The sequence below is a fragment of the Mesorhizobium sp. 113-1-2 genome (assembly GCF_016756475.1).
Lineage (GTDB): Bacteria > Pseudomonadota > Alphaproteobacteria > Rhizobiales > Rhizobiaceae > Mesorhizobium > Mesorhizobium loti_C.
Genome location: NZ_AP023242.1, coordinates 4,738,725 through 5,179,851, shown reverse-complemented (window position 1 = coordinate 5,179,851; position 441,127 = coordinate 4,738,725). Strand labels below are relative to the sequence as shown.

Here is a 441,127-nt window from a genome sequence, read left to right as displayed (position 1 = left end):
AAGTCAGGCTCGGCTTTACAGGCGGCGACAGGAATAGGATTATGTTCCTCAGGTGGGGCGATTTCTGTGGAGATCGCAATGGCTAGGTCGAAACCCTCAAAGCAGTTATCGCAGGCTGAAATCGAGCGCTTTGTGGTGGCAGCGGAAGCGCTGCACAAGAGCATCGTGAAGCCGCTCATAGCGCCTACCTGCGATCACTACCGCGCAACGCGAATCCTGCACGAGACGCTGTTGAAGACCGTTCGGGAAGTGACCGGGAAGGAAGTCGAGTTCATCCAGTGGTACGGGACAGGGCCGGTACGGCCTCCCATGGCTCGGTAGCGCTAGGCCCCTCTACTGCCGTTTGAATCGCAACGGCTGACCGCGCTGACCAATGTCTCGCGATCATTGCCCAAGTGCTCTGATCAGATCCCTCAACTCGTCGAGTGTGATGCCGTTTTCCAATGCAAAAACCGCCGCCTCGTGAACATCGACAACTTCACGCCTTGGCTGCTTTTTGGTCATGACCCTACCCTGGTTGCAACCAATTTAGCGCAAAGGCGATAGTTGGTGTTCGGAGCAGGGGAGAAACGCCGGTTGATGGACATGCGGCGATCTGGCGCTGTGAAGCTAACGCAGGCGGCGCGTCTGTTGAAGCGATCTCGGCCAAGATGGGCAATTCGATCGATGACAACAAGGCGCTACAAAGGACCTATATGCCGGTCAACCTAGCAGCTGTTCGTTCAGCTGATGCCAGCCGTCGAATGGGTCGCAAACTGCTCGGCCAGGAACAGAATGAATACAAAAAGTTGAAACTTGGCGGCGAAAAAAGATGAAACTCGTCCAACTCGGATTCAGCGCCACCCTCATAAAACTCTTGCATAAACAAGAGATTGAGAGTGGCGCGAGTGACGGGGCTCGAACCCGCGACCTCCGGCGTGACAGGCCGGCACTCTAACCAACTGAGCTACACCCGCGCATTGACGAGCACGTGTCAGCCGTGTTCGTCGTTGGGCCGCTGGATAAGGGGTTCGCCACCGGGTGTCAAGCGCACCAAACCATCATAACAGCAAACTGGAGAAGGTTTTTTGACAGCCGGCGTTTTGTGCACAAATCCGGCCGACGAACAGGGCGTCGCCTGTTCATTTGGCCTTGCGAAGCCGGTCCCGACCGCTTAAAGGTCCGCGCCGGAGCGGGCGATTAGCTCAGTTGGTAGAGCGCTTCGTTTACACCGAAGATGTCGGCGGTTCGAGCCCGTCATCGCCCACCACTTTTCTTGAATGAATTCAACGGTGTCTGCCGGTCCTCTCAGGCCGGTGCGCCGCGTTGCGCCCAGCTATGCGCTCAGAAACGCCCGATTTCGGGTATGTCACAGTTTGAAATTGGGGTGGTCGCTACCCCTGCTTCATCCACCAGATCGAAGCCCAAAATCCTGCGCCGAGCACAATCAACGTAACAGGCCAATAGGCGATCGCCCAAGTGATGCCGATGATCATCGATAGGAAGCCATCGCCATGGCTTCCTTCCAGGAAAATTCCAAGGATAAACAATCCTGCGAATAACAGGCCGAGCCATCCAAAAATGAGAACTATAACCTTAAACGCCGCCAATTGAGCATCCACAGAGATCTACCGTTGGTGGATATGGCACACGCCTAGCTAAGATTTTTTCGCTCTTGAGGGAATGGTATCGAAGCGGCGCGACAGCAAATACCGCAGCGGCCCTTCGACGAACTGGCTGAAGGCGAAATGCTATTCCGTTGATGAATATGATCTGCTTGGCGTCGAACGCGAGGCGGGAAAGCCTGCCTTCACCTTGTTGGCGGATCGTGCTACCGGCCGGTATGTCGGTTCGGCCTTTATCAATCCAGGCCGCGCGACCCGCGAACGGCTATGGCGGCGCGTCCAGGAGCAGGCCGGACCGGCGCCGAAGGGCATGAAGCGGCCGGCGACCCAATGGGTCAAGCCCGGCATCATAGGCCGCGTGAAGCACTTGCGCGGCGAGGAAGATTTGCGGCACGCTGCAGGATTTCCGGGAGGAGAACCATGCCCATGCGGACAAGGGCGAATGAGGCCGGCATTTTCGATCCATCAGAGTTGGCCTTGCTCGGCAGGGGCTTTGAGCATTTGAAGCTTCAAGACCAGTCGCCGGAAGCGCGAGACGCCATCGCATCCCGCATCATCGCCAACTACATGGCCGGCATCAAAGACGAGGCTGAACTTGTCTCGCTTTCAAAACAGCCCTTGGGGCGCTAGCGGGAGGAAGACGGTGGCAGTCGCTAAGAAGGATCAGGAGCGCGCCAATTACGCTTGGATGTACGGCGCACAGGCGCGCAAGGACGGCAAGGAACGCGCCGTGCCGCCTTTCTGGCAGGAGAATGCCGACGTCTGGCTGCATCGCAGCGGAAGCGCGCCACAAGAGCATCGTGAAGCCGCTCATATCGCCACACTGCGACCACTACCGGGCAACGCGTGTCCTGCATGAGACACTGTTGAAGGCCGTGCGGCAAGTGACCGGGAAGGAAGTCGAGTTCATCCAGTGGAACACCACAGGAACCGGTGCGGCTCCCTACGGCTGGGTAGCCCAATAGCCGCCATCGCGGAAGGTGTTCAGACCGGCCCCATTTGGTGGTGTCAGAAGATAGATTTCTTCCTGCAGCTTCCTGCTCTTGTCGAAGCCATAGCGCGCGATAATTCCCTTGAAGGCGTGGGCGTTTCCCTCTCCACAGGAGCCGACCATGAAACACCAGACACTCGACCAACTGCATGCGGTCGCCAAGATTGAATCTTCGGCTGCATATTCGGCAATGACACGGAACCAGCGTATCGAGCGTTGGGCCGAACTTCTCGAACAACATCCTGACCGGTGCCTTGCGGCGTTTGCAGGGACCGAATATTTGCGCCTGGAGGAACGTACCGGGGTGCGTGGGGAAGGATCACCAATCGCTGTTGCCTTCGCAGACCCGGTGCTGCGCGCGTCGGGCCTGAAAGATGACACGTATGGCGAGGCAAGGCGCTTTTTCGAACTGAGCGACTGGCAACTCCATGAGATCGTCTGCGATTGCCATGCCGGCGCTACCATGAAAGCGGGTTGGGCTGCCGCGCGAGTCCGCACAACAGTTGGAGGGAATGGGTTCTTTGCCTGGTTGAGGCAAAGGATCATGTACTGAGTTGGCCGGCTGGAGGTGACGGTCATTGCGTGTCTGTGACCGTGATACGATCCCCTTCGGTCGCCGGCTCCAGCGGCACGCCCGCAACGTCTCGGAACATCCGCAGGGAGGCCATCAAGGCCGGCTTTGCGAACCTGAGTTCAAAGCCGGTAAGCGGTGGAACCGAGTCAGTCTGATCACGTTTTTCCGGAAGGTCACGCTGAATGACCTAATTATGGAGGAAACAATGATCAAGACGCTCACAACCGGCGCGATGGCGCTTGCAATCATGGCTGGTTCGGCTCTGGCTGGCAGTACATCCGCACTCGACGACCCGGCAAAGATGTCGCCGTTCTTCACCGATGCCGGCATGAAAACTCTGAAGACGGAAAAGGATTTCAAGACCGCATGGATGGCCATGAAACCCGATGAGCAGAAGGCGGTGTTGAAGGACTGCGGCGACACCACACTCAACAAGTCGCATGCGGATTTCTGCGCTATGGCAAAGATGATGGGCGGCTGAATATAGGCCTAGCATCGAAGGCGGAAACGCCTCCGAATTAATTGCTAAATCCGGCGCCAACTCGCACGGGAAGGCGCCGGCCGAGCCCAATATGACCGCCCTCCAACCACCAGCGATATCCTGCCGGCCTTGGAAACATGCTGATGGTTAAGCGGAGCAACAAGGTGGGTAGTACGGATAGGTCTAGTTCACCGTCATCTGCTTGCGCCATTCCCAAGGCCTATCGAACGATCCAGCCCAGGCCGCGCTTGGCTGTCCTGGCTTCTGTTTCAGCCCTGGCGTAGAAGCCGGCGCTGTACTTCGGCCAGTCGACCGCATAGCCCTTCCTGACCATCCCTTCCCCGATATCGACACCGCCAGCCGTGCAGACGGCCACCATGCGTCTGAAACGGTCGCGGTCGGCTGAACAAGGATGCGGTTCTGGGGAAAGCAATCGAAGATCTGCGTCGACAGCCGCCGTCCGAGGAGGAAGCCACGTCTGGCCCGGAGGCGCTTGACGAGACTTTTGTAAGCAGGTTTGAACGATATGCGGCCAGTGCGACATCCGCCGAATTGCGTGAAAGATGGGGGAGAGTTTTCGGGAGGCAGGACGATGACTAGGCATCCAGGGCGCTTGCTGCTGCTGCTGGTGATTGCGTTGGCAATCAGCGGTTCCGGACGCCTCGCCTATGCAGGCGACGCCAGCGACGGCGTGGACCAGCCGGCCGCCAAGGCCGCTTTGCTCAAGGCCTATCCCGGGCTGTTCACCATCTCGGGCAATGTCCTGACCTGGACCGACGGCACCACGATGGTGTGGGACGACGGCAAGACGCGCGAGGCCGACGCGCTGCTGGAGAGCCCGGACATCGAGGACATGTTTCGCTACGTCTATCCCACGGCAAGTGCTGGCGCGCTGGTCCCGGCGGAGGATTTCGATCCCGGCCGGATCCGCAACGAAGCCTTCTTCGAGAAGCTCTACGGCGCAAGTGCTGCGGAAGTGGGCAAGCACATCGCCAACGTCAAATGGCTGCCCAAACTCGGCAAGAAGACTGTGCAGGTCACTAGGGTTTTCGGCATCGACGACCGGCTGGGCAAGGTTTCCGATGCCCTCGAGGTCATGCCCGCGGAGCTAAGCCGTTACGGGCTCAAGCCCGGAGGCGGCTTTGTCTGGCGGCCCATCGCCGGCACAGATCGATTGAGCGTCCACTCTTTCGGCGCAGCCTTCGATATCAATGTCGGCTTCTCCGATTACTGGTACAACAACAGAAACAAAGCCAACCCCAAGGCACACATTCCCTTCAAGAATCGCATTCCGCTGTCGATCGTCGAACTGTTCGAGAAAAACGGCTTCATCTGGGGCGGCCGCTGGTATCACTATGACACCATGCATTTCGAATACCGGCCGGAATTGCTGTTGTACAAGACATCTGGCTGATCGGCGTCGGCGGCCGCCAGCCGTGAGGCGCGTTTGGTCGGCCGAACATGCCGAAATTCGCGATGCCGTCCTATGAGCGTCAATAACCAAGCCCCAGATCTGTGGTGCCTTGCTGGCCGCTAGCCGTCGCCGCACTACAAACCCTGCGAAGGTCGGCCCGGATGTTTTCGGAGTTCAACAACTCGGCCGCTTCCGGATAACCCTCAGCCAGCAACGCTGCAACGATCTCGGCTGGAGACTGGTGAATACCACCCTCCGCCAAAGCATGAGCGCGCTGGTAGATATGATCGGTTCTAATTTCGTCGGCCATTCTCAGGTCCCTCCCTTGATTAGCACTTTACAAACAACCCTTGAGGGGCGTTTACGTTGCATGCAACCTATAAGGGAGTGTTTGCCGGCCGATCTGCGGAGCGCCGGATCAGCCTGTTCGTGGCCGTGAAGCAAGGATCAAGGCGGCACCATCCGGAAGTCCTTGCCCTCGGGCAGCAATTGGCCGCCATCGACGACGATGGTCGTGCCGGTGATGTAGCTGGCGTCGTCCGAGGCGAGGAACAGGAAGGCATTGGCGACGTCGCGCGGACTGCCGAGCCGGCCGAGGGGGATGGAATCCTCCATGTTCTTGATATAGGCGGCGCCGCGATGCTCCTGGATGGCCTCGGTCAGGATGTTGCCGGGCTCGACGCCGTTGACGGTGATGCCGTAACCGGAGAATTCCAACGCTGCCGAACGGATGAAACCGTTGATGCCGGCCTTGGTCGCGGAATAGTGGCCGTGGCCGGGACTTGTGACATGCGGGCCGGTGATGGAGGAGGTGTAGAGCATGCGCCCGAAGCGCTGCGCCTTCATTGGCACCAGGGCGGCGCGGGTGGCATTGAAGGTGCCGCGCAGATTGACCGCCATGACGCGGTCCCAGTCGTCGGTGCTGGTGTTCTCGATCAGCTGCCAGGGATAGATGCCGGCATTCTGCACGATGATGTCGAGCCGGCCGTGATGCTTCAGCGCCAGTGCCACCGCGGCCTCCGCGTCGCGCATCTGCGAGATGTCGGTGCCGATGAAAGGGACGCCAAGCTCATCCGCAGTTGCTTGTCCGGCCTTTACCTCGGTGTCGGCGAGCACCAGCCTTGCACCTTCTTCGGCGAAACGTAGAGCGGTGCCTTTGCCGATGCCGCTTGCGCTGCCGATGATCAGCGCGACCTTGTCGTTCAGTCGTCCAGTCATGCGAGCCGTCCAGTCATGCGAGTCTCTGGCGAATGGTTTGCTTGAAGGCGTCGAGCAGCACGGCGGCCAGCACCAGCAGGCCGTGGATGACCTGGGTGAAGTTGGCGGGCAGGCCCATCAGATTGATCGCCGTGTTGATGGCCGAGAGCAGAAGCACGCCGGCATAGACGCCGGGCAGGGTGCCGACGCCGCCCTTCAGGCTGACGCCGCCGATGACGACCGCGGCAAAGGCGTTGAACAGCAGGCCGACGCCGAGATTGGCGGTAGCGCCCGAGGTGCGGATCGCCAGCAGCCAGCCGGCCAGGCCGGCGATGGCGCCAGCCAGCACGAAAGCGATGATGAGGTTGCGGTTCACGCGGATGCCGGCGCGGAAGGTCGCCGTCTCGTTGCCGCCGATCATCACCAGGTGCCGGCCGAACGGCGTCTTGGCCATGATCAGCGAGAAGACGACGAAACAGGCGATGGCGATCCAGGCGGTGAGCGGCAGGCCGATCAGCCGCTGGATGCCGAACCAGCGGATCGCCGGCGCCAGATCCTGCGCCGAGCGGCCGCCCGAAATGACCAGCACCAGGCCGCGCACCCAGATGTAGGACGCCAGGGTGATGATGAAGGCGCTCATCTTGACCTTGACGACCAGAAACCCGTTGAAGGCGCCGATCAGGCCGCCGACGGCCAGCGCCAGCAGCAGCGACACCGGAACCATCAGCCATTCCGGATGCAGTTGCACACCGAGGCCGATGCCCGACGAGCAGAACAGGATGCCGACCGCCATGGCGCTGAGCGCCGCCACCGATTCGACCGACAGATCCATGTGGCCGGCGATGATGACCAGCGCCAGGCCGATCGACATGACGCCGAGCACGCTCGAGGCCTCGATGATGTTGGCGAAGATACCGAGTTGGAAATAGTTGGGGATGAAGATGGAGAAGACCACCAGCACGAAGACAAGCATGAACCAGACGAGGTTGTCGAGGACGAACTCCAGGGCTTGGCGGGTGCGGGGGGTCATGAGCTGATCCGGCTGGCGCATGCCCCCGGAGAACGGTTCTCGCAAGGATCATGCGCGGATTGGAATTGCGGAGAATTGGCTCCGGGCCGAGAAGGCCCGGAGCGTTTCAGGCGACGTGCCTATTCGACGGATTTGACGGTATCCGTCGGTGCCTTCTGGTTGCCCCAGAAGGCCGGATTGTCGACGTTTTCCTTGGTGATGGCCGCACCGGGGATCTTGATGTTCGGACCCCAGGCTTCCTTGGTGACGGTCGATTTCAAGCCGAGCACGTCATAGTCGCCGGGCTTGATCTCCTGCTTCTTGACGATCTTGTCCATGAACATGGCGACGGCCGCGGCCTGGGCGTAGAGCGGCTGTTCGACTTCGACGTTGAGCCAGCCCTTACGGATCAGGTCGAGGCCGACCGGCGCGCCGTTCGAGCTCATCAGCATGACGTCGCCCGGCTTCTTGCCGGCGGCCTCGAGCGAGGCGACGGCGGCGACCGACAGATGCGCGGCATGGCTGAAGATCAGGTCGATGTCGGGGTTGGCCAGCATCTGGTCGGCAACGATGGTGCCGGCGTTACTGGCTTCCCACTGCATGGCCGGAAGCGAGATGATCTTGACGTCCGGGAACGCCTTCATCTTCTCCTCAAAACCCTTCTGGATGTCGAGCGTGTAAGGGTCGCCGGGATCGCCGAGCACCTGCAGCACCTTGCCCTTCACCGAGCCGTTCTTGGCTTTCAGCAGCTTTTCCGCCTGGTCGGCGGCGATGTGGCCGATCTCGACGGTGCCAGCCACCGAGGTGAAGTCGGAAGGCGTCGAGGTGATCTGGCGGTCGAACTCGACCACCGGAATGCCGGCGGCGCGCGCGGCTTCGATCGATGGCTTCAGTGCATTGAAGTCGACCGCCGCCAGGATGATCGCCGCCGGCTTCAGCGCGATGACATCGTTCATCTGCGACTGCTGCGCGTCGGTCTTGTTGTCGGCGTTCAGCGTCTTTATGTCGTAGCCGACCTGCTTCAGGAACAGCTCCAGCGCGGTCACCGAGCCGGTCTGAAACTCATCGAGCAGTGTCGGCACCATATAGTAGACGGTTCCCTTGGACTGGGCGAATGCCGGCGTGAGCGTGGCAAAGGCCAGTGCAAGGATACCGAAGACAGCAAGAAGTATTCGCTTCATGTCGTTGGCTCCCTGTTAAGCCGGACCCCTCTTGTCCCTCAACCCGCCGGTCCGGCACCGGCAAGCGTCTCCCCGGTGATCATGTTGATCACCGCATCGGGACTTGTTTTGTTGCGTGCGACATCGCCGGCCACCACGCCTTGCCGGATCACCACGATCCGGTCGGCGACCTGAAAGGCCTGCTGCATGATGTGGGTGATGATGACGACGCCGATGCCCTGGCTCGCCACTTGGCGGATCATGTCGAGACCGCGCCGCGTCTGCTCGACGCCCAGCGCCGCGAACGGTTCGTCGAGCAGCACCAGCTTGCCGCCCCAATGCACGAAGCGGTTGAGCTCGATGGCCTGGCGCTGGCCGCCCGAGAGATGCTCGACATTGGTGCGCAGCGAAGGAATGCGGGTGCCGGCGCTGGCCAGCGCCTTGCTGACGACGGCCTCCATGGCGCGCTCGTCGAGCACGGGAATGCCGAGCACCTTCCTGGTGATCTCGCGGCCCATGAAGAAATTCGCCACCACGTCGACATTGGTGCAGAGCGACAGGTCCTGGTAGACGGTTTCGATGCCGGCCGCCTTGGCCTCGGCCGGCGACCTCGCCAGGAACTCCTTGCCCTCGAACAGCATGCGGCCCGAGGTCGGCTCCAGCCCGCCGGCGATGATCTTGACCAGCGTCGATTTGCCGGCGCCGTTGTCGCCCAGCAACGCCACGACCTCACCCTTGCCGATGGAGAAGCTGATCCCCTTCAGGGCTTCGATCGCGCCGTAGTTCTTGGTGACGTTGTCGAGCACCAGCAGCGGTTCGCTCATGCCGCGATCTCCTTGGCCGTCAGAAGATCGCGGCCGCGTTCGCGCTCGGCGGCGAACATCTGGCCGAAACGCGGCGACAGCACGCCCGAAACCGCAAGGGCGGCGGCGCCGCGCAACACCGAATGTTGCCCGCCGCGCGCGACCATGACCCGGGGCGTCGTTCGATCCTTGCGCGCCGAGACCGAGTTGTGCAGGCCGCCGGTCGAACCGGCCAGCCGTTCGAGCAGGTCGGTGGACGCCAGCCCGCCGAGGATGACCGTTTCAGGGTCGAACAGGTTTTCGATGACGGCGATGGCATTGTGAAAGATCGGCGCGACTTCCGCGACCCAATCGGCCTCTGTGCCGTTCCAGCGCCGGAGCGCCTCGAGCGAGAGATATCTTTCGAGGCATCCTCTGTTGCCGCAGGGACAGGCCTCGCCGCCGGGGACGACAGGGATGTGCCCGACCTCGCCGGCATTGCCCCAGGCGCCGCGCTGCACGCTGCCGTCATGAACCATGACGCCGCCGAGGCCGACGCCGAAATAGAGATAGTAATATTCGGAGAATTGAGCGCCGAGGCCGTAGAGCCGCTCGCCCATGGCCGCTGCCGCCATGTCGGTCTCGAAGAAGGCCGGCAATCCGGTCGAGGCCGCCAGCCGCTCGCGAAGCGCCACATCCTTCCAGCCGGTCATGGTGGTCGGGCCGACGAAACTCATGGATTCGACACCGAACGGCCCGGGCAGGGCCAAGCCAACCCCGAGAACCCGCCCGCCGGCCCGCAATCCGGTCAATTCAGACACCATGGCCCCGATCACGTCGAAGGCGTGGTCGGGCGTTGCGTTCGGGGCCTCGCGGTAAGTGCTCTCGACCACGTCGCCGCTCAAATTGATCAGGGCGGCATTGATGCCGAGCGGGGTGATGTGGATGCCGACGGCATAGCCGCCCGCGGGATTGATGCGCAGCGTCGCCGGCGGCAGGCCGCGGCCCTTGGGCTCTTCGCGTACGGAGAGGATGTAGCCCTGTTCCTCCAGTTCGCGAACGATGGTCGATACGGTCTGGACGGTGAGGCCGACGCGGCTGGCGATCTCGCCGCGGGCGATCGGCCCATGCAGGCGGATGGACTCAAGCACGATGCGCCGGTTGTACGGCCGCCCGAACTCCTGATTGGTCCCCCGCAATGCCATGCCTTGCACCCCCGGTTGACGCAAGGTTCGCATCAAAGATTTATTCAGTCAAATGGAATTCAAAAATAAAATCGAACGCGGCACTCCAATCCAGAAAGGCCGGGCTACTCGGCTTAGGACCTGCTCACGTGCCGGCCTTGGCCGATTGCCGCCATGGCGAAACCGCTTCAATGGTGGGCAAGCCTCGCAACTGTTGAACCAAGCATGGAGCAAAGATGATCGAATTGCCGTTTGCCCGCGACGAGTACCAGCAGCGGCTTCGCAAGATCCGCGCCGAGATGGCGAAGTGCGGTCTCGAACTCCTTGTCGTCAACGACGTTGCCAACCAGCACTACATCACCGGCTATGATGGCTGGTCCTTCTATACGCCGCAGGTGGTGCTGGTGCCCCTGGAGGAGGTCGAGCCGGTCTGGATCGGCCGCGCCATGGATGCCGCCGGCGGTCTGCTGACAGCCTGGATGAAGCCCGAGAACGTCGTTGGCTTCCCGGAGGATCACGTTCAGCGTGCCGATCGCCACCCCATGGACTGGATCGCGAACTGGATCGTCGCCAAGGGCTGGGGGAACAGGCATATCGGCATCGAGCTCGAAGCCTATTACTTCTCGCCGAAGGCTCACGCCCGGCTCGTCGCCGGACTTCCCAACGCGAAATGGCATGACGCCGATCTGCTGGTGAATTGGATCCGCGCGGTCAAATCGGCGCCCGAGATCGCCTATCTGCGCAAGGCGTCGACCTTGGCCGAAGCGGCGGTGACACGGGCCTTCGAGGTGATCGCGCCCGGCGTGCGCGAGTGCGATGCGATTGCCGCGATCCAGGCGGCACAGATCGCCGGCAGCCCGGATTTCGCCGGTGACATCACGGCGCTCCCGCCGACCATCCTCGGCGGTGAGAATGCCTCGGCCCCGCACATCATGTGGAGCGACAGGCGGTTTGGAGAGAACGAGACGATTGCGCTGGAACTTGCCGGGGTCTGCCGCCGCTATGCTGCCGGGCTAGCCAGAACGATGCAGCTCGGCAAGACGCCGACGCGTGTCGCGGATACGGCAAAGGCCGTGATCGAGGGCATGGACGCGGTGCTCGATGCAGTGAGGCCGGGAACGACGGCCGAAGCGGTCGAAGGCGCATGGCGCAAGGTCATTCAGCGCTACGGGCTGAAGAAGGAGTCGCGTATCGGCTATTCCATCGGCGTCGCCTATCCGCCGGATTGGGGCGAACACACGATCAGTCTGCGGCCCGGCGACAAGACGGTGCTTCAACCCGGCAACGTCGTCCATTCCATCCTCGGCATGTGGATGGACGGCTGGGGCATCGAGGTCAGCGAGACCATTTTGGTAACCGAAACCGGTAACGAGACCCTGACGAAGTTCCCGCGAGAGATCCATGTCAAATCCTGAGGGGGCGGCCATGGCAGGCGGTGCTGAGGTTTCCGACACGGTCAACATCGACGCCGGAATTCTCAACCAGATGATCGAGATACGCCGCCATCTGCACCGCAATCCGGAATTGTCGAACAGCGAAGCCAACACGCAGCGCTATCTCACGCAGATGCTGGCCGGCGAGGGAATCTCGGATATTCGTGACGTCGCGGGCTTTGGCCTGGCCGTCGATATTGTCGGCACCGGCAAGCCGTCAAATCGAAAGATTGCCATTCGCGCCGACATCGATGCCTTGCCCATCGAAGAAGAGTCTGGCGTCGACTATGCTTCGGCCAATCCCGGCGTCATGCATGCCTGCGGTCACGACGCCCACGCATCGATGGGCTTCGCGGTTGCCGCGCATCTGCAGAGATCAAGGGCCGATTTTGGCGGGACGGTCCGACTTATCTTCCAGCCGGCCGAAGAGGACTCGCCCTCAGGCGGCAAACGTGTGGTGGAAGAGGGGCTGCTCGACGATGTCGACGCCGCGATCTGCCTTCATGTCGATCCGTATACGCCATCCGGCAAGATCGCGGTCCGTTCAGGTCCCTATACGCTGGCGTGCGATACGTTCGATGCCGTTGTCATTGGTGAGGCGGCGCACGCGGCCAAGCCCTACGAGGGCGTCGATGCGATTGCCGTGGCCTGCTCCATGGTCGGCGAGTTGCAGAAGATCGTGTCGCGCGAAATCGACCCCTACGATCCCCTGGTCATCTCCGTCACCGGCATCAATGGCGGCAGCGCCTACAATGTCATTGCCGGCAAGGTCACCTTGAAAGGCACCATCCGCAGCGGTAGCGACGCAACCCGCGAGCAGGCCTGGCGGCGCGTTCGTGAAATCCTGGAGGGCATGGCGGCCAGCCACGGCGCCAATGTGGAGCTCGCCATCCACAAGGGCGAGCCAGGGGTCGTCAACGATGGCGAGATGGCGGAGCTGATTGCCGCCAGCGGTAGAGCCTGCATCGGCGCCGACAATGTGCTCAACACACCCGGATGGACCATCGCCGACGACTTTGGCTACTACAGCGAGAAGCGCCCATCGGTCTATTTCCGGCTCGGAATCCGCAACGAGGCGGTCGGCTCGGTCTATCCGCTTCATCATCCCAAATTTCGCGTCGATGAGGCCGCCTTGAAAATTGGCGCGGCCACCCTGGTTGCGGCGGCGACCAGATTTCTGTCGGCGCAGCCGGAAAATGCCGACTGATCAAAGCGATGCAAAGCCCGGCTCGTGCAAGCTTGCACGAGTCGGCGAAATGCCTGTTCAGTATTTGATGACCCGGCGCTCGACCAGCACCACGGCACAGAACAGAACGATCGACAGGCAAGACGACAGTACGATCGCCGCGTAGAGCCGGTCCGACTGGTAGTTGAAGCTCGCCTGGATGATCAGCGCGCCGAGGCCCTTGTCCGAGCCGATCCATTCGCCGACGATGGCGCCGATCACCGCCGTCGCCGAGGCGATGCGGAGAGAGGAGAACAGCATCGGCAGCGCGCGCGGCAGCCGCAGGCTCCAGAAAATCTCGGAACGCGTCGCCGACAGCACGCGGAACAGTTCGTGCTCGTTGTCGCTGGCCGAGTCCAGGCCGCGGATCATGTTCACAAGCGTCGGGAAGAAGCAGATCACCGCCGCGATGACGATCTTCGGCGTCATGCCGAGCCCGAAGATCAGGATGATGATCGGCGACAGCGCCAGGATCGGAATGGTGTTGAAGAACAGCACGATCGGAAAATAGGCGGCCTGCAGGATGCGGTTGTGCACGAACAGGACCGCCAGCAGCACGGCGGCCAGATTGCCGATGACGAACCCGGCCAGCGCCTCGATCAGCGTTGGCCTCAAATTGTCCATGAGCAGCGCGAAATTCTTCTGGAAGACGCCCGATATGGCGGTCGGGGTCGGCACGATGTAGGCCGGCACGCCGAGCAGCGGTAGCAGATACTGCCAGGTGAGAAGAATGGATGCCGCGCCAAGAGCGGGCAGGGCTATTGCCGTTTGCGGCGAGAGCGGCGCCGGCCTCATGATGCCTGCTCCAGCGCGGTCCGCAGCTCGGCCATGGCCGCGACGATTGCCGGGTCTTCGCGCGAACAGCGGTTGCCGTCCTGTTTGAGCGGCCGCATGTCCAAATCCTTGACCAGCCGCCCAGGATTGGCGGCGAGAACGATCACCCGCTCGCCGAGATAGGCGGCTTCGGCGATCGAATGGGTGACGAACAGGATCGTCGTGCCCGTGCGCCGCCACAGATTGAGAAGCTCGTCGTTGAGGCGATCGCGGGTGATTTCGTCGAGCGCCCCGAACGGTTCGTCCATCAAAAGCAGCTTGGGCTGGCCAAGCAAGGCGCGGGCGATCGCCACACGCTGGCGCTGGCCGCCGGACAGCTGGTGCGGCAGGCGTTCGCCGAAGCCGGCCAACCCCATCAGCTCCAGCAGCTCCTCGCTGCGGTCTTCGATCTTGCGTGTCAGGCTGCCTTGCCCGACGCCAAGCGGCAAGCGGACATTGTCGCGCACCGTGCGCCAGGGCAGCAGGGTCGAATCCTGGAAGACGAAGCCGACATCGCGGCGCGAGCGCACCGCATGCGGCGTGTCGCCGAGCACGCTGATCGTGCCGCCGAGAGGGTCGAGTAGGTCGGCGACCACGCGCAGCAAGGTCGACTTGCCGCAGCCGGACGGCCCGAGGATCGACAGGAAGGAGCCGGCCTCGACGCTGAGGTCGAGGCCGGAAAGCACCTTGACGGCCGCCTGGCGGCCGCCATAGCCGACATCCAGCCTGCTGGCTTCGATCGCGTTCGCCATCAAGCGGCGGGCGCGTCGAGCTTCGGCCGGTCGGCAGCCGAGAGTTCGAGGATCTTGGTGGTGTAGACGTCGGCCGCCTTGGGCCGGCCGTTCGGGTATTGGCCGACCTTGTCGAGCAGCGCCAGCTGTTCTTCGATCGAGGCGGGATCGAACGTGCCCCAGCCGTCCTTGGCCGTCGCGCCGTCGAAGGACAGTTTCAACACGAGATTGACCGTCTTCTCTTCCCAGCCGAGATCCATTTCAGGATAGGCGGCGACCATCTTCTTCACCGCTTGCTGCGGGTTGGCGTGCACCCAGCCCCAGCCCTTGGCGACCGCGCCGATGAATTTTGCCAGCGTGTCCGGGTCCTTTTCGATCGCCGCGTCGGTGGCGAAATAGACATCGGCATAGGAACTCAGGCCGAGGTCGCGCACCAGAAGGTCGATACGGTCGTCGCCGACGACGCTCAGCGCCTGGGTGTTGGTGATCCAGCCGCCAATGGCATCGACATCGCCGCGCACCAGCGGTCCCTTGTCGAAGCCGACATTGATGACGGTGAGGTCGGACGCGCTCATGCCGTTCTTGGCCAGGATCTCGTCCATGACGAAGCGTGCCGTCGGCTGGATGCCGATCTTCTTGCCCTTGAGGTCGGCCACGCCCTTGATCGGGTTAGAGGCCTTTGAGGTGAGCGCATAGGGGCCGGTGCGGAAGCCGCAGGCTATGATCTTCACCGGCACGCCGCTGGCGCGCGCCGAAAACAGCTGCGGCGTTTCGGAGAATTGGCCAAGTTGTGCCGCGCCCGAGATCACCGGCGGCACGGTCGAAGCGTTCGGTCCGCCCGGGCTGAATTCCACGTCGAGCCCGGCATCCTTGAAATAGCCGTTGGCGACGGCGACGATGTCGCCGATCTGGCCGTTGGACATCAGCCAGTCATACTGGATGACGACCTTTCCGGCGGCCTTGGCGCCCGGGGTCAAAACCAGCTGCATTCCGCCCGATGCCGCGGCAATAGCCGCCAGGCCGGATTTCATGAAGCCGCGGCGGTTCATGTCGTAATTCCCATTCATTTTTCGCTCCTGTTGCAAGACTGTCTCGTCTCTTCATTGCGCGCCGTTCCCTTGGCGCGGGTGGTCTACGGCTGTTCGTCGTGGTAGTCGCCGGGGCCGCCGTCGAGCCAGGCGTAGAGTTCCCAAAGCGTGTCGTCCGGGTCGGTGAAATAGGCGCAGCGCGCGTTCCAGACATAGTTTTCGGGCGGGGCATAGAACGGCACGCCCTTGGCCGTCAGCTCGGCATGCAGCCGGTCGATCTCGCCGGGCGCGTCGAGCTGGACGGCGACGCAGACCTTGTGCGCATGGCGCGGCGATCGCAGTTTCGAGACGCCGGTATGCTGGCTGATATGGTCGATCTCCCAAGCGGCCAGCGTCACGCCCTCGCCATGGAAATCGGCGAAACCCTCGGCGCGGCGGCGCAGGCGAAAGCCGAGCTTGTCGACATAGAACTCTACTGTCCGCTCAATATTCTCGACCAGGAGGCAGACATCGGAGATGCGGGTAATGCTGGCGACAGCCATGCTCATTTCCCTCCTCCCGTGCGTTCGCCGCGCGCGGACGGCAGCTTGACGCCGACACGGTTGGCCGCGCCGATGATGTGCGCGCGCATCGCGGCCTCGGCTTTTGCCGGGTCGCCGGCGACCAGCGCCTCGTAGATGCGCACATGCTCGCCGACATTGACCTCAACCAGATCGTGCAAGGGGTTGGTCTGCCGTGCGTAATAGATCGAGCGGCGGATCTGCTCGCAGACGAAGGAAATGAAGGTGTGGATGTAGCTGTTGCCGGTCGCCCGGGCGATTTCGCGATGAAACAGAAGGTCGGCGTCGATGCTGCCGTCCTCCCAGCGCTCCTCGCCGCTCATCCGGTCGAGCGCGGCCTTGATCGCGTCGAGATGCTCCTGCTCGCGCCGTTCGGCGGCGAGGGCCGCGGATTCCGCCTCGAGGATGCAGCGCAGCTCGAACAGCCGCTCCATGTTCTGCCCCTCTTTCAGGGTCTCGCGGTCGATGCGGATCGCCGCGCGCTGTTCCGGCGCCAGCACGAAGGAGCCGATGCCTTGCCGCGCTTCCACCATGCCGTCGGCGCGCAATTGCGCAATTGCCTCGCGCACGACGTTGCGGCTGACGCCGAATTTCTCCGAAAGCTGCTGCTCCGTCGGCAAGAGGGCGCCCGGGTTGAGGTCGCCGGACTCGATCTCGCGGCTGAGGAACGCCGCCACCCGATGCGGCAGCGCCTCGACAGTGCCGATGGCAGCCAGTCTTTGTTTCATGAAAAAGTCTCCGTCGCGGGAAAGAGGCAGCCGGGGTTCATGCGTCGGTCCGGATCGAGCGCATCCTTGAGCGTGCCGACGAGCCGGCGGTGGACAGCGGACATTCCCGCCCAGTAGACGCTTTGGCGGGTGCGCCCGATGCCATGCTCGGCGCTGATCGAGCCGCCGAGGGCGTTGGTGATGTCGTACAGCCCGGCGGTGATGGCGGTGCCCCTGGAGCGCGCGTCGGGCTCTGCCAGGTCGAGCGGCGGCAGGACGTTGAAATGGATGTTGCCGTCGCCAGCGTGCCCATAGGCCTGTGAAATCCAGCCCGGATGCTCCAGCGCGATAAAATCGCGAGCCTGGGTGATGAGGGTGGGGATGTCGGAGATACGCACCGAAAGATCGGTGCGCACGTGGTAGCCGCGCTTGGCCTGGCCCTCGACCAGCCCCTCGCGAATGGCCCAGAACGCCTTGGCCTGTGCGCCGCTCTCGGCCAGAACGGCATCGGTGACCAGTTCTTCTTCCATCGTGCCGGCAAGGAAATTCACCAGCAGGCTGCGCAAATCGATCGCGGCACTCGACGACAATTCGATCAGCACATGGACAGGGGCCGTGACCGGCGCGACGATGCTCGGGTCGACGAGACGCGCCAGCTCCATGCATTCCGCGCCGATGATCTCGAAGGCGCACATCAGGTCGGAGCATCCGCGTCGGGCTTGCCTGAACAGAGCGATTGCCGCTTCGAATGAAGGGAGCCCCAGATAAGCCGTTTCGACACGGCCGGGTTTCGGAAACAGTTTGACCTCGACGCCGGTGATGATGCCCAGCGTGCCCTCGGCGCCGATGAAAAGCTGCTTCAGGTCGTAACCACGGTTGTCCTTGCGCAAGCCGGAAAAGCCGCTCCACAATTCGCCGTCCGTCAGCACCACCTCCAGGCCGACAATGACGTCGCGGGCCATGCCATAGCGCAGCACATTGACGCCGCCGGCATTGCTTGCCGCATTGCCGCCGATCTGGCAGCTGCCTTGAGCGCCGAGCGCCAGCGGGAACAGGCAGTCCTGCTCCTCTGCCGCATCCTTGATGTGCTGCAGGATGCAGCCGGCATCGGCTTGCAGGATGAAATTGTCAGCGTCGACCAAACGGATCCTGTTCAGCCGCTCCAGGCTGATGATCACCGCGCCGTGGGACGTGCCGATGTCGATCGCACCGGCGACAAGTCCGGTGTTGCCGCCTTGCGGAATCATCGCCAGTCCAAGCCTGCCGCACAGCCGAACCGCGGCCTGGACCTCGGCGATCGACGCCGGTTTCAGCACGGCAAGCGCTGCGCCATGATGATCGCCGGACCAGTCCACGAGGTATTTCGCCATATTGGCCGGATCGGCAGCCACGCCGCCTTGTCCCAGGAGATGCTCCAGGGCGGCGAGAACGTCAGGCGAGATGCCGTGAATGGTCATTATCGGATCGGTTCTGATGTCGCGGTGTATGGTTATACATATCATCCTACAACTTGATGTGTGTCAACGCCGCTAGGCCGAACGGCCGTGGACAAAGTCGCTTGCCAGATTGTCGGGATGAGGTCTCGGTCAAGGAAGCGAAGCGACCGGCTGACGGTCTAGGCCCGCCCGGATAGCGCTCACTCGATCCCGGATTGCTTGCAGTGTGGGGCAGACCTGGTTCGGGAGGTGTTGATGCCAATCAGGTCAGTGCCGGCCCAGCTCAGAGATACTGGGCGACCTTCTTGCCGACGGTGAGGAAGCGCAAGGGATCGATGGCTTCGCCATTGTGGCGCACTTCATAATGCAGATGCGGGCCGGTCGAGCGGCCGCTGCTGCCGGTCTTGCCGATGACGGCGCCGGCGTCCAGTTTCTCGCCCACGGTCACGTCAATTTCGCTGAGATGTCCGTAACGGGTCGCAAAGCCGTTGCCGTGGTCGACTTCCACCATGCGGCCATAGCCGCCATTCCAGCCGGCCTTGGTGACGATGCCGGGCGCCGTGACTTTTGCGTCCATGCCGATGGGCGCCCTGAAATCCATGCCCGAATGCAGTGCCGCGGTGCCGAGAATGGGATCGGTGCGCACGCCGAACGGGCTGGTGACGGAGTGGCCGGGGGCAGGGTTGGCCAGCGGCAGCTGGCGCGCTTCCTTCTTCAACTGGTCGAGCGTGTCCAGAGCCTCGTCCAGCTCCTTGACCTTGCTGTCGAACATCAAAGAACTGTTGAGCGGGATCAGCGGGCCGCCGACATCGCTTTCGTTCTTGCCAAAATCGCTGTCGACCGGCAGTCCGGCCGCCTGCAGCGCCTGCTGGATGGCATCGGCGCTTTTATAGGCATTGTCCGCGAGCGTGCTGATGCGGGTGAGTTGTTCGTTCTCGATGGATTTCAGCGACTGGTTGATCGAGACGAACAGCCTGTCGGCACGATCTGCGGCAGAGCCGCTAGGCAGCGGATCGGTGCGGGTCGACCACAAGGAGAATGGCCTTGTGTCGGCAGCACCCAGATCGGTGCCCAGGCTGGCGACCGCGTAGTTCTGTGCGGGCTGGCTGATACTGCCGGTCACCTCTGCGTGCTTGTCAGGCTTGGCAGCCGCCGGATCCTCGGCGGGCGCTGCTCCGACCTCGTTCTCGGCGCGCTCGAGCAGCGGTCCGAGACGGCCGTGCCGCTGGCTGAGCTGCGTCTGGCGTTCAATCAGTTCGCTGACCTTGTTTTCCATCAATTGCTGGTCGAGCAACTGGCGGCTGGTGATGCGGTCGACCTGGGCGCGAAGCGCCGAGATGCGGTCTTCGTAGGCCTGCTGCATGCGCGCCTGGCGCGCGGTGGTGGCGCCGATCAGGTCGTCGCGCAAAACGAGATAGGACGTGGCCAGGAGGTAGCCGATGGCAATGGCGGCGAGCGCTGAACCGATGAATGCCGCGAGCCAGGGCCGGATCGTGAAGTGCCTGATCTCATTGCCTCGGGCGATGATGACCGTGTGGGGTTCCTTACGCCTGCCGAAGACTGCGGACTGACCGGTTGCGTTCACGGGACCAAGCTTTCGTTTACGACACCACGACAACTTGATTACACATTATTAGGGTTAACAAAGGCTTTCTGGGCCGATTGCGCGGGCGTGGAATGCACGCGGCGCGGACAAGGGGTTGCATGAAAACCGCCAAGGGAGCGGCCTGCATGGCCGCTAAGCCATTGGCGAAAAGCACCAATCTGCTGCCCGCCATACGGCCGGTCGCTCGCGGATCGAGGTCTAGAGTTCCTTAACTGTCTTCGATTGCATTTACTTGACGGTTTTCGAGTAAAAGCGTGATGGGTTTGGGATTCTATCGAAGATGGCGGTCCAAGGGATGCTGAGCGATCTGGTTGGCAAGATCCTCGACAAGTTGTCGGGCACCAGTCTGCTGGCGACCGGGCTCTTGCTGCTGACGGCCCTTGTCAGCGCGCTCATAGCCTATTGGCGCGCGGTCGAGGAGAAGAGCTGGAAGGAGTTCTTTGAGTTCGTCGTCCCCCATGAGGTCATCGCCCATCCCTCGGCGAAGGCCGACCTGATGTTCTGGGTGACGAAGAAGGCCTTGATGCCCTTCCTGATGCTGCCCGCCGGAATTGTCTTCGTCTCGGCGGTGGGCTACGGCACCAACTGGCTGTTTTCGACACTGTTCCAGTTCCAGCCGCCGCTGATCGAGGGACCGGCAGGGCCGGTGACGGTGCTGATCTTCACCATCACCATGCTGCTCGCCTACGACATTTCCTATTATCTCTATCACGTCGCCCAGCATCGCTACCCCGTGCTTTGGGAATTGCACAAGGTGCATCACTCGGCCGAGGTGATGGTCGGGATCACCAAGGACCGGGTCCATCCGCTCGACGAGCTGATGAACCGGGCCTGGGACGGCGTCATCGTCGGCGTCTGCTTCGGCATCTGGTCGCTGATTTCGCTGAACCTCGTCGAGCTGACCGTCTTTGGCGTCAACGTCTATGTCATGCGCAACATCCTGATGATGGATTTCGTCAGGCACACGCATTTCAAGATCTCGTTCGGGCCGCTCAACAATGTGATCCTGTGTCCTCATTGGCACCAGCTGCATCACAGCACCGATCCACGCCACTATGACAAGAATTTCGGCCTGCTCTTCTCGTTCTGGGACCGGCTCTTCGGAACATTGTGCGTGCCGAGGCCCGACGAGGACTTCAAGTTCGGATTGGTCGATCGCGATGTGCGCGACTACCAGTCGCTCGCCGGCCTCTATGTCATGCCGCTTAAGCGGATGTGGGGACATATCGCCAGGCGCATCCGGCGTGCAAAGCCACGGACCACGCAATCATCGGAAGAAGGGACACGGCCATGAACGCCCCCTTCGTGCTCGCGATCCCGCGGACACGCACCTTTGAAGTCGTCACATCGGCGGAACGTCTGGCCGAGATCGCACCGGCCTGGAGCGCGCTCTGGCAGCGGGCCGGCGGGCTTGTCTTCCAGCACCCGGACTGGATCGCGGCCTGGTGGCGCACCACTCCACACCAGGAGCGGCGCACGCTCAGGATCGGGCTTGCCTGGAACGGCGACCGGCTCGATGGCGTGATAGCGCTCGCGACTTTCAAGCGCTCCGGCATCCGCATACTCGAATGGGCGGCGAAGGATCACAGTGACTATGGCGACGCGCTGTTTGCCCCCGACAGCGATCCGCAGGCGATCGCCCGCCTCTGGCAGCATGTTTTTGACCAGGGCGGCTTTGACCTGATTTATCTCAATCGTCTTCTGCCGGATGCCAGTGTTCGTGGCCTGCTGGACCCGGCCTCGCGCCATGACAAGGCGCTTCGGCCCAACCACCGCACTGAAATCAGCTACCGTGTCGCGGGTCCCTGGCAAAGTGGTGCGGAATGGTTCGAGACGCTGTCCAAGAAGGCCCGGCAGAACTACCGTCGTGGCCGCAAGTTCATGGAGGAAGGCGGTGCGTTGCGTTTCCGCCTGATGGATGCGGACGAACCGCGTGAGCCGGTGCTCGGTCGGGTCGCGGCGCTGAAGCGCCTCTGGCTCGTCCGGCATGGCCGCGTTTCGGACCTGTTCGACAAGGACTCGCCCGTTCTCACCGCGCTTATTTCGGTGCTGGCCGAGCTCGGCCTGTTGCGCATCTTCGTGCTGGAGCTTGACGACACGATCGTCGCCGTCTCGATCAATTTCGAGCAGCACGGCACGATGATGGCTTTCATCACCACCTATGATCCCGAATATGAGCGCGCCTCGCCGGGCATGGTGCTGATGATGGACTATATCCAGTGGTCGCTCGACCGTGGCCTCGCCAAGGTTGATTTTCTCTGCGGCGGCGAGGATTTCAAGCGGCGCTTCGCCACCCAATCCGTCACGCTGTCGTCGATGATCGGCGCGCGTGGCCTGCGCGGTCATCTCGCCGCGCTGGCCGATCGTGTGAGCCATGTTGCGAAATCCTGGCGGGCGCCGCGGTCGCCGAAGGCGGAAACGCCCGACGAGTAAGGGCGCCTCATTTCGGCACGATCAAAATAGGCGATTGCATTCGTGGGCCTTCGCCGGGCTCAAAGCGCGCGAACGGCCTCCAACACCTCTTCGGCATGGCCCTTGACCCGGACCTTGCGCCAAATCCTGACGATCCGTCCGTCGCGGCCGATCAGGAACGTCGCGCGTTCGACGCCCATATATTTGCGGCCATACATCGATTTCTCGACCCACAGATGATAGGCTTCGATCACCTTGCGCTCCTCGTCGGCGGCGAGGTCGATGGTGAGATTGTACTTTGATTTGAACTTGTCGTGCTTTTTGACGTTGTCGGGTGACAGACCGATCACGACGGCGCCTGCCTTCTCGAATTCAGGTTTCAGCTGCGAAAAACTGATTGCCTCTTGCGTGCAACTCGTCGTGTCGTCCTGCGGATAGAAATAGAGGACGACGGGTTTACCAGACGAGGCCGAAAGGCTTAGAGACCCGCCGCCATCCCGCGGCAGGTCGAATTGCGGCGCAAGATCGCCCACGTCGAGGTCAGCCATATCGATGCCCTTGTTTGAGGTTACGCGCGAAGCCACACCGATATAGTGTCGACCGGGGATTCGTCCACGAGCGAATTTGTACAACGGAAGATTGCGTGGATCAGGAGCAACCGCAGCACGAAAAGATCAGGTTCAGGCGTGACGAGATCACCGACCTGGGGGCTTTGCCGTCCGCGTGCCGCGTTCCGCCGCTTGGTCAGGCGTCGATCGGCCGCGGCTTCCGCATCCTGTCGCGCGTGTTTGCCGGCGTGGTCGCGTTCATGCTGCTGGCGGCGATGGCCGTCTATCTCATCGGCCTTTCCGGTATCGGGTCGGACCGGCTGCGCATCGAAGCGGAAACCGCCATCGAGAAACTCGCCGGCGTCGATGTCCATGTCGCGGTCGGCCCGGCGCGCATCACGCTCGACAGTTCGAGCTTCGTCGCGCTCCAGGTGAGCGATGTCAGTCTGGAGACCAGCGACGGCAAGCCCATGGCCGATGCCGGCCGTGTGCGCTTCGGCGTCCGCCTGATACCTCTGCTTTGGGGGGAGGTGCGGCTGACCAGCGCCAGGATCTCCGATGCCCACATCGTCACAGCGGCGATGCCATCCGGCGGCGACTGGACAGCGCAATTGCGCAATGAGGACGGCCTCGTCGATCCGGAGAAACTGTCCGCCGCAGTGTTCGGCAACATTCATCGCGCGCTCGACGCCGTGCGGGAAGATTCGCTGCGCCGGATCGATCTCAGCAATGTCGAGTTCGTGCTGCCCGATACCGGAGCCATCAAACGGATCAAGATCGCCGACGCCAGCGTCGTACAGTCGGGGCCGGGCGGCATGGCGTTTTCCTCCGAGGCGGATGTCGATGGCAGAAAGGTCACCCTTGCCGCTTCCGCGACCCGCGATATCGCGGCGCACCGCGTGACGGCGCTGAATGCAAGCGTCGACCTGGTGGCTGCCGACGAAACCGCGGCCGGCGCCGGGAAGCTGGGTGCGGTCGCATTGAAGCTGACAGGATCGGAAGGAGCCGGCACCACGGCGTCGCGGCTGACGGCCGCCCTGTCGTCGACGGGTTCCGTCCTTGATCTTGGCACGCGCGGCCTGCTGCCAGCCGACGTTGATGTCGATGCGACGCTTGTCGACGGCAGCAACAAGATCCAGGTGGACAGGCTGCTGCTGAAAACCGGTCGCTCATCTTTCGATTTCGCGGGCTCGATCGGACCCAAGCCCTCGACCGGCGCTGCCGGCGAGGAGCCTGCTTATCGTTACGACCTGACCAGCGACGGTTCTATCCTGGCGCCATCGGAATCACCCGAGCCCGCGCTGACCTTCCTCGCCCGCATTGCCGGCGTCTATCAGACCAAAAGCCATAAATTGGTGGCCGAGCAGATCGCGGTTCGGTCCGCCTCTTCCGGCGAGGTGCTTGGCACCGCGGCCGTTACCTTCGTCGACGGCAAGGCGCCTGGGATCAATCTGGCGCTCAACGTCCATGACATGCCGGTCTCGCACGTCAAGCAGCTGTGGCCGTGGTTTTCGGCCCGCAATGCGCGGCTCTGGGTTCTCGACAATCTGTTCGGCGGCCGCGTCGTCGACGCCAACCTGCAATTCCAGGTCGTGCCGGATCGCCTCGGCAACGGCGTGCCTCTTTCGGCCGACGAGGTGTTCGGCCGCTTTCAGATCGAAGGGTCGCGTTTTGACACCGCCGGCCGCATTCCGCCGATACGCGACGCGGTCGGCGTCGTCGCCTTCCACGGCAATGACGTCGATGTTTCGCTCTCCTCGGGCACCGTCTTCATGCCCAGCGGCCGCACCGTAGCGGCCAGCAACGGCACACTGACGGTCAAGGCGGCAAACCGCCCGCCGGTCATCGGCGCACTCGACATCGACGTGGAAGGGGAGGCGCCGGCTGTCGCCGAACTCGCCTCCTACGAACCGATCAATGCCATGCGCCATGTCGGCTTCCTGCCGGAGGACCTGTCCGGCAACGTTACCGGCCATGTCAGGGCTGACATTCCCTTGCAGTCCGGCGTGGACACCTCGAAACTCGACTGGCTGGTGTCGCTCGACTACACCGGCCTGTCGCTGGCCAAGCCATTCGATGGACAGACCGTGACCAATGCCGACGGTTCGATCACCGTCGATCCCGAAAAGGCGGTGATTTCGGCCAAGGCATCGCTGAACGGCATTCCGGCCGAACTCGACCTTGTCGAACCGCTGGCGGATGACGGGCCGGCGCCCAGCCGCAAGGTGGCCCTGGTGCTCGACGACAAGATCCGCGCCGCCGCCATGCCCGGCCTGACGCCGTTGCTGGGCGGAACGGTGAAGGTCGCGATCGACAAGAGCGGCGGCGGCAACCAGAACGTCTCGGCCGACCTGACCAATGCCAGGCTGGACATTCCCTGGGCCGGCTGGAGCAAGGGGGCAGGGGTTCCCGCCAGCGTCACCTTCGTCATGACCAAGTCCGGCGACACCACGACGCTGTCCGACTTCAACCTCGACGGCAAAACCTTCTCCGTCGACGGCAGCATCGCGCTGGTCAACGGTGCCCTGTCGTCGGCCAAGTTCAGCAAGGTCACCCTGAACCGGGGCGACGATGTCGCGATTTCGGTGAAGCGCTCGGGCAAGGGTTACTCCGTCGACATCAATGGCAACGCGCTCGACGCCCGTTCGTTGATCAAGCAGTTCACGTCCGATGTGGACACCGCAACCAAGACGACCGGAACAGACAACATTTCCGTCAGCGCCGACGTCGAGCAGCTCACCGGCTTTCACGACGAGCAACTGTCCAACCTGAAGCTCGATTACAGCGCTGCCGGTTCCAGGGTGAACGGACTGAAGGTCAGTGCCACGGCAAGTTCGGGCGCGGCCATCACCATCAGCAACACCACCGGTGACGGCCGGCGCTCGCTCAACGTCCAGTCGGCGGATGCCGGCGCGATCCTGAGGTTCCTCAACGTCTACGAGCATATGGAAGGCGGGTCGATCACGCTGGCGCTGACCGGGGCCGGCGACGGGCCGATGAAGGGCAAGGTCGACACCAGCAACTTCTTCGTCGTCAACGAACCGAAACTGGCCTCGATCGTCTCGACCACGCCGGCCGGCGACAACCGCAGCCTCAACCAGGCGGTCAAGGGCAATCTCGACACGTCGCGGGTCAAGTTCGAGCGCGGTTACGCCGAGATCGAGAAAGGCAGCGGCTATCTGAAACTGGCCAATGGCGTGCTGCGCGGTCCGCGCATCGGCACGACGTTCCAGGGCATCCTCTATGACCAGAACAACAATATGGACATGACCGGCACCTTCATGCCGGTCTATGGCCTCAACCGTATCTTCGGCGAACTGCCCATCGTCGGCGCGCTTCTGGGCAACGGCCGCGACCGCGGCCTGATCGGCGTCACCTATCGGCTCAGAGGCAATGCCAACAAGCCGGTGCTCGACGTCAACCCGCTGTCGGTGATCGCACCGGGCATCTTCCGGTCGATCTTCGAGTACCGATGAACCGCCTCAGGCCGGCCGCACCAACACGTGTTTTTTCTTGCCCAGTGAAAGCTTTACGACGTTTTCCGGACTCAGATCCTGAAGCGTGACCATGCGGCGGTCGTCGCTGACAGACTGGTCGTTGATACGAACCGCGCCGCCCTGGATGTGCCGCCGTGCCTCGCCGTTGGACGATGCCAACCCGGCCGTGACCAGCAGCGACAGGATGCCGACGCCGGACTCCAGCGCGGCCTTGTCGGCCTGGACGGTCGGCAATGTTTCGGCGAGCGCGCCTTCCTCGAAGGTTTTGCGCGCGGTTTCCTCGGCCTGGTTTGCCGCCTCGCGGCCGTGGACGATCGCCGTTGTCTCCGTGGCGAGAATCTTCTTGGCCTCGTTGATCTCGGAGCCGCCGAGTGCGGACAGCCGCGCGATCTCATCGAGGGGCAGGCGGGTGAATATCTTCAGGAAGCGCTCGACATCGGCGTCCTCGGTGTTGCGCCAGTACTGCCAGAAATCATAGGGCGAGAAGAGGTCGCCGTTGAGCCACACCGCACCCTTTGCCGATTTGCCCATCTTGGCGCCCGACGATGTCGTGAGCAGCGGCGTGGTCAGGGCGTAAAGCTGCTGCGTGCCCATGCGATGGCCGAGATCGACGCCATTGATGATGTTGCCCCACTGGTCCGACCCGCCCATCTGCAGGCGGCAGTTCTGGCGTCGGGCAAGTTCGACGAAATCATAGCCCTGCAGGATCATGTAGTTGAATTCGAGGAACGACAGCGACTGCTCGCGGTCGAGCCTGAGCTTGACGCTGTCGAAGGTCAGCATGCGGTTGACGGAGAAATGCCGGCCGACATCGCGCAGGAACTCGACATAGTTGAGCTTCATCAGCCAGTCGGCATTGTTGACCATGATGGCGTCGCTCGGGCCGTCGCCGAAACGCAGGATGCGGCCGAAGATGCGCTTGATGCCTTCGATGTTGGTGGCGATCGCTTCGGGCGTCAAAAGGCTGCGCTGGTCGTCGCGGAAGGACGGGTCGCCGATCATCGACGTGCCGCCGCCCATCAGCGCGATCGGCCGGTGTCCGGTTTCCTGCAGCCAGTAAAGCATGGTCGCCGAGATCAAATTGCCGATATGCAGGCTGGTGGCGGTGGCGTCGTAGCCCACATAGGCGGTGACCGTTTCCTTGGCGAAAAGCTGGTCGAGGCCGGTCTCATCCGAAATCTGGTGGATGAAGCCGCGCTCGCTCATGGTGCGCAGGAAATCGGATTTGAAGGCAGGCATATTTTCTTCCCGAAAAGCGTCCGGCCGTCCGGCGCGGGCATATGTGAACGGGCGCGTTTAGCATCCAAGCGCGATCAGCAAAAGTGGAATCCGGTTTTGCGTCTGATTGCCTCTGCGCCAAGGATCACAAATTGTCCTGACGATCACCCGTTGTTGAAACGGTGCGACGGGTCGTCCGGCACGAATGCTTGCTTCATCGTTTCGGCTGGCGTAATGAGGCGCCGCGCCAAAGGTTCTTGCAGCCCACGACCTCGAGCGGCACCGCACGGCATCCATCAATGCCATATTCGACGACAGAGCCCCGACGCGACATGCCGGACGCATTGATATCCATTGTCATTCCTTGCAGGAACGAGGCGGCAAACCTGCCGCTGCTGATCGACGAGATCGAGGCGGCGATGGCCGGGCGCGACTTCGAACTGATCATCGTCAATGACGGCTCGACCGACGACACCGCTGCTGTGTTGGCCGAGCAGACGGCACTTCGCCCGTTCCCGGTGCGGGAATTGCGGCATCAGAAATCCGCCGGCCAGAGCCTTTCTGTGCGCTCTGGCGCGTGGGCGGCACGCGGCAGCATCGTCGCCACGATCGACGGCGACGGCCAGAACGATCCGCAATATATTCCTGTGCTGGTCGACGCCTTGCGGCAGGCCGGCCCCGATTTCGGCGCCGCCCAGGGGCAGCGCCTCAAGCGCCGTGACAGCAAGGTCAAGCAACTGGCATCGCGCTTCGCCAACTGGCTGAGAAACGCCATCCTGCACGACGAGACTCGTGATACCGGCTGCGGCCTTAAGGCGGTCCACACCGACATCCTGCGTAAATTGCCGTTCTTCGACGGCACCCACCGCTTCGTCCCGGCCCTGGTCATCCAGGAGGGCTATCGCGTCGTGCATTGCGACGTCGTCGACCGCTCGCGCCGGCACGGCAAGTCGAACTACGGCATTTTCGACCGCGGCCTGCAGGGCGCGCTCGATCTCGGTGGTGTCTGGTGGCTGCGCCGCCGGCGCCGCAGAATGCCAAAAGTAGAGGAAATCAAGCGTGTTTAACGTGCTTCAGGAACTGGGAACCTGGCTTCATCAGGTCTTCATCAAGCAATTCGATGCGTGGATCCTGCTCGGCTTCGTAGCGCAGTTCTTCTTCACCATGCGCTTTGTCGTGCAGTGGCTCGCCTCGGAAAAGGCCAAGCGCAGCGTCGTGCCGGTGGCCTTCTGGTTCTTCTCGCTGTTCGGCGGTGGCCTGCTTTTGATCTACGCCATCCAGCGCCAGGATCCGGTGTTTATCGCCGGCCAGGCCATGGGCATGTTCATCTACATCAGGAATCTCTGGCTGATCGCCAATGAGCGCAAGGCGGCGATGACCAAGGTCGATTGAACGGCCCGTCACTTCGAAAAAGGTTAGAGAGGGAAGCATGGCGTTGAACAGGAACTACATTTTTCTCTTCCTGTTCAGCCTGGTGATGACGCTTTCGGGGCTGGCATCGCTGCCGCCGATCGACCGCGACGAGTCGCGCTTCGTCCAGGCAACCAAGCAGATGGCCGAGAGCGGCGACTATGTCGACATCCGCTTCCAGGACGCCTCGCGCTACCAGAAGCCGGTCGGCATCTACTGGCTGCAATCGGCGGCCGTGACGCTGAGCGGCAAGGGCGCCGAAGCGCCGATCTGGGTCTACCGCACGATCTCGGCGCTGGGCATTGCCATTGCGGTGCTGGCGATCGCCTGGACGGGGACCAATCTTTTCGGCGCCAATGCCGGCATCGCCGCCGGCCTGGTGATGGCCGCGATCTTCGCCACGGCCTTCGAGGGCCGCGACGCCAAGACCGATGCGATGCTGCTGGCCTGCTGCGTGGCGGCGCAAGGCGCGCTGGCGCAGATCTATCTGGCGTCGCGCCGCAACGAACCGGTCGCCGGCCATCTCTGGTGGATTTTCTGGATCGCGCAAGGCGCGGCGATCCTGATCAAGGGGCCGATCGCGCCGCTGCTGTCGGCGTTGACCATCGCGGTGCTGTTCGCCTTCGAGCGCGACGGGCGCTGGCTGTCAAAGCTCAGGGTTGGGCGCGGCCTGCTGCTGGTCGTGGTGATTGCACTACCCTGGCTTGCCGCGATCACCTGGAAGAGCCACGGCGCCTTTCTGCAGCAGGCGGTCGGCAAGGACATGCTCGGCAAGGTCGCCTCGGGTGAGGAATCGCACGGCCTGCCGCCCGGTTTCTACATGCTGACCTATTCCCTGTTCATGTGGCCGTTCGGATTGATCGCGGTCGGCGCCGGTCTGCAGGCCCTCAATCGTCTGCGCGACGATGTCAGGCTGCGCTTTTGCCTCGCCTGGTACATCCCGTTCTGGCTGGTGTTCGAGCTCATCCCGACCAAGCTGCCGCATTATGTCCTGCCGGCCTATCCCGGCATGGCGCTGCTGATCGGCTGGCTGCTGACGTTGCAGCCGGAGGATGCCAATGCGCCGCTGAAGCGCTGGCAGCAATGGTTGTGGTGGTCGACCGCATTCGGCCTGGTCGTGGTCAGCCTCGGCCTGGCGGCGGTCTGCATCGGGGCGCCGATCTACATCACCCACACCTTTTCCTGGTGGAGCATTCCGGCGGCTGCCGCCGCACTCGGCACGGGCTACTTCGCTTTTTCGCGGCAGTTGCAGGTACCGCTGCCTCGCATCGGCGCCACCGCCGCCTGTGCCGGCATCACCTATGCCTTGCTGTTCGGCGTCATCGCCCCGTCGCTGAAGCCGATCTGGCTGAGCCCGGCGATCAAGCAGGCAGTGCTTGCCAACAAGCCTTGCGACACGACGGTGCTGGCCTCGGCGCGGTATCAGGAACCGAGCCTGGTGTTCCTGGTCGGCACCAACACGGTGCTGACCGATGTCGGCGGCGTGGCGGAACATCTGCTTGCCGATCCCGCCTGTGCGTTGGGGCTGGCGCCGGTCGAGGACGAGCAGAAACTGAATGGCATGCTGTCGGTTCGAGGCAAATCGGCGAACCGTGTCGCCGAGATCGACGGCCTCAACTATTCGTCGGGAGACAAACTGTCGCTCGGCCTCTATCGTGTGGCCCCGTGACGGCTCGTCCATGACAGGGTCGAATTCCCAATGCTCGTGAAATCGCGCCCTTCTGTTTCCCGTCGGCTCCTTGGGATAGGGCGCCGATCCCTGAGCAATTTTCGCGAGACCTCGCAGATCATCAGAAGGCGCTTTGCCGTTCGTCCCGCGCGTTACCCCAACATCGCATGGCCGGTTTGGCTGGTGGTTTGGGTGTTGCTGACGGCGGCGGCATTTGTTCGCCTCGACACACCGGCAGGGATGGTCCATGGCCAATGGTCGGGAGCCAGGCTTGCCGAATTCCTGACCCAGTTCGCTCTCGGCGGCTGGTACCTGATTCCGTCAGCGCTGTTGCTCGTCGCGGCCAATCTGATCGATTGGCGCAGCCTTTCGCGGCGGCGGCTTATGCTCGCCTACAACTGGACTTGCCTGGCTTTTCTGGTGCTGAGTTCCGTCGGCCTGTCCGGTCTGCTGGTCAACGTCCTGAAATATGCGATCGGCCGGGCGCGCCCGCTCTACTTCCAGGATTTCGGCGTGCTCGCCCTGCATCCCTTCGCCTTTGACGCGCGCTTTGCCGGTTTTCCGTCCGGCCATGCCACCACGATGGGGGCGGTGTTCGGCGTTCTCCTGCTTTTGTTTCCGAGGCGTTGGTACATCGCCCTGGTGATCACCGCCTGTCTCGCCTCAACCAGGGTTTTCGTCGGCGCGCACTATCCGAGCGATACTGTGGCCGGCTTCGGCCTTGGCTGCGCCTTTGCGCTGGCCTGCGGGTTGGTCTTCGCCCGGCTCGGCTTCATCTTCCGTTCGACACCGTCAGGGTTGCCGGTCCGCAAGGCGTCCTTCCGGCTGATTGCTCCGGAAAGATAGGCCGCTGCCGGATTAGTTGCTATCCAGGCCGCCGTAGGATCTTACCAGGCGGACCATGTCGGATGAATTGGCGGTCTCGCTTTCGAGACCTTGCGCGACGCCGACGCGGTCGGCGACGGGACGGTTCTGGCTGACCTTCCACTTGCCGTGGATCTCGGTGATTTCGATCTCCAGTCCGATGATGCCCTTGATCTGTGACTGGATGAAGGGCGGGGGCGCATCGGTCACCGCCCAGGGCGCCTGGCGCGAGCCTTCCTGGGAAGCGGTCAGATCGGCGATCTGCCGTGCCAGCCACTCCTGGTCGTCGATCACCTTGGCGGTGCCGCGCACCTGGACGATGGCATAGTTCCATGTCGGCACCACCTTGCCGGTCTCGTGCTTGGTCTCGTACCAGGAAGGCGTCACATAGGCGTCGGTGCCTTGGAAGACGATCAGCACGGGCGACGCCGGATTGTCGGCAATGAGGCGCCAGTGCGGATTGGCCTTGGCCAGGTGAGCCCGCAGTCTGCCGTTCGGCGCCGCTTCGGCGTCGAGCAGGAAGGGAATGGCGTTGGCGACCGGGCCGTCGGGCCCGTTCGAGATCAGCATGCCGAGCGGATGCGCCCTGATCAGTCCATGCAGCACGTCAGGCCGCGTTTCCTGGAAATGGGGAGGCTCGTACATCGCCGGCGGCGCCTTTCCTGCTTATCTCAGCCGCTTCGGCCGCGGATCGGACAATTCGCCCGCCAGCCGGCGGTCGAGATAGTCGGCACATTCCTCGATCAGAAGATCGGCGTCGTTGGCGAAAAAGTGGTTGGCGCCGGGCAAGGTCTTCTGCGTGATGGTGATGCCTTTCTGCGTGTGCAGCTTGTCGACCAGGCCCTGCACATCCTTCGGCGGCGCCACCTTGTCGGCATCGCCATGGATGATCAGGCCCGATGACGGGCAGGGCGCCAGGAATGAGAAGTCATAGGTGTTGGGCTGCGGCGCGATCGAGATGAAGCCTTCGATCTCCGGCCGGCGCATCAAGAGCTGCATGCCGATCCATGAGCCGAAGGAATAGCCGGCGACCCAGCAGCTCTTGGAATCCGGGTGCAACGACTGCACCCAGTCGAGTGCTGCCGCTGCATCCGACAATTCGCCGGTGCCGTGATCGAACTCGCCCTGGCTGCGGCCGATGCCACGGAAATTGAAGCGCAGCGTGGTGAAATCGCGCTTCTGGAACATATAGAAGAGGTCGTAGACGATCTTGTTGTTCATCGTGCCGCCGAACTGCGGATGCGGATGCAAGACGATGGCGATCGGCGCGCTCTTTTCCTTGGAGGGCTGGTAGCGTCCCTCCAGACGGCCGGCCGGACCGGTGAAAATGACCTCAGGCATGAAATACTCCACTTGGTATACGAATGCGCGGCGCCCGGAACGTGTCTTCCTCTGGCCTTGACGCAGGGCGAGCGTCTTCTTAGAAGCTAGTTTAGAACTATTCAAAACTGAGTGGCCAGACGTCGAGCCCGGCCACCCGCGCCGCAAGCCGCGTAAATAGGACGGCTCGCCTTGGAATTTCAAGGAAATAACGCCATACGACAACCGAATGGCGTCTGACGGGATCAACTGGACGAAAATGGCCGCAAAACGCGCCTATCTCGACTATAATGCCAGTGCGCCGCTGCTCCCAGCGGCACGCGAGGCTATGGTCGCGGCGCTCGACGTGATCGCCAACCCGTCATCGGTCCATGCCGAGGGCCGCGCCGCGCGGCGCCTGATCGAGACGGCAAGGCGCGAGGTCGCGGCGCTGGTCAATGCCAGGCCCGAACATGTCGTCTTCACCTCCGGCGCGACCGAAGCCGCCTCGACGCTGCTTTCACCCGATTGGCAGATGGGGCGCGGCACGGTCCGCATGAGCCGGCTCTACGTCAGCGAGGCCGATCATCCTTGTCTGTTGAATGGCGGCCGCTTCCCGGCGGCGCAGGTGACGCGCATCGGCGTTGACGCCAATGGCATTACCGACCTCGACGCCTTGGCTGCGGCACTTGGCGATCATGACAAGGCCGATGGCCTGCCGCTGGTGGCGATCCATGCCGCCAACAACGAGACCGGCGTCATCCAGCCGATCGATCGGATCGCGCCGATCGTCAAGGCCGCGGGCGGTATCCTTGTCGTCGATGCGGTTCAGGCCGCGGGCCGCGTTTCCATCGACATGTCAGCGGGTTACGCCGATTATTTGATTCTGTCTTCGCACAAGATCGGTGGCCCCAAGGGCGTCGGTGCCATCGTTGCTGCTGCCGATCTGATGATGCCGAAGCCGCTGATCAATGGCGGCGGCCAGGAAAAGGGCCATCGCGGCGGCACCGAAAACCTCGCCGCCATTGCGGGCTTTGGGGCTGCCGCACGCGAAGCGCTGGCCGGGCTGCCGGCGATCGATGCGGTGCGCAAGCGCCGCGACGAGATCGAGACAATCGTGAAAATGCTGGTCCCGGACGCGGAAATCTTTGGAACCGGCGCGCCAAGGCTTGCCAACACGACATTCTTCGCTATTGCGGGCGTCAAGGCCGAAACCGCGCAGATCGCCTTCGATCTCGCCGGTGTGGCCCTGTCGGCCGGCTCTGCCTGTTCGTCTGGTAAGGTCGGACCGAGCCACGTGCTGAAAGCCATGGGCTACGGCGACAGTCTCGGCGCCTTGCGTGCGTCGATCGGTCCGGCGACGGGTGCCGAGGACATAGAACTGTTCCGCACCGCGCTGGCGGGCATTGCCGCACGGCAAGCCGCCAGGGAAAAGGCGGATAGAGAAGAAGCCGCGTAGCGGTTGGACGATTTTGGGCCTTTCGGCCTGGTAGAGCCGTGCGTTTCATGCTGGCCGGGTGAATTTCCGGTCGAGGCGCACTATATGGAACTTACGCTGCCGCGAGCGCTCCTTCGGCGTTCATTTCGGCGGTGCCATAGTTTGAAAACTGTCGGGCCTTGACCCCGGCGTGGATGGAGAACGCATATGCCTGCTGTGCAGGACACGATCGATCGGGTCCGAAAGATCGACGTCGACCAATATAAATACGGATTCCAGACGGAAATCGCAGTCGACAAGGCCCCCAAGGGCCTGAGCGAAGACATCATCCGTTTCATTTCGGCCAAGAAGGACGAGCCGTCCTGGATGCTGGAATGGCGCCTGGAAGCCTATCGGCGCTGGCTGACGCTGGAAGAGCCGACCTGGGCGCGCGTCCACTATCCGAAGATCGATTTCCAGGACATCTATTATTACGCGGCGCCCAAGAGCACGCCCGGTCCGTCTTCGCTCAGCGATGTCGATCCTGAACTCTTGAAGGTCTACGAGAAGCTCGGCATTCCGCTGCGCGAGCAGGAGATCCTCGCCGGCGTGCAGAAGACGGATGCCTCCGATCTCGAGGAGCCTAGCGACAACGTCTACAAATCGGGCCGCGTCGCCGTCGACGCGGTGTTCGATTCCGTCTCCGTCGTCACCACCTTCAAGAAGGAGCTGGCGCAGGCCGGCGTCATCTTCTGCTCGATCTCGGAAGCCATCCGCGAGCATCCGGAACTGGTGCAGAAATATCTCGGCTCGGTCGTGCCGACATCAGATAATTTCTACGCCACGCTGAATTCGGCTGTCTTCACCGACGGCTCGTTCGTCTTCGTGCCCAAGGGCGTGCGTTGCCCGATGGAGCTGTCGACCTATTTCCGCATGAACGAGAAGAACACCGGCCAGTTCGAGCGCACGCTGATCATCGCCGAGGAAGGGGCTTACGTCTCCTATCTCGAGGGCTGCACGGCGCCGCAGCGCGACGAGAACCAGCTGCATGCAGCGGTCGTCGAACTGGTGGCGCTCGACGATGCCGAGATCAAATATTCTACGGTGCAAAACTGGTACCCCGGCGACGCCGAGGGCAAGGGCGGCATCTACAATTTCGTCACCAAGCGTGGCGACTGCCGTGGCGACCGTTCGAAGATCTCGTGGACGCAGGTCGAAACCGGCTCGGCGATCACTTGGAAGTACCCAAGCTGCATCCTGCGTGGCGACGACTCTTCCGGCGAGTTCTATTCGATCGCCGTCTCGAACGGCTATCAGCAGGTCGACTCGGGCACCAAGATGATCCATCTCGGCAAGAACACGTCGAGCCGCATCATCTCCAAGGGCATCGCCGCCGGGTTCTCGCAGAACACCTATCGCGGCCAGGTCTCGGCGCACCGCAAGGCGACCAACGCCCGCAACTTCACCAACTGCGACTCGCTCCTGATTGGCGACCAGTGCGGCGCGCACACCGTGCCCTACATGGAAGCCAAGAACTCGACGGCGCAGTTCGAGCACGAGGCGACGACGTCGAAGATTTCCGAGGACCAGAAGTTCTACGTCATGCAGCGCGGCATCCCTGAAGAGGAAGCGATCGCGCTGATCGTCAACGGCTTCGTCAAGGACGTCATCCAGCAGCTGCCGATGGAGTTTGCCGTTGAGGCGCAGAAGCTGATCGGTATCTCGCTTGAGGGCTCGGTCGGCTGACCGGACAGATATTCAGGAAACAAAAGAATGCTTGAGATCAAGAACCTGCATGCCCGCATCGTCGATGACGGCACCGAAATCATCCGCGGCCTGAACCTGACGGTGAAAGCCGGCGAGGTTGCTGCAATCATGGGGCCGAACGGCTCGGGCAAGTCGACACTGTCCTACATCCTCGCCGGCCGCGAGGACTATGAGGTGACCGAAGGCGACATCCTCTACAACGGCCAGTCGATCCTCGAAATGGATCCGGCCGAGCGCGCCACATCAGGCATCTTCCTCGCTTTCCAGTACCCGATGGAGATACCGGGCGTGGCGACCATGGAATTCCTGAAGGTGGCCATGAACGAGCAGCGCAAGGCGCGTGGCGAGGAGCCGCTGAAAATCCCGGAATTCCTGAAGCGGGTGAAGGAAGCCGCCGCCTCGCTCAGCATGGACATGGCGATGCTGAAGCGGCCGCTCAATGTCGGCTTCTCCGGCGGCGAGAAGAAGCGCGCCGAGATTCTGCAGATGAAGCTGCTGGAGCCGAAGCTGTGCGTGCTCGACGAAACTGATTCCGGCCTCGACATCGATGCGCTGAAGATCGTCTCGGACGGCGTCAACGCGCTGCGCGCGCCGGACCGGGCCTTCCTGGTCATCACCCACTACCAGCGCCTGCTCGAACACATCGTGCCCGATAGCGTGCACGTGCTCTACAAGGGCCAGGTCATCAAGTCCGGCGACAAGTCGCTGGCGCTCGACCTCGAAGCCAATGGCTATGCCGGCGTGATCGGCGAAGCCGCGTGAGATGCCAGAAGGCAAGGTCAAACTGATGAATATGCACACACAACCGCAGCGGACACCGGCCGAAACGGCGTTGATCGACGCGTTCGGCGACCGGCTGTCGCTGCTGCCGGGCGACGGCGCGGTGATGCTGAAGCGCGACGACGCGATCGAGGCGATCAAGCACGGCCTGCCGACGCGGCGCATCGAATCCTGGCACTACACCGACCTGCGCCGGCTGTTGAACGTGGTGCCGGACTTCGATCCGGCTGCAGCGGCCAAGGCCGTTGCGCCGATCGTCGAGGGCTCCGCTGTTCTGTCGATCCTGAATGGCACGTCGGCTACGAAGACGCCTGCTGTTGAAGGCGTTACCGTGCAGCGCCTGTCGGAGAAGCTGATCGACGGCAGCATTGCGCCGGGCCTTGATCCCTATGGCAGCGATGATGCTATCGGCGCGCTGAACGCGGCTTTCGTCGCCGATGGTTACTTTGTCGACATCGCCGATGGCACGGAACTCGAAAAGCCGATCGAGCTGCAGAATGTGCAGGCCGGCGGCCAGACCCATGTACGCTTGGCCGTTCGCGTTGGCGTGGGCGCCAAGGCCGTCATCGTCGAGCGTCAGGCAGGTGATGGCGCTGCTCTGGTCAGCTCGGTCAGCCAGCTCGTGCTCGGCGAGGGCGCCGAGGTGACGTGGCTGATCGTCCAGGAGCAGCCGGAGACGGCGACGCATCTGGCGCAGTTCAAGGCCCATATCGGCAAGAACGCGAAACTGACGCTGTTCGTCATGAACGCCGGCGGCAAGCTGGTGCGCCAGGAGATCATGGTCAGGACGACGGGCGAAGGCGCCGACTTCAAGCTGCGCGGCATCAATCTTCTGGCCGGCGACACCCACTCCGACGTGACCATGGTGCTCGACCACGCCGTGCCGCACACGACGTCGACCGAGATTATCCGCAACGTGGTGACGGGCAAGGCACGCGGCGTCTTCCAGGGCCGCATCAACGTCCATCAATATGCGCAGAAGACCAACGCCAAGATGGCTTGCAATACGCTGCTTCTGTCGGACGATGGCGAGTTCTCGACCAAGCCGGAGCTCGAAATCTTCGCCGACGATGTCGTCTGCGGCCACGGCGCAACGGTCACTGAGATCGACCACGACCATCTGTTCTACCTGATGGCGCGTGGTGTCGACGAGAAGTCGGCCCGCGGCCTGCTGGTCAAGGCATTCGTCGCCGAGGTGATCGAGGAACTGGACGACGAGACGATCGTCGAGGCGCTGGAAGCGAGACTCGACGACTGGTTTGTGACGCATGGGTGAGGAGCGGTCGGCGTAGCCGACAAAAAGCCAACGATTTGGCTTTTTGAGCGACGAACGCCCAGAGCCATAGCGAAGGGCCGGCTGACGCTGGAGCCCGGGTATCGAAAGACAGACGATGGACCAGAAAGTCGAAACCACCCCCTACGACGTCGAGGCGATCCGCCGCGACTTCCCGATCCTGTCGCGCGAAGTCTATGGCAAGAAGCTGGTCTATCTCGACAATGGCGCCTCGGCGCAGAAGCCGCAGGTGGTGCTGGATACGATTCAGCATGCCTATTCGCAGGAGTACGCCAACGTCCATCGCGGCCTGCATTTCCTGTCCAACGCCGCGACCGACGCCTATGAGAAGGCCCGCGAGACGGTGCGCCGTTTCCTCAATGCACCCAGCACCGACAACATCGTCTTCACCTCGAATACGACCTCGGCGATCAACACAGTCGCCTATGGCTATGGCATGCCAAACATCGGCGAGGGCGACGAGATCGTGCTGTCGATCATGGAGCATCACTCCAACATCGTGCCCTGGCATTTCATCCGCGAGCGGCAGGGCGCGAAACTGGTCTGGGTGCCGGTCGATGATCTCGGCGTCTTCCACATCGAGGAGTTCGAGAAGCGGCTGACCGACCGCACCAAGCTCGTCGCCATCACGCAGATGTCGAATGCGCTGGGCACGGTGACGCCGATCAAGGAGATCGTGCGCATCGCGCATGCGCGTGGCATTCCCGTGCTGGTCGACGGCAGCCAGAGCGCCGTGCACATGCCGATCGACGTCCAGGATCTCGACTGCGACTTCTTCGTCTTCACCGGCCACAAGGTTTACGGGCCTTCGGGCATCGGCGTGCTCTACGGCAAGAAGGACATTCTCCAGGGCATGCGGCCGTTCATGGGCGGCGGCGAGATGATCGAGGAGGTGACGGAAGACATCGTCACCTACAACGAGCCACCGCACCGCTTCGAGGCCGGCACGCCGCCTATCGTCCAGGCGATCGGGCTGGGTGCTGCGCTCGACTATATGGAAAAGATCGGCCGCGAGCGCATCGCCGCACATGAGGAAGACCTCAAGACCTACGCGCATGAGCGGCTGCGGGCCATCAACTCGCTGCGCATCTTCGGCGATGCGCCGGGCAAGGGCGCCATCATCTCCTTCGAACTGCAAGGCATTCATGCCCATGACGTGTCGATGGTGATAGACAGGCAGGGCGTGGCAGTGCGGGCCGGGACCCATTGTGCCCAGCCGCTGTTGAAACGCTTTGGCGTAACCTCCACATGCAGGGCATCGTTCGGCATGTATAATACCAGGGCCGAAGTCGACGCTTTGGCCGAGGCGCTTGAAAAAGCGCGCAAATTCTTCGGATGACGAGCTTTTTGGGTGACGACCATGGATGATGCGAGCATCGCTGCCGAGACCACTCCGGAACCCGCCGCCAACAGCGTCGTTTCCGCTTCGGCCATTCCCGCCGACGAACTGGCGCGGCTGACCGACGACATCGTCTCGGCCTTGAAGACCGTCTACGATCCGGAAATCCCCGCCGACATCTACGAGCTTGGCCTCGTCTACAAGATCGACATCGAGGACGACCGCTCAGTCAAGATCGACATGACGCTGACCGCGCCCGGCTGCCCGGTGGCCGGCGAGATGCCCGGCTGGGTCGAAAATGCCGTTGGCGCCGTCGAAGGCGTGTCCGGCGTCGAGGTCAATATGACGTTCGACCCGCCATGGTCACCCGACCGCATGTCGGAAGAGGCGCAGGTTGCGGTGGGCTGGTACTAATGCATGTCGCCCAAAAGTGACCTCGGTTTTGGGACAACGACATGCATCAAGCAAAAGCCTAAAGCGTGTCACGCTTTAGGCAGGCAGAGGCTGGCGCACTTGCGCCAGTGGTAAAACTTCACCATTTTAGGTGAGGAATCATTCGGCAGGCCTTGAACCTGCATGGAATGGAGAAGGAAAAAGAATGGGACGCTTTGCCGTCATCACGATGACCGAAAAGGCCGCCGATCGGGTGCGCGAGATCGTCGCCACGCGCGACAATGCGCATGGCATCCGCCTTGGCATCAAGAAGGGTGGCTGCGCCGGCATGGAATACACGGTCGATCTGGTGACCGAACCCAACACCAAGGACGACCACATCGAGCGTGACGGCGCCCATGTCTATGTGGCGCCTGAGGCCGCCCTGTTCCTGTTCGGCACCGAGATGGATTTCGAGCAGACGACGCTGCGCACCGGCTTCACCTTCCACAACCCGAACCAGAGTTCGGCCTGCGGCTGTGGCGAGTCCGTCGAACTGAAGCCGGCCGATCTCAAGGCGTTGGCAGAGGCACGCGCCTCGGCCTGATCTTTCCTTCGCCCTGCTTACAGGGCGAAGAACACTACTCCACCCACATACCCGTCCGCCTGTGCCAGTCGGCGATCGACTCTTCCGGATAGACATCGAACACCTTGTCGCGCTTGCCGATCACGGGTTCGACCCAGTTCGCCTTGTATTTCAGCATCAGATGCACCTTTTCAGGCGGTTTCGGCAGGTCGCTGTCTATCGCCGAGGCGAAGGGATGCACCAGTTCCGGCCAGGTCGGGTCGTAGAGCCAGAGCGCCGACCCGCATTTGCGGCAGAAATTGCGCTCGCCGGTCGAGACCTCGCAATGGGGATGCTCATCGTCCTCGATCTCGGCACGGTAGACGCCAAGGCTCCTCTTGCCCCTGATGTTCAGCGTTTCGTAGTCGGCGCCGAGATTGATGGCGAAGCCGCCGCCGCCTTGCTGCTTGCGGCAGATCGAGCAGTAACACAGCATGAACGGCACCGGCGTGTGGCTTTCCACCTCGAAACGCACGGCGTTGCAGCGGCAGGATCCCTTGAGCAGAAGCGGCATGACAAAAACTCCGACGGAATGGTCTCAACCTGTCAGCATGATCTTGGTTGCGCGATGACAATGTCAAATGCCGGTGACATGATCGCGGCATGGACAATGAGCGCATCGCCGAACTGTTCGCCGGCCTCGGCCCGGTCAGCATCCGCAGACTGTTCGGCGGCAAGGGCATCTATTTCGACGGCGTCATTGTCGCCATCGTGCTGCGCGGCGAATTGCTGCTGAAGGCCGACGAGCAAAGCGCCCCCGACTTCGAAGCCGCCGGCTGCAAGCAATGGACCTATACCGGCTCGCGTCACGGCAAGCTGGTCGCGATGCCTTATTGGAGCATTCCCGACAGCGCCTTTGACGATCCCGACGAAATGACGGTGTGGGCGCGCCGGGCGTATGAGGCAGGGCGAAGGGCTGGGAAGTGAACTACAGCGCGTTCGCAATCTCCGCCGCCAGCCGCGCATTGTTTTCGACCAGCGCAATGTTGGTCTTGAGACTCCGGCCGCCGGTCAGCTCCAGGATTTTTCCCAGCAGGAATGGCGTCACCGCCTTGCCGGTCACGTTGAGCGCCTCGGCGGCCTTTTGCGCCGCTTCGATGTAGCCCGCCATCTCCTCGGCCGGGATTTCGTGGTTTTCCGGGACCGGATTGGCGACCAGTACACCGCCGCCGAGACCCAGCGCTTGCCGTGTCTGGTAGAAATGCGCGATCTCTTCAGGCTTATGCAATGTGAGCGGCGCGCGGAACGGTGACTGCCGCGACCAGAAGGCCGGCATGGTCTCGCAGCCATGGCCGATCACCGGCACGCCGCGCGTTTCCAGAACCTCCAGCGTCTTTTCGATGTCGAGGATCGCCTTGGCGCCGGCCGAGACGACGATGACTGGCGTGCGCGCCAGTTCGTCGAGGTCAGCCGATATGTCAAAGCTCTTTTCGGCGCCTTTGTGCACGCCGCCGATGCCGCCGGTGGCGAACACTTTTATTCCGACCATATGCGCAGCGATCATCGTGGCGGCGACCGTGGTGCCGCCGGTGCGGCCTTGCGCCACGGCGAATCCAAGGTCGGCACGCGACAGCTTCATGGCGTCGCCGGTCATCGCCAGCGACTCCCGCTCGCCGTCGGACAGACCGATCTTGATGCGGCCGCCAACCACGGCGATCGTCGCCGGCACGGCGCCGCCGTCGCTGATGATCTTTTCGACATTCGCCGCCATGGCGCCATTGTCGGGGTAGGGCATGCCATGGGTGATGATGGTGCTTTCCAGCGCCACCACCGCCCGCCCGGCGGCTAGCGCCTGCGCCACCGGCGCGTGGATGTCGATGAAGGGGCGGGCGGTCTCAGGGGTCATCTCGAATCTCCAATCCGCAGTGGGTCGCATCCATAAGGACACGTAGCCTGCACTGCGGCGTTATGAATTTGCCGGTCTCATGCCACTTCCCGGGCTTCCGGCACAAGAGCCAGAGCATCCGCAAAGGCCGCAGCGGTGAAGTCGGGAACTGCGTCGGCGCTTTCTATGGCCAGCGTCGCCGCGGCAACGCCTTCGCGCAAGGCCTGGCGCAATGGCAGGCCGCGCAGCAGCGCTGCGATCGTCGCGCCCGCCAGCGCGTCGCCGGCGCCGGTGACATCAGCGATTCTTCTTGGAGCAGGCGGCAGGATCGTAAAGGCGCCTGTGTCATCGAAGCCCAGCACCGGCGCGCTGCCTGCCGTGACCACGCCGCTGGCAAGGCCGCTGCATCGCAACCCGTCGATCACATCTCGCTCAGCGGCACCTGCATGGACGCCGGCCAACACGACGGCCTCGCGTCGGTTCATGAAGACCAGCGCCAACGCGCCGAGCACCGGTATCAGCCGCACCACCTTGGCCGGCGAAATGGCAATGGCATAGACCGGTTTGCCGGCGGCAAGCGAAACCAGCCGCTCCAGTGCCGCCGACGGCAGATTGGCGTCGCACAGGATGGCGTCGGCGGCAGCGACCGCCTCGCGGACCTTGGAGCGCCGCATCTGCTTGGGGAACGCCAGATCATAGAGCGCCATGTCTGCAAAGCCGACGATCAACTCGCCCTCGCGATCGATCAGCGCCGTGTAACTCGGCGTCGTGCGGTCGAGGAAGACCGCCGACAGGTCGGCGATGCCGGCCTGCGCGATGGCCCTCGAAATGGTGTCCGCCCCGGCATCGCCGCCGCGTATCGACATCAGCGAGCCCGATACGCCGCGCCGCACTATGCTGCGTAGCGCGTTGAACACGCCGCCGCCGACGTCCTCGCGCATCGTGCCGGGATTGGACGCGGCCGGCACGTAAGCGCCGGACACCTGGCCACGCCGGTCGATATGGGCGCCGCCCACGGCCAGTATCTCGATGGATTTCACCATGCCGGCGATATGCCCTTTGTTATTGCAACTGCACAAGCGCTAGACTGCGTCGTAGACCTTCGCCAGCAAGATGGCGATTCGGCGCATCGATACAATCGAACAGTCTGGCCCAATGTAGGGTGCATTCCTGTTCGGTCTCTTGGTACGAAAAAAGAACAAATCCGGATATCGATTGTTTTTCAGATATTTGATCCCTCTTGCCAAACGAGAACAAAAAAGGTACAAAATGGCAGGGATTACGGATTGTCCGGCCTTCATTGACGACCAAGGGGTGATGTATCATGGCTCAGAATTCTTTGCGGCTTGTAGAGGATAAGGCAGTGGACAAATCAAAGGCTCTGGATGCGGCGCTGTCGCAAATCGAGCGGGCTTTCGGCAAGGGCTCGATCATGCGGCTCGGCGCGAACGAGCAGGTCGTCGAGATCGAAACGGTGCCGACCGGCTCACTCGGCCTCGACATCGCGCTTGGCGTCGGCGGCCTGCCGCGCGGCCGCATCATCGAAATCTACGGGCCGGAAAGCTCGGGCAAGACGACGCTGGCGCTGCACACGGTGGCCGAAGCCCAGAAGAAGGGCGGCATTTGCGCCTTCGTCGATGCCGAGCACGCGCTCGATCCGGTCTATGCCCGCAAGCTTGGCGTCGACCTTGAAAACCTGCTGATCTCGCAGCCCGACACCGGTGAGCAGGCGCTGGAAATCTGTGACACGCTGGTGCGCTCCGGTGCCATCGACGTGCTGGTGGTCGATTCGGTCGCGGCGCTGACGCCGCGCGCCGAAATCGAAGGCGAGATGGGCGATTCGCTGCCGGGTCTTCAAGCTCGTTTGATGAGCCAGGCGCTGCGCAAGCTCACCGCCTCGATCTCGCGTTCCAACACCATGGTCATCTTCATCAACCAGATCCGCATGAAGATCGGCGTCATGTTCGGCTCGCCCGAGACCACGACCGGTGGCAACGCGCTGAAATTCTACGCGTCGGTGCGTCTCGACATCCGCCGCATCGGCTCGGTCAAGGACCGCGACGAGGTCGTCGGCAACCAGACCCGCGTCAAGGTGGTCAAGAACAAGCTGGCGCCGCCCTTCAAGGTGGTCGAATTCGACATCATGTATGGCGAGGGCGTGTCCAAGACCGGCGAGCTGGTCGACCTCGGCGTCAAGGCCGGCGTGGTCGAGAAGTCGGGCGCCTGGTTCTCCTATAATTCGCAGCGTCTTGGCCAGGGCCGCGAAAACGCCAAGCTGTTCCTGCGCGACAATCCCGATACCGCACGCGAGATCGAATTGGCGCTGAGGCAGAATGCCGGGCTGATCGCCGAGAAATTCCTCGAGAATGGTGGCTCTGAGGGCAATGGCGACGACGGTTTTGAGGACGAAGCCGGCGCGATGTAGGCGACGGCCAGAGTTCGGCCATAAAGTCGGCCTATGACCTGATGCTTAAGTAATCGAGTTCTTTAGTACCGCGTTCAAAACCGCCGGCCTTCGCGCCGGCGGTTTTTCGTTTTGGCGGACCAATGGACTCCTTGGATTGGCCCAGTTCCGTGTTTCTGGACAGGCTGGGGCGTGCCCGCTAAAAGGCCAAATCTATTTCTGCAAAGCAGAGACCAGTTTCCGCCGGCCGCGCCGGCGGTTTTCGCGAAAAGGCAGCAGTCATGAGTGGCGTGAACGAGATCCGGTCGACCTTTCTCGACTATTTCCGCAAGGAGGGCCACGAGGTCGTGGCCTCGAGCCCGCTCGTGCCGCGCAACGATCCGACATTGATGTTCACCAATGCCGGCATGGTGCAGTTCAAGAACGTCTTCACCGGTCTGGAGAAGCGGTCCTATTCGCGCGCCACCACTGCGCAGAAGAGCGTACGCGCCGGCGGCAAGCACAACGACCTCGACAATGTCGGCTACACCGCGCGCCATTTGACCTTCTTCGAGATGCTCGGCAATTTCTCCTTCGGCGATTATTTCAAGGAGCGTGCCATCGAGCTTGCCTGGAACCTGATCACCAAGGAGTTCGGGCTGAAGAAGGACAAGCTGCTGGTCACCGTCTACCACACGGACGACGAGGCGGCCGGCTTCTGGAAGAAGATCGCGGGTTTCTCGGACGATCGCATCATCCGCATCGCGACCTCGGACAATTTCTGGGCGATGGGCGACACCGGTCCCTGCGGCCCGTGCTCGGAAATCTTCATCGATCGTGGCGAGCACATTTGGGGTGGTCCTCCCGGCAGCCCCGAGGAGGATGGCGACCGCTTCCTCGAATTCTGGAACCTGGTGTTCATGCAGTATGAACAGGTGACGAAGGAGGAGCGCATCGACTTGCCGCGCCCGTCGATCGACACCGGCATGGGCCTGGAGCGCATGGCCTCCATCCTGCAGGGCGTGGAAAGCGTCTTCGAGACCGACCTGTTCCGGCACCTGATCGATGCGGCGTCTTCCGCGCTCGGCCGCGCTCCCGATGCGGAAACGGTGGCGTCCTACCGCGTCATTGCCGATCATTTGCGCTCGTCCTCCTTCCTGGTCGCCGACGGCGTGCTGCCGTCGAACGAGGGCCGCGGCTATGTGCTGCGCCGCATCATGCGCCGCGCCATGCGCCACGCGCAGCTGCTTGGCGCGAACGAGCCGCTGATGTGGAAGCTTGTGCCGGCGCTGGTGCGCGAGATGGGCCAGGCCTATCCCGAATTGCTGCGCGGCGAGCAGCTGATCACCGAGACGCTGAAGCTCGAGGAGACGCGCTTCCGCAAGACGCTGGTGCGCGGCCTCGGCCTGCTTTCGGAGGCAACCGAGACACTTCATGCCGGCGACATGCTGGATGGCGAGACGGCGTTCAAGCTCTACGACACTTACGGCTTCCCGCTCGACCTGACGCAGGACGCTCTGCGCCAGCGCAGCATCTCGGTCGATCTGGCCGGCTTCACCAATGCGATGGAGCAGCAGAAGGCCGAGGCGCGCAAACATTGGACCGGGTCCGGCGAGGCCGCCACCGAGACGGTGTGGTTCTCGGTGCGCGAAAAGACCGGCGCCACCGAGTTCCTCGGTTACGAGACTGAAGCTGCGGAAGGCCTCATCCAGGCGCTGGTCAAGGACGGCAAGACCGTCGACAGCGCCGGCAAGGGCGACGCCGTCGCCGTGGTCGTCAACCAGACGCCGTTCTATGGCGAGTCGGGCGGCCAGATGGGCGATACCGGCATCATCTCGGGCGAAGGATTCTCGATCGAGATTTCCGACACGCAGAAAAAGGCCGACGGGCTGTTCGTGCATCTCGGCAAGGTGGCGAGCGGCACCGTCAAGACGGGCGCTGCCGTCGAGCTCAAGGTGGACCATGCGCGCCGCACCAGGCTGCGTGCCAACCACTCTGCCACGCACCTGATCCACGAGGCGCTGCGCGAGGTGCTGGGCACCCATGTCGCGCAGAAGGGCTCGCTGGTCGCGCCGGAGCGGCTGCGCTTCGACATCTCGCACAACAAACCGATCTCGGCCGAAGAGCTCGAAGAGGTCGAGCGCATGGCCAACGAAATCGTCGTGCAGAACGGCCCGGTGACGACGCGCCTGATGTCGGTCGACGACGCCATCGCCGAGGGCGCTATGGCGCTGTTCGGCGAGAAGTATGGCGATGAGGTGCGCGTCGTGTCGATGGGCACCGGCCTGCACGGCGCCAAGGCCAACCGGCCCTATTCGGTCGAACTCTGCGGCGGCACACATGTCAGGGCGACCGGCGATATCGGTCTGATCCGCGTCGTCTCCGACAGCGCGGTCGCCGCCGGCGTGCGCCGCATCGAGGCGCTGACGGGCGAGGCAGCGCGCAAACATCTCGACGAGCAGGACAGGCGCCTGAAGGCGGCGGCAGCCGTGCTGAAGATCTCGCCCGCCGATGTGCCGGCGCGTGTCGAGACGCTGCTCGAGGAGCGTAAGAAGCTCGAGAAGGAACTGAGCGAGGCGCGCAAGAAACTGGCGCTCGGCGGCGGTGCCGCCGCGGGTGCGCCCTCGGAGAATGAGACGGTTGCGGGCGTCGGCTTCCTCGGCAAGGCGGTCTCCGGCGTGTCGCCCAAGGATCTGAAGCCGCTCGCCGATGCCGGCAAGACCTCGCTTGGCTCTGGCGTCGTCGTCTTCGTCGGTGCCGGTGAGGACAACAAGGCCAGCGTCGTCGTCGCCGTCACCGACGACCTCGTCGGCCGCTTCAGCGCCGTCGATCTGGTGCGCGTCGCCTCCGCCGCCTTGGGCGGGCAGGGCGGTGGCGGGCGGCCCGACATGGCCCAGGCCGGTGGCCCGGATGCCTCGAAGGCCAATGATGCGATCGCGGCTGTGAAGGCGGCGCTCGAAGCCGCCTGAAAGCCGCGACATGAAAATTCTCGTCCTCGGCGGCTATGGGTTGATCGGGGACGCCGTCATCGGCCGCTTGCTTCGCGACGGTCATCAGGTGACCGGCCTCGGCCGCGATGTTCGGGATGCCGGGCGCCGCCGGCCGTCGGTTCGCTGGATCGCGGCGGACATGTCGAAATTGCTTGCCGCTGAAGACTGGCTGCCGGTGGTCGCAGGCATGGACGCGGTGGTCAATGCGGCAGGCGCTTTGCAGGACGGCCCACGCGACCGCCTCGACGCCGTTCACCGGGGCTCGGTGGTGGCACTCGTCACGGCCTGCGAAAGGGCCGGCGTGCGGTGCTTTGCACAGATCTCCGCGATCGGCGCCGATCTCTCCTCGGCAAATCCTTTCTTCCGCACCAAGGCGCAAGGCGACAAGGCCGTCGCAAGCTCCTCGCTGGAATGGACGATCCTGCGGCCCGGCCTGGTGATCTCGCCTGCCGCCTATGGCGGCACAGCACTTCTGCGCGCCCTTGCGGCATTTCCCGGTTTTGTTCCGGCCGTCATGCCAAGCCATCTGATCCAGACCGTTTCGGTCACCGACGTTGCCGAAGCGGTGTCATTGGCAGTCGCCGGATCGCTGCCGCCCAGACTTGCCGTCGATTTGGTTGAAGCCAATGCCAGACCGCTCGCCGAGGTCCTGTCCGCCTTGCGTGCGTGGCTTGGTCTGCCGCCGGCGAGGGTGGTGCCGATGCCGGCCATTCTCGGCCGACTTGCGGGCGCCGTTGCCGATATGCTTGGCATGTTTGGCTGGCGGTCTCCATTGCGCAGTGCAGCCCTTGCCGCGGTGGCGCGCGGCGTGACAGGCGATGCCACGGCCTGGAACCAGGTCTCCGACCGTCCGCTTCAGCCGCTGGAAGCAACGCTGGCCGACATGCCCACAAATGTCCAGGAGCGATGGTTTGCCCGGCTCTGGCTGGCGAAGCCTGTCATCTTCGCTGGTCTGTCCCTGTTCTGGCTCGTTTCGGGCATCATCGGCCTGATCCGGCAAGAGGCAGCGGCGGATATCCTTGTTTCGCACGGCGTGTCGGCGAGCCTCGCCCATCTGTCGGTTCTTGGCGGAGGTGTGGCGGATATCCTGGTCGGCGCGGCTGTCGTGGTCCGATCCCTGGCCCGGCGCGCGCTGCTGGCGATGATGGCGATCACGCTGTCCTATCTAGCTGCGGCGACGCTTCTTGTCCCCGGTCTATGGCTTGATCCGCTGGGACCGCTGGTCAAGACGATCCCCGCGCTTTGCCTGGTGCTGGTGGCGCTCGCGGTGCTCGACGAGCGATGAGCCTCTGGGCTGACATATTGCGCTGGGCGCATGTCATCGGCGCCACGGTTCTGTTCGGCACCGGCGCCGGCATTGCCTTCTTCATGCTGATGGCGCAGCGCACCGGCCGCGCCGATATCGTCGCCCATGTCGCCGGCACGGTCGTCGTCGCCGACACGATTTTTACGGCGACCGCCATCATCGTCCAGCCGATCACGGGCGTGTTGCTGGCGCGGGCGGTGGGCTGGCCGCTCTCCGAAGGCTGGATAGTGCTGTCTTTGCTGCTTTATGTCGTGACTGGTCTGTTCTGGCTGCCGGTGGTGTGGATTCAGATTCGGATCCGGAATCTGGCGCGGCAGGCGGCCCTCGAAAACGCGCCGCTACCCACTGAGGAGAAGCGCCTGTTTCGCATCTGGTTTGCTTGCGGCTTCCCGGCCTTTGGCGCGGTGCTTGCGATCCTCTGGCTGATGGTGACCCGGCCAGAAATCAGTTTCTAATGCGCTGGTGCCGCCCGGATATTCAAAGGCCGATCGGGAGAAAGATGTGCCAACACTGATCATGTATCAGGCCGATGCTTTCGCCGATCGGGTTTTTCAGGGCAACCCGGCGGCCGTCCTCATTCTGGAGGACTGGCTTCCGGAAGAGGTCATGCAGGCCGTTGCCAATGAGAACAATTTGGCTGAGACCGCCTTCGCGCGACCGAACGGCGCGGGTTGGGATTTGCGCTGGTTCACGCCGGTGCATGAGGCCGAGTTCTGCGGCCACGCGACGCTCGCCACGGCGCATGTGCTTGCTGAGGCTTACAATGTGTCGGGCGACATGGCCTTTGCGACGCGGATCGGCGAGATCAGGGTTTCGCAACATGACGGTGCCTATCGGCTCGACCTGCCATGCTTCCCGCCACAGCCGCTCGATGCCGAATTGACACGCACGCTTCAGGACAGCGTATCTGCAAGACCAGTCGCGTGCTTTCGCAATTTCGAGAACCTGTTCGTCGAGCTTGCCGATGAAGCCGCCGTGCGATCTTTCGTTCCCGATCTATTCAAGATCGCGGCCTTCGACCCGCTCGGTGTCGTTGTCACCGGGCGGGGCGGCGGCCATGATTTCGTGTCGCGCTACTTCGCTCCGGCAGCGGGCATTCCCGAGGACCCTGTGACCGGCTCGATCCATGCGACGCTGGTGCCGTACTGGGCTGAAAAGCTTGGCAAGACCCATCTATCGGCGTTCCAATGCTCGCAGCGCGGCGGCCATTTGCTGTGCGAGCTTGCGGATGACCGCGTGCTGATCAGCGGTCGCGCCAAAACCTTCATGAAGGCGGAAATCTATCTTCCCGATTGATGCGCTATTCGGCTTTCTCGGTGCGGGCAAAGTTCGCACGAGCGGCAATGCGGGTATACCAGCCTTGTATGTCGGCGAACTGCGCCAGCAGCTTTTGGCCTTCGGCAACCTTGACGAAATAGCCGACGATCGGAGCCGCATGCAGGTCGGCGAGCGTCAACTGGTCACCCAGCAACCACGGCCCCGGCGCCTTGAGTGAGGTGAGCACCCTGAGCACCGTCTCCGCCTGCCGCAGCCCGCCGGCGATCAGGACCTCATCCGGCTGCGCCTTTTCCAGCCGTTCGACGGCAACGTCCCAGACCATGGCGCGGTAGCCATAGGCGTCGAGCATGCCAATGATTTGGCCCATCCTGGCGCGGCCGCGCGCATCGGCGGGCTGCAGCGCCGGGCCGTCGAAAGCCTCGTCGACATAGCGCGCGGTTGCATTCGTCTCAAAAAGGCGAAAACCGTCATGCTCGAAGGCCGGGATGCGGCCGAACGGGTGATGTTCGAGATACCAGGCCGGGACGCCGTCGGCGGCAAAGATGTCGAGCGGTACCAGCTCGTAGTCGATGCCTTTCTCCTCCAGCGCCATCCGCGCGATGCGGACGTAAACGCTGTAATCCGCGCCGTAGAGGATTGGCTTGGTCATGCTGTCAGCCCTTCGCTTCACTGGCCCAAAAGAACGAAGGCTCCTTTCGGAGCCTTCGCCATGTAGAACTGTGGGTACTTAGGCCATGGCCTTCTGCAAATTCTCGTCGATCTTGTCGAGGAAGCCGGTGGTCGACAGCCAGGGCTGGTCGGGACCGATCAGGAGCGACAAGTCCTTGGTCATGAAGCCGCTCTCGACCGTCTGGATGCAGACCTTTTCCAGTGTCTCGGCGAACCGCTTCAGCTCGGCATTGTCGTCGAGCTTGGCGCGGTGGGCGAGGCCGCGCGTCCAGGCGAAGATCGAGGCGATGGAATTAGTCGAGGTTTCCTCGCCCTTCTGGTGCTGGCGGTAATGGCGGGTGACGGTGCCGTGCGCCGCTTCCGCTTCCACCGTCTTGCCGTCCGGGGTCATCAGCACCGAGGTCATCAGGCCGAGCGAGCCAAAGCCCTGAGCCACAGTGTCGGACTGCACGTCGCCGTCATAGTTCTTGCAGGCCCAGACATAGCCGCCAGACCATTTCAGGCTCGACGCCACCATGTCGTCGATCAGGCGGTGCTCGTACCACAGCTTCTTCGCCTTGAACTCCGCCTCGAATTCAGCCTCGTAGACTTCCTGGAAAATGTCCTTGAAGCGTCCGTCATAGGCCTTGAGGATGGTGTTCTTGGTCGACAGATAGACCGGGTAGTTGCGCAGCAGGCCGTAGTTCAGCGAGGCGCGGGCGAATTCGCGGATCGACTCGTCGAGATTGTACATGGCCATGGCGACACCGGCGCCGGGCGCGTCGAACACGTCATGCTCGATCACCTGGCCATCTTCGCCGACGAACTTGATGGTCAGCTTGCCTTTGCCGGGGAAGCGGAAGTCGGTGGCGCGGTACTGGTCGCCGAAGGCGTGGCGGCCGACGATGATCGGCTTGGTCCAGCCGGGCACCAGGCGCGGCACGTTCTTCATGATGATCGGCTCGCGGAAGATGGTGCCGCCGAGGATGTTGCGGATGGTGCCGTTTGGCGACTTCCACATCTTCTTCAGCTTGAATTCCTCGACGCGCTGTTCGTCGGGGGTGATCGTCGCGCATTTCACACCGACGCCGTATTTCTTGATGGCGTTGGCCGAATCGATCGTCACCTGATCGTTGGTTGCGTCGCGATGCTCGATGCCGAGGTCGTAATATTCCAGCTTCAGGTCGAGATAAGGGTGGATCAGCTTGTCCTTGATGAACTGCCAGATGATGCGGGTCATCTCGTCGCCGTCGAGTTCGACGACCGGGTTCGCCACCTTGATCTTCGCCATGAAAGAATGCCTCGTTGCTGGGATATGGGACGGCCTTGCCCGCGTGGCGTTCGGCCGGGAGATGCCGCCCGTATATCAAAGCGTTTTTGGCCGCGCAAACGGCGATCGGTCACGAATGCGGAGCTGTCGACGCAATCATTTGCGAATGCTTCATTTTCGCGGCCGAATATGGCAGGGGACGCTGAAATGCCGCAAACAGCAGTTCTTTGACAATCATGCCCGTCACCAAAGATCCCGATAACGCTCCAGCCGCTGGTCCGGCCATCATCCTCGTCGAGCCACAGCTTGGCGAGAATATCGGCATGGTCGCCCGCGCCATGGCCAATTTCGGTCTGTCGGAGTTGCGCCTCGTCAACCCGCGCGACGGCTGGCCGAGCGAAAAGGCGCGCGCCGCCGCCAGCCGTGCCGACCATGTCATCGACGCCGTCACCGTTTACGAGGACCTGGCCTCGGCGCTTGCCGACCTGAACTTCGTCTTCGCCACAACCGCCAGGCAGCGCGACGGTTTCAAAGCCGTGCGTGGTCCTGTAGAGGCGGGCAGGGTGCTGCGCGCCCGTCACGACATGGGGCAGCGCACCGGCATCCTGTTCGGCCGGGAGCGCTTCGGTCTCTACAATGACGAGGTCGGGCTTGCCGACGAGATCGTCACTTTTCCCGTCGATCCCGATTTCTCCTCGCTCAACATCGCCCAAGCGGCGCTGCTGATGTCCTATGAGTGGATGAAGTCGGGTCTGGAGGACGAGACCAAGACCAACTTCACCGGGCCGGAGATGAAACCGGCAAGCAAGGAAGAATTGCACGGCCTGTTCGCCTATCTCGAAGGCGCGTTGGAAGCGCGCGGCTATTTCCGGCCGGCGCCGAAGAAGCCGAAAATGGTCGACAATCTGCGTGCCGTGCTGACGCGTGCCGGCTTTGCCGAGCCGGAGCTCAAGGTGCTGCGCGGCATCATCTCGTCCCTCGACAGGTTCTCGCCGGCGATGCCGCGCGGCGATGGTTCGCCGGGCGATGATCCAAGGCGGCTTCCGGCCGCCGCGCGCGCCGGCAAGGCAGAATCCGATCGCCCGGCGCACCGGCCTGCCGGTGACGATGAGGACGCACCGCCGCTGGGCGGCAAGGGAACCGACAATGACTGACCAGCCGATCCTGATGTTCGATTCCGGCGTTGGCGGGCTGACCGTTTTGCGCGAGGCGCGCGTGCTGATGCCGGACCGGCGCTTCGTCTATGTCGCGGACGATGCCGCCTTTCCGTTTGGCGCCTGGGAGGAACCTGCGCTGCGGACACACATATTGGAACTGTTCGCCAAGCTGCTTGACAGGTTCACGCCGGCGATTTCCGTCATCGCCTGCAACACCGCCTCGACGCTGGTGATCGATGCGCTGCGCGACAGATTTCCGGGCCATCCCTTCGTTGGCACCGTGCCGGCGGTCAAGCCGGCGGCGGAGCGCACCCGCTCGGGTCTGGTCTCGGTGCTGGCGACGCCGGGCACGGTGAAGCGGCAATATACGCGCGACCTGATCAGCAAATGGGCGCAGAAATGCCATGTCCGCCTGGTTGGCAGCGACAGGCTGGCGGGACTTGCCGAAGTCTATATGCGCGAGGGTTTTGTCGACGAGGAAGCCGTGCGCGCCGAGATCTCGCCCTGCTTCATGGAGCATGAGGGGCTCAGGACCGACATCGTCGTGCTGGCCTGCACGCACTATCCCTTCCTGGTCAACCGCATGCGCAAGACCGCACCCTGGCCGGTCGACTGGATCGATCCGGCCGAAGCGATCGCCCGGCGGGCGCTCTCACTGCTGCCGCCCGTCGATGGGCCGCTGCCACAAGGCGAGCCCGATATCGCGGTCTTCACGTCAGGCAAGGCGGATTTCGCCGTCAGCCGGCTGATGCAGGGGTTCGGGCTGGTCGTGAGCTAGACGGTGGCGGAAAGACCTGCGGCTTAAACAGGTTCGAAGACGATGCTGCGTTGATCCGCATCGGCCAACACCAGTTTTAGCGTCAGACCGTCGCCCTGTCTCAGCCCTGTGGCCTTCACGGTGGCAACGACAGGCATGTCGGCAAGCTGAACGCGCACGCCATGGTCGACGAAGTCGGTGACAACGGCTTTGAACGTTTCCCCCTCGCGTCCCCTGAGCATGACCGCCTCGGCAAGGTCGATGGCCGCATGGTTGATCTGCGAGGCGCGGGCATCCGCACGTCCCATCACCTTCGGCAATCCAGCGAACGCATCGCTGACGGCCTGCGGCACGGGCTGACCGTTGGCGATTGCCAGCGCGCAGCGCACGACGTAGCGGTCGGCCAGCCGCCTGAGTGGTGCGGTGGCGTGGGCATAGGTGGCGGCCATCGCTTCATGCCAGGGGACAACGCCCTCCACATAGGGCTGGTAGGACGCGCCGTTGCCTGCACGGCGGATTTCCAGCATCAACGCCGCCTGTTTCGGGTCGGCCGGGTCAAGCGTGCGCTGGTAGTCGCGCAGGCCGGTAGAGGCCGGCCAGGACAGACCGAGGGCCTGTGCGGCGTTGCGCAGTCTTTGCACCTTGGAAGCGTCCGGCCCGGACATGACCCTGAACAGCCCGGTCTTGTGCGCCAGCATGGCGTCGGCAATCGCCATATTGGCGGCCAGCGAAAGTGCTGCATTGTCCTGCTCGGATTGCAGGAGCGGTCTGAAGGCAAGCCGGAAGGTGCCGTCGGCGAGCCTTTCCACCTCCTGCTCGGGCGGGTCGACGCGGGAAGCGCCGCGACGCTCTTCGTTTGCCGCAATGCGCCGCGCCAATTCGGCGAAGTCGGACGGAACGTCGGAGACCCTCACGCTGTCATAGGCGAGCTTCGCGCGGCTTTGAATGATTGCCCGTTCCACACCGTCCAGCTTCACCGCGCCGTCTTCGGCGACCCGAACCGTGAAGATGACAGCCGGACGCGGTCCATCCGGCAACAAGCTCGCCGCAGCCTCGGCAAGCACCGGGGGATAGAGCCCGGCCTTGCTGTCCGGCAGGTAAAGCGTTTGGCCCCGGTTCCAGGCTTCGACATCCACCGCGTCGCCGTCCTCGACGAACCAGGCCACGTCGGCAATGGCATAATGCAGCAGAAGATCACGGCTGCTCGCCTCGATCGAGAACGCCTGGTCAAGATCGGTGGAGGCCGCCGGATCGAGCGTGACGAAGGGCATATCAGTTCGATCGGCATGCTGGTTCGGCACACGTCTGGCCGCCGCTTCCGCGGCTGCCACGACGCCTGCCGGAAATCCATCCGGCACGTGGAATTCGGTGCGGATTTTCGCCAGGCCGGTGGAGAGAGCTTGTGAGGGGTCTGTCAGCGACTTCATTCAGCCGTCCTACACCAGGGCTTTGGAGACGGGAAGGCTGCCGGCGAATCGCCAAAGCCGGCCGCCTGATGGGCTGGCACAGCTGGCCGAGGAACCGGACAGCTGGCGCTGGAACCGCCGCCACAACGCGGCGTTTCTCCTGACAGCAAAGGAGAAACCGCCATGCCAGCCACTTCGAAAGCCCAGCAGAAAGCCGCAGGCGCCGCACTCTCCGCCAAGCGCGGCGAGACGAAGAAGACCGAACTCAAGGGCGCTTCACGCGAAATGTATGATTCGATGAGCGAAAAGCAGCTTGAGGAATTCGCCGAAACGAAGCGCAACGGGCTGCCGGAAAAGAAGTCGAAAGAGTGAGCGCGTCGTTCGCGACACGTCGGACGAACAGACGAAGGCCTGCGGCGGAACCGCAGGCCTTGTCTCTTTAAGCAAGATCTCCAGGCAAATGTCTTGCCTTACCAGCGGTGGCAGCGCCTTACCTTTGTCACGATCACCTTGCGATGGCCGTGCCGCCACACCACCCTCTTCTTGACGATGACGCGGCACACTTGTTTGTGGCCGTGCCAATGTCGCGCCATGGCCGGTTCCGGCGCCACCGCCATCGAACCTGCAAGCACCGCTGCTCCTGCCAAGGTAAGGAAGAACTTCTTCATGCTAATTGGACTCCTCAAGCTCCAGATCCCTTCCTGGTGCCGTTGGCGCAAACCTCCCGCCACATCCGGCATCGCATCAACGACCCGAACGCTATAGAGTTGCGTTGCGCCGCGCCACTCACAAGCTTGACACCGGTTAAATCTCGGTTTAACCAGCCGCCAACGCTGGGCAGCGATGTCCGGTGTTTGTTTTGTACGCGCAAGACCGGTTGCCTTGGTTTCTGGTTTTGTTTGAACTGACGTGTCCCGTGGGTTTTCCGCCGCGTTGCGTGGGAAAACCCTGTCAGGTCTCGAAAACGGAGGCCAGAGGAGGGCGCGTTTCCTTCACCCGGACCATGAGGTGCCGGGTGTGTTGTTTTGAAAAGGGAATGCGATGAGCAAGCGCGAATCCGCGAAATACAAGATCGACCGCCGTCTCGGCGAAAATATCTGGGGCCGCCCGAAGTCCCCGGTCAACAAGCGTGAATACGGCCCCGGTCAGCACGGCCAGCGCCGCAAGGGCAAGCTTTCCGACTTCGGCCTGCAGCTGCGCGCCAAGCAGAAGCTGAAGGGTCACTATGGCGACGTTTCGGAAAAGCAGTTCCGCAAGGTCTATGAAGAGGCCGATCGCCGCAAGGGCGACACCTCGGAGAACCTGATCGGCCTGCTCGAGTCGCGTCTCGACGCGGTCGTCTATCGCGCCAAGTTCGTGCCGACCATTTTCGCCGCCCGTCAGTTCGTCAACCACGGCCACGTCAACGTCAATGGCAAGCGCGTCAACATCGGCTCGTACCGGTGCAAGCCGGGCGACGTCGTCGAAGTGCGCGAAAAGTCGAAGCAGTTGGTCATCGTGCTGGAATCGGTCGGCCTCGCCGAGCGCGACGTGCCGGACTATATCGAAGCCGATCACAACAAGATGGTCGCGACCTTCTCGCGCATCCCCGGCCTGGCGGACGTTCCGTTCGCCGTCCAGATGGAACCGAACCTGGTCGTCGAATTCTACTCGCGCTGAGCGAACGCATTTCTGCGATACCGAAAGGCCGCCCTCAAGGCGGCCTTTTTGTTTTGGCACATCCGCTTTGCGGTTTCGATTCTCCGGCCGATGCGCTAATCCGGGCGGACGTCACATCCGGGGCCGCCGCGCCATGAACATGCAACCAGACATAGAGACGCTTGAACCGGCCGCCGAAGGCGGCTCCCATCCGCTGTTCGCCGATGTGCCGTCCTCGGTCGAGTTCAACAAATTGCGCAAGCGGCTGCTGCGGCTGACCCGCCAGGCGATCGAGGATTTCTCGATGGTGGAGCCGGGCCAGCGCTGGCTGGTCGCGCTGTCGGGCGGCAAGGATTCCTACGGCTTGCTTGCCACGCTGCTCGACCTCAAATGGCGCGGGCTGCTACCGGTCGAACTCGTGGCCTGCAATCTCGACCAGGGCCAGCCGAATTTCCCCAAGCACATTCTGCCCGATTACCTCGACGCCAACGGCGTTGCCCACCGCATCGAGTACCAGGACACCTATTCGGTGGTCACCGACAAGCTGCCGCAAGGCAGCACCTATTGCTCACTCTGCTCGCGGCTGCGGCGCGGTCATCTCTACCGCATCGCGCGCGAGGAGGGGTGTTCGGCGCTGGTGCTCGGCCATCACCGCGAGGACATTCTCGAAACCTTCTTCATGAACCTGTTCCATGGCGGCCGGCTTGCCGCCATGCCGCCAAAGCTGCTCAACGACGAAGGCGATGTCATGGTGCTGCGGCCGCTGAGCTATTGCGCCGAGATCGACCTCGAGAAATTCGCCGCGGCGATGCGGTTCCCGATCATCCCTTGTGATCTCTGCGGCAGCCAGGAAGGCCTCCAGCGCAACGCCATGAAGGCGATGCTGGAGGACATTGAAAAGCGCATGCCCGGCCGCAAGGACACCATGATCCGCGCGCTGTCCAACACCAGGCCGTCGCATCTGCTCGACCGGAAACTGTTCGACTTTGCAGCCCTGAACCAGGCCCTCAGCACAGGACAAGACACATCCCATGACATTTGACGACAATGCGATCGACTGGCTGGCCAGCCTGCTGGCCGAGGCCGCCGACACCGAAATCATGCCCCGTTTTCGCCGGCTGGGCGATGGCGACGTCAGGCAGAAGACCTCCGCCGCCGATCTGGTGACGGAAGCCGATGTCAACGCCGAGCGGCTGATCACCGCCAGGCTGCGCCAGCGCTATCCCGGCGCCATGGTCGTCGGCGAGGAGGCCTGTTCCGATGATCCGGCGCTGCTCGATGGTCTGGGCGACGCCGATCTGGCCTTCGTCATCGACCCGGTCGACGGCACCTTCAACTTCGCTTCCGGCGTGCCGCTGTTCGGCGTCATGCTTGGCGTCGTGGTCAAGGGTGAGACGGTCGCCGGCATCATCCATGATCCGGTCGGCAAGGACTGGCTGATCGGCGCCAAGGGTGCGGGCAGCCATATCCGCCACGCCCATGGCGGCCTGGAGACGGTGCGGGTCGCGGCAAGCGCGCCGATCTCGCAGATGACCGGCGCTGTCTCCTGGCAATATATGGCCGAACCGGATCGCACGCGACTGGCCTGCAACCAGACCAAGACGCTGTCACAGTTCAACTATCGCTGTGCCGCCCACGAATACCGTTTGCTGGCGAGTGGCCACGGCCATTTCGTCGTCTACAACAAGCTGATGCCGTGGGACCATCTCGCCGGCGTGCTGATCCATGCCGAGGCCGGCGGCCATGCCGCGCGCTTCGACGGCACAGCCTACCTGCCGTCGCATGTCGGCGGCGGTCTGCTGGTCGCGCCCGACCGGGAAAGCTGGCAGGAGTTGCGCCGCGAACTGTGGGCTGGGTAGGATCAATTCCTGCGGCCAGCGGTTTGCGCGGCCGAAGAATTGGTGCTTCGCTGGGGGCTCTTGAATGAAATCTCGGTTCGCAATGTTTGCGGCGGCTCTCGTCTTGTCTGCCAACGCCAATGCGGCAATCGCGCAAGAGCGCCCCTGCCACAGTCCCGATCCCGTCGACACCCTCAAGGAGATGTCGGACGCCATCTACGCCTGTTGGAGGCCGCCGGCGGGAACCGCGGGCATGTCGCTGACGCTGCAGTTCTCGCTTCGCCGCAACGGCACGCTGATCGGCAAGCCCCGTGCCACCTATTCGGATCTCGGGACCGATCCGCAACTCAGCCGGGCCTTCGTCGCATCCATCCTCAAGGCACTCGACGAGGCTCTGCCCTTGCCCTTTTCGGACAGTATGGGCGGAGCAATCGCGGGGCGTTTGCTTGCGCCTCGCTTCACGGCGGCGATTCAAGGTGCATCCTGAGGTGCCTCACCTAGAGCAATTCCAGGAAAAGTGTGGGCGCTTTCCCTTGGGAATTGCGTTAAAACAAGGAGTTAGAGCGGTTCGCCGTTTCCGCGAAACGGTGAACCGTTCTAATGCAGGTCGGTGATATGCCCTGAAACGGGCGGATTGTGCGGCTGGAACATCTTGCCGCGCTCGGCGATGAGGATCATCAGCAGCGCCGCGACCGAGACGCTGCAGAAGCCAGCGGCAAGCGGCGTCACCGTGCCGTTGAAGGCCTGGCCGATCAGCGTGCCGAGAATGCCGCCGAGAAACGTCTGCATGAAACCCAGGATGGACGACGCCGTGCCGGCCAGTTGGCCGAGCGGCTCCATGGCCAATGCGTTGAAATTGGCGCCAAGCGCGCCGAAGGGAAGCATGGCGCTGGCAAAGAAGGTGACGAACAGCCAGAGCGGCATCTTGATTTCCAGCGAAACGACCAGCCAGGCCAGGCTGATGACCAGAAACAGCAGCAGCGCGCTCTGCGACAGGCGGCGCATGCCGATGCGGCCGACGAGGCGTGAATTCAGAAAATTGGAAAAGGCGAGAACGCCTGCGACCCCGGCAAAGATGACGGGGAACATCTCGCCGACATTGAAGATGTCGACATAGATCTGCTGCGCCGAGGCGATGAAGCCGAACATGGCGGCAAAGACGAAGGTGCTGGCAAAGGCGTAGCAGAGCGCGATGCGGTTGGTGAGCACGATGCGGAATCCACCGACGACGGAGGAGACCGTCAGGGACCGGCGATATTCGGGGCGCAGCGTCTCAGGCAGGCGCAGCAGCGACCACGCCGATACGATCAGGGCGCCGACGGCCATGGTGACGAAGATGTAGTGCCAGGTCGCGAACAGCATGATGAACTGGCCGATGCCGGGCGCGATGACCGGTATCGCCATAAACACCATGAAGATCAGCGACATGACCTCGGCCATGCGCCGGCCTTCAAACGTATCGCGTACGATCGAGACCGCGATGACGCGTGTGGCGGCCGCCCCAATGCCTTGCACGGCGCGGCATATCAGCAGCGTTTCAAAGCTTGGCGCGATGGCTGCGGCGGCCGCTGCCGCCACATAGATGATCAGACCCGCGACAAGCGGTGAGCGGCGGCCGAAACGGTCCGAGATCGGCCCGAAGAACAGCTGGCCGCCGCCAAAACCCAGAATATAGGCGGTGACCACATATTGCCGGTGGTTTTCGTTCTCGACGCCGAGCGAGGCACCGATCTGCTGCAGTGCCGGCAGCATGATGTCGATGGCCAGCGAATTCAGCGCCATCAGCGCCGCGCACAGCGCAATGAACTCCCAGCGCGCAATAGGCAGTTTGCTTGCCGATTGCGGCGCTGATGATTGCTGGTCCACGGCAAGTCCGATCTCTCAAACGAAAATGCGCCGGCGGGCCGGCGCATTGGCTCGTCTTGGTCCCGATATCGGGACATAATAAATTGCCGAGGTGGGGCTGCCCCGGCGTTCAGTGCAGTCGCTACGACCTGCCCGAAACCGAATCAGGCAGTGGCTTTGACGCTCACGCCCTTCTCGACGAGGAACGTCTGCAACTCGCCCGCCTGGAACATCTCGCGGATGATGTCGCAGCCGCCGACGAACTCGCCCTTGACGTAGAGTTGGGGGATCGTCGGCCAGTTGGAATAGTCCTTGATGCCCTGGCGCAGCTCTGCAGAGTCCAGGACATTCACGCCTTTATAATCGGCGCCGATATAGTCGAGGATCTGGACGACCTGGCCGGAAAAACCGCACTGCGGGAACCCGGGCGTGCCCTTCATGAAAAGCACGACGTCGTTGCCCTTCACTTCATTGTCGATGTAGTCGTTGATACCGCTCATGGAATATCCTTTCACGCCTGTGGGAGTCAGGCTCGAAGCATGTCCTTCAAATAAACCCATAGGTTGCCCGAAACAAGACATTAGCCGCGCCTGGGCCGAAATGGCGCAAAGGATGGGCGGGTTTGGGCCAAGCGGGTTGGTGGGAACTGCCTCAGTCGGGAACACTGGTCTGCAGCGCCAGTGCGTGCAGCACGCCGCCCATATTGCCCTTCAGCGCGTCATAGACCATCTGGTGCTGCTGGACGCGGCTCTTGCCCCGAAAGCTCTCGGCGACGACTTCCGCCGCATAGTGGTCGCCGTCGCCGGCGAGGTCGCGGATCGTCACCTTGGCGTCCGGAATGCCGTCCTTGATCAGTTTTTCGATGTCGTGGGCATCCATTGCCATGGCACAATTCCTGTTTCGGGCGGACGGCAACGTTGCCGCCCGTGCGATGAGAGTCGGATAAACCTAAAGCCTTTCCGGCCGCGATTGAAGCCGTTCCGTCCTGCACCAGCGCGATTGTCGCCTAGGACGCATTCCCGTCCGGATGGACCGCATCGGTCGCAAGGTCGTCTTCGCGCATCGAGAAGGCGCGACCAAGGCTGAAGACCAGCACATAGAGCGGGATGTTGACCGCCAGATCGGCGATCGGCAGGTAGCTGGTCATTTGCCAGGCTGGCGAGAAGAACGGCTGGCCGTAGCCGTCGCAGACAAGCGAAGAGCCATACTCCCACAAGGCCCCCAGCATGGCCGCGACTGCGAAGAGCTTGATGCAGGTGACGACCTGGCTTGCACGCGCCGGTTCCGGAAGAAGCCGGTTCCAGAGCACCAGACAAACGATCGGAACCGCATAGATGAGGTTCTGCAGCACCAGCATCGGCAGCGTGCCATTGGCCGAAGCCAGGAACTGCTCACGCCTTTCCAGCAGCGGACAAACCTCGCTCGAGGTCGTCGACAGCAGGAAAAAGACGAACGGCCCGAGGAACCAGAAGAAGAACAGCGACGGCCAGAAAACGACTGCAAGCAGCGCCCGGACAGCCAGTGTGCTCAACTGGCCTGGTCCATGAAGCGGGGGAACCAGCCTTCATGCGCGGCCTTCAAGTCGCTGACCGGGATCGCCCTGGCGTCACCGAGCTTCAGCGTGTTGCCGCCGGTCGAGCCGATCCACGGCGCGAAAATGCCGAGCTCGCCCTGCTGCTTGCGGATGGCGTCCCATTCCTCGCCATGCGGGTCGATCGACAGCGTCAGCAGATAGCGGCCCTGATCCTCGCCGAACCAGACCGGGATCGGATCGGTGCCGACAAGCCCGGGAACGGTCGCGCCGATACCCGACGCCATCGCCATTTCGGCCAGCGCCACCGCGATGCCGCCATCGGAGACGTCATGCGCAGCGGTGACGATGCCGGAGGCGATCAGCGAACGCACATGGTCGCCGACGCGCTTCTCATGCGCGAGGTGCACCGGCGGCGGCGGACCGTCCGTGCGGCCATGGATGTCTCTGAAATAGACGGACTGGCCAAGATGCGTGCCCCAGGAGGCGGGCGCGCCAACCAGCAGGATCATCTGGCCCTCAGCGGCAAAGCCGGTGCGCACCATCTTCGACCAATCGGCGATCAAGCCGACGCCGCCGATGGTCGGTGTCGGCAAGATGCCCTGGCCGTTGGTCTCGTTGTAGAGCGAGACGTTGCCCGACACGATCGGGAAGCCGAGCGCGCGGCAGGCATCACCGATGCCTTTCACCGCACCGACCAGCTGGCCCATGATCTCAGGCCGTTCCGGATTGCCGAAATTGAGGTTGTCGGTGGCGGCCAGCGGCAGCGCGCCGGTGGCGGTGAGGTTGCGCCAGCATTCGGCCACGGCCTGCTTGCCGCCCTCATAGGGATCGGCCTCGCAATAGCGCGGCGTCACGTCGGAGGAGAAGGCGAGCGCCTTGGTCGCATGGCCTTCCACCCGCACCACGCCGGCATCGCCGCCGGGAAGCTGCAGCGAATTGCCCTGGATCAGCGTATCGTACTGCTCCCACACCCAGCGGCGCGACGACAGGTCCGGTCCGCCGAGCAGCTTCAGCAGCGCGTCGGCGACATCGGCCTGCGGGATGTCATTGGCGGCGAGCGGCGCCGGCTTTTTCGGCTCGACCCAGGGGCGGTCATATTCCGGCGCCTTGTCGCCGAGGTCCTTGATCGGCAGATCAGCGACCTGGTCGCCCTGGTGCAGCACGCGAAAACGCAGATCGTCGGTGGTCTTGCCGACAATGGCGAAGTCGAGACCCCATTTGTGGAAGATCGCCTCGGCTTCCTTTTCCTTCTCGGGGCGCAGCACCATCAGCATGCGCTCCTGGCTTTCCGACAGCATCATCTCATAGGCGCTCATGCGCTCCTCGCGCACCGGCACCTTGTCGAGGTCGAGTTCGATGCCGAGATCGCCCTTGGCGCCCATCTCGACCGCCGAGCAGGTGAGGCCGGCCGCACCCATGTCCTGGATGGCGATGACGGCGCCCGAGGCCATCAGTTCAAGACAGGCCTCGAGCAGGCATTTTTCGGTGAAGGGGTCGCCGACCTGCACGGTCGGACGCTTCTCGTCGATCTTGTCGTCGAATTCAGCCGACGCCATGGTGGCGCCGCCGACGCCGTCGCGGCCGGTCTTGGCACCGAGATAGACGACCGGCAGGCCGACGCCCTTGGCTTCCGACAGGAAGATGGCATTGGTCTTGGCGAGGCCCGCGGCAAAAGCGTTGACCAGGATGTTGCCGTTATAGCGGGCGTCGAAATTGACCTCGCCGCCGACCGTCGGCACGCCGAAGGAATTGCCGTAGCCGCCAACGCCCGACACCACACCCGCGACGAGATGCCTGGTCTTGGGGTGATCGGGAGCGCCAAAGCGCAGCGCGTTCATCGCCGCGATCGGCCGCGCGCCCATGGTGAACACGTCGCGCAAAATGCCGCCGACGCCGGTCGCCGCACCCTGGTAGGGCTCGATGAAGGAAGGGTGGTTGTGGCTTTCCATCTTGAAGACGACGCAGTCACCGTCACCGATGTCGACGACGCCGGCATTCTCGCCTGGTCCCTGGATGACCTGCGGCCCGGTGGTGGGCAGCGTGCGCAGCCACTTCTTCGAGGATTTGTAGGAACAGTGCTCGTTCCACATCGCCGAGAAGATGCCGAGCTCGGTGAAGCTCGGCTCGCGGCCGACGAGATCGAGGATGCGCTGATACTCGTCTGGCTTCAGCCCATGCGCGGCAATGAGCTCGGGGGTGATCGGCACGGAATTGGAAATGGTCATGGGCGGCGATGTATGTCCATGGAGCGGGGATTTTGAGTCCCCTCTTATCGCAAGCTTTGCGGCCGATACACCCGTCGATGAACGAAAAAAGACAGAAAGCAGCAAGGTGATGGCCGGGGCAGGCCCGCACCGGGGCTTGCAGGCGCCCGAGATCACTGTGAGGGATGCAAAGCCGAATGGGGAACGCTAAGGCGTCCCGGCCGTTGGGTCTGCGACCATTCAGGAGACCGGACCATGGCTAGCAAGCAAGGCAAGAAAGACAATCGCCTCTCCGACAAGGAGGCCATGCATATTGCCGAGACCACCGACGTTTCGCCCGGGCAGGCCAAGGAACTGGCCGAAAAGCACGGCAAGGACAAGGCCAAGGAGGAAGCCAGAAACTTCAAGGCTGAGGGTTGATCCGTTCAGCTCTCTCAGGAGAAGCTGTCATAGCCGGCGCGGCCTTCGTCGAGGAGGCGCCGGATGACGGCAACGCCGTTGGCGACATCGCCGCGCTGTCTCGGCTGCGAGGTGCCGAAGCGGATGCCGTGAAAGACCTGCTCGGAGCGGCCGGCCTTGAACTCATCCTCATCGTCGATCAGCACGCCGTGTTCCAGGCAGGCATTCTTGAAGGTGCCGGAAAGCCAGGGATCGGGCAAGGTCAGCCAGACGAAGGGCACCTTGTCGTGTGACTTGAACGCGAAGCCGGCCAGCGTCTCGCGCACGATCGCGATGCGGGCGCTGATTTCGGCGATGCAGCGCTTACGGATATCGCTGGCCTGACCGGAAAGCACCAGCCTTGTATTCACCTCCGCCAGCAGGAAGGGCATGCCGCCGGTCATCATCTTGTGGGCGACACGGATCCGGTGGCGATAGGCAGGAGGGCAGGAGAGCCAGCCGCCGCGGATTCCGGCCGCCACCGATTTCGACAGGCCGCCGGCGACGATGGTTCTTTCCGGGGCATATTCGGCAAGCAACGGTGTCGGATCGTCGGTCAGGTGGCCGTAGAGGTCATCCTCGATCAGGATGACGTTGTATTCGCGCGCGACACGCGCGATCGCCACGCGCCGCGCAGCGGACAATGTCGTCAGGGTCGGATTCTGCGCCGTCGGCATCAGGAAGATCATCCTCGGATGCTTTTGTGCGCAGACGCGCTCGAAATCGGCCGGGTCGAGACCTTCGTCGTCGGACACCACCAGCGCGGTGCGCCGGCCAATCAGCCCGGCACTGCGGGATATCTGCGAATAGGTGAGGTGTTCGAAGGCGACATAATCGCCGGGCGTGGTCAGCGCCGCGATCGCCGCCATCACCGCGGCATGGGTGCCGAGCGTCGGAACGATGCTGTCGGCGGCGGGGCGGAACGAGTTCCGCGACAGCCAGCGGGCCCCGGACTCGTACCAGCGGCCTGGAAAATCGCGCGTATAGCTTGAGATTTCATGGGGATGATCCTGCGCCGTGCGCGACAGCACATCTGCGACGTCAGTGCCCTGGCCGACATCGGGCGCCGCCGTGCTGTCGAAACGCAGCTTGCCCTGCGGCGCATCGACGGTGCGCGTGCCTTCCACTGTGACGTCGGGCGCCTCCGGTTTCACGCCGTCGGCGCGCCGGCCAAGCACATAGGTTCCACGCCCCACTTCGCCGCTCACCAGCCCGCGCTCGCGCAGCAATTGATAGGCCCGGCCGACCGTACCGACCGTGGTGCCGATGTCATAGGCGAGGTCGCGCTGCGGCGGCAGTTTTGTCCCGGCACCGATCACGCCCTGGTCGATGCCCGCTTCAACGGAGTCGGCAAGGCGTTGATAGAGCGGCCCGGTGCCGGAGGTCAGATCTGGGAGCCAATTTGTCATGGTGACAATTTTCTATATTGCACCGGAGTATGAGTCAATACATATCAATCGCGCACCAAATGGGGTGCAATTGAGAGTTTTGGCAGAAAGAAAATGGATACAATCGCGACAATCCGTCATTCAAGCCCCGCTTTCCCAAGCGAGGCGCTGCGCCCGTCCGGCCAGCGCGGCTTTGTCGGCCGTCTGGTGCGCGTGGTCAGCTCGTTGGCACGATCGATCGACCATTTGCTGGCGCGCCGGCGCGGCCGGCTGGCATTGCTGGAGATGACCGACGATCAGCTCAAGGACATCGGTATCTCCCGCTGTGATGCTCACCGCGAGGGCATCAGGCGTTTCTGGGATTAGAGGCCAAGCTTAGCGGACCCGTTTGGCTCCGCGATGGCCGATGCCGCGATCGATAAAAACGGCGACGACGCAGATCACCAGGAACAGCGCGGTGATGGCCAATGCCGCCATGGCGACACTGGCTGCGCCGTTCTTGGCGACATCAAGGAAGGGGTAGGGCACCTCGCCGGCAAACGGCGCCCGCGCCAGCGCATAGGCCAGATAGGCGATGGGATAGAGTACCCACCAGGAAATGTCGCTCCATCTTGTCCTGCCGTCGGCGCCCGCGATCAGCCACCACAGCACGAACAGCACCGGCGTTACGTAGTGCAGCAGCACATCGCAGAGCAGGAACAGACCCTGCGGCTGCCAGAGCCGCGCCAGGACCGTGGCATAGACGATGAAGACCAGGGTGATCGAAACCGCGACGCCCGCCCGCATTCGTGACCCGGCGAAGGCCGGCAGCCAGGCATAGCCGGTGGATGACAGCAAGGACGTGTGCACCAGCACGCCGCCGATGTTGGTCAGGATGGTGAAGAAGCTGAACAGGAAGACGACCGAGCCGAGCAGGCTGCGCCCGGCGTCCATCGACGCTGGAATGCTGATGCAGAACTGCAGGACGAGGCCAGCCAGACCAATGGCCAGACCCGTCACCTGCAGGAAGCGGCCCATGATCAGGCCGTTGCGGCGCAAGCCGGATTACCGGCCTGCCAGCGGGCAATGTCGGAGCCGATGCGCGCGCCGAGCGGATCGTTCATCAGCGGTCCGAACGCGTCGACGCGGCTCGAATTGCCTTGCGCCTGCACGACCAGCAATGGCTTGCCGCCATAATGCTTGGCCGGCACCAGAAGGAAACGTGGCGTGCCGCTGAACGAGTTCAGTTCATTGGCCATCTGATATTGCTTGAAGGCCGGGTCCTTGCTGGCGATCCAGCATTTGTGGGCAGCGATCGCAACCTGTTCCATGGCCAGCAGCGCCGCGCTCTTGCCTGAGGGCACAGGCGTGCTCCTCGGGGTCGATTGGCACGACGCCAGGGCAAAGCCTGCCGCGGCGACGAGAACGATCGTCTTGCTCCTGATCAAGCGGCACCCATCTCGAGTTCGGACAGAAAGATTTTCAGGCCGTCGGTCATCTCGCCCCAGACCCGCGACAAGGCCGGATGCTGCGAGGCGATCTGTTCGTAGGCATCGAATTTGGGATAGGCGTCGAGCAAGTCGTGGCGGCCCGTCATGGCGCGGAAATTGTTGAAGATGAACCGCGTCGGCGTCAGCCAGGCGTCGGCGAAGCTGATGTCGTTACCGAGTGCGAAGGGGCCTTGCGCCATGCGCGCCTCGATCGCCGCCAGCCCGTGATGCAGGCGGGCGAATTGGGCGTCGATCTCGGCATTGTTGCGCTTCGGTACGAAATGCAGCTCGAAAAGCTTCATTGTCGGCGTCAGCACGTCGAGATCGGTGATGCGGGCGAACATGCGCACCAGCGCGCGATCCTTGGAATCGGGCGGCAGCAGCGCCGGTTCCGGAAACCGCTCCTCGAGATATTCGGCGATGACCACCGATTCGACGATGGTTTCGCCCGAGCCAGTGATCAGCACCGGAATCCGGTTCATCGGCGAGACGGCGCGAAACGCCTCGGGGATCGGAAAACCCGGCGGTGGCGCGATGATCTTGAGCGGCACGTCCTTGATATAGGCCAGCGCCCGCACGATCGACGAGTAGGGCGACAACGGCCGCGAATAGAGTTTCATGACCGTCTCTCTCCCCTCAAAGCGGACTTGCCCAATGGATGGACTGAACTGTCCGGCTGTTTTTCAAGGCATTTTGCCTTGTTGATGTCACGCGGCGATGCCGAGCGCGCCTTCGAAAAGGGCACGGCCGTCGCTGCCGCCATGGGCGGCTTCGATCAGGTTTTCGGGATGCGGCATCAGGCCGAGCACATTGCCTTGTTCGTTGATGATGCCGGCAATGTCATTGATCGAGCCATTGGGGTTGGTACCCTCGGCATAGCGGAACACGACCTGGCCTTCACCTTCGAGGCGGGCAAGAGTTTCGGCGTCGGCGAAGTAATTGCCGTCGTGGTGCGCCACCGGCGAGCGGATGATCTGGCCCGGCTGATAGCGGCGGGTGAACATGGTGTTGGCGTTGGTAACTTCGAGCTTGACCTGCCGGCAGACGAACTTCAGCGACGTGTTGCGCATGAGCGCCCCCGGCAGCAGGCCGGCCTCGACCAGGATCTGAAAACCGTTGCAGACGCCGATGACGGTGACGCCCTTGGCGGCCTTTTCGGCAACCGCCCGCATCACCGGCATGCGCGCCGCGATCGCGCCGCAACGCAAATAGTCGCCGAAAGAGAAGCCGCCTGGGATGGCGATCAGGTCGACATCCGGGATTTCGGTGTCGGTCTGCCAGACGGTAGTCGGCGCATGTCCGGAAATCTTGGTCAGCGCTGCGATCATGTCGCGGTCGCGGTTGAGGCCAGGCAGAAGGACGACGGCGGATTTCATGGCAATTCCCGTTCGAGCATCTGAGTGAGATACCGGGGTGGAACGTGGTTGGTCAACCAGACACCGTTATCGGAGAGAAAGAATGACACCCCATCCTTGGTCATGGCTGCCGAGTCGACTTGCAGGATAACACTTTTTCCGGCGCGACGCCGAGCGACGATCAGAGCCGTTTCGACATCTTTTGACAAGTGAACATGCTGGCGTGACTGGCTGGTCAGGCCCTCACGCAAAATGGCGGGTAGAAACTCTTCCTTGGTGCCGTGGAAGAGGATATCGGGCGGAACCGACGGCGGCAGGCCGAGATTGACATCGACACTGTGACCCTGCACGGCACGGATGCGATCGCCGTCGACGGCAAAGCGCTTTTTCGGATTTTCTTCGACGATGCGCAAAACATCGGCGGCCGATGCGCCGAATTTTGTCTGGATGACCGCGCAAAGCGCGCCGAAATCAGCCCAGCCGTTCTCGCCGAGCGATAATCCCGCGTCCTGCGGCGCGTGCCGCAGGACCAGGCTCATGAATTTCGAGATTTGCGTGTCGTTCGGCATTTAAGAAGCGGTCGCGCCACTGTGCTTGGGCGGCTTTATTTCAGTCCGTTCATTTGAGATATCGCGTGCCGGTCTAACGAGTGGGAGCCCGCCGGTCAAACCGCCCATACCAAGATTTCTTGCTGAAGAGCGTCCACGAAGGTTTCAGGCGGTTACTGTTGATTAAGTCTACGCCCACGTCTGTGGCTTCGAGAGACCTTATCGAGGATTTTCTACAGTACGAATCCCGAAATTAACATCTCTACTCGCAAGATGAATTTGCATACGAAAGACTGAGGCTCGAGTGGACAGCGACAAGATCAAAGAGCGCGAAAATGTTCGACGCAGCATGTGGGTCTCGGCAACGATCATAGCATCGCTTTGCGCGTTTGCGTTCATGCTTGTGTGGGATGCCAGCCCCTCTACCGGAACGCTTTTTTCAACCTGGCTTTCCCTCGATACGGACCTGGGAGCATGCGCTGTCTCGTTCACGCGCCTGCTGCTGGCGACCACGATCATTTCGGTCGGCCTGGGCGTGATGTCCGCGGGGCTGGTCGTCTCGGATCTGATTGATGTCTTCAGCTATAAGAGAAGCTTTCGCGTTTACCGCGGGCTTTTCCTGGTCGGGACGGTCCTTACGGCATTGTTGCTGCTGCCGCTCATTTCGAAAGACGGTGGGTGGTACGCGGGCGGCCGTCACGGCATGTCGCGGATCGACCTCGCGAATGCCTGTATCGCCAGCCACTACACCACTTTCTATAGACTATACTGGAGCCTTCTCGTCGTCGTCATCCTGGGCTGGGCCAGCATGATGGTGTTGACGATCCTGCGGCGCGCAATCATTGACGGGCGTGATCCGAACGAGCTTTCCGACGATCCGCAAGTGAGGAACATCCAGCTGCGAGCCCTGAAATGGTCTCAGCGCCGCATGGCAATTGGACGAATCACGTTCAAGCTCGCGGCGACCATTCTGGCAGCGGCGCTTTTTTTTGTTGGCGCGTCGTCCATGAAGCCCGCCATTGCCCGGTTCATTCATACATTCACCTGGGAACGGCAAAAAGTGAATGTGGTCGAGACCGGCATGCAATGTGTGCTGGAGGTCAAAGTCAGGCGCGAATGGGTGGAGCAGTCCCGTGCCGATTGCTCTCCTGACGCCGACATGATCCCGTCAACGCCGACGCCGGGCACCGGTGTCTGGCGCATCACGAAAGTCCCGACCGCAAAGCTTGCCTATCGTTCTCCGGACGGTGGCCAATACTCGTTCGACGTGGTCGGAGATTTTTATGTGAATTTCCCGACATCGGTTGGCGCCGAGATCGAGGTGCTGCGCAATCCGGCCAGCCCGGAGGGGATCGACAAGGTGTTCGATAATGGCGACATCCAGCGAATGGCCTACAAGCTGCTCATGATCGTCATCGGCGCCGTTGCGATCTACTTTTTGTGGATTCGCAGACAACAGAACCAGCGCCCCGTCTAAAGCAGATTATTGCTTGTGGGCAGGGGTTGGCCGTTGTTTCCAGCCCCGGCGAGGGCCAACTCGCAATCCATTAGCGGGAAGGCAGCTTCAGCCCAGCGTCACGCTATAATTCTCGATCACCGTATTCGCCAGCAGCTTGTCGCACATGGCTTTCAGATCGGCCTCGGCCTTGGCCTTGTCGCTTTCCGCCAGTTCGACGTCGAACACCTTGCCTTGCCGTACCGCGCCGACGCCATCAAAACCCAGGCCGGACAAAGCGTGTTCGATCGCCTTACCCTGGGGGTCGAGAACGCCGTTCTTGAGGGTGACGGTAATGCGGGCCTTAATCACGCTGGACATGCTCCTGTTCTAATATCGGTCTTGGTTCAGTGCGGCTTGCCTTTGAGGCCGTCGGTCGACGCGACAAGCACCGGACCGGTCGGGCGCGGTGGCTCATTCTCGTTCATGATGCCGAGGCGGCGGGCGACTTCCTGGTAGGCTTCGACGAGTCCGCCCATATCGCGGCGGAAACGGTCCTTGTCGAGCTTGTCCTGCGTCGCCACGTCCCACAGGCGGCAGGAGTCGGGCGAAATCTCGTCGGCAACGACGATGCGCATCATGTCGCCTTCGAACAGTCGACCACACTCGATCTTGAAGTCGACGAGCTGGATGCCGACGCCCATGAACAGGCCGGAGAGGAAATCGTTGACGCGGATGGCCAGCGCCATGACGTCGTCGATCTCCTGCGGGCTTGCCCAGCCGAAGGCGGTGATGTGCTCTTCCGACACCATCGGATCATCGAGCGCGTCGGCCTTGTAATAGAATTCGATGATCGAGCGCGGCAAAACGGTGCCTTCCTCGATGCCGAGGCGCTTCGACAGCGAGCCGGCGGCGACATTGCGCACCACCACTTCGAGCGGAATGATCTCGACTTCCTTGATCAACTGCTCGCGCATGTTGAGCCGGCGGATGAAGTGGGTGGGAATGCCCATGCGGTTCAGATGGTTGAAGATGTACTCGGAAATACGGTTGTTGAGCACGCCCTTGCCGTCGATGACCTCGTGTTTCTTCTTGTTGAACGCGGTTGCATCGTCCTTGAAGAACTGGATCAGCGTGCCCGGTTCCGGTCCCTCATAGAGGATCTTGGCCTTGCCTTCATAAATGCGGCGGCGATTTTTCATCTGATTTTTTCTCTGGATTTGCGGGCAGGCGGCAAGCGACCAGTTCCTGTCCGTCTGCCTAAATTAGTGTGGCGACGGTTGGGTTCAATGCCGGGTCTATCCCAATCACATCGTTTGCTCAATCGGCAAATCCGTCCAACCAACCGCTTTCGGGACTGAAATGCCGCAGCGCAGCATATGACGAAGCGTATTGACCGGCCCGCGACCTTTTGGTTTGTGCTTTGGCAACACACATATCACTTGCCAACGAATCGGATTTGACCCGGAGGGACGCCATGAGCAGCATGAAAGACCGCGAAGAGGGCTTCGAGCGCAAATTTGCATTCGACGAGGAGCTTCGGTTCAAGGCCGCGGCACGCCGCAACAAGGCGCTCGGCCTGTGGGCCGCCGAAAAGCTCGGAAAGTCGGGCGCTGACGCTGATGCCTACGCCAAGGAAGTCGTTGTTTCCGACATCGAGGAAGCCGGCGATCACGACGTGTTCCGCAAGATCCGCCAGGATTTTGATGCCGCCGGTGTCGAGCAGTCGGACCATCAGATCCGCCGCACCATGGACGAACTGATGGCGCAGGCGATCGAGCAGATCAAGAACACCTGATACCCGGCCGGAGCAGGTTCAGCAAAATTGTCCCACGGTTTTTGCGACGGGATCTGCGGCGAAAAGGATGACTGGACCAATCGACCGCCCGGCCAAGCCGGGCGGTTTTTCTTTGCCTTTGCCGCGGTTTCCGGCTGAAACTGTGATCCTTAACAAGGAAAGAGACAGATGTCCCTGAAGTCCCGTCTTGCCGCCGATGAAACGCTGGTCACCGCCTGGTCGGGCGTGCCGGACGCCTTGACCGTCGAGATTCTTGCCAAACAGGGCTTCGATGCCATCACGCTCGACATGCAGCATGGCGGTCATCACGAGGACAGCGTGCTGCGCGGTCTCATGCCCGTGCTTGCCGCCAACAAGCCGGCGCTGGTGCGCATTCCCGTTGGTCGTTTCGACATGGCAAGCCGGGCGCTCGATTTCGGCGCCGAGGCGGTCATCGCGCCGATGGTGAACTCGGTGGCCGACGCAAAGCTGTTCGCAGCGGCGATGAAATATCCGCCGCTCGGCGAGCGCTCATGGGGCCCGACCTATGCCTTCCCGCGCCATGGCAAGGGCGACTATGCCGAATGGCTGCGCGACACCAACCAGCGCACGATGGCTTTTGCCATGGTCGAGACGCGCGCCGCGCTCGACGCGCTCGACGGCATTCTCGACACGCCGGGCATCGATGGCATTTTCCTCGGGCCATCGGATTTCTCGATCGCCTTGAGCAACGGTACAATCGTCAATTCGACGCTGGAAAGCATGATGGAGACGATAGCGTCGGTCGCCGAGCGCACCCGCAAGGCCGGAAAACATGCGGCGATCTATGTCGTCGAACCGGCAATTGCCGGCCGTGTCGTGTCGATGGGCTACCGCCTGCTCGCCACGGGATCCGAGCATGCGCTGATTTCGCTGGGGGCAAAGACCCTGCTCAAGGGCATCAAGGATTCGATTGACGCCTGATCCGCGCGACCACAGACGCTACGCCTTCAAGTCCGTCAGGAACTTGGCGAAGGTCATCGATCCCTCAGGCCAGGGGCCGAAGCCCGAATCCTGGTTGAGATGGCCGGTCTCGCCGGCATCGATGAACAGCGAACCCCAGGCGCCGGCAATGTCCTCTGCGACATCGAAAGCGCAGAACGGGTCGTTGCGGCTGGCGATCACGATCGATGGAAAAGGCAAGGGCTCGCGCGGATAGGGACCGAAGGTCATCAGGTGCTTCGGCTTGATCTTGGGGTTGGCGACATCGGGCGGCGCCACGAAGAAGGCGCCGGCGACCGGCTTGACGAAGTGCGGCATGGCCTGCACGGCCGCAGCGACACCAAGCGAATGCGCGACGATGACGACGGGCCGCTCGGCCTCGTTGACCGCTTTGGCCACGCTTGCCGTCCAGTCTTCGCGCACCGGCTTCGACCATTCCGCTTGCTCGACGCGCCGCGCCGTCGACAGTTTGGATTGCCAGCGGGTCTGCCAATGCTCAGGCCCGGAATTGGTGTAGCCCGGAACGATCAGGATATCTGCGTCTTTGACTTTCATGGCGCTGAGATAGCGAGCCCGATTGCCTCATGCAACCGTCGATGGACAAGCTCTCGATCACAATGGTGAACACCATGTTCGCTTTTCGCGGTCTTGTGTGAACGATCACGATAGACGATCTGTCGTCAGGAGAGAAACAGCCGTGAAGGACCGGATTTTGGCGCTGACACGACGTACAATGATCGGCGGCGCCGGGTTCCTGGCTTTGGGAGCTTCATCAAGCGTGGCCGCAACGGAGACAATGATGAGCGAACTGCCATTTGCCGCCACCACGCCGGTGAGCGTTGCCCGCGTCGGGCTGAAGGCGCGCGATGCCGAAAACCTCGCTGCCTATTACCGCCGGGTTGTCGGCCTGCAGGAGTTGAGCCGTGCCGATGGCGCGATCACGCTCGGCGCCGGCAGCCGTCCGTTGCTGGTGCTCGAGCCGGATGCCTCCGCCAAGCCGGACGATCCGCGCAGCGCCGGCCTGTTCCACACGGCCTTCCTGTTGCCCAGCCGCGCCGATCTCGGCCGCTGGATCAACCACGCCATATCAGACAAGATCGCCATCGAGGGTGCTTCGGACCATCTGGTCAGCGAAGCGCTGTACCTGACCGACCCCGAAGGCAACGGCATCGAGATCTATGCCGACCGCCGCCCCCAGGACTGGAAATGGAACGGCGACAAGATCGCCATGGCGACCGAGCGGCTGAATATTCCGTCCATTGTCGCCGAAGTCCCGGCAGGCGATGCCGGCTGGCAAGGCGCGCCGGAAAACAGCATTGTCGGCCATGTCCATCTGCGTGTCGGCAGGCCGGAAGAGGCCGAAGCCTGGTGGAACCAGGAATTCGGCTTCGACACGGTGGCCAAATATGGCGGCCAGGCCGTGTTCCTGTCGTCAGGGCATTACCACCATCATATCGGCGCCAATGCCTGGCAGAGCTCAGGCGCCGGCCGCCGCGACGCGTCGCGCTCAGGCCTCGCCTGGGTCGAGATGCGGTCCGACAATGTGGCCAGCGAAACGACCCGCGAGGATCCCTGGGGCACGGTGATCAGGACTGTTCCTGGAAAGGCTTGAGCGGCGTCGCGACAGCCTCTTTCTCCCCGTTTACGGGGAGAAAGAAAGCTCAAGCTTCCCCAAAAACCCGCCTGAAGATCGTGTCGACGTGCTTGGTGTGGTAGCCCAGGTCGAATTTCTCGCGGATCTCCGCCTCCGGCAGCGCCGCCGTCACTTCCTTATCGGCCAAAAGTTCCTCAAGAAAATCAGCGCCTTGTTCCCAGACCTTCATGGCGTTGCGCTGCACCAGTCGGTAGGAGTCCTCGCGTGACAGGCCGGCCTGCGTCAACGCCAGCATGACGCGCTGCGAATGCACCAGGCCGCGGAACTTGTTCATGTTCTTCAGCATGTTCTCGGGATAGACGACCAGCTTGTCGACGACGCCGGTCAGCCGCGACAGCGCGAAATCGAGCGTCACCGTGGCGTCCGGACCGATCATGCGCTCGACTGAGGAGTGCGAGATATCGCGCTCGTGCCAGAGCGCCACATCCTCCATCGCCGGCAGCGCCATGGAGCGCACCATGCGGGCGAGGCCGGTGAGGTTTTCCGTCAGCACCGGATTGCGCTTGTGCGGCATCGCCGACGAGCCTTTCTGGCCGGGCGAAAAATACTCTTCCGCTTCCAGCACCTCGGTGCGCTGCAGATGCCTGATCTCCGTCGCCAGCCGTTCCATCGACGAGGCGATGACGCCGAGCGTGGCAAAGAACATGGCATGGCGGTCGCGCGGGATCACTTGCGTCGAAACCGGCTCCGGCTTCAGCCCGAGCTTTGCCGCGACATGTTCCTCGACATAAGGTTCGATGTTGGCGAAGGTGCCGACCGCCCCGGAAATGGCGCAGGTGGCGATGTCCTCCCGCGCATGCACCAGCCGCTCGCGGCAGCGCGAGAACTCGGCATAGGCCTGGGCCAGCTTGATGCCGAAAGTTGTCGGTTCGGCGTGGATGCCGTGGCTGCGGCCGATGGTGACGGTGTCCTTGTGCTCGAAGGCGCGGCGCTTGAGCGCGGCAAGCAGGCCGTCAATGTCGGCGAGCAGAATGTCGCTGGCGCGGGTAAGCTGAACGGCAAAGCAGGTGTCGAGAACATCCGAGGAGGTCATGCCCTGGTGGATGAAGCGCGCATCCGGTCCGACGAATTCGGCGAGATGGGTCAGGAAGGCGATGACGTCATGCTTGGTGACGCGCTCGATCTCGTCGATCTTCTCGACATCGAATTTCGCGGCACCGCCCTTTTCCCAGATGGTTTTCGCCGCTTCCTTCGGGATGACGCCGAGTTCGGCAAGCGCGTCGCAGGCATGGGCCTCGATTTCGAACCAGATGCGAAACCGGGTTTCGGGCGACCAGATGGCGACCATTTCCGGCCGGGAATAGCGAGGGATCATCGGTCAGTCCTGATGTGTCTAGAGCAATTCCAGGAAAAGTGTGCAGCGGTTTTCCGTCCGGAATTGCGAAAAGAAGGAGTTAGAGCAGGTCGGCGGTTTTACCAAACGCTAAACCGCTCTGGGTTCGCCCGCGTCCTAACAGAGGCGGAAGCAATGCTCAACGCCGCTGCCGTGCAAACCAGAGGCTCACGGCAAACAAGGCGACGAAACCCAGTGGAAAATAGAGCCTGATGCCCAGCACCACGAACTGGTAGGACGCCACCGCCATCGTGAAGGCGAGTTGAAAGCCCCAGGTGAGTGTGAAGACAGGCGCATGCCATTCGGCATAGTAGGACCGGTACTGCAAGGCATAGAGCCCGGCGGTCAGCCCGATCGTCGCGGCGGCAAGGCACACCATTGCCGCTGCGAAGGCGACCTCCCGGCCTCTTCCCAGCGAGACCAGCCGTGCCGCGAACAGGCCAAGCGGAAAGGCCAATGCGCCGCCGCCCGCAAACAGCAGCGCCACGGTGCGGATTTTCTCCGACGTCACCCAATTGTCCAGCAACAGGTTGATCAGCGCGCTGGCGCCCATGGTCGCGCCCCACAAGAGCGAGCCGAAAAGCGTCGCGCGCCAGCCGGGCAGTGCGCGGCGGACGTGGTTCAAATTCCGGCTGAGTGTGGCGGCGTGCTGTGTCACAGGCGGCCGGTCACGGCGATCCAGCGGAAGTCCGGTCCCTCGAAGCCATACTGGCGCACCGCGATCAGCACTGCATAGGCGCTGAGGCTGTCCATGGAGAATGTCTGGACCGCGCCGATGCGGTAGCCGTTCGGGCAGCCGCGGCTCTTGGGGATCGATTTGTCCTCATGCAGCACTTTGGTGGTGCCGCCATCCTGTGCCTCGATGCGCAGCAGCCGGAAGCCATTGACCTCGCCCTGGCTGTCGCAGCCTTCCATGTTGTTCATGCCGATCTCGTCCAGCCGGAACTCGAGCGGTTGGTCGACCGGCGAGAAGATCGGCCGCGGATTGACCGCCATGCGGTGCGGATCGGCCGAAAGCTCGGTCACCGGGTTGAAACCCGCGGTGATGCCGCGATTGGCGCTCAACTCGGCCTGGCTGACAATGGCCTCGCCCTTTTGCCGGGCCTGAAGGCGCGCTGTGTCGAGCGCGGCATTCTCGTCGTCGAGCCGGACCCGGATCGGCGTGCCCTTGAGAAAGCTGTCATTGCTCGTGTCGATGTAATAGCGGTTGGCATAGGGAAAGCCCGACCCGTCCTGGACGCCATACTCTTCGAAGGCGAACACGCTGCCGTCCTTGGTGAAGCCAAGGATCTCGAGCTCGGCGACGTCGCCGGCCTGTGCGACGATCGACGCCAAAAGCTGTGCGGCCAGGGAAACGGCAAACAAAATGAGCATTCGCATCGGTTCTTCCCCCCAGCGACCGCGATCTTTGCAATCCCTAGCACGGCCGAATCAAAACGTCGTGCGGCTGGAAAGCCGATGCATCCAATCGGCTCGTCGTTTGTTATTGTCGGCAGTCCCAATGGAGAACCACCATGACCGACACCAGCAAAATTCGTGAGCATATGGAAGTCGTCGGCGCCGATGGCGTGCATGTCGGCACTGTCGACAAAGTCGACGGCCAGCGCATCAAGCTGACCAAAGCCGACAGCGGCGAGGGCGCTCACAAGGGTCATCACCACTACATTCCTCTGGCCCTGGTTGCCGAGGTCGACGGCAAGAAGGTGTGGCTGTCGGCGAACTCCGATGTCGCGGTAACGTTCGAGGAAGAAAAATCCGATCCGGTCTGATCGACCGATTCAGCCCAAACGCGATGACCAGACGGGAAACAGGTCGTTGTCGGCCGGCGTCGCGGCAAACACGCCGCGGCTGATGGCGCGCGCCATGGTGGCGCCGGCCGCGGCATAGAGGTCGATTGCCGCATCGGCTTCGAGCACAATACCGCTCGTTCCCGTTGCCAGTGCGAACACCAGATCGCCATCCGCCGGCGTGTGCGTCGGCCAGATGGCGCGCACGAAGCCATCATGCGCCGACATCGCCAGGCGTTTTGCCGCGGCCTTGGTGAGGGCCGCATCCGTGGCAATGACGGCGATGGTGGTGTTGCCGCCCGTTTCCATCTGCCTTCCTGCCTGCCTGTCGCGGTATTTCAGCAGGATGCGCTTGGCGTCGTCGGGCATCGGCGAGGGATAACCGAGCCCGCCGAATTCATCGCCGATTTCAAACGGTGCCGCCCAAAAATGGCGGGTGCGGCTGACTGTCACCGAGCCGGTCGGGTTGACGGCGGCCAGCGCACCGATGGTGACGCCATTGTCCAGCAGCGTCGAGGCGGAACCCAGGCCGCCCTTCAGCCCCGCGGTCAGCGCACCGGTCCCGGCACCCGCCGTGCCAAGCTGGAAATCGCTGGCGGCGGATTGTGCTGCCTCATAGCCGAGGTCGCGGTAGGGTGGATAACGCCCCCAGTCCTTGTCGCCGCCATTGCGCAGGTCGAACAGGATCGCCGCCGGCACGATCGGCACGCGAAAGCCGCCCACTTCGAAGCCGATGCCGCGTTCGCGCAGCGCCGCCTGTACGCCGGACGCGGCGTCGAGGCCGAAAGCCGAACCGCCCGACAGCACCACCGCATGCACCGCCTCGACCGAATTGTGCGGTTCGAGCAGGTCCGTCTCGCGCGTGCCCGGCGCGCCGCCGAGGATCTGGACACCGGCCACCGCCGGTTCGTCGCACAGCACGGTCGTCACGCCGGACTTCAGCTTGGCGTCGGCAGCGTTGCCGACGCGCAGCCCGGCAACGTCGGTGATCAGATTGCGCGGACCGGTGCGGAACATCAGTTGCTTTCCAAGGGCACGAAGCGCGTGCCCTTGAAGCGGAAGACACGGTAAGGGCTCTGGCTGAGGTCGCCCTTGGCATCGAAGCGGATCGGCCCGATCGCCGTGGTGAAATCATGCCCGGTCAGCGCCTCAGCCAGCGGCTTGTCCGAGGACAAGGCCGACGCCGCCTTGGCGATCTCGACCGCCGCATAGGCCGGCAGCGTGTAGCCGTCCGGCACGATTTTCTGCGCGGAGAAGCTTTCCAGCACCTTTGGGTCGGCGACATCGGCCCATTCGGGCGGCGCGATCATCAGCGTGCCCGTCGCATAAGGCACGTCGCCGGGCGGTGTGCGCAGGTTTTCGCCGCCGGCAAAGACGATGCCGGCCTGGAGTTGTGCTGCATCGCGCCCCATAATGGCAATGTCGTCTCCGTCACCGCCGGCAAAGACATGCGTGGCGCCGGCTTTCTTCAGCCGCCCGACCAGGCCGATCTGGTTGTCGAGCTGCGGCCGGAACGTGTCGACGAACACCGGCTTCAGCGCCGCTTGCTCGGCCGCCGCGCGAAAAGTCTCGGCCATCTCGCGGCCGTCGATGGTGCCGTCATCGATGATGGCGAACAGCTCGTTCTGCCACAGGCGGGTGAGGGTGGAGGCAACGGCGTTGCGCTCATCGTCGCCGCGCGGCCCCAGGCGATAGACCGGCCAGCCTGTCTTGGCGCGGCGGTCGGTGAGGCTTTCGGTGCGCACGCCGACAGTGATGACCGGAATGTTGGCGTCCTTGAGGATCGGCATCGCTGCCTCGATCGCATCGGTGCAGAGGAAGCCGACCACGACACTGACCTTGGCGGCTGCAAAATCCCTGGCCGCGGCTGCACCGCCATCGGCGGTGCAGCCATCGTCCACGGTCTTGAGTTCGATACCGTTTGCTAGCGCTGCCAACCCGGCCCCGGCCTCGATCTGCTTGCCGAGGATGGCCGACGGTCCCGACAGGGGCGCGGCGACGCCGATCGTGAGCGTCTGGGCGCTGGCGGCGCCGGCCAGGAACAGCCAGGCCAGCGCGGCGGATATCGTTGCCCCGGGTCGCATCCTGCCGAAGAGTTCCTCCCAAGCCCGCGACAACAGCGCAGGCGCCAATTCCCGCCAAGACCTAAAGGCTGCCCGGCCCTGGTGCAACACGCGAATTTGGGGATATGGGCCAAGCACTTCGCTTGTGGCGTGTCCTGTCTGGCCATATATGTCAGGACGATACTGGCCATGGAATATTCCCGGTGCTGAAGAAGAACGATATTGGGCCGCAGGCCTATCGCGACGCGATGAGCCATTTTGCTGGCCACGTCCATGTGGTTACAACAGACGGGCCCGCCGGAAAGCGCGGCACGACGGTGATTGCCGCCTGTTCGGTATCGGACACGCCGCCGACCATCCTGGTCTGTCTCAACCGCGAAAATGCCAAGAATGAGCTGTTCGTGAAAAACGGCCGGTTTGCCCTGAACACGCTGGCCTCGCACCAGGAGCCGCTGTCGGTTGGCTTTTCCGGCATCACCGGCCTGCCGGTCGAGGAGCGTTTCGCGCTCGGTGAGTGGGATGTGATCTCCACCGGCGCGCCGACGCTGAAGGGCGCACTCGCCGTGTTCGATTGTGAACTGATCGACACCAAGGACCTTGCCACCCATCGTGTGCTTTTTGGCAAGGTGACAGGCCTGCGCATGGGCGATAATTTGCGGCCGCTGATCTATCACGCCCGCGGCTACCATGTCCTGGATAGCGGAGCGGCGGCGTTCACGGAGAAAGAATGACCGAACTGAAACCGCGCCCCGTACCGCGGACGATCGACGAGACGCTCGATCTCCTGACCGGCGCGGATTATGTGGCCGACCGGTCGCTGGCGACCGTGCTTTTCCTGTCGTTGCGCATGAACCGGCCCTTGTTCCTCGAGGGCGAGGCCGGCGTCGGCAAGACAGAGATCGCCAAGGTCTTGGCCGGCGCGCTTGGCCGCAGGCTGATCCGCCTGCAGTGCTATGAGGGGCTCGACGTTTCCTCGGCCGTCTACGAGTGGAATTACGCCGCGCAGATGATCGAAATCCGCATGGAGGAGGCGGCCGGCAAGGTCGACCGCTCCGCCATGGAGCGCAACGTCTTCTCCGAAAAATACCTGATCCGCCGCCCCGTGCTCGATGCGCTGACCGGCAAGACGGGGGCGGCCCCGGTTTTCCTGATCGACGAACTCGACCGCACCGACGAAGCCTTCGAAGCGTTCCTGCTCGAAATCCTGTCCGACTACCAGGTGACGGTGCCCGAACTCGGCACCATCAAGGCCGAGGAGCCGCCGATCGTCATCATCACCACCAACCGTACCCGCGAGATTCACGACGCGCTGAAGCGGCGGTGCCTTTACCACTGGGTCGATTATCCCAATGCCGAGCGCGAATTGGAGATCGTGCGCCGCAAGGTGCCGCGGGCAAACCAGCGGCTTTCGGCGGAGGTGGTCTCCTTCATCCAGAAGCTGCGCCAGATCGAGCTGTTCAAGGTGCCGGGCGTCGCCGAAACCATCGACTGGGCAGGCGCGCTGACCGAACTCGACAAGGTGGCGCTCGACCCGGAGACGGTGTCCGACACGATCGGCGTGCTGTTGAAATACCAGGACGACATTGCCCGCATCGGCGCGGGCGAGGGCCGGCGCATCCTCGACGAGGTCAAGGCCGAGCTCGCGGCGGCGGAGTAGCGCGATGAACGCGCCGGGTGCTTACCCCAAAGTGGCCGACCCCAGAGAGGCGACGGCGGACGGACGCATCGCTGACAACATCGTCTATTTCGCCCGCACCTTGCGCAAGGCAGGCATGCGGGTCGGGCCGGCCTCCGTCAAGGATGCCATCGAGGCGGTGCTGGCCGCCGGCATCGGCTCGCGCGATGATTTCTACTGGACTCTGCATGCGGTGCTGGTGTCCAGGCACGAGGATCACCCGGTCTTCGACGAAGCCTTTAGACTCTTCTGGAAATCGCGCGAACTGATCGAGAAACTGCTGGCGATGTTTTCGCCGGTGGCGCCTGATGTCCGGGAGAAGCAGAAGCCGCGCGCGGCCGAGAACCGCGTCAGCCAGGCGATGTTCGAAGGCCATCAGAAGAATCAGCCACCGCAGGAAGTCCCCGAGATCGAAGTCGATGCCCGCTTCACCTTCTCCGGCAACGAGGTGTTGCGCGGCAAGGACTTTGCCCAGATGAATGCAACCGAAATGGCGGACGCGAAGAAAGCTATCGCCGAGCTGCGGCTGCCTTTCGACATGGTGCGGACCCGGCGCTTCAAGGCCGATGCGCATGGCCGCCGCATCGACCCGCGCGCCATGATGCGCTCTGCCGCGCGCACTGGCGGCGAATTGATCCTGCCGAAATTCCGCTCGGCCCGCGAAGTCCATCCGCCGCTGGTGGTGCTGGCCGATATTTCCGGTTCGATGAGCCAGTACACCCGCATCTTCCTGCATTTCCTGCATGCGCTGACGGAAAAACGCCGCCGCGTCCACACCTTCGTCTTCGGCACGCGGCTGACCAATCTGACCCGGCAGATGCGCCACCGCGATCCCGATGCGGCCCTGGCCGACTGCTCGGCGGCGGTCAAGGACTGGTCGGGCGGCACGCGCATCGGCGATACGCTGGCCGAGTTCAACCTGATCTGGTCGCGGCGTGTGTTGGGGCAGGGCGCGGTCGTGCTTCTGATCACCGACGGGCTGGAGCGCGACGATGTCGCCGGCCTCTCGCAGGAGATGGAGCGCCTGCACAAATCCTGCCGGCGGCTGATCTGGCTCAATCCGCTGCTGCGCTTCGACGGTTTTCAGGCGCGCGCCCGCGGCGTCAAGGCGATGCTGCCGCATGTCGACGAATTCCGTTCAGTGCACAATCTCGATGCGCTCGCTGACCTCTGCGCCTCGCTCGACAAGAAGTCGGCACAGTCCGTAGACCCGCGGCGATGGATGGATGCTGGCGCGAAGCACGCCGCGTAGCCATATGTTTAGCCACCGGAAAAACAGACTCTGAGAGAAGCGATCATGGACGACAGCATCTATCTCGATGAGGCCCGCGACCCGCTGATCATCGCGGAAGGCTGGATGAAGGACGGCAAGGATGTCGCCATTGCCACAGTGGTCGAGACCTGGGGTTCGGCGCCGAGGCCGGTCGGTAGCCATCTGGTCATCGATGCCGAAGGCAATTTCCACGGCTCGGTCTCGGGCGGCTGCGTCGAAGGTGCGGTGGTGAGCGAGGCGATCGACGTCATTGGCTCAGGGAAAGCCAAGATGCTCGAATTCGGCGTCGCCGATGAAACGGCCTGGCAGGTCGGCCTGTCCTGCGGCGGCCGTATCAAGGTTTATGTTGAGAGACTAGGCTGATCCAATGGATCCTTATGCGCTGAAAACGCTCAACGCCGAACGACGCGCCCGCCGCGCGGCGATCCTGGTCACCGATCTCGGTGATGGCCGCGACCGTATCGTGCGTGAGGGCGACCAGGTTGCCGGTGATCTCGGAGCCGCGATCGTCAAGGCATTTCGGTCGGGCAATTCCGGTTCCGTCGAGGCGGAAGGGCGAACCTTCTTTCTCAACGCGCATCTGCCACAGCCGCGCCTCGTGGTGATCGGCGCCGTCCATATCAGCCAGGCGCTGGCGCCGATGGCCAGGATATCAGGCTATCCCCTGGAAATCATCGATCCGCGCACCGCCTTTGCCACGCCGGACCGCTTTCCCGATGTCGCCTTGCATGCCGAATGGCCGGAAGATGTGCTGAAGCGCCAGCCGCTCGACAGCTACACCGCACTTGCGGCCGTCACCCATGACCCGAAGATCGACGATTTCGCGCTGAAGGCGGCCCTTGACGCCAACTGCTTTTATGTCGGTGCGCTCGGCAGCCGTAAGACGCATGCCAAGCGTGTCGAGCGCCTGCTGGCCTTGGGCGCCACCGCCGACCAGATCGCCCGCATCCACGCGCCGATCGGGCTCGACATCGGTGCCGCCAGCCCGGCTGAGATCGCTGTGGCGGTGCTGGCGCAGACCATTCACGCCTTCCGCTCGCGCGGCCTAGACGCCAAGGATGCCGTGGCGTGAAATTTGGTCCCGTTGCCATTGAAGAGGCCGAAGGCGCGGTGCTGGCGCATGCCACCACTGCTGGCGAAAAGCGCTTTCGCAAGGCGCACAGGCTGAGCGCCGAAGACGTCTCCATACTCAAGCGGGCAGGGGTCTCGCAGGTCGTTGCGGCCGTGCTGGCCCCGGATGATCTCGGCGAGGACGCCGCGGCGCAAAGAATTGCCGAGAGCATGAGGTTCAGCGGCATCGAAGTGAGGCCGGCGGCCACCGGCCGGGTCAATCTCCACGCCAAGGCATCAGGTATCTTCACGGTAGATGCTGCCATGATCGACGCCATCAACGCCGTCGATCCCGCCATCACCCTTGCCACGCTGGCGCAGCATGCTCCGGTCGAGAAAGGTCAGATGGTGGCGACGGTGAAGATCATTCCTTTCGCGGTCGCCTCCACCCTGGTCGATACTGTTACGAAAATCTGTGCCGGCGGCGAGATCTTTGCCGTCAACGCCTATCAGCCGGTGCGCGTCGGTGTCATCCAGACGGTTCTGCCGGGCATCAAGCCCAGCGTGCTGGACAAGACATTGCGCGTCACCGAAGCGCGACTGGCGCGCTCGGGCGGCAGGCTGACGGCGGAACGCCGCACGCCGCACGAGATCGCTCCGGTAGCACAAGCCGCCGCCTCACTGGCGCGCGACAACGACATGGTGGTGATCTTCGGCGCTTCGGCGATGAGCGATTTCGCCGACGTCGTTCCGGCGGCGATCGAAATGGCGGGTGGAACAGTTATCCGCGCCGGCATGCCGGTCGATCCCGGCAATCTGCTGGTGCTAGGCACACTCGACGGCAAGCGGGTCATCGGTGCGCCCGGCTGCGCCCGCAGTCCCAAGGAAAACGGCTTCGACTGGGTGCTGGACCGTCTGGTTGCCGGCCTCGATGTCACCGCGAAGGACATCGCCGGCATGGGGGTCGGCGGGCTGTTGATGGAAATCCCGACGCGGCCGCAGCCGCGCGAACCGCTGCTGGCCAGGAGCCGGCTCAAGGTCGCCATCGTGCTGCTGGCGGCTGGCCGGTCGAGCCGCATGGGCGGACCGAACAAGCTCATGGCGCTGTTCGACGGCAAGCCGCTGGTGCGCCGCACCGCCGAGCGCGCGCTCGGATCGAAGGCGTCGAGCACGATCATCGTCACCGGTCATCAGCGCGAGCGGGTGCGCGCAGCTTTGTCGGGCCTCGACGTCACCTTCGCCGACAATCCCGATTTCGCCGATGGCCTGTCCACCTCGCTGAAGGCCGGCATTGCCTATCTGCCCGAAGACATCGCCGGCGCGATGATCGTTCTGGGCGACATGCCTGGCGTTGTGTCAGACGATCTCGACCGGCTAATCGATGCCTTCCGCAAGGCCGGAGGCAATTCCGTGGTCCGCGCCTCGCATCAGGGCAAACGCGGCAACCCGGTGCTTTTGCCACGCTCGCTGTTCCCGGCCATCGCCCATCTCGAAGGCGACACCGGTGCGCGCCACCTGGTCGAGGCCGAAGGGCTCGATGTCATCGATGTCGAAATCGGCGAGGGCGCGTCTGTCGATGTCGACACCCGCGAGGCGCTCGAAGGCGCCGGCGGCGTGCTGCAGGATTGACAAACCCAGGCCGAATTACGCAAGCCTGCGATATGTTTTTCAATTCACCAGCGTTTGCGCCTCTACCCCCCTCTGGCCTGCCGGCCATCCCCCCCTCAAGGGGGGAGATCAGCAGTTTCGATGGCGGTTCCCACCTTTCAGCCATGGAGGTTGGCGAAAGCCGAATACGCATCCAATCTCCCCCCTTGAGGGGGAGATGGCCGGCAGGCCAGAGGGGGGCGGCCACGCTCCAAGCCCTTCTGATTTCGCTGTTTTTCCTGTTTTCTGCCGGCCAAGCCAATGCGCTCGAGCTAAAGCCCTTCAAGGACGATCTCTTCGCCTACCCAGCCACGCTCTCGTCCGACAGCAACGGCGCCTACACGGTCATCGACTATCGCGAGATGCGCGACATCAACCAGCGCGACGAGGTGCCGGAGAAGCGCGTGCACCCGCAATACACCGACACCAGCGTGCGCAAGGTGCAGCAGGATCTGATGCTGAAGACGGACGCCGGCGATGTCCGGCATGTCGCCGTCGGCAAGACGCAAGGGGCCGGCATCATCGTGCTTTACCTGCATGGGCAGGGCGGCAGCCGCAAACAGGGCGTCGACGACTTCACCTTCGGCGGCAATTTCAACCGCATCAAGAATTTAATGGCCGGCAATAGCGGGCTCTATCTGTCTCCGGATTTTCCCGATTTCGGCGACAAGGGCGCCGCGCAGGTCGCGGCCTTGATCGATCACTACGCCGAACAGTCGCCGGGCGCGAAAATCTTCGTCGCCTGCGGCTCGATGGGCGGCGCGCTGTGCTGGAAGCTTGCCGCCCGCAACGACACCGGCCGGCGCATCAACGGGCTGCTGCTGCTCGGATCTTTGTGGGACGATAGTTTTCTCGCCAGTCCCGCCTTCAGGCGTCATATCCCGGTCTTCTTCGGCCAGGGCAGCCATGACGTGGTCTTTCCCATTGCGAACCAGGAAGCCTTCTTTCGTTCCATCATCGCCAGTTCGAAAGCCTATCCCTATCCGACCCGCTTCGTTCGCTTCGAGACCGGTACGCATGGCACGCCGATCCGCATGGTCGACTGGCGCGGCACGCTGAACTGGATGCTGTCGAAGGCGCCTTGACCGGCACTGTCTGGAAGCCCCAGTGCTCAAGGCGCGGTGTTGTAGTCGACCACCGTCTGCGGGTTTTCCTCGCCATCATAGGACGCATCGACGTCATACTGGACCAGCGAGAAGTCGCCGTTGCGGAACAGATAGGTTCCCGAATCTGAGGCGTCGCCGACGCCACGCCACTTGTTGAAGGTGGTGATCGTATGGGTGTCCGCATCATAGTCGGAATTGACCGCCCAGCCGGTCGTCTCGAAGCCGACGATACTCATGCCCAGCAATTTGCCGTCACTGTCATTGTTCTCGTATCGGATGTCCATCTTGGGCTCGGCGAACTGCAATTGCCGCACGTCAGACAATTCGTCGGTCATATAGTAGATCGAACTTTCATTGTAGGCCGCGGCCGAGCAGGAGAAATGGAACAGCCGCGTTTCCTTGTCGGGGTCGCCGGGCTGTGCGTCCTTGTCCTTGTATTTGATCGAAAACACGTCCGGCTCGGTGGCCAGAAGGTCCTTGTCGCATTGGTTGCCATAGGTCGCCAGAAAGGCCTTCTTGGCCTGCTCCAGCGCTACGTCCTTCTTCGGCGGTGGCGGGCCGTCGCCGCAGCTTGGCGGCAGCGCCGCCTCGAAATCGGCGGTGGAGGGTTTCAGCGCGCCTTTTTCGATATGGATCGGATCGAAGGGCGGCGCTGCCTGGGCCTGCGCATTCACCTGGCGCAGCGTATAGCAGCCCGCAAAGACCTTTTCGCCGCCGCTCTTGTCGGTGGCACGGATGGCGACCGGAACATTGTAGAAGATGCTGCCGGCTGCACCCTCGTCTGAGATGGCGCCCGTCGCGACATCGACCTTGTCTGTACCGTCATAGCCCTTGACGAAACTGTCGAAGTCTTTAGCCGGCTTTGCACCGCCATAATAACCCCAGGCTCGGGCGAATTCATGCCGATTGATGGCGCTGTAGAGCGAGCGGATGACCGCCTCGGCGCTCGAACGGTCATCGACATAGGGCGCTTCAGGCGTGTCGTCGGCGGCGACCGCCGCTTGGCCAGATATGGCAAGGGAGAAAAGGGCAGTCGCTGCGAGAAGGACGCGTCTCATCGGGAATCTCCGCTCGATAACGGAAATTCTACCATAGCGATTGCGGCGCCGTGGTGACGCGGAGCCCACGGCGCTTGAAGAATCGTGTGGGGAGGCGCTACGTCCCCTGCGCCGGCGTTCCGACCGGACAGGAGATCTGACGTGACCATATCGATGTATGAGGCATCCGTGCCCGTGTTTTCAGCCAGGCTGAAAGCACTTTCCAGTGTGCTGGCGGCCGCCGAACAAAATGCGCTTGACCGCAAGATCGACCCGCAGGTGTTTTTGACGGCGCGGCTTGCGCCGGACATGTTCGCCTTGACCCGGCAGGTGCAGATCGCCACCGATCATGCCAAGGGCGCACCCTCGCGGTTGGCCGGCCGCGAAGTGCCGAAATACGAGGACAATGAGGCAAGCTTTGCCGATCTGGAAGCACGGATCGCCAAGACGCTGGCGCTTCTGGCGACGTTCTCGGCCGCCGATATCGACGGTTCCGACGACAAGGTGATCGAGTTGAAGCTCGGTGGGCGCGAAACGACGTTGGGTGGCATGCAGTATCTGCTGCATGTGGCCATGCCCAATTTCTACTTCCACCTCACCACCGCTTACGACATTCTGCGCCACAATGGCGTGCCGCTGGGCAAGGCGACATTCCTGGGATCGCGTTGAGCGGCTGACGTTTCGAGATGTCCCGGATCGGTCCGGGACATCTCGCGAGATGCATTCAGCGAATGGACATTTCGCGGGCGATGCGCGGAAAATCGGCGGGCTTGATGCCGATATCGGCGCGATCGGCACTGCTCATCGAATGAAGCAGCGCGAGCGCCGCGCGGTATCTCAGATGTTCCTGCGGGCGCGGCCGGGCGAACATTTCCGTGAAGAAACCCATGATTCAGGCTCCTGGTTGGTCCTCCACGCCAGCCAATATAGGTGAATCGTGACAATTGTGCAGTGCAGCATTTGCATGCCTGCTATGTCCGGATGATTTTCATAAAACTTTTTTTGCGGCCCACTGAAACTTCCGCGCCGCACGGACCGTAGGCTTCGACGCTGGCACATGGCCAGTTTTTCCTCGCCACTCCTGGCGAATTTCCGGACTGCATGAAAATGCAGTCCGGCTTTTTGTTCGAGGCCGGACGCGATCCTTCGAAAACTAAATTCCTCAAGATCGATGGTATGTATTTTTAACGAGCCGGTTCTATGGTCTGGAAACCTGACGTCAGGCAAGCGGGAGGCTGACATCGCTACCAGCGCCAAGCGTGATTTCGCTTCGCTGCTCGACGACCTCTTCGTCGCCTCCGACAAGGGCGACGGCATAGAGGGCGACGAGGCCGGCGCGCGTCCGTCCATTCCATTCGACTATCTCTCGGTCGCCGATGAACTCCATTCCGGCCGCATCAAGGTATCCGCTGCCGAATACCGTGAGGCCGGTGCCGATCTGGCGAGCGAATTCGCTGCCTTGCTCGAACACGCCAAGCTGGCGCTGGCTGCCGAGGACCCGAAGCCAGAGGAAAAGCTGCCGCCGATCGATCCGGAATCGATCGCGGCCGAACTGGGACTGAACCAGCCCAAGAGTTCCGCCGATTTCAGCCGCATGCGCCGCAGCTTTGCTTTCAGCAACCATCCCGACCGCGTCGCTCCGCATCTGCGCCAGCGCGCCATGATCCGCATGCAGGTCGCCAACATGCTGATTGACGAGGCCAAGCGCCGCGCCGTGGCCGGTGCTCGCCGCTAGCCAACGCTGGTTCACGCAAAAGTCGGCCTGGCGAGGCTTGGAGAGCGCCGTAGCTTTCCCTATAGATGCAGCCTCCCTCCCGCGCAGACTTTCCCTCCGGAGCAGAATTCCATGCACAAACGCCGTCTTGGTCGGACCGATCTTCTTGTTACCCAGATCTGCCTTGGTTCGATGACCTGGGGCCAGCAGAACACCGAGGCCGAAGGCCACGCGCAGATGGACCTGGCGTTTTCGCGCGGCGTCAATTTCATCGACACCGCCGAGCTCTACCCGATCCCGCCCAAGGCGGAGACGCAGGGGCGGACGGAAAAGATCATCGGCAGCTGGATGAAGGCCAAGGGCAACCGCGACCAGGTGATCCTGGCCTCCAAGGTCGTCGGCCGCACGGCCAACGCCTGGTTTCGCGGCGACAGGCCGTCGCAACTGGTGCGCGCCGATATTTTTGACGCCGTCGACAAATCTCTGGCCAAGCTCGGCACGGACTATCTCGACCTCTATCAGATCCACTGGCCGGAGCGGGACATCCCCTGGGGCGCCAATCCGACGCGGGTCGGGGCGGTGGCGCGGCGCGCCGATGCAGACGGCGCACCGGCCAACGAGACGCCGATCGCCGAGACGCTTGGTGTCTTCGACGAACTGGTCAAAGCGGGAAAGATCCGTCATTTCGGCCTGTCGAACGAGAGTTCCTGGGGCCTCATGCGTTACCTCTCAGAGGCCGAGAAAGGGTTCGGCCCGCGGGTCGCGTCGATTCAGAACGCCTACAATCTCGTCAACCGCACCTTCGAGGTGAACCTTGCGGAGGTCTGCGAGCGCGAAGAAGTGTCGTTGCTGCCTTATTCGCCGTTGGCGCAAGGCTATCTGACCGGCAAATACGACCACGGCGCCCGCCCGCAGGGCTCGCGCTCGCAACTGTTCAACCGCGGCCAGCGCTACGAGACGCCGAATGCAGCTGAAGTGCTGCTTGAATATAATGAACTGGCGCGCTCCTTCGGCCTGGAGCCGGCGCTGTTTGCCAATGCCTATGTGTCGAGCCGGCCCTTCGTCACGTCGAACATCATCGGTGCGACGACCATTCCGCAGCTCGAAATGGCGCTGTCGTCGGTCGATGTCGTCTGGACCGAGGAGATGCAGAAAGCGGTGGACGCGATCCACCAGCGGGTTGGCAATCCCTGCCCTTGATCGGCGCGGCGATAGAATTATCAGGAATAACAGAGGGGTGGAGACGATGGTGGATTTTCCGATCGAGGTCGTGCGTGGACAATTTCCAGCGCTTTCCCTGACCGACAAGGGCTGCCGGCGCATCTATCTCGACAACCCCGCCGGCACGCAGGTGCCGCAGGCGGTGGCCGACGCGGTGTCGCGCTGTCTGCTGACGACCAATGCCAATCTCGGCGGCTATTTCGAAACGACGATCGCCGCTCAATCTGTCGTCGATGACGCGCATCAGGCGATGGCCGATTTCCTTGGTGCCGTGACCTCCGAGGAAATCATCATCGGCGCCAATATGACGACGCTGACCTACCACATGTCGCGCACGCTCGGCCGCACGCTGAAACCGGGCGACGAGATCATCCTCACCCGCATGGATCACGAGGGCAATGTCTCGCCCTGGCTGCAACTGGCCGAAGACCTTGATCTCGTGGTGCGCTGGCTGCCATTCGATGAAAAAAGCTGGCAGGTCGAAGAGGCGACACTGGCCGGGCTGCTGTCAGACAAGACACGGCTGGTCGCCTTGAACTATGCCTCGAACCTGACCGGCTCGATCAACCGGGTCAGGTCCCTGACTGCCATCGCAAAACAGGCCGGCGCCCTGGTCTATGTCGACGCCGTGCAGTTCGCCCCGCATGGCCTGATCGACGTGCAGGAGCTAGGGTGCGATTTCCTGATCTGCTCGGCCTACAAATTCTTCGGTCCGCATATGGGCATTTTGTGGGGACGGTTAGATATTATCGACGGCCTGAAACCCTACAAATGCCGCTGTTCGTCCAATGGCTTGCCGGAGCGGTTCGAGCTTGGCACGCCGCAGATCGAACTGATGGCCGGCCTCACAGCGGTGGTCGACTATTTTGCCGAGCTGGGTGCGGCGGCGGGCGAGGGTGGTTCGCGCAGGCAGAAGATCGCCAGGGCGTTCGAAGTCTGCGTCGCTTATGAAAACCCGTTGGCGCAAAGGCTGATCGACGGCCTGTCCGACATTTCAGGCCTGACCATCCATGGTATCACCGATCGCAAACGGCTCGGCGAGCGCGTGCCGACGGTCTCGTTCACCGTCGAGGGCATCGTGCCGGAGACGGTCGTGCGGCAGATGAACGCCGAGAACATCTTCCTGTGGTCGGGCCATAACTATGCCTGGGAGATCGTCCACCAACTTGGCATTCCCGCTGAGCAAGGCGTCGTGCGCATCGGCATCGCGCATTACAACACGGCGGGCGAAATCGACGAGACGCTGGAGAGCGTGCACCGGGTCATCGCCATGCTCAGGCAGCAACGCTCCTGACGCCTGCTTTAATCCCTACTGCGCCTTGCCGCCGAACCCGCTGAGGAAGGCGGTGAGGTTGTCGCCAAGCGCGCCGCAGAGATAGCCGCCTTCCTGGACGATGACCGTCGGCAGGCCGAGCCCGGCAATGGCTTCGCCGATGCGCGAAAAGCCTGGCGTCGTCACCGAAAGTCCGCCGAACGGATCGCCCTCGAACGTGTCGAGGCCGAGCGCGACGACCAGCGCATCGGGCGAGAAGGCCCGGATACGCTGGAACGCCACCTCGAGCGCCTCCAGAAACGCCGCGTCAGCGGATTTGCGCGGCAGCGGCAGGTTGAAATTGTAGCCGAGGCCCGGACCTTCGCCACGCTCGTCGGCATGGCCCCAGAAGAACGGGTAGAATCGCACCGGATCGGCATGCAGCGAAACGGTGAGCACGTCAGGCCTTGCATAGAAGATGCCTTGGGTGCCGTTGCCATGATGCAGATCGACATCGAGGATTGCCACGCGCGCCGCCTGCTTGCGCAGCACCTGCGCCGCAACGGCCGAATTGTTGATGAAGCAGAAGCCGCCGGCGACATCGGCAAAAGCGTGGTGACCGGGCGGGCGGCACAGCGCATAGGCGGCCGTCGCGCCAGCCATCACCGTTTCAGCGGCTTCGACCGCGCTCCAGGCGCTCCACAGCGCGCTTTGCCAGGTTTCGCCCGAGATCGGGCAAGCCGTATCGGCCATATGGTAGCCGGCCTGGCCGACCGCCGATGCCGGATAGGAGCCGCTGCGCGCGATCGGGTGGATGTTGGGGATCACTTCGGCCGAGGCGCCCTCGATGCGCTGCCAGCGCTCGAAAATGTGCTCGAGGAAGTCGAGATATTCGGGCGTGTGCACCGCCGAGACCGGGCCGAGCCCGTGATTGCGCGGCCGCTCGATCATGCAGCCGGCAGATTTTGCGCCGGCTAACAATCTCTCGACGCGCTCGGGTTTTTCCGGATTGGGCTGGGCGGCGCCGCTGGAGAGAAAGGCCTTTGGATCGTGCCGCTTCTGCTCCTCGGCGTAAAAGGCTTTCATTCCTGCTCCTCCGGCGCGTCGGCGAAAGCGAAAAACGCGTCGCCGATGATCTTCTGCGTTTGTTCGTAACTCGACCAGGCAATGCCCAGCCTCTCGTAGAAGGCCTTGGCGCCTTCATTGTCGGTGTCGACCGACAGTCTGAGATAGACGCCGCCATCCTTCCGGCACTCTGCCGCGACACGCCGCAGCAGCCGCTCGCCGATCTTGCGGCCACGGAACCGGTCCTCGACATAAAGGTCTTGCACATAGACGCCGGGTCGCCCCATCCAGGTCGAAAAGATCGGAAAATGCAGGCACAGGCCGGCGAATTCGCCGCCCACCTCGGCAATCAGGGTCGAGAAGGCGGGCTTTTCGCCAAAGCCGTAGGTTCTGAGGTCGTCGGCTGTCGAAATGATTTCCTCGGGCGCTCCGATGTGGGTGCCGAGCTTCAGGATGGCTGCGTGGATCGTGTCGACATCCTCGATACGGCCGGGGCGGAGGACGATTTCGGTGCTCTTGGCATGGGTTTTCCCTCGCATGGATCAGGCCAAAGCTCCGGCCGAACCTGACCTTGTCAATAGATCGTCAAGCTCGCCAATGCCGTCTTCCGAAAACACGCGAATGCCATTGGCCTCCAGCAGAGCGGTGGTCGTGCCAAGACCCGTCACCCGTTTTCCTGCAAAATTGCCGTCATAGACGAAGCTGCTGCCACAGGAGGGACTGCCGTCGGTAAGAACCGCATAGCGGCATCCCATTTCTCGGGCGAGTTCGAGCGCAAGCTGCCCGGCTGCGAGATAAAGTGCGGTCACATCGCTTCCCGTCTGCTCGACCACTCGACCTCGGCCGTGGAGCACGGCGTCGGCTGTGCCGTGAATTTCTGCGGCGGGACGCGGCGTGGAGAAGCCTGCGGCAACCTCTGGACAGATTTGCACGACCCGTCCTTCCGCCTGCCAGCGTGTCAGGACGGGATGGCCGTTCAGCCGATAGGAGCCGTTATAGCGGACATGGCTGCCGAGCAGGCAGGCGGAGACGAGAACCCTTTCCATATCAGCTCCTCCCTCGCTTCTAGAAAGCCACCCTGTCGCCACCCTTCAGCGCCAGCATCTGACGCGCCTCGGCCGGCGTGGCAACCTCCAGTGACAGGCCATCGAGAATGCCACGGATACGGCGCACCTGGTCGGCATTGGATTTCGCCAGCTGGCGGCCATCATAGAGGCTGTCCTCCAGCCCGACACGGACATTGCCGCCCATCGCCGCGGCGATCGAGATCAGCGGCATCTGCTGGCGGCCGGCAGCGAGCACCGAGAACTGGTAGCTGTCGCCGAACAGTTTGTCGGCGATGCGCTTCATGTGGATGAGATTGTCCGGATCGGCGCCGATGCCGCCCAGAATGCCGAGCACGAACTGGATGAACAGCGGTCCCGACACCAGCCCGCGGTCGCGGAAATGCGCCAGTGAATAGAGGTGGCCGACATCGTAGCATTCGAATTCGAAGCGCGTGCCGCACCCCTTGCCCAGCCTTTTAAGCACGCCTTCCATATCGGCGAAAGTGTTCTTGAAGATGGTGTCGCGCGTGGCTTCGAGCAGCTTCGGCTCCCACTCGTGCTGCCATTCGCGTGGCTTGTCGAGCATCGGGAACAGCGCGAAATTCATCGAGCCCATGTTGAGCGAGCACATTTCGGGCTCGGCCCTAAGTGGTGCTGCCAGCCGCTGGTCCAGCGTCATCAGCGAAGAGCCGCCGGTGGTGATGTTGATCACCGCATCGCTCGCTTGCTTGATACGCGGCAGGAACTGCATGAAGACGTCGGGATCGGCGGTCGGCCGGCCATCCCTGGGGTCCCGTGCATGCAGATGCAGGATCGAGGCGCCGGCTTCGGCCGCGGCGATGGCATCCGAAGCGATCTGGTCCGGCGTCACCGGCAGGTAGGGCGACATCGATGGCGTGTGCACCGAGCCGGTGACGGCGCAGGTGATGATGACTTTTCGCGGCGCCATTCCTTAACCCCGGCCTTCGACCGGCAGGTCGAGTTCTGACGCCAGGGCCTCCAGCGAGTCACCGATGATGGAAATGATCTCGCCGAGCTGTTCGCTGGTGACGATCATCGGTGGCGCGACCATGAAATTGTCGCCGTCGACGCCGCCCTTGACGCGGCGGCCATAGATGATCAGCCCGCGCTCATAGGCGAGGTCGAGCAGGCGCTGCGTGGCTTTCTTGCCCTGGTCGATCGGCCGCAGCGTCTCGGGATCGGCGACCATCTCGGCACCGGTCAGCAGGCCCTTGCCGCGCACATCGGCGATGAAGGGAAAGCGTTTCGCCAGCCCCTTCAGCCCATCCATCAGCACGTCGCCCATGGCGGCGGCATTGGTTATCAGGTCGAGCCGGTCCATTTCGCCAAGCACCGCGAGGCCGGCGGCGCAGGCCAGCGGGTTGCCGGCATAGGTGTGGCCATGCTGGAAGCCACCGGAGGCGAGCAGCGGCTGCACCAGCCGCATCGGGGCCGCCAGCGCGCCGAGCGGCGCATAGCCGGAGCCCAGCCCCTTCGACAGCGCGACGATGTCGGGCTTGCAGTTCCAATGGTCGCCACCGAGGAATTTGCCGGTGCGCCCGGCGCCGCTCATCACTTCGTCATGGATAAGCAGGATGCCGTAGCGGTCGCAGATTTCGCGGATGCGTGCGTAATAGCTGTCCGGCGCCACAAGCGCCGCCGTGGCAGCGCCACCGATCGGCTCCATGATGAAGGCGACGACGCTCTCTGGGCCCTCAGCCAGGATCTTCTCCTCCAGCATGTCGGCGTAGCGGACGCCGCGCTGCTCCATCGACAGATTGTCGCGGTCGCGCCAGGCGGTCGGCGCCGGCACGGTCGGCATCACCCGCATCATCGGCTCAAAGGTCTCCGACAGCGCGTCGTCGCCGGTGATCGACAGCGAACCCAGCGTGCCGCCATGATAGGAGGGAAAGCGCGTGATCACCTTCCAGCGGCTGGCCTGGCCGGTGGCGACAGCCCATTGCCGGGCCAGCTTGATGCAGGATTCGGTAGCCTCCGAGCCGCCCGAGACGAAGAAGATGCGGTCCATGCCTTCGGGCAGCTTGCCGGCCAGTTCGCGCGCCAGCTCTTCCGCCGGCTCGTTCTCGAAATGCAGCCGGTAGGCAAAGGTGGCGCGATCCATCTGCCGCTTCATGGCGTCAAGCACATTGCGGTTGGAATGGCCGATATTGGCGACCATCGGCCCGCTGGAGCCGTCGATGAAGCGGCGGCCGTCCTGCGTCCACATATAGATGCCTTCGGCGCGGTCGATCAACGGCCGGCGCAGGCTGGAAAGATAGAACAGATGCGAGTCCCGCCGGGCTTCGGTGTCTTGAGTGGCGGTCTGGGTCTTCGACATGTCAGGACTTTCCAAGGTAGCGATCAAGGACATTCTGGGTGACGCGTTCGACCATCGGATCTTGTCGTAGCAGGCCGGCCACCCATTCGCAGCTTCCGGCATGGAACACCTCGCCCTTGCCGCGCGGGAAATTGACGATCATGCCGTTGCCGCGTTTGACCTTTTCCAAATTGGCGTCGCTTGCCTCGCCGAACAAAGTCTCGGCGGTGAAGCGGCCGTCCTCGTCGGTGAGGAACTGGTCCTCGATCGGAATGTCCGCACTTTCCTCGACCTGGCTGGCCATGCCGACGGCGAGGACCTGCAAGCCATCCGGCGCGCCGCTGTCTGATGTGGGGTAGGGCAGGCCGCCACGGATCTCGAAATCGAGCCCATCGACCTCGTAGCCATAGACATGGCTGTCGGCGCCGAGCAAGTCGCCATAATAGATGCCGGTGCCGGCAAAGGCCCAGTGTTCCGGCCGGTAGACCGGAAAGCCACGCGCGCCGCGCGGCGCGCAGCCGCCCCAGCCGGCATAGACGCCGCGCGTGGCGTTGAGGCCGAAGGTCGACGAGCCAGGCCGGCCGATTTCCGGCGCTTCCCAGGAATTGGTGGCGCGGGTGACGTCGCCGCCTTGGAGATAGGCGGGATCCTCCTTGCGCGCGCGGTATTTGTAGCAGACCTGCCGACGACCCTCGTCCTCGAGCCGCGTCTGCCACATGAAATTACCGGCAAAGCGCGCCGCATGGCCGCCGCGCTCGACGTAGCTGTCGACTGCGTCGCGCATTTCCCAGGTCCAGTATTCGTCATGGCCGACGAAGACCGCGCAGTCATAGCCGTCGAGAATGTCGGGCGAGAAATGCAGGTCATGCTGGCTCGCCAGATCGACTTCGTAGCCGGCCCGCTCGGCGAAACGGAAGAAGTGGCTGTCGTAACTCGCCCAGCCGGACGAGGCATATTTCTTCGAATGGCCGGTGACCAGCGCCCACTCCATATGCGGATAGCGCGGCACCGTCTTTGGCGGCACGGCGACTTCCAGCGGCACGCGCGGCGCATCTTTTGGCAGCACGACGAAGCCGCGGCACCAGGGACGCTGTGTCGACACGATCGGCGAGTACTGGTTGCGATCCGGCCCGGTGATGCCCTGATAGTGGTTGGAGCCGCCCCAGGTGTTGTAGGCAAGCCAGGTGCCCGTCGCCGCCACCTGCAGCACGCGGCCGGGCTTCCTGCCTGGCTGCGGAGAGACGATGAAAAGGTGGTGGCTGTGGATCGGCTTGCCGTCGCGCCCGTCTGCGGTCAACGTCACCCGGTAGGCGCCGGACGGCCAGTCGCTGCCGACACGGAATTCGAACGACGCTTCCCAACCGCAGCCCTCGGCCGAGCACTGGTCCGGACTGTCTTGCCAGCGCGACGCAATGCCCGATTTCTCGAACACCTTGGTCTCGGCGCCTCCGTCGCGGATAATCGTCATGCCGAAGGACGGAGCCGTCGAACTGACATGCAGTGTCACTGTCTCGCCGGCACGATAGGAAAACCGGTCGCTGTAGCACCAGATCTCGCCGCGCTCGCCGTCCATGCCTGGCCACTCGTAATAGTGGCCGCGCACCGCGTGGCGGCGCTGCTCAGGCGTCAGTCCGAAATCGGGGAATTCCGTGGGCAATCTGGTCATCATCTTACTCAGGCGGAAAGGTATTTCTTGAGGAAGCAGCGGGTGCGCTCCTTCTGGGGCGCGCGAAACATGTCGGCGGGCGCGCCTTCCTCGACGATCACGCCGCCATCCATGAACAGCACCCTGTCGGCCACCTCCCCGGCAAAGCGCATTTCATGCGTTACGATGAGCATGGTCATGTGTTCGGTGGCAAGCTGTTTCATGACGGCGTTGACCTCGTCGACCAGTTCCGGGTCGAGGGCTGAGGTTGCCTCGTCGAACAGCATCACCTTGGGCTGCATGGCCAGCGCACGCGCAATCGCCACCCGTTGCTTCTGGCCGCCCGAAAGCCTGGAGGGATAGGCGTCGATCTTGTCGGCGAGCCCGACCTTGGACAAGAGGCCATGCGCCAATGCCCGGGCTTCGGCTTTCGCCATGCCCTTGAGGATCACCGGCCCCATCGTAATGTTCTCGATCACGGTCAGATGCGGGAACAGGTTGAAGTGTTGGAACACCATGCCCATCTGCTGGCGCACCTTGTTGATATGCCGCTCGAAGGCCCGGCCGTGCAGCTTCTGGTTAACCTGCACGCCGTCGAGCCAGACGTCGCCGCCGTTCAACGTCTCGAGGTGGTTGATGGAGCGCAGCAGCGTGCTCTTGCCGGAGCCGCTCGGCCCGATGATCGCCACGATCTGCCCACGCTCGACCGACAGGTCGATGCCTCTGAGAACCTCGACGGCGCCGAAGGATTTGTGTGCGCCGCGGACCTCGACCATTGGCCGCTGCGTGCTCATCGGGAAACCTCCACATATCGTTCAAACCGATGCAAGGCCGCTTCGAGCACGAGGTTCAAGAGGTAATAGAGCGCGGCGGCCGTGATATAGAATTCGAAGGGGCGGAAGGTTTCGCTGATCGCCAGCTGCGCCGAATGAACCAGCTCGGCGATGCCGATGACCGAGACGATGGACGATTCCTTCAACAGCGCGATCAGGTTGCTGCCGATCGGCGGTGCGGTGTTGCGGATAGCCTGCGGTATCACGACGTAGCGCAGCGTCTGCCATTTGCCGAAACCGATGCTGCGCGCGCCTTCCGTCTGGCCGGCATCGACCGCCACGATGCCCGCACGGATGACATCGGCATTGTAGACGGCAAAATGCAGCCCAAGCCCGATGATGCCGGCGGCAAGGGCTGGGATGTCGATGCCGATCTGCACCAGGCCGAAATAGATCAGGAACAGCTGCAGCAAGAGCGGCGTGCCCATGAACAGCCACATGAAGGCGCGCACGGGATAGGCGAGGATCGCCGGCGCATAGAGCACGATGACGGCAAACAGGATGCCGCCGGCGAAGCTGAGTGCTCCTGCCGAGACGGTCAAGACGGTGGTCCACCAGGCGCCGGTCAACAGCAGATCCCAATAGGGCGCGATGACGGTGAAATCCAAACCTTGCATCGTGCTCTCCCGTCAGACGATGGCGAAGCGCTGGTCGAGCAGGTCGACGAGGCGGGCGACGGCGTAGACCATGACCATGTAGAGCAGGGCCGCGACGCCGAAGATCTCGAACGGCTTGTAGGTGGAGCCGATGAAGCGCTGGGCGGTATAGGTCAGCTCCACGACCGAAATGGTCGACACCAGTGCCGAGCCTTTCAGCAAGGCAACCGTGTTGACGCCGAGCGGGCGGATCATCAGCCTGGCGGCTTGCGGCAACACGACCTTTCGAAGGGTCTGGAAACGGCTGAAGCCGATGGTGCGGGCGGCCTCTGTCTGGCCCCGGTCGACCGCCACCACGGCGCCTCGGATCGACTCTGCCATATAGGCGCCGATGTTGAGACCGAGGCCGATCACACCAGCCGCGAAGGGATCGAGATTGATGCCGATCTGCGGGCCGCCGAAATAAAGCACGAAGAGCTGGATCAGGCAGGGCGTGCCGCGAAACAGGCTGACATAGGCCGTGCCGACGGCGCGCAGGATTGCCGACCTCGACAGCCTCGCCGCAGCGGCCAGTGCTGCCGCGACCAGCCCCAGAACCAGGGCCAGCGCTGTCAGTTCCAGCGTCACCAGCGCGGCTTCCACGAAGAAGGGGAAGACGCGGCTCATCAAGGAGAAATCCATGGGGATAGCCCGGCAGAAATGGCGTTTGGACTCAGGCGAATTTGCGTCGCCCGAGGCCTCAGGAAATTAGCGGATGTCGCTGCCGACCCACTGCTTGGAGATCTTCTCGTAGGTGCCGTCGGCCATCATGCCGTCCAGTGCCTTCTGCATGGCCGCCTTGAGCTCCGGATTGTCCTTGCGGATGGCGATGCCGATGGCGACGCTGCCGCCCTCGATGTTGGGTGTGTCGAGCTTGCGCACCTTCTCGCCGGTTTCCTTGACGGCGACCATGACCGGAATGTTGTCGACGACGATGGCGTCGACACGGCCGGCTTTCAACTCCAGCAGCAGTTCCGGCAGGCCCTTATAGGTGCGGACATCCCAGCCACCCTGTTCGCGCGCCCATTTCTCATGCGTCTCGCCGAGCGTCACGCCGAGCGTCTTGCCCTTGAGCTCGTCGAGGCTCTGCACCTTGGAATCCTGGTTCACGAACACCGCACGGCCGGCATGGTAGTAGGGGCCGACGAAATCGACCACTTTCTCGCGCTCGGGGGTGATCGTCATCGAGCCGACCACGGTGTCGTATTTGTTGGCCAGCAGCCCGGCGATGATGCCGTCCCAGGCCGTGGTGATGATGGTGCCCTTGACGCCGATGCGTTCGGCAATGGCCTTGCCGATATCGGCGTCGAAGCCGACGACTTCGTTCTGGTCGTTGACGAAGTTGAACGGCGGATACTGCCCGCTCATGGAAATCTTCAGTTCGCCCGCCGCCTTGATCTTCTCGAGATCGTCGGCCTGCGCCGAAGCGGCGGTGAAGGCCGACGCGAGCAGCAGCGCCGCGACCGCAATGCTGGAAAATAGTTTGTTCATCTGAATTCCTGGTCCTTTGGATGGAGCGCGAAGGCTTGTTCTTGGGAGGCGTTGGGGGCGCTCTCCTGAGGTCAAGGATTGCCTTTGCGCTAGCATTGCGCAAATAGATAATGGAAATAGGGAGCATAGATTTCAGGAATGGCCTTGCCACGCCCCGAACGCCTGGTCTGGGACCTCGACTGGAACCTTCTGCGGACATTCGTCGTCATCGCGGAAGTGAAGAGCATCACCCGGGCCGCCGAGCGCCTCAACCTCAAGCAGCCCAGCGTCAGCAACGCCTTGCGGCGCCTGGAGGACCGGGTTGGCCGGCGGCTGGTCGAACGCGACGCGACACGCTTCGAGCTCACCGAGGTCGGGCGGCTGATCTATGAGCAGAGTGTCGAAGTCTTCGGCTCGATATCGCAGCTGCCGCTCTTGATGCGGGGGATCAGCGACGACATCACCGGCCACGTCATGATCGCCACCGCCAGCCATGTCGTCTCGCCGCTGTTCGACCGGGCGCTGGCGGAGTTTCATCGCAATTACCCGCGCGCCAGCATCACCATTTCGGTTTCGGCAAGCACCGAAGTCGCCAAGCAGGTGCGGGAACGCCGTGCCTCCTTCGGCATCTGCCTTGTCAGCCAGCGCGACCCGGCGCTGGACTATGCGATGGTCTATCGCGAGTTCTTCGGCTTCTTCTGCGGCCCACAGCACAGGCTCTACGGGAAAACCGGACTGACGCTTGACGATCTGCGGGGCGAGCCTTCGGTCTCCTTCCAGACCGACCATATTTCGGACGCGTTGCGCCCAGTGGCGTTGCTGCGCAGCGAGGCCCGCCTGAATGCCGATGTCGTCGGCGTGTCCTCCAGCCTGGAGGAGGTGAGGCGCATGATCGTCGCCGGGCTCGGCATTGGCCCGCTGCCGCTGCATGTGGCGCAACGCGACGTGGCTGACGGCACGCTGTGGCGGCTGCCGCCCTACGACGCGCCCCCGGCCATCGATATCTTCCTGCTCACCAATCCCGACAAGGCGATGAATCGCGCCGAGAAGGCGCTGCTGTCTGGGCTGCAGGCGCTGATCGCCGAGACGCCGTTCGAGGAGCGCATCTACAATGGCTGAGCAGCGGAAGCCGAACTATTCGGCGAGGTAGGCCGCCGCACGGTTGCGCATCGGTTCGTCCAGCGCCACCGAGGCCCGCGCGGCAAGATCGAAGCGCACGCTGGTCGTGCGGCTCGACGCATGGACGACGCCGTCGAGCGACCCCGACATCACCTGTTCGAAGGTGACGGAGGTGCGGCCGATCTTCACCACATGCGAGTGGATGGTCAGCAGCGAGCCGGCTCTCGTTTCATGGCGATAGTCGATTTCGGTGCGCACATCGGCCCATCCGGGCGCCGAGGCCTGGCTGCCATCCTGTCCGGCGATATGGCCAAGAAGCTGGAAACTGGCATCGTCGAACATCGCAGCGTAGTGGCGCACATTCATGTGACCCATCACGTCGCACATCCAGGGATGCGCGACACCGACAAAGGTGACGAGGGATTTGCTCATGGGGATTGCTCCGTCCGCGATCGCGGACAGGGAATAACGAAATGCGCGGCGGCAGGCAAACCGGCTATCTAGGCCTGGTATTCGTTAGCCGCGCCCTTGGCCGCCTTCAGCAAAGCGACTATCTCAGGCGAGGCGGTATTTTCCGCCCGGGGGAGCCAATATGCTCAGAGTGCAGAAGGTCAAGGTCGGCGACATCTACGTGCCGACGGCGCGCAAGAAGACATTGCATCCCGAGACCGTCCGCCATCTCGCCGAGGACATTCTGGAGAACGGCCTGAAGACGCCGATCCAGGTCCGCCACGACGGCAAGCGTCATATCCTCGTCGAAGGTCTGCACCGGCTGGAAGCGGCCAAGTGGCTCGGCGAGACCGAGATCGACGCCTATCTGGTGCAAGCCAAGCGCCACTGACGCGGGCTCGGCTCGCGGTCCTCCCCGCACATGGTCTCCAGATTTTTTCGCCGGCGGTGTCGGGTTGCGTTCTGTCGGCTCGTCCTTGGGACGGAAGCCAGATCAAACCCGAGGAGACCGCCTTGACCGCCAAGCTCGACATCGCCCCCGCCAACGACCGCGAACTGGTTGTCGCCCGCATCATCGATGCGCCGCGCGAGAAGGTCTATCGCTGCTGGACGGACACCAGGCTTTTGACGCAGTGGTTCGCTCCGAAACCGTGGACGACGCCGCGCGCCGAAATGGATGTCCGCACTGGCGGCTCGAGCCTTGTGATCATGGCCGGCCCCGACGGCAATGAATTCCCCAACCCGGGCGTCTTCCTGGAAGTCATTCCCGGCAAGAAGATCGTCTTCACCGATGCCTATACAAAGGCCTGGGAGCCATCGGAAAAGCCGTTCATGACCGGCGTGCTGACCTTTGAGGACGAGGGCGAGGGCCAGACCCGCTACATCGCGCGCGTCCGGCACTGGAGTGTCGCCGACCGCGAACAGCACGAGGCGATGGGTTTTCACGCGGGCTGGGGCCAGTGCACCGACCAGCTCGAAGATCTCGCCAAGACGCTTTGAAATCGGACCGCCCTGACGACGACCGCGGCAGGTTCAGGAGGCCTTGGCGCGGCGTGGCTCACGCAAATGCTTGATGCCGCTCATCTCGACGAAATTCGTCGCCGCCTCCCAGAGATAATCGCCATAAAGAAACGGTTCGAAAGTCTCGGCGCCGCTCAGCGGCAAGGGCGCGATCTCGGCATCGACCCGCGGTTCATAGAAAAACGGGATCGAAAACCGCGCCATCTTCGGCGCAATCACCCGGTGCCGTGTCGCCCGCACGCGTCCGCCGGTCCAGCGCTCCAGCAACTGGCCGAAATTGACCGCCAGCGTGCCGTTGGCGGGCGGCACGTCGATCCATTCGCCGGCGAGGTTTTTTGCCTGCAAGCCTTCGACGCCGTCCTGCGCCAGCAAGGTGACGAAACCGGAATCGGCATGCTCGCGGCCGATGATGGTGCGCGTCTCACCCTTGTGGACCACCGAGAAGTCAGGCCCGTTGGTGTCGATGCCGGCATTGGCATCGCGCAAGGGATAGCGGATCAGGCGCAGCGTCGAGATGCCATTGTCGAAATGGGGATCGAAGATCGTCTCCGGCAGGCCAAGCCCGCGCGCGATCGACTGCATCAGCGCCTTGCCGACCGTCTCCATCGCGCGGTAATAATCCGCCGCAGCCGCGCGCCAGCCGGGCAGGGTGTCTTCGGCCGGCAAGGGCGTCGGCTCGCATAGCGGATCGTCGGATACCGAACGGCCAGCTGCACCAGCGATATCCGGCCCCATGTCGATGCCTTCCTTGTAGGAGACGGCTGTCGGCTGCAGTGGGAACCATCCGCGATAGACGTTCTTTTTTGTCTGGTCGAAATTCCAGCGCAGCAATTTCTGCTTCTCTGTGTCGGGAAGGGCGAAGATGCGCAGCAATTGCGCTCTTCTGTCCGGCATCAGCCAGTCGTCGCCGGCAAAATCGCGGACCGCCATGAAACCTATTCCCGAGGCAGCGGCCATGATGCTGGCGTCGGCGCGGTCGCGGGCGGCCGAGGGCGGCCCGAACAGATCCGCGATGCCGACGGTTTCGATGTCTTGCGTCATGATCAGAATCCCACCGCATCACGGTAATCGATGGCTTTGTATCAAAGCTTTTCAATTGACCCAATCGGTCTCGCCATTTACCTCGGCCGCACACTCTCGTCAGGGATCACGGTGATGGCTAAATATCAGGGCGGGTGCCTCTGCGGAGCGGTGCGCTACAGCGCCGACGCAGCGCCCATCAACGAACGCATCTGCCATTGCCGGCTTTGCCAGAAGGCGATCGGCGCCGCCTTCAACGCACGCGTGTTGTTTCGCATCGACGATGTGACGATCGAGGGGCCGTTGGCGATGGTGAACACCTCGCCCGATCTCAAGCGCGGGTTTTGCCCAAGCTGCGGCACGACGATGTTTTCGCGTCGCGACTCCGCCGGCATCATCGGTATCACCACCGGTTCACTCGACGACCCCACTTTCTTCAGGCCGCAGATGCATATTTTCACCGCCTCGAAGCAGCCCTGGGTGGTGCTGGATGACGGCCTGCCGCAACATGAAGGCGCTCCGCCGCCAGGCTAGGTCTTTCGTTCTCCCTTGTGGGAGAAGGGAAGGTGAAACCATGACCAAAATTTAATCCAAAACAACACGCGATAGCCGGCAAAACGTCATTGGCGGGCCATTATTGTCTTCCTATCTATGCTGCGCGGGCCGGCATTCGAGGAGACGACGGATGAACGACAGCATCAGCACCCTGGACGAGCTTTTGAGCGATCCGATGGTCTTGCTTGTCATGGAGCGCGACCGAGTGCGCCCGGAACAGGTGCGCATGTTGCTCGAACGGGTCCGTAGCAGGGTGCCCGATGGTGCCCGTGCCGACGAGCCGGTCGTTCCGCCGGCCCATATAGTGGCCAAAAGTTGTTTCCAGCAATGGCTGCGCAGTTAGGCGCGGTCAGTTGGAACTAGCCGGCAAATAGCTGTAATGACTGCGGAAATAGGCGATTTTGAAGCCCAGTCGCGCATAGTTGCGATAGGCTGGGCCGTCGCGGTCGTCGTACGGCGCCTCGATATCGGCGGCGAACAGTTTCGCGCCGGCCGCAATCCCGTCGCGCACCAGCGCTTCTGCAAGCACCGCGTCGAGATCGAAGCTCGGCGCCATGATGCCCGGCACCGGCGCTTCGATGCCGCTCCAGGCCGTGCCGTCGGCGCCGATGAACAGCGAGCGCACCGCCACCACCGCGCCATCCCGCCTGGCGATATAATGATGCCAGCCCTGCCGGCCGACCAGAGCCAGCAGCCAGGGTGAGGTGGGCAGCCGGTAGCTTTTGTCGATGAAGCCGGCCCATTCGCTTGCAGATGCCTTCGTCACGCGTTCGACTGAAACCCCGTCAATAATGAAGAGCGGCTCGGATGACAGCGGTTCGGCCTCGCGATAAATCCGTTCCCAGCCGCCCTGGCGCTGCAGGCCGCGCGCCTCGAGCCAGCATCTGAGGCGTGATGGTTCGGTGTGTGGATTGACATAGAACCAGGGCCGCGAAATGCCGGCGGCGCGGTAGTGCGCCAGCAGCGTGTCGAGCTGGCTTTCGGAGGCCGGGCTGTCGACGCCGAAATTCTTCACGCAGTTGAAATGGACGAACGGGATCGTCGTGCAGGTGGTCCATGTGAGATCGCCTTCTCCCGCTATCGAAAGCCCTTGCCTTGCCGCGAAATCGGCCGGCGCGGCGGCATAGAGGTCGAGCCAGGCGTTCACCTCGGCGCGCTCGATAATACGGCTGAGGTCGCGCGAGACATCCTCGATCGCGATGCCAGGCGGGTGTGGTTCCGGCAGGGGCTGTAATTCCGACAGGGCGGTCGGCATGGCTCTCCTCCGTTATTTAACTTACAGTGTAAGATTAGCGGAGAATAATATGAACAGCCGGCTTGTCAAGCGGCGCCTTACAAATCCGTAAATAGGATTCCGGGGATCGCCAGACTATTGCTCGGCGGGGATCGCCCCTCATGGTTGTTCGACAGAAAGGCTCGATATGGCTGACATCTGCACTCAAGGCGTAGACACCGGCTTCGTCGGCCTGGGATTTGCCAAAGTCGCCTTTCTCGGCCTGGTGCAGGGCATCACCGAATTGCTGCCGATTTCCTCGACCGCCCATATGCGCATCGTGCCGGCGGTGCTCGGCTGGCAGGATCCGGGCTCCGCCTTCTCCGCCGCCATGCAGCTTGCCGCCCTTGCCGCCGTGATCAGCTATTTCTGGGGCGATGTCAGGGATATTCTGTTCGGCTCGCTCGATGCTCTCACGCGGCGCGATTTCGCCGACCGGCATTTCCGGCTGGCTTCCTGGATCGTGCTGGCGACGATCCCGATCGTCATTGCCGGCGTCGCGCTATCGGGCGTTCTGAACGCCTGCAATTCGCCGCTGCGCAGCTTGAGCGTGATCGGCTGGTCCTGTATCGCCATGGCGATCCTGCTGGCTCTCGCCGAGATTTTCGCCCGCCACAAACGCACCATCGGCGAAGCCTCGCTCACCGACGCGTTGCTTGTCGGTGTCGCCCAGATCGGCGCGCTGATCCCTGGTGTCTCCCGTTCGGGCTCGACCCTGACGGCGGCACTGGGGCTCGGCTTCAAGCGGGCCGAGGCGGCGCGCTTCTCGTTCCTGCTCGGACTGCCAGCGATCGCGCTTGCCGGCCTCAAGGAGCTGTGGGAACTGCATAAGGTTCACCTCGACGCCCATGGCTGGTCGGTTCTTGCCACCGGGCTGGTCGTCGCCTCGATCTCCGCCTTCTTCGCCATCTGGGGCCTGATGCGCGTGCTGGAACGCTTCTCCGCCTGGCCTTTCGTCATCTACCGCGGCCTGCTCGGCGTCGTCCTGTTGCTCGGCTTGGCGATGGGGTGGCTGGCTTAGCAGGCCCAGTGTTGCGTGACGGCAACCAGTTGGGCGCGTGAGTCGATCCCCCGGAGATGTGATCGCCAGGGTTGATTGACTTCGGAATATAACCGCCCTTAACATTCTGTTAACAAAACAGATGGGTGGGGCCGGATGGCATCCTCGACGGGTTGGCGCCGCAAGGCGAAGGGGCTGGCGGTTGCCGTGGCCGTTTTCTATTCGGTGGCGGGTTCGGCCTATGCTGCGCCTGCTTCCATGGTTATCGGCGGCTCGACCTCCCAGCCGATCGGTCACTATGATTTTTGCAAGATCCATGTCGCCGAATGCTCGATCCGCTCGCCCGACAGCGTCCCGGAACACCTGAACAGCAAGCTGCTGCACGATATCTCGGCCGTGAATCTCTCGGTCAACACGCGCGTCAAGCCGATGAGCGACATGGACAATTACGGCAAGGACGAGTGGTGGGCCTATCCGGACAATGGTTTTGGCGATTGTGAGGATTACGCGCTGGAAAAGCGACGTGAGCTCAACAGCCTGGGCATTGCCATAGCCAATCTTTTGATGACGGTGGTTCGCAAGCCGGATGGCGAAGGTCATGCCGTACTGACGGTGCGCACCGACAAGGGTGACTTCATCCTAGACAATCTGACCGACAAGGTCCGCCTCTGGAACCAGACCAGCTATCGCTACCTGAAACGGCAGGCGAGCGACAATACGGGGCACTGGGTCTCCATTCTGGGTGGCGACGAACAGCTGGTCAGCGCCGTCAAATAATCGAGATCTTTGTATTGACGCAATTCCGGACGGAAAACCGCTTCACACTTTTCCTGGTATTGCTCAGTTAGCCCCGCCGCGACCGAGCTTGAAACCGGATCCGACCGTTTCGTGCCGGCCTTCCATGGTGCCAGCAAGTGGTGATAACCACGAGAGCTGATTGAATCTGGCATCCGCAGGCGCATGGACTTTCTGACACTTCTCAACTCCGCGCCCCTGCTTCTGGGGCTGGTCAAGGCAGCACTGCCGCAGGCGGTCGCCACGACGATGGCATTCAGCCAATGGTTTGTGTCGCTGCCGCCGTGCCGCGACTTCGCCTTCGAGGCGACCAGCTATCTCGTCTGCGAGGTCGATCCGAAGCTCTATTCGATCGAGCTGTTCTGGAAGGATCCGGCCGGCAAGCCTTTTCAGTCGCTGCACAATCTCGACACCGCCCAGCGCGCGGTCGGCCGCACCATGCTGTTTGCCATCAATGCCGGCATGTATCATCCAGACCTCAGGCCAGTAGGCCTCTATGTCGAGCGCGGCCAGGAAATGGCCGGCGTGAAGACGGGATCGGGAAGCGGCAACTTTTCGCTCCAGCCGAATGGCATCTTCTACATCACCGGCGGCAAGGCCGCGGTCCGGGCGACCAGGGACTTCGTCAGGAAGCGGCCGTCCACCGACTATGCGACGCAATCCGGGCCGATGCTCGTGATCGACGGCCAGCTTCATCCGAAATTCCAGTCCGACGGCACCTCGCGAAAAACCCGCGACGGCGTCGGGGTGCGCAAGGACGGTGTCGCGGTCTTTGCCATTTCGAACGGCACGGTGAATTTCCATGCATTCGCCCGGCTGTTCCGCGATGCGCTCGGCTGCGACAATGCGCTGTTTCTCGATGGCACGATATCGAGCCTGTTCGCGCCCGCGGTCGGCCGCAACGACGATTACTGGAATCTGGGGCCGATGATCGGGGTGTTCAGGAAAAGGGGCTAGGCTCGCGCCGTTCGCTTGCCCCGAAACTTGAAAACAATCACCGCTACGACGATCAGGGCAGCGACGGCGATCGCCGCCAACCCGAACCGGCTGGTCACATCGAGCTCGGGAATGCTGCCGGCGCCCTTGGCCACCAGCCATCCCGGCGACAGCACGACGGGAGCCCAGATGATCGCCGACAGGATGTTGGCGATCTGGAAGCGGCGCCGGTGCATGCCCATCATGCCCGCGACCAGCGGCACGGTGGCGCGGACCGGGCCGAAGAAGCGGCCGACGAAAACCGCTGCAAAACCATAACGATGGAAGAATAGCCGCGCCCTGGCGACCTCGCGGCGGTAGCGATTGAGCGGCCATTTGTGGACGACACCGCGCCCCAGCCATCTGCCGAGGAAGTAGGAGATGGTATCGCCGAGCGCCGCCCCGATCATCGCGGCGAGAAGTACGGGCAGAGGCTGGACGATGCCGGCTCCCACCAGGCCGCCGACGATGATGAGCACCGTGGTGCCAGGCAAGAGGATGCCGACCAGCACCAGCGACTCGCCAAAGGCCAGCAGCCCGACCACGAGGCCGGCCCAGGCCTGATGGTTCTCGATGAGACAAACGCTCTGGTCGATGAACGACTGCACGCAGGCTCCCTGTTAAAAGCGTTTCTCAGCTGCCGCTGTCGAGCAGGCTTCTGAGTTCGTCGAGCTTGTCGTTGACGAGCCAGCCGTAATAATTCTCGACCGGCAGCTTGCGGCCCTTGCCGCCGGCAACCGCCGCGCGCAGGTCGGCCGCGCGCTGCCGGGGCTGGCCGACATTGTAGAGCGTGGCGGTGATCCCCGGATTGCCTGATATGTCGAAGCCCTGTTCCTTGTAGGCGTCGATGGCATCACGCACGATCGCGGCGATGTAGACGATGCTGCGGTCGGGATCCATGACATCGCGATAAATCGCCTGCGGATGATCCGGCGTCAGCCTGTCGTAGCCGCTGACCTTGTTGACCAGATCAGTCACCTCGAGCGCGGTCAGCGGGCTGATCTGGCCAAGGCCGAAGGTCTGGCCAGCGAAGAAGGGCTGGAAGAAGGCCTGTTGGAAGGTCTGGGCCTCATAGGTGACGCCGTCGACCGTCTTGCCGCGGAAATGCTCGACCCACACCCTGTCGCGGCAGCTCCACAGGGTGGCGCTGTCCTTGGCCTCGGCGCAGGCGGCGAATTCCGGTCGCTGGATAAAGGTCTGCACCGGCACGCCCTTGTAGCGGAAGGCAAAGTCGAGGCCGGAATAGGATAGCGCCTTCACATAGTAGGTCTGGACCGAGCCGACGGCGGTCACATTGTAGGTATGTTCGCCGACCAGCGCGCCGACAATATGGATGGGGTCGATATCGTAGGCCGCCGCCACCTGCTTGATATGCGCCACCAGTTTCTTCTCTCGCTTCAGCAGCGCGACGATCTTCTGGTATTTTTCCGCATAGGTGGTCTTGAAGGCGCGGGTTCGCGTTGCCGATGCGTCCGGGATAGGCGGTTGCGTCTGCGAGCGATTGCCGGGAGGAACGACGGTCAGCGCGCTGGCGTGCGCGGCCTCGCCTATGAGCGTTCCGCCGCAGGAGAGGGCCACAAGCAGGGGGACCAGGAGAAGCCGCTGCAACGCAATCATCGGGCGCCTTTTGGGGAATCGTGGGAAATGCCTGCGGCAAACGCCGCATGCTCGTCTCAACAGCCACATAATGGCACTGTCAAGGCTGGGCTGGGCGGCGACGGCGAATGTCTGAAACGGGTCACAGTCATGGTAAAAAACTTGATTCAAACTTTATTGGTAATTTCTCGTTCATAACTAGGCTGGTTGTCCGTCGGCCGTCGCCTTCGGTCTGTTGTGTTTCGAGTACAGGTCCAGATGCGGTTATCAGGCGCCATCAGTTTCGTGATCGCATCGCTGTGCCTCGCCGGTTGCTCGTCGACATCGGGCATGGACGCGCTCGACATGCAGAAGCCGTCGAATGAAACCACCAGTTCGGTGGTGCGGCCAAGCGCACCGATCGCATCCGTTCCCGTGACCAAGGCCAGCAACGCGCGCAAGCTGGCCGAGGCCGCGCCAGCTGACGACAATGCTCCGCCTTTCGGCCTGGCGGAGGAAGAGACGGTGGCGTTTCCCGCGCCGGAATTGCCCGACAGCGTGGATCCGCCGGTCGAACCAGCAGCCCTGGTCTCGCCGCCAAAACTCTTGTCGCGGGCAGCCCCTCCGATGCTTGCCGGGCCGGTCACGCGTTACGGCTTTCGCGATGCCAAGCCGATCAATTTCGGCCGCTCCTCGCCCCGCCACCTTGCCGTGCATGGCGTCGACGTCTCGCGCTGGCAAGGCGACGTCAACTGGGGCAAGCTGCGCGCCCAGGGCGCCAACTTCGCCTACATCAAGGCGACCGACGGCGGCGACCACCTCGATCCGATGTTCATGAAGAACTGGCGCAATGCCGATGCCGCCGGGCTGAAGCGCGGTGCCTATCATTTCTTCTACTGGTGCCGCACCGCCGGCGAACAGGCCGACTGGTTCATCCGCAACGTGCCGAAGATGGATGGCGCCTTGCCGCCGGTGATCGACGTCGAGTGGAATGGCGACTCCTCCTGCCAGCGGCGCCCGTCGCGCGAAAAGGTGCTGGAAAAGATGCAGGTGTTCATGGACAAGCTGGAGCGCCACTATGGCCAGCGGCCCATCATCTACACCAGCCCCGACTTCTACCGCGACAATCTGCGCGGCGCATTCCCAGACTATCCGTTCTGGCTGCGCGCCGTGGCCCGCCATCCGTCAAAGGTCTATCCCGGCCGCAAATGGCTGTTCTGGCAGTATTCCGGCTCCGGTCTGTCGCACGGTGTGACCGGCCGCATCGACCTCAACGTCTTCCATGGCGACGAGCGGCAATGGCGCGCCTGGGCTGGCGGCGGTGGCCGTCAGATGATGGCCGACGCGGATTAGGCTTCGCGTCGCCCTTCGCTCTGGTTCTGCCGCCTATTGGAGCTGGTTGCTCCCGCCATTCCTCTCCTCGCTCAGCCGCAGCTTTCTCCTCAATGCCATGATCTCGGCAATCGCGGCATCGATCATGGTGAGGAGCGTAATCGTATCGTGCTGGGTGGGGTCGGCCCTGACATAGGCGAGCTGGTTGACGATGTCGGTGTCGTCCTCGGTTTCGTCGCTCATGGCATCTTCCGGTTGTTATCTTCCAGACGTTGTCATTCCATCCGATCCGCCGTCAAATTGTACCTATATCATTTCGTCGTGTGGATGGTCGCCCATTCAACCGGTCCGATCGGCTTATCTTGGACGACGGCGTCGCGATTCGTCGAAGGTGGCAAAAGCCAGAACCGCGGAAAATGACGCGAAGCTGAGCAGCACTGCGGCGATAACCATGAGGTCGTAAGTCGACATGTTCGTTCTCCTTGGGATGATGGCCGAGGAGACAGCACGGGCGATGCGTCCGCGTTGATCTGGATCAACCGATCGGCCGATGCAGGGGCCGTGCGCAACGCGGGGTGGCTGGCCGAGGGCGGAAAGAGGCGAGATATATATCGCTCTTCATCCTCGGCTCTTATTGGCGCCCTAGGATGAAGCCGAGGGCTCGTTGATCATCGCCTCGATGTTGTAGCCGTCGGGGTCGAGCACGAAGCAGGCGTAGTAGCTCACCGCATAGTTGGGACGCGGGCCCGGTGCGCCATTGTCTTTGGCGCCGGCTGACAGCGCCGACTGGTGGAACGCATCGACCTCTGCCTTGCTGCCGACGCGGAAGGCAACATGCAGATGGGTGAGCGGCGGCGCCTCGCCGGTTCGCTGGATTTCGAACAGGCAGCCATTGCCGACGTCGAAGGCCCAGAACACGCCTTCCTTGCCGAAGGACAGGCGATATCCCAGGGGCGCGAAAGCGCTTTCGTAGAAGAGCCTGCTCTTCTCCAAGTCACCCACTTCGATGGTTATGTGATCGATCATCTGGTCCTCTGTGGGGGTGAACCTTGCAGGCCTATGTCTGGCGCGCTTCCTGCATCCGAATCTCCGCAGTCTGGGCCAGCACCCAATCCCGGAACACCTTGATCTTCGGTGTGTTGCGGCGGCTTTCCAGATGCACCAGCCAATAGCCGTCGCCGTCGGATCCAAGGACGTCGAACGGCTGTATCAATTGACCGTTCGCCAGCAGGGCGCTGTAGATATTGCGGGTGAGGATGGCCGCGCCCCGATCGGTCAGCGCCGCCATTGCATCATAGGCCTGCGAACCCAGCATCGGGCCGGCGATGACACGATCGGGCTCGAAGGGTACGCCGGCCGCTTCGAACCAGATTTTCCACCAGGGATCGTCGGCACAGCACAGCGGCACCTTGTAGAGATCCTCGGGGCGGCGGATGCCTCCCACGCTCTCGGCCAGTTTTGGGCTGAGCATGGGCGTATAGTCGGCCTTGAACAGATAGTGCGCCGTCAGACCGGGCCAATTTCCGGTGCCGGTCCGGATGCCGATGTCCATGTCCTCGCGTGTGAAATCGACCAGCCGGGGCGATGTATTGACCTTCACGGCAAGATCGGCATGCATCAGCTGGAATGTTCCAAGCCACACGGCCAGCCAGTTCGTCGCGAAGGTTTCCATGGTCGTCACCGACAGCACGCCGGTCGCTCCACCCTTGGTCGCGACCCACGCATCCGCCAGCGCCGAGAAAGCGCCGGATGCATGCGGCGCCAGCTGCTGCCCGGCCTCGGTCAAGGCAATTTGCCTTGTTTTTCTTATGAAAAGCGGTGTTCCGGCGCGTTCTTCCAGCACCTTGATCTGATAGCTGGCCGCCGACTGTGTCATGCCGAGTTCTTCGGCCGCCTTGGTAAAACTGCCCAGTCTGGCTGCGGCTTCAAAGACCCTGATAGCCCCTAGTGGCGGCAACTCCCAACTCATGACGCATCAATCCTCCTGATGCATGGTACGCGAGGTTCGATTGGAAACCAAGACCGGAAAACGGCATGCTCTGGTCATCAACTCGAACCCGAAAGGACCACGGCAATGACCCTCTACAACACGCTTCGCCGCCCGGTGCTCGACCTCTTTACCGCGCCGTTCAGACCCCGCAGGCGCGGGCTGCTCGACCAGCGTTGCCTGTCGGATCATTTCCTGCGCGACATCGGCGTTCTCGACGGACACGTGTCTCCCGGCACCGTTCGCTGAAGAGCTTTTGACTCACATGGACGCTGGGGAGGGAAAGATGGATGTGTTGTCGCAGGCTCTGTCGAAGAGCCGTCAAACGATCAGTGCTTATGAGGACTATGCGGATCGCTACGATACCATCGTGCGGCATGTTCCCAACCCAAGAGAGCAGGCATCGCTGAAGCGCCTCGTGGCGATCGCCGGCACCGCCGGCCAGATCCTGGAAGTCGGGTCGGGGGCGGGCTACGACGCGGACTTTCTGGAGGGCCTGGGCGTTAAGGTTCGCCGCACTGACGCAACCAAGCGGTTTCTCGAGCTGCAGGCCGCGCGCGGCAAGCATGGAGAGCTTCTCGACCTCCTCACCGATGATCTCGGCGGGCCCTATGATGCCGTCCTGGCGCTCGCCGTCCTGATCCATGTGCCGCGCGACCAGATTGACCAGGTGCTGGCCAAGATAACCGGCTCGCTGCGGCCAGGCGGCGCCTTCCTCGTATCGATGCGCAATGGCGATGGCGAGACGGACAGCAACTATCACACGGTCTTGTGGCGCAGGGACGACTTCGCGGCCCGTCTCGAAGCCGCCGGGCTGGTGCTTCTCAGGGACGATTTCAACATTGGCCGCAACAGCGAGGAATGGAACACCTTCCTGACTGTAAGGCCGGCATGAAGGGATCTTCTCCCTTCTCCCACAACAACGGGAGAAGGAGAGGGCGCGCGTGACGTCCGGCCGCTCATCTCTCGGCTTTGCGAATAAGCGAGACATTGCCGCCGCAGTGCTGTCTAGTACCGGTTCCTGCACTCCGGGGGATCAGGGTGGAACTGGAACTCAAATTTCTGCTGGTCGGATTTGCCTGCGCGGTCGCCGGCATGTTGTCGCTTATCACCTTCGTGAAATGGCGCGAGGTTCGGGCGCTCAGCCACTGGTTGCCGACGCCGGGAAAGATCATCTCCTCGCGCGTCGAGGCACGTGAGGTGCGAAGCTCGGGCGCTGGTTCGGACAGCAGCGATACCACCGAGATGCGCAATTTTCCGGCGATCACCTTCGAATACAAGGTGGGCGGCAAGAAATTTCAAAGCGCGCGCTACAGCGTGAAGGAGAATTTGGGGAATTTCGAAGTCCCCGAAACCCTTGCGCAGTTCCCCCGCGGCGCGGAGGTGACCGTCTTCTACAATCCCGCCGATCCCAGCAAGGCCGTGATCGAGCGCACCATGCCGGACGGCGCCTTCAAGTTCATGTTCCAGCTCTCGGCGGGTTTGGTGATCGGCGCAGCGGTGCTGGTGTTTTCCGTCGGCGGCGTGCTGGAGGCGATCCGGCCGCATTTGCCCAAGCCGCAGAATCTCGGCGCGGCGGCACTGCTGCTGTTCATGGGCCTGTTCGCCCTGCGCATGGGTTTTGCCCAGAAGTCGCTTGCCGAGCAGGCGGCAAAATGGCCGATGGCCGCCGGCCGCATTGAGTCCTCGGGTCTGCAGGCGCTGCGAAACTATAGCGGCTATCGACGCTGGCGCACCGTCTTCAAATCCCGCATCGTCTACAGCTATGGCGTCGCCGGCCAGCGCTACACCTCCGACCGCGTCACCTTCGGCGCCACGGTCACGGCTTCGCTGCCCGGCCTCGTCAACGGTCAGGCACGAAGCTATGCCGAGGGCAGCAAGGTCGACGTGCATTACGACCCCGCCAACCCCGCCTCGGCCGTGCTCGAATGCCGGGTGCGCGGGCTCTGGCTGCTGTGGTTCTGTTCGGCAGGCTTTCTCGGCGGCGCTGCCTTTCTGGTCGGGTTTGTCTGAGTGCGGGCTTTCAGGATGCTTTTCCGGAGACATCTGGTGATCCTTCGCAAACTGGCTTTTGTTCTCCTGGGCCTGCTCGGCCCGATGCAGGCAGCGAGCGCCAAGGAATGTCTGCTGAGCCACGCCACCTACCGCGAGCCGCGTTCGGGCGCCGTTCTGCAATTCCGGCCGCTCGACAATGAGCCGGCGGCGCTGACGGCGCAGGTGTTTTCGCTGCGCGTGCCCAACACGGACAAAAACCTGCCGGCCGACATCACCTGGACCAACGGCAAGAATTCGTTTCCGCTCGGCACCATCCGCCACACCTGCACCGACGACGACCGCGAAGCGGGCCTGCAGGATGGCAGCGGGCTGTGCAGGATATGGGACGGCCAGGTCTACGCCTTGACCGGAGGCGGCGCCGAACTGTTGAATTCGCGCGAGGCGACACCGGCGCCGAAAGGGCTGTTGCTGCCCGATTTCGGGGTGGCTTTCACCGAATGGGCCGATTTCGCCAACGCCAATCCGGATGGCTCGGCCTGGGACGCCTTTACTCTGACAGGATGCAGCGATGACTAGCGCCATGAGATCGATCGTTTGGATCGGCGTCCTGTTTGCGTCCGTGACGATATCCGCCGCGGCACGCGCGGATGAGCCGGCGCCGTCACGCCCGCCGATCGACAAATGCGTCTGGGAAAAAATGGCCGACAAGACGATCGGCCTTGCCGCCTGGACACAGCGCTGCGACTTCGGCTTCCGCCAGATCCATTTCGAATTCGCCGGCAACGCGCTCGCCATCAAATACAGCGATGGCGGTGACGCCGATCCTCTGGTCGAGGTGTTCGACATCAAATCAGGCGAGACCGCCGAGGCTGCCGTGCAGCGGCTGTTCCTGGAAAAGACCGACAAGGCCATCAGCGCGCGCTGCATGCTGGCGCCTTACACTGAAGGCACAGTGCCTGCTGGCGTCAAGCGCTACACGTTCAGCCCCGAGGCCGCCTATGCGAACGAACTAAAAGCACTTGCCAACCCCGATGAGGTTCCAGAGCCGCCCTGCGGCGACTGGGGCGAAATGCCTGACGGCATCCAGTATTTCGAGGTGTCGGCAGGCGAGGGGCGGAAGGTGCTGTTCGTCCGGGTGGGGCAGGACGAGCCGTTGTTTGACGACCAGACGCTACGGGTGTTGCCGGCGAATTGAATGACCTTTCCAGCCAAAGGGGAGGTTGCGAAAACGCCGTCATCATAACCGACCTTGATCGAGAGCAGGCGCTCAAAAGGTCACGAGATCCGTGTGGCCGAAACCCTTCGAGTAGTCGAGCACGGAGATGACTGAAGGCACCACACGGAAGATGCGCACCTGCTCCGGCGTCGGCATCGCGAATGGCATCGAGGCTTGTGGCGGATATTTCATCGGCATCATCCTCAGAACCTTCTCGGCCTCGGCTCTGTCTGTGACCGGCTGTGCCCGTGCCGCCATGGAAAGGCCAGTGATCTCCATTACCTGAGGCGTGTCGTGATCGATGGTCAGCGACAGGCGATCGTCCCGCGCCAGATTCGCCGCCTTCTGGCTGTCTAGCCCGCAAAGAAAATAGAGGGAAAGGCCGTCATTGACGTAACCCACGGTGGTCGCCTGGGGCCAGCCGTCCGCCCTCAGTGTTGCGACCGTCATGATGCGGTGCTGATCAAGGAGCGTCTGAATCTTGTCTCTGATCTCTGCGTCCATCGCTCGTCTCCAAGGTCGTTCTTGACGGTGACGATAGTGAGGCGTGGATCGCCTGGCCTTGACGGACATCAAACGTATGGAGGAAAGACGCCGCTCTGCCCGGCGGACTGAGCCTCGCATTATGCCAACCGGCGTCAATCGTTAACGTTCAGCCCCAAGGCCGCCTACGCGAAAGAACTGAAAGCGCTCGCCAGCCCCAACGAGGTTCCCGAACCGCCCTGCGGCGCCTGGGGCGAAATGCCGGACGGCATCCAGTATTTCGAGGTGCCGGCGGGTGAGGGGCGGAAGGTGGTGTTTGTGCGTGTCGGCCAGGATGAACCGCTGTTTGACGAGCAGACGCTGCGGATGTTGCCGGCGGGGTGAGGCGCCAATACCTGATCCGGATTTATTGAGCTTTGACTTGGTCCATCCTGCCGTCAGGATCAAGAGTGTTCCACCATGGAACATGTTTGTTGACGTCTCCAAATGGAAGTGCATCGTCGACTACGCTGCGTGATGGAAACTGGGACGAAAATATCGATGACAGCAACCAACCTCGATATTCGTCAGTTGTAGAGGCCTGAACAATACCCACGAGAGTCTCGACGTCACTTCGCGAAAGCACGAACTCCATATCACTCAAACTGAATATCGGAACATGTTTCCGATATTCCGAGGGAACTCCTCGAGCGTACGCGTCGGCTTTTCTATGGGCCATGGCGTAGATATCAACCTCGGTGCCGTAAGCCGACTCAATCCAATTGTCCAAAGTGCACACACCAAGAATCGTGTTCTCTGATGCTGCGAACTCGCCAGGGATCAAACCCCTTGAGCTGTCGGCTAGATATTTCCAGAGCTGGAAAACCCCCTTCGATAAATCCTCATAGGCGTCGGCGAAGTCCTTTGTTGGATTTTCACCAAAACGGATAGTTGCGCTTTGCCGGCGTCCCTTTATTTCGATGGCTGCAACAACACTGTTGTTCGTGGACACAAGGATGTCTGGGGTTTTCTCAGCCGTACGTCCATAGGTAACGTCGCCGCCGACCTTGTATTTTTCGGCTCTTTTTCCAATAACTTCGCTTATGTACGTCTCAAGATTTGCAGAAAAATCATTTTTAAGATTTGGATTGTCTACGAAATCATAAAACAGCCCCTCTGTTATTCGGTAGAACAGAAGGTCCACAAAAGGAGTCATTGCGTGCCTGACACCGTCCTGCTGAAACGTTATGAGCGGCGAAACGCGGAATATACTTGGTGCGTAAGCGATGTGATCGTAGCCCTGTCGAAGTCCTCTGACTAGATCGCATGCCTTGTCCAAGGGGACAGATAAAATATCAATAGTCCTCAAGACATCTAGCGGCTCGATACCTATGCTCCGCGCCTCGATATCAGTACGTATAGTCGCCTGATTCAATAGCATCGCATATATGGAGAACGCCGTCTTTGTGAATGTATCAAAATCAATATCGTATTTGTCCTTGAAGTAAATTCGTGATCTTTCAGTTCTGTAAATTGAGTGGTATCGCGCCATCCGCGACACTGTCGAGAAGCGGCGTTGCCACTCAAATTGACGTTTTGCGAGCCTGTTAAGCTGTGTAAGAACGCCAACTCGACGTAACACCGGTCCATCGGAGGCATTCTCAGCTTTAATTAGCAAGTTGTAAGCTGTGGAAAACGCGCTGAAACTGCGAGGGTTTAGAGTTCTTGTGAAGCCGTCACGCTTTTTGGGTTCCCAAGGAGCCGCCAACAATTCGTTAGCTAGTGTTTCTAAGAACCATGGATGGAAGTAAGATTTAGAATGCCGGTTGCTTGTCCTAGCCTCACTAGGCAAGTCGGCAAAAAAAGATGATTGAGTATCACCTCTAGAGCTTTGTATTTTTTGAATAGAATATATTGCAAATAGAAAGTCTAATTTTGGCGCAGAGGACAGGTGCTTCAGAAGTCGCTTTAAATTACGGCGCTTGTCGGTTACGGACGACAGCCGGGTAACTTCCCTGCCTCTCATGCCTTTCCTTTCAAGTTAGGCAGGCGACATTTCAGTCGCCTGCCTAAGGCAAAGGATCTCAGCTGCACCCGCTCGTAGCGCCACACGTGTCGCACTTCTCGCAGGTCCCATTCCGCACCATCGTAAAGTTCTGGCACTCGGAGCAGGAATTGCCGGTGTAGCCTTGCAGCAGCGACTTGGCGCGGCGGTCGGCGGCGAGTTTCTTCGCTTCGGCCGCTTCATTGGCCGCGGCGTCGGTGAACAGTGCCGCCGTGGTGTCGGAAGCAGAGCCGGCCACTTCCTCGAAGGCGATGTCCTCGGCCAATTCCTTGGCCCGCTCCTCATAATCGCGCTTGTAGGCGATCGCCTCGTCGCTAGCCGGCTTCAGGGCCAGCACGTTGGAGCCGGAGAAAGCAGTCGGCGCCGAGCGGGCAGGGGCGCCGGCGCCGGCAAAGCCCTTCGGCTCGTTGCCGATTGCCCTCGACACCAGCTTCACCGGCGAACCGCGGGTCAGGCCCTTGGAGACGGCGTCGGTCTTGCCTTCGCTGATACCACGGCCGAGCGCGGTGTTGGAGAAGTCCGACTGGTCGACATGGGCGAGGTCGTTGCGGCCGAGATAGGAAATCGCCAGCTCACGGAACACATAGTCGAGGATCGACGTCGCGCTCTTGATGGCATCGTTGCCGATGACCATGCCGGCCGGCTCGAACTTGGTGAAGGTGAAGGCGTGCACGTATTCGTCGAGCGGCACGCCGTACTGCAGGCCGAGCGAAATCGCGATGGCGAAGTTGTTGAGAAGGCCACGCAGCGTGGCGCCTTCCTTGTTCATGTCGATGAAGATCTCGCCGAGGCGGCCATCATCATATTCGCCGGTGCGCAGGAAGATGGTGTTGCCGCCGATCTTGGCCTTCTGCGTATAACCCTTGCGGCGGCCGGGCAGCTTTTCCTGCTCGCGCGACACGCGTTCGATGATGCGCTCGACGATCCGCTCGGTGATCTGCGCCGCGCGCGCCGCGGCCGGGGCCGCGATCAGCTGTTCGACCGCATCGTCCTCATCCTCCTCGCCATCGGCGAGCAGCGAGGCATTGAGCGGCTGCGACAGTTTCGAGCCGTCGCGGTAGAGTGCGTTGGCCTTCAGCGCCAGCTTCCACGACAGCATGTAGGCGCCCTTGGCGTCCTCCACCGTCGCATCGTTGGGCATGTTGATGGTCTTGGAGATGGCGCCCGAGATGAAAGGCTGCGCCGCCGCCATCATCTGGATGTGGCTGTTGATCGACAGCGAGCGCTTGCCGATCTTGCCGCAGGGGCTGGCGCAATCGAACACGGCGAGGTGTTCGGCCTTGAGGAAAGGCGCGCCTTCCAGCGTCATGGCACCGCAGACATGGATGTTGGCGGCCTCGATGTCCTTCCTGGAAAAGCCCATCGCCGGCAGCATCTCGAACGAGAAGTCGTTGAGCTGCTCGTCGGTGAAGCCAAAGGTCTCCTTCACCCAGTCGGCGCCGAGCGTCCACTGGTTGAAGACGAACTTGATGTCGAAGGCCGACTTCAGCGCCGCATTGAGCGCGGCGATCTTCTCGTCGCTGAACCCCTTGGCCTTGAGCGAGCCGGGATTGATGCCGGGCGCCTGGTTGAGGTTGCCGTGGCCGACGGCGTAAGCCTCGATCTCGGCGATCTGGCTCTCGGAATAGCCGAGCGTGCGCAGCGCTTCCGGCACGGCGCGGTTGATGATCTTGAAATAGCCGCCGCCGGCGAGCTTCTTGAACTTCACCAGCGCGAAGTCGGGCTCGATGCCGGTGGTGTCGCAATCCATGACCAGGCCGATCGTGCCGGTCGGCGCGATCACGGTTGCCTGCGCATTGCGGTAGCCATGCTCCTCGCCAAGCTCGATGGCGCGGTCCCAGGCGGCTTTCGCATGCTCGGCCAGCGCCTGCTGCTTGAGGTCGGAGGCGACCAGCGGCACCGGGTTGACGGCAAGCTTCTCGTAGCCGTCCTTGTCGCCATAGGCGGCGCGGCGATGGTTGCGCATGACGCGCAGCATGTTCTGGGCGTTGCGGTCATAGTCCGGGAAGGCGCCGAGTTCGGAGGCCATTTCCGCCGAGGTGGCGTAGGCGACGCCGGTCATGATGGCGGTGAGTGCTGCGCAGATGGCGCGGCCCTCGTCGGAATCATAGGGAATGCCCGAGGTCATCAGCAGGCCGCCAATGTTGGCGTAGCCGAGGCCGAGCGTGCGGTATTCGTAGGAGAGTTTGGCGATCTCCTTCGACGGGAACTGCGCCATCATGACCGAGATTTCGAGAACGATGGTCCACAGCCGCACGGTGTGCTCGTAAGCGGCGATATCGATCGTGCCGTCGGCATTGCGGTAGGGCAGCAGGTTGATCGAGGCGAGGTTGCAGGCCGTGTCGTCGAGGAACATGTATTCCGAGCACGGGTTGGAGGCCCGGATCGCACCGGCCGAAGCGCAAGTGTGCCAGTCGTTCATCGTCGTGTTGAAATGCAGGCCCGGATCCGCCGACGCCCAGGCGGCGTAGCCGATCTTTTCCCAGAGATCCCTGGCCTTCAGCGTCTTCAGCACCTTGCCGTCCTTGCGGGCGGTCAGGTGCCAGTCGGCGTCGTCCTCGACTGCGCGCAGGAAATTGTCCTTCAGCGACACCGAATTGTTGGAGTTCTGGCCCGAAACCGTCAGATAGGCATCCGAATCCCAGTCGGTGTCGTAGGTCTTGAACGACATCGAGGTGTAGCCTTGCTTGGCGAACTGGATGACGCGATAGATGTAGTTCTCCGGCACGGCCGACTTCTTGGCCGCCTTGATCTCGCGCTTCAGCGCCGTGTTGATGGCCGGATCGAAGCAGTCGTCGTCATGGCCTTCGCAATTAACGCAGGCCTTCATGATGGCTTCGAGATGCTTCTTGACGATCTTGGAGCCGGTCACCAGCGAGGCGACCTTCTGCTCTTCATTGACCTTCCAGTCGATGAATTCCTCGATATCGGGGTGGTCGGCGTCGACGATGACCATTTTCGCCGCACGGCGAGTCGTGCCGCCCGACTTGATGGCGCCCGCCGCACGGTCGCCGATCTTGAGGAAGCTCATCAGGCCGGACGAACGGCCGCCGCCAGACAGCTTTTCGCCTTCGCCGCGCAGCAGCGAGAAGTTCGAGCCGGTGCCGGAGCCGTATTTGAACAGGCGCGCTTCACGCACCCACAGATCCATGATGCCGCCCTCGTTGACGAGGTCGTCCTGCACGCCCTGGATGAAGCAGGCATGCGGTTGCGGATGCTCGTAGGAGGATTTCGACTTGGTCAGCTTGCCGGTGAAGGGGTCGACATAGAAGTGGCCCTGGCTCGGACCGTCGATGCCGTAGGCCCAGTGCAGGCCGGTGTTGAACCATTGCGGCGAGTTCGGCGCGACGCGCTGCGTGGCCAGCATATAGGCGAGCTCGTCGCGGAAGGTGCGCGCGTCTTCCTCCGACTTGAAGTAGCCGCCCTTGTAGCCCCAATAGGTCCAGGTGCCGGCGAGACGGTCAAAAACCTGGCGGGCGTCGATCTCGGAGCCGTAGCGCTCGGCTTCCGGCAGCTTGGCAAGTTCGGCTTCATCGGCAACGGAGCGCCACAGGAAGGAGGGGACGTCGTTCTCCTCGACCTTCTTCAGCCGCGCGGGGACACCGGCCTTGCGGAAATACTTCTGCGCCAGAATGTCGGCGGCGACCTGGGAGAACTGCGCCGGCACATCGATATTGTCCAAGCGGAACACCACCGAGCCATCCGGATTCTTGATCTCGGAAAGTGCCTTGCGGAATTCGATCTCCGCATAAGCAGATTGCCCTGGCTTGGTGAAGCGACGCTCGATGCGCATTGGTCCGGTCCCTTTTGTCTATATATAGCGCTTTCGTCAGGGGATTTCTGCCCCCTAATGCGAAACACGCATGTCCGCCGTCCGCCGGCGTTCGAAAACGGCCGGCTCTCCATTTCGCGGTTCCCGCCGGCCTCTGTTGGTCGAGCTCCTTGCGAAGCTTTTGCCCAACGCGCCAACGAACCCCGCGGGTCCCTCAAATCTGAATTTTTTCGAGTCCCTCACCTGAGGGAAATTCACACTATCTAGCGTCGAACCTACCTGCAAACACTAAATATAGTATTAACAGACAATTTATTCCAGTCCGACAATTCTCCCTTTCGTCGCCCCACCACCCCACAATCCCAACGCTTCCGCCGGCCTCGTAAACAGGCGGAAATGCGGGAAAAAACGCACATAATCCGGGAAAAAGACCGGGCTCAGAACTTTCCGGTCGCACTCTCAACAGGAGCGCATGGCCTATAAAAGGCGACTCGTTTTGCGCCGTCAAGGATTCGTTTGCGTAGCTTTTGTGACCCCAACATCTTGTGTGTCACACATGTGGATAACGGGGATAGAAATGCGCCGCTGCGATTGCCAATTGCAGCGGCGGGTTCGCGCGCCGTTGACGCTTCAGCAGGCGCCTGTCCGAGGTCAATCTGGGTGGCAGCGAAGCTTGTCAGGCCGATTAGCCAGATATCAGCCGTAATGCAGCTTCGGCTTCGGCTCGGTGCCGGTGAACTGCACACCGACCCGATCGTTGCGGCGCCAGCGGACCTCGCAGCGATAGGCGACGCCGTCGAGCGGCACATAAAGCAGGAAACGATCGGGAACCCGCGCCTCGAGCGGTACTTTCAATTCGGCGCCCCCGGCATGCTGGTTGCGTAGCGTAACGGCGATTTCCGAGTTCTGAATCCCGGTAATAACGGAACCGCCCTTGAGCACGCGCGGACGGTGCTCTCGCTTGGAGGCGTCGGTATCTTGCTTAAGTGGGTCTACGGAGTTCGCCATCGATCAATCGCTAGATTGACCGATTCTTAGCGAAGAAAAATTAGCAAACCATTCATGCGGCACATCACATGGTTGTGAATCCGCGCTGCAAGATGTCGCTTAGGAGAATCTGCGTGGGTCGGCACAGAAATAGGCGATGATCTGGCAAAGATCCGGTTCATTGACCATGCGCACCGCTTCGCTGGAACTGACCCATTTGCGGGTGCGGGAGTGCTTTTCCTTCCAGCGGTCGGCGATCTTGTCGACGTGCAGCGGAAACACCAGCACCTCGCAAGGCACTTCTTCGCCGGAAGCCAGCACCTTGGCGTAGAAGTAACGGCCGGCTTCGAGATGGGAGACGCTTCCGCGCAATCCGGCTTCCTCGCCGGCTTCGCGCGCCGCCGCCTCGCAGAGCGGCTCCTTGGCTTCCGGCCAACCCTTCGGCAACACCCAGCGACCGGTATCACGGCTGGTGATCAGCATGATCTCGACACCATTCCCGGTATCGCGCCAGGGCAGGGCGGCAACCTGCAGACGGCACGGCGCGGTGCCGAAGAGTCGCCGGACCCTTTCGGCCAGATGGTTGTGCGTCGTTGGCCTTGTCAACATCGGAGAAGCTAGCCCCAGCCTCCAGAATCGTTTGCCGCCTTACGAATCTTACGGCTAATTGTGACCAATAAAAGTAAAAACTTTGATCAGGCTGGCCGATTTCCGCCAACAAGGGTCGATTTCACATGATATCCTGCCCCGCGAGCCCGCCCGCGGAAGCAAATATTGTCATCGGTGACGGCTTAACTGGAAAAAACGGCGTGTTGCGAATCAGCCGGCGTGGTCGTCGGCGATCGGCTTCTGATAGGTGAAGCCCATGTCCCAGGGGAAATAGATCCAGGTGTCCTGGCTGACCTCGGTGACGAAAGTGTCGACCAGCGGGCGGCCCTTCGGCTTGGCGTAGACGGTGGCGAAATGCGCCTTGGGCATCATCGCGCGCACGATGCCGGCGGTCTTGCCGGTGTCGGTCAGGTCGTCGATGATCAGCACGCCGGCGCCGTCGTCGGCGAGCAGCGCGGGCGTGATTTCCTTCAGCACCTGCAACTGCCCCTGGCTGGTGTAGTCGTGGTAGGAGGCGACGCAGACCGTCTCGATGACACGGATGCCGAGCTCGCGCGCGATGATCGCCGCCGGAACCAGTCCGCCGCGGGTGATGCAGACGATCGCTCTCCATTGACCCTTGTTGGCGCCCGAAAGCCGCCAGGAAAGCGCGCGGGCGTCACGATGAAACTGGTCCCAGGAGACCGGGAAGGCTTTTTCGGGAAGGGACATTTTTCGCGCACTCCGCAGCACGCGAAGGCCGCGTGCAAGAAAACAGGGGAATGCGCGCGGAATTAACTGGAAAACCTTGGGCTTGGCAAGGGTGGCCGGCCGCGATGGCTGTGGACTTATCGCGACAGGAAGGCCGCCACCTGTGCCGTGCGCAGCACCGTGCGCGTCACCCCGCCGAACAGCAGCTGGCGCAGCCAGGAATGGCTGTAGGCACCAAGCACCAGGAGATCGGCGCCGCTCTCGGCGACCCGGTTCTGGATCATGTCGTCGACCGAGGTGCCGCCAGATTGCTGCACCGAGACGCTGACATTGGCGCCGTGGCGCGACAGCGCCGCTGCGATTTCGGCGCCGGCGGCTTCCGGGCTTTCCTCGAGCGTGTCGGGCGGATCGATGACCAATATGTCGGTTTTCTCGGCCTCGATGATGAAGGGCAGGGCGTCGAAGGCGGCACGCGCGGCCTCCTTGCTGCCGTTCCAGGCGAGCAGCACACGCTTGAAAGTGGTGACCAGCGGACCCGCGCTCGGCACCACCAGCACCGGGCGGCCGGCATCATAGACCAGCGTGTCGACATCGGCGCTCGGGTCGCCGCCGGTCTCACGCTGGGCGGCGATGATCAGATCGGCGGCACGCACGTTCGAAATCCCGGTCAGCGCGCTGTCGCCGGAAAAGCTCTCCAGGCTGCGCCACTCGAAGGAGAGGCCGGAATCCTCGATGCGCCGGAGAAAGACGGCCTGCAGCTTGTCGGCCCGCTCCCGGTTCATGTCGGCCGACACCTGCAGGAACTCGGTGTCCGGGAAACCGGTCGCCGAAGTGTAGGGCACCGGAAGCGCCTCGGCATGGATGCCGATCAGATGGCTCTCGAAGCGGCTGGCGAGTGGAATGGCGCAGTCGAGCACGCGCTCGGCGTCCTGCTCGTTCTGCAGAATGGCAACGATGGTCTTGAAGCGCATGGTGATCCCTCAATCTGGTGAGCCTTGGAGCTCACGTGCAGGAAAACGCCGCGGCGCCGTGCTTGGTTCCGGCCTGAACCGGCTCAACTCGCCTTGGCGGCGAAACCCGCCACCATCGCCTCGACATCGGCGCGCGCGGCGTCAAGCGCCTCCTGGCTGCGGGCGCGAACGACCAGTTCGGTCCAGAACTTGCCGTCGCCATATTTCGGATAGGAGCCGATGATCGTGTCCGGATGCGCCTTCTGGATCTCGCCCAATGGTCCGCCGACTAGGCCTTCGCCGAACGGACAGTGCACCGTCGCCGACAGCATCTTCGTGCCGGTCTTCAGCGTCGGCACGACATTGTCGAGCATGGCCTGGAAAATCGAGGGCACGCCGGCCATGACATGGACGTTGCCGATGCGAAAACCGGGCGCCACGGATACCGGGTTGTCGATATGGTCGGCGCCGCGCGGCATCCGCGCCATGCGCTTGCGCGCCTCGGTGTATTCGATGCCGCGCGCCGCATAGCTTGCCTCCAGCAGCGCATAGGCCTTGGCGTCGTATTCGCAGGGCACGCCGAACGCCTTGGCAATCGAATCGGCGGTGATGTCGTCATGGGTCGGGCCGATGCCGCCGGTGGTGAACACATAGCTGTAGCGCGCACGCACCGCATTCACCGCAGCTATGATCTCGTCTTCCTCGTCGGGAACGATGCGCACTTCCTTCAGGTCGATGCCGACGGCGGTCATGATGTCGGCGAGGTGGCCGATGTTCTTGTCCTTGGTGCGGCCGGACAGAATCTCATCGCCGATGACAAGCATGGCGGCGGTAACGATTTCAGGCATGGAAGGCTCCGGCAGGACGGGGTCGCCTCAGATAGCGCGGCGCGTGGCTGTCGGCAATGCCGCGCGGGCGGCGAACGTTCCGTGCCTGGATACGCCCGTTTGCGAGGTTGCAGCGCAACCGGATGCGGGTAAGCTCGAACCGGTTCTGGTCCGGGTGAACAATGCTGATATCGATCCTGTCGTGGCTGCTGGCCCTGTTGTTGCTGCTGGCGGTCCTGGGGATCGCCTCTCTGATGCTGGCGACATTGTGGATCGCGGCCAAGGCGCAGAGACTGGTGCCGCCGGTCGGAAAATTCGTCGAGATCGACGGCAACCGCATCCACTATGTCGACGTGGGCGAGGGCAGGCCGATCGTCTTCCTGCACGGGCTTGGTGCGCAACTCCATCACTTCCGGCACACTTTGTTCGGGCATTTCGGCCCGGGCTACCGGCTGATCGCGCTCGATCGTCCGGGATCGGGCTATTCGGTGCGGGCGAACGGTGCTACCGGCCGGTTGCCCGAACAGGCGGAATTGGTGCGCCGCTTCATCGAAAAACTGGGGCTGGAAAGGCCGCTGGTGGTGGGCCACTCGCTGGGTGGCGCCATCACGCTGACCCTCGCCGTGGAGCATCCCGAGGCGATTTCGGGCGTCGCCTTGCTGGCGCCGTTGACGCATCTGGAAACCAGGACACGCCTGCGGTTTGACCTACTCTACATTCCCTCACGCCTGCAGCGCTGGATCATGGCCTACACCGTGGCGATACCCCTGAGCCTGCGCTATGCGCGGCCGACAATGGAATTCATCTTCACGCCGCAGGCTTTTCCGACGGACTACATGGTTGACGGCGGCGGCTGGCTTGGGCTGCGGCCTGCCCATTTCCAGGCGACATCGGCCGACGTCGTGGCCGTGGAACAAGATCTCGGCCGCATCGAGCTGCGCTATGGCGAGATTGCCATGCCGGTCGGCATCCTGTTTGGAACCGCCGACCGCGTCATCGACATCCGCACCCATGGCGAGCCGATGCAAGACAAGATCGCGGGACTCGATTTCGAGCCCGTCGACGGCGTCGGCCATATGCCGCAGTTCGTCGAGCCCAGGTGGGTGATCGATTTCATCGAGCGGATTGCCGCCCGCGCGTTTGCATCACCACAGCCTCACGACAATTTCAATGAACCAACCGGCTGACTGCCGGGTTTACCCCGTGTCGCACCCAAGGCGACCAAGACACGGAGCAATTCAATGTACAGGAAACTTCTCGCAGCATCGGTTCTGACAATCGGTCTCGCCACATCGGCGATGGCACAATCGTCGGACGGTACCTATTCCAATCATCAAGATTGGCTTCATCACAACTGGCTCTGGGGCAACGAGGATTCCTCGGGCGTTGACCAGAACACGACGGGCAGCATCAAAGGCGACACCGTTGGCGGTCCTGGTGGCCCGGCAGGACCTTGTGCCTATAACTCAGCCGGTCCTGATGCGAACCATCAGGGAAATGTCAACGACCAGTATTGCGGTAAATAGTCGACCGCGAGGGCTCGCAACCGGCCACGAGACGTCTCTCTCTCCAGACGTCCGTGGCCTGCGGCCTTCTTAGAGCAATTCCAAGAAAAAGTGTGTGCGGTTTTCCCAAGGGCAAAGCGCATAGCGCTTTGCCCTTGGGAATTGCGTTAAAACAAAGAGTTAGAGCAGTTCGCCGTTTCCGTGAAACGGTGAAAATGATCTAGCGGTAAAATTAGTCGGAGACCTCGGTCTGCGGCCGGTCCCTGCCATCGGCCAGTTCCTCGTGCCACTTGCCGTCGGCATCCTCATACTGGATACCGTCCGTCGCGCCTGCCACCTGCTGCTCGGCCGACGCGATCTCGGCGGCGCGCAACGCGTCCTGATGGGTGGGAAACGTTTCCGAGAAGGTCGTACCGACCTTGTAGGCCCAGCCGCCGTCATGCTCGACGATCTTGTAAGTCAGCTTCGCCATAAAAACCTCCGGTTGAAAGGTCCGCCTGCTCAATGCAGCCGGTCGTCGGAAAGCTTGTCGTCTGGCACCAGTACTTCCGATTCCCTGGCGGCCTCGATCAATGCCCGTCGCGCTTCCGCTGTCGAACGATAACCTTCCAGCACTTTGAGGCAAGTGTCGAGGGCATCACGATGGCGCGGGCCGCGATTGAGCGGCCACACCGTCATCAGACACTCCGCCGCTTCCTGGGCGCTGCGGATATGGCGATATTTACCGACATGGCCGAGTTCGACCACCACCGGCGCTTCAAAGGGTTTGTTGTCCATCATGGCCGCAACGCAAAACAGCCAATTTGGTTGCAAAAGTGGCGCGGAACCTGCGCCCAAAAGTCGCGTCGCGTTTGCGACGCGCTCTAGGTCTTTGTTTGATGCATGTCGTCGTCTCAAAACCGGGACCCGCTTTTGGGTGACATGCATCGGTGTCTCAGTAGTCGCAATCGTTGCGCAGCCAGCGTGCGTTCGCCCAGCCGGTCGTGCCGCCGATTTCGACCTGGTACCAGTTGCCGCGCCGGTCGAAGATTTCGACGTGATCGCCGTTGAACAACTGGCCGATCATCCGCGATGACGAATTCGGCCGTGTCCGCACGGCGAGAAAGCCGCTGCCGGTGGCCAGATTGTAGCGGCCGGACAGGCCGTGCACCGTCCCCTCGCAATATTGCGCGACGCTCGGCGTCGACGTACCGAGCCAAAACCCGGCCACGGCCACAATAGCTGCAGCCGGCAAGAATGCCCTGAACGACATGATTTCCTCCCAAGCCCGGCCGCGCCCGCCGCAGCCTCACCCAAGGTAACAGTTTGCGGCCGGAATTGAAGCGGGCGTCTGCAAATCGGCTAGGCTGCATCGGGAGGCCCCGATATCAAGAGAATGGCCGATCAGCCGGCCGCCTTCATCCAGTGCTCCATCGTCGTCACCGAGCGGGCGAGCTGTGGCGCCGGATGGATCTTTTCGCTGAATGTGGCGGCTGCGCGCCAGCCCCAGCGGGGATCGGCAAGGAAGGCACGCGCCAGCGCCACCATGTCGGCGCGGCCTTCCGCGATAACAGCCTCGGCCTGCTTGGGATCGTCGATCAGGCCGACCGCGCGGGTCGGGATGCCGGCGCCCTTGCGCACGGCTTCCGCCAGATGCACCTGATAGCCGGGGCCGGTGGGCAGTTTCTGCAAAGGCGAATTGCCGCCGCTGGAGCAGCAGAGATAGGCGACGCCTTCGGCCTTCAAAGCTTTCGCCACCTCGATCGCGTCCTCGACGTCGAAGCCGCCGTCGACCCAGTCCTTCACCGACAGCCGCGTGCCGAGCATCAGCTTCGGCACCGCTTTCTTCACCGCTTTGGCGATTTCGACGACAAGACGCATCCGGTTTTCCAGCGAGCCGCCCCAGCGGTCCGTACGCTGGTTGGACAGTGGCGACAGGAACTGGAAGATCAGGTAGCCGTGCGCTGCGTGCAGTTCGATGAAATCGAAGCCGGCGCGTTCGGCCCGCCTTGCGGCTTCGGCGAACCGTTCGATAACCTGCAGGATTTCTTCCTCATTGAGCGCGCGCGGCACGTTCCAGCCGGTGTCGTAGGCGACGGCCGAGGCCGAGACGGTCTGCCAGGGGTCTTCGTTTGGCTGCAATGGCCCGCCGCCCTCCCAAGGCTTGCGGTTCGAGGCCTTGCGGCCGGCATGCGCCAGCTGCGTGCCGAATTTCGTGTCCGGCGCGGCGACGCGTCGTGCCGCGTCCAGTGTGCGGCGTGCAGCGGCTTCGTTGTCGTCGGAGTAAAGCCCGAGGCAGCCATGGGTGATGCGCCCGCGCCGCTCGACATCGGTCATCTCCACCGTGACCATGCCGGCGCCGGACATGGCCAGGTTCATCCAGTGGTAAAGATGCCAGTCGCTGGCGCAGCCGTCCTCGGCGGAATACTGGCACATCGGCGCCACGGCGATGCGGTTGGGGAAGGTGAGGCCGTCGAGGGTGATCGGCTGGAAAAGCGATGCGGTCATGAACAGGGCTCCGGGGAGAGGGAACGCGTTATCTAGGTGATGGATATCTTGCATACCACACACGAGAGAGTGAAACGCTTGCTGGACCAATCGCTGCCCCAATTGCGCCGGCGCCGGTTCGCGGCTACGCCTGCGCCCGGCGGCAAATATCGAGGTGCCCAATGGAAGATCGTATTCGTATCCGTTCGGAAGAGGTTCTTTCAGACGACTGGGCGGTGCTGAAAAAGACCGTGCTCGACTATCGCCGGCGCGACGGGCAGTGGGAGACGCAGATCCGCCAGACCTATGATCGGGGCGACGGCGCGGTGATCCTGCCCTACGACCCCCAGCGTTCGACGGTGCTCCTGGTGCGCCAGTTCCGCTATCCTGCCTACGTCACGGGCCACCGCGAACCGCTGATCGAGGCTTGTGCCGGGCTGCTCGACGAAAACGATCCCGAGACCGCCATCCGCAAGGAAGCCGAGGAAGAACTCGGCTACCGGTTGAAGGATATTGAGCGGCTGTTTTCGCCTTACATGAGCCCGGGCAGCGTCACCGAGCGGCTGTGGTTCTTCGTTGCCCGCTATTCGCCCGCCGACCGCATCTCGGCCGGCGGCGGCGCGCCGGAAGAGGGCGAGGACATCGAGGTCCTGGAAATGCCGCTCGACGAAGCGCTGGCCGGCATCGCCGCCGGCCGCATCGTCGATGCGAAGACCATCATTTTGATCCAGCATCTGAAATTGCACCCGATGAAGGCCTAATCTCTCGAGGCTCGCCGGGCATTTGCCTTACGGCTGCGGACAGGCCGGCACGTCCATTTCGCGGATGAAGTTGCGCAAGGCCTCCATGTCTCGGGACAGAGGCCGATCATCGGAATAGTGCGCGATTTTCTCCCGCACCCTTTGGTAGATGGCATCGGTACCGGGCGCGCGTGCACCTCGCGCAGCCAGAAAATCATGGGCCTGCGCGGCTGCCATGAGTTCGATCGCCAGAATGTATTCGGCGTTGTCGATAACCGCCAGCAGCTTGTTGGCGGCGACGGTTGGATGAGCCAGAAAATCCTCTTGCAGGCCGGATGTGACGCCGCCGTCGGTCGCCGCCGGCGCGGCCAAACGCCGATTGACGTTACTGAGCGATGTGGCTGTGTATTGGGCGATCATGAAGCCGGAATTGGCGCCGTCCTCATCGGCAAGGAAGGCCGGCAAATTGTTGACAAGTGGATTGACGAGACGATCGATCCGACGCTCGCTCATTCCAGCCACCTGCGCCAAAGCGATGGTCAGGCCGTCGGCGGCCTGACCGAGGGCGGGCGCTACCGCATGCGCCTCTGAAACAACCTGAGGATCGTTCAAGGACCCGAATACCGCCGGATTGTCGGTGACGGCAGCCAATTCGCGGTCGACCAGCTCGGCGGACCGGTCCAGCACCTCCCGGGCGGCGCCATGAACATGCGGCACGGCTCGAAGACTGAGTGCGTCCTGCGTGCGGCTGCCGTGGGCGAGCGCAATAAGTTCGCTGCCATGAAGCCAGCCACGCAGCGATTTGCCCACCTCCTGAATGCCGGGTGAGGGCCTCATCGCCAGGATTTGTTCGCCAAAGGCCGGCATTTGCGCGCCGGCGGCTTCAAGAGTCAAAGCCGCCGCGGCGTCAGCCCATCCCAGCAAACGCTCCGCGCGCAGCACGGCGATGCTTGTCAGTCCGGTTGCGCAGGCTGTGCCATTGACGAGGCTCAAGCCTTCCTTGGCGCCAAGCTCCAAGGGCTCCAGACCCATTTCAGCCAGGGCCTCGAGCCCGCTCATCGAGCGGCCTGCCACGGTTGCGCTGCCTTCGCCGATCAGGACCAGTGCTACATGCGCGTTGTGTGTCAAATACCCGGCCGATCCCCGGGACGGCACATCGGGAACGCAATCGCGCTCGATAAAGGTGAGCAAATTACGAACGATCGCAGGGCTGACGCCCGAATGGCCATGCGCGAAATTCGCCACTTGAGCGGCAATGATGGCGCGCACGCCGCGTCTCGGCACGAGGTCACCGACGCCGCACGCGTGACTGCGAATGATATTGCGCGACAGTTTCTTTTGCAGGGCAGGCGCCACGACCTTGCTTGCCAAGGCGCCGACCCCGGTGTTGACGCCATAGGCGCGAATGCCTTTTTCGACGATCGCCGCCACGATCTGATGCGCAAAAGCGATCTTCTCCCACGCCGCCTGGCTAAGCGCCAAGGGCTCGCCTTCGCTTACGCGCGCTATATCGCGCCAGCTGGCGTTTCTATCTATCGTTATTGTCATTGCCCGTTCCGAAATAGCTTTGCGAATGCGCGGGCGCTGTTGGCTCGCCCGAAAGGCGGCGTGAGACCCTGCTTCGGCTCCTTACCGCACAATCGCGGGCATAATGGCGATGGAATTGCCGACTGATGCGACTGCAGCGACGTCCTCGGCAATAAAAGACATGCCGCCTGCGATCCGACGCTGGAAATCCGGCGCCCCGTTTGAAGTTACTTTCGAGGGTGATCTCGAAGACCTATGGGACTGGCAGCCCACGGCATATGCGGCTATCCCGTGCGGGCAGTTTGACGGAGAGACCTGGCGCCGAGGGTCGCTACGATCCCATGGAGGCCAAAGACGCTTCTGTATATTAGCAATAAACAATATATTAATAGCTATAATGCAGCCTTGGCACAGGGACGGAAATACCGCCCATCGACGTTCCGACAAGCGCCCTGGAGCGCCGGAACGTTTGACCAATGCGGAGCAAAACGCATGAGTGTCGGAGCCGCTCTCGAGCAATTGCTGCGGCTGATTTATCGCCGAGCCATGAAATTGGCGATGCTGCCGGAGGATGAAAGGGATTCCCACTACGATCACATCCGCCTGTCATGTTGCGCGGCCGCCGAGCACATCGGGCAAGATCCCGACAGGGCAGCCATCACGGCAAACGATATGGTCGAGTTTATTCGCGCGCTGGTCGGAATCATTGAGATGGGCTCTGCACCAGACCATGAGCCAGGTGCCGATCAGCGGCCGCCGGTACCACATTTAGGCGGCCAAGGGACTGGGACGACGCGCATCTAGCAGACAGGGAAGAACGCCACCGTTGGCAGTGGCAACGAGGCGGCTATCGCTGGCGCTGTACGATGTAGCTGCTGGTGCTGGCATCGGCGCCGAGGCCGCGAGTAACCAAAACCGTTGTGTAACCGATCGGCAGGGAGCCCGTGTTGGTCGCATCGACCGGACGGCATCGCCCGATGGTTTCGCCGTTTGGGGAGCTTGCGAGCTTGTCTTTCAGCGAAGCCATGCACAGATCGAGCGACGCGTAGATTGCGGGCTCCATCTCGACGGGTTTGCAGACGGAGGCCTCGCCAGGGGTGCACGAGAGCAAAACCATCATCGCCGCGGTTGCCGGATCCATTCTGAAATCTCCGTCGTTTCGACGGACCTCAACGTGGAAATGCCGCCTTTGTTTCGCTTCCGCTAAGAAATCAATTCGGATGGCCGTTTGCGGGACGGCTATCCAGCCAGGCTTCTGCAAGGTGGTGGCCAGCGCCAGTCAGCCAAACTCTGCTTTGATTTCAATCTGGTGCGGACGACGGGAATCGAACCCGTACGATCAGAGATCGAGGGATTTTAAGTCCCTTGCGTCTACCAATTCCGCCACGTCCGCAGATCAGCCCTTTTCAGATGCCTGACACAGCCCGTCAAGTCGTGTTCTTGAGCTATCCGAACGCACCCCAGAGGACGGCACTTGGCGATACTGGCGTGATCGCGGAATTCAGTGCGCCGCGCGCAATGCGTAGGGTGTTTGCACGGCGGACTTGATCCGCCGAGGCCGGCGTCTACCAGGCCCAACCCATTCCCCCGCCCACTGGGGGCGCCGGCCGCCCCTCTCATCGAAATTGTTGGTCACGTCACATCAGTCGCTCGCCGATCGCTGTCGGTGGCGCTCAGAACTTGTAGCTGAGATTGATGCCGACGGTGTTCAGCTTCGCATCCTGGTCGCGGCCGACGAAATCGGTGGACCCGTCATAGTGCTCGGAGCCGAAATCGTAATAGCGATACTGCGCGCCGACGACGAACTTGTCGGTCAGCGCATAGTCGACGCCGGCGCCCACCGTCCAGCCGACATTCGTTCGTGTCTCGGAGAAGGCGGAACCCGCCGATTGCGAGGTCTCGATACCGGCGAAGGCGACGCCGCCCATGCCGTAGACCAGCACACGATCCATCGCATATCCGGCCTTGGCATTGATAGACCCGAACCATTTGATGTCGGTGCCAACGACATTTCCGGGCCCGCCGAGTTCCGCCGTGCCGCTGATCGAGGAATAGTTGAGGTCGGCCTCTGCGCCGATCACCGCCTGGTCGAACTGCCACAGCCCCGCCACGTGCCCGCCGACGAAACCGCCGTCTATGTCGGGCGAGACGGAAAACGGTTCGCCTTCCGTTCCTGAGATGTCGGACTGGCCCCAGCCATATCCTGCCTGCAGGCCGGCATAGTATCCTGTCCAGTCGAAGCCGGGCGCGGTCATCGGAACATCGACCGTCGGGTCGGCTGCCAAAGCCGGCACGGACAGGACGGCAAGAAGACCGGCACTTGCGACCACAAGCCGATACATCGAACTCCCCGAGCGAAGAGTCGGAAAATCTTGGGAGCCAAGGTAGACCGTTTTGCGACGAAACGGAAACCTGTTTCTGGCTGCGGCCGTGCGCCGCTCGCCGAACGGCGGCCTGCAAGGCGACGACAGCTGACATTGCCGGGCTCATGCCAGCGTGCAAGATGAGCGTCTTGCAGGGAAAATCGTGATGAACAGCCCGGCTCGTCTCATCGCTGCAATAGCCGTCATGCTGCTCGCCTGCGGCCTCGCCATGGCCGAGCCATTGACGCTCGCCATCGCCAAGGCCGCGGTTGTTTCCGATCAAGCGTCCGGGCAGATGGTGCTCAGCCTCAAGATGACAGCGGACAGCGCAAAGGCGTTCGCCGACTTCACCAAGGCGAATGTCGGCAAGGTGGTCGATCTCAGCGTCGAAGGTGCCGTGGTGGCCTCGCCGCGCCTGGTTGAGCCCATTCTCGGCGGCGAGGTGATGCTCAACGGCGCCTTCGCCCCAGGCGAACTTCGGCACTTTGCGGAACGGATTTCAGCCGGCGGTGCGAAAGTCACGGTCGAGGTCAAGGCTGAACAGCCTTCGTGACGGCTGGCTAGGCCTCACCGTTGTTTGGCGCTGGTCAAAACCAGGCAGGCTTGGCACAGTCGCGCAAACAGGAGTCTCTTCATGGCAAAGAAGCCGGCGGCGCATGCGACGAAACCAAAACCCTGGACCGAGATGGCGACGCATCTGGTCGACGTCGCCATGGGCCGCAAGCCAGCCGATCTCGTCATCCGCAACGGCCGCTGGGTGAACGTTCACTCCGGCGAGATCATCGCCGGCACCGATATCGCCATTGCCGGCGGCCGCTTCGCCTATTGCGGACCGAATGCCAGTCACGCCATCGGCCAGGGCACCAAGGTGGTCGACGCCGGCGGGCGCTACCTGGTGCCCGGCCTCTGCGACGCGCATATGCATGTCGAGAGCGGCATGGTGACGGTGACCGAATTCTGCCGCGCCGTCATTCCGCACGGCACCACGTCGATGTTCATCGATCCGCACGAGATCGCCAATGTGCTGGGCCTGCCGGGCGTGCGGCTGATGCATGACGAGGCGGTCGCGATGCCCATCAATGTGCATGTGCAGATGCCGTCCTGCGTGCCTTCGGCGCCCGGGCTGGAGCACGCGGGCGCCGAACTGACGGTTGCCGATGTCGAGGAAGCGATGACATGGGAAAACATCATCGGGCTCGGCGAAGTCATGAATTTCCCGGGCGTCGCCGCCAACGATCCGGTGATGTCGGGCGAGATCGCGGCGACGGTTCGTGCCGGTAAGACGGTTGGCGGGCACTATGCCTCGCGCGATCTTGGCCTGCCGTTCCACGGCTATGTTGCCGGTGGACCCGAGGACGACCATGAAGGCACACGCGCCGAGGACGCCATCGCCCGCGTGCGCCAGGGCATGAAGGCGATGCTGCGGCTGGGCTCGGCCTGGTACGATGTCGCCTCGCAGATCAAGGCGGTGACCGAGGGCGGCATCGATCCGCGCAACTTCATCCTGTGCACCGACGACAGCCATTCCGGCACGCTTGTGCATGAAGGCCACATGGACCGGGTGGTGCGCCATGCTATCCAACAGGGGCTGAAGCCGGTAACCGCGATCCAGATGGCGACGATCAACACCGCCCAGCATTTTCGGCTGGAACGCGAGATCGGTTCGATCGCGCCGGGGCGGCTGGGCGACCTGCTGATTGTCTCCGACCTCGCCGCAATGACCATTGACGAGGTCTATGCGCGCGGCGTCAGGCTGGCCAAGGGCGGCAAGCTCGACATCGACATTCCGGCCTATGACTATCCAAAGACGGCGAAGAACACCGTCAAGCTAGGCAAGAAGCTCAGGGCTGGCGATTTCGACATCACGGCTCCCAAGGGCGCCAACGAAGTGCGGGTGCGCGTCATCGGCGTCATCGAGAACCAGGCGCCGACACGGGCGCTGGAGGCCGACCTTCCGGTCGAGGACGGGCTGGTCGCCATGGATCGCCGCAACGACGTCTGCCAGATCGCGCTGGTCGAGCGGCACCGGGGCACGGGCGGCGTCACCAACGCCTTCGTTTCCGGTTTCGGCTACATGGGCGATTGCGCCATGGCGTCGAGCGTGGCGCATGACGCCCACCACATCATCTGCGTCGGCACCAACAAGCAAGACATGGCGCTGGCGGTCAACCGCCTGGGCGAAGTCGGCGGTGGCGTCGTGCTGTTCTCCAAGGGCAAGGAACTGGCCCTAGTCGAAATGCCGATCGCCGGGCTGATGTCGGACGAGCGCGCCGAGATCGTCGCCGCCAAGGCCGAGAAACTGACCGAAGCGATGCGCAAGATGGGCTGTTCCCTGAACAACGCCTACATGCAGCACTCGCTGCTGGCGCTGGTGGTCATTCCGGAACTGAGAATTTCCGATGTCGGGCTGATCGACGTGACGACGTTCCAGAAAGTCGATCTGTTCGTCTAGGGTTATCGATATTCGGATGATGTCGGCCTGCGAACGACATACGGCGAGGCAGCATGACCACGGCCAAAGGAACCTTTACGCGGCGCGAGCCGAAGCAGCAACGCTCGCGGCAGACCGTGGACTGCGTGCTCGATGCGGTCCAACTTGTGGTGAAGCGTCATGGGACCCGGGCCATCACCACCAATCGTATCGCGGAGGCCGCCGGCGTCAGCGTTGGGTCGCTTTATCAGTACTTCGCCGACAAGCGCGCGATCTTCAGCGCCCTTCATGACCGGCACGTCGACGATGTACGGCAGGTCATCGGGCAGACGACGGCTGCCTACGCCTCGGCTCCGCTGCAGGAATTCACGGGCGAACTCGTCCGAGGTCTGGTGAACGTGCACGTGGATGCTGCGGAACTGCACGACATTGTTTCGTCCGCCGTTCCGGATGGCGCTCTTGGCTTCAGGAACGCGCTGCATCACACGTTTGGGCGCGTGCTGTCACGCGCCGACCAAAAGCGATACAGCCTCGACGAGACCGAGCGAATGCTTTTTGTCCTTCCGCGCATGGTGGAATCCCTCGTGCACGGGGCTGTCCATCAGGTGCGCACCCTCTCGCGCGATGTCGTTAGGAGCGAGGCGATCCGTACCGTACAGGTCTACGTGAATTCTTTTTAGGGCACTGCACCGAAACACTACTGAAACGACGCGGCGTTCTCGGCGGCCCAGTGAGCGAACGGGATTGGTTCCCGCCCAGACGCGCTCCAGAATCAACGAGGCGCTGGGTTACCCGAGAGCCGATGTTTCCCGTCGCGCCGATGATGAGATGTCTCACTGGAGCTTGCTCCAGCCACGGATCACCTCGAATGCCATTCGCTTCTGGCCCGCCGGAGTGAAATGGAGACCGTCGTCCATGAGCAGGGCGGAAGGAGGAGGACTCCCTAGCGTTGAGAAGGCGTCGATAACCGGCCCGTCGCCCTCGCCGACGATGTTGGCTACTCGTGCTAAGTCTTCGTTGCGGAACCGAACCCCGAACCTGGCCAGGCCCCGATGGGCCGCTACCTGCGCTTCATTGACCGCAGGCGGCGTAATCCAAACGCAGTTCGCCGTGGTCTCTTTGGAAATGCGCTCCCGCAGTTCGGCAATGTTGCGCGCGGTCTCCTCATGATGGACGAGCGTCTTCGTGGGGTGCAGGCCCTGAGTGCGGGCGTCATTCGTGCCGACGAGGAAAAGTATCCAGTCGGGCCGGGAATTGATGACACCTGCGATCCGCACGAGACCGTGCGTGGTCGTCTCGCCTGCGACCGCGCTGATGGTCAACGAAATCCCGTCGGGACTGCGGCGCCTCGCCAGCATTTCCCCAAGAACGACCGCCCATGATTGAGGATCGGACGTTAAGCTGTCGCCGAACGCCACTACCTTGGCTCCTTTCCGCAGGGGAAGACGATCGACCATCGATGCCACGGCTGGGTCGGCAAGCAACGCGACGGCTGCTTCCGAAGCCTCCTTTTGCATGCGGCCGAGTTCGGTCGCGTAGACCTCAACGGGTAGGCCGAGGAGCCCGGCATGAGCTTCCCGGTTTAGGCTGGCGCCTCCGGGGAGGGAGGCCAAGGTCCTCTCGGGCTGGATGACCTTCAAAAGCCAGCGCACTTGCTCGTCCGACATGGGTTTCATCTCGCAGTTGGATCTGTTTGCAGAACGCGAAAAGTAGTCGCACGTCGGGGACGTCGCTACTCGCGTTTGCTGATCATTAAATTATTGTAATTGCTTCGAAATCTTGCGAGCCCCTGAGCCCTCATCAGGTTCAAGGACCGTCTGAGAAGACGTTCGGCACCGAGAGTCGGCATCCTCGTTCGCGCCGAATTGAGGAAGGGGGTTACGCCCAAAGCCGCCATTCAAAACAAGCCGAAATTCCTGCAAAGCAAATACTCGCGGAGCGGCTCAATTGCTCGGAAGACAAAGCCGTCAGGATATTTCACGGGCGACTAAGTATGTTCTGTTCCGGTTCTCGGAAGCGGCCCTCGCACGCGTTGGCGCTCACCCGCCGGTGACGATGGTCAGCACCTTGAACGGCGTGGTGATGACGACCTCGGCGACCGAACCGACGGCCTTGCCGAGCCCCTGGCCAAGATTGTTGAGCTGCGCCGGATCGGGTTCGTCCGAAGCCAGTCCGGCAGGGGTGCGCAGGCGGTCGCCGAGCAGCTGCACCAGGATCGGATTGTCGGCGAATTTCGCGTGGTTGAGGCCACCGTCGCCGCCCTTGGCCTTGGTCAGGTCGACCACGGACACGCCGTAGCTGGCGAGATCGGCCGCATTGCCATAGTCGCCGACACGCGGCTTGTCGCCGGAGATAAGTGAAGACAATTTTAGGGCTCGGTCATCGCCTGAAAGCAGCACGGCAAACGGCTTGTCCGGCTTGCCGTAACGCATCATCTGCTTCTTGAACACGTCGACATCGATGTCGGGCGAAGCCAGGACGACATAGCCGAGCTTGCCGCCGAGATCGCGGTCGCCGGTGATGGCGAGCTGGCGCAGCGCCTCCATGGTCAGCCAGGTTCCCATCGAATGGGCGATGATGTCGATGCTCTTGACCCGCGTCTTGGCGAGCATTCTGAGCGTCGCCTCGAGATCGTCGCGGGCGGCGTTGGCACTGTCCTTGTCGTAGATATAGCCCGTCGTCTTGGCGCTCGACGCCCAGGAAAACAGCACTGGTGTGCCCGGATATTTCGTGTCGTGGGCGATCTGCGTCAGCCGGTAGATGCCGTCGTCGAAGCCATTGTTGAAGCCATGCACGAAGACCAGCGCGCGGTCGCCGCGCATGGCGATGTCGGCGCCGACAGCCTTGGCGAATTGCGAGGCGTCGCCATAGTGGACGACATTGGTGGCGGTGAATTGCTTGGCCGGATTCGAGTTGGCCGGACCCTTGGCCCGCTCGATGGCGCCGACCTGGTGGACCTTCGGCACGGTGACGTCGACACGGGCGTAGCTGGTGGTCAACGAGCGATCGCCGTCAAATACCTGACGCGGATCCTTGGTCGCCAGCTGGCGGGTGGTGGCGACGAAAATTTCGTGCGTGGCCGCGATGTCGGAAGCCGGTACTGAGACCGTCGTCTTGTTGAGCAGATCATGCGTACTCTGGCCGGCGCAGCCAGCAACAGCGAGCGCCAACGCGACGACGAAACTCTTCAAACGCACGGTCACGCGTCGGCTCCCGTAAAGGGGGACGTCAAAGCATGACGTCACCAGTCATTCCGATAAGGCCAGAGACGGGCTCGGTCCAGTTCAAAGTGGGCCAAGGCCTCCGCAAGGCTTGATTGACATGGCAAACCCGCGGCGCTGCACTTACTGTCCGAGCAGGCTGATGCGGTCGGTCACGTCCCGGTCGCTGGCAAAGCCGTCATCCTCGCGCAGCCGCTGGCCGATCATCTTAACCAAGGCCGGATTGTCGGCGAATTTTGTGTGATTGAAGCTGTCGCTGCCTTTGACCTTGGAGAGATCGACCACCGTCACGCCATAGGAGGCAAGATCGGCGGCGTCCTTGTAATCGCCGACACGCGGCCGAGAGCCGGCGATCAGGCCGGAAAGCCTCAGCGCGCGGTCGTCGTCGGACAACAGCAGGATGAACGGTTTGTCGGGCTTGCCGTAGCGGCGCATCTGGCTCTTGAACACGTCGACATCGATGTCGGGCGAGGCCAGCACCACGTCGCCCAGCTTGCCGCCCAGATCACGGTCGCCGCTGATGGCCATCTGACGCAGCGTTTCCATGGTCACCCAGGTTCCCATCGAATGCGCGACAATATCGATGCGCCGCGCGCCGGACTGCTGCAGCATGCGCAAGGTCACCTCAAGCTGGTCGCGTGCGGCGCTGGCACTTTCCTTGTCATAGACATAGTCCGTGGTCTTGGCGCCCGATGCCCAGGAAAACAGCACCGGAGTGCCCGGATAGCCGGAATCGTGGACGATCTGGGTCAGGCGATAGACCGCATCGTCGAAGCCGGTGTTGTAGCCATGCACGAAGACCATGACGCGACCGCCGCGCGCCGCGATATCGGCGTTGAGCGCGCTGGAGAATTTCGGCTGCGTGTCGTAGCCGACAACCTCGGAAGCCATGAAATATTTGGCCGGATCATCCGACTTGCCGCGCGAACGCCGTTCGATCTGACCAGTCTGATGGATGCCAGGCACGGTGACGTTGACGCGCGCATAGTTCAGCGTGGCCGAGCGCTCGCCGTCGAATACCTTGTTGGGATCGTCGGATTTCTTGCGCGTCGTGGCGATGAAGATCGAATGATTGCCGGCGATTTCCGTCACCGGCACGGACATGACCGCGCTTCCGAGCAGTTCCTGGGTTTGCGGGCCGGCGCAGCCGGCAACGAGCAGGGCAAGGACAACCGTAAGTATCTTCTTCAAAGGCACGTCTGAAATTCCACTCCGGCCAAAAGGCCCAACCACCCCCGCGACACCTCCCGGACAGGGAGAGTGCGGCAGAACTAAGTCGTGTCCAGTCGAAATGTGGTCAGCGACTGATTACAGCCATCGCACTGTTGCGCGAAAGCCAAAATGGCGGAAGGAAAGCCGGAATGTTGGAGAAGGGCAGCACCTCCGGTTTGGGGCGGATGCCGAGCACATCCGCCATGAAGGCGCGGCGCGCTTCGATGCGGCTCCAGGCTTCGGGGTAGCGCGCCGCGATCTCCTCGCGCAGTGCCTCGTCGGCGAGCGCGATGCCGTCCTCGATGTTGGTGGTGAAATAGTTGCTGCCGGTCGCCGGGATGATGTCGACCTGCAACGCCATGCCGGATCGCAATTTGATGTCGGAGCCGGGAAACACCGGCGAATGCATCCATTCGTCGATATGGACGAGATGACCGGGATTGAGCGAGACACCAAAGAACGGGTCACCGATGCGGTCATGCACCGCTTTCCACAACGTGCCGCCCGTCGTGCCGATGCCGATCGCTTCGTACCAGTCGACAACCGCGGCGAAATAGGGCGCGACCAGCTTTTCGACATAGTCGCGGATGGCAGGAGGCAACTCTGAGGCATCCTCGGCCAGGAAGCCAGCGCGGGCGTTGAGCGCGCCCTGGATGCCATAGGCCATGGTGATCGGATCACCACGCTGGATGATGTCCAGGCGGGGGCTGGGCAAGCCATAGGCGGCACGCTTTCCCGCCGACAGCATCGGATGACAGCAATGCGGCAGGCCGTTCATGCCCATCAGCCGCGCCGCCTGCAGTTCGTTCATCCCGGGCTCGATGCCTTGCAGGACGTTGCGCAGCCCTTGCGAGGTTAAGGTCGCGGCAAACTCAAAGGCAGCCAACTGGTCTGCCTCGTTGATGGCGCGCAGGCCGTCGGTGGGGTTCATCAGCAGATTGGCGGCATTCACGACCGCGCCCTTGTCGCCGACAAGCGTGCGCAGCGTATCGGCAAGGAAGGACGGCAGGTCGAGCGTCATCTCATCGAACCCGGCATCGCCGGCGCCAAAAGGCTTCCAGCCGATGGCGCCGATCCTGTGGCCGGGCCTCAGGCCGCAACCGGCAAGGATGTCGGGCAGGGCGTCCGAGCGGTCGCGCGGCTGCGCCGGCAGCGAGAAGGTCTGGTAGAGCATGCGCTCATAGGGGCCATCGCAGATTTCGGCATAACCCCAGCCCTCATTGCCAACGAGAAGTCTTGGCTGCTTGCCGGGAACGATGACCAGCAACGTCTCCTCGAAGCGTGGATCGTAGCCTGAAAGATAGGCGACATTGGCGGCGTGTTCGCGGTCGCCATAGACGGCGAAGGCATCGAAGCCGGCCCTGGCGCCGCGCGCGATCAGCGCTTCGATGCGCGCCTCATAGGTCCTTCGCGCAACCAGCGGCATAACCGTCGGCTCGCCGAATTCCGGCAGCGACATGGATTTCAGGCCGACCGATGCGACAGGCATGAACAAACGCCCTCAAGTGCTTGCAAGGATTTTGCGAATGCCCTTTGCGAAGGGGCATGAAGGGTCGAACAATGGCGTTGCCGGCCCGGATATGCAATAGGCAGGATCGGCTGCGTCGGATCACGATAGACGCTTTGCGGCCAGGTTGATGACAGGGGTCCGCGAAAAACATGCGGCACAAGGTGGCTTTCCGATGACCAGTTTTTCCTCCCGCGTCGCTACCGCAGCCGCCGCGATCCGCCAGATCTTTCCGGAAACGCCGCTGCAGGAAAACGATTATCTGTCGAAGAAGACCGGCGCGCGGGTGCTGCTGAAGCGCGAGGATCTGAGCCCGGTACGCTCCTACAAGATCCGCGGCGCTTTCAACTTCTTCTGCAAAGCGCTTGCTGCCGGCAATCAGGCCGAACTGTTCGTCTGCGCGTCGGCCGGCAACCATGCGCAGGGCTTTGCCTTCGTCTGCCGTCACTTCGGCAAGAAGGGTGTGGTGTTCATGCCGGTGACGACGCCGCAGCAGAAGATCGACAAGACCAGGCTGTTCGGCGGTGAGTTCGTCGAGATCAGGCTGGTCGGCGACTTTTTCGACGACTGCTATCGCGCCGCCTTCGAATTCACCGAAAGCTCCGGCGCCCACATGGTGCCGCCCTTCGACCACAAGGACATCATCGAGGGGCAGGCGACGGTCGCCTATGAGATCGCGGACCAGATGCCGGGCGCGCGCATGCCCGACATCATCATGCTGCCGGTCGGCGGCGGCGGGCTCGCTGCCGGCGTGACGCACTATTTCGCCGATCAGGGCCGGGAGGCGCGTTTCGTTTTCTGCGAGCCGGCCGGCGCGCCGAGCCTGCATGACAGCCTCGCGGCCGGAAAACGCCTGAAGCTCGCCAAGGTCGACAACTTCGTCGATGGTGCTGCGGTCGCCGAGATCGGGCGCGAACCCTTGAGATACCTCAAGGAGTTCGCCGCTGACACCGTGCGGCTGATCCCGGAGAACCGACTCTGCGCGACCATGATCGAGATGCTCAACGTCGAAGGTGTCGTGCTCGAGCCGGCCGGCGCTTTGGCGATCGACGCGCTGAAGGATTTTTCCAGGAAGGAAATCCGCGGCAAGACCATTGTTGCCGTGGTTTCAGGTGGCAATTTCGATTTCGAGCGGCTGCCGGATGTCAAGGAGCGGGCGCTGCGCTACGAGGGCCTGAAGAAATACTTCATCATCCGCTTCCCGCAGCGGCCGGGCGCGCTGCGCGACTTCCTCGAAATGCTGGGTCCGGACGATGACATTGCGCGCTTTGAATATCTGAAGAAGTCGGCGCGCAATTTCGGCTCGGTGCTGATCGGCATCGAAACCAAGGACCGGCGCAATTTCGACCTGCTCAAGGCGAATTTCGAGGCCGAGGGCGTCCAGTATCAGGACATCACCGACAACGAGACATTGGCAGGGTTCATCATATGAGCGCAAAGGTCTTCATCGCCTTGTTTTCCGGCATCAATGTCGGCGGCAACCGCATCGTCAAGATGGCGGAGTTGCGGTCGTTCTTCGAGGACCTCGGCTTTTCCGATGTCGCCACCTATGTGCAGAGCGGCAATGTCGTGTTCAGGGCCGGCAAAGGCGACGCTGCTGCGCTGACCAAGCAGATCGAAGCGGCCTTCGAGAAGAAATGGGGTTTTCATTCGCGCATCATGGTGCGCGACCTCTCGTGGTTCGAACGGCTGGTGAGTGCAAATCCCTATCCGGAAGCGGCCGCAGACCACACCAAGCTCCACGCCTACGCGCTGGAGCGCGAGCCGACCGCCGACGAGGTGGCGCGGCTGGCCGAGAAATGCACCGGCCCCGAGCGCTTCGAAGTCAAGGGCGACGTGCTCTACCTCAGCGCGCCGGACGGGCTCGGCAAGTCAGTCTTTGCCAACGTCATTCCGCGCGTTCTGAAGGTGCCGGGCACTGCGCGCAACTGGCGCTCGGTGCTGGCGCTGCTGGAGATGGCCGGGCAGGCCGGTAAAAACTAGCCTGATCACGCCGCTGTGGCTGGCCTCCAGTCGAAGGTCAGTTCCTCGCGGAAGGCAAAGCGTTTGATGTGATCGGCGACAACACTTTCCAGGCGCTCGAGCGATCCCGCTTCATCGGTCGACACCGTTATGTGCAGCGCGCTCACGTCGGCGTCCATGACGGTGCGTCCCAGCGACGTCAGGTCGATGGTGCCGTGGGTCGGGTTGAACTCGACGGGGAATTTGTGCGCCCAGTGTTTGCACAGCTGCTGCAGGTATCGGCTGGCGTGCTCGGTGGCGACGTCGGCATAGCTGGAAGGCATGAATGACTTCTCCTGATCTGGGCGCTGGCCGGCAGGCCAGGCGTGATGACCGCTCAGATAGGTGGTGTGGTGCGAAACGGCAAAGGCGGCCGGCTTTTACCCCGGCCGCCTCGCTTCAAGATGGCGTGATGGCTACCAGCTTCCGGTATTCGGCATCGACGCCCAGGGTTCGGCCTTGGCTTTCGGCGGGCCCTTCTGCAGAAGCTCGATGGAGATGCCGTCGGGCGAGCGGATGAAGGCCATGTTGCCGTCGCGCGGCGGCCGGTTGATGGTGACGCCATTGTCCATCAGATGCTGGCAGGTGGCGTAGATGTCATCGACCTCATAGGCGAGGTGGCCGAAATTGCGCCCGCCCTTGTAATCTTCCGGATCCCAATTGTAGGTCAGTTCAACCAAAGGCGCCTTGTCGTTGATGCCGCTCTGCTCGTCTTCGGAGGCGGCAAGGAAGATCAGCGTGAAGCGGCCCTGCTCGTTTTCGTAGCGGCGGACCTCCTTCAGCCCGAGCTTGTTGCAGTAGAAGTCGAGCGAGGCATCGACATCGGCGACGCGGACCATTGTGTGCAGATAGCGCATGAGTTTTCCTCGATCTGTTGGGGTGCGGCGCAACATAGGATCGGCCCGGCGAAAGGGCAATCTCCCGCGGCCGGCGATGCCGGCAAAGAACAAATCCGGTATTCCCGCAATGAACCGTGAAAAAAGGCAGGGAAGGTCTTGCACACACCGGAAGCCGCGGTGTTAATCTGGTGTCAAGAATCAGTTGCGGTGTTCTTGCAAAAAAGGGGGCATTCTTATGGGGGAAAAGGCCTCTTTGACGGGGCGGGCCGGAACCCTTGGCGACGCCTTGACGCGCGACGAAGGCGGCGATGCCGCTGACCTGACCGAAATTGCCGGCGCCATCAAGTGGTTCGATGTGGCCAAGGGCTATGGGTTCATCCTTCCCGATGACGGTGTTTCGGGCGATATCCTCCTCCATGTGACATGTCTTCGGCGGGACGGCTTCCAGACAGCCTTGGAAGGCGCGCGCGTGGTCTGCCTTGTCAAGCAGGGCGATCGCGGGCTGCAGGCTTTCCGGGTGCTTTCCATGGATGTCACCACCGCTGTCCATCCAGCGGAAATGCAGGAGCAGCGCACCCATGTCGCGGTAACGCCGGAGAGCGGGCTCGAACGCGCCTTGGTCAAGTGGTTCAACCGCACAAAGGGCTTCGGCTTCCTGACGCGCGGCGAGGGCACCGAGGACATTTTCGTCCATATGGAAACCTTGCGCCGCTACGGCATCACCGAGCTTCGGCCGGGGCAGGTTGTGCTTGTCCGTTTCGGTCGCGGTGACAAAGGCCTTATGGCCGCCGAAATTCACCCCGATATGGGCACCTTGCCGGTTTCGCACTAGAACCGGCCCATCCCGATAAATCGGGGTGGTTCAGGCTCTAGCTCCTCTTTGTTTGACCATGATCTTGTCCGAAACCGGTTCCACTTTTCGGGATCATGGTCTAGGACGATTTCCGGTCGAGGATTTTGGATGGCTCACAGGAACTGGCTGACGGCGGGCGTGCTTTGCGCCATTGCTGCCTTGATCGTGGCCTCGGGCGCTTTCTTCTATTCTGAGCGTCCGACCTCGGCCGACAGCCGGGCGATGATTCTTCCGGTCGACCCGACGCCGCTGGTCGTTGTGACGAAAGATGGAAATCGCTCCTTTTCGATCGAAATCGCCGACACCGATACAGAGCGCGAAGCCGGCTTGATGTATCGCCAGGACATGGCGGACGATCACGGCATGCTGTTTGTCTTCGAAATACAGCAGCAGGTCAGTTTCTGGATGCAGAACACGCCGATGCCGCTTGACCTGATCTTTGTCGGCCAGGATGGCAAGATCCGGGCCATCAAGCATGGCGAGCCGCAATCCCAGGCCATCATCTCGCCCGGCGTACCCGTGCGCTTCGTGCTCGAGCTCAAGGCCGGCACCGCCGCCAAATACGGCATCGAATATGGCGACCTGTTGCGCCACCCGGCTGTCGGCACAATATCTGGCCCTGGCATACCACCGTCGGACAAGGGCGATTCCCCGAACGTCGATTCCAACTGAGCGCCGGGGATAGCCTTCCGATGCAGTTTTTTTCCCATGACGGGTTCGATCTTGCCTTCCTCGACCGCCAACCGGCCTCGGGCGAGGGCGATCCCGTGCTCATGATCCACGGCTTCGCTTCGAGCCACTATGTCAACTGGGTGTCACCCGGCTGGTTCAAGACGCTCAACGATGCCGGTTACCGCGCCATCGCCTTCGACAATCGCGGCCATGGCTCGTCATCGAAGAGCTATGACGAGGCCGATTATACGCCTGCAAAAATGGCCTCGGATGCCGCCGCCTTGCTCGATCATCTCGGCATCGAACGGGCTCATGTCATGGGCTATTCGATGGGAGCGCGCATCGCGGCGTTCCTGGCACTGTCCGATCCGGACAAGGTGGCGACGCTGGTCTTTGGCGGCCTCGGCATCGGCATGATCGACGGTGTAGGCGATTGGGATCCGATCGCCGCGGCCCTGCTTGCCGACGATCCGACGGCGACCACCCATCCGCGCGGCCGCTCTTTCCGCGCCTTCGCCGACCAGACCCGCAGCGACCGTCGGGCGCTTGCTGCCTGCATCGCCAAATCGCGGGAGTTGCTGAGCGAGGACTACATTGCCCGCATCGCTCAACCGACGCTGGTCGCTGTCGGCACCACGGACGATATTGGCGGTTCGCCCGACGAGCTCGCCGCCTTGATGCCGAACGCCAGGGCTTTTCACATCGAGGGCAGGGACCATATGCTGGCGGTCGGCGACAAGACCTTCAAGCAACGCGTGCTGGAGTTTTATGCTGAATATCCGCTCTGACCTGGCATGCTGACACGTAGGGTCAGCCTGGCGCTCTCGCTGCTTGAACGGACTTCGCCAGCACGCACAGCAATTCGAACATCATCGTGGCGCCCGCCAGCGCCGTCATGCCGGCGAGATCGAATGGCGGTGACACTTCCACGACATCGGCGCCGACAATGTTCAATCCGTCGAGCAGGCGGACCATTTCCTGCGCCTCGCGGGTGGTGAAGCCGCCGAGCTCGGGCGTGCCTGTTCCCGGCGCCATCGACGGGTCGATGCAGTCGATGTCGAAGGTCACATAGGTCGGGCCGGTTCCGGCAATGGCGCGCGCTTCCTCCATGACGCTGGCCGCGCCACGCCTGACGAACTCCTCCATGTAGATGATACGAATGCCCTGGGCGACTGCCCAGTCATGCTCGCCGGGCTCGTAGATCGAGCCGCGAATGCCGATCTGCACGACCCGTTTGGGGTCGAGCAGGCCTTCCTCGATCGCGCGGCGGAAGGGCGTGCCGTGCGTATAAGGGTTGTCGCCGAAATAGCGGTCATTGGTGTCGGAATGGGCATCGAAATGGATCATGCCGACCGGCCGATCCCTGGCGACGGCGCGCAGCACCGGCAGCGTCGTCAGATGGTCGCCGCCGGCGGCGAGCGGAATAGCGCCGGCCGCCACGATTGCCGCGATACCGTCCTCGATGCGCCTCAACCCGTCCATGAGATTGATCGGATTGACCGAGAGATCGCCGACATCGGCGACGTTGGCGATGCCGAACGGTTCGGTTCCCGAGACATGGTGGACGCGTCGCATCAGGCTCGACTGGTTGCGGATCTCGCGCGGGCCGTGCCGCGCGCCGGCGCGGTTGGTGGTGCCGCCATCCCACGGTATGCCGACCAGCGCGATGTCGAGGCCCTCGGCGCTCGCCACTGCCGGCAGCCGCATGAAGGTCGAGAGCCCGGCAAAACGGGGCACGGCCGAGGCGTCGACCGGCTGGAAGAATTTGCTGCTCATGATGTCGGCACCTCGGAAGAATTTGCTTTTGACGAAGCCTCGCGAAAATCACGAGGGCTTTTGCAGGGTTTCCAGCGACCGCGCCATGTTCAGCCTGGCCTGCTGCTCGAAACGCTGGCGGAATTCCTCCGTATGGAAGATGTGCGGGCGGGCCAGGAAATCTTTCAGCACGGCACCCCGTCCGGCACGCCACATCGGCTCCGCCACCCAGTCATATTCGCGGCGGACCGCGCGTTCATAGGCATCGAACGCATCCGGCGCGGCACCCAGGATCGACAGGTCCATGTCGAGGAACAGGCTGGCGTCGCGTATAGCCGTCGCGTCGTCGAACTGCGGTAGCTGGTGTGTGGCCGAGGCGAGGATCATTGCGCTGATGCGACCCAGGCGCCCGGCATCGGTGCGCTCCGCGAGCTTTGTCTCGGCAAGGGCGGCACTTCTGGCCTCATTGTCCTTGGCCTTGCTGTCGTAGATGGCATCGTGGAACCAGATCGCAGCTTCGACGGCTTCGGGATCGCCCAGCAGCGCCCGATAGTCGCCGGCCAGCGCCAGCATGGCCTGGATATGGGCGAGGTTGTGGTAGTGGCGATCCCCGGCGTTATAGAGCGCCGAAAGCTCGGTTTTCAGGGCCGCGTCGATCAAAGGCTGGTCTTTCATTTCTATCATCCGTCCAGTTAATCGATCTCAGCCCTTCGGAGTCAAAGACCCAATCACTGCGAACCTTGCATGGGCCGGGGCTCTGGGGAATGTTGCCAGTCCAGGAAATATCCAAGCCAGGGAGGCTGACATGGCCAATACTCTAAGCAGCGAGACTCCAAGACCGGGGACGATCGACATGAAGCTGGAGGCCGTCATCATTGCCGTTGCGGATGCCGATCGGTCCAAGCGTTTTTATGGCGGCCTCGGTTGGCGGCTCGACGCCGACTTCGTCGTCGGCGACGCGTTCAGGGTCGTGCAGTTCACGCCGCCCGGCTCGCCGTGCTCGATCCATTTCGGCAAGGGCCTGACATCAGCCGCGCCAGGCTCGGCGAAGGGGCTTTATCTCGTGGTGTCCGATATCGTGGCGGCGCATGCCGAACTCGTGGCGCGCGGCGTCGAGGCGAGCGAGGTGTTTCATCGCGCCGGGCCTGGGCAGCCGCCGATCAGCGGCCGGCATCCGGAAGGGCGCAGTTATTCATCCTATGTCACGTTCAGCGATCCGGATGGCAACAGCTTCATACTGCAGGAAATCACCCAGCGATTGCCTGGACGCGTGGATGCCAGCGAGACGATATTCACGTCGTCGGGCGAGCTTGCCGCGGCGCTGCGGCGTGCGGCGGCCGCACATGGCGAACACGAGAAACGGACGGGCGGACAGCACGATGTGAACTGGCCCGACTGGTATGCCGAATATATGGTGGCTGAACAGGCCGGCACGCCGCTGCCGACTTGAACGGCGTCCATTGCAGCGCGGCGTCATCGGCGCCGCGCTGACCTTGAGCCTGCCACCAGATCGCTCTACGCCTTCCCCGCAGCCAGGCACGGAAGGCCGCCTTTCGGGGGGGGCGGCGATCAAGGGTTCGTTTTCCATGGCTGCTTGAATTCCCGCGAACCAAATCCATTTGACAATGCACTAAGGAAAATTGAGTTCAATCGTGCTATGATCTGGCTTATATGTGCGGCCGGACAACAGCCAAGCCAGCAGGACGCAGGACGAGACGTCGATGAACAGCATCAGCATTTCCCGCCACAGCGCGTTGCAGCCGGTCGACCCGATCTGGCGTTCGATCCGTGACGAAGCGATGGACGCGGTCAACCGCGACCCCTTGCTCGCTGCCTTCCTCTATTCGACGATCCTCAACCAGGAGAGCCTGGAAGAGGCGGTCATCCACCGGATCGCCGAGCGGCTTGCCCATCAGGATATCGGCTCCGACCTCATCCGCCAGACCTTCAAATCGATGCTGGCCGACGACAAGGAATGGCCGACGACGGTGCGTGTCGACATCCAGGCCTATTACGACCGCGACCCGGCCTGCGACCGTTTCATCATGCCGGTGCTCTATTTCAAGGGCTTTCACGCCATCCAGACCCATCGGCTGGCGCATTGGCTGTGGAACCAGGGCCGCAAGGATTTCGCGCTCTACCTGCAGAGCCGCTCGTCCTCGGTCTTCCAGACCGACATCAACCCGGCCGCCCGCATCGGCAAGGGCATCTTCATCGACCACGCCACCGGCCTCGTCGTCGGCGAGACCGCGGTCATCGAGGACGATGTGTCGATCCTACATGGCGTAACGCTGGGCGGAACCGGCAAGGCCGGTGGCGACCGCCATCCCAAGATCCGCCGTGGCGTGCTGATCGGCGCCGGCGCCAAGATTCTCGGAAACATCGAGATCGGCCATTGCTCCAAGGTCGCCGCCGGATCGGTTGTGCTGTCGCCCGTGCCGCACAACAAGACGGTTGCCGGCGTGCCGGCTCGCGTCGTCGGCGAGACCGGTTGCGACCAGCCGTCGCGCCAGATGGACCAGCTCCTGCCTTCGCAGTCGATGGACCATGTGATCAGCTTCGATATCTGATTTCCGCCCAGGCGCGTTGCCTGGCGTCGTTGCAATTTTGCCCGGCGGCGCTGTCGCTTCCGGTGCAATACGGCCGGCTTGCCTTTACATCGCCATTGTCGACGTGCCAGAAGCGCCCTTCAAACCAGCAAGCCCGATGATCGGAGAAGACTGTTGAAGCCGGACGAAATCAGAAAGCTGGACGCCTATTTCAAGCGCGTCTTCCAGAACCCCAAGCTTGAGGTCAAGGCACGGCCGCGCAAGGAAGATTCGGCCGAAGTCTATGTCGGCGACGAATTCCTCGGCATCGTCTTCAAGGACGAGGACGACGGCGACTACAATTTCTCGATGGCGATCCTCGACATCGATCTGGGCTGAGCCCGCAATCCAACGGCAGGCCGCGCCGGGCGTGGCCTGCCTTAATCTCTCAATGTCCGGTCTTCAGGATTCGCCCTGCCTCTGCCGTCATCGCCGCGTCGAGCGTCTGCCAGTCGTCAAGGAATTCCTTGGGAAAACGGTAGGTGAGGCTGAGATCGTCGCCGACATGGATGTCCCGCTCGCAGGGCGCCAGCGATTGATCGGCACTCGGTCCGCTCAGGCAGCGGGCCACGAAGGGATCCTTGCCCCCGCGCTTGCCGACCACCAGCACCTCGTTCAGATAGCCCGACTTCTCGTTGAAACCGTAAACCGTCGTGCCGCCGGGCCCCGGAACGCCGGGCTGGACGATCAGCGCGCTGTAGATCAGCGCGAACCGGCCGCTCATGTCGCGCGACATCATCTGTTGTTCGAAGGACAGGAAGATGATGCTTCTGTTGGCTTCCGAGTGATTGAAATCGTCGCGGGCCGCCTCGCTGTAACCGTCCATCTGGGGATAGCGCAGATAAAGGTCGAGACGTGAGGCGATGCCGTCGCGCCGGGCCTGGTCGAAGCGGATCAAATTGGCCGGCACGGAAATCACATTGTTGCCGATCACCACCCGGCGCATCGTCGTGTCGTCGGAATATCCGGCCATGGCGATGGTATGGCCGAACCACTTGCCGCCAAGGCTGATCGCCACCGACAGCAGGGCAAGTGCGGCGAAGGCATAGAACACCCGCTTCATCAGCGTGGAATCGACCACGGTGAGTTCAGGGCCGTCGGCGATCGCTGCCTGCTTCATCTCGGTCCTCATCCCAACCGCCCGTCTTGTGTCCCCAGGCGGCACACATCGCGCGGCACGGCTCTTGCAGCCTTCCTGAAACGACTGTGCGATTTCATGGTAAATGGAAGGTTAAGATGGCTGAGATGGAACTCTTCCTGTTTGCTTTTGTCGTCGGGCTGACGGTTTGCGGGCTGACGGGTTCGACGATGGAATTGCTGTCGGGCCGCAAGGTCGCTTTCACCGAGCCCTATGTGTCGCCCGCGAATGTGCTGCGCTCGCTGGCCGCCACCGCATGCGCCGGGCCGTTCATGCTGGTCAACGATGCCCTCGATGCCCGCCGCGAAAACCGCATTTCGACGATGGCGCTGCTCTCATGCGGCTGCACGGCGATCGCCTGGTCCCTGGCGCTTGGCATCGTCGTGCTTGCCATTGCCTCATGGGCAATAGGTCTCCTAGGGTCCGGCATCTGAGGCGATTCGGAGACCGACAATGCCGCTTTATGCGATCGACGGAACAGAGCCCAGCTTCGCCGATGCGGATACAAACTGGGTCGCCCCCGATGCGACGCTGATCGGGAACGTGCAGGTCGGCCGCAATGCCGGCTTCTGGTTCGGCGTGGTCATTCGCGGCGACAACGAGCCTGTTGTCATCGGCGCCGACACCAACGTGCAGGAACACACGGTCATGCACACAGATCCCGGCTTTCCGCTGACCATTGGCGAAGGCTGCACGATCGGCCACCGAGCCATGCTGCATGGCTGCTCGATCGGCGACAACAGCCTGATCGGCATGGGCGCCATCGTGCTGAACGGCGCCCGGATCGGCAGGAATTCGCTGGTCGGCGCCGGCGCACTGGTCACCGAAGGCAAGGAATTTCCGGACAATTCGCTGATCGTGGGCTCGCCGGCCAAGGCGATCAGGGTGCTGGACGACGCAGCCGTCGCCAGGTTGCGCGGCTCGGCCGCGCACTACGTCGCCAACGGCAAACGCTTCAAGGCGGGGCTGAAGAAGGTTTGAGGCCTGCTTTGGCGGATCCGCTCCGTTTCAGCGCCCACTCATCGTCCGTTGGATCCGCGTCTGGCCATCGCATCGCGCAGCAATGAAGCGCCGGCTTCAAAACCGGCAATGTCGGCTTCCTCTATGGCTGTCCTGTAGTCATCGATGCGGGTTTCGAGCGTCGGGTCGGCGCCCGCCGCCAAAAGCAGGCGGATCGCGTCGGCGCTACGAATGGCCACCGAATAGTGAAGCGGCGTCCAGTCGTTCACGCCTCGCATGTTGGGATCGGCGCCAGCCTCGATCAACAGCTGGACGATTTCCAGTCGGTCGGCGCGGTCGGTGGACAGCGCCGCAATGATGGCCGGAAACCCACCATGATCCCCGTAATTCGGATCCGAGCCCGCATCCAGCAAGGCCGAGATGAAGCCGACAGGGCTCCAATAGATCGCGTATTCCAGCGGATGCCCGAGGCCGAGTTCGAACGGCATGCGCTCGTCGAACCAGCCGGGCGAACCGCCCAAGGCCTTGCCAAGCCCATCGAAGTCACCAGCCTTGAAGGCATCGTCGATCGCCTTGAACAGACGATGGCGCTCGCATCGATCTTCCGGGATTTCCAACATCGCCGTGATCCAGAGGACGAAACCAACGGCCTACAATGCCTCGATCCGCCGCCCATGCAAAGGATGTCGGATGCGCTGGGCAGCCGTGATCCTCTGCAGGCCAAGCGCCTGTCGTTAGGCTGATTTGATTTTTCCCTTTTTCCCGGCCGCAGGCTTGATTCGAATACGCATGGCTCCCCCTTTGGGCGCTTCGATTTCGAATTCGGCTGTACTCCTCACCAGGTCACTCAGTTTGCCGAAACCATAGGTGCGAGGGTCAAAATCGGAGAAGAGGTTTGAGAGCTGCTTTCCGAATGTGCCGAGCAGCACCCAGCCATCTTCGCTGTCCATCTGGCCAATGACTTTCTTGAGTATGGGCAGCGCAGCGCTGGATGATTGAAGCGGCTTCGATGGAGGCGCGGTATCCGGGATGTTCGCCGGGCTGCGAAGAAGGTTTTCGGTGTAGATGAACCGGCGGCAAGCTTGCCGAAAGCTCTCCGGGGTCTTCTGCTCGCCGAACCCGAACACATCGACACCCTGTTCACGAATGCGTGCGGCAAGCCGGGTGAAATCGCTGTCGGAAGAAACCAGACAGAAACCGTCGAAGCGGCCGCTATGCAGCAGATCCATCGCGTCGATTACCAGTGTGATATCGGAAGCATTCTTGCCAGTGGTATAAGCGAACTGCTGCTGCGGAATGATTGCGTGCTTCGCCAATATGTCCGCCCAGCCCTTGGACCGGGTGCTGGAGAAGTCGCCATATATGCGGCGCACGCTGGCCTCACCGATCTTCGCGATCTCCTCGAACAGGCCGTCGGCGATCTTGGCGGAGGTGTTGTCGGCATCGATAAGAACCGCAAGACGTGGTGATCTAGCTTCGGTCGGCATAAGACCTCCTGCGGCTGACATCTTCTCAACATATGGCGGCGCGAATACACACCTGCCATCGAAATTGGATCAATTTTAGCAGCTGCCGCCAGAAATGGCGGAGCCGGCCCGGGGACGGGGCCGGCTCCTTAGACCCGGTCGTTGGGGACGGGGAGGGTGGGGACTCGACCGGGTTTCTCCTTAAGCGCCTCGCGTCGATGCGACGCGCTAAACCTCTGTTTTATGCATGTCGCAAACCATTGCCCCTTTGGGCGACATGCATTGGCGCCCTAGCGGACGCTGGCGACCGCGTCGGAGCGGCCGTCGTTGATCGTCACCCAAACGCCGGAATTCTCCGTCGATTGACGCTTGAGATAGGTGTAGTCGGTGTCCGTCCAGGACAGCACCTTGGTTTCCAGATTGTCGAGGATGAACTCGCCGAGGCTGGTGCGCACGGTCAGCACGGCGTGGCCGTCGCCATTCGGCTGGCGCGCGACCGTCATCAAGAGATCACCCGCCGGCACACCCACATCCATCAGTTCGCGGCGCTTCTCCAGCGCATAGTCCTCGCAATCGCCATAGCCATTGTCGGGATAGGCCCAGTACTCCTCGACACCGTAATTTTCCATGTCGGTGCGCGGCTTGACGCGCGTGTTGACCGAATTGTTGATGCTGACGATCGTCGCCCAGAGCTTGCGGGTCAGGTCGACCGGCGTGCCTTTGGGCGTCTTCTCGTTGCATTCGCCAGGGATACGCTGGCAGAACTCATAATGGCCAACTGGCTGCGTGGTGCGACCGCCGGTGTGCATATAGGCCGGTCCCGCGGCATATGCTGATCCCCAAGCGGAAAGCTGCATCGCCATTGCCAACAGCAACAGCTTGCCCCTCTTTGCTTTCATTTTTAGTCTCCCCGTTCGAAGGAGACGTTGCCACAGCTGGATTTATTTGACGCAAAGGCGCGAAGTAGACTTTAAGTAAAACGCCGGTAGAATAAACATAAAATTTGAATCATTTGAGTATTGAATTGTTTGGATTGCCGGGACTGGCCGGATGGGCGCGAGACCTCCGGGGCTGGTAGCGGCTTGAGGCTGCTCGAGGCGCGTCGATCGCTTCCAGATGGGGTCGATTGGCAGTTGCCAGAAACAAAAAACCGGCCGCGAAGGGCCGGTTGATCGAGGCATCCTGCCCGTGCGGTCAGGCGCGTGGCGTGTTGAATTCGGAATCGAGCGTTTCGGGGCGCTGGATGACGGCGAATTCGATGGCGACGCCATCCTCGAAATGGCGAACGATCTGGCCGCGCATGGTGCCGAGCATGACCTGGACGCCGATCGCCGGCTTGACGTCGATCTCGATCGCCGCGCCCGACAGCGACAGGTCGATGATCCGGCACTGGTACTGGCGGCCGTCGGTGAGCTGCAGCACGCTGGTCGGGTTGCGCGGCGCGACGCGCTCGTGGCGGCGGTCTTCCGGCAGGTCGAGTTCGTGTTTGTTGGCAAGCCAGGTCAGCTGCGCCGCGAGCTTGTCCTTCTTGCGGTCGGACGCGATCACGGTCATGGCGAAGCCGTCCTGCAGCGTGCGCGTAACGACGCCTTCGATGCGGCCGATATGGTCGATATAGGCGATGACTTTTTCGCCGGGCATGCCAATGCGATCGGTGCGGAGCGCGACGTTGCCGGGCGACATGTCGACAACCTGGCAAGGATGCTCGGTGCGGTCTTCCAGCATGAATCGTCCGTATATCTTGACCCGGACGCGCTGAAAGTTACGCCTTTCAGCTTGGGACGGCGCGTAGTCGACCGCCGCTGACCTCATGACTGCCTACACCCCGTTTGGCATTCCCGCGCGCCGATGCGAGGGACTTCATCAAAGAAGTACAACAAAGCGGGTTAACAAAGGGAAAAAACGAGCCTGTAAGATTGTGCGATCATCAACTATTCCTCGCGCCCGCCGTCGAAGACGACGAGATGGCGGATGCGGCGCGCCCGGCCAAGCGCCGAGATCGTGTCAGGGGCCTCGAGTTCGGCCGGAACAAGCGAGGGAACGTCGATCGCCGGGCGGTTGTTGAGCAGTTCTTTTTCCGGATCGATGACACGGATCGAATCGATCATGGCGTCCGTGATCGGGTCGGCGCCCAGCCAGAACGGCTTCTCCGCGGCACTGATCACACCGAGACAGCGCGGGTTTTCGATGCCGCCGTCGAGCGGCAAGGCAAGCAATTCGAACTTGTTGGAGCGGCCGTTGCGGCTAAAACCCTCGAACATGATCAGCACCACTGATTTCTGGTCGAAAACCCCATGAATCAGCCGTGAAACCAGACGCTGATCCTTCTCGCGCCACAGGGATGGGAAGGAGAACCCCTTGAGTTCGCGGCCATAGCAGGCGCAGAGCCTGGTGCCGGCCAGGCGGAAGACGGGTTGCCCGCGTGTGTCCTTCTCCAGGATGAACGTATCGGCCAGGAGCGACTTGATATCGGCGGGCTCAACTTCCGAACGCTTCGGAGCAGGGCGTCCGTCACGCAGGCGGTTCCAATAATGGAACAGCGTGATCGATCCGTTTTGGTTCATGGTATGCTGCTCCGCGCATTCTGTCGTCTGATGTCCCATCGGTGAACAGAAGGGCGCCCTCCGATGACCTACATGCGTTGCGGAGCAGGAAGCGTGCCAGCATCGTTAACACTTGTTCACGGGTCGGGGCCGTTAAGGTTAACAACTGGTTTACGTTGCGCCCGGGCAGGCCCTATGGCACACCAAAACCACTCCAGAAGCGGTCGTTTCGCGACGATCGGCAGCACTTCAGTCAAGGGTTTTAGGGGAGCAGGGGGCTCGACCGGCCGTTCAAGGGAAACCTTGGACGGCTTCTTTTTTGATTCGCGCCCTGTGATTCGCGGTTAACGGCGGGCATGATTTTTCGCTTATCGCGACACCTGCGGCGGTCCGGTGATCAATAGCGCAGGGATAGCCTGATCCCAGCGCTGTGTGACAGGCAGCAAGCAACATTTGCCAATCACACGCGGCGAAAGAGAAAAATCTACGTTCCGAGCGGTTCTGTCGCCGCTGTACCCTTGCAAATTCGCTCCTTGAGGCACGACGGCGGCGATCCCGCGGTCCGGAGACGTGCCTTGTCAGCGTAATTCTCTGGGGAAACCTTCATGAAGACCTCTATCCTTGGACTGATCACGGCCGGCTTGCTCTCCGGCGCCATTCCGCTCAGTGCCGCTCACGCTGCCGGGATCGCGGGTGCTCCCGCTCCTTTCGACAAGGGCGGCGTGAAAGTGGCGCTTGTCACCTTCATCTCGGCCGGCGATTTCTTTCAGGCCTATCAGGCCGGCGCGACGAAACAGGCGAAGGCGCTCGACATCGACCTGCAGATCTTTTCCGGCCGGCAGGACGCGGCCGCGCAGCGTGACCAGATCGAGCAGGCGATCAATCTCGGCGTCCAGGCCATCATCATCGACCATGGCCAGCCTGAAGCGCTGAAGGACGTCGCGCAGAAGGCCCTCGATGCCGGCATCAAGGTCGTCGCTTTCGACGTCAATCTCGACAACCCGAAGATCCCGCAGGTCGAACAGTCCGATCACGAGCTTGCCAAGGCTTCGCTCGGCCAGGCGCTCAAGGACAACGGCACCTCGTTCCAGGCCGGTTATGTCTATGTCGCCGGCTTCGCGCCGCTCGACCGCCGCAACGAAATCTGGGACGAGACCAAGAAGGCCAATCCCGGCATCGTCGAGAAGGCGCGCTGGGGGACGGTCAACGACACGACCGCGGTATCGACGGCCGACCAGACCAAGGCGGCGATCCAGGCCAATCCCGACATCTCGGTCGTCTTTGCTCCCTATGACGAGTTCGCGCGCGGCGTGAAGCTCGCCACCGACGAGCTCGGCATCTCCAAGAAGGTGAAGATCTATTCGGCCGACGTGTCCACCGCCGACATCACCGAAATCACAGCGGAAGGAAGCCCGTGGGTCGCCACCGCGGCCACCAATCCTGCCGTCGTCGGCGCGGTTTCGGTGCGGGCGGCGGCCAAGCTGATCGCCGGCGAGGATCCCGGTCACAACATCGTCGTCAAGCCGGTGCTGCTGACACAGGAAGAGCTGCGCAAGAACGGCATCAAGACAGTCGAGGGCCTCGACGCCAAGCTTCCGGCCTTCGGCCAGAGCGACGCGGCATCGGCCAGTTGGATCCCGTCAAACTGATCTTTTTCTCCTCTCCCTCGCGGGCAAGCGAGGGAGAGGAGATATTGATTGGGTTAGCGCTTCTTTCCCAGGCCGAAGGTCAGTGCCAAGGCTCCAACCAGCACGACGCCCTTGACGAAGTCCTGCGTGTAATAGGGCGCGTTCAACATGGTGAGACCGTTGAGCAGCACGCCGACGAAGATCGCACCGACCACCGTGCCGATCACATGCGGGCGACGCTTGTCGAGCACGGCATAGCCGATCAGCGAGGCTGCCACCGCATCGAGCAGCAGAGAATTGCCCGCCGAGACGTCGCCACGGCCGACGCGGGAGGCCACGATCAGCCCTCCCAGCGAAGCAAGCGTGCCTGACAGTATATAGGCCCAGAGCCGGTATCTCTTGGTCGCTGCGCCGGCAAGATGCGCGGCCGTTTCATTGCCGCCGATAGCGTAGAAGACGCGGCCCCAGCGCGTGCGCTCCATCAGGAACCAGGCGAGCACGGCGACGGTAGCCATGACCACGACAGACAGGGGGATCGTATCGAAGAGCCGGGACCGGCCGAGGATCAGGAACGCCGGATCATAGGCGCCGGGCACCGTCGAGCCGTCGGGAAGCACCATGCCGGCAGTGATCGAGCGGCCACCGGTCGGGATCAGCTGCAGGCCGGCAAGCAGGAACATGGTCGCCAGCGTGGCGAGAAGATCGGGCACGCCGACGCGGACGATCAGCAGCCCGTTGACGAAGCCGATGAAGGCACCCATCAGCAAGACCAGCACCATGGTCTGGGCCGCGTCCAGCTGCCACACGACCATGGCATAGCTCGCCGCCATCACCGACGAAGCGGCGATGCTGCCGACCGACAGGTCGAAGCCGTCGGCCGCCATGGTGATCGACACGCCGACGCCGAGGATCGCCACCACCGAAACCGCCTGCAGGATCGAGAACAGATTGGCCGAGCGGATGAAGGCAGGCTGCGCGTACCAGAACCCCACCACCATCAACGCCAGCAGCACGAAGAGGGCGTAGCGGCGGGTTTCGCGGAAAAGCGACGTGCGCGAGGCGGACGGCTGCGCCGTCGTCGTCGGATAGGTCATCTGTGGTCTCCGGCCTTGTCGCTCTCGACCTTGCCGATCTGGTCGGTCAGCGAGCCATGGCCGTCTCCGGCCTCATGAAGTGTGTGGTTGCGCATGACGAGGATGCGGTCTGCAACCTCCAGCGCCTCTTCGGTGTCGCTGGTCGCGATCAGCGTGGCGGAACCGCTTTGGCTGTTACGGATCGCGGCGATCAAATCGGCGCGTGCGCCGACGTCGACGCCCTGGAACGGCTCATCGAGCAGCAGCAGCCGGCAAGGTGCGGCCTGCCAGCGGGCGAGCACGACCTTTTGCTGGTTGCCGCCGGAAAGCTCGTCGAGCGTGTCGTCGGGTCCGCGCGCCTTGATGCCGAGCCGCGCTATTGCATCGGCCGCGACCTTGCGTTCGCGGGCTGTGTGCAGCAGACCACTCGGAAACCAGCGCTTGAGATGCGGCAGGGCGATCGTACCGGCGATCGAGGCGCCGGGAACTTCGGGCGGCAGCAAGGATGATTGCCAGCGGTCCTCGGCGACCATGAAGACGCCGCTTTCGATCGACTGTGCCGGCCCGCTCGACAGCCATGGCTTTCCGTCGAGCACGAAGCCGCCTTGCGCCAGCGTTTCCAGTCCGAAAAGTGCGCGCAGCAGCCGGCTCTTGCCCGAGCCGAGCGTGCCGGTGATGGCGACGACCTCGCCGGAGCGCAGGTCGAGATCGAAAGGCTCCGCCTCGGCAACCAGCCGCGCGCGCCTGATGGAGGCGATGATCGGCGCGGTTGATGCCTTGCTGTCATGTGTGGCGGCTTCCAATGTCCGGCCGATCATGGCCGCGACGGCGGCCGGAAAATCGATCGGCCTGGCAAAGGCACCGACGATGCGGCCGCCGCGAATGACGACGGCGCGGTCGGCGATCGCCGCAAGGTCGCCAAGCCGGTGCGAAATATAGAGGATTGCCATGCCGCCGGCGCGCAGGCGGCGGATGATGGCGAACAGACGCTCGGCTTCCGTGGTCGACAGGCTCGATGTCGGTTCGTCGAGGATGAGCACGGAGGCCCTGGCCGCGACGGCGCGGGCAATGGCGATCAACTGGCGTTCCGCCGGGCGCAGATCGATGAAGTCGCGATCGAGCTGCAGATCGAGGTCGATCAGCGCCGCGACCGCGCGCGCTCGCCGGCGGATCGATGCCGCCGAGACGAGGAAACGCCCCGTGCGGCCGCAAAGCTCGTCAAGCAACAGGTTTTCGGCAACCGCCAATCCGGCAGCACCCGCCTGGTCGGTCGCCTGGTGCACCGTGGCGATGCCGGCGGCCTTGGCGGCGCTGGGCGAGGCGAAGGTGACAATGTTGCCGCCCAGCGTGATCGTGCCCGCGTCAGGCGTGTAGGACCCCGAAAGAATCTTCACCAAGGTCGATTTGCCGGCGCCGTTGGCGCCCATCAGCGCAACGACCTCACCGGGCGCGACGGCAAGATCGGCGCCGGCGAGTGCGCGTGTCGGCCCGAAGGATTTCTCGATCCCGTTGACGGAGACGGCGATGGTTGAGTTTGCTGGGGGCAAGATGCGTGAGCTTCGGGTTATGGGCATTGCGCTTGGGGCGGCGAGTTTTGGCCGTCGTTCTCACCCGTTATGGCGCCGCATTCTAGGGAGGGGGCTCGTCGCTTCCGAGAACGCGCGTTGCGAGTTTTTCAAACCCCGGAGCAATTCCGCTTCGTTTCCTTTCGTTTCATAGCAAATGAGGGCGACGCGGTACGTCGTGTTCGCCGTTTCGAGAAACAGAATTGTTCCAAGTCGGCCATCCTTGCTCTAAAGCTCGCGCATCGAATCCTAGGACCAGATGCGTATGAGTGAACCGGTAAGCCCTTCGGAAGCCGAACCCACCGAACCGACGCCGGAGCCCCGGCGTGAGCCGGTCTTCAACCTGCCTCCCGTGGTGCTGGCGGTGATCGGCATTTGCGCTGCCGTCTATCTGCTGCAGCAATATGTGCTGAACGACGAGCAGCAGATGACGCTGCTCTATGATGGGGCCTTCATCCCCGTCCTCTACACCGGACAATACGGTTTCGATTGGTTCCTGTTCACGCGGCCCTTCACCTATGCTTTCATGCATGGCGGGTTTGCCCATATCGCCATCAACATGGTCTGGCTCGCGGCCTTTGGCTCGCCGCTGGCCAATCGTTTGGGCGCGCTCCGCTTCGCGCTGTTTTTCGCTGTGACCGGGCTGGCTTCGGTGGCGCTGTTCTGGGCCGTGCACCCCTATGGCGAGGCGCCGCTGGTCGGTGCCTCCGGCTCGATCTCCGGCATGATGGGGGCCGCCGCGCGCTTCGGTTTCCGCACCGATCGTTCGGCCGGCAAGGCGGCCTTCGCCGGCCCGGTGCTGCCGATCGCCATTGTCTGGCGTTTGCGTGGCGTCGGGATCTTCCTTGCCGTGTGGATGATCATCAACCTCGCCACTGGCCTTCTCGGCTTTGCGCCTGGAATAGACGGTCAGATTGCCTGGGAGGCCCATATTGGCGGCTTCGTCGCCGGCTTCTTCGGCCTGCGCTGGTTCGACCGGCGATGGCAGTCGCCTGAGTGGGAAACCACCGACCACCACACTTGAAATGCAGCCGATCACGGCGCACGATGTTCACTCTTACGTGAAAGCCGGTCAGGGCAGGAACCGGCAGGCAAAAGCAGAGGAGGACGCCATGACGGTTAAGGCAATTCTAGAGAGAAAAGGCCACGACGTGTTGACGCTCGGGCCGAATGAAAAACTTAGCGTGGCCATCCGCATGCTCGCCGACCACAAGATCGGTGCGCTGGTCATCACCAACGGCGATCGCAAGATCGTCGGCATTCTTTCTGAGCGCGATATCGTGCGTGTCGTCGCCAAGGAGGGTGCCGCCGCACTTGATATTGCGGTGCGTTCGGCGATGACGCCGAAGGTGAAGATCTGCAACGAGAACCACACGGTCAACGAGGTGATGGAGATCATGACCAGGGGCCGTTTCCGCCATCTGCCGGTGGAAAAGGACGGCCTGCTCGATGGCATCGTCTCCATCGGTGACGTGGTCAAGCGCCGCATCGAGGATGTCGAGCGCGAGGCGGATGAGATCAGGGCCTATATCGCCACCGCCTGAGCGGCGAAAGGAACCGCCGGCCGGAGACCCGACCGGCGGAACCATTTCTATCTGTTGTCGAGTTCGGAACGGACGAGTTCGAGCCCGCGCCTCGTGATGCGGTAGGGACCGCCGCCCGACGACGAAACTGCCTTTTTCCGCTTCAGCTTTCGAAACAGGCCGAGATCGACGCCCGGATAATGCCAGCCCTCACGGGTCAGGCATTTGACGGAGGCGATCCGCTTTTTCTCGTTCTTTTCGATTTCAATGCGTCCGCCCTGCGCAAGCAGGTGCAGGATGCGCTGTCCCACAGCGCCGCGCGTCCTCTTGGACGCGCAAAGGACGCTGTGGCACTTATAACTTGGCACATGATCCTTTCCGAAAATCGGTTCCGATTTTCGGGGTCATGTGCTGCGCGAAATATCCATAGGGAGAGTTTTCCGGAAAAACGAAAAATGCCGCCGCCGCGAAGCTTCGCGGCACGGGGCTTCAGGTTTTGTCGCCCTGCCTCGCTACGAGGTCAGGGCCTTACCGGGACTGAGCGTAAGTGGACATCCACTCTCCATTAGGATGAGCGTCCTATAGGCGAAAGCAGCTGAAAAGGCCAGCCCGCGGCTTTGCGCTTGTCTCTTTTGGCGGTTTGCACTAGCGAAGTTGCACACCAAAGTATGCGTCCACGCATATTCAGCAGTTCCAATATGTAGGCCCCCATGTCCCTGATCGATACCCGCACGCCCGACGCTAAACGCCTGATCTCCGGCGCCACCGGCGACTGGGAAATCATCATCGGTCTTGAGGTGCACGCGCAGGTCATCTCGGAAGCAAAACTGTTTTCCGGCGCCTCGACCGCTTTCGGTGCGGCGCCGAACGCCAATGTCAGCCTGGTCGATGCGGCAATGCCGGGCATGCTGCCGGTCATCAACGAGGAATGCGTCAAGCAGGCCATCCGCACCGGCCTCGGGCTGAAGGCACAGATCAACCACAAGTCGGTTTTCGACCGGAAGAACTATTTTTATCCGGACTTGCCGCAGGGCTACCAGATTTCGCAGTTCAAGCAGCCGATCGTCGGCGAGGGCACGGTGATCGTTTCGGTCGGACCGGACCGGCAGGGCGAGTTCGAGGACATCGAGGTCGGCATCGAGCGGCTGCATCTGGAACAGGATGCCGGCAAGTCGATGCACGACCAGCATCCGACCATGTCCTATGTCGACCTCAACCGTTCAGGCGTGGCACTGATGGAGATCGTCTCCAAGCCTGACCTGCGTTCCGGCGATGAGGCCAAGGCCTATGTCACCAAGCTGCGCACCATCATGCGCTATCTCGGCACCTGCGACGGCAACATGGATGAAGGCTCGCTGCGCGCCGACGTCAACGTCTCGGTACGCCGGCCCGGTGGCGAGTTCGGCACGCGCTGCGAGATCAAGAACATGAACTCGATCCGCTTCATCGGCCAGGCCATCGACTATGAGGCGCGCCGCCAGATCGCCATCCTCGAGGACGGCGGCAAGATCGACCAGGAAACGCGGCTGTACGATGCCGTCAAGGGCGAGACGCGCTCGATGCGCTCGAAGGAAGAAGCGCACGATTACCGCTATTTCCCCGATCCCGATCTTCTGCCGCTGGAATTCGACCAGGCCTATGTCGACGCGCTGGCCAAAGGACTGCCGGAACTGCCCGACGACAAAAAGGCGCGGCTCATCACCTCGCTGGGTCTGTCGACCTACGACGCTTCGATCCTTGTGTCGGAAAAGTCGATCGCCGACTATTTCGAGAAGGTGGCCTCCGGCCGCGACGGCAAGCTCGCCGCCAACTGGGTCATCAACGATCTGCTCGGCCAATTGAACAAGGCCGGCAAGGATATTGAAAATGCTCCGGTTTCGCCCGATCAGCTCGGCGCGATTGTCGACCTGATCAAGGATGGCACCATCTCCGGCAAGATCGCCAAGGACCTGTTCGAGATCGTCTGGAACGAGGGCGGCGATCCGCGTCAGCTGGTCGAGAGCCGCGGCATGAAGCAGGTCACCGACGCCGGCGCCATCGAGAAGGCGGTCGACGAGGTGATCACGGCCAATCCCGACAAGGTCGAACAGGCGCGCGCCAAGCCGACCATGGCCGGCTGGTTTGTCGGCCAGGTGATGAAGGCGACGGGCGGCAAGGCCAATCCGCAAGCGGTCAACGACCTCGTCAAGGCCAAGCTCGGCATTTCGGATCAATGAGCACAGACGCAAAGCCGGGCAATCCGGCAAGCGTCTCGCCGGCCCTGTTGATTATCGGCGCCGTGCTGCTTTTTGTCGGCACGTCGCTGCATCCGATGCATGAAGATCCGAACGATGCGCTTGCCGCCTTCGGTGAATATGCCGCCGACCATATCTGGCTCTACAGCCACATGGCACAGCTTGCCGGCGTCTTCGCGATGGTTGCGGGGCTGCTGCTCATCCTTGGCCGTCTGTCCAACGGTCCGGCCCGTGGCTGGGCCCTTCTGACGATCGTCTTCGGCGCGGCATCGTTGGCGGCGGCCGCTGCCTTGCAGGCCGTCGACGGCATCGCGCTGAAGGCGGTGGTCAACGCCTGGGCCGCAGCCGATGCGGCGGCAAAACCGTCGCTGTTCAGCGCCGCTTTCGCCGTGCGCCAGGTTGAAGTCGGCTTTGCCGCGATCAGCGCCATGCTGCTCGGCTTGACGGTTCTGCTCGCCACTACCGCCCTGCATCAGGCCAGGCGCTGTCCGTTGTGGCTGTCGCTGCTCGGTGGCGCCGGTGCTGTGGGCGTCCTGTTCGGCGGCTTGGCCACCGCGGCAACCGGATTCTCCGGCCTTGCCATGGCCGCCAACATGCCGGGCAGCATGGTGCTTCTGGTCTGGGTCGTGCTGCTTGCGGTGATCGATTTCAGACGCGACCGCGCTACGGCATAGGCGGGAGAGAAAGCGATGTTTGTCCGCACCGCAGGTGAACGCGACCTTGATGCAATCCGGGCGGTGCTGGTCGAAACCTGGCATGCGACGTATGACGCTATATACGGCGCCGCAAAGGTCACCGAGATCACCGACGAATGGCATTCGATTGCCTCGCTGAAGGCGCGGCTGATCAAGCCGAACAGCGACTTCCTTGTTGCCGATGACGGCAAGCGCATTGGCGGCGTGGCTTTTGCCGAAAGCATCGACGGCGGCAAGCTGGTTGTCCTGAAACAACTCTACGTGCTGCCCAGCCTGCAGGGGCGGGGTATCGGCGGCATGCTGCTCGACGAGATCATCGAGAGTTTCCCCGAGGCCGACGCCATTCGCCTGGAGGTGGAGGCGCAGAACACGCGCGCCATCGCCTTCTACGAAGCGAACGGTTTTATACGATCTGGCGATGCAGGCGAACGCACCGGGACGCTTGTCTACCGCCGCTCTCTTGCCGGGTGACTGACGTCTCAAGGAAATCCGGATCACCTTCGCGCGAGCGGCACGACATGTGCCCTCTTTTCATTTGACGGCCTGAGGGTCACACACCAAGCTGCGGGCAGCTGACCGTGCGGAAGCCGGAATGGGCTGGCGCGCAAGGCGGCGAGGGGGGAACCATGCCAAGCTTGCCGGAACTGATGCCGACGCAGGTGTCGGACGAAACCTTTGGTGGCGTCACCTATCACATAGCGGGCGAACTGGTGCCCGTGCTGTCGGTCGATGTGACGCAAATGCCTGTCTATTTCGAGCACCACATCCTGTTGTGGAAGAACTCCGCCATCACCATTGGCCTGAAATCGCTGAAAGGCGCGCTGAAGCGCATGATGGCCGGCATGCAGATCTTCGTCACCGAGGCGTCGGGGGCGGGTATCATCGCCTTCAGCCGCGACGGGCCCGGCCACATCGTGCCGATCCATCTCAGGCGCGGCGAGGAGATCCAGGTGCGCGAACACCAGTTTCTCGCCGCCACCGGCAATGTCGACTACACATTCGAGCGTGTCCGCGGGCTGGCGACGATGCTGTTTGGCCAGAGTGGCTTCTTCATCGACCGTTTTCGTGGCGATAGCGGCGACGGCATCGTCTGGCTGCACGGCTACGGCAATGTCTTCGAGAAAACGCTTGCTGCTGGCGAGACCATCGACATCGAGCCGGGCGGCTGGCTGTTCAAGGATACCTCGGTGAGGATGGAAACCAAGATCGACCGCCTGTCGAGCGGCTTCTTCGGCGCCAACATGAATTTCATCGTCAACCGCTTCACCGGCCCGGGACGCGTTGGCATCCAGTCGATGTATCTGCATATGCCGACGGAGGAGTAGGCACGTGCCGGAAATCTCGGATGGGCGACGCGCCAGGGGACAAAGCGTGGCGTAGCCCAGTCCGCTCAGGCAACGGGAACGTCCACATTGTCGATCAGCCGGGTCTTGCCAAGCCAGGCGGCGGCGAGCAGGCGCCCGACGCGGTCGCGGCGCCAGGGCGCCAGTGTCAGGCTTTCGCGGGCCTCGACATAGTCGACTTTCTGGAAGCCGGTGGCGATCAGGGCGCGGCTGGCTTCACCGGTCGCGTCATCTTGATGTGCACCGGCCGCCAGCGCCGCTGCTGCCTTGTGCAGGATCGCGTTGAGCTGGCGGGCGACCGCGAGTTCAGACTCGCTGAGATAGGCGTTGCGTGACGACATGGCGAGACCATGCGCGTCGCGTATGGTCGGGGCGCCGATGATCTCGACGGGCAGGTCGAGGTCGCGGCAGAGCTGCCGGACGACACAAAGCTGCTGATAGTCCTTCTCGCCAAAGACCGCATAGTCGGGCGTTGCCTGGAGGAAGAGCTTGGCCACAACGGTGGCGACGCCCTCAAAAAAGGTCGGGCGAAAGTCCGATTCAAGCCCGGCGGAGGGGCCGCCGACCGCAATCCTGGTGGCGAAGCCGGCGGGATACATCGCGCCGACCGTGGGCGTGAAGGCAAGATCGGCCTTGACCGTCGCCAGCAGATCCAGGTCGCGGGCGAGCTGGCGCGGATACTTGTCGAGATCCTCGCTCGGCGCGAACTGCGTCGGGTTGACGAAAATCGACACCACGCAGCGCTCGGCTTTTCCCCTGGCGATCCTGATCAGCGAGAGATGCCCTTCATGCAGCGCGCCCATGGTTGGCACCATGGCGACGCGCAAGCCATCGCGCCTCCAGTCACCGATCCGCGCGCGAAGTGCGGCGACGCTGTCGACGACGTCAGGCCGGCTCATGTCTCATCTCCGCCGTTTGAGCCCGAAAAGGCTTTTGAGCCCGAAAAGACATGGGCAGGGCCGGGGAATGTCCGGTCTCGCACCTCCGCTGCATAGCGCTCGGCGGCGTGCGCGATCACGCTGCGCAGATCGGCATATTCCTTGACGAATTTCGGCACCCGGTCGACGGTCAGCCCGACCATGTCGTCGATGACCAGGATCTGGCCATCGCAGTCACCGCTGGCCCCGATGCCGATGGTTGGAATGGCGATGCGGCGGGTGATGTCGGCGGCGACCGCCTCGATGGTGCCTTCGATGACCACGGAGAACGCGCCGGCTTTTTCGACGGCGAGCGCGTCGGCCATCAGCGCCGCGACGTTCTCGTCCGTGCGGCCCTTGATCTTGTAGCCGCCATCCTTCTCCACCGATTGCGGCAGCAGGCCGATATGGCCCATGACCGGAATGCCTGCGGCGACAATTGCCGCGATCTGCCCGGCCATGTCGACGCCACCTTCGAGTTTCACCGCCTGGCAGCCGGTCTCATCGACGATGCGCCGCGCCGAGGCCACCGCCTGCGCCGCCGAATCCTCATAGCTGCCCGCCGGCATGTCGACGACGACGCAGGCCCTGGCCGAGCCGCGCATCACGGCTTGCCCGTGCGCGATCATCATCTCGAGCGAGGCGCCCAGCGTTGTCGCATGGCCATGCAGGACCATGGCGACGCTGTCGCCGACCAGGAGCAGGTCGACATGCGGATCAAGCAGGCGAGCGACGGGATAAGTGTAGGCTGTCAGGCAGACCAGTGGTGTGCCGCTCTTGCGGCGACGAATCAGCTCGGCGCCGATGCGAATGTCGGTGGTCGGCAATTCCGTGGCCAATCGTCACCTCCCTCGGCCCATGGCCGGATTGGATATCCGCATGGGCGCGCTGAGCTTTAGAAAGAGCGCAAAGGCTTGGCAAGCGCGCATCCTGCCGCCTCTCGGGATCACGGGCTTGTGTCGGCTCCTTGGCGCGCCATTTGCGCGCTGCCTGCGGCAAAACCCTTGCCTTCCCGAATGCCTGACGCCATAAGCAGGAAACAGGCGCCGCCTGCGCAAAGGGTTCCGAGATGAAGACTTTCCTGACGCAGTTTTTCACCTGGTGGAACAGCCAGACGCTGGGAACGCGTCTGCACACATGGCGGTACGGCAAGAGGGTCGGCCAGGACGAGGTCGGCAATGTCTATTACGAAGGCGGCGTCGATTCGGAAGGCCGCACGCGCCGTTGGGTCATCTACCGCAACTATTCCGAAGCCTCGGCCATTCCGCCCGGCTGGCACGGCTGGATCCATCACCGTGTCGACCTCGCGCCGCCCAGTGACGACTACAAGCCGCGCGACTGGCAGAAGCCGCACCAGCCCAATCTGACCGGCACGCCGGCGGCCTATCGCCCGAAGGGTTCGGTGCTGACCAATCAGCATCGCCCGCAGGTCACGGGTGACTACGACGCGTGGACGCCCGGGTCGTAACGACCCGGCTGGTAACAGCGCCCCGACTTGTCACGGCACGAAGTGCAGGCCGGTCCTTTATCGCCACAATTGGTGTTTAGCTGCTTGCTGATCAGAAAACGGCGACTAGCCTTGGCGATCGACGGAATCACCCGGGCGCGAACCACCGGTACCCCTATATGAGCTTTTTCAACCTGATACCGACGGGAGGCCTGACGCTAGCCGCCAGCCTCGCCGTCAGCACCGCGGCTTTTGCGGCTTCGCCCACACCGGCTGTACCCGCCGCGCCCGCCCCGGCGGCGCCTGCTGGATCGGACCGCATCACCAATCCGGTCGCCGAGTTCGCCGGCATCGACAAGATCACCGGCCGCATCATCACCTTCGACGTCTATATCGACGAGACGGTGCAGTTCGGTGCTTTGCAGGTGACGCCGCGCGTCTGCTATTCGCGGCCGCAGACTGAGGAGCCGAGGACCGATTCCTTCGTCGAGGTCGACGAGATCACGCTCGACCGCAAGATCCGCCGCATCTTCACCGGCTGGATGTTCGCCGAAAGTCCGGGGCTCAACGCCGTTGAGCATGCCGTCTATGACGTCTGGCTGAAGGAATGCAAGCAGAAGTCGGACGTACCGGCGCCCGACGCAACCAAGGCTGACGCCACCAAGGCCGACGCCCCGAAGCCGGCCGCCACCAAGCCTGCCGCCGCCAAGCCGCCGGCAGCGGCCAGCCCGGATGCGAAACAGCCCGATCTTACGGAACCGGGCGCCACCGACGCCAACTGATCCCCCGGAACCGTCACGTCCATCATGCGTTGGACCATTGACGACCGCGCATCGATGCGCCCGGAGGATATTTCGATGTCAGACAGCAAGCGGATCACGGCGAGCAAGGAAGAGTTGCTCGAACTCGAAAAAGGGTTCTGGACAGGGGACGAGGCCTACTACGCGGCCAATGCCGACACGGAATGCCTGGTGGCATTTCCGCAAATGGCAAAGGCGATGGACAATGCCGATCTGGCCAAGACCGCAACCAAGCCCAACCGCTGGCGCGATCTCGATATCGAGCTCAAGGGAATCATCGAACCGGGCAGTGATATCGTCATGCTGACCTACGAGGCGCATGCGACTCGGGAGAATGGCGACCCTTACGCGGCGCTGGTCAGCACCGGCTATGTCCATCGTGTCAACGGCTGGAAGATGATGTTCCATTCGCAGACGCCGCTGGAGGCTGCAGCGAAGACCTGATCATCTGGGTGGTCCGGCGGATCGTTTACTCGGTGATACGTATCCCATGCTCGGAGAGAGCAGCCAATATGTCTTCAATCTCGGTCGAACTGAATTCACGTTTGGGAAGCAGTTGGTCGAGCTGACCCATTGTGGCGTCTCTGCCCTTTGTGATCAGCGCTTGAACAATCGGCTGCATATCCGCTCGAAGGTGGATTTCGCTCGACATCGAAGCTCTCCGGTCACGGAAAAAAGATCGCCTCGCCCTTCAACGCATCGGCGAGCATCTTCTCATACTTGCCGCGTGGCACGTCGACGGCGCCAAAGCGCTTGAGGTGCTCGGTGGTGAATTGGGTATCAAGTAGCGCGAAGCCGCGCGCCTTCAAGCGTTCGACGAGATGCACGAGGCAGATCTTCGACGCATCCGTCTCCTTGGAAAACATGCTTTCGCCGAAGAACACCCGTCCGAGTGACACACCATAGAGGCCGCCGACCAACTGGTCCTCATGCCAGGCCTCGACCGAATGGCAGTGGCCCATGCGGTGTAGTTGCACATAGGCCTCGCGGATCGGCGCGTTGATCCAGGTCGAGCGCCGCTCCTCGCGCTTTTCGGCGCAACCGTCGATCGTGGCCTCGAAATCGAAGTCGAAGCGTATGTCGAATGGGCTTTTGCGGATCGCTTTCTTCAGGCTTTTGGGTGTGTGGAACCCGTCGAGCGGGATGATGCCGCGCGTCTCCGGCCGGACCCAGAAGACTTCCGGGTCGTTGGCGCTTTCGGCCATCGGGAAGACGCCCGAGGCATAGGCCTTGAGCAGGAGGTCGGTGGGGATGCGATAGCCGGGTGCGTAGGGACGGGTCATCGCGTCCCCGGACTATTCTTCCTTGGCCAGGTATTTTTCCAGCCAATGGATATCATAGTCGCCATTGGCGATGTCGGCATTGCCGACCAGATCGCGAAACAGCGGCAAGGTTGTCTTGATGCCATCGACGACGAATTCATCCAGCGCCCGCCTCAACCGCATCATGCACTCGACGCGGTTGCGCCCATGCACGATCAGCTTGCCGATCAGGCTGTCGTAATAGGGCGGGATCTTGTAGCCGGAATAGACGCCGGAATCGACGCGGATGCCGAGACCGCCCGGCGTGTGGAAATGGGTGATGGTGCCGGGTGAGGGGGTGAAGGTGCGCGGATCCTCGGCGTTGATTCGGCATTCGATGGCGTGGCCATTGAACTTGATGTCTTCCTGCTTGACCGAAAGACCGCCACCGGAAGCGACGCGGATCTGCTCATGCACGAGATCGATGCCGGTGATCGCTTCCGTCACCGGATGCTCGACCTGCAGGCGCGTGTTCATCTCGATGAAATAGAACTCGCCATTCTCGTACAGGAACTCGATCGTGCCGGCGCCGGAATAGCCGAGATCGGCGATGGCTTTGGCGCAGATGCCGCCGATGCGGGACCGCTCCTCGGCGTTGAGCGCCGGCGAATTGGCCTCTTCCCAGACTTTCTGGTGGCGCCGTTGCAGCGAACAGTCGCGTTCGCCGAAATGCACGCCGCGGCCAAAGCCGTCGCCGAACACCTGCACTTCGATATGGCGCGGCTTCTGCAGGTACTTTTCGATGTAGACGGCGTCGTCGCCAAAAGCGGCGCCCGCTTCCGTGCGCGCCGTCTGCAAGGCGACCTCGAGGTCCTCCTCGGTGAGTGCAACCTTCATGCCACGGCCGCCGCCGCCGGCCGAGGCCTTGATGATCACGGGATAGCCGATTTCGGCAGCAATGCGCTTGGCTTCCTTCTCATCGGTCACCGCGCCGTCGGAGCCGGGCACCACCGGAATGCCGAGGCGCTTGGCGGTGCGCTTGGCCTCGATCTTGTCGCCCATAATGCGGATATGGTCGCCGGACGGGCCGATGAAGGTGATGTTGTGCGCGGCCAATATGTCGGCGAACTTGGCATTCTCCGACAGAAAGCCGTAGCCTGGATGCACGGCGTCGGCGCCGGTGATCTCGCAGGCCGCGACGATCTGATGGATGTTGAGATAGCTGTCGCGCGATGGCGGCGGGCCGATGCACACGCTTTCGTCGGCGAGCCTGACATGCATGGCGTCGGCGTCGGCGGTCGAATGCACCACCACCGTCTGGATGCCGAGTTCCTTGCAGGCGCGAAGCACCCGAAGCGCGATTTCGCCGCGATTGGCGATGAGGATCTTCTGGAACATCCGGCCCGCTCTACTCGATCACGACGAGCGGCATGCCGTATTCGACCGGCGTCGCGTCCTCGAACAGGATCGCCGTCACCGTGCCGGCGCGCGGCGAGGGGATCTGGTTCATCGTCTTCATCGCCTCGATGATCAGCAGCGTCTGGCCTTCCTTGACCTTCTGGCCGACCTCGATGAACGCCTTGGCGTCGGGCGACGGCGCCAGATAGGCGGTGCCGACCATCGGCGAGGTGACCGCGTTCTTCGATACGTCGACCGCTGCCGGGGCGGCCGCGGCAGCGGGCTGGGCAGCTGCCGCCGGCGCATAGCTGGGCTGGGGGGCTGCAATCGCGTGGACGGCAGGTGCCTGCCGCGACACGCGCACCTTCAAGTCACCCAGTTCGACCTCGATTTCGGTCAGGTTGGTGTCATTCAGTATGCCCGCCAGATCGCGGATCAGTTGCTGGTCAACACCGGTCTTCTTTATCGACATTTTCGAGCCTTCTGTTTGTTGGCCGGTCATAGGCGTGCGGCCAGCGCCTGTAGCGCCAGCGTGTAACCGAGCGGCCCAAAGCCACAGATCATGCCGACGGCGACCGGCGCGACCATGGAGACGTGGCGGAATGATTCCCGCGCATGGATGTTGGAAAGGTGAACTTCGGCGACCGGCAGCGGCGCAACCGAACGGATGGCGTCGTGGATCGCGATCGAGGTGTGGCTGTAGGCACCCGGATTGATGACGATGCCGGCGGCCTTGTCGCCGGCTTCCTGGATCCAGTCGACGAGATCGCCCTCATGGTTCGACTGGCGGAAATCGATCTCGAGCCCGAGCGCCGTGCCGGCCTGCTTGCAGTCGTCGGCGATCGCGGCAAGCGTCTTGCCGCCATAGATGCCCGGCTCGCGCTTGCCGAGCGCGTTGAGATTGGGACCGTTCAGGACGAAAACCGTTTTCAAAAAAGCCGACCTTTTCCGGCGCCGGTATCAAACCGGCGCGCTGGGCCTCTATACCGGGCATAGCCGTCCGCGAAAAGAGCGCAAGTGCGTTCTTTCACTGTCCACAACAGGCCGAAATCCGCCCGTGAAGAAAACCCCTGGCTGATCAAAGCGCGGCTTTCGCCGCCTCGATCTTTTGCGTCAGCACTTCCTGCCCGAGAGCCCCAAACACCACCTCATTGCCGACGACATAGGACGGCGTTCCGGTGATCGACAGCTTATTGGCAAGATCATAGGTCTTGGAGAAGGCCTCGGTGATCGACGGGTCCTTCATCTTCTCGCGCAGCGTCGCCTCGTCGGCGCCGAGCGAAAGCGCGATCTTGATCGCGGCCGCCTCGGTGGCGCGTCCCTGGCCGCCGAGCAGTGCGTTGTGGAACTCGCCGTATTTTTCCGGCTTCATCAGATGGAAGGCCATCGAGACGACGCTGGCTTTTTGCGAATCCGGGCCGAGGATCGGGAATTCCTTGAGCACGAAGCGCAGATCCGGATCAGCCTTGGTCAGGGCTCGCATGTCCTCGATGGCGCGTTTGCAGAAGCCGCAATTGTAGTCGTAGAACTCAACGATCGTCACCTTGCCGTTCGGGTTGCCGACGATGCCGTCGAAGCTGGAGTTGAAGATCTGCTCCTTGGCGTTCTTGATGACGCCCAGCGCGGCGATCCGTTGTTCTTCCTTCTGCTTGGCCTCGAGCGCGTCCTGCACTTCGAGCAGCACTTCCGGGTTCTTCAGGAGGTAGTCGCGGATTATGCCCTCGACCTCGGTGCGGTCGATCTTGGTATCGGCCGCCTTGGTGTCGGCCCCTGCCGTCTGGACAGGCTGAGTCGCCTGGACAGGCTGCGTTGTACCGGCCTTGGCAATCTGCGGGCTGCCGGCGACGAAACCGAAAGCCAGCATGGCGAGGGCCACAGCGATCCCCGTTGTGCCCAGCAGCAGTGCCTTTTTCATCGTTCTCGTTCCTTTTGCCTGTTTCCCAGTCCGGCTGTGTCGCAGCGCGTGATCGGAAGGTTCACTAGATCTTGCTTGTCGATTTGTAGTTTATGATATCCTGGGCGCGTATCCAACGCGGCTCGCCGCGCTTCATCTGCTGCTGCGCGCGCATGGCGAAGATCTTCGCATCCTTGTAGTTACCGGAATAGAAATGACCTTCGGCCGTGGCAAGCTCGGCGCCCGGTATGTCACCCAACTCGCCGTAAGCCTGCGCCAGGTAACGATACCCCTCGGCATTTTCCTTGTCGCGACCCAGGCCATTGTTGATCTGCACGACGGCTTTCTTCAGCGCGTCAGGCGTGCCGACCGCCATCAGCGCCTGGCCAAGCGAGACGGGCAGCAAGCCGGACCGCGCGGGATCGAGGCTGACCGCCTTGGCATAGGCTTCGGCTGCATCCTTGGGCTTGTTCGCCTTCATCAAAATGTCGCCGCGCAATTCCTGGAAATAGGGGTTCTTGGGTTGGGCCTTGATCAGGGCATTGGTCTTGGCGAGTGCGCCGGCGATGTCACCGTAAAGGTAGGTCGACTGGGCATCGCCATAGAGTGCCGCGAGGCTGCCCCGCATCTTTTGCATCAGCCTGCCGGCGGTGGCCTTGCCTTCCATATAGACGGCGATCTTCACCCGCATCATGTCATGGCGCTGCTGCAGCGCCGGCGGGTCAGGCTTGTCGACATTCGGGCTCTGCTTCACCAGCACTTCGAGATTGGCGATGCGTTCCTGCGGCATCGGGTGGCTGATCCGGTAGGGATCGATCTGCGCACCCGACAGGGACAGCGCGGTCTGGAAGCGGCGGAACGTCTTCAGCATGCCCATGCCGGACTGGCCGGTGGCGTTGAGATAGGTGATGGCGGATCGGTCGGCTGTTATCTCTTCGGTGCGTTGGTAGGCGAGGATGCTGCGCTGTGCCATCTCGCCGCCGCCGGCGGCAACGCCCATGCCGGCGCCGGCAAGGCCGCGGCTGTTGGTGGTGGCGCCCGCAACGATCGCACCCGCGCCAAGCAAGGTGGCGATGATGGCCATCGTCTTGGCGCGCTCGAGCTGGTCACGCAGTTTCTGCTGGTGGCCGCCGGCGATATGGCCGGCCTCGTGCGCGATGACGCCGATGATTTCGTTCGGCGTTTCGGCCGTCATCAGCGCGCCGGTGTTGATGAACAGCCGGCGCCCGGTGACGAAAGCGTTGAAGCTGGAATCGTTGACCAGCACGATATCGATGCCATCATTCGCCAGCCCCGCCGCCTTGAAGATCGGCCGCGCGTAGTCACGCACCAGAGCCTCGATCTCGGCATCGCGCACCACCGGCACGCTTTGGGCGAAGGCGGTGACCGAACTCGCCACGGCGACGGCGACGCCAAGCGAAAGCGTCGCGAAAACACGCGCGATCTTGGCAATCGTCGATCTGGGTCGGCTCAACATGACGTGTCCACTGGTAGACGAGCGGGCGAAAGATGAAAAGTCGGCACCGGAAAAACTTCCTCAACTTGTGATCCTCACATCAATCGGGCATTTGTGCGGCGCATGTATTCGAGGGCATAGCGTGCCCAACCGTCGGGATAGGGATAAAATGGTCGTTTCGCTCTCACGCCGTGGCAATGTCGAGCCATTCCACGCCATGGATGTGCTGGCCGAAGCAAACAGGCTGAAGGCCCAGGGCGTGCCGGTGATCTCCATGGCGGTCGGCCAGCCCTCCGATCCCGCGCCTGCACGGGTTCGCGCCGCCGCGGCCAAGGCCTTGGAGCACGGTCGCATCGGCTACACCGACACGCTGGGATTGGCCGGTCTGCGCAAGGCGATCGCCGAGCACTACGCGGATCACTATCGGCTTGAAGTCGAGCCTGGCCGGATCGCGGTGACCACGGGTTCGTCGGCGGCCTTCAATCTTGCCTTCCTGGCGATGTTCGATCCGGGCGACCGCGTTGCGATCGCAGCACCTGGCTATCCTGCCTATCGCAACATCATGGCGGCACTCGGCATCGAAGTGGTCGAGATCGAGCTCGGCGACGCGGCCTATTTGCATGCCGGTCATCTGGAGGCCGCGCATCGCGAGAAGCCGTTGAAGGGTGTCCTGTTTGCAAGTCCGGCCAACCCGACCGGCGCGGTCATACCGGCCGACGAACTGGCGGCTCTGGTCAATACGGCGGAGACATTGGGGATCGCCGTCATTTCCGACGAGATCTACCATCGGTTGGCCTACGGCGCCCCTGACACCTCGGCACTTGCCTTCGGCAACAGCGTGACGGTGATCAATTCCTTCTCGAAATACTATTGCATGACCGGCTGGCGCATCGGCTGGATGGTGCTGCCGGAAGAGCTGGTGCGGCCGGTCGAGCGTATTGCCCAGAGCCTCTACATCTCGCCGCCGGAGCTGTCGCAGATCGCCGCGATCGAGGCCTTTGCCGCGACCGATGAGCTGGAAGCGGTCAAAGGCCGCTACGCCTGGAATCGCGAACTGCTGATGACGCGCCTGCCGGAACTCGGCTTTCCGCTGGCTGCACCCATGGATGGCGCCTTCTATGCTTTTTGCGATGTCACAAGGCACACCAATGACAGCATGGCTTTCGCGCGCAAGATGCTGGCCGAGGCGCATGTGGCGGCGACGCCCGGCCGCGACTTCGACACCCAGGCAGGGCATCGCACGATGCGTTTTTCCTACGCCGGCAGCCATGATGACATGGTCGAGGCGATGGCGCGCATCGAACGCTGGTTGAGGTAGCACCATGCCGGAATTCGAACAGGCCCCCAAACTTGATCTGGCATTGGCAGAAGTCGCCGCCGAAATGGCCGAGCGCACCGATCGCGGCGATGTCGCGACCTACATTCCCCAATTGGGCAAGGTGGATCCGAAAAAATTCGGCATCGCTGCCGTCACCAATGACGGCCGCGTGCTGGTGGCGGGCGATGCCGACCAGCCTTTCTCCATCCAGAGTATCTCCAAGGTGTTCACACTGACGCTGGCGCTCGGCAATGTCGGCGATGCGCTGTGGAAACGGGTCGGGCGCGAGCCGTCGGGCAATCCGTTCAATTCGATCGTCCAGCTCGAGCATGAGAACGGCATTCCGCGCAATCCCTTCATCAATGCCGGCGCCATCGTCATTTCCGACATCCTGCTTGCCGGCCACCAGCCGCGCGAGGCGATCGGCGAGATCCTGCGTTTCATCCAGTTCCTTGCCGATGACGACACCATCATCATCGACCGCGAGGTCGCCGCCTCCGAACGCGCCACCGGCTACCGCAACTTCGCGCTGGCCAACTACATGAAATCCTTTGGCAATCTTCATCATGCGCCGGAACTGGCGCTCGGCGTCTATTTTCACCATTGCGCCATCGCCATGAGTTGCCGGCAACTGGCGATGGCCGGTCGTTTCCTTGCCAATGGCGGCAAGAACCCGGCCACCGGATATCAGGTGGTGTCGGCGGAGCGGGCGCGGCGCATCGGCGCCATGATGCTGACCTGCGGCCACTATGACGGCTCCGGCGACTTCGCCTTCCGCGTCGGCATTCCGGGAAAAAGCGGCGTCGGCGGCGGCATATTGGGCATCGTGCCTGGAGTGGCCTCGCTCGCCGTCTGGTCGCCCGGTCTCAACGCCAACGGCAATTCCAAGCTCGGTTCGATCGCGCTGGAGAAGTTGGCCAGGATGATGAACTGGTCGATCTTCGCGCCATAGGACTTACCGATATTCAGGTGAGGCCGGCCTGCAAATGGCCAATACCTGCGCTTCCGGTACTCACGTACATTAAGTACGCTCCGCTCCGGTTCTCGGTATTAGCCATTTTCGACTCGGCCTGACCTGAATCTCAGTAAGTGCTTGCGTCACGGCGGCACCGGCAAAAAATCCCGCGCAATCTTTCGATCGGCGCGGGATTTTCTTATCTGGAAATCACTTCAACCAACTGAAAAGCTTAGAAAAAGCCCTTCCGCTGCCACCAGCCGGCACGCTTCGGCTTTTCTTCGGTCTTGGCTTCCGGTTCATCGGCGACGGTCGAGGAAACCACCGGCACCACTGGTGCATCGATGGCAGCCGGCTTGCGTCGCGACGGCCGGGCCTTTGCAGGCTCTTCCACCACGGCAGCAACCACTGTTTCCTCGGCAACCGCCACTGGAGACTCGACCGGCGTTTCCGCGGCCGCTTCGACAACAGTCGTTTCGGTGACGGCCTCGGCGGCTGCTTTCTTCGGCTTAGCTGCGCGACGCGGCTTCTTGAGCTTCTCTGTGCTCGGCACCTCTTCGCTCACCGCAGCCACCGGCTCATCAACGGCAACGGCAGCCACGGGCTCGATCGACACAGGCTCGCTTTCGGAAGCATCAGCCTCCGAAGCCTCGGTCGCCTCGCCGGCGCTTGCCTCGGTCTCGCCTTCGCCGTCTTCGCGACGGTTGCGCTTGCCGCCGCGCTTGCCGCGCCGGCGCTTCTTGCCCTGGCTGTCATCCGCCGCCTGCACCGCCTCGTCAGAGGCGCTGGCAACGATCGGAGCAGCGTCGTCTGTCTCGGTGTCGTCATCGTCCGCCGCGTTTGCCGGGCTGGCGAAGTCGCCGGCCGGAGCGGAGACGGATGAGCCATCCGTCGGGGCGCCATGCTCGCGGTCGCGATCCCTGCCGCCGCGCCGTCTGCGGCGCTTGCGGCGCTTGCGGTCGCGGCCTTCGCCATCCTCGCCGCCGGCAGGCCGCGGCTGCTGGTTCTGCTGCGGCTGCTGGCGTGGCTGCTCGGCCTGAACCACGACCTCATCATCCTCCTCGACGACGACAATCTCGTCCTCGGGCTCCTCCGGCTCGACATAGGCCGGCAGACTGCGCACCTCGACAAAGCCCTCGGGCTTTTCGGCCAGGGCGCCGCGGAAGATCGCATAGTGCTGCGCGCCAACCGTATCGTCCGCCTCGATGGTGATGGTCAGGCCGAAGCGGCTTTCGAGCTCCACCAGCGTGCCGCGCTTGTGGTTGAGCACGTAGAGCGCGGTCGCCGCCGGCGTGCGCACAGTGATGTGGCTGCGCGAATCCTTGAGCAGGAATTCCTCGATCGCCCGCACCACCATCAGCGCGACCGACGAATCGGACCTGACATGGCCGGTGCCGCCGCAATGCGGGCACGGCTTCATGGTCGATTCCAGCACGCTGGCGCGGATGCGCTGGCGTGACATCTCCATCAGGCCGAAATGCGAGATGCGGCCGACCTGGATGCGGGCACGGTCGTTCTTGAGGTGATCCTTCAGCCGCTTCTCGACGGAGCGGTTGTTGCGGTTCTCCTCCATGTCGATGAAGTCGATGACGATCAGGCCGGCCAGATCGCGCAGCCTCAGCTGACGGGCAACCTCTTCGGCCGCTTCCAGATTGGTGTGGAGTGCCGTGTCCTCAATCGAGTGTTCCTTGGTGGAGCGACCCGAATTGACGTCGATGGCGACCAGCGCCTCGGTCTGGTTGATGATGATGTAGCCACCGCTCTTCAGCGTCACTTGCGGCTGCAGCATGCGGTCGAGTTGCGCCTCGATGCCGTTGCGCACGAAGATCGGTGTCGTGTCGCGGAACGGCTGAACCACCTTGGCGTGGCTCGGCATCAGCATGCGCATGAAGTCCTTGGCCTCGCGATAGCCTTCCTCGCCGGATACAAGAATCTCGTCGATATCCTTGTTGTAGAGGTCGCGCACCGAGCGCTTGATCAGGCTGCCTTCCTCATAGACGAGGGCAGGGGCGGTGGACTGGAGCGTGAGATTGCGGACATTTTCCCAAAGCCGCATCAGATATTCATAGTCGCGCTTGATCTCGGCCTTGGTGCGGCTCTCGCCGGCGGTGCGCAGGATGACGCCCATGCCTTGCGGCACTTCGAGATCGGCGACGACCTCCTTGAGGCGCTTGCGGTCGACCGCGCTGGTGATCTTGCGCGAAATGCCGCCGCCGCGCGCCGTGTTCGGCATCAGCACGGAATAGCGGCCGGCAAGCGACAGATAGGTGGTGAGTGCGGCGCCCTTGTTGCCGCGCTCTTCCTTGACGACCTGCACCAGCAGGATCTGCCGGCGCTTGATCACTTCCTGGATCTTGTACTGGCGGCGCACCGGCTTGCGGCGGTTGCGCACTTCTTCCAGCGCGTCCTCGGCGCCGACCGATTCGACCTCGTGATCATCGGGATGCGAGGACTGTACTTCCTCCAGCATGCCGCGATCATTGTCGCTGGAGGTGGCTTCGCTGCCCTGTTCCGCCTGCGGGACGGGCTCGGAAATCACATCGCCTTCGACAGAGGCGGCGATCGATGTCGGGCCGCCCTCGCGGGGTTCGGTTTCGTCCTGTTTGGCGGAACCTTCACCATGGCCGGACGCATCGGCATGCCCCGAGCTATCTGAGTGCTCTGAATGGTCTGATGTATCGGCAGCGTGTTCTATGATCTCCGAGGTGTGGGAGATCTCCTCGACAACGATGTCGCCATTGTCGTTGCCTTCGCTTGGCTCGCCGGAGCCTTCGCCTGTCTCGCCCGCATCGCGCTTGTGCTCGCCGCGGTCGCGGCTCTTGCCGCCACGCCGGCGCCCGCGCCGTCCGCGATCGCGGCTCTGGCGGTCATCGCCGTCACTGTCCTCGTCCTCCTCGTCCTCGGCCTCCTGCGCTTCGGCGCGCAGCAGTGCCTGACGGTCGGCGACCGGGATCTGGTAGTAATCGGGGTGTATTTCACTGAAGGCGAGAAAACCGTGACGGTTGCCGCCATATTCGACAAAGGCTGCCTGAAGGGAGGGTTCGACGCGCGTTACGCGGGCGAGGTAGATATTTCCTTTGAGCTGCTTCTTGTCCTGGGATTCAAAGTCGAATTCTTCGATACGGTTACCGCGTACGACGACAACTCGTGTTTCCTCCGGGTGGGAGGCGTCTATCAGCATTTTGTTGGGCATTATTTCGTTTCCCCCCGGCAGCCGTCAGCCGCAGCTGGCGGGGCAAAGCCCGCTGCTGTGTGTCTGGAGAATGGGTGCCGGATAATTGAATGTCCGCCGGACGGTGCCTGCGTGTCATGGCGGTGCCGCCCGCAGCCATACTGGCGCGGTTTGATGCGGACCTTTCCATGATTGCGCTTGAAGCCATCGTCACCAGCAGAACCTTTTGAACCAAAGCCCGGAAACCGGACCAGCTTGTTTGCTCATACAGAGCCGGCACGGGAACAAACCCGGCCGTTTTCCTCACGCAGGCGATTCCCCCGCCACGGGAGCACACCTGCGAAATTCGTCGCAATCACCTGAACCCTTTTCGCGTGAAGCGAAAGGAGCCGCCTTTCATCTGACCCTGTAGCAGGAAGCTGCGGAGGAGGGCGGTTCCAGGATTGCAGTGATCCACTATCGCTTTTATGATTTGGCGGGTTGGAAGGCAACCCCGATTTCCGATGCCGGCAAAAAGCAGTTCCGTAACGTAAGCCTGAGTTCCGATCCTTGCGTGAAAAGGCTTGGTTAACCTTCTCTGGATACCAATCGTTAATCGAGTTCGCGGCCTAACCGGCACTTCGACGAAACGAGCGGGCGCCTGGCGCCAAACCGGGAGCGACTGGAAGAGAGATGGGACTGGCAGGCTTCACAGGCAAGGGATGTCGTGTCGGTGGCCGGATTCTTGGCGCCCTATGCCTTCTGCTGCTGGTGGTGATTTCCCACGCCTCTTCCTCGGTTGCCAATGCCGCCGACGCGCCGCTGGTGGCAAACGGCTACAAGATGGCCGGCGATGCTACCAAGATGCGCATCGTCATGGATTTCGATCGCGAGCCTGACATCAAATGGTTTCTGCTGCGCGGCCCCAATCGCCTGGTCATCGACCTGGCGAATACCAGGCTGGCCATCGACGCCAAGGATCTGAAGCCGCGCGGCCTGGTCAAGGGCGTGCGCCTGGGCGCGCTCGGCGAGGGCGTTTCGCGGCTGATCCTCACCGGCAAGGGGCCGTTCGCCGTCGACAAGCTGGATGTGCTCAAGAATGAGGACGGAACCGGCTACCGCATCGCCATCGACATTTCGGCGGCCTCGGAACGGGAGTTCGACGCCGCCCTTGCCAACCAGGCGCTGACCACGGGATCGACGGTTTCAACCGACAAGGGCGGGCGGGTAGGCACCGGGCCGGTTTCCAATCCAGGCCACCGCTTCACGGTCGTTATCGACCCCGGCCATGGCGGCGTCGACGGCGGCGCCGAGGGTCTGAACGGCACGATCGAGAAGAATATCACGCTAGCCTTCGCCACGGAGCTGCGCGACAAGCTCGCGGCCGTCGGCAAATATGATGTCTTCATGACCCGCGACACCGACGAATATCTGCGTCTGGACGACCGCGTGCGCATTGCCCGCCAGCATGAGGCCGATCTGCTGATTTCGATCCATGCCGATACAATCAGCGTCAAGGGCATCCGCGGCGCCACCGTCTACACCGTCTCCGACAAGGCGTCGGATCCCGAGGCGCAGGCGCTTGCCGACCGCGAAAACCTCTCCGACCAGTTCGCCGGCATGGTCATCAAGGACGATAACAAGGAAGTGACCGACATCCTGATCGACCTGATCCGCCGCGAGACGCACACATTTTCGATGAGTTTCGCCCACACATTGGTCGGCCAGCTGTCGACCAGCGTCGGCCTCATCAACAATCCGCAGCGTTCCGCAGGCTTCAAGGTGCTGAAGGCACCGGACGTGCCATCCGTTCTGGTGGAACTTGGCTATCTCTCAAATGCCAAGGACGAGGCGCAGCTGCTCGACGCCGAATGGCGCGGCAAGGCCGCACAAAGCATCACCAACGCCGTTGCGCTGTTTGCCTCCGCCCGGGCCGGAACGGTGACCGGAGGTTGACATGGCTGGTGGCGCCTGCAACCTGAGGCAGCGTTGCTGGATGACAACACCCGGTGCCTTTTATTTCCGGCGCGCGGTCACGAAATCAGGCCTTGCCGTATTTTGTCCACATGGTGGCGACATGGGTTTTCGATTACGGATTGGGACCGGCTCGAAAGCTTGCGTGGAAGGCGGCTTCGTTTAGGAAATTCCCGAACCAAGGACTGGAGCGGGTATGATTCGTCTCATTGGCTATTTTTTCGGCATCGGCACGACGCTGGCCCTTCTGGCCGCGGCGGGCGTTGCGCTTTACATCGGCCATGTAGCAAAGGATCTGCCTGACTACGAAGTGCTGGCCAAGTACGAACCGCCGGTGACCACCCGCATCCATGCCTCGGATGGCTCTCTGATGGCGGAGTATGCGCGCGAACGGCGCCTGTATTTGCCGATTCAGGCGATCCCGGATCGCGTCAAGGCGGCCTTCCTGTCCGCCGAGGACAAGAACTTCTACAGCCATCCCGGTGTTGACATAACGGGGTTGGGCAGAGCGGTGCTCACTTACGTTTCGGGTGGACCGATGCAGGGCGGTTCGACGATCACCCAGCAGGTTGCCAAGAACTTCCTTCTCACCAACGAGCGCTCCCTGGAACGCAAGGTCAAGGAGGCCATCCTTTCGTTCCGCATCGAGCAGGCCTATTCCAAGGATCGTATCCTTGAACTCTATCTCAATGAGATTTTCTTTGGCTTCAACGCCTATGGTGTCGCCGGCGCCGCACTGACCTATTTCGATAAATCGGTGAACGAACTGACCGTGGCCGAGGCCGCTTATCTGGCATCGCTCCCGAAAGGTCCGGCCAACTACAATCCCTTCAAGCATGCCGATCGCGCGATTGAGCGGCGAAACTGGGTCATCGGCCAGATGGTCGAGAACGGTTACGTGACCCCCGAAGAGGGTGCGAAGGCGAAGGCCGAGCCGCTTGGTGTCGCCCCGCGCCGCACCGGCTCCTATTTGTTCGCGGGCGAATATTTCACCGAAGAGGTTCGTCGACAGATCATCGCCCGCTATGGCGAGAATGCGCTCTATGAGGGCGGCCTTTCCATCCGCACGACCCTTGACCCGAAGGTTCAGCTCATTGCCCGCAAGGCGATGCAGAACGGTTTGATGAAATACGACACGCTGCGCGGCTATCGCGGCCCGGTGACGTCGATTGACGTGTCCGGCGACTGGGGTCCTCCGCTGGGCGCCGTCAAGGGACTGGAAGACGTTCCCGAATGGTCGCTCGCCGTCGTGCTCGACTCCTCGGCGTCAGGCCTCTCGATTGGCCTGCAGCCTGCACGCCAGGCGTCGGGCGACATCGTCAAGGAGCGCGTCGAAGGCACCGTCAGCAAGGACGACATGGGCTTTGCCATGCGCCATGTGGTCGACGGCAAGACGGTCAAGGCCAAGTCGCCAGCCGACGTACTGAAGCCGGGCGACGTCATCTTCGTGCAGAAGAACGAAGGTTCCGACAACACTTACAGCTTGCGTCAGGTTCCCGAGGTGGAAGGCGGTCTGATCGCCATGGATCCGCACACCGGCCGCGTGCTGGCCATGGTCGGCGGCTTCTCCTATTCGCAGTCGGAATTCAACCGCGCCACCCAGGCGATGCGCCAGCCGGGCTCCTCGTTCAAGCCGATCGTCTATTCGGCCGCGCTCGACAACGGTTATACGCCGGCCTCGGTGATCATGGACGGACCGATCACCATCCAGAGCGGCAACACGACCTGGACGCCGAAGAACTATGACGGCACGGTCGCCGGGCCGGCAACCCTGCGCTCCGGCATCGAGAAGTCACGCAACCTGATGACGGTGCGGCTTGCCAACGACATGGGCATGAAGCTGGTCGTCGAATATGCCGAGCGCTTCGGCGTCTATGACCATCTGGCGCCGTATCTGCCGATGGCGCTGGGCTCCGGCGAGACGACCGTCATGCGCATGGTTTCGGCCTATTCGATCATGGCCAATGGCGGCAAGTCGATCAAGCCGTCGCTGATCGACCGCATCCAGGACCGCTACGGCAAGACCGTGTTCAAACAGGACGAGCGTGGCTGCGAAGGCTGCAACGCACCTGAATGGAAGAACCAGCCGGAGCCGGAACTGGTCGACAATTCCGAACAGGTGCTCGATCCGATGACCGCCTACCAGATCACCTCGATGATGGAAGGCGTGGTGCAGCGCGGCACCGGCGCCACCATCGGCGAGCTTGGCCGCCACATCGCTGGCAAGACCGGCACCACCAACGACGAGAAGGACGCCTGGTTCATCGGCTACACGCCGAACCTCGTGGTTGGTCTCTATATGGGCTACGACACGCCGCGCGGCCTCGGCCACGGCGCCACCGGCGGCGGTCTGGCCGCCCCGATCTTCAAGGATTTCATGCGCGTCGCGCTGGACGGCACGCCCAATGTCGACTTCAAGGTTCCCGACGGCATGAACCTGATCGCCATCAATCGCAAGACCGGCATGCGTGCCGCGTCGGGCGATCCGGGCACCATCATCGAGGCCTTCAAGCCGGGCACCGGTCCCGCCGACAGTTATTGGGTGATCGGCATGGGGGCCGATGGCTCCAACGCCTCGGGCGGCGCATTGTCGCCGCAGGCCAACCAGGCCATCCAGGACGGCGGCGGCGGCCTCTACTGACGGGTCCCAATGCCCGACCGCTGGGCTGGCCTCGGGGCCAGCCCATTTCGCTTTACACGTAGCGGCGCCGTCCCTATGTATCGCGCCGACCGAAGTGTCACTTCAGCAACAGGACAAAATACCAGGCCATGCGCGCGGAAACGCAGAATATTGTCGACGAGATCAGGCAGGCGATAACCCTGCTGAGGAGGCATCTTTGACTGGGATCAGGCCATAAAGCGGCTTGAATACCTGAATGTGCGCGCCGAGGACGCCAGCCTCTGGAACGAACCGCTGGAAGCGCAGAAGCTGATGCGCGAACGCCAGGGCCTCGAGGAAGGCATCGCGGCGGTCAAGGGCCTGACCCAGGCGCTGGAAGACAATATCGGCCTGATCGAACTCGGCGAGGAAGAGGGCGACGAGGGCGTTATCGCCGAGGCCGAAGCGGCGATCCGCTCGATGCAGGGCGAGGCCAAGGCCCGCCAGGTCGAAACGCTGCTGTCGGGCGAGGCGGACGCCAACGACACCTATCTCGAAGTTCATGCCGGCGCCGGCGGCACCGAGAGCCAGGACTGGGCCTCGATGCTGCTGCGCATGTACACGCGCTGGGCCGAACGCCGCCGCTTCAAGGTCGAGGTGCTGGAAGTGCATGACGGCGAAGAGGCCGGCATCAAATCCGCTACGCTCTTAATCAAGGGCCACAATGCCTATGGCTGGCTGAAGACCGAATCCGGTGTCCACCGCCTGGTGCGCATTTCGCCCTATGACAGCAATGCGCGTCGCCATACGTCCTTCTCCAGCATCTGGGTCTACCCAGTCGTCGATGACAGGATCGAGATCGATGTTTCGGAATCGGATGTGCGCATCGACACTTACCGCTCATCGGGTTCTGGCGGCCAGCACGTCAACACCACCGATTCGGCCGTGCGCATCACCCATATCGCCACGGGCATCGCGGTCGCCTGCCAGGCCGAGCGTTCGCAGCATAAGAACAAGGCCAAGGCCTGGGAGATGCTGCGCTCGCGCCTCTACGAGGAAGAGTTGAAGAAGCGCGAAGCCGTCGCCAATGCCACCGAAGCCTCGAAGAGCGACATCGGCTGGGGTCACCAGATCCGCTCTTACGTGCTGCAGCCCTATCAGTTGGTGAAGGATCTGCGCACCGGCGTCGAAAGCACCAGCCCGTCGAGCGTGCTCGACGGCGACCTCGACGATTTCATGGAAGCCTCGCTGTCGCAACGCATCGAGGGTGGTGCTGGTGAGGCCGTGGCGGATCTGGACTAGCTCCGTCCGCCACCAAACCCGCATTTGCCACCGCTCGCATCTTCGGGGAACACCTTGTTGCTGCCCCAAGCGGCCGGACGACGGATGCGGTCCGGCTACGCAGCAATTTCTTGCGCCGACTCACATTTCGGCTCACCATTTAAGGCAGGAGGAGACAAAAGCATTTATGGCCGGTCGCGGCATATCTGCTGACGATTGGCCGCTGGGAAGACACGTTCCGGGAACGGGCAGGCGCAACGCTTGAACCTCGCTTGAAAGGAACGTTCCCATGTTTGCCGCCAATTCCAGATCGGCCATCGCCGCTCCATCGGTTGGCCAGCTTCTCCTTCCTCTGTTTGCAGCCTCAGCAATCGCGCTGCTGTCGACGCCGGCCTTGGCGCATGACGCCAAGCCGACCGCGGCCAAGCCGCAAGGCTGGAGCTATCCGTTCGCCTGCTGTGCGAACTACGACTGCCACGAAGTGTCGCAAACCTCGATCAGCGAACGCCCGGAAGGTTATGTCATCAAGGACACCGGGGAGGTGCTGGCCTACAGCGACAGACGCATCAAGGATTCGCCCGACGGTGAATTCCATTGGTGTGCGCACGAGGCTGGCCTCGATGCCGGCAAGACCATCTGCCTGTTCGTGCCGCCATCGTCATACTGAGTCTGCTGTCGGCTGTTCAGGCGTAGAGCCTGCTGACAGGCAGTTGTCAGGATCGCTTCTTTATGGTGCCCTGCCGCATGGGCGGCGGACAATGGAGAGGTGATGTCGATGACCATCAAGGCGAGCTGCCACTGCAAGGCGACGACATTCGAGGTTTCTGAGGCGCCGCAGACGGTGACGCAATGCACCTGTTCGTTCTGCTCGAAACGCGGCTCGCTCTGGGCTTACTACGTCCCGTCGCAGTTCAAGCTGACCAGTCCGCCGGAAAACGTTTCTGTCTATCAGTGGGGGTCGAAAACCGTGAAGCACGGGTTTTGCGCGACCTGCGGCTGCGGCACTTTCACCGAAACACCGGATTGGTCCACCGGCGAGCCGGATTTCGACAATCCGAAGATCAGCGTCAACTCGCGGTTGTTCGATGATTTCGATCTCGACAAGGTGGAAGTGGTGGTCATAGACGGCAAGAATCTCTGGTAGCCGGCCAAGGCGGTCGTCATGTAATTGGCCCCGGGAAAAGCCGTCCTCGGCGCTTTTCCCGTTCCGCTTTTTGCCGCAATTCATGGTACAAGTCGCGGGAAGGGCTGATTTGGCGCCGTCCAAAAGGCGCGACTTGGAGAGGGACCATCTATGAAGAAAACCGTGCTCGTCGTCGTGGCGACGGCTCTGCTCGTGAGCGCCTGCACCACCACCGATCCGTATACGGGCGACCAGAAGATTTCCAACACGGCAGCAGGTGCCGGCCTTGGTGCCCTGGCAGGCGCTAGCCTTGGTCTGCTTGCCGGTGGCAATGACCGCCGTAACGCGCTGATCGGCGCTGGCATCGGTGCACTGGCCGGCGGCGCCATCGGCGCCACCATGGATCAGAACGAAGCGGAATTGCGCCGGCAGCTCGAGGGCACTGGTGTCAGCGTCACCCGCAGTGGCGACCAGATCATCCTCAACATGCCGTCGGACATCACCTTCAATGTCGATCAGGATGCGGTCAAGCCCGGCTTCTATCCGGTGCTGAACTCGGTTGCACTGGTGCTGAAGAAATTCAAGCAGACCACCGTCGACGTGTTCGGCCATACCGATTCGACCGGCGGCGACCAGCACAATTTCGATCTGTCACAGCGCCGCGCGCTGGCGGTCGCCAACTATCTGTCCGGTCAGGGCGTCGATCAGCGCCGCTTCGCCGTCACCGGCTTCGGCAAGACGCGGCCGATCGCATCCAATGCGACGGCCGCCGGCCGCGAGCAGAACCGTCGCGTCGAGATCCAGCTGTCGCCGCTCACCTGATCTGTTCGGCAATCGAATGCGAAACGGCCCCCAAGCGGGGCCGTTTTTGCTTGCCCGGCCATCGACGCTCTCCAGATTGCTCCGCTTAAATATTAGATAGTTCTAAATAACAACTTTCCCGTAGTCATCGAAAGGACTAGCATCGTCACCGTTCCAGAGGGGATGAGGCGGTACTACCGGCCGCGCAATAAGCATTTTCCCGCCTCGGTCTTGCACGGTCAGATCAGAAAGTCTGGGAGGAATGCATGACAAGAACAGCCAGCCTTGGACGCTGCGGCGTCCTCGCTTTGACCGGCATTTTGGGTGTGTGGTTGGGACTCGCCACGGCTCGGGCCGAGGACGCCAACAAGGCCGATATCGAAGCCTTGAAGAAATCATTGGCCAAGTATGAAGACTACACCGCAGCTGTCCGCGACCTCTATCTGTCGACCGTCGGCTGCGTCTATTACAGCGGAGAAAAAATAGCGGGCGCGATGGATTATCCGAAAGGCGCCATGGGCATCCATTTCGTCAACGTCCCCAGCGTCGGCCAGAAGCTCGATCCGATGAAGCCCAACGTCCTGATCTACGAGCCGACCAAGAAAGGCCTGAAGTTGGTCGGTGTGGAATGGCTGGTGCCGCTGACGCCGGACGTCAAAGCACCGCCGAAGCTGTTTGGCCAAACCTTCATGGGGCCGATGGAGGGACACTATCCGCTCATCCCGAGGGAATTCGTCCACTACGACCTTCACGCCTGGCTGTTCAGGGACAATCCGAACGGCATGTTCAGTCCGACGAACCCCAACGTGAAATGCAACAAGGCCGAGTTTCCGATGCTGGAGAAGCCGACCAAGATGATGCCTGGGCCGATGTAACGGGCGACCCAAGCCAATGCATGTCGTCCAGGAGTGGCTCTGGTTTCGAGAGCACGGCATGCATGAAACAGGACTAAGGCGCGTCGCCTGAATCCGTTCGAAGCGATGCATGGAGTTCGCTGAGGGCGGCAAGTCGGTTGGCTTGCCGCCCGAAGGCTGTCGGGATCAGACCTTGGCGACGATGCGCATGAAGGCCGGCATGTCATCGCCAAAGCCCACAGTGGTGTCGTTGTCTTCCTGGTGGCGGTGACGGGCAGGGCGGTTGCTGTCGCGCTGCGGCCTGGTGTCACCCCGTTCCGGTGCGCGCTGCTCGTTGCGGTCGGAGGATTTGCGCTCCGTGTTTTCCGAACGGATCGCCTCCTTGCGCGCGCGCCGTTCGCCGACGTCGGCGACGGCCGTCTCAGCCACATCGGGCTGTTCTTGCTGTGCGACGACCGGAGAGGCATCTTCCTCTGCATGTCTGGCGCGACGCTCGCCACCCTTTTTGCGCTCGCCCCTGTCCTTGCGATCGTCGTCCTTGCGGCCGGCGCGACGCGGCGCGCCTTTGCCCCGGCGCGGTGCATCGTCTTCACTTTCGCTGGCGACCACGGTCGACAGGTCACCGTCATGCCACTCGATCTTGTTGCCGATCAGCCGTTCGATGGCGTCGATATACTTGGTGTCCGACTTGGTCGCGATAGTGAACGACTTGCCGGAGCGCCCGGCGCGGCCCGTGCGGCCAATGCGGTGGACATAGTCCTCGGCATGGATCGGTACGTCATAGTTGAAGACGTGGCTGACGTCGGGGATGTCGAGGCCGCGCGCGGCGACGTCCGAAGCCACGAGGTAGCGCAGCTTTCCGTCACGGAAATTGGCCAACATCTGCATGCGGGCGCGCTGGTCCATGTCGCCATGCAGGGCGCCGGCATCGAAATCATACTTCAGCAGCGAGCGGAACAGTTCCGACACCTCGACCTTGCGGTTGCAGAAGATGATGGCGTTCTTCAACTCCGCGTCTTCGGCCTTGATGAGATTGCGCAGCGTCTCGCGCTTGTCCCAGGGCTTCGAACCGGATTTGACCAGCCGCTGGATGATGTTGGTGGCGGCCGACGCCGCCTTCGAAACTTCGACACGCACGGGCGCGTGCAGGAATTTCTCCGTCAGCTTGGTGATTTCCGGCGGCATGGTCGCCGAGAAGAACAGCGTCTGCCGGGTGAACGGGATCATCTCGCAGATGCGCTCGATATCGGGAATGAAGCCCATATCGAGCATACGGTCGGCTTCGTCGATGACGAGAATCTCGACACCGTTGAGCAAAAGCTTACCGCGCTCGCGGTGGTCGAGCAGACGACCCGGCGTCGCGATCAGCACGTCGGCGCCGCGCTCCAGCTTCTTGTCCTGCTCGTCGAACGACACGCCACCGATCAAAAGCGCGATGTTGAGCTTGTGGTTCTTGCCGTATTTGACGAAGTTTTCTTCGACCTGCGCGGCAAGCTCACGCGTCGGCTCCAGGATCAGCGTGCGCGGCATCCGGGCGCGGGCACGGCCCTTTTCCAGCCGGGTCAGCATCGGCAGCACGAAGGAGGCGGTCTTGCCGGTGCCGGTCTGGGCTATGCCCAGCACGTCCTTGCCGAGCAAGGCGTGCGGGATCGCACCAGCCTGGATCGGAGTCGGCTGCGTGTAGCCGGCATCGGTAACTGCGGAAAGCACCTTCGGCGACAGGCCGAGGTCTGAAAAGGTCAACGCTTCTTGAGCGATCGTGGTGTCTGAGGACAAGTGTTGTTGTCTTTGGCTGGTTCGGGGAGGCGCAACGTTATTCGTCGCGGCAAGCGCCACGCGCCTGCAAGATTGGCAATGCGATTAGGCGCAAGCCCGCGATTTGTCAACAGAAACGGGCGGGATTGGCGCGATTGTGAAGTTGTAACCTTAATCGCGATGCTTAATCCGGCCGCTTGTCTCTGTGCCGGCTCAATACCGGAACTGTTCAGCCAGGATGCGCTCGTTCCAGGAGTGGTTGGGGTCAAACAGCAAGGTCGCCGTCGCTGACGGCGACTCCCGCACCGTTACCGAAGTCACCGCCTTGACCTCCGTATGGTCGGCGGCGGCATTTACCGGCCGCTTTTCCGGCTCCAGAATGTCGAAGCGCACGGTTGCCTTGTTGGAGAGCAATGCGCCACGCCAGCGGCGCGGGCGAAACGGGCTGACCGGCGTCAGTGCCAGCAGCGGCGCGTCGAGCGGCAGGATCGGGCCGTGCGCGGAAAGATTGTAGGCGGTGGATCCGGCCGGCGTCGCGATCATGACGCCATCGCAGCTGAGTTCCTCGAGCCGTATCTGGTCGTCGACGCTGATGCGGATCTTGGCCGTCTGATAGGATTGGCGCCACAGCGCAACTTCGTTGATCGCCAGCGCCGAAAGGGTTTCGCCCTCCGAGGTGACGGCTAGCATTTCCAGCGGGCGGATGGTTTCCGCGACCGCTGCCGCGATCCGCTCGGTAAGCCCCCCGGAACGGTACTCATTCATCAGGAACCCGATGGTGCCACGGTTCATGCCGTAGACTTTCTTTCCCGTTCCCATCGTGTCGCGCAAGGTCTGCAGCAGGAAGCCGTCGCCGCCCAGGGCCACCACAACGGCGGCATCCGCGATTGAACACTGGCCATAGCGCGCCGACAGGCTTTCCAGCGCCGCCTTGGCGTCTGCTGTGTCGGACGAGACGAAGGCGATGCTGTTGGCGGCTGTGCTCATGGCTCCCCGATCGCGACCGATTGCGGCGGGTCTGGCCGCGCGCCAGCGCCGGGGTAGCATGGTGCGGGCAGGTCTGCAAAGAGAGCCGTTGCGCCACGGGGCAAAGCCACGCCGCGACAGCATCGTCCCGACCGGCAGGTCGCGCTTCATGACAGGGCACGCGCGAATGTGATGGTTAAGGCGGGGCTTAAAGTCTCGTAAAGGTGGAGGGATCATGTTAGCCGGCATGGATGGCGTGGGGGCGCCCGCAGCACTGCAGCATCCTTCGGGACGGCAAGAGGACGCTGCGGCACTTTTGATTTGTGCGCATGATTCCCGGAAATATCTTGATATTCGGGGCACGCACCAACCAGACGAGGCCGACATATTGCCGGTAGCACGCCTGATCATCGTCTTTGTCATGCTGGGTGGCTTCGCGCTCGTCTTCGCCGAGATTGTGCGCCAGTCGGAAGAAATGAGCAGCAGACCGCTACCGACGGCGTCACGCTGTGGCGATGCTACGGGAATGCCTTGCCCGCAAAGGGCACTGTAGGTCGCCAAAATCCGCGCACGCATCCGCACCCTATACCCGGCCGCAGTTTCATCCTTGGCCGGTCGGATTACCCGCTGGCGCAAGATAAGTTTGATCGTTGCAATTGCGGTATCGATGAAAGCACTGGTAGAAGACTTTCGGATCTCGATAGGACATTGTTCCCATCGCTCCCGGAAAACAAGCTGAGGCGCGTTGACCGGTCAGTTTCTGGAAGGGAATGCGCATGCCACGCAATGTGTTGGTTTCTGGTGGCTGCGGCTTCATTGGCTCCCACCTTGTCGATCGCCTGCTGCGGCGCGATGATCTGGAAACGCTTGTCGTCGTCGACAATCTGTGGACCGGGTTGCGCGACAACATTGGCCATGTCACGGATCCGCGGTTCAGCCTGAAGATTGCCGATGCCGAAAGCTTCACGGCCAGCCGGCATTTCGATGAGATCATCCATCTGGCGTCACCGGCGTCACCCGTATGGTACATGCGCGAGCCGGTCCGCACGATCAAGGCCAACATAGGTGGTGCGCTCAACCTTCTGTCGCTGCTCAGGCCCGGCGGGCGTTTCTGCTTCGCCTCGACCTCGGAAGTCTATGGCGATCCCCTGGTGTCGCCGCAGCCGGAGAGCTACCGAGGATCGGTGGACTGCACCGGGCCAAGGGCTTCCTATGACGAGAGCAAGCGCTGCACCGAGGCGCTGCTGTTTGAGCAGCAACGCGTCAGCGGGCTCGATGTGCGGGTCGTCAGGCTGTTCAACACCTATGGGCCGCGAACACGCATTGATGACGGCCGCGCCGTTTCGAATTTTGTCAGCCAGGCCCTGACCACGGGAATCCTGACCGTCTATGGCGACGGCTTGCAATCGCGTAGCTGGGGTTACGTCGACGATATCGTCGATGGCTTGGAGCGTTTCTTCTGGCGTGACAGCATCTCGCACCTGGGCCCCTTGAACATCGGCAACAATCGCGAGGTCTCTGTTCTCGAGACCGCGAAATTCGTCAGCTCGCTCGTTCCGGGCAGCCGCATCGAACACCATGCGCCTGTCCCGCAGGATCCGACCAACCGGTGCCCGGACTTGACCCTGGTAAGACAGGTTCTTCCCGGATGGGAGGCAAAGACCAGCTACCAGGAAGGGATCCGGCGTACCTTCGAATGGTTCCGCCGACAGATTGTGACTGACAGCAGATCGGCGGCGTCAGCCTGAGCGCCGGACGTTTTTGGCGGTTTCAGACCCGACCCGTCATAGCGATCGTGAAACCGAATCGAGCCTGCCGGTGAAATAGGGCTCAAGCACGGTTTCGAAGGCCTTCAAGGCGGCGCCGATCGCCTGATGCATGTCGAGATACCGGTAGGTGCCCAGCCGTCCGCCGAGATGCAGGTCTTTCTCGGCCGCCGCCCGTTCGAGATAGCGACGGTACACCGCCTGATCCCGGCGCGTGTCGATCGGATAGTAGGGCTCGTCGGTGCGGCCGGCAAAACGCGAATATTCGCGGGCGACAAGTGTCTTGTCGCTCTTGTGCTGGCGTTCAGGATTGAAATGCCGGAATTCGACGACGCGGGTGTAGGGCACGGTTTCGTCGGCATAGTTCATGATCGCCGTGCCCTGATGATCCGGCGTGTCCATGACCTCGAGATCGACGTCGATGGTCCGCCAGCCGAGTTCGCCCTCTGAGTAGTCGAAATAGCGGTCGATCGGACCGGTGTAGACAACCGGCAGGCCTTTCGGCAGCAAGGGTTTGATATCGAAGAAGTCGACGCCAAGCCGTGTTTCGATAAGCTCGTGCGCGAGCATCTTTTCGAAGATCGCCGTATAGCCATCCACAGGCTGGCCCTGGAAGCGGTCATTGAAGTAGCCGTCCTCGAATGTATAGCGGACCGGCAGGCGCGCGATGATCTGCGCTGGCAGTTCGCGCGGGTCCGTTTGCCATTGCTTGGCGGTGTAGCCCTTGATGAAAGCCTCGTAGAGCGGACGGCCGACGAGGGAGATCGCCTTCTCCTCGAGATTGGCCGGCGGACGATCGCCAAGCTCGGCCGCCTGTCCGGTGATCATGCCGCGAGCCTCGTCCGGGCTCAACCGCTTGCCGAAGAACTGGCAGATCGTGGCGAGGTTGATCGGCAGCGGATAGACCTTGTCGCGATAGGTCGAGAACGCCCGATGGCGATAGGTCGTGAAACCGGTAAAGGCGCGCAGATAATTCCAGACTTCCTCGTTGGACGTGTGGAACAGATGCGGCCCGTAGCGATGGATCTCGACGCCGGTGGCGGGATCTTGTTCGGTAAAGGCATTGCCGCCAATGTGCTGGCGCCGGTCGATCACCAACACGCGCCGGCCGAGTTGCGTGGCGATACGCTCGGCGAGCGTCGCGCCATAAAAGCCCGCGCCGACGATGAGAATGTCGACTTTGCTGAGCAGGTTCTTGTCCATTCGCGGATCCGACGCCCTTGTGGTTCGAGTTGATCTGCGCCAGGTCATCGGCTTGGACCACTGCCTGCGCAGCAGATGCCAAAGTCGCCTCTTCCACTTATGCACCTGGCCAAAAGCCCTGCGGTTCAGGGCTGTTATAGCGAGCCCCTACACCAAAGCCGGATGAATGCGAAGGGCCACCAACGGGAGGGTGCCTTTGTCTGGCATTGTCAGGCCGATGTCTTGCGCGGTGCTTTGCAACACACCGCGAATCTGGAAACGCTGAAATGATCGGCTCTAGGCTCGCCACGGGCCGCAGGCTAAACAAAACACGCGAACCATTGCGGGGCGAACTCATGAAGCTGATCGTTGTGACCCCGGCAGGCCGCGAAAAGTATCTGCGCCTGCTCAGCCACCATGTTCTGAAAAGTCCGGAGGTGCACGAATGGCATCTGTGGGACAATTGCCGCAACGAAGCTGACCGCGCCTATCTCCGGCGATTGGCAGCCAGCGATCCGCGCTGCAAGATAAAGACGCTTCCGAACGCCGACGGCACCATCAACGTCATCGGCAGGTTCTTTCGCTTCTGTGACGATGCCGACGCCCTCTATCTGCGCCTCGACGACGACGTGGTTTTTCTGGAGGAGGGCTTCCTCCCCGGATTCAAGGCGCGGGCCATCGCGGAAAAGGGGGCGGCCCTCTGGTATGCACCGCTGATCATCAACAACGCGGTCTGCAGCAGCCTGATCAAGAACCTTTCCAGGGTTCTGATCGAAGGGCCGCTCACTTGCCAGGCGATGTGCCCCTTTTCCTGGGCACATGCCAGCTTTCCCGAAGCGCTTCATCCGGTCTTCATCGAGGCTGTGCGGACGAACCGGCTGGGTGATTTCCGCGTACCTGACCGGGAAGTCAGGCTGGGGCGCTTCTCGATCAACGCGATCGGGTTTTTCGGGTCGGATGTCCTGGACATCGGCGAGCTTTTCTACCCGCCGCCGGGAAATGATGAAGAGGAATGGCTGTCAGCGACCTTGCCGGCAAAGCTCGATCGGCCGGGCAAGGTTTTCGGCGATCTGGTCGCCGCGCATTTCAGCTTCTACACACAGGAGCAGCGTCTGCTGCAGACCAGCATCCTTGACGACTACTATGCGCTCGCCGGCCTGCCGGCTCCGCTTTACGAGAAGCCGGTTGTCCGAATGAGACTGAAGGATCGCTTGAGGCCGTGGCGAAAGCCAAGGAATCGCGGGCCAGACTATCGGATTTCGCTTCCGCCGGTGGCCGTGACTGAGGTCACCGTCGGATCGCTGTAGCTTCCACCATTCCTGTCTAGGAGACTGCGGGGCACTTGATAGAGCCTCCGAACGCATGCTTGCGAAAAGATATTGACTATATAGTTAGTTATAATCTAGCTTTTGTCATAACCGAGTTGGCCAGCCGGCATATGCCGGTGAATGGCCGCGAGTGGGGAATGCCTTGACAGTCGTCCAGCCCGTCATCGGGGAAGGACGCCACCAGGCTTGATCAGCAGGAGATGGACCGAGGCGGTCACGCAGCCGGTCCCAACAATGGGAGCACTAGCATGAACTGGAAACTGACCGCGGCCGCCGTCGGGCTGTCGCTGCTCGCCGTGACAGGCGTCGCCCGCGCCGATGGCGAACTCAACATCTACAATTGGGGCAACTACACCAGTCCGGACCTCATCAAGAAGTTCGAGGAGACCTACAAGATCAAGGTCACCGTCACCGACTATGATTCCAACGACACCGCTTTGGCCAAGGTCCGCCAGGGTGCGTCCGGCTATGACATCGTCGTGCCGTCGGCCAGCGTGGTGCCGGTCTGGATCAGCGAAGGTCTGCTCTTGGAGACTGACCCCAACAAGATGGAGAATTTCAAGAATGTCGATCCGCGATGGGTCGATGTTCCCTTCGATCCGGGCCGAAAATACACCGTTCCGTGGCAATGGGGCACGACGGGCATTTCGGTGAACAAGTCGGTCTATGCCGGTGATCCGAACACTTCGGCGATCTTCCTCGACCCGCCGCCTGAGCTCGTCGGCAAGATCAATGTCGTGCCCGAAATGGGTGACATCATGTTCCTCGCCATCGCCTATGAGGGCGGCAAATACTGCACCAATGACATGCAGGTGCTGAAGAAGGTGCATGACAAGCTGGTCGAGGCGAAGGCGAAATGGCTCTCGCTGGACTATGCGGCCGTCGACGGCCTGGGCAGGGGCGATATCGCCGCCGGCGTCAACTGGAACGGCATATCGCTGCGCCAGCGGCTGCAGAACGACAAGATCGTCTACGGCTATCCCAAGGAAGGTTTTCCGATCTGGATGGACAATGTCGCCGTCCTCAAGGATGCCAAGAATGTCGAGAACGCCAAGCTGTTCCAGAATTTCATCATGGACCCCAAGAACGCCGCGATGATCTCGGCCTTCGCCCGCTACGCCAACGGCATCAAGGGCTCCGAGGCTTTCATGCCGGACGACATGAAAACGGCGCCGGAGGTAGACGTTCCAGCTGAATTTGCCGCCAAGGGCCAGTTCATGCCGGCCTGCCCATCGGATGTGCAAGCGCTCTACACGAAAATCTGGACCGACCTCCAGAAATAGCGTCGCCGGACGACCCCGACAGCCGCCGGGCCGCCACGCGCGGTCCGGCAACCCTTCATGCCAGGTGCGGTCTCGCGATCGCAGGAGACTTCCCATGTCCGATCTCGACCTCTGCTACATGCCGGCCCATGAGGCGCTGGGGCTGTTCAAGGCGAAGAAACTGTCGCCTGTCGAATTGATGCAGGCCACCATTCGCCGCGCCGAAGCCACCAGATCGTCGGTCAACTGCTTCACCTTCACGCATTTCGAAGAGGCGATGAAGCTGGCCGCCAAAGCCGAGGCGAAATACGCCAGGGGCGCCAGGACCGGCGCGCTCGAGGGGCTGCCGATCGGCATCAAGGATGAGAGCTACATCAAGGGCAAGCCGACCTCGCATGGTTCGCTGCTGTCCAGGGATGCCATAGGCGGCCACACTTCGACGATGAACGAGCGCATCATGAAGGCCGGCGGCATCGTGCATGCCCGTACGGCGACGCCGGAATTCAGCTGCGCCGGCGTTACCTGGTCGAAGCGGTGGGGTGTCACCCGCAACCCGTGGAATCGAGACTTCACGCCGGGCGGTTCATCGGGAGGGGCTGCGGCAACGCTCGCTTCCGGCACATCGTCGATCGCCACCGGCTCGGACATTGCCGGGTCGATCCGCATTCCGGCATCGGCCTGCGGCCTCGTCGGTTTCAAGCCGCCTTACGGGCGCAATCCGGACGAGCCGCCCTTCAACCTCGATTTCTACTGCCATACGGGGCCGCTGGCGCGAAACGTCAGAGATGCGATCCTGCTGCAGAACGTCATGGCGGGACCGAGCCCGCTCGACATCGCCACGCTTCGTCCCAAGCTGCGCCTGCCGCTCGACTACAAGCCGATCAAGGGCTGGAAGATCGCCTTCTCGATGGATCTCGGTTCCTTCGAAGTCGACCCCGACGTGCGCAAGAACACGCTTGCCGCCTGCGATGTGTTCTGTTCGCTGGGCGCCACGGTCGAGGAAGTCGATCTTGGCTGGGACGACGGGGTGCTCAAGGCCGGAATGGCCTATCTCGAGCACCTGTTCGGCGCGTCGCTGTCGCAACTGCTTGCCGAGCACGCCAGCGACATGACCAGCTATGCTAGGCGGTTTGCCGAGGACGGGCAAAAGTCCAAAGCCACCGACTTCGTAGCGACGCTGGACGTGGCGGCCAGGATGTACCAGGCGCTCGGCCCGCTCCTGGAGACCTACGATGTGTTGATCTGCCCGACAAACGCACTGCCCGCGGTGCCGGCGGAGTTCGACCAGACCAGGGACAAGGTCGAGATCAACGGCCGGGAGGTGAACCCCTCGCTGGGCTGGGTGATGACGACGCCGTTCAACATGCTGAGCCGTTGCCCGGTTCTGTCCATCCCGTCGGGCCACGCCGCCAGCGGCGTGCCGACAGGCATCCAGATCGTCGGCCGCACCTATAGCGATGCCGATGTCTTCCGGGCCGGACTGGCCTATGAAACGGCTCGGGGGCAATGGTATGGGAACACCGGGACACGCCCGTCGCTCTGAGTCATTCCGGGATGAGCCGGCGTGCAATATGCCGAAGTAACTTATGCGGCGGGATATGTCCGCCGCGGGTCCGAAAGGCCTGACGAAAATGGCGCAACGCAAGGCAACCGCGAAGCCGGAGAAACGCAAGGTCGTGACCAAGGGCGCGGCAAACGATGCCGCGCCGCCCAAGGATCGCCGGCGCGAGCGCGGCGAAGCGAGCGTCCAGCGCATCATCGACGCCACCATCGAGCTCATCGCGGAGGAGGGCCTGGCAAGCCTCACCATGCAGCGCATCGCCGAACATGTCGGATCGTCCAACGCGCTGGTGGTCTTTCATTTCCGCAGCAAGGAGAATTTGTTCCGAGCCGTGCTGCAGTATCTCAGCGATCAGTATGACGCGCTTTGGATCAGCCTGGTGCGGGCGCCCGGCCTGTCGCCAGTCGAAAGGCTGCTTGGCGCCGTCGATTGCGCGCAGCGTTTCGCCCGGCAGCATCCGCAATGGGTGTCGGTCTTCGTCGTGTTCTCCAGCGACCGCAAGAGCATGCAGATCTACAATGAAATCGGCCTGCCGAGCGATCTCGCCTACACCGCCGAAGCGCGCGAGCTGCTCGTCGAGATTTCGCGCAGCGGCGGCTATACCGGCGTCGACATCAACACCTTGTCGGAGAGCCTGAACTATCTGGTTCACGGCGCCTGGTACTGGGACCATCTCAACCCTTCGAGCCGTGACACCAATGTGCTGCGCAAGACCATGCTGCTGCTGCTGCATCAGGCATTTCCACGGCATTTCGAATTGGGGTGAGGGGCGGGCTGGCTAGGCGAAGGCCGGCGGCGCAATTTTCAGCCGAAGCTGCTCGATCCTCTTGAGTTGCAAACGAAACATGATACAATCTTAGGGTGTATATACGCAATACAAGGTTGCGTGACGGGGGGCGGGCGAATGTGGCATTGGGCAATACTGCTGCTATTGATTGGCGTGCCAGTTTTCTTCGCTACTCGCTCGGCACGCAAACGCCCACGACCTCCGAAAGACCTCGAGGGATTTGGCGGCTGGCTGATGCTGCTGGCGATAGGTCAGTCATTGTCACCGTTGCGCACACTTTTGGAGTTGGCCAGATCGGTCAAAGACTACCAGCGGCTCATCCCACTGCCTAATGGGCCTTTGGCGGTGTATGGCGAAGCCGCCCTCAATCTGGCCTTTCTGGTGCTTCAACTCGTGGTACTTATTTCGATGCTGAGGCGAAGCCAGCACTTCCCGAAACTGTTTATATGCCAATGGTTTGCGATCCCTCTCTTGTTCATTCTGGACACCGTTTGGATATCAAGAACACTTAGTATCCCGATGAGCCAGCTCCTTGACGGGGATACATTGATATCGGCCGTGATAGCCGTCGCCACCACGGGGCTTTGGGCCGCTTATGTCTACAGGTCGGTCAGGGTGAGAAATACATTCGGTGGCGATACGGCAGCCATTCAGGCTGCGACGTTTTCTTAGAAGGTCCGCTGGGCCGGGCGCAGCCGGCCAAATCGCGAGCGCACGGTCCCTTTACGGGCTCTAACGCAGGTGGCAGCCGGCCTGCCGTTTCTGCGCCAGATACTCGTCGATCAACTGGTGGTAGCGCACCTTGCCGAAGCTCGGGAAATGGCCGCCATGCACGACCGAGACATCGAGGTCGCGCATGGCGAGCAGCGTCGCCATGTAGTCTGGAATATCCGAGTGATAGACGTCGTCGATCAGCGGGCCGTCATAGATGATGTCGCCGGACAACAGGATGCCGGTCTTCTCCTCGTAGAGCGCGATGCCTCCGGGTGAATGGCCGGGTGTGTGGATCACCTCGAAGGCCCGGTCGCCGAGATCGACGACGTCGCCATGGTCGAGCAGGCGGTCGGCCGGGGCCGGCAGGATCCGGTAGCGGGACGACTCCCAGCCCTGCGGCAATCGGTCGAACATCTCGTCGGTCGCATAGCGGTCGGCCACCGTCCATTCGTTGCGCGGATCGGCGAGGATTTTTGCTTCGGCACGGTGCACGCAGCGGTCGGGAAATTCGTGATGGCAGCCGATATGGTCGAAATGCGTGTGGCTGGCGACGCAGGTCAGCTCGCGCTCGGTGACCAGCGGCACATGTGTGCGCAGGCTGAAATGGCCGAGGCCGGTGTCGAACAGGAGATCACGGTCGCGGCCGCGCACATGCCAGATGTTGCAGCGGAAGAACGGTTTGATCCATGGCTCGTGGATCAGCGTGACGCCGTCGGCCATGCGGATGGTCTCATACCAGTTCGCAGCGTCGATGACGGGAAGCATGCTCATCGGTCAGTTCGCCAGCAGGATGATGTCGCCAGCGTTGCACGAAACCGCGATTGTGTCGCCAGCCTGAACTGTCGCCGTGGCCGGAGCCTTGGCGATGAATTGCAGCGCGCGGTCCTGCATGGAGGTGGCCAGAACACGTTTGAAGCTGCCCTGGAAGACGACATCGTCGATCCTGGCCTGGCCAAGCGCCACGGCCGCCGAGGCCGCGCCGAGGACAAGGTGCTCCGGTCGTATGGCCAGCGCAACCGCTGAACCCGCCGGCAAAGCGTTGGGCAGCGAGACGGATCCGACCGGCGTCGTGACAGTGCTTGTCCTGTCCCCGGCCTGCGCGACCGTGCCGGCAAGGATCGTGCTTTCGCCCATGAAGGTCGCCGAAAAGCGCGTCGCCGGCCTGGCATAGACGCGCTCGGGCGGGCCTTCGTCCTCGATGCGGCCGTCATTCATCACGACGCAATGATCGGCCAATGCCATCGCTTCTTCCTGGTCGTGGGTGACATGGATGAAGGCGGTGCCGACGCGCTTCTGGATCGCCTTCAACTCGTCCTGCATCTGCCGGCGCAGCTTGAGGTCCAGCGCGCCGAGCGGCTCGTCGAGCAGAAGCACGGCAGGCTCGATGACCAGCGCACGCGCCAGCGCCACGCGCTGCCGCTGGCCGCCGGAGAGCTGGTGTGGCTTCTTGTCGAAGGCGGCGGCGAGGCCAACCAGTGCCAGCGCCTCGCGCGCTTTTGCGGCGCGCGTAACACCGTCGACGCCTTGCATGCGCAGTCCGAAGCCGACATTGCCGCCGACGCTTATATGCGGGAACAGTGCATAGTCCTGGAACACCGTCGTCGTCGGGCGCCTGGCCGGCGGCACCGCGGTGCAGTCCTCGCCGCGGATGAAAACCTTGCCTTCGCTGGGCGTGACGAAGCCGCCCAGGATCGACAACAGCGTCGTCTTGCCGGAACCCGACGGCCCAAGCAGGATCGTGTAGCTGCCGGGCTCGATCCGCAGCGAGACGCCTTTCAGCACCGCCAGCTGCCCGAAACGGTGCGAAACAGCGCGGATATCGACGAGGGGCGCGGTCATGCTTTTCTCCGGCGCAGCAATGTCAGTTCGAACAGCACGACCAGCACGATGGAGACGGCGAAGACCAGCGAACCGACCGCGTTGGTTTTCGGGTTGAGGCCGGAGCGCAGCAGGTTCCAGATTTCCACCGGCAGCGTGGTGTCGAAGCGGGTCAGCAGGAAGGAGATCACGAATTCGTCCCAGGAGAAGGTCATCGACAGGAAGAAGCCGGCGAAGATGGCGGGCGCCATCACCGGCACGGTAATCAGCAGGAGCACCTTCCATTCCGGCGCGCCGAGGTCACGCGCGGCGCGCTCGATGTTGATCTGGTGATCGCCCATCTGGCTGTAGATGATGGCAAAGCACAGCGGCAGGTTGATCACGACGTGGCCGATGCCTGCGGCAAGCAGCGATTTCGGCACGCCAGCCCAGTTGAACAGCACCAGCAATCCCATGCCGATGATGAGATAGCTGACCGTCAGCGGCAGCGTGATCAGCCCGCGCAGCAGGCCGGAACCCGGCAGCACGAAGCGCGCAAACCCCCAGGCGGAAAGGAAGCCGAGCGTGACGGCGGTAGCTGATGAGAGAACCGCGACAATCAGGGAATTGACCAACGCCGACGTCAGCCGCGTGTCGCTGAGAACCGCGTCGTACCAGCGCAGCGACGGGCCGGTGAAGGGCGGGATCGGAAACGACGTCGCCTGCAGCGAAAACAGCACCAGCACGACAACCGGCAGGAAGATGAAGCCGTAGACGGCAAGCGCATAGAGCCAGGATGCGACGCGGACGATCTGGCGCATCTCAGGCCCGCTCGATCTTCAGCCAGCGCGCGCAGGCGAGGTAGGCGATGGTGACGACCGCCATCAGGATGATCGACAGCGCCGAGGCCAGCGGAAAATCGCCGCGCCGGCCGATCTGCATCATCACCAGTTGCGGCATCAAAAGCTCGTTGTTGCCGCCCAGAATCTGCGGCGTGATGTAGTCGCCGATGCACAGCACGAAAGTGAGGAAGGCGCCGACCATGATGCCGGGCAAGGTCAGCGGCAGGACGACATGCAGAAAGGTGCGCACCGGCCCGGCGCCGAGATCGGCTGCCGCCTTGCGGTAGCTCGGGCTGAGCTGCTTGAGGTTGGCGAAAATGGTCAGCGTCAACAGCATGACGAAGAAATGCACGAAGCCGGTGACGGTGGCCAAGCGCGTGTTGGCGAGCTGCAGCGGCTCGCTGATCAGGCCGGAACCGGTGAGCGCGCGGTTGATGACACCGTTCTGCGCCAGCACCAGCAGCCAGGAATAGGAACGCACGACGTAAGAAGTCCAGAACGGCAGCACGGCCAGCATCAGCGCCAGCCGCTGCCAGCGTTCCGGCACCTGTTCGGCGAGGATCCAGGCGAAGGGATAGGCGAGCAACACCGAGATCACGGTGACGATTGCCGTCACCTCGAGCGAGTTCACCATCGCCTGCCAGTAGGAGGGGTTGGTGAAGAACTGGCTGTAGTTGGTCAGCGTGAAGCCGCCACCCTCATGCGCCGTGAGGCTCGAAAACCCCATGGCGATGAACGGCAGCACGAAGAACAGCAGCGTCCAGCCGAGCGCCGGCGTGACCAGCGCCCAGGGCAGGGCATGGCCCGCCCGGGGCAGGGCACGCCCGCTATTCCTGGCAGAGCTCACGAGCGGCAACCGATCACTTCGCCTGCAGCATTTCGGTCCACATGTCCTGCATCTTCTTGTCGAGATCGGCGTTCGGCGCCGGATAGGCTTGCGCACGAGCGAGGAAACCCGGCTGCTCGTCGAAGCGCAGTACCTTCTTCTGGTCGTCGGTCAAAGCTGCCTTGGTGTTCGACGGCATGCCCCAGTAGCAGGATGAAGTGGCAAGCCGCGCCTGGCCTTCGGGGCTCATAATGTACTGGATGAATTTCAGCGCCATATCCTTGTTCTTGGAATCCTTGAACATGGCCAGCGACTGCGACCACAGCACCGCGCCTTCTTTGGGGATGGAGAAGTCCAGCGCCGGGTTCTCCTTGGCCAGCCCCGCCGTCACCCATTCTCCGCCGCCGACGAGAATATCGACCTCGCCGGTGGCGAGCGCGGTCTGGCTGGCGGTGACTTCGCCGACCAGCTTGGCGTTGGCCTTCATCTTGAGCAGCTCGTCCTTGAGCGCGGGCAGGTCGGCTTCGGTCAGATCGGCCGTCTTCTTGCCGATGGCGAGCGCCGCCATGCCAATCACCGGCAGATAATAGTCGTAGATGGCGACCTTGCCCTTGTACTTGTCGCTGGTCAGCGAGGCCAGGGACTGCATGTCGGCCGGATCGACCTTGGTCTTGTTGAAACCGATCGTGTTGTAGCCGAATTTTTCGGTGATGCCGTAGCGCTTGCCGCCGACGACGGTGGAGCCATCCATCTTCACTTGCGGAAACAGATCGGCCAGCGGCAGCTTGTCTTCCGGCAGCGGCTCGAACAGGCCTTTCTCGACACCGCGCGGCACGTCGATGCTGTCGATCACCATCACGTCCCAGTCACCTGGCTGCGACTGCTCGACGATGGCGAGGCCGGCGCCCGTGCCTTCGAACTCCTTGACGTTGACCTTGATGTTGTTGGCTTCTTCGAAGGGCTGCAGCAGCGCCGGATCGGAATGATCGCACCAGATCAGCGCGTTGAGATCGGCGGCCTCGGCGAGGCTGCCGGCCCCAAGCAGCAGCGCCATGGCCGCGCAAGCGGCGTGCAGATGGCGCTTCAGGACGGAAAGTGGATTCCCGGATTTGACGGACATCGAGTGTTCTCCCTTGCCTTTGTGGCTTCTTGCAAAAAATTGAACCAATTCTAAAATTGAGTCAATTCTGTTTTTATGGCAAGAGGCTGATATGAGCGGATTGCGGGCAAGGCAAAAGGCGGACCGGCACAGGCGCATCATCGAGGCGGCGGCAGCGCTTTTCCGCGAGGCCGGCTATGAGGGCGCCAAGATCGAGGCGATCGCCGCGCAGGCGGAAGTGTCGATCGGCACGATCTACAATTACTATGAGAACAAGGGCGACATCCTCGGCGCCATCGTCTCGCTGGAGGTCAACGAAGTGCTGAATGCCGGGCGCGGCGTCGTCGCCAGGCCGCCAGCCAATGTCGGCGACGCGCTGGACACGCTGATCGGCATCTATATCGAGCACTCGCTGCACTATCTCAGCAAGGAGATGTGGCGCCAGGCCATGGCGATCTCGACGCAATTGCCCGACAGCCCGTTCGGCCAGGCCTACACCGCGCTCGACCGCTCGCTCACCGAACAGATCCGCGCGCTGATCGCCCGGCTGCAGGAGATCGGCCTGGTGCGCCAGGACATAGATGGGGCAGCGCTCGGCGAACTGATCTTCAACAACATGAACATGATGTTCATCGAATTCGTGAAGCGCGACGAGGCCAGGATACCGGAATTGCGCGCGGCAATACGCCGGCAGAACCGGATTTTGGTGGCGGCGATCGGACGCGAAAGGGGTGAGACCGCAGCTATGTGAAAGAACCGAGCCCGAGACCGGCGCGGTCGCGTTCATTTTTCGTTGACTGGTAGCCTGAATACTGCGGCAAAATCATTCAGCTTTAGGTCGCGGGGACCGGCAACAAAAGCTGCGTAATCTCCAGATTCGAGCTTTAGAGGCGGTGGATACTTCAAGGCTGCCTGGGCCATGTATTTGTCTAGTGCCGGGACTTGACCTTCGATCCAAGGTGAAATCGTGCCTGCGGGGTTTCGAGCCGCAAGCTCAGCGTCACTCACTACCGAAAATAGTCCCAACGTTTCGCGCGGCACGTCAAAGTCCTTCTTCATCGCCGTTCTAAGGTATTCCAAATACTCATTTCCGCGCTCGGTGTTAGGGGCGATCGGCTGGTCACTGACAATGTCAAGCACCCGACCGTTGGTAGTCTCCAGAGTCCGGACCATCGCAGCGAACTTCGCCAACGCAATGACTCGGGTTTGCGAGTTAACATCATTGAGCGCTTCCTTCTGCCCTGCAGGTCCCTTGTTGCAGGGGCTAGGTGGTTTGACTGAGGGATCAACGGACCAATAGTCCAAGCCAAAAAAGCGCACGGCGACCCAAAAAATGTTCGCCTTCGTTTCACTAACGCCAAGCGAGCGCATCCCAAACCAAAATGTGTTTTGAGTAGAATAGTACTCACGAGCCTTTGAGCAGGAATAGTAATCGTGAATAATTGCAGCATTAAGGTATAGGCCGGAGTACGTATCGCCGACAAAAGTCCAGAATTCCCAGGGGATGCTGGCGCCATCCGTTGCCTCGCCAGCCGGTGCGACCCACTCCAAGCCATTGGGATCCAAGTACCTAAACGGCTTGTCCAGTCGAAAATATGTACGATCTGGGCCGTTGATGAATTCACCATGGGGATTGTCAGGAAATCTTCCAAATTCTTGGCCGTTGGCGCCACTAACCATCATTATTAGGCACACGGCAGAAAAAGCGGTTCTTTTCATTCACCCCTCCCAGTGCGTGTCCAAATCCATGCAGCGGATTTCAGTTGGACTCTCCGAGTTTCGCAGGAAATTGTCGGAAATCAATAGTGGAAACTAGCTGGTTTATTTCTTACCCTTGTGGGCATCGGGTCAAACATGGCGGCAGGGACGACGTTCATGTCGCAACATGCAAACCGCAGATTGTTTCCTTGTGATTTTGATTTTACTGGTGCCCCCGGACGGGATCGAACCGCCGACCTTCGGTTTACAAAACCGCTGCTCTACCAGCTGAGCTACAAGGGCACGGCGCTCCGGTAGCATATTTCGTGCGCCAGTAAAGACAAAACTCCGTTTTCGGTTACCTCCAGCGGTGGATGACGCGGCGGATGCCCATGCTGAAATCCGCTGGCGCGCTTCCTACATATTGGAGAGGTGCAATCGCTTCGGACTGGAGTGTCGCATGATCAGGCTTGTCATCATTCTCCCCATCGTCGTCATCGCGTGGATGTTGCTGGTGAAGCTCGTCAGCGACGTGAAGAAGGCCAATGTCGACTGGACCGGCGTGACCACGATCATTGGCTTCATCGCGCTCGCCTTCTGGCTGCGCCACATTACCGGCATGGGGTGAGAGAGAGCGAATAGGGAATAGCGAGTAGCAAATAGTTGGTAGTGGGACCGAGATTCCCGTGCGATCCTGCCTTCGCTACTCGCTATTTCTCCCGCTCCGCCGAAGAATCTCCTCGACCTTTCGAACCTTTCGACATGCCGCGCCGACTGATCTCCAGAGGCGAATGATCGCCTCGGTCAAGGATCCAGGAGATCATCATGTTCAAGCGCATGCTCACTTCCGCTCTCGTAGCCGTTTTCGTTGCCACAGGCGCGCTGGCCGCCACGGTTCAGACGTCGTCAGCTCACGGTATGCATCATCACCATCATCACTACGACGACGACTATGGCGACTACTGGTGGTACCACCACCACCACCATCGTCATCATCATCACCATGGCGGGGTGGTCATCATCTTTTGATGCCAAGGCCTGTCGCGTTCGAAGGGCGGCCTCGGCCGCCCTTTTGCATTTTCCGTAGCCCCACAGGCAGGAACCGGCAGCATCTTCGCAAAAAATCGAAAAAAGCTTCGAACCTTTTTCTTCGCGGCGACGACAGATGATCAAGAGGCGGATGGATCGCCTCGGTCAACGAAGCAAGGAGATCATCATGTTCAAGCGCACACTCGTTTCCGGCCTCATCGCCACCACTGTCGCCGCCACCGCGTTGGTCGGCACAGTTCAGCCTTCGGCGGCTCATTCGCATCACCACGACCTCGGCATCGGCATTGCCGCCGGCGTCGGCGGGTTCGTCCTTGGCAGCCTGCTTGCCCAGCAGCCGCCGCGTACCGTCTATGTCGACGAAGACGGTGGTTCCTGGCACGTCCGCCGCTGCTTCGATCGCTACTCGAGCTACGATCCGGACTCCGACACCTACATCGGCTACGACGGCTATCGCCACTACTGCCGGCTCTGAGAGGAGGAGGATTGTTTCAGCTATGGAAATAGGGGCTTGAACGAGCCCCTATTTCGTTTGCCTTACAAATACTTACAGTTGGTTTTTCAGACCGGGGTCGGAAATCGGCAAGCCGGCCGCGCCGCAGGTGCTGCCGACGATATGCCTCGTTTCCGAAGCGCCGCCCATGGCGACAAGTTCGAAGCTGCTTCCCGAATCCGGGTAGATCTTGGCAATGAAGGCTTGGTCGCCGCCATAGCTGCCGGACGGATCCTTGCCGTTGACGAAGCCGCAGACGACGATCTCCTTGCGGCCGTTCAGCGTCCGCTCGCCGGCAAGCATCTTCCCGAACCGGGCGGAAGCAGGATCCGGCAAGCGCTGACGGATGCCGGTGGTGATGATCTCCTCCAGGGCAAGCGGGATCGGAATGGGATCGACGCGCTGGCCGCCGCCGGCATCAGGTCGAGGTGCCGCCGCCACGCATCCGCAAAGTGAAGCGACAAGCAAAAGCTGAACCGTTTTGTGCATCCGTGCCCTTTCGCATGCATTCGAACGCCCGGGAAGGCGGAGCCCATGCCGCCGGTGCTTGCGGTGCCGGCATGGCCATACTGCCCGATTTCTCGATATTACGACCAGGAGCGCGCTGCCCCGAGGCAAGGCGATCAGCCGGCTTGCAGGCCGCCGATCATCCGGGTCACCTCAGCCGCGGCACTGCGCACCATCGGCCCGATCTCGGCCAGCCGCTCCGGCGTCACCCGCACGGTTGGCCCCGACACCGAGACGCCGCCGATCGGTTCGCCGAACTCGTTGAAGATGGCGGCGGCCACGCAGCGCATGCCGGGGTGGCGCTCCTCGTCATCGACCGACCAGCCGCGCTGCTTGATGACAGCCAGGTCGTGGGCGAGGGCAGGGATCTCGGACAGTGTCTTGTCGGTGAAGCGCTGCAGGCCGGCTTTGCGCAAGATGGTGCCGACGCGTTCCGGTTCGAGATGCGCCAGCACCGCCTTGCCGATGCCGGACGCGTGGAAGGGGCTGCGTGTTCCCGGGCGGAAGAAGGCGCGGATCGCCTGGTGCGTCTCGACCTGGCTGACGAACACCACGCAATCATCTTCGGCGACGCCGAGATTGGCGGTCTCGCCGGTTCTCTCCATCAGCTCCTGCATGACGATGCGGGCGCGGTCGACCAGCTTGCGGCGGCGCAGGAATGCAGCACCCATGCGGTAGGTTTCGACGCCGATCGACCACAACTGGTCTGACGTGTCGAACTCGACCATGCCGTGGTTTTCGAGCGTCGTCAGCATGCGGTAGGCGGTGGAGGCGGCAAGGCCGCTCTGCGCCGATATCTCGCTCAACGACAGGCCGCTGCCCTCCGCGACGATGGCCAGGATGCGCAAGGCCCGATCGAGCGACTGCACCGAACTGGTTTCGGCGGGGCCATTGAATGCGCGCGGTCGGCCGCGCTGGCGTTTTTCGGTGGTTTCCATGGTGCCAGTCTCGCCGATTTCGCCAAATGTGCAATGAAAAAGTTTTTCACTACGGCGAGGCGGCAAATTCCTGGAAAACGGAAAATCCAATAAAATCAGCACACAGTCACCGTTTTTTAGAAATGAAAAAATATTCTGAAAAAATTGAAAAATAGCCGGCTTGCTGAGATTATCGGCCATCCAACAATGACAACCCCAGTGGAGGGCCGGAAAATGGCCAGGATGCGCGCTGTCGATGCCGCGGTTCTCGTTCTCGAAAAGGAAGGTATCTCCTGCGCCTTCGGCGTGCCGGGCGCGGCGATCAATCCGCTCTATTCGGCGCTGAAGGCGAGGGGCACGATCCGCCACGTGCTGGCCCGCCACGTCGAGGGCGCCTCGCATATGGCCGAGGGCTACACCCGCGCCAAGGCGGGCAATATCGGGCTCTGCATCGGCACTTCGGGGCCGGCCGGCACCGACATGATCACCGGGCTTTACTCGGCCGCCGCCGATTCCATCCCGATCCTCTGCATCACCGGCCAGGCGCCGCGGGCACGGCTGAACAAGGAGGATTTCCAGGCCGTCGACATCGCCGCCATCGCCGCACCCGTCGCCAAATGGGCGGTCACCGTCATGGAGCCTTATCTCGTGCCGATGGCGCTGCAGAAGGCGTTTCACCTCATGCGCTCGTCGCGGCCCGGCCCGGTGCTGATCGACCTGCCGGTTGACGTCCAGTTGGCCGAGATCGAGTTCGACATCGACGCCTATGAGCCGCTGGCGCCGTTCAAGCCGGCGATGACGCGCGCCCAGGCCGAAAAGGCGCTGGCGATGCTCAACGCGGCGGAAAAGCCGCTGATCGTCGCCGGCGGCGGCATCATCAATGCCGATGCATCCGACCTGCTGATCGAGTTCGCCGAAATAACAGGCGTTCCGGTCATTCCGACGCTGATGGGCTGGGGCGCGATCCCCGACGACCACCGGCTGATGGCCGGCATGTGCGGGCTGCAGACCTCGCACCGCTACGGGAACGCCACGATGCTCGAGGCCGACTTCGTCTTCGGCATCGGCAATCGCTGGGCCAACCGTCATACCGGTTCGGTCGATGTCTACACCAAGGGCAAGAAATTCATCCATGTCGACATCGAGCCCACGCAGATCGGCCGTGTCTTCGCGCCGGATCTCGGCGTCGTGTCCGATGCGGGTGCGGCACTGAAAATGCTGCTCGACGTCGCCACCGAGTGGAAGACATCAGGCAAGCTGCGCGACTGGTCGGGCTGGGCCAAGGAATGCCAAGCCCGCAAGAAGACGATGAAGCGCAAGACGCATTTCGACCAGGTGCCGCTAAAGCCGCAGCGCGTCTATGAGGAGATGAACAGGGCGTTCGGCCGCGACGTCACCTATGTCACCACCATCGGCCTGTCGCAGATCGCCGGCGCGCAGTTCCTGCACGTCTACAAGCCGCGCAACTGGATCAATTGCGGCCAGGCCGGCCCGCTCGGCTGGACCTTGCCGGCAGCGCTTGGCGTTCGCGCCGCCGATCCGGACCGCGCATTAGTGGCGCTGTCGGGCGACTATGACTTCCAGTTCATGATCGAGGAGCTGGCGGTCGGCGCGCAACACAGACTGCCTTACATCCATGTCGTCGTGAACAACGCCTATCTCGGCCTGATCCGCCAGGCGCAGCGCGGTTTTGCGATGGACTATGAGGTGAGCCTGGCCTTCGAGAACATCAACCGGTCAGGCGATCCCGAGGCCGGCTATGGCGTCGACCACGTCGCCGTGGCCGAAGCGATGGGCTGCAAGGCGGTCAGGGTGCGCAAGCCCGAGGAGTTTGCCTCCGCCTTCAAGCAGGCGCAGCGGCTGATGAAGGAGCACCGGGTTCCGGTCGTGCTCGAATTCATCCTCGAGCGCGTCACCAACATCTCGATGGGCACCGAGATCGACAAGATCACCGAATTCGAGGACCTTGCCGAAAGCCATGAGGATGCGCCGACCGCGATCGTGATGCTGGATTAGGAGAAAAAGGAATGCCGCGTTTTTCAGCCAATCTGTCGATGCTCTTTGGCGAGCATGATTTCCTCGACCGTTTTGATGCCGCCGCCCGCGCCGGCTTCAAGGGCGTCGAATATATCGGTCCTTACGATCATGCGCCCGAGGTGGTGGCCGCGAGGTTGAAGAAGAACGGCCTGATGCAGGTGCTGTTCAACCTGCCGGCCGGCGACTGGGCCAAGGGCGAGCGCGGCATCGCCGTGCTGCCGGACCGCGTGCCGGAATTCCGCCAGGGCATCGCCAAGGCGATCACCTATGCGCAGGCGCTCGGCTGCCCGCAGGTCAATTGCCTGGCCGGTATTGCGCCGGCGGGCGTCGATCGCAAGGTGCTCGAGGATGTTTTCGCTGAAAACCTCGCTTTCGCGGCGGAGAAGCTGGAGCAGGCAGGCATCCGCCTGCTGATCGAGCCGATCAACACGCGCGACATTCCGGGCTTCTTCCTCAACTATTCGGACCATGCGCTGGCGCTGATCGACCGCGTCGGCTCGAAAAACCTGTTCCTGCAATACGACATCTATCACATGCAGATCATGGAGGGGGATCTCGCCCGTAAAATCGAGGCAAACCTCGGCCGCATCGCGCATATCCAGCTTGCGGACAATCCCGGCCGTCACGAGCCGGGAACGGGCGAGATCAATTATCCCTTCCTCTACGACCACATCGACCACATCGGCTATTCCGGCTGGATCGGCGCGGAATACAAGCCGAAGGCCGGCACCGAGGCCGGCCTGGGCTGGTTCCGGGACCTGGCCGGGCAGGGCAGCGCGGCGGCTTAAGAGCTGGCGCTGACGCTGACGCTGCCAATCTCCCCCCTCGTGGGGGAGATGTCCGGCAGGACAGAGGGGGGGCGTCACAGAACGCCGCCTAACAAAAGACGGAGAACCACAATGGAAACCATAGGCTTCATCGGCCTCGGCATCATGGGCGCGCCGATGGCGGGGCATCTGCTGGATGCCGGCTACAAGGTCATCGCCAGCGACCATCGCTCAAAGCCGCCGACCGACCTCATCGCCAAAGGCCTGAAAACAGTCTCCGGCCATGCCGCCGTGGCAAAAGCCGCCGACATCATCATCACCATGGTACCCGACACCCCGCAGGTCGCCGAGGTGCTGTTCGGCGACAACGGCGTCGCATTGGGCCTGACCAAGGGCAAGCTGGTCATCGACATGAGCTCGATCTCGCCGATCGAGACCAAGATATTTGCGAAGAAGATCAACGAACTGGGCTGCGATTACCTCGACGCGCCGGTTTCGGGCGGCGAGGTCGGCGCCAAGGCGGCATCCCTGACCATCATGGTCGGCGGCGAGGAAAAGGCTTTTGAACGCGCCAAACCCATTTTCGAGAAGATGGGCAAGAACATCACCCTGGTCGGCCCGAACGGTGTCGGCCAGACCACCAAGGTCGCCAACCAGATCGTCGTCGCGCTGACCATTGAAGCCGTCGCGGAAGCGCTTGTTTTTGCTTCGAAAGCCGGGGCCGACCCGGCCAAGGTCAGGCAGGCGCTGATGGGCGGGCTGGCGGCCTCGCGCATTCTCGAAGTGCATGGCGAGCGCATGGTCAAGCGCACCTTCGCGCCAGGCTTCCGCATCGAACTGCACCAGAAGGATCTCAACCTCGCGCTGGAAGGCGCCAAGGCGCTCGGTGTGTCGCTGCCCAACACCTCGACCACGCAGCAGCTGTTCAATTCCTGCGCTGCCAATGGCGGCGCCAAGGAGGATCACTCGGCGCTGGTCAGGGCGCTGGAGCGGATGGCCAATTTCGAGGTCGGTGGCGAGGTGGCAAACGTCAAAGGCAAAGCGGCATAGGTCGGGAGAGGGTGGCGTAATGTTCCCAAGCCGCCCCTCTTTTTCCTGTCGAAGAACGGGTTCCTGCGTCTGTCGCCGGAACCCGTTTCTCGTTTGGGCAGGCGGCCTGCCGCTTCCGAGCTCAGCCGCGCTTCAAAAATGCCCGCGCGGCGTAAAGGCTGACCGCCGCGGCATTCGAGACGTTGAGCGAGCGGATGGCGCCGGGCATGTCGAGCCGCGCCAGCGTCGTCACCGTCTCGCGCGTCTTCTGCCGCAGGCCCTTGCCTTCGGCGCCGAGCACCAGCGCGATCCTGTCGCCGGCAAAGCTGGGTTCGAGTTCCGCCGGCCCGTCCGAATCAAGCCCGATGGTCTGGAAGCCGGCCTCGTGCAACTGCCCGAGGGCGTCGGCCAGGTTCTTCACCTCGATCTGGTCGATATGCTCCAGCGCGCCGGAGGCGGATTTCGCCAGTACGCCCGATTCCTGCGGGCTGTGGCGCGCCGTGGTGATCAGCGCGCCGGCGCCGAAAGCGACCGCCGAGCGCAGGATGGCGCCGACATTGTGCGGATCGGTGACCTGGTCGAGCACCAGCACCAGCCTTGTGTCGCCGAGCGCGTCGAGGCGCTTCGGCTTCAACGGCTCCGCCTCGATCAGCACGCCCTGATGCACGGCGTCCGATCCGGTGATCTTGTCGATGTCCCGGGGCTCGACCAGTTCCGCCTTGAAGGGCAAGGCGGCGAGATCGGCGATCTCGAGACGCTCGGCCGCATTGCGCGTCACCAGCATTTTTTTGATCCGGCGGCGCGGATTGTCGAGTGCCGCCCGCACCGTGTGCAGGCCATAAAGTCGCACCAGGCCGTCGGTGGCGTTCTCGCCCGGCGGAACGGGCTGGCGTGGCCGGAATGCCGGGGCGCCGCCGCTTTTCTCGTCGCGGTGCGCGCGGCGCAGCTTGGCGTAATGGGTGTCTTTGGGGGTGTTGGTCTTGTTGCTCATGGCCGGCTTCTATAGCCGTCCGCCGCGGCCAAGGATATGGCCCGTCGCCGCAGCCGGCGAACAACATCGAAAAACCCTTCCAGTGCGGTTGACACCCACTGGCCTTGCCGCCATAAGGCGCTTCGCTGATTTCGGACAAGACTTCTATCTCGGGCTCCGGGGTCGGCAAGAATGCCTCGTTGCATGGCTCCGGCGGCAGACTGGAGAGGTGCCCGAGTGGTTAAAGGGGACGGACTGTAAATCCGTTGGCTTAGCCTACGTTGGTTCGAATCCAACCCTCTCCACCACTGCCGGCCCGGAAGCCCTGAAACGAAAAAGCATCGGGCCGAAAAGTGCATGGCGCTTTTCGGGTGAATCCGATACTTCAGTGCAAGGCGCGGGTATAGCTCAGTGGTAGAGCAGCAGCCTTCCAAGCTGAATATGCGGGTTCGATTCCCGCTACCCGCTCCAGACTTTCATCCCACAATCGCTAAGCCCTGACACTGCGCGACCATGCGCGCAGCGCTTCCGGACATCAATATGGGCCGCGTCAGCTGTTGAATGCCGACGCCACCTGGTGCTGCTGCGGCAGCTGGCCGTTCGGCGTCAGCTTGTCGACGATGCCGGGCAAAGCCGTGGACAGTTGCTTGAGCAGTTCTCCCTCGTCCATGCCGGTGCGTTGCGCGATCTCGCGGATGACCTGCGGCCCGAGTGCTGCGCCGAGATCATTGGCGTTGATCGACTGGTTCTGCCCGGTGCCGACCCAGGAATCGGCGACATTGCCGTGGCCGGCATCCTTGAGCTTGTCGAGCAAGCCGCCCAGTCCGCCGAGCAGGCCGCCATCACTGGCGGTGGTTCCGACAGGAGTTGGGTCGGCCGGCGCGGGCGCTTGAGGCTGATCCGGCTGTTCAGCGCTTCTGCCGCTCAGCATTTTTCCGACCAGCAACGCGCCGAGCGCGATCATCAGCGGTTTGGTGATGTTGCCGCCGGGAACCGCGTTGTCAAAAAGTCCCATAGTGGATCCTCCATCTCAACCAAGCCCTGCCCATCTCTGACAATGGCGCATCCGGGCGGAATTTCAAGCTGGCTTGAGGTTTTGACAATCATATGAAAATGTCGGGCCGGCGGGGGATGGAGAGGAAAAAATGGGTATCATCAGCTGGATCATTCTCGGCGCCATCGCCGGCTTCCTGGGCAGCAAAATCGTCAACAAAACCGGCCAGGGCCTGCTCATGGATATCGTGCTCGGCATCGTCGGCGCCATCGTCGGCGGCGTGATCTGCAGCCAACTCTTTGGCATAGGCGTCACCGGCCTCAACATCTCCAGCCTGATCGTCTCAGTGGTTGGCGCGATAGTTGTGCTGTGGGCTTACCACCAGTTCAGCGGAAGGCGGACGCTTTAGGGCCCCCCAGAGCGTCTGAAGTTTCAAAATATTGCTGAGGCAAGACCAGCTGCAGCCGGTATGTGCGGCCGCTTGCCTATGGCATCAACACCGCATCGGCCGCGGCGAAGAAGATCAGCGTTCCGGCGATGAACACCGCCCAGCCGACGAGCGACTTGCGAATGGCAGCCTTGTGCTCGGCGTCGGAGTACTTGTTCTGGTCAAAATCGGTCATGGGGAAGCTCCCTTGGCTGATTTATCACGGCATCGTCGGATAGGCGATATATCGCCGAATAGACGATCAATCTGGGCTCTGCAACAGCAGAAACAGACACTCGGATGGCGATGCTACGCCACGACGGTCAGCCTGCGCTTGCGCTGGTCCAGCGACACGATGGTGAGCCCGCTGCCAACCACCAGCAGGATGCCGCAGACCGCCAGCGCGTTGGGGAACTGCCCGAACACCAACAGGCCCGAAATGACCGCCCAGACGGTGAAGCTGTAATAGAACGGCGCCACTGCGCTGGTCGGGCCGACGCGATAGGCCATGAAGATGAAGAAATGGCCGAAGATCAGGAAAAATCCGGCGCCGGCCATCAACAGCAGATGGCGGGCCTCGGGCATGACCCAGCGCTCGGACATCAGATGCGCCGCACCCGCGCCGATCAGCACCACCACGACGGCGGAAATCGCCACGATCATTCCCGGCACTTCAGCGGGGACACGCCTGCCGGCAAGGTCGCGCGCGGCTGACAGCGCCGCATTGCCGAGCGCCAGCAGAGCGTAGACGGAAATGCCTTGCATGGTCGGTTGCGCCACCATCAGCGCGCCGATGAAACCGAGCCCGATCAGCGCCATGCGCTGGCCGCCGATGCGTTCGCCAAACAGGATCGAGGAGCCGACCAGCATCAGGAGCGGCGTGATTTGCCCAAGCGCGGTGGAATCCGCGATCTGCATGTTGGCGAGCGCCACGACGTAGCAGAGGATCGCCGCCATCTCGAGCAGGTTCCGGCGCAGCACATGGCCGTCGAAGATCAACGGGATTTGTTTGCCGTAGCCGAGCAGGAACAACAGCGGGAAGCCCCAGAGCGTCGCCGCCACGCCGCGCAGGAACAGCACCTCGTAGGACGGCAGGCCTGCGGTGGCCAGTTTCATCATCGTGTCGTTGACCAGGTACGACCCCGTCGAAACGATCATGAACAGCGGGCCGCGGATCGAGGCAGGAATGAAATGCATGGGGTCAGGAGATCAGACCTCGGTTGCCGCCGCAATGGGCCATCAACTGGCGGTGATCCAGACAGGGATTGGCGGGCGGGAGCCCTCGATGCAGGCCGCGATCGATCGGCCTGTCACCCATTTCATTTCACCCATCGCCTTCCTATATCAGCGCCACATCCCCGCAATCGGATCCCAGGTTCGGACTGAGTGAGACGGCACCCAGCCAAAAGACGCTTGTGTTTTTTGGCCTTTGTCGCTAATCGCCCCGCATTCGACAGAACTGAAGGTCAAGGCCGTCCAAGGAAAGAGACTATGGCAAAAGGTAAATTCGAGCGCACTAAGCCTCATGTGAACATCGGCACGATTGGTCACGTTGACCATGGCAAGACGTCGCTGACGGCGGCGATCACGAAGTATTTTGGCGAGTACAAGCGCTACGACCAGATCGATGCGGCGCCGGAAGAGAAGGCCCGCGGCATCACCATCTCGACGGCTCACGTCGAATACGAGACGGCCAACCGCCACTACGCCCACGTCGACTGCCCCGGCCACGCCGACTATGTGAAGAACATGATCACCGGCGCCGCGCAGATGGACGGCGCGATCCTGGTCGTGTCGGCTGCCGACGGCCCGATGCCGCAGACCCGCGAGCACATCCTGCTCGCCCGTCAGGTCGGCGTGCCGTCGATCGTGGTGTTCCTCAACAAGGTCGACCAGGTCGATGACGCTGAGCTGCTCGAACTGGTCGAGCTCGAGGTGCGCGAACTGCTGTCGAAGAACGAATTCCCCGGCGACGACATTCCGATCGTCAAGGGTTCGGCGCTGGCTGCTCTTGAAGATTCGAACAAGACCATCGGCGAGGACGCGATCCGCGAGCTGATGGCTCAGGTCGACGCCTACATCCCGACGCCGGTTCGTCCGCTCGACAAGCCGTTCCTGATGCCGATCGAAGACGTGTTCTCGATCTCGGGTCGTGGCACGGTCGTGACCGGCCGCGTCGAGCGCGGCGTGGTCAAGGTTGGCGAGGAACTCGAAATCATCGGCATCCGTCCGACGACCAAGACGACCTGCACGGGCGTTGAAATGTTCCGCAAGCTGCTCGACCAGGGCCAGGCTGGCGACAACATCGGCGCGCTGCTGCGTGGCGTTGACCGCGAAGGTGTCGAGCGCGGCCAGGTTCTGGCCAAGCCGGGCACGGTGAAGCCGCACAAGAAGTTCGTGGCCGAGGCTTACATCCTGACCAAGGACGAAGGTGGCCGTCACACGCCGTTCTTCACCAACTACCGCCCGCAGTTCTACTTCCGCACGACGGACGTGACCGGCATCGTGTCGCTGCCGGCTGGCACCGAAATGGTGATGCCTGGCGACAACATCACGGTCGATGTCGAGCTGATCGTGCCGATCGCCATGGAAGAGAAGCTGCGCTTCGCCATCCGTGAAGGCGGCCGCACCGTCGGTGCCGGCATCGTCGTCACCATCAAGGAATAATCGAGACCGGCATTAGCCGGATCGACAAGAAAGGGCGGTCTTCGGGCCGCCCTTTTTTGTTTTCGCCACTGCGCGGCCTGCGAGCGGCGTCAGCCCTCAAAGCTGTTGCAAGCGCCATCACGCCAACTAGTATAGGTTGCATTGCGGGAGCTTGCCGAAGAGTGGTTCCAGGGCGCTGTTTCGATGGGAAGGCATGGTGGTCGCAAGCGCTGGCTGGTCTTGCGCTGTTGATTGCCATGGTGCTGTCTGTCGCGGCGGCGCACTGCCAGGAGCAGTCGCTGGACATCCCGCCGATGCGGTTCGCCGTCGTGCGCAGCAATGCACCGGGCTGCGAGCCCAATTGTCCGGAATGGATATCGGCGGAAGGCACGATCGAGGCGGGCACGCCGTCGCTGTTCAAGCGCACGCTCAAGGCGCTCAAGGGCCGGCAATTGCCGGTGGTCGTCAATTCCCCCGGCGGCAATGTCGATGCGGCGGTGACGCTTGGCCAGATGATCCGCAAGAACAGGCTCGACATCGCCGTCGGCACGACGGTGTTTTCCGGCTGCGAGCCGGAGATGAAGAATTGCCGGGATAACCAGGGCAAGGGCGCCGACTATTTCGGCATGGCCTATGACGACGGCGCCATGTGCAATTCCGCTTGCCCGCTGATGTTTTCCGGCGGTGTCCGCCGCGTGGTCGGGGAGTTTGCCTATCTCGGTGTCCACCAGGTCACCACCACCTACAAGCGCGAGAAGCTGCTCTACCGGACGACCTACCGGATCGTGAACGGCAAGAAGAAGATCATCAGCTCCAAAATCGTCAGCCGCAAGAATGCGGGCAGCTACAAAACCTACGAAATGAGCAAGGCGGTCGAGAAGAAGCTTTCGGCCTATCTGCAGGAGATGGGGATAGGCGAAGGCGTGTTCATCACGATGAAGAACACGCCGGCCAGCGAAATCCATCAGCTGGTTCTCGAAAACATGCTCCACATGAACCTCGTCACCTCCCTCGACACCGTCGAGCTTTTCACCGCCGCAACCATCTGCAAGGCAAATCCGATGCCGGCAAACTGCCGGGAGATACCAACGGGCCAAGAGGCGACGCCCGCCAATCTCCCGACCGCCCAGGCAAAACCCGCCCCCGTTGCGCCGGCTGAGGCCACGGCACCGAAACAGGCAGACATGCGCTTCGTGCTTGTCCGCGGCAGCAACCCGCTGTGCAATCCCGACTGTCCGGAATGGATCTCGGCGGAGGGCTCGATCACCGCGCAGACGCCCGAAAAGCTTCGGCAGGCGCTCGATGCCATCGCCGGCCGGCGGCTGCCGATCGTGATCAGCTCGCAAGGCGGCGATGTCGAGGGCGCGCTTGCCACGGGCAGGCTGATCCGGGAACGCAAGCTCGACGTCGTTGTCGCCCATACGGATTTCGTGGATTGCGATCCCTCGGCGGAGTGTTTGGCCAAGGATGGCGTGCACACCGGGCTCACCATCGAAGCCGAGGGCGAATGTGCTTCGGCCTGTCCGATCATGGTTGCCGGTGGCGTAAAGCGCCTCATCGGGCCGGCCGTGCGCCTCAGCGTGAGTTCCGTTGGGCTTGGGGACAAGGTCAAGGCGTATTTCGAGGAGATGGCGATCGGCCCCGGCCTGTTCGACGCCATACAGCTTTCCTCAGCCAAACGGCAGCTCTATCAGCAGGCGATACTGAAATTCGGGCTGGCGACCGGGCCACAGTCTGCCGACGAACTGACGGGGGCCACCATATGCAGGTCGGCTCCGAGGCCGGACAATTGCCGGATCGTGCCGTCCGCGAACGCCGAAGCCGACATGCCGGCCAAACTTTAGCGCGATATGTTGAACTGGCCATCGAGGCAGGTTGAGATCGGCCGGATGTTTCCGCTACCGTCTGCGGCGATCGAGGACAGGTTACCGCCATGCGCAAAGATGTTCCGACACTCTACGAATGGGCCGGCGGCAGCGACGCCCTGAACCGGTTGACGCAGACCTTTTATGACAAGGTGGCAAAGGACCCGGTCGTCGGCCCGGTATTCAAGACCATGTCGCCGGACCATCCCGTCCATGTCGCCGCCTTCATTGGCGAAGTCTTCGGCGGACCGAAGACCTACAGCGAAAAGTTCGGCGGCCACCGCGAGATGGTCATGCATCATCTGGGCAAGCATTTGACCGAGGAGCAGCGGCGCCGCTGGATCAATCTCCTTGCCGATGCCGCCGATGCCGTCGGTCTGCCCGACGATCCCGAATTCCGCTCGGCCTTCATGGGCTATGTCGAATGGGGATCGCGGTTGGCCAAGATGAACTCCAATCTCGGCGCGACCTGCGATCCCGAGACTGAACCGATGCCGGCCTGGGGCTGGGGCGTGCCCGGCGGGCCGTACACGCCGCCGGAAACAAAGTAGCTTCCAGTCGCATCGGAGTGCAGGACCATGTCGGAAGATTTCAAGATCGTGCGCTGGCGCGAGTGGGACGGCCCCGGTATCGAGCATCTTGAACTGCGCCAGCGGGCAGGGGAGGTCCTGGCCGACCCGTCGTCATTTGCTCCGGTCACCCCCTTTTCGCCGCCCGCTATCGCATAGAATGCGACGCGAATTGGCACGCCGGCGTGTCACGGTCGACATGATCGGCAGCGGGCGGACCCTTGTCCTTGCCGCCGACGGCGAAGGCCACTGGCTCCTGGACGGCCTGCCGGTGCCTGAACTGGAGGGCGTGATCGACCCTGATCTCACCGTTACCCCGTTCACCAACACGTTGCCGATCCGCCGCTTGCGGCTTTCCTCCGGGCAGAGTGCCGAGATCACCACCGCCTTCATCGAATTCCCGGCGCTCACGGTCGTCAGCAACCCGCAGCGCTACACATGCCTCGAGGAGGGCAGGCGATATCTCTATGAATCGCGCGCCAGTGACTTCAAGCGCGAAGTCGAGATCGACCGTGACGGGCTGGTCATCGCTATCCAGATTTCTGGCAAAGGGGATGAAGGCGCGTTTGCGTGCAAACCACTCTTTACAGAGAGCGCGGAAGCTTTTAGGAAGCCCCTGCTGCGCCGAGGCGCGCGATACGGGCATAGCTCAGTTGGTAGAGCGGCGGTCTCCAAAACCGCAGGTCGTAGGTTCGAGCCCTGCTGCCCGTGCCATTTCTTGAAATGGCCATCTGAAACGACATTTCCGCGGGCCGCCCTTTGAAAATCGGCGACGCGCTTGCCATATTAGCCCGATTGGGGCATAAGGGCGCCATAGCCGGGACGGAACGACTGGATGGTTCCGAGGCGGCGTTTGGTCATAAAGCGGACACTTGCCACTTGCGTGGATCAAGAATCGGTTTTATGTAGACAGAACAGACACGCGACGCGTGGAGCTGGGAAGCCGGCTTTACGCGTCTGATTTGCATGGGCGAAATGATTGCGCTGATTCGGCGCGAGACTGGGCTCAGGCGGCACGTCCCGGCCAGCGGGATCATCCAGGGGACCCGGCCAACGGGTCTTGAAGACAGAGCGGCATATGGCTTCGAAAACCACAAATCCTTTCGTCTTTCTCCAGCAGGTTCGCTCGGAGACCGCCAAGGTGACTTGGCCGTCGCGGCGCGAAACGATGATCTCGACGGTGATGGTTCTGGCCTTCGCTGTGATTGCGATGATCTTTTTCTTTAGCGCCGATCAGTTGATGGGCCTCGCGATCGAACAGATTCTGGGCATTGGACGCTAAGTCCGGCGACTACGGAGAAGTCTAAAAAAATGGCTGCGCGCTGGTACATCGTCCACGCTTATTCGAACTTTGAAAAGAAGGTCGCTGAGGATATCGAGAACAAGGCCAAGCAGAAGGGCCTGTCCGCCGATATCGAGCAGATCGTGGTGCCGACCGAGAAGGTGGTCGAGGTTCGTCGTGGCCGCAAGGTCGATGCCGAGCGCAAGTTCTTCCCGGGCTACGTGCTCCTGAAGGCCAATTTGACCGATGCCGTTTTCTCGCTGGTCAAGAACACGCCGAAGGTCACCGGCTTTCTCGGCGACTCCAAGCCGGTGCCAATCACCGAGGCGGAGGCGCAGCGCATCCTGAACCAGGTGCAGGAAGGCGTCGAGCGGCCGAAGCCGTCGGTCACGTTCGAGATCGGCGAGGCGATCCGCGTCTCGGATGGTCCTTTCGCGTCGTTCAACGGTTTCGTCCAGGAAGTGGACGAGGAGCGGGCGCGGCTCAAGGTGGAAGTTTCGATCTTCGGGCGCGCCGTGCCTGTCGATCTGGAATTCGGACAGGTCGAAAAGGGCTGATCCGAAATCCCTGATGCCGTCTGGCGATCAGGGGAGGCGGTGCGGAAACGCATGGCCTGAGAACGGTGGGAGGCGAATGTGGCTTTAGCCGGCCGCGCGAACCGCACCACCAGACTGCAACCGCCGGTGTTTCCCGAGATGGGGCTGGCATAGACAAAGGCAGGAAAAGAGATGGCTAAGAAAATTGCAGGCCAGCTCAAGCTTCAGGTCTCCGCGGGTTCGGCTACGCCGTCGCCCCCGATCGGCCCGGCGCTTGGTCAGCGTGGCATCAACATCATGGAGTTCTGCAAGGCGTTCAACGCGCAGACCCAGGAAATGGAAAAGGGATCGCCGGTTCCGGTCGTCATCACCTACTATCAGGACAAGTCGTTCACCTTCGTCATGAAGACGCCGCCGGTGAGCTATTTCCTGAAGAAGGCCGCGAACCTGAAGTCGGGCTCGAAGGAGCCGGGCAAGGTCAAGGCTGGCACCGTTTCGCGCGACAAGGTGCGCGAAATCGCGACCGCCAAGATGAAGGATCTGAACGCAAACGACGTCGAGGCGGCCATGCGCATGGTCGAGGGCTCCGCCCGCTCGATGGGTCTGGAAGTGGTGGGCTGAGATCATGGCAAAGATTGCAAAGCGTGTATCGAAGACCCGCGAAGGCATCGATCCCAACAAGGCTTACGCCCTGGGTGAAGCGCTGAAGCTGCTCAAGGACCGTTCCTCGGTCAAGTTCGACGAGACCGTCGAAGTCGCCATGAACCTCGGCGTCGACCCGCGCCATGCCGACCAGATGGTCCGCGGCGTGGTCAATCTGCCGAACGGCACCGGCCGCTCGGTTCGCGTCGCCGTGTTCGCCCGTGGCGACAAGGCCGAGGAAGCCAAGGCCGCCGGCGCCGACATCGTCGGTGCGGAGGACCTGGTCGACATCGTCCAGAAGGGCACGATCGATTTCGATCGCTGCATCGCCACGCCGGACATGATGCCGCTGGTCGGCCGTCTCGGTAAGGTGCTCGGCCCGCGCGGCATGATGCCGAATCCGAAGGTCGGCACCGTCACCACCGACGTCGCCGCTGCCGTCAAGGCATCGAAGGGCGGCGCTGTCGAGTTCCGCGTCGAGAAGGCCGGCATCGTTCATGCCGGCGTCGGCAAGGTCTCGTTCGACGTCAAGGCGCTGGAAGAGAACATCCGTGCCTTCGCCGATGCGGTGACCAAGGCAAAGCCGGCTGGCGCCAAGGGCAACTACGTCAAGAAGGTGTCGGTCACCTCGACGATGGGCCCGGGCCTCAAGCTCGACGTCTCGACGCTCGCAGCGTCCTGATTAAGACCATTTGGATCGGCCGCTGGAAGGCTGATCCGTGACTGAATTCCGGGCCTTGGATTTATCCTGGGCCCGGTGCCGGAAGTCGAAAGGCTTCCGGACATCCTGTCCGAGATTGCAGGCGGCCCAAAAGCCTTAATTCAATTGGGCCTGCATGAGACGGGTGAAGACCGGACAACGGAGCAAGTGCTCCAATGAAAGGTTCGAACCGTGTTTGCCTTTTGTCTGCGCATCGTCGGCTTGGCCGTCGGTGTGGCGAAAGGGGGCAGGATCCTCGAGCGTCGTTCGGGAGATCCGTTACTGGATGGCCCGGCCGGCAAAAGGCAACCCGACGCCTGTCCTCGTATTAGGGCAGGGGTCAACTGGAGATAGGCAGTGGACAGAGCGGAAAAGCGCGAACTCGTCACGGGCCTGAACGAAGCGTTCGGAAACGCAGGTTCAGTCGTCGTGGCCCACTATGCCGGTATCACCGTCGCGCAAATGAACGACCTTCGGTCGAAAATGCGCGCTGCCGGTGGCACCGTTAAAGTCGCGAAGAACCGTCTCGCCAAAATCGCTCTTCAGGGCACGGACTCCGCATCGATCATCGACCTGTTCAAGGGACAGACGCTGATCGCCTATTCGGAGGATCCGATTGCGGCGCCGAAGGTCGCGTCCGATTTCGCCAAGGGGAATGACAAGTTGATCATTCTCGGCGGCGCAATGGGCACCACCTCGCTCAATGCCGACGGTGTGAAGGCACTCGCCACACTTCCGTCGCTCGATGAGCTGCGCGCCAGGCTGGTTGGCATGATCGCCACGCCGGCAACCCGGATCGCCCAGATCGTCAATGCGCCAGCGGCCTCGGTCGCGCGCGTCATCGGCGCTTACGCCCGGAAGGACGAGGCGGCATGAGGCCGTTCCTCGCTATCAAAAACACACGTTCGAACCTAACGAAGGAATACAACAATGGCTGATCTCGCAAAGATCGTAGACGACCTTTCGAAGCTGACCGTCCTCGAGGCGGCCGAGCTGTCGAAGCTTCTGGAAGAAAAGTGGGGCGTTTCGGCTGCTGCTCCGGTGGCGGTTGCCGCTGCCGGCGGCGCTGCCGCTGCTGCTGCTCCGGCCGAGGAAAAGACGGAATTCGACGTCGTCCTCACCGACGCTGGCGCTCAGAAGATCAACGTCATCAAGGAAGTCCGCGCCATCACCGGTCTTGGCCTCAAGGAAGCCAAGGACCTGGTCGAAGCGGCTCCGAAGCCGGTCAAGGAAGGCGTTTCCAAGGCCGACGCTGACAAGTTCAAGGCCCAGCTGGAGGCAGCCGGCGCCAAGGTCGACCTGAAGTAAGCGTAAAAGCGGCGGGCGGCCTCGCGCCGTCCGCCACTCCCTTCGCTTGGAGGGAGGACGCGTAGCGCGAGATGTACGAGAACCTCTTTCCTGAGGGCCGCAACCGGCCTTCAGGAAACGGGTTTTCTCCCGTTTTAGCCGGCCGCCGAAAGGCGAACGGAGAACAGACAGAGAGCCGCCGCCCAGGCGGCTCGGTATGCAAGGCGGACCGCGGCGAGGTCCGTCCCGAGTTTAGAGCTAAGGAGCGACGATGGCCCAGACCCAGACTTTCAATGGCCGCAGACGCGTACGCAAGTTCTTCGGAAAGATTCCGGAAGTTGCGGAGATGCCGAACCTGATCGAGGTTCAGAAGGCATCCTATGACCAGTTCCTGATGGTGGACGAGCCCAAGGGCGGCCGTCCGGACGAGGGACTGCAGGCTGTTTTCAAGTCGGTCTTCCCGATCTCCGATTTTTCCGGCTCATCGATGCTGGAGTTCGTGAAGTACGAGTTCGAAGGACCGAAATTCGACGTTGACGAGTGCCGTCAGCGCGACCTGACCTATGCCGCGCCACTGAAGGTGACGCTGCGCCTCATCGTGTTCGACATCGACGAGGATACCGGCGCCAAGTCGATCAAGGACATCAAGGAGCAGGACGTCTACATGGGCGACATGCCGCTCATGACCTTGAACGGCACCTTCATCGTCAACGGCACCGAGCGCGTCATCGTCTCGCAGATGCACCGTTCGCCGGGCGTCTTCTTCGACCATGACAAGGGCAAGTCGCACTCGTCGGGCAAGCTTCTGTTTGCCGCGCGCGTCATTCCCTATCGCGGCTCGTGGCTCGACATCGAGTTCGATTCCAAGGACGTCGTGCACGCCCGCATCGACCGCCGCCGCAAGATTCCGGTGACGTCGCTGCTGATGGCGCTCGGCATGGATGGCGAGGAGATCCTGTCGACCTTCTACAACAAGATCACCTATGTGCGCGCCGGCGACCACTGGCGCATTCCGTTCAACGTCGAGCGTTTCCGCGGCCTCAAGGCCGTCGGCGACCTGGTCGACGCCGATACGGGCGAGATCGTTGTCGAAGCCGGCAAGAAGATCACCGCCCGCCAGGCGCGTCAGCTCGGCGAAAAGGGTCTGAAGGCGATCAAGGCGACCGATGAGGATCTGCTCGGCAACTATTTGGCCGAGGACATCGTCAACTACGCCACCGGCGAGATCTTCCTCGAAGCCGGCGACGAGATCGACGAAAAGACGCTGAAGGTGCTGCTTGGCACCGGCGAGCAGGAGATCAAGGTTCTCGACATCGACCACGTCAATGTCGGCGCCTACATCCGCAACACGCTCAACGTCGACAAGAACGAGAGCCGCCAGGACGCGCTGTTCGACATCTATCGTGTCATGCGCCCCGGCGAGCCGCCGACGCTCGAGACCGCCGAAGCCATGTTCAACTCGCTGTTCTTCGACAGCGAGCGCTACGACCTGTCGGCTGTCGGCCGCGTCAAGATGAACATGCGCCTCGAGCTCAAGGCCGAGGACACCGTGCGCGTGCTGCGCAAGGAAGACATCCTGGCCGTGGTCAAGACGCTGGTCGAACTGCGCGACGGCAAGGGCGAGATCGACGACATCGACAATCTCGGCAACCGCCGCGTGCGTTCTGTCGGCGAGCTGATGGAGAACCAGTACCGCGTCGGCCTGCTGCGCATGGAGCGCGCGATCAAGGAGCGTATGTCCTCGATCGAGATCGACACGGTGATGCCGCAGGACCTGATCAACGCCAAGCCGGCGGCCGCCGCCGTGCGCGAGTTCTTCGGTTCCTCGCAGCTGTCGCAGTTCATGGACCAGACCAACCCGCTGTCGGAGATCACCCACAAGCGCCGCCTGTCGGCGCTTGGACCGGGCGGTCTGACCCGCGAGCGCGCCGGCTTCGAAGTGCGCGACGTGCACCCGACGCATTACGGCCGTATCTGCCCGATTGAGACGCCGGAAGGCCCGAATATCGGCCTGATCAACTCGCTGGCCACGTTCGCACGCGTCAACAAGTACGGCTTCATCGAGAGCCCGTACCGCAAGATCGTCGATGGCAAGCTGACCAATGACGTCGTCTATCTCTCGGCGATGGAAGAAGCCAAGCACCATGTCGCGCAGGCCAACGCCGAGCTCGACAAGAATGGCGGCTTTGTCGACGAGTTCGTCATTTGCCGCAGTGCCGGCGAAGTGATGATGGCGCCGCGCGAAAACGTCGACTTGATGGACGTGTCGCCCAAGCAGATGGTGTCGGTGGCCGCGGCCCTGATCCCGTTCCTGGAAAACGACGACGCCAACCGCGCTCTGATGGGCTCGAACATGCAGCGTCAGGCCGTGCCGCTGGTGCGCGCCGAGGCGCCGTTTGTCGGCACCGGCATGGAGCCGATCGTTGCCCGTGACTCGGGCGCCGCTATCGGCGCTCGCCGTGGCGGCATCGTCGACCAGGTGGACGCGACGCGTATCGTTATCCGCGCCACCGAAGATCTCGATCCGGGCAAGTCCGGCGTCGACATCTACCGGCTGATGAAGTTCCAGCGTTCGAACCAGAACACCTGCATCAACCAGCGTCCGCTGGTGCGTATGGGTGACCGGGTCAACAAGGGCGACATCATCGCCGACGGTCCGTCGACCGAGCTCGGTGATCTGGCGCTCGGCCGCAACGTGCTGGTCGCGTTCATGCCGTGGAACGGCTACAACTACGAGGACTCGATCCTCTTGTCCGAGCGCATCGTCGCCGACGACGTCTTCACCTCGATCCACATCGAGGAGTTCGAGGTCATGGCGCGCGATACCAAGCTCGGACCGGAGGAAATCACGCGCGACATTCCGAACGTCTCGGAAGAAGCGCTGAAGAACCTCGACGAAGCCGGCATCGTCTATATCGGCGCGGAAGTGCAGCCGGGCGACATCCTGGTCGGCAAGATCACGCCGAAGGGTGAGAGCCCGATGACGCCGGAAGAGAAGCTTCTGCGCGCCATCTTCGGCGAAAAGGCTTCCGACGTGCGCGACACTTCGATGCGCATGCCTCCGGGCACCTTCGGCACCGTCGTCGAGGTGCGCGTGTTCAATCGCCACGGTGTGGAGAAGGACGAGCGCGCCATGGCGATCGAGCGCGAGGAGATCGAACGCCTCGCCAAGGACCGTGACGACGAGCAGGCCATCCTGGACCGCAACGTCTACGCGCGTCTTTCCGACGTGCTCGTCGGCAAGGAAGCGATCGCTGGACCGAAGGGCTTCAAGAAGGGCTCGACGCTGTCCAAGGATACGCTCGACGAGTATCCGCGTTCGCAGTGGTGGCAGTTTGCCGTGGAGAACGAAAAGCTCCAGAGCGAACTGGAAGCCCTGCGTGGCCAGTACGACGACTCCAAGAAGGCGCTCGAACAGCGCTTCATGGACAAGGTCGAGAAGGTCCAGCGCGGCGACGAAATGCCTCCGGGCGTCATGAAGATGGTCAAGGTCTTCGTGGCGGTGAAGCGCAAGATGCAGCCGGGCGACAAGATGGCCGGCCGTCACGGCAACAAGGGTGTCGTGTCGCGCATCGTTCCGGTCGAGGACATGCCTTTCCTCGAGGACGGCACGCATGCTGATATCGTGCTCAACCCGCTGGGTGTGCCGAGCCGCATGAATGTCGGCCAGATCCTGGAAACGCATCTGGGCTGGGCTTGCGCAGGCATGGGCAAGAAGATCGGCGACCTGATCGACGCGTACAAGGTGGCCGGCGACATCAAGCCGCTGCGCAAGACGCTCGAGAGCTTCATGCCAGCCAACGACCGCAACGAGCCGATCCGCGAGTATGACGACGAGAGCATTGTTCGCCTCAGCGAGCAGATGCGTCGCGGCGTCTCGATCGCGACCCCGGTGTTCGACGGTGCGCACGAGGCTGACATCAACATCATGCTGGAGCAGGCGGGCCTGCACACCAGCGGTCAGTCGCAGCTCTATGACGGACGCACTGGCGAGCCGTTCGATCGCAAGGTGACGATGGGCTATATCTATATGCTCAAGCTTCACCACCTGGTGGACGACAAGATCCACGCGCGTTCGATCGGTCCGTACTCACTCGTCACCCAGCAGCCGCTGGGCGGCAAGGCGCAGTTCGGTGGTCAGCGCTTCGGCGAAATGGAGGTCTGGGCTCTGGAAGCTTATGGCGCCGCCTACACGCTGCAGGAAATGCTGACGGTGAAGTCGGACGACGTCGCCGGCCGCACCAAGGTCTACGAGGCGATCGTGCGCGGCGACGACACGTTCGAGGCCGGCATTCCGGAGAGCTTCAACGTGCTCGTCAAGGAAATGCGGTCTCTCGGCCTCAATGTCGAGCTGGAGAACACCAAGCTCGACGACAACCCTGTCCGGCTGCCCGACGCGGCCGAGTAAGACGAAGACATGGCGCGTCGCGGAAGCCTGCGACGCGCCTATCGAATTCGACGGCCAGTGGCCGACAAAGACGGCGGGCGTTTGGTCCGCGTTAGATGCAAGGGGTTTTCGAGGACCCCGAAAAGGAGAACGGCATGAACCAAGAGGTCATGAATCTCTTCAATCCGCAGGCGCCTGCGCAGGTGTTCGATTCCATCCGGATCTCACTGGCCAGCCCTGAGAAGATTCTGTCCTGGTCGTTCGGCGAGATCAAGAAGCCGGAGACCATCAACTACCGCACCTTCAAGCCGGAGCGTGACGGTCTGTTCTGCGCGCGCATTTTTGGCCCGATCAAGGACTATGAGTGCCTGTGCGGCAAGTACAAGCGCATGAAGTACAAGGGCGTCATCTGCGAGAAGTGCGGCGTCGAAGTCACGCTGTCGCGCGTCCGCCGCGAGCGCATGGGCCATATCGAGCTCGCCGCTCCCGTCGCTCACATCTGGTTCCTGAAGTCGCTGCCCTCGCGCATCGGCACGCTGCTCGACATGACGCTGAAGGACATCGAGCGCGTCCTCTACTTCGAGAACTACATCGTCACCGAGCCTGGCCTCACCGCGCTGAAGGAGCACCAGCTGCTCAGCGAGGAAGAGTACATGATCGCCGTCGACGAGTATGGCGAGGATAGCTTCACTGCCATGATCGGCGCCGAGGCCATTCATGACCTTCTGGCCGGCATGGACCTGGAGAAGATCGCCGGCGACCTGCGTTCGGAACTGGCTTCGACCACGTCCGAGCTGAAGCAGAAGAAGTATCTGAAGCGGCTCAAGGTCGTCGAGAACTTCATGGAATCCGGCAATCGTCCGGAATGGATGATCATGAAGGTGGTTCCGGTGATCCCGCCGGACCTGCGCCCGCTGGTTCCGCTGGATGGTGGACGTTTCGCCACGTCCGACCTGAACGACCTCTATCGCCGCGTCATCAACCGCAACAACCGTCTGAAGCGGCTGATCGAGCTGCGCGCCCCCGGCATCATCGTGCGCAATGAAAAGCGCATGCTGCAGGAAGCCGTCGACGCACTGTTCGACAACGGCCGTCGCGGCCGCGTCATCACCGGCGCCAACAAGCGTCCGCTGAAGTCGCTGTCCGACATGCTCAAGGGCAAGCAGGGCCGGTTCCGTCAGAACCTGCTCGGCAAGCGCGTCGACTATTCCGGCCGCTCGGTCATCGTCACCGGTCCGGAGCTCAAGCTGCACCAGTGCGGCCTGCCGAAGAAGATGGCGCTCGAACTGTTCAAGCCCTTCATCTACGCCCGTCTCGACGCCAAGGGTTACTCCTCGACCGTCAAGCAGGCGAAGAAGCTGGTCGAGAAGGAGCGTCCGGAAGTCTGGGATATTCTCGACGAGGTCATCCGCGAGCACCCGGTTCTGCTGAACCGCGCGCCGACGCTGCACCGTCTCGGCATCCAGGCGTTCGAGCCGATCCTGATCGAAGGCAAGGCGATCCAGCTGCACCCGCTGGTCTGCACGGCCTTCAACGCCGACTTCGACGGCGACCAGATGGCTGTCCACGTGCCGCTGTCCCTGGAAGCGCAGCTTGAAGCCCGCGTGCTGATGATGTCGACCAACAACATCCTGCACCCGGCTTCCGGCGCGCCGATCATCGTGCCGTCGCAGGACATGGTTCTGGGTCTCTACTATCTCTCGATCGTCAACCAGAACGAGCCGGGCGAGGGCATGGTGTTTGCCGACATGGGCGAACTCCAGCACGCGCTCGAGACCAAGGCGGTGACCCTGCACGCCAAGATCAAGGGCCGCTTCCGCACGGTCGACGCCGAAGGCAAGGTCGTGTCGAAGATCCATGACACCACGCCTGGCCGCATGATCATCGGCGAGCTCCTGCCGAAGAACGTCAACGTGCCTTACGAGACCGCCAACCAGGAGATGACCAAGAAGAACATCTCCAAGATGATCGACACCGTCTACCGCCATTGCGGTCAGAAGGAGACGGTCATTTTCTGCGATCGCATCATGGCGCTCGGTTTCGCGCACGCCTGCCGTGCCGGCATTTCGTTCGGCAAGGACGACATGCTGATCCCGGACACCAAGATCAAGCTGGTCTCCGACACCGAGGCTTTGGCCAAGGAATACGAGCAGCAGTACAATGACGGCCTGATCACGCAGGGCGAGAAGTACAACAAGGTCGTCGACGCCTGGGCCAAGTGCTCGGAAAAGGTCGCCGACGAAATGATGGCCCGCATCAAGGCGGTCGAGTTCGAGGACAATGGCCGTCAGAAGCCGATGAACTCGATCTACATGATGTCGCACTCCGGTGCGCGTGGCTCGCCCACCCAGATGCGTCAGCTCGCCGGCATGCGCGGCCTGATGGCCAAGCCGTCGGGTGAAATCATCGAGACGCCGATCATCTCGAACTTCAAGGAAGGCCTGACCGTGCTCGAGTACTTCAACTCGACCCACGGCGCCCGCAAGGGTCTGGCCGACACCGCCTTGAAGACGGCGAACTCGGGTTACCTCACCCGCCGTCTGGTCGACGTGGCGCAGGACTGCATCGTCAACTCCGTGGATTGCGGCACCGACAAGGGCCTCACCATGCAGCCGATCGTCGATGCCGGTCAGGTCGTCGCTTCGGTCGGCCAGCGCGTGCTGGGCCGCACCGCGCTCGACGACATCAACCATCCGGTGACCGGCGACCTGCTGGTCAAGGCCGGAACGCTGATGGACGAGCGTGACGTGGAGCAGATCGAAAAGGCCGGCGTCCAGTCGGTCCGCATCCGCTCGGCACTGACCTGCGAGGTCAGGGTCGGCGTCTGCGCGGTCTGCTACGGACGCGATCTGGCGCGCGGCACCCCGGTCAACCAGGGCGAAGCCGTCGGCGTCATCGCGGCGCAGTCGATCGGCGAGCCGGGCACCCAGCTCACCATGCGTACCTTCCATATGGGCGGTACCGCACAGGTGGTGGATAGCTCGTTCCTTGAAGCCTCGTACGAGGGCAAGGTCGAGATCCGCAACCGCAACGTGGTGCGCAACTCCGACGGCCAGCAGATGGTCATGGGCCGCAACATGGCGGTGCTGATCCTCGACGAAGCCGGCAAGGAGCGCGCCACGCACCGTGTCACCTATGGTTCGCGCATCTTCGTGGACGATGGCGACAAGGTGAAGCGCGGCCAGCGTATCGCCGAGTGGGATCCCTACACCCGCCCGATCCTCACCGAAATCGAGGGCAAGGTGGCGTTCGAGGATCTGGTCGACGGCATTTCCGTGCAGGAAACGGCCGACGAGTCGACCGGCATCACCAAGCGTGAGGTCATCGACTGGCGTTCGACGCCGCGCGGCAACGACCTGAAGCCGGCGATCGCCGTTCAGGACGCCAAGGGCAAGGTCGGCAAGCTGTCGAAGGGTGGCGATGCCCGCTTCCTGCTCTCGGTCGAGGCCATTCTCTCGGTCGAGCCGGGTGCGCAGGTTCGTCCCGGCGACGTGCTGGCGCGTATCCCGATGGAAAGCGCCAAGACCAAGGACATCACCGGCGGTCTGCCGCGTGTTGCCGAATTGTTCGAGGCACGTCGTCCGAAGGATCACGCCATCATCGCCGAGATCGATGGCACGATCCGCTTCGGCCGCGACTACAAGAACAAGCGCCGCATCATCATCGAGCCGCATGACTCGACGCTGGAGCCGGTCGAATACCTGATCCCGAAGGGCAAGCCGTTCCATCTCCAGGACGGCGACGTCATCGAGAAGGGCGACTACATCCTCGACGGCAATCCGGCGCCGCACGACATCCTGGCGATCAAGGGCGTGGAGGCACTTGCGTCCTACCTCGTCAACGAGATCCAGGAGGTCTACCGCCTGCAGGGCGTGTCGATCAACGACAAGCACATCGAGGTGATCGTTCGCCAGATGCTGCAGAAGGTCGAGATCACCACGCAGGGCGACTCGACCTACATTCCGGGCGACCACGTCGACGTGATCGAGCTGGAAGAGGTCAACGAGCGCCTGATCGAGGACGGCAAGAAGCCGGCCGAAGGTCAGCCGGTGCTGCTCGGCATCACCAAGGCCTCGCTGCAGACGCCGTCCTTCATCTCGGCCGCCTCCTTCCAGGAGACGACCAGAGTGCTGACGGAAGCCGCGGTTGCCGGCAAGACCGACATGCTGCAGGGCTTGAAGGAAAACGTCATCGTCGGCCGGCTGATCCCGGCCGGTACCGGCGGCACGATGAGCCAGATCCGGCGCATCGCCACCTCGCGCGACGAACTGATCATCGACGAGCGCCGCAAGGCCTCCGGTGTGGAAGTCGCCGAGCCGATGCTGGCCGATATGACAACCGCCGCGCAGTAAGCGCGGCGGGAGCAATTCCAGGAAAAGTGTAAGCGATTTCCCACAGGAATTGCGCCAGGAAACGTAAGACATCTCAGGCAACAGGGCCGTCGGGGCAACCCGGCGGCCTTTTTGTTTGTTGGTATTCATGGCACCTTCCGACCCGCAACCCAAGCGGCGCTCTTTTCGCGTTTTGGCTTTCAATGGATCGGAGGAGAAACGATGAGCAAGAAGACTTGGGCCGCGGTCGACGACTACATTGTTGATGCCCTGTTCGACGCAGATCCCGCCCTCGACGCTGTTCTGGCCGCCAACCGCGACCAAGGCCTGCCACCGATCGACGTCTCGGCGGCGCAAGGCAAGCTGCTCTCGCTTCTTGCGCGCATTCAGGGCGCGAAGAAGGTTCTCGAAATCGGCACGCTGGGGGGCTACTCGACGATCTGGATGGCGCGCGCCCTGCCCAAGGACGGCAAGATCGTTACGCTTGAACTCGATCCGCATCACGCCGGCGTCGCGCGGTCGAATTTCGAACGGGCAGGTGTGTCGGAACGGGTGGACTTGCGGGTCGGGCCGGCGCTTCAGTCGCTTGCCGCGCTAGGCGCAGAAAAAGCCGGGCCGTTCGATCTCATCTTCATCGACGCCGACAAGCCGAACAACCCGAACTATCTGTCCTGGGCCATGCGGCTTTCGCGGCCGGGGACCGTGATCATCTGCGACAATGTCATCCGCGACGGCGCGGTGCTCGACGCGGGTGGCCACGACGCAAACGTGGTCGGCGCCCGGGCGGCGTTCTCATTCATCGGCGGCGACAAGCGTCTGGATGGCACCGCCATCCAGACAGTCGGCGCCAAGGGGTATGACGGCTTTGCGATCGCGATCGTCGAGTGATAACGCCAGCATGATCTCGAAGGGTGTTGGAAAGATGAACGAGGCAGCTCTCTGGGACCGGATCAACGCGGGTCGGGACCGCATGAGCGTTGCGCAGCGAAGGCTGTGGGATATGATCAGCATTGACCCGGAACAATGGATTCATCGGACCTCGGCAGGCGATGATCTTCGCATTTGGGTTGTGGCGCTGATCGGCCGAACCGTGATCTCATACAACGACCTCGAGCACGGTTTCGACCGCTCAAATTTCGTTCGGTATGGCGAGATTGCGCAGCCTGGCTGGGGTCAATCCGATCTTGAGATCGCCGTTCAAGATGTGCTGAACGAATTGGAATTCGGACGTCGCACCGCACCAATCATCTCCGGGGCTAAGCCAGGAACATATCCCGGCCAAGGCTCACGATAGCAACGCCAGATCCTTCCCATTCAATTCAATCGAAAAACGCCTCGACCACGTTGCGCTTGCCGAGCATGAAGGCGTCGGCGACATGCTGCAGCGGCGCGAGATCGACGTCGGAGGTGCCGGCGCGCACGATCTCGGCGAAACGCCTGTAAAGCATCGGGTATTCGGCTTCCGGCTCCTGATGGACGACACGGCCGTCGATGGCGAGCTTCGAGCCACCGCCGGAAAGCACCATCTTGCCGGCATCCGTGTCGGCCAGGATGTCCCAGCTTTGCGGTCCGGTTTGCAGCCAGTCGAGGTCCATTGTCACCGGCAATCCGTTCGAGGTGCGGAAGGTGACTTGCGCCGCGACCGGGGCGGCGCGGTTTTCGGGAAAATCGAGCATGGCCGCGGTGATGAACATCGCCGGCAGGATGTGGGTCGCGATCGACAGCGCGTTGATGCCGGGATCGAAGACGCCGAAGCCGCCCGGAGCCCAGATCCAGTCCTGGTTCGGGTGCCAGCGGCGCACGTCCTCTTTCCAGATGATCGCTGCCGAGCGGATCCGGGTCGATGCGAGGAAGCTGCGCGCGGCCTCCACCGCCGGCGCATAGCGCGAGTGCCAGCTGGCAAACAGGGAGACGCCGTTTTTCGCGGCCAGCACCTTCAGGTCCTCGACCTCGCTGACCGTGGCGCCCGGGGGCTTTTCCAGGAAGACATGCTTCTTCGCCTCAAGCGCGGTGCGCGCGGCATCGTAACGGAATTGCGGCGGCATGCAGAGCGAGACGGCCTCAAGCTCCGGCACCGCGTCGAGCATCGCCTCGATGGTCGGAAAATTCGGGATGCCGTCGACCTTGCCATGCCGGCTGGCGGCGGCGACGAGCCGATAGTCCTGGTCTTTCGCCAAAGCCGGCAGGTGCTGGTCGCGGACGATCTTGCCGACGCCGACGATGCCTATCTTGATGGGCTGGGACACGGCCGCTCCGTCTGTTTGATGATGGTGAGCGTTTCTATCAGAACACTTGCCCCGGGCAAGCTGGAAGCGGCCATGTGGGGTCGAAAGCTCAGCCCCAGCTTTCCTCGAATTCCACCGTCAGTTTTCCGCCCTCCAGAAAGGCCTCGATCGCTGGCTCGAAAGGCGAGGGGTCGAGGCCGTTGGCCGCCAGCCATTCATCAGAATAGTAGGTGTTGGCATAGCGGTCGCCGGAATCGCAGATCAGCGTCACCAGCGAACCGGTCTTGCCATGCTCGATCATGCGCGCCGCCTGAAAGCACATGGCGATGAAGTTGGTGCCGGTCGAACCACCGACACGGCGGCCGAGCCGGCGCGACAACACCCGCATCGCCGCCAGCGATACGGCATCCGGCACCCGCAGCATGTGATCGATGACACCTGGCACGAAGGACGGCTCCATGCGCGGCCGGCCAATGCCTTCGATGCGCGACGGCTGCTCGCAGCGGCACTCGCGATCGTGCGTGGCAAAGCCTTCGAAGAAGGCGGAGCGCTCGACATCCGCCACCGACAGCCGCGAGGCGTGCTGCTTGTAGCGCAGGTATCGGCCGATCGTGGCCGTGGTGCCGCCCGTCCCGGCACTCATCACGATCCAGCTTGGGATGGGATGCCGCTCCTCGCGCATCTGTCCGAAGATGGAATCAGCGATGTTGTTGTTGCCGCGCCAGTCGGTGGCGCGTTCGGCATGGGTGAACTGGTCCATGAAATGGCCGCCGAGCCGTTCGGTCAGTTCGGCCGACTCAGCATAGATGCGCCTGCCGTCATCGATGAAATGGCAGTTGCCGCCATAGTGCTCGATCGCGGCGATCTTTTCGCGCGACGTCGACCGGGGCATCACCGCATAGAACGGCACGCCGATCATGCGGGCGAAATACGCTTCCGACACCGCTGTCGAGCCTGATGACGCTTCGATCACCGGGGTGCCTTCGCGGACCAGGCCATTGCACAGTGCATAGAGAAACAGCGAACGCGCCAGCCGGTGCTTCAGGCTGCCGGTCGGATGGGTGGACTCATCCTTGAGGTAGAAGTCGATGCCCGGCAGCGCCGGCAGGTCGAGTTTCCAGAGATGCGTGTCGGCCGAACGGTGCTGGTCGGCCTCGATCGCGGCGACCGCCCGGTCGGCCCAGGCCCGGGATGCAGGTTCAACCGCTCTTGATCCGGCCATCGTCGGTTCCTTGGTTTCAGATCGGCACGTCGAAGGTCACGATCGACACTTCGCCTTCGAGCGCGCCCTGATAGGCAGACAGATGCGGCTCGTCGTCCGGCACGCCATCCATATCGCCGATCTGGTCGAGCTCGGCCTCGGCGTAACCTTCCGCCGCAAGCGATTCGAGGGCGCGGCGCACCGCCGAATCGTCGTCGGGCGCAACCAGCATGACATGCACGCCTTCTACCTTGCCGCCTTTGCGCTTCCACACCCGGCCGGTGATGATGGTGACCGGGCGTTCTTCGTTGTCGTTCACGGGCTGATTCCTCCTGGCAAAGCGCGGGCGAGGGGATTTTGACTGCTCAGGCGGACTTTTCGCATGAAGCCGGGCCGTGCGACAGCCAAAAGCCGGTCACTTTCTTCTCCGTCCTTGCAAAACGGCGAAAGAAAATTACATGCGCCTTTCGCATAGCTGCCAAGCCCCGGCTTCAATGCAATATTTGCCGCTCCGGGGTTGACGCTTCGCGGGCTTACGAGTAGAAGCCGCCCAGTCAGAACCGATGTGAGGCTCTCCCTTCCGAAGCGACACGCTTTGGAGTTTGCCTCAAACAGGGTTCGTTTTACGAGCGAAAAGACATTTCCGGCGTGCACGAAGCGGCTTCCGCTTCCTCTGCCATTTGTTCGGGCAAGACCGCGAGGCGCGGTTTATGGCCCGAATTTGCGTATGGAAATGACGCTTTGAGCGGCCCTGACCGGGCGAGACACGGAATTGAGAGACAAGAGGGTTTAATGCCTACCGTCAACCAGCTGATCCGCAAGCCGCGCATAGCGCCGGTGAAGCGCAACAAGGTCCCGGCCATGCAGCAGAACCCGCAGAAGCGGGGCGTCTGCACGCGCGTCTATACAACGACGCCGAAGAAGCCGAACTCGGCGCTGCGCAAGGTGGCCAAGATCCGCCTGACCAATGGTTTTGAAGTGATCGGGTACATCCCCGGCGAAGGTCACAACCTTCAGGAACACTCCGTGGTCATGATCCGCGGCGGCCGCGTCAAGGATCTTCCGGGCGTTCGCTATCACATCATCCGCGGCGTGCTCGACACGCAGGGCGTGAAGAACCGCAAGCAGCGCCGTTCGAAGTACGGCGCCAAGCGTCCGAAGTAAGATTTTCCGGCTCTGGCGCTGCTTCAAAGCGTCGGGCTACGAGATTGAGAGACAAAAGCCATGTCGCGTCGTCACAGTGCAGAAAAGCGTGAGATCAACCCGGATCCGAAGTTCGGTGATCTGATCGTTACCAAGTTCATGAACGCCGTCATGTATGACGGCAAGAAGTCGGTCGCCGAGACTATCGTCTACGGCGCGCTCGACCAGGTCCAGTCGAAGACCAAGCAGGAGCCGGTCACCGTCTTCCATCAGGCGCTCGACAATGTCGCGCCGCATGTGGAAGTCCGTTCGCGTCGCGTCGGCGGCGCCACCTACCAGGTTCCGGTCGACGTGCGCCCCGAGCGCCGCCAGGCATTGGCCATCCGCTGGCTGATCGCGGCTGCCCGCAACCGCAACGAGACCACGATGGTCGACCGCCTCTCGGGCGAGCTGATGGACGCGGCCAACAACCGCGGCACGGCCGTCAAGAAGCGTGAAGACACCCACAAGATGGCTGAAGCCAACCGCGCTTTCGCACACTACCGCTGGTAAAGCGCGAACAGGACTGAGAGGCAGCTACGATGGCCCGCGAATACAAAATCGAAGACTACCGCAATTTCGGCATCATGGCGCATATTGACGCCGGCAAGACGACGACCACCGAGCGCGTCCTCTACTACACGGGCAAGTCGCACAAGATCGGCGAAGTGCACGACGGCGCTGCCACCATGGACTGGATGGAGCAGGAGCAGGAACGCGGCATCACCATCACGTCCGCCGCCACCACGACCTTCTGGAAGGGCCGTGACGGCAAGATGCGCCGCTTCAACATCATCGACACCCCCGGACACGTCGACTTCACCATCGAAGTCGAGCGTTCGCTGCGCGTGCTCGACGGCGCCATTGCGCTGCTCGACGCCAACGCCGGTGTCGAGCCGCAGACGGAAACCGTCTGGCGCCAGGCCGACAAGTACCGCGTGCCGCGCATGATCTTCTGTAACAAGATGGACAAGATCGGCGCCGACTTCTACCGCTCGGTCGAGATGATCGGCTCGCGCCTTGGTGCGCAGGCTGTCGTCATGCAGCTGCCGATTGGTGCCGAGACCGAATTCAAGGGTGTCGTCGACCTCGTCGAGATGAACGCGCTTGTCTGGCGTGACGAGACCCTGGGCGCTGCCTGGGACGTCGTCGAGATCCCGGCCGACCTTCAGGCTCGTGCCGTGGAATACCGCGAGAAGATGATCGAAGCCGCTGTCGAAATGGACGAGACGGCGCTTGAGAACTACCTCGAAGGCAAGATGCCGGGCAATGACGAGATCCGCTCGCTCATCCGCAAGGGCACGATCGCGGTCAAGTTCTTCCCGATGTTCTGCGGCTCGGCCTTCAAGAACAAGGGCGTGCAGCCGCTGCTCGACGCCGTTGTCGAATACCTGCCGTCGCCGGCCGACGTTCCCGCCATCAAGGGCGTCGATGCCAAGACCGACGCCGAGATCGAGCGTCATGCGGTCGACGACGAGCCGCTGTCGATGCTCGCCTTCAAGATCATGAACGACCCGTTCGTCGGTTCGCTGACCTTTGCCCGCATCTATTCGGGCAAGCTGACCAAGGGCATCTCGGTCGACAACACCGTCAAGGGCAAGAAGGAGCGCATCGGCCGCATGCTGCAGATGCATGCGAATTCGCGCGCCGACGTCGAAGAAGCTTTCGCCGGCGACATCGTCGCCCTGGCTGGCCTCAAGGACACGACCACTGGCGACACGCTGTGCGATCCGCTGCATCCGGTGATCCTCGAGCGCATGGAATTCCCCGATCCGGTCATCCAGATCGCCATCGAGCCGAAGACCAAGAACGACCAGGAAAAGATGGGCCTCGCCCTTCATCGCCTGGCTGCCGAGGATCCGTCCTTCCGCGTCAAGACCGACGAGGAAAGCGGCCAGACCATCATCTCCGGCATGGGCGAACTGCATCTCGACATTATCGTTGACCGCATGCGTCGCGAGTTCAAGGTCGAAGCCAATGTCGGCGCTCCGCAGGTGGCCTATCGCGAGACGATCACCCGCAAGCACGAGCAGGACTACACGCACAAGAAGCAGACCGGCGGTACCGGCCAGTTCGCCCGCGTGAAAGTTATCTTCGAGCCGAACACGGAGAGCGAAGAGTTCGTCTTCGAATCCAAGATCGTCGGCGGCGCGGTGCCGAAGGAATACATTCCGGGTGTCGAAAAGGGCATCCAGAGCGTCATGGGCGCTGGTCCGTTCGCGGGCTTCCCGATGATCGGCGTCCGGGCGACGCTGATCGACGGCGCCTACCACGACGTCGACTCCTCGGTTCTGGCCTTCGAAATCGCGTCCCGCGCCTGCTTCCGTGAAGCTGCACCCAAGCTTGGCGTGCAGTTGCTCGAGCCGATCATGAAGGTCGAAGTCGTGACGCCGGAAGACTATGTCGGCAGCGTCATCGGCGACCTGAACGGCCGTCGTGGCCAGATCCAGGGCCAGGAAGCACGCGGCGTGGCCGTCGTCATCAATGCGATGGTGCCGCTCGCCAACATGTTCAAGTACGTCGACAACCTGCGCTCGATGAGCCAGGGCCGCGCGGCCTACACGATGCAGTTCGATCACTACGAGCCGGTCCCGACCGCGGTCGCTCAGGAAGTCCAGAAAAAATACGCGTAACTCGAAAGAGCCGTCGCGGTAACGCAATTCAAAGCCCGCTTGGGCGAGCAGGAAATGGAGACATCACATGGCAAAAGGTAAATTCGAGCGCACTAAGCCTCATGTGAACATCGGCACGATTGGTCACGTTGACCATGGCAAGACGTCGCTGACGGCGGCGATCACGAAGTATTTTGGCGAGTACAAGCGCTACGACCAGATCGATGCGGCGCCGGAAGAGAAGGCCCGCGGCATCACCATCTCGACGGCTCACGTCGAATACGAGACGGCCAACCGCCACTACGCCCACGTCGACTGCCCCGGCCACGCCGACTATGTGAAGAACATGATCACCGGTGCCGCGCAGATGGACGGCGCGATCCTGGTCGTGTCGGCCGCCGACGGCCCGATGCCGCAGACCCGCGAGCACATCCTGCTCGCCCGTCAGGTCGGCGTGCCGTCGATCGTTGTGTTCCTCAACAAGGTCGACCAGGTCGACGACGCTGAGCTCCTCGAACTGGTCGAGCTCGAGGTGCGCGAGCTTTTGTCGAAGAACGAATTCCCCGGCGACGACATTCCGATCGTCAAGGGTTCGGCGCTGGCTGCTCTTGAAGATTCGAACAAGACCATCGGCGAGGACGCGATCCGCGAGCTGATGGCTCAGGTCGACGCCTACATCCCGACCCCGGTTCGTCCGCTGGACAAGCCGTTCCTGATGCCGATCGAAGACGTGTTCTCGATCTCGGGCCGCGGCACGGTCGTGACCGGCCGCGTCGAGCGCGGCGTGGTCAAGGTTGGCGAGGAACTCGAAATCATCGGCATCCGTCCGACGACCAAGACGACCTGCACGGGCGTTGAAATGTTCCGCAAGCTGCTCGACCAGGGCCAGGCTGGCGACAACATCGGCGCGCTGCTGCGTGGCGTTGATCGTGAAGGTGTCGAGCGCGGCCAGGTTCTGGCCAAGCCGGGCACGGTGAAGCCGCACAAGAAGTTCGTGGCCGAAGCCTACATCCTGACCAAGGACGAAGGTGGCCGTCACACGCCGTTCTTCACCAACTACCGTCCGCAGTTCTACTTCCGCACGACGGACGTGACCGGCATCGTGTCGCTGCCGGCTGGCACCGAGATGGTCATGCCTGGCGACAACATCACGGTCGATGTCGAGCTGATCGTGCCGATCGCCATGGAAGAGAAGCTGCGCTTCGCCATCCGTGAAGGCGGCCGCACCGTCGGTGCCGGCATCGTCGTCACCATCAAAGAGTAATTTGGACTTAAACCGATCTGTCGCGGGCGCGGAAGTTGCCCGCGCCGCGCCAGAACAAGGAAGTGACGCATGAACGGACAGAATATCCGCATCCGCCTGAAGGCGTTTGATCACCGCGTGCTCGACGCCTCGACGAAGGAAATCGTGTCGACGGCCAAGCGCACCGGCGCAAACGTCCGCGGCCCCATTCCGCTGCCGACGCGGATCGAAAAGTTCACGGTGAACCGGTCGCCCCACGTCGACAAGAAGAGCCGCGAGCAGTTCGAGATGCGCACGCACAAGCGTCTGCTCGACATCGTCGATCCGACCCCGCAGACCGTCGATGCTTTGATGAAGCTCGATCTGGCCGCCGGCGTCGACGTCGAGATCAAGCTCTAAGGGAATGAGAGCGCGGTAAGGGGCGGTGCCCCTGGCCCGGAACTCTAAAGGAATTGAACCGATGCGTTCAGGTGTGATTGCAAAGAAGGTGGGAATGACCCGCATCTACAACGATGCCGGGGAACATGTTCCCGTCACCGTTCTCCAGATGGAGAACTGCCAGGTCGTGGCGCAGCGCACGCAGGAGAAGAATGGCTACACCGCCGTTCAGCTCGGCGTTGGCCTCGCCAAGGTGAAGAACACGTCGAAGGCGTTGCGCGGCCATTTCGCGACCGCTTCCGTCGAGCCGAAGGCGAAGGTCGCCGAGTTCCGCGTCTCCGCCGACAACATGATCGATGTCGGCGCCGAGATCACCGTCGAGCACTTCGTCGCCGGCCAGAAGGTCGATGTGACGGGCACGACGATCGGCAAGGGTTTCCAGGGCGTCATCAAGCGTCACCACATGGGTGGTGGCCGCGCGACGCACGGTAACTCGGTCTCGCACCGTACGCACGGTTCGACCGGCCAGCGCCAGGACCCCGGCAAGGTGTTCAAGGGCAAGAAGATGGCCGGCCATATGGGCGACACCCGCGTGACCACGCAGAACGTCGAGATCGTCTCGACCGATGCCGACCGCGGCCTGATCCTGATCCGCGGAGCGGTTCCCGGATCGAAGGGCGCCTGGATCCTGGTCCGCGACGCGGCCAAGGTGGCACTGCCGGCCAATGCGCCGAAGCCTGCCGCGATCCGCGCCGTTGCTAAGAACGAGGCTCCGGCCACAGAGGGAGCGGAATAATGGATCTCAAGATCACAACGCTTGGCGGCAAGGACGCCGGCAAGGTGAAACTCTCCGAGGAGATTTTCGGCCTTGATCCGCGCGAGGACATCCTGCAGCGCGTCGTGCGCTGGCAGCTTGCCAAGAAGCAGCAGGGCACGCACAAGGCCAAGGGCCGCGCCGAAATCGCGCGCACTGGCGCCAAGATGTACAAGCAGAAGGGTACGGGCCGCGCCCGCCACCATTCGGCACGCGCTCCGCAGTTCCGCGGCGGCGGCAAGGCCCACGGCCCGGTCGTTCGCAGCCACGAGCACGATCTGCCGAAGAAGGTGCGCGCTCTGGGCCTGAAGCATGCTCTCTCGGCCAAGGCCAAGAGCGCGTCGATCATCATCATCGACGAGTTGAAGTTGACCGAGGCCAAGACCAAGGCGCTGATCGCGAATTTCGCGACGCTGGGCCTGAGCAACGCCCTGGTGATTGGTGGCGCCGAGCTTGACAAGAACTTCAAGCTGGCCGCGACCAACATTCCCAACATCGACGTGCTGCCCATCCAGGGCATCAACGTCTACGACATTCTGCGCCGCGGCACGCTGGTCCTTTCGAAGGCCGCCGTCGAGGCTCTCGAGGAGCGCTTTAAATGACCGACCTTCGTCACTACGACGTGATCGTCAGCCCGGCGATCACCGAAAAGTCGACCATGGCTTCCGAGCAGAACCAGGTCGTCTTCAACGTCGCCAAGAAGGCGTCGAAGCCGGAAATCAAGGCCGCCGTCGAAGCGCTGTTCGGCGTCAAGGTGATGGCCGTGAACACGCTTGTCCGCAAGGGCAAGATCAAGCGCTTCCGCGGCACGATCGGCCGCCAGAGCGACGTCAAGAAGGCGATTGTGACGCTGGCCGACGGCCAGTCGATCGACGTCGCGACGGGTCTCTGAGCAAGGCCGCGAGGACAGAACAATGGCACTGAAAAAATTCAACCCGGTAACGCCGAGCACCCGCCAGCTGGTCATCGTCGACCGCTCGGGCCTCTACAAGGGCAAGCCTGTCAAGGGTCTGACCGAAGGCCTGACCAAGTCGGGCGGCCGCAACAATTACGGCCGCATCACCGCCCGCTTCATCGGCGGTGGTCACAAGCGTTCGTACCGCATCATCGACTTCAAGCGCCGCAAGTTCGACGTTGTCGGCACGGTCGAGCGCATTGAATACGATCCGAACCGCACCGCCTTCATCGCGCTGATCAAGTACGACGATGGCGAGCTGTCCTACATCATCGCCCCGCAGCGCCTTGCCGCCGGCGACAAGATCGTGGCTGGCGAAGCGGTCGACGTGAAGCCGGGCAATGCGATGCCGCTGGCATCGATGCCGGTTGGCACGATCGTCCACAACATCGAGCTGAAGCCGGGCAAGGGTGGCCAGGTTGCCCGTTCGGCTGGCGGTTACGCCCAACTCGTCGGTCGCGACCAGGGCATGGCGATCCTGCGCCTCAACTCGGGCGAGCAGCGTGTCGTTCACGGCTCCTGCATGGCCACCGTCGGTGCCGTGTCGAACCCCGACCACGGCAACATCAACGACGGCAAGGCCGGCCGCACGGTGTGGCGTGGCAAACGTCCGCACAATCGCGGCGTGACCATGAACCCGGTCGACCATCCGCATGGCGGTGGTGAAGGCCGCACCTCCGGTGGCCGTCATCCGGTCAGCCCGTGGGGCAAGCCGACCAAGGGCAAGAAGACGCGGTCCAACAAGGCGACCGACAAGTTCATCCTGCGCTCGCGCCATCAGCGCAAGAGCTAAGAAGAGGTAACGCCAAGTGACTCGTTCTATTTGGAAAGGCCCCTTCATCGACGGCTACCTTCTCAAGAAGGTGGACAAGGTTCGTGAAGGTGGTCGCAATGAGGTGATCAAGATGTGGAGCCGTCGCTCCACCATCCTGCCGCAGTTCGTCGGCTTCACCTTCGGTGTCTACAACGGCCAGAAGCATGTTCCCGTCTCGGTGAACGAGGACATGGTCGGTCATAAGTTCGGTGAATTCGCTCCGACCCGGACCTATTACGGTCACGGCGCGGATAAGAAGGCGAAGAGGAAATAATCATGGGCAAGGCCAAAGCTCCGCGCAGGCTTGCTGATAACGAAGCGCGCGCCGTATTGCGCACGATCCGTATCAGCCCGCAGAAGCTGAACCTCGTTGCCGCGCTGATCCGCGGCAAGAAGGTCGCGACAGCGCTTTCCGATCTCGAATTCTCGGCCAAGCGGATTTCCGGCACGGTCAAGAAGACGCTGGAATCGGCGATCGCCAACGCGGAAAACAACCACGACCTCGATGTCGATGCGCTGGTGGTGGCGGAAGCCTATGTCGGCAAGTCGATTGTCATGAAGCGGTTCCACGCTCGTGGCCGTGGTCGCGCCAGCCGTATCGAGAAGCCGTTCTCGCACCTCACGATCGTCGTTCGTGAAGTCGAAGAAAAAGGGGAGGCCGCATAATGGGCCAGAAAGTCAATCCGATCGGTCTTCGCCTCGGCATCAACCGCACCTGGGATTCGCGCTGGTTCGCGAACACCGGCGAGTACGGCAAGCTGCTGCATGAGGACATCAAGATCCGCAAGTATCTTGAGAAGGAACTCAAGCAGGCCGCGATCTCCAAGGTCGTGATCGAGCGTCCGCACAAGAAGTGCCGCGTCACCATCCATGCCGCGCGCCCGGGTCTGATCATCGGCAAGAAGGGCGCCGACATCGAGAAGCTTCGCAAGAAGCTGATGGAGATGACGAAGTCCGAGACGCACCTCAACATCGTCGAAGTGCGCAAGCCGGAAATCGACGCGACCCTGGTCGCCCAGTCGATCGCCCAGCAGCTTGAGCGCCGTATCGCGTTCCGCCGCGCCATGAAGCGCGCCGTGCAGTCGGCGATGCGCCTCGGTGCCGAAGGCATCCGCATCAACTGCTCGGGCCGTCTCGGCGGCGCCGAAATCGCCCGCATGGAGTGGTACCGCGAAGGCCGCGTGCCGCTGCACACGCTGCGCGCCGATGTCGACTACGGCACGGCCGAGGCGAATACGGCGTACGGCATCTGCGGCGTCAAGGTCTGGGTATTCAAGGGCGAGATCCTCGAGCACGATCCGATGGCTTCGGAACGCCGCGCGACCGAGGGTGATGCTGCGCATGGCGGTGGTGGTGATCGCGAACGCGGTCGTCGTCGCGAAAACGCCTGAGACATTTAGGAATTTGGAGTTAGAACGATGCTGCAGCCAAAGCGCACAAAGTTCCGCAAGCAGTTCAAGGGCCGTATCCATGGTACCGCAAAGGGCGGCACCAACCTGGATTTCGGTGGTTTCGGGCTGAAGGCGCTTGAGCCGAACCGCGTCACCGCGCGTGAGATCGAGGCGGCCCGCCGCGCGATCACTCGCGAAATGAAGCGCGCTGGCCGCGTCTGGATCCGTATTTTCCCGGATCTGCCGGTCACGTCGAAGCCGACCGAAGTCCGCATGGGCAAGGGCAAGGGTGCCGTCGACTACTGGGCGGCACGCGTCAAGCCGGGCCGCATCATGTTCGAGATCGACGGCGTCAGTGAAGAAACCGCCCGTGAGGCGCTGCGTCTCGGCGCGGCCAAGCTCTCGGTCAGGACGCGCTTCGTACAGCGCATCGCAGAATAAGGACGGGCTGATCATGAAAGCCGAAGACATCCGGACCAAGACCCAGGACCAGCTGACCGACGATTTGGCCAGCCTGAAGAAAGAGCAGTTCAACCTGCGCTTCCAGAAGGCCACCGGCCAGCTCGAGAAGACCGCGCGCGTGAGGCAGGTCCGTAAGGACATTGCGCGTATCAAGACCATCGCTGCGGAAAAGTCCGCAGCCAAGAAGGCTTAAGGACGAAAACCATGCCAAAGCGCATTCTGCAGGGCACCGTCGTCAGCGACAAGAACGAGAAGACGGTTGTCGTCAAGGTCGAACGGCGCTTCACGCATCCCGTGATGAAGAAGACCGTGCGCATGACCAAGAAGTACAAGGCGCACGACGAGAACAACGCCCACAAGGTTGGCGATCAGGTGTTCATCCAGGAATCGAAGCCGATTTCCAAGGACAAGCGCTGGATCGTCGTGTCTTCGGACCAGGCGTAAACAACGAATTTTGGACAGACCGGGGAGGGGTGAAAAACCCGTCCCGTTAGAAAAGAAGAAGGCGGCCAGTCATGATTCAGATGCAAACAAACCTCGACGTGGCGGATAATTCCGGCGCGCGTCGTGTCATGTGCATCAAGGTGCTGGGCGGCTCGAAGCGGAAATACGCTTCCGTGGGCGACATCATCGTGGTGTCCATCAAGGAAGCCATTCCGCGCGGCCGCGTTAAGAAGGGTGATGTGATGAAGGCGGTCGTGGTTCGCACGGCCAAGGACATCCGCCGCCCGGACGGCAGCGTGATCCGTTTCGACAAGAACGCGGCCGTTCTCGTCGACAACAAGAAAGAGCCGATCGGCACGCGTATCTTCGGACCGGTTCCGCGCGAACTCCGCGCCAAGAACCACATGAAGATCATCTCGCTCGCGCCTGAAGTGCTGTAAGGAGCCGGACCAATGCAAAAGATTAGAAAAGGCGACAAGGTCGTCGTGCTGGCCGGCAAGGACAAGGGCCGGTCGGGCGAAGTCCTCTCGGTTCAGCCGAAGGATGACACCGCGCTGGTGCGCGGCGTCAACATGATCCGTCGTCACCAGAAGCAGTCCCAGTCCCAAGAGGGCGGGATCATCACCAAGGAAGCGCCGATCCAGCTGTCGAACATCGCGCTGGCCGACCCCAAGGATGGCAAGCCGACCCGCGTCGGTTTCATCTTCCAGAAGGACGGCAAGAAGGTGCGCGTCGCCAAGCGCTCGGGAGAAGTCATCAATGGCTAAGGCTCAAAGCAAGCAGGCGACTGCCACCAACACGCCGCGTCTGAAGCAGGTCTACAACGAGACCATCCGCAAGGCGCTGCAGGAGCAGTTCGGCTACGAAAACGACATGCAGGTTCCGCGCCTCGACAAGATCGTGCTGAACATGGGTGTTGGCGAAGCGACCGCCGATTCCAAGAAGCCCTCGGTTGCCGCCGAGGACCTGGCGATGATCGCCGGCCAGAAGGCCGTCGTCACCCGCGCCCGCAATTCTATCGCTGGCTTCAAGGTCCGCGAGAACATGCCGATCGGCGCCAAGGTCACGCTGCGCAAGGAACGTATGTACGAGTTCCTCGACCGCCTCGTGAACATCGCGCTGCCGCGCGTCCGCGACTTCCGCGGACTGAACCCCAAGAGCTTCGATGGCCGTGGCAATTACGCCATGGGCATCAAGGAGCACATCGTGTTCCCGGAGATCAACTACGACAAGGTTGATCAGATCTGGGGCATGGACGTCATCGTTTGTACGACTGCGAAGACGGACGACGAAGCCCGGGCATTGCTCAAGGCTTTCAACTTCCCCTTCCGCCAGTAACGGCAGCGAGAAAAGGAAAAATCTGAAATGGCAAAGACCAGCTCAGTCGAGAAGAACAACAGGCGCCGCAAGCTTGCCGACCAGTACGGTCCCAAGCGCGCTGCCCTTAAGGCGATCATCATGGATCAGTCCAAGCCGATGGAGGAGCGCTTCCGCGCTCAGCTCAAGCTTGCTGCCCTGCCGCGCAACTCGGCCAAGATCCGCATCCGCAACCGCTGCGAAGTCACCGGCCGTCCGCGTGCCTACTATCGCAAGCTCAAAGTATCGCGCATCGCGCTTCGTGATCTCGGCAATAACGGCCAGATCCCGGGCCTGGTCAAGTCGAGCTGGTAAGGAGGACATAACATGTCATTGAGCGATCCTCTCGGCGATATGCTGACCCGCATCCGCAACGCCTACGGCCGCAAGAAGTCGAGTGTCTCGACGCCGGCTTCGCGTCTGCGCACCCGCGTCCTCGACGTGCTGAAGGCTGAAGGCTATATCCGCGACTACAGCCAGACCGACTTCGACAACGGCAAGTCCGAAATCGAAATCGAGCTGAAGTATTTCGACGGTGCGCCGGTCGTGCGCGAAATCGCCCGCGTCTCGAAGCCGGGCCGCCGCGTTTACGTCTCGGCCAAGTCGATCCCGCACGTCGCCAACGGCCTCGGCATCGCCATCCTTTCGACGCCGAAGGGCGTGATGGCCGATCACGAAGCCCGCGAACAGAACGTCGGCGGCGAGATCCTCTGCCAGATCTTCTGATCTGGCAGCTGACCGCAAATTGGAATCCGGTCTTCGGATCGTTCCGAAGACAGAGACCTGAAACAAGAGAAGTGACGAGGACAACAAAATGTCTCGTATTGGAAAGAAACCCGTTTCGCTGCCGCAGGGCGTGACCGCGACCGTCAACGGCCAGACCGTGACGGCGAAGGGCCCCAAGGGCGAGCTGAAGTTCGTGGTGAACGACGAAGTCCTGGTCAAGATGGAAGGCAGCGAGATTGCTGTCGAGCCGCGCGACCAGACCAAGACCGCCCGCTCGAAGTGGGGCATGTCGCGCACGCAGATCGTCAACATCCTGCAGGGCGTCAAGGACGGTTTCGAGAAGAAGCTCGAGATCACCGGCGTTGGCTATCGTGCCGCGCTTCAGGGCAAGAACCTGCAGCTGGCCCTTGGCTTCAGCCATGACGTCGTCTACGAGACGCCGGCCGGCATCACCATCACGGTGCCGAAGCCGACCGAGATCACCGTTGCCGGCATCGACAAGCAGCAGGTTGGCCAGGTGGCTGCCGAGATCCGCGAATACCGCGGCCCTGAGCCTTACAAGGGCAAGGGCGTCCGCTACGCTGGCGAGAAGATCGTCCGCAAGGAAGGCAAGAAGAAGTAATAGGCTTGGCCCCGAAAAGTTTAAGATTTTTCGGAAGGGGCCAAACCAGAGGATTTAACGCCGCGGGGAGCGGTCGCGGGAGGCGCTTTCGCCTACCGCATATGGCGGCCCCCGTTTTTTGAAGGCAAGGAACTATCATGGCTAGCAAAGAATCCATCCAGCGCCGTGCGCAGCGCGTCCGCCGCCAGATCAAGAAGGTCGCCGGCGACCGTCCGCGTCTGTCGGTCCACCGCACGTCGAAGAACATTTACGTTCAGGTCATCGACGACGCCAAGGGTCACACCATCGTTGCAGCCTCGACGCTCGAGAAGGACCTCAAGGGTTCGCTCAAGACCGGGGCCGACACCGCGGCCGCTGCCGCGATCGGCAAGCTGATCGCCGAGCGCGCCACCAAGGCCGGCGTCAAGGAAGTCGTCTTCGATCGCGGCGCCTACATCTATCACGGCCGCGTCAAGGCGCTGGCCGAGGCTGCCCGCGAAGGCGGTCTTAGTTTCTAATGCTTGATCCCGAAAAGTTGCAGACTTTTCGGATAAGATCATGCAAAGGAAAAAATAACTTTCGCCCCCGGTGACCCACAGAGGCGCCGGATCTCATCATCAACCGTGCTTCCGGAAAAAAACAAGGAACAGGATATGGCACAGGAACGTAGGGAAGGCGGCCGCGGCCGCGAGCGTGAAGAGCGCGATGACGGCATGGTGGACAAGCTCGTCCACATCAACCGCGTCGCCAAGGTCGTCAAGGGCGGCCGCCGCTTCGGCTTCGCCGCACTCGTCGTCGTCGGCGACCAGAAGGGCCGCGTCGGCTTCGGTCATGGCAAAGCACGCGAAGTGCCGGAAGCCATCCGCAAGGCAACCGAATCGGCAAAGCGCGACATGATCTTCGTGCCGCTGCGCTCGGGCCGTACGCTGCATCACGACGTCGAGGGACGTTGGGGCGCCGGACGCGTTCTGCTGCGCGCTGCCAAGCAGGGTACCGGCATCATCGCCGGCGGCCCGATGCGCGCTGTCTTCGAGACGCTCGGCATGCATGACGTGGTCGCCAAGTCGATGGGTTCGTCGAACCCGTACAACATGGTTCGCGCCACCTTTGACGCGCTGAAGAGCCAGATGCATCCCAAGGATGTGGCTGCCGCGCGCGGCATCAAGTATTCGACCCTTCAGGCCCGCCGCGGCACCGCCGTTGCGGCTGAAGAATAGTCGATCTGACCAGGGATTTTGACCATGGCCAAGAAAGCAACCAAGACCATCACCGTTGAGCAGATCGGTTCGCCGATCCGCCGTCCGAAGGAACAGCGCGCGACGCTGGTCGGCCTCGGCCTCAACAAGATGCACAAGCAGCGCACCCTGGAAGATACGCCTTCCGTGCGTGGCATGATCGCCGCCGTTCAGCATCTCGTCCGCGTCGTGGACGAGGGCTGAGCCAAAGCGCAGGAGAACTCAGATGAAACTCAACGATCTGCGTGACAAGGACGGCGCGACGCATTCCAAGAAGCGTCTCGGCCGTGGCATAGGTTCCGGCTCGGGCAAGACCGCCGGTCGCGGCGTCAAGGGCCAGAAGGCGCGCTCCGGCGTCGCCATCAACGGCTTCGAGGGCGGCCAGATGCCGCTCTACAGGCGTCTGCCGAAGCGTGGCTTCAACAACATCTTCGCCAAGAGCTTCGTTGTCGTGTCGCTGGCGCGCATCCAGGAAGCCGTCGACGCCAAGAAGCTCGACGCCAAGGCAACCGTGACGGCCGAGGCGCTTGTCGCCGCCGGCGTCATCCGCCGCGTCAAGGATGGCGTGCGCGTGCTGTCCGATGGCGAGCTGAAGGCTAAGCTTGCCTTCGACGTTGCCGGCGCTTCCAAGGCTGCGATCGAGAAGATCGAAAAGGCTGGTGGCTCGGTCAAGTTGCCGGAAAAGGCAGCTGCCGAGTAACGGCAATTTGAAGCGCGATCGGCAAGAGTGGGATCCCGTTTTTGCTCACGATTGCGCTTTGATCTGCTCAATTAAGCGGCCGCGTCAACGCGGCCGCTTGCATGTTTAGAGCCCGGAGCTTATCTCGTGAGCTTCGGTGAAACGCACCGCCTGACCTCACGGGCCATCAAGCGTTACCAAGCGGAGAATCAGGCATGGCTTCGGCTGCTGAACAACTAGCCTCGAATCTGAATTTCTCGGCCTTTGCCAAGGCAGAGGACCTGAAGAAACGCATCTGGTTCACCATCGGCGCGCTGCTCGTCTATCGCCTCGGCACCTACATCCCGCTTCCAGGCATCAATCCCGACGCCTTCGCCCAGGCCTTCTCTTCGCAGAGCAAGGGCGTGCTCGGCATGTTCAACATGTTCGCCGGCGGCGCCGTGCAGCGCATGGCGATCTTCGCGCTCGGCATCATGCCTTACATCTCCGCCTCCATTATCATGCAGCTGATGACCTCGGTCATCCCGTCGCTGGAAGCGCTGAAGAAGGAAGGCGAACAGGGCCGCAAGGTCATCAACCAGTACACGCGCTACGGCACCGTGCTTCTGGCCCTGGTGCAGGCCTACGGCATTTCGGTCGGGCTTGAGAACGGCAACGGCATTGTCAGCGATCCTGGCATGTTCTTCCGCATCTCGACCGTCGTCACCCTGGTCGGCGGCACCATGTTCCTGATGTGGCTTGGTGAGCAGATCACCGCGCGCGGCATCGGCAACGGCATTTCGCTGATCATCTTCTCCGGCATCGTCGCCGGCCTGCCGCATGCCATTTCCGGCACGCTGGAACTCGGCCGCACCGGCGCCCTGTCGACCGGCCTGATCCTGGCGATCATCGTGCTCGCCATCGTCGTCATCGCGCTCATCGTGTTCTTCGAGCGCGCTCAGCGCCGCCTGCTGATCCAGTATCCGAAGCGCCAGGTTGGCAACCGGATGTTCCAGGGCGACACTTCGCATCTGCCGCTGAAGCTCAACACGTCGGGCGTCATCCCGCCGATCTTCGCGTCGTCGCTGCTGCTGCTGCCGGCCACCGTCGCCGGCTTCTCGCAGACGACCAACATGCCTGCCTGGGCGAGCACCATCCTGGCCTCGCTTGGCCACGGCCAGCCGCTCTACATGCTGTTTTATGCGGCGATGATCGTGTTCTTCGCCTTCTTCTATACAGCGATTGTCTTCAACCCGAAGGACACCGCCGACCAGCTCAAGAAGCATTCGGGCTTCATCCCGGGCTATCGTCCGGGCGAGCGCACCGCCGATTACATCGATTACGTTCTCACCCGCATCACCGTCATCGGCGCCATCTATCTGGTGCTGGTGTGCCTGCTGCCGGAGTTCCTGATCTCGGCGACTGGCGTACCGTTCTACCTCGGTGGCACATCGCTTCTGATCGTGGTCAGTGTCACGCTCGATACGGTTGCGCAGATTCAGGGCCACCTGATCGCGCACCAGTATGAAGGCCTGATCAAGAAGTCGAAGCTGCGCGGGGGGAAGAAAGCCAGATGAGGTTGATATTGCTTGGGCCGCCAGGAGCGGGCAAGGGGACACAAGCACAAAGACTGGTAGACAAATACGGCATACCCCAGCTTTCGACGGGTGACATGCTGCGTGCGGCCGTTCAGGCCGGTACCGAAGTCGGCAAGCGTGCCAAGGCGGTGATGGATGCCGGTGAGCTGGTGTCCGACGCCATCGTCAACGCCATCGTCGCCGAACGCATCGACCAGGCTGATTGCGCCAAGGGGTTCATCCTCGACGGCTACCCGCGCACGCTGGTGCAGGCCGATGCGGTTGAATCGATGCTTTCTGAGCGTGGCATCAGCCTCGACACAGTCATCGAACTGGTCGTCGACGACAGGGCCCTGGTCGGCCGCATCGTCAAGCGCGCCGAGGATGCCAAGGCGGTTGGCCAGCCGGTGCGCAAGGACGACAATCCCGCGGTGTTCGAAGAGCGCCTGCGGGAGTATTACAAGAAGACCGCTCCGCTGACCGGCTACTACTATGCCAAGGGCAGGCTCAAGACGGTCGACGGCATGGCCAGCATCGACGCGGTTACCGCCGAGATTGAAGCCGTGCTCGCAGCGGCCGCCAAGGCGCGGTAAGGGAATTTAAAGATTAGGCTTGACGGGAGCGGCCCGCTGCGGTATGGCGGCCCGTCTTCCTATCAGGTGCGCACTTTGCTTGTCCGCAAGGGCAAGGCAGTCGCTTTGAACTGGAAACTCCCGCAAGGGCCGGCCTCCACCGGACGCGGGGCAACTTTGACAGCGCCAGGCCTGCCTTGTTTGAAAGGTTGGTCGGCCCACATGGAGAAGGAAAGAACATGGCTCGTATAGCCGGCGTCAACATTCCGACCAACAAGCGTGTCGTCATCGCGCTTCAGTACATTCACGGCATTGGCAAGAAGTTCGCCCAGGAGATCGTCGACAAGGTCGGCATCCCGGCCGAGCGCCGCGTCAACCAGCTGACCGACGCTGAAGTGCTGCAGATCCGCGAGACCATCGACCGCGACTACCAGGTCGAAGGCGACCTGCGCCGCGAAGTGTCGATGAACATCAAGCGTCTCATGGACCTCGGCTGCTACCGCGGCCTGCGTCATCGCCGCTCGCTGCCGGTTCGCGGCCAGCGCACGCACACCAATGCACGCACCCGCAAGGGCCCGGCCAAGTCGATCGCCGGCAAGAAGAAGTAAGTGAGCGAATAGCGAGTAGCCATTAGCGAATAGGGATCCCTATTCGCTATTTCCTACTCACTACTCGCTTTCAAAGGTGGAGCCGCTGGCATTACGGCGGTGTAGAGATCAACTGAAAGGACTATCATGGCCAAGGAAGCCGCTCGTGTTCGCCGTCGCGAACGCAAGAATATCTCGTCGGGCGTTGCCCACGTCAATTCGACCTTCAACAACACGATGATCACCATCACCGACGCGCAGGGCAACTCGATTGCCTGGTCGTCGGCTGGCGCCCAGGGCTTCAAGGGTTCGCGCAAGTCGACCCCGTTCGCTGCCCAGATGGCTGCTGAGGATGTTGCCAAGAAGGCCCAGGAACACGGCATGCGCATGCTTGAAGTCGAGGTCTGCGGACCTGGCTCGGGTCGTGAGTCTGCTCTGCGCGCCCTGCAGGCGGCCGGCTTCACCATCACCTCGATCCGTGATGTGACGCCGATCCCGCACAATGGCTGCCGCCCGCGCAAGAAGCGCCGCGTCTAAGAAATTACCGAACGCCGCGTGAGCGCCCTCAAGGGCGCTCCTCCACGGCATTCCAGGTCGCCCGCCACGATTGGATGGTGGCGGGTCAACGGAAGGAAAGCATCATGATCCAGAAAAATTGGCAGGAACTGATCAAGCCGAACAAGATCGAGTTCTCGTCGAAGAAGAAGACGCTGACCACGCTGGTCGCCGAGCCGCTCGAGCGCGGCTTCGGCCTCACGCTGGGCAACGCGCTGCGCCGCGTGCTTCTGTCTTCGCTGCGCGGTGCGGCTGTCACCGCCGTGCAGATCGACGGCGTTCTGCATGAATTCTCGTCCATCGCCGGCGTGCGCGAGGACGTGACCGACATCGTCTTGAACATCAAGGAAATCGCCATCCGCATGGAAGGCGATGGCCCCAAGCGCATGGTCGTACGCAAGCAGGGCCCGGGTGCGGTTCTCGCCGGCGACATCCAGACGGTTGGCGACGTCGAGATCCTCAACCCCGACCACGTCATCTGCACGCTGGACGAAGGCGCTGAAATCCGCATGGAGTTCACCGTCGACACCGGTAAGGGCTACGTGCCTGCCGAGCGCAACCGCGCCGAAGACGCGCCGATCGGCCTGATCCCGGTCGACAGCCTCTATTCGCCGGTCAAGAAGGTCTCCTACAAGGTCGAAAACACCCGCGAGGGCCAGGTTCTCGACTATGACAAGCTGACCATGACCATCGAGACCGACGGTTCGATCTCGGGCGAGGACGCGGTGGCTTTCGCCGCTCGCATCCTGCAGGACCAGCTTGGCCTGTTCGTCAACTTCGACGAGCCGCAGAAGGAAGTCGCCGCCGAAGCCGTCACCGAGCTCGCCTTCAACCCGGCGCTGCTCAAGAAGGTCGACGAACTCGAGCTTTCCGTGCGTTCGGCCAACTGCCTGAAGAACGACAACATCGTCTACATCGGCGATCTCATCCAGAAGACCGAAGCCGAGATGCTGCGCACCCCGAACTTCGGCCGCAAGTCGCTGAACGAGATCAAGGAAGTCCTGGCGGCGATGGGCCTGCACCTCGGTATGGAAGTGCCGGACTGGCCGCCGGAAAACATCGAAGACCTCGCCAAGCGTTACGAAGACCAATATTGAGCATGAATTCCAAGGATCGGCGGCGTGGGCCGCTTGATCCGACGGTCATGCGGAAAACCATCAGAGGCCGCGGCCTCTTGAACAACTGAAGAAGGAAAAGAGCCATGCGCCACGGTTTCAAAGGCCGCCGCTTCGCCCGAAGCATTAGCCATCGCAAGTCGATGTTCGCCAACCTCGCCGTGTCGCTGCTCGAGCACGAGCAGATCGTCACCACCCTGCCGAAGGCGAAGGACCTGCGTCCGATCGTCGAGAAGCTGGTGACGCTCGGCAAGCGCGGCGACCTGCACGCCCGCCGCCAGGTGATCGCGCAGATCGGCAATGAAGGCGTCGTCAAGCGCCTGTTCGACACCATCGCCCCGCGCTACGCCACCCGCAATGGCGGCTATCTGCGCATCATGAAGGCAGGCTTCCGTCACGGCGACAACGCCGCGATGGCCGTCATCGAATTCGTCGATCGCGACACGGATGCCAAGGGCGCCGCCGACCGCGCTCGCCTCGAAGCCGAAGGCACCGAAGCGGACGCCGCAGCCGCATAAGGCTCGGTCTTTCCAGAATGTATCGAAGGGGCCTGCGGGCCCCTTTTTCTTGTTCTGCGTGCGCCAAAGCGTCTCCAAAACGATCGGTAGGCGCGAAAATAATCGGATTTCAGCGGCTTAGCCTTTCATTTTGCACAATCGTCGGGACAATGCGCCCGAACTTGCCTTGGAGGATTCGCGAATGCGCGCCAAAAGACTGTCCCTTGTCCTGCTCTGCGCCTTCATGGTGTTCGCAGCCGCACCGGCAGTCCGGCAGGCGTTGGCCGAAGACGCCGCAAAGCCTGCCGATCCAGGCCTGTCGGACGTGCTGACCGATCTGTTGCATGGCGTTGAAGGCGAGAATTCTACCTCGGGGCCAGACAAGCGCGTGCCCTTCGGCCGCGAGGAGGTGCAGCTTTCGTTCGCGCCGCTGGTCAAGCAGACCGCGCCGGCCGTCGTCAACGTCTATGCCTCGCAGACGGCCAAGGTCACATCGCCTTTTGAAGGCGATCCGTTCTTCGAGGAGTTTTTCGGCCGCGCCCAGCCGCGTGCGCAGTCCTCGCTCGGCTCAGGCGTGCTCGTCGATCCGAGTGGCGTCATCGTCACCAATTTCCACGTCATCAAGGATGCCGACGAGGTCAAGGTGGCGACCGCCGACGGCCGCGAATTCACCTCGAAGGTGATGCTGAAGGACGAGACGCTGGATCTTGCCGTGCTCAAGATCGAATCCGACAAACCGTTCCCGGTCATTGCGATCGGCGATTCCGACGCGCTCGAGGTCGGCGACCTGGTGCTGGCCATCGGCAACCCCTTCGGCGTCGGCCAGACCACCACCAGCGGCATCGTTTCGGCACTTGCCCGCAGCCATATCGGCGTCTCGGATTCGGGCTATTTCATCCAGACCGACGCCGCCATCAATCCCGGCAATTCCGGCGGCGCACTGATCAACATGGGCGGCCAGCTGGTCGGCATCAACACCGCCATCTACAGCCGCAGCGGCGGCTCGATCGGCATTGGTTTTGCCATCCCGGCCAACATGGTGCGGGCTTTCGCCGATGCCGCAAAGGCCGGCCTCGACTTCTTCGAACGGCCCTATATCGGCGCCGAGTTCGAGGCGGTGACGCCGCAGATCGCCGAATCGCTCGGCATGGAAAAGCCGACCGGGGCGCTGGTCTCTTCCGTCGAAGCGACCGGACCGGCGGGCAAGGCCGGGCTGAAGGCGGGCGATGTCGTGCTGCAGATCAACGGCAAGCCGGTCGAGAGCATCGAGGCGCTGGACTATCGCATGGCGACGCTGTCGATCGGCACCAAGGCGAATTTCGCGGTGCTGACCAAGGGCCAGCAGGCGGCGATGGACATTGCGCTGGAGCGCGCGCCGGAGGGGGCGAAAGCCTCGGAAGTGACGCTGCATGGCCGCAGCCCATTCTCGGGCGCCAAGGTCGCGGAACTGTCGCCGCGGCTTGCCCAGAAGCTCGGCCTGCGCACCGACCTCAAGGGCGTCACGGTGATCGACATCAACCGCGATTCGCCGGCCGCCGATTTCGGCTTCCTGCCGGGCGACATCGTACGTGAAGTCAACGGCACCACCATCGACACCGCCGCGACGCTGGCGCAGGTAGCCCAGCAGGATACGCGCTGGTGGCGCTTTACCGTCGAGCGCGGCGGGCAGATACTGCGCCAGGTGTTGCGTTACTGAGTTCGGTCTGAAGGGATCGCGCTCCAAACCAAAAGAAGTGCATGGCCGATCTGTTCAGTGTCGATGAGCCGGAAAGAGCGCCGCCCGGGCGGCCGCTGGCTGACAGGCTGCGGCCGAAGCATCTTGGTGAGGTCGTTGGCCAGGAGCATCTGACCGGGCCCGATGGCGCCCTGACCCGTTTGATCGGCTCAGGTTCGCTCGGCTCGATGATCTTCTGGGGCCCGCCGGGTACCGGCAAGACCACAGTGGCGAGGTTGCTCGCCGGCGAGACCAGCCTCGCCTTCGAGCAGATATCGGCGGTGTTTTCCGGCGTCGCCGACCTCAAGAAAGTGTTCGAGACGGCCAAGCTGCGCCGCGCCAACGGTCGCCAGACCCTGCTTTTCGTCGACGAGATCCACCGGTTCAACCGTGCCCAGCAGGATTCCTTTCTCCCAGTCATGGAGGATGGGACGGTCGTCCTGGTTGGCGCCACAACCGAAAACCCGTCCTTCGAGCTGAATGCCGCGTTGCTGTCGCGGGCGCGCGTCATGGTCTTTCATTCGCTCGGCGAGGAGAGCATCGCCAAGCTGATGACACGGGCGGAGGCGACGGAGGGCAGGGCGCTGCCGCTCGACGACGAGGCGCGGGCGATGCTCATTCGCATGAGCGATGGCGACGGACGCGCCTCGCTGACGCTTGCCGAGGAAGTCTGGCGTGCCGCCAAGCCCGGCGAGGTTTTCGATCCCGAAGGGCTGCAGCGCATCGTCCAGCGCCGTGCGCCGATCTATGACAAGGGTCAGGACGGCCACTACAATCTGATCTCGGCGCTGCACAAATCGGTGCGCGGCTCCGATCCCGATGCAGCGCTCTACTATCTCGCGCGCATGTTCGACGCCGGCGAGGATCCGCTCTATCTCGGCCGCCGGCTGGTGCGCATGGCGATGGAGGACATCGGCCTTGCCGATCCGCAGGCGCTGGTCATCGCCAATGCCGCCAAGGACGCCTACGACTATCTGGGCTCGCCGGAAGGCGAACTGGCCTTTGCCGAGGCCACCGTCTATCTCGCCACTGCGCCCAAATCCAATGCCGTCTACACCGCCTTTAAGGCGGCCACCCAGGCAGCCAAGCAGCATGGCTCGCTGCTGCCGCCAAAGCATATCCTCAATGCGCCGACCAAGCTGATGAAGGAAGAGGATTACGGCGCGGGCTATCGCTACGATCATGACGAGCCAGACGCCTTTTCGGGTCAGGACTATTTTCCGGAGAAGATGGGCCGCCAGACCTTCTATGATCCGCCCGAGCGTGGCTTCGAGCGCGATATCCGAAAGCGGCTCGAATATTGGGCGAAGCTGCGCAAAGAGCGGGAATAGCTGATTTGCGTCGGCCGGTGGTCGTCACGCTGCGATACGAGGCTTCGCCTTGGGGCATCTCAACCTCGGTTGTTCTCCACACGCTGCTCGCCGCGACGCTGGCGCTTATGCCGCTGCCAAAGCGGCCGAAGCGGCTGGAAGAGGAGCGGGTGTCGGTCGCCATTCTGACGCCGCAGCAGTTCGAGGCGTCGACCAAGCCACCGCCGGTGCAAGCACCGCCGCCGGCACCAGAGGCGCGAGCGCCGATGCCCACGCCATCGCCGAGTGCTCCTCCAGCTCAACTGCCAACCGCGCCGGCCATGATCCGTCCGACCGAAATGCTGTCGGCCAAGACGCTCGCCGATCCGCGCAGCCGGCAGGCGCGCGCCGATCTTGCGACCTTCGCTTCCGACGAGCGCATGGTGCAATTGTGCAATCTCGAGGCCATGGATCAGATCCGGCGTTGGCGCGCGGATTTTCAACCGGAACGCGTCGTGTCTTACGCAACGGCCGAGGAGAAGATCCGCGGCACCACCATCGCCGCGGATGGCGCGGCTTTCCGCAGCCGCAAAAACTGGTATAGTCTGAAGTTCAAATGCCAGCTCGCACGAGACGGCGAAAGCGTCATCGGCTTTGAGTTCCTAGTCGGCGATCCCGTGGCCAGGGAGAAATGGGACGAGTTCGGCTTGCCAGCCGTGCATTGACCGAAGTCTGGCAAATTCCACCAGGCAGCCGCAGGGCCACGACGTCGTGGCGTTGTGCGGCGACCCAAAAAACCTTATCAAGGCGCACGGCCGGGCGGTGGTCGTTGCCGAGATTTGGCACACTCATTCGCAACAGGATCGCGCTCCGCGCGTGGAAAAATGACAAAAACCCTTCGCAAATCCCTTCGCAAATTCGCCATCGCCATCCCGCTTCTCGCTCTTGGCTTTTACTTCATCCCCATCCTGACGACGATCTTCATCGTTTGCGGCCTGATCGATGTGCTGCGCAACGACAGGAAGGATCTGTCGCTGTTCTCAGGCTACTTCCTCGGCAACGGCATCTTCACCTGGCTGCTGTCGCCGTTCAACCTGCTGGTCGATCTGCTCTGCTACAGGAACCCCGGCGTGTGGAAGCTGGAACAGTTTCCGGAGGACTATCAGCGCGAGGTCAATGAGGTCCTGGACATCTTCAAGGCGCGCAAGGACGAGATCATCGCCGACATCGACGCCAATTTCGGCGCCGGCCGGCGCGGCATGTATGTCTACCAGTGGTACGGCAAGCACCGGATCGACAACGTCGCCGAGTTCAACAAGGATTTCAAATACATCAAGACCATCGCCGTTTCGGTCTTCAGCAAGCGCGAATCGACTTCCTGGCATTTCGGCCCGCTGCGGCTCAGCCTGCGCATCCTCTACAATCTGATCCCGGTGAAAGCGGAAATCTTCGTCGAATGCGGCAACGTCAAGAACTACTGGTACGACAATCCGCAGTTCATTTTCGACGATACGCTGCTGCACCGTTCGGTCAACGAATATGACGGCCGCCGCTACTGCGTGTTCATGGACATCATCAGGCCGTCCCCGTTCCCGAGGTTAATCGCCGGCATGCTCGCGGTTGTCTCCGTCAGCGTCGAGCGCATCAATTCGATGTTCTACAAGAACTGGAAGATGATCGGCTCGACCAAGCCGAAGAAGGTCGAAACCACCTGAGCTGAAAGCTTCGCGGCTGCTGGCAGCGTTCTGGCGCGCTTTTAGCGGTCGGCCGCCTCCCGCAATTGCTGTTGGACCATTGTCTTATAGCGCCAACAGTCGCTGATCCTCTACAACTCGATGCAGCGGATATATCTGAGTGGATATAACGCTGCTTGAGTTGGAAGCGCCTTGGGAGGATGAGGTGAGCGGACAGCCGGCCCATCATGCCGATATCGTCCAGGCGGCCATTGCCACCAGCGATGCCGCCCGATCGGCGTTGGTTGCCTCCTGGAGGCGCTCGCTCACGGTGCATGGGCTGGATCCTGGCCAACGACAGGCGCATCGACGACTGACCGAAGGCGAGTTCAGGCTGGCGCGGCAGCGGGTCGAGCAGCTGCTGCGTGCTGCGGATGCGAGCCTTGATCGTCTCTATCTTGCGGTCGGCGGCATTGGCTGTTGCGTTCTGCTTGCCGATCGCGACGGTATCCCGGTCGAACGCCGCGGGGCTTCCGCCGATGACGAGACCTTCGACGAATGGGGCCTGTGGACCGGCACAGTATGGAGTGAGGACTCCGAGGGCACCAACGGCATCGGCACATGCCTCGCCGACCAGCGCGCGCTGACCATCCACCGCGACCAGCACTTCTTTTCGAGCAACACGCTGCTCAGCTGCACCACGGCGCCGATTTACGACCACGAGGGTAATCTGGTTGCCGCGCTCGATGTCTCGTCGTGCCGGTCGGATCTGACCGAAGGCTTTGTCGGCCTGATCGCCATGGCGGTCGGTGACGCCGCTCGCCGCATCGAGGCCGAGAATTTTCGCCTGTCTTTTCCCAATGCCCGCATTCTGCTTGCCTCGGCGGCCGAGCGCGGCGCCGGCGCGTTGATTGCGGTCAACGGTGATGATCTTGTCGTCGGTGCGACACGCTCGGCGCGGCAGAGCCTCGGTATCACGCAACAGGCTCTGGCTAGGGGGCTGCCCGCCGCCGACATCCTTGGTGACGTCGCCAAGGCCGCGGAGGAGCTCGAGGAAGCGGAGCGCGGAGTAATCCAGCGGGCGATCGCCCGCGCCGATGGCAACGTCTCCGCCGCCGCGCACAATCTCGGCATTTCGCGAGCCACTCTGCATCGCAAGCTCGCCCGCTTCGGCATCCGCCGGCCGCATTGAGTTTCGGCGCCAAACCTGTCGCAATCTTGCGACAGTCGGCCTTGGGCGGATGACTTGCCCGGGCTGACAAAGCCCGAGGCTGTCCGCAATCTCCCTGGCAGCGCGGTACATCCCGTACCGCTGTTTCCTGGGAGGAAAACGATGAACAAGGTGGAATTTTCCCGCACGGCCAAGGTTCCCTTCGCCAAGCGCTACGACAACTACATCGGCGGCAAATGGGTGGCGCCGCATTCAGGAAAGTATTTTGACAACATCTCGCCGGTGAACGGGAAGCCGCTTGGCGAAATCGCCCGTTCGGATGCGAACGACATCGAGGCGGCACTCGATGCCGCGCACAAGGCCAAGGACACCTGGGGCAAGACCAGTGCCGCGGCCCGTGCTCTCATCCTCAACCGCATCGCCGATCGCATGGAAGACAATCTCGACCTTCTGGCGCTCGCCGAGACCTGGGACAATGGCAAGCCGATCCGCGAGACGACCGCGGCCGACCTGCCGCTCGCCATCGACCATTTCCGCTATTTCGCTGGAGCTGTACGCAGCCAGGAAGGCGGCATCTCCGAGATCGACCACGACACCGTCGCCTATCATTTCCATGAGCCGCTGGGCGTCGTCGGCCAGATCATTCCCTGGAATTTCCCGCTGCTGATGGCGGTGTGGAAACTGGCGCCGGCTCTTGCCGCCGGCAATTGCGTGGTGCTGAAGCCGGCCGAACAGACACCCGCCACCATCATGCTATGGGCGGACCTGATCGGCGACCTGTTGCCGGATGGCGTGCTCAACATCGTCAACGGCTTCGGCCTTGAAGCAGGCAAGCCGCTCGCTTCCTCGAACCGCATCGCCAAGATCGCCTTTACCGGTGAGACGACGACCGGTCGGCTGATCTCGCAATATGCCAGCCAGAACCTCATCCCGGTGACGCTCGAACTCGGCGGCAAGTCGCCCAACATCTTTTTCCAGGACGTGACGTCGGAGGACGACGATTTCTTCGACAAGGCGATCGAAGGCTTCGTCATGTTCGCGCTCAACCAGGGTGAGGTCTGCACTTGCCCTAGCCGGGCGCTGGTGCATGAGAAGATCTATGACAAGTTCATGGAAAGGGCGCTGAAGCGCGTGGAGGCGATTGTCCAGGGCGATCCGCTGGACCCGGCAACGATGATCGGCGCACAGGCATCGGGCGAACAGCTGGAAAAGATTCTCAGCTACTTCGATATCGGCCGCAAGGAGGGCGCCGAAGTGTTGGCCGGTGGCGAACAGAACCATCTGCCGGGCGATCTGGCCGGCGGCTACTACGTCAAGCCGACCGTGTTCAAGGGCCACAACAAGATGCGCATCTTCCAGGAGGAAATCTTCGGGCCGGTCGTCTCGGTGACGACCTTCAAGGATGACGACGAGGCATTGTCAATCGCCAACGACACGCTCTATGGCCTCGGCGCCGGTATCTGGAGCCGTGACGCGAACCGCTGCTATCGCTTCGGCCGCGCCATCCAGGCCGGCCGTGTCTGGACCAACTGCTACCACGCCTATCCGGCGCACGCGGCGTTCGGCGGCTACAAGCAGTCCGGCATCGGCCGCGAAAACCACAAGATGATGCTCGACCACTATCAGCAGACCAAGAACATGCTGGTCAGCTACAGCCCGAAGAAGCTCGGCTTCTTCTGATCGCCTCCCAAGGCAGCGCATGATCCTTTCCGAGGGATCATGCGCGCTCTGTTCATGTGGCCAGGCTCGCCGGTCGCGCCCGAGGTTTCGTCGTGGAGGACGGCATGCCAGACAAGGTTTCCCTGAGAAAGGTCTCGGCCACGCCGAAAGCCATTGCTTTCCTGGCGGAGATCATCGCCGATCACGGTCCGGTGCTGTTCCACCAGTCCGGCGGCTGTTGCGACGGCTCCTCGCCAATGTGTTACCCCCACGGCGATTTCATCGTCGGCGACAATGACGTCTTGCTGGGCGAGATCGGCGACACCCCGGTTTACATCAGCGCTTCGCAATATGAGGTGTGGAAGCACACCGACCTCCTCATCGATGTGGTGCCGGGCAGGGGTGGCATGTTCTCGCTCGACAATGGGCGTGAGAGGCGGTTTCTGACGCGCTCAACCGTCTGTGCTATCCCGGAAGTGCTTTCACGGGCGTGAAGGGATTGACGCCACCGCCTTCGCAGGGGCAGTAGACGGCGATGTTCAATCTGCTTCTCGTAGTCGTCGGCGGTGGCATCGGCGCCGGCATTCGCCATCTCACCAGTATGGGCGCGCTGCGCCTTTTCGGCCCCAATTATCCCTGGGGCACGATGGCGATCAACATTGTCGGCTCCTTTGCCATGGGCCTGTTCATCGCCATATTGGCGCGTCGCGGCGGATCGACCGAAGTCAGGCTGTTTGTCGCCACCGGCATCTTTGGCGGCTTCACGACGTTCTCCGCCTTTTCGCTCGATTTCGCGACGCTGTGGGAGCGGGGAGCCACGCTGCCGGCGTTTGGATATGTGCTGGCCAGCGTCATTGGCGCCATTGTCGCCCTGTTTCTGGGACTTTGGCTCGCAAGAAGCCTGCCTTAATGCTATTGCCGCGCCAAGCGCAGGCCGAGCCCTGCTTTGGAAACGGGTAAGCGAAGAAAAAATGGCAGGCGTTGAACAGATCACGGTGGAGGCCGGCGAGGCGGGCATGCGGCTCGATCGCTGGTTCAAAACCCATTTCCCGGGCCTTGGTTTCGGCCATTTGCAGAAGCTGCTGCGTTCCGGCCAGATCCGCGTCGATGGCGGCCGCGTCAAGGCCGACAGCCGTGTCGAGCCTGGCCAGGTGGTGCGCATCCCGCCGCTCGAGGTCGACAAGAAGGGCGAGAGCGCGCTGACCGGCCATTCGATCCGCAATCAGGGCGATGCCGACGTTCTGGCAAAAATGCTGATCCATGAGGATCCGAAGGTTTTTGTCTTCAACAAGCCGGCGGGCCTTGCGGTGCAGGGCGGCTCGGGCGTCACCCGCAATGTCGACGACATGCTGGAAGCCTGGCGCAACCAGAAGGGCGAGAAGCCACGGCTGGTCCACCGGCTCGACCGCGACACGTCGGGCGTCCTGGTCGTGGCACGTACAAGGCTCGCCGCGATGAAGTTGTCGGAAGCATTCCGCGCCCGCGAAACGAAAAAGACCTATTGGGCGCTGGTCAAGGGCGTGCCGCCGAAGCGCGAGGACAAGATATCGACCTGGCTGATCAAGGAGCCGACCGAGGACGGCGACCGTGTTCGGGTCGCCGCGCATGGCGAAAAAGGCGCCGACCACGCCGTGTCCTACTACCGCATCATCGAGCAGGCGGCGCAGACCATGACCTGGCTGGAGATGGAGCCCTATACGGGCCGCACCCACCAGCTCCGAGTCCATGCCGCCTATATCGGCTGCCCGATCATCGGCGACCCGAAGTATTTCGAGGCCGACACCAACTGGGATTTTCCGGGCGGCATCCAGAACCGCCTGCATCTGCATGCGCGCCGCATTGTCATTCCGCACCCGGACAAGGGCGTGATCGACGTCACCGCGCCGATGCCGCCGCATATGCGCCAGAGCTGGAACCTGATCGGCTTCGACGACGCCAGCGCGGAGGATTGAGCTTGAGCGGCGCCACCGACGCGCTCGATCGGCGCGACGCAGTCGACATGGCCGCCGCCGCCATCATGGTCGGCCTGACCTTTTCCTGGGGCTTGAACTACGTCGCCGCCAAAATCTCCTATGCCGGCTACGACCCTGTCTTCCTGTCGATTGCGCGCTCGATCATCGGCGGCTTCTGCGTCTTCCTCTGGTGTCGCTGGCGCGGCATCGCGCTGTTCACGCGCGATGGCACATTGCTGGCTGGCATTGCCGTCGGCGTGCTTTTCGGCATCGAGTTCCTCTGCCTCTATGTCGGCCTGGAGCATACGACGGTTGCCCGCAACACGCTGCTGGTCAACTCGATGCCGTTCTGGATGCTGATTGGCGGGCACTTCCTGCTTGGCGAACAGATCACCCTGCGCAAGTTCCTTGGCCTGCTGCTGGCCTTCGCCGGCCTTGCCACCGTCTTTTCCGACAAGCTTGGCGGCGGGGACATGCTGTTCGGCGACCTCCTCAGTCTCGGTTCCGGATTCTTCTGGGCTTTGACCAACATCCTCATCAAGCGGTCTAAACTGGTCGAGGCGAGCGCCGAGAAGCTGCTGCTCTATCAGCTCGCCGGCGCGGCGATCGTCGGCATATTGGTGCTGCCTCTCGCCGGTCCCCCGGTGCGCGATCCCTCCTTGTTGCCGACCTTGGCGCTGCTTTTCCAGGCTATCTACATCGTCGCTTTCACCTATGTCCTGTGGTTCTGGCTGCTGCGCCGCTATCCGGCCTCAGGCCTGTCCAGCTTCACCTTCCTGTCGCCGGTTTTCGGTGTTTTGTGCGGCGCTATCATCTTGAACGAGCCGCTGACCATTCGCATTTTTCTGGCACTTGGCTTGATTGCGGCGGGCCTGATCATGGTCAACCGGCCGGCACGCAAGCTGACGCCGGTGTGAGAGAGATTTTTCATGCGTGACATCCTCAACGACCTCGAAGCCGGAAAATATCTTTCCGATCCGGATCCGGTGCGCCGCGCCCAGATCCAGATGAAGACACCGCTGCCCAAGCGCTTCTACAAGGCCGTCTCGGTGGTGCCGGTAGAGGAAGGTTTCGCCGTGCATCTCGATGGCAAGCCGGTGCGCACGCCGGGCAAGGCACTGCTGGCGCTGCCGACCGAGGCGGCAGCAGTGCTGGTTGCCGACGAATTCTCCGAGCAGGGCGAGACGATCAATCCGGTGACGATGCCGGTGATGCGGCTGATCAACACCGCTATCGATGGCGTCGCCAGCGATCCGCAAGCGGTGCTGGAAGACATACTGCGCTTTGCCTCATCCGATTTGCTCTGTTACCGCGCCGACGCCCCCCAAGGGCTGGTCGAACGGCAGAACGAGCAGTGGGATCCGGTCATCGATTGGGCGCGCGCCACGCTTGGAGCCCGCTTCAACCTTGCCGAGGGGATCATCCATGTCGAGCAGCCGCGTGAGTCCATCGCCGTTCTGGGCAGTTATCTCGCGCAGCGCGCGGAACCGCTGCGGCTGGCCGCCATCCACGTCATGACCTCGCTGACCGGTTCGGCGCTGCTGGCGCTGGCCGTCGATTTCGGCGAGCTCGACGCGGAGGCTGCCTGGGCCGCCGGCCATGTCGACGAGGATTGGCAGATCGAGCATTGGGGGCAGGACGCCGAAGCAGTCGCGCGCCGCGTCGCCCGCAAGCGCGACATGGTGGCTGCCGTCAGCGTTCTCGAAGCGCTCAAGGCCTGACCTGCCGGTCCTACCGCACCGCACCTAATACCAAAGTCATAATCCCATCGTCGCTCTGCCTTCGGCGGGCGCTTTCTGTCATTTTTTCCGTGATGGCTGTCGTGAGTCCGCGTTCGGAGGAGTACGCGGACGATTGAACGCAGCATCGAGGACAGTGTCTCACGGGAGGACAACTCAATGGCAATTGCATCGACCGCCGGCGGAACCAGCCGCGGCATGACACGGGAAGAGAAGAAGGTCATCTTCGCTTCCTCGCTCGGCACCGTTTTCGAATGGTACGATTTCTATCTCTACGGCTCGTTGGCGGCCTTCATTGGCTCGACCTTTTTCAGCCCGACCATTCCGGAGGCGACGCGCAACATCTTCGCGCTGCTGGCATTTGCCGCCGGCTTTCTCGTCAGGCCGTTCGGGGCTCTGGTGTTTGGCCGTATCGGTGACCTTGTCGGCCGCAAATATACCTTCCTCGTCACCATGACGATCATGGGTCTGTCGACTTTCCTGGTCGGCCTGCTGCCTGGTTATGCAAGCTGGGGTATTGCCGCTCCAGTGATCCTGATCATCTTGCGCATGCTGCAGGGTCTGGCGCTCGGCGGCGAATATGGCGGTGCAGCCACCTATGTCGCCGAGCACGCGCCTGACGACCGTCGCGGTTTCTACACGTCATGGATCCAGACGACGGCGACACTCGGCCTGTTCCTGTCGCTGATCGTCATCCTGATCGTGCAGGGGTCTCTGAGCAAGGAGACCTATGCCGACTGGGGCTGGCGCATTCCATTCATCGTCTCCTTCCTGCTCCTTGCAGTTTCAGTCTGGATCCGGCTGTCTCTTTCCGAGTCTCCGACATTCCAGAAGATGAAGGACGAAGGTAAGGGGTCCAAGGCGCCGCTCTCGGAAGCCTTTGGCCAGTGGAAGAATGCCAAGATCGCACTGCTGGCGCTGCTTGGCCTCACTGCTGGCCAGGCCGTGGTCTGGTACAATGGCCAGTTCTATGCGCTGTTCTTCCTGCAGAACGTGCTCAAGGTCGACGCGCAGTCGGTCAACATCATGATCGCCATCGCGCTGGCGCTCGGCTCGATCTTCTTCGTCGTGTTCGGCTGGCTTTCCGACAAGATCGGCCGCAAGCCGATCATCATGGCGGGTCTCGCCTTGGCGATCGTCTGCACCTTCCCGCTGTTCAAGGCACTGACCTGGGCCGCCAACCCGGCGCTCGCCAATGCCCAGAAGAACACGCGTGCGACGGTGACCGCCGCACCTGGCGACTGCAGGTTCCAGTTCAACCCGGTCGGCACCGCCAAGTTCACGACGTCCTGCGACATCGCGACCTCGTTCCTGACCAAGAACTCGGTTCCCTTTGACGTGTTGTCGACGGCCGCCCCCGGAACGGCTGCGTCGGTGAAGATCGGCGGTGAGACGGTGGACTCCTATGATGCCATCGCAGCTGGCGACCAGGCGAAAGCCAAGGACGCGGCCTTCGTGAAGGCCGTCAACATGTCCCTGCAGGACGGTGGCTATCCGCTGAAGCGTGCGGCGATCAAGATTGCTGACCAGAAGCTCGACGCGTTTGTCGCCGCCAATCCGGAACTGAAGCTCGATGCCGCCGCCATCCGTGCCGGTGAGAAGGCGACTGTTCCTGTCGACCAGGCAATCAAGGACAAGATCCTGACCAAGGACGAGGCCGCGGGTGCATCGGAGGTCACAGTCTACAACATCCCGGGCGGTGGCGCCTTCGCCATGTTCGCCGACCCGGCAGGGATCAACTGGCCGATGACGATCGGTATCCTGTTTATCCTGATCCTCTTTGTGACCATGGTCTACGGGCCGATCGCGGCGATCCTGGTCGAGATGTTCCCGACCCGCATCCGATACACCGGCATGTCGCTGCCCTATCACATCGGCAATGGCTGGTTCGGCGGACTGCTGCCGGCGACGGTGTTCGCGCTCAGTGCCTATAAGGGCGATATCTACTATGGCCTTTGGTATCCGGTGGTGATTGCGGCCATGACGCTGGTCATCGGCATGATCTTCGTTCGGGATACGCTTGGCACGGATTTGCACGCCAAGGACTAGTGGACGGAGCAACGGCCAACAGAAAGCCCGGCGTGAGCGATCACGCCGGGCTTTTCCGTGTCTCGGATACGAAGAAGCGGATCAGCTCTTGCGCTGATTTTCTTCCTCGACCGCCGCTTCGTGGTACCAGCCGTCAAAATCGGCGTGCGTGTAACGCAGCGAGGCGAGCTCTGCCGCGAATTTCGCCTTCGCGCCTAAATTTGAGGCAGAGTTGCGCGCTGCCAGAGGGAACATCAGAATTTTTGCCGACGGACGGGAGGGAACGACTTCCATGGGCGGTCTCCTTTCTTTTTCAGGAGCTTGTCGATTCAGCTTTCCCTCAAGATAGGTCCTGCGATTCATTTAGGCAATATGCCTACGAAAAGATCAGCAATTGCCTAATATTTATGCATAATCCTGGTTTGACTGATATGGGTCCAGTGATGAGGCGGCTCAGCAAATTCAACGTGATCTCGCGGCCATTTTGCCGCACCTGCCGGCACCGGAGTGGCACACGAATTGCATTTTAGGGACCGGCAGCGCCGGCTGCCGACGGCAGACGCATGTCGACGCCGTTTGGTGTTCGGTGAACAAGCAACGAGAGGCTAGAATGACGAAATATAAGCTCGAGTACATTTGGCTCGATGGTTACACCCCGGTCCCCAACCTTCGCGGCAAGACGCAGGTCAAGGAATTCGCCGAATTCCCGACGCTCGAACAGCTGCCGCTGTGGGGCTTTGACGGTTCCTCGACCATGCAGGCCGAAGGCCGTAGCTCCGATTGCGTGTTGAAGCCGGTGGCACTTTACCCGGATCCGGCCCGCACCAACGGCATTCTCGTCATGTGCGAGGTCATGATGCCCGATGGCGTCACCCCGCATGAATCGAACAGCCGTGCGACCATCCTTGACGACGAGGACGCCTGGTTCGGTTTCGAGCAGGAATATTTCTTCTACAAGGATGGCCGTCCGCTCGGCTTCCCGGAGAGCGGTTATCCCGCGCCGCAGGGCCCTTACTACACCGGCGTTGGCTACAAGAACGTCGGCGATGTCGCGCGCAAGATCGTCGAAGAGCATCTCGACCAGTGCCTGGCCGCCGGCATCAACCATGAAGGCATCAACGCCGAAGTGGCCAAGGGCCAGTGGGAATTCCAGATTTTCGGCAAGGGCTCCAAGAAGGCCGCCGACCAGATCTGGATGGCGCGCTACCTGCTCCTGCGTCTGACCGAGACCTACGGCATCGACATCGAATTCCACTGCAAGCCGCTCGGCGACACCGACTGGAACGGCTCGGGCATGCACTGCAACTTCTCGACCAAGTTCATGCGCGAGGTCGGTGGCAAGGCCTATTTCGAGGCCCTGATGGCGCAGTTCGACAAGAACCTGATGGACCACATCGCCGTCTACGGCCCGGACAATGACAAGCGCCTGACCGGCAAGCACGAGACCGCGCCATGGAACAAATTCAGCTACGGCGTCGCCGATCGTGGCGCCTCGATCCGCGTGCCGCACTCTTTCGTCAAGAATGACTACAAGGGCTATCTGGAAGACCGCCGTCCGAACTCGCAGGGCGACCCCTACCAGATCGCCTCGCAGGTGCTGAAGACGATCTCGCAGGTTGCGACCGATGCGAAGGTCTCTGCCGCCGCCTGATTGTTTTCGCGGCGCGGATAACAAGCTCTCGCCGCGACCAAGCTCTGCAACAAAAAGCCCTGGCGGAAACGCCAGGGCTTTTTGCGTTTGCGAGGCGCTGGTGCGTCTGCCGTTCTCAGCCGGTGACAGCTCCACGCGCCTTCAGCGCCGCTAAAACCTTGGCATGCGGCAAAGCAGGCGTGCGGTTGCCGTCGCGTCCGGTCATGTCGCTGTTGGCGAGGAGCGCGTTGAGCACAGCCTCCTCCGTCGCCTGCACGACAGCGGCATAGAAATCGTCCATGCGTCCCCATGGGATGAAATTGATGTGGCTGTAGCTGTCTTCGCTGGCTGGACCTTTGGGAAAGCGGCCGTTGAGCGCATCGCGATTAGCGGTTGAGAAGCCGAGAAATATATCGCCGGAGAAATGCGAGCCGGTGGTGCCGGTCCGCGCCAGGCCGAGCGGCGCGCGCCTGGCCAGCGCCTTGCATTGGCCGGGCAGAAGTGGCGCGTTGGTGGCGACGATGCCGATGCAGGAGCCGGCACCCGTCGGGCCGCCCCGGAAATACGACTCCATCGGATTGTCGTCCGCCAGCTGATCGCCGAGTGGCACGCCGGCGATGGTGAGTTCGCGACGCGAACCGAAATTGGCCTGCAGGAAGACGCCGACCGTGTAGGAGCGATGGCCGTAGTCGACGATCCGCGAGGCGGTGCCGGAGCCGCCCTTGAAGGCGTAGCAATTCATGCCCGTGCCGCCGCCGACCGAGCCTTCCTCGATACGCCCGCTGGTCGCATTGTCGATCGCGGCGATGGCGTGGTCGACCGTGACATGCGAGCCATTGATGTCGTTGAGATAGCCGTCCCAGGTTTCGGCCACCACCGGGAGCAGCCACTGGTTAGCGACTTCGGGCTTATGGCGCGCCACCCAGTCGATGACGCCACGATGGCAGGGGCCGACCGCATGGGTGTTGGTGATCAGGATCGGCAGGCTGATGCTGCCGGCCTCCTCGATCCACGATGCGCCGGTCATCTCGCCATTGCCGTTGAAAGAATGATAGCCGGCGGCACAGGCGACACCGACGCCGTCATGGCCGAACGGCAAAATGGCCGTCACGCCGGTGCGCACCGGTCCTTGTCCATTGAGCTTGCCTTCGCCCTTGATGATCGTGGAGTAGCCGACCAGGACACCGTCGACATCGGTGATGGCATTGGCGGGGCCGGGCGTGCCTTGCAAGGGAATGGCGAGCGCGCGGGCTCGCTCCTTGCCGGCTGGCGTGGTGGTGTGGGTCGGCAATTGGTCCATGCTTGGGGGTTCGCTCCGTTGATGTAAGCCGGCTCAGCGAAGGCTGCAGCCGGTCGCAAGCTCGGCGTAGCTGGTCAGGATTGCCAGTGCTGACGATTGATCGACCGCGGGCACAACGTTGACGAGATGCAGCCCCAGCCCGTCCTCGAGCACCACCAGGCTGCGCGCGATCGTCTCACTGGTCGCCTGCAGCTTGAAGATGCCGGTGGCCGCGCCCGCTTCCAGGATGCCGACATAGATCGACACCTGCCGCTCGAACAAGGTGATGTGGCGGGCCGCATAGCTCGCATCCGAGCGCGAATAGGCGCCGAGCTCGAGCAGCAGGCGGCAGAGCTGGTCGTTCGCGTCGGTCGGCAGCCCGCTCTCGATCATCGTTTTCAGCCGCAGCCGCGGATCGGCGATCTCGGCGACCGACGCCGCGCGTAGCGTGCAGAACCGCTCGACGGCCTTGCGCTGCACATCGTCCAGCAGGTCCTTGAGGCCGGGATAGTAGTAGAGCAGGGCGCTCGAACTCATCCCTGCCTCATTGGCTACGTCGCGCAGCGTGACGCCGGCAAGGCCGCGCCTTGCGATCATCGATTCTGCAGCCGCGACGAGGGTGAGGCGGCGATCGGTCTGGGTTTTGGGTCGTCCCATTTCTGTTTCCTGAATTTGATTCAGTTTAAAACTGGCATGAAAAATTTTGCAAGCACCATTGCTCCATATTTGTTGACGATATCTGACTCCATCGATAGGTTCCGCAGCGGAGGATAATTTTTATCTTATTAAAAAAAAGGGGAGGACGATGTCTACAAACGAAGCAACAACAGGGGCGGTCGACAAGGCCGCGCCAACCGCCAAGGGACTGGACCGGGCGCTCAACGCGCTGGGCACGCTGATGATCGTGCTGTCGGCCGTGACGCCGGCATCCTCGGTGTTCATCATCGTGCCGGGTGTCATCGCGCTCGCCGGCACCGGCTCATTCCTCAGTTTCGTCGTTGCCGCGGTCATCGGGCTGTTCATGGCCTTTGTCTACGCCGAGCTGTCGTCGGCCTACCCGATGGCCGGCGGCGAATACACCATGATCGGCCGCACGCTTGGCCGCTTCTGGGGCTTTGTCACGCTGGTGCTGGTGTTCGTCTCGATCGTGCTGATCGTCGCCGTCATCGCGCTCGGCGTCGGCACCTATCTCGGCGTGCTCATTCCCAACCTCAGCCCGCAATGGGTCGGCGTGGTGACGATCGCGCTGGCCGGCACGGTCGCGGCCATGCGCATCAAGCTCAACGCCTTCGTCACCGGCATCTTCCTCGGCATCGAGATGCTGGCGCTGCTGATCCTGACCGGCCTCGGCTTCGCTCATGTCGAGCGGCCGCTGTCGAGCTTGTTCACCTCGCCGCAATTGCTCGATGCCACCAACACGCTGGTGCCGGCGTCGGCCGGAATCATCCTTGCGGCCACCGCCGTTTCGCTCTTTGCCTACAATGGCTATGGCGCGGCTGCCTATTTCGGCGAGGAGACGCAGGACGCCAAACGCAACATCGGCAAGGTGGTGGTGTGGGCGCTGTTGATCACCGTCGCCGCGGAGCTCATTCCGCTGACCGCCGTGCTGCTCGGCTCACCGGATCTTCCGGGCCTGCTCGCCGCACCGCAGAAAATAGAATATTTCCTCGAGGCGCGTGGCGGCCATGCGTTGACGGTGCTGATCAGCCTTGCCATCGCCGTCGCCATCTTCAACGCGGTCATCGCCATCATCCTGCAGGCGGCGCGGCTGCTGTTCAGCTCCGGCCGCGACAAGACCTGGTTCGGTCCGATCAACGCCGCCGTCGCCTCTGTCCATGGCAGCTACGCGTCACCGTGGATCGCCACCATCGTCGTGTCGGTGCTGGCGGCAGTCGCCTGCTTCATCGACATCAACCTGTTGCTGGTGGTCAGCGGAACGTCGCTGGTGGTGATCTACGCGCTTCTGTGCGTGGCGGTGTTTGCCGGCCGCCGCAACGGCAGCACGGCAGGCGGGCACTACCGCATGCCACTGTTTCCGGTGCCGGCCATCCTGGCCTTCGTGGCGCTGGTCTATGTCGCCTACCAGAACCTGCTCGACGCAGCCTTCGGCCGCCCGAGTCTGATCGCGACGCTGCTGATCATGGCCGTGGCGGCGATCTACTATGTGCTGGTGCTGGCCAGGCGAACGGACTGGAACCTGCACGGCCCAGACGAACTTGCCGGATAGGCGTCACCCTCCGACTCTTGTCCCTGCAAGAACCCCGGCTTCGGTCGGGGTTCTCTTTGCCGGACCTGGCCGGCGGAGCGAATACCCCCAAAAAAAGTCAGGCTGAAAAGGATCGAACAAATTCACCGGACGGGGAGGCTTTTGACGGACACCCGTCGGCGCCACTGGTGTCGTCCGTTTCCGAGTTCGTCGAAAAAGCCCGGAAAACGGCCTGTTCCGGCTCATCCGTACACCAATGATCCTGTCTATAAGCCTCTGTTCATACATCGAAATTGGCGATTCATGCCTTCGTCCGGCGGCGTTGACAGATCACGCTGCGGCATGCGTATTCACCGCATGGGGTTACGCCAAAGCGATGCTGTTCGAACGGGGCGGGGTTTCTTGAACGACGGCATTGGCGGGGGCGCCGGACGAGCGGGCATTGCAGCCTGAGGCAGTGTACCGCTCGCTCCTGGCGTTTTGTTGCGCTGGAAATGGCTGCTCGTTAGCCTTCATTTGGATTTTCTGCCGGGGCACTGGTCCAGGCAAGTCCGACCATCAAACAATCATTAAAAACCAAAAGAGCTCGCCACGCTGTTGGCTGGCCACGCGGTTCATCGCGGAGCGTCGAGACAGCAAAAAGCCCTTGAAGGGGAAAACCTTCAAGGGCTTTTCGACTATCCCAACGGAATCTTAGACTGAGTAGTACATGTCGTATTCGACCGGATGCGGGGTCATTTCGAAGCGCATCACTTCGGCCATCTTCAGCTCGATATAGCTGTCGATCTGGTCGTCGTCGAAGACGCCGCCGGCCTTCAGGAAGCCGCGGTCCTTGTCGAGGCTCTGCAGGGCTTCACGCAGTGAGCCGCAGACGGTCGGAATCTTCTTCAGCTCCTTCGGCGGCAGGTCGTAGAGATCCTTGTCCATCGGCTGGCCGGGATGGATCTTGTTCTTGATGCCGTCGAGGCCGGCCATCAGCATGGCGGCGAAGGCGAGGTAGGGGTTCGCGCCCGGATCGGGGAAGCGGACCTCGACGCGCTTGGCCTTCGGAGACGAGCCGAACGGAATGCGGCAGGAGGCCGAGCGGTTGCGCGCCGAATAGGCGAGCAGCACCGGCGCTTCGTAGCCGGGCACCAGACGCTTGTAGGAGTTGGTCAGCGGGTTGGTGAAGGCGTTGATCGCCTTGGCGTGCTTGATGATGCCGCCGATGTAGAACAGGCAGGTTTCCGACAGGCCGGCATATTCATTGCCGGCGAAGGTCGGCTTGCCGCCCTTCCAGATCGACTGGTGGACGTGCATGCCCGAGCCGTTGTCGCCGAAGATCGGCTTCGGCATGAAGGTGGCCGTCTTGCCGTAGGCGTTGGCGACCTGGTGCACGACATACTTGTAGATCAGCATCTTGTCGGCGTTGCGGACCAGCGTGTCGAACTTGATGCCGAGTTCATGCTGGGCGGCGGCGACCTCGTGGTGATGCTTTTCGACGCGCACGCCCATTTCGGCGAGCACGGTCAGCATCTCGGAGCGCATGTCCTGCGCGCTGTCGATCGGCGGCACCGGGAAATAGCCGCCCTTGACGCGCGGACGGTGGCCGAGATTGCCGGTCTCGTAGTCGGTGTCGTCGTTCGACGGCAGTTCGGTGGAGTCCAGCTTGAACCCGGTGTTGTAGGGATCGGCCTTGTACTTGACGTCGTCGAACACGAAGAACTCGGCTTCCGGGCCGACATAGATGGTGTCGCCGATGCCTTCCGCCTTCATATAGGCCTCGGCCTTCTTGGCCGTGCCGCGCGGGTCGCGGTTGTAGGATTCGCCCGAGACCGGATCAAGAATGTCGCACAGGATGACCATGGTCGACTGGGCGAAGAACGGGTCCATATGGACGGTGTCCGGATCGGGCATCAGCACCATGTCGGACTCGTTGATGGCCTTCCAGCCGGCAATCGAGGAGCCGTCGAACATGACGCCATCGGCAAACATGTCTTCCTCGACCTCGACGACATCCATCGTTACGTGCTGCAGCTTGCCCTTCGGGTCGGTGAAGCGCAGGTCGACGAATTTCACGTCGTTGTCCTTGATCTGCTTCATGATGTCTTTGGCTGTCGTCATGTCATGTATCCCTGTTTGATGACGTTTTTTGATGGATGACGTTTCTTGGAGGATGGTCGCGTCAGACGGCGTCCATTCCGGTTTCGCCGGTGCGGATGCGCACGACTTCCTCGATATTGGAGACGAAGATCTTGCCGTCGCCGATACGGCCGGTCTGGGCCGCCTTGCGGATGGCCTCGATCGCGCCTTCGACCGCATCGTCGCCGAGGACAACTTCGATCTTCACCTTGGGCAGGAAATCGACGACATATTCGGCGCCACGGTAGAGTTCGGTATGGCCCTTCTGGCGGCCGAAGCCCTTGGCCTCGGTCACGGTGATGCCTTGCAGTCCGGCCTCCTGAAGCGCTTCCTTCACTTCGTCCAGCTTGAATGGCTTGATGATCGCTTCGATCTTTTTCATGTAAAAAGTGGCCTCCACTGCCAAAAAAACGGGTTGTGAGCCCCCGCTTGCGCCTCCATCAAGCACGAACTGTGCCAGATAGCTGGATTCGAAGCGGTTTCATACGATTTCCAAGTCACGTCGCGCCGAGATGCAAATTCACGTCATTCGATGCATCGGATGCGGCATGAGCTGCCGAAGCCTACACAGTGCCAGCACTTGCGTCCGCATAATAATTGGGCAGATCGCCCATTGAATGTGCATCTTCGCGCGTTGATACCCTCCTGGCGACATGGCCCCAGCTGATGATGAACTCCTCTTGTTTGCTTCGGCCCGAAAACTGGACAATGCTTGATCGAATGCGGATGGGCAATCCATGAGCGATGAACTTCTTACCTCCGCCGAAATGGGCGAGGCAGACCGGCTGGCGATTGCCGCCGGCCCGGTCGATGGTATCGGCCTGATGCGCCGCGCCGGCGAAGCGGTCGCGGCCGAGATTCTCAGGCATTATCCCTCAGCGACACATGTCCACGTGCTGTGTGGTCCCGGCAACAATGGCGGCGACGGCTATGTCGTCGCCCGCATCCTGGCTGGCAGCGGCGTCGCCACCACGGTCTGGACGTCCGGTGCGCCGAGGCCGCAAAGCGACGCGGCACTCGCCGCGGCGGAGTGCCCGATCGCGCCCCGGCCGCTGTCCGGCTTTGTAGCCGAGCCCGGCTCGATCGTGGTCGATGCGCTTTACGGGGCCGGGCTGTCCAAGCCACTGTCCGGCGATGCCGCCAGGGCGGTCGGCATCGCCACCGATAGGCGTTTGCCAGTTGTCGCGGTTGATCTGCCCTCGGGCGTTTCCGGCGACAGCGGCAAAGTATTGGGCGTGGCATTTACCGCTATCACCACAGTGACCTTTGCGCGCAAGAAGCCCGGCCATCTGCTGCTGCCGGGCCGGGAGCGATGCGGCGAGATCGTGCTGGCCGATATCGGCATCGGCGACGACATCATTGCACAGCTCCAGCCCAGGGCGTTCGAGAACAGGCCGGCGCATTGGCTGCGCGATTTTCCGATTCCGGCAGTCGACGCGCACAAATACAAGCGCGGCCATGTCGGCGTCTTTTCCGGCGGGCCGAGCGCCACCGGTGCGGCGCGGCTGTCGGCGCTTGCCGCGGCCCGAAGCGGGGCAGGGGCGGTGACCGTGCTGTCGCCCGGCAACGCCATGCAGGTCAATGCCGCCCATCTGACCTCGATCATGCTGCGCAAGACGGATGACGTGTCAGACATCAGGGAGTTTGTCGGCGAGCGCCGGCCTTCGGCCTTCGTTCTTGGCCCCGGCTTTGGCGTCGGGGAGAGAACGCGGACCTTTGGACTTGCGCTCCTCGCCTCCGGCCAACCGCAGGGTGCTTCCGCACAGGTCGATGGCCTCGTATTCGACGCCGACGCGATCACCGCGTTTCGCGAGGCGCCGGAAATCTTGTTCGAAGCAGCGCGCGGGCCGCATGCGCCGGCCCTGGTGATGACGCCGCATGAGGGTGAGTTCGCCAGGCTGTTTCCCGACATCGCTGCTGACGATACTCCGTCCAAGCTGGACAAGGCGCGCGCGGCGGCCGCACGTGCCAATACAGTTATCGTCTACAAGGGCGCCGACACGGTGATCGCCGCTCCCGACGGCAGGGCGGCGATCAATACCAATGGCGCGGCCTGGCTTGCCACTGCCGGATCAGGAGACGTGCTGTCAGGCATCACCGCCGGGCTGCTGGCGCAAGCCATGCCGGCGTTCGAAGCAGCGTGTGCGGCGGTGTGGATCCATGCCGAGACCGGCAGCCGGTTCGGTCCTGGGCTGATCGCCGAGGATCTGCCGCTGGCGCTGGTGTCGGTGCTGCGCGAACTGGTCGAAGCACGTTGCAAGGTGCTCGTCGAATGAAGCGTTTCGCGCTCGCCATTGCGACCGTCATCGCGCTGTTCGCATCGCATGGCGTGCGCGCCGAGCAGCCGGTGACCATCGTCGACGATCCGGCAGTCCTCGCCGCCCTCGATGCCAAGGGTTTTGGCTTCGCCGGCATTTTCGGCGCCGATGGCGCCGGCGACCTGAAGGCGCTCTATGACAAGGTGCCGGCCTATCATGCGATCGTCGATACGGTGGCATCAGACATCGCCACGCTGCGGGCCGAGATGAAGGCCGGCGGGCGCACGCTCTATGAGGTGACCGACGGCAATGTCGGCCGCATCATGGATATGCGCTGGCTGAAGACCGAGGCAGCGCGCTTCCGTCTGGTCGGCGTCGTCAATCGGCTCGACCGGCGCGATTTCGCTGCCTTGGAAGGCGACAAGAGCTGCGGCGAGGTGCGTTTCATCTATCGCCTGGCCTATAGTTTCAAGAAGGACGACAAGCTCCTGGCCTCGCGGCTGCCGTTCAACTTCAACGCGGTCTACAGTGCGGCACCCGATGCCGATGGTGGTTGTGTCGGTGTTGCAGGACGCTGGACGCCGCAACTCAATGAGCACGTCGACGCCGGCTGGCTGAGCGGCGGGCCGCTGGAACCGGCCGAGTTGACCTTCAAGCAGCTCGAACTCAATGCACAAATTGTGCGCTTTCCCTCGGGCCAGGAGACCGAGTTCGGCGGGCAGGCCGCCTATCTCATGCGGATATTCGGCATCGATGGCGCTACCGTCAGCGAGAAGCCGCTCGAGAACACGCCGGACATTGGGCGACTTTCGATAGACGCGGCGTTGAAGAAAAAGCTCGCCGACTATGTCAATGCCAATGTCGCGTCGGTCGATCTCGGCGTCTACGAACTCCCCGACGCATTCCTGGCAAAAAAGATCATCTCGTGGTCGACCTTCGGCAGTGCACGGCAGGCCAACCATCCGTTTACGCAAATATTCCAACCCAAGGAACTCGGATCGCTCGATTATTCCTCGATGAAGCTGGTGCGCACGCCGGAGGCGCTGGTCGAGCGGCTGGACAATGGCGCTTGTCAGGGCTGCCATCAGGCGGGTTCCACGGCCGGCTTCCACTTCATCGGCCTCGACGACAAAACGACGTCGCCACTCAACCGCATCGAGGTCGGCATCTCGCCGCATCTCCATGCCGAGATTCCCCGGCGCCAGGCCTGGCTGCGCGCAACGCAACAAGGCAAGGAGCCGAACCGCTACCGGCCGCTGTCCTTCGCACCGCCAGCCACCTGGACCGATACCGGCGACGTCGACTACGCGCCGGCGGAAATGGCGATGCCGTGCCTGATGCCGGAGGACGCTAAGCGTTTCGGCGCGACTTGGGCATGCGGCGGCGGCACGGTCTGCACGCCGCTGGCAACCGCGTCAGGCGTGCGCACCACTCTGGCGCAATGTCTGTTGCCCAAGGACGGCCCAAAAATGTTCTCCGGCCATCCCTGCCTGACCGGGTCGATTGCCAGCAACCAGTCGCAGCCCTTTAATGACCGCTACACGATATCAGGCCAGTTCGCAGCCTTCGCGCCGGGGATTTCGCGGACCGCCTACACCTGCCGGCCACCGAAGATCGGCGTGCCGGCCGGCATCGCTTGCCGCGCCTGTGACGACAAGGACCGCAGCTTTGCCGCCTTCAAGAAGGGCAAGCCGATGCCGAATGAAATCTGCGGGCTGGTCGGCGGCAAGAAATTCGACACTTGCGTGGCGACCAACAATTTCGACCAGTGCCTCGGCGGCGCGGTCAATCGCGGCAACCGGCCGGCCTGCTCGGCCGATCATTTCTGCCGCGAGGACTATATGTGCCAGTCGCTGCCGCCGGACACGCCGGGTGCTGCTAAAGTGAAAGGCATCGGCTTCTGCTCGCCGACCTATTTCATCTTCCAGATGCGTATCGACAACCACGCAACACCCTGGGCGAGCGCGACCAGCGTGCCCAGGGACGCGGGGTTCGGCGCGGCCGAGGCGGAGTAGGGGTTCGATTGTCCTGCGCGGCACTTGATACCCAAGTGTCCTGAGGTTCTCTGAACAGGGCCTTTGCCAACCCACCGATTGTTCGGCCACAATCTACCGTCGCTCCAACGGTCACGTGGACTTGGGTGGGTAGCACTTCAACTCGGTATTTGGCTTAGTCGTTTCAGTAAATTCATGGAACCTGCACCTCGATAGCGTCAACGATAGCTATTCCCTCGAAGAGGATTTCGGGCTCTTTCTGATCACGGGCCTTGCCGGCCCAGTACTCGGAAGCCCGATGTAGGCTCACGGAATAAGGTTCACTGTCCTTCATCAGAAGAGCAGCATCCGTTCGGAATACCTTGCCTGTTGCCCGAAGGCTGAAGATCGTAGCGGGTCCGCCCAAGATCTTAGACCACTCCAAAGCTTGGCCCAGTGTGTCGGTTGTCCAGAGGGACTTCATCCTTGAAGGTGCGTCAGCAGCTTCCTTCATACGCACAATTTCCATCAACAGTTCACGGCTTAGGTTCTTGAAATGATTGGCGGTATCCCAAGCCATCTTTGGTAGGGCCGCTGTAGCAAATTCTCCCTTTTGGATTCGAAACAGCAACTCGACGGCTGGCACCATTTGCTGCTTTCCGTTGATTGGAACGCTAAAAGCCACTGGCCGTTCGAAGGAACCGAAGAATGAATTGTGAGCAGGCCCGGCTTCAATGATTGATCCTACGGTCATAGCCGGACGCTCGTTGTAGGTCAGAGCCGTGCGCGCAACGTGGAATAATTCGACATCCACAACACGTTCCAGCATTTTCGCGCCTCAGCCAGGACCGCTGTTTATCATACGCCAATATTCGTTGATCTCGGTTTCAAACCAGCCTGAGGCTTCGGTGTCCGTCCCGACATTCGATCGGAAGTTCAGGTAGTGTGAAAAATGCTTTCCCTCTAGCCAGGTCTTGAAGGTGCCAAAATTGGGATAGTGCCCGGCCTTCTTCTGGTAGCCGGTTTCGCGCATCCACTCGAGCGCCAGACGCTCGATTGCTTCCTTCGCATCTGCTTTCTTGTGCATCATCGATCCGACCGGAGAAGCTGGCGGCCAACTGCGGTAATGACAGGTCCACCTAGCATTTGCTTAGCAACGCCCAGGTTGATGAGGTGCTCCAGATCCTTGGCGTCAACACTCAGGGCCATTCCACCTCTCTCCATCACTTTGAGAGCTTCGAGCTGTGAACTCGTAAGATTACTTTTGGTCAATCCCACCAGCCATCTCCTCCAGCTTCGGGCCACCCACCGCATCCAGTTTAGCCTCGAGTTCCGTCAGGAGCGGGTCCAACACCTCAACAACTTGCTGAGGGCCCTCCAAGAGTTCGGGAAGGTTGGGCCGAACATATCGCAGTAGAGAGTCGTTCAGGATAGGATAGCTTCCACGAAGAGCTTTCGCCAGAATTTCTGATGAGAACTCTACGATGCGCGCGCCCGAATACATGTCCCCGCCACCGCCGACATCGAACCGAAGCCCGTTTGCAATACGAACGTCCTTGGGAATATCCCAATATCTTGTACGAGCGATTTCCGTTCGATCAAATAAGTTACGAAGACGCACCGCATTGATCGCCTCTTTCGAGGACTCCGCCAGAGAAGCGAGTGATGTTACCTGCACATTTGTTAAGTTCGCAGCCTCAACTGCCCCGCTCTGGAATCCTTTTTCGCAAAGGATGATCCCTCGGTCAGCGCCGCATTCTGCAACGATCTGTCTCAAGCCCATGACGTGCAGCTTTGTGACAGGAGTGCTCCAGTGCTTGCACTCGACAAGCCACTTTATCTCAAATCCTCCTATGTCGATCGTTACAAACACGTCAATATCGTGTGGTGTTCTTACACCTTGAAGCCTGACGTCCGTGGCTGCCCTCAACCCAAGTGATCGGAAGAACTCGGCGGCCTCTTCCTGGTATTGCCTCCAGTCGGGAACCATGGCGCGTCTTCCCGTTAAATTGCTTGCATCCAGTTAGAGGCGGTAACCCTCGGGGTAGTCAAGCCAATGGGCAACGCCTCTTGGCATCAGGCTTCGCGTCTCTTGGACAGTAAAACACTACAGCGGAATGTTGTCGTGCTTCTTCCAGGGGTTCTGCATATCCTTGTTGCGCAGCATTCTGAGCGCGCGCGCAATACGGCGGCGGGTCGAGTGCGGCATGATCACCTCATCGACATAACCGCGTTCGGCGGCGACGAAGGGCGACAGGAAGCGATCCTCGTAGGTCTTTGTATGGGCTGCGATCTTTTCGGCGTCACCAATGTCCTTGCGGTAGATGATCTCGACCGCGCCTCTGGCGCCCATGACCGCGATCTGCGCCGTCGGCCAGGCATAATTCATGTCGCCGCGCAGATGTTTCGACGCCATCACGTCATAGGCGCCGCCATAGGCTTTGCGGGTGATGACGGTGATCTTCGGCACGGTCGCTTCGGCATAGGCGAAAAGCAGCTTGGCGCCATGCTTGATCAGCCCGCCATATTCCTGCGCGGTGCCGGGCAGGAAGCCCGGCACATCGACGAAGGTGACGATCGGGATCGAGAAACAATCGCAAAAACGCACGAAGCGCGCCGCCTTGCGGCTGGCATCGGAATCGAGCACGCCGGCCAGCACCATCGGCTGGTTGGCGACGAAGCCGACCGTGCGGCCTTCGACGCGTCCGAAGCCGGTGACGATGTTCTTGGCGAAGCTCTGCTGGATTTCGAAGAAGTCACCTTCATCGGCGACCTTCAGGATCAGCTCCTTGATGTCGTAGGGCTTGTTGGCGTTGTCGGGGATCAGCCGGTCGAGCGACAAATCATGGTCGGTGACCGACTGGTAGCATTCGATCTCGGGAATGTCAGATGTGTTCGACGCAGGCAGCAGATCGACCAGCCGGCGCATCTGCAAAAGCGCCTCGACGTCATTGTCATAGGCGCCGTCGGCGATCGAGGATTTCGTCGTGTGCACCGAGGCGCCACCGAGGCTTTCTGCGGTCACCGTCTCGTTGGTGACAGTCTTCACCACATCCGGGCCGGTGACGAACATGTAGGAGGTGTCGCGCACCATGAAGATGAAGTCGGTCATGGCGGGCGAATAGACGTCGCCGCCGGCGCACGGGCCCATGATCACCGAAATCTGCGGAATGACGCCGGAGGCCAGCACATTGCGCTGGAAGATCTCGGCATAGCCGCCAAGGGCGGCCACGCCCTCCTGGATGCGCGCGCCACCGGCATCATAGAGCCCGATGATCGGCGCGCGGTTGCGCAGCGCCATCTCCTGCACCTTGATGACCTTTTCGGCATGGGCTTCCGACAGCGACCCGCCGAACACAGTGAAATCCTTGGCGAAAAGGTAGACCGGGCGACCGTTGACCGTGCCCCAGCCGGTGACGACACCGTCGCCGGCGATCTTCGTCTTCTCCATGCCGAAATCGGTCGAGCGATGCTCGACATACATGTCGAATTCCTCGAACGAACCCTCGTCGAGAAACACCTCGATGCGCTCTCGCGCCGTGAGTTTGCCCTTCTTGTGCTGGGCATCGATGCGCGCCTGCCCGCCACCCATGCGGGCGATCTCACGCCGGCGCTCGAGTTCCTTCAGCACGTCCTTCATCGCTCGGTCCCCAGTGGAAGCTGCTTTGTGGTAATGATGCCCGCCAGGGAGCGCAAGCGTTGGCTTTTGACCGGTTTTTGCTGCACTGCAACATGACACCCCTTGCATTCCGAGGCGAACTCAGCCATATGCAGCCCATAGGCGCTTGGGCCGGGAGATTCCGGCCTTCTCGACAAATGAGACTGGTTGCGTCTGTTTTCCCTCTTTCCGGCAAATCGGTAAGGCGGCGAAAAAGCCCCGTGGCATGATGCCTGCGGGCACGACAGCGCAGCCGAGTGGACGATACCGTCCGCCCGCCTTGTCGTTCCATATCAAATTTTTCGACGGCAGGTTGCGCCCTGCCGCCATTGATGTTTGCGGCCATAGAGCCGCGTGAAAGAAGATTATTTTGACCAACGAAAACACATTGCCCGGCAACGACACCGCGGAACTCACCGGTTTCGCAGCGCTGGGAATTACGGGTGCGCTGCTCAAGGCCACCCACAATGCCGGCTTCACCGAGCCGAAGCCGATCCAGATGCAGGCCATCCCGCCGCAGCTGGAAGGCCGTGACATTTTCGGCATCGCGCAGACGGGCTCCGGCAAGACCGCGGCCTTTGCGCTGCCGATCCTGTCGAAGATCATCGCGCTCGGCACCAAGCGCCGTGCCAAGACGGCCCGTGCGCTCATCCTGGCGCCGACGCGCGAACTTGCCGTGCAGATCGAAGACACCATCAAGATCCTCGCAAAAGGCCAGCATGTCTCCACCGCACTGGTGCTGGGCGGCGTCTCGCGCTTCAGCCAGGTGAAGAAGGTTGCTCCTGGCGTCGACATCCTGATTGCAACGCCCGGCCGTTTGACCGACCTGGTGCGCGAGGGCGACCTCATCCTCTCCGACACCAAATGGCTGGTTCTGGACGAGGGCGACCGTATGCTCGACATGGGCTTCATCAACGACGTCAAGCGCATCGCCAAGGCGACCGCGCCCGACCGCCAGACGGCGCTGTTCTCGGCCACCATGCCGGACGAGATCGCCGAACTGGCCAAGGGTCTCTTGAAGAACCCCGTCCGCATCGAAGTCTCGCCGCAAAGCACCGCGGCGGCCGAGATCGTGCAGGGTGTCGTCTTCGCCCGCACCAAGCAGAAGCGTCAGGTTCTGTCGACCATGCTCGCCGATGAGGCGATGAAGTCCGTCATCATCTTTTCGCGCACCAAGCATGGCGCCGACCGGGTGACCAAGGACCTCGAACGCGATGGTTTCAAGGCCGCCGTCATCCATGGCAACAAGTCGCAGAACGCCCGTCAGAAGGCGCTCAACGATTTCCGTGAGGGATCGGTGCGCATTCTCGTCGCGACCGACATCGCGGCGCGCGGCATCGACGTGCCCGGCATCAGCCATGTCGTGAATTTCGACCTGCCGGACGAGGCCGAAAGCTATGTCCACCGCATCGGCCGCACCGGCCGCAACGGCATGGACGGCATCGCGATCACGCTTTGCGATCCTTCGGAAAACAGCAAGCTGCGCCAGGTCGAGCGCATCATCCGCACCAAGCTGCCGATCGTTGCCGACCATCTCGGCAGCCCCGATCCGCAGCGCAATCCGGCTGAAAAGAACGAGCGCTTCGAGCCCGCCAATGATCGCAACGACCGCAATGGCCGCCGCGACGGCAGGCGGCCGGGCGGCGAGAACAAGGGCAACGGCTTTGGCAAGAAGCGCTTCGGCGACAAGCCGGCCTTCGCCGGTGAGCGCAAGCCGGAAGGCGCCAAGCCTTTCAAGGGCAACAACAAACGCCGCTTCGGCGGCAAGCGTCCGGCGGCGCGCGCTGCCTAAACGAAGCGTCGTGACGATTGGCCAAGCCTTGGCGCCTGGCTGGTTGCCTGACCGATAGAGAAAGGGCGGTTGAAGCGATGCTTCAGCCGCCCTTTTTGTCTCCGAACCTTACTTCGCGACCGCCTCGACCCAGACGGCAATCCGTTGCGCCAGGAAGGCCGTGGTCGACGGCGACAGCGCGTCGCCTGCGATGACGTGATTGTCGGGATCGCCAGTGCTTTCGATCGGGACCAGCTCATGCGCGCCACCCCAGCGCCCGGCGATCTCACGCGTGCGGTCCGGCCGCACCACGTTGTCCATATCCGAGAAGATGAACAAAGCCGGGATATCAGCCTTCTCCACCGGCGCGCCATAGGCAAGTTCCGTCAGCGCCTGCATCGGCAGCGTCGCGGCAACCGGATATTTGGTGGTCCAGAATTTCTCGTGCAGCGCGTTGCGCGCCACGAAACTGCGCTCCTTGCCGATCACCAGTTCGGCAATCTGCTTGCCCCACGGCATGGTCAGGAGCTCGGCGCCGGATGCCTTGACGCCGAAATTGGGCGAGATGAACGCAATCGCCGCCACCCCATCCGATGCACCGGGCTGTGTTGCCGCCCATGCCGCCAGCGAGCCGCCGGTCGAGGTCGAGATGACGATCACCTTGTCGCCGATCGCCCGGCCGATGGCGAGCGCTTCCTCATAGTCGTTGATCCAGGCATTGATGCTGCCTTGCGCCATTGCCGCGCCGTCCTGCCCGTGACCGGTGAGGCGGGTGTAGAAGAGGTTGGCGTCGAGCTGGTCGGCCACGTCGTCGGGCAGGGGGCGGACCTCGCCCTTCGAAGCCGAGAAGCCGTGGATATAGACGATCGACAGCGGCGTCTTGGCATGCACCATCGGGTTGGCCCAGACGATCTCCTTCTCCAGCCCGTCGCGGATACCGGGCACGGCGGCTTCCACCTTTGCCACATAGGCCTGCGGATCGTCACCGATGACGGAAGGATCGAAGCGGATCGTGGCGTCTACGGGAACGCGTGGGCCGAAGACGAAAGCCAGAGCAAGAACGGCGATCAGGCCCAGCACAGCAAGCACGATCCGTCGCCCCATTGCAGACTCCACGCAACAACAACAAACCTATGGTGGTGGCCATGACCAGGCAACGGCCGTCCGGGCAACCACACCACCAATCCTGTGGGCATCCTATATGTTGGGCGGCTTGCGCTCGTAATGCAGCGGCCTTGCCTTCCAGCTGGTCGTCAAGATGATCACCCACCGGGTGATCGGCCTGGGCAACAAAGCGAGAAACTTCAGCGGCCAGCTCGTGCGGTATGGAAAGGTGACTTCGAAGCCACCGGACTTAATTGCCTTCACCATGCGGCGCGTCGCCCGGCTGACCGGCATCAGGCCCGGCATCGGCAGCATGTTCTTTTCGGTCAGCGGCGTGTCGACAAAACCGGGGTTTATCACCTGGACGCGGATGTTCATCTTGTCGAAGTCATATTTCAGCGACTCGGCCAAGATGTTGATCGCCGCCTTGGTGCCGCCATAGGCGGCCGTGGTCGGCCAGCCGAAATAGGCGGTGACCGATCCGACGAGCACGACATGGCCGCGCGATCGCACGCGCATATGCTCCACAACCGGCACCAGCCCGTTGATGATGCCGAAATAGTTGACCTCGAAGGACTTGCGAAAGTCGCTGACGACGAGAGCCTCCCCCGGTGTCGAAATGTAGTTCCCCGCATTGAAGACCGCGAGCACGATCGGGCCGAGCTCCTTCTCGATCGCGGCGACCGTTCTTGCCATGCGCGGTTCGTCGGTGACATCGCAGGGAAAAGCCTTGACGCTGCCCGGCATCTGCGCGGTCTCGACGATGAGCGTGTCGATCGGATCGTCGTCCAGTGCCGTTACCGCCACCGCATAGCCCTGGGATGCCAGATCCCTGGCCAGCGAGCGGCCAATGCCGCTCGAGCCGCCCGTGACCCAGGCGACGCCGTGTTTCGGATCGGCCCGATAGAGTGTCATGCTGCGCCCTGCCGAGTTTGTTGGTGCCTTGCTCTAGCGGTCAGGAAATCGAATGAAAAGAGTGCTTTTCGACCGCAGACACAAATGAACTGTGCGATATCGAGCCCGGTCTAGATCGCAGTGCCTGAAATGCGACTGGACCAGACGAATTCTTGCCTTGAAACCGAAGCTTCGGGTTTCTAGGGTTTCGGCGCACGCACACAAGGAATCCCGAATGCCCCGTTCTGTGATCGACGCGATCGGCAACACGCCTCTGATCCGCCTCAACAAAGCTTCCGAAGAAACCGGCTGCGAGATCCTGGGCAAGGCCGAATTCATGAATCCGGGGCAGTCGGTCAAGGATCGTGCCGGCCTGTTCATCATCCGGGACGCCGAACAGCGCGGCCTGTTGAAGCCGGGCGGTGTCATCGTCGAGGGGACGGCCGGCAACACCGGCATCGGGCTGACGCTGGTCGCCAAGGCGCTCGGCTATCGCACGGTCATCGTCATTCCCGATACGCAGAGCCAGGAAAAGAAGGACACCATCCGGCTGCTCGGTGCCGAACTGATCGAGGTGCCGGCGGTGCCCTACAAGAACCCCAACAACTACGTGAAACTGTCGGGACGGCTGGCCGAACAGATGGCCAGGAGCGAGCCGAATGGTGCCATCTGGGCCAACCAGTTCGACAATGTCGCCAACCGAGATGGACATATCCGCACCACGGCCGAGGAAATCTGGGCTCAGACCGGCGGCAAGGTCGACGGTTTCGTCTCGTCGGTCGGTTCCGGCGGCACGCTGGCCGGCGTTGCTTTCGGGCTGAAAGCCAGGAGTAAGGATGTGAAGATTGCGCTCGCTGATCCGCTGGGCGCCGCGCTCTACAGTTTCTACACCAGTGGCGAGTTGAAATCCGAGGGCAGTTCGATCACCGAAGGCATCGGGCAGGGGCGCATCACCGCCAATCTCGAAGGGTTCAGACCGGACTTCTCCTTCCAGATCAAGGACGAGGACGCGCTGCCGATCGTCTTCGACCTGATCCAGGAAGAAGGCCTGTGCGTCGGCGGCTCGACCGGCATCAACATTGCCGGCGCCATCCGTCTGGCCAGGGAATTGGGTCCTGGCCACACCATCGTGACCATTCTTTGCGACTACGGCACGCGCTACCAGTCGAAGCTGTTCAACCCGGAATTCCTGCGCGAGAAGAATCTCCCGGTGCCAGGCTGGATGGAACTGCAGAGCAAGATTTCGGTGCCGTTCGAAAAGGTTGCGTGATGGCGCACAAGACGGAAGCGCTGTTTCGCGACGATGCCTATCTCAGCACGGCGGACGCGACGGTCGTTGCCGTCAATGATCGCGGCGGCATCATTTTCGATCGGACGATCTTCTACGCAACCTCGGGCGGCCAGCCAGGCGATACCGGCTATCTCGAACGCGCCGATGGCAGCCGCATCACAATTGCGGCCACCATCACGGGTGAGACCAAGGACGAGATCATCCATGTGCCGGCGCCGGAGCAGGCGGCACTGGCGGTAGGCGAGAAGATCAAACTCGCGATCGACTGGGAGCGCCGGCATCTCCTGATGCGCATGCACACGGCCTGCCACCTGCTTACAGTCGTTTGCCCATTTCCGATCACGGGTGCGGCGGTTTCCGAAGACGACAGCCGTGTCGATTTCGACATTCCGGACGCCAGTTTCACCAGGGAAGAGGTGACCGCGCGCCTGATGGATCTGGTGCGCGCCGATCATCCGATTTTCACCAGGCTGATCAGCGATGAGGAACTCGCCGCGAATCCCGGCCTGGTGAAGTCGAAGAACGTCCGGCCGCCGGTCGGCACCGGCAAGATCCGCCTTGTCTGCATCGGCGACAACGCTTCGGTGGACAGCCAGCCCTGTGGCGGCACGCATGTCAAAAGCACTGGCGAAATCGGTGAAATCCACATCGGCAAGATCGAGAAGAAGGGCCGCGAAAACCGGCGCTTCCGCATCCGCTTCGGCCCGATGCCGGCGGCCTGAGGTCAGACGGTGGTCGGCCTGCTACAATTCTTCAGGCGGTCGTGAGACACTTTACGCAAGGTGTCGGAAACTGGAAGGCGATCTCTCCACCCAGGCTTCGATCTGCTCGGTGACGAACTTCGCCGCCTGATGGTGGATGAAATGACCGGCGCCGGGCAGAGCTATCAGCGCGGTCACATTGTCGACCTCGCGGTACGTGCCATCGAAAGCGCTGACGGGAACATAGGGATCGTCGGTGCCAAACAGGACCAGGGTCGGTGCCTTGACGAGTGGCAATTGCCCCAGACTTGGCACCTTGCCGAGCGGAATGTTGGCTCTGTAATAGCCAAGCATTGCTTCCGGACTGGATCGCCGCAGCGAGTCCGTCAGCGCCTGCCTATCCTGCGGATCGGCGACCCAGGTAGCAAGGTCGTCGATGTTCAGCATCTGGGCTGCGCCGGGTACCTGGAAGCTGCGTATGTAGGCGATCATCTCGGCATTGGCCGGATCGGCAATGGCGTTGAGATGATTGCGCGGATGCGGCGTCGACAGCAGGACGAGATGGCGCACGACCTGCGGCGCGCGTATGGCCAGCCACCATGCAACGATGCCACCCCAGTCGTGGCCGACAATGGCGGCCTGGGTCAGCTTTTCCGCGGCCAGAACGGCCAGCACGTCGTTGACCAGGTTTGCCAGCACATAGTTGCCGTAGCCCTGCGGCGCATCGCTTTGCCCATAGCCCCGCAGGTCGGGCGCAATCACGCGGTAGCGGCCGCAAAGTGCTTCCAACTGCCGGCGCCAACCCATGCCGTGATCCGGAAAGCCGTGCAGAAACACAATCGGCGGGCCAGAGCCCGCCGCCGTGTAGTGCAGTTTGACGTTGCCGTTTACGGCAAACTTCGATTCAAACGCCACTTCCAGTTCAGTCAATTGCAATCCATTCGACGCCGCGGTCCGAGCTCGGCAGCCCGAACCGCTAGGTTACATCTTGACTTCGAGGCGCAGGAACGGCCCGTTGAACGTCTGGGTGCTCTTATCGGAGAGCTGGAGAAGATTGTGCCACTGCTCGACCCGATAGCCAGCAGTGAACGTGGTGTTGTCCCATGGCTTGAAAGTCACGCCACCGGAAAGGTCGACATTGGTCACCACTTCGCTGGAATGCTGGCTTTCGCTTGCATTGATGGTTTGATCGATCGGATCAGGCGGGATAGCGCCCGGATCGTGCTGCGTCGCGCTCAGGCTGATCTTGTTCGTGCGCCGGCCCCACATGGCCGAACCGGAAACCGCGCCAGTCAGACCCCATGTCTCGCCCAAGGGATAATAGACTTCTGCGCCGAGGCGAGGACCGATGCCGTAAAATTCGGACGAGCCGAGCTTGTCGGCGCTGCCGGACTTGTCCGCCGGATTATCCCGGGTAATGCCTTCGTGCAGGCTGATTTCCTCCTTGGAGTGCAGCAGCCGCAAGCCGCCGAAGAAGCGGATGTCGGCGCTTTGTGCCTGGACGTGCTTGCCGATATCGAAGTCCAACGTCTGAAAATTGTAGCTGTTTCCAAACGAAAGATTGACGTTGCCGGGGTCGCTGCCCGTTATCGGTATGTCAAAACTGGTGTCATTATCCTGCCCTGCATGAAAGGACCCGGCGAGGCGCCAGTCGACATCCGGAGAAATCGCTTTGGTCAGCGCGACCGATCCATAGAGATCGCCAAAGCCGTTGTTGCTGCCTAGTTTGTCCGTGGTGTCACCAAGCTTGTCGACGTTGGACTGATAGACCGCGCCTTCGAAGGCAATCTTGATGCGGGAATCGACCACTGCTGGATCAATTGCCTGCGCATCGGCGGCATGGGCCGCAACCACACCAACAGATGTCACCGAAGCAGCCGACGCTGCAACAGTAGCAAGAAGCTTGCTTGAAACGTGATTTCGCATTTTTCCCCGCCTGGAAACAAATCAATAGTTATTAGCCCACTCGCACATTACCGCAGCGGTACCCCGCGAGATAGCTGTTATAATAATTTGCTCGGCAGTGTTACGCGTTTGCCACAGATGGCTTTTTCTCCCCGAGAATCAAATAAGATAGCCGCGGGTTTTGTAGGCGAATGTTAGCGCGACGCCTGTGGCGTTCGGGACTGCCGGGGGGAGCATTGATGGACAATCAGGCGCAGATCGAAAGCGTTCTCAACAACCTCGTCTATGCACTTTTTGCCCAAAGCGGGCAGATGGAAACGAATGGAAGGGCTGGCAGTCTCGGCAACCTGATTGTTTTCGACAACCCGGAAGCCGTTGACACCATCGTCAAGGCGCCGGAGCTCTTCCGCAAGAATTTCTCCCTGATCTCGGCTCTCGGTTTCAGCCGCTTCAACACCAATGGCGAGGATTGGTCGGTTCGGCGCGCCATCACCCAGGATACCTACCTGGCGGCAGCCAGGCCGGCGCAGCAGCACCCGATGGCAGAGCTCTACGCCGCCGGTCTTGCCGGGAGTGACGCAACGCTGCCCTCCATCCAGCAAGCTCTGTTCGCGGCGTCGATGACGATATTTTACCGGGCTTTCGGCCTTGTTCCCGATATGGCAGCGACGCTCTTGCTGCTCGACAGGGTCCGCGACGTGCTGAGGCGCCTCCAATATTATTCCTGGGTATCGCCGACGAGCGTCGAGCGCACGAATGTCATCCAGGAAGCCCGCGCGGTTGTTGCCGATTTCACATCGCTGCTGATGGCGGACTCCCGGGCGGCCGCTGAGATGGACCGCTTCAGGGATCTGGCCTCCGACCTGGAGGACTTCTCACCGGTGGAGGAGTTCGTCATGAATTTCTTCGCTGGCGTCGAGACGACGGTGACCACCGCGCTTTGGGTGATCGATCGGCTGGGTGCCAACCTGCAGGTGCAGGAGCGTATCCATGCGGAGGTTCTCTCGGGCGAGGCACAAACGCCGTACACCGATTGCATGATCAACGAGACGATGCGCTATTTCCCGCCGATACCGTTCCTGACCCGGGAAGTCGGCGCCGATACGGTTCTCGACGGCCAGAAACTCTATGCCGGGCAACTGATCATGGTATCGATCGTCGGCGTGCACCAGAATCCAGCCTTCTGGTCAAACCCGCGTGTCTTCGACGCCAGCCGCAGGGAATTCCTCGAGAACAGCTTTGATCGACGGGCCTTTATTCCCTTCCTTACCGGACCGCGCATGTGTGGTGGCGCGCGCCTCGGCCGGCTGGAAGTCAGGGAGGCGGTCCTCGCCATTGTGCGGCAGTTCGCTTTCAGCCGGGCCGACGATGTGATCCGGTTCGACTATGCGTTGGCCTTGCGCCCGGCGCAGGGGTCTTCGGTCAGTGTTTCGAGGCGATGAGGCGCCAGCGTTAGGCGTGGTCCTGCCAGAACCGCCTGACGTAGTCCCCAAACTGACGTTTGATCATGGTCTTGAGCTCGACATCATGCGCATAGCGCATGCTTGTCGATATGGTTTTTGATTTCAATTCGAAGTCTGGGAACCAGTTGCCCATCGTGGCGGAAGCGCTTTCCTGCTGGTTTGCGATAAAGTCCTCATAGCAGACCTCCGCCACCCTGCGCCGATCAAGGGCGTTCAGGTAGTTTGTCCACCTGATCTCGCTATCGAGAATATACTGGGCGGTATCCCTGACAACCCTCTCGGTCAAAGTTGTTACTGTGGGAATTCCAGGCAGTGTCTCCTGACTGTCGAACGGCTGGCCCGTATGCAGCATCGAGAGCAGGCTTATGGTCTGATCGACCTTGTTTCTCCTGGAGAGGAAGACATAGAACGAGTTGCCGTTGTCATCGCCGATTGAACTGCGCGCGAATGGCAGGTTTTCAAAGAAGATCTTGGCGGCGAATACGCCGTTCTCCGTCCTTTTCGCCAGAAGATGGCGACCATAGGCCGGCGCCTGCTGATTGAGTTTTTCAAGGTCCATGGTGTCGTCGGCCGACCACCGTCTCATCAGCGGCAAGGCGTACTGCCACTGAAAATACTCCGTCGGCATTCCCAGGCCGAACTGCCGCAAGACCTGACAATAGGAATGCCCCGCCGTTCGCGGTGTCGTGCAGATGAGGATTTTGGCAGGGTTTTCGGTGGAGCTCTGGCGATCATGGGTCGCGGTGACATATTCGCTGTACAAATCGTCGAAATGCATTTCCGAAACCAACCCCACCACGACACGCCAGTTTTTCAGGCGGCAGACAGAAATCCCAGGATGAGCAGAGCCTGGTCCAGTGTCATCAGCGATGGCGGATCGCCCGCATCGATGTTGTCCACAAGCCACAGATCAGGCCGTGCCAGCCGCGTACGCTCGATGGCCCGCCGGTCGATGACTTGGCTATCGCGACCGTATAGCAGCAGGATGCGGGCGTCGATCTTGGCGGCGATTGGGAAGAGATCGTATTCGCGGCCGGCGAGGGCGCCGAAATTTCCCGTCGTGGCCGGGTCGTAGGCGAGCCGGAAGCCATCGGGACCGGCGGCGATCCGGTTCTCGACATAGCGGTTGAACACCGAGTCCTCGACCGGGCCCATGGCCGCTCTGGTGGCGCTTAGATAGTCCCTGGCCGCCGTGCGGGTGTCGAACGCAAGCGTACTTTCCCTGAGGACTTCGTGTCTCATCGCGTCAACCTTCGGTCCGCCGAGCATGGGGACGTCGTTGAGAATGATTCTAGCGGCCTTGGAGCGGGTCATCTGTAGAAACAGCAGCAAGATCGAGCCGCCCCACGAAGTGCCGATGAAATGGTTCTCCGTGCCGGCGAACTCGCCGAGCGCGCGCAGGCATTTGGAGTAGACATTGATGTCGTATCCCGACCCCAGATAGGCACTGCGCCCGCGCCCCAGCAAATCGGGGCAGATAACCAGGAAGCCATTGCGGCACAGGAAGGTGGCGAGGAAATCGAAGTCGGCACCATTGCCGGTGAAGCCGTGCAGGCAGAACACCGTTGCGCGCGGCGTGCCGGCCGGTCGCCAGATGCGCACGAACATCGCGGCATAGCGGTCATCCAGCCGGATGAGGATTTCTTGCGTCAGCGCCTCGGCGGAGCCGGCCGGATCCATCAGACGTTGCGCTTGCGGACGGCACGCTTGACCGAGCCGCGGTTGTCGATGAAGTCGCGCTTCCAGAATACCGATTTGTCCAGGTTGATGCGCTTGGCTTCCTTGATCATCGGCAGAATGTGGGACGAAGACCGCGCCGCCAGCACCGTCACCGCGGTGGCGTCGCCGCCGGGGAAGGGGTTGAGCGGCCCACCATTCGTCGCCCAGGCTTCGGCTATTTCGCGGCTGGTCTGGATCCAGCCAACGTAAGCGACGATGGCGTCGTCGATCGAGCCGATCATATGGGTCTGCTGATCCAGCTGATAGCGCAGCGTCTTCACCATCAGGCCGAATTCGTAGCCGTCAAAAGGCGGATAATGCGCGATGAAGTTGCAAACGAGTCCCAGCGAAACCGGATTGCTGGGAATACGGGAAAACAGAAGATTGCTCATGCCGAGATTATTGACCCCGCCCACCCCAGATCATAACGATCAATCCGTACTCGCCACGAAACACGAAAACAATCGGAATCAACGGACCGCAGCGGCCGGTCGCGTCGCGTATCCAAAGCGAATGTCGCGTGCTCGAACGCATCCAAATTGCCAAGCTAAACAAAGTTTTGCCGAACATGAGCAGGAGAACAAGAATGGCCGAGGACAGCCCTTTCACAGTCGACGCGGATTGGCTGCAGGCGCGCCTCGGTCAGCCGGGCCTGACCGTTGTCGACGCATCCTGGTACCTGCCTGCGCAAAAGCGCGACGCGCGCGCCGAATATGAAGCGGCCCACATTCCAGGCGCCCGCTTCCTGGATCAGGACGCGGTTTCTGATCCCGACGCTGCTTTGCCGCACACGCTGCCTTCGCCTCAGCATTTCGCGCAATATGTTGGTTCGATGGGCGTGTCCGCCGACGACACCATTGTCGTCTATGACGGTCCCGGCTTTTTCTCGGCACCCCGAGCCTGGTGGATGTTCCGGATCATGGGTGTTTTCCAGACCTATATTCTGGACGGCGGGTTCGACGGCTGGAAGGCGGCCGGCCGGCCGGCGACGGCCGAGCCGACGAAGATCGCGCCGAGCGTGTTCCATGCCGATTTCGACGCCGGCCGCGTCGCCAGCCTGGCCGACATGCGCCGGATCGTCGAGACCAGCGCCAGCCAGATTGCCGATGCCCGTGGACCCGGCCGTTTCACCGGTGCCGAGCCCGAGCCCCGCGCGGGTATCCGCTCCGGTCATATGCCGGGCGCACGCAACGTGCCGTACTCCGCCCTGTCGGAAAACGGCATGCTGTTGTCGAAGGACCGTTTGCGCAAGGTGATCGAGGACGCCGGTATTGACCTGTCGAAGCCCGTCGTCACATCTTGCGGCTCCGGTGTTACGGCCGCGGTGATTACGCTTGCGCTGGAGACGCTTGGCCATACTGACAACAGGCTTTATGACGGCTCATGGACGGAATGGGGCGGGCTCTCCGACACGCCTGTCGTGACCGGCCCCGCTGAGACCGGCAAGGAATGAACGCGATGGAAAACGGTGTGCTGCAGGACATTGAAGTCACGGTGACTTTTCTTGAAATGCATGCTCCTCCCGCAGTCTCGCCGCCAGTGCCCTACAACCGCCAGGTCGCGCTGCTGAAGACCAAGGATATTCCCTTGCATTTCTATCGCTATTTGATGGACCGGGTCGGGCGCAAATGGCACTGGGTGAATGTCCTCAGGCTGGACGATGACGAACTTGCGGCTGGCATCCACCGTGAGGACCGCGACATCAGGGTGCTTTATCTCGACGGCGCGCCGGCCGGCTTCTTCGATCTCAAGCCGCATCTGCCTGATGAGGTCGAGCTTGCCTATTTCGGCATGATGGAACATGCCACTGGGCAAGGCATTGGCCGCTGGTTCCTGGGCTCGGCGATTTCAGCCGCTTGGTCGCATGGGCCGAAACGGGTGACGGTGCAAACCTGCACGCTTGACCATCCGGCGGCTCTGCCGCTCTACCAGAAACTCGGTTTCAGGCCGGTCGCGCAGAAGAAAGAGGTCGTGCATCCGCTGCCTTTCGCCGAGCGCTCGGCCAGCGTCATGCGGCCCTGATTTCAGCCGGAATCCGAGATCAGCCGGAACCTGAACCGTTCGTTCATCGCTGCTTCAGCCTGCCTTTGGCATGTTGCCCGCATCATCAATGCGGCAGAGGCCGAAGGAGAAAAGACATGCTGACACGCCGTACCCTTGCCGCCGCGCTGATCGCCGCGATTGCCATGCCGAGCCTTGCCGCCGCCCAGGCGACGACGCCCTCGGCCGCGACGATCGAGCGCAAGCTCGAGGCGGCGCCCCGGGTGAAGCTGCGGCCGAACGAGCGCGTCACCATCCGCGAATTCAAGCGCCGGCCCGATTTGCGCCGCATGGCGCGCTCGATCGACATCCAGTCGATCAATTTTGCCTTCGGCTCGGCCGCCATCTCCAATTCGCAATACGACAAGATCGAAAACATCGCCGACGCGCTGCAACGCATCCTGCGCCGCGATCCCGGTGCCCGCGTGCTGATCGAAGGGCACACCGATGCCGTAGGCTCCTTCCAGTCGAACCAGATACTGTCCGAACAGCGCGCTGCTTCGCTGAAACGCACGCTGGTGCGCGAATTTGGCGTGCCCGGCTATGCCTTGGAAACCGTGGGTTACGGCGAGGAGTTCCTGCTCGTGCCGACGCAGAACGAAAACTGGCAGAACCGCAGGGTCACATTGCGGCGCTTTGACGATTTCATCCGGTGATCCGGAGCTCTGCCAACTTTAGTTAGCCGGTTTAGATTGTTGGCATGGCGCCATCACTGGTGCTTTTGATCTATGCGAGGAACTGATCACGAACATCGGGTCGGTCCCTCGATTCTTGGCAGGAATCGGGTGGGAAGCATCGGCTCGAGTAGATAATTTCCGGTCGACAACACCGGAGATTTCACGATGACCATTCAGTTCAAGGCGCTACCCACCGACCATGTCAGGGCACTGCAGGGCGGTGGTCCCGATTCATACGGCCAGACGCCCGAACGCAGGATTTCAGACGGTGACGGCATGCCTTGCCGGCATTGCCTGAAGAACATCGCTGCTGGCGATGCTTATCTCATCCTTGCTTACCGCCCCTTTCCGGAGCTTCAGCCCTATGCCGAAACCGGCCCGATCTTCCTGCACGCCGAGCAGTGCGAGCGTGCGGCCGCGACCGAAGAACTTCCCGAGATTCTCGAAGGCCCGGACTACATCGTGCGCGGCTATTGCAAGGACGACCGCATCGTCTACGGCAGTGGCGGTGTCATCCCGACCGAGGCAATCATTGCGCGGGCCGAGATGCTGTTCGAACGCGACGACATTGCCTACGTGCATGTCCGCTCGGCGCGCAACAACTGCTATCAGTGCCGGATTGAACGGGCCTGAACCACAAGGATTGCGGTCAGGAAAGCTGTCGTACTCCCGTCGCATAGATGCGATAGAAAGCGACTGTCGATCGATTGGCCGACCGCGGATGAACCGGCGGCAATCTCGATATCGAGGAAGCGGGGCTTTGGCTCCGCTTTTTTGTTGCCTGCGTTTACCAGGCAAGAAAAAACCCGCCGGCACGGGCCGGCGGGCTGATAGGAGGAAACTCTCGTAGTTCAGCTTATGCAGCCAGAACAGCTTTCGGCTCGACCAGTTCGTAGCCGAGCGCTTCGGCTACCGCGCGATTCGTGATCTTGCCCTTGTGGACATTGAGGCCGTTGCGCAAATGATGATCGTCGACCAGCGCCTTGAGGCCCTTGTCGGCGAGTTGCAGGCCATAGTGCAACGTCGCGTTGTTGAGGGCATGGGCCGAGGTGACCGGAACGGCGCCTGGCATGTTGGCGACGCAATAGTGGATGACGCCGTCGACCTCGTAGGTGGGCTCGGCGTGAGTCGTCGCATGCGAGGTCTCGAAGCAGCCGCCCTGGTCAATGGCGACGTCGACCAGCACCGAGCCCTTCTTCATGCCCGACAGCATCTCGCGGGTGACGAGCTTGGGTGCCGCGGCACCCGGGATCAGCACGGCGCCGACGACGATGTCGGCCGAGAAGCATTCCTCCTCGAGCGCCTCGACGGTCGAGTAGCGGGTGTGCACACGGCCGGCGAAAAGGTCGTCGAGCTGGCGCAGGCGCGGGATCGAACGGTCGATGATGGTGACGTCGGCGCCAAGGCCGGCGGCCATGCGGGCCGCGTGCAGGCCAACGACGCCGCCGCCGAGCACGGTGACTTTGCCGGGCAGCACGCCGGGCACGCCGCCGAGCAGCACGCCACGGCCGCCATTGGCCTTCTGCAGCGCCGTAGCGCCGGCCTGGATCGACAGGCGGCCGGCGACTTCCGACATCGGTGCGAGTAGCGGCAGGCCGCCTCGATCGTCGGTGACGGTCTCGTAGGCGATCGCGGTCACGCCGGATGCAAGCAGGCCCTTGGTCTGCTCCGGATCCGGAGCCAGGTGGAGATAGGTGTACAGGATCTGGCCGTCGCGCAGCTGCACCCACTCATTGGGCTGCGGCTCCTTGACCTTGACGATCATGTCCGACTTGGCGAACACATCGGCGGCGGTCTTGGCGATGGTGGCGCCGGCGGCGCGATAGGCGTTGTCATCGGCGCCGATGCCGGCGCCGGCTCCGGCCTCGACCAGCACTTCGTGGCCGTGCGCCACATATTCGCGCACCGAGCCTGGCGTGAGGCCGACGCGATATTCGTGGTTCTTGATTTCCTTGGGGCAACCGACGCGCATTGTCTTCTCCTGATCCGGGCCCTTTTGGGCTCACTCCCTGTATTGTTGGAGTGAACCACGAATCGGCGCGCAGGTGTTTGCGAATGCGCTTGCGCGGACAGGCGGGTTTCGATAATCGTTGCGCGAAATAGCCGGATATTCGCAGGATTCACGAAAAATGCCGCTCGACAGGATCGATATCGCCATTCTCGAGACATTGCAGAAGGACGGCAGGATACCCAATGCGGCGCTCGCCGAGAAGGTTGGCCTGTCGCAGTCGGCCTGTTCGCGCCGGCTCGACAATCTGGAAAAATCCGGGACCATTCGCGGCTACCACGCCCGGCTGTCCAATGCAGCACTTGGTCATCAGATGACGGCGATCGTGCATATATCGCTGTCGGGCCAGTTCGAGAAGACGCTGTCGGATTTCGAGGCGGCGATCAAGCGTTGCCCCAACGTGCTGTCCTGCCATCTGATGTCGGGCGAGTACGACTACATCCTGCGTATCGCGGCAAAAGACCTGGTCGACTATGAGCGCATCCACAAGGAGTGGCTGTCGGCGATGCCGCATGTGACGAAGATCAACTCGTCATTCGCCTTGCGCGAAATCGTCGACCGCACGGCCATGGGCATGAAGCCGGAAATGGCTTGAGGTCTAGTTCGACACAAGTCAGCCGCTTCGTCATCCTGGGGCGGAGCAAGGAGCGAAGCGACGCGACGCAGACCCCAGGATCCATGCCGGGACTCAAACGCGTCACCACGGTGCAGAATTCTGCTCCGCTGCACTCCTCGACTAGGGTCACGGAATGGATCCCAGGGTCTCCGCGACGCCGCTCCGCGGCTGCTTCGCCCAGGGATGACGAAATCGGGAGCTTCGGCCTAGCTGCTGGCCTCCGTCACCACCCGATCCATCGGAATGTCGTGCGGCTGCGGGTAGATGGTCGGGATGCGCTGCAATTCGTAGCCGACGCCGATGACCAGCGGCTTGAACGGCATGGCGGCGAGCGTGCGGTCGAAGAAGCCGCCGCCATAACCCAGGCGATAGTTTGCCGGATCGATGCCGACGATCGGCGAGATGACGATATCCGGCAGCACCGGATTGCCCTCGGCCGGTATCGGGATGTTCCAGATGCCCTTTTCCAGCCGGTCGCCCGCTTTGTAGGCGCGAAAGATCAACGGCTGCCCTTTCTCGACGACGATGGGCAGCGCCGTGCGGCCGCCGCGCTCGTTGATTGATGCCATCCAGGGACGCAGATCCGGTTCGCCGCGAAACGGCCAGTAAAGACTGACCATGCGGCCGCTGATCTCGCCGATGATCGTGTCGAGCCCTTCGGCGATGCGCTGGGACATGGCCGTCCGCGCGTCGGCCGAAACAGCAAGGCGGGCGGCGATCAGGCGCTCGCGCTCGGCCTTGCGCCAGCGCCGGACATCGGTCCAGTCGGATAGCGGCGCCCGGAATTCCGGATCGAGCTCATGCATGAAGCAAGGCGGCGAGGAGTACTGCGCCGGGCTGTCGCCGTCTTGATCGTTGGCCATGCATCACCTCATAGCGTGTTCTATGACGCTATACCTCGCGACACGATACAACTTGTGCATTCACGACATGGTACGGCGAGTCCCGGGCACCGTCCTTCTGTTGCTGCATTGCACAAAAATACCTACATCTAGCCCAGGCAATCTCGCCGTCAGGGTGAATGGGATGAACGAAGCCAGCCATCATGTCGTCGTGGTCGGCGCGGGGTTCGGCGGCCTCGAACTCACCCACGCGCTGTCAGGCACACCGGTGCGCATCACCATGATCGACAAGCGCAACCATCATCTTTTCCAGCCGCTGCTGTACCAGGTGGCGACGACGGCCTTGGCAACCTCGGAAGTTGCCTGGCCGATCCGCCATCTCTTGCGCAAGCGCAAGGACGTGACGACGCTGCTGGCCAATGTCACCGGCGTCGACCGTGCCGGCAAACGCGTGCTGCTCGATGACGGCAGCGCCGTCGCCTACGACACGCTGGTGCTCGCCACCGGCGCCCGCCATGCCTATTTCGGCCACGACGAATGGGAGCCTTTCGCGCCGGGGCTGAAGACGCTGGAGGACGCCACCACCATCCGGCGCCGCATTCTCCTGGCCTTTGAGCAGGCCGAGCGGGAAACCGATCCCGCCAAGCGCCAGGCGCTGCTGACCATTGCGATCGTCGGCGGTGGGCCGACCGGGGTGGAACTGGGTGGCACCATCGTCGAGCTGGCGCATGACACGCTGCGCGGCGAGTTCCGCAACATCGACACGCGGCAAACGCGCGTGGTGCTGATTGAGGCCGGGGACCGCATCCTTGCCAATTTCGCGCCAAAACTCTCCGATTACGCCAGTAGGGCCCTCGAGCGGCTTGGCGTGACGGTCGAACTCGGACGTGCCGTGACACGCTGCGATGCCGAAGGGGTCGTCTTTGGCGACAAGCAATTGGCGGCGAAGACAATCCTGTGGGCAGCCGGCGTTGCCGCTTCGCCCGCCGCCGAATGGCTGGGAGCCAAGGCGGATCGCGCGGGCAGGGTGCTCGTAGAGCCCGACCTCAGCGTGCCCGGCAGCCCGGAGATTTTTGTCATCGGCGACGCCGCCCTTGTGCTGCGGCCGGATGGACGGCCGGTCCCTGGTGTGGCGCCTTCCGCCAAGCAGGAGGGCCGGCATGTCGCCGCGACGATCAAGGCCAGGCTCGGCGGTGACGGGACCACCCGTCCGTTCCACTACAAGCACGCCGGTGATCTGGCGACGATCGGCAAACGCGCCGCCGCGATCGATTTCGGCTGGATCAAGCTGACGGGCTGGCTCGCCTGGTGGCTGTGGGGCATCGCACACATCTATTTCCTGATCGGTTTCCGCAACCGGCTTGCGGTTTCCCTGAGCTGGCTATGGATCTACGTCACAGGCCAGCGCAGCGCCCGGTTGATCACCCAGGGCGACGACGACAAGACCTGACTTTTCTCCACTGTCCCATTCATCCGCGCGTCATCTGGTGCTGATGGACTGATGTCCGGATGCGCGCGGCTTCTTGAGTGGACTTGAGCCGATTTCGGCGCCAAGTTCGCTTCGGGGCAGGGCGTCAGGTCGTCAAAGAGGAGAAAACATGTCGCAACTGCTCCACCCAGTCTCTCGCCGCGGTTTCCTCGCTGGCGCCGCAGCCACAGGGGCGCTGATCGTGCTTCATCCCTTCTCCGCCCGGGCACAGGCCAACCAGGCGCATCTTCGGATCATGGAAACCACCGACATCCATGTGAACGTGCTGCCTTATGATTACTACGCCGACAAAGCCAACGACACGATGGGCCTGTCGCGCACGGCGTCGCTGATCGACGCGGTGCGCAAGGAAGCCGTCAATTCGATGCTGATCGACAATGGCGACCTTTTGCAGGGCAATCCGATGGGCGACTACATCGCCTACGAGAAGGGCCTGAAGGACGGCGATCTGCATCCGATCATGAAAGGCATGAACCTGCTCGGCTACGAGTGCTCGACGCTCGGCAACCATGAATTCAACTACGGCCTGTCCTTTCTGGACAAGGCGCTGGCCGGTGCCAATTTTCCCTTCGTCTGCGCCAATCTGATCCGCGGCACCGCGCTCGCCGCCAACCCGCGCGACGACAAGCTCTATCTCAAGCCCTATGTGATCCTCGACAGGAAGATCAAGGACGGTTCGGGCACTGATCAGCCGATCCGGATCGGCATTATCGGTTTCGTGCCGCCGCAGATCATGGTCTGGGATCTCAAGAATCTCGAAGGCAACGTCAAGACGCGCGACATCGTCGAAGCGGCCAAAGCCTGGGTGCCGCAGATGAAGGAAGAGGGCGCCGACATCGTCATCGCGCTCTCGCATTCCGGCATCGATGTGAAGCAGGGCGATATGATGGAAAACGCCTCGTTCTTCGTCGCCGGCGTCGATGGCATCGATGCCGTGTTCACCGGCCACCAGCATCTGGTGTTCCCCGGCAAGAAGGATTTCCAGTCCCTCGACGGTGTCGACACGCAAAAAGGCACGCTGCAGGGCAAGCCCGCCGTGATGGGCGGTTTCTGGGGCTCGCATATGGGTCTGATCGACCTCATGCTGGAGCGTGATGGATCGAAATGGAAGGTCGTGTCCGCGACCTCCGAGGCGCGGCCGATCTTCGAGCGCGTCGACAACAAGAACAAGCCGACGGTTCCCGACGACAAGCGCATCATCGCCGCCCTCGAACAGGACCACCAGGCGACCCTGGCCTATGTGCGCCGTCCTGTCGGCAAGACCTCCGCGCCGCTCTATTCCTACTTCTCGCTGGTTGCCGACGATCCGTCGGTGCAGGTCGTCAGCCAGGCGCAGACCTGGTATTTGAAGGACATTCTCAAGAGCACGCAGTGGAAGGATGTGCCGCTGCTGTCGGCCGCCGCTCCCTTCAAGGCCGGGGGGCGCAACGGCGCCGACTACTATACCGACGTGCCGGCCGGCGATATCGCCATCAAGAACGTGGCCGACCTCTATCTCTACCCGAACACCGTGCGCGCCGTCGAAATCACCGGAGCGCAGGTCAAGGAATGGCTGGAAATGTCGGCCGGCATCTTCAACAGGATCGAGGCGGGGAAGGCTGACCAGCCGCTTATCAACACCGATTTCCCATCCTACAATTTCGACGTCATCGATGGCGTCTCCTACAAGATCGATCTGTCGCAGCCGCCGAAATACGATGCCAAGGGCGGTGTCGCGAACGCCGGTTCGAGCCGTATCGTCGACTTGATATTCGACGGTAAACCGATTGATCCCAATCAGAAATTCGTCGTTGCGACCAACAATTATCGCGCCGGCGGCGGCGGCAATTTCCCCGACATCAATGCCTCCAAGATCATCTACGAGGCGCCGGACACCAACCGCGACGTCATCGTTCGCTACATTGTGAGCCAGGGCACGATCAACCCGTCCGCCGACGGCAACTGGTCGTTCGCGCCGCTGCCTGGAACCAGCGTCGTGTTCGAGACGGGCGTCAAGGCAAAGGATTTCATCGCCGATGTGAAATCGCTGAAGATCGAACCGGCGGGTGAGGGCGAATCCGGCTTTGCGAAATATCGCATCACTCTTTGAAGATTGGTGCGCAATCCGCGGCAAGCGAACTCACGCCAGTTAGGCGTGAGCTCGTCCTTGGTCGCGCAGCTTCAATTGGTTGCGGGCACCGGTGTCAGCGGCAAGGCTGTCGCGGGCGCTTGCGGGCTGACTGGCTGCGTCGGCTCAAGCGACGTGCCAGTCGGGTCGCTGGGCACGGTCAAGGGCGACATCCCGGCCGGAGCATGGACCTCGTGGAGGGTCGAGCTTGGTGTGTTGTCGATGAGATCGCTCGCACCAGGCGTCAAAGTTGGGCTGATGCTGAGGCCCAGCGGATCGTTCATGACGGTCGGTGGAGCGACGCGCCGTGCGTCGGCTGCGGATACCGCGGCAAGCAGGATGGCAATGGCGGCAACAGTTCGCTTCATGGAAGCCTCCTGTGGTCAGAGGCGCTCGGCGTTGGTTGGGGCGCGGGGCGTCGGGTGCGTGAGAACGAGTGCCGCGCGATCGCGGTTGCATCACGTTCGCATGAAGACGTCGCGATCGCCGCTTTTGGCGTAAGCCCGCAATTTCAACGCTGCGGGGACATGCTCACCGCGCCAGCTTACGCCTTGTAGACCACCTGGCGCACATCGATGTAGCTGGCGCGGAAGCCGGCTTCGCAATAGTGCAGGTAGAACTCCCAGAGCTTCTTGAAACGATCGTCGAAGCCGAGCGGCACGATCTTCTCCCACGACGCCCAGAAGCGATGCCGCCATTCGGCGAGCGTGCGCGCATAGTCGTCGGGAAACACCCGCTCACACAGATGCGCAAGGCCATGGTCCGCACCGAGCGTCTTCAGGATCGACGGCGTCGGCAGCATGCCGCCCGGAAAGACATAGCGCTGGATGAAATCCGGCCTGGCACGATAGGTATCGTAGGCGGCTTCGTTGATGGTGATAATCTGCAGGCCAGCGGTGCCGCCGGGTTTCAGGCAGGCCTTCATCTTCGAGAAGAACACCGGCCAGTACTTCTCGCCGACCGCTTCGAACATCTCGATCGACGCGATGCGATCGTAAGTCCCTGTTTCGTCGCGGTAATCCTGCAGCTTGATGTCGACCTTGTCGGAAAGCCCAGCCTTGGCGATGCGCGCCTTGGCGAAATCGTGCTGTTCGCGGCTGATCGTCAGTCCGGTAATGCGGCAGCCGATTTCGCGCGCCGCGAATTCGGCAAAGCCACCCCAGCCGCAGCCGATCTCCAGCACATGATCCTTGTTGCCGATACCCGTATCCCTGGCCAGCGCCCGGTATTTGGCAGCCTGGGCGCTCTCCAGGTCATTGGCGCCATTGGCGTAGAGCGCCGAGGAATAGGTCATGCTCGGGTCGAGCCACTCCTTATAGAAGGCGTTGCCGAGATCGTAATGAGCCGAGATGTTGCGCTTCGAACCGGTGTGCGTGTTCTCGTTGAACCAGTGGCGGATGCGTTGGACGGTGTTGATGAGCCAGCTGGCGCCGCCGGCGACGCGTTCGCCGATCGCCGAATTGACGACGAACAATTCCAGGAAGCTGGTGACGTCAGGGCTCTCCCAATCACCGTCCATATAGGATTCGGCAACGCCGATCGTGCCGCCGGAAAAGGCGCGGCCGGGCAGGCGCCAGTTCTTGAGCACCAGTTCGGCGTCCGGCCCGGGCCCCTTGCCGCCAACGAGAACGGCGCGACCATCCGGCATCCTCACCTTGAGCGAGCCGCGCGGCAGGTTCATTGCCGCCGACAGCACCATGCGCGCCTTGGCCGGCAGGCCCTTGACGATCTCGGCGAAATTGAACTCGTCGAGCCTGACCGCTTCGCCCGGCGCTATACTCTGATGGTCCCCGTGTGCCATTTCATGCCCCTGGATTTCCGTGGTGCCGGCGCAAATTGCCGAGCCACGGCTCTCTTGGATCATTCGCCAGGTTCGAACGCCTGCCGGGTCCCGGCAACTCGCGGGTCCGGCGACAGGCGGGCTCGAACGAAAGTGCGCGCCCGTTAGCCGGAGCTTGTGCACTTCCCAGCGAATGCCTGCCAACAATCTTCCACGTCATGAGGGCAAACTTCAAGAGGCAGGTCGTTAGCTGGGCTGTGCCACATGGCGCCTGGGCATCTGCCCTTGCGTCGGCTGGCTGCTGCCCAAAAACGAAAACGTCTATGGCCGCCGCCGCGCTTGTGCGATAGCTTTAGCCATGCGTTATGTAATCGTCATTGCGGCAATCGCGTTCTTCCTGATCTGGGACGGTCTCTACAATCAGGGCCGGTATCTCGACATCTCGGTCAGGGAGCTTTCCCATGTCGTGCGCTACGTCACCGGCAAGGCCTGATATCCCTTCTGAAAAGAGCAGCCCGGCGCGCCATTCGCGGTGTTTTATCGCCGCGAGATGAGGTCCGGCACCGTGCGGGGCGCGTCGCAAGGACGCGTGGCGCCATGAACGGTTGACGCGAGGGGACCGCCCTCACTAAAGACCCCGACATTCAGATCGAGGAGGCGGGATTGATCCGGCATATCGTTTTCTTCAGCGCGCGGCGCAAGGAGGATGTCGAGGTAGTGCGCACCGGGCTTTTGGCGCTCGGCAACATTCCTCATTCCAGTCTCTTCGAGGTTACCTTGAACACCAAGGTCGACCCACTGTCGGACGAAGTCGATGTCGTCGTCTATGCCGAGTTCGCCGATGATGCGGCACTGGCTGCTTACAAAGCGCATCCGCTATATGCGCAGACCACAGCCAAGGTCAAACCATTGCGCGAACTGCGCTATTCAGCCGATGTCGTGGCCGGCAGCTGATCCGCTGCCGGCGGTCAGGATCGCAATCACGTCTTGAACCGTTCTGCGGAATGATGCACATCGCGCCGCTATGACCCGAACAACCGGCATTCATCCGCTCGATCATCTGGTGCTGCCGACGCGGAGCCTCGATGTGGCAAGAGCCCGGCTCAATTCGCTTGGCTTCGTCGTCGCCCCGACAGGCATCCATCCCTTTGGAACGGAAAACTGCTGCGTTTTCCTCGCCGACGGCACCTATCTGGAGCCGCTCGCGATTGGCAGCGAGCAGGCGGCGATCGAGGCCGCCGCCACGGGCAACGTCTTCGTCACACGCGACCGTGCCTATCGCGAAAGCCGCGGCGATGAGGGGTTTTCCGCGGTGGTTCTGGGGACCGGCAATGCCGATGCCGACCACGCACGCTATATCGAGGCCGGACTGTCGGCGGGGGATACGCTGAGCTTTTCGCGCGCTTTCATCGACACGGCGGGCAAAAGCGATATCGCATCGTTCAAGCTCGCCTTCGCCTCGGCTAGTGGCGCAACCGACGCGTTCCTGTTTGCCTGCCAGCGGATCAACGCGCCGAGAGTGGACCGTGCGGCCCTGCAGGACCACGCCAACGGTGCCAGCGGAATCCTCGAGGTGGTGGCGGTCAGCGACCAACCTGCCGAACAGATCAGGCTGATCTCCGTGGCGGTAAACGATCCTGCCGCCGACGGTGAGGCGTTTTTCCTGCCGAATGCAACCTTGAGCGTGCTCGACCCCAAATCTTTCACCGCCCGCTTTGGCATTCCGGCCGGGTCATCGACGAAACTTCGCTTCGCGGCGATCGTCTTTGCCGTCCGCAGTGCGGATGCCACGTCGAGCCTGCTTGCAGCCAATGCCATCCAGCACGATATAGCGGGCACTGATATTGTCGTGCGGCCGACCTCCGGACAGGGCGCGGCTTTCATCTTCCGGGAGATCCAATGAGCAAACCCCTGACGCCCAACGCTTCGGTAACCGTCGGCAACGTCGTCTTCGACAACAACGCGCCTTTGGCGCTGATCGCCGGCCCGTGCCAGTTCGAATCGCGCCAGCATGCCTTCGACATGGCAGGCGCGCTGAAGGAACTGACCGACAAGCTCGGCATCGGCCTCGTCTACAAGACCAGTTACGACAAGGCCAACCGCACCTCGCTGTCGGCAACGCGCGGCGCCGGCATGGACGCCGCACTTCCGGTCTTCGACGAACTGCGCAAGGAATTCTCGCTTCCCGTTCTGACTGATGTCCACACCGAGGAGCAGTGCGCGATCGTCGCGCCGCATGTAGATGTGCTGCAGATTCCGGCCTTCCTGTCGCGCCAGACCGACATGCTGGTCGCCGCCGCGAAGACCGGCAAGGTCATCAACGTCAAGAAGGGGCAGTTCCTCGCCCCTTGGGACATGAAGAACGTCGTGGCCAAGATCACCGGTTCCGGCAACGCCAATGTCTTGACTACCGAGCGCGGCGCGTCCTTCGGCTACAACACGCTGGTGTCGGATATGCGCGCACTGCCTGTTATGGCCGAGATCGGCGCTCCGGTTATCTTCGATGCCACGCATTCGGTCCAGCAGCCTGGCGGGCAGGGCGGCTCGTCTGGTGGCGAGCGCCGCTTTGTCGAGACGCTGGCCCGTGCGGCCGTCGCTGTCGGCGTCGCCGGCGTGTTCATCGAGACCCATCAGGATCCGGACAATTCGACGTCTTCAGATGGTCCGAACATGCTGCCGCTGAAGGATATGCCGGCTCTGCTCGAGAGGCTGATGGCATTCGATCGCATCGCCAAGGGCCGCTAAAGCGCCCTGAGGAAAGCTGCAAGCGCCTGCATGTCAGTTGTTCTGGCCTGACCGCCTCATGTCGATCGCGAACACCGCGTAATAGTCGACGCCTGGCATCGGCGCCGTGACGGTCAGGATCCAGCGCACATTGCCATGCTGGCGCTCGTAAACCGGCGGGCCGTTCGAGGGCAGGGCATCGGCCGGGATTGCAAAGGCGAAGGGGATGCCCACGCTCGGCTGCACGGAACCACGCGGCACGACGAGCTTTTCCTCGTATCTGAGCTCTTCCTTGTAGGTCGATTTGTCCCCAGCGGTCGAATTCACGGCCGGTCCGCCGACGCGGTAGGTTCTGATACATCGCAATTTGACGACGTAGTCACCGGAAGGAGCCAGATCGCGGCTCGACCGCAGCCGGCCTTCGAAGCGTCCGCCAGGTTTTGCCGGCCCCGCCTCTAGCGTCGTTGCGCCGAATTTGCGCACGCGCAATGTGTCACGGATCGCCTTCAGCAATGCGTAGAGCCCGATGACGGCAAACACGACCGGGACGAAGACCAATGGATTGAATTCGCGGTCGTTAACGTTGAAGTTGAGCGGCAGCTCGAAATACCAGGGGATCAGGGCGGCGATCAGCACCATGGCACCGGCAAAGAAGTAGCCGCTGGACGCATTCGCGGCATTGGCATCGACCATAGGTGCCGGCGGCTGCGCCGCCGCTGGCTGCTGACTGCGCCTTCGGGCCATTGCCGCCTCGCAAAACCGGACGCTCCCTCAATGCCACGCTAGACGGCGACATGACAATGGCCCGGCGGGGCCGCGCTTGTGGAAGGCATAGACCGGTTGTACGCTTGGCCGGCAAATGAGCGTTTTGGCAGGAGGAAGCCATGTCCGTCGCCCGCGTCACCGAAATCACCTCGTCGTCGAAGAAGAGCTTTCAGGACGCCATCGAAAAGGGAATCGCCCGCGCTTCGAAGACCCTGAAGAACGTCGAAGGCGCCTGGATCCAGGATCAGAAGATCGTCGTCGAGGACGGCAAGATCGCTGCCTATCGCGTCAACATGAAGGTGACTTTCATTCTGGCGGAATGATCGGCCGACGCCGAAAAAAGTCGGGAACTTTCACCGACGCCCCTCATTGTCAAAGCAGAGTTCAACGACAACGAGGAGCAGATCATGACAACCCAGACAGGCCACACCGAAGCCATTGCCGCTTCGCGGGTCATCGGCACGTCAGTCTACAACACCGAAGGCAGGAGCATCGGCAGCATCGAGGACATCATGCTCGACAAGACGTCGAACGGCATCATGTTCGCGGTGATTGGCTTTGGCGGTTTTCTCGGCATTGGCGAGAAGTACCACGCCATCCCCTGGGCCAGTCTCGACTACGACGAGGACAAGGGCGGCTATGTCGTGCCGTTCTCGAAGGATCAGCTGAAGGCAGCGCCCGCTTATTCGATCAACGAACTGGCCGGCGCGGATGGCGAGGCGGCGCGCGACGCGTCCTATGAGTATTACAAGGTCACGCCCTACTGGCATTGACGCAACCACGATCAAAAAAGGGCCTCGTTTCGACGAGGCCCTTTTTTCAAGGCAGTGCTATTCGCTGAGGTGCAACACCGGCAAAGGCTCGAAAGCCTTCGGCGGCGATTGCTGTGTGTCGCACGACGTCAGGAACGCCGCCGCGATCAGGAACAAACTCACGATACCGCTCCACTCGGACATGGCGAAACTCCTCCTGTTTCGCCCCGCGCGACACCAGCCATAACCCGGAATGCGTGTCCGGGCGCATGACTTATGATGACAGAAATTTGCGCTTCGTGAATCGGGCCGGTGGCACTATTCGGCCATGGCCGGATTGCCTTTTGCGTCGCTTTGGCTAAGACGGGCGCGACCTTTCGTCAGATCAATCGGGGACATCGCAATGACCGCCATCATCGACATTGTCGGACGTGAAATCCTGGACAGCCGTGGAAACCCGACCGTCGAGGTCGACGTCGTACTCGAAGACGGCTCGATGGGCCGCGCCGCTGTGCCCTCGGGCGCCTCGACCGGCGCCCACGAAGCCGTCGAGCTTCGCGACGGCGGTGCCCGCTATCTCGGCAAGGGCGTGCTGAAGGCCGTCGAAGCGGTCAATGGCGAGTTGTTCGAGGCGATCGGCGGCATGGAAGCCGAAAACCAGATCCATATCGACCAGACGATGATCGAGCTCGACGGCACCCCCAACAAGAGCCGGCTCGGCGCCAATGCCATTCTCGGCGTCTCGCTGGCAGTGGCCAAAGCCGCGGCCGATGCCGCCGGCCTGCCGCTCTATCGCTATGTCGGCGGCACCAAGGCGCACATCCTGCCAGTGCCGATGATGAACATCATCAATGGCGGCGCCCATGCCGACAACCCGATCGACTTCCAGGAATTCATGATCCTGCCGGTCGGCGCGCCGACGCTGCGCGAAGGCGTGCGCTGGGGGTCGGAAATCTTCCACACGCTGCGCAAGAAGCTGAAGGATGCCGGCCACAACACCAATGTCGGCGACGAAGGCGGCTTCGCCCCGAACCTGAAGAGCGCGCCGGTGGCGCTCGATTTCATCATGGAATCGATCGAGAAGGCCGGCTTCAAGCCGGGCGAGGAAATCGCGCTCGGCCTCGATTGCGCCGCGACCGAGTTCTTCAAGGACGGCAATTACGTCTATAAGGGCGAGAAGAAGACGCGCGATCCCAAGGCCCAGGCCAAGTATCTCGCCAAGCTCGCCGCCGACTATCCGATCATCTCGATCGAGGACGGCCTTGCCGAGGACGACTGGGAAGGCTGGAAGTACCTGACCGACCTGATCGGCAAGAAGACGCAGCTGGTCGGCGACGACCTCTTCGTCACCAACACGGCGCGCCTGCGCGACGGCATTCGGATGGGCGTTGCCAATTCGATCCTGGTCAAGGTCAACCAGATCGGCTCGCTGACGGAAACGCTCGACGCCGTCGAGACCGCGCACAAGGCGGGTTACACCGCTGTCATGTCGCACCGTTCGGGCGAAACCGAGGATTCGACCATCGCCGATCTCGCCGTTGCCACCAATTGCGGACAGATCAAAACCGGTTCGCTGTCGCGCTCGGACCGCATGGCCAAGTACAATCAGCTGATCCGCATCGAGGAAGAGCTCGGCAAGCAGGCGCGTTACGCCGGCAAGTCGGTGATCAAGGGCTGATCGGGAAACATTGAACTTAGATACGGTGAAGGGCGGGATCATTCCCGCCCTTTTTCATTTCGCCGATCGTCGGACGGATCTCCGTAACCGTCCGTTAAGCACAATCAGGCGAAAAAGGTGCCGGGTCGTTTGAGTTTGCGGCCATGGGGAATCGGTCATGTGGACGCGTCAGCACAAGCAGCGAAATACCGGCAGGCTGATCATCCCTTCGCTTTGCGTCCTGTTCCTGGCCTATTTCGGCTTCCACGCCTATCACGGCGAATTCGGTATCAATTCGAAATATCAGCTGGAAGCCCAGACGGTTGCGCTTCAGGCCCAGCTTGACGCCATCAAGGCCCGCCGGATGGAACTCGAACGCCGCGTCCGGCTCATGCATGACGGCACGCTGGAGAAGGACATGCTCGACGAGCAGGCGCGCCGGGCGCTCAATCTGTCCCAGGCTGACGAAATCACCATCATGTTGCCGGTCTCGTCGAAATAACTGAATTTCAGTTAATCGACAATATTTTCAATGATTTTAATCGCTTAGGCGCATGCCAGCTATGCAAATTCGTCATGGCGCAACGCTGTGACGCGTGTTAGCTTTGCATAAATCGGTGGGGAGAGCTCATCTTCCCAGGGCAGGTTTCATCCTGCCCTAATGTCCGCAAAGAGACGCAACAGGGAGTGATGCATGGCCACCGCAGCCAGAAAAGCGCCTGCCAAATCGAAATCCGACGGCAAATCAGGGCTTTCGACCCCCAAGCCCGCTGAATTCACCAGGGATGAAGAGCTTGCCGCCTACCGGCACATGCTGCTCATCCGCCGCTTCGAGGAAAAGGCCGGTCAGCTCTACGGCATGGGTTTCATCGGCGGCTTCTGCCATCTCTATATCGGCCAGGAAGCTGTCGTCACCGGCATGAAGATGGCGCTGATAGACGGCGACCAGATGATCACGGCCTATCGTGACCACGGCCACATGCTGGCGATGGAGCTTTCGCCGCGCGGCGTCATGGCCGAGTTGACCGGACGCCGTGGCGGCCTGTCACGGGGCAAGGGCGGCTCCATGCACATGTTCTCCAAGGAGAAGCATTTTTACGGCGGCCACGGCATTGTCGGCGCGCAGGTGTCGCTCGGCACGGGCTTGGCCTTCGCCAACCGCTACCGCGACAACAACAATGTCTCGCTGACCTATTTCGGTGACGGCGCCGCCAACCAGGGCCAGGTCTATGAAAGCTTCAACATGGCCTCGCTGTGGAAGCTGCCGGTGATCTACATCATCGAGAACAACCGCTACGCCATGGGCACTTCGGTCTCGCGCTCTTCCGCCGAGACGGATTTTTCGCATCGCGGCGCTTCGTTCAAGATTCCCGGCATCCAGGTCGACGGCATGGACGTGCGCGCGGTCAAGGCGGCCGGCGATCTCGCCACCGAATGGTGCCGCGCCGGCAACGGCCCGCTGATCCTCGAAATGCAGACCTATCGCTACCGCGGCCACTCGATGTCCGACCCGGCGAAATACCGCTCGAAGGAAGAAGTGCAGAAGATGCGCTCGGAGCACGATCCGATCGAGCAGGTAAAGGCGCGGCTGATCGAGAAGAAGTGGGCAACCGAGGACGAGCTGAAGATCGTCGACAAGGAGGTTCGCGACATCGTCGCCGACGCCGCCGAGTTTGCCCAGAACGATGCAGAGCCGGATCCGTCCGAGCTCTGGACCGATATCGTATTGTAAGGGGAGGGCCAGGACATGCCGATCGAAATTCTCATGCCCGCTCTCTCGCCGACCATGGAAGAGGGCAATCTTTCCAAATGGTTGAAGAACGAGGGCGACAAGGTCGTCGCCGGCGACGTCATCGCCGAGATCGAAACCGACAAGGCGACGATGGAAGTCGAAGCCGTCGACGAAGGCACGCTTGCCAAGATCGTGGTTCCCGCCGGCACCGAAGGCGTCAAGGTCAACGCGGTGATCGCCGTGCTCGCGGTTGAAGGCGAAGACACCGACAAGGCCGGCGAAGGCATTGGCGAAGAGCCCGCCAAGGCTGAAACGGCTGCACCGGCGCCAGTTGCGGCCAAGAGCGAGGCCGCGGCACCAGTCGCGGCGGCACCGAAGACCGAGATCGCCGCCGATCCGGATATCCCTGCCGGCACGGAAATGGTCTCGACCACGGTGCGCGAAGCGCTGCGCGATGCCATGGCCGAGGAAATGCGCCGCGACGGCGATGTCTTCGTCATGGGCGAGGAGGTCGCCGAATACCAGGGCGCCTACAAGATCACCCAAGGCCTGCTGCAGGAATTCGGACCGCGTCGCGTCGTCGACACCCCGATCACCGAGCATGGTTTTGCCGGCGTCGGCGTCGGCGCGGCGATGGCCGGGCTGAAGCCGATCGTCGAATTCATGACCTTCAACTTCGCCATGCAGGCGATCGACCAGATTATCAACTCGGCTGCCAAGACGCTTTATATGTCGGGTGGCCAGATGGGCGCGCCGATCGTGTTCCGTGGGCCAAACGGGGCTGCGGCCCGGGTCGCCGCCCAGCACTCGCAGTGCTATGCCGCCTGGTACAGCCACATTCCGGGCCTGAAGGTGGTGATGCCGTATACGGCCGCCGACGCCAAGGGTTTGCTCAAGGCCGCGATCCGCGACCCGAATCCGATCATCTTCCTCGAGAACGAAATCCTCTACGGCCAGTCCTTCGACGTGCCGAGGCTGGATGATTTCGTGTTGCCGATCGGCAAGGCGCGTATCCACAAGCAAGGCAAGGACGTCACCATCGTCTCGTTCGGCATCGGCATGACCTATGCGGTCAAGGCGGAAGCCGAACTGCGCGGCCTGGGCATCGATGCCGAGATCATCGATTTGCGCACGATCCGCCCACTCGACCTCGACACCATCATTGCCTCGGTCAAGAAGACCAACCGGCTGGTCGTGGTCGAAGAAGGCTTCCCGCAGAGCTCGGTCGGCGACCATATCGCCAACCAGGTCTCGCAGCGCGCTTTCGATTTCCTCGACGCGCCGGTCATCACCATTGCCGGCAAGGACGTGCCGATGCCTTATGCGGCCAACCTCGAAAAGCTGGCTTTGCCGAATGTCGGCGAGGTCATCGAGGCGGTCAAAGCCGTCACGTATCGCTGAACCGGCCGGGAGGACAAAATGCCAATCAACATCACCATGCCGGCGCTCTCGCCCACGATGGAAGAGGGCAATCTGTCTAAGTGGCTGGTCAAGGAAGGTGACAAGGTTTCGCCGGGCGATGTCATCGCCGAGATCGAGACCGACAAGGCGACGATGGAGGTTGAAGCCGTCGATGAAGGCACGGTCGCCAAGCTCGTCGTGCCCGCTGGCACCGAAGGCGTCAAGGTTAATGCGCTGATTGCCGTGCTTGCGGCTGAAGGCGAGGACGCAGGCGCCGCCGCGAAGAGCGGTGGCGGTGCTGCACCAGCGAAAGCCGAAGCGCCGAAGGCGGATGCCAAGGCCGAAGCACCAAAGGCAGAGGCGCCAAAGGCTGAACCTGTTGCCGCAGCCGCTCCGAAGGCAGAGACGGCTCCGGTCGCCAATGGCCATGCGGCTGGCGAGCGCACCTTTGCATCGCCACTCGCGCGCCGTATCGCCAAGGAGGCTGGCGTCGATGTCTCGGCTGTGACCGGCACCGGCCCGCATCGCCGTGTGGTGAAGGCCGATGTCGATGCCGCGATTGCCGGCGGCGGCGCCAAGGCAGCTCCGGCGGCCAAGGCTCCGGCTGCCGCGCCGGTTGCCGCCTCCGCTCCTGCGGTGAAGGCGATGTCGGACGATCAGGTGCTGAAGCTGTTCGAGCAGGGCTCCTACGAACTTGTCCCGCACGACAATATGCGCAAGACCATCGCGCGGCGCCTGGTCGAAGCAAAATCCACCATCCCGCATTTCTACCTGACGCTCGACTGTGAACTCGATGCGCTGCTCGCGCTGCGCACGCAGATCAATGCCGCAGCTCCCGTCAAGAAGACCGAGAAGGGCGAGGCTCCCGCCTACAAGCTGTCGGTCAACGACATGGTCATCAAGGCGATGGCGATGGCGCTGAAGGCGGTGCCGGATGCCAATGCCTCGTGGACCGAAAGCGCCATGGTCAAGCACAAGCATGCCGATGTCGGTGTTGCCGTGTCGATCCCCGGTGGCCTGATCACGCCGATCATCCGGCATGCGGACGAAAAGACGCTGTCGACCATCTCCAACGAGATGAAGGATCTGGCCAGCCGCGCCCGCAGCCGCAAGCTGAAGCCGGAAGAGTACCAGGGCGGCACCACGGCGGTGTCGAACCTCGGCATGTTCGGCATCAAGGACTTTGCCGCCGTCATCAACCCACCGCATGCGACGATCCTGGCGGTCGGTGCCGGCGAGGAACGGGCGGTGGTCAAGAATGGCGAGATTAAAATCGCCACAGTGATGTCGGTGACGCTGTCGACCGACCATCGCGCTGTCGACGGAGCGCTCGGCGCCGAACTGCTGGTCGCCTTCAAGCGGCTCATCGAGAACCCGATGGGCATGTTGGTCTAGGAAAGGAAAAGGCGGTGCGGAAATTCTTCACCAGCCTTTTTGCCTTCATCCTTTCGGGTTTTGTCGGCGGCCTGGTCGCGCGGCAACTAGCCGTCGCTACTGGTGCCGAGGAAGAATACATCATCGTCTTCATGTTCTCGGTGCTGGTGACGTGTGTCGTCACCTTCGTCTTCTTCGTGGCGCAGTTGATGAATGATCCGGTTGCGGCCGCGGCCATGACGGGCAAGTGGACACTGATTGTTTTTGTGGTGTTGCTCGTCCTGTTGATCGCGTTGATCCTCTACAGCGATAGCAGCGCCGCGGTGGTGAAGAAGGACATTCCAATGGTAGCTGGCCTTGGTCTGCCGGGCCTGGTGACCATCATTTTGCAAGGGCTGTTCGTGCGCTGGCGCGGGAGACGCGGTTTGATCAAAGCACAAATGGGTGTGAGTGCATGAAGACAGTTCTTTGCTACGGCGACTCGCTGACCTGGGGACACAACCCGGAGACTTTGGGTCGACATGACTATGAGGATCAATGGCCGACCGCGCTGGCGACAGCGCTCGGACCGGGTTTCCGCGTCATAGCCGAGGGACTGGGCGGTCGCACCACGGCCTATGACGACTTCCTGTCGGCCGCGGACCGAAACGGCGCGCGGGTATTGCCGACGGTCCTGAGCACGCATTCGCCGATCGATCTGATCGTCATCATGCTTGGCTCGAACGACATGAAGCCGTCTATACACGGCAGCGCCGTCATAGCGTCCTATGGCATGCGGCGCCTCGTTGAGATCGTCCGAGGGCACGCTTATCCATTCGGCGGTGTCGCCCCCAAAATTATCCTGGTTTCGCCGCCGCATATCGTGGAGACCCGCAAGGCGGACTACGCCGAAATGCTGGGAACAGGCGCAATCGAGTCGCCCAAGCTCGCCGGCTTTTATCAAATCGCCGCCGAGGAGATGGGCTGCGGCTTTTTTGATGCCGCGACCGTCGCCAGATGTACACCGCTCGACGGCGTCCATCTCGATGCAGAGAATACGCGCAGCATCGGCACGGCATTGGCGCCAGTCGTGCGCGGCATGCTGGAATTGTGATTGAAGGAGAAAATCCGTGGCTGAGAACTACGACGTCATCATCATCGGCTCAGGCCCCGGCGGCTATGTCACGGCGGTGCGTTCCGCCCAGCTTGGCTTCAAGACGGCGATCGTCGAGCGCGAGCATCTCGGCGGCATCTGCCTCAACTGGGGCTGCATCCCGACCAAGGCGTTGCTGCGTTCGGCCGAGATCATGCACTATTCCGATCATTTGAAGGATTACGGGCTGAAGCTCGACGGCAAGGTCAGCGTCGATACATCGGCCGTCGTCGACCGCTCGCGAAAAGTCTCGCTGCGCCTCAATGGCGGCGTTGCCTTCCTGATGAAGAAGAACAAGGTCGACGTCATCTGGGGTGAAGCCAAGCTGTCGAAGCCCGGTGAAATCGTCGTCTCCAAGACGGCCAAGAAGCCGATGGAACCGCAGCCGCCGGTGCCGAAGGGAGTCAAGGGCGAGGGCACCTACACCGCCAAGCACATCATCCTGGCGACCGGTGCGCGCCCGCGCGCGTTGCCCGGCATCGAGCCGGACGGCAAGCTGATCTGGACCTATTTCGAAGCCATGGTGCCGAAGGAGATGCCGAAGTCGCTGCTGGTGATGGGCTCGGGCGCCATCGGCATCGAATTCGCCTCTTTCTACCGCACCATGGGCGCCGACGTGACGGTGGTCGAACTGCTGCCGGCGGTGATGCCGGTCGAGGATGCCGAAGTCTCGAAATTCGCGCAAAAGCAGTTCGAGAAGCAAGGCATGAAGATCATCCTCGAAGCCAAGGTGACCAAGGTCCAGAAGGGCGCGAACTCGGTCACCGCGCATGTCGAGATGAAGGACGGCAAGGTCGAGAAGATCACCGCCGACCGCATGATCTCGGCCGTCGGCGTGCAGGGCAATATCGAGAACCTCGGCCTCGAAGCGCTCGGCGTGAAGACCGACCGCGGCTGCGTCGTCGTCGACGGCTACGGCAAGACCAATGTGCCGGGCATCTACGCCATCGGCGATGTCGCCGGCCCGCCCATGCTTGCTCACAAGGCCGAACACGAGGGCGTTGTGTGCGTGGAGAAAATCGCGAACTTCCCCGGCGTGCACGCCATCGACAAGCTCAAGATCCCCGGCTGCACCTATTGCAACCCGCAGGTCGCCTCCGTCGGCCTGACGGAAGCCAAGGCCAAGGCCGAGGGCAAGGATATCCGTGTCGGCCGCTTCCAGTTCGCAGCCAACGGCAAGGCGATCGCGCTGGGCGAGGACCAGGGCTTCGTCAAGACCATCTTCGACAAGAAGACCGGTCAGCTGCTCGGCGCCCATATGGTCGGCGCCGAAGTGACCGAGCTGATCCAGGGCTTTGTCGTGGCTATGAACCTCGAAACGACCGAGGAAGAACTGATGCACACCATCTTCCCGCATCCGACACTGTCGGAGATGATGAAGGAAAGCGTGCTCGACGCCTATGGCCGCGCCTTGAACGCATGATAGATTCGCCGCAGGAGACTCAGCCGCGAACGCCCTGGGAACTCGGCGGCAAGGCAGTTCGTTTCCGGATGCATTTTTACATGCGCAAGGAGAAGGCATATGCACTTGAACGGCGTGGGCTGGATCGCAGCCATCATCATCGGCGGCCTGGCAGGCTGGTTCGCCGAAATGTTCATGAAGAGCAACACCGGCATTTTCATGAACATTATCATGGGCATCGTTGGTGCGGTCGTGTTGAACGCCATCCTTCAAGCGCTCAATGTCGGCCCGTTCGGCGTCGGCTGGATCGCTTATCTGATCACCGGCTTCATCGGTGCCTGCCTGCTGATCTGGGTCGGTCGCCTGGTGCGCCGCTAGCCGATATTGTTCCCTTCCATGCGAAAACGGTTGTAGCGGCATGCGCCGCTGCAGCCTTTTTCTTTGTGCCGAAAAGTCCTAGATGACGTAAAAGTGACGATCGCCGACGGGCGGTCGCAAGAAAAGCCAGGGTTCAGATGGTCACTGTCCTCGACACGATCGCCAACGCGCCGCGGCTGCGGCACCCCGAGAAGGAGCACAAGCCCGACCAGGAGGTGTTGCGCAAGCCGGACTGGATCCGCGTCAAGGCGCCGGTCTCGAAAGGTTACGCCGAGACACGCGAGATCGTGAAATCGCATAAGCTGGTGACGGTCTGCGAAGAGGCCGGCTGCCCCAACATCGGCGAGTGCTGGGAAAAGAAGCACGCCACCTTCATGATCATGGGCGAGATCTGCACGCGCGCCTGCGCCTTCTGCAATGTCGCCACCGGCATTCCGACCGCGCTCGATGCCGATGAGCCGGCCCGTGTCGCGCATGCCGTCAAGCAGATGGGGCTCAGCCACGTCGTCATCACCTCGGTCGACCGCGACGATCTCGCCGATGGCGGCGCGCAGCACTTCGCCGAAGTGATCCGGGCGATCCGCGCGGCGACGCCCTCAACAACGATCGAAATTCTGACGCCCGATTTCCTGCGCAAGGACGGCGCGCTGGAGATCGTCGTGGCGGCGAAACCCGACGTCTTCAACCACAATCTCGAAACCGTGCCGTCGAACTATCTGACGGTTCGGCCGGGCGCCCGCTATTTCCACTCGATCCGGCTGTTGCAGCGGGTCAAGGAACTCGACCCCTCGATCTTCACCAAGTCCGGCATCATGGTCGGCCTGGGCGAGGAGCGGAATGAGATCCTGCAGCTTATGGACGATTTGCGTTCGGCCAATGTCGACTTCATGACCATCGGGCAATATCTGCAGCCGTCGAAGAAGCACCATCCGGTGATCCGCTTCGTCACGCCCGAGGAATTCAAGTCCTTCGAGACGATCGGCCGGACCAAGGGTTTCCTGCTGGTGGCATCGAGCCCGCTGACGCGCTCATCGCACCATGCCGGCGACGATTTCGCGCGGCTGCGCGCGGCGCGGGAAGCCCAGCTCCAAAAAACGCTCTAGCCGATTTTATGCCCAAATTCGAAGCCACCCGCCGCGTTGCCCATACGCCGCAGCAGATGTTTGCGTTGGTTGCCGACGTCGAAGCCTACCCGCAATTCCTGCCGCTTTGCGAAGCGCTGACGGTGCGCTCGCGCAAGGAGCGCGATGGCCGCACTGTTCTCCTCGCCGACATGAGCATCGGCTACAAGGCCATCCGCGAGACCTTCACCACGCAGGTGCTGCTGAAGCCTGACGAGAAGACCATCGACGTCAAATACATCGACGGGCCGTTCAAATACCTCAGCAATATCTGGCGCTTCGACCCGGCCGGCAGCGGTTGCGAGGTCCACTTCTTCATCGACTACGAGTTCAAGAGCCGCATTCTCGGCGTGCTGATGGGAACGATGTTCGACCGTGCCTTCCGCATGTTCGCCGAGGCTTTCGAAAAGCGCGCCGACGTCATCTATGGGGTCGCACCGTCGGCCTAACTCCGGCCAAGCGCTTGCAACCCAAGTTGGAGCGCGTGTCTCACCGTCTCGTGGCGGATGAATTCGCGGCCCTTGTGGCCAAACAGCTGGCGCTCGGCGACAACCGGCTGGCCGGCCAGGGCCAGGCCGAACCAGACGAGACCGACCGGTTTGTCGGCCGAACCGCCGCTTGGGCCGGCAATGCCGGTGACGGCAAGAGAAAGGCTCGCGCGCGAATGCGCCAGCGCGCCGGCCGCCATCTCCAGCACCGTTTCGCGCGACACGGCTCCGTGCGCGTCAAGTGTTTCAGCGGAAACGCCGAGCATCTCCATCTTGGCTTCGTTGGAATAGGTGATGAAGCCGCGGTCGACCACGGCCGAGGAGCCGGCAATGTCGGTGAGCGCGGCGATGATCAGGCCGCCGGTGCAGCTTTCCGCTGTCGCCAGCATGATGCCACGTTGCTGGCAGGCCAGCAGCAGGGCGTTTGCGAGCTCGGCGTTGCTCATTCCGGCACCTCGCCAGGAAACACCACGCTGGCGGTGGCGATCGCGGCGATGCCTTCTTCGCGACCGACAAAGCCGAGTTTCTCATTGGTTGTCGCCTTGATCGAGATGCGGTCGGCGGAAATGCCCAGCATCTGCGACAGGGCTGCCGTCATCGCCTCGCGATGCGGGCCGACGCGCGGCGCCTCGCAGATCAGCGTGATGTCTGCATTGGCGATGCGTCCACCGCGCTCGCGCACCACTTTGGCCGCATGCTCGACGAAGATCCGCGACGCAGCACCCTTCCATTGCGGATCGGACGGCGGGAAATGCGTGCCGATGTCGCCGGCGCCACAGGTCGCCAGCAGCGCATCGGTCAAGGCGTGCAGGCCGACATCGGCATCGGAATGGCCGGACAGTTTTTTGCCGTGCGGAATGGCGACGCCGCACAGGGTGACATGGTCGCCGGGCTCGAAGGCGTGGACGTCATAGCCGTTGCCGGTGCGGATGTCGGGGAAGTGTGTGCGTTCGCTGGAAAGCCGCTGGTGCGCCATCGCGATGTCCCGTGCCCAGGTGAGTTTGACATTGTCCGGTGAGCCGGGAACCAGCTTGACCGGAATATGCGCCCATTCGGCGATGGCCGCGTCGTCGGTGAAGTCCAGCCGGCCCAGTTGATGGGCCTTGTCGTGTGCGGCAAGGATCGGCCCGTAGGGGAACCCTTGCGGTGTTTGCGCCGCGTGGAGCCCGCTGCGGGAAACGGTCTCCGCGACCACGCCGGCAGCCGACTCGCGCTTCAGCGTGTCGGCGACGGGCAGGGCGGGCAAGGCCCCCTCGTTCTCGCCGATGGCGGCGATGGTGCGGTCGATCAAGTCCGCGTCGACGAACGGTCGGACGGCATCGTGAATCAGAACTTGGTCCGGCGCGTGGTCTTTGAGCGCAAGCAGCCCCAGCCGGACGGACTCCTGCCGGGTCGGCCCGCCAATGACGGCGGTGACACGCCGAGCCTGGGTGCCCGCCGCCTGCCGAAACAGTTCGTGGTCGTCGGCGTGGATGGCGACGACAATCCGGCCGGTTCGCGGATGCGCCAGAAACATCTCCAGCGTATGCGCAATGACGGCTCGGCCACCGATGTTCTGGTACTGCTTGGGTCCGTTGGCCTGTCCGGCACGCGCGCCGCGGCCGGCGGCGACAATCACCACCGCAACCCCACCTGTCGCGCTTGCGTTTTCAGTTCCGTCAGTCATGGCGATTGGCTTAGCGCACGATCCCCAAAAGTGTAATTGGTTTTCCAAAAAGATCGTGCGTCAAATATGAACTCCAAAGCATCCTGAAGGACGCGCGGCGCCCTGGTTGCGGCAAAAATCGAAGGCCGGGATTTTCCCAATTGCGCCTTAATGTGGCGTCATTCCGCGTTGCACATTGCGGCCAATATGGCTAGAGAATGTGCAACGAATGGACGTGCTTGGTTTTTGTGCATGGTTAACCTGACCAAATTGGCCGCGCCTCTCGACGTCGGCGGCGTGGAAATCCGCAATCGCGTATTCCTCGCGCCGATGTCGGGTATCACCGACGAGCCTTTCCGGCGACGCGCCCATGCGCATGGCGCGGGCCTGGTCGTGTCCGAAATGGTGGCAAGCGGCGAACTCGCCAAGGGCAGGACCGGCTTCGACCTGCGCATACGTCATTCCGGCCTGCCCGTCCATATGGTGCAGCTGGCCGGCCGCGAAGCGGCACACATGGCCGAGGGCGCGCGCATCGCCGCCGGCGAGGGCGCCGACATCATCGACATCAACATGGGCTGCCCAGCCAAGAAGGTCACCGGCGGTTATGCCGGCTCGGCATTGATGCTGGATCTCGACCATGCGCTGTCGCTGATCGAGGCCGTGGTCGGCGCGGTCAAGGTACCGGTGACGGTCAAGATGCGGCTCGGCTGGGACGAAGGGGCGCTCAATGCGCCCATCCTGGCGCGCCGTGCCGAGCAGGCGGGTGTCAAGATGGTGACGGTGCACGGCCGCACGCGCTGCCAGTTCTATCAGGGCAAGGCCGACTGGCGCGCCATCGCCCGCGTCAAGGACGCCGTGTCCATACCGGTCGTTGCCAATGGCGATGTCTGCTCTCCCGCCGGGGCGGCCGCCATCCTTGACCAATCCGGCGCCGATGCGGTGATGGTCGGCCGCGCGCATTACGGCGCCCCCTGGATCGCCGGCGGTATCGCGGCGGCAGCGGGCGAAATGGCGACCAACGTGCCGCAGAATCCCACGGCTTTGGCCGACTATATCGTCGCCCACTACGAGGACATGCTGGCGCTTTATGGCGTCGAGAGCGGATTGCGTCAGGCGCGCAAGCATCTGGGCTGGTATCTCGATCGCCATGCAGTCGGGGTCGCCGACGATGATCGAAAAGCCATCCTGACCACGTTCGAGCCGGCCCGCGTCATTGCCTTGCTGCGCAATGTGTTCTCGCGTGATCCGCAACCCTTGAACCTGCGGAGCGCCGCATGAACGCCACCGCTGGCCAAGGCATCGAGACGCCGAATGCCGCCCAGATCGTCCTCAACACCATCCGTCGACCGGTGATCATGATCAGCGAGGAAGGGTTCATCACCTTCGCCAATGCTGATGCCGAGGACTTCTTTCGCTCCAGCGCGACCATGCTGGCGCGCAACACCCTGTCCAAGCTGATTCCTTTCGGCAGCCCGCTGCTGACGCTGGTCGATCAGGTGCGCGAGCGCCGGGCTCCGGTCAACGAATATCGGGTCGACGTGTCGTCGCCACGTCTCGGCATCGAAAAGGTCGTCGATCTTTACGTCGCGCCGGTGCCGGAATTCCCGGGGGCCGTCGTGGTCATGTTCCAGGAGCGGTCGATGGCCGACAAGATCGACCGGCAGATGACGCATCGCGGTGCGGCGCGCTCGGTGACCGGCCTGGCGGCGATGCTTGCCCATGAGATCAAGAACCCGCTCTCCGGCATCCGCGGCGCGGCGCAGTTGCTCGAATTGTCTGCCTCCGACGAAGACCGAGCGCTGACCCGGCTGATCACCGACGAGACGGACCGCATCGTCTCGCTGGTCGATCGCATGGAGGTGTTTTCCGACGAGCGGCCGATTGATCGTTATCCCGTCAACATCCATGTCGTGCTCGACCATGTGAAGGCGATCGCCAAGAACGGTTTTGCCAAGAAAGTCAGGATATTGGAGGACTATGATCCATCATTGCCTCCGGTATTCGCCAACCGCGACCAGTTGATCCAAGTGTTCCTCAACCTGGTCAAGAACGCCGCCGAGGCGATCGGCAGCGACCCGCAGGGCGAGATCGTGCTGTCGACCGCCTTCCGGCCGGGCATTCGCGTTTCGGTTCCAGGCACGCAGGACCGTGTCTCGTTGCCGCTGGAGTTCTGCGTGCGCGACAATGGCTCCGGCGTCTCGGAGGACATTCTGCCGATCCTGTTCGATCCCTTCATCACCACCAAGCCGAACGGCTCGGGGCTGGGGCTGGCGCTGGTCGCCAAGATCGTCGGCGAGCATGGCGGCATCATCGAATGCGATTCGACCCCACGCGGAACCACCTTCCGCATCCTGATGCCGGCCTGGAAGGAAACGCCGTTCGGCGCTGAAGAAGACGGTGAAGGAGACCGCAAATGACGGTTCGCGGCAATATTCTCGTCGCCGATGACGACGCGGCGATCCGCACGGTGCTCAATCAGGCTCTCTCGCGCGTCGGTCATGAAGTGCGCGTCACCTCCAACGCCTCGACCTTGTGGCGTTGGGTGGCGGCCGGCGAGGGCGACCTCGTCATCACCGACGTGGTGATGCCGGACGAGAACGCCTTCGACATGCTGCCGCGCATCAAGAAGGCACGGCCGGAACTGCCGGTCATCGTGATGAGCGCCCAGAACACGTTCATGACGGCGATCCGCGCCTCCGAGACCGGTGCCTACGAATATCTGCCAAAACCGTTCGACCTGACCGAACTGCTCAACATCGTCAACCGGGCGCTGTCGGAGCCAAGGCGGCCGAAGATCGATGCGCGGCCGGATGAGCAGCCTGAAACCATGCCGCTGGTCGGCCGCTCGGCGGCCATGCAGGACATCTACCGCATGCTGGCGCGCATGATGCAGACTGACCTGACGGTGATGATCTCGGGTGAATCCGGCACCGGCAAGGAACTAGTGGCGCGCGCCCTGCACGAATATGGCCGCCGCCGCGGCGGCCCGTTCGTCGCCATCAACATGGCGGCGATCCCGCGCGACCTGATCGAATCGGAGCTGTTCGGCCACGAGAAGGGCGCTTTCACCGGTGCCCAGAACCGTTCCACCGGCCGTTTCGAGCAGGCCGAGGGCGGCACGCTGTTCCTCGACGAGATCGGCGACATGCCGATGGAGGCGCAGACGCGCCTGCTACGCGTCCTGCAGCAGGGCGAATACACCACGGTCGGCGGCCGCACGCCGATCAAGACCGATGTGCGCATCGTTGCCGCCACCAACAAGGATCTGCGCACGCTGATCAACCAGGGACTGTTCCGCGAGGATCTGTTCTATCGCCTCAACGTCGTGCCGCTCAGGCTGCCGGCATTGCGCGAGCGTTCCGAGGACGTGCCCGACCTCGTGCGCCACTTCTTCAAGCTTGGCGAGATGGAAGGGCTGCAGACCAAGCGCATCTCTTCCGGCGGCATCGAACTCATGAAGCGCTACCCCTGGCCGGGCAATGTGCGCGAATTGGAAAACCTCGTTCGCCGGCTTGCCGCGCTCTATTCGCAGGACGAGATTTCCGCCGAGATCATCGAGGCGGAACTGAAGACCGGCGAGCGCCCCGTGGTACCCGGCGGCGGCAACCTCATTCCCGACGACCTCTCCATCGGCCAGGCGGTCGAGCATTTCCTGCAGCGTTATTTCGCCTCGTTTGCCGGCGAATTGCCGCCCGCCGGGCTCTACCAGCGCATTCTGTCCGAAGTCGAATATCCGCTGGTCCTGGCCTCGATGACGGCAACCCGCGGCAACCAGATCAAGGCTGCGGAACTGCTGGGGCTGAACCGCAACACGCTGCGCAAGAAGATTCGCGAACTGGGCGTCAACGTCTACAAATCGTCGCGGCCGGGCTGAGCGCTGATCTGACGCACTCTTTTCAGGGGACTGAGCGGCGAAACATTTCCGCCATTGTCACACTTGTTGCATAATCGCCACAATGCGTTGCATAGATCGGACGCAATCATTGGCTCCCAGACGGCGACATGGCTCCGCAGGCACCTGTACTCAACCAACCGCTTTTCAGCGAACCCGGCGCGCGCGACGGGCGCCGTTTGCTGGCGCTGCCCGGCGTCGTGGCGGTCGTCGGCGCGCTGGTCATGGCCGCCATTTCGTTCACCATCCTGGTCGGCGCGACGCCGATCGCGCCTGACGCCAGGACGACCTGGGCGCTGATCGCGCTCAACGCCGCCTTCGTGCTTTTCCTCAGCGCGCTGGTCGGACGCGAGGTGCATCGCATCGTCATGGCGCGCCGGCACGGCAAGGCGGCCTCGCGCCTGCATGTGCGCATCGTCGCCATGTTCGCGCTGGTCGCCGCCATCCCCGCCATCATGGTGGCCATCATCGCCTCGATCACGCTCGACATCGGCCTCGACCGCTGGTTCGAGATCCGCACCAAGACAATCGTCAATTCCTCGCTGTCGATCGCCGATGCCTATGTTCAGGAAAATGCCCGCAATTTGCAGGGCACGACATTGTCGATGGCCTATGACCTCGATGCGTCGCGCACGCTCTATGGCCTTGATCGCACAGGCTTTCTCGACCTCCTGAACAAGGAGGCGGTGGGCCGGTCGCTGGCCCATGCGGCGCTGATCAAGCCCGACGGCTCGTTCGTCATGAGCGCCAAGACGGATGCCGACTTCGCCATGCCGGAACCGCCGGAAGGCTCAGTCAGCAGCGCCACCGACGGCAAGCCGGTGCTGATCGAGCCGCGCACGCGCAACATCATGGGTGCCATCGTCAAGCTGCGCGAGATCGAGGGCCTCTACCTCTACACCATCCGCCTTGTCGATCCCGAGGTGATCAAGGCACGGCAGATCGTCAGGTCCAACACCGACGAATACCGCAATCTCGAGGACAACAGGCGCACCTCGCAAGTGGCCTTCGCGCTGCCCTACCTATCGCTGACCCTGATCATTATCCTGTCGGCAATCTGGACCGGCATCGCCGTCGCCGACCGCCTCGTGCGACCGATTCGCCAGCTCATCGGCGCCGCCGACGAGGTGGCGACCGGCAATCTCGACGTCGCGGTTCCAGTCAGGCCCTCCGACGGCGATGTCGCCTCGCTCGGCGACACCTTCAACAAGATGCTGCTGGAACTCAAATCGCAGCGCAACGAAATCCTGTCGGCAAAGGACCTGATCGACGAGCGGCGGCGCTTTTCCGAAGCCGTGCTTGCCGGCGTCACCGCCGGCGTCATCGGCGTCGATCCCTATGGCATCGTCACCATCGTCAACCGTTCGGCCGAATCGATGCTGGCCATCTCCGCCAGTGCCGCACTCGGGCAGAACCTGTCCGCCATTCTGCCGCATGTCGGCCGTGTCTTCGAAATCGGCCGCCAGTCGGGCAAGCCCGTCTACCGCGAGCAGGTGACGTTCTTCCGCGCCGGCACCGAGCGCACCTTCAACGTGCAGATCACCGTCGAGGCGGGTGATGACGGTTCGGAGGAGAAATCCTACGTCGTGACCGTCGACGACATCACCGATCTGGTCCAGGCGCAGCGTTCTTCCGCCTGGGCCGATGTGGCGCGCCGCATCGCCCACGAGATCAAGAACCCGCTGACGCCGATCCAGCTTTCGGCCGAGCGCATCAAGCGCCGCTATGGCAAGGTCATCACCGAGGACCGCGAGGTTTTCGACCAGTGCACCGACACCATCATCCGGCAGGTTGAGGACATCGGCCGCATGGTCGACGAATTCTCCGCCTTCGCGCGCATGCCCAAGCCGGAGATGAAGGCCATCGATCTGCGCGAATCGCTGCGCGAGGCGTCGTTCCTGGTCGAAGTCAGCCGCGCCGACATCACCTTCGAGCGGGTTTTCGGCAACGAACCGCTGAAGGGCACGTTCGACAGCCGCCTTCTGGCGCAGGCTTTTGGCAATGTGATCAAGAACGCCGCCGAGGCGATCGACGGACTGGAACAGAAGGACGGTTCGCACGGCATAATCCGGATTCAAGCCGCCCGTCAGAATGGCGCGATTCGAATCGACGTCATCGACAATGGCAAAGGCCTGCCGCGGGAGAATCGCCAACGGCTGCTCGAGCCCTATATGACCACGCGCGAGAAGGGCACCGGGCTTGGTCTCGCTATCGTCAAGAAGATCGTGGAGGACCATGGCGGCAGGCTGGAACTTCATGATGCGCCCGCGGATTTCCATGGCGGGCGCGGTGCGATGATCAGCATCATCCTGCCGCCCGCGGCTGCCACACCGTCGCGCGGTGAAGCCAAGACGGAACACGAAAGAGAAACTGAAAAGGTCGGTAATGGCGTCTGATATTCTCATCGTCGATGACGAGGAAGACATCCGCGAGCTCGTCGCAGGCATATTGAGCGACGAAGGTCACGAAACCCGTACGGCATTCGATGCCGACAGCGCGCTAGCTGCTATAGCTGATCGCGCGCCGAGGTTGATCTTCCTCGACATCTGGCTGCAGGGCTCGCGTCTGGACGGCCTGGCGCTGCTCGACGAGATCAAGACCATGCATCCCACTCTGCCGGTGGTGATGATCTCCGGTCACGGCAACATCGAAACGGCGGTCTCCGCCATCCGCCGTGGCGCCTATGATTTCATCGAGAAGCCGTTCAAGGCCGACCGGCTGATCCTCATTGCAGAGCGCGCGCTGGAAACCTCGAAGTTGCGGCGCGAGGTTTCCGACCTCAAGCAGCGCAGCGGCGAGACCTTCGACCTGATCGGCATGTCGTCGGCGATGAGCCAGCTGCGCCAGACCATCGAGCGCGTCGCGCCGACCAACAGCCGTGTCATGATCATCGGCCCGTCGGGATCAGGCAAGGAACTGGCGGCGCGCGCCATCCACACGCTGTCGGCGCGCAAGAGCGCGCCGTTCGTGACGCTGAGCGCCGCCAACATCACGCCCGAGCGCATGGAGATCGAACTGTTCGGCACCGAATCGAACGGTGTCGAGCGCAAGGTCGGCGCGCTGGAGGAGGCTCATCGCGGCATCCTCTATATCGACGAAGTGGCCGACATGCCGCGCGAGACGCAGAACAAGATCCTGCGCGTGCTGGTGGAGCAGCAGTTCGAGCGGGTAGGGGGCACCAAGCGGGTCAAGGTTGATGTTCGCATCATCTCCTCGACCTCGCAGAACCTGGAAGCCATGATTGACGACGGGCGTTTCCGCGAGGACCTCTACCATCGCCTGGCGGTGGTTCCTGTGATGGTGCCGGGGCTGGCCGAGCGGCGCGAGGATATTCCTTATCTCGTCGACAATTTCATGAAACAGATCGCCCGCCAGGCCGGCATCAAGCCGCGCCGCATCGGCGATGATGCGCTGGCCGTGCTGCAGGCGCACAACTGGCCGGGCAACGTCCGCCAGCTGCGCAACAATGTCGAGCGGCTGATGATCCTGGCACGCGGCGACGACGTCGACGCGCCGATCACCGCGGACCTTCTGCCGTCCGAGATCGGCGATGTCATGCCGCGCACACCGAATCAATCCGACCAGCACATCATGGCGCTGCCGTTGCGCGAAGCGCGTGAACAGTTCGAGAAGGACTATCTGATCGCCCAGATCAACCGCTTTGGCGGCAACATCTCGAAGACAGCCGAGTTCATCGGCATGGAACGTTCCGCCCTGCACCGCAAACTGAAGTCGCTGGGCGTCTGACGCGCGCGATCTCCATTCAGCCGCGTGGGCCAACCATTTGCCGGTTACGGCCAAGGCGGAATCGCATAAGACAGCCCGAGAATTCTCCAGGGGTCGCCAATGCCACGCATTGCCTATGTCAACGGGCGCTACGTCGCTCACGCGGACGCTTCCGTGCATATCGAGGATCGCGGCTATCAGTTCGCCGATGGCGTCTATGAGGTCTGCGAGGTGGCGCAGGGCTTCATCGTCGACATGCCGCGCCACCTTGCCCGGCTCAACCGCTCGCTGACCGAACTGTCGATCGCCTGGCCGGTGGCGCGCAACGTGCTGCCGCTCATTCTACGCGAGGTGGTCAACCGCAACCACGTCGTCAACGGCCTGGTCTACGTGCAGGTAACCCGCGGTGTCGCCAGCCGCGACTTTGTTTTCCCGTCGGCGGACACCAAGCCGGCTTTGGTGGTGACCGCCAGGAAGGCCGATCCCGCCGCCGGTACAAAGCGGGCCGAAGCCGGCATCGCGGTCATCACCGTACCCGAGAACCGCTGGGACCGTGTCGACATCAAGACTGTTGGACTGCTGCCCAATGTATTGGCCAAGCAGAAAGCCAAGGAAGCCGGCGCCCAGGAGGCGTGGTTCGTCGATACCGATGGCAACGTCAAGGAAGGCGGTTCGTCGAACGCCTGGATCGTCACGCGGGACGGCGTCCTGGTCACCAGGCCGGCCGAGCACGGCATCCTGCGCGGCATCACCCGCACAACCATGTTCGAAGTGGCGGCGAAGCTCGGCCTGAAGATCGAAGAGCGCGGTTTTTCCGTTGCCGAAGCCAAGGCGGCGCGCGAGGCGTTCATCAGTTCGGCGACGACGATTGCCATGCCTGTCGTGGCCATTGACGGCGATCCGGTGGCCAACGGGCACCCCGGCTCTGTGACACTTTCGTTGCGGCAGGCCTTTTTTGACATTGCGGAAAAAAGTCCAGCCTGATAACCGCACAGGTGGAATGAACATCAATATATCTCGTTCTGCTTGTCGTTACTGACGACAAGACGGTGTTTGCGCGCTTGACATGTGCCCGACAATTTGGCGCATTGGCTTGCAAACCGAAGGGGATCGGCGAAAGACAAGAACAATGGCGGAACGATCGCAAAACCTTCAGGACCTGTTCCTGAATTCAGTTCGCAAGAGCAAGAACCCGCTCACCATCTTCCTCATCAACGGCGTGAAGCTGACCGGCGTGGTCACTTCGTTCGACAATTTCTGTGTGCTGCTGCGCCGCGACGGTCACTCCCAGCTCGTCTACAAGCACGCCATTTCCACGATCATGCCGAGCCAGCCGGTTCAGATGTTCGATGGCGAGGAAAGCCAGGGCGCCTGATTGGCACGTGAGAAGGACGCGGACGGTACGGTTCGCGGAAAACCAGCGCATCATCCCGGGACGGAAGCCAAGGGGCCGACCCGGGCTGTCGTCATTGTGCCCGTGCTTACCCGCCAGCCGCGCGGCGACGACGAGACGAACCGTCCACGGCTGACGCGTTCGGCCGATGCTCGCCATGACGAGGCGGTCGGCCTCGCCCGCGCCATCAATCTCGACCCCGTCCATACGGCCGTCGTGACCGTCAACGATCCGCGTCCGGCAACCTTGCTCGGCAGCGGCAAGGTCGAAGAGTTCGCCGAGATCGTCAAGGCGAACGACGCGGAACTGGTCATCGTCGACCATCCGCTGACGCCGGTGCAGCAGCGCAATCTCGAGAAGGAACTGCATGCCAAGGTTCTCGACCGCACCGGCTTGATCCTCGAGATCTTTGGCGAGCGAGCCCGCACCAAGGAAGGCACGCTGCAGGTCGAACTTGCGCATCTCAACTACCAGAAGGGCCGCCTGGTCCGCAGCTGGACCCACCTTGAACGCCAGCGCGGCGGCGCCGGCTTCCTAGGCGGCCCCGGCGAAACCCAGATCGAATCTGACCGGCGGCAGTTGCAGGAAAAGATCATCAAGCTGAAGCACGAGCTGGAAACAGTGCGTCGCACCCGCGACCTGCACCGCGCCAAGCGCAAGAAGGTGCCGTTCCCGGTGGTGGCGATCGTCGGCTACACCAATGCCGGCAAGTCGACGCTGTTCAACCGGCTGACCGGAGCGGACGTGCTGGCGCAGAACATGCTGTTCGCCACGCTCGACCCGACGCTGCGCCGCGTGCGCCTGCCGCATGGCACGCCGATCATCCTGTCGGACACGGTCGGTTTCATCTCCGACCTGCCGACGCATCTGATCGCGGCCTTTCGCGCGACGCTGGAAGAGGTGGTCGAGGCAGATCTCGTCATCCATTTGCGCGACATTTCCGATCCCGACACGGCCGCACAGGCCGAGGATGTCGAGCGCATCCTGGCCGACCTCGGTGTCGACGCCGGCGATGCCAAGCGCGTGATCGAGGTCTGGAACAAGATCGATCTGCTGGACGAAGGCAACAGGAGCCGGCTGCTCGCCGATGCCGCCGACGGCAGCAAAGGTCCGCCAATCGCCATTTCGGCGGTGACCGGCGAGGGCATCGATGCGCTGAAGGCGGTCATCGAGACACGCATGGCGGGCGAACTCGAAGACCTGACGGTGACGATCGAGCCGGCGCAGTTCGGCCTTGTCGACTGGCTTTATCGCAATGGCGATATCGTCTCACGCACCGACAATGATGACGGCAGCGCCACCCTCTCGCTCAAGGCCACGCAAAGCGCCCGCGGGGAAATCGAAAGCCGATTGCGCCGTAAAAACAACGGCTAGGCCGGAACAATTGCTGGAAAAGTGTATAACGCTTTTCCGTTCCGAATTGCCGGTCTATAGGCCTACTTCGCGGTTTTTGCTTCCTGCCAGAGCGCTTCCATCTCGTCCAGGGTGGCCTGTTCCAGCGTGTTGCCGGATTTTTCCAAGGCTCGCTCGACATAGTGGAAGCGCGACCGGAACTTTTCATTGGTGCCGCTCAGCGCGGCTTCCGAATCGAGCTTGAGATGACGGCCGAGATTGACGACGGCGAACAGCATGTCGCCGAACTCGTCCTTGATCGACGCCGTCTCGCCCTTGGCCAGCGCCTCGCGCAACTCGCCGATCTCCTCCTCGATTTTGTCGAGGATAGGGGCAGCTTCGCTCCAGTCGAAGCCGACGCGGGCAGCCTTCTCCTGCAGTTTGAGCGCCCGCGTCAAAGCGGGCAGGGCGACCGGAACGCTGTCCAGAAATCCCTTGCCATTGTCTTCGGGGTCGAGGCCGCGCGCGAGACGGGCTTGCCGCTTCTCCGTCTTCTCCTGCGCCTTGATCTTTTCCCACATGCCCTTGGCCATGCCGGCACTGCGGGCCTCCTCATCGCCGAAGACATGCGGGTGGCGGCGGATCATTTTCGTCGTGATCGCCTGGACCACATCCGGAAAGGCAAATTCACCGGCTTCTTCGGCCATTTGCGCGTGATAGACGACCTGCAGCAGGAGATCGCCGAGCTCGTCGCGCAGATCGTCGAGGTCGCCGCGCGCGATGGCGTCTGCCACCTCATAGGCCTCCTCGATCGTGTAGGGCGCAATGGTCGAGAAATCCTGCTCGATGTCCCAGGGACAGCCGGTCTTCGGGGCGCGCAACGCCGCCATGATCTCGATCAGCCGCGAAATGTCTTTAGATGGCGTCATGCGGCGGATGCTATCGCGCCGCCCGGCGCGCGGCCAATGCTGTCAGCCGGCGAGGGCGCCTTGTCCACAGGTGAGCCGTTTCAGTCGAGTACGGAGACGATCGCCTTGGCGAGGTCATCCATCCCATCCTCGGGCAGTCCGGCGACATTGATGCGGCTGTCGCCGACCATGTAGACGCCATGCTCGGCACGCAGTCGCTCGACCTGCGCTTCCGTCAGGCCAAGCCGCGAGAACATGCCGCGATGGCTGGCGACGAAGTCGAAGCGGTCGGAGTTGGACTGCCGGCGTAGCGCCTCAGCGAACTGGACGCGAAGCCGGAGCATGCGCAGGCGCATCTCCTCCAGCTCAGCTTCCCAATCGGCACGCAAGGTCGCGTCTTCCAGCACGATGCGCACCGCCGCGGCACCATGGTCCGGCGGCATCGAATACATGGCGCGCGCCGCCGACAGCATTTGGCTCATCGCCACATCGGCCTGCGCGCCGTCCTTGGCCAGGATCATCGCTGCGCCGACGCGGTCGCGGTAGACGGCGAAATTCTTCGAGCAGCTCGACGCCACAACCATTTCCGGCACTTTCGCGGCCAGCAGGCGCAGGCCGAGGGCGTCGGCCTCGAGGCCGTCGCCAAAGCCCTGATAGGCGATGTCGACGAATGGCAGCAACTCGCGCTCGACGACCAGATCGGTGACCGCCTCCCACTGCGCCGCATCGAGGTTGGCGCCGGTCGGGTTGTGGCAGCAGCCATGCAGCAGCACCACGTCGCCACTCTCTGCCGTCCGCAACGCCGCCAGCATGTCGTCGAAACGAACCGCACCCGAGGCCGCGTTGAAATAGGGGTATTCGCGGATCTGCAGGCCGGCGGCACGCATCACCGGCATATGGTTCGGCCAGGTCGGATCCGACAGCCAGACGGTCGCATCAGAGCGTGTCCGCTTGAGCAATTCAGCCACCAGCCGCAGCGCACCCGAGCCGCCAGGCGCCTGGGCCGCCCGGATACGCGTCATGTCCGCGCCCGGGCCGAAAGCGAGCTTGGCCATCACCGCGTTGAAGCCGGTGTCGCCGGCGAGCCCGAGATAGGTCTTGGTGTCCTGGCTGTTCAGCAGTCGCTTTTCGGCCTCGCGCACGGCACGCATGACCGGCGTGTTGCCGTCGCGGTCCTTGTAAACGCCGACGCCGAGGTCGACTTTGTTGGGGCGCGGATCGGCGCGATAGAGGCCGATCAGAGCCAGGATCTTGTCGGCGGGAGCAGGCTGCAGGTCTTCGAACATCGCAATGGTTCCGTTGGCGCGGCGGAGTGATACGCAAATCGAACGCGCTCCGCCAGCGGTTTTGGTTGCCTCAACGCGAAAGGCGGCGCCTACGGGAGCCGCCTTTCGATCGAAACGATAGCCGCTATTCTAATCCCAGCGTATGCGTCACTAGGAAAGCAGTTCAAGGAATGACAGCTTCATGCTCGTACGGCTGACAATGATTTGTAACGGCGCCACGGCCGCGACCCGGAAGGGGGCGTTCCCGTCGGACGAGCCATTGGAGCCGCGATCACTCACGCTGGCGAAGGCGATGCGCGGGACTTTGCGCCGTGCCGACCGCGTGTGGACGGCGCCTTCGCTTCGCGCCCGGCAGACCGCCGAGGCGCTGGCGCTGGACGCATCGGTCGAACCGCTCCTGGCGGACCAGAATCATGAAGGCTGGGCCGGCAAGAGTTTCGAGGACGTGCAGGCACAACAGCCCGGCGACATCGCCGCATCGCTAACCGACCCCCATGCAGCGCCGCATGGCGGCGAGTCGCTGGCCGACGTTGCCCGCCGGGCCTCCGCATTGATGGATCGGTTGATGGCCGAGCGTGGCCATACGATCGCGATAACCCATGCCAGCGTCATTCGCACCGCGATCCTGCATGTTCTGGGTGCCCCGCTTGCCGCTAGTGGGAAGATCGACATCGAGCCGCTGAGCATCACCGATTTTCGCAGCGACGGCCGCAGATGGGTTTTGCGCGCCTGCGGCGTAGTTACGCCCAAATCGGCAAAACCGCTTCGCCCCTGAGGGCCACGCTGGGCGAGGGGGATGCAAACGCACCCTCCGGCGAATCCGGCGCAAAAGAAAATGGCACTGGTCGGGATTAAGATCCCCACATGCTCCGTAAACAGGGCATGAAACGGTCGATGCCACGCTTTGACATCATAGGACAGCTCGGGTCGCTGAGGCGCTACGCGCAGTCGCTGACGCGCGACAGCGCGGATGCCGAGGACCTAGTGCATGACGCGCTGGTGCGCGCCTATGAGCGGCGCGGCACCTTCCGCTCCGGCGGAAACCTGCGGGCCTGGCTGCTGTCGATCGTCCATAACGCGTTTGTAGACCGTGTGCGCTCGCGTCGTTCGGAAGCGTCGCGCATCGAACAGGCCGGATACCTAGCCGATGCCGCCACGCCGGCGCCGCAGGAGCATTCGGTGCGCCTGGCGCAGGTGCGGGAGGCCTTTTTCAATTTGCCGGAAGAGCAGCGTTCGGCGCTGCATCTGGTTGCGATCGAAGGGCTTTCCTACAGCCAAGCGGCCAATGCCACCGGCGTGCCGCTGGGCACGCTGATGTCGCGCATCGGCAGGGCGCGCGCCGCCTTGCGCCAGATGGAAGAAGCCGCCCCGGCGCGTGGGAAAAACCATCTCAGGATCGTGGGAGGTGAGCAATGACCGCTCTTGTCGACCCGGTGACCGACGCCGATCTCGACGCCTATGTCGACGAGCAGCTCGATGTCACCCGCCGCATCGAGGTCGAAGCTTTCCTGTCGACACGTCCGGAGGCCGCCGCGCGCATCATGTCGGATCTGCGGACCCGCGACGAACTGCGCGTGGCGCTTGCCGGTTCCAAGGGCATGGCACGGCCGGCGACGGCTGACGCGGCGCGGCGGCTGGAGAGGGGACTTGTCCGTGGCCGCATCTTCGACGTCTTGCAACGCGCGGCGGCGGTTGCCGCCTTCGTTGCCGCCGGCTGGCTGGCGAATGGCATCATCGGACCGATGTCTGTAACCAAGGTCGTCGCTTCGCCGCAGCCGCCCGCTTATGTCGACGAGGCGGTGCGGGCACACAGGACGACGCTGGTGCGCGAAACCATGCCCTCGCAGCCGGAAGCGCCCAATTACAACGCCGGCGAAATCCGCGCCGCGACCGCGATCGTCATGCCGTCGCTGCCGAAGGACTGGAAGGTGCGCGACGTGCAGATCTATCCGTCGCGCTTCGGCCCGAGCGTCGAGATGGCGGTCGACACCAAGGATATGGGCCTGGTGTCGCTGTTTGCGATCCGGCCGGGAACCTTCGATGTGGTCAAGCCGACCGTCGCGCCCTCGGGGGACATTTCCTCGGCCTACTTCCAGATCGGCGAGGTCGCCTATGCGGTGGTCGCCAAGAGCGGGGTTCATGACCTCGACCGCGCCGCCGAGACGCTTGCCAGAACGCTTTACTGACCGATCCACAAAGGAGACTGCAAATGAACACGCCCAATCTGGGATATCGCGTTGGCACCGGAGCCCAGGCCGGAGCCGTCTTTGACGAGGGCCTGCGCCAGCACATGCTGCGCGTCTATAATTATATGGGCCTTGGCCTCGTGGTCACCGGCCTGGTCGCCTTCCTGGTGTCGTCGACGCCGGCGCTCTATGTCCCGATCTTCTCCAGCCCGCTGAAATATGTGGTGATGCTGGCACCGCTCGCCTTCGTCCTGCTGTTTTCGTTCAAGATGCAGACCATGTCGGCGGCCAGCGCCCAGGCGATGTTCTGGGCCTTCTGCGCGGTGATGGGCCTGTCGCTCGCCTCCGTATTCCTGGTCTTCACCGGCACCAGCATCGCGCGCACCTTCTTCATCGCCGCCACCATGTTCGGCGCCACCAGCCTCTATGGTTACACGACCAGGCGCGACCTGACGCAGTTCTCGTCGTTCCTGATCATGGGCCTGATCGGTGTGGTGATCGCCAGCATCGTCAACATCTTCCTCGGCTCGACCGCGTTGCAGTTCGCCATCTCTGTGATCGGCATCGCCGTCTTCATCGGCCTGACCGCCTGGGACACACAGACGATCAAGGAACAATATGCCGAGAATTTCGACGCGGAATCGCGCCAGAAGCTGGCCGTCTTCGGCGCCTTCTCGCTCTATCTGAACTTCATCAACATCTTCCAGCTGCTGCTGAACTTCACTGGCGAGCGGGAGTAACGACTGTCCGCTGTGGGCAAGGGCGGGATTCTCGCCCTTGATGCGGAGAGGTGGCCGGAGGAGAAATCGTCCGGCCACAATTCGTTTCGGCAAGACTGACTACGGCTTGAGTCCTCAAAAGCCTTTGCTAGTCTGCCCCGCGACAGCCTTCAAACCGCGAGGACACATGGAACAGGACAGTCAGACCCTCCATGGCGACGGCATTTCGGCTGTAATTGTCGGGCAGGGCGCCGAACTGGTTTCTCTTCAGGATGCGAACGGATTTGAGTTCCTGTGGCAGGCCGGGCCAGAGTGGCGGCGCCATTCGCCGGTGCTGTTCCCGATCGTCGGCCGGCTGAAGGGCGACCAACTGCGCCATCGCGGCCGGACCTATCCGATGACGCAGCACGGCTTCGCCCGCGACAAGCCGTTCACCTGGGCGGAGAGGGGGCCTCGGTCCTGCACGCTGGTCCTCACCGACGACGCCGACACACGCGCGCACTACCCCTTCGCCTTCCGCCTTGCCGTCACCTATACGCTGGACCGCCAGCAGCTTGGTGTGATCTTGGAGGTCGCCAACACCGGCGACGAGCCATTGCCGGCCTCGATTGGGGCACATCCTGCGTTCAACTGGCCGTTGCTGCCGGAATTGCCCAAGGAAGCCTATCGGCTGACCTTTGCCGAGGCCGAGCCGGCCCCGATCCGTCGCCTCAAGGACGGCCTGCTGTTGCCTGCGAGGCAGCCGACGTCGATCGAAGGCAAGACGCTTGCGCTGTCGGAACGGCTGTTCGATGAAGATGCCGTCATCCTGGATCGGCCCGCCAGCACCAGCGTGCGCTACGCCGCCGACCGTGGCCCGGCGATCGAAATGTCATGGCAGGGAACAAAGGAACTCGGCATCTGGTCCAAGCCCGGCGGCGCGCCGTTCCTGTGCATCGAACCCTGGCACGGTATTGCAAGCCCGGCCGATTTCGACGGCGAATTCAGCGACAAGCCCGGCGTGATGCTGATCGAACCAGGAGCGAAGCGTTCGCTGAGCTACTGGATCAGCCTGGAGCAGGGGACTCGACAGCCTCCCAGCAGGTAGGAAAGCCCGGCCGAGGCCGGGCAAAACCCTGGCAAGCATTGTCTATCCGGTGTGTTAGCTGCCGCCGAACTTGTAGCTCAACCTGGCCATCACCGCGTCTACCCTGGCCTTGGTCTCGTAGCTCTCGGGGTTGCTCCCAAGCGAGCCGTCATCGAACACATTGGGTCTTGTGCTCGTCTTGGAGCCGAGATCGACATGCGTGTAGTCGACACCAAGGCTCAGCCTGTCGGTGAGGGCATAGTCGATGCCAAGGCCCAACGCGTAGCCATTGTGCCATTCATTCTGTTCATAGGTGACCAGGGCATCATTGTCGCGCGCCTTGAACCCGACCTTGCCGCCGGCATAGCCGCCCTTCGCATAGATCAGGACGCGGTCGAACGCATAGCCGATCTTGCCGACCACCGTCGCATAGTGCTGGATCTTGCCGGTCTCGGTGTCGGAGTCTGGGAAGTATGGGCTGACGATCTCCTTGCGGATCCCCGTGGCAGTCCAGGTCGCTTCGCCGCCCAGGACGAATTGCTGCCACTGGTATTGGGCACCGACATGCACGCCGCCCGCTATATTCGCATTGCGGAAATCGAAACCCTCTGTTCCGGCGGGGACCAGGTCGGTGAAAAACCCGCCGTTCGGCTGTGTGACGTCCGTCGCGGTGATGTTGCCGTTGGCCACGCCGATATGCGCGCCGACATAAAAACCGCTCCAGTCATAGGCAGAGCCGGCGACTGGCGCGGCCATGTCTGCTGCTGACGCCGCGGTCGCGCTGAGCCCGGCCAGCGCAATGATTGCAAGAAGTCGTTTCACTGAATGCCTCCCGTCCCGTTGTCCAGTGAAGAGGAAAATACACGAATACAATAAAGAGGGTGTGATTATTACGTCGCACTGTCTCTGAAATCAGCAACTCGGGCGATGGTGCCGATCACATTGACGAGAAGGCGCGCGGCGGTCAGCGCCGACAGGCCGTCCATGTCGGCGGGTGGGTAGAGCTCGACAAGGTCGAATCCCGCGATCCTGGCGCGCTTGCCGAGGCCGGCGACCATGTCGATCGCCTGAGTGTAGGTAAGGCCGCCTGGCGTACGCGCCGCCACGCCGGGCATGATGCCGGGATCGAGGCTGTCACAGTCGAAGGTGACGACGACCCGTGCGCCTTCCGGAATATGCCGGAGTGCTGCTTCCACGCCTTGAGTATGAACCTCGCGCGCGGTCACGAAACGGCTGCCATAGTGCCGCGCCGCTTCGATTTCAGCGAGGCGCGCGCTGCCGACGCTGCGCAGGCCGACTTGCACCATGCCCGCGACATGCGGCATCTCGCTCGCCCTTCGCATCGGGCTCGAATAGCCGTAGCGTTCGCCATGCACCTCGTCGCGCCAGTCGATATGCGCATCTATCTGCAGGATCCAGATCGGTCCGTGATCGGCAAAGCCGGCAAGGAACGGAATGACGACGGAATCGTCACCGCCAAGCAGGATCGGCACGGCGGGTAAGGACAGAATTTCGCGCGTCTTCGCTTCGATCCGGGTCCTGTTTTCGGCATTGTCGTGCAGGATGGTCGAGATGTCGCCGACGTCGACGCAGCACACCGGCTTGTCGTCGAACAACGGACCGCCGAGATCGAAATCCCAGTGCCCGACAAGCGGGGCATCATCCTGGCTCGCGGCACGGATGGCGTCGGCGGCCAAGGCATGGCCGCTGCTGTCCTTGCCGGGATAGGTGCTGCCGTGGCCGGCTCCGAAGATCACCGCACGAGGCGTGCGGCCATCGGCGAGGCGATCGCGAAGGCCGAGAAAGGAAGGTGAGGCGGTCATTCTTGATGGTCCTGTCTCAAGCACGACCGCAGGCTAGTTGCTTCGCCGCCTCGAAGCCATCGCCGAAATCGTTGGCGGGCTATCGCGCATGGGTCAAAGCGGGCGCGTTCGATTCGTAGGACTTGAACGCAACCACATCGCGGCGTGGTGGAGGGGCGGGGTGTGACCCATGCGGAACAAGGCGATGGCGGAGCAACCGCCATCGCTTGAGGCGCAATAGCTGCGTTCAATCGGCGGGCCCAGCGAACAAGATGAGATTGCCGTCTGGATCAAGGACAATGAAGTTCCTCGCCCCCCAAGGTTCTTTCTTCAGTCCTTGGTGGAAGCTCACACCGGCGGCTTGATACTCCAAAAAGAGTTGTTTGATCTCCGCTGCGGCATCGACAGTGATCGAAGCCGACAGAAGGTGTTCGCGCTGGCGTATATTCCCGACAAAGACCGGCTCGCAAACAAGCCGCATGCAAAGTCGAGCATGGTCACGCTTGACCATGCCGTAGAACGGTGGGTCACCATAAACGAAGTCGACTGTGAAGCCGAGCTTCGACGTGAAGAAATCGCAAGACGCCTTGAGGTCGGTGACATAAAGTTGCGCTTCGGTTCCGCTGAGGATCGGTGGCGTCATCGCGTGCTTGAATTGAGTGTTCATGGCCGGGCCTCCTGCTTTGAGCGCCTGCCATCCCTCGAAACCCAATTGGCGAGCTACAAGCTCCTGCGCATCGCTGAGCCTGAACGATGCCTCCAGCACCTGATTGTCATCAAGGTGCCGAAACCGCGGCAAAGCGGCTCTGATCTCGGCTGCGACCGGATGGTATCGATCACGATGCCAGCGCAGATATTGCTTTGCCTGCTTCTTCAGGTTTTCGAGGTTTGGCATGGGCGCGGCTACGGTTTGCACATCGTAGGTGGGCATTGCCCCTTCGGCCTCGGCCGGTGCGCCCCACGGCAACTACCTGACAGTGCCAGTGTCGACGGCGGATTGTCAACGGCGGCTATCGTCGGCCATCCATATCCACAACGCCGCTGAAACCGTGAACACCGACGTCACGGCTGGACGATGAGCTGGCGGATCTGAAATGATATCGGTTCCGGAGGAAACGAAGCTGACAAGATTCTCGTCGCGGGCAGGGCTGCTTATCGGCCTGTGCTTCACGCCCATCGCGCTGCTGCTGGCGCTTTTCTCGGCCGGAGCTGGGCATGGGGACTATGTTCTGGCGCGCCTTCTCTATCCGATACCCATGTTGGCGACGCTATTGACCAACAACACTATCACCGGCTTGTCCGTGGGGCTGGCTGTGGTGCAATTTCCCGCTTATGGAGCCTTCGCTGCTCCAGGCGGCGGCATCAGATGGCTGTCCCTTGGCACATCCTGCACGCTGTTGCAATCGCAGCCGCCTTCAGTGGGGCTTCTCGACTATTTCTAAGGACCGCAGCTGCTGCATCAAAGGACAGCCGCATTGCTATATCTAAAAGTCGCATAAGATAGATTATGGAACTGGAGCGTTGACCAGCAGCTGGAAATTGCTGCTGATTTTCATAGGCTTGGCACGACCGATGCGTATTGCCCTGAGCTGACGGCCAACGCTACGCTGCGTGAATGACGACAGCAAAGCCCGAGATCGAAGCGGCCATTGAAGTGTTCGTGCATGGCTACAGCACGGGCAGAAGCCGCACCTTTCCTTATGCGGCCAGCCGCGTCGGACCATTGTGGCTGATGCGCGATGCCGAGCGCAAGAATCCTCGTGACTACCGCAGAGAGGAATGGGTCGTCCATGACGTCGCTGCCGAGCAAGCTGATGCGGTCGTGCGGCAGCATGCGCGGCCGGGTTTTGCCATTTCGGTGGTTGTCGCGAATGGCGAACCGGATCAGCCGGTGCGAACGGCCTACAAAGCTCTCGGCTACAGACTGCTGAGGACGGAAGGCTTTTTCGTCCAGCCACTGCGCCGGATACCGAGCCCGCCGGCTGTCGCTTCGATCGAACGCGTGCAGACCGTCGAACGTGCCGCACAATTGGCAAAGATCATCCGCAGACGGCCCATTGGCGACGATCTGCTCGGCAACGACGCGCCGTTCCGGCAGTATGTGGCGGTGGACGGCGACGCTATTGTCGGGCGCGTGCTCAGCGTGGATGCCACCGGCGCCAGCTGGTGCGAGGCCATGTTTGTCGAGCCTTCTCATCGGCGCCGCGGCATCGGTCAGGCGCTGATGGCTAAGATGCTGCACGACGATCGGGCCCATGGATCGCGCTGCTCGGTGCTGATGGCGACGCACGCCGGAGCGCTGCTTTACCCCCGCATGGGCTATGAGCGGATTGGAACGCTGCTGATATTCAGTCCAAAGAGCCAAACGCCCTCATGAGAGGTCGTTCATATCACGCTGATTCATAAGGAATTTCGATCACCATGCCGTCATAGGCCGGCACCACATGATCAGGAGTCTCGGCCATCACTGTGGCATAGTCGAGCGGCACATGCATGTGGGTCAGCACGGCATTCCTGGGCGCCAGCCTCCCGATCCATTCCAGCGCCTGGCCGAGCGACAGATGGCTGGGATGGGTGTTGTACTGAAGCGCGTCGATGACCAGCATTTCCAGGCCGCGCAGCCGCGCGGCTGTGGCGTCGGGAAAGCCGCTGATATCAGGGCAATAGGCCAGACCGCCGATGCGGAAGCCGAGCGAGATGATGTCGCCATGGAATTGCGGCAGCGGCTCGAGGGTGAGGGCGCCCCCCTCACCTTCGATCACGACAGGCTTCGCGTGGTCGATGATATGCGCCCGCACGATCGGCGGATAGGAACTGCCCGGTGGCGTCTCGAAGCAATAGCCGAACGCCTGCCGCAGGCGCAGCATCGTCGGCTGGTCGGCATGGATGTCGATCAGGCGGCGCTGCTCCTGCACATAGCCGCGCAGATCGTCGATGCCATGGATATGGTCGGCATGCGGGTGCGTGTAGACGACCGCATCGATGCGTTTGACCGAAGCGAGCAGCATCTGCTCTCGGAAATCCGGCCCGGTGTCGATAACCACGGTGGTGCGGCCGCCATCGGCTGCAATCCGCTCGACCAGCGCTGCCGTGCGCATGCGCCGGTTCCGTGGATTGGCCGGGTCGCAATTGCCCCAGTCGCCGGTGATGCGCGGCGTACCTGGCGACGAGCCGCAGCCGAGAATGGTGAGGCGCAGCCGGTTGGTCATCGTTTCAGGCACTCTGTTCGGCAGGCCGTGGCATCTTGCCGAACAGCCGGAAGAAATTGTTCGTCGTCAGATCCGCGACTTCAGCCTCGCTGACGCCAATCGTTTCGGCCAGCACCTTGGCTGTGTGCGCGACATAGGCCGGCTCATTGCGCTTGCCGCGAAACGGGATCGGCGCCAGATAGGGCGCGTCGGTTTCGACGAGCAGCCGGTCATGCGGCACGTCGGCGGCGATGGCGCGCAGTTCGGCCGAATTCTTGAAGGTCAGGATGCCCGAGAACGACACATAGCCGCCGAGCGCGACGCCCACCTCGGCCAGCCGGCGTCCGGAGGAGAAACAATGCAGGATGAAGGGGAAGGCGCCCTTCCCTGTTTCGTCCGCGAGAATGGCCGCCATGTCGTCATCGGCATCGCGCGAATGGATGACCAGAGGCAGGCCGGTCTCGCGAGCGGCGGCAATGTGATTGCGAAAACCCTGCGCCTGCGCGTCGCGCGGCGCCTTGTCGTAGAAATAATCCAGCCCCGCCTCGCCGATCGCCACCACCTTCGGATGAGCCGACAGACGGACAAGCTCCGCAGCGGTGACGTCGAGCTCCTCGGCGGCATTGTGCGGATGGGTGCCGACCGAGCAAAAAACCTCGTCGAAAGTCTCAGCGATTTCAAGTATTTGCTGAAAGCGCTTCACACGGGTCGAGATCGTCACCATGCGGCCGATGCCGGCCGCTTTGGCGCGGGCGACAATGGCCGCCCGCTCCTCGGCGAAATCCGGAAAGTCCAGATGGCAGTGGCTGTCGACGAGCATCAGGCGTTCGCACCCGGCTGTTCGACATAACGCGGAAACACGCCTTCCGGCACCGGCAATGCCGTGCCGGAAACCAGCGCATGGTCGGCATGGACATGCTCGAAGTTCCGCTTGTCCGCCGGCACCGCCAGCAGGTCGAGCAGCTTGGCGGCCGACCCCGGAATGTAAGGCTGGCTCAGAAGTGCGACGCGACGGACGATTTCGGCGGTCGTCCACAGCACCGTTTCCATTCGCACCGGGTCGGTCTTCTTCAGCGCCCAAGGCTCCTGAGACGTGAAATAGCGATCGGCTTCGGCGGCCACGCCGAAGATCGCCGCCAATGCCAGATGAATGCCCTGCTCCGCCATTGCCTTGCGCGCCGTACCAAGCGCTTCCACTGCCTGGTCGAGGATCGCACCGTCGGCTTCGGTCAGCTCGCCACGCTGCGGCACCGCGCCGCCACAATTCGCGGCGATCATCTTCAGCGAGCGTTGTGTCAGATTGCCGAGACCATTGGCGAGGTCGGCATTGGTGCGGTTGACGATCGCTTCATGGCTGTAGCTGCCGTCCTGGCCGAACGGCACCTCGCGCAGGAAGAAATAGCGCACCTGGTCGACACCGTAATGGTCGACCATGGTGAACGGGTCGATGACGTTGCCGACCGATTTCGACATCTTCTCGCCGCGGTTGAACAGGAAGCCGTGACCGAAGACGCGCTTCGGCAGCGGGATGCCTGCCGACATCAGGAAGGCCGGCCAGTAGACCGCATGGAAGCGCACAATGTCCTTACCGATGATGTGCGCATCGGCCGGCCAGAAACGCCATTTCTCATCATTTTCATGGGGATAACCGACGCCGGTGATGTAATTGGTCAGGGCGTCGACCCAAACATACATGACGTGCTTCTCGTCGCCAGGCACCGGCACGCCCCAGTCGAAGGTGGTGCGCGAGATCGACAAATCCCTGAGCCCGGATTTGACGAAGCTCATCACTTCGTTGCGGCGCTCAGCCGGGCCGATGAAGTCGGGCTGGTTTTCGTAGAGCGCAATGAGCTTGTCCTGATAGGCCGACAGCCGGAAGAAATAGCTTTCTTCCTCGACCCATTCGACCGGCGTTCCCTGCGGCCCGTAGCGGACATTGTCGGGACGGACCTCCGTCTCTTCCTCGCCGTAATAGGCTTCGTCGCGCACCGAGTACCAGCCGGCATAGCCGCCCTTGTAGATGTCGCCATTGGCGTCCATCGCCCTCCAGATCGCCTGCGAGGACGCATAGTGGCGCTCTTCCGTGGTGCGGATGAAATCGTCATTGGAGGCGTTGAGCGCGGTCGCCATGCGCTTGAAATCGGCGGAGTTGCGGTCGGCCAGTTCGCGCGCCGAAATGCCTTCGCGTTTTGCCGTCTGCAGCATCTTGATGCCGTGCTCGTCCGTGCCGGTGAGGAAGAACACGTCCTTGCCGTCGAGCCGCTGGAAGCGCGCAAGCGCGTCGGTGGCGATCAGTTCGTAGGCATGGCCGATATGCGGCTTGCCGTTCGGATAGGAAATCGCGGTCGTGATGTAGAATGTGTCGCGTGACATGAATGAACCATCATGAATGTCTGAATGGAAGCCGTGGCGGTGGATATCGCATCGGAATGGTGATTGCCATCCCGGTGGGGCCGTCACATTCGCATCGCAGACTTCAGGCGGTCGATCATGGTCAAGGCGTGCTGCTTCTTGTCGGGATTGTCGGTGTCGGTCTCAGATATCGCGTCCGGCGCCTCATGCCAAGTCCCGCGCTGCGTCTGGGCCCCGATCATGGCACCGGGTCCAGAGCCGCTCGTGGGCCGTTGCAAAGGCAAGTCGCGATCCGTAGTTTCGCGGCGGTGCAAAAGGCAGACCGGCATGGCCACGACCACGCAATATGATCCGCGGCAGGCGCTCGATGCGCGCTTGCGTCAGGCCGGCGCCAGCAAAACCGTCTACGCCCTCGTCACGCCCGAGATCGAATCTGTGAAGGCCGAACTGCTCGGCAACAGCGGGGGAAACGGTCCCGATCCAATCCGCGTCGCCTATCTCGATCAGTTTCGCCATGCCTGGACCGGAAAGCAGAACGCACTGCACAGGCGGTTCTTCGACACCTGGCTCGGCTGGGCCAAGCCGATGGCGCCGCTGAACGCGGCGGACTTTCCCTTCAGCTATCCGACATCAGGTGCCAGCGAGCCACTTTTCCATTTGATTGCCGATTACGGCAACCGCGCACGAATCGAGAGGTTTTCGCCTCGGCTCGTTATCTTTCGCGGCGAATATGAGGGCTACAAGGCCTATGCGGAAGCCTGCGGCGTTGCGGTCGCGGAATATGAACGCCATGCCTGGCGCGATGTCGCCGACACCGTGGAGCCCCTCGATTTGCTTTGTCTCAGCCAACCCTCGGCCATCGACGGCATGGTGTGGCCACAGGCCAATGCCTTTCTGCGTCTGTTGAGCCAACGCGCCAACCCGGCCCAGCTCGTCCTTGATTTGACCTATGTCGGGGCGACTGCCGAGGCTCCGCCAGAGACGATCCTCGCCGACGCGCCTTGCGTGAGCGCCGTGGTGATCAGCCTGTCCAAGCCGTTCGGCGCCTATTACGACCGCATAGGCGGCGTGTTCTGCCGATCGGAGAATCTCGGTCTGTTTGGCAATCAGTGGTTCAAGAACCTGACATCGCTGCAGCTGGGAATACGGCTGATGGAGCGGTTCGACGTTTTCGCCATGGCGCGCCGCTACACCGGCATTCAAGGCAGCGTCGCCGAACATGCAGGCCATGCGCTCGGCCTTGCCTTGACGCCGGCGGACGTCTTCATCCTTGCCCAGGCCGTGGCAGGCGCTGAGCATGATCCCGATCTGGCTGCGTATCTGACGCGCGCCCCCGGCGCCGTCGATGCCCGGCCACGCTTGTGCCTGACGCCAGGCATGGCGGAGCGGATCGGCATGGCCAGCCCGAATTCCGGAACGCTGTCATGAAGAATTTGATCCCGCTCGTGACGAGCGACGACATCCATGCCCACTGCCTGGCACACTGGAAGACGGAAGCATTCCGGTCCTCGCATCGCGAGGGAGGCTATATCCACGGCATCGTCGACCAGTATGCCCGCCTGCCCCGCTTCAGCTGCGAGACCACCAACGACCGCCTGGAGCGTGCGCATTTCTGCACCTGGTGGGGGCTGACCATGCGCCGGGATGACTATGCAGCCCCGGCCATCGAAGACCTCTACCTGCTGCACGAAATCTGGCACGCCGCGCATATGCCTTTCATCCCGGGCATCGGATTCGAGGCTTTCCACGGCAAGATGGAGCGCAACGAACTCGAGGCCAGCGTGGCGTCCGAGCTGCTGGTCTATTTCAAGATCGATGGGCTGAGACAAAGCGCCTTTCCCCATCCCATTTACGCGGACCGGTTTCTCAACGATCCGGCGATGCGGCTGTTGTGGCGCGAGAACGAGGTCGTCGCCACCAACACATTGCTCGAGGCGCGCCGCAACGTCATGTATTCCAAGCCCGAAGGCGACATGGATTTGAGCGAGCGATGGATCCGCAAATTCACCATGCAGAACCGGCAATGGTCGATCGTCTGGGCCGACCGCTACCTCGATATCGAGGATCATATGCACCGGTTCCAGCAGATGGCGCTCGGCGGTGACAGGAAAGCAGCCGCGGATTTCCATGCCGACTGGATCGAAGTGGAAGCCGCCATGGACATGGTGGACCACGTTCCTTTCCGCGACCATGCGCTGCTGTTCGCCACCATCTATTGGGCCAATCGGGCGAAATACGATGCAGCGCTTGCGGCGCAGCGGACAAGCCAGTCCTAGGCACGACCTTGGGGCAGACCATATGAACGGCGATGCCGTTCCCAAAGCCTGTTCACATGGCCGATTTCAGCCGGTCGATCATGGTCAAGGCGTGCTGCTTCTTGTCGAGATTGTAGGTATCTGTCTCGGAGATCGCGTCCAGCGCCTCATGCCAGCTGTCCGATAGCGCTTTGGCGCGTGCGAGGTCGCCTGACCGCGCTGCCTGGCTCGCGGCATCCGACAACAGGTCGAGCGCGCGGCGGTTGAAGATGTCGAACTGGATCGCCTGGTCTTTGCCGGCGACGGCTTCGGCGAGCCGATAGGCGCCGCCGATGTCGCTCTTTCCCTTCGCCACCAGTGCATCGAGCGTCTCGGCGATCTCCAGCCCGCCATATTGCGTCAAAAGGATCGCGTTGCGGGCGCTGCCCCCTGCCCGCTCGACCAGTGCCGCCCGCGCGGTCGGATCGTCCGGTGGCGGCGGTTCGGCCGTCTGCAGCACCGCCAGCAGATCGTCGGCGTCGAGCGGCGTCAGGCGTATGACCTGGCAGCGCGAGCGTATTGTCGGCAGTAGGCTGCCCGGCGCGTGGACGATGAGAATGAACAGCGTTCGCGCCGGCGGCTCCTCGAGGTTCTTCAGCAAGGCATTGGCGGCATTGGCATTCATGTCGTCGGCCGGATCGACGATGACGACCCGGTAGCTGCCGTCATGCGAGGTCATCGACAGGAAGCGGCTGACCCTGCGGATCTCGTCGACGGTGACGACGGTCTTGAAGCTCTTGGTCTTGTCGTTCAGCGGACGGGTCAGATGCAGCACGCCCGGATGCGCCCCGGTCGCGATCTGGCGAAACAGCGGCGAGGCCGGATCGGGAACGGCCAGGCTTTCCGGCGCCTGCGCGAAGGCCGGGTGCTTCAAGAGGTGATGCGCCAGATGAAAGGCCAGCGTTGCCTTGCCGATGCCGACCGGTCCGGCAAAGATCAGCGCATGCGGAAGCTTTCCCTGGCGATAGGCTGCGGCGAGCATGCCGGCCGCCTGCCCGTGCCCGACCAGTCGAGGCGTTTCGGACGGTTCGGGTACGCCGTCCAGTGTGTCGTGCTGTTCCGGCGCGATGCGTTCGAAGATCATACCGGTGCGGCCTGCCTGTTGCGCGCGGGCGCCCTCGCCTCCAGCGCCGCGAACACCGCGGCGGTGACGACGTGCTCCACTGTATCAGGATCGGCGGACGCGTCGACGACGATGCAGCGTTCCGGCTCGGCTGCTGCGATCGCCAGAAAGGCATCGCGCCGGGCCTGATGGATATCAAGCGTTTCCTTTTCGAAACGGTCGGCGCCGGCATCGCTGCCGCGCCGCAGCGTCGCGCGCCTGAGACCCTCGGCAGGATCGATATCGAAGATCAGCGTCATATCGGGCATCATGCCGTTGATGGCGACCTGTTCCAGCGCCGTCATGAAAGCCGGGTCGATCCCGCCGGTGACGCCCTGGTAGACGCGCGAGGAATCCAGGAAGCGGTCGCACAACACGATCGAGCCGCGCTCGACCGCCGGCCGGATGACCTGCTCGACATGGTCGGAACGCGCGGCGGCGAAGAGCAGCGCCTCCATCTTCGGTCCAAATGGCTCGGCGGCGCCCGAAAGCAGCACATGCCGGACCGCTTCGGCGCCCGGTGAGCCGCCCGGTTCGCGCGTGAGCAGGACATCATACTTCTTGGCGCGCATCTTCCTCGCCAGCCGCTCGATCTGCGTCGACTTGCCTGCGCCCTCGCCGCCTTCGAAGGTGATGAAAAATCCGCGCGCCAATCGAAAGGGCCTTTGTCCAGGTGGATTGTTGCGCTCTAGATAGTCCGCGTTCGGGAAAACGTCCATGCCGTCGGCGCTATCGCAGCCAGCCGATCGCCAGTTCCTTGACGGCATCGAGCGCGCGCTGCGGCAAGGTGCCGACACCGATCGATTCAGCGGCGAAAAGCGGCGTCTCCTGGCTCAGCGTGTCGCCGATCCAGACGCGCAGCGCGCCCACCGGCTGGCCCTCCTCCACGGGTGCCGCGACCGGGCCGGTATAGACGATCCTCGCCGTCAGCTTGTCGCGGTTGGTGATCGGCAGGAAGATGTCGATCGGCCCTTTTGCCTTCAGCGTCACGCCGGATTTGGCGCCGCCAAAAACCTGGGCCACACCGACCACCTCGTCCTTGGCGAAGATTTCGGTCTTCTCGAAGGAGCGCGCGCCCCAGTCGAGCAGCTTCCGCGCCTCCTCGGCGCGTTCCTTGTCGTTGGCCAGCCCGTTCATCGCCATGATCACCCGCGTGCCGTTATGGCTGACCGAAGCAACAATGCCGAAGCCGGACGTCTCGCTTGCACCGACAGCCAGGCCATCGGCGCCGATGTCCATCGCCAGCAGCGGGTTGCGGTTTTTCTGCGAGATCTTGTTCCAGGTGAAATCCTTCAGGCCGTAGTAGCGATAGAAATCCGGGTAATCGCGCCATAGATGCAGGGCCAATAGCGCCAGTTCGCGCACCGTCGTCTGCTGGCCGTCGGCCGGCAGGCCGGTCGAATTGACGAAGGTCGATGTTTTCAGGCCGATCTGGCGGGCCCGTTCTGTCATTTGCGCGGCAAAATTGTCCTCGGATCCGGCCATGCCTTCGGCGATGACGATGCAGCCGTCATTGGCTGCCTGCACGGTCACGCCCTGGATCAGGTCCTCGAGCCGGATCGCCGATTTGAGCTTGGCGAACATCGTCGATGTCCCCGACGGCGCACCGCCCTTGCGCCAGGCGTTTTCGCTGACCACGAACGTGTCGTCGAGCTTGAGGCGTCCTGATTTGATGGCGTTGAAAACCACTTCCATGGTCATCAGCTTGGCCATCGAGGCTGGCGGGATCGGCTTGTCGGCATCTTTCGCGAACAGCACCGTGCCGGTGTCGGCATCGATCATGAAGGCCTGTGTGGCCTTGGTCTCGAAAAGCTGCGCGTTGGCTGGGGTGAGGCAAAGCAGCAGCAAAGCCAGTCCCAGGAAGCCGGCAAATGGCGGAAAGGCGCGCAACTGCATGAAATCTCGACCCGTTTGCCGGTTTTGGCACAGCCTATCAGGGTTTTTTCCGCCGGATCAACCGCGCGGGCAAAATAGATCAGTTGCGCACAGCCAGCGCGTCCGGCGCGCCGTGCGACCATGCCGCCTGCAGCAGTTCGTCCAGGCCGCCATGGCCATTCGGATAGAGATTAACCGCATACCAGTCATTGCCGTCGAGATCGGAATGCTGGATTTCCGTTCTGCCGAAGGGTTGAAGTGCCGTGGCCACGCGTTTGGCTTCGGCGGCGTTGTCGAACGTCCCGGCGGCGACATAGTCGGCATTGGACGGTGACGCTTGCGGATTGGACTTCTTCCACGACTGCAGGATATCGGCCGGCGACATGCCGCTATCGTCCAGCGCGGCAAAGACGTCGGCGCGCTGCACGCGTTCATCCGCATAGGACAGCGAGGCCACCGCGAACGGCGACTGCGGGGGCAGCCCGATCTCCGGACGTTCCGGCACGATCGGTCCGAAATCGGGCAGCACCAGGTCGCCGAAAGCCGGCGCCTGCGCCGACAGGGACGGTTGCGCGGCGAACGCCTGGCCGGAATTCGTCAACTGACCGGGGAACGGCACGGCGGTGGCGCCCACCGGGACGCTTGGTGACGGCCCGTTCATGGCCACCATGACGCCGGTCGGCAGGCCATCCGACGGATCCGGAATCCGGTTGCCCGGATGGTAGGATGCCATCAAATACTGATCGTCATTGCCGTCGAGCGGCGCGCGGCCGACATATTCGACCTTGACCTTCGCGGTGCCGACCTTGTCGTAGTCGAGCATCTGCGCCGCGCGCTCCGAGACGTCGATGATGCGGCCCTCATGATACGGGCCCCGGTCGTTGACGCGCACGATCACCGAACTGCCGGTTTCGAGGTTGGTGACGCGGGCGTAACTCGGCAGCGGCATGGTCGGATGCGCGGCCGTCAGTTGTGCCGTGTCATACACTTCGCCATTGGCGGTCAGCCGGCCATGGAAGGCGTCGCCGTACCAGGAGGCCAGGCCTACCTTCGCGTAGTGCCGATCTTCCTTGGGATAGTACCACTTGCCACGAACCTGGTAGGGTTTGCCGAGTTGGTCGCGACCGCCGCCGCGCCGCATGAAGTTGACGCGCGGGCTCGCCTTCACGCCATATTCGGTCTCGGCGAAATATTCCTTGGAACGATGCTTGGGATTCACCATCGCCTTTGGCTCAGGCTGCGACGCGCAAGCCGCCAGCAAGGCAGCCGACGCAGCAAGCAGCGTAAGCGTTGAAGCGCGACGAAGACGCGGGCGCGTCGTAGCCTGCATTTTTCCCGAAATCCCCTACAGTCTCAATCAAGACGCCGTCGTTTGAACAGCAGAGGAGCCAAAGCACTCACTCGACGATATCAGCGACGCCCTGAACCCCGATCCTTTGTGCACAGGAATTGTTTATCACGGTATTAATCGACTATGTTCGGAACCCGGCAAGATTGTGGCGCGAATGTGCATACTGGACCGAGGTGACGGGACAGATAGCGGAGGCTGCGCGATCTTGGCGACGGCGTCACGGGAGCGATATTCGCATCGCTGCATAATCAGGTCCTAGCGCTTCGGCTTCGGCGTGATCTCCTCGACCCGCACCTTGTCGCCGATCTCCTTGGCCGTACCGAGCGCCTTCTGCTTGTCCTTGGTGGTCGGCACGGTCTGCCAGTGCGGCTGTTCAAAGACGCTGACGATATAGGTTGTGGCCGGCTCGTCGTTCAACGCCAGGACTTTTGCTTTTTCCTTCATTCACAGGCTGCAATCATATTAGCATTAGTGCATATATTCGCCAGCCGGCGCGCTGTTGCTCACAAGACAGCCCGTCGGCTAGGCCCGGCGTCCTATTCACATCCCAATCTATAGGTGCCGGGCCGCATTGCTTGTGAAAGCATTGGCTAAAACCGCGCGGCCATTGCGGTGGAACCTCGGGCGCCTGCTTCGCTGAAGGTCAGAGGGGCCGGCTAGGGCTCAATGGCGTGACCCGAAATCTTAAGCGAAATGACGCGGCCTTATCTCTGCCGAACAGCTTCCGATCTTAACCATAAAACAGGCAAGACTAAGGTCTTGCGCCCTGCCAGCGAAGGTCTGACGTTACCGCTTTAGTTCCGCGAATGTCCGTTGGACGTTCCATTACTTTAGCCAAACGTGATATTGGCCATTTGGTACCGTTCACACCTTGGCGCTATCCAGTGGTGGGGGAATGGCTAGGGGACTTGTATCGCCCCGCCCTTCTACAAGGCGGGCCGTTCGCGTTATGAGTACCCTGATTGCGAGTGAGGGCTTATGTCGCGAGATACTGTAATCTCACTATTCCCGACAGTAGCAATGGGCGTTGCTACTGTCGTGTGCATATTCTTGCAAAAGTGGTACGCGATCTCGCGGGGGCGTCTCGTCCGCATATTTTTGTTGGTGACGCTGGCGACGGCTTTTCTTGAGATGCAGATAGTGACAGCTGTTACGGGGAGAGAGGATCACCACCCTATCTTGACCCACCCCCAAACCACCGGATGAACGCCACTTCTTTCCCGGTGGCATCGCCGGTCGCCAGGCAGCTTTCCCTGCGGCGAACCAGCTTTTGCACAAAAGTCCCATCCTATGAAACCATCGGCTCCTCCGTTCGTTTTGAGCACCGGTTTGCGAGTGGAAGAGAAGAAGTGCTATGCCCTTGTCCGACGAGTTGCGCGATGTACCGGTCGAGTTTCATTGTCCTGTCTGTTCCTATCCGACGGTGAGAAACGGCTCTTGGCTGAAGACGATCGGCAGCTTCAAATGCGATGGCTGCGAGACGAAGGTGCGGATTGGCTACGAAGAGAAGCTCACGATTTTCGAACGTCACCTGAGAAAAGGTTAGCCGAACCGCCCGGCCATCCTGATTCAGCGAACTCGTGGTTATGCCCGAGCCGCTCGATCAGCGCCTGAATATCGAGCTTGGTCCACGGTCCGCGCGCCAATGCCTTGCATTTTAGCTTAATTGAATGTGAGGTGGTCATGAAATTCCGAGCGGGGGCTCATGACCACAGACCTATTTCTGACCGCTGTCGCGGCATTCTCGATACTCGTCCCGCTGTACTTCATCCTGAAGTGAGGCGTCAGGCCGCCCGTCGGCAGCGTAGGACAAGGTCGGCCGAAACGCGCGATGGCGAGGCCGACGAAGCGTCCCGCGCGTCCTGGCGCCCTCCTGTGGTCAGTGGCAGTGTCTGGTTGCCCTGCAAAATCTGCTTGAACGCAGAAACCTCGCCGCTCCATTCGCGAAGCGGCGAGGCCCGCCCCACGGCCCCAACAGCCGGCATTGCTGACAGTGCAATTGTTGGGCCAGCGGCAATTGATCCATTATGGGACAGAAGCACCGGTCGCCGCATGTTTACGCGGCCGCATCGTCCGGACCGCTCAGTTGCCTCCGCTGCGCACCAGAACGGCCAGCGCACGCTCTTCCTCGGCAAGCCGGTAGCACGGCAGTGACGCTGAACATTTATGGGCACTTGCTGCAAGGTCAGCAGGAAGGCGCCGCCGCAGTGGTTGACGCGGCCCTCAATGCCGCATTACAGGAATGAACAGCGAACCGGTCGGGAATGCCTTCGGTGCCAATCCGGTGCCAACCGCTCAAAAACGGCCGATAGCGAAAGTCCTAAGTGATTGAATAATCACAACGGAGGGATGGCCGAGCGGTTTAAGGCACCGGTCTTGAAAACCGGCGTGGGCGCAAGTTCACCGTGGGTTCGAATCCCACTCCCTCCGCCAGATATTTGGCTACCGACTTGAATACGCTAATCAATTTGCGTGACCTTCATCAGGAAACGCTCCTAAACCGGCACCATGTGCGCTTCCATCTCGCGGACAGCGGTGGCAAGGCCATAGGCCAGGTCTTGGCTCGTTCATCCCCATGGGGCAGGAAACCTTCAACGACGCCCTTGATGCCGGCGACTTGGCCCAGTGAAAGGCTGGTGCCGAACACGCCCGAGTGCGAGAGCGAAGAGCGTCATAAAAGGGCGCTGCGGTCCATGGCTGATCCTAGCGGGGTTTACGACCGGAGCAGGATGGGACGAAAACAGTAGCCGTTTGATTTTTGGAGCCGAACAAAGGTTGCGGGAACCTCTTGGCTGCGGTTATAGACCCCACTGGGAGCATATATGCCGCTGAAGCGGCGCCAATATTGCTTATAATTTAGTTGTAGGTTGCCGGGGCGACAATGAAATGTTTGGTGATTAATCTTGACCGATCAGTTGATCGGCTTGCTGCCGTCAATTCAGAATTTTCTCGTATTGGGGTAGCCTTCGAGCGCGTAGCAGGGGTTGACGTGAAAGAAGGGCTCCCGTTTGAAGCGCCCCCGCTCACCGCGACTGAGGTTTGTTGTTTTCTCAGTCATCGGCTCTGCTGGAAAATAATAGCAGACGGCCCTGATCAATACGGCGCCGTATTCGAGGACGATGTTGTTTTTAGTCAGGACGCCGGGTCGATGCTTGTTGACAGCAGTTGGATTCCGCCAGATGCCGACATCATTAAACTCGAAACATTCTTCAATCGAGTGAGGCTGGGTAGCCAGCACTTTGCCGTTGCGGGAGCGTACTCAGCCCGGCTGCTTCTGGGGCAGCACTTGGGGGCATGCGGTTACATAGTTTCCAAAAAAGCGGCGCAGAAGCTATTCAACAGCACTGAACGCCCCAAGGCGGCGGTCGACGTTGCCCTCTTTAGCCCAAATCAGATGACCGCTGCCCGAAAAACAATTTACCAGCTAACCCCGGCTCTGTGCATGCAGGCTCATTTTTTGGGTGGCAAAATACCCCAAAGCCTGGTCCAAGTTGCCCCGAGAGACCACATCAACAAGCGGATGATCGATAGGGGCAGAGCAGAGGTTGCGCGCGTTTTCTGGTACTTCCACAACAGGCCATTTTTTCAAGCAGCAGAGAAAGTTGACGCTGTGCGCCTGGGCGGCAGCAACGTCTAACGGATGGCGCTGACCAATTAATTCTCTACCGCCTGCGCCATGGCATGCCCACCCCGGGCCATGGCACGCGACGTTCCCCTGCCCGCCATACGGTCGCGCAAGGCCCGCAACCTGATCGGTTCGCAGATGTCCACTGTTTCGATTTCGAGCCGACCCTCGAACTCATCGCGAGATCGCGCAGCTTGGTGCGGCCGCGCAACGCCAGGCGATTGCCTATTCGGACGGCTGGGCACGCTCCGCGATGGCAAATGCCTGCAGGTTCTTGGCCTTGCCGATGTCCTGATCCGCATTGGCGATGATCGAAAAGAAGGCCGCTCTCGCGATGTCCTTCTTCGAGGCCTTGGGGTGGGCTTTCTGGGCTGCCTTGACAAGCTGCTTGGGTGACATGTCGGGCGTGACGATCCTCATGAGGGTATCGCCGATCGCGCTCAATTCACTTGCGTCCATGACGGGGTGTCCTGTGCTGACCGAAGGCCACGATAGCAAGGACAGTTCGCGACTGCCAGGATGGCGCCTGAAATAGAAAACCCCACCGGCAGGGAACCGGAGGGGTTGGTGTTGGGAGGACGCGCGGCACACGCTGCGTTCGTCAACCGCGCAATGCTGAGATATCGCCCGGTTGCGACACCGATGTGACAAAGGTGAGCGTCTCTCAACCACAGGCCCTGCCGTCAGATGACTGGAGACCGATATCAAGCCTTTGGAAAGGAGAACTGTGGTTCTGTCCGGGAGCTGAAGCGCGAGTGGGTGCTGGCCACAGGCAAGGCCATAGAGGCGGGTGAATGGACATATTTGGCATCAAGGCACTGTTGATCTCCGCATTGATCTTCATTCCGTTCGAACATTTGTTCCATGAACGCCCCCAGAAGACCCTCCGCAAGGGCCTGGGTGTCGATCTGATCTATGTGCTGTTCAACGGCCTCATCATAAAAGCAGTCATCGTTCTGATCGCGGCCAACACACTCGACGCCGCCGCGATCCTGGTTCCGCAATCCATGACGCATGCCGTCGGCGGCCAGCCCGTCTGGCTGCAGGTCGCGGAAATCATCTTGATCACCGATATCGGCGTCTACTGGACACACCGGGCCTTCCACGAAATCCCGGCGCTTTGGAAGTTCCACGCCGTTCACCACGGCATTGAGGAGTTGGACTGGCTCGGCGCTTTCCACTCCCACCCGGTCGACGCCATCCTCACCAAGGCAATATCGCTGACGCCGATATTTTTCCTTGGGTTCTCGGAAACCTCGATCGCCGTCTTTTCATCCATCTATTTTGGACACACGCTGCTTGTTCATTCAAACCTGCGGATTCCGTTCGGCCCCTTGAAATGGCTGATCGCCGGCCCGCAGTTCCATCGCTGGCACCATGCAAACCAGCGCGAAGCCTATGACAAGAACTTCGCCGGGCAATTGCCTGTCCTCGACATGGTGTTCGGCACCTACAATGCCACCGGCAACAAGGTGCCGGAAAAATACGGCGTCGATGATCCGATCCCATCCAGCTATGTCGGGCAGGTCAGCTATCCGCTCTTGCCCCGCGAGAAACGATCGAATCGTCCAGTGCCGAGCACCGACGCCTGACATAGGCGGCGCAGGGCCTGCCGCCCGAAACTGGCGGTGTCGCCTGATGGCAGCAGACTTTTCGTCGCGGGTTGGTTTCGGCTGATACCAGCAATAATTCTAGGTCCTGCGCGTTCGCCTCGGGGGCTCTCTCAGCATGGACTATCACGACGACGACCTCAGGAAATTCGAGGCACATGGCGCCACGCCCCTGCCGGCCGCAGGCGACGAAGGCCACGTGCAACATGAGGGCGCAAAGATCTGGTACGCCACGTTTGGCGCCGGCCTTCCCGTGATCTTGTTGCATGGCGGTCTCGGCCATAGCGGCAATTGGGGATTTCAGGTTCCCGCGCTGGTCGAGCACGGCTACCGGGTCGTGCTGATCGACAGCCGCGGCCATGGGCGCAGCACCCGCGACGAACGGCCTTACAAATACGAATTGATGGCTTCAGATGTCCTGGCCGTGATGGATACGCTGAACTTGAAAAAGGCGGCCGTGATCGGTTGGAGCGATGGCGCCTGCGTTGCCCTGATCCTCGGCATGAAAGCCGCCGACCGCTTCACGGGGGTGTTCTTCTTCGGCTGCAACATGGATCCGAGCGGCACGAAGGACTTCGAGCCCAATCCGGTTATCGATCGCTGTTTCGGCCGGCACGCCAAGGACTATGCCGATTTGTCGGCGACACCGGACCAGTTCGACGCATTCGTCAAAGCCGTCAGCCTGATGATGAAAACCGAACCCAATTATTCCGCCGCCGAGCTGGCGCGGACGCGCGTGCCCGTCGCGATCGTTCAAAGCGAGCATGACGAGTTCATCAAAGACGAGCATGCGAACTATCTCGCCCGCAGCATTCCGGCATCGGAATTGATCGTCCTGCCCGGCGTCAGCCATTTTGCGCCGCTGCAGCGGCCTGGGCAGTTCAACAGCGTGCTGCTGGCCTTCCTCGGAAAAATTCATCCCTAAGGATCTGGTGCGCAGCTCTCCCTGAAGCCCGAAGGCTTTTTCTCGTCGAATCGGCTAAGCCTTGCGGCATGAACGAGACCTCACTCTATGCGCCGGTGAAGCGGTTCCTCGAAAGTCTCGACTTCGTCGTGAAGGGGGAAATTGGCGGCTGCGACATCGTCGCGCTGCGCGAGGGCGAGCCGCCGGTCGTCGTCATCTGCGAGTTGAAGCTGCAGTTCAATCTGGAACTGGTGCTGCAAGCAGTCGACCGTGCGGCCGCTTGCGACGAAGTCTGGCTGGCTGCGCGTATGTCGGCGCGGGGCAAGGGGCGCGAAAGCGACGCCCGCTTCCGCAACCTCTGCCGCCGGCTTGGCTTTGGCGTGCTTGGCGTGACAGCCAGTGACAAGGTCGAAGTGCTTGTCAGTCCTGCCGCGCCGGAGCCGCGCAGGAATGCGCGGAAGCGCTCCCGCCTTGTCGACGAGCACCAGCGCCGCCGCGGCGATCCTGTCGCCGGCGGAGGATCGCGCAATCCGATCATGACCGCCTACCGCCAGAGCGCCCTCATTTGCGCCGCCGCGCTTGTCGACGGTCCCAAGCGGCCGCGCGATCTGAAGGCCTTGACGCCGATCGCGCCGAAAATCCTGCAGCACAATGTCTATGGCTGGTTCGCGCGCGTCGACCGCGGCGTTTACGATCTCACCGATGCCGGCCGCGCCTCGCTGGCCCGTTGGCCGCAGGCGACGCACGATGAGGCTCGACACGAGATTTTGATTGCGTCGACCCCCTGAATACGGGGGCTTGCCGAGCATGAAGCGCCCCTCTTGGTTGATTTTTCAGACAAAACATGCTGCTTGTCCCGCCCATGAAGACACTCTGCATGATGGCCATTGCGTCCCTGACGCTGGCTTTCCCAGCCAGTGCGATGGACAACGCCTTGCGCACCGGGTTGATGAAACTTGATCCGCAAACACGCCTCGAGCAGCGCTGCGATGCTGAAGTCCTGGACCGGATCACTCACGATGACCGCAAGTTCAAGGCCGACCGTGTCGTCGCCTACGCCTTCGCGACGCCCGAGATGAGCGCCGATGCGATCAGGAGCCCCGGTGCGGCGTTCCGCAGCAAGGGACAGTGGTATCGGCTGAAATTCAAATGCCAGACCGGTCCGGACCACATGGAAGTCCTGCAGCTGCGCTACCGGATCGGCGATGAAATTCCGGAAGCCGACTGGGCGAAGTACAATCTCTACGATTAGTTTTTCGCAGGCGCTCGTCCGCTTCGGCTCACGAGCCGGCGGTGGCTGAAAATCCCCTGTAATACCCCTGCCACGAAAGTGGTTTTCCAGTGTTGTCTGCCGCAGCGTCTTGACGCCAGCGGACCATGCCTTTAGGCCCGTCTGGACAATCGGCAACGAACACTCGGCGAAGGGCTTCCCGGTCGATGGAAATATTTACCACCGCGGGCATATCGGCTCTTTTTCAGGTCATCGCCATCGACCTCGCGCTCGCGGGCGACAATGCCATCGTCATCGGCCTCGCCGCGGCCGGCCTGCCGGCCAGCCAGCGCAAGCAGGCCATTCTCGTCGGCATCGCGGCGGCCACCGTTCTTCGCATCTTCTTCGCCCTGATCACGCAATGGCTGCTGACCATTGGCCCCATGCTGCTTCTCGCCGGCGGCCTGCTATTGCTGTGGGTCTGCTGGAAGATGTGGCGCGAATTGCGTGTCACCCATGAGCAGGAGCGCGACGCCACCGAAGCGCTGTCGAATGGCGATTTCGACAAGGACGGCGTCATTGGCGGCAAGGGCCCGCGCAAGACCTTCTCGCAGGCCGCTTGGCAGATCGTCATCGCCGACGTGTCGATGTCGCTCGACAATGTCCTGGCCGTAGCCGGCGCGGCCATGAATCATCCAACGGTACTGATCATCGGACTGGCCCTGTCGATCGCCTTGATGGGCTTTGCCGCGTCGTTCGTCGCGCGCCTGCTGCACAAATACCGCTGGATTGCCTATATCGGCCTGGCGATCATCCTCTATGTCGCGGTCAAGATGCTGCTTGATGGGGCCGTGCAGCAATTTCCCGAGCACTTCGCTTTCCTGGCGCCCTGGTTCGGCTCGGGAGGCCACTGAACCATCCCGATGGCGCGGACCAGTTGCCGGCCGGTTTGCTTGATTGCGTAACCCATGCTATTGCGCCGCGCGTATTGGCGCTTGCCACGCGCCACAGACCGACATTTACAGCGATTTGAGGCCGGACCAGCGTTTCGGCCCGTGCCCCCATTGGAAACTTGCCTATGTCCGCCCCTCGCGTCAGTTTCGTCAGCCTTGGATGTCCGAAGGCGCTCGTGGATTCCGAGCGCATCATCACGCGCCTGCGCGCCGAAGGCTATGAGATCGCCCGCAAGCATGACGGCGCCGATCTCGTCGTCGTCAACACCTGCGGCTTTCTCGATTCGGCCCGCGACGAGTCGCTCAATGCCATCGGCTCCGCGCTTTCGGAAAACGGCAGGGTCATTGTCACCGGCTGCCTCGGCGCCGAGCCGGATGTGATCCGCGAAAAACACCCCAATGTGCTGGCGATCACCGGGCCGCAGGCCTATGAGAGCGTGATGGCCGCCGTGCATGAGGCCGCCCCTCCTTCGCACGATCCCTACATCGATCTGCTGCCGCCGCAGGGCGTCAAGCTGACGCCGCGCCACTATGCCTATCTCAAAATTTCGGAAGGCTGCAACAATCGCTGCACCTTCTGCATCATTCCCGCCCTGCGTGGCGACCTTGTCTCGCGCCCGGCCGCCGATGTGCTGCGCGAAGCCGAGAAACTGGCCAAGGCCGGTGTCAAGGAACTGCTCGTCATCTCGCAGGACACCAGCGCCTACGGCATCGACATCAAGTACCAGACGTCCATGTTCGGCGATCGCGAAGTGCGGGCGAAATTCCTCGATCTGTCGGAGGAACTGGGCAAGCTCGGCATCTGGGTACGCATGCACTATGTCTACCCCTACCCGCATGTCGCCGATGTCATCCCGCTGATGGCCGAAGGAAAAATCCTCCCCTATCTCGACATCCCGTTCCAGCATGCTTCGCCACAGGTGCTGAAGAACATGCGCCGGCCGGCGCATGGGGAAAAAACGCTGGAACGCATCCGCGGCTGGCGCGATGTGTGCCCGGATCTCGCTATCCGCTCGACCTTCATCGTCGGCTTCCCTGGCGAGACGGACGAGGATTTCGAAATGCTGCTCGACTGGCTGGACGAGGCCAAGATCGACCGCGCCGGCTGCTTCAAATACGAGCCGGTCAGAGGCGCCCGCTCCAACGACCTCGGCCTCGAGCAGGTTCCGCAGGAGATCAAGGAAGCACGCTGGCACCGCTTCATGCAGCGCCAGCAGAAGATTTCGGCGACGCAGCTCGCAAAGAAAGTTGGCAAGCGCCTGCCGGTGCTGATCGACGAGGCGCACGGCACCTCGGCAAAGGGCCGCACCAAATATGATGCGCCGGAGATCGACGGCTCGGTCCACATCCAGTCGCGCCGTCCGCTGCGCCAAGGCGACATCGTCACCGTCAAGATCGACCGTGCCGACGCCTATGACCTCTACGGTTCGGCTGTCTGAGCCTTCAGTCGGTTTCTCCAGACAAATGAAAAGGGCGCCTCGCGGCGCCCTTTCCTATTCGGGTGCGCCGCTTACTGCGGCAGCTTGTCGTCGACGCCCTTGACGTAAAAGTTCATGCCGAGCAGCGTGCCGTCGTCGGCGACTTCACCATCCTTCAGCCACGCCGACCCGTCCTGCTTGGCGATCGGTCCGGTGAAGGGGTTCCAGCCGCCGGCGATCTTCTTTTCGGTCGCCTCGGCCATCGCCTTCACGTCGTCGGGCATGTTGGTGTAGGGCGCGAGCTTGACCGCGCCGTCCTTGATGCCGAGCCAGACATTGTCCGGCTTCCAGGTGCCGTCGATGGCTGCCTGCACGCGGCTGATATAGTAAGGGCCCCATTCGTCGGTCAGCGAGGTCAGCTGCGCGTTCGGCGCGAACTTGATCATGTCGGACGACTGGCCGAAGCCGTGCAGCTTGCGCTCCTCGGCGACCTGCAGGGCGGCGGTCGAATCGGTGTGCTGGACGATGATGTCGGCGCCCTGGTCGAACAGCGCCTTGGCGGCGTCGGCTTCCTTGCCCGGATCGAACCACGAATTGACCCAGACGATCTTGGCCTTGAAGTTTGGATTGATCGACTGCGCGCCGAGCATGAACGAGTTGATGCCCATCACCACTTCGGGAATCGGGAAGGAGACGATGTAGCCGGCGACGCCGGACTTCGATTCCTTGGCGGCAATCTGGCCGAGCACGTAGCGGCCTTCATAGAAGCGGGCATTGTAGATGCCGAGATTGTCGCCGGTCTTGTAGCCGGTGGCGTGCTCGAACATCACTTTCGGGAATTTCTTGGCGACCTTCACCTCGGCATCCATGAAGCCGAACGAGGTGCCGAAGATGAGCTTGCAGCCTTCGCGCGCCAGGCGCTCGAAAGCACGGTCGGCATCGGGACCTTCCGAGACATTCTCCAGATAGGCGGTCTCGACCTTGTCGCCGAGTGCCTTCTCGACTTCGAGCCGGCCCTGGTCGTGCTGGTAGGAGTAGCCGAAATCGCCGATCGGGCCGGTATAGACCCAGCAGGCCTTCAACTTGTCGGCAGCCTCTGCGGACGCGGCCAGCGACAATGCCGCTGTCGTCGTCATCAGGGCAATAAGCAGTTTTTTCATCGTGTTACCTCTCTGTGTTAAGCCTTGGAGCTTCCCGTCTTTTTGTTGTTGTCAACGATCCGGAACGAATGGCTGCCCCAGGGATGCCGGCGTGTTCATCATCGTCAGACGCTTGTTGCGCGAGATTAGAACGAGAACCACGACGGTTGCCAGATAGGGCAAAGAAGAAAGCATCTGCGAGGGCACCGGAATGCCAAAAGCCTGTGCATGAAGCTGGCCGATCCACACGGCACCGAAGATGTAGGCGCCGGCCAGCACCCGCCATGGCCGCCACGACGCGAACACCACCAGCGCCAGCGCGATCCAGCCGCGGCCCGCGCTCATGTTCTCGACCCATTGCGGCGTGTAGACCAGCGACAGATGGCCGCCGGCCAGACCGGCGCAGGCGCCGCCGAAAATCACCGAGAGATAGCGGTAGCGGATGACCTTGATGCCGAGCGCATGCGCCGAGACATGGCTGTCGCCGATGGAACGCAGCGTGAGGCCAGTGCGCGTCTTGAACAGGAACCACATCACGGCCGCGGTCAGCGCGATCGAGATGTAGAAGACAGGATCCTGGCCGAACAGCAGCTTGCCCACGACCGGGATCGAGCTGAGGCCGGGAATGTCGAGATTGGGCAGCCTGACACCGGGCTGGCCGACGAAGCTCGTGCCGATCATGCCTGAGAGGCCGAGGCCGAGCAGCGTCAGCGACAGGCCGGTCGCCACCTGGTTGGTCGCCAGCGACAGCGTCATCACGGCGAACAGCAGCGAGAAAACGGCTCCCATGACGATTGCCGCCAAGAGGCCGAGCCAGGGCGAGCCGGTCAGGTAGCCGGCGCCGAAGCCGCCGACCGCGCCCATGATCATCATGCCTTCGACGCCGAGATTGAGCACGCCGGAACGTTCGACCACCAGTTCGCCGATCGCCGCGATCAACAGCGGTGTCGCCGCCGTGGCGATGGTCAGGAGGATGTTGACGGTGATGTCCATCAGCGGGCTTCCTTCAACTTCGGCGCAGCTTCGAGCTTCGCCGCGCCTTCTGGTTTCGTCAGCGCCAGGCCGATCAGGCGGATGCGGTAATGGATGAGCGTGTCGCAGCCGAGCACGAAGAACAAAAGCATGCCCTGGAACACCCGTGCCACCTTGTCGGAAATGCCGAGCGCGCTTTGCACCGCCTCACCGCCGAGATAGGTCAGCGCCAGCACCAGGCCCGCGGCAATGATGCCAAGCGGATTGAGGCGGCCGAGGAACGCCACGATGATGGCGGTGAAGCCGTAGCCGGGCGAGATCACAGGCTGCAATTGTCCGATGGCGCCGGAGACTTCCGAAATGCCGGCAAGGCCGGCCAGTGCGCCTGACAGCAGGAAGGCAAAGAACACCATGCGGCTGAGGCCGAAGCCGGCGAAGCGCCCTGCCCGCGGGCTGGAACCCAGCACGCGGACCTCGAAGCCCTTGAGCATGCGCCCCATCATGATCCAGATCAGCACCGCGGCAACCAGCGCAAAGACAAAACCCCAATTGGCGCGTCCGGCGTCCGGCATCAGTTCCGGCAATACGGCGGAGTTGCCGAACTGGATCGTTTGCGGGAAACCATGGCCCTGCGGATCGCGCCACGGGCCGCGCACCAGCCAGTCGAGGAAGAGCTGCGCGACATAGACCAGCATCAAGCTTGTCAGGATCTCGTTGGTGTTGAAGCGGGTCTTCAGAAACGCGGGTATCGCCGCATAGGCCGCGCCGCCCACCATGCCGAGCAGAAGAATCAGCGGCAGCACCAGCGGGCCTTCGAATTGCGGAAACAGCACCGGAATGGCGGAGCCGAAGATGGCGCCGAAAATGAACTGGCCCTCGGCGCCGATGTTCCAGATGTTGGCCTTGTAGCAGACAGACAGGCCGACCGCGATCAGGATCAGTGGCGCCGCCTTGATCGCCAGCTCATGCAGCTGCCAGACCTGGCTGACCGGCTCGACGAAGTAGATCCGGAACGCGGTCAGCGGATTGACGCCGAGCAGCGCGAACATAATGGCGCCGGCGATGATCGTCAGCGCGAAGGCGATGAACGGCGACAGGGCCGAAAACAGCGCAGAGCGCTGCGGGCGTTTGACGAGTTCGAGGCGCATCATGCCGTCTCCAGCGTGTGTTCGGCGTGGCCGGGCTCGGCGCCGCCCATCAGCAGGCCGACCTTCTCGAAGGTCGCTTCGGCGATCGGCATCGGCTTGGACAATTCGCCATTGTGCATGACTGCGATCGCATCCGAGATTTCGAACAGCTCGTCGAGGTCCTGGCTGATCACCAGCACCGCCGATCCGCTGCGCGACAGCTCGATCAGCGCTTGCCTTATGTGGGCGGCGGCACCGGCATCGACGCCCCATGTCGGCTGGTTGACCACCATGACGCTTGGGCGGCGATCGAGTTCGCGGCCGACGATGAATTTCTGCAGATTGCCGCCCGAGAGCGCTGCCGCTTCCGGGTCCGGCGCGCTCTTGCGCACGTCCATGGCTTCGATAATGCGTTGCGAGGCGGCGTAGACGGCGCCGCTCTTGACCATTCCACCGCTGCCGACAAAGACCTTGCCGTCAGTGGCATGGCGCGACAGCAACAGGTTTTCCGAGAGTTTCATGCGCGGCGCCGCACCATGGCCGAGGCGCTCCTCCGGCACGAAGGCGGCCCCCAGCAGGCGCCGTCCGGTGATGGTCAGGCCACCCGCATCCTTGCCGCGGATGCGCACCGAGGCGGCATCCTGCTGCAAGACCTCACCGGAGACGGATTCGAAGAATTCGCCCTGGCCGTTGCCGGCGACACCGGCAATGCCGATCACCTCACCGGCGCGGACATTGAGGCTGATGGTCTTGAGCGGAATGGAGAAAGGCGTTGCCGGCTTCCGGCTGAGGTTGCGGATTTCGAGCAGCGGCTGCGCGGTTTCGATCCCCTCGACCGGAGCACGCACCACGGCCTGCACCTCGTTGCCGACCATCATGCGGGCAAGCGACGCCGCTGTCTCCTCGCGCGGGTTGCAGTGGCCGACCACCTTGCCATGCCGCAATACGGTGGCACGGTCGCAGATGCGTTTGACCTCTTCGAGCCGGTGCGATATGTAGAGGATCGATTTGCCTTCCGCGCGCAGCCGCTCCAGCGTCTCAAACAGCTTGTCGGCTTCCTGCGGCGTCAGCACCGAGGTCGGCTCGTCCAGGATGATGAGCTGCGGCGTCTGCAGCAGGCAGCGGATGATCTCAATGCGCTGGCGCTCGCCGACCGACAGATCGCCGACCAGCGTGTCCGGATCGAGCGGCAGGCCATAACTGTAGGAAAGCGCCCTGGCCTTCGCGGCGATGCTGCTGATCGGCGAACCGTCGTCCAGAGACAGCGCGATGTTCTCGGCCGCGGTCAGCGCCTCGAACAGCGAAAAATGCTGGAACACCATGCCGATGCCGAGCTTCTTGGCAGCACCCGGGCTGGTGATCCGCACCGCCTGGCCGTTCCAGAAAATCTCGCCGGAATTGGGCTCCAGCGAACCGAACAACATCTTGACCAGCGTCGACTTGCCGGCGCCGTTCTCGCCGAGCAGCGCGTGGATTTCACCCTTGGCGATGTTGAGGTCGATATGGTCGCACGCCGTCAGCGTGCCGAATATCTTGGTCAGGCCACGAACCTCAAGCAGGTTCGCCCCGTCATGATCTGCACTCACAGTGCCTCCCATCTGGTTCGCCAGATATGTTCTGTGTTCCCGCAAGCATCGTAGGCGCCGCCGCCTCTCAACGGAAAGCGGCACGCGTCTTGAAAGAGCTTCAAGAATTTCAGCGGAAATTCAAGGGATAGCAAGCCTGGCGGGACTAAGGGATGAGAATGGTCGTCCCTGTCGTCCTGCGGCCCTCGAGATCGGCATGCGCCTTGCCCGCATCCTTGAGCGCGTAGCGCTGGTTGATCTGGATCTTGACGGCGCCGCTGAGCACCACCTCGAACAGCGCCGCCGCGGAGGCATCAAGGTCCTCGCGCTTGGCGTTGTAGACGAACAGCGTCGGCCTTGTGGCGAACAACGAGCCCTTCTGCGCCAGCAGCGACATCGAGAATGGCGGGATCGGCCCCGAGGACTGGCCAAAGCTGACGAACATGCCGAGCGGCTTCAGGCAATCGAGCGAGGCCGGGAACGTGTCGTTGCCGACCGAATCGTAGACGACGTCGCATTTCTTGCCGCCGGTGATGGCCGCGACGCCGGCGACGAAATCCTGCTCCTTGTAGTTGATGACATGGTCGAATCCATGCGCCCTGGCGAGTTCGATCTTGTCGGTCGAGCTCGCCGTGCCGATGACCGTTGCGCCGAGATGTTTCGCCCATTGGCCGAGAATGAGCCCGACGCCGCCGGCCGCAGCGTGGAACAGGATCGTGTCGCCGGCCTTCACCTTGAAGGTGCGGCGCAGGAGATATTCGGCGGTCATGCCTTTCAGCATCATCGCGGCGGCCTGTTCGTCGCCGATGCCTTCGGGAAGCTTCACCACAAGGGCGGCGGCGATGACGCGTTGCTCGGCATAGGCACCGACATTCGTCGAATAGGCGATGCGGTCGCCCGGCTTCAGCCAGTCGACGCCCTCACCGACCTCCAGCACCACGCCGGCGGCTTCGCTGCCGGGAATGAGCGGAAAGCCGCCGGGCGGCGGATAGAGGCCGGAGCGATGATAGACATCGATGAAGTTGAGGCCGATGGCCGTATGCTTGACCAGGATCTGCCCGGAACCCGGCCGGCCGGGATCGGTGTCCTCATAGGTCAGAACTTCCGGGCCGCCATGGGCATGGATGCGGATCGCTTTGGACATGGGCTAGGCTTTCTATGGGATTGGCTGATCAGGCCTTCTTGGCACCGAGATTTGGAAAGAACTGCATGATGCCACCGATGCAGGCCAGGTAAAGCCCACTGATGGTGATGCCGATCTTGATGAAAGTGCTGACCTGTTCGCCCAGCACGCCGATCTGATCGTAGAAGGCGGCGAGCGCCGCCTGCGCAAGCGCAAGCGCGCCGAAGGCGCACCACAAGAGGGTCATTGTGAGATTGATGCGCCGCAGCCGCACCACCCGCACCGGATGAATGAAATTGATCGGGATGAAGGTCAGGATGCCGGCCACCACCACCACCGCGAACGACACCCATTGTCCCGGCTCGATGACGAACAGCGTGAACACCACCATGTTCCAGACCACGGGGAATCCCTTGAAGAAATTCTCCTTCGTCTTCATGCCGGTGTCGGCATAGTAGATCGCGCTGGAGACGACGATGATCGCCGCCGACAGGAACGAAAGGCCCTCGCCCATGAAGCCGCGCTGATAGAGCGCGAAGGCCGGGATCAGCACATAGGTCACGTAGTCGATGATGTTGTCGAGGAGTTCGCCCGACCAGGTCGGCAGGATTTCCTTGACCTCGAGCTTCCTGGCGATCGGTCCGTCGATGCCGTCGACGAACAGCGCCAGTCCGAGCCACCAGAACATCGCCGTCCACCGCTCCTCGCTCGCCGCCACCAGCGACAGGAAGGCGAGGAACGAGCCTGAGGCCGTCAGCAGATGGACCGAGAACGCCCTCGCTTGCGGCCATGTGACTTTCTTCTTCGGTCGCGGAATCCGGTCCGTGATCTTCTTGGCGGCTTTCCTTGCCGCCAGGTTCCTGGCCCCCATATTCCTGGCGGATGTGTTCTTGCTCACGGGCCTCGCCAATCCAGCTTGCAGATTTCGGCCGAGCGGCCGGCAAAATTCCAATTGCGGCCAAAAGCCCGCATCTTGCTCTTGTCGGACTTGGCCACGATGATCTCCGGCGCGATCCAGTATTCCGAATTCGTGATCACCGTATCCTTCTCGCGATCCTTGCCGGCGATTGGCGTGACCGCGCCATCGATGATCTTCGGTATCTGGAAGATACGCGTCTTGTCGCGCGTCTCATAGGTGATCGGCACCTGTTCGACACCCAGGAATTTTCCGACCAGGATCGACAGCAGCGATGTGGTTCCGCCCGCCTTGCCGGTGAAGATCTTCGTCAATGCCTTGACCGCGTAGACCGAGGCGCGTTTGTCGATGAACAGGCCCGCAGTCCAGTTGCCGCGGCTCATGTAGCCGGGGATTTCCATGATCAGCCCGAGGTTGATGCCGGAGAGGTCGACCTCGCCGAAATGGCCGGCATCGATACGGAAACCCGCCCAGGTCTGGCAGTAGCCTTCGGTCGGCGGGTGACTGCCGAGCGACAGCACGCAAGGGCAAAAAACCGTGCAATTGCAGGAGAGTACGAGCTCTCCTTTCATTGCCCAGCCCTGATCTGTCATTGAATTTCCCCCACTCACAGCGAGATTACTAGCAGGGCGGCTGCCCAGACAAGCAGTATCGCACCGGCCAGCCGGGTTGGAAGACTGCCTGTCGTCTGTTTTTCAATCAGGGTGAATACGCCGATCAGCGCCATCCAGAAGATGTTCATCACGCCGACGGCGAACATCACCAGCATCAGCGCCCAGCAGCAGCCGAGGCACCAGAGGCCTTGCGCGACGCCGAGCCGGAGGATGCGGACGGCCTTGGCACTCCAGTTCGAAAACAGGGTCGAGAACGGGTTGCGGCACTTCTTCAGGCAGGCCTGCTTGAGGCCGCTGAACTGGTAGAGGCCGGCAACCAGCAAGGCGAGCGCGCCGGCAATGCCAAGGAGTGGGTCGTAGATTTCGCCGGACTCAGCGAATGCGTGCACGCCCAGTGTCAGCGCGGAAAACAGCATCGAAGCGGCGAGCCAGACGCCGAGATAGCCGGCAACCAGCACCAGCGGATGGACGACCGGCTCGCCCTTGATCCGGGCGGTATCGGCGATCTCGCAATAGGTGCGGATCATTGGCGCTGCTGACGGCAGCATCGCGGCGATCGCCATCAGGAACCACATCGCGATGAGCGCGAGGGCGCGCCAACCGAGGCTTGCGTCCAAAGGCACCGGCGACAGGCAAAGCGCGAAGAACCGCTCCAGGAAATCAGGCAGCGGCAACTGCGGCAGGCCACGCAGCAGCGTGTCGCCCGGCACGCTGCCCCCGGCCTCTGCACCGCGAATCGCCATCGCGGCCAACAACAGCCAGGCGAGCAGAATGCTCGCGCCGACGACGATATTGACCGTCAGGCGCGGGTTGCGCGCGATATCAGCCGTGGCGCGGCCGGCGCGGTCGAGATGGCTGAAATCGTCCTGGGGGCCGGTCATGACACCCGAATGGGCCGAATCGCCGCGTTGATCAAGCCGCATGAACTGACCTATATGCTGCTTGAGTGGCAGGTCTGGTGGCCCGCCCCGCATTGCAAGCCGGAAGCCGACTTTGGAGCACCAGGAAACAGCGCCGATACTGATTGCCGGCACCGGGCCGGCAGGGCTGATTGCGGCGCTGGCTTTCGCAGATGCCGGCTTCCCGGTGACGCTTGTCGGGCCTGAGGCGTCGGCCCCCGACGGCCGCACCACGGCGCTGATGAACCCTGCCCTGAAAGTGCTTGAACGGCTCGATGTCCTCGAAGCCATCAGGCCCAAGGCCGCACCCTTGAAAGTGATGCGCATCGTCGATGCGACCAGCCGGCTGATCCGCAGCCCCGTCGTCACCTTTCGCGCCAGCGAGATCGATGAGGACCAGTTCGGGCTGAACCTGCCCAACAGCGTCTTTGGCCCGGCACTTGTCGGCAAGGTGGCCGCCCATTCCGGGATCGAGTGGCGCCGGTCGATGGTCAAGACCTGGCGTCTCGATGCCGACAAGGCTCATGCCGCGCTGGCCGACGGCAGCGAGGTGAGCGCATCGCTGGCGGTCGCCGCCGACGGACGCCAATCGCCTGCGCGCGAGGCGGCGGGCATTTCGACCGGCTCGCGCGCCTATCCGCAGGCCGCGCTCGTGCTCAATTTCGGCCATAGTCGCGAGCACGCCTTCACTTCGACCGAGTTCCACACCGAGACCGGTCCGTTCACACAAGTTCCGTTGCCCGGCAACCGCTCAAGCCTCGTCTGGGTGGTGAAGCCCGAGAGCGCCAACGAGCTTGCCGCTCTGGATGACACAACACTCTCGCTGCGGGTCGAGCAGCAAATGCAGTCGATGTTTGGACGCGTCACGGTAGAACCAGGCCGCCAGATCTATCCGCTTTCGACCGTCACGCCCCTGCGTTTTGCACGAGACAGGGTGGCGCTCGTCGGCGAAGCCGCACACGTGTTTCCGCCGATCGGTGCGCAAGGCCTCAACCTTGGCATCAGGGATATCGATGATCTGGTTGGAATCGCAAATGAAAATCGTGGCGATCCAGGCGCAGCCAAAGTCCTTGCCACCTACGATTTCAAGCGCCGGCCCGACATTCTGGCCCGCAGCAGCGCGGTCAATCTGCTCAACATGTCGCTGCTTTCCGACATGCTGCCGGCGCAGATGGCGCGTGGCGCCGGTCTGAGCGCACTCGGCGGCTTTGCACCGCTCCGCGCCTTCTTCATGCGCGAGGGGCTCCGTCCCGGCAGCGGTTTTTCGGCACTTGCGGGCGGCCTGCGAAAACCAATGCGGCAGCAGTAGCGATCTTGCGGATTTTATCGCGGCATCGCGGCATCAATCAAAACCTTTGCTTCGCATTTTGCGTAGCTTGAAGGCGCTCAAACGCTTCGGGATTGAATTGACTCGGAGTCTGCGCCAAATAAAGTCAAGGAATTCAGTGGTGAGTACGATGAAAACGGCCAAATTCGCGATCGGACAGGTGGTTCGCCACCGGCTGTTTCCGTTTCGAGGCATCATTTTCGACGTCGATCCGCAATTCGCCAACACCGACGAATGGTACGAAGCCATTCCCGCCGACGTGCGGCCGCGCAAGGATCAGCCGTTCTACCACCTGCTCGCCGAGAATTCGGAAACCGAATACATCGCCTATGTGTCGGAGCAGAATCTGCTCGAGGATCGGTCGGGCGAGCCAGTCCGCCACCCGCAGATCAAGGAGATGTTCGACAAGAAGCCGGACGGGCGCTACGAGCCGAAACGCCAGTCAAGGCACTGAGTTTGCGGCTACCGTTGGGAAATCCAGCCATGACCTGGAACGAAAAAAGCGGGGCATGACCCCGCTTTTCTTTGACTGGAGGGTGACCCGATCCCGCGATCAGTTGGCGGTCTTGGCCTTGTCCTGCTCATCCTTGAGCTTCTTGGCGAAGTCCTGGTTGTTCTTGGCGACGAAGTCCTGGAGCTTCTTCTGCCGGTCCTCGATGTCCGACTGCTGCAGCGGCGGGCCGTCATAGGCGCCGCTGAAGCCCTGGAGCGCGATCTTGATCGGGTTGGCCTGGTTCTGGAAATTGATCGAGGTCAGCGTGATGCCCTGACCTTTCTTGAACGCGGCGACGAGCTGGTCGGTGAGCGGCACTTCGGCCACGCAACGATCCGGGAAACAGATGACATAGTCGAGCTTTACGGCCTTGCCGGTATCGATCTGCAGGCCGATGCCCGGAGGCACCAGGCGACCGGTCGGGACCGTCACCTGAAACACCTTGCGGTTCACCTTGCCCTTGAGTTCGATCAGGCTGACACCGGTGACAAGCTGGCCGTTGCCGGCTGTGACGATGTTCTGGACGTTGCAGATGTCGACGTCTTCCTGCTTGGTGCAGGCCTTGAACCAGCCCTGTGGGATCTGTTGCTGCTGCTGTGCGGAAGCAGAGGGAAGTCCCGCGCCCAGAAAGCCGACCACGCCCGCGGCCATGACCGAAAGGCGGTATGCGTTGCTGTTCAGGCTCGTCATGTCGTGCACTTCCTCTCAAATGATCCCGGAACCGGCTTCTCTGCGCCGTGTGGTCCAGCTACCTGTTGCCGAAATGAGGCAACAGAATGACTTCGGACGGCGTGTTACACTGCAAGCGGTGCCGAATCCAGCCCGCTCACTTGTAATTCTTGATGACACCATTGGCCGGCACGCAGCCGCCTCATGCTAGGGTGCGCACCGAATCATCAAGCCGACCTGTTAAGGAGACGGTCATGGGCCGCGTTCTTGTTTGGCTGATCACCGCGATATCGCTTTTCACCCTTTCGCTGCGGCCGGCCATGTCGGAACCGAAGCATGCCATCGCCATGCAGGGCGAGCCGGCACTGCCGCCCGACTATACTCATTTCGACTACGTCAATCCCGATGCGCCGAAGGGTGGCAACATCACCTATTGCGTTGTCGGCAGCTTCGACAACCTCAACCCTTTCATCCTGAAGAGCCTGCGCACAACGGCGCGCGGCATGATGGATCTGACCTACGGTAACCTCGTTTTCGAGCCGTTGATGCAGCGCAATTACGACGAGGCCTTCAGTCTCTATGGCCTGCTCGCCGACAGCGCGGACATGGATTCCGAGCGCAAGTCGATTGAATTCCACCTCAACCCCAATGCAAAGTGGTCGGACGGCGAGCCGGTGACGCCGGAGGATGTGCTGTTCACCTATGATGTCTTCACCGACAAGGGCCGCCCGCCCTACAACGCACGCATGAGCCTGATCGCCAAGCTCGAAAAGACCGGTGATCACAGCGTGCGCTTCACCTTCAATGACAAGGCCAATCGCGAAACGCCCCTGATCATCGCGCTGACGCCGATCCTGCCGAAACACGCCTTCGACAAGGAGACTTTCGACAAGACGACGCTGAAGCCGCTGATTGGCAGCGGACCCTACACCATTGCCCAGGTGGCGCCGGGCCAGCGCATCGTGTTCAAGCGCAACCCCGATTATTGGGGCAAGGATGTCCCGGCCAAACGCGGCTTCGACAATTACGACCAAATCACCATCGAATATTTCCTCAACGCCAACGCCAAGCTCGAGGCTTTCAAGAAAGGCCTCTGCGCCATCGACGACGACGGCGATCCGGTCAAACGGGAGCGCGACCTTGATTTCCCGGCCTTTCACAGGGGCGAGGTGGTTTCTGAAACCTTCGACACCGGCATTCCGCCCGTTGTGACCGGTTTCCTGTTCAACACGCGGCTGCCGAAATTCTCCAATCCGGTGGTCCGGCGCGCGCTCGGCATGCTTTACGACTTCGAGTGGGCGAACAAGAACCTGTTCGGCGGCAAATACACCCGCACGATGAGTTATTGGCAGAACTCCGAGCTTTCCGCGCTCGGCCATCCGGCCGACGATAGGGAAAAGGCGTTGCTCGCCCCCTACCCCGGCCGCGTGCCGCCTGATGTCATGGACGGCACCTGGAAACCACCGGTGACCGACGGTTCGGGCCAGGACCGCAAGGTGTTGAAGACAGCTTTCGATCTCCTGAAAAGCATTGGTTACCACGTGCAGGACGGCACGATGCTCGATCCCGACGGCAAACCTTTCGGATTCGAGATCCTGACCGCTTCGCAGGACGAGGAACGCCTGGCCGGCATCTACCAGCGCACATTGGAGAAGATCGGCATCAACGTCAGCATCCGTAGCCTCGACGGCGACCAGATCCAATCACGCAAGCAGCGCTTCGATTTCGAGGCTCTGATCGGATCCAGCGGCTTCAACAATTCACTGTCGCCAGGCTTCGAACAGCTTGGACGCTGGAGCTCCGAGGCGGCCAGGGCCGAAGGCTCGTTCAATCTCGCCGGCGTTGCCGATCCGGCGGTCGACGCGGCGATTGAGGCGATGCTGCGCGCCCGCTCGAAGGAGGATTATGTCGCCGCCGTCCGCGTTCTCGACCGGTTGCTGATCTCAGGCAACTATATGGTGCCGATGCAGTACAACACGCAGCAGTGGCTTGCGTACTGGAATTACCTGGAACATCCGCAGAAGACGCCCCTATTCGGTTATCAGCTGCCAACATGGTGGCGCAAACCGAACTGAAAATCCGGAGATCGAGATGAGCGAAGCGCACGCCATAACCGTCGATGTGGTGTCGGATGTCGTCTGCCCGTGGTGCTTCATTGGCCAGAAGCGGCTGGACAAGGCGGTTGCCGCGGCCGGCAATGTCGATGTGCACATACGCTGGCGGCCGTTCCAGCTCGATCCGACCATTCCGCCGCAAGGCAAGGACCGCCGGGAGTATATGCTGGCCAAGTTCGGCAGCGACGAGCGCATTCGCGAGATCCATGCCCGGATCGAACCACTCGGCGAGGCGGAGGGCATTTCCTTTGCCTTCGATGCCATCAGGGTGGCGCCAAACACGCTGGACGCACACCGCCTGATCCGCTGGGCGGGTGCTGCCGGTGAAGCCGTGCAGAACAGGCTGGTCCGTCGCCTGTTTCAGCTGAATTTCGAGGAAGGTGTCAACATCGGCGACCATGCCGTGTTGGTCGAAGCCGCCCGCGAGGCGGGCATGGACGCGTCGGTGGTCGCAACGCTCTTGCCGACCGACGCCGATGTCGAAGCGGTGCGCACCGAGATCGCGACGGCATCGCGCATGGGTATATCAGGCGTGCCGTGCTTTCTGCTTGAAGGCAAATATGCCGTGATGGGTGCTCAGGACGCCGACACGCTGGCTGATGCCATCCGCCAAGTGGCAGCGGCCAAGGCACGGGGCGAACTGGACAAGGTCGGCTGAGGCAGGTTCCTACAAGGCAGGCGCTACTTTACCGTCGCCTTCGCCTTGCTGATAAAAAATCCGTGGCCATTTGTGGCGGTGCAGGTCAGCCCCTTGGTCGATGACTGGCACAAAAAGGGTCCAGCGCTCCAGCTGTTGCCATAGGCGAGCCTTGTGACATCGCTGCAGCAAGGCTGTTCGCCGGGGTTCTTGATCAGCGTCGCCGGTCCCTTGGGGCCGAGGATGATGGTGAGGTAGCTCGGCTCGACGCGCGAGCAGCTCAGTTCCGGGCCGCCATCCTGTGGCTGATAGGTGCCAGTGCCGCCTTTCGGCGTGTAGATGCAGCCAATGTTGTCGGACGGTGTGTTGAACTCGATCTGGCCCTCGGCGCTGGCCGGAATGCTCTGTTCGGCTGCATGCGCCAAAGGGAAGGGTAGCCAGGCGAAGAGGACGAAAGCTGCGGTTGCGCGCGTGAGCATGAGAGAGCTTCCCTGTTGGACAACCCTGGGTGTCGACAACGCCTTGGAAGGTTCAATCCCGAACGCGGGAATTGTCAAAGCAGATATCAAGGACGGCTCGTTTTCGGGAATTTTGGTTAGCCCGCAATGAAAAGTCAGCCGACCTGACAGGCCAAAACGAGTCACAAAATCGTGTGAACACCTTCCCCAAGGGAAGGTATATGCAGCTCTGCGCGTCACACGATAACCATATGACATCGTTGTCTTAAATCGCTGTTTCGCCGACCTTCATGCGATGCCCGGAAGGGCCGTTCTGTTGCCTTGCCGACACGGCCGCAACTTCAATCTCGCTGACCCCCTACAAAAATTAATGGAAAATGATCAATTGGTGTTACCATCCGTAACAAAACAAAAAAGGTTTGGGCGGGATCGTGATTCGGATCGGCAGACGATCGCAGGAGTCAGTACCGGATAAACTACACGGCGGCGCCACAGGGCCGTCGCATTTGACGCCGGTATCCTCGATGCGCAGTTTCTGGGGCCTGATGCGGGCCTACTGGTTCTCCGACCGTTGGAAGGAGGCCTGGACACTCACCATCGTCATCGCCCTGCTGACGGCGCTTTCCAGCAAGGCCGGCGTCTGGTTTGCCTTGGCATTGGGCGAATTGGGCAATTCGATCGCCTTCTTCCACGATGCCGCCAACACCAGCCCGCTGCGGGCAATTCTGACCAATGCCGGCATATTGGTGGTGCTGGTCGTGCTCAAGGATGCCGGCTTCACCGGCGTGCGCGGTCTTGTCTCCGCAACGTTGCACCGCAAATGGCGTGGCTGGCTGAACAGCCAGTTCAACCAGGCTCTGCTCGACGGCAATCATACCCATTTCCATGCCCAGCATGGTTCGGCGGCCGGCGGTATCGTGGCTCCCGACAACATCGACCAGCGCATCCAGGAATCCATCAAGGACATGACCGGCGGGGCGATCGGTCTCGCCATGGGCGTTCTGGGTGTCGCGACCTCGCTGTATTTTATCGGTGAAAATCTGATCGGATCCTCGGTCGAGGTTAAAGGGCTGGAGTTCCTCGGCAGCTATGGCAGCGCAGTGCTGGCTTTCCTCGCCGTCGCCATTTACGTGCCCCTGAACACCTGGATCGCGGTCAGGCTTGGGCGCCTGCTCGAGCGGCTCAATATCCGCATGCAGCAGGCCGAGGGCAGCTACCGCAGTGAACTGACGACATTCCTGCGCCGCAGCTTCCATGTCGCCGCCTCGCATGGCGAGGGCGTGCAAAAGTCGATGCACGACAAGCTCTATGTCGATATCGATAAAACCTGGGGCCGGCTCAATGTCGTCAACAACAGCTACACGTCGTTCGAGCTGATCTACAATTTCGTCGGCGGCCGGATCGTCGCCTATGGCCCCGGTCTCGTGTCGTTCATCCACAATCGCCTGGACTACAAGGGCTACATAACCGGCTCTGAAATGGTCGCTCAGCTGATCAGCCAGTGCTCGTGGTTCATCCATGTCATGCCGGCCATTGCGACGTTGCGTGCCAACAGCCAGCGCGTCACCGAGCTGGCGGATGCGATCGAGAATGTTCAGCACCCGCAGGCGTTCTACAGCCAGACCGGCCGTTCAGACTTCCACTATGCCAGCCAGAATCCGGTTTTCGGCCTGACCATCCAGAAGCTCGAACTGGCGCATCAGGGCGAGGACGCAACACCGTTCCTCAGCGCCGCCAATTTGCGCTTCCGGCGCGGCGAGTGGACGTTCCTGAAGGGCGAATCCGGTTGCGGCAAGACTTCGTTGATCAAGGCGATCAACGGCCTCTGGCCATATGGCCACGGCACCATCGTCTTCCCTGACGGGGTGAAGAGTTTTTATGCCGCCCAGGAGGTCAAGCTGCAGCAGGTGTCGCTGAAACAGCTGGTCTGCCTGCCGGGCTCCGAGCGCGACCATGGCGATTCCCAAGTCGCGTCCGCGCTGCACAAGGCCGGCCTTGGCGACTTCATTGAACACATGGCCCATGAGAGCCGAGAGGGCAAAAGCTGGGACCAGGTCCTGTCGGGCGGCCAGAAGCAGAAGCTGGTGGTGGCTCGCATCATCCTGCAGCAGCCGGGCCTGCTGTTCCTCGACGAGGCGACCGGTGCGCTCGACCCGGAGGGCAAGATTGCCTTCCATCAGGCGATCAAGGACAATTGCCCCGATGTCACGGTGATCAGCGTTATGCACGAAGCGGTGGCGCCAAGATCGGCTGCCGGCACCGAGTTCTACCACTCGATCGTCCTGATCGCCGACGGTGTCGCCACCAAGAAACCGCTGGCTCCGACCCTGCCCGTCGAACTCACCACGATTCTGGCGCAGCCACGGCCAGTCGAGGACAAATGGCTGCGTTTCTCGCGTCGGCTGAAACAGAAATAACGATGGTTTCACCGCGACTTGCCGGGCAGCGCGGCAGTCGGCGATCACAGTATCGCGATCGGAGCCATAAGGCGCCGTTTTCCTCACTCACCACGATTGACTCGGCAAGACGCACTCCTATGTTGCGCCCGCTTGCTGATAGTCAAACGCGAACCCGCAAGCGGAAAGGTCACCGCGCCATGCCTGGCGACAGTATTAGTCGAACGCAACCGCCGTCCGCCTAGACGTGACCTGAATGGTTCATGTCCTGCCGGACGGCAAGGAGTGAGCCATGAACGATTTTTCTCCCGTAGCGGACGACGAGGCCGTCGCCATCGCCCGCATCCTTGCAAACGACCACGTTGCCGACGTGGTCGAGGCGCTCAACCATGAATCGCGCGAAACCGCGACGGACCTGCTTTGCGCGGTCCCCTTCGAGCGGCTGGTCGAGATTTTCGATCAGCCTGAACTCGAAGCTGCCCCCGAACTCGCCGACGCCCTGCCCCGCGCCAAGGCAAGCAAGCTCCTCACCGCCATGTCGGTCGACCGTGCTGCCGACATCCTGCGCGAACTCGACGAGCCGGCACGCTCCGAACTGCTCGGTGCGCTGGCGCCGCCGCTGCGCGCGACCCTGCTGTCGATCCTGGGCTACCCCGAAGGCAGCGCCGCATCGATCATGACGACGGAGTTCGTCAGCGTTCCCTCGGACTGGACCGTCGGGCGCACGCTCGACTACATCCGCAAGGTCGAGCGGACGCGCGAGACCGTCTACGCGATCTACATCGTCGATCCGCAAACGCACCTACTGGTCCGGTCGACCGGCCTGCGCCGGCTGATCACCGGTGAACCGGACGACCCGATCCTGTCGGTGGCGCCGGACCGTGCGCCGGTGACCGTCACCCCGCTGACCGATCGCGAAAACCTGGCGCAGACGATCTCCAAATACGATCTGCTCGCCGTCCCCGTCGTCGACCACGGCAAGATCCTCGGCATCGTCACCATCGACGACATCATCGACACGATGATCGAGGAGACGACGGAGGACGTGCACCGCTTCGGCGGCATGGAAGCGCTCGACGAGCCCTACATGAAGATGAGCTTCCTCGCCATGATCCAGAAGCGCGCCGGCTGGCTGTGCGCGCTGTTCCTCAGCGAAATGCTGACCGCCAACGCCATGCAGAGCTATGAGAGCGAGCTGGAGAAGGCGATCGTGCTCACTCTGTTTATCCCGTTGATTATGAGCTCCGGCGGCAATTCCGGCTCACAGGCGACTTCGCTGGTCATCCGGGCGCTGGCGCTGCGCGAGATCGGCCTCGGCGACTGGTGGCGGGTTGCCTTGCGCGAACTGCCGACCGGCTTCGTCCTGGGATCGATCCTCGGCGTTGTCGGCGTCTGCCGCATTGCGCTTTGGCAGTATTTCGGTTTCTACGACTACGGCCCGCACTGGCCGCTGATCGCCGCAACGGTTGGGGCGGCACTGGTCGGCATCGTCACTTTTGGTTCCCTGTCGGGATCGATGCTGCCGTTCGCCCTGAAACGGGTCGGTTTCGACCCCGCCAGCGCATCGGCGCCGTTCGTCGCCACGCTGGTCGATGTCACCGGGCTGGTGATCTATTTCTCGGTGGCGCTGGTGATCCTGCGCGGCACGCTGCTTTGAGCAATTCCAGGAAAAGTGTGAGACGGTTTTCCGTCCGGAATTGCGTTAACAGAAGATAGATCGGTTCTGCGTTTCCGTGAAACGATGAACCGATCTGGCCCAACTGTCTCCGCCGCTGGCGATGGCCGGCGGCGGGTCCTGTCCTTCCCGAAATTGCCTTAGGCCTGCCTGCCATAGATGGCGTCGCGCAGCGCATCGGGAAAGGCGCCCATCATGCCGGCGATGGCCGTGTTCGTCAGCGCCACCACCGTCAGGTCCAGCGCCGGATCCACGAACCAGGAATGACCGTAGACGCCGCCCCAGCGCCAGGTGCCGGCGGTCTGAGGCGTCGATGCGGCGAGCGGGTCGCGCAGGACGCTGAAGCCGAGACCCCAGCCCCAGCCGGGCATGGTGGTTTCGAGGCCCGGTATCGCATCCCCAGTCATCGCCGCTGCCGTTTCGGGGCGGATGACTGGCCCGCCGCCCGAACGCAGTGCCTCGAGCAGCTTGAGCACATCGCTGGCGGTGCCGTTCATGCCGGTACCGCCCGAGGCGAAGGAAGCGGGATCGAAGACACGGCCGGGCGAGTATGAGATGAAACCGTCGCCGAAGGGCACACGGTGATGTTCTCCCATCACGATGGCCTTGCCGGGTCCATCGGCGTAGGGCGTCACCAGCCGGGATCGATCGCGCACGGCAAAGGCCGCGTCATGCATACCGAGCGGCTGGACGACCAGGCGATCGACCAGCTCCGGCAAGGAGGCACCCGTGGCTCTCGCCATGGCCTCGCCCAGCACATCCATCGCCACCGAATAGCCCCAGCCCGTTCCCGGCGCACAGGACAGTGGCACCGAGGCGATACGACGGAGATTCTCGGCCATGGAGAGGCCGGGCTGGTCGAGGCCGTCGGAGACATCAGCGCGATGATAGGGCCCGTCCGCCGCCTGACGAAAACGGTAGTCCAGCCCGGCGGTGTGCGTCAGCAGATGTCGGATGGTGATGACCGGCTCGCTGCCATCCATGAGCTTCGGCCGGAACTCCGGGATGAATTTTACCAAGGGATCATCGAGGCCGATATCGCCGGCTTCGACAAGGGCAAGTGCGGCGGCCGCGACGACGGGTTTGGTGACCGACGCAAGCCGGAAGATTGCGTCCGGCGCCATCGGCTTCTTCGCTTCGCGGTCGGCAAGGCCGGCGGCGCGGCTGTAGAGGATCTCGCCGCGCCGGGCGACAAGGATCACGGCGCCGACGATGCGTCCATCCGCGACGGCCCTGTCGACGACCTGATCGACACGTCCGCCGAACTCGTGGTCGAGCGGAGTGGAGCTGGTGGCCACGGACATGGATTGCTCCCTTGGCGGCGAGTGCTGGCGGCTTGCGAAAAGTCAGACGCGCTGGCCGTCCTTCACGCGGTAGGTCGGCTTGTACATGGTGACGAGCTCTTCCGCGGCGGTCGGGTGCACGGCCATCGTGCGGTCGAAATCATCCTTGGTCAGCCCAGCCTTCAGCGGAATGCCGAGCAGCTGCGCCATTTCGCCGGCATCCGGCCCCAATATATGGGCGCCGAGCACTTTGCGGGTCGCGCCATCGACCACCAGCTTGATCAGCATCTTCTCGTCGCGGCCGGACAGCGTATGCCGCATCGGCCGGAAGCTGGCGCGGTAGATCTCGATGTCGGCGAAACGCTTGACGGCGTCATCTTCCGACAGGCCGACCGTGCCGATTTCCGGTTGTGAGAAGACCGCGGTCGCGATCGTCTCGTGATCGGGCGCGGTCGGGTTGCCCTTGAATGCCGTCTCGACAAAGCACATCGCTTCGTGGATCGCCACCGGCGTCAGCTGCACGCGGTTGGTGACGTCGCCGATCGCCCAGATGTTGTCGATGTTGGTGCGGGAATAGTCGTCGACCTTGATCGCGCCGGCCGCGGTCATCTCGATGCCGATGCCTTCCAGGCCCATATTCTCGGTGTTGGGGATGCGCCCGATGGCCAGCATGACCTGGTCAACCGTCAGCGTCTGGCCGCTGGTGAGACGCGCGTCGAGCCGGCCGTCCGGCCGCTTGCGCACCTCTTCGCTCACCGCGTGGCAGAGTATCTTGATCCCCTTCTTTTCCATGGTCTCGTGCAATGTGCGGCGCAGATCCATGTCGAAGCGGCTGAGGATCTCCTTGCCGCGATAGACCAGCGTGGTGTCGACGCCGAGGCCGTGGAAGATGTTGGCGAACTCGACCGCGATATAGCCGCCGCCCTCGATCATGATCGCCTTGGGCAACTCCTTGAGGTCGAAAGCCTCGTTGGAGAAGATGCAGTGTTCGTGGCCGGGCAGTGCCGGATGCGCGGCCGGACGGCCGCCGGTGGCGATCAGGATCTTGTCGGCGGTGACGGTGCGGTCCTCGCCCAGAAGATGGATCACATGTGGGTCGACGATCATCGCCCGGGAATGAAAGGGCTCGCCGCCGGCGCCCTCGACATTCTTCTTGTAGATCGCCTCCAGCCGGCTGATCTCGCGATCCTTGTTGGCGACCAGCGTGCGCCAGTCGAAACTGGCTTCCGGTACCGTCCAGCCATAACCGGCCGCGTCGGCGAAATGCTCCGGAAATTGCGAGGCGTAGACATAAAGCTTCTTCGGTACGCAGCCGCGGATGACGCAGGTGCCGCCAAAGCGGTATTCCTCGGCGATGCCAACGCGCTTGCCGAGTGCCGCGGCGACGCGCGCCGCCCTCACCCCGCCCGAGCCGCCGCCGATGACGAAAAGATCGTAGTCGTAACCGGCCATGATGGGACTCCTGGAGAGGGAAAGTTCAAGCCAGAGGTAGGATGCAAAACGCCAAAAGAAAAGCCCGGACAAAGCCGGGCTTTCTGGTCCAGAGGCAGCTACGCCGCCTCGAAAAATGAAATCAATTCTGCGTGCCGTCGGCAGGCGCCGAACCGTCGGCGGGCGCGGCGCCATCCGCCGGAGCCGCATTGTCGGCCGGAGCGGCACCATCAGCGGGCGCTGGCGCAGGTGCAGCCGGTGCAGCGGCCTTGGCAGCCGCGGCCAGCGTTTCGCCGACCTGCTGGGCGAGATCGCGGGCGAGGCCGTTCTGCCAGATATCGGCTGCCTTGACCAAATCACGCGTCACGGTCGGACCGCTGTCGAGCAGCTTCTTGCCGGCGTCGGAACTGTAGAAGGCCGCGATGTCATTGAGGTCCTTCTCGGAAAACACCTTCGCATAGGCAAGGGCCGCTTCCTTCTCGAGATCGGCGCGCCGCGAGGCCAATGCCAGCGCCTTCTCGTTGACGGTCTTGCCGATCAGTTCCTGCATGTCCGGGTTCTTCTGGATCAGCTGCGATTCGAGCGCTGCGGCCGCCTGCGGCAGAATGTTGTCGAACGGATCGGTCGCATGGATCGCTGCGACCGCCGCCCGGGCGGCCTTCAGGTGCGATTCGGTGACGTCCTGCGAAAACGCCGGCGACGATAAGGCGAAAACGGCCGAAGCCGCCAGAACGACGCAAAGGCTGCGAACCCGGTTATGCAACATGGTTGGTAGAACTCCCTGGTTTTCGGGCGGCATGGACGGTTTGGATGCCGTCGCCGCCGGCGATGATGGCCGCTGACGCCAGCCCGATGAAAAGACCATGCTCGACCACGCCCGGAACGGCGTGGAGAGCATTCGAAAGCGCTCTTGTATCCGGAATGCGGCCAAAAGATGCATCGAGGATAAAATGGCCGCCGTCTGTAACAAAAGCCTGGCCTCCCGTCATCCTCAATGTAATGGGACCGGCAAGGCCGAGATTTGCAGCCGCCGCGGCCACCGCGATCTCGGTGGCGCGCAGGCCGAACTGGTTGACTTCGATCGGCAGCGGAAACCGGCCGAGCGTCTCGACCATCTTCGAGCGGTCGGCGATGACGATCATGCGCTGCGAGGCCGCGGCGACGATCTTCTCGCGCAGCAGCGCGCCGCCGCCGCCCTTGATCAGGGTCAGTTCCGGGTCGACCTCATCGGCGCCGTCGACGGTGAGATCGAGCTCGGGCGTTTCCTCCAATGTCGACAGGGGCACGCCAAGCTCGCGGCAAAGTGCTGCGGTGCGCTCCGATGTCGGCACACCGATGACGGCCATGCCGGTGGCGACCTTATCGGCGAGCAACCGTACAAATTCTTCCGCCGTGGTGCCGGTGCCGATGCCGAGCCGCATGCCATCGCTGACATGGGCAAGGGCGGCCCGCGCGGCCTCGACCTTCAATTGTTTTGCATCCATGCCGCTTGCTGCCCCGGGAACCTCATGCATGTCGCCCAAAAGTGACCTCGGTTTTGGGGAAACGACATGCATGAAACTGAGTGTTCGGGCTCCTAGCATTTTTGCCGGTCGGGTCAAAGCCCTTGGGCGCCTGTCCACCGCTCTGCTTGCCTTGACGCGCCGCAGCCGCTATCGCCTGCCGATGCACAAACCTGCGCAGGATGGATCATGACTCGCCCGATCATCGTGTTCGACCTCGACGGAACGCTGGTTGACACGGCGCCGGACCTGCTCGACAGCCTCAACCACAGCCTGGCCGCCAGCGAACTCGCGGCCGTCGACGAGGCCGGCTTCAGGCGCTTCGTCGGCCATGGCGGGCGCGTGATGATAGAGCGGGCGCATGCCGCCCAGCAGCGCTCGCTCGATGTCGCCGAGCATGACCGGCTGCTAAAACTGTTCCTCGATCACTACACCGACAACATTCCCGGCAAATCCCGCCCCTACCCCGGTGTCATCGAGGCGCTCGCCCGTTTCGAAAAGGCGGACTATCTCCTGGCCATCTGCACCAACAAATACGAAGCCAACTCGCTGGCGCTGATCGAAGCGCTCGGCCTGACCAGGCATTTCGCGGCCATCGCCGGCCAGGACACATTCGCCTTCCGCAAGCCCGATCCGCGCCACCTGACCGAAACCATCAGGCTGGCGGGCGGCGATCCGCACCGCGCCTTGATGGTCGGCGATTCGCAAACCGACATCGACACCGCCAAGGCCGCCGGCATTCCCGTCGTCGCCGTCGATTTCGGCTACACCGACCGGCATGTCCGCGAATTCGAACCCTCGGCGGTGATTTCGCATTTCGACGCGCTGACGGTGGATCTGGCGGAAAAGCTCATCAAGGCCGCGGGACACTGAACGGGCAGCGACCGCCATCTGGTCGCGGCAGGCCCGAAAGAGCGAAGAATCCGATCGCTGTGAGAACGCCAGACACCGCCTTGACTTAACCGGCCGGCCTCCCTTATATCGCGGCTCGCTTGGCCTTCGGGCAACGAGCGGGCGATTAGCTCAGCGGGAGAGCACACCCTTCACACGGGTGGGGTCGCAGGTTCAATCCCTGCATCGCCCACCACTTACCTTCCTGAAATCACACTCCAAGCCGGACCAGCTAACAACTACAACTCGCCCCTTCCCCGCCAAAATTCTTCTGGGCGAAGTTCAACGCGCTGCTATAGCTCGTGTAGCTCTGGAACTGGCACACATTGGAGCCGTTCCGCACCTTCATCTGTTCGAGATCCCAGAACGGCACCTCGATGCGGTCGTCGGCGCAGTAGACGGTGTAGCGTTCGGGTTCGAGCGCCCGGCTTTCTGCACGGGCATGGAAACGGCCTGGATGGCAAGCACTGACAGTGCAAGCATGACGATGTGACGCGTGCGCATAGAGCCCCCAATAAACCGCCAGAACTTATGGCTAGGGATATTGAAGCGGCGCATCATGGTTTTTTGGCGGACTTTTTCTTTTCTTCAGCGCTGCCGCAAGTAGATGGGCTGAGCGGTCCCGCATCCCATCTGGAACCAACCACCACGCCAGCGAGTTTCCTTGCGTCGAAACTTGAGGGAAAACCATGTCCAGAATTCTTGTGGCAACCAGCGTTGCCGTTCTTCTCGCCGCCGGACCGGCCTTTGCCGCGGATGAAAATCCGCTCCCCCCACAAAACGCCAAGAAGCTGTCGGAGATCCTCGCCAAGGTCGAGCAGCGCGACGGCTTTCGCTACGTGAAAGAGGTCGACTGGGACAAGGACGCCTATGTCGTCACCTACTACACGTCGGACAAGGCAAAGGTCGAAATCACCTATGATCCGGTGACGGCCGAACCCAAATAAGAGCCGCAGGCAGACCATTCGACGGGCCGGCCCGTTTTCTCCACGCGCCTCGATGGCCAATCGAATTGCCGCAAATTGTCCATCCTTGGCGTGTGATATGCACGCTAAGGTGCGGGGCAGAGCCTGTTGGCTTGGGGGCAGTCATGAGATTTTCCGTTCGAACCGTGCTTGTGCTTGCCGTCATCCTGGCCGGCGGCATGCTTGCGGCAACTTCGGCGCGGGCCGACGGGCCATCCTTCGACTGCGCCAAGGCCAGCCTGCCGGCGGAGAAGGCGATCTGCGCCGATCCGCAGCTGTCGGCCATCGATCTGCTGGTGGCCAAGGCCTATAAGGGGTTCGAGCCGGCCTTCGGCGGCGACAAGCGCAAGATCGCCCGCGGGCTGATCGCCGACCGCAACGCCTGCAAGAGCGACACCGCCTGCATCGTCAGCGCGCTGAACAACGCCTTGCAGACCTATGGCAACGCGCCGTCATGGGTGCAGGACTACAACATCGCGCTGATCGGCAAGAAGGCGCTGGATGCCGCCGCGCAGAACCCCGGCAACAAGGATCAGCCCCTGCCCTCCGCGGTCGGGCAATGCGCGTCCACGCACATCAAGACGCTGACCACGCGGCTTGGCGACGATCCGCTGGAAACGGCCGCGCCCGACGCCGGCAGCGCCGCCACCTTCACCAATGGCGGCGGGGCCGTCTCCTATGATCGCGAGCCGGGCCTTGCCGCTTCGAAGGTCGGCGAACCCGTCGAGATGTGCCTGATCGCGATTCCCAGGGATTGCCCCAAAGACGACGACCGCGGCCGGGTCTATTACTCCCTCGATCTCGTCGCCAAGGGCAGCTGGGCGCTGCCGGACTCCGAGCATCTGTGCGGCGGCGCCTGAGTGGTTCTGGCTCGTGTTCGACGAAAGCGGCCAGGAAGAGCCGTTTGCGCCTCCTCTTGCGCCGGGCCGGCTTTGATGGCTGATTGGAGCGGTTGACTGCGCCGCATGGGGGATGGGCATGGCGACGGCTAAGCATGTATTGAAACGAATATTGATGATGTTAGCCGGCTATCTCGTTGCCGTGCTGGTCGGTCTGGTCGCTGTCGTTGCGATCTATGCCGCGCTCAGTTCCCTGCCAAACGCGCCGGCCTATTTCGACATCATGGGCGTCAGCCCGATCGCGGTCCTGGTGGTGCCGCCGCTAGGCATGTTCGTCTATTTCCTGACGATCGTCGTGACCGGGTTGCAGACGCTGATCTTTGCGATGATCGCCGAGCTCTTCTCGTTGCGCAATGTCCTGATGCACATGTTTTTCGGCGCCGCTGCCGCCGCCGGTGGCTTCTTCCTGATCTGGCCGGTTCCGACGGAGGACATGGACCCCGAGCGCTGGGCCGACATCGGCATCATCGCCGCCGCCGGCCTCGTCGCCGGATTGATCTACTGGCTGATCGCCGGGCGGGAGGCAGGTTTCCGCCGCCCGTTGTCGCAGTTCTAAATGATCAGCTCGACGGCGAACGTACCGCCTCGGTCGCATCCAGGGCCTGCTTCAGCCGCGAGTCACGATCGTAGACGTCGCTGAAATACTCGACCTTGCCGGACATGTCTGGCCATGCGGTGAAATAGGCGACATAGACCGGAATCTTGCGGGTGACATCCTCGGTCGAGTGCCCGTGCTTCAGCTTCTCGGCGATATAGTCGACCGAGGTGCCGAGCACCGCCGCCGCCATGCCGCGCGGGTCCTGCAGGCGCACACAGCCATGGCTGAGCGCGCGCATGTCCTGCTTGAAGAACGATTTCTGCGGCGTGTCGTGCATGTAGATCGCATGCTTGTTGGGGAACAGGATCTTCAGTTCGCCCAGCGCATTGGCCTCGCTCGGCTGCTGGCGCACGCTGTAGGGAATGTTCGCGCCGTAAGCGCCCCAATTGACCGCCGACGACGGAATGCGCTTGCCGCGCGAATCCGTTACCTCGTAGCCGGCCCGGTCGAGATAGCCGGGGTCGCTGCGCAACCGGGGCAGCATCTCATTGACGATGATCGACTGCGGCACGCCCCAATAGGGGTGAAAGTCGACCTGCTTGATCTGGTCGTAGAAGAATGCCGTCTGGTTGGTGACCCGGCCGACGACGACGCGCGTCTTCAGCTTCTCCTCGCCATTGTCGATGTAGCTCGCGGTGAACGCAGGCTGGTTGATGAAGACACGCGGGCTGCCGAGATCGGAAGGCAGCCAGCGCAGTTCCTCCAGCGCCACCTGCACCTTGAGCAGTTTGTCGGCCTTCGACGTGCCGGCCAGCAAGGCGACAGTGCGCGGACCGATGACGCCGTCGCCCTTCATGCCTTCCTTCACCTGCACCGCCTTGATCAGCGGCACCAGCTCGGGAACGTAGACTTCGCTGGCCGCCAGCCGTGACAAGAGCTCGCCATAGGTGCCGCCCATGTCGTCATCGAGATTGCGCGCGATCAGCGACAGCAGCTTCGGCAGTTCAGGGCTGGTCTCGCCCGGCTTCAGCAACAGCTTGGGATCGACGACGATCTCGTTCTCGGCACTGGCCTGCAGGGCCTCCAGCTCGACGCGCAGCGCCTGATATTCCGCATTCTGCGGATGCCGCGATTCGAGGTAGGTGCGCACTTCCTGCGTATGGGCCAGCGTCTTCAGCACGCCGACCATGTCGAGCGGCTTGGCCGGGAAATCATAGTAGCCGGTCATCCGGTTGGGTTCGACACGGCCGTTCTGGGCGTCATGGGCGTAGCGCAGGACGCGCGCCGACAGCGCCATCTCGAAGCGCACGAGTTCCCTGAGCTTGGCCGCGTCGTCCGTTGCGGCCGAAGTCGTGGCCGGCACATCGACCGTGTAGTCGGCGGGCGTCAGGCCATAGCTTGCGGCCTCGCCCAGCACCCGCACCGCGTCCTGGGCTCGGCTGTTGAGGCTGGTTCCGCTCACCCAGATGAAGTCCGGATTGGCCGAATAATAGGCGATCAGCGCCTTGGCGATGTCGGGCTCGGCATAGAGCTCGTAGTCGCTCAAGCTGGCGATAGCATCGTGGAAAGCAGCGCCAGTGGCCGATGGAACGAACGCGGCGTCCTGCGGCGTTGCTGGCTGGGGCGCGGCGGACAGCGTCGAGAAGTCGACGCGCACGAGTTTGTCGGCCTTGTAGGTGTAGTAGGATGGGCCGCTGATCTTTACGCCACCACCGCCGCCGGCCGGTGCCTTGGGTCTGTGCTTTGGTGGCGGAGGCGGAAACTCGCCCTGCGGCTCATGCCTGACGCCGCCGCCGAACAGCATGTCGAACAGCCCTTGGGCGCCGGCCTGAGGCGCGCCCAGGGCGAGCGTTGCCGCGATCGCCACAAGCGGCATCGCGGTTGCTTTTTTACCGAGAAATTTCATGGATCACCCGCTCCGGCCGCAACCGGTTCCCGTTCCGCACGCTAAACCGTCTCGCTCACCGCATGGCGGATGTAAGGCGCGACTATACCGATTCATACCGATTTCGTTAAGCTTTCATAAATTTCGGAAAGCCTGTTGCAGAACGGTTTCACAACATCGTGACGGCTGGAGCGCGGGTGTTTCGCTCCAGCCCAAGCAATCCATGAAAATCAGGCGTTGGCACCACCATCGATGGTCAATGCGGCGCCGGTGACAAAACGTCCCTCCGGGCCGGCAAGCCAGGCAACCATGCCGGCGATGTCGTCGGCCTTGCCGAATCGCGGTGTCGCCATCTTCTGACGCTGATGTTCGGCATGCGGCCCATCAGCCGGGTTCATGTCGGTGTCGGTCGAGCCGGGATGGACGACATTGGCGGTGATGCCGCGCGGACCGAGGTCACGTGCGAGAGCCTTGGTCAGGCCGACCAGCGCCGCCTTGCTGGTGGAATAGGCGCCGAGGCTGGTGTCGGTGACGCGTTCGGCGAGATTGCTGCCGATCGAGATGATCCTGCCGCCCTCGCCCAAGTGCCTTGCCGCCGCCTTCGAGGCGATGAACGGGGCTCTCAGATTAACCGACATGGTCTCGTCGAAGTCGGCTAACGATAACGTGTCGATGGGCGCCGCGCGCCAGATGCCGGCGCTGTTGACCAGGATATCGAGTCGGCCGAATGCCGCTACGGCGTCATCGACGGCCTTGTCGATGGCCTCGGCATCGCGGTTGTCGGCCTTGATTGCGACGGCGCGGCCACCCTTGGCCTCAATCTCGGCGACAACCGAGCGGGCCTGTTCCTCGCCATGCACATAGGTCAGGGCAACATCGGCGCCATCGGCCGCGAGCCTTCGCGCGATCGCCGCTCCAATGCCGCGGCTGCCGCCGGTGACGAGCGCCACTTTGCCGTTCAAATTTCTGGAAGACATAGGCTTCTCCATTATGTAGTGATTGATACATAAATACCTGTCAGGCTTGCCCAGCCGCGTCAACTGATTTATGTAACGATCAACACAGAAAAGAGCGCCATGTCGGAAAGAGGCCGTCCTCGCACCTTCGATCGAACCGCGGCCCTGCGGCGCGCGATGGAGCTGTTTTGGGCCAAGGGCTATGAGGGCACGTCGGTCGCCGAGCTGACGACGGTGATGGGTATCAATTCACCCAGCCTCTATGCCGCCTTCGGCAGCAAGGAGGCGCTGTTCCTCGAGGCGACCGAATATTACACGCAAGCCGAAGGAACCGAGATCTGGGCCGCCTTGGATGAGGCATCGACGGCATGCCAGGCGATCGAGAACTTCCTGCGGCAGACAGCCAGGGCCTATTCGCAGCCCAATCGTCCGCAGGGCTGCCTGATCACGCTTGGCGCGCTGCATGAGGACTCAAGCAGCGGTGCCATCTGCACGGATTTGCGCCGCCGCCGCGCCGAAAACCTTACGGCCCTGCGCAAGCGCCTGGAGCGCGGCGTGGCCGAGCGTGAATTGCCTGCCGACTTCGACTGCGGTGCCGTGGCGACCTTCTACGCCACGGTGCAGCACGGCATGTCGATCCAGGCGCGCGACGGCGCTTCGTGCACCGCGCTGATGGCGACGGTCACCGGCGCGATGGCTGCCTGGCGGACGCTGGCAGGCGCCGACAGAGCGTGACAAACGCTGGCCGTTGTGGTGGAAATTCAGACATGCGCGGTTGGGAGGAAACAGGCCTGTGAAAAAGGGGTATCGCGAACTGCTGGACGAGGCCAACGCCGAAATCGAGGTGGTTTCGCCTGAAGAGGCAGCAGGACTGCTCGAGGACGAAGGCACCATCTTCGTCGACTTGCGCGACCCCCGCGAGGTCGAACGCGATGGCAGGATCCCCGGCGCCAAACATGTCACACGCGGCATGCTGGAATTCTGGATCGATCCCGAAAGCCCCTATCACAAGCCGTTCTTCGCCTCGGGCAAGAGCTTTGTTTTCTTCTGCGCCGGCGGTTGGCGCTCGGCGCTGGCCACCAAGACGGCGCAGGATATGGGGCTTGTGCCCGTCAAGCACATCCTTGGCGGCTACACCGCCTGGAAGGCCGCCGGACTGCCTGTCGAGCCCGGCGAGAAGAAGAAGTAGCCTACCTCGACTTCAATGCAGCAAGGAAGATTCGCGGTGCTCTGCGACGAAGGCAACGGCGCGTTCGACAACGCCCTTGTCTGCCAGAATGCGGCGATGGCCGAGCCCGTCAGCCCAGTGCAGCCGCACATGGCCGCCTGCGCCGGCGTAGCGCTTTGCATGCTCGGCCGGCACTTCGCGGTCGTCAGGCGCGTGGATGACCAGGGTCGGCACGGGTGCCTGGGCGAGCTGACGGTCGCCGGTGAATTCATGCAGCGGCCGGCCGGACAAATGTTGGACACGGTCCGCCATCGCGACCTGCGAACGCGGCCCGACATTGAGCATGCGGCTGAAGTCGGCGAAGATCGCCGGCAGGGAACTCGGTGCTGCGATCAGCACGAGACGTCCGGCCGCCAGCGGTGGAATGTTCTTGACCGAACCGGCAATGGCATTGGCGGTAACGGCGCCGCCGAAGGAGTGCCCCACCGCCGCGACAAACGGGCCGAACCATTCGCCGGCGACCCTTACGGCCTCGACGGCATTGACCATGTTCAGGTGCCGGCCCTGCGAATGGCCATGGCCCGGCAGGTCCAGTGAAACGACCCTATAGCCGGCCGCACGACAGCCCTCGATCAAGGCGCGCATATATTCGGTGCGCGAACGCCAGCCATGGACGACAAGCACAGTGCCGGCAGCCGCCCTACCCGGCTCCGGCCGGAATTCGTGCACCATGACGCAGCCGGTTGCCGTCTTCAGCCGATGATGGCGCGCCTCGGTCATGAACTCCGCGGCACGGCCGATGGCGCGCCGCTCGCCGTCGGTCAGCGCCTTGACGCTGGGCGTGCGGCAGAACAGTTCGAAAGCCGCGCGCCCGGTGATGCGTGGCGCAATATGCTCGGCCGCCCCAAATACGCTGCGGATGACCTTCAGCCCGATTGATGCCATAGTGAGAATCCATCCATACGTTCAAGCATGAACATAATAGTTCAAAGATGAACAATAAACAAGAGCTCCCCTGGGACAACCCGCGTTTTCGCAACTGGGTCGCGGTGGCGCGCGCCTGCCATGTGCTGGAGCGCACGCTGGCGGTGAAACTCGCGCCGCTGGACCTCAAGCCGGCGCAGCTCGATGTGCTGATGAACCTCTATCGCCATCCCGGCATGTCGCAGCACGACCTTGCCCGCAAGCTGCTCGTCGGCCGCTCCAACATCACCATGCTGCTGCCGCAGTTGGAGGCGCGCGGCCTGCTGCGCCGCGAAGGCGACGAGAAGGACAAGCGCATCCTGCGGCTCGCCTTGACCGAAGCCGGCGAGGCGCTGCTGATGCAGGCGCTGAAAGTACACATGGCGCTGATCGAAAAGGCGATGAGCCAGTCGACGCCGGAGCAGTGCGACATGATCGGCGAACAGATGCGCAAGATCTACGAGGTGCTGAAGGAGGCCTAGCACCCAAGGCGTGCCGAGATTCAGGTCAGCCTACCACATGGTCTTCTTCGCCCGCTCCGGCCATTCCTTGTCATAGGCCTCGCCGTCGATGTTCTTGCGGCTGGTGATTTCCAGGATTTTTCCGGGCGTCGGCAGCGATTTCGGATAGATATGCCTGGCCGGATTCCAGAGTTCCGAACGCACGATGGCGCGGGCGCATTGGAAATAGACCGAATCGATGTCGATGACGGTTACCGAACGCGCCACTTTGCCGTCGACCATGAAGGACGCGCAAAATTCGGCGTCCGTGGTGATGTGCGCGCGGCCGTTGATGCGCAGCGTCGTGCCCGAGCCCGGCACCAGGAACAGCAGCCCGACGCGCGGATCCCGGATGATGTTGCGCAGCGAATCGGCGCGGTTGTTGCCGCGCCGGTCCGGCATCATCAGCGTTTTCGGGTCGACGATGCGTACGAAGCCGGCGAGATCGCCGCGCGGCGAACAGTCCAGTCCCTCCGGCCCGCTGGTGGCCAGCGCGACAAAGGGCGAAGCCTCGATGAAGGCGGCATATTCGGGAATGACGTGGTCGAGTTCCTTGACCAGCGAAGCTTCGCCGGGAACCCCGTAGAGCGCTTCGAGCTGTTCGACCGTGGTGATGAGCGGCATCTTCTTCGTCTCCGAACCTTTGCCGGCGCTACTCCAGATGTGTGACGCCCTTACGACGCCAGACTAGCGATCGCGGCTCAAGCCTTTTTCCGCCAGTTCCACCAGATAGGCATTCCAGCGCTCATCCTTCTCATGGCCGAGCGTATGCAGGTAGTTCCAGGTGAAGATGCCGGTGTCGTGGAAATCATCGAAAGTGATGCGCACCGCATAGTTGCCGACCGGCTCGATCTTCAGGATCGCCACATTGCGCTTGCCGGGAACCGTCACACGCTGGTCAGGCGAGTGCCCCTGCACCTCGGCCGATGGCGAGGCGACGCGCAACAGCTCCGCCGGCAATTCGAACGGCTGGTGATTGGGAAAGGTCACCGACAGCAGCTTGCGGTCCTTGGAGACCCTGAGTTCTTTTGGCGCGGTCATGCTGTTTCATCCCGTATCGATTGCCCTTCCCTACGCCGCTTCGCGCAACGGGAAAAGTCCTGATAGGCCGACCGACACACCGTGTCGGCTCCGGGATGTTACCAAAGATCGAGAAGTTGTATCTTGAATGGTGGGCTGGATCGTATCACATAGCCATATATAACGACGCCGGTAACGGCCACGGAAACGCTCGAACATGAACATGATCGACCCCTTCGGTCGCACGATCAGCTATCTCAGAGTGTCGGTTACCGACCGCTGCGATTTCCGTTGCACCTATTGCATGGCCGAGGACATGACCTTCCTGCCGAAGAAGGACCTGTTGTCGCTGGAAGAGCTGGACCGGCTCTGCACCGTCTTCATCGAAAAGGGTGTCAAGAGGCTGCGCCTCACCGGCGGCGAGCCGCTGGTGCGCAAAAACATCATGCATCTGGTGCGCCAGCTGTCGCGCCACCTCGATAGCGGCGCGCTGGAAGAACTGACGCTCACGACCAACGGCTCGCAGCTGTCGCGCTTCGCCGCCGAGCTCGCCGATTGCGGCGTCAAGCGCATCAACGTCTCGCTCGACACGCTCGACGCCGACAAGTTCCACCAGATCACCCGCTGGGGCCATCTCGGCAAGGTCATGGATGGCATCGACGCCGCTCAGGCGGCCGGGTTGAAGGTCAAGCTCAACGCGGTGGCGCTGAAGGATTTCAACGATGGCGACCTGCCCGACATGATGCGCTGGGCGCATGGCCGCGGCATGGACCTGACCGTCATCGAGACCATGCCGATGGGCGAGATCGACGCCGACCGCACCGACCAGTATCTGCCGCTGTCGCTGCTGCGCGCGTCGCTTGAACGCCAGTTCACGCTGACCGACATCCCCTTCAAGACCGGCGGCCCTGCCCGCTATGTCGACGTCGCCGAAACCGGCGGAAAGCTCGGCTTCATCACGCCGATGACGCATAATTTCTGCGAAAGCTGCAACCGCGTCAGGCTGACCTGCACCGGCACGCTCTATATGTGCCTCGGCCAGGAAGATGCCGCCGACCTTCGCGCACCCTTGCGCGCCTCCGAAGGCAACGAACTTGTCGCCGACGCGATCGACGAGGCCATCGGCCGCAAGCCGAAGGGCCATGATTTCATCATCGACCGCCGCACCAGCCGTCCCTCGGTATCCCGGCATATGAGCGTCACCGGCGGCTGACCTCCAGGCCGATTCTGTGCAAGGATTGCTTTCCAGTCATCGGCTTTGGGGCGGTTCATGCTGCGGCTTTTTTCAACAATAGCAGCTTTCGTGATGATTGCGGCAAGCAGTGCAATCGCCGCGCCTTCCACCTATGTGAATGCGCGCTTCGGCACCGTTTGCACCTTCCCAGATGAGATATTCACCGATCGTCAGCCCGAGCCCGAAAATGGCGACGGACAGGTTTGGCTGAGCGCGGACGGCGCCAGCCTGACCTGCTCCGGCATCCTCAATGTCGACGACGACACCCCGAAAGGCTTTGTTGCTGATGAAAGGGCAAGCAAGGAACCTGGCTATTCCGTCACCTACAGCAAGACCGGCAAGAACTGGGCGGTGCTGTCGGGCATGAAAGATGGGAAGATATTTTATGAGCGGCGCCTGTTCGGCAGGGATGGCGTCATCCACACGGTCTGGATCGACTACCCGCCGTCGCTCAAATCGAAATACGATCCGCTGGTCGGCGCCATTGCCGGCACTCTCAAGGGACAGTGAGTGTTTCGGATCACACCCCAGAAAAAGTCTTGTTCGTGAACCGCCGCCGGATTTACGGCCAGCCTGTTCCGGCCTAGCCTTTTGTCCGAAGCGGCTCTTCGCTGATAGGGGGATACGTCATGCGCAAACTCATTCTTTCTCTTGCATTGCTTGGCTTCACGGCCCTGCCCGCGGCCGCACAGTCGATCGGCGGCACCTACACCGTCGCCGGCACCAACTTCGATGGCTCGGCCTATGGTGGCGAAGCCACCATCACGCTGACCAGCGGCACCACCTGCACGATCCACTGGGAGACGGGTGGCTCATCTTCCGACGGCATCTGCATGCGCAACGACGACGCGTTCTCCGCCGGCTATGTCATGGGCAAGGATATCGGCCTCGTCGTCTACAAGGTCGAGGATGACGGCTCGCTGCATGGCCTGTGGACCATCGCCGGCAAGGAAGGCAACGGCACCGAGATACTGACGCCGAAGAAATAGATCGCGGCCGTAGCCTCCCGGCTGGATTCGCGCCGAATCCGGGACGTGATTTCACGCCGGCGATGACGAATGCGCCGGTCCTGGCCCAGCCCTTTGCCATTGCTGTTTCGCGGTGGACTGTTACAGGCTTGCTGACCAAGCAACCGGTAGATGTCTTGCCTCTTTCCCCAAATCTTCGCGGCGCGTTGTTCATGATGGTGGCGATGGTTGGCTTCACGCTCAACGACGCCATCACCAAATACTCTTCGCAATCGATGAATATGGCGCAGGTCATGCTGATCAGGGGGGCCTTTGCCTCGCTCTTCGTTGGCCTGCTGGCCTGGCAACGCGGCGCGCTGTTGCGGCCGCGCCTGATGCTGCAGCCGCTGGTGGCGATCCGTGTCGTAAGCGAAGCGGGCGCCACCGTGTCATTCCTCGTAGCGCTTGCCCATTTGCCGATCGGCAGTGTCTCGGCCGTTCTTCAGGCGCTGCCGTTGGCGGTGACGATGGGCGCCGCGTTGTTTTTCGGCGAAGCGGTCGGCTGGCGGCGCTGGCTGGCGATCGCCGCCGGTTTTGCCGGCGTGATGGTCATCGTGCGGCCGGGCTTCGACGGCTTCACCGTCTATTCCCTTTGGGCATTGGCCAGCGTTGCCTGCTGCACCGTGCGCGATCTCGCCACCAAGCGCATCCCCCAAACCACACCGACGATGCTGGTCTCGACCGCGACCGCGCTGGCAATGACCCTCGTCGGCGCGGTGCTGTTGTCGCCGATGGGTGGCTGGACGCCGATGAGCGGCAAGAGCACGGCGCTCTTGGCGCTGGCGGCGGTGCTCGTGGTCATCGGCTACCAGTCCATCATCATGGCGATGCGCTCGGGCGAGATCTCCTTCATCGCGCCCTTCCGCTACACGGCGCTCCTCTGGTCCATCCTGCTTGGCCTGATCGTATTCGGCGACATACCGGACATGCCGATGATCGTCGGCGCGACAATCGTCGTCGGCTCGGGTCTCTACGCGCTTTATCGCGAGCGGGTGGTCGGCCGGCGCAGGATCGTCGCCGAAACCACCGGGCCGGCCATGGCGCCGGATGGAATCTAGCCGGGTCTTGTGATTTCCGGCGGCTGGCGTACAGGCTCGATGCATGGAGCGAGATATTGCAGGGATCGTCCTGGCCGGTGGCCAGTCGCGGCGGATGGGCGGCGGCGACAAGAGCCTGTTGCCGCTCGGCAGCGGCAGCGTGCTTGACCAGCTCCTGTCACGCTTCGGCCCGCAGATCGAAACCCTGGCGCTGAGCGCCAATGGCGATCCCCAACGCTTCTCCCGTTTCGGGCTGCCTGTGCTCGCCGACACGATCGAAGGCTTTGCCGGCCCGCTTGCCGGAATCCTCACCGGCCTCGAATGGGCCGCGGCCAGCACATCTTGCAAGGCGGTCGTCACCGCTGCCGGCGACACGCCTTTCCTGCCGCTTGATCTCGTCGAGCGCCTGGCGGCGGCAGCCGGCGAACATCCAGGTTCGATCGCCGTCGCCTCCTCGGCCGGCAGACGGCACCCGACCTTCGCGCTCTGGCCAATCGATTGCCGCGATGCCTTGCGGCATTTCCTGGTCGATGGGGACAACAGGCGGGTTTCGGCGTTCATCGAGCGCCATGGTCATGTCGAGGTGGAATTCCCGGTCCTGCAACCCGCGGGGCTCGATCCTTTCTTCAACATCAATGTGCCGGACGATCTTGCCGAGGCCGTGCGGCTGATGCAGAGCATGACATCATGAACATCTTCGGCATCACCGGTTGGAAAAACTCCGGCAAGACCACACTGACCGAAAAGCTGGTCGCCGAGCTTGTGCGGCGCGGCTGGAAGGTCTCGACGGTCAAACATGCACATCATGATTTCGACATCGACAAGCCGGGCGCCGACAGTTTCCGCCATCGCCAGGCTGGCGCCACCGAGGTGGCGATCGTGTCCGGCAATCGCTGGGCGCTGATGCACGAATTGCGCGGCGAGGATGAGCCGCCGCTGGAGAGCATCCTCTCGCGGCTCGCCCCATGCGACATCGTGCTGGTGGAAGGCTACAAGCGCGAATCCCACCGCAAGATCGAAACGCGGCGCCTGGAGGCGAAGGAGCGGACGCCGCTATCGGCTGACGATCCCAATATTGTCGCCATTGCCGCGGATTTCGACGTCACCGACAAGAGCCTGCCGGTATTCGACCTCGACGACGTAAAATCCATCGTCGACTTCATCGAGCGCACCACCGGCCTCGTTGCTTGAGAACTAACCTAACGGCAGAACCCCATTACCGATTTCGGTGGTTTTGCAGTTGCTTTTTTCTTGGAAAGAGTGGGAGTATCGCGCCAGCGGGCGGTCAAAAGCACCGCCCCACAGAGCCGTTTCGGAACGACGGCCGGGACCATAAAGAGAGGACTATCATGCGTATTGCACTGCGTATCGCGCTCGCCGCTTCGGCCGCGCTGCTGACGCTCGGCGTCGCCCAGGCCCAGGAGAAGACCCTGCGGATCGGCACCGAAGGCGCCTACCCCCCTTTCAACAACCTCACCTCCGACGGCAAGCTCGTCGGCTTCGACATCGATATCGCTCAGGCGCTTTGCGACCAGATGAAGGTCAAGTGCACCTTTGTCGCCCAGGATTGGGACGGCATCATCCCCGCGCTTCAGGCCGGCAAGTTCGACGCCATCGTTGCCTCGATGTCGATCACACCTGAGCGCAAGGAGAAGGTCGACTTCACCCACAAATACTACAACACGCCCTCGGCGCTCGCCGTCCCGAAAGACTCGACGCTGAAGGGCGTCACCAAGGAAGATCTCGCCGGCAAGACCATCGGTGTCGCCACGACGACCACCCATTTCAACTATGCCTCCAAGACCTACACTGACAGCACCGTGAAGGGTTATCCGAGCAGCCCCGAGGAGCAGGCAGATCTCGCCAATGGCCGTCTCGACGCCATCCAGGACGATATCGTCGTGCTGCAGCAGTGGCTGGACTCGCCTGATGGCGCCTGCTGCAAGATTCTCGGCCAGCCCTCGCCGCAGCCGGTCGAGATCTTCGGGCCGGGCGCCGGCATTGCCGTGCGCAAGGGCGAGACAGACCTGGTCAACAAGCTCAATGAGGCCATCGACGCCATCCGTGCCAATGGAAAATACAAGGAAATCAACGACAAGTACTTCAAGTTCGACGTCTACGGCGCCGAGTCCTGATAGACAAGATCAAGACGGCGGGGCAATTCCCCGCCGTCTTTCTAATCGTCTCGGAAATGCCGTGGAGATAAGATCCGTCAATGCCAGCCCAAAGCATATGGACACTTCTCAGTTGGGGACCTGATGGCTGGAGTGACGATATTGCCTATGGCGTCATTGTAACGGTTCTGCTTGCGCTGGCGACGCTTCCCATCGGTCTGACGATTGGCTTTTTCATCGCGCTCGGCAAGCAATCCGAAGAGCCCTCGCTGCGCCTCGCAGCCAATATCTACACCACGGTGTTTCGTGGCTTGCCGGAATTGGTGACGCTCTTCCTGTTCTTCTTCGGCATGCCGATTCTGCTGCAGCACCTCATCCGCTATTTCCGCCCCGACGCGACCATCGACGTCAACAGCTTCGTTGCCGGGATGATCGTGCTCGCGCTGATCTTTTCGTCCTATGCCAGCGAGGTTTTCCTCTCGGCCTTCCGGGCCATCCCGAAAGGCCAGTATGAGGGTGGTTATGCCATCGGTCTTTCCTACGCGCAGACAATGCGCCTGGTGATCTTGCCGCAGCTGCTACGCATTGCATTTCCCGGTCTGGAGAATTGCTGGCTCAGCCTGTTGAAGGACACCTCGCTGGTGTCGGTCGTGGGTCTTGCAGAGACGTTGCGCAACGCCGGCGTGGCCGCTCGCGTGACCAAGCATTCCTTCCTGTTTTATGGCGTGGCGGCTCTGGTCTTTCTTGCTCTGGCCATCGTGTCATCCTTCGCCACCAGCGCCATTTTGCGCTCGCTCGGCAAACGGGAGGCACAACGATGAGCGCGACAGCCATCCTGGTCGAACGGCCGCCACCGCGGGCCCGCGGCTGGCCGCGAGGGCGCATCGTCGGCTACGCGCTGGTCTGCTTTTGGATAGCCTTCGGCCTCGGTATCGTCGCCTACCTCTTCTTTGCCTGGAACGCACCGTTCTTCGCCAAATATGCGCCGGCCTATCTGCGAGGACTTGGCGTCACCCTGTCGCTGGTCGCCATTTCGATGGTGCTTGGCGCCGTTCTGTCCTTGCCTGTGGCTTACGGACGTATGTCCCGGAACCGGATCCTGTCCGGCCTTGCCTATTGCTACGTCTATTTCTTCCGGGGCACGCCGCTGCTGGTCCAGACATTTCTGGTCTATTACGGCTTGGGGTCATTTCGACCGCAGCTCCAGATGATCGGGCTTTGGGATTTTTTCAAGGACGCCTTCAACTGCGGCGTCTTCGCCTTTGCGCTGAACACCGCCGCCTACCAGGCCGAGATCCTGCGCGGCGCCATCGAAAGTGTGCACAAGGGCCAATGGGAAGGCGCTGCCTCCCTCGGCCTGCACAAACTGCAGACGCTGCGCAAGATCATCCTGCCGCAAGCCCTGATCGTCGCCTTGCGGCCCTACGGCAATGAGCTGATCCTGATGGTCAAGGCTTCGGCGATCGTCGCCATCATCACCGTCTACGACCTGATGGGCAATGCAAAACTCGCCTTCGCCAATTCCTTCGACATCCAGGCCTACATCTGGGTCGCCCTGGTATACCTCGTGATGGTTGAGTTGCTGCGCCATGCGATCGAATGGATCGAGCGCCGGATCACCATCCACCTGAAACGCTGAGCCGTTCTCGGCTGTGCCAGTCGATCGCACTACAGGCGTCTTGACGAATTGAGCGCAGAGCCTAGAGCTTTCGCAGCAATTTCGTTTTCGTCTGAAGGGCAAGTTCATGGCATCTGTGGCATTTCTCGGTCTTGGCGTGATGGGTTACCCCATGGCCGCACACCTCAGGAACAAGGGCGGCCACGACGTCACCGTCTACAACCGCACCAAGGCCAAGGCCGAGCAATGGGTCGGTCAGCATGGCGGCAGCCTGGCGGTGACGCCGGCAGAGGCAGCCAAGGACAAGGACTTTGTCTTTTCCTGCGTCGGCAATGACGACGATCTGCGCTCGGTAACGACAGGCCCGGACGGCGCCTTCAAATCAATGAAGAAAGGTTCAGTCTTCATCGACAACACCACGGCCTCGGCGGAAGTCGCGCGCGAATTGGCGCAAGCCGCGCAAGCCGGCGGGTTCTCATTCCTCGACGCACCGGTCTCGGGCGGCCAGGCCGGCGCCGAGAACGGCGTCCTGACCGTCATGGTCGGCGGCGACCAGGCTGCCTTCGACAGGGCCAGGCCGGTCATCGACGCTTATGCCCGCATGGTCGGGCTGATGGGGTCGGCGGGCGCTGGCCAGCTGACCAAGATGATCAACCAGATCTGCATCGCCGGACTGGTGCAGGGGCTGTCGGAAGGCATCCATTTCGGCAAGAGGGCCGGGCTCGACATCGAGAAGGTGATCGAGGTGATTTCCAAGGGCGCGGCCGGTTCCTGGCAGATGGAGAACCGGCACAAGACCATGAATGCCGGCAAGTATGATTTCGGCTTCGCCGTCGACTGGATGCGCAAGGACCTCGGCATCTGCCTGGCTGAAGCCGACCGCAACGGCGCCAAGCTGCCGGTGACAGCACTTGTCGATCAGTTCTACAAGGATGTGCAGGCCATGGGCGGCAAGCGCTGGGACACGTCCTCGCTGCTGGCACGCCTGGAGAAGTAGGCGACCATGTCCCTGCCCGCTCCTGACTGGACGGCGCAGGACATCGTCGCGCACCTGCGCTCGATCGGCACCGAAGAAAACCGCGCCGGCATGGCGCGGTTCGGCATCAACACCGCGACCGCGCTCGGCGTCGGCAATACGGATTTGCAGCCCCTGGCGCGCAAGCTGAAACGCAATCACGAGCGATCCCTGGCGCTGTGGGCCAGCGGCATTCGCGAAGCACGGCTGCTGGCGGCGTTCACCGGCGAGGCCAAAAAAATCTCTATCGACGAGTGCCGCCGGTGGGCCGGCGATTTCGATTCCTGGGAAGTCGTCGATACCGTCTCCGACCTGTTCGTCGATACGCCGTTCTGGCATCAGCTGATCGATGAGTTCGCGGCCGACGAGCGCGAATTTGTCCGCCGCACGGCCTTTGCCATGCTGGCCTGGGCGGCCGTGCATCTGAAAAAGGAACCGGACGCGACGTTCCTGTCCTATCTGCCTCTGATCGAAGCGCATGCCGACGATGAGCGCAACTTCGTCAGGAAAGCGGTCAACTGGGCGCTGCGGCAGATCGGCAAGCGCTCGACCAGCCTGCACGGCCCTGCCCTTGTCCTGGCGCGGAAGCTCGCCGGCTCCCCGGACAAGACCGCGCGCTGGATCGGCAAGGATGCAGTGAAGGAATTGTCGGATGCCAAAACGCTCGAACGCCTCGCCACCAGAAAAACTTGACCTCACCAATATCCGCTTCACCGAGGTGACGCCGGCAACACGCGGCAGCTTTGAGACCCTGTTCGAGCAGCCGGGTGCGCCAAAATACTGCTGGTGCATGGCCTGGCGGCACTCCGGCCGCGAGCACATCCAGAACGATGAAAAGAAGCGTCAGATGATGGCGCTCATCGATGCCGGCACCCCGGTTGGCATCCTCGCCCATATTGACGGCAAGACCGTTGGCTGGTGCTCGGTTGCGCCGCGCGAGGCCTATCGCAAGCTTTCGAAACAGCAGGATGATAGCGAGATGGGCGTATGGTCGATCGTCTGCTTCTACGTGCCAAGGGCTTTGCGCGGCGGCGGCCTTGCTTCGGCATTGCTCGATGCGGCCATCGACCATGCCTTCGCCAAGGGGGCGCGTATCATAGAGGCCTATCCGGTGGGTGAAGCGTCGCCGAGCTACCGCTTCATGGGCTTTCGCGACATGTTCGCTTCGCGCGGCTTCCACGAGGCCGGCATGGCCGGTTCTCGCCGACATGTGATGCGGCTCGAGCATTGACGTCATTGGCCTCGGCGTCTTTACTCCGGCGCAAAGGAAGCGGCCATGAACCATTTCAGATCAAGCTTCGCGCTCGCGGCCGCGCTGTCTCTTTCCACTGCCGGCGCCTCGGCCGAGACCACGCACATCTTCTGGAGGGATTTGCGCCCGGCGAGCCAGGCGGTTGCCGTGGACGCCGGCCTGCCGATGATCGCGGCAAAATTGCCCGATCATGGCGAGACGCTTTCCCTCAGCTTACAGGATAAAACAGTACAATTAGCCGGCTATGCATTGCCGGTCGATCGCGACGGCGACCTCGTCTATCAGTTCCTGCTGGTGCCATGGACGGGCGCGTGCAGCCACATGCCGACGCCGCCGCCCAACCAGATCGTGCTGGTCACGCCAGCCCATCCCTACAAGATGAAAGAGGCCTACGAACCAGTCGCGGTGACCGGCACGCTGCAGCCCGGCATGGAGAAGAGCCAGCTCTTCATCCTCGACGGCGTCTCGGTCGTCCAATCGGGTTACACGGTGCGCAAGGCAGATGTCGCCAGCGTCGACACAGTGCCGGATACGGTCACCCTGCCGGTCAACTCGCCGTGGAGTTTTCTCAACAAAAAGAAGAACTAATCGCAGCCGCAATCATTCGCACAGGCGAGGCCGCGACGTGTGTCCAGCCTTCGTCAAAACGTTGCAATTCCAGAGATGCAAGGATAAGTTGCCACCTCAACGCACGAAATGATCAGAAGGCCATTGGCAATTTCATGCTTCAGCTATTTCGGAAATCATTTGGCCCTCGCCCCATAATATGGTTTGCCAGTGCCTTTGTGTGGCTCTGTGTATTTAACTTTATACACAATCACTACCAAGAATATTTATTCTATGTTGCGGGATCCGTGATAATCATCGATATCGCGCTTGGGTATTTTTTAAAATTTCGTGAAAAGCGAAACCGCCAGCAACAGCCCGGCGGTTCATAGCCAGATCGCGGCCCTCACGCCGCGTTGGCGCCCGATTCCTTGTCCAGCACCATGTAGTCGAGCGGGATTTCGGTCGTGTACTTGATCTGCTCCATGGCGAAGGACGACGACACGTCACGGATTTCGATCTTGGCGATCAGCCGCTTGTAGAAGGCGTCGTAGGCGGCGATGTCGGGCACCACGACGCGCAGCAGGTAGTCGACATCGCCGCTCATGCGGTAGAATTCGACGACCTCGGGAAACTCCTGGATAACCTCGGAAAACCGCCGCAACCACTCATGGCTGTGCGAATTGGTGCGAATCGAGACGAAGACGGTGACCCGCACATTGACTTTCTCATGGTCGAGAATGGCGACGCGCCGCTTGATGACGCCCTCCTCCTCGAGCTTCTGGATGCGGCGCCAGCAGGGCGTGGTCGACAGGCCGACTTTCTTGGCGACATCGGCCACCGCGAGCGTCGCGTCCTCCTGGAGGAGGCGGAGAATTTTTCGGTCAAGGCGGTCCATTAGAGGCTCCTGGAGGAATGTTTATCTATACTCCCTCTTATTCTAGGCGTTCACAAGAAAGAAATTCTGCCAATCGTCACAAAAGCGAGTGATTTCTTGCTGAATGCCTAACCAAGGCGATAGCGGATTTCCGAACGCAGGAAAGGCAGCAAATCCATTTCAAACCACGGATTCTGCTTCAACCAACCGCTGTTGCGCCAGGACGGATGCGGCAGCGGCAGCACTTTGACACCAACGGAATTCTCCCAGATGGCGCGCCAGTCCATCACCGTTTCCGTCAGCGAGGGGCGGCGCGCGGCGCCCATGTGCCAGGACTGTGCGTAGATGCCGATCGTCAGCACCAGGTCGATCGCCGGCATCAGCGCCATCAAAGGCGCACGCCAGGCCGGTGCGCATTCGCGCCTTGGCGGCAGGTCGCCGCCCTTGGCATCCTGGCCGGGAAAGCAGAAGCCCATCGGCACGATGGCGAATTTCTCGATGTCGTAAAATTCGTCGCTGGACACATCAAGCCAGTTGCGCAGGCGGTCGCCGGAGGCATCGGTGAACGGCATGCCCGACAAGTGCACCTTGGTTCCCGGTGCCTGGCTGGCGATGAGGATGCGCGCGCTGGACGAGGGCCGCAGCACCGGCCGCGGCACATGCGGCAGCGGCATGCCGACGGGATTTTCGACGCAGATGCGGCAGGCCCGGACCTTTGCTGCAAAATTGTCCAGTTCCACGCTCAAGCGGCGGCACTCGGGCGGCTGGAGATCGCCTGGTGCCAGCGCAGCACATTGGTGCATTCCTCCGGCACCTTGATGCGCGCCGGCTTCATGAAGTCGATCGCGATCAGGCCGGTAATGTCGGCGATCGAATAGCTGTCGCCGGCGGCGAATTCCCGGTTCGCCAGTTCGCCGTCGAGAAGCTTCAGGAATGCGACCGCCTTCGGCTTGTTGGCCTCGCCCCATTCGGGGATCTGCGGGATTTCCCACTCCCTCATGGCTGGATGGATATGGCGAAAGGCCTGTGCGACGCAGCTCAGCAGGTTGAACTCCATCCGCCGCTGCCACATCTCGACCTGCGCCTTGCCGAGCGCGCCACGTCCGAACAGCGCCGGCTCTGGATGCAACTCCTCGAAATAGCGGCAGATGGCGACGGATTCGGTGATGACGGTGCCGTCGTCAAGCTCCAGCACCGGCAGGCGCTGCAAAGGGTTGCGCGAACTCACCGTCTGGCCCTTGTGCTCCAGCGCGCCCATGTCGACGGACACCAATGGAACCGAGATCCCCTTCTCGGCGAGGAAAACGCGAACCCGCCTGGGGTTGGGCGCCCGGCCGCCGTCGAAGAGCTTCATTCGATCCTCCTTTTCCCTTTCAGGCCGATACGCCTCACCAGAAGCGAAAAATCTCGCGCACGGCGTCGCCGATCGACGCCAGCGTGCCGTGCTTTCGCTCCACGACCTCGCCGTGATGACTGTCGCGCCAGTCCTGCGGCTGATCGAACGTGCCCGCCCAGATACCGGCCTTTGCCGCGCGGGCAGTCGCTTCCTCACTTTCGAAGTCGCCGAAGGCAACGGCCCAGCCCGCCTCGACCTGGGCGCGGTTGAGGTCCGTACCGCCGGCCTTGCAGTCGCCAAGCAGCCTGCCATAGCGATCCCGTTGCCAGCCGCTACAGGCAACCGGCCTGCCGGCGATCAGGCGCACCAGCGACTGGCGCGCAAGCGTGCCGCAGGCATAGTCGGCGCCGTTCCTGCGGCAGGTCTGGGTGTATTCCGGGGCATCGATGCCGCGCATGCGGATGCGCTCGGTGCCAAGTGTAATGGAATCGCCGTCATTGATGATGGCAGCACCTTGCGTCTGGCGCGTTTCCACCCGATCGAGGCGCGCCGCCAGCAGGATCAGCAAGCCCAGAATGATGATGGCCAGCCCGTAGTCCAGCACCTTGCGCAACAGGCTTCTCGGGGGCGGCGCCGCGTACCGCCGGCGCGACCTCGGCGACCAGGAACGGCTCATATGGCAAACGGTTGGTTAATCATTCGAACGTAGCTTAACACCTTGAAATCGCTGCGCGCATAAATTGAAGTTTTTGATGCCCTTGCAACGCTCGAACACAGCGGACAAGTTCATTGTGGACCGCAGGAAACCTCATCGCAACAGCGATGTGGCGCGCGCGGTGCGCAAGACGCGCGACCGTCTTTCGCAGCAGGCCGGCAATCCCGATTTCGACCGTGAACTGCTGAAGCTCCACGCCCGTGCCATGACAAGCGGCGCCGTCGTGATCCCGCTGCTCGTCCTGGCGATCGCCGCCGCCGGCCGGCTCGCCGGTGTCGGCAACGAGATCGGGCTCTGGGCGCTGTTCACGCTTACCTGCTATACGGTCGTCGCCTTCATGGCGCGGCGCATCGAGCGCACGGAAGCTGCTGAGCTCAACCCTTTGCAGGCGCGACGGGAATTCCTGGTCGGCCATTTCCTTTGCGGCCTCGGCTGGGCCTGGTTCGTCTTGCTCGGCTGCGGCACCTGCGCCGTTGACCAGTTCCAGGTGGTCAAGGCGGTGGTGTTGCTGTTTGCCATGGCCGGGACGGCTCTCATGGCCTCGTCGCTCAGCGGCGCGCTGCTGGCGACCTTTGCCGTGCCGGTGGCGCTCTATGCCTATCTCGGCGTCAGACTGTGGATGCCGGTCGAGGCGATCATGGCCGGGCTGCTTGTCCTGTCGCTGCCGTTTTTCGCCTATGTCGCCCGACACATCAACCGCTCCTCCCTGATGCTGTTGTCGTTCCGCTCCGAAAAGGACGCGCTGATCGCGGAACTTGAGACGGCGAAATCGATGTCGGACGAAGCTCGGCGGCGGGCTGAGGATGCGAATCTGGCAAAGTCGCGTTTCCTGGCTTCGATGAGTCACGAACTGCGCACTCCGCTCAACGCCATTCTCGGCTTTTCCGAGGTGATGGCGAACGAGGTGCTGGGGCCGATGAGCAACCCCACCTATCGCGACTACGCCCATGACGTGCATGATTCCGGCCAGCATCTGCTCGACCTGATCAACGAAATCCTCGACCTGTCGCGCATCGAGGCCGGACGCTACCAGCTCAACGAAGAGCCGGTGATGCTGCTGAACATCGTCGAGGACTGCTGCCATATGATGGAACTGAGGGCGCGTAACAAGGATATCCGGGTCATCCAGGATTTCGAACAGACGTTGCCGCGGCTGTTCGCCGACGAGCGCGCCGTGCGCCAGATCACGCTCAACCTTCTGTCCAACGCCATAAAGTTCACCGCCACCGGAGGCGAAATCCGCGTCCGCGTCGGCTGGACGGCGGGCGGCGGCCAATACATTTCGATCAAGGACAACGGCCCCGGCATTCCCGAGGACGAGATCCCGATTGTGCTCTCGGCCTTCGGCCAGGGTTCGATCGCCATCAAGAGCGCCGAACAGGGCACCGGGCTTGGCCTGCCGATCGTGCAAGGCCTGCTCGCCATGCATGGCGGTGAGTTCGAGCTTCATTCCAAGCTGCGTGAAGGCACCGAGGCGATCGCCATCTTCCCGCTGAGCCGGGTAATGGAAGAGCTGCCGGCACTGCCGACGGCCGCGGTCGCGTCGCGACGGCGCTAGACCACCCTGACGACCAGCCTCCACTCGGCCTCAAAGAGGAACGGGGACCGCAATGACCGCAGATTGGGATGTCAGCCGCGTCGAAATCAGATCGGAGCGGCTTCGCCTTAAGCTGTTTACGGCCGATGATGCTGAAGAGGTCTTTGCCGCGATCACGCCCGCAATCACCCGTTTCATGCAGTGGGAACCACCTCGATCATTGACGGCCTTTGCCGAGGTATGGCGATCCTGGCTGGCGCCGATACTTGACGGATCGGATTTGCATTTCGTTGCGCGTTCGTTGGCGCACGATCGCTGCCTGGGACTTGTCGGCCTTCACGCAGCGAGGACGGCGTGTCCTGAGATCGGGATTTGGATAAGGGAGGACGTCCATGGAAACGGCATCGGCCGTGAGGCCGTTGCCGCTGTGGCGGTGTGGGCGTCCGAGGAGCTCAATCCAGATTGCTTCGAGTATCCTGTCGCCGAGGAGAACGTGGCGAGCAGAAGAATCGCGGAAAGCCTTGGAGGCGTCATAGTCAGCCGCCGCTCCAATCCGAAATACCTCTCAGTCGTCTATCGCATCCCCAATCTTAGGAGTTGATACGCCGAGGACCAAGGACCCTAGCCCCGCACAGCCGCCGCCATGCCCGAACTGGTCAGCGCCGCCGCTTTGACCAGGCCTGCGCCAAGTGCTGCCCCGGCCCCCTCGCCGTGGCTGATGCCGAGGTCAAGCAATGGGCGCAGAGCAAGCAACTCGGCGGCCTTGGCGTGCGCTGGCTCAGGCGACAGGCTGGCGAGAAGACAATGGTCGAGCGCTGCGGGGTTCGCGGCATAAAGCACCGCCGCGGCGGCCGTTGCCGCAAAGCCGTCGAGGAGCACGGGAATCTTCTGCATCCGTGCGGCGAGGATGGCGCCGGCTATCGCCGCGAACTCCCGGCCGCCGACCCGGCGCAGCACCTCCAGCGGATCTTCGAGATGGCCGCCATGAAAGGCCAGCGCCGCATCGACCACCTCCGCCTTGCGCGCCTGCATCGCCGCGTCGGCGCCGGAGCCCGGAACAACCCAGTCGGCACCTCCACCCCCGAACAGTGCGGCAAGCAGCGCTGCGGCGACGGTGGAATTGCCGACGCCAAGATCGCCGAGGCAAAGCAGGTCGGTGCCGCCGGCGATCGCTTCCATGCCGAAGGCCATGGTCGCCGCGCAACCGCGCTCGTCAAGTGCTGCGTCATCGGTGATGTCGCCGGTCGGGATGTGCAGGGCAAGATCGAACACCTTCAATCCGAGGTCGTTGGCGATGCAGATCTGGTTGATCGCCGCACCGCCGGCCGCGCAAAGTTCGACCGCGTTGGCGGTCGCCGCCACCGGGCGCGGCGAAATGCCATGCCTGACAACACCATGGTTGCCGGCAAAGACCGCCATCAGTGGCCGTGTCACGGCAGGCGGAGCCCGGCCGCTCCAGGCGGCGAGCCACGCGGCGATGTCCTCGATGCGGCCGAGCGAATGCCCCGGCTTGTCGGCCTTGGCAAACAGCGCGCGCACCCGCGCTTCGGCTTTGAGGTCGGCTGACGGCAGATTGTCGAGCAGGTTGCGGAAATCGTCGAAAGGCAGAGCGCTGGTCATGTCGTGAGCAATCATTCCTGGATTTGGGGAGCGGCATAGCCGCGTTGCGTGATTGGCACAACCTCCCTCAAACATCCGCCTTGATTGCCGCAAAGATGGCCCGGGAGGGCGCAATCGCGAGGGCTTGCATTGGCTTTGCCGTTGCACCATGTGGAGGTGGAAGAGCGGATTCCGCACGGATCCCTCGAGAGAAAGTCATGACGGCCATCGAATCCCCCTGCATCCTGGTCTGTTCGATCGACATGAAAACCGGCTTCTGCTTCGGTTGCGGCCGCACGCGCGAGGAAATCGGCGCCTGGATGGGGATGACGCCGGAAACACGCCGCAATGTGATGGCCGAATTGCCGGCCCGGCTGGAAACGGTCGAGCGCCGGCCGCGCCGGGAAACGCGCCGCACCCGCATGGCGCGCGAACGCGACGCAATCTAGAGCAGTTCACCGTCTCGCGGAACCGGCGAACCGCTCTAACTCTTTGTTTTACCGCAATTCCGGACGAAAAACCGTTTCACACTTTTCCCGGAATTGCTCTAGCGAGGCACGGATGAGCAGTCGGCTGTTCTGGATTTTGATGGCAGTGATCGGCGTGGGAGCGGTCCTGCTCATGCTCAACGATTCCGCGGGCAGCACGCTCGGCGTCGAGAATTACGATTTCGGCCGGCTGATCTGGCTTGGCGCCTTCGGCGCCCTGATCGGCGCCGGCCTGCTGCGCTCAGGCCGCCCGGTGGGTGCGATGGCCCGCAATCTCGGCGCCTGGGTGGCAATTGTGCTGGCACTGGTCGCCGGTTACCAGTACCGCTACGAACTGCAGGACGTCGCCAGCCGCGTGACCGCGGGCCTCGTCCCAGGCAGTCCGCTGGCTCTCGGCGTTGAAGACGGCCACGCCACCGTGACCCTCGACAAGGCCGACAACGGTCATTTCGAAGCGCGCATCCTGGTCAATGGCAACCCGGTACGGGCCGTTGTCGACACCGGCGCGACCAGCACGGTGCTGACCTCGGAAGATGCGCAGGCCGCCGGCTTCAACCCGGCCGCGCTCAACTACACGATACCGGTTTCGACCGCCAACGGCATGGCGCGCGCCGCGGCGGTCAAGACCGACGCGGTGGCGATCGGCGCCATCGTGCGCAAGGACATGTCGGTCATGGTCGCGGCACCCGGCATGCTGAGCCAAAGCCTGCTCGGCATGAACTTCATCGGCTCGCTGTCGGGCTTCGACGTGCGCGGCGACCGCATGATCCTGCGGGATTGAGCTCAGGCCGCTTCGGCCGCCCCTCTACCGAATTCGACCGCCGCGAAAGCCGTCTTCAGCACGTCAGGCCCGGCACCGGGCCGGTTTGCGTCGGTGGACAGGATCTGGCGGTAGCGCCGCGCACCCGGCAGTCCATGAAACAACCCGACCATATGGCGGGTGACATGGCCGAGCCGCCCGCCCTGTTCGATGTGACGCGCTGCGTAGCCGGCCATCGCGTCGATCAGCGCTGCGAAATCGAATGCCTCGGGCTTCGCGCCGTAGAAGGCGGCGTCGACGCCGGCCAGAATGCCCGGTGTGTGGTAGGCCGCGCGGCCAAGCATGGCGCCGTCGACATGATCGAGATGCGCCCGCGCCTCTTCAAGCGACTGAATTCCGCCATTGATACCAATGAATTCGTTTGGTTTTTTGGCCTTCAGCCGATAGACCCTGTTGTAATCGAGCGGCGGGATGTCACGATTTTCCTTGGGGCTTAGCCCCTCCAGCCAAGCCTTGCGCGCATGCACCCAAAGCGCGGCGGCGCCGGCCTCGAAAACCCCGTCCGCCAGCGCGTCGAGCGCCGGATCCGGATCCTGTTCGTCGACGCCGATGCGGCACTTCACGGTGACGGGGATTGTCACCGCCGTTTTCATTGCCGCGACGCAGTCGGCGACGAGGTCGGGCACTTTCATCAGGCAGGCGCCGAACGTGCCCGACTGGACGCGGTCTGACGGACAGCCGACATTGAGGTTGATCTCGTCATAGCCGAAGGCCTCGCCAATGCGCGCCGCTTCGGCAAGTTTTGCCGGATCCGAGCCGCCGAGCTGCAAGGCGACCGGATGTTCCGCCGCATCGAAACCGAGCAGCCTCTCGCGCGCGCCGTGGATGACCGCGTCGGCCACCACCATTTCGGTGTAGAGCAGAGCACAGCTTGTCAGCTGGCGATGGAAGAACCGGCAATGCCGGTCCGTCCAGTCCATCATCGGGGCCACGGCCACTCTATGCTCTTGATTTTGCAGCATTTTTTCTTTAACATCAAATCGTTAGCCGGAAACGCGGCCACGCCACATTACGCCAGAATACGACCCTTTTCGCCACGTTTCGATCTCTCACTGCACACGGAGCGCACACGAAAAAATGGCCACCTACACAAAGCTCTCGTCCGGTTCCTGGCGTGTCCAAGTCCGTCGCAAAGGCCGCTACGCCAGCGAGACCTTCCTGCGCCGAGACGATGCACGACGCTGGGCAACCGACGCCGAGCGACAAGTCGATCGCGGTGAGACGCCGACCAAGTCCCGTACAGCGCGCCTGAAAACCTTCGGCGAACTCATCGACCTTCATATCGACGACATGTGCGATGTAGGCAAGTCCCCTCGCCGTTCCAAGGCTGCCGCCCTCGAAATGCTCCAGAGGCATCTTGGGAAGTGCAGCATCGCAGCCCTTGATCGCGAACGGCTCATTCGATTTGGTCGTGACAGAGCCGCCCAAGGTGCCGGACCAATGACTCTCGGAATCGACATCGGCTTTGTAAAACTCATTCTGGCGCATGCCGCTGCGGTTCACGGCCTGCCGGTCAAGGTCGAACCGGTGGATCTCGCGCGTATCGCCCTAAAGAGGCTCGGCCTCATTGGGAAAGGAAATCAGCGCGACAGGCGGCCGACCCAGGATGAGCTCGACAGACTGATCGCTCACTTCGATTCAAATCCTCGTCAGATGGCGCCAGTTAGCCAAATCATACGTTTCGCCGTCGCAACCGCGATGCGCCAGGAGGAAATCTGCAAGGCACGTTGGTCCGATTTGGAAACTCGCACGCGGATGCTTCTCATCCGTGACCGGAAAGATCCTCGAAACAAGAACGGCAACAATCAGCGCATACCGCTATTCGCGGCAACTGGCTACGATGCCTGGGCCATTGTTGAGGAGCGGCTCGCCAAGCGAAGCAACGACGACGATCGTATTTTCCCATTCAACCACAGATCAGTCGGCACTGCCTTTCGTAGAGGGTGCGCGGACCTGAGCATCCACGACCTTCATTTTCACGACTTGCGGCACGAAGGAACGAGCCGCCTTTTTGAAGCTGGGTTTACAATCGAACAGGTAGCGCTGGTCACGGGGCACAAGGATTGGAAGATGTTGCGGCGCTATACGCACCTCAAGCCGGAAATGCTCCACACTATCCAAGCGGCAAAGGCTGCGTAGTTGAGGCGATTGCTGGTATCAGTCCGCAATCTCGGGCGGCGTTGAATGCCTCCGATGGATGGCCGCGGCTACAATCGCGCAGCGACGCAGCAGGGCCTCGATCACTTCCGCCGGTAAAACGACCTACGGTTTTGTAAACCGAAGGTCGCTGGTTCGAATCCGGCCCGGGGAGCCACTTTCCACGCGAAATTCCATATTTCTCAACGTTTTCAAGCCTTAGCCTTTCCTAGCGGTCCACATTCCGGTACACCGGAGGTCCACAATGGGGCTTGTATTGAAGTACGTTTTTCAGACTAATGCCGGCACTTGGCAGTACCGTAGAAGGGTCCCACGAGACGTTTCCCAGCTCATCGGACAGGGAGAGTTCAAGCGCTTTCTCGGCACTACCGAACGGGAGGCTCTCCGCAACTACCCGAAGGTCAACAGCGAGTTTGAGCGACTGGTGGCCGAAGCCCGCCGGGGCCACGGCTCCGGCCTGCCTGCGGAAACTCCCTTGGAAGTCCATTGGATGGCAGAGCGACGGGCGCAAGAGCTGGCAGCCACGCTCGTCCACATTGGGAGCCGCGCACTGCCTGCCACTGACCCGGAGGCCGCCGACTTGATGCGCGACAGCTACCTGTCGTCGTTTCCTCACGATGAGGCAGGGGACCCTATCGGCGTTCCACAGGTTGAAGGCCGCGCCCTGGCTATCCTCTCCAGCGGCGGGAAGCTCTCTCGCCCCTCTCCCACAATCGAGGATGCGCGAAAGCTCTACCTTAAGGAGCGCGTGGGGGACGATGCTAAAAAAACGCTGGAGCTAGATCGTGTCTTCAAGCTTGTCAGCGAAGCGCACAAGCGGGACCGCACGTTGGCGAGCCTCAAGCGGGAAGATGCCAAAGAGGTCCGTGACCATATGCGCGAGGGGCGCAAAGCATCCTCTGTAGACCGCTATCTGAATGTCGTCCGCGCCGTCATCAACCACGCCATCCGGGAATTTGACCTTGCAGGTATGGCTAACCCGTTCATGTACTTAGAGGCCGCATCGAAAGACAAGGCTGAGCCCGACCGGGACAAACGCCGTCCCTTCACGGCCGAGGAACTTGAGATGGTAACGGGCCGCATCCTATTTCTTGCGAACCCCAGCCTCCAACGGATTTGGCAAATGCTGGAGGGGACAGGGTGTCGGCTTGCCGAAGTGGCCGGGTTGCGGGTCACGGACGTTCACCTAGATCACACCATCCCTCACATAACAGTCGAATGGCACGACGACAGACGCATCAAGAATGCCGTTTCCCGGCGCAATGTCCCATTGATTGCCACTGCATTGGACAATGCCAAAGAAGCGGTGAAGGCGGCGGGCGATGCGGCGATGCTGTTCCCTGCCTACGGGCGGCCTACTGGTGCATCCTCGGCTTCTGCCGCCCTTGGTAAACACGTCCGGGCAGTGGTCAGTGATACAAAGGTCACCACCCACTCCCTTCGGCACCTTATGAAGGACCGGCTCCGGTTGGCGGGGGTCTCGAAGGCCGACCAAGACATCGTGCTCGGTCATTCGTCGGGGAGCGTCGGGGAGGACTATGGTGGTGCCGATGCCCGCCTGAAGGTGGCCGAACGTGCGCTCAAGGCGGCGTTGGGTGTCGAGAGGAAGGGAAAATAAGGCTCTGTTCTCGCTCTGGCAGGACCGTTTGAGTGGCGTTGAATGGGCCGGACGGTAGATTTGCCCGTCAACCCCCAAACCTCTCTGTGGCCGTCACTGGATGGAAGCCTGATCAGCCACGACCGGATGGAGCGCTCTCGTCATTCCGGCGACGCCGCATAGATAGGCTAATCTCCGATAGGGTGCCCAGAGCAATGGAAAGCAGTACGATGTACATGCCTCGATCAATTACAGGGCCGACCGACGAGCGTCCGGTGTATCGTGACAGCGCGTCGGGATTGTCCGCGAACGAGAACCCCAACGCGATCTGCATCATACCAATCGCCAAGGCGAGCACCGCCACGATCCGTGCCAAGTAAGTGAACAGCATTTTGACCCTCTCCCCAAAAACGTGCCAAAAAGGATAACCTCATGTCACCTGAGAAGGGAAGCCGAACAATGCTAAATGCCCCACCGGACACATATTCTCGCCGTTCAGGCTGGGGTCTGTGACTGCCTCACGCCCGCGCCAATTAGCATTGCCACCAGCGTTGCGGTGACGGAAATACCCACCATTGCAATCAAGGCACATGTACTCCAGCCCCATTCGAGCCATGAGGTTGTGAACGGGTCCCACGGTTCTTTGAGAAAGTGGCGAAGCACTCCGCAGGCGACTAACGACAGTGCCACAACAGAAGCTGCAACGACGGCGACGACGCCGATAAAGCGGAAACCACGATGAACCCATAGCGCCACAATTCCAAAGCTTAGGATGACACCGAGAAAAAGGGCCGTATCGTAGAGCCCGCTTTCTGCGCTGGGGGGCGCAAACCAACTCCTACGAAAAATCTGCTGCCAACGCTCTAAGCCTGCCACTAGAGCAGACGGGAAGATGTAGGCGTAAGGCAATAGTTTGGTCATTTTTGTCTGGCTGCCGGCGTGAACAGTGGCACAGAAAAGCTGCTCAAAACCCTATTGTCCTTGTCCACGAAGTCGTAGAATGCGGGTTGAACGTTCCATTGTGCGGAACCGGCTACCGAAAACTGAAAGCCTCCGGATTTTCCGAGGGTGACATAATCCTTAGTCACCTGATCACGAAACGCCGCATAGAGGATGTCACTTCCGGCTGCAAATCTGGGCCGCAGGCGAATTTCTTCGATGTTTGCCTTTGACCCGGGAACAACAGGGTTAGCGGTAAATCCAAAGTAGCTTGTATATCCGTCTCCGCCCGGTTTGATCCCGTAGGATATATCGAGAGCCAGCATCGAATTTGTCGGATCTTGGAGATCGGATGGAACGTACAGCCGTGTAGCCTCGTTCAACCCCTCTGCAGGCAGCTCAATCGTATTGGTCGGCGGCGCTTCGACGCCCGCTTGTTGGCGGCAGCTGGCTTCGTTGGCCATCCCGCTCTTTTGCTCGTCGCCGGCATCGCCCAGAAATTGCGAAACCACTCTGTCGTCGAGATTGCCGTATTTGATGCACCCCAAGATAGGGCGTTCGGCGGGATCGGCAGAATATCGAACCTGTTTTTCGACTTCACCGGGCCGAACCCAACGGTCCGCCAGTAGAGGGATGAACCAACTAATGCGGAGCCAGCCGTCCCGGCTATTGTTTTCGACACAGACAAAATATTTGATGATCTTTCCGTTCTTGTCGACTGACGAATTTGTCGAGAAATCGTAGGCCCCTTTCTTGAAGTCTTGCGGCGTCTTCCCGGGACAGCGTTCATCCGCATGACCGGCCGTTGCCACTGTGGCGGCGGCGAGTGCAAGAGAGAAAAGGACAGTGAAGCGCTTCATTGATCCCCTTCGGACGAAATAGCAGCCGAAGGAACGTTAGTACAGTCCGACGAGGCAAAGCAAGAAACACTTGCAACACGCCAGAACCTGTCGAATTCGACCCTCGGATTTTTCCGTCATTTTGAACCCGGCCGTGGTAGGTTCGCTAAGCAGGGCTAGGGGGACGCGATGGCGAGGAGTTTCTACCGGGTGTGGTTTTGGCGCGGTGTGCGAATTGCGCCTGTCGTGGGCGTCATTGCAGCGGGGTGGTATTCCTGGACCGTTATGGACCGCTTCCAGAAGGAGCGCGTGGACAACGTAAAACTGTCTGTGACCTACGACTGCGTGGCAAACCTAAGCCCGGAGGTCATCAAGCAGTATACGAACCCGTACGGCAACATCAACGTCAAGGACCTTTGCTTGACCGGCACCGACTTCTTCGTGTCTCCGGACGAGGTGGCAAGGGCACGTGCAGGCACCTTGAAGCTTGGGACCTACTGGGAGCCATTTGATGGGCAAGGGACTGTCATCACAGGGACCATTTGGGCCGTTCTGACCATTCTGGCCACTTCGGTGCTCCTCGGGATCACGTTCGTGGGCCGCTGGGTGTGGGGTAGGTCAGCTACAGGCTGACATGCTTGGAGGAGCAGTGAGGAGGGAGAGCTGTGCTCGATCCCTATGGGGCACTATCGGTGCCTGGAGGTGGGCTTGGGTGACCACATGGAACGCCCCGTAGAGGCGTCTTGGCGTCATTCTTCCTCGCGGAAGTCCTTAAGCAATGCATGACGAAGCTTCTCCTCGCCCTTGAGGAACTTGACCCGGCCTACCAACCCCGACTTGAGCCATTCGGCCTTCTCTTTGGCCAGCCCTTTCGGCGGCGGTGCGCCGGTCTTGCCCTGAACGCGGTTCCATAGCGCCTGGCGCTTATCAGCTTTGAAGATGACGAAGGCGCCGCCCATGTAGTGGCGCTTATCAGCCATGAGCACGATCGCCAGCTTTCCGGTCTCACGAACTTTAGGCCTTTTTTGCCGGCGGCTCCAACTTGATAAGATAGGCCTTAGCAGTGGCATCTCCTTGATCAGCGGCCTTGCGTATCAAAATTAGGGCTTGGGCAGTATCCTGCTTCACACCATGGCCATCGAAGTATGCTACTCCAAGGTCGTACTCGGCACCCGCATTCCCCTGGTCCGCAGCCTTCTGGAACCAAGAGACGGCCTGCACATAGTCTAAAGGGACCCCCAGCCCCTCGTAATACGAAACACCAAGGTCGTACTCCGCACCCGCATTCCCCTGGTCCGCAGCCTTCTGGAACCAAGAGACGGCCTGGGCGTAGTCAATCGTAACGCCTAGGCCCTTCGCATACACTACACCCAGATCGTGCTCCGCCAGGGCGTTTCCCTGCTCTGCCCCTCTGCGATACCATGCGATTGCTTCAGCATAGTCCTGGGCGACCCCTTGACCTTTGAGGTAGGCCAATCCCAGAAAGTATTGGGCAACGGCCGTTCCTTGGTCGGCGGCCTCACGAAACCACGTGGCGGCTTCTCTATAGTCCTGCGGGACGCCTGTTCCATCTCTGTAAAGCAACCCGAGATTGGTTTGAGCGTCCGCTAATCCTTGATCGGCTGCTTTGCGATACCAAATTACGGCCTCGGCATAGTCCTGCTTGACGCCTAGCCCACGGTCGTAAAGATAGGCGAGATTGTGCTCTGCCTGGGCGTCACCTTGGTCCGCTGCCTTACGGTACCAAGCGGCAGCTTGAACGTAATCCTGTGTGACGCCGTGCCCTCCGAAGTAAGCAGTGCCAAGACCGTCCTCCGCTTTGGGATCACCGGTGTTAGCCAGGACACTCCACAACAAGACAGCCGCTGCGTAGTCTCCTCTTTTATAGGCCCGTTCCGCTTGCCCAGCATGGGCGACGCCGGCCACCAGCATGCCGGAGGCGAAACAAAGCAACTTGGACAGGGGCTGCATGGTGACCTCCGATTAAGCTCCGGAGTTCGGATTAGGGTCAGACTTTTTGCCACGGTCAAGCCTGGGCGGTCCGGGACGAGCTGGAAGGCGAGACCTAGAAGGAAGACGACCACTTCTGCGCCTGTCCCACGTGCGGTCAGTTGGTCCACAAGCGCGACCTTCGACAAGCGATCTGGCATGAGCAGCTGGACACTAGCAGCTCGAAATGGACGCATTACCGGGCCTAGCCTCCTCGGCATCTTACAGGTCCCACAATGGAAGATAGGTGAAGTGGAGCGAAAGGTTGTTGGGGTGAGAAGGAACGATGCTCCTCCCTCTCTCTCCCCATGTAGGTCAACCTTTAGTGGCTTGGCTTCAGAGCCACCATTATGCGAGTTCCGGCTACTCGTTCCGCCTCCTCCACCATGATCTCCGCGATGGCCCCCGTCTTCGTGATTGGCGATAAGACAGCATCGTGGATTGGGAGGACGGCGCAGTCCTCCAGCAAAGTCCTTTCCAACACACCGCAAAGGATTTCGCTCTCGCTGTACATCAGCTCATAGCCGATCCCACAGTTCAGGACCGGTGCCAGCAGCGGGTGCTTCCTCAACATAGCTTGCTTGAAGCGGCCCACTGGCCACCCTGCAGGCAGGCCCTGCTCGATGTCCGGGTGCCACTTGCGCATTGTCGTGGCCTTGAAGAGGAACGCGTTGAAGCCACTCTTCACAGCACGCCTTTGCTCGTCGGTGAACTCCTCTGTTCCGGGCAAGTCGTAAGGGTTGCCCTCGGGCGGAGCGGCTCCGACCTTGGCATAGGCGAGCCGAGGAAACATCTGCCCGTAATCGAGTTCTCCAATCCGCTGACCTTCAACCCGAATGTGCCTCCGTTCGGTCCTCCTCATCTGCTGCCAGAAGCCTCCGAAGAGACGGCCGCTGTATGCAAGCCTTGGTGACCTGCTCCCCTGAAATGTCCTCGCTTTGAGGTTAGCCTGTCATCCGGATGAGGAGACAGGGCAATGAAGCGATCGAGATTTTCCGACGAACAGATCATCGGCATTTTGAAGGAGCACCAGGCGGGGCTTTCGGCGACGGAGCTTTGCCGCAAGTACGGTGTGAGCGATGCGACCTTCTACAAGTGGCGCTCGAAGTATGGCGGCATGGACGTATCGGAGGCGAAGCGGCTGAAGAGCCTCGAGGAGGAGAACGGCAAGCTGAAGCGCCTGCTGGCCCGACGCCATGCTCGACGTCTCGACCTTGCGCGAGATGCTCGGAAAAAACTTCTGACGCCTGGGTCGAGGAGGACCGCCGTGACCTGGGCGATCGAGAACAAGGGCTATACGCAGCGTCGTGCTTGCGGGCTCGTCGGCATGGAGCCGCGGGTCTACCGCTATCGTTCGAGCCGACCGGACGACGCTGGCCTGCAAAAGCGGTTACGGGAACTGGCGGCCGAGCGCCGACGCTTCGGCTATCGCCGGCTGCACCTTCTGCTAAAGCGCGAAGGCGTGGCGGTGAACTGGAAGAAGCTCTACCGGCTCTATCGGGAAGAGCGGCTGACAGTGCGCAAACGCGGCGGCCGCAAGCGTGCGCGCGGCACGAGAGCACCGATGGCGATCCCGCAGGATGCCAACCAGCGCTGGAGCCTCGACTTCGTCTCCGACACGCTCACCGACGGCCGCCGCTTCCGGATCCTGTGCGTCATCGACGACTTCAGCCGGGAATGCCTGGCCACCGTGTCGCAAACTCGAGCTCGGGCGAACGCGTCGCCCGCGAACTCGACATCATCGCCGAGTCTCGCGGCTACCCCTGCATGATCGTGTCGGACAATGGCACCGAGCTGACCTCGAATGCCATCCTGGCATGGCAGGAGGATAGGCAGGTCGAATGGCACTACATCGCGCCCGGCAAGCCCATGCAAAACGGCTTCGTGGAGAGCTTTAACGGTCGGCTGCGCGACGAGTGCCTCAACTAGCGGCTCTTCACCAGTTATCGGCATGCCCGAGACAGCATCGAAGAATGGAGGATCTACTACAATGTGAACCGCCCGCACACGAGCCTCGACGGGCTCACACCGAACGAATTTGCAACCCGGTCCAAATCGGACCACAACGTGAACAGGGCTAACTCATAGACGCGGACAAAACGGGGAGCAGGTCAATCGTAGTACCCCGGTGCCCTTCGTTCGGCGTACTCTTCGGCGAGTCTGTGGGGCTCGAAATAGGCGATCCGCAGGAGAGGAAGGATGCGCTCTTCGTAGAGGTCCAGCTCCTCTTCAGGCAGCTCCTCCAGGTCGCATCCTGCCAGCTTGTGGGCAACGTTGTCCTCGGGCCGGTTCTCCCCGAAGTGCCCAGCCTTGCGAAGCGCCGCGAGGACTTCAGGGCAAGCTTCCTCAAAGGTCTCAGCCCAGAGAGCCACCTCACGCTTCTAGCCATCAATGCGTCCTTAGGGCGTCAATCGGTCCCGCCGCGCCTGCTTCTATGCCACCCACGGCTGAACCCGTAGCTCACGGCAGGAGGAACCTCCAACGAAGGTCATCCAAGTGTCAGATAGCCTACTACCCCAGCAGAAGGCCCCCAAGCTGATAGTCGTCACCGCATCGCGGTCGAAGGTGAGACCGGCGACCTTCACCTGCCTTTGGACCAGCCGAGCAGCAGACCGAGGACCGAGCTATACGGACCGCGAAGGGTTTGGCGGGGAAACATGCCGGCGTCATTGCGTGGTCACGCGAGGCTAACCCGGCGCTGGGAGAATACGGCGAGCCAACGACGCTCTTTGTTGGCGGAGACGTGCCCGATATGGAGTGATAGGTTCCAGGCCCCTTGGATGTTCTCCTTGTGTGTAGCCGAGGGCGAATTGGGACACAGCTGATATCCTACCACTGCTACCATGATCAGGGTTGTTGTCGGCCAACCGATTGCGGATAAGCACATCGCTACCCAAAGAGACGGCATTGAAAGCCACGACCGCACTCAACTGTGAATTGCAGGAGCGAATGAATGCCCTCTCAGGGGAACTCGAACATACCACGAGCGAGTGGTGGAATAGAGATAGATCTGGATAGCAAAGATCCGCCAAAGCTAACCCTCCAAGACTACACAGAAGCGCTAGCGGAGTTTGATGCAGCCGTCTGCGAAGCTCTTGCTGTAGGGCAAGCCGGTGGGCCGCGTGAAGCCGTGCCATATTTTGGTTACGGGACCCACATTTTCACACGACTGTGCGCCCACGCGATAGCGATCATGAGGGCTGCTCCAAGGTCTCGCTGGGTTCAGTCCGACAGCGAGTTTTGGGACTTCTCGGCAATCGCGGGCCACGTGAGAGCGTTGATCGAGGGCCGTTTGCTATTTGCCTACATCGTCGATACCCCCGAGAGCTTCGATGAGTGGGGTGCCAAGCTGGACGTAATGAATCTCTACGACTGTTGTCGTCGGCAACGTCTATTCGCGGGGCTCGGGCACAAAGACCAACGGGACGGCTTCAAGGAGCAGGCGGCGGACCTTCGTTCGCGCCTCACAAGCAATCCTTGGTTTAAGCAGCTTGATGAGAAGCTTCAGAAAAAACTCTTGGAGGGGAACGATCTGACCATCTGGACGCGCAACGAACAGCTTGAGCATGTCGGCATGGAGCCGAAGTACTTCTACTGGATGTGGGACACCCTCTCTCAGCACACCCACGTGCTGACTTTCTCGTTTTATCGCCTTGAGGCGAATGGGAGAGGTACAAGTATCATGAACGAAGTCGATCTAGGGTACCTCACTATTTTCCTTCAGGTAGCAACTTGGGTCTTGACCCCCTGCACCGACAAAATGGTGGAAATGTTCCCTGACAAGGCTGAAGCGCGCAATGGGCTCGATTCAAAGTTCTCCCCGGGTCCGAGGCGCAACCTGCCAAAGCATGTGAAACGCGGTGGTCGGGCGCATGCTGGCTGAAAGAGGCATTGAGACCCGCGACCCTCTCGGTGCCCGCAGTACTCCCGGGTGTGCCTCAGACGGGGACAGATACATCGTAGACCTCTCAAGGCATCTCTGCCTCAGCCGTCGTTAGGAATACAAGCGTTGAAGCCGTCATGTGAAGCATATATGCAGCGAAGTGAGCAGGCACCTCTGTAGGGGTGGCCCCCTGCCCGTGACCGGCCATCCGATTGCGACCGGTCGGGATGCTACTTTCGAGTAGCGATCTGAGCGAACCCAACTGACCTTGCCAAAACTGGGGGATTAACCCGTTCGAGTAGAGCACCTCAATGAGCTTCTTCGCAGTGTCATTGGGGTCATAGGTCCACTTGCGCTTGTCACATATCGACTTCATGGCGCTTTCGAACGATTTAAGACACTCGTTCAGGGCCTCTTTGATATTCCCGTGACGGTAGTGCTCGTAGGCCTTCAGAAACTCTTCATGAGCCCCTTTGTAGTTCTTGGTGTTTAGTAGCCGGAGAGCAGGTTTAACCGCTTCGGCATGTATCAGCTCGGAGTCTACACGGATAACGTCCCCGTCAACGAACTGGTATCCAACGCCGTGTTCCTTAAAACGTGTGTTGAGCTCCTCGATAGCTTGCTTTGCCATCTTTGCGGGGTCTCTACGCCCTATGTAATTAGGCCGGCTTGTGACGTTGTCGACGACACGAAAGCTGATTTCTACAACATCGACCGCGCGCTCCACATCCGTCGTGTTTAAGAAGAAGTCGGTGAGTTCCCTGTCATAGGTCCGATCTCCATACTTTGGCACGGGCGGCAGTTTAAATTCGCCGTACTCCCGGCGGAGTACCTCTACAATTATTCTGTAGAGCTGCTCGATCGTCTCTTCATGTGGGTATTCGGGGACTCCAATTACGTCTCTCAGTATCTGCACGATCTGTACACGCAATGGCGCCGGCATCGAATCGTAAACGTATACATCGGGCATGTCGCCCCGAAGAAGCTTTTGCCGTTTGGAAAAAAGATCGACAACGGCCAAGTTCGTATCCCCGATGCGAATACGGGGAGGTTAGTAAGACGCGAATGAACTAGCAAGCGCATCGGCTTAGCGATGTCGGAGGCATCCCCTGCTATCCAGCTGCAGCGCTCGGCGCGGAGATGGCCGAAATCATGTGTGAATGACCCAAGGAGGCCTAGAAGAACGGCTGTTGCGCAAATATATCTAGGAGAGGTTTGGGCAGGAGGTTAATTTGAGTCTTGTATCTCCGGCGGACTATGCGTCCCTACCAGTCGAATTGGGCGATAGGTTCGTTGCGTTCGAGGAAATCTGTCGACGCAATATGTACGCGGCGATAGACCCTGACTCAAACGCTGAAGATGACCAGATGGTTCGCCTGGAATACATGGCCGAGGTGTCCGCCGCAGCCGAAGTCTGTCGCGTGGAAGACCTGAAGTTCCCATGGAGCTTTGACAATCCCATTGACGGGTTTCAGACGTTCATCTTGACGGCTACCGCTATCGCGACCGGGCTTCGTTTGCGAGGTGCCGGGAAGGCCGACCCACTGACAGTCAGGCTTGCAAACCGGACACGCGGCAAGATTGAACAGCAGATCGCAAAGCTGCGGGACATCATCATCAACAGCGATCTACCCGAGCGTCAGCGCAAAGGGTTGCTGGACAAGCTGAACGAACTGTCGGTCGAGCTGTCCCAGCCGCGCATTCGGTTGGGCAACGTCATGGCTGTCTTGGCCATTGTGGGCGCGACACTGGCCGGAACGACATCCTTCCTCGCCGACGGTCCGACTGCGATAGCGACGATCACCAGCCTGCTCGGTACCGACAAGATTGCGGAAGACGCGGAGACCGAGAGGCTTGGCCCCCCGCCAGTGCCGAAGGCTCTCCCCCCAATGCCCCGCGCCCTGCCTGCGCCGGATTTTGGGCAGCGACAGAACGATTTTGGTCAGCGGCACAAGGGCCGCGAGCTGGACGACGAGATACCGTTCTGACGCTAGAGGGATGTCGAGATATTTGGTGCAAATTTCTGAGCGGGTGATGATACCTAAGTAGCGCGTTTCATCCCCCTGGGGGGGTCCCTTCAGCCACGGGCCGAGCCTTTTGCTTTTTTCCAGAATGACTTTGAGATTTTGGCGGGCCTTGGCGCTCCGCGCGGGAGGGCGGCGCTTGGCTGGCCAGAGGCACGTGTTTTGAAGGGGGTACCCATACCCCCCCCTACTAGCACTACGTATCGTGCACAAACCTATGCCTTTGTGAACATTGCTCCTGATATGTCGACTAATCGTTCACTAAATGATGTGCACCAACACTCTTGGAGGAACGTGAACAGTCATGATCGTCGGTTATGCCCGCGTTAGCTCCTCCGGCTACGACCTCGACACCGAAACGCGACCCGAGCTGGAGAAGGCGCTTGAGTTTGCCCATGAGGGTGACGTTTTCGTCGTGACGAAGGTGGATCGGCTGGCGAGATCGGCTGCGCGCCTCTACCAGATCGTCAAAGACGCTCGACAAGAAGGGTGTGGGTTTCAAGGTGCTGGATGATGCCTCGTTGGACACGACCACGCGGAGAGGCAAGCTGGTGCGGCGGACATCAAATCGGGTCGTTCGTTCCAGGTTGCTTCGTGAATCGCGCACCAGCACGAGGTCAATCGGATTTGATCTACTTCTAATACCGCGTTCAGTGGCGCACCGCCGACTTCAAGGCCTGTGTTCAGTCGGGTCCATGTTGTCCGACGCGGCCCCCTGCCCTAAGCGCAGGTTAGCGCCTTGCATTCGCAGACCGACGAAGTCGGCCGCCACCGTTTTGTAACGCCTACAGTCCGCCTGGACGACGGACCGCCCGGGACGTTCAAGTGGCAGGCTCCCAGCGATTTCCCTCAAGTCCTCAAGTACCGAAGCAATATGCGGCCATGGAAAGTCGGTGGGATCGTCGATGTCGCGATCTGCACCAGCGATGATTTCGAGCTTGGCGACAACGCCAAGAAGCGACCGCGCCCGTAGGTGTGGGATTTTGTCCTGAAGCTTCAAAGCCGCAGTTGTCGCCTCGACCTCCGCCTGGCAGGCGATCGAATATTCGACCTGCTTATCCATCGCTTCCGAGCCTACAGCATCGAGAAACCGCCTCTCTAGACGCTGTTGAAGTCGGCAAAGAACCTGGGACACGCGCTGCGCCCGCGACCAATCTCGCAGTAGTAGAATTGCGGGGTCTGCATGCGGCAACCGGTCCAACGCGTTGGCAGTCTTGCCATTCGTGACGGGAGGCATAGTCGTGCTATGGTCGGAATCAGCCATGATCCGAGCTCCGTAAAGCCTAGGCGTGGTCAGACCGTTGGAGGCGGACACACCACTTCCAACTGTCGCTTCCTAAAACAAGCATATTTGCACTTTTTGTGCAACAGGGCATTTGGACAATGAAGGTAAGTGCGGCCCAAGTTCGCGCGGCCCGTGGGCTTCTCGACATTTCTCAGCAGGAATTGGCGGATCTATCCAAGGTAAGTGTCAGGACAATCGTGCAGTTCGAACGTGGTTCAAAACCCGCATCTGACTCAATCCTGCAAGTGCTGAAGCTGTCACTCGAAGCAGCCGGAATAGAATTCATTCCAGAGAATGGCGGCGGCCCTGGCGTGCGTTTATCACGCAATCAGTGATGTTCTGTTCGCCATGCGACGGGATTTTCGAGCCATTGATTTACTTCTGATTCCCGCCAGCCCGCCCCGTTGATGCTGATCTTGATCTGGGCCGGGAAAGTCCCTTCAGTGATCTTGCGATAGATGGTCGAGCGGGAGAGGCCGGTCCGCGCGAGGACCGTCCTAAGGCGTATGATACGATCCGGTTCGGACATGGCTTGCCTGCACCTCACTGGTTCTCGCTGATGTCTGCTGGGACAGACAGGACGAACCCATGCGGTAGGCAATCAGGTTTGTCGTCTCAGCCGGCTGCGGAGTGGAAACGGCGGCAAATCGGAGGGTGTCAGAGCCCAATACCCCGCCCCTTAGCGATGCCATGGCTGAAGGCGAGTTCAGCGCCCAGGCGACGACCCGAATCCACGTTGATGCCAAGCTCGCGTTTGCGGTTTGCCAGTAGGGATTCAAGTTGAGGATCCCGTTCAAGGCTCTTGGCCATGTCGGACATGGCCAAGCGCGTTGACTTGTAGCCGGACATGTCGCCGTCTTGGTATTGATGCTGGCTTGTTCGATCGAGTTTTTGCCAACGTTCGACGAAACGGTCGGCACGGCGGCCGGGATCGATGTCCATCCCGGTGCGGATTTCCGTTTCAAGCTGGAGAGCAAGCACGACGCGGCTGACGCGGCCGGAGCTCGCTTCACGAACCAGCTCGGGATTTTTCAGATAAGCCGCTTCGGCATCGCGCCAACCATGAGGCCGAACCTTCTCAAAAGCGTTGCGCGCATCTCTCAATTCGCCCATCTGCTCGGGAGTCCCCTGCCCGTCCGCATTTCCGGTACTGAGGATCGCGTCGAGCGCACGCGCGTGACGCACAAGCGCTTGCGTACGAGCGCCGCGCAACGCAGCTTCCGGATCCAGCGGTGCTTCCGTGTTGCGCTGTACACCCCGCCCTGGCTTCTCCCTTTCCGGCGCGGCAGCGCCATCTCCGATCCGCACCCCAACAATCTCCCTTCCCGGCCCAGGTCCACGTTCGTGCCTGGGCTCGCCATCTCCGGGCGCGCGCAACCCGTCCAGCAGTCCGCCGATCCTGTCGCGCAACTTCTCCGGAATGATCCGACGCACGATCTCGACCACGCGCTCGCGGAACGTGATCCCGCGCCGCTCGGCATAGTTCCGCGCCGGGTCGACCTGCTCATAATCCGACGCCATGTCCTTGGCGCGGTCCCGTGACAGCGTCCGGTCCAGCCGGTCTCGTGTGGCAAAATCGTCGCCGCCGTAATGCAGATCCATCCCGTCGCGATGCCGCGACAGTGCGACATAGCTGCCATGTGCATCCATGCCCGGTGTGGCGAGCACATGGGTCCGGTCTACGGTCATGCCCTGCGCCTTGTGAATGGTCGCGGCATAGCCGTGGTCGATGTGCGCGTAGTCTTTCAGGGCGAAGCGAACCGCCCTGTCGTCATCGGTGCGAACGGTCATGCTCTGTGTGCTGACCTCCTCCACGATGCCAAGCGTTCCGTTCTTGACGCCAAGCCCGCGCTCGTTGCGCAGGAACATGACACGGTCGCCGCTTGCGAAGTTCCTTGCACCTCGTTCCACATCAATCTGAACTTCGTCGCCGAGATCGCCGGCAATGCGCATGCGCTCACGCGCGGCCTGGTTCAGCGCGCGCACCTCGTCGTTTGTGTGGGTGAGGATGATCCGGCTTGCCTCTGGATGCGCCTGCCTGTCGCGATCCCAGCGCTCGACGAGTTCACCTCGCGCCTCATCGCGCGTTGCGGCCTGATGCACCATCCCTTTCGCGTCATAGGCGCTGATCGCAGCGCCGATCCTGCCGGTTGCCAGATCGCGCGTGGCATCGCGCTGCCAGTCCTCGCGCTGCCGGCGCACCTGACCGATTTCGACGCCGCCATGACGTTCATGGATGGAACGGAACGCAGCACCGGCTTCGATCGCCTGCAACTGCTGCGGATCGCCAACCAGCACGACCTTCGCGCCAATGTTGGCAGCATGGGAGAGCACGCGCTCTAACTGGCGCGTGCCGACCATGCCTGCCTCGTCGATCACCAGGACATCAAGCGCGGTGAGCAGATCGCGGCCCTGTTCCCAGCTATGCTCCATACTGGCGATGGTGCGTGACGGGATGCCTGATCCGCCTTCCAGATTCTCTGCGGCAATGCCGGAGAGGGCCGCGCCTCGAACCTCGTAGCCCGCAGCTGCCCACGCCTGGCGCGCAACGCCCAGCATGGCGCTTTTGCCCGTTCCGGCAAAGCCGACAACGACACCGAGACCGCGACCATCGGTGATGTGCGCAAGCGCTTCGGCCTGCTCAATTGACAAGACAAGCCCGCGTTGCGCAGCCCGCGCCAGCGCGGCCTCGCGACGTGCGTCACTCACCGCGTGTCGCTCGTCCACGTCGATACGCTCCGCCGCGCGGTGAAGGCGCTGTTCGGTCTCGATCATCTGCCGGGTGGTGAACCGGTCTTCGCCGCGCCTGTCCTTGCCGAGTTCGACCAGATCGGGTGCGTTGCTGATGGCTGCCATGACCGCATTGAACTGCTCCACTCCATCGCTGTGGCGATGCGAGAACTTCGCAATGTCCTTTCGGGTGAAAGTCGATTGCTGATGGGTGATGGCGTCCAGCGCCAGGGATGGATCGGCAATGATGCGCGCACCATTGTTGCGTGCGATCTCGCGATGCAGTTCGGCGCGATCTGCTTCACTGTCGCCAGCGTCAAGTCCGCTGCCCTCAATGCGCTGAGCAGGAGCACCGATCTGGGTTTGCGGCTCCAAGCCAATGCCCTGCTCTTCCAGACTGCGATGATCGATGCGGGCATCGATGTCGAGTTCGGCTAGGCGTTCATTGGTCAGTTCCGCCCATCGCTCGCGCCAGCGCTCGACCATCTGGGTAGCATTCCAGTCTCGGACCTTTGACCCAAAACCGTTCTCGTCCACGGAGCGCATGGTGAGCATGACATGGGCATGCGGCTTGGGGCTGCCATCCTCCGCGCTGTCCCAGTGCACATTGAGATCGGCGACCATGCCCTTGCTGACAAACTCGACTTGTACAAAGTCGCGCGCCAGTTCGATGCCTTGCGCCTGGGACAATTCACGAGGCAGAGCGAACTCCACCTCTCGGGCAAGCTGTGCATCCTTCCTCACCTCGAAAGCTTCGACATCGTTCCACAGCCGTTCGCGGTCGCTCCAGGCTTCTGGAGCATTCTCCGGCAGCATCACCTCGGAATGGACCACACCGCGCTTAGCGGAGAAGTCATGGCTGCGTTCGATCCGCTCGTCGCGCAACCGCGAGGCCGAACGGTAGGCGGCGGACGCCACGGCGCTGCTCCCAGCCTTGCGGCCAATGACCTTGACGTGAAGATGATAGATCGCCATCGCGACAGGATCATTTGCACGTCAAAGCGCACGTCGGCACGACGTATAAGCGCGCCCTCCCTCGAAAAAATCTCGGGATGGACCAGCCCGTCCCGGGCTGTCTCGGCAACCCTGGAGCCTTCCGGCTGACGCTCGCCTATCATCCAGAGATCGACAATCAATGGAGACATCCATGCGCAAACCACGAGACTTCGACGCCGAACTGAAGGCGCTGGAAGACAAGGCGCGACAACTCAAAAGGCGAAAGGTGCAGCAACTTGGCGAGCTGGTGATCGCCACCGGCGCCGATCAATTGAGCGCCGACGAACTGGCCGGCGCACTGGTCGCAATCGCTGAGACGAAAGACATCTCAAAGCGTGAGGCATGGGCCAAGCGTGGGGCGATGTTTTTCGAGAGCAGGTCCCGGCGAACTGCTACGGCATCTCAGCGCAACCCTCGCAGCGCTCCAGCACAACCGGGCGGCCCACAATCGCCGGCAGGCGGCACGGGCTCGCAATGATATGCGCACCTGGCAGGTCGAGCGTCGCAAGCGTACCCGACATCTGATCGAACTCGGCGGGCTCGTCGTCAAGGCAGGCATCGTCGAACTGACCAACGATGATCGCGCTATCATCTACGGCGCGCTGCTTTGGATCGCCGCCAAGCTGCAAAGCAACGAAGGCGAGCATGCGCGAAACCTATGGGTCGTCAGGGGAAGGCAGGCCTTCGATGCGGAACGGCGTAAAGAGCAGATGGGACGGCGAACCTAGCCACAGTTGGCGCGAACAGCCGCCGGCGCGAGCCCGAACAGCAGACTTCCGCCGGTGCGCCAGCGCCGACGCCGCAGCCAAGCGCTTGCGCAGGAAGCTTTCGCGATCTTCGTCGCTACCGGCGACAATCTTCTCTCGCGAGCCTTTATCCAGATGATGAAGGGCGCAAGGCTTGAGTAGGCGAAGCTCGTCAAAGCAGGCGCTGACCTATGAGCAAACTTCAAACGCCAGATCGTGTTCCCCTCGAAACCTCCCACGCGCCGCAGATGTGATCATGCACACGGCCGCTGGGACGACAGAAGCGAGACTTACTCTTGTCATGTTGCAAAAGAGAGGTGGATTTTACGAAGAAACGTACTATTTGCGTCGTGGGCAGGGCAGAAAATCAAACGTCGCTCAATTCATCCGATACAAAAAAGGGAAATTATATGACCACTGCTCTCGAGCAAGGCAACAAACTGGATACCGTGTCGATAACGGCTGACATCGTCGCCGCCTATGTATCGAACAATCCAGTACCGGTTGGCGAGTTGCCGAAACTAATCGGCGACATCCATGCCGCACTGAGTGGCATCGGCACGCCGGCGGTAGAACCTGTGGTAAAACAGGAGCCGGCAGTTTCGATCAAGAAATCGGTAACGCCCGACTTCATCATCTGTCTGGAAGATGGAAAGAAATTCAAATCGCTCAAACGGCATCTTCAGCACTTTGACCTGACCCCTGACCAATATCGGCAGAAGTGGAACCTGCCAGCGGACTATCCGATGGTGGCGCCGAACTATGCGGCCACGCGCTCGGCATTGGCGAAATCAAGTGGACTCGGGCGCAAAACGCCGGCGGCCACGTCCGCCGAAAAGCGGAAACCGACCATACGGGCGGCGGCGGCAAGAACAACTGCTACGGCAATCAAGTCGCCGATGAAGAAGCCGCGCAAGGCGCGGGCCCAAGCGTAACCTGCTGCATCTGACACAGGCCTAGGCTGCGCCTGACCCTAACATGGCGAAGCCCCGCCTTGCGGCGGGGCTTCGTTTTAAGGGGGGGCACTCTGCGGTGCGGCGGGACCAGATGAGCGAGAAGTCGCCCTCGGTGTCGGTCTCGACCAGGCTCGCATAGATCGGAGCGGGGAAGCTGGGATCATCAAGCTTGACGGAGTGGTAGTCGCGTCCCTCGCGCGAGGTCTTCTTCCATGCTGCCCCGAACTCGGTCGCGCCAGCGAAGATGCGGACGCCGGGGCCCTTTTCATTGTCGCTGTCGGCCGAAGAGAACGGGTTCGCATTCAGTGCGAGACGAACACCGGCAAGGAGAATTGGTCGAGCAGGGATTTGGTCATCCCGCCGAACAAGGCCTCACGGATTCGCGAATGGCTGTAAGCGCCGGCAACGATAAGGTCTGCCTCCTCCATTGCGCGCGAAGCAAATAGCGCCTCGATTGCCGATAGATCGCCAGTGTCCGTCCAGCGGTCGGTCTCGGCTTTGACGCCATGCATACGCAAATGGTCGCGAAGCAGGTCAACATCCGCATCCTTTGCGTCGGCCGGGGGCGCAAATTTGAATACGGTTACCTTTCGCGCCTGGGTCAGTATGGGCATCGCATCGTGCACAGCGCGCGCGGCCTGTCCGCTTGGTGACCAGGCAATCACGATCTCTTCTCCAACTGGCGTCGGACGCCAGTCCCGTGGGAGTAGGATCATCGGCACGCCCGCGGACGTAAGCAAATCCCCTGGCACTTCGGGCAGGATCTTGTCGGCGACCTCGGGATTGGGCTGGCTGGCGATCACCAGATCCGCATACGGCGTATAGTAGTTCTTCCAGTCGCCCGAGCTCTGCTCTGCGACCCTGAAACGGACGTCCACACCGAACCGTTCGGCGCTTGCATGAAATGTTTCTTCAAGCGATTTCGCGCGTTCGGACCACTCGCCGACAAACGCCGCCGCGGAGTCGACATCGACGCCCGTCAACCTCGCACGATGCGCCCTCGCCAAAGAAAGGGCAAAATCCACTCGTGCCGTGTTTTCGACAGAACCGTCGAGGAAGACCAGGATATCCTTGTAGCCCATGTGACGCTCCTTCTCCTTTGCAGGTGGCAGGGCATTCTTTTAAGCGCGATCGGCAACGGCGTGCTTTGAGCCGGATCAAACGAACAAGATGATCGGCGCAGGTGGCCTGCCAACGCGAAGCGTCCTGCCGTTAAACATTGGTCTTCCGTCCAACTGCCATCTCTGTCTCTCGTGACTCGACGCGGAAGCTTGCGTGCAACCAGAGGTCACTCGCCCGTTGATTGATGCGGATCAAGGTCGTGTCATCACGCCTCTGTTGTCCTGGCGGTACCAGGCGAATGGGAGACTCCGAAATGGTCGGCATCACACTGAGCCCTGAACAGATACGATCCGCTCCGCCGGAAGTGCGGCAATGGCTAGAACATGAGATCGCCCGTTCGCTGGGCCTGCACCCGGTTTCCGACACGATGGCGCCCGACGCGTCGCACCTGGTAGGATGCAGTCCCCAGGAAGCCATGGCGGTCTATGACTTGGTCAGGGGTATGCTGCCTGTCGTCAACGTCTTCTTCGAACTTGGCCGCGAAGGCGCGAAGATCACTGAAAGCGGCGTGCAAGCCTTCAGGCTAGCCGACATGCTTCGCCACACACACCTGCCGGACTTGGAGCGCCTGGTTGCCTGCCTGCAAGTCATCGACCGGGCTTTCCAACAAATTCATAATGAAGACGGCGCGGCGCTTTTCGTCCTGGATCCCCGGGGTTACTGCGTCGTCACCGTGACGACGCAGCAGAGCGTCCTTGCCGTATGGACGCAGGAAATAGCCGCGCAACAACTCCTTACCGAGTATCCAGCTGCAGACGCTCGCGTCGGCGCACCGCCGACACCGGCCATGGTGCCCTTCTCGATGACGGGTACCGTACCGCCGAGTTCCATCAACCTTGGCATGCCATTCTCGGCGCCAGCTGCCTCGTCCAAGACCGCCCGCGCGAAAAATCCGGGGCGATAATCAAGACGGAGACGGCGGCTCGCGATTCAGGCGGCGGGTCACAAGCTCGCTTGAGCCGGCGACCCGAGAGAAACGCCGGCGACTTGTCAGTCTGCGGTGAATTCCTGGCATTGGCTGAATTGATAAAGTTTTGAAGGCTGTCTCGGATTGCCGCCTTCCCCTGGGCTGGGCGACGCTCTAGACCCATTGGCGCGAAGGGCGTAGTTTACCTCCAAGGGGAGGAGCGCACGATGGCAAGCAGCGAAGCTGAGTTCGTGCACCGCGAGAACATCAAGCACTTCGAAAAGAGGCTGGAGACGGAAACGGACCCGGCAACTCGGAAGCTTCTTTTGAAGCTGCTTGACGAAGAAAAGGCGAAACTCCTAAACATCACCAACCACCCGCCCTATAAGCGCTCAATCAGATCAGCAGAGGGTTATCATAGATAGGTCGAT

Annotated in this window: 476 protein-coding genes, 9 tRNA genes and 4 pseudogenes (1 of these 489 running past the window's edge); 284 read left to right on the top strand and 205 right to left on the bottom strand. The window is 62.2% G+C overall.

All coding sequences use genetic code 11. The features are described 5' to 3' along the window. Positions 1-179, bottom strand: the 5' portion of a protein-coding gene (locus JN279_RS25255) for a hypothetical protein (RefSeq protein WP_202350539.1). The gene continues 118 nt to the left of window position 1, outside the view; the window shows 179 of its 297 coding nt (coding positions 1-179); it begins with the start codon at positions 177-179; its stop codon lies beyond the left edge, outside the window. On the opposite strand from JN279_RS25255, the gene JN279_RS38330 reads away from it, so the two are divergent. Both JN279_RS38330 and JN279_RS25250 read left to right on the top strand, forming a co-directional pair. Then, positions 79-321 carry a hypothetical protein gene (locus JN279_RS38330; RefSeq protein WP_244734144.1) on the top strand — a complete coding sequence of 81 codons (243 nt, stop codon included), beginning with the start codon at positions 79-81 and terminating at the stop codon, positions 319-321. The two genes, JN279_RS25255 and JN279_RS38330, sit on opposite strands and share 101 nt — an antisense overlap. A 329-nt stretch (positions 322-650) precedes the next feature. Continuing rightward, on the top strand, positions 651-815 hold the full coding sequence (locus JN279_RS25250; RefSeq protein WP_202350538.1) for a hypothetical protein: 165 nt from the start codon (positions 651-653) through the stop codon (positions 813-815). Positions 816-879: 64 nt separating this feature from the next. Here the strand turns inward: JN279_RS25250 and JN279_RS25245 are convergent. Continuing rightward, positions 880-956 (bottom strand) — tRNA-Asp (locus JN279_RS25245). 217 nt (positions 957-1,173) lie between these two features. Between JN279_RS25245 and JN279_RS25240 the strand changes: the two genes are divergently transcribed. Further along, positions 1,174-1,249, top strand: a tRNA-Val gene (locus JN279_RS25240). A 124-nt stretch (positions 1,250-1,373) separates the two neighbouring features. Here JN279_RS25240 and JN279_RS25235 read toward each other — a convergent pair. Next, positions 1,374-1,589, bottom strand: a complete 216-nt coding sequence (locus JN279_RS25235; RefSeq protein WP_202350537.1) for a hypothetical protein — start codon at positions 1,587-1,589, stop codon at positions 1,374-1,376. Positions 1,590-2,024: 435 nt separating this feature from the next. Here JN279_RS25235 and JN279_RS25230 point away from each other — a divergent pair, with 435 nt between their 5' ends. From JN279_RS25230 to JN279_RS25210, 5 genes are all read left to right on the top strand, one after another. Beyond that, the gene (locus JN279_RS25230; protein ID WP_202350536.1) at positions 2,025-2,234 is read left to right on the top strand and encodes a hypothetical protein; all 210 of its coding nucleotides are present in this window, start codon (positions 2,025-2,027) and stop codon (positions 2,232-2,234) included. Positions 2,235-2,247: 13 nt separating this feature from the next. Next, entirely contained in the window at positions 2,248-2,463 is a 216-nt protein-coding gene (locus JN279_RS25225) for a hypothetical protein (RefSeq protein ID WP_202353895.1), read from the top strand. Between the two features lie 253 nt (positions 2,464-2,716). After that, positions 2,717-3,148: a hypothetical protein gene (locus JN279_RS25220; RefSeq protein WP_095201523.1), complete on the top strand. Its 432-nt coding sequence runs from the start codon at positions 2,717-2,719 to the stop codon at positions 3,146-3,148. Positions 3,149-3,362: 214 nt separating this feature from the next. Continuing rightward, positions 3,363-3,650, top strand: a complete 288-nt coding sequence (locus JN279_RS25215; RefSeq protein WP_179298026.1) for a hypothetical protein — start codon at positions 3,363-3,365, stop codon at positions 3,648-3,650. Between the two features lie 592 nt (positions 3,651-4,242). Beyond that, positions 4,243-5,064, top strand: a complete 822-nt coding sequence (locus JN279_RS25210; protein WP_202350535.1) for a M15 family metallopeptidase — start codon at positions 4,243-4,245, stop codon at positions 5,062-5,064. A gap of 79 nt (positions 5,065-5,143) precedes the next feature. Here JN279_RS25210 and JN279_RS25205 read toward each other — a convergent pair whose 3' ends face one another. From JN279_RS25205 to JN279_RS25180, 6 genes are all read right to left on the bottom strand, one after another. Continuing rightward, the gene (locus JN279_RS25205; RefSeq protein ID WP_202350534.1) at positions 5,144-5,374 is read right to left on the bottom strand and encodes a hypothetical protein; all 231 of its coding nucleotides are present in this window, start codon (positions 5,372-5,374) and stop codon (positions 5,144-5,146) included. 137 nt (positions 5,375-5,511) lie between these two features. Continuing rightward, entirely contained in the window at positions 5,512-6,282 is a 771-nt protein-coding gene (locus tag JN279_RS25200) for an SDR family NAD(P)-dependent oxidoreductase (protein WP_096457180.1), read from the bottom strand. 13 nt (positions 6,283-6,295) lie between these two features. Continuing rightward, positions 6,296-7,291 carry an ABC transporter permease gene (locus JN279_RS25195; protein WP_202350533.1) on the bottom strand — a complete coding sequence of 332 codons (996 nt, stop codon included), beginning with the start codon at positions 7,289-7,291 and terminating at the stop codon, positions 6,296-6,298. 119 nt (positions 7,292-7,410) lie between these two features. Further along, positions 7,411-8,451, bottom strand: a complete 1,041-nt coding sequence (locus tag JN279_RS25190) for a sugar ABC transporter substrate-binding protein (RefSeq protein WP_027051589.1) — start codon at positions 8,449-8,451, stop codon at positions 7,411-7,413. Between the two features lie 38 nt (positions 8,452-8,489). Beyond that, entirely contained in the window at positions 8,490-9,254 is a 765-nt protein-coding gene (locus tag JN279_RS25185) for an ATP-binding cassette domain-containing protein (protein ID WP_202350532.1), read from the bottom strand. Beyond that, on the bottom strand, positions 9,251-10,417 hold the full coding sequence (locus JN279_RS25180) for an ROK family transcriptional regulator (protein WP_202350531.1): 1,167 nt from the start codon (positions 10,415-10,417) through the stop codon (positions 9,251-9,253). The genes JN279_RS25185 and JN279_RS25180 overlap by 4 nt, the downstream gene beginning before the upstream one ends. Positions 10,418-10,632: 215 nt before the next feature. On the opposite strand from JN279_RS25180, the gene JN279_RS25175 reads away from it, so the two are divergent. After that, on the top strand, positions 10,633-11,811 hold the full coding sequence (locus JN279_RS25175; protein ID WP_096457189.1) for a M24 family metallopeptidase: 1,179 nt from the start codon (positions 10,633-10,635) through the stop codon (positions 11,809-11,811). Between the two features lie 10 nt (positions 11,812-11,821). Beyond that, positions 11,822-13,036 carry a M20 metallopeptidase family protein gene (locus JN279_RS25170; protein ID WP_244734143.1) on the top strand — a complete coding sequence of 405 codons (1,215 nt, stop codon included), beginning with the start codon at positions 11,822-11,824 and terminating at the stop codon, positions 13,034-13,036. A 57-nt stretch (positions 13,037-13,093) separates the two neighbouring features. Here the strand turns inward: JN279_RS25170 and JN279_RS25165 are convergent, their stop codons facing one another. The 7 genes from JN279_RS25165 to JN279_RS25135 form a co-directional block, all read right to left on the bottom strand. Then, on the bottom strand, positions 13,094-13,849 hold the full coding sequence (locus JN279_RS25165; protein ID WP_202350529.1) for an ABC transporter permease: 756 nt from the start codon (positions 13,847-13,849) through the stop codon (positions 13,094-13,096). Next, positions 13,846-14,619 carry an ABC transporter ATP-binding protein gene (locus JN279_RS25160; RefSeq protein ID WP_202350528.1) on the bottom strand — a complete coding sequence of 258 codons (774 nt, stop codon included), beginning with the start codon at positions 14,617-14,619 and terminating at the stop codon, positions 13,846-13,848. Before JN279_RS25160 ends, JN279_RS25165 begins: the two co-directional genes overlap by 4 nt. Continuing rightward, complete coding sequence (locus JN279_RS25155) at positions 14,619-15,647, bottom strand: ABC transporter substrate-binding protein (protein WP_202353793.1); 1,029 nt, start codon at positions 15,645-15,647, stop codon at positions 14,619-14,621. The genes JN279_RS25160 and JN279_RS25155 overlap by 1 nt, the downstream gene beginning before the upstream one ends. A gap of 83 nt (positions 15,648-15,730) precedes the next feature. After that, positions 15,731-16,174: a VOC family protein gene (locus JN279_RS25150; RefSeq protein ID WP_096457198.1), complete on the bottom strand. Its 444-nt coding sequence runs from the start codon at positions 16,172-16,174 to the stop codon at positions 15,731-15,733. Beyond that, the gene (locus JN279_RS25145; RefSeq protein ID WP_096457201.1) at positions 16,171-16,914 is read right to left on the bottom strand and encodes a FadR/GntR family transcriptional regulator; all 744 of its coding nucleotides are present in this window, start codon (positions 16,912-16,914) and stop codon (positions 16,171-16,173) included. Before JN279_RS25145 ends, JN279_RS25150 begins: the two co-directional genes overlap by 4 nt. Further along, complete coding sequence (locus JN279_RS25140) at positions 16,911-18,350, bottom strand: FAD-binding oxidoreductase (RefSeq protein ID WP_202350527.1); 1,440 nt, start codon at positions 18,348-18,350, stop codon at positions 16,911-16,913. The genes JN279_RS25145 and JN279_RS25140 overlap by 4 nt, the downstream gene beginning before the upstream one ends. A gap of 262 nt (positions 18,351-18,612) precedes the next feature. Next, complete coding sequence (locus JN279_RS25135; protein WP_202350526.1) at positions 18,613-19,914, bottom strand: M23 family metallopeptidase; 1,302 nt, start codon at positions 19,912-19,914, stop codon at positions 18,613-18,615. 316 nt (positions 19,915-20,230) lie between these two features. Here JN279_RS25135 and JN279_RS25130 point away from each other — a divergent pair, with 316 nt between their 5' ends. Both JN279_RS25130 and JN279_RS25125 read left to right on the top strand, forming a co-directional pair. Then, complete coding sequence (locus JN279_RS25130) at positions 20,231-21,229, top strand: sterol desaturase family protein (RefSeq protein ID WP_096445239.1); 999 nt, start codon at positions 20,231-20,233, stop codon at positions 21,227-21,229. Further along, positions 21,226-22,368 carry a GNAT family N-acetyltransferase gene (locus tag JN279_RS25125; protein WP_202350525.1) on the top strand — a complete coding sequence of 381 codons (1,143 nt, stop codon included), beginning with the start codon at positions 21,226-21,228 and terminating at the stop codon, positions 22,366-22,368. The genes JN279_RS25130 and JN279_RS25125 overlap by 4 nt, the downstream gene beginning before the upstream one ends. 59 nt (positions 22,369-22,427) lie before the next feature. Here the strand turns inward: JN279_RS25125 and JN279_RS25120 are convergent, their stop codons facing one another. Next, positions 22,428-22,895: a peroxiredoxin gene (locus JN279_RS25120; RefSeq protein ID WP_096445243.1), complete on the bottom strand. Its 468-nt coding sequence runs from the start codon at positions 22,893-22,895 to the stop codon at positions 22,428-22,430. Positions 22,896-22,990: 95 nt separating this feature from the next. Between JN279_RS25120 and JN279_RS25115 the strand changes: the two genes are divergently transcribed. Then, entirely contained in the window at positions 22,991-26,371 is a 3,381-nt protein-coding gene (locus JN279_RS25115) for a YhdP family protein (RefSeq protein WP_202350524.1), read from the top strand. Positions 26,372-26,377: 6 nt separating this feature from the next. On the opposite strand, the gene tyrS is transcribed toward JN279_RS25115, so the two are convergent. After that, positions 26,378-27,631: a tyrosine--tRNA ligase gene (gene tyrS, locus JN279_RS25110; protein WP_202350523.1), complete on the bottom strand. Its 1,254-nt coding sequence runs from the start codon at positions 27,629-27,631 to the stop codon at positions 26,378-26,380. A gap of 311 nt (positions 27,632-27,942) precedes the next feature. On the opposite strand from tyrS, the gene JN279_RS25105 reads away from it, so the two are divergent. The 4 genes from JN279_RS25105 to JN279_RS25090 all read left to right on the top strand — a co-directional run bounded on the left by JN279_RS25105 (position 27,943) and on the right by JN279_RS25090 (position 31,535). Then, positions 27,943-28,677: a glycosyltransferase family 2 protein gene (locus JN279_RS25105; RefSeq protein WP_202350522.1), complete on the top strand. Its 735-nt coding sequence runs from the start codon at positions 27,943-27,945 to the stop codon at positions 28,675-28,677. Further along, on the top strand, positions 28,670-29,002 hold the full coding sequence (locus JN279_RS25100; RefSeq protein WP_010909058.1) for a lipid-A-disaccharide synthase N-terminal domain-containing protein: 333 nt from the start codon (positions 28,670-28,672) through the stop codon (positions 29,000-29,002). Before JN279_RS25105 ends, JN279_RS25100 begins: the two co-directional genes overlap by 8 nt. Before the next feature lie 37 nt (positions 29,003-29,039). Continuing rightward, complete coding sequence (locus JN279_RS25095) at positions 29,040-30,689, top strand: ArnT family glycosyltransferase (protein WP_202350521.1); 1,650 nt, start codon at positions 29,040-29,042, stop codon at positions 30,687-30,689. A 192-nt stretch (positions 30,690-30,881) separates the two neighbouring features. Beyond that, positions 30,882-31,535, top strand: coding sequence for a phosphatase PAP2 family protein (locus JN279_RS25090; RefSeq protein ID WP_244734142.1), 654 nt, complete (start codon positions 30,882-30,884; stop codon positions 31,533-31,535). A gap of 12 nt (positions 31,536-31,547) precedes the next feature. Here JN279_RS25090 and JN279_RS25085 read toward each other — a convergent pair whose 3' ends face one another. Both JN279_RS25085 and JN279_RS25080 read right to left on the bottom strand, forming a co-directional pair. Beyond that, positions 31,548-32,198 (bottom strand): FMN-binding negative transcriptional regulator, encoded by a 651-nt coding sequence (locus JN279_RS25085; protein WP_202350519.1) that lies wholly within the window; start codon positions 32,196-32,198, stop codon positions 31,548-31,550. Positions 32,199-32,219: 21 nt separating this feature from the next. Next, on the bottom strand, positions 32,220-32,894 hold the full coding sequence (locus tag JN279_RS25080; RefSeq protein ID WP_027042409.1) for an alpha/beta hydrolase: 675 nt from the start codon (positions 32,892-32,894) through the stop codon (positions 32,220-32,222). Positions 32,895-33,132: 238 nt separating this feature from the next. Between JN279_RS25080 and JN279_RS25075 the strand changes: the two genes are divergently transcribed. The 7 genes from JN279_RS25075 (at position 33,133) to sufA (ending at position 40,428) form a co-directional block, all read left to right on the top strand. Continuing rightward, positions 33,133-34,311 (top strand): cysteine desulfurase family protein, encoded by a 1,179-nt coding sequence (locus JN279_RS25075; protein ID WP_202353792.1) that lies wholly within the window; start codon positions 33,133-33,135, stop codon positions 34,309-34,311. 186 nt (positions 34,312-34,497) lie between these two features. Further along, on the top strand, positions 34,498-36,015 hold the full coding sequence (sufB, locus tag JN279_RS25070; protein WP_096445255.1) for a Fe-S cluster assembly protein SufB: 1,518 nt from the start codon (positions 34,498-34,500) through the stop codon (positions 36,013-36,015). Between the two features lie 27 nt (positions 36,016-36,042). Then, positions 36,043-36,798, top strand: coding sequence for a Fe-S cluster assembly ATPase SufC (gene sufC, locus JN279_RS25065; RefSeq protein ID WP_015318168.1), 756 nt, complete (start codon positions 36,043-36,045; stop codon positions 36,796-36,798). Positions 36,799-36,823: 25 nt separating this feature from the next. Continuing rightward, on the top strand, positions 36,824-38,092 hold the full coding sequence (gene sufD / locus JN279_RS25060) for a Fe-S cluster assembly protein SufD (protein ID WP_202350518.1): 1,269 nt from the start codon (positions 36,824-36,826) through the stop codon (positions 38,090-38,092). Positions 38,093-38,207: 115 nt separating this feature from the next. Beyond that, positions 38,208-39,449, top strand: a complete 1,242-nt coding sequence (locus tag JN279_RS25055) for a cysteine desulfurase (protein ID WP_202350517.1) — start codon at positions 38,208-38,210, stop codon at positions 39,447-39,449. A 21-nt stretch (positions 39,450-39,470) separates the two neighbouring features. Then, entirely contained in the window at positions 39,471-39,863 is a 393-nt protein-coding gene (locus tag JN279_RS25050) for an SUF system Fe-S cluster assembly protein (RefSeq protein ID WP_096445261.1), read from the top strand. Between the two features lie 184 nt (positions 39,864-40,047). Then, positions 40,048-40,428, top strand: a complete 381-nt coding sequence (gene sufA, locus JN279_RS25045) for a Fe-S cluster assembly scaffold SufA (RefSeq protein ID WP_013532156.1) — start codon at positions 40,048-40,050, stop codon at positions 40,426-40,428. Positions 40,429-40,462: 34 nt separating this feature from the next. On the opposite strand, the gene JN279_RS25040 is transcribed toward sufA, so the two are convergent. Further along, positions 40,463-40,960 carry a GFA family protein gene (locus JN279_RS25040; RefSeq protein ID WP_202350516.1) on the bottom strand — a complete coding sequence of 166 codons (498 nt, stop codon included), beginning with the start codon at positions 40,958-40,960 and terminating at the stop codon, positions 40,463-40,465. Positions 40,961-41,049: 89 nt separating this feature from the next. Between JN279_RS25040 and JN279_RS25035 the strand changes: the two genes are divergently transcribed. Further along, positions 41,050-41,373 carry a TfoX/Sxy family protein gene (locus JN279_RS25035; RefSeq protein WP_096445265.1) on the top strand — a complete coding sequence of 108 codons (324 nt, stop codon included), beginning with the start codon at positions 41,050-41,052 and terminating at the stop codon, positions 41,371-41,373. Between the two features lies 1 nt (position 41,374). Here the strand turns inward: JN279_RS25035 and JN279_RS25030 are convergent, their stop codons facing one another. Both JN279_RS25030 and JN279_RS25025 read right to left on the bottom strand, forming a co-directional pair. Further along, positions 41,375-42,292, bottom strand: a complete 918-nt coding sequence (locus JN279_RS25030) for a pseudouridine-5'-phosphate glycosidase (RefSeq protein ID WP_202350515.1) — start codon at positions 42,290-42,292, stop codon at positions 41,375-41,377. Between the two features lie 77 nt (positions 42,293-42,369). Continuing rightward, positions 42,370-43,314 carry a carbohydrate kinase family protein gene (locus JN279_RS25025; RefSeq protein ID WP_202350514.1) on the bottom strand — a complete coding sequence of 315 codons (945 nt, stop codon included), beginning with the start codon at positions 43,312-43,314 and terminating at the stop codon, positions 42,370-42,372. Between the two features lie 281 nt (positions 43,315-43,595). Between JN279_RS25025 and recA the strand changes: the two genes are divergently transcribed. From recA to JN279_RS25000, 5 genes are all read left to right on the top strand, one after another. Then, the gene (gene recA, locus JN279_RS25020; protein WP_013895892.1) at positions 43,596-44,696 is read left to right on the top strand and encodes a recombinase RecA; all 1,101 of its coding nucleotides are present in this window, start codon (positions 43,596-43,598) and stop codon (positions 44,694-44,696) included. Between the two features lie 260 nt (positions 44,697-44,956). Then, the gene (gene alaS, locus JN279_RS25015) at positions 44,957-47,623 is read left to right on the top strand and encodes an alanine--tRNA ligase (protein WP_202350513.1); all 2,667 of its coding nucleotides are present in this window, start codon (positions 44,957-44,959) and stop codon (positions 47,621-47,623) included. A gap of 10 nt (positions 47,624-47,633) precedes the next feature. After that, a complete protein-coding gene (locus tag JN279_RS25010; RefSeq protein ID WP_202350512.1) occupies positions 47,634-48,929 on the top strand; it encodes an SDR family oxidoreductase in 1,296 nt (431 codons plus the stop codon). Next, complete coding sequence (locus JN279_RS25005) at positions 48,926-49,405, top strand: DUF2269 family protein (RefSeq protein WP_096445274.1); 480 nt, start codon at positions 48,926-48,928, stop codon at positions 49,403-49,405. The genes JN279_RS25010 and JN279_RS25005 overlap by 4 nt, the downstream gene beginning before the upstream one ends. Positions 49,406-49,451: 46 nt before the next feature. After that, positions 49,452-50,246 (top strand): PhzF family phenazine biosynthesis protein, encoded by a 795-nt coding sequence (locus JN279_RS25000; RefSeq protein ID WP_244734141.1) that lies wholly within the window; start codon positions 49,452-49,454, stop codon positions 50,244-50,246. Positions 50,247-50,250: 4 nt separating this feature from the next. On the opposite strand, the gene JN279_RS24995 is transcribed toward JN279_RS25000, so the two are convergent. Continuing rightward, positions 50,251-50,877: a glutathione S-transferase family protein gene (locus tag JN279_RS24995; protein WP_202350511.1), complete on the bottom strand. Its 627-nt coding sequence runs from the start codon at positions 50,875-50,877 to the stop codon at positions 50,251-50,253. Between the two features lie 78 nt (positions 50,878-50,955). Next, entirely contained in the window at positions 50,956-52,167 is a 1,212-nt protein-coding gene (locus tag JN279_RS24990) for an NADP-dependent isocitrate dehydrogenase (RefSeq protein ID WP_096445278.1), read from the bottom strand. 215 nt (positions 52,168-52,382) lie between these two features. Here JN279_RS24990 and JN279_RS24985 point away from each other — a divergent pair, with 215 nt between their 5' ends. Beyond that, a complete protein-coding gene (locus JN279_RS24985) occupies positions 52,383-53,300 on the top strand; it encodes an RNA methyltransferase (protein ID WP_202350510.1) in 918 nt (305 codons plus the stop codon). After that, the gene (murI, locus tag JN279_RS24980) at positions 53,293-54,081 is read left to right on the top strand and encodes a glutamate racemase (RefSeq protein ID WP_096445282.1); all 789 of its coding nucleotides are present in this window, start codon (positions 53,293-53,295) and stop codon (positions 54,079-54,081) included. The genes JN279_RS24985 and murI overlap by 8 nt, the downstream gene beginning before the upstream one ends. Before the next feature lie 23 nt (positions 54,082-54,104). On the opposite strand, the gene JN279_RS24975 is transcribed toward murI, so the two are convergent. Then, a complete protein-coding gene (locus JN279_RS24975; protein ID WP_202350509.1) occupies positions 54,105-55,487 on the bottom strand; it encodes an RNB domain-containing ribonuclease in 1,383 nt (460 codons plus the stop codon). Between the two features lie 162 nt (positions 55,488-55,649). Here JN279_RS24975 and JN279_RS24970 point away from each other — a divergent pair, with 162 nt between their 5' ends. Next, a complete protein-coding gene (locus JN279_RS24970) occupies positions 55,650-55,838 on the top strand; it encodes a DUF3008 family protein (protein ID WP_096445286.1) in 189 nt (62 codons plus the stop codon). Between the two features lie 98 nt (positions 55,839-55,936). Here the strand turns inward: JN279_RS24970 and JN279_RS24965 are convergent, their stop codons facing one another. Further along, positions 55,937-56,134 carry a hypothetical protein gene (locus JN279_RS24965; RefSeq protein WP_027028656.1) on the bottom strand — a complete coding sequence of 66 codons (198 nt, stop codon included), beginning with the start codon at positions 56,132-56,134 and terminating at the stop codon, positions 55,937-55,939. A gap of 373 nt (positions 56,135-56,507) precedes the next feature. Here JN279_RS24965 and rpsD point away from each other — a divergent pair, with 373 nt between their 5' ends. From rpsD to JN279_RS24945, 4 genes are all read left to right on the top strand, one after another. Beyond that, on the top strand, positions 56,508-57,125 hold the full coding sequence (gene rpsD, locus JN279_RS24960) for a 30S ribosomal protein S4 (protein ID WP_013895883.1): 618 nt from the start codon (positions 56,508-56,510) through the stop codon (positions 57,123-57,125). A gap of 133 nt (positions 57,126-57,258) precedes the next feature. Next, positions 57,259-58,146 carry a tRNA 2-thiocytidine(32) synthetase TtcA gene (gene ttcA, locus JN279_RS24955; RefSeq protein WP_202350508.1) on the top strand — a complete coding sequence of 296 codons (888 nt, stop codon included), beginning with the start codon at positions 57,259-57,261 and terminating at the stop codon, positions 58,144-58,146. Then, positions 58,136-58,963: an inositol monophosphatase family protein gene (locus JN279_RS24950; RefSeq protein WP_202350507.1), complete on the top strand. Its 828-nt coding sequence runs from the start codon at positions 58,136-58,138 to the stop codon at positions 58,961-58,963. The genes ttcA and JN279_RS24950 overlap by 11 nt, the downstream gene beginning before the upstream one ends. A 64-nt stretch (positions 58,964-59,027) precedes the next feature. Then, positions 59,028-59,429, top strand: coding sequence for a hypothetical protein (locus tag JN279_RS24945; protein ID WP_096445292.1), 402 nt, complete (start codon positions 59,028-59,030; stop codon positions 59,427-59,429). A 110-nt stretch (positions 59,430-59,539) separates the two neighbouring features. On the opposite strand, the gene JN279_RS24940 is transcribed toward JN279_RS24945, so the two are convergent. The 5 genes from JN279_RS24940 to purL form a co-directional block, all read right to left on the bottom strand. After that, the gene (locus tag JN279_RS24940; RefSeq protein WP_244734140.1) at positions 59,540-60,808 is read right to left on the bottom strand and encodes a multidrug effflux MFS transporter; all 1,269 of its coding nucleotides are present in this window, start codon (positions 60,806-60,808) and stop codon (positions 59,540-59,542) included. A gap of 143 nt (positions 60,809-60,951) precedes the next feature. Then, positions 60,952-61,287, bottom strand: coding sequence for a Grx4 family monothiol glutaredoxin (gene grxD, locus JN279_RS24935; RefSeq protein ID WP_095201472.1), 336 nt, complete (start codon positions 61,285-61,287; stop codon positions 60,952-60,954). 151 nt (positions 61,288-61,438) lie between these two features. Continuing rightward, entirely contained in the window at positions 61,439-61,672 is a 234-nt protein-coding gene (locus JN279_RS24930; RefSeq protein ID WP_010909092.1) for a BolA/IbaG family iron-sulfur metabolism protein, read from the bottom strand. Between the two features lie 121 nt (positions 61,673-61,793). After that, positions 61,794-62,318 (bottom strand): hypothetical protein, encoded by a 525-nt coding sequence (locus tag JN279_RS24925; protein ID WP_202350506.1) that lies wholly within the window; start codon positions 62,316-62,318, stop codon positions 61,794-61,796. Then, positions 62,315-64,546: a phosphoribosylformylglycinamidine synthase subunit PurL gene (gene purL, locus JN279_RS24920; protein WP_202350505.1), complete on the bottom strand. Its 2,232-nt coding sequence runs from the start codon at positions 64,544-64,546 to the stop codon at positions 62,315-62,317. Before purL ends, JN279_RS24925 begins: the two co-directional genes overlap by 4 nt. A gap of 234 nt (positions 64,547-64,780) precedes the next feature. Between purL and JN279_RS24915 the strand changes: the two genes are divergently transcribed. Continuing rightward, positions 64,781-64,945: a hypothetical protein gene (locus JN279_RS24915; RefSeq protein ID WP_202350504.1), complete on the top strand. Its 165-nt coding sequence runs from the start codon at positions 64,781-64,783 to the stop codon at positions 64,943-64,945. 14 nt (positions 64,946-64,959) lie between these two features. On the opposite strand, the gene JN279_RS24910 is transcribed toward JN279_RS24915, so the two are convergent. Next, on the bottom strand, positions 64,960-66,372 hold the full coding sequence (locus JN279_RS24910) for an aminotransferase-like domain-containing protein (RefSeq protein WP_202350503.1): 1,413 nt from the start codon (positions 66,370-66,372) through the stop codon (positions 64,960-64,962). Positions 66,373-66,465: 93 nt separating this feature from the next. On the opposite strand from JN279_RS24910, the gene JN279_RS24905 reads away from it, so the two are divergent. Further along, a complete protein-coding gene (locus JN279_RS24905; protein WP_202350502.1) occupies positions 66,466-66,717 on the top strand; it encodes a DUF1127 domain-containing protein in 252 nt (83 codons plus the stop codon). Positions 66,718-66,726: 9 nt separating this feature from the next. Here the strand turns inward: JN279_RS24905 and JN279_RS24900 are convergent, their stop codons facing one another. The 5 genes from JN279_RS24900 to JN279_RS24880 all read right to left on the bottom strand — a co-directional run bounded on the left by JN279_RS24900 (position 66,727) and on the right by JN279_RS24880 (position 69,744). Next, entirely contained in the window at positions 66,727-67,368 is a 642-nt protein-coding gene (locus JN279_RS24900) for a Pr6Pr family membrane protein (protein ID WP_202353789.1), read from the bottom strand. Between the two features lie 2 nt (positions 67,369-67,370). Next, entirely contained in the window at positions 67,371-67,778 is a 408-nt protein-coding gene (locus JN279_RS24895; protein ID WP_202350501.1) for a hypothetical protein, read from the bottom strand. After that, positions 67,775-68,440: a glutathione S-transferase family protein gene (locus JN279_RS24890; protein WP_096445305.1), complete on the bottom strand. Its 666-nt coding sequence runs from the start codon at positions 68,438-68,440 to the stop codon at positions 67,775-67,777. Before JN279_RS24890 ends, JN279_RS24895 begins: the two co-directional genes overlap by 4 nt. Positions 68,441-68,527: 87 nt before the next feature. After that, positions 68,528-69,196 carry a phosphoribosylformylglycinamidine synthase subunit PurQ gene (gene purQ, locus JN279_RS24885; protein ID WP_096445307.1) on the bottom strand — a complete coding sequence of 223 codons (669 nt, stop codon included), beginning with the start codon at positions 69,194-69,196 and terminating at the stop codon, positions 68,528-68,530. Next, positions 69,193-69,744: an RNA 2'-phosphotransferase gene (locus JN279_RS24880; protein ID WP_202350500.1), complete on the bottom strand. Its 552-nt coding sequence runs from the start codon at positions 69,742-69,744 to the stop codon at positions 69,193-69,195. Before JN279_RS24880 ends, purQ begins: the two co-directional genes overlap by 4 nt. Before the next feature lie 283 nt (positions 69,745-70,027). Between JN279_RS24880 and JN279_RS24875 the strand changes: the two genes are divergently transcribed. Next, entirely contained in the window at positions 70,028-71,200 is a 1,173-nt protein-coding gene (locus tag JN279_RS24875; protein ID WP_202350499.1) for a hypothetical protein, read from the top strand. Positions 71,201-71,287: 87 nt separating this feature from the next. On the opposite strand, the gene purS is transcribed toward JN279_RS24875, so the two are convergent. Together purS and purC are read right to left on the bottom strand one after the other, a co-directional pair. Next, positions 71,288-71,530: a phosphoribosylformylglycinamidine synthase subunit PurS gene (gene purS, locus JN279_RS24870; protein WP_096457228.1), complete on the bottom strand. Its 243-nt coding sequence runs from the start codon at positions 71,528-71,530 to the stop codon at positions 71,288-71,290. 35 nt (positions 71,531-71,565) lie between these two features. Continuing rightward, positions 71,566-72,360: a phosphoribosylaminoimidazolesuccinocarboxamide synthase gene (gene purC / locus JN279_RS24865; protein WP_013532127.1), complete on the bottom strand. Its 795-nt coding sequence runs from the start codon at positions 72,358-72,360 to the stop codon at positions 71,566-71,568. Between the two features lie 275 nt (positions 72,361-72,635). Here purC and JN279_RS24860 point away from each other — a divergent pair, with 275 nt between their 5' ends. Beyond that, the gene (locus tag JN279_RS24860; RefSeq protein WP_202350498.1) at positions 72,636-72,956 is read left to right on the top strand and encodes a DUF1476 domain-containing protein; all 321 of its coding nucleotides are present in this window, start codon (positions 72,636-72,638) and stop codon (positions 72,954-72,956) included. A gap of 168 nt (positions 72,957-73,124) precedes the next feature. Beyond that, positions 73,125-73,898 carry an HpcH/HpaI aldolase family protein gene (locus JN279_RS24855; protein ID WP_096445315.1) on the top strand — a complete coding sequence of 258 codons (774 nt, stop codon included), beginning with the start codon at positions 73,125-73,127 and terminating at the stop codon, positions 73,896-73,898. 18 nt (positions 73,899-73,916) lie between these two features. On the opposite strand, the gene JN279_RS24850 is transcribed toward JN279_RS24855, so the two are convergent. Further along, positions 73,917-74,471, bottom strand: a complete 555-nt coding sequence (locus tag JN279_RS24850; protein WP_096445317.1) for an RBBP9/YdeN family alpha/beta hydrolase — start codon at positions 74,469-74,471, stop codon at positions 73,917-73,919. A gap of 244 nt (positions 74,472-74,715) precedes the next feature. On the opposite strand from JN279_RS24850, the gene JN279_RS24845 reads away from it, so the two are divergent. Further along, positions 74,716-75,528 (top strand): VOC family protein, encoded by an 813-nt coding sequence (locus tag JN279_RS24845; RefSeq protein WP_096445319.1) that lies wholly within the window; start codon positions 74,716-74,718, stop codon positions 75,526-75,528. Between the two features lie 49 nt (positions 75,529-75,577). On the opposite strand, the gene purB is transcribed toward JN279_RS24845, so the two are convergent. From purB to JN279_RS24830, 3 genes are all read right to left on the bottom strand, one after another. Continuing rightward, entirely contained in the window at positions 75,578-76,885 is a 1,308-nt protein-coding gene (gene purB / locus JN279_RS24840) for an adenylosuccinate lyase (RefSeq protein ID WP_038646437.1), read from the bottom strand. Positions 76,886-77,042: 157 nt separating this feature from the next. Beyond that, entirely contained in the window at positions 77,043-77,561 is a 519-nt protein-coding gene (locus tag JN279_RS24835; RefSeq protein WP_202350497.1) for a hypothetical protein, read from the bottom strand. Further along, positions 77,558-78,283 (bottom strand): DUF2259 domain-containing protein, encoded by a 726-nt coding sequence (locus JN279_RS24830; RefSeq protein ID WP_202350496.1) that lies wholly within the window; start codon positions 78,281-78,283, stop codon positions 77,558-77,560. The genes JN279_RS24835 and JN279_RS24830 overlap by 4 nt, the downstream gene beginning before the upstream one ends. A 134-nt stretch (positions 78,284-78,417) precedes the next feature. On the opposite strand from JN279_RS24830, the gene JN279_RS24825 reads away from it, so the two are divergent. Further along, positions 78,418-78,672: a DUF2171 domain-containing protein gene (locus tag JN279_RS24825; RefSeq protein WP_096445325.1), complete on the top strand. Its 255-nt coding sequence runs from the start codon at positions 78,418-78,420 to the stop codon at positions 78,670-78,672. Between the two features lie 9 nt (positions 78,673-78,681). On the opposite strand, the gene JN279_RS24820 is transcribed toward JN279_RS24825, so the two are convergent. Then, positions 78,682-79,707 (bottom strand): P1 family peptidase, encoded by a 1,026-nt coding sequence (locus JN279_RS24820; RefSeq protein ID WP_202350495.1) that lies wholly within the window; start codon positions 79,705-79,707, stop codon positions 78,682-78,684. Beyond that, on the bottom strand, positions 79,707-80,774 hold the full coding sequence (locus JN279_RS24815; protein WP_202350494.1) for a branched-chain amino acid ABC transporter substrate-binding protein: 1,068 nt from the start codon (positions 80,772-80,774) through the stop codon (positions 79,707-79,709). Before JN279_RS24815 ends, JN279_RS24820 begins: the two co-directional genes overlap by 1 nt. A 182-nt stretch (positions 80,775-80,956) precedes the next feature. Between JN279_RS24815 and JN279_RS24810 the strand changes: the two genes are divergently transcribed. From JN279_RS24810 to JN279_RS24780, 7 genes are all read left to right on the top strand, one after another. Then, positions 80,957-81,484: a flavin reductase gene (locus JN279_RS24810; protein WP_095791541.1), complete on the top strand. Its 528-nt coding sequence runs from the start codon at positions 80,957-80,959 to the stop codon at positions 81,482-81,484. Further along, positions 81,481-82,410, top strand: coding sequence for an AAA family ATPase (locus JN279_RS24805; RefSeq protein WP_202350493.1), 930 nt, complete (start codon positions 81,481-81,483; stop codon positions 82,408-82,410). The genes JN279_RS24810 and JN279_RS24805 overlap by 4 nt, the downstream gene beginning before the upstream one ends. Positions 82,411-82,414: 4 nt before the next feature. Then, positions 82,415-83,680 (top strand): vWA domain-containing protein, encoded by a 1,266-nt coding sequence (locus tag JN279_RS24800; RefSeq protein WP_202350492.1) that lies wholly within the window; start codon positions 82,415-82,417, stop codon positions 83,678-83,680. A gap of 45 nt (positions 83,681-83,725) precedes the next feature. Continuing rightward, a complete protein-coding gene (locus tag JN279_RS24795) occupies positions 83,726-84,064 on the top strand; it encodes an XdhC family protein (RefSeq protein ID WP_096445335.1) in 339 nt (112 codons plus the stop codon). A 4-nt stretch (positions 84,065-84,068) separates the two neighbouring features. After that, positions 84,069-84,773, top strand: coding sequence for an XdhC family protein (locus JN279_RS24790; protein WP_202350491.1), 705 nt, complete (start codon positions 84,069-84,071; stop codon positions 84,771-84,773). Next, positions 84,770-86,380, top strand: a complete 1,611-nt coding sequence (locus JN279_RS24785; RefSeq protein WP_202350490.1) for an NTP transferase domain-containing protein — start codon at positions 84,770-84,772, stop codon at positions 86,378-86,380. The genes JN279_RS24790 and JN279_RS24785 overlap by 4 nt, the downstream gene beginning before the upstream one ends. A 185-nt stretch (positions 86,381-86,565) precedes the next feature. Then, positions 86,566-87,483: an alpha/beta hydrolase gene (locus tag JN279_RS24780; protein WP_244734139.1), complete on the top strand. Its 918-nt coding sequence runs from the start codon at positions 86,566-86,568 to the stop codon at positions 87,481-87,483. 26 nt (positions 87,484-87,509) lie between these two features. On the opposite strand, the gene JN279_RS24775 is transcribed toward JN279_RS24780, so the two are convergent. Continuing rightward, positions 87,510-88,562, bottom strand: a complete 1,053-nt coding sequence (locus JN279_RS24775; protein ID WP_202350489.1) for a DUF1176 domain-containing protein — start codon at positions 88,560-88,562, stop codon at positions 87,510-87,512. Positions 88,563-88,703: 141 nt separating this feature from the next. On the opposite strand from JN279_RS24775, the gene JN279_RS24770 reads away from it, so the two are divergent. Beyond that, entirely contained in the window at positions 88,704-89,210 is a 507-nt protein-coding gene (locus JN279_RS24770; RefSeq protein ID WP_140767805.1) for a DUF1993 domain-containing protein, read from the top strand. Positions 89,211-89,265: 55 nt separating this feature from the next. Here the strand turns inward: JN279_RS24770 and JN279_RS24765 are convergent, their stop codons facing one another. Further along, complete coding sequence (locus tag JN279_RS24765; RefSeq protein ID WP_096445344.1) at positions 89,266-89,430, bottom strand: hypothetical protein; 165 nt, start codon at positions 89,428-89,430, stop codon at positions 89,266-89,268. A gap of 384 nt (positions 89,431-89,814) precedes the next feature. Between JN279_RS24765 and JN279_RS24760 the strand changes: the two genes are divergently transcribed. The 3 genes from JN279_RS24760 to JN279_RS24750 all read left to right on the top strand — a co-directional run bounded on the left by JN279_RS24760 (position 89,815) and on the right by JN279_RS24750 (position 92,770). After that, complete coding sequence (locus tag JN279_RS24760) at positions 89,815-90,276, top strand: hypothetical protein (protein WP_096445346.1); 462 nt, start codon at positions 89,815-89,817, stop codon at positions 90,274-90,276. 111 nt (positions 90,277-90,387) lie between these two features. Continuing rightward, positions 90,388-91,455: an aldo/keto reductase gene (locus JN279_RS24755; protein ID WP_202350488.1), complete on the top strand. Its 1,068-nt coding sequence runs from the start codon at positions 90,388-90,390 to the stop codon at positions 91,453-91,455. 46 nt (positions 91,456-91,501) lie between these two features. Further along, the gene (locus tag JN279_RS24750; RefSeq protein ID WP_202350487.1) at positions 91,502-92,770 is read left to right on the top strand and encodes a cysteine desulfurase-like protein; all 1,269 of its coding nucleotides are present in this window, start codon (positions 91,502-91,504) and stop codon (positions 92,768-92,770) included. 15 nt (positions 92,771-92,785) lie between these two features. Here the strand turns inward: JN279_RS24750 and JN279_RS24745 are convergent, their stop codons facing one another. The 10 genes from JN279_RS24745 to JN279_RS24700 form a co-directional block, all read right to left on the bottom strand. Further along, complete coding sequence (locus tag JN279_RS24745) at positions 92,786-93,814, bottom strand: histone deacetylase family protein (RefSeq protein ID WP_202350486.1); 1,029 nt, start codon at positions 93,812-93,814, stop codon at positions 92,786-92,788. After that, positions 93,811-94,332 (bottom strand): GNAT family N-acetyltransferase, encoded by a 522-nt coding sequence (locus tag JN279_RS24740; RefSeq protein WP_202350485.1) that lies wholly within the window; start codon positions 94,330-94,332, stop codon positions 93,811-93,813. Before JN279_RS24740 ends, JN279_RS24745 begins: the two co-directional genes overlap by 4 nt. Before the next feature lie 3 nt (positions 94,333-94,335). After that, positions 94,336-94,839: a DUF523 domain-containing protein gene (locus JN279_RS24735; protein WP_202350484.1), complete on the bottom strand. Its 504-nt coding sequence runs from the start codon at positions 94,837-94,839 to the stop codon at positions 94,336-94,338. A 19-nt stretch (positions 94,840-94,858) separates the two neighbouring features. Beyond that, a complete protein-coding gene (locus JN279_RS24730; protein ID WP_202350483.1) occupies positions 94,859-95,788 on the bottom strand; it encodes a 3-keto-5-aminohexanoate cleavage protein in 930 nt (309 codons plus the stop codon). A gap of 3 nt (positions 95,789-95,791) precedes the next feature. After that, positions 95,792-97,177 carry an aminotransferase family protein gene (locus JN279_RS24725; protein ID WP_202350482.1) on the bottom strand — a complete coding sequence of 462 codons (1,386 nt, stop codon included), beginning with the start codon at positions 97,175-97,177 and terminating at the stop codon, positions 95,792-95,794. Position 97,178: 1 nt separating this feature from the next. Then, entirely contained in the window at positions 97,179-98,822 is a 1,644-nt protein-coding gene (locus tag JN279_RS24720) for a N,N-dimethylformamidase beta subunit family domain-containing protein (RefSeq protein ID WP_202350481.1), read from the bottom strand. Between the two features lie 8 nt (positions 98,823-98,830). After that, a complete protein-coding gene (locus tag JN279_RS24715) occupies positions 98,831-99,595 on the bottom strand; it encodes an amino acid ABC transporter ATP-binding protein (protein WP_274608585.1) in 765 nt (254 codons plus the stop codon). Further along, positions 99,592-100,251, bottom strand: a complete 660-nt coding sequence (locus JN279_RS24710; RefSeq protein WP_202350480.1) for an amino acid ABC transporter permease — start codon at positions 100,249-100,251, stop codon at positions 99,592-99,594. The genes JN279_RS24715 and JN279_RS24710 overlap by 4 nt, the downstream gene beginning before the upstream one ends. Before the next feature lie 12 nt (positions 100,252-100,263). After that, on the bottom strand, positions 100,264-100,911 hold the full coding sequence (locus tag JN279_RS24705; protein WP_202350479.1) for an amino acid ABC transporter permease: 648 nt from the start codon (positions 100,909-100,911) through the stop codon (positions 100,264-100,266). Positions 100,912-100,977: 66 nt separating this feature from the next. Further along, the gene (locus JN279_RS24700; RefSeq protein WP_202350478.1) at positions 100,978-101,760 is read right to left on the bottom strand and encodes an ABC transporter substrate-binding protein; all 783 of its coding nucleotides are present in this window, start codon (positions 101,758-101,760) and stop codon (positions 100,978-100,980) included. A 138-nt stretch (positions 101,761-101,898) separates the two neighbouring features. Between JN279_RS24700 and JN279_RS24695 the strand changes: the two genes are divergently transcribed. Then, positions 101,899-102,858, top strand: a complete 960-nt coding sequence (locus JN279_RS24695; RefSeq protein WP_202350477.1) for a LysR family transcriptional regulator — start codon at positions 101,899-101,901, stop codon at positions 102,856-102,858. A 15-nt stretch (positions 102,859-102,873) separates the two neighbouring features. Here the strand turns inward: JN279_RS24695 and JN279_RS24690 are convergent, their stop codons facing one another. Continuing rightward, complete coding sequence (locus JN279_RS24690) at positions 102,874-103,290, bottom strand: acyl-CoA thioesterase (RefSeq protein ID WP_202350476.1); 417 nt, start codon at positions 103,288-103,290, stop codon at positions 102,874-102,876. Between the two features lie 160 nt (positions 103,291-103,450). Here JN279_RS24690 and JN279_RS24685 point away from each other — a divergent pair, with 160 nt between their 5' ends. Together JN279_RS24685 and JN279_RS24680 are read left to right on the top strand one after the other, a co-directional pair. Continuing rightward, positions 103,451-103,699, top strand: coding sequence for a ParB N-terminal domain-containing protein (locus JN279_RS24685; RefSeq protein ID WP_096445374.1), 249 nt, complete (start codon positions 103,451-103,453; stop codon positions 103,697-103,699). 122 nt (positions 103,700-103,821) lie between these two features. Then, positions 103,822-104,307, top strand: coding sequence for an SRPBCC family protein (locus tag JN279_RS24680; RefSeq protein ID WP_202350475.1), 486 nt, complete (start codon positions 103,822-103,824; stop codon positions 104,305-104,307). A gap of 33 nt (positions 104,308-104,340) precedes the next feature. Here the strand turns inward: JN279_RS24680 and JN279_RS24675 are convergent, their stop codons facing one another. Further along, entirely contained in the window at positions 104,341-105,369 is a 1,029-nt protein-coding gene (locus tag JN279_RS24675; RefSeq protein WP_202350474.1) for an isopenicillin N synthase family dioxygenase, read from the bottom strand. A 114-nt stretch (positions 105,370-105,483) separates the two neighbouring features. Here JN279_RS24675 and JN279_RS24670 point away from each other — a divergent pair, with 114 nt between their 5' ends. Together JN279_RS24670 and JN279_RS24665 are read left to right on the top strand one after the other, a co-directional pair. Beyond that, positions 105,484-105,882 (top strand): GFA family protein, encoded by a 399-nt coding sequence (locus JN279_RS24670; RefSeq protein WP_096445378.1) that lies wholly within the window; start codon positions 105,484-105,486, stop codon positions 105,880-105,882. Between the two features lie 151 nt (positions 105,883-106,033). After that, positions 106,034-106,246: a hypothetical protein gene (locus JN279_RS24665; RefSeq protein ID WP_096445379.1), complete on the top strand. Its 213-nt coding sequence runs from the start codon at positions 106,034-106,036 to the stop codon at positions 106,244-106,246. 6 nt (positions 106,247-106,252) lie between these two features. Here the strand turns inward: JN279_RS24665 and JN279_RS24660 are convergent, their stop codons facing one another. Beyond that, positions 106,253-107,158 carry a hypothetical protein gene (locus tag JN279_RS24660; protein ID WP_202350473.1) on the bottom strand — a complete coding sequence of 302 codons (906 nt, stop codon included), beginning with the start codon at positions 107,156-107,158 and terminating at the stop codon, positions 106,253-106,255. 166 nt (positions 107,159-107,324) lie between these two features. Between JN279_RS24660 and JN279_RS24655 the strand changes: the two genes are divergently transcribed. From JN279_RS24655 to JN279_RS24645, 3 genes are all read left to right on the top strand, one after another. Beyond that, entirely contained in the window at positions 107,325-108,197 is an 873-nt protein-coding gene (locus JN279_RS24655) for an undecaprenyl-diphosphate phosphatase (RefSeq protein WP_096445383.1), read from the top strand. A 135-nt stretch (positions 108,198-108,332) separates the two neighbouring features. Next, entirely contained in the window at positions 108,333-108,953 is a 621-nt protein-coding gene (locus JN279_RS24650; RefSeq protein ID WP_096445385.1) for a transglutaminase-like cysteine peptidase, read from the top strand. Positions 108,954-109,136: 183 nt separating this feature from the next. After that, the gene (locus JN279_RS24645; RefSeq protein ID WP_202350472.1) at positions 109,137-109,928 is read left to right on the top strand and encodes a phosphodiester glycosidase family protein; all 792 of its coding nucleotides are present in this window, start codon (positions 109,137-109,139) and stop codon (positions 109,926-109,928) included. Here the strand turns inward: JN279_RS24645 and JN279_RS24640 are convergent. Beyond that, on the bottom strand, positions 109,925-110,554 hold the full coding sequence (locus JN279_RS24640) for a DedA family protein (protein WP_202350471.1): 630 nt from the start codon (positions 110,552-110,554) through the stop codon (positions 109,925-109,927). The two genes, JN279_RS24645 and JN279_RS24640, sit on opposite strands and share 4 nt — an antisense overlap. A gap of 25 nt (positions 110,555-110,579) precedes the next feature. Beyond that, positions 110,580-111,563 carry a DUF1402 family protein gene (locus JN279_RS24635; RefSeq protein WP_202350470.1) on the bottom strand — a complete coding sequence of 328 codons (984 nt, stop codon included), beginning with the start codon at positions 111,561-111,563 and terminating at the stop codon, positions 110,580-110,582. 237 nt (positions 111,564-111,800) lie between these two features. On the opposite strand from JN279_RS24635, the gene JN279_RS24630 reads away from it, so the two are divergent. Then, a complete protein-coding gene (locus JN279_RS24630) occupies positions 111,801-112,874 on the top strand; it encodes a glycoside hydrolase family 25 protein (RefSeq protein ID WP_202350469.1) in 1,074 nt (357 codons plus the stop codon). Positions 112,875-112,907: 33 nt separating this feature from the next. On the opposite strand, the gene JN279_RS24625 is transcribed toward JN279_RS24630, so the two are convergent. The 3 genes from JN279_RS24625 to JN279_RS24615 all read right to left on the bottom strand — a co-directional run bounded on the left by JN279_RS24625 (position 112,908) and on the right by JN279_RS24615 (position 114,822). Further along, positions 112,908-113,096, bottom strand: a complete 189-nt coding sequence (locus JN279_RS24625) for a hypothetical protein (protein WP_096445395.1) — start codon at positions 113,094-113,096, stop codon at positions 112,908-112,910. A gap of 399 nt (positions 113,097-113,495) precedes the next feature. Then, entirely contained in the window at positions 113,496-113,879 is a 384-nt protein-coding gene (locus tag JN279_RS24620; protein ID WP_202350468.1) for a VOC family protein, read from the bottom strand. A 31-nt stretch (positions 113,880-113,910) separates the two neighbouring features. Further along, the gene (locus JN279_RS24615; RefSeq protein WP_096445399.1) at positions 113,911-114,822 is read right to left on the bottom strand and encodes a LysR family transcriptional regulator; all 912 of its coding nucleotides are present in this window, start codon (positions 114,820-114,822) and stop codon (positions 113,911-113,913) included. Positions 114,823-114,927: 105 nt separating this feature from the next. Here JN279_RS24615 and JN279_RS24610 point away from each other — a divergent pair, with 105 nt between their 5' ends. From JN279_RS24610 to JN279_RS24590, 5 genes are all read left to right on the top strand, one after another. Further along, entirely contained in the window at positions 114,928-115,089 is a 162-nt protein-coding gene (locus JN279_RS24610) for a hypothetical protein (RefSeq protein ID WP_202350467.1), read from the top strand. Between the two features lie 37 nt (positions 115,090-115,126). After that, positions 115,127-115,735, top strand: a complete 609-nt coding sequence (locus tag JN279_RS24605) for a class I SAM-dependent DNA methyltransferase (RefSeq protein ID WP_202350466.1) — start codon at positions 115,127-115,129, stop codon at positions 115,733-115,735. Positions 115,736-115,881: 146 nt separating this feature from the next. Beyond that, positions 115,882-116,853, top strand: a complete 972-nt coding sequence (locus tag JN279_RS24600) for a DUF3592 domain-containing protein (RefSeq protein WP_202350465.1) — start codon at positions 115,882-115,884, stop codon at positions 116,851-116,853. A 36-nt stretch (positions 116,854-116,889) separates the two neighbouring features. Beyond that, the gene (locus JN279_RS24595) at positions 116,890-117,411 is read left to right on the top strand and encodes a hypothetical protein (RefSeq protein ID WP_202350464.1); all 522 of its coding nucleotides are present in this window, start codon (positions 116,890-116,892) and stop codon (positions 117,409-117,411) included. Positions 117,412-117,415: 4 nt separating this feature from the next. After that, entirely contained in the window at positions 117,416-118,030 is a 615-nt protein-coding gene (locus tag JN279_RS24590; protein ID WP_244734136.1) for a hypothetical protein, read from the top strand. A gap of 72 nt (positions 118,031-118,102) precedes the next feature. Here the strand turns inward: JN279_RS24590 and JN279_RS24585 are convergent, their stop codons facing one another. Continuing rightward, a complete protein-coding gene (locus JN279_RS24585) occupies positions 118,103-118,555 on the bottom strand; it encodes a pyridoxamine 5'-phosphate oxidase family protein (RefSeq protein WP_096445409.1) in 453 nt (150 codons plus the stop codon). Between the two features lie 237 nt (positions 118,556-118,792). Between JN279_RS24585 and JN279_RS38740 the strand changes: the two genes are divergently transcribed. Then, entirely contained in the window at positions 118,793-118,918 is a 126-nt protein-coding gene (locus JN279_RS38740) for a hypothetical protein (protein ID WP_274608584.1), read from the top strand. Positions 118,919-118,940: 22 nt separating this feature from the next. Here JN279_RS38740 and JN279_RS24575 read toward each other — a convergent pair whose 3' ends face one another. The 7 genes from JN279_RS24575 to JN279_RS24545 all read right to left on the bottom strand — a co-directional run bounded on the left by JN279_RS24575 (position 118,941) and on the right by JN279_RS24545 (position 128,434). Beyond that, positions 118,941-120,065 (bottom strand): hypothetical protein, encoded by a 1,125-nt coding sequence (locus JN279_RS24575; RefSeq protein ID WP_202350462.1) that lies wholly within the window; start codon positions 120,063-120,065, stop codon positions 118,941-118,943. Between the two features lie 532 nt (positions 120,066-120,597). After that, positions 120,598-124,371, bottom strand: coding sequence for a vitamin B12-dependent ribonucleotide reductase (locus JN279_RS24570; protein ID WP_202350461.1), 3,774 nt, complete (start codon positions 124,369-124,371; stop codon positions 120,598-120,600). Positions 124,372-125,046: 675 nt separating this feature from the next. Further along, complete coding sequence (locus JN279_RS24565) at positions 125,047-125,358, bottom strand: PilZ domain-containing protein (protein ID WP_096445417.1); 312 nt, start codon at positions 125,356-125,358, stop codon at positions 125,047-125,049. 99 nt (positions 125,359-125,457) lie between these two features. Beyond that, a complete protein-coding gene (locus JN279_RS24560) occupies positions 125,458-125,946 on the bottom strand; it encodes an NUDIX hydrolase (protein WP_096445419.1) in 489 nt (162 codons plus the stop codon). A 210-nt stretch (positions 125,947-126,156) separates the two neighbouring features. Further along, the gene (gene gpt / locus JN279_RS24555; RefSeq protein WP_027045568.1) at positions 126,157-126,657 is read right to left on the bottom strand and encodes a xanthine phosphoribosyltransferase; all 501 of its coding nucleotides are present in this window, start codon (positions 126,655-126,657) and stop codon (positions 126,157-126,159) included. A 116-nt stretch (positions 126,658-126,773) separates the two neighbouring features. Further along, positions 126,774-127,607, bottom strand: a complete 834-nt coding sequence (locus JN279_RS24550; RefSeq protein WP_096445421.1) for a universal stress protein — start codon at positions 127,605-127,607, stop codon at positions 126,774-126,776. Between the two features lie 83 nt (positions 127,608-127,690). Beyond that, the gene (locus JN279_RS24545) at positions 127,691-128,434 is read right to left on the bottom strand and encodes a competence/damage-inducible protein A (RefSeq protein ID WP_096445423.1); all 744 of its coding nucleotides are present in this window, start codon (positions 128,432-128,434) and stop codon (positions 127,691-127,693) included. Positions 128,435-128,595: 161 nt separating this feature from the next. Between JN279_RS24545 and JN279_RS24540 the strand changes: the two genes are divergently transcribed. Further along, positions 128,596-129,600 carry an alpha/beta fold hydrolase gene (locus tag JN279_RS24540; protein ID WP_096445425.1) on the top strand — a complete coding sequence of 335 codons (1,005 nt, stop codon included), beginning with the start codon at positions 128,596-128,598 and terminating at the stop codon, positions 129,598-129,600. Between the two features lie 54 nt (positions 129,601-129,654). Next, entirely contained in the window at positions 129,655-129,939 is a 285-nt protein-coding gene (locus JN279_RS24535) for a hypothetical protein (protein ID WP_096445427.1), read from the top strand. A 211-nt stretch (positions 129,940-130,150) separates the two neighbouring features. Here the strand turns inward: JN279_RS24535 and JN279_RS24530 are convergent, their stop codons facing one another. The 4 genes from JN279_RS24530 to JN279_RS24515 all read right to left on the bottom strand — a co-directional run bounded on the left by JN279_RS24530 (position 130,151) and on the right by JN279_RS24515 (position 132,405). After that, on the bottom strand, positions 130,151-130,390 hold the full coding sequence (locus tag JN279_RS24530; protein ID WP_096445429.1) for a DUF2188 domain-containing protein: 240 nt from the start codon (positions 130,388-130,390) through the stop codon (positions 130,151-130,153). 29 nt (positions 130,391-130,419) lie between these two features. After that, positions 130,420-130,845, bottom strand: coding sequence for a DUF982 domain-containing protein (locus tag JN279_RS24525; RefSeq protein ID WP_244734134.1), 426 nt, complete (start codon positions 130,843-130,845; stop codon positions 130,420-130,422). 7 nt (positions 130,846-130,852) lie between these two features. Next, positions 130,853-131,170, bottom strand: a complete 318-nt coding sequence (locus tag JN279_RS24520; protein WP_096445433.1) for an SH3 domain-containing protein — start codon at positions 131,168-131,170, stop codon at positions 130,853-130,855. 131 nt (positions 131,171-131,301) lie between these two features. Beyond that, positions 131,302-132,405: an NADH:flavin oxidoreductase/NADH oxidase gene (locus tag JN279_RS24515; RefSeq protein ID WP_096445435.1), complete on the bottom strand. Its 1,104-nt coding sequence runs from the start codon at positions 132,403-132,405 to the stop codon at positions 131,302-131,304. A gap of 161 nt (positions 132,406-132,566) precedes the next feature. On the opposite strand from JN279_RS24515, the gene JN279_RS24510 reads away from it, so the two are divergent. Beyond that, entirely contained in the window at positions 132,567-133,145 is a 579-nt protein-coding gene (locus tag JN279_RS24510; protein ID WP_096445437.1) for an NUDIX domain-containing protein, read from the top strand. Positions 133,146-133,172: 27 nt separating this feature from the next. Here JN279_RS24510 and JN279_RS24505 read toward each other — a convergent pair whose 3' ends face one another. Further along, positions 133,173-134,672, bottom strand: coding sequence for an HAL/PAL/TAL family ammonia-lyase (locus JN279_RS24505; protein WP_096445439.1), 1,500 nt, complete (start codon positions 134,670-134,672; stop codon positions 133,173-133,175). Positions 134,673-135,143: 471 nt separating this feature from the next. Between JN279_RS24505 and JN279_RS24500 the strand changes: the two genes are divergently transcribed. Then, positions 135,144-135,455: a hypothetical protein gene (locus JN279_RS24500; protein WP_096445441.1), complete on the top strand. Its 312-nt coding sequence runs from the start codon at positions 135,144-135,146 to the stop codon at positions 135,453-135,455. A gap of 43 nt (positions 135,456-135,498) precedes the next feature. Here JN279_RS24500 and JN279_RS24495 read toward each other — a convergent pair whose 3' ends face one another. The 3 genes from JN279_RS24495 to JN279_RS24485 all read right to left on the bottom strand — a co-directional run bounded on the left by JN279_RS24495 (position 135,499) and on the right by JN279_RS24485 (position 136,993). After that, positions 135,499-135,792 (bottom strand): hypothetical protein, encoded by a 294-nt coding sequence (locus JN279_RS24495; RefSeq protein WP_096445443.1) that lies wholly within the window; start codon positions 135,790-135,792, stop codon positions 135,499-135,501. A 166-nt stretch (positions 135,793-135,958) separates the two neighbouring features. Further along, a tRNA-Leu gene (locus JN279_RS24490) sits at positions 135,959-136,044 on the bottom strand. Positions 136,045-136,324: 280 nt separating this feature from the next. After that, the gene (locus tag JN279_RS24485) at positions 136,325-136,993 is read right to left on the bottom strand and encodes an outer membrane protein (RefSeq protein ID WP_096445445.1); all 669 of its coding nucleotides are present in this window, start codon (positions 136,991-136,993) and stop codon (positions 136,325-136,327) included. Positions 136,994-137,180: 187 nt separating this feature from the next. Here JN279_RS24485 and JN279_RS24480 point away from each other — a divergent pair, with 187 nt between their 5' ends. The 3 genes from JN279_RS24480 to JN279_RS24470 all read left to right on the top strand — a co-directional run bounded on the left by JN279_RS24480 (position 137,181) and on the right by JN279_RS24470 (position 140,125). Further along, positions 137,181-137,567 carry a SecDF P1 head subdomain-containing protein gene (locus JN279_RS24480; protein ID WP_096445447.1) on the top strand — a complete coding sequence of 129 codons (387 nt, stop codon included), beginning with the start codon at positions 137,181-137,183 and terminating at the stop codon, positions 137,565-137,567. 81 nt (positions 137,568-137,648) lie between these two features. Beyond that, the gene (ade, locus tag JN279_RS24475; protein WP_096445449.1) at positions 137,649-139,466 is read left to right on the top strand and encodes an adenine deaminase; all 1,818 of its coding nucleotides are present in this window, start codon (positions 137,649-137,651) and stop codon (positions 139,464-139,466) included. Between the two features lie 53 nt (positions 139,467-139,519). Beyond that, complete coding sequence (locus JN279_RS24470; RefSeq protein WP_096445452.1) at positions 139,520-140,125, top strand: TetR/AcrR family transcriptional regulator; 606 nt, start codon at positions 139,520-139,522, stop codon at positions 140,123-140,125. Positions 140,126-140,278: 153 nt separating this feature from the next. On the opposite strand, the gene JN279_RS24465 is transcribed toward JN279_RS24470, so the two are convergent. The 4 genes from JN279_RS24465 to JN279_RS24450 form a co-directional block, all read right to left on the bottom strand. Further along, a complete protein-coding gene (locus JN279_RS24465) occupies positions 140,279-141,112 on the bottom strand; it encodes an SGNH/GDSL hydrolase family protein (protein WP_096445454.1) in 834 nt (277 codons plus the stop codon). A 372-nt stretch (positions 141,113-141,484) separates the two neighbouring features. Beyond that, a complete protein-coding gene (locus JN279_RS24460; protein ID WP_096445456.1) occupies positions 141,485-142,648 on the bottom strand; it encodes an alpha/beta hydrolase in 1,164 nt (387 codons plus the stop codon). A gap of 141 nt (positions 142,649-142,789) precedes the next feature. Then, positions 142,790-143,863 (bottom strand): alpha/beta hydrolase, encoded by a 1,074-nt coding sequence (locus JN279_RS24455; protein ID WP_096445458.1) that lies wholly within the window; start codon positions 143,861-143,863, stop codon positions 142,790-142,792. 100 nt (positions 143,864-143,963) lie between these two features. Next, positions 143,964-145,367, bottom strand: a complete 1,404-nt coding sequence (locus tag JN279_RS24450; RefSeq protein WP_096445461.1) for an aminopeptidase P family N-terminal domain-containing protein — start codon at positions 145,365-145,367, stop codon at positions 143,964-143,966. A 193-nt stretch (positions 145,368-145,560) separates the two neighbouring features. Here JN279_RS24450 and ilvA point away from each other — a divergent pair, with 193 nt between their 5' ends. Next, complete coding sequence (ilvA, locus tag JN279_RS24445) at positions 145,561-146,817, top strand: threonine ammonia-lyase IlvA (RefSeq protein ID WP_096457244.1); 1,257 nt, start codon at positions 145,561-145,563, stop codon at positions 146,815-146,817. Continuing rightward, positions 146,814-147,368 (top strand): DUF1697 domain-containing protein, encoded by a 555-nt coding sequence (locus tag JN279_RS24440; protein ID WP_096445463.1) that lies wholly within the window; start codon positions 146,814-146,816, stop codon positions 147,366-147,368. The genes ilvA and JN279_RS24440 overlap by 4 nt, the downstream gene beginning before the upstream one ends. A 5-nt stretch (positions 147,369-147,373) precedes the next feature. On the opposite strand, the gene JN279_RS24435 is transcribed toward JN279_RS24440, so the two are convergent. Together JN279_RS24435 and gloA are read right to left on the bottom strand one after the other, a co-directional pair. Then, positions 147,374-147,670 (bottom strand): DUF2218 domain-containing protein, encoded by a 297-nt coding sequence (locus tag JN279_RS24435; protein ID WP_096445465.1) that lies wholly within the window; start codon positions 147,668-147,670, stop codon positions 147,374-147,376. Positions 147,671-147,802: 132 nt separating this feature from the next. Beyond that, the gene (gene gloA, locus JN279_RS24430) at positions 147,803-148,243 is read right to left on the bottom strand and encodes a lactoylglutathione lyase (protein WP_096445467.1); all 441 of its coding nucleotides are present in this window, start codon (positions 148,241-148,243) and stop codon (positions 147,803-147,805) included. A gap of 217 nt (positions 148,244-148,460) precedes the next feature. On the opposite strand from gloA, the gene JN279_RS24425 reads away from it, so the two are divergent. The 3 genes from JN279_RS24425 (at position 148,461) to JN279_RS24415 (ending at position 150,538) form a co-directional block, all read left to right on the top strand. Then, positions 148,461-149,057 (top strand): cold-shock protein, encoded by a 597-nt coding sequence (locus JN279_RS24425; RefSeq protein ID WP_032916789.1) that lies wholly within the window; start codon positions 148,461-148,463, stop codon positions 149,055-149,057. A 129-nt stretch (positions 149,058-149,186) separates the two neighbouring features. Next, entirely contained in the window at positions 149,187-149,750 is a 564-nt protein-coding gene (locus tag JN279_RS24420) for a DUF192 domain-containing protein (protein WP_096445470.1), read from the top strand. Positions 149,751-149,770: 20 nt separating this feature from the next. After that, complete coding sequence (locus JN279_RS24415) at positions 149,771-150,538, top strand: alpha/beta fold hydrolase (protein ID WP_096445472.1); 768 nt, start codon at positions 149,771-149,773, stop codon at positions 150,536-150,538. Between the two features lie 22 nt (positions 150,539-150,560). Here JN279_RS24415 and speB read toward each other — a convergent pair whose 3' ends face one another. Together speB and JN279_RS24405 are read right to left on the bottom strand one after the other, a co-directional pair. Then, entirely contained in the window at positions 150,561-151,526 is a 966-nt protein-coding gene (gene speB, locus JN279_RS24410; protein ID WP_096445475.1) for an agmatinase, read from the bottom strand. Positions 151,527-151,574: 48 nt separating this feature from the next. Next, positions 151,575-152,180, bottom strand: coding sequence for an HD domain-containing protein (locus JN279_RS24405; protein ID WP_096445478.1), 606 nt, complete (start codon positions 152,178-152,180; stop codon positions 151,575-151,577). Between the two features lie 130 nt (positions 152,181-152,310). Between JN279_RS24405 and JN279_RS24400 the strand changes: the two genes are divergently transcribed. The 3 genes from JN279_RS24400 to JN279_RS24390 all read left to right on the top strand — a co-directional run bounded on the left by JN279_RS24400 (position 152,311) and on the right by JN279_RS24390 (position 154,432). Beyond that, positions 152,311-152,955, top strand: a complete 645-nt coding sequence (locus JN279_RS24400) for a VOC family protein (RefSeq protein WP_244734132.1) — start codon at positions 152,311-152,313, stop codon at positions 152,953-152,955. A 271-nt stretch (positions 152,956-153,226) separates the two neighbouring features. Next, a complete protein-coding gene (gene cysE, locus JN279_RS24395) occupies positions 153,227-154,075 on the top strand; it encodes a serine O-acetyltransferase (RefSeq protein ID WP_096445482.1) in 849 nt (282 codons plus the stop codon). Between the two features lie 153 nt (positions 154,076-154,228). Further along, positions 154,229-154,432, top strand: a complete 204-nt coding sequence (locus JN279_RS24390; RefSeq protein ID WP_019857879.1) for a DUF3126 family protein — start codon at positions 154,229-154,231, stop codon at positions 154,430-154,432. Between the two features lie 49 nt (positions 154,433-154,481). On the opposite strand, the gene JN279_RS24385 is transcribed toward JN279_RS24390, so the two are convergent. Then, positions 154,482-155,213 carry a hypothetical protein gene (locus tag JN279_RS24385; RefSeq protein ID WP_096445485.1) on the bottom strand — a complete coding sequence of 244 codons (732 nt, stop codon included), beginning with the start codon at positions 155,211-155,213 and terminating at the stop codon, positions 154,482-154,484. 116 nt (positions 155,214-155,329) lie between these two features. Here JN279_RS24385 and JN279_RS24380 point away from each other — a divergent pair, with 116 nt between their 5' ends. Then, a complete protein-coding gene (locus JN279_RS24380) occupies positions 155,330-155,665 on the top strand; it encodes a DUF6949 family protein (RefSeq protein ID WP_096445488.1) in 336 nt (111 codons plus the stop codon). A gap of 19 nt (positions 155,666-155,684) precedes the next feature. After that, positions 155,685-156,212: a gamma carbonic anhydrase family protein gene (locus JN279_RS24375; protein WP_096445490.1), complete on the top strand. Its 528-nt coding sequence runs from the start codon at positions 155,685-155,687 to the stop codon at positions 156,210-156,212. A 38-nt stretch (positions 156,213-156,250) separates the two neighbouring features. Here JN279_RS24375 and JN279_RS24370 read toward each other — a convergent pair whose 3' ends face one another. The 5 genes from JN279_RS24370 to JN279_RS24350 all read right to left on the bottom strand — a co-directional run bounded on the left by JN279_RS24370 (position 156,251) and on the right by JN279_RS24350 (position 160,221). Next, the gene (locus JN279_RS24370; protein WP_096445493.1) at positions 156,251-156,811 is read right to left on the bottom strand and encodes an ankyrin repeat domain-containing protein; all 561 of its coding nucleotides are present in this window, start codon (positions 156,809-156,811) and stop codon (positions 156,251-156,253) included. A gap of 114 nt (positions 156,812-156,925) precedes the next feature. Then, positions 156,926-157,678, bottom strand: a complete 753-nt coding sequence (locus tag JN279_RS24365) for an NYN domain-containing protein (protein WP_096445496.1) — start codon at positions 157,676-157,678, stop codon at positions 156,926-156,928. A 269-nt stretch (positions 157,679-157,947) separates the two neighbouring features. Next, on the bottom strand, positions 157,948-158,556 hold the full coding sequence (locus JN279_RS24360; protein WP_096445498.1) for a transglutaminase-like cysteine peptidase: 609 nt from the start codon (positions 158,554-158,556) through the stop codon (positions 157,948-157,950). 295 nt (positions 158,557-158,851) lie between these two features. Continuing rightward, positions 158,852-159,469 carry a PilZ domain-containing protein gene (locus JN279_RS24355; protein WP_095204357.1) on the bottom strand — a complete coding sequence of 206 codons (618 nt, stop codon included), beginning with the start codon at positions 159,467-159,469 and terminating at the stop codon, positions 158,852-158,854. A 119-nt stretch (positions 159,470-159,588) separates the two neighbouring features. Further along, entirely contained in the window at positions 159,589-160,221 is a 633-nt protein-coding gene (locus tag JN279_RS24350) for a PAS domain-containing protein (RefSeq protein WP_095204358.1), read from the bottom strand. 584 nt (positions 160,222-160,805) lie between these two features. On the opposite strand from JN279_RS24350, the gene JN279_RS24345 reads away from it, so the two are divergent. After that, the gene (locus JN279_RS24345) at positions 160,806-161,849 is read left to right on the top strand and encodes a substrate-binding domain-containing protein (protein WP_202350460.1); all 1,044 of its coding nucleotides are present in this window, start codon (positions 160,806-160,808) and stop codon (positions 161,847-161,849) included. Positions 161,850-161,902: 53 nt separating this feature from the next. Here JN279_RS24345 and JN279_RS24340 read toward each other — a convergent pair whose 3' ends face one another. Beyond that, on the bottom strand, positions 161,903-162,922 hold the full coding sequence (locus JN279_RS24340; protein WP_096445503.1) for an ABC transporter permease: 1,020 nt from the start codon (positions 162,920-162,922) through the stop codon (positions 161,903-161,905). Next, positions 162,919-164,475 (bottom strand): sugar ABC transporter ATP-binding protein, encoded by a 1,557-nt coding sequence (locus JN279_RS24335; RefSeq protein ID WP_096445505.1) that lies wholly within the window; start codon positions 164,473-164,475, stop codon positions 162,919-162,921. Before JN279_RS24335 ends, JN279_RS24340 begins: the two co-directional genes overlap by 4 nt. Before the next feature lie 256 nt (positions 164,476-164,731). Between JN279_RS24335 and JN279_RS24330 the strand changes: the two genes are divergently transcribed. Continuing rightward, complete coding sequence (locus tag JN279_RS24330) at positions 164,732-165,490, top strand: rhomboid family intramembrane serine protease (protein WP_096445508.1); 759 nt, start codon at positions 164,732-164,734, stop codon at positions 165,488-165,490. 88 nt (positions 165,491-165,578) lie between these two features. Beyond that, positions 165,579-166,010: a CBS domain-containing protein gene (locus JN279_RS24325; RefSeq protein WP_095204363.1), complete on the top strand. Its 432-nt coding sequence runs from the start codon at positions 165,579-165,581 to the stop codon at positions 166,008-166,010. Between the two features lie 47 nt (positions 166,011-166,057). Here the strand turns inward: JN279_RS24325 and JN279_RS24320 are convergent, their stop codons facing one another. Then, positions 166,058-166,300, bottom strand: coding sequence for a YjhX family toxin (locus JN279_RS24320; protein ID WP_096445510.1), 243 nt, complete (start codon positions 166,298-166,300; stop codon positions 166,058-166,060). 399 nt (positions 166,301-166,699) lie between these two features. On the opposite strand from JN279_RS24320, the gene gatB reads away from it, so the two are divergent. The 4 genes from gatB to JN279_RS24300 all read left to right on the top strand — a co-directional run bounded on the left by gatB (position 166,700) and on the right by JN279_RS24300 (position 170,243). After that, positions 166,700-168,205 carry an Asp-tRNA(Asn)/Glu-tRNA(Gln) amidotransferase subunit GatB gene (gene gatB, locus JN279_RS24315; protein WP_096445512.1) on the top strand — a complete coding sequence of 502 codons (1,506 nt, stop codon included), beginning with the start codon at positions 166,700-166,702 and terminating at the stop codon, positions 168,203-168,205. Next, a complete protein-coding gene (locus JN279_RS24310; protein ID WP_096445515.1) occupies positions 168,202-168,897 on the top strand; it encodes a DUF4386 family protein in 696 nt (231 codons plus the stop codon). The genes gatB and JN279_RS24310 overlap by 4 nt, the downstream gene beginning before the upstream one ends. A 15-nt stretch (positions 168,898-168,912) precedes the next feature. Further along, a complete protein-coding gene (locus JN279_RS24305) occupies positions 168,913-169,389 on the top strand; it encodes a GNAT family N-acetyltransferase (protein WP_096445517.1) in 477 nt (158 codons plus the stop codon). 155 nt (positions 169,390-169,544) lie between these two features. After that, on the top strand, positions 169,545-170,243 hold the full coding sequence (locus JN279_RS24300; RefSeq protein ID WP_096445520.1) for an AIM24 family protein: 699 nt from the start codon (positions 169,545-169,547) through the stop codon (positions 170,241-170,243). Positions 170,244-170,308: 65 nt separating this feature from the next. On the opposite strand, the gene panC is transcribed toward JN279_RS24300, so the two are convergent. Beyond that, a complete protein-coding gene (gene panC / locus JN279_RS24295; protein WP_202350459.1) occupies positions 170,309-171,160 on the bottom strand; it encodes a pantoate--beta-alanine ligase in 852 nt (283 codons plus the stop codon). After that, the gene (panB, locus tag JN279_RS24290; RefSeq protein WP_096445524.1) at positions 171,157-172,017 is read right to left on the bottom strand and encodes a 3-methyl-2-oxobutanoate hydroxymethyltransferase; all 861 of its coding nucleotides are present in this window, start codon (positions 172,015-172,017) and stop codon (positions 171,157-171,159) included. The genes panC and panB overlap by 4 nt, the downstream gene beginning before the upstream one ends. A 230-nt stretch (positions 172,018-172,247) precedes the next feature. Here panB and JN279_RS24285 point away from each other — a divergent pair, with 230 nt between their 5' ends. The 3 genes from JN279_RS24285 to JN279_RS24275 all read left to right on the top strand — a co-directional run bounded on the left by JN279_RS24285 (position 172,248) and on the right by JN279_RS24275 (position 173,869). Further along, a complete protein-coding gene (locus JN279_RS24285) occupies positions 172,248-172,646 on the top strand; it encodes an NADH:ubiquinone oxidoreductase subunit NDUFA12 (RefSeq protein ID WP_096445526.1) in 399 nt (132 codons plus the stop codon). 158 nt (positions 172,647-172,804) lie between these two features. After that, a complete protein-coding gene (locus JN279_RS24280; RefSeq protein WP_202350458.1) occupies positions 172,805-173,407 on the top strand; it encodes a DUF2155 domain-containing protein in 603 nt (200 codons plus the stop codon). A gap of 75 nt (positions 173,408-173,482) precedes the next feature. Beyond that, positions 173,483-173,869, top strand: coding sequence for a hypothetical protein (locus JN279_RS24275; RefSeq protein ID WP_096457247.1), 387 nt, complete (start codon positions 173,483-173,485; stop codon positions 173,867-173,869). 25 nt (positions 173,870-173,894) lie between these two features. Here the strand turns inward: JN279_RS24275 and JN279_RS24270 are convergent, their stop codons facing one another. From JN279_RS24270 to JN279_RS24240, 7 genes are all read right to left on the bottom strand, one after another. Continuing rightward, complete coding sequence (locus JN279_RS24270) at positions 173,895-174,077, bottom strand: RNA polymerase sigma factor region1.1 domain-containing protein (RefSeq protein WP_096445532.1); 183 nt, start codon at positions 174,075-174,077, stop codon at positions 173,895-173,897. Between the two features lie 13 nt (positions 174,078-174,090). Further along, on the bottom strand, positions 174,091-174,708 hold the full coding sequence (gene aat, locus JN279_RS24265; RefSeq protein ID WP_096445534.1) for a leucyl/phenylalanyl-tRNA--protein transferase: 618 nt from the start codon (positions 174,706-174,708) through the stop codon (positions 174,091-174,093). Positions 174,709-174,720: 12 nt separating this feature from the next. Next, positions 174,721-176,064 carry an acetyl-CoA carboxylase biotin carboxylase subunit gene (accC, locus tag JN279_RS24260; protein WP_096445537.1) on the bottom strand — a complete coding sequence of 448 codons (1,344 nt, stop codon included), beginning with the start codon at positions 176,062-176,064 and terminating at the stop codon, positions 174,721-174,723. A 10-nt stretch (positions 176,065-176,074) separates the two neighbouring features. After that, the gene (gene accB / locus JN279_RS24255) at positions 176,075-176,536 is read right to left on the bottom strand and encodes an acetyl-CoA carboxylase biotin carboxyl carrier protein (RefSeq protein ID WP_096457250.1); all 462 of its coding nucleotides are present in this window, start codon (positions 176,534-176,536) and stop codon (positions 176,075-176,077) included. A 26-nt stretch (positions 176,537-176,562) separates the two neighbouring features. Next, positions 176,563-176,997 carry a type II 3-dehydroquinate dehydratase gene (gene aroQ / locus JN279_RS24250; RefSeq protein WP_096445540.1) on the bottom strand — a complete coding sequence of 145 codons (435 nt, stop codon included), beginning with the start codon at positions 176,995-176,997 and terminating at the stop codon, positions 176,563-176,565. A 145-nt stretch (positions 176,998-177,142) separates the two neighbouring features. After that, the gene (locus JN279_RS24245; protein WP_096445542.1) at positions 177,143-177,979 is read right to left on the bottom strand and encodes a DsbA family protein; all 837 of its coding nucleotides are present in this window, start codon (positions 177,977-177,979) and stop codon (positions 177,143-177,145) included. Between the two features lie 64 nt (positions 177,980-178,043). Continuing rightward, complete coding sequence (locus JN279_RS24240) at positions 178,044-179,435, bottom strand: tetratricopeptide repeat protein (protein WP_096445545.1); 1,392 nt, start codon at positions 179,433-179,435, stop codon at positions 178,044-178,046. A 148-nt stretch (positions 179,436-179,583) separates the two neighbouring features. Between JN279_RS24240 and JN279_RS24235 the strand changes: the two genes are divergently transcribed. Next, positions 179,584-180,732, top strand: a complete 1,149-nt coding sequence (locus JN279_RS24235) for a pyridoxal phosphate-dependent aminotransferase (RefSeq protein ID WP_096445547.1) — start codon at positions 179,584-179,586, stop codon at positions 180,730-180,732. A 4-nt stretch (positions 180,733-180,736) separates the two neighbouring features. Then, positions 180,737-181,684: a glutaminase gene (locus JN279_RS24230; RefSeq protein WP_096445549.1), complete on the top strand. Its 948-nt coding sequence runs from the start codon at positions 180,737-180,739 to the stop codon at positions 181,682-181,684. Between the two features lie 235 nt (positions 181,685-181,919). Here JN279_RS24230 and JN279_RS24225 read toward each other — a convergent pair whose 3' ends face one another. Next, on the bottom strand, positions 181,920-184,880 hold the full coding sequence (locus JN279_RS24225) for a ribonuclease E/G (RefSeq protein ID WP_202350457.1): 2,961 nt from the start codon (positions 184,878-184,880) through the stop codon (positions 181,920-181,922). A 651-nt stretch (positions 184,881-185,531) separates the two neighbouring features. Here JN279_RS24225 and JN279_RS24220 point away from each other — a divergent pair. The 7 genes from JN279_RS24220 (at position 185,532) to JN279_RS24190 (ending at position 193,491) form a co-directional block, all read left to right on the top strand. Continuing rightward, positions 185,532-186,794: an N-acetylmuramoyl-L-alanine amidase gene (locus tag JN279_RS24220; RefSeq protein WP_202350456.1), complete on the top strand. Its 1,263-nt coding sequence runs from the start codon at positions 185,532-185,534 to the stop codon at positions 186,792-186,794. A 214-nt stretch (positions 186,795-187,008) separates the two neighbouring features. Then, positions 187,009-189,453, top strand: coding sequence for a penicillin-binding protein 1A (locus tag JN279_RS24215; RefSeq protein ID WP_183458830.1), 2,445 nt, complete (start codon positions 187,009-187,011; stop codon positions 189,451-189,453). A gap of 128 nt (positions 189,454-189,581) precedes the next feature. After that, positions 189,582-190,713 (top strand): peptide chain release factor 2 gene (gene prfB, locus JN279_RS24210; RefSeq protein ID WP_096445560.1). Its coding sequence is split into 2 segments (ribosomal slippage): positions 189,582-189,647 and positions 189,649-190,713, totalling 1,131 coding nucleotides; the frame shifts between segments, so codons are not numbered across the junction. A 268-nt stretch (positions 190,714-190,981) separates the two neighbouring features. Further along, positions 190,982-191,359, top strand: coding sequence for a hypothetical protein (locus JN279_RS24205; RefSeq protein ID WP_202350455.1), 378 nt, complete (start codon positions 190,982-190,984; stop codon positions 191,357-191,359). A gap of 108 nt (positions 191,360-191,467) precedes the next feature. Next, positions 191,468-191,836 carry a GFA family protein gene (locus JN279_RS24200; protein ID WP_096457252.1) on the top strand — a complete coding sequence of 123 codons (369 nt, stop codon included), beginning with the start codon at positions 191,468-191,470 and terminating at the stop codon, positions 191,834-191,836. A 150-nt stretch (positions 191,837-191,986) separates the two neighbouring features. Beyond that, on the top strand, positions 191,987-192,637 hold the full coding sequence (locus JN279_RS24195) for an OmpA family protein (RefSeq protein ID WP_095204385.1): 651 nt from the start codon (positions 191,987-191,989) through the stop codon (positions 192,635-192,637). A gap of 245 nt (positions 192,638-192,882) precedes the next feature. Then, on the top strand, positions 192,883-193,491 hold the full coding sequence (locus tag JN279_RS24190) for a hypothetical protein (RefSeq protein WP_096445566.1): 609 nt from the start codon (positions 192,883-192,885) through the stop codon (positions 193,489-193,491). 165 nt (positions 193,492-193,656) lie between these two features. Here JN279_RS24190 and JN279_RS24185 read toward each other — a convergent pair whose 3' ends face one another. Further along, on the bottom strand, positions 193,657-195,246 hold the full coding sequence (locus tag JN279_RS24185) for a DEAD/DEAH box helicase (protein ID WP_202350454.1): 1,590 nt from the start codon (positions 195,244-195,246) through the stop codon (positions 193,657-193,659). A gap of 192 nt (positions 195,247-195,438) precedes the next feature. Further along, positions 195,439-196,212: an NAD kinase gene (locus JN279_RS24180; protein WP_096445570.1), complete on the bottom strand. Its 774-nt coding sequence runs from the start codon at positions 196,210-196,212 to the stop codon at positions 195,439-195,441. A gap of 214 nt (positions 196,213-196,426) precedes the next feature. Here JN279_RS24180 and JN279_RS24175 point away from each other — a divergent pair, with 214 nt between their 5' ends. Together JN279_RS24175 and JN279_RS24170 are read left to right on the top strand one after the other, a co-directional pair. Beyond that, on the top strand, positions 196,427-196,744 hold the full coding sequence (locus JN279_RS24175; RefSeq protein ID WP_202353894.1) for a hypothetical protein: 318 nt from the start codon (positions 196,427-196,429) through the stop codon (positions 196,742-196,744). Between the two features lie 223 nt (positions 196,745-196,967). After that, positions 196,968-197,939: an NAD-dependent epimerase/dehydratase family protein gene (locus tag JN279_RS24170; RefSeq protein WP_096457255.1), complete on the top strand. Its 972-nt coding sequence runs from the start codon at positions 196,968-196,970 to the stop codon at positions 197,937-197,939. Between the two features lie 36 nt (positions 197,940-197,975). Here the strand turns inward: JN279_RS24170 and glf are convergent, their stop codons facing one another. After that, entirely contained in the window at positions 197,976-199,160 is a 1,185-nt protein-coding gene (glf, locus tag JN279_RS24165; RefSeq protein WP_202350453.1) for a UDP-galactopyranose mutase, read from the bottom strand. Positions 199,161-199,495: 335 nt separating this feature from the next. On the opposite strand from glf, the gene JN279_RS24160 reads away from it, so the two are divergent. The 5 genes from JN279_RS24160 (at position 199,496) to JN279_RS24140 (ending at position 204,749) form a co-directional block, all read left to right on the top strand. Then, on the top strand, positions 199,496-200,446 hold the full coding sequence (locus tag JN279_RS24160; RefSeq protein WP_202350452.1) for a hypothetical protein: 951 nt from the start codon (positions 199,496-199,498) through the stop codon (positions 200,444-200,446). A gap of 269 nt (positions 200,447-200,715) precedes the next feature. After that, positions 200,716-201,750: an extracellular solute-binding protein gene (locus JN279_RS24155; RefSeq protein ID WP_202350451.1), complete on the top strand. Its 1,035-nt coding sequence runs from the start codon at positions 200,716-200,718 to the stop codon at positions 201,748-201,750. A 94-nt stretch (positions 201,751-201,844) separates the two neighbouring features. Beyond that, positions 201,845-203,272 (top strand): amidase, encoded by a 1,428-nt coding sequence (locus JN279_RS24150; protein ID WP_202350450.1) that lies wholly within the window; start codon positions 201,845-201,847, stop codon positions 203,270-203,272. A gap of 88 nt (positions 203,273-203,360) precedes the next feature. Beyond that, positions 203,361-204,056, top strand: a complete 696-nt coding sequence (locus JN279_RS24145; RefSeq protein WP_244734129.1) for a TetR/AcrR family transcriptional regulator — start codon at positions 203,361-203,363, stop codon at positions 204,054-204,056. Between the two features lie 138 nt (positions 204,057-204,194). After that, positions 204,195-204,749 carry a DUF2569 family protein gene (locus tag JN279_RS24140; RefSeq protein ID WP_202350448.1) on the top strand — a complete coding sequence of 185 codons (555 nt, stop codon included), beginning with the start codon at positions 204,195-204,197 and terminating at the stop codon, positions 204,747-204,749. A gap of 60 nt (positions 204,750-204,809) precedes the next feature. On the opposite strand, the gene JN279_RS24135 is transcribed toward JN279_RS24140, so the two are convergent. From JN279_RS24135 to JN279_RS24115, 5 genes are read right to left on the bottom strand one after another with little or no spacing between them, the layout of a single operon-like run. Further along, complete coding sequence (locus tag JN279_RS24135) at positions 204,810-205,562, bottom strand: MBL fold metallo-hydrolase (protein WP_202350447.1); 753 nt, start codon at positions 205,560-205,562, stop codon at positions 204,810-204,812. A 3-nt stretch (positions 205,563-205,565) separates the two neighbouring features. Next, on the bottom strand, positions 205,566-206,630 hold the full coding sequence (locus JN279_RS24130) for an ABC transporter ATP-binding protein (protein ID WP_202350446.1): 1,065 nt from the start codon (positions 206,628-206,630) through the stop codon (positions 205,566-205,568). Next, positions 206,627-207,409, bottom strand: a complete 783-nt coding sequence (locus JN279_RS24125) for an ABC transporter permease (RefSeq protein ID WP_202350445.1) — start codon at positions 207,407-207,409, stop codon at positions 206,627-206,629. Before JN279_RS24125 ends, JN279_RS24130 begins: the two co-directional genes overlap by 4 nt. Before the next feature lies 1 nt (position 207,410). Then, positions 207,411-208,277 carry an ABC transporter permease gene (locus JN279_RS24120; protein ID WP_202350444.1) on the bottom strand — a complete coding sequence of 289 codons (867 nt, stop codon included), beginning with the start codon at positions 208,275-208,277 and terminating at the stop codon, positions 207,411-207,413. Positions 208,278-208,290: 13 nt separating this feature from the next. Beyond that, complete coding sequence (locus JN279_RS24115; RefSeq protein WP_202350443.1) at positions 208,291-209,376, bottom strand: polyamine ABC transporter substrate-binding protein; 1,086 nt, start codon at positions 209,374-209,376, stop codon at positions 208,291-208,293. A gap of 91 nt (positions 209,377-209,467) precedes the next feature. Between JN279_RS24115 and JN279_RS24110 the strand changes: the two genes are divergently transcribed. Then, entirely contained in the window at positions 209,468-210,106 is a 639-nt protein-coding gene (locus JN279_RS24110; RefSeq protein ID WP_202350442.1) for a TetR/AcrR family transcriptional regulator, read from the top strand. 32 nt (positions 210,107-210,138) lie between these two features. Here the strand turns inward: JN279_RS24110 and JN279_RS24105 are convergent, their stop codons facing one another. Together JN279_RS24105 and JN279_RS24100 are read right to left on the bottom strand one after the other, a co-directional pair. Further along, complete coding sequence (locus tag JN279_RS24105; protein WP_202350441.1) at positions 210,139-211,074, bottom strand: DUF1353 domain-containing protein; 936 nt, start codon at positions 211,072-211,074, stop codon at positions 210,139-210,141. 206 nt (positions 211,075-211,280) lie between these two features. Beyond that, positions 211,281-211,356, bottom strand: a tRNA-Thr gene (locus JN279_RS24100). A gap of 157 nt (positions 211,357-211,513) precedes the next feature. Here JN279_RS24100 and JN279_RS24095 point away from each other — a divergent pair. The 3 genes from JN279_RS24095 to JN279_RS24085 all read left to right on the top strand — a co-directional run bounded on the left by JN279_RS24095 (position 211,514) and on the right by JN279_RS24085 (position 212,575). Continuing rightward, complete coding sequence (locus tag JN279_RS24095) at positions 211,514-211,681, top strand: hypothetical protein (RefSeq protein ID WP_096445604.1); 168 nt, start codon at positions 211,514-211,516, stop codon at positions 211,679-211,681. Between the two features lie 197 nt (positions 211,682-211,878). Further along, complete coding sequence (locus tag JN279_RS24090) at positions 211,879-212,082, top strand: hypothetical protein (RefSeq protein ID WP_202350440.1); 204 nt, start codon at positions 211,879-211,881, stop codon at positions 212,080-212,082. A 187-nt stretch (positions 212,083-212,269) separates the two neighbouring features. Beyond that, positions 212,270-212,575, top strand: coding sequence for a BA14K family protein (locus JN279_RS24085; protein ID WP_096457264.1), 306 nt, complete (start codon positions 212,270-212,272; stop codon positions 212,573-212,575). A gap of 72 nt (positions 212,576-212,647) precedes the next feature. Here JN279_RS24085 and JN279_RS24080 read toward each other — a convergent pair whose 3' ends face one another. Together JN279_RS24080 and bhcR are read right to left on the bottom strand one after the other, a co-directional pair. After that, entirely contained in the window at positions 212,648-213,082 is a 435-nt protein-coding gene (locus JN279_RS24080; RefSeq protein WP_202350439.1) for a hypothetical protein, read from the bottom strand. A 134-nt stretch (positions 213,083-213,216) separates the two neighbouring features. Next, complete coding sequence (bhcR, locus tag JN279_RS24075) at positions 213,217-214,038, bottom strand: HTH-type transcriptional regulator BhcR (RefSeq protein WP_096445612.1); 822 nt, start codon at positions 214,036-214,038, stop codon at positions 213,217-213,219. Positions 214,039-214,251: 213 nt separating this feature from the next. Here bhcR and gcl point away from each other — a divergent pair, with 213 nt between their 5' ends. Genes gcl through JN279_RS24060 form a run of 3 tightly spaced genes read left to right on the top strand, consistent with a single transcriptional unit; the run spans position 214,252 to position 217,871 of the window. Further along, positions 214,252-216,033 carry a glyoxylate carboligase gene (gcl, locus tag JN279_RS24070; RefSeq protein WP_202350438.1) on the top strand — a complete coding sequence of 594 codons (1,782 nt, stop codon included), beginning with the start codon at positions 214,252-214,254 and terminating at the stop codon, positions 216,031-216,033. An 11-nt stretch (positions 216,034-216,044) separates the two neighbouring features. Then, positions 216,045-216,842: a 2-oxo-tetronate isomerase gene (gene otnI / locus JN279_RS24065; protein ID WP_202350437.1), complete on the top strand. Its 798-nt coding sequence runs from the start codon at positions 216,045-216,047 to the stop codon at positions 216,840-216,842. A 48-nt stretch (positions 216,843-216,890) separates the two neighbouring features. Next, on the top strand, positions 216,891-217,871 hold the full coding sequence (locus JN279_RS24060) for a 2-hydroxy-3-oxopropionate reductase (protein ID WP_274608583.1): 981 nt from the start codon (positions 216,891-216,893) through the stop codon (positions 217,869-217,871). A gap of 121 nt (positions 217,872-217,992) precedes the next feature. Here the strand turns inward: JN279_RS24060 and JN279_RS24055 are convergent, their stop codons facing one another. After that, positions 217,993-218,841: a TrmH family RNA methyltransferase gene (locus tag JN279_RS24055; protein WP_202350435.1), complete on the bottom strand. Its 849-nt coding sequence runs from the start codon at positions 218,839-218,841 to the stop codon at positions 217,993-217,995. A 202-nt stretch (positions 218,842-219,043) separates the two neighbouring features. Here JN279_RS24055 and JN279_RS24050 point away from each other — a divergent pair. Continuing rightward, positions 219,044-219,128 (top strand) — tRNA-Tyr (locus JN279_RS24050). Positions 219,129-219,217: 89 nt separating this feature from the next. Further along, positions 219,218-219,291 (top strand) — tRNA-Gly (locus JN279_RS24045). Between the two features lie 79 nt (positions 219,292-219,370). Here the strand turns inward: JN279_RS24045 and JN279_RS24040 are convergent. After that, positions 219,371-219,835 carry a YidB family protein gene (locus tag JN279_RS24040; protein ID WP_202350434.1) on the bottom strand — a complete coding sequence of 155 codons (465 nt, stop codon included), beginning with the start codon at positions 219,833-219,835 and terminating at the stop codon, positions 219,371-219,373. Positions 219,836-219,965: 130 nt separating this feature from the next. Here JN279_RS24040 and JN279_RS24035 point away from each other — a divergent pair, with 130 nt between their 5' ends. Then, the gene (locus JN279_RS24035) at positions 219,966-220,223 is read left to right on the top strand and encodes a GlsB/YeaQ/YmgE family stress response membrane protein (RefSeq protein ID WP_096445626.1); all 258 of its coding nucleotides are present in this window, start codon (positions 219,966-219,968) and stop codon (positions 220,221-220,223) included. Between the two features lie 76 nt (positions 220,224-220,299). On the opposite strand, the gene JN279_RS24030 is transcribed toward JN279_RS24035, so the two are convergent. After that, positions 220,300-220,437 (bottom strand): hypothetical protein, encoded by a 138-nt coding sequence (locus tag JN279_RS24030; protein WP_202353893.1) that lies wholly within the window; start codon positions 220,435-220,437, stop codon positions 220,300-220,302. 113 nt (positions 220,438-220,550) lie between these two features. Continuing rightward, positions 220,551-221,438: a DMT family transporter gene (locus tag JN279_RS24025; protein ID WP_096445628.1), complete on the bottom strand. Its 888-nt coding sequence runs from the start codon at positions 221,436-221,438 to the stop codon at positions 220,551-220,553. 294 nt (positions 221,439-221,732) lie between these two features. On the opposite strand from JN279_RS24025, the gene tuf (JN279_RS24020) reads away from it, so the two are divergent. From tuf (JN279_RS24020) to JN279_RS23950, 16 genes and pseudogenes are all read left to right on the top strand, one after another. Beyond that, positions 221,733-222,908, top strand: a complete 1,176-nt coding sequence (tuf, locus tag JN279_RS24020) for an elongation factor Tu (protein ID WP_010909256.1) — start codon at positions 221,733-221,735, stop codon at positions 222,906-222,908. A gap of 161 nt (positions 222,909-223,069) precedes the next feature. Then, the gene (locus JN279_RS24015) at positions 223,070-224,731 is read left to right on the top strand and encodes a COG3904 family protein (RefSeq protein ID WP_096445634.1); all 1,662 of its coding nucleotides are present in this window, start codon (positions 223,070-223,072) and stop codon (positions 224,729-224,731) included. A gap of 89 nt (positions 224,732-224,820) precedes the next feature. Continuing rightward, positions 224,821-225,303 (top strand): group II truncated hemoglobin, encoded by a 483-nt coding sequence (locus JN279_RS24010; RefSeq protein WP_096445636.1) that lies wholly within the window; start codon positions 224,821-224,823, stop codon positions 225,301-225,303. 27 nt (positions 225,304-225,330) lie between these two features. Then, entirely contained in the window at positions 225,331-225,480 is a 150-nt protein-coding gene (locus JN279_RS38325) for a hypothetical protein (RefSeq protein WP_244734128.1), read from the top strand. A 1-nt stretch (position 225,481) separates the two neighbouring features. Continuing rightward, a pseudogene (locus tag JN279_RS38320) lies at positions 225,482-225,793 on the top strand (putative glycolipid-binding domain-containing protein); the annotation flags it as partial. A 166-nt stretch (positions 225,794-225,959) separates the two neighbouring features. Then, positions 225,960-226,035 (top strand) — tRNA-Trp (locus JN279_RS24000). 364 nt (positions 226,036-226,399) lie between these two features. Beyond that, positions 226,400-226,603 (top strand): preprotein translocase subunit SecE, encoded by a 204-nt coding sequence (gene secE / locus JN279_RS23995; protein ID WP_010909260.1) that lies wholly within the window; start codon positions 226,400-226,402, stop codon positions 226,601-226,603. Positions 226,604-226,632: 29 nt separating this feature from the next. Continuing rightward, on the top strand, positions 226,633-227,160 hold the full coding sequence (nusG, locus tag JN279_RS23990) for a transcription termination/antitermination protein NusG (RefSeq protein ID WP_010909261.1): 528 nt from the start codon (positions 226,633-226,635) through the stop codon (positions 227,158-227,160). A 171-nt stretch (positions 227,161-227,331) separates the two neighbouring features. Continuing rightward, a complete protein-coding gene (gene rplK, locus JN279_RS23985) occupies positions 227,332-227,760 on the top strand; it encodes a 50S ribosomal protein L11 (RefSeq protein ID WP_010909262.1) in 429 nt (142 codons plus the stop codon). Positions 227,761-227,764: 4 nt separating this feature from the next. Continuing rightward, positions 227,765-228,463, top strand: a complete 699-nt coding sequence (gene rplA / locus JN279_RS23980; protein ID WP_010909263.1) for a 50S ribosomal protein L1 — start codon at positions 227,765-227,767, stop codon at positions 228,461-228,463. A 375-nt stretch (positions 228,464-228,838) separates the two neighbouring features. After that, a complete protein-coding gene (rplJ, locus tag JN279_RS23975) occupies positions 228,839-229,357 on the top strand; it encodes a 50S ribosomal protein L10 (RefSeq protein WP_027055613.1) in 519 nt (172 codons plus the stop codon). 54 nt (positions 229,358-229,411) lie between these two features. Next, on the top strand, positions 229,412-229,789 hold the full coding sequence (rplL, locus tag JN279_RS23970) for a 50S ribosomal protein L7/L12 (protein ID WP_010909265.1): 378 nt from the start codon (positions 229,412-229,414) through the stop codon (positions 229,787-229,789). Between the two features lie 250 nt (positions 229,790-230,039). After that, positions 230,040-234,176 carry a DNA-directed RNA polymerase subunit beta gene (gene rpoB / locus JN279_RS23965; RefSeq protein WP_096445638.1) on the top strand — a complete coding sequence of 1,379 codons (4,137 nt, stop codon included), beginning with the start codon at positions 230,040-230,042 and terminating at the stop codon, positions 234,174-234,176. A 134-nt stretch (positions 234,177-234,310) separates the two neighbouring features. Continuing rightward, on the top strand, positions 234,311-238,507 hold the full coding sequence (gene rpoC / locus JN279_RS23960) for a DNA-directed RNA polymerase subunit beta' (RefSeq protein ID WP_095205119.1): 4,197 nt from the start codon (positions 234,311-234,313) through the stop codon (positions 238,505-238,507). Between the two features lie 201 nt (positions 238,508-238,708). Further along, positions 238,709-239,374, top strand: coding sequence for an O-methyltransferase (locus JN279_RS23955; protein WP_202350433.1), 666 nt, complete (start codon positions 238,709-238,711; stop codon positions 239,372-239,374). A 34-nt stretch (positions 239,375-239,408) separates the two neighbouring features. Beyond that, complete coding sequence (locus tag JN279_RS23950) at positions 239,409-239,780, top strand: hypothetical protein (RefSeq protein WP_202350432.1); 372 nt, start codon at positions 239,409-239,411, stop codon at positions 239,778-239,780. 25 nt (positions 239,781-239,805) lie between these two features. Here the strand turns inward: JN279_RS23950 and JN279_RS23945 are convergent, their stop codons facing one another. The 3 genes from JN279_RS23945 to JN279_RS23935 form a co-directional block, all read right to left on the bottom strand. Beyond that, complete coding sequence (locus JN279_RS23945) at positions 239,806-240,732, bottom strand: Gfo/Idh/MocA family protein (RefSeq protein ID WP_202350431.1); 927 nt, start codon at positions 240,730-240,732, stop codon at positions 239,806-239,808. 88 nt (positions 240,733-240,820) lie between these two features. Beyond that, positions 240,821-241,933, bottom strand: coding sequence for a PLP-dependent cysteine synthase family protein (locus JN279_RS23940; RefSeq protein WP_202350430.1), 1,113 nt, complete (start codon positions 241,931-241,933; stop codon positions 240,821-240,823). 16 nt (positions 241,934-241,949) lie between these two features. Then, positions 241,950-242,231 (bottom strand): transcriptional regulator, encoded by a 282-nt coding sequence (locus JN279_RS23935; protein ID WP_096445651.1) that lies wholly within the window; start codon positions 242,229-242,231, stop codon positions 241,950-241,952. Between the two features lie 473 nt (positions 242,232-242,704). Here JN279_RS23935 and rpsL point away from each other — a divergent pair, with 473 nt between their 5' ends. From rpsL to JN279_RS23720, 43 genes are all read left to right on the top strand, one after another. After that, entirely contained in the window at positions 242,705-243,076 is a 372-nt protein-coding gene (rpsL, locus tag JN279_RS23930; protein ID WP_006333356.1) for a 30S ribosomal protein S12, read from the top strand. Between the two features lie 60 nt (positions 243,077-243,136). Then, complete coding sequence (gene rpsG / locus JN279_RS23925; protein WP_008875664.1) at positions 243,137-243,607, top strand: 30S ribosomal protein S7; 471 nt, start codon at positions 243,137-243,139, stop codon at positions 243,605-243,607. Between the two features lie 29 nt (positions 243,608-243,636). After that, the gene (fusA, locus tag JN279_RS23920; protein WP_096445654.1) at positions 243,637-245,727 is read left to right on the top strand and encodes an elongation factor G; all 2,091 of its coding nucleotides are present in this window, start codon (positions 243,637-243,639) and stop codon (positions 245,725-245,727) included. 67 nt (positions 245,728-245,794) lie between these two features. Continuing rightward, positions 245,795-246,970 carry an elongation factor Tu gene (tuf, locus tag JN279_RS23915; RefSeq protein WP_010909256.1) on the top strand — a complete coding sequence of 392 codons (1,176 nt, stop codon included), beginning with the start codon at positions 245,795-245,797 and terminating at the stop codon, positions 246,968-246,970. A gap of 69 nt (positions 246,971-247,039) precedes the next feature. Next, entirely contained in the window at positions 247,040-247,348 is a 309-nt protein-coding gene (gene rpsJ, locus JN279_RS23910) for a 30S ribosomal protein S10 (RefSeq protein ID WP_010909272.1), read from the top strand. Positions 247,349-247,409: 61 nt separating this feature from the next. Continuing rightward, complete coding sequence (gene rplC / locus JN279_RS23905; protein WP_095203282.1) at positions 247,410-248,123, top strand: 50S ribosomal protein L3; 714 nt, start codon at positions 247,410-247,412, stop codon at positions 248,121-248,123. Further along, complete coding sequence (gene rplD, locus JN279_RS23900) at positions 248,123-248,743, top strand: 50S ribosomal protein L4 (protein ID WP_008875667.1); 621 nt, start codon at positions 248,123-248,125, stop codon at positions 248,741-248,743. The genes rplC and rplD overlap by 1 nt, the downstream gene beginning before the upstream one ends. Beyond that, positions 248,740-249,033 carry a 50S ribosomal protein L23 gene (locus JN279_RS23895; protein ID WP_010909275.1) on the top strand — a complete coding sequence of 98 codons (294 nt, stop codon included), beginning with the start codon at positions 248,740-248,742 and terminating at the stop codon, positions 249,031-249,033. Before rplD ends, JN279_RS23895 begins: the two co-directional genes overlap by 4 nt. A gap of 22 nt (positions 249,034-249,055) precedes the next feature. Continuing rightward, positions 249,056-249,889, top strand: a complete 834-nt coding sequence (rplB, locus tag JN279_RS23890) for a 50S ribosomal protein L2 (RefSeq protein ID WP_010909276.1) — start codon at positions 249,056-249,058, stop codon at positions 249,887-249,889. Positions 249,890-249,905: 16 nt separating this feature from the next. After that, positions 249,906-250,184 (top strand): 30S ribosomal protein S19, encoded by a 279-nt coding sequence (rpsS, locus tag JN279_RS23885; protein ID WP_006205463.1) that lies wholly within the window; start codon positions 249,906-249,908, stop codon positions 250,182-250,184. Positions 250,185-250,186: 2 nt separating this feature from the next. Beyond that, entirely contained in the window at positions 250,187-250,576 is a 390-nt protein-coding gene (gene rplV, locus JN279_RS23880) for a 50S ribosomal protein L22 (protein WP_010909277.1), read from the top strand. Continuing rightward, a complete protein-coding gene (rpsC, locus tag JN279_RS23875; RefSeq protein ID WP_010909278.1) occupies positions 250,576-251,301 on the top strand; it encodes a 30S ribosomal protein S3 in 726 nt (241 codons plus the stop codon). Before rplV ends, rpsC begins: the two co-directional genes overlap by 1 nt. 27 nt (positions 251,302-251,328) lie before the next feature. After that, positions 251,329-251,742 carry a 50S ribosomal protein L16 gene (gene rplP, locus JN279_RS23870; protein ID WP_010909279.1) on the top strand — a complete coding sequence of 138 codons (414 nt, stop codon included), beginning with the start codon at positions 251,329-251,331 and terminating at the stop codon, positions 251,740-251,742. 13 nt (positions 251,743-251,755) lie between these two features. Next, positions 251,756-251,956, top strand: coding sequence for a 50S ribosomal protein L29 (gene rpmC / locus JN279_RS23865; RefSeq protein ID WP_006205459.1), 201 nt, complete (start codon positions 251,756-251,758; stop codon positions 251,954-251,956). A gap of 11 nt (positions 251,957-251,967) precedes the next feature. Then, complete coding sequence (gene rpsQ / locus JN279_RS23860; RefSeq protein WP_010909280.1) at positions 251,968-252,207, top strand: 30S ribosomal protein S17; 240 nt, start codon at positions 251,968-251,970, stop codon at positions 252,205-252,207. 71 nt (positions 252,208-252,278) lie between these two features. Next, positions 252,279-252,647, top strand: a complete 369-nt coding sequence (gene rplN, locus JN279_RS23855) for a 50S ribosomal protein L14 (protein ID WP_006205457.1) — start codon at positions 252,279-252,281, stop codon at positions 252,645-252,647. A 12-nt stretch (positions 252,648-252,659) separates the two neighbouring features. Continuing rightward, on the top strand, positions 252,660-252,974 hold the full coding sequence (gene rplX, locus JN279_RS23850) for a 50S ribosomal protein L24 (protein ID WP_006205456.1): 315 nt from the start codon (positions 252,660-252,662) through the stop codon (positions 252,972-252,974). Then, positions 252,967-253,545: a 50S ribosomal protein L5 gene (gene rplE, locus JN279_RS23845; RefSeq protein WP_096445659.1), complete on the top strand. Its 579-nt coding sequence runs from the start codon at positions 252,967-252,969 to the stop codon at positions 253,543-253,545. Before rplX ends, rplE begins: the two co-directional genes overlap by 8 nt. Positions 253,546-253,572: 27 nt before the next feature. Beyond that, positions 253,573-253,878 carry a 30S ribosomal protein S14 gene (gene rpsN / locus JN279_RS23840; protein ID WP_010909282.1) on the top strand — a complete coding sequence of 102 codons (306 nt, stop codon included), beginning with the start codon at positions 253,573-253,575 and terminating at the stop codon, positions 253,876-253,878. A gap of 12 nt (positions 253,879-253,890) precedes the next feature. Continuing rightward, a complete protein-coding gene (gene rpsH, locus JN279_RS23835; protein WP_006205453.1) occupies positions 253,891-254,289 on the top strand; it encodes a 30S ribosomal protein S8 in 399 nt (132 codons plus the stop codon). Positions 254,290-254,377: 88 nt separating this feature from the next. Then, a complete protein-coding gene (rplF, locus tag JN279_RS23830) occupies positions 254,378-254,911 on the top strand; it encodes a 50S ribosomal protein L6 (protein ID WP_095203284.1) in 534 nt (177 codons plus the stop codon). Between the two features lie 137 nt (positions 254,912-255,048). Continuing rightward, positions 255,049-255,408, top strand: a complete 360-nt coding sequence (gene rplR, locus JN279_RS23825) for a 50S ribosomal protein L18 (RefSeq protein ID WP_095203285.1) — start codon at positions 255,049-255,051, stop codon at positions 255,406-255,408. A gap of 135 nt (positions 255,409-255,543) precedes the next feature. Further along, positions 255,544-256,107: a 30S ribosomal protein S5 gene (rpsE, locus tag JN279_RS23820; RefSeq protein WP_032933400.1), complete on the top strand. Its 564-nt coding sequence runs from the start codon at positions 255,544-255,546 to the stop codon at positions 256,105-256,107. Positions 256,108-256,131: 24 nt separating this feature from the next. Beyond that, positions 256,132-256,329: a 50S ribosomal protein L30 gene (gene rpmD / locus JN279_RS23815; protein WP_006205449.1), complete on the top strand. Its 198-nt coding sequence runs from the start codon at positions 256,132-256,134 to the stop codon at positions 256,327-256,329. Between the two features lie 22 nt (positions 256,330-256,351). Continuing rightward, positions 256,352-256,825 carry a 50S ribosomal protein L15 gene (rplO, locus tag JN279_RS23810; RefSeq protein ID WP_010909286.1) on the top strand — a complete coding sequence of 158 codons (474 nt, stop codon included), beginning with the start codon at positions 256,352-256,354 and terminating at the stop codon, positions 256,823-256,825. Positions 256,826-257,019: 194 nt separating this feature from the next. Further along, a complete protein-coding gene (gene secY, locus JN279_RS23805) occupies positions 257,020-258,360 on the top strand; it encodes a preprotein translocase subunit SecY (protein WP_095203286.1) in 1,341 nt (446 codons plus the stop codon). Further along, positions 258,357-258,953 (top strand): adenylate kinase, encoded by a 597-nt coding sequence (locus JN279_RS23800; RefSeq protein WP_096445662.1) that lies wholly within the window; start codon positions 258,357-258,359, stop codon positions 258,951-258,953. Before secY ends, JN279_RS23800 begins: the two co-directional genes overlap by 4 nt. Before the next feature lie 218 nt (positions 258,954-259,171). Further along, positions 259,172-259,540: a 30S ribosomal protein S13 gene (gene rpsM, locus JN279_RS23795; RefSeq protein ID WP_006205445.1), complete on the top strand. Its 369-nt coding sequence runs from the start codon at positions 259,172-259,174 to the stop codon at positions 259,538-259,540. Between the two features lie 126 nt (positions 259,541-259,666). Then, the gene (gene rpsK / locus JN279_RS23790) at positions 259,667-260,056 is read left to right on the top strand and encodes a 30S ribosomal protein S11 (protein ID WP_006205444.1); all 390 of its coding nucleotides are present in this window, start codon (positions 259,667-259,669) and stop codon (positions 260,054-260,056) included. Positions 260,057-260,160: 104 nt separating this feature from the next. Beyond that, positions 260,161-261,171 (top strand): DNA-directed RNA polymerase subunit alpha, encoded by a 1,011-nt coding sequence (locus JN279_RS23785; protein WP_006205443.1) that lies wholly within the window; start codon positions 260,161-260,163, stop codon positions 261,169-261,171. A gap of 104 nt (positions 261,172-261,275) precedes the next feature. Beyond that, on the top strand, positions 261,276-261,707 hold the full coding sequence (gene rplQ, locus JN279_RS23780; RefSeq protein WP_096445664.1) for a 50S ribosomal protein L17: 432 nt from the start codon (positions 261,276-261,278) through the stop codon (positions 261,705-261,707). Between the two features lie 181 nt (positions 261,708-261,888). Continuing rightward, positions 261,889-263,382: a DegQ family serine endoprotease gene (locus JN279_RS23775; protein ID WP_096445667.1), complete on the top strand. Its 1,494-nt coding sequence runs from the start codon at positions 261,889-261,891 to the stop codon at positions 263,380-263,382. A gap of 41 nt (positions 263,383-263,423) precedes the next feature. Beyond that, positions 263,424-264,731, top strand: coding sequence for a replication-associated recombination protein A (locus JN279_RS23770; protein ID WP_202350429.1), 1,308 nt, complete (start codon positions 263,424-263,426; stop codon positions 264,729-264,731). 5 nt (positions 264,732-264,736) lie between these two features. After that, a complete protein-coding gene (locus JN279_RS38315; protein ID WP_244734126.1) occupies positions 264,737-265,414 on the top strand; it encodes a DUF930 domain-containing protein in 678 nt (225 codons plus the stop codon). A 159-nt stretch (positions 265,415-265,573) separates the two neighbouring features. After that, a complete protein-coding gene (locus tag JN279_RS23760) occupies positions 265,574-266,404 on the top strand; it encodes an aspartyl/asparaginyl beta-hydroxylase domain-containing protein (protein WP_096445673.1) in 831 nt (276 codons plus the stop codon). A 184-nt stretch (positions 266,405-266,588) separates the two neighbouring features. After that, positions 266,589-267,554: a helix-turn-helix domain-containing protein gene (locus tag JN279_RS23755; RefSeq protein ID WP_202350428.1), complete on the top strand. Its 966-nt coding sequence runs from the start codon at positions 266,589-266,591 to the stop codon at positions 267,552-267,554. Between the two features lie 141 nt (positions 267,555-267,695). After that, positions 267,696-269,213 carry an aldehyde dehydrogenase gene (gene adh / locus JN279_RS23750; RefSeq protein WP_096445675.1) on the top strand — a complete coding sequence of 506 codons (1,518 nt, stop codon included), beginning with the start codon at positions 267,696-267,698 and terminating at the stop codon, positions 269,211-269,213. A 104-nt stretch (positions 269,214-269,317) separates the two neighbouring features. After that, on the top strand, positions 269,318-269,686 hold the full coding sequence (locus tag JN279_RS23745; protein WP_202350427.1) for a DUF779 domain-containing protein: 369 nt from the start codon (positions 269,318-269,320) through the stop codon (positions 269,684-269,686). A 41-nt stretch (positions 269,687-269,727) separates the two neighbouring features. Continuing rightward, the gene (gene crcB, locus JN279_RS23740) at positions 269,728-270,102 is read left to right on the top strand and encodes a fluoride efflux transporter CrcB (RefSeq protein WP_096445678.1); all 375 of its coding nucleotides are present in this window, start codon (positions 269,728-269,730) and stop codon (positions 270,100-270,102) included. A gap of 61 nt (positions 270,103-270,163) precedes the next feature. Beyond that, positions 270,164-271,144 carry an RluA family pseudouridine synthase gene (locus JN279_RS23735; protein ID WP_202350426.1) on the top strand — a complete coding sequence of 327 codons (981 nt, stop codon included), beginning with the start codon at positions 270,164-270,166 and terminating at the stop codon, positions 271,142-271,144. 47 nt (positions 271,145-271,191) lie between these two features. Next, positions 271,192-272,061, top strand: coding sequence for a DMT family transporter (locus tag JN279_RS23730; RefSeq protein WP_202353787.1), 870 nt, complete (start codon positions 271,192-271,194; stop codon positions 272,059-272,061). Between the two features lie 12 nt (positions 272,062-272,073). Next, positions 272,074-272,865: an ATP12 family chaperone protein gene (locus tag JN279_RS23725; RefSeq protein WP_202350425.1), complete on the top strand. Its 792-nt coding sequence runs from the start codon at positions 272,074-272,076 to the stop codon at positions 272,863-272,865. A gap of 177 nt (positions 272,866-273,042) precedes the next feature. Further along, positions 273,043-274,932 (top strand): MFS transporter, encoded by a 1,890-nt coding sequence (locus JN279_RS23720; RefSeq protein ID WP_096445686.1) that lies wholly within the window; start codon positions 273,043-273,045, stop codon positions 274,930-274,932. A gap of 81 nt (positions 274,933-275,013) precedes the next feature. On the opposite strand, the gene JN279_RS23715 is transcribed toward JN279_RS23720, so the two are convergent. Then, the gene (locus JN279_RS23715) at positions 275,014-275,205 is read right to left on the bottom strand and encodes a DUF2735 domain-containing protein (RefSeq protein WP_096445691.1); all 192 of its coding nucleotides are present in this window, start codon (positions 275,203-275,205) and stop codon (positions 275,014-275,016) included. Positions 275,206-275,521: 316 nt separating this feature from the next. Between JN279_RS23715 and JN279_RS23710 the strand changes: the two genes are divergently transcribed. Then, a complete protein-coding gene (locus tag JN279_RS23710; RefSeq protein WP_096445694.1) occupies positions 275,522-276,562 on the top strand; it encodes a glutamine synthetase beta-grasp domain-containing protein in 1,041 nt (346 codons plus the stop codon). A gap of 115 nt (positions 276,563-276,677) precedes the next feature. Here JN279_RS23710 and JN279_RS23705 read toward each other — a convergent pair whose 3' ends face one another. Together JN279_RS23705 and JN279_RS23700 are read right to left on the bottom strand one after the other, a co-directional pair. Further along, complete coding sequence (locus JN279_RS23705; protein ID WP_202350424.1) at positions 276,678-277,841, bottom strand: DmpA family aminopeptidase; 1,164 nt, start codon at positions 277,839-277,841, stop codon at positions 276,678-276,680. A 33-nt stretch (positions 277,842-277,874) separates the two neighbouring features. Beyond that, positions 277,875-278,477, bottom strand: a complete 603-nt coding sequence (locus JN279_RS23700) for a TetR/AcrR family transcriptional regulator (protein ID WP_202350423.1) — start codon at positions 278,475-278,477, stop codon at positions 277,875-277,877. A gap of 148 nt (positions 278,478-278,625) precedes the next feature. On the opposite strand from JN279_RS23700, the gene JN279_RS23695 reads away from it, so the two are divergent. Continuing rightward, positions 278,626-280,047: an APC family permease gene (locus tag JN279_RS23695; RefSeq protein WP_202350422.1), complete on the top strand. Its 1,422-nt coding sequence runs from the start codon at positions 278,626-278,628 to the stop codon at positions 280,045-280,047. A gap of 672 nt (positions 280,048-280,719) precedes the next feature. Here the strand turns inward: JN279_RS23695 and glnA are convergent. Next, complete coding sequence (gene glnA, locus JN279_RS23690) at positions 280,720-282,129, bottom strand: type I glutamate--ammonia ligase (protein ID WP_096445705.1); 1,410 nt, start codon at positions 282,127-282,129, stop codon at positions 280,720-280,722. A 61-nt stretch (positions 282,130-282,190) separates the two neighbouring features. Next, positions 282,191-282,529: a P-II family nitrogen regulator gene (locus JN279_RS23685; protein ID WP_006205430.1), complete on the bottom strand. Its 339-nt coding sequence runs from the start codon at positions 282,527-282,529 to the stop codon at positions 282,191-282,193. A 355-nt stretch (positions 282,530-282,884) separates the two neighbouring features. Between JN279_RS23685 and JN279_RS23680 the strand changes: the two genes are divergently transcribed. Then, entirely contained in the window at positions 282,885-284,423 is a 1,539-nt protein-coding gene (locus tag JN279_RS23680; protein ID WP_096445708.1) for an NAD(P)H-hydrate dehydratase, read from the top strand. Further along, entirely contained in the window at positions 284,420-286,420 is a 2,001-nt protein-coding gene (locus tag JN279_RS23675) for a hypothetical protein (RefSeq protein ID WP_202350421.1), read from the top strand. Before JN279_RS23680 ends, JN279_RS23675 begins: the two co-directional genes overlap by 4 nt. Before the next feature lie 172 nt (positions 286,421-286,592). On the opposite strand, the gene JN279_RS23670 is transcribed toward JN279_RS23675, so the two are convergent. The 4 genes from JN279_RS23670 to JN279_RS23655 all read right to left on the bottom strand — a co-directional run bounded on the left by JN279_RS23670 (position 286,593) and on the right by JN279_RS23655 (position 290,018). Beyond that, complete coding sequence (locus JN279_RS23670; protein WP_096445714.1) at positions 286,593-287,207, bottom strand: DUF2441 domain-containing protein; 615 nt, start codon at positions 287,205-287,207, stop codon at positions 286,593-286,595. Between the two features lie 9 nt (positions 287,208-287,216). Next, positions 287,217-287,465 (bottom strand): hypothetical protein, encoded by a 249-nt coding sequence (locus JN279_RS23665; protein WP_202350420.1) that lies wholly within the window; start codon positions 287,463-287,465, stop codon positions 287,217-287,219. Positions 287,466-287,636: 171 nt separating this feature from the next. After that, positions 287,637-288,368: a restriction endonuclease gene (locus JN279_RS23660; RefSeq protein ID WP_096445719.1), complete on the bottom strand. Its 732-nt coding sequence runs from the start codon at positions 288,366-288,368 to the stop codon at positions 287,637-287,639. A gap of 117 nt (positions 288,369-288,485) precedes the next feature. Then, positions 288,486-290,018, bottom strand: a complete 1,533-nt coding sequence (locus JN279_RS23655) for an acyl-CoA carboxylase subunit beta (RefSeq protein WP_032930196.1) — start codon at positions 290,016-290,018, stop codon at positions 288,486-288,488. A gap of 388 nt (positions 290,019-290,406) precedes the next feature. Here JN279_RS23655 and JN279_RS23650 point away from each other — a divergent pair, with 388 nt between their 5' ends. Beyond that, on the top strand, positions 290,407-291,828 hold the full coding sequence (locus JN279_RS23650) for a DEAD/DEAH box helicase (RefSeq protein ID WP_096445722.1): 1,422 nt from the start codon (positions 290,407-290,409) through the stop codon (positions 291,826-291,828). 108 nt (positions 291,829-291,936) lie between these two features. Here the strand turns inward: JN279_RS23650 and JN279_RS23645 are convergent, their stop codons facing one another. Beyond that, positions 291,937-292,911, bottom strand: a complete 975-nt coding sequence (locus JN279_RS23645; RefSeq protein WP_202350419.1) for an alpha/beta hydrolase — start codon at positions 292,909-292,911, stop codon at positions 291,937-291,939. Between the two features lie 93 nt (positions 292,912-293,004). Then, entirely contained in the window at positions 293,005-293,826 is an 822-nt protein-coding gene (locus JN279_RS23640) for an SDR family oxidoreductase (protein ID WP_096445728.1), read from the bottom strand. A 214-nt stretch (positions 293,827-294,040) separates the two neighbouring features. On the opposite strand from JN279_RS23640, the gene JN279_RS23635 reads away from it, so the two are divergent. After that, the gene (locus JN279_RS23635; RefSeq protein ID WP_096445731.1) at positions 294,041-295,075 is read left to right on the top strand and encodes a cysteine synthase A; all 1,035 of its coding nucleotides are present in this window, start codon (positions 294,041-294,043) and stop codon (positions 295,073-295,075) included. Then, positions 295,075-295,818, top strand: a complete 744-nt coding sequence (locus JN279_RS23630) for an alanyl-tRNA editing protein (RefSeq protein WP_202350418.1) — start codon at positions 295,075-295,077, stop codon at positions 295,816-295,818. The genes JN279_RS23635 and JN279_RS23630 overlap by 1 nt, the downstream gene beginning before the upstream one ends. Before the next feature lie 51 nt (positions 295,819-295,869). On the opposite strand, the gene JN279_RS23625 is transcribed toward JN279_RS23630, so the two are convergent. Both JN279_RS23625 and JN279_RS23620 read right to left on the bottom strand, forming a co-directional pair. After that, a complete protein-coding gene (locus JN279_RS23625; RefSeq protein ID WP_202350417.1) occupies positions 295,870-296,727 on the bottom strand; it encodes an alpha/beta fold hydrolase in 858 nt (285 codons plus the stop codon). A 51-nt stretch (positions 296,728-296,778) separates the two neighbouring features. Beyond that, positions 296,779-297,723, bottom strand: a complete 945-nt coding sequence (locus JN279_RS23620) for an Lpg1974 family pore-forming outer membrane protein (RefSeq protein WP_202350416.1) — start codon at positions 297,721-297,723, stop codon at positions 296,779-296,781. A 218-nt stretch (positions 297,724-297,941) separates the two neighbouring features. Between JN279_RS23620 and JN279_RS23615 the strand changes: the two genes are divergently transcribed. Beyond that, positions 297,942-299,144 carry a cytochrome P450 gene (locus tag JN279_RS23615; RefSeq protein WP_202350415.1) on the top strand — a complete coding sequence of 401 codons (1,203 nt, stop codon included), beginning with the start codon at positions 297,942-297,944 and terminating at the stop codon, positions 299,142-299,144. A 10-nt stretch (positions 299,145-299,154) separates the two neighbouring features. On the opposite strand, the gene JN279_RS23610 is transcribed toward JN279_RS23615, so the two are convergent. From JN279_RS23610 to JN279_RS23600, 3 genes are read right to left on the bottom strand one after another with little or no spacing between them, the layout of a single operon-like run. Beyond that, positions 299,155-299,943 (bottom strand): Stf0 family sulfotransferase, encoded by a 789-nt coding sequence (locus tag JN279_RS23610; RefSeq protein WP_202350414.1) that lies wholly within the window; start codon positions 299,941-299,943, stop codon positions 299,155-299,157. Between the two features lie 35 nt (positions 299,944-299,978). Continuing rightward, positions 299,979-300,845, bottom strand: a complete 867-nt coding sequence (locus JN279_RS23605) for an alpha/beta hydrolase (RefSeq protein WP_202350413.1) — start codon at positions 300,843-300,845, stop codon at positions 299,979-299,981. Continuing rightward, positions 300,845-301,276: a hypothetical protein gene (locus JN279_RS23600; RefSeq protein ID WP_202350412.1), complete on the bottom strand. Its 432-nt coding sequence runs from the start codon at positions 301,274-301,276 to the stop codon at positions 300,845-300,847. Before JN279_RS23600 ends, JN279_RS23605 begins: the two co-directional genes overlap by 1 nt. 194 nt (positions 301,277-301,470) lie before the next feature. Here JN279_RS23600 and sseA point away from each other — a divergent pair, with 194 nt between their 5' ends. The 4 genes from sseA (at position 301,471) to JN279_RS23580 (ending at position 304,234) form a co-directional block, all read left to right on the top strand. After that, entirely contained in the window at positions 301,471-302,337 is an 867-nt protein-coding gene (gene sseA / locus JN279_RS23595; RefSeq protein WP_202350411.1) for a 3-mercaptopyruvate sulfurtransferase, read from the top strand. Positions 302,338-302,342: 5 nt separating this feature from the next. Continuing rightward, the gene (locus JN279_RS23590; protein WP_202350410.1) at positions 302,343-302,906 is read left to right on the top strand and encodes a GNAT family N-acetyltransferase; all 564 of its coding nucleotides are present in this window, start codon (positions 302,343-302,345) and stop codon (positions 302,904-302,906) included. 116 nt (positions 302,907-303,022) lie between these two features. Then, positions 303,023-303,580 carry an OmpA family protein gene (locus tag JN279_RS23585; RefSeq protein ID WP_202350409.1) on the top strand — a complete coding sequence of 186 codons (558 nt, stop codon included), beginning with the start codon at positions 303,023-303,025 and terminating at the stop codon, positions 303,578-303,580. A 186-nt stretch (positions 303,581-303,766) separates the two neighbouring features. After that, on the top strand, positions 303,767-304,234 hold the full coding sequence (locus tag JN279_RS23580; protein WP_096445760.1) for a DUF1203 domain-containing protein: 468 nt from the start codon (positions 303,767-303,769) through the stop codon (positions 304,232-304,234). A gap of 223 nt (positions 304,235-304,457) precedes the next feature. Here the strand turns inward: JN279_RS23580 and ald are convergent, their stop codons facing one another. Beyond that, on the bottom strand, positions 304,458-305,573 hold the full coding sequence (gene ald, locus JN279_RS23575) for an alanine dehydrogenase (protein WP_010909316.1): 1,116 nt from the start codon (positions 305,571-305,573) through the stop codon (positions 304,458-304,460). Between the two features lie 157 nt (positions 305,574-305,730). Here ald and JN279_RS23570 point away from each other — a divergent pair, with 157 nt between their 5' ends. Further along, positions 305,731-306,204, top strand: coding sequence for an Lrp/AsnC family transcriptional regulator (locus tag JN279_RS23570; RefSeq protein WP_010909317.1), 474 nt, complete (start codon positions 305,731-305,733; stop codon positions 306,202-306,204). A gap of 227 nt (positions 306,205-306,431) precedes the next feature. Here the strand turns inward: JN279_RS23570 and JN279_RS23565 are convergent, their stop codons facing one another. Continuing rightward, a complete protein-coding gene (locus JN279_RS23565) occupies positions 306,432-307,088 on the bottom strand; it encodes a 5-formyltetrahydrofolate cyclo-ligase (protein ID WP_202350408.1) in 657 nt (218 codons plus the stop codon). A gap of 163 nt (positions 307,089-307,251) precedes the next feature. On the opposite strand from JN279_RS23565, the gene JN279_RS23560 reads away from it, so the two are divergent. Then, positions 307,252-308,517: an NAD(P)/FAD-dependent oxidoreductase gene (locus JN279_RS23560; RefSeq protein WP_202350407.1), complete on the top strand. Its 1,266-nt coding sequence runs from the start codon at positions 307,252-307,254 to the stop codon at positions 308,515-308,517. A gap of 148 nt (positions 308,518-308,665) precedes the next feature. Further along, positions 308,666-310,645 carry a bifunctional 2',3'-cyclic-nucleotide 2'-phosphodiesterase/3'-nucleotidase gene (locus JN279_RS23555; RefSeq protein WP_202350406.1) on the top strand — a complete coding sequence of 660 codons (1,980 nt, stop codon included), beginning with the start codon at positions 308,666-308,668 and terminating at the stop codon, positions 310,643-310,645. Positions 310,646-310,716: 71 nt separating this feature from the next. Here the strand turns inward: JN279_RS23555 and JN279_RS23550 are convergent, their stop codons facing one another. Together JN279_RS23550 and JN279_RS23545 are read right to left on the bottom strand one after the other, a co-directional pair. Next, complete coding sequence (locus JN279_RS23550) at positions 310,717-311,031, bottom strand: hypothetical protein (protein WP_202350405.1); 315 nt, start codon at positions 311,029-311,031, stop codon at positions 310,717-310,719. 176 nt (positions 311,032-311,207) lie between these two features. Further along, positions 311,208-312,464 carry an SAM-dependent methyltransferase gene (locus JN279_RS23545; protein ID WP_202350404.1) on the bottom strand — a complete coding sequence of 419 codons (1,257 nt, stop codon included), beginning with the start codon at positions 312,462-312,464 and terminating at the stop codon, positions 311,208-311,210. Between the two features lie 337 nt (positions 312,465-312,801). Here JN279_RS23545 and JN279_RS38735 point away from each other — a divergent pair, with 337 nt between their 5' ends. The 4 genes from JN279_RS38735 (at position 312,802) to kdsA (ending at position 315,188) form a co-directional block, all read left to right on the top strand. Continuing rightward, positions 312,802-312,936: a hypothetical protein gene (locus tag JN279_RS38735; protein ID WP_274608581.1), complete on the top strand. Its 135-nt coding sequence runs from the start codon at positions 312,802-312,804 to the stop codon at positions 312,934-312,936. A gap of 170 nt (positions 312,937-313,106) precedes the next feature. Then, positions 313,107-313,397 carry a Dabb family protein gene (locus tag JN279_RS23535; RefSeq protein WP_202350403.1) on the top strand — a complete coding sequence of 97 codons (291 nt, stop codon included), beginning with the start codon at positions 313,107-313,109 and terminating at the stop codon, positions 313,395-313,397. A gap of 70 nt (positions 313,398-313,467) precedes the next feature. Then, positions 313,468-314,346 (top strand): VOC family protein, encoded by an 879-nt coding sequence (locus JN279_RS23530; protein WP_202350402.1) that lies wholly within the window; start codon positions 313,468-313,470, stop codon positions 314,344-314,346. Beyond that, entirely contained in the window at positions 314,343-315,188 is an 846-nt protein-coding gene (gene kdsA / locus JN279_RS23525) for a 3-deoxy-8-phosphooctulonate synthase (protein ID WP_202350401.1), read from the top strand. Before JN279_RS23530 ends, kdsA begins: the two co-directional genes overlap by 4 nt. Positions 315,189-315,221: 33 nt before the next feature. Here kdsA and JN279_RS23520 read toward each other — a convergent pair whose 3' ends face one another. Further along, complete coding sequence (locus tag JN279_RS23520) at positions 315,222-315,911, bottom strand: hypothetical protein (RefSeq protein WP_202350400.1); 690 nt, start codon at positions 315,909-315,911, stop codon at positions 315,222-315,224. Between the two features lie 140 nt (positions 315,912-316,051). Here JN279_RS23520 and JN279_RS23515 point away from each other — a divergent pair, with 140 nt between their 5' ends. Next, complete coding sequence (locus JN279_RS23515; protein ID WP_027045027.1) at positions 316,052-316,255, top strand: dodecin family protein; 204 nt, start codon at positions 316,052-316,054, stop codon at positions 316,253-316,255. Between the two features lie 84 nt (positions 316,256-316,339). Then, positions 316,340-316,705, top strand: coding sequence for a PRC-barrel domain-containing protein (locus JN279_RS23510; RefSeq protein ID WP_202350399.1), 366 nt, complete (start codon positions 316,340-316,342; stop codon positions 316,703-316,705). Between the two features lie 57 nt (positions 316,706-316,762). Here JN279_RS23510 and JN279_RS38730 read toward each other — a convergent pair whose 3' ends face one another. Further along, entirely contained in the window at positions 316,763-316,888 is a 126-nt protein-coding gene (locus JN279_RS38730) for a hypothetical protein (protein WP_096445788.1), read from the bottom strand. 199 nt (positions 316,889-317,087) lie between these two features. On the opposite strand from JN279_RS38730, the gene eno reads away from it, so the two are divergent. The 11 genes from eno (at position 317,088) to JN279_RS23455 (ending at position 327,330) form a co-directional block, all read left to right on the top strand. Continuing rightward, the gene (gene eno / locus JN279_RS23505) at positions 317,088-318,362 is read left to right on the top strand and encodes a phosphopyruvate hydratase (protein ID WP_202350398.1); all 1,275 of its coding nucleotides are present in this window, start codon (positions 317,088-317,090) and stop codon (positions 318,360-318,362) included. A gap of 157 nt (positions 318,363-318,519) precedes the next feature. Next, entirely contained in the window at positions 318,520-318,843 is a 324-nt protein-coding gene (locus JN279_RS23500) for an FtsB family cell division protein (RefSeq protein WP_096445791.1), read from the top strand. A gap of 192 nt (positions 318,844-319,035) precedes the next feature. After that, complete coding sequence (gene pdhA, locus JN279_RS23495) at positions 319,036-320,073, top strand: pyruvate dehydrogenase (acetyl-transferring) E1 component subunit alpha (protein WP_202350397.1); 1,038 nt, start codon at positions 319,036-319,038, stop codon at positions 320,071-320,073. Positions 320,074-320,088: 15 nt separating this feature from the next. Then, positions 320,089-321,474 (top strand): pyruvate dehydrogenase complex E1 component subunit beta, encoded by a 1,386-nt coding sequence (locus JN279_RS23490; protein ID WP_202350396.1) that lies wholly within the window; start codon positions 320,089-320,091, stop codon positions 321,472-321,474. Between the two features lie 18 nt (positions 321,475-321,492). Next, the gene (locus JN279_RS23485) at positions 321,493-322,869 is read left to right on the top strand and encodes a pyruvate dehydrogenase complex dihydrolipoamide acetyltransferase (RefSeq protein ID WP_202350395.1); all 1,377 of its coding nucleotides are present in this window, start codon (positions 321,493-321,495) and stop codon (positions 322,867-322,869) included. A gap of 14 nt (positions 322,870-322,883) precedes the next feature. Next, a complete protein-coding gene (locus tag JN279_RS23480; protein WP_202350394.1) occupies positions 322,884-323,306 on the top strand; it encodes a hypothetical protein in 423 nt (140 codons plus the stop codon). Continuing rightward, on the top strand, positions 323,303-323,941 hold the full coding sequence (locus JN279_RS23475) for an SGNH/GDSL hydrolase family protein (RefSeq protein ID WP_202350393.1): 639 nt from the start codon (positions 323,303-323,305) through the stop codon (positions 323,939-323,941). Before JN279_RS23480 ends, JN279_RS23475 begins: the two co-directional genes overlap by 4 nt. Before the next feature lie 16 nt (positions 323,942-323,957). Continuing rightward, complete coding sequence (lpdA, locus tag JN279_RS23470; RefSeq protein WP_202350392.1) at positions 323,958-325,403, top strand: dihydrolipoyl dehydrogenase; 1,446 nt, start codon at positions 323,958-323,960, stop codon at positions 325,401-325,403. 99 nt (positions 325,404-325,502) lie between these two features. Continuing rightward, positions 325,503-325,760 carry a GlsB/YeaQ/YmgE family stress response membrane protein gene (locus JN279_RS23465; protein WP_096445815.1) on the top strand — a complete coding sequence of 86 codons (258 nt, stop codon included), beginning with the start codon at positions 325,503-325,505 and terminating at the stop codon, positions 325,758-325,760. Positions 325,761-325,897: 137 nt separating this feature from the next. Beyond that, positions 325,898-326,863 (top strand): lipoyl synthase, encoded by a 966-nt coding sequence (lipA, locus tag JN279_RS23460; RefSeq protein ID WP_202350391.1) that lies wholly within the window; start codon positions 325,898-325,900, stop codon positions 326,861-326,863. Between the two features lie 8 nt (positions 326,864-326,871). Then, on the top strand, positions 326,872-327,330 hold the full coding sequence (locus JN279_RS23455; RefSeq protein WP_096445821.1) for a type II toxin-antitoxin system RatA family toxin: 459 nt from the start codon (positions 326,872-326,874) through the stop codon (positions 327,328-327,330). Here the strand turns inward: JN279_RS23455 and JN279_RS23450 are convergent. Both JN279_RS23450 and JN279_RS23445 read right to left on the bottom strand, forming a co-directional pair. After that, complete coding sequence (locus JN279_RS23450) at positions 327,327-327,815, bottom strand: CinA family protein (RefSeq protein ID WP_096445823.1); 489 nt, start codon at positions 327,813-327,815, stop codon at positions 327,327-327,329. The two genes, JN279_RS23455 and JN279_RS23450, sit on opposite strands and share 4 nt — an antisense overlap. Further along, a complete protein-coding gene (locus tag JN279_RS23445; protein ID WP_096445826.1) occupies positions 327,812-329,035 on the bottom strand; it encodes a bifunctional 2-C-methyl-D-erythritol 4-phosphate cytidylyltransferase/2-C-methyl-D-erythritol 2,4-cyclodiphosphate synthase in 1,224 nt (407 codons plus the stop codon). The genes JN279_RS23450 and JN279_RS23445 overlap by 4 nt, the downstream gene beginning before the upstream one ends. Positions 329,036-329,266: 231 nt before the next feature. Here JN279_RS23445 and dusB point away from each other — a divergent pair, with 231 nt between their 5' ends. The 8 genes from dusB (at position 329,267) to hflX (ending at position 339,399) form a co-directional block, all read left to right on the top strand. Continuing rightward, entirely contained in the window at positions 329,267-330,292 is a 1,026-nt protein-coding gene (gene dusB / locus JN279_RS23440) for a tRNA dihydrouridine synthase DusB (RefSeq protein WP_202350390.1), read from the top strand. Continuing rightward, positions 330,289-331,431: a two-component system sensor histidine kinase NtrB gene (locus tag JN279_RS23435; protein WP_096445831.1), complete on the top strand. Its 1,143-nt coding sequence runs from the start codon at positions 330,289-330,291 to the stop codon at positions 331,429-331,431. The genes dusB and JN279_RS23435 overlap by 4 nt, the downstream gene beginning before the upstream one ends. Then, positions 331,428-332,888 carry a nitrogen regulation protein NR(I) gene (ntrC, locus tag JN279_RS23430; protein ID WP_019858034.1) on the top strand — a complete coding sequence of 487 codons (1,461 nt, stop codon included), beginning with the start codon at positions 331,428-331,430 and terminating at the stop codon, positions 332,886-332,888. Before JN279_RS23435 ends, ntrC begins: the two co-directional genes overlap by 4 nt. Positions 332,889-333,016: 128 nt before the next feature. Continuing rightward, the gene (locus tag JN279_RS23425) at positions 333,017-335,302 is read left to right on the top strand and encodes a sensor histidine kinase NtrY-like (protein ID WP_202350389.1); all 2,286 of its coding nucleotides are present in this window, start codon (positions 333,017-333,019) and stop codon (positions 335,300-335,302) included. Beyond that, complete coding sequence (gene ntrX, locus JN279_RS23420; RefSeq protein ID WP_202350388.1) at positions 335,292-336,653, top strand: nitrogen assimilation response regulator NtrX; 1,362 nt, start codon at positions 335,292-335,294, stop codon at positions 336,651-336,653. Before JN279_RS23425 ends, ntrX begins: the two co-directional genes overlap by 11 nt. Before the next feature lie 99 nt (positions 336,654-336,752). Next, entirely contained in the window at positions 336,753-337,616 is an 864-nt protein-coding gene (locus tag JN279_RS23415; RefSeq protein ID WP_202350387.1) for a D-amino-acid transaminase, read from the top strand. Between the two features lie 145 nt (positions 337,617-337,761). Then, positions 337,762-338,007 carry an RNA chaperone Hfq gene (gene hfq, locus JN279_RS23410; protein ID WP_006202172.1) on the top strand — a complete coding sequence of 82 codons (246 nt, stop codon included), beginning with the start codon at positions 337,762-337,764 and terminating at the stop codon, positions 338,005-338,007. Further along, positions 338,008-339,399 (top strand): GTPase HflX, encoded by a 1,392-nt coding sequence (hflX, locus tag JN279_RS23405; RefSeq protein ID WP_202350386.1) that lies wholly within the window; start codon positions 338,008-338,010, stop codon positions 339,397-339,399. Positions 339,400-339,461: 62 nt separating this feature from the next. On the opposite strand, the gene mazG is transcribed toward hflX, so the two are convergent. Together mazG and JN279_RS23395 are read right to left on the bottom strand one after the other, a co-directional pair. Further along, on the bottom strand, positions 339,462-340,286 hold the full coding sequence (mazG, locus tag JN279_RS23400) for a nucleoside triphosphate pyrophosphohydrolase (RefSeq protein WP_096445845.1): 825 nt from the start codon (positions 340,284-340,286) through the stop codon (positions 339,462-339,464). Between the two features lie 80 nt (positions 340,287-340,366). After that, on the bottom strand, positions 340,367-341,551 hold the full coding sequence (locus JN279_RS23395) for an amino acid aminotransferase (RefSeq protein WP_202350385.1): 1,185 nt from the start codon (positions 341,549-341,551) through the stop codon (positions 340,367-340,369). 181 nt (positions 341,552-341,732) lie between these two features. Here JN279_RS23395 and JN279_RS23390 point away from each other — a divergent pair, with 181 nt between their 5' ends. The 5 genes from JN279_RS23390 (at position 341,733) to JN279_RS23370 (ending at position 345,543) form a co-directional block, all read left to right on the top strand. Then, positions 341,733-342,326 (top strand): histidine phosphatase family protein, encoded by a 594-nt coding sequence (locus tag JN279_RS23390; protein WP_202350384.1) that lies wholly within the window; start codon positions 341,733-341,735, stop codon positions 342,324-342,326. An 89-nt stretch (positions 342,327-342,415) separates the two neighbouring features. Next, positions 342,416-342,967 carry a sigma-70 family RNA polymerase sigma factor gene (locus tag JN279_RS23385; protein WP_202350383.1) on the top strand — a complete coding sequence of 184 codons (552 nt, stop codon included), beginning with the start codon at positions 342,416-342,418 and terminating at the stop codon, positions 342,965-342,967. After that, positions 342,964-343,737 (top strand): anti-sigma factor family protein, encoded by a 774-nt coding sequence (locus JN279_RS23380; protein WP_202350382.1) that lies wholly within the window; start codon positions 342,964-342,966, stop codon positions 343,735-343,737. The genes JN279_RS23385 and JN279_RS23380 overlap by 4 nt, the downstream gene beginning before the upstream one ends. A gap of 23 nt (positions 343,738-343,760) precedes the next feature. Continuing rightward, on the top strand, positions 343,761-344,477 hold the full coding sequence (locus tag JN279_RS23375; RefSeq protein ID WP_095203348.1) for a Bax inhibitor-1/YccA family protein: 717 nt from the start codon (positions 343,761-343,763) through the stop codon (positions 344,475-344,477). A gap of 166 nt (positions 344,478-344,643) precedes the next feature. Beyond that, entirely contained in the window at positions 344,644-345,543 is a 900-nt protein-coding gene (locus JN279_RS23370) for an aldose 1-epimerase family protein (RefSeq protein WP_096445855.1), read from the top strand. 54 nt (positions 345,544-345,597) lie between these two features. On the opposite strand, the gene JN279_RS23365 is transcribed toward JN279_RS23370, so the two are convergent. From JN279_RS23365 to JN279_RS23355, 3 genes are all read right to left on the bottom strand, one after another. Then, a complete protein-coding gene (locus JN279_RS23365) occupies positions 345,598-346,344 on the bottom strand; it encodes an outer membrane protein (protein ID WP_096445857.1) in 747 nt (248 codons plus the stop codon). A gap of 68 nt (positions 346,345-346,412) precedes the next feature. Next, entirely contained in the window at positions 346,413-347,345 is a 933-nt protein-coding gene (locus JN279_RS23360; protein WP_096445859.1) for an agmatinase, read from the bottom strand. Between the two features lie 226 nt (positions 347,346-347,571). Next, on the bottom strand, positions 347,572-348,219 hold the full coding sequence (locus tag JN279_RS23355; RefSeq protein WP_096445861.1) for a VOC family protein: 648 nt from the start codon (positions 348,217-348,219) through the stop codon (positions 347,572-347,574). A gap of 199 nt (positions 348,220-348,418) precedes the next feature. Between JN279_RS23355 and JN279_RS23350 the strand changes: the two genes are divergently transcribed. Beyond that, positions 348,419-348,766, top strand: a complete 348-nt coding sequence (locus JN279_RS23350) for a hypothetical protein (protein ID WP_096445863.1) — start codon at positions 348,419-348,421, stop codon at positions 348,764-348,766. Positions 348,767-349,056: 290 nt separating this feature from the next. Beyond that, positions 349,057-349,701, top strand: a complete 645-nt coding sequence (locus tag JN279_RS23345) for a GNAT family N-acetyltransferase (protein ID WP_244734115.1) — start codon at positions 349,057-349,059, stop codon at positions 349,699-349,701. Positions 349,702-349,714: 13 nt separating this feature from the next. Here the strand turns inward: JN279_RS23345 and JN279_RS23340 are convergent, their stop codons facing one another. From JN279_RS23340 to JN279_RS38835, 4 genes and pseudogenes are all read right to left on the bottom strand, one after another. Next, positions 349,715-350,533: an MBL fold metallo-hydrolase gene (locus tag JN279_RS23340; RefSeq protein ID WP_096445867.1), complete on the bottom strand. Its 819-nt coding sequence runs from the start codon at positions 350,531-350,533 to the stop codon at positions 349,715-349,717. 4 nt (positions 350,534-350,537) lie between these two features. Continuing rightward, positions 350,538-351,332 carry a TatD family hydrolase gene (locus JN279_RS23335; protein WP_096445869.1) on the bottom strand — a complete coding sequence of 265 codons (795 nt, stop codon included), beginning with the start codon at positions 351,330-351,332 and terminating at the stop codon, positions 350,538-350,540. Then, positions 351,332-352,885 carry a methionine--tRNA ligase gene (gene metG / locus JN279_RS23330; protein ID WP_096445871.1) on the bottom strand — a complete coding sequence of 518 codons (1,554 nt, stop codon included), beginning with the start codon at positions 352,883-352,885 and terminating at the stop codon, positions 351,332-351,334. The genes JN279_RS23335 and metG overlap by 1 nt, the downstream gene beginning before the upstream one ends. An 83-nt stretch (positions 352,886-352,968) precedes the next feature. Then, a pseudogene (locus JN279_RS38835) lies at positions 352,969-353,091 on the bottom strand (DNA polymerase III subunit delta'); the annotation flags it as partial. Between the two features lie 100 nt (positions 353,092-353,191). On the opposite strand from JN279_RS38835, the gene JN279_RS23325 reads away from it, so the two are divergent. Together JN279_RS23325 and JN279_RS23320 are read left to right on the top strand one after the other, a co-directional pair. Then, positions 353,192-354,292 carry an aminotransferase class I/II-fold pyridoxal phosphate-dependent enzyme gene (locus JN279_RS23325; protein WP_096445873.1) on the top strand — a complete coding sequence of 367 codons (1,101 nt, stop codon included), beginning with the start codon at positions 353,192-353,194 and terminating at the stop codon, positions 354,290-354,292. Then, positions 354,289-355,140, top strand: coding sequence for a hypothetical protein (locus tag JN279_RS23320; protein ID WP_096445875.1), 852 nt, complete (start codon positions 354,289-354,291; stop codon positions 355,138-355,140). The genes JN279_RS23325 and JN279_RS23320 overlap by 4 nt, the downstream gene beginning before the upstream one ends. Before the next feature lie 52 nt (positions 355,141-355,192). On the opposite strand, the gene JN279_RS23315 is transcribed toward JN279_RS23320, so the two are convergent. The 5 genes from JN279_RS23315 to JN279_RS23295 form a co-directional block, all read right to left on the bottom strand. Next, positions 355,193-356,242 carry a DNA polymerase III subunit delta' gene (locus JN279_RS23315; RefSeq protein WP_096445877.1) on the bottom strand — a complete coding sequence of 350 codons (1,050 nt, stop codon included), beginning with the start codon at positions 356,240-356,242 and terminating at the stop codon, positions 355,193-355,195. Next, a complete protein-coding gene (gene tmk, locus JN279_RS23310; RefSeq protein WP_096445879.1) occupies positions 356,239-356,913 on the bottom strand; it encodes a dTMP kinase in 675 nt (224 codons plus the stop codon). Before tmk ends, JN279_RS23315 begins: the two co-directional genes overlap by 4 nt. A gap of 76 nt (positions 356,914-356,989) precedes the next feature. Beyond that, positions 356,990-358,156 (bottom strand): D-alanyl-D-alanine carboxypeptidase family protein, encoded by a 1,167-nt coding sequence (locus tag JN279_RS23305; protein WP_202350381.1) that lies wholly within the window; start codon positions 358,154-358,156, stop codon positions 356,990-356,992. A 79-nt stretch (positions 358,157-358,235) separates the two neighbouring features. After that, positions 358,236-359,465 (bottom strand): septal ring lytic transglycosylase RlpA family protein, encoded by a 1,230-nt coding sequence (locus JN279_RS23300; RefSeq protein ID WP_096445883.1) that lies wholly within the window; start codon positions 359,463-359,465, stop codon positions 358,236-358,238. A gap of 276 nt (positions 359,466-359,741) precedes the next feature. Beyond that, on the bottom strand, positions 359,742-359,930 hold the full coding sequence (locus JN279_RS23295) for a hypothetical protein (RefSeq protein WP_096445885.1): 189 nt from the start codon (positions 359,928-359,930) through the stop codon (positions 359,742-359,744). Between the two features lie 910 nt (positions 359,931-360,840). Between JN279_RS23295 and JN279_RS23290 the strand changes: the two genes are divergently transcribed. The 3 genes from JN279_RS23290 to JN279_RS23280 all read left to right on the top strand — a co-directional run bounded on the left by JN279_RS23290 (position 360,841) and on the right by JN279_RS23280 (position 363,123). Further along, entirely contained in the window at positions 360,841-361,032 is a 192-nt protein-coding gene (locus JN279_RS23290) for a hypothetical protein (RefSeq protein WP_096445889.1), read from the top strand. A gap of 797 nt (positions 361,033-361,829) precedes the next feature. Next, positions 361,830-361,919: transfer RNA gene (locus JN279_RS23285), tRNA-Ser, on the top strand. A 460-nt stretch (positions 361,920-362,379) separates the two neighbouring features. Next, positions 362,380-363,123 (top strand): glycosyltransferase family 25 protein, encoded by a 744-nt coding sequence (locus JN279_RS23280; RefSeq protein ID WP_202350380.1) that lies wholly within the window; start codon positions 362,380-362,382, stop codon positions 363,121-363,123. A gap of 213 nt (positions 363,124-363,336) precedes the next feature. On the opposite strand, the gene JN279_RS23275 is transcribed toward JN279_RS23280, so the two are convergent. After that, on the bottom strand, positions 363,337-363,570 hold the full coding sequence (locus tag JN279_RS23275) for a hypothetical protein (protein WP_096445922.1): 234 nt from the start codon (positions 363,568-363,570) through the stop codon (positions 363,337-363,339). A gap of 335 nt (positions 363,571-363,905) precedes the next feature. Between JN279_RS23275 and JN279_RS23270 the strand changes: the two genes are divergently transcribed. The 6 genes from JN279_RS23270 to rimO all read left to right on the top strand — a co-directional run bounded on the left by JN279_RS23270 (position 363,906) and on the right by rimO (position 369,227). Continuing rightward, entirely contained in the window at positions 363,906-364,703 is a 798-nt protein-coding gene (locus JN279_RS23270; RefSeq protein ID WP_202350379.1) for a sterol desaturase family protein, read from the top strand. A gap of 136 nt (positions 364,704-364,839) precedes the next feature. Further along, a complete protein-coding gene (locus JN279_RS23265; RefSeq protein ID WP_202350378.1) occupies positions 364,840-365,646 on the top strand; it encodes an alpha/beta fold hydrolase in 807 nt (268 codons plus the stop codon). 68 nt (positions 365,647-365,714) lie between these two features. Continuing rightward, the gene (locus JN279_RS23260; RefSeq protein WP_202350377.1) at positions 365,715-366,413 is read left to right on the top strand and encodes a DUF2161 domain-containing phosphodiesterase; all 699 of its coding nucleotides are present in this window, start codon (positions 365,715-365,717) and stop codon (positions 366,411-366,413) included. 56 nt (positions 366,414-366,469) lie between these two features. Then, positions 366,470-366,877: a DUF930 domain-containing protein gene (locus tag JN279_RS23255; protein ID WP_202350376.1), complete on the top strand. Its 408-nt coding sequence runs from the start codon at positions 366,470-366,472 to the stop codon at positions 366,875-366,877. A gap of 185 nt (positions 366,878-367,062) precedes the next feature. After that, positions 367,063-367,749: a TerC family protein gene (locus JN279_RS23250; RefSeq protein WP_202350375.1), complete on the top strand. Its 687-nt coding sequence runs from the start codon at positions 367,063-367,065 to the stop codon at positions 367,747-367,749. 164 nt (positions 367,750-367,913) lie between these two features. Beyond that, complete coding sequence (gene rimO / locus JN279_RS23245; protein ID WP_096445932.1) at positions 367,914-369,227, top strand: 30S ribosomal protein S12 methylthiotransferase RimO; 1,314 nt, start codon at positions 367,914-367,916, stop codon at positions 369,225-369,227. A gap of 71 nt (positions 369,228-369,298) precedes the next feature. Here the strand turns inward: rimO and JN279_RS23240 are convergent, their stop codons facing one another. The 8 genes from JN279_RS23240 to JN279_RS23205 all read right to left on the bottom strand — a co-directional run bounded on the left by JN279_RS23240 (position 369,299) and on the right by JN279_RS23205 (position 377,585). Next, entirely contained in the window at positions 369,299-370,366 is a 1,068-nt protein-coding gene (locus JN279_RS23240) for a BMP family ABC transporter substrate-binding protein (protein WP_069092151.1), read from the bottom strand. A 51-nt stretch (positions 370,367-370,417) separates the two neighbouring features. Next, entirely contained in the window at positions 370,418-371,338 is a 921-nt protein-coding gene (locus JN279_RS23235) for an ABC transporter permease (RefSeq protein WP_202350374.1), read from the bottom strand. After that, positions 371,338-372,468, bottom strand: a complete 1,131-nt coding sequence (locus tag JN279_RS23230) for an ABC transporter permease (RefSeq protein WP_202350373.1) — start codon at positions 372,466-372,468, stop codon at positions 371,338-371,340. The genes JN279_RS23235 and JN279_RS23230 overlap by 1 nt, the downstream gene beginning before the upstream one ends. After that, on the bottom strand, positions 372,465-374,042 hold the full coding sequence (locus JN279_RS23225; RefSeq protein ID WP_202350372.1) for an ABC transporter ATP-binding protein: 1,578 nt from the start codon (positions 374,040-374,042) through the stop codon (positions 372,465-372,467). The genes JN279_RS23230 and JN279_RS23225 overlap by 4 nt, the downstream gene beginning before the upstream one ends. 133 nt (positions 374,043-374,175) lie before the next feature. Continuing rightward, a complete protein-coding gene (locus JN279_RS23220; RefSeq protein WP_202350371.1) occupies positions 374,176-375,153 on the bottom strand; it encodes a quinone oxidoreductase family protein in 978 nt (325 codons plus the stop codon). Positions 375,154-375,181: 28 nt separating this feature from the next. After that, positions 375,182-376,003, bottom strand: coding sequence for a phosphatidylcholine synthase (gene pcsA, locus JN279_RS23215; protein WP_181823851.1), 822 nt, complete (start codon positions 376,001-376,003; stop codon positions 375,182-375,184). A gap of 23 nt (positions 376,004-376,026) precedes the next feature. Beyond that, positions 376,027-376,641 carry a DUF1326 domain-containing protein gene (locus tag JN279_RS23210; RefSeq protein WP_202350370.1) on the bottom strand — a complete coding sequence of 205 codons (615 nt, stop codon included), beginning with the start codon at positions 376,639-376,641 and terminating at the stop codon, positions 376,027-376,029. Positions 376,642-376,655: 14 nt separating this feature from the next. Further along, positions 376,656-377,585 (bottom strand): DUF2182 domain-containing protein, encoded by a 930-nt coding sequence (locus tag JN279_RS23205; protein ID WP_202350369.1) that lies wholly within the window; start codon positions 377,583-377,585, stop codon positions 376,656-376,658. Between the two features lie 70 nt (positions 377,586-377,655). Here JN279_RS23205 and JN279_RS23200 point away from each other — a divergent pair, with 70 nt between their 5' ends. Then, entirely contained in the window at positions 377,656-378,870 is a 1,215-nt protein-coding gene (locus tag JN279_RS23200; RefSeq protein WP_202350368.1) for a UbiH/UbiF family hydroxylase, read from the top strand. A gap of 148 nt (positions 378,871-379,018) precedes the next feature. Further along, positions 379,019-379,342, top strand: coding sequence for a heat shock protein HspQ (gene hspQ / locus JN279_RS23195; protein WP_056577259.1), 324 nt, complete (start codon positions 379,019-379,021; stop codon positions 379,340-379,342). A gap of 99 nt (positions 379,343-379,441) precedes the next feature. Here the strand turns inward: hspQ and JN279_RS23190 are convergent, their stop codons facing one another. Further along, positions 379,442-380,071: an invasion associated locus B family protein gene (locus JN279_RS23190; RefSeq protein WP_096445948.1), complete on the bottom strand. Its 630-nt coding sequence runs from the start codon at positions 380,069-380,071 to the stop codon at positions 379,442-379,444. 233 nt (positions 380,072-380,304) lie between these two features. Here JN279_RS23190 and JN279_RS23185 point away from each other — a divergent pair, with 233 nt between their 5' ends. Continuing rightward, positions 380,305-382,125, top strand: a complete 1,821-nt coding sequence (locus JN279_RS23185) for an extracellular solute-binding protein (protein ID WP_202350367.1) — start codon at positions 380,305-380,307, stop codon at positions 382,123-382,125. Positions 382,126-382,141: 16 nt separating this feature from the next. After that, positions 382,142-382,822, top strand: a complete 681-nt coding sequence (locus JN279_RS23180) for a DsbA family oxidoreductase (RefSeq protein WP_202350366.1) — start codon at positions 382,142-382,144, stop codon at positions 382,820-382,822. Positions 382,823-382,845: 23 nt separating this feature from the next. On the opposite strand, the gene JN279_RS23175 is transcribed toward JN279_RS23180, so the two are convergent. Beyond that, positions 382,846-383,280, bottom strand: coding sequence for a hypothetical protein (locus tag JN279_RS23175; protein WP_202350365.1), 435 nt, complete (start codon positions 383,278-383,280; stop codon positions 382,846-382,848). A gap of 503 nt (positions 383,281-383,783) precedes the next feature. On the opposite strand from JN279_RS23175, the gene JN279_RS23170 reads away from it, so the two are divergent. Together JN279_RS23170 and mgtE are read left to right on the top strand one after the other, a co-directional pair. After that, positions 383,784-385,676 (top strand): ABC transporter ATP-binding protein/permease, encoded by a 1,893-nt coding sequence (locus JN279_RS23170; RefSeq protein ID WP_202350364.1) that lies wholly within the window; start codon positions 383,784-383,786, stop codon positions 385,674-385,676. A 271-nt stretch (positions 385,677-385,947) separates the two neighbouring features. Beyond that, a complete protein-coding gene (gene mgtE, locus JN279_RS23165; protein ID WP_096445956.1) occupies positions 385,948-387,312 on the top strand; it encodes a magnesium transporter in 1,365 nt (454 codons plus the stop codon). 158 nt (positions 387,313-387,470) lie between these two features. Here mgtE and JN279_RS23160 read toward each other — a convergent pair whose 3' ends face one another. The 4 genes from JN279_RS23160 to rpiA form a co-directional block, all read right to left on the bottom strand. Next, positions 387,471-388,634, bottom strand: a complete 1,164-nt coding sequence (locus JN279_RS23160; RefSeq protein WP_202350363.1) for a serine hydrolase domain-containing protein — start codon at positions 388,632-388,634, stop codon at positions 387,471-387,473. Positions 388,635-388,676: 42 nt separating this feature from the next. After that, positions 388,677-390,065 carry a glutathione-disulfide reductase gene (gor, locus tag JN279_RS23155; RefSeq protein WP_202350362.1) on the bottom strand — a complete coding sequence of 463 codons (1,389 nt, stop codon included), beginning with the start codon at positions 390,063-390,065 and terminating at the stop codon, positions 388,677-388,679. 121 nt (positions 390,066-390,186) lie between these two features. Continuing rightward, entirely contained in the window at positions 390,187-390,843 is a 657-nt protein-coding gene (locus JN279_RS23150) for a DUF2059 domain-containing protein (protein WP_202350361.1), read from the bottom strand. Beyond that, positions 390,800-391,528 carry a ribose-5-phosphate isomerase RpiA gene (gene rpiA, locus JN279_RS23145; protein WP_202350360.1) on the bottom strand — a complete coding sequence of 243 codons (729 nt, stop codon included), beginning with the start codon at positions 391,526-391,528 and terminating at the stop codon, positions 390,800-390,802. The genes JN279_RS23150 and rpiA overlap by 44 nt, the downstream gene beginning before the upstream one ends. Positions 391,529-391,735: 207 nt before the next feature. Between rpiA and JN279_RS23140 the strand changes: the two genes are divergently transcribed. From JN279_RS23140 to JN279_RS23120, 5 genes are all read left to right on the top strand, one after another. Then, the gene (locus JN279_RS23140; protein ID WP_202350359.1) at positions 391,736-392,419 is read left to right on the top strand and encodes a phosphoglycolate phosphatase; all 684 of its coding nucleotides are present in this window, start codon (positions 391,736-391,738) and stop codon (positions 392,417-392,419) included. Positions 392,420-392,558: 139 nt separating this feature from the next. After that, positions 392,559-392,633, top strand: a tRNA-Val gene (locus tag JN279_RS23135). A 493-nt stretch (positions 392,634-393,126) separates the two neighbouring features. Further along, on the top strand, positions 393,127-393,384 hold the full coding sequence (locus JN279_RS23130) for a PepSY domain-containing protein (protein WP_202350358.1): 258 nt from the start codon (positions 393,127-393,129) through the stop codon (positions 393,382-393,384). A 143-nt stretch (positions 393,385-393,527) separates the two neighbouring features. Continuing rightward, positions 393,528-394,262: a lysozyme inhibitor LprI family protein gene (locus JN279_RS23125; RefSeq protein ID WP_202350357.1), complete on the top strand. Its 735-nt coding sequence runs from the start codon at positions 393,528-393,530 to the stop codon at positions 394,260-394,262. Positions 394,263-394,374: 112 nt separating this feature from the next. Then, on the top strand, positions 394,375-394,857 hold the full coding sequence (locus tag JN279_RS23120; RefSeq protein ID WP_202350356.1) for a hypothetical protein: 483 nt from the start codon (positions 394,375-394,377) through the stop codon (positions 394,855-394,857). Between the two features lie 4 nt (positions 394,858-394,861). Here JN279_RS23120 and JN279_RS23115 read toward each other — a convergent pair whose 3' ends face one another. Together JN279_RS23115 and JN279_RS23110 are read right to left on the bottom strand one after the other, a co-directional pair. Beyond that, positions 394,862-396,745, bottom strand: coding sequence for a L,D-transpeptidase family protein (locus JN279_RS23115; RefSeq protein ID WP_202350355.1), 1,884 nt, complete (start codon positions 396,743-396,745; stop codon positions 394,862-394,864). 209 nt (positions 396,746-396,954) lie between these two features. Then, the gene (locus JN279_RS23110) at positions 396,955-397,701 is read right to left on the bottom strand and encodes a 3-oxoacyl-ACP reductase family protein (RefSeq protein ID WP_202350354.1); all 747 of its coding nucleotides are present in this window, start codon (positions 397,699-397,701) and stop codon (positions 396,955-396,957) included. Between the two features lie 99 nt (positions 397,702-397,800). Here JN279_RS23110 and JN279_RS23105 point away from each other — a divergent pair, with 99 nt between their 5' ends. Together JN279_RS23105 and JN279_RS23100 are read left to right on the top strand one after the other, a co-directional pair. Next, positions 397,801-398,415 (top strand): TetR/AcrR family transcriptional regulator, encoded by a 615-nt coding sequence (locus JN279_RS23105; protein WP_202350353.1) that lies wholly within the window; start codon positions 397,801-397,803, stop codon positions 398,413-398,415. 58 nt (positions 398,416-398,473) lie between these two features. Next, positions 398,474-398,869 (top strand): rhodanese-like domain-containing protein, encoded by a 396-nt coding sequence (locus JN279_RS23100; RefSeq protein WP_032930276.1) that lies wholly within the window; start codon positions 398,474-398,476, stop codon positions 398,867-398,869. A 12-nt stretch (positions 398,870-398,881) separates the two neighbouring features. Here the strand turns inward: JN279_RS23100 and JN279_RS23095 are convergent, their stop codons facing one another. After that, positions 398,882-399,793 (bottom strand): alpha/beta hydrolase, encoded by a 912-nt coding sequence (locus tag JN279_RS23095; protein ID WP_202350352.1) that lies wholly within the window; start codon positions 399,791-399,793, stop codon positions 398,882-398,884. A 47-nt stretch (positions 399,794-399,840) separates the two neighbouring features. Here JN279_RS23095 and JN279_RS23090 point away from each other — a divergent pair, with 47 nt between their 5' ends. Then, positions 399,841-400,293: a MarR family winged helix-turn-helix transcriptional regulator gene (locus JN279_RS23090; RefSeq protein ID WP_056587725.1), complete on the top strand. Its 453-nt coding sequence runs from the start codon at positions 399,841-399,843 to the stop codon at positions 400,291-400,293. A 30-nt stretch (positions 400,294-400,323) separates the two neighbouring features. Here JN279_RS23090 and JN279_RS23085 read toward each other — a convergent pair whose 3' ends face one another. Then, on the bottom strand, positions 400,324-400,935 hold the full coding sequence (locus tag JN279_RS23085; RefSeq protein ID WP_202350351.1) for a pyridoxamine 5'-phosphate oxidase family protein: 612 nt from the start codon (positions 400,933-400,935) through the stop codon (positions 400,324-400,326). A 63-nt stretch (positions 400,936-400,998) separates the two neighbouring features. Then, positions 400,999-401,352 (bottom strand): gamma-butyrobetaine hydroxylase-like domain-containing protein, encoded by a 354-nt coding sequence (locus JN279_RS23080; protein ID WP_202350350.1) that lies wholly within the window; start codon positions 401,350-401,352, stop codon positions 400,999-401,001. 196 nt (positions 401,353-401,548) lie between these two features. Between JN279_RS23080 and moaA the strand changes: the two genes are divergently transcribed. The 13 genes from moaA to JN279_RS23015 all read left to right on the top strand — a co-directional run bounded on the left by moaA (position 401,549) and on the right by JN279_RS23015 (position 411,196). Beyond that, entirely contained in the window at positions 401,549-402,544 is a 996-nt protein-coding gene (moaA, locus tag JN279_RS23075; RefSeq protein ID WP_202350349.1) for a GTP 3',8-cyclase MoaA, read from the top strand. A gap of 93 nt (positions 402,545-402,637) precedes the next feature. Next, positions 402,638-403,075, top strand: coding sequence for a hypothetical protein (locus JN279_RS23070; RefSeq protein ID WP_244734112.1), 438 nt, complete (start codon positions 402,638-402,640; stop codon positions 403,073-403,075). Positions 403,076-403,194: 119 nt separating this feature from the next. Beyond that, positions 403,195-403,554 carry a hypothetical protein gene (locus JN279_RS23065; RefSeq protein ID WP_096445990.1) on the top strand — a complete coding sequence of 120 codons (360 nt, stop codon included), beginning with the start codon at positions 403,195-403,197 and terminating at the stop codon, positions 403,552-403,554. 155 nt (positions 403,555-403,709) lie between these two features. Beyond that, complete coding sequence (locus JN279_RS23060) at positions 403,710-404,630, top strand: DMT family transporter (protein ID WP_202350347.1); 921 nt, start codon at positions 403,710-403,712, stop codon at positions 404,628-404,630. Between the two features lie 43 nt (positions 404,631-404,673). Further along, positions 404,674-405,300 carry a molybdenum cofactor guanylyltransferase MobA gene (mobA, locus tag JN279_RS23055; RefSeq protein WP_202350346.1) on the top strand — a complete coding sequence of 209 codons (627 nt, stop codon included), beginning with the start codon at positions 404,674-404,676 and terminating at the stop codon, positions 405,298-405,300. After that, positions 405,297-405,800: a molybdopterin-guanine dinucleotide biosynthesis protein B gene (gene mobB / locus JN279_RS23050; RefSeq protein ID WP_202350345.1), complete on the top strand. Its 504-nt coding sequence runs from the start codon at positions 405,297-405,299 to the stop codon at positions 405,798-405,800. The genes mobA and mobB overlap by 4 nt, the downstream gene beginning before the upstream one ends. A 158-nt stretch (positions 405,801-405,958) precedes the next feature. Continuing rightward, positions 405,959-406,744 carry an ABC transporter substrate-binding protein gene (locus JN279_RS23045; RefSeq protein WP_096445998.1) on the top strand — a complete coding sequence of 262 codons (786 nt, stop codon included), beginning with the start codon at positions 405,959-405,961 and terminating at the stop codon, positions 406,742-406,744. Positions 406,745-406,824: 80 nt separating this feature from the next. Further along, on the top strand, positions 406,825-407,544 hold the full coding sequence (locus tag JN279_RS23040; protein ID WP_096446000.1) for an ABC transporter permease: 720 nt from the start codon (positions 406,825-406,827) through the stop codon (positions 407,542-407,544). Beyond that, the gene (locus JN279_RS23035; protein ID WP_096446002.1) at positions 407,541-408,362 is read left to right on the top strand and encodes an ABC transporter permease; all 822 of its coding nucleotides are present in this window, start codon (positions 407,541-407,543) and stop codon (positions 408,360-408,362) included. The genes JN279_RS23040 and JN279_RS23035 overlap by 4 nt, the downstream gene beginning before the upstream one ends. Before the next feature lie 106 nt (positions 408,363-408,468). Then, a complete protein-coding gene (locus JN279_RS23030) occupies positions 408,469-409,338 on the top strand; it encodes an NAD(P)-dependent oxidoreductase (RefSeq protein ID WP_096446004.1) in 870 nt (289 codons plus the stop codon). A 6-nt stretch (positions 409,339-409,344) separates the two neighbouring features. After that, positions 409,345-410,049: a DNA alkylation repair protein gene (locus JN279_RS23025; protein ID WP_096446006.1), complete on the top strand. Its 705-nt coding sequence runs from the start codon at positions 409,345-409,347 to the stop codon at positions 410,047-410,049. After that, positions 410,009-410,587, top strand: coding sequence for a GNAT family N-acetyltransferase (locus JN279_RS23020; RefSeq protein ID WP_096446008.1), 579 nt, complete (start codon positions 410,009-410,011; stop codon positions 410,585-410,587). Before JN279_RS23025 ends, JN279_RS23020 begins: the two co-directional genes overlap by 41 nt. 45 nt (positions 410,588-410,632) lie before the next feature. After that, complete coding sequence (locus JN279_RS23015; RefSeq protein WP_096446010.1) at positions 410,633-411,196, top strand: DUF3299 domain-containing protein; 564 nt, start codon at positions 410,633-410,635, stop codon at positions 411,194-411,196. A 364-nt stretch (positions 411,197-411,560) separates the two neighbouring features. On the opposite strand, the gene JN279_RS23010 is transcribed toward JN279_RS23015, so the two are convergent. The 4 genes from JN279_RS23010 to JN279_RS22995 all read right to left on the bottom strand — a co-directional run bounded on the left by JN279_RS23010 (position 411,561) and on the right by JN279_RS22995 (position 414,043). After that, complete coding sequence (locus JN279_RS23010) at positions 411,561-412,052, bottom strand: Lrp/AsnC family transcriptional regulator (RefSeq protein WP_006205209.1); 492 nt, start codon at positions 412,050-412,052, stop codon at positions 411,561-411,563. Positions 412,053-412,159: 107 nt separating this feature from the next. Then, a complete protein-coding gene (locus tag JN279_RS23005) occupies positions 412,160-412,834 on the bottom strand; it encodes a uracil-DNA glycosylase family protein (RefSeq protein WP_096446012.1) in 675 nt (224 codons plus the stop codon). Next, positions 412,774-413,385, bottom strand: a complete 612-nt coding sequence (locus JN279_RS23000) for a glutathione S-transferase (RefSeq protein WP_096446014.1) — start codon at positions 413,383-413,385, stop codon at positions 412,774-412,776. Before JN279_RS23000 ends, JN279_RS23005 begins: the two co-directional genes overlap by 61 nt. Positions 413,386-413,419: 34 nt before the next feature. Further along, positions 413,420-414,043 (bottom strand): thermonuclease family protein, encoded by a 624-nt coding sequence (locus tag JN279_RS22995; RefSeq protein ID WP_202350344.1) that lies wholly within the window; start codon positions 414,041-414,043, stop codon positions 413,420-413,422. Positions 414,044-414,119: 76 nt separating this feature from the next. On the opposite strand from JN279_RS22995, the gene JN279_RS22990 reads away from it, so the two are divergent. Continuing rightward, positions 414,120-415,640, top strand: a complete 1,521-nt coding sequence (locus JN279_RS22990; RefSeq protein WP_202350343.1) for a sensor histidine kinase — start codon at positions 414,120-414,122, stop codon at positions 415,638-415,640. Between the two features lie 52 nt (positions 415,641-415,692). Next, positions 415,693-416,220 carry a GNAT family N-acetyltransferase gene (locus JN279_RS22985; RefSeq protein ID WP_202350342.1) on the top strand — a complete coding sequence of 176 codons (528 nt, stop codon included), beginning with the start codon at positions 415,693-415,695 and terminating at the stop codon, positions 416,218-416,220. 20 nt (positions 416,221-416,240) lie between these two features. Here JN279_RS22985 and JN279_RS22980 read toward each other — a convergent pair whose 3' ends face one another. After that, positions 416,241-417,239, bottom strand: a complete 999-nt coding sequence (locus JN279_RS22980) for a nicotinate-nucleotide--dimethylbenzimidazole phosphoribosyltransferase (protein WP_202350341.1) — start codon at positions 417,237-417,239, stop codon at positions 416,241-416,243. Positions 417,240-417,436: 197 nt separating this feature from the next. Here JN279_RS22980 and JN279_RS22975 point away from each other — a divergent pair, with 197 nt between their 5' ends. Beyond that, positions 417,437-417,667: a DUF1289 domain-containing protein gene (locus tag JN279_RS22975; RefSeq protein ID WP_096446020.1), complete on the top strand. Its 231-nt coding sequence runs from the start codon at positions 417,437-417,439 to the stop codon at positions 417,665-417,667. 112 nt (positions 417,668-417,779) lie between these two features. After that, entirely contained in the window at positions 417,780-418,487 is a 708-nt protein-coding gene (locus JN279_RS22970; protein WP_096446023.1) for a TIGR02281 family clan AA aspartic protease, read from the top strand. 2 nt (positions 418,488-418,489) lie between these two features. Here JN279_RS22970 and dusA read toward each other — a convergent pair whose 3' ends face one another. Then, positions 418,490-419,488, bottom strand: coding sequence for a tRNA dihydrouridine(20/20a) synthase DusA (gene dusA / locus JN279_RS22965; protein ID WP_202350340.1), 999 nt, complete (start codon positions 419,486-419,488; stop codon positions 418,490-418,492). Positions 419,489-419,603: 115 nt separating this feature from the next. On the opposite strand from dusA, the gene JN279_RS22960 reads away from it, so the two are divergent. Together JN279_RS22960 and JN279_RS38830 are read left to right on the top strand one after the other, a co-directional pair. Next, on the top strand, positions 419,604-420,665 hold the full coding sequence (locus tag JN279_RS22960) for a site-specific integrase (protein WP_202350339.1): 1,062 nt from the start codon (positions 419,604-419,606) through the stop codon (positions 420,663-420,665). Positions 420,666-420,927: 262 nt separating this feature from the next. After that, positions 420,928-422,301: a tyrosine-type recombinase/integrase gene (locus JN279_RS38830; RefSeq protein ID WP_202350338.1), complete on the top strand. Its 1,374-nt coding sequence runs from the start codon at positions 420,928-420,930 to the stop codon at positions 422,299-422,301. A gap of 112 nt (positions 422,302-422,413) precedes the next feature. Here JN279_RS38830 and JN279_RS22950 read toward each other — a convergent pair whose 3' ends face one another. The 3 genes from JN279_RS22950 to JN279_RS22940 all read right to left on the bottom strand — a co-directional run bounded on the left by JN279_RS22950 (position 422,414) and on the right by JN279_RS22940 (position 424,079). Beyond that, positions 422,414-422,671 (bottom strand): hypothetical protein, encoded by a 258-nt coding sequence (locus JN279_RS22950; RefSeq protein WP_202350337.1) that lies wholly within the window; start codon positions 422,669-422,671, stop codon positions 422,414-422,416. Positions 422,672-422,775: 104 nt separating this feature from the next. Then, positions 422,776-423,201: a hypothetical protein gene (locus JN279_RS22945; RefSeq protein ID WP_202350336.1), complete on the bottom strand. Its 426-nt coding sequence runs from the start codon at positions 423,199-423,201 to the stop codon at positions 422,776-422,778. Next, positions 423,198-424,079 (bottom strand): hypothetical protein, encoded by an 882-nt coding sequence (locus JN279_RS22940; RefSeq protein WP_202350335.1) that lies wholly within the window; start codon positions 424,077-424,079, stop codon positions 423,198-423,200. The genes JN279_RS22945 and JN279_RS22940 overlap by 4 nt, the downstream gene beginning before the upstream one ends. Positions 424,080-424,247: 168 nt before the next feature. Between JN279_RS22940 and JN279_RS22935 the strand changes: the two genes are divergently transcribed. Beyond that, entirely contained in the window at positions 424,248-424,691 is a 444-nt protein-coding gene (locus tag JN279_RS22935) for a hypothetical protein (RefSeq protein ID WP_202350334.1), read from the top strand. A gap of 116 nt (positions 424,692-424,807) precedes the next feature. On the opposite strand, the gene JN279_RS22930 is transcribed toward JN279_RS22935, so the two are convergent. The 3 genes from JN279_RS22930 to JN279_RS22920 form a co-directional block, all read right to left on the bottom strand. Continuing rightward, positions 424,808-425,038: a hypothetical protein gene (locus JN279_RS22930; protein ID WP_244734109.1), complete on the bottom strand. Its 231-nt coding sequence runs from the start codon at positions 425,036-425,038 to the stop codon at positions 424,808-424,810. Positions 425,039-425,072: 34 nt separating this feature from the next. Next, entirely contained in the window at positions 425,073-426,029 is a 957-nt protein-coding gene (locus tag JN279_RS22925) for an SEL1-like repeat protein (protein ID WP_202350333.1), read from the bottom strand. Between the two features lie 340 nt (positions 426,030-426,369). Continuing rightward, positions 426,370-426,909 carry a hypothetical protein gene (locus JN279_RS22920; RefSeq protein ID WP_202350332.1) on the bottom strand — a complete coding sequence of 180 codons (540 nt, stop codon included), beginning with the start codon at positions 426,907-426,909 and terminating at the stop codon, positions 426,370-426,372. Between the two features lie 114 nt (positions 426,910-427,023). Here JN279_RS22920 and JN279_RS22915 point away from each other — a divergent pair. Then, positions 427,024-428,135: pseudogene (locus tag JN279_RS22915) on the top strand (IS3 family transposase). A gap of 23 nt (positions 428,136-428,158) precedes the next feature. On the opposite strand, the gene JN279_RS22910 reads toward JN279_RS22915, so the two are convergent. Then, a complete protein-coding gene (locus tag JN279_RS22910; RefSeq protein WP_202350331.1) occupies positions 428,159-428,419 on the bottom strand; it encodes a hypothetical protein in 261 nt (86 codons plus the stop codon). 821 nt (positions 428,420-429,240) lie between these two features. Between JN279_RS22910 and JN279_RS22905 the strand changes: the two genes are divergently transcribed. Continuing rightward, positions 429,241-429,930 (top strand): hypothetical protein, encoded by a 690-nt coding sequence (locus JN279_RS22905; protein WP_202350330.1) that lies wholly within the window; start codon positions 429,241-429,243, stop codon positions 429,928-429,930. Positions 429,931-430,015: 85 nt separating this feature from the next. On the opposite strand, the gene JN279_RS22900 is transcribed toward JN279_RS22905, so the two are convergent. Further along, the gene (locus JN279_RS22900) at positions 430,016-430,951 is read right to left on the bottom strand and encodes an STM4504/CBY_0614 family protein (protein WP_202350329.1); all 936 of its coding nucleotides are present in this window, start codon (positions 430,949-430,951) and stop codon (positions 430,016-430,018) included. A gap of 346 nt (positions 430,952-431,297) precedes the next feature. On the opposite strand from JN279_RS22900, the gene JN279_RS22895 reads away from it, so the two are divergent. Further along, positions 431,298-431,918 (top strand): hypothetical protein, encoded by a 621-nt coding sequence (locus JN279_RS22895; protein WP_202350328.1) that lies wholly within the window; start codon positions 431,298-431,300, stop codon positions 431,916-431,918. Between the two features lie 340 nt (positions 431,919-432,258). Continuing rightward, on the top strand, positions 432,259-432,468 hold the full coding sequence (locus JN279_RS38300) for a recombinase family protein (protein ID WP_244734108.1): 210 nt from the start codon (positions 432,259-432,261) through the stop codon (positions 432,466-432,468). Between the two features lie 156 nt (positions 432,469-432,624). On the opposite strand, the gene JN279_RS22885 is transcribed toward JN279_RS38300, so the two are convergent. Continuing rightward, positions 432,625-433,218, bottom strand: a complete 594-nt coding sequence (locus JN279_RS22885; RefSeq protein WP_202350327.1) for a hypothetical protein — start codon at positions 433,216-433,218, stop codon at positions 432,625-432,627. 119 nt (positions 433,219-433,337) lie between these two features. Between JN279_RS22885 and JN279_RS22880 the strand changes: the two genes are divergently transcribed. Further along, entirely contained in the window at positions 433,338-433,574 is a 237-nt protein-coding gene (locus JN279_RS22880) for a helix-turn-helix domain-containing protein (RefSeq protein WP_096446113.1), read from the top strand. On the opposite strand, the gene JN279_RS22875 is transcribed toward JN279_RS22880, so the two are convergent. After that, entirely contained in the window at positions 433,568-433,768 is a 201-nt protein-coding gene (locus JN279_RS22875) for a helix-turn-helix transcriptional regulator (RefSeq protein WP_202350326.1), read from the bottom strand. The genes JN279_RS22880 and JN279_RS22875 overlap by 7 nt on opposite strands. Positions 433,769-433,896: 128 nt before the next feature. Beyond that, positions 433,897-436,944: a Ti-type conjugative transfer relaxase TraA gene (gene traA, locus JN279_RS22870; RefSeq protein ID WP_202350325.1), complete on the bottom strand. Its 3,048-nt coding sequence runs from the start codon at positions 436,942-436,944 to the stop codon at positions 433,897-433,899. 172 nt (positions 436,945-437,116) lie between these two features. Between traA and JN279_RS22865 the strand changes: the two genes are divergently transcribed. The 3 genes from JN279_RS22865 (at position 437,117) to JN279_RS22855 (ending at position 438,646) form a co-directional block, all read left to right on the top strand. Next, positions 437,117-437,443 carry a conjugal transfer protein TraD gene (locus tag JN279_RS22865; RefSeq protein WP_202353784.1) on the top strand — a complete coding sequence of 109 codons (327 nt, stop codon included), beginning with the start codon at positions 437,117-437,119 and terminating at the stop codon, positions 437,441-437,443. Position 437,444: 1 nt separating this feature from the next. Then, positions 437,445-437,693 carry a conjugal transfer protein TraD gene (locus tag JN279_RS22860; RefSeq protein WP_202350324.1) on the top strand — a complete coding sequence of 83 codons (249 nt, stop codon included), beginning with the start codon at positions 437,445-437,447 and terminating at the stop codon, positions 437,691-437,693. Between the two features lie 428 nt (positions 437,694-438,121). Then, complete coding sequence (locus JN279_RS22855; protein WP_202350323.1) at positions 438,122-438,646, top strand: MucR family transcriptional regulator; 525 nt, start codon at positions 438,122-438,124, stop codon at positions 438,644-438,646. 90 nt (positions 438,647-438,736) lie between these two features. Here the strand turns inward: JN279_RS22855 and JN279_RS38290 are convergent. Further along, positions 438,737-439,000, bottom strand: a pseudogene (locus JN279_RS38290) (DUF736 domain-containing protein); the annotation flags it as partial. Continuing rightward, positions 438,970-439,749: a universal stress protein gene (locus JN279_RS22845; RefSeq protein ID WP_202350322.1), complete on the bottom strand. Its 780-nt coding sequence runs from the start codon at positions 439,747-439,749 to the stop codon at positions 438,970-438,972. The pseudogene JN279_RS38290 and the gene JN279_RS22845, both read right to left, overlap by 31 nt. A 293-nt stretch (positions 439,750-440,042) precedes the next feature. Here JN279_RS22845 and JN279_RS22840 point away from each other — a divergent pair, with 293 nt between their 5' ends. Both JN279_RS22840 and JN279_RS22835 read left to right on the top strand, forming a co-directional pair. After that, positions 440,043-440,693 (top strand): hypothetical protein, encoded by a 651-nt coding sequence (locus tag JN279_RS22840; RefSeq protein ID WP_202350321.1) that lies wholly within the window; start codon positions 440,043-440,045, stop codon positions 440,691-440,693. A 230-nt stretch (positions 440,694-440,923) separates the two neighbouring features. Continuing rightward, positions 440,924-441,121 carry a hypothetical protein gene (locus JN279_RS22835; RefSeq protein ID WP_038647158.1) on the top strand — a complete coding sequence of 66 codons (198 nt, stop codon included), beginning with the start codon at positions 440,924-440,926 and terminating at the stop codon, positions 441,119-441,121. Positions 441,122-441,127: the final 6 nt, after the last annotated feature.

Bases quoted from the DNA above. Each gene is read 5' to 3' on its own strand.
- JN279_RS23180 (WP_202350366.1), top strand. From the start codon at position 382,142: ATGAGCGAAGCGCACGCCATAACCGTCGATGTGGTGTCGGATGTCGTC.
- JN279_RS24030 (WP_202353893.1), bottom strand. From the start codon at position 220,437: ATGACCGATTTTGACCAGAACAAGTACTCCGACGCCGAGCACAAGGCT.
- JN279_RS23205 (WP_202350369.1), bottom strand. From the start codon at position 377,585: ATGCGGCTTGATCAACGCGGCGATTCGGCCCATTCGGGTGTCATGACC.
- JN279_RS24515 (WP_096445435.1), bottom strand. From the start codon at position 132,405: ATGACCGCATCGCTTTTCCAGCCGATCACCCTCGACGGCCTCACCTTC.
- JN279_RS23725 (WP_202350425.1), top strand. From the start codon at position 272,074: ATGCGTGACATCCTCAACGACCTCGAAGCCGGAAAATATCTTTCCGAT.
- JN279_RS25010 (WP_202350512.1), top strand. From the start codon at position 47,634: ATGAAAATTCTCGTCCTCGGCGGCTATGGGTTGATCGGGGACGCCGTC.
- purL (WP_202350505.1), bottom strand. From the start codon at position 64,546: ATGACCATTTCCAATTCCGTGCCGATCACCCCCGAGCTCATTGCCGCG.
- JN279_RS24095 (WP_096445604.1), top strand. From the start codon at position 211,514: ATGATCAGGCTTGTCATCATTCTCCCCATCGTCGTCATCGCGTGGATG.
- JN279_RS23105 (WP_202350353.1), top strand. From the start codon at position 397,801: ATGTCGGAAAGAGGCCGTCCTCGCACCTTCGATCGAACCGCGGCCCTG.
- JN279_RS23500 (WP_096445791.1), top strand. From the start codon at position 318,520: ATGTGGACGCGTCAGCACAAGCAGCGAAATACCGGCAGGCTGATCATC.
- JN279_RS24375 (WP_096445490.1), top strand. From the start codon at position 155,685: ATGCCGCTTTATGCGATCGACGGAACAGAGCCCAGCTTCGCCGATGCG.
- rplO (WP_010909286.1), top strand. From the start codon at position 256,352: ATGAAACTCAACGATCTGCGTGACAAGGACGGCGCGACGCATTCCAAG.
- JN279_RS24060 (WP_274608583.1), top strand. From the start codon at position 216,891: ATGTCCGGCAGGACAGAGGGGGGGCGTCACAGAACGCCGCCTAACAAA.
- JN279_RS25075 (WP_202353792.1), top strand. From the start codon at position 33,133: ATGGCCGCAAAACGCGCCTATCTCGACTATAATGCCAGTGCGCCGCTG.
- JN279_RS23085 (WP_202350351.1), bottom strand. From the start codon at position 400,935: ATGCCGCTCATCACCACGGTCGAACAGCTCGAAGCGCTCTACGGGGTT.
- rpmC (WP_006205459.1), top strand. From the start codon at position 251,756: ATGAAAGCCGAAGACATCCGGACCAAGACCCAGGACCAGCTGACCGAC.
- JN279_RS23015 (WP_096446010.1), top strand. From the start codon at position 410,633: ATGAACCATTTCAGATCAAGCTTCGCGCTCGCGGCCGCGCTGTCTCTT.
- gcl (WP_202350438.1), top strand. From the start codon at position 214,252: ATGGCCAGGATGCGCGCTGTCGATGCCGCGGTTCTCGTTCTCGAAAAG.
- JN279_RS24675 (WP_202350474.1), bottom strand. From the start codon at position 105,369: ATGACGCAAGACATCGAAACCGTCGGCATCGCGGATCTGTTCGGGCCG.
- otnI (WP_202350437.1), top strand. From the start codon at position 216,045: ATGCCGCGTTTTTCAGCCAATCTGTCGATGCTCTTTGGCGAGCATGAT.
- JN279_RS22855 (WP_202350323.1), top strand. From the start codon at position 438,122: ATGACCACTGCTCTCGAGCAAGGCAACAAACTGGATACCGTGTCGATA.
- JN279_RS24890 (WP_096445305.1), bottom strand. From the start codon at position 68,440: ATGAAACTCTATTCGCGGCCGTTGTCGCCCTACTCGTCGATCGTGCGG.
- rpoC (WP_095205119.1), top strand. From the start codon at position 234,311: ATGAACCAAGAGGTCATGAATCTCTTCAATCCGCAGGCGCCTGCGCAG.
- JN279_RS23545 (WP_202350404.1), bottom strand. From the start codon at position 312,464: ATGGCACACGGGGACCATCAGAGTATAGCGCCGGGCGAAGCGGTCAGG.
- JN279_RS23680 (WP_096445708.1), top strand. From the start codon at position 282,885: ATGAGCGATGAACTTCTTACCTCCGCCGAAATGGGCGAGGCAGACCGG.
- tuf (WP_010909256.1), top strand. From the start codon at position 221,733: ATGGCAAAAGGTAAATTCGAGCGCACTAAGCCTCATGTGAACATCGGC.
- JN279_RS24485 (WP_096445445.1), bottom strand. From the start codon at position 136,993: ATGTATCGGCTTGTGGTCGCAAGTGCCGGTCTTCTTGCCGTCCTGTCC.
- JN279_RS24620 (WP_202350468.1), bottom strand. From the start codon at position 113,879: ATGATCGATCACATAACCATCGAAGTGGGTGACTTGGAGAAGAGCAGG.
- JN279_RS25095 (WP_202350521.1), top strand. From the start codon at position 29,040: ATGGCGTTGAACAGGAACTACATTTTTCTCTTCCTGTTCAGCCTGGTG.
- JN279_RS24690 (WP_202350476.1), bottom strand. From the start codon at position 103,290: ATGAGCAAATCCCTCGTCACCTTTGTCGGTGTCGCGCATCCCTGGATG.
- rpsL (WP_006333356.1), top strand. From the start codon at position 242,705: ATGCCTACCGTCAACCAGCTGATCCGCAAGCCGCGCATAGCGCCGGTG.
- JN279_RS24930 (WP_010909092.1), bottom strand. From the start codon at position 61,672: ATGGCAATGGATGCCCACGACATCGAAAAACTGATCAAGGACGGCATT.
- JN279_RS23130 (WP_202350358.1), top strand. From the start codon at position 393,127: ATGTCCAGAATTCTTGTGGCAACCAGCGTTGCCGTTCTTCTCGCCGCC.
- JN279_RS24385 (WP_096445485.1), bottom strand. From the start codon at position 155,213: ATGAAGCAGGCAGCGATCGCCGACGGCCCTGAACTCACCGTGGTCGAT.
- JN279_RS24695 (WP_202350477.1), top strand. From the start codon at position 101,899: ATGGCCTTGCCACGCCCCGAACGCCTGGTCTGGGACCTCGACTGGAAC.
- JN279_RS23300 (WP_096445883.1), bottom strand. From the start codon at position 359,465: ATGCAGGCTACGACGCGCCCGCGTCTTCGTCGCGCTTCAACGCTTACG.
- ilvA (WP_096457244.1), top strand. From the start codon at position 145,561: ATGACCAGTTTTTCCTCCCGCGTCGCTACCGCAGCCGCCGCGATCCGC.
- lipA (WP_202350391.1), top strand. From the start codon at position 325,898: ATGGTCACTGTCCTCGACACGATCGCCAACGCGCCGCGGCTGCGGCAC.
- JN279_RS24025 (WP_096445628.1), bottom strand. From the start codon at position 221,438: ATGCATTTCATTCCTGCCTCGATCCGCGGCCCGCTGTTCATGATCGTT.
- secY (WP_095203286.1), top strand. From the start codon at position 257,020: ATGGCTTCGGCTGCTGAACAACTAGCCTCGAATCTGAATTTCTCGGCC.
- grxD (WP_095201472.1), bottom strand. From the start codon at position 61,287: ATGAGCGGTATCAACGACTACATCGACAATGAAGTGAAGGGCAACGAC.
- rplN (WP_006205457.1), top strand. From the start codon at position 252,279: ATGATTCAGATGCAAACAAACCTCGACGTGGCGGATAATTCCGGCGCG.
- JN279_RS23360 (WP_096445859.1), bottom strand. From the start codon at position 347,345: ATGACCGCCTCACCTTCCTTTCTCGGCCTTCGCGATCGCCTCGCCGAT.
- JN279_RS24355 (WP_095204357.1), bottom strand. From the start codon at position 159,469: ATGAGGTCAGCGGCGGTCGACTACGCGCCGTCCCAAGCTGAAAGGCGT.
- JN279_RS24335 (WP_096445505.1), bottom strand. From the start codon at position 164,475: ATGCCCATAACCCGAAGCTCACGCATCTTGCCCCCAGCAAACTCAACC.
- JN279_RS24945 (WP_096445292.1), top strand. From the start codon at position 59,028: ATGAAATCTCGGTTCGCAATGTTTGCGGCGGCTCTCGTCTTGTCTGCC.
- JN279_RS23660 (WP_096445719.1), bottom strand. From the start codon at position 288,368: ATGGTTCCCGACTGGAGGCAATACCAGGAAGAGGCCGCCGAGTTCTTC.
- JN279_RS23955 (WP_202350433.1), top strand. From the start codon at position 238,709: ATGAGCAAGAAGACTTGGGCCGCGGTCGACGACTACATTGTTGATGCC.
- JN279_RS24590 (WP_244734136.1), top strand. From the start codon at position 117,416: ATGAGATCGATCGTTTGGATCGGCGTCCTGTTTGCGTCCGTGACGATA.
- JN279_RS25035 (WP_096445265.1), top strand. From the start codon at position 41,050: ATGGACAATGAGCGCATCGCCGAACTGTTCGCCGGCCTCGGCCCGGTC.
- purQ (WP_096445307.1), bottom strand. From the start codon at position 69,196: ATGAAATCCGCCGTCGTCCTTCTGCCTGGCCTCAACCGCGACCGCGAC.
- JN279_RS25175 (WP_096457189.1), top strand. From the start codon at position 10,633: ATGATCGAATTGCCGTTTGCCCGCGACGAGTACCAGCAGCGGCTTCGC.
- JN279_RS25085 (WP_202350519.1), bottom strand. From the start codon at position 32,198: ATGTACGAGCCTCCCCATTTCCAGGAAACGCGGCCTGACGTGCTGCAT.
- JN279_RS24540 (WP_096445425.1), top strand. From the start codon at position 128,596: ATGCTGATATCGATCCTGTCGTGGCTGCTGGCCCTGTTGTTGCTGCTG.
- JN279_RS24270 (WP_096445532.1), bottom strand. From the start codon at position 174,077: ATGTCGAGCGAAATCCACCTTCGAGCGGATATGCAGCCGATTGTTCAA.
- JN279_RS23040 (WP_096446000.1), top strand. From the start codon at position 406,825: ATGCCAGCCCAAAGCATATGGACACTTCTCAGTTGGGGACCTGATGGC.
- JN279_RS24380 (WP_096445488.1), top strand. From the start codon at position 155,330: ATGGCTGAGATGGAACTCTTCCTGTTTGCTTTTGTCGTCGGGCTGACG.
- JN279_RS24610 (WP_202350467.1), top strand. From the start codon at position 114,928: ATGACCCTCTACAACACGCTTCGCCGCCCGGTGCTCGACCTCTTTACC.
- JN279_RS24830 (WP_202350496.1), bottom strand. From the start codon at position 78,283: ATGCGAATGCTCATTTTGTTTGCCGTTTCCCTGGCCGCACAGCTTTTG.
- adh (WP_096445675.1), top strand. From the start codon at position 267,696: ATGAACAAGGTGGAATTTTCCCGCACGGCCAAGGTTCCCTTCGCCAAG.
- JN279_RS24745 (WP_202350486.1), bottom strand. From the start codon at position 93,814: ATGAAAGCCTTTTACGCCGAGGAGCAGAAGCGGCACGATCCAAAGGCC.
- JN279_RS24230 (WP_096445549.1), top strand. From the start codon at position 180,737: ATGCCGGAATTCGAACAGGCCCCCAAACTTGATCTGGCATTGGCAGAA.
- JN279_RS23260 (WP_202350377.1), top strand. From the start codon at position 365,715: ATGAACGAGACCTCACTCTATGCGCCGGTGAAGCGGTTCCTCGAAAGT.
- fusA (WP_096445654.1), top strand. From the start codon at position 243,637: ATGGCCCGCGAATACAAAATCGAAGACTACCGCAATTTCGGCATCATG.
- JN279_RS25140 (WP_202350527.1), bottom strand. From the start codon at position 18,350: ATGACCATTCACGGCATCTCGCCTGACGTTCTCGCCGCCCTGGAGCAT.
- JN279_RS24325 (WP_095204363.1), top strand. From the start codon at position 165,579: ATGACGGTTAAGGCAATTCTAGAGAGAAAAGGCCACGACGTGTTGACG.
- JN279_RS24345 (WP_202350460.1), top strand. From the start codon at position 160,806: ATGAAGACCTCTATCCTTGGACTGATCACGGCCGGCTTGCTCTCCGGC.
- JN279_RS23665 (WP_202350420.1), bottom strand. From the start codon at position 287,465: ATGCACAAGAAAGCAGATGCGAAGGAAGCAATCGAGCGTCTGGCGCTC.
- JN279_RS23150 (WP_202350361.1), bottom strand. From the start codon at position 390,843: ATGCCGCCCGAAAACCAGGGAGTTCTACCAACCATGTTGCATAACCGG.
- JN279_RS23120 (WP_202350356.1), top strand. From the start codon at position 394,375: ATGGGCATGGCGACGGCTAAGCATGTATTGAAACGAATATTGATGATG.
- JN279_RS24450 (WP_096445461.1), bottom strand. From the start codon at position 145,367: ATGCCTGTCGCATCGGTCGGCCTGAAATCCATGTCGCTGCCGGAATTC.
- JN279_RS23670 (WP_096445714.1), bottom strand. From the start codon at position 287,207: ATGCTGGAACGTGTTGTGGATGTCGAATTATTCCACGTTGCGCGCACG.
- JN279_RS24790 (WP_202350491.1), top strand. From the start codon at position 84,069: ATGGATCCTTATGCGCTGAAAACGCTCAACGCCGAACGACGCGCCCGC.
- JN279_RS24085 (WP_096457264.1), top strand. From the start codon at position 212,270: ATGTTCAAGCGCACACTCGTTTCCGGCCTCATCGCCACCACTGTCGCC.
- JN279_RS25055 (WP_202350517.1), top strand. From the start codon at position 38,208: ATGGACCAGAAAGTCGAAACCACCCCCTACGACGTCGAGGCGATCCGC.
- JN279_RS24280 (WP_202350458.1), top strand. From the start codon at position 172,805: ATGAGCTTTTTCAACCTGATACCGACGGGAGGCCTGACGCTAGCCGCC.
- JN279_RS25080 (WP_027042409.1), bottom strand. From the start codon at position 32,894: ATGCCTGAGGTCATTTTCACCGGTCCGGCCGGCCGTCTGGAGGGACGC.
- JN279_RS24860 (WP_202350498.1), top strand. From the start codon at position 72,636: ATGAGCAGCATGAAAGACCGCGAAGAGGGCTTCGAGCGCAAATTTGCA.
- JN279_RS24275 (WP_096457247.1), top strand. From the start codon at position 173,483: ATGTCAGACAGCAAGCGGATCACGGCGAGCAAGGAAGAGTTGCTCGAA.
- JN279_RS23110 (WP_202350354.1), bottom strand. From the start codon at position 397,701: ATGTCTTCCAGAAATTTGAACGGCAAAGTGGCGCTCGTCACCGGCGGC.
- JN279_RS22885 (WP_202350327.1), bottom strand. From the start codon at position 433,218: ATGGCTGATTCCGACCATAGCACGACTATGCCTCCCGTCACGAATGGC.
- JN279_RS23005 (WP_096446012.1), bottom strand. From the start codon at position 412,834: ATGCACCAATGTGCTGCGCTGGCACCAGGCGATCTCCAGCCGCCCGAG.
- pcsA (WP_181823851.1), bottom strand. From the start codon at position 376,003: ATGGGGGCCAGGAACCTGGCGGCAAGGAAAGCCGCCAAGAAGATCACG.
- JN279_RS24340 (WP_096445503.1), bottom strand. From the start codon at position 162,922: ATGACCTATCCGACGACGACGGCGCAGCCGTCCGCCTCGCGCACGTCG.
- JN279_RS25150 (WP_096457198.1), bottom strand. From the start codon at position 16,174: ATGAGCATGGCTGTCGCCAGCATTACCCGCATCTCCGATGTCTGCCTC.
- JN279_RS24180 (WP_096445570.1), bottom strand. From the start codon at position 196,212: ATGAGCACAGCCGCCAACAGCATCGCCTTCGTCTCGTCCGACACAGCA.
- rplR (WP_095203285.1), top strand. From the start codon at position 255,049: ATGGCTAGCAAAGAATCCATCCAGCGCCGTGCGCAGCGCGTCCGCCGC.
- JN279_RS24570 (WP_202350461.1), bottom strand. From the start codon at position 124,371: ATGCGCATCGAGCGTCGCTTCACCAAGCCAGGGCAATCTGCTTATGCG.
- JN279_RS25205 (WP_202350534.1), bottom strand. From the start codon at position 5,374: ATGGCCGACGAAATTAGAACCGATCATATCTACCAGCGCGCTCATGCT.
- JN279_RS23220 (WP_202350371.1), bottom strand. From the start codon at position 375,153: ATGTCCAAAGCGATCCGCATCCATGCCCATGGCGGCCCGGAAGTTCTG.
- JN279_RS23305 (WP_202350381.1), bottom strand. From the start codon at position 358,156: ATGCAGTTGCGCGCCTTTCCGCCATTTGCCGGCTTCCTGGGACTGGCT.
- JN279_RS23030 (WP_096446004.1), top strand. From the start codon at position 408,469: ATGGCATCTGTGGCATTTCTCGGTCTTGGCGTGATGGGTTACCCCATG.
- JN279_RS22945 (WP_202350336.1), bottom strand. From the start codon at position 423,201: ATGACCAAACTATTGCCTTACGCCTACATCTTCCCGTCTGCTCTAGTG.
- JN279_RS24080 (WP_202350439.1), bottom strand. From the start codon at position 213,082: ATGCACAAAACGGTTCAGCTTTTGCTTGTCGCTTCACTTTGCGGATGC.
- JN279_RS38325 (WP_244734128.1), top strand. From the start codon at position 225,331: ATGTCGGAAGATTTCAAGATCGTGCGCTGGCGCGAGTGGGACGGCCCC.
- JN279_RS23645 (WP_202350419.1), bottom strand. From the start codon at position 292,911: ATGGGGCGACGGATCGTGCTTGCTGTGCTGGGCCTGATCGCCGTTCTT.
- JN279_RS23565 (WP_202350408.1), bottom strand. From the start codon at position 307,088: ATGGCCAACGATCAAGACGGCGACAGCCCGGCGCAGTACTCCTCGCCG.
- ade (WP_096445449.1), top strand. From the start codon at position 137,649: ATGGCAAAGAAGCCGGCGGCGCATGCGACGAAACCAAAACCCTGGACC.
- JN279_RS23580 (WP_096445760.1), top strand. From the start codon at position 303,767: ATGACCATTCAGTTCAAGGCGCTACCCACCGACCATGTCAGGGCACTG.
- JN279_RS22940 (WP_202350335.1), bottom strand. From the start codon at position 424,079: ATGAAGCGCTTCACTGTCCTTTTCTCTCTTGCACTCGCCGCCGCCACA.
- JN279_RS23275 (WP_096445922.1), bottom strand. From the start codon at position 363,570: ATGGACGCAAGTGAATTGAGCGCGATCGGCGATACCCTCATGAGGATC.
- JN279_RS24400 (WP_244734132.1), top strand. From the start codon at position 152,311: ATGGCCAATACTCTAAGCAGCGAGACTCCAAGACCGGGGACGATCGAC.
- JN279_RS23730 (WP_202353787.1), top strand. From the start codon at position 271,192: ATGGCCGCCGCCGCCATCATGGTCGGCCTGACCTTTTCCTGGGGCTTG.
- JN279_RS23445 (WP_096445826.1), bottom strand. From the start codon at position 329,035: ATGACTGACGGAACTGAAAACGCAAGCGCGACAGGTGGGGTTGCGGTG.
- JN279_RS25105 (WP_202350522.1), top strand. From the start codon at position 27,943: ATGCCGGACGCATTGATATCCATTGTCATTCCTTGCAGGAACGAGGCG.
- ntrC (WP_019858034.1), top strand. From the start codon at position 331,428: ATGACGGTTCGCGGCAATATTCTCGTCGCCGATGACGACGCGGCGATC.
- rpmD (WP_006205449.1), top strand. From the start codon at position 256,132: ATGGCCAAGAAAGCAACCAAGACCATCACCGTTGAGCAGATCGGTTCG.
- JN279_RS24910 (WP_202350503.1), bottom strand. From the start codon at position 66,372: ATGACAAATTGGCTCCCAGATCTGACCTCCGGCACCGGGCCGCTCTAT.
- JN279_RS24970 (WP_096445286.1), top strand. From the start codon at position 55,650: ATGCCAGCCACTTCGAAAGCCCAGCAGAAAGCCGCAGGCGCCGCACTC.
- JN279_RS25180 (WP_202350531.1), bottom strand. From the start codon at position 10,417: ATGGCATTGCGGGGGACCAATCAGGAGTTCGGGCGGCCGTACAACCGG.
- bhcR (WP_096445612.1), bottom strand. From the start codon at position 214,038: ATGGAAACCACCGAAAAACGCCAGCGCGGCCGACCGCGCGCATTCAAT.
- JN279_RS23380 (WP_202350382.1), top strand. From the start codon at position 342,964: ATGACCGCTCTTGTCGACCCGGTGACCGACGCCGATCTCGACGCCTAT.
- JN279_RS25165 (WP_202350529.1), bottom strand. From the start codon at position 13,849: ATGAGGCCGGCGCCGCTCTCGCCGCAAACGGCAATAGCCCTGCCCGCT.
- JN279_RS24305 (WP_096445517.1), top strand. From the start codon at position 168,913: ATGTTTGTCCGCACCGCAGGTGAACGCGACCTTGATGCAATCCGGGCG.
- JN279_RS24630 (WP_202350469.1), top strand. From the start codon at position 111,801: ATGCGGTTATCAGGCGCCATCAGTTTCGTGATCGCATCGCTGTGCCTC.
- JN279_RS23675 (WP_202350421.1), top strand. From the start codon at position 284,420: ATGAAGCGTTTCGCGCTCGCCATTGCGACCGTCATCGCGCTGTTCGCA.
- rplE (WP_096445659.1), top strand. From the start codon at position 252,967: ATGGCTAAGGCTCAAAGCAAGCAGGCGACTGCCACCAACACGCCGCGT.
- JN279_RS22985 (WP_202350342.1), top strand. From the start codon at position 415,693: ATGACCGCAGATTGGGATGTCAGCCGCGTCGAAATCAGATCGGAGCGG.
- JN279_RS23010 (WP_006205209.1), bottom strand. From the start codon at position 412,052: ATGGACCGCCTTGACCGAAAAATTCTCCGCCTCCTCCAGGAGGACGCG.
- JN279_RS24560 (WP_096445419.1), bottom strand. From the start codon at position 125,946: ATGTTGACAAGGCCAACGACGCACAACCATCTGGCCGAAAGGGTCCGG.
- murI (WP_096445282.1), top strand. From the start codon at position 53,293: ATGACTGACCAGCCGATCCTGATGTTCGATTCCGGCGTTGGCGGGCTG.
- JN279_RS24850 (WP_096445317.1), bottom strand. From the start codon at position 74,471: ATGAAAGTCAAAGACGCAGATATCCTGATCGTTCCGGGCTACACCAAT.
- hspQ (WP_056577259.1), top strand. From the start codon at position 379,019: ATGAAAACGGCCAAATTCGCGATCGGACAGGTGGTTCGCCACCGGCTG.
- JN279_RS23325 (WP_096445873.1), top strand. From the start codon at position 353,192: ATGGCCACGACCACGCAATATGATCCGCGGCAGGCGCTCGATGCGCGC.
- JN279_RS24660 (WP_202350473.1), bottom strand. From the start codon at position 107,158: ATGCCGACCGCCCTGTCGGAATTACAGCCCCTGCCGGAACCACACCCG.
- dusA (WP_202350340.1), bottom strand. From the start codon at position 419,488: ATGCTGCAAAATCAAGAGCATAGAGTGGCCGTGGCCCCGATGATGGAC.
- JN279_RS23700 (WP_202350423.1), bottom strand. From the start codon at position 278,477: ATGGGACGACCCAAAACCCAGACCGATCGCCGCCTCACCCTCGTCGCG.
- JN279_RS23115 (WP_202350355.1), bottom strand. From the start codon at position 396,745: ATGAAATTTCTCGGTAAAAAAGCAACCGCGATGCCGCTTGTGGCGATC.
- JN279_RS23350 (WP_096445863.1), top strand. From the start codon at position 348,419: ATGATATCGGTTCCGGAGGAAACGAAGCTGACAAGATTCTCGTCGCGG.
- JN279_RS24470 (WP_096445452.1), top strand. From the start codon at position 139,520: ATGACCACGGCCAAAGGAACCTTTACGCGGCGCGAGCCGAAGCAGCAA.
- mazG (WP_096445845.1), bottom strand. From the start codon at position 340,286: ATGACGCCATCTAAAGACATTTCGCGGCTGATCGAGATCATGGCGGCG.
- aat (WP_096445534.1), bottom strand. From the start codon at position 174,708: ATGACCCGTCCCTACGCACCCGGCTATCGCATCCCCACCGACCTCCTG.
- JN279_RS24820 (WP_202350495.1), bottom strand. From the start codon at position 79,707: ATGTTCCGCACCGGTCCGCGCAATCTGATCACCGACGTTGCCGGGCTG.
- JN279_RS24115 (WP_202350443.1), bottom strand. From the start codon at position 209,376: ATGTCCGTCAAATCCGGGAATCCACTTTCCGTCCTGAAGCGCCATCTG.
- JN279_RS23745 (WP_202350427.1), top strand. From the start codon at position 269,318: ATGCCAGACAAGGTTTCCCTGAGAAAGGTCTCGGCCACGCCGAAAGCC.
- JN279_RS22935 (WP_202350334.1), top strand. From the start codon at position 424,248: ATGGCGAGGAGTTTCTACCGGGTGTGGTTTTGGCGCGGTGTGCGAATT.
- JN279_RS23615 (WP_202350415.1), top strand. From the start codon at position 297,942: ATGGACAATCAGGCGCAGATCGAAAGCGTTCTCAACAACCTCGTCTAT.
- rpsN (WP_010909282.1), top strand. From the start codon at position 253,573: ATGGCAAAGACCAGCTCAGTCGAGAAGAACAACAGGCGCCGCAAGCTT.
- JN279_RS23560 (WP_202350407.1), top strand. From the start codon at position 307,252: ATGAACGAAGCCAGCCATCATGTCGTCGTGGTCGGCGCGGGGTTCGGC.
- JN279_RS24435 (WP_096445465.1), bottom strand. From the start codon at position 147,670: ATGCCTTCCAGCTATGCCGACGTCGCCACCGAGCACGCCAGCCGATAC.
- JN279_RS25250 (WP_202350538.1), top strand. From the start codon at position 651: ATGGGCAATTCGATCGATGACAACAAGGCGCTACAAAGGACCTATATG.
- JN279_RS24725 (WP_202350482.1), bottom strand. From the start codon at position 97,177: ATGTCGAAGACCCAGACCGCCACTCAAGACACCGAAGCCCGGCGGGAC.
- JN279_RS23065 (WP_096445990.1), top strand. From the start codon at position 403,195: ATGCGCAAACTCATTCTTTCTCTTGCATTGCTTGGCTTCACGGCCCTG.
- JN279_RS23335 (WP_096445869.1), bottom strand. From the start codon at position 351,332: ATGCTCGTCGACAGCCACTGCCATCTGGACTTTCCGGATTTCGCCGAG.
- JN279_RS24495 (WP_096445443.1), bottom strand. From the start codon at position 135,792: ATGGATCCGGCAACCGCGGCGATGATGGTTTTGCTCTCGTGCACCCCT.
- rpoB (WP_096445638.1), top strand. From the start codon at position 230,040: ATGGCCCAGACCCAGACTTTCAATGGCCGCAGACGCGTACGCAAGTTC.
- JN279_RS23225 (WP_202350372.1), bottom strand. From the start codon at position 374,042: ATGGGAGGCACTGTGAGTGCAGATCATGACGGGGCGAACCTGCTTGAG.
- JN279_RS24825 (WP_096445325.1), top strand. From the start codon at position 78,418: ATGACCGACACCAGCAAAATTCGTGAGCATATGGAAGTCGTCGGCGCC.
- JN279_RS23370 (WP_096445855.1), top strand. From the start codon at position 344,644: ATGGAACAGGACAGTCAGACCCTCCATGGCGACGGCATTTCGGCTGTA.
- JN279_RS24710 (WP_202350480.1), bottom strand. From the start codon at position 100,251: ATGCAAGGTTTGGATTTCACCGTCATCGCGCCCTATTGGGATCTGCTG.
- JN279_RS23385 (WP_202350383.1), top strand. From the start codon at position 342,416: ATGCTCCGTAAACAGGGCATGAAACGGTCGATGCCACGCTTTGACATC.
- JN279_RS23570 (WP_010909317.1), top strand. From the start codon at position 305,731: ATGCCGCTCGACAGGATCGATATCGCCATTCTCGAGACATTGCAGAAG.
- rplP (WP_010909279.1), top strand. From the start codon at position 251,329: ATGCTGCAGCCAAAGCGCACAAAGTTCCGCAAGCAGTTCAAGGGCCGT.
- JN279_RS25215 (WP_179298026.1), top strand. From the start codon at position 3,363: ATGGAGGAAACAATGATCAAGACGCTCACAACCGGCGCGATGGCGCTT.
- traA (WP_202350325.1), bottom strand. From the start codon at position 436,944: ATGGCGATCTATCATCTTCACGTCAAGGTCATTGGCCGCAAGGCTGGG.
- JN279_RS24040 (WP_202350434.1), bottom strand. From the start codon at position 219,835: ATGGGACTTTTTGACAACGCGGTTCCCGGCGGCAACATCACCAAACCG.
- JN279_RS24805 (WP_202350493.1), top strand. From the start codon at position 81,481: ATGACCGAACTGAAACCGCGCCCCGTACCGCGGACGATCGACGAGACG.
- JN279_RS23760 (WP_096445673.1), top strand. From the start codon at position 265,574: ATGACAAAAACCCTTCGCAAATCCCTTCGCAAATTCGCCATCGCCATC.
- JN279_RS23035 (WP_096446002.1), top strand. From the start codon at position 407,541: ATGAGCGCGACAGCCATCCTGGTCGAACGGCCGCCACCGCGGGCCCGC.
- JN279_RS24365 (WP_096445496.1), bottom strand. From the start codon at position 157,678: ATGCCGACCGAAGCTAGATCACCACGTCTTGCGGTTCTTATCGATGCC.
- JN279_RS25170 (WP_244734143.1), top strand. From the start codon at position 11,822: ATGGCAGGCGGTGCTGAGGTTTCCGACACGGTCAACATCGACGCCGGA.
- JN279_RS22835 (WP_038647158.1), top strand. From the start codon at position 440,924: ATGGCAAGCAGCGAAGCTGAGTTCGTGCACCGCGAGAACATCAAGCAC.
- JN279_RS24535 (WP_096445427.1), top strand. From the start codon at position 129,655: ATGTACAGGAAACTTCTCGCAGCATCGGTTCTGACAATCGGTCTCGCC.
- JN279_RS22880 (WP_096446113.1), top strand. From the start codon at position 433,338: ATGAAGGTAAGTGCGGCCCAAGTTCGCGCGGCCCGTGGGCTTCTCGAC.
- rplC (WP_095203282.1), top strand. From the start codon at position 247,410: ATGCGTTCAGGTGTGATTGCAAAGAAGGTGGGAATGACCCGCATCTAC.
- JN279_RS24310 (WP_096445515.1), top strand. From the start codon at position 168,202: ATGAGCACAGACGCAAAGCCGGGCAATCCGGCAAGCGTCTCGCCGGCC.
- JN279_RS24175 (WP_202353894.1), top strand. From the start codon at position 196,427: ATGTTAGCCGGCATGGATGGCGTGGGGGCGCCCGCAGCACTGCAGCAT.
- mobA (WP_202350346.1), top strand. From the start codon at position 404,674: ATGGAGCGAGATATTGCAGGGATCGTCCTGGCCGGTGGCCAGTCGCGG.
- JN279_RS23800 (WP_096445662.1), top strand. From the start codon at position 258,357: ATGAGGTTGATATTGCTTGGGCCGCCAGGAGCGGGCAAGGGGACACAA.
- JN279_RS24740 (WP_202350485.1), bottom strand. From the start codon at position 94,332: ATGCGAGGGAAAACCCATGCCAAGAGCACCGAAATCGTCCTCCGCCCC.
- JN279_RS23610 (WP_202350414.1), bottom strand. From the start codon at position 299,943: ATGCATTTCGACGATTTGTACAGCGAATATGTCACCGCGACCCATGAT.
- JN279_RS24220 (WP_202350456.1), top strand. From the start codon at position 185,532: ATGGGACTGGCAGGCTTCACAGGCAAGGGATGTCGTGTCGGTGGCCGG.
- JN279_RS25200 (WP_096457180.1), bottom strand. From the start codon at position 6,282: ATGACTGGACGACTGAACGACAAGGTCGCGCTGATCATCGGCAGCGCA.
- JN279_RS23390 (WP_202350384.1), top strand. From the start codon at position 341,733: ATGCTCGTACGGCTGACAATGATTTGTAACGGCGCCACGGCCGCGACC.
- accB (WP_096457250.1), bottom strand. From the start codon at position 176,536: ATGTCGATAAAGAAGACCGGTGTTGACCAGCAACTGATCCGCGATCTG.
- JN279_RS24730 (WP_202350483.1), bottom strand. From the start codon at position 95,788: ATGGCGCCGCGAAAAGTCATCATCACCTGCGCCGTCACCGGCTCGGTG.
- JN279_RS22970 (WP_096446023.1), top strand. From the start codon at position 417,780: ATGAGCAGTCGGCTGTTCTGGATTTTGATGGCAGTGATCGGCGTGGGA.
- JN279_RS22840 (WP_202350321.1), top strand. From the start codon at position 440,043: ATGGTCGGCATCACACTGAGCCCTGAACAGATACGATCCGCTCCGCCG.
- JN279_RS23940 (WP_202350430.1), bottom strand. From the start codon at position 241,933: ATGGCCGGATCAAGAGCGGTTGAACCTGCATCCCGGGCCTGGGCCGAC.
- JN279_RS22895 (WP_202350328.1), top strand. From the start codon at position 431,298: ATGGTTCGCCTGGAATACATGGCCGAGGTGTCCGCCGCAGCCGAAGTC.
- JN279_RS23770 (WP_202350429.1), top strand. From the start codon at position 263,424: ATGGCCGATCTGTTCAGTGTCGATGAGCCGGAAAGAGCGCCGCCCGGG.
- JN279_RS22845 (WP_202350322.1), bottom strand. From the start codon at position 439,749: ATGGGCTACAAGGATATCCTGGTCTTCCTCGACGGTTCTGTCGAAAAC.
- JN279_RS24855 (WP_096445315.1), top strand. From the start codon at position 73,125: ATGTCCCTGAAGTCCCGTCTTGCCGCCGATGAAACGCTGGTCACCGCC.
- JN279_RS24190 (WP_096445566.1), top strand. From the start codon at position 192,883: ATGACAAGAACAGCCAGCCTTGGACGCTGCGGCGTCCTCGCTTTGACC.
- JN279_RS23655 (WP_032930196.1), bottom strand. From the start codon at position 290,018: ATGAAGGACGTGCTGAAGGAACTCGAGCGCCGGCGTGAGATCGCCCGC.
- JN279_RS24330 (WP_096445508.1), top strand. From the start codon at position 164,732: ATGAGTGAACCGGTAAGCCCTTCGGAAGCCGAACCCACCGAACCGACG.
- JN279_RS24055 (WP_202350435.1), bottom strand. From the start codon at position 218,841: ATGAGCAACAAGACCAACACCCCCAAAGACACCCATTACGCCAAGCTG.
- sufA (WP_013532156.1), top strand. From the start codon at position 40,048: ATGGGACGCTTTGCCGTCATCACGATGACCGAAAAGGCCGCCGATCGG.
- cysE (WP_096445482.1), top strand. From the start codon at position 153,227: ATGAACAGCATCAGCATTTCCCGCCACAGCGCGTTGCAGCCGGTCGAC.
- sufD (WP_202350518.1), top strand. From the start codon at position 36,824: ATGAATATGCACACACAACCGCAGCGGACACCGGCCGAAACGGCGTTG.
- JN279_RS23705 (WP_202350424.1), bottom strand. From the start codon at position 277,841: ATGGACCAATTGCCGACCCACACCACCACGCCAGCCGGCAAGGAGCGA.
- alaS (WP_202350513.1), top strand. From the start codon at position 44,957: ATGAGTGGCGTGAACGAGATCCGGTCGACCTTTCTCGACTATTTCCGC.
- JN279_RS24090 (WP_202350440.1), top strand. From the start codon at position 211,879: ATGTTCAAGCGCATGCTCACTTCCGCTCTCGTAGCCGTTTTCGTTGCC.
- JN279_RS23515 (WP_027045027.1), top strand. From the start codon at position 316,052: ATGTCCGTCGCCCGCGTCACCGAAATCACCTCGTCGTCGAAGAAGAGC.
- JN279_RS24765 (WP_096445344.1), bottom strand. From the start codon at position 89,430: ATGGGTTTCTTCACGGAAATGTTCGCCCGGCCGCGCCCGCAGGAACAT.
- JN279_RS22975 (WP_096446020.1), top strand. From the start codon at position 417,437: ATGACGGCCATCGAATCCCCCTGCATCCTGGTCTGTTCGATCGACATG.
- JN279_RS24405 (WP_096445478.1), bottom strand. From the start codon at position 152,180: ATGAAAGACCAGCCTTTGATCGACGCGGCCCTGAAAACCGAGCTTTCG.
- nusG (WP_010909261.1), top strand. From the start codon at position 226,633: ATGGCTGCGCGCTGGTACATCGTCCACGCTTATTCGAACTTTGAAAAG.
- JN279_RS23415 (WP_202350387.1), top strand. From the start codon at position 336,753: ATGCCACGCATTGCCTATGTCAACGGGCGCTACGTCGCTCACGCGGAC.
- JN279_RS23715 (WP_096445691.1), bottom strand. From the start codon at position 275,205: ATGGAAGTCGTTCCCTCCCGTCCGTCGGCAAAAATTCTGATGTTCCCT.
- JN279_RS24170 (WP_096457255.1), top strand. From the start codon at position 196,968: ATGCCACGCAATGTGTTGGTTTCTGGTGGCTGCGGCTTCATTGGCTCC.
- JN279_RS22960 (WP_202350339.1), top strand. From the start codon at position 419,604: ATGGCCACCTACACAAAGCTCTCGTCCGGTTCCTGGCGTGTCCAAGTC.
- JN279_RS38330 (WP_244734144.1), top strand. From the start codon at position 79: ATGGCTAGGTCGAAACCCTCAAAGCAGTTATCGCAGGCTGAAATCGAG.
- JN279_RS24145 (WP_244734129.1), top strand. From the start codon at position 203,361: ATGGCGCAACGCAAGGCAACCGCGAAGCCGGAGAAACGCAAGGTCGTG.
- JN279_RS23185 (WP_202350367.1), top strand. From the start codon at position 380,305: ATGGGCCGCGTTCTTGTTTGGCTGATCACCGCGATATCGCTTTTCACC.
- JN279_RS23230 (WP_202350373.1), bottom strand. From the start codon at position 372,468: ATGATGCGCCTCGAACTCGTCAAACGCCCGCAGCGCTCTGCGCTGTTT.
- panC (WP_202350459.1), bottom strand. From the start codon at position 171,160: ATGAGCCGGCCTGACGTCGTCGACAGCGTCGCCGCACTTCGCGCGCGG.
- JN279_RS25120 (WP_096445243.1), bottom strand. From the start codon at position 22,895: ATGGCTGACCTCGACGTGGGCGATCTTGCGCCGCAATTCGACCTGCCG.
- gor (WP_202350362.1), bottom strand. From the start codon at position 390,065: ATGGCCGGTTACGACTACGATCTTTTCGTCATCGGCGGCGGCTCGGGC.
- JN279_RS23635 (WP_096445731.1), top strand. From the start codon at position 294,041: ATGCCCCGTTCTGTGATCGACGCGATCGGCAACACGCCTCTGATCCGC.
- speB (WP_096445475.1), bottom strand. From the start codon at position 151,526: ATGAGCAGCAAATTCTTCCAGCCGGTCGACGCCTCGGCCGTGCCCCGT.
- JN279_RS24285 (WP_096445526.1), top strand. From the start codon at position 172,248: ATGAAGACTTTCCTGACGCAGTTTTTCACCTGGTGGAACAGCCAGACG.
- JN279_RS25190 (WP_027051589.1), bottom strand. From the start codon at position 8,451: ATGAAGCGAATACTTCTTGCTGTCTTCGGTATCCTTGCACTGGCCTTT.
- JN279_RS23710 (WP_096445694.1), top strand. From the start codon at position 275,522: ATGACGAAATATAAGCTCGAGTACATTTGGCTCGATGGTTACACCCCG.
- JN279_RS23345 (WP_244734115.1), top strand. From the start codon at position 349,057: ATGCGCGATGCCGAGCGCAAGAATCCTCGTGACTACCGCAGAGAGGAA.
- ttcA (WP_202350508.1), top strand. From the start codon at position 57,259: ATGAACATGCAACCAGACATAGAGACGCTTGAACCGGCCGCCGAAGGC.
- JN279_RS25230 (WP_202350536.1), top strand. From the start codon at position 2,025: ATGCCCATGCGGACAAGGGCGAATGAGGCCGGCATTTTCGATCCATCA.
- JN279_RS24215 (WP_183458830.1), top strand. From the start codon at position 187,009: ATGATTCGTCTCATTGGCTATTTTTTCGGCATCGGCACGACGCTGGCC.
- JN279_RS24550 (WP_096445421.1), bottom strand. From the start codon at position 127,607: ATGCGCTTCAAGACCATCGTTGCCATTCTGCAGAACGAGCAGGACGCC.
- JN279_RS24350 (WP_095204358.1), bottom strand. From the start codon at position 160,221: ATGAACCAAAACGGATCGATCACGCTGTTCCATTATTGGAACCGCCTG.
- rpsD (WP_013895883.1), top strand. From the start codon at position 56,508: ATGAGCAAGCGCGAATCCGCGAAATACAAGATCGACCGCCGTCTCGGC.
- ald (WP_010909316.1), bottom strand. From the start codon at position 305,573: ATGCGCGTCGGTTGCCCCAAGGAAATCAAGAACCACGAATATCGCGTC.
- JN279_RS23210 (WP_202350370.1), bottom strand. From the start codon at position 376,641: ATGACAGATCAGGGCTGGGCAATGAAAGGAGAGCTCGTACTCTCCTGC.
- JN279_RS23250 (WP_202350375.1), top strand. From the start codon at position 367,063: ATGGAAATATTTACCACCGCGGGCATATCGGCTCTTTTTCAGGTCATC.
- JN279_RS24360 (WP_096445498.1), bottom strand. From the start codon at position 158,556: ATGAAAGCAAAGAGGGGCAAGCTGTTGCTGTTGGCAATGGCGATGCAG.
- glnA (WP_096445705.1), bottom strand. From the start codon at position 282,129: ATGACGACAGCCAAAGACATCATGAAGCAGATCAAGGACAACGACGTG.
- purC (WP_013532127.1), bottom strand. From the start codon at position 72,360: ATGAAAAATCGCCGCCGCATTTATGAAGGCAAGGCCAAGATCCTCTAT.
- JN279_RS24800 (WP_202350492.1), top strand. From the start codon at position 82,415: ATGAACGCGCCGGGTGCTTACCCCAAAGTGGCCGACCCCAGAGAGGCG.
- JN279_RS24795 (WP_096445335.1), top strand. From the start codon at position 83,726: ATGGACGACAGCATCTATCTCGATGAGGCCCGCGACCCGCTGATCATC.
- JN279_RS23620 (WP_202350416.1), bottom strand. From the start codon at position 297,723: ATGCGAAATCACGTTTCAAGCAAGCTTCTTGCTACTGTTGCAGCGTCG.
- rplL (WP_010909265.1), top strand. From the start codon at position 229,412: ATGGCTGATCTCGCAAAGATCGTAGACGACCTTTCGAAGCTGACCGTC.
- JN279_RS24615 (WP_096445399.1), bottom strand. From the start codon at position 114,822: ATGAGTTGGGAGTTGCCGCCACTAGGGGCTATCAGGGTCTTTGAAGCC.
- JN279_RS38830 (WP_202350338.1), top strand. From the start codon at position 420,928: ATGGGGCTTGTATTGAAGTACGTTTTTCAGACTAATGCCGGCACTTGG.
- JN279_RS23235 (WP_202350374.1), bottom strand. From the start codon at position 371,338: ATGGACATCACCGTCAACATCCTCCTGACCATCGCCACGGCGGCGACA.
- JN279_RS23455 (WP_096445821.1), top strand. From the start codon at position 326,872: ATGCCCAAATTCGAAGCCACCCGCCGCGTTGCCCATACGCCGCAGCAG.
- JN279_RS23735 (WP_202350426.1), top strand. From the start codon at position 270,164: ATGGCAGGCGTTGAACAGATCACGGTGGAGGCCGGCGAGGCGGGCATG.
- JN279_RS24130 (WP_202350446.1), bottom strand. From the start codon at position 206,630: ATGACCGCGCCCCTCGTCGATATCCGCGCTGTTTCGCACCGTTTCGGG.
- JN279_RS22860 (WP_202350324.1), top strand. From the start codon at position 437,445: ATGCGCACCTGGCAGGTCGAGCGTCGCAAGCGTACCCGACATCTGATC.
- JN279_RS24545 (WP_096445423.1), bottom strand. From the start codon at position 128,434: ATGCCTGAAATCGTTACCGCCGCCATGCTTGTCATCGGCGATGAGATT.
- JN279_RS24150 (WP_202350450.1), top strand. From the start codon at position 201,845: ATGTCCGATCTCGACCTCTGCTACATGCCGGCCCATGAGGCGCTGGGG.
- JN279_RS24685 (WP_096445374.1), top strand. From the start codon at position 103,451: ATGCTCAGAGTGCAGAAGGTCAAGGTCGGCGACATCTACGTGCCGACG.
- rpsJ (WP_010909272.1), top strand. From the start codon at position 247,040: ATGAACGGACAGAATATCCGCATCCGCCTGAAGGCGTTTGATCACCGC.
- rplK (WP_010909262.1), top strand. From the start codon at position 227,332: ATGGCTAAGAAAATTGCAGGCCAGCTCAAGCTTCAGGTCTCCGCGGGT.
- rpsK (WP_006205444.1), top strand. From the start codon at position 259,667: ATGGCCAAGGAAGCCGCTCGTGTTCGCCGTCGCGAACGCAAGAATATC.
- JN279_RS38740 (WP_274608584.1), top strand. From the start codon at position 118,793: ATGCCGGACGGCATCCAGTATTTCGAGGTGCCGGCGGGTGAGGGGCGG.
- rpsQ (WP_010909280.1), top strand. From the start codon at position 251,968: ATGCCAAAGCGCATTCTGCAGGGCACCGTCGTCAGCGACAAGAACGAG.
- JN279_RS23265 (WP_202350378.1), top strand. From the start codon at position 364,840: ATGGACTATCACGACGACGACCTCAGGAAATTCGAGGCACATGGCGCC.
- sufB (WP_096445255.1), top strand. From the start codon at position 34,498: ATGCCTGCTGTGCAGGACACGATCGATCGGGTCCGAAAGATCGACGTC.
- rpsG (WP_008875664.1), top strand. From the start codon at position 243,137: ATGTCGCGTCGTCACAGTGCAGAAAAGCGTGAGATCAACCCGGATCCG.
- hfq (WP_006202172.1), top strand. From the start codon at position 337,762: ATGGCGGAACGATCGCAAAACCTTCAGGACCTGTTCCTGAATTCAGTT.
- JN279_RS24300 (WP_096445520.1), top strand. From the start codon at position 169,545: ATGCCAAGCTTGCCGGAACTGATGCCGACGCAGGTGTCGGACGAAACC.
- gatB (WP_096445512.1), top strand. From the start codon at position 166,700: ATGTCCCTGATCGATACCCGCACGCCCGACGCTAAACGCCTGATCTCC.
- eno (WP_202350398.1), top strand. From the start codon at position 317,088: ATGACCGCCATCATCGACATTGTCGGACGTGAAATCCTGGACAGCCGT.
- JN279_RS23450 (WP_096445823.1), bottom strand. From the start codon at position 327,815: ATGAGCAACGCCGAGCTCGCAAACGCCCTGCTGCTGGCCTGCCAGCAA.
- JN279_RS24965 (WP_027028656.1), bottom strand. From the start codon at position 56,134: ATGAAGAAGTTCTTCCTTACCTTGGCAGGAGCAGCGGTGCTTGCAGGT.
- JN279_RS23895 (WP_010909275.1), top strand. From the start codon at position 248,740: ATGACCGACCTTCGTCACTACGACGTGATCGTCAGCCCGGCGATCACC.
- JN279_RS23095 (WP_202350352.1), bottom strand. From the start codon at position 399,793: ATGGCATCAATCGGGCTGAAGGTCATCCGCAGCGTATTTGGGGCGGCC.
- JN279_RS23375 (WP_095203348.1), top strand. From the start codon at position 343,761: ATGAACACGCCCAATCTGGGATATCGCGTTGGCACCGGAGCCCAGGCC.
- JN279_RS24750 (WP_202350487.1), top strand. From the start codon at position 91,502: ATGGTGGATTTTCCGATCGAGGTCGTGCGTGGACAATTTCCAGCGCTT.
- JN279_RS22925 (WP_202350333.1), bottom strand. From the start codon at position 426,029: ATGCAGCCCCTGTCCAAGTTGCTTTGTTTCGCCTCCGGCATGCTGGTG.
- JN279_RS23295 (WP_096445885.1), bottom strand. From the start codon at position 359,930: ATGAAGGAAAAAGCAAAAGTCCTGGCGTTGAACGACGAGCCGGCCACA.
- JN279_RS24135 (WP_202350447.1), bottom strand. From the start codon at position 205,562: ATGAGCATGCTTCCCGTCATCGACGCTGCGAACTGGTATGAGACCATC.
- JN279_RS24370 (WP_096445493.1), bottom strand. From the start codon at position 156,811: ATGTTGGAAATCCCGGAAGATCGATGCGAGCGCCATCGTCTGTTCAAG.
- JN279_RS23465 (WP_096445815.1), top strand. From the start codon at position 325,503: ATGCACTTGAACGGCGTGGGCTGGATCGCAGCCATCATCATCGGCGGC.
- JN279_RS25125 (WP_202350525.1), top strand. From the start codon at position 21,226: ATGAACGCCCCCTTCGTGCTCGCGATCCCGCGGACACGCACCTTTGAA.
- JN279_RS24905 (WP_202350502.1), top strand. From the start codon at position 66,466: ATGGATACAATCGCGACAATCCGTCATTCAAGCCCCGCTTTCCCAAGC.
- JN279_RS23555 (WP_202350406.1), top strand. From the start codon at position 308,666: ATGTCGCAACTGCTCCACCCAGTCTCTCGCCGCGGTTTCCTCGCTGGC.
- mobB (WP_202350345.1), top strand. From the start codon at position 405,297: ATGAACATCTTCGGCATCACCGGTTGGAAAAACTCCGGCAAGACCACA.
- JN279_RS25025 (WP_202350514.1), bottom strand. From the start codon at position 43,314: ATGGTGAAATCCATCGAGATACTGGCCGTGGGCGGCGCCCATATCGAC.
- JN279_RS23425 (WP_202350389.1), top strand. From the start codon at position 333,017: ATGGCTCCGCAGGCACCTGTACTCAACCAACCGCTTTTCAGCGAACCC.
- crcB (WP_096445678.1), top strand. From the start codon at position 269,728: ATGTTCAATCTGCTTCTCGTAGTCGTCGGCGGTGGCATCGGCGCCGGC.
- JN279_RS24205 (WP_202350455.1), top strand. From the start codon at position 190,982: ATGTTTGCCGCCAATTCCAGATCGGCCATCGCCGCTCCATCGGTTGGC.
- JN279_RS38300 (WP_244734108.1), top strand. From the start codon at position 432,259: ATGATCGTCGGTTATGCCCGCGTTAGCTCCTCCGGCTACGACCTCGAC.
- JN279_RS24160 (WP_202350452.1), top strand. From the start codon at position 199,496: ATGAAGCTGATCGTTGTGACCCCGGCAGGCCGCGAAAAGTATCTGCGC.
- JN279_RS25210 (WP_202350535.1), top strand. From the start codon at position 4,243: ATGACTAGGCATCCAGGGCGCTTGCTGCTGCTGCTGGTGATTGCGTTG.
- JN279_RS24735 (WP_202350484.1), bottom strand. From the start codon at position 94,839: ATGGAAAGGGTTCTCGTCTCCGCCTGCCTGCTCGGCAGCCATGTCCGC.
- JN279_RS24105 (WP_202350441.1), bottom strand. From the start codon at position 211,074: ATGAAAAGAACCGCTTTTTCTGCCGTGTGCCTAATAATGATGGTTAGT.
- JN279_RS24575 (WP_202350462.1), bottom strand. From the start codon at position 120,065: ATGGCGCGATACCACTCAATTTACAGAACTGAAAGATCACGAATTTAC.
- JN279_RS22995 (WP_202350344.1), bottom strand. From the start codon at position 414,043: ATGAGCCGTTCCTGGTCGCCGAGGTCGCGCCGGCGGTACGCGGCGCCG.
- rplV (WP_010909277.1), top strand. From the start codon at position 250,187: ATGGGCAAGGCCAAAGCTCCGCGCAGGCTTGCTGATAACGAAGCGCGC.
- JN279_RS23270 (WP_202350379.1), top strand. From the start codon at position 363,906: ATGGACATATTTGGCATCAAGGCACTGTTGATCTCCGCATTGATCTTC.
- JN279_RS24700 (WP_202350478.1), bottom strand. From the start codon at position 101,760: ATGAACAAACTATTTTCCAGCATTGCGGTCGCGGCGCTGCTGCTCGCG.
- JN279_RS24880 (WP_202350500.1), bottom strand. From the start codon at position 69,744: ATGCCGAACGACACGCAAATCTCGAAATTCATGAGCCTGGTCCTGCGG.
- rplQ (WP_096445664.1), top strand. From the start codon at position 261,276: ATGCGCCACGGTTTCAAAGGCCGCCGCTTCGCCCGAAGCATTAGCCAT.
- JN279_RS22875 (WP_202350326.1), bottom strand. From the start codon at position 433,768: ATGTCCGAACCGGATCGTATCATACGCCTTAGGACGGTCCTCGCGCGG.
- JN279_RS24140 (WP_202350448.1), top strand. From the start codon at position 204,195: ATGTGGCATTGGGCAATACTGCTGCTATTGATTGGCGTGCCAGTTTTC.
- kdsA (WP_202350401.1), top strand. From the start codon at position 314,343: ATGAGCAAACCCCTGACGCCCAACGCTTCGGTAACCGTCGGCAACGTC.
- JN279_RS25030 (WP_202350515.1), bottom strand. From the start codon at position 42,292: ATGACCCCTGAGACCGCCCGCCCCTTCATCGACATCCACGCGCCGGTG.
- JN279_RS25130 (WP_096445239.1), top strand. From the start codon at position 20,231: ATGCTGAGCGATCTGGTTGGCAAGATCCTCGACAAGTTGTCGGGCACC.
- JN279_RS24605 (WP_202350466.1), top strand. From the start codon at position 115,127: ATGGATGTGTTGTCGCAGGCTCTGTCGAAGAGCCGTCAAACGATCAGT.
- JN279_RS25160 (WP_202350528.1), bottom strand. From the start codon at position 14,619: ATGGCGAACGCGATCGAAGCCAGCAGGCTGGATGTCGGCTATGGCGGC.
- JN279_RS23600 (WP_202350412.1), bottom strand. From the start codon at position 301,276: ATGAGCAATCTTCTGTTTTCCCGTATTCCCAGCAATCCGGTTTCGCTG.
- JN279_RS24585 (WP_096445409.1), bottom strand. From the start codon at position 118,555: ATGGACGCAGAGATCAGAGACAAGATTCAGACGCTCCTTGATCAGCAC.
- JN279_RS23255 (WP_202350376.1), top strand. From the start codon at position 366,470: ATGCTGCTTGTCCCGCCCATGAAGACACTCTGCATGATGGCCATTGCG.
- JN279_RS23320 (WP_096445875.1), top strand. From the start codon at position 354,289: ATGAAGAATTTGATCCCGCTCGTGACGAGCGACGACATCCATGCCCAC.
- JN279_RS22990 (WP_202350343.1), top strand. From the start codon at position 414,120: ATGCCCTTGCAACGCTCGAACACAGCGGACAAGTTCATTGTGGACCGC.
- JN279_RS23775 (WP_096445667.1), top strand. From the start codon at position 261,889: ATGCGCGCCAAAAGACTGTCCCTTGTCCTGCTCTGCGCCTTCATGGTG.
- JN279_RS23000 (WP_096446014.1), bottom strand. From the start codon at position 413,385: ATGAAGCTCTTCGACGGCGGCCGGGCGCCCAACCCCAGGCGGGTTCGC.
- JN279_RS24110 (WP_202350442.1), top strand. From the start codon at position 209,468: ATGAGCGGATTGCGGGCAAGGCAAAAGGCGGACCGGCACAGGCGCATC.
- JN279_RS24010 (WP_096445636.1), top strand. From the start codon at position 224,821: ATGCGCAAAGATGTTCCGACACTCTACGAATGGGCCGGCGGCAGCGAC.
- JN279_RS23070 (WP_244734112.1), top strand. From the start codon at position 402,638: ATGATTGCGGCAAGCAGTGCAATCGCCGCGCCTTCCACCTATGTGAAT.
- JN279_RS38735 (WP_274608581.1), top strand. From the start codon at position 312,802: ATGCGTTATGTAATCGTCATTGCGGCAATCGCGTTCTTCCTGATCTGG.
- JN279_RS23950 (WP_202350432.1), top strand. From the start codon at position 239,409: ATGAACGAGGCAGCTCTCTGGGACCGGATCAACGCGGGTCGGGACCGC.
- rpsM (WP_006205445.1), top strand. From the start codon at position 259,172: ATGGCTCGTATAGCCGGCGTCAACATTCCGACCAACAAGCGTGTCGTC.
- dusB (WP_202350390.1), top strand. From the start codon at position 329,267: ATGGTTAACCTGACCAAATTGGCCGCGCCTCTCGACGTCGGCGGCGTG.
- rplB (WP_010909276.1), top strand. From the start codon at position 249,056: ATGGCACTGAAAAAATTCAACCCGGTAACGCCGAGCACCCGCCAGCTG.
- JN279_RS24715 (WP_274608585.1), bottom strand. From the start codon at position 99,595: ATGAGCACGCAGCGGCCAATGGTCGAGGTCCGCGGCGCACACAAATCC.
- JN279_RS24245 (WP_096445542.1), bottom strand. From the start codon at position 177,979: ATGAAAAAGGCACTGCTGCTGGGCACAACGGGGATCGCTGTGGCCCTC.
- rplX (WP_006205456.1), top strand. From the start codon at position 252,660: ATGCAAAAGATTAGAAAAGGCGACAAGGTCGTCGTGCTGGCCGGCAAG.
- JN279_RS25005 (WP_096445274.1), top strand. From the start codon at position 48,926: ATGAGCCTCTGGGCTGACATATTGCGCTGGGCGCATGTCATCGGCGCC.
- mgtE (WP_096445956.1), top strand. From the start codon at position 385,948: ATGAACGATTTTTCTCCCGTAGCGGACGACGAGGCCGTCGCCATCGCC.
- JN279_RS24525 (WP_244734134.1), bottom strand. From the start codon at position 130,845: ATGCATGTCACCCAAAAGCGGGTCCCGGTTTTGAGACGACGACATGCA.
- rimO (WP_096445932.1), top strand. From the start codon at position 367,914: ATGTCCGCCCCTCGCGTCAGTTTCGTCAGCCTTGGATGTCCGAAGGCG.
- JN279_RS23160 (WP_202350363.1), bottom strand. From the start codon at position 388,634: ATGTCCGTGGCCACCAGCTCCACTCCGCTCGACCACGAGTTCGGCGGA.
- rpsC (WP_010909278.1), top strand. From the start codon at position 250,576: ATGGGCCAGAAAGTCAATCCGATCGGTCTTCGCCTCGGCATCAACCGC.
- JN279_RS23175 (WP_202350365.1), bottom strand. From the start codon at position 383,280: ATGCTCACGCGCGCAACCGCAGCTTTCGTCCTCTTCGCCTGGCTACCC.
- JN279_RS25220 (WP_095201523.1), top strand. From the start codon at position 2,717: ATGAAACACCAGACACTCGACCAACTGCATGCGGTCGCCAAGATTGAA.
- JN279_RS24425 (WP_032916789.1), top strand. From the start codon at position 148,461: ATGGGGGAAAAGGCCTCTTTGACGGGGCGGGCCGGAACCCTTGGCGAC.
- JN279_RS24480 (WP_096445447.1), top strand. From the start codon at position 137,181: ATGAACAGCCCGGCTCGTCTCATCGCTGCAATAGCCGTCATGCTGCTC.
- tyrS (WP_202350523.1), bottom strand. From the start codon at position 27,631: ATGCCTGCCTTCAAATCCGATTTCCTGCGCACCATGAGCGAGCGCGGC.
- JN279_RS23510 (WP_202350399.1), top strand. From the start codon at position 316,340: ATGACAACCCAGACAGGCCACACCGAAGCCATTGCCGCTTCGCGGGTC.
- JN279_RS24520 (WP_096445433.1), bottom strand. From the start codon at position 131,170: ATGTCGTTCAGGGCATTCTTGCCGGCTGCAGCTATTGTGGCCGTGGCC.
- JN279_RS24125 (WP_202350445.1), bottom strand. From the start codon at position 207,409: ATGCGCCAGATCGTCCGCGTCGCATCCTGGCTCTATGCGCTTGCCGTC.
- JN279_RS24650 (WP_096445385.1), top strand. From the start codon at position 108,333: ATGGCATCCTCGACGGGTTGGCGCCGCAAGGCGAAGGGGCTGGCGGTT.
- JN279_RS24815 (WP_202350494.1), bottom strand. From the start codon at position 80,774: ATGCGACCCGGGGCAACGATATCCGCCGCGCTGGCCTGGCTGTTCCTG.
- sufC (WP_015318168.1), top strand. From the start codon at position 36,043: ATGCTTGAGATCAAGAACCTGCATGCCCGCATCGTCGATGACGGCACC.
- JN279_RS23020 (WP_096446008.1), top strand. From the start codon at position 410,009: ATGCCAAAACGCTCGAACGCCTCGCCACCAGAAAAACTTGACCTCACC.
- JN279_RS24665 (WP_096445379.1), top strand. From the start codon at position 106,034: ATGAACGACAGCATCAGCACCCTGGACGAGCTTTTGAGCGATCCGATG.
- JN279_RS24510 (WP_096445437.1), top strand. From the start codon at position 132,567: ATGGAAGATCGTATTCGTATCCGTTCGGAAGAGGTTCTTTCAGACGAC.
- JN279_RS23475 (WP_202350393.1), top strand. From the start codon at position 323,303: ATGAAGACAGTTCTTTGCTACGGCGACTCGCTGACCTGGGGACACAAC.
- JN279_RS23520 (WP_202350400.1), bottom strand. From the start codon at position 315,911: ATGGCCCGAAGGCGCAGTCAGCAGCCAGCGGCGGCGCAGCCGCCGGCA.
- JN279_RS23590 (WP_202350410.1), top strand. From the start codon at position 302,343: ATGGAAAACGGTGTGCTGCAGGACATTGAAGTCACGGTGACTTTTCTT.
- JN279_RS22920 (WP_202350332.1), bottom strand. From the start codon at position 426,909: ATGAGGAGGACCGAACGGAGGCACATTCGGGTTGAAGGTCAGCGGATT.
- JN279_RS24200 (WP_096457252.1), top strand. From the start codon at position 191,468: ATGACCATCAAGGCGAGCTGCCACTGCAAGGCGACGACATTCGAGGTT.
- JN279_RS24950 (WP_202350507.1), top strand. From the start codon at position 58,136: ATGACATTTGACGACAATGCGATCGACTGGCTGGCCAGCCTGCTGGCC.
- JN279_RS24915 (WP_202350504.1), top strand. From the start codon at position 64,781: ATGGCTAGCAAGCAAGGCAAGAAAGACAATCGCCTCTCCGACAAGGAG.
- JN279_RS23340 (WP_096445867.1), bottom strand. From the start codon at position 350,533: ATGACCAACCGGCTGCGCCTCACCATTCTCGGCTGCGGCTCGTCGCCA.
- rplD (WP_008875667.1), top strand. From the start codon at position 248,123: ATGGATCTCAAGATCACAACGCTTGGCGGCAAGGACGCCGGCAAGGTG.
- JN279_RS23080 (WP_202350350.1), bottom strand. From the start codon at position 401,352: ATGACCGCGCCAAAAGAACTCAGGGTCTCCAAGGACCGCAAGCTGCTG.
- JN279_RS23785 (WP_006205443.1), top strand. From the start codon at position 260,161: ATGATCCAGAAAAATTGGCAGGAACTGATCAAGCCGAACAAGATCGAG.
- gloA (WP_096445467.1), bottom strand. From the start codon at position 148,243: ATGCGCTATCTGCACACAATGGTCCGCGTCGCCGATGTCGATGCCTCG.
- JN279_RS23585 (WP_202350409.1), top strand. From the start codon at position 303,023: ATGCTGACACGCCGTACCCTTGCCGCCGCGCTGATCGCCGCGATTGCC.
- JN279_RS24900 (WP_202353789.1), bottom strand. From the start codon at position 67,368: ATGGGCCGCTTCCTGCAGGTGACGGGTCTGGCCATTGGTCTGGCTGGC.
- JN279_RS23490 (WP_202350396.1), top strand. From the start codon at position 320,089: ATGCCGATCGAAATTCTCATGCCCGCTCTCTCGCCGACCATGGAAGAG.
- sseA (WP_202350411.1), top strand. From the start codon at position 301,471: ATGGCCGAGGACAGCCCTTTCACAGTCGACGCGGATTGGCTGCAGGCG.
- JN279_RS23090 (WP_056587725.1), top strand. From the start codon at position 399,841: ATGAACAATAAACAAGAGCTCCCCTGGGACAACCCGCGTTTTCGCAAC.
- JN279_RS24465 (WP_096445454.1), bottom strand. From the start codon at position 141,112: ATGTCGGACGAGCAAGTGCGCTGGCTTTTGAAGGTCATCCAGCCCGAG.
- JN279_RS23550 (WP_202350405.1), bottom strand. From the start codon at position 311,031: ATGAAGCGAACTGTTGCCGCCATTGCCATCCTGCTTGCCGCGGTATCC.
- accC (WP_096445537.1), bottom strand. From the start codon at position 176,064: ATGTTCCAGAAGATCCTCATCGCCAATCGCGGCGAAATCGCGCTTCGG.
- metG (WP_096445871.1), bottom strand. From the start codon at position 352,885: ATGTCACGCGACACATTCTACATCACGACCGCGATTTCCTATCCGAAC.
- JN279_RS24975 (WP_202350509.1), bottom strand. From the start codon at position 55,487: ATGAAGTCGCTGACAGACCCCTCACAAGCTCTCTCCACCGGCCTGGCG.
- JN279_RS25040 (WP_202350516.1), bottom strand. From the start codon at position 40,960: ATGCCGCTTCTGCTCAAGGGATCCTGCCGCTGCAACGCCGTGCGTTTC.
- JN279_RS23695 (WP_202350422.1), top strand. From the start codon at position 278,626: ATGTCTACAAACGAAGCAACAACAGGGGCGGTCGACAAGGCCGCGCCA.
- JN279_RS23630 (WP_202350418.1), top strand. From the start codon at position 295,075: ATGGCGCACAAGACGGAAGCGCTGTTTCGCGACGATGCCTATCTCAGC.
- JN279_RS25050 (WP_096445261.1), top strand. From the start codon at position 39,471: ATGGATGATGCGAGCATCGCTGCCGAGACCACTCCGGAACCCGCCGCC.
- JN279_RS22930 (WP_244734109.1), bottom strand. From the start codon at position 425,038: ATGGCTGATAAGCGCCACTACATGGGCGGCGCCTTCGTCATCTTCAAA.
- JN279_RS23685 (WP_006205430.1), bottom strand. From the start codon at position 282,529: ATGAAAAAGATCGAAGCGATCATCAAGCCATTCAAGCTGGACGAAGTG.
- JN279_RS25145 (WP_096457201.1), bottom strand. From the start codon at position 16,914: ATGAAACAAAGACTGGCTGCCATCGGCACTGTCGAGGCGCTGCCGCAT.
- JN279_RS24755 (WP_202350488.1), top strand. From the start codon at position 90,388: ATGCACAAACGCCGTCTTGGTCGGACCGATCTTCTTGTTACCCAGATC.
- JN279_RS24035 (WP_096445626.1), top strand. From the start codon at position 219,966: ATGGGTATCATCAGCTGGATCATTCTCGGCGCCATCGCCGGCTTCCTG.
- JN279_RS23530 (WP_202350402.1), top strand. From the start codon at position 313,468: ATGACCCGAACAACCGGCATTCATCCGCTCGATCATCTGGTGCTGCCG.
- JN279_RS24655 (WP_096445383.1), top strand. From the start codon at position 107,325: ATGGCTGACATCTGCACTCAAGGCGTAGACACCGGCTTCGTCGGCCTG.
- JN279_RS23240 (WP_069092151.1), bottom strand. From the start codon at position 370,366: ATGAAAAAACTGCTTATTGCCCTGATGACGACGACAGCGGCATTGTCG.
- glf (WP_202350453.1), bottom strand. From the start codon at position 199,160: ATGGACAAGAACCTGCTCAGCAAAGTCGACATTCTCATCGTCGGCGCG.
- JN279_RS24995 (WP_202350511.1), bottom strand. From the start codon at position 50,877: ATGACCAAGCCAATCCTCTACGGCGCGGATTACAGCGTTTACGTCCGC.
- JN279_RS24775 (WP_202350489.1), bottom strand. From the start codon at position 88,562: ATGAGACGCGTCCTTCTCGCAGCGACTGCCCTTTTCTCCCTTGCCATA.
- JN279_RS24440 (WP_096445463.1), top strand. From the start codon at position 146,814: ATGAGCGCAAAGGTCTTCATCGCCTTGTTTTCCGGCATCAATGTCGGC.
- JN279_RS24225 (WP_202350457.1), bottom strand. From the start codon at position 184,880: ATGCCCAACAAAATGCTGATAGACGCCTCCCACCCGGAGGAAACACGA.
- JN279_RS23640 (WP_096445728.1), bottom strand. From the start codon at position 293,826: ATGACACTCTATCGGGCCGATCCGAAACACGGCGTCGCCTGGGTCACG.
- JN279_RS24530 (WP_096445429.1), bottom strand. From the start codon at position 130,390: ATGGCGAAGCTGACTTACAAGATCGTCGAGCATGACGGCGGCTGGGCC.
- JN279_RS24635 (WP_202350470.1), bottom strand. From the start codon at position 111,563: ATGATTGCGTTGCAGCGGCTTCTCCTGGTCCCCCTGCTTGTGGCCCTC.
- JN279_RS23125 (WP_202350357.1), top strand. From the start codon at position 393,528: ATGAGATTTTCCGTTCGAACCGTGCTTGTGCTTGCCGTCATCCTGGCC.
- JN279_RS23605 (WP_202350413.1), bottom strand. From the start codon at position 300,845: ATGGATCCGGCCGGCTCCGCCGAGGCGCTGACGCAAGAAATCCTCATC.
- recA (WP_013895892.1), top strand. From the start codon at position 43,596: ATGGCTCAGAATTCTTTGCGGCTTGTAGAGGATAAGGCAGTGGACAAA.
- JN279_RS23190 (WP_096445948.1), bottom strand. From the start codon at position 380,071: ATGACGAGCCTGAACAGCAACGCATACCGCCTTTCGGTCATGGCCGCG.
- JN279_RS22950 (WP_202350337.1), bottom strand. From the start codon at position 422,671: ATGCTGTTCACTTACTTGGCACGGATCGTGGCGGTGCTCGCCTTGGCG.
- pdhA (WP_202350397.1), top strand. From the start codon at position 319,036: ATGGCCACCGCAGCCAGAAAAGCGCCTGCCAAATCGAAATCCGACGGC.
- JN279_RS24845 (WP_096445319.1), top strand. From the start codon at position 74,716: ATGAGCGAACTGCCATTTGCCGCCACCACGCCGGTGAGCGTTGCCCGC.
- ntrX (WP_202350388.1), top strand. From the start codon at position 335,292: ATGGCGTCTGATATTCTCATCGTCGATGACGAGGAAGACATCCGCGAG.
- JN279_RS23290 (WP_096445889.1), top strand. From the start codon at position 360,841: ATGCCCTTGTCCGACGAGTTGCGCGATGTACCGGTCGAGTTTCATTGT.
- JN279_RS25155 (WP_202353793.1), bottom strand. From the start codon at position 15,647: ATGAACCGCCGCGGCTTCATGAAATCCGGCCTGGCGGCTATTGCCGCG.
- JN279_RS23395 (WP_202350385.1), bottom strand. From the start codon at position 341,551: ATGTTCGAAGACCTGCAGCCTGCTCCCGCCGACAAGATCCTGGCTCTG.
- JN279_RS24155 (WP_202350451.1), top strand. From the start codon at position 200,716: ATGAACTGGAAACTGACCGCGGCCGCCGTCGGGCTGTCGCTGCTCGCC.
- JN279_RS24195 (WP_095204385.1), top strand. From the start codon at position 191,987: ATGAAGAAAACCGTGCTCGTCGTCGTGGCGACGGCTCTGCTCGTGAGC.
- JN279_RS23045 (WP_096445998.1), top strand. From the start codon at position 405,959: ATGCGTATTGCACTGCGTATCGCGCTCGCCGCTTCGGCCGCGCTGCTG.
- rpiA (WP_202350360.1), bottom strand. From the start codon at position 391,528: ATGGATGCAAAACAATTGAAGGTCGAGGCCGCGCGGGCCGCCCTTGCC.
- JN279_RS24240 (WP_096445545.1), bottom strand. From the start codon at position 179,435: ATGTTGAGCCGACCCAGATCGACGATTGCCAAGATCGCGCGTGTTTTC.
- gpt (WP_027045568.1), bottom strand. From the start codon at position 126,657: ATGTCCCTTCCCGAAAAAGCCTTCCCGGTCTCCTGGGACCAGTTTCAT.
- JN279_RS24720 (WP_202350481.1), bottom strand. From the start codon at position 98,822: ATGACCAGATTGCCCACGGAATTCCCCGATTTCGGACTGACGCCTGAG.
- JN279_RS23485 (WP_202350395.1), top strand. From the start codon at position 321,493: ATGCCAATCAACATCACCATGCCGGCGCTCTCGCCCACGATGGAAGAG.
- JN279_RS23140 (WP_202350359.1), top strand. From the start codon at position 391,736: ATGACTCGCCCGATCATCGTGTTCGACCTCGACGGAACGCTGGTTGAC.
- JN279_RS24625 (WP_096445395.1), bottom strand. From the start codon at position 113,096: ATGAGCGACGAAACCGAGGACGACACCGACATCGTCAACCAGCTCGCC.
- rplF (WP_095203284.1), top strand. From the start codon at position 254,378: ATGTCTCGTATTGGAAAGAAACCCGTTTCGCTGCCGCAGGGCGTGACC.
- JN279_RS24565 (WP_096445417.1), bottom strand. From the start codon at position 125,358: ATGGCGAACTCCGTAGACCCACTTAAGCAAGATACCGACGCCTCCAAG.
- JN279_RS24500 (WP_096445441.1), top strand. From the start codon at position 135,144: ATGAGTGTCGGAGCCGCTCTCGAGCAATTGCTGCGGCTGATTTATCGC.
- JN279_RS24645 (WP_202350472.1), top strand. From the start codon at position 109,137: ATGGACTTTCTGACACTTCTCAACTCCGCGCCCCTGCTTCTGGGGCTG.
- moaA (WP_202350349.1), top strand. From the start codon at position 401,549: ATGAACATGATCGACCCCTTCGGTCGCACGATCAGCTATCTCAGAGTG.
- JN279_RS24235 (WP_096445547.1), top strand. From the start codon at position 179,584: ATGGTCGTTTCGCTCTCACGCCGTGGCAATGTCGAGCCATTCCACGCC.
- rpsE (WP_032933400.1), top strand. From the start codon at position 255,544: ATGGCACAGGAACGTAGGGAAGGCGGCCGCGGCCGCGAGCGTGAAGAG.
- purB (WP_038646437.1), bottom strand. From the start codon at position 76,885: ATGATCCCTCGCTATTCCCGGCCGGAAATGGTCGCCATCTGGTCGCCC.
- JN279_RS23355 (WP_096445861.1), bottom strand. From the start codon at position 348,219: ATGCCAAACCTCGAAAACCTGAAGAAGCAGGCAAAGCAATATCTGCGC.
- JN279_RS23025 (WP_096446006.1), top strand. From the start codon at position 409,345: ATGTCCCTGCCCGCTCCTGACTGGACGGCGCAGGACATCGTCGCGCAC.
- rpsH (WP_006205453.1), top strand. From the start codon at position 253,891: ATGTCATTGAGCGATCCTCTCGGCGATATGCTGACCCGCATCCGCAAC.
- JN279_RS25195 (WP_202350533.1), bottom strand. From the start codon at position 7,291: ATGACCCCCCGCACCCGCCAAGCCCTGGAGTTCGTCCTCGACAACCTC.
- JN279_RS24415 (WP_096445472.1), top strand. From the start codon at position 149,771: ATGCAGTTTTTTTCCCATGACGGGTTCGATCTTGCCTTCCTCGACCGC.
- JN279_RS23435 (WP_096445831.1), top strand. From the start codon at position 330,289: ATGAACGCCACCGCTGGCCAAGGCATCGAGACGCCGAATGCCGCCCAG.
- JN279_RS22980 (WP_202350341.1), bottom strand. From the start codon at position 417,239: ATGACCAGCGCTCTGCCTTTCGACGATTTCCGCAACCTGCTCGACAAT.
- JN279_RS24420 (WP_096445470.1), top strand. From the start codon at position 149,187: ATGGCTCACAGGAACTGGCTGACGGCGGGCGTGCTTTGCGCCATTGCT.
- JN279_RS24505 (WP_096445439.1), bottom strand. From the start codon at position 134,672: ATGACAATAACGATAGATAGAAACGCCAGCTGGCGCGATATAGCGCGC.
- JN279_RS25185 (WP_202350532.1), bottom strand. From the start codon at position 9,254: ATGAGCGAACCGCTGCTGGTGCTCGACAACGTCACCAAGAACTACGGC.
- JN279_RS24990 (WP_096445278.1), bottom strand. From the start codon at position 52,167: ATGGCGAAGATCAAGGTGGCGAACCCGGTCGTCGAACTCGACGGCGAC.
- JN279_RS22865 (WP_202353784.1), top strand. From the start codon at position 437,117: ATGCGCAAACCACGAGACTTCGACGCCGAACTGAAGGCGCTGGAAGAC.
- JN279_RS38730 (WP_096445788.1), bottom strand. From the start codon at position 316,888: ATGTCCGAGTGGAGCGGTATCGTGAGTTTGTTCCTGATCGCGGCGGCG.
- JN279_RS23720 (WP_096445686.1), top strand. From the start codon at position 273,043: ATGGCAATTGCATCGACCGCCGGCGGAACCAGCCGCGGCATGACACGG.
- secE (WP_010909260.1), top strand. From the start codon at position 226,400: ATGGCTTCGAAAACCACAAATCCTTTCGTCTTTCTCCAGCAGGTTCGC.
- rplA (WP_010909263.1), top strand. From the start codon at position 227,765: ATGGCAAAGATTGCAAAGCGTGTATCGAAGACCCGCGAAGGCATCGAT.
- JN279_RS22905 (WP_202350330.1), top strand. From the start codon at position 429,241: ATGAGGGCTGCTCCAAGGTCTCGCTGGGTTCAGTCCGACAGCGAGTTT.
- JN279_RS24670 (WP_096445378.1), top strand. From the start codon at position 105,484: ATGGCTAAATATCAGGGCGGGTGCCTCTGCGGAGCGGTGCGCTACAGC.
- JN279_RS23315 (WP_096445877.1), bottom strand. From the start codon at position 356,242: ATGATCTTCGAACGCATCGCGCCGGAACAGCACGACACACTGGACGGC.
- tuf (WP_010909256.1), top strand. From the start codon at position 245,795: ATGGCAAAAGGTAAATTCGAGCGCACTAAGCCTCATGTGAACATCGGC.
- JN279_RS24705 (WP_202350479.1), bottom strand. From the start codon at position 100,911: ATGGATTTCTCCTTGATGAGCCGCGTCTTCCCCTTCTTCGTGGAAGCC.
- JN279_RS24985 (WP_202350510.1), top strand. From the start codon at position 52,383: ATGCCCGTCACCAAAGATCCCGATAACGCTCCAGCCGCTGGTCCGGCC.
- JN279_RS23170 (WP_202350364.1), top strand. From the start codon at position 383,784: ATGCGCAGTTTCTGGGGCCTGATGCGGGCCTACTGGTTCTCCGACCGT.